Below are 461,373 nucleotides of genomic sequence, written 5' to 3' on the forward strand. Positions count from 1 at the left end.
TCAAGAGCGATCGCAAGGAAGTGTTCGGCGACATCACCGTGCACTACAACACCTTCAATTCCACCTTCCTGACGCCGGATATTGCCGACGCCGCCGGATTGATCCGCGACAAGACCCAGGGCGTGATCAACGTTTCGGTACTCAAGGATGGCAAACCCTTGAAGGCCGAGGTCAGCGGGACAGTCAAGGACCTTACCAGCAGCAGTGTCACGCTGAACTTCAAGGAGGTGGCCGAACCCAACGCGACCTATTACATCGCCCAATACCCGGTGAAACAGCAGGAAACCCGCACCTTCAACATCCAGGTGAAAACGGGCGATAAGATCAACACCCTCAACTTCAACCAGGAACTGTTCCCCGGCGAATGATGAATTTCACCCAACTCGTACTGGCCAGCCACAACGCCGGCAAACTCAAGGAACTCCAGGCCATGCTCGGCGGGTCGGTGCAACTGCGCTCGATTGGCGAGTTCAGCCAGGTCGAACCTGAAGAAACCGGCCTGTCGTTCGTCGAGAACGCCATCCTCAAGGCCCGCAACGCCGCGCGCATTTCCGGCCTGCCGGCGCTGGCCGACGACTCCGGGCTGGCGGTGGACTTTCTCGGCGGCGCGCCGGGCATCTATTCAGCCCGCTACGCAGATGGCAAAGGCGACGCGGCGAACAACGCCAAGCTGCTCGAGGCCCTCAAGGATGTGCCCGAAGCCGAGCGCGGCGCACAGTTCGTCTGCGTCCTGGCCCTCGTCCGCCATGCCGACGATCCACTGCCGATCCTCTGCGAAGGCTTGTGGCACGGGCGCATTCTCACCGAAGCCAGCGGCGAGCACGGTTTTGGCTACGATCCGCTGTTCTGGGTGCCGGAGCGCAACTGCTCCAGCGCCGAACTGGGCCCGGTGGAAAAAAACCAGCTGAGCCACCGCGCCCGCGCCATGGCTTTGCTGCGCCAACGCCTGGGCCTGCAATGATCGATGAGTCCCCCGCACCTCTGATCCATGGCGGTGCGCAAACGCCTCGGGCACCGCTGCCAATGCTGCCGCCTTTGGCGTTGTACATCCACATTCCGTGGTGTGTACGCAAATGCCCGTATTGCGATTTCAACTCCCATGCCGCCAGCCCGCAGTTGCCGGAAGAAGAATACGTCGACGCCTTGCTGGCCGATCTCGACCAGGACCTGCAGGCGGTGTATGGCCGGGAACTGAGCTCGATCTTTTTCGGCGGCGGTACTCCAAGCCTGTTCAGCGCCCAGGCCCTGGGCCGGCTGCTCAAAGGTGTCGAGGCGCGAATCCCCTTCGCCCATGACATTGAAATCACCCTGGAAGCCAACCCAGGGACCTTCGAGCAAGAGAAATTTGTCGCTTACCGGGCACTGGGCATCAATCGCCTGTCCATTGGCATCCAGAGCTTTCAGGAAGCCAAGCTCAAGGCTTTGGGCCGGATTCATAACGGTGACGAAGCTGTGCGCGCCGCCGGCATGGCCCGTCAGGCCGGGTTCGACAACTTCAACCTGGACCTGATGCATGGCCTGCCCGATCAGTCCCTGGACGACGCCTTGAGCGACTTGCGCCAGGCCATTGCACTGAAGCCCACGCATCTGTCCTGGTATCAGTTGACCCTGGAGCCAAACACGGTGTTCTGGAACCAGCCGCCGACCTTGCCGGAGGACGACACGCTGTGGGACATCCAGGAAGCCGGGCAAGCGCTGCTGGCCGAACATGGCTACAGCCAATACGAAGTCTCGGCCTACGCCCAGCCCGGGCGACCGGCGCGGCATAACCTCAATTACTGGAGTTTCGGCGACTTCATCGGCATCGGCGCGGGCGCCCACGGCAAGCTCAGCCATCCGGACGGGCGTATTGTGCGCACCTGGAAAACCCGCCTGCCCAAGGACTACCTCAACCCAGCCAAACGCTTCCTGGCCGGCGAGAAAACCCTGAGCAATGAAGAACTGCCCTTCGAGTTCCTGATGAACGCGCTGCGCCTGACCGAAGGTGTGGACGCGCGGCTTTACCCCGAACGCACCGGCCTGCCTTTGCAGAGTCTGGCTGAAGGCCGACGCGAGGCCGAACAAAGCGGGTTGTTGCGGGTCGAACCGGCACGTCTGGCAGCCACCGAGCGCGGACAGTTGTTTCTCAATGACCTGTTGCAGAAATTTTTGAGCTAATCACACAAGGAAACCCCATGGATCTGGTACTCGACCTGCTCGCCACCGTGTCCCGCTGGAGCCGCAGCAACCTGTCGGAAATCTCCCTGGCATTGGTAGGCTGTCTGCTGGTGCTGTTTGGTGCCGACATCAAGGGCTGGGTCGAACAACGCCTTGGCAATATTGCCGGGGCCTTGCGCGTCCCGCTGATCGCCCTGCTGTGCATGATCGGCAGCGGCGCGGCCTTGATCTACGCCACGCCGTGGGTCGTCCGGGGCTTGAGCCAGTTCAACAACTACAGCCTGGCACCGGTGCTATTGGTGGTGCTGGTGTTGATTGGGGTGGTCGCTGACCGTCGCTGATTTTCGATGTAGCACAGAACGAAATGTGGGAGCGAGCTTGCTCGCGATGGCGGCCTGACAGTCAACATTGATATTGAATGTTATGGCCTCATCGCGATCAAGCTCGCTCCCACAGGGGATCCCATTTCAGCAGGATCTTCTGGTGTTTAAGCCACCTTCTCGAACTTCAAATCCCAAACCCCATGCCCCAAGCGTTCGCCACGGCGTTCGAACTTGGTGATCGGTCGTTCGGCCGGGCGCGGTACGCACTTGCCGTCTTCGGCCAGGTTACGGTAACCCGGGGCGACGTTCATCACTTCCAGCATGTACTCGGCGTAGGGTTCCCAGTCGGTGGCCATGTGCAGCACACCGCCGACCTTCAACTTGCTGCGCACCAACTCAGCGAACGACGCCTGGACGATACGGCGCTTGTGATGGCGGCTCTTGTGCCATGGGTCAGGGAAGAACAGCATCAGCCGGTCGAGGCTGTTGTCGGCCACACAGCGGTTGAGCACTTCGATGGCGTCGCAGTCGTAGACCCGCAGGTTGGTCAGTCCTTGGGTCAGTACGCCGTTGAGTAGCGCGCCCACACCGGGACGATGAACTTCCACACCGATGAAATCCTGTTCCGGCGCCGCGGCGGCCATTTCCAGCAGCGAGTGGCCCATGCCGAAGCCGATTTCCAGCGAGCGCGGCGCCGAGCGGCCGAACACCTGGTCAAAGTCCACCGGCGCATCGGCCAGGGGCAGGACAAACAGCGGCGTGCCCTGTTCCAGGCCGCGTTGCTGGCCTTCGGTCATGCGCCCGGCGCGCATCACGAAACTCTTGATGCGGCGGTGTTGGCGCTCTTCGCCTTCTTCCGGGAGGACAGGCGTGTCGTTCGATTCAGTCATCAATGGCTCTTACTTGATCAGACCATCCAGCGGCGAAGAGGCGCTGGCGTAGAGTTTTTTCGGCATGCGGCCGGCGAGGTATGCCAGGCGACCGGCCACAATGGCGTGTTTCATGGCTTCGGCCATCAGGATCGGTTGCTGGGCATGGGCGATGGCCGAGTTCATCAGCACTGCTTCACAGCCCAGTTCCATGGCGATGGTGGCGTCGGAGGCGGTGCCAACACCGGCATCCACCAACACCGGAATCTTGGCTTCTTCCAGGATGATCTGCAGGTTGTACGGGTTGCAGATCCCCAGACCCGTGCCGATCAGGCCAGCCAGCGGCATCACCGCGATGCAGCCGATTTCCGCCAGTTGACGGGCGATGATCGGGTCATCGCTGGTGTAGACCATCACGTCGAAACCTTCCTTGACCAGGGTTTCGGCAGCCTTGAGGGTTTCGATCACGTTGGGGAACAGGGTTTTCTGGTCCGCCAGCACTTCCAGCTTCACCAGGTTGTGGCCGTCGAGCAGCTCACGGGCCAGGCGGCAGGTGCGCACGGCCTCAATGGCGTCGAAGCAACCGGCGGTGTTGGGCAGGATGGTGTAGCGATCTGGCGGCAGGATATCCAGCAGGTTCGGTTCGCCCGGGTTCTGGCCGATGTTGGTGCGGCGCACGGCAACGGTCACGATTTCAGCGCCCGAGGCTTCGATGGCCAGGCGGGTTTCTTCCATGTCGCGGTATTTGCCGGTGCCAACCAGCAGACGCGACTGGTAGGTACGACCGGCCAGGACGAAGGGCTTGTCGCTACGAACGATGCTCATGGGAAATCCTCTGTTGGGGTGAGGTTCTGGCGAAATACTGGAAAACCGCAGGGACTAGCCGCCGCCGATGGCGTGGACCACTTCGACGCTGTCGCCATCGTTCAACGTGGTGTCGGCGTGCTGGCTGCGCGGGACGATATCCAGATTGAGCTCCACCGCGACGCGGCGTCCGGTCAGTTCCAGACGGGTCAGCAGGGCCGCAACGGTTTCACCGTCGGGCAGATCAAGGGGTTCGCCGTTCAATTGAATGCGCATGCCGGATGCCGCCATCATTTTTAGGGGCTGGCATTCTAGCCCGATCAGTCTGGACGACCCAAGCCATTCGTCATGAATTGGACCGTGCGGTCAGCCCAACCGCCAGGCGGCAAGCCCCAGGCACAACCAGCCGATCAGGAACGCCACCCCACCGAACGGCGTGATAATGCCCAGTTTGCTGATGCCCGTGAGCGTCAGCAGATACAGACTCCCGGAGAACAGCAGGATACCGATGACAAACGAAATCCCGGCCCAGGTGACGATACGTCCGGGGATGTGCGTGGCCAGCAGCGCGACGCCCAGCAACGCCAGGGTGTGTACCAACTGATAGGTGACGCCGGTATGAAAGATCGCCAGGTAATCGGCGCTCAGGCGATTTTTCAGGCCGTGGGCGGCAAACGCTCCCAGTGCCACGCCGGTGAAGCCGAAAAAAGCAGCCAGCATCAGAAAACTACGCAGCATGAGAACTCCAGTCAGACTCGGTGGACAGGGTCTGTATAATGGCCCGCTCGACGGGTTCGGCCAAGCCATCTCTATGTTGCATTCATTGTTTCGACGATTCGTTAAAGCCCTGCTCTGGTTCGCCGTCGGCAGCGTTGTGCTGGTGCTGTTGTTTCGCGTGGTGCCGCCGCCGTTCACCGCGCTGATGATCGAGCGCAAGGTTGAGTCCTGGTTCGGTGGCGAGCCGATCGACCTGCAGCGTACCTGGCAACCCTGGGATCAGATTTCCGACAACCTCAAAATCGCGGTAATCGCAGGTGAGGACCAGAAATTTCCAGAGCACTGGGGCTTCGACTTCGGTGCGATCCAGGCCGCGCTTACCCATAACGGACGTGGCGGCTCGATTCGCGGCGCCAGCACCCTCAGCCAGCAAGTGTCCAAGAACTTGTTCCTGTGGCCGGGCCGCAGCTGGCTGCGCAAGGGCCTGGAAGCCTGGTTTACCGCGCTGATCGAAATACTCTGGCCCAAGCAGCGGATCCTCGAGGTGTACCTCAACAGCGTCGAGTGGGATGACGGTGTGTTCGGTGCCGAAGCCGCAGCGCGGCATCACTTTGGGGTAAGCGCCGATGCATTGTCCCGGCAACAGGCCAGCCTGCTGGCGGCGGTCCTGCCCAACCCCCGGGTATGGAGCGCCGCACGCCCAAGCCCTTATGTACTGCGGCGCGCGAACTGGATCCGCCGGCAGATGAGCCAGTTGGGGGGTGACAGCTACCTGCTGGGGCTCAATGATTCGCGGCGGGCGCCTTGGGCCCAGTAGCCGAGGCGCTGAAGATCCCCTGTGGGAGCGAGCCTGCTCGCGATGGCGTCGGATCATTCGACATCGTCATCGACTGACCCGACGCCATCGCGAGCAGGCTCGCTCCCACATCAGGGATCTGCGTGGCGTCAAACATTGGCGCACAACAAAACGCCCCGATCATCACTGATCGGGGCGTTTTTTATTACCGCTACCGCAGGTCAAGCCGCAATCGACACCTTGAGCTTGTTCATCGCGCTCTTCTCAAGCTGGCGAATCCGCTCGGCCGACACGTTGTACTTCTGCGCCAGGTCGTGCAGCGTGGCTTTTTCCTCGGCCAGCCAGCGCTGGTAAAGGATGTCACGGCTGCGCTCGTCCAGCACTTCCAGGGCTTCGTGCAGGTTGGTGTTGGAGTTGTCGCTCCAGTCGGCGTCTTCCAGTTGACGCGCCGGGTCATACCGGTGGTCTTCCAGGTAGTTGGCCGGCGACTGGAAAGCGCTGTCGTCGTCCGCTTCGGCGGCCGGGTCAAAGGCCATGTCATGGCCGGTCAGGCGACTTTCCATCTCGCGCACTTCCCGCGGCTCGACGCCCAGGCTCTCGGCCACACGATGGACTTCTTCATTGTTCAGCCAGGCCAGACGTTTCTTCTGGCTGCGCAGGTTGAAGAACAGCTTGCGCTGGGCCTTGGTGGTCGCGACTTTCACGATGCGCCAGTTGCGCAGGATGAACTCGTGGATTTCCGCCTTGATCCAGTGCACTGCAAACGACACCAGGCGCACACCCATTTCCGGGTTGAAACGCTTGACCGCCTTCATCAGGCCGACGTTGCCTTCCTGGATCAGGTCGGCCTGGGCCAGCCCGTAGCCGGAATAGCTGCGGGCGATATGTACAACAAAACGCAGGTGGGCGAGCACCATCTGCCGAGCCGCCTCAAGATCCTGCTCATAATAGAGACTCTCGGCCAGTTCACGCTCCTGCTCGGGCGTCAGCAAAGGGATGCTGTTCACCGTGTGCACATAAGCCTCCAGGTTCGCACCCGGGACCAGAGCATAAGCAGGTTGCAAAGAAGTGGTCATACGAAAAAACCTCCGACTCACATAACTCGTGCAGTTCAGCACTGCGAAAATTGACCGGGAACCGTAGGACAAGTTCCCACAAAAACCGAAAGGTCAATACGCGCAAAAAACACTATTTTGGAGCAAGCTCACGCAAGTGGCGTGCTACCGCAATCCATGCACCGATATAACCCAACAGCACCGCGCCAAGCAAGAGCGACAGACCGTCGGCGGCTGGCACTCCGGCCAGGGAAAAATCACTGCCGTACAAACCGGCCAGCCCCACTACCGCGTCATTCAGCCAGTCCAGGCCAAACGCCAATACGCCCCAGGACAGAATCCCCGCACCGAAGCCATACAGCGCTCCCATATAAAGGAAGGGCCTGCGTACATAACTGTCCGTACCGCCGACGAGTTTAATCACTTCTATCTCGGTGCGGCGGTTTTCAATATGAAGACGAATGGTATTGCCTATCACCAAAAGTAATGCAGAAACCAGAAGCACCGTCAGACCGAAGACAAATCGGTCGCCGAGCTTGAGGATCGCCGCAAGACGCTCGACCCAGACTAGATCAAGTTGCGCCTGTTGTACCTTCGGCAACTCGGAAAGTCTTTGTCTTAATGCTTCAAGGGTCGGCTTGTCGACTTCGTCGGGTGTCACCAGTACCACACCTGGCAGCGGGTTTTCCGGCAGTTCCTTGAGGGCATCGCCCAGGCCGGACTGCTGCTGGAATTCTTCCAGCGCCTGCTCGCGACCAATGTATTCGGCGTCGGCCACGCCCGGCATGGCCTTGATCTGCTCGCGCAACGCCTGGCCTTCGGCAGGGCTCGCTTCCAGCTGCAAATACAGGGAAATCTGCGCGGCACGCTGCCAGGAGCCACCCAGGCGCTCCACATTACTTAGCAATAATGACAGGCCCATGGGCAAACTCAGGGCCACCGCCATCACCATGCAGGTAAAAAAGCTGCCGATCGGCTGCTTGCCCAGACGCTTGAGGCTGTCCAGCAGGCTGGCGCGATGGCTTTCGACCCAGGCGTGAAACAGTGTCGCGAAATCCGGGCCGTCGTCATCGTCGCGCTTCTTCTTTGGCGGCTGCGGATCGGAGGCTTTCGGAGCCACGCGCTCGGCCACCTTGGGGCTGCGGGTCGCACTCATACGCCAGCCTCCCCGTCACCGATCAGTCGACCGCGTTGCAAGGTGAGCATGCGGTGACGCATGCGCGCGATCAGGGCCAAGTCGTGACTGGCAATCAGCACGCTGGTGCCCAAGCGATTGATGTCTTCGAATACGCCCATGATTTCCGCCGCCAGACGCGGGTCCAGGTTACCGGTGGGTTCGTCCGCCAACAGCAAGGCCGGGCGATGAACGATGGCGCGGGCGATGCCCACGCGCTGTTGCTGGCCGGTGGACAGGTCGCCGGGGTACAGATCGGTCTTGTCCGACAGCGCCACACGCTCCAGGGCCGAATCCACGCGCTTGTTGATCTCGGCCTTGGACAGGCCAAGGATCTGCAAGGGCAACGCCACGTTGTTGAACACCGTGCGATCGAACAGCAACTGGTGATTCTGGAACACCACGCCGATCTGCCGACGCAAGTAAGGAATCTGGGCATTGCTGATGGTGCTCAGGTCCTGGCCGGCCAACAGCAATTTGCCGGTGGTGGGCCGTTCCATCGCCAGCAGCAGGCGCAGCAAGGTACTTTTACCGGCGCCAGAATGGCCGGTGACAAACAGAAACTCGCCACGACGGACCCGAAAGCTCAGCTCATGCAAGCCGACGTGACCGTTCGGATAGCGTTTACCGACCTGTTCGAAACGAATCATGAGTGCTCCCGCTCGGCAAACAGTGCCTGGACAAAGGGCTCGGCTTCAAAGGTGCGCAGATCGTCGATGCCTTCACCCACGCCGATGTAGCGAATCGGCAGGCCGAACTGCTTGGCCAGGGCGAAAATCACCCCGCCCTTGGCGGTCCCGTCGAGCTTGGTCAGGGCCAGTCCGGTCAGTTGGACGGTCTGGTTGAACTGCTTGGCCTGGTTGATGGCGTTCTGGCCAGTGCCGGCGTCCAGCACCAACAGCACCTCATGGGGTGCGTCGGCATCGAGCTTGCCGATCACCCGGCGAACCTTCTTCAGCTCTTCCATCAGGTTGTCTTTGGTGTGCAGGCGACCGGCCGTGTCGGCAATCAGCACATCGATGCCACGGGCCTTGGCGGCCTGCACGGCGTCGAAAATCACTGAAGCGGAGTCGGCGCCGGTGTGCTGGGCGATTACCGGAATCTTGTTGCGCTCGCCCCACACTTGCAGCTGTTCGACCGCAGCGGCGCGAAAGGTGTCGCCGGCGGCGAGCATGACTTTCTTGCCCTCCAACTGCAGCTTCTTCGCCAGTTTGCCAATGGTCGTGGTCTTGCCGGCGCCGTTGACGCCCACGACCAGGATCACGAACGGCTTGTTCTGTGAGGCAATCACCAGCGGCTGTTCCACCGGTTTGAGCATGTTGGTCAACTCGCCCTGCAAAGACTTGTACAAAGCGTCGGCGTCGGTGAGCTGCTTGCGCGCCACCTTTTGAGTCAGGCTCTGGATGATCACCGACGTCGCCTCGACGCCGACATCGGCGGTCAGCAAGCGCGTTTCGATGTCTTCCAGCAATTCGTCGTCGATGACTTTCTTGCCCAGAAACAGGCTGGCCATGCCTTCGCCGATGCTGGCGCTGGTCTTGGACAGGCCTTGCTTGAGGCGGGCGAAGAAGCCGACCTTGTTCTCTTCGGCGGCAGGCGCGGGCTCTGCGAGAGCTGGCAATTCAACTGCAACAGGCTCCGGTTCAGGGGCGGCTGGGGCAGCGACAGGCATGATGGCAGGCGCTGGCACTTCGACGATCGGCTCCACGGCCGGGGCCGCGACAGATGGGGTCAGTGCCGGAATCGGCGGGGCGGTATGCGACGCCTGCGCGTCCTCCACCAACGCTACCGGCTCTTCCGCCACGGGCAAGGTCAGCCAGGGGGTTTGCCCTTCGGGTGGGGCCAGCGGTTGCTCGGCCACCGGTTCAGCGCTCGACTCCGGCTCGGGCTCGGCCGGTTGCAATACCGGCTCGGCAATCGGCAGGACAATCGGGGCTGCTTGTTCGGCGACCGCCTCGGCATCGGGCTCAGGCAGCGGTTGCGGCTGTTCGACGACAGTTTCCTGCGGCTTCTTGCGCAGCCATCCGAACAGGCCTTTTTTCTCGCCAGCCGCAGCTGGGGTCTTCTTGTCGTCGTTGGAACCAAACATGGAGGACGGCTATCTCACGGTAGCGACGCGCCCAGGGCGCCTCGGTGATAAATATTCGATGCTGAACAGACTGCGTTTCACCCAGCTTGTTCACGCGCAACATTTTGTCGAGTTGTCCCCAGGACACCTCAAGGTCGATTTTTTCGAAGGACTGGCACGGCATCATCGGCGAAAACGCTGGGATCAACGAACAAACCCAGGGCTTCTTCCGAGAACCCAAACAACCCCGGACCGAGAAAAGGCCCGATAGGCGTGGCCGCCAGTAAAACGGATCAGTATCCTAGCACCCTCTCGCCCGCCGACGCTAAGACCTAGCGGGCAGCCCAACAGGTTTAAACACGAATGAATGCTCTTGCCCGCCGTGCTGCAGGCCTGCTGCTCAGCACAGTTTGTCTGCCTTTTTCAGCCTTGGCTGCCGATCCACAACCCACCCATGAATTTACCCTCGACAACGGCCTGAAGGTCGTGGTGCGCGAAGATCATCGCGCACCGGTGGTGGTGTCCCAGGTCTGGTACAAGGTTGGCTCCAGTTATGAAACCCCGGGCCAGACCGGTTTGTCCCACGCTCTGGAACACATGATGTTCAAGGGCAGCTCGAAAGTCGGCCCCGGCGAAGCTTCGCTGATCCTGCGCGACCTTGGCGCCGAAGAAAACGCTTTCACCAGCGATGACTTCACCGCTTACTACCAGGTGCTGGCCCGCGATCGCCTGGGCGTTGCCTTCGAACTGGAAGCCGACCGCATGGCCAGCCTGCGCCTGCCGCCGGAGGAGTTCAGCCGCGAGATCGAGGTAATCAAGGAAGAGCGCCGCATGCGCACCGACGACAAGCCGATGTCCAAGGCCTATGAGCGCTTCAAGGCCATGGCTTACCCGGCCAGCGGATACCACACGCCGACCATCGGCTGGATGGCCGACCTGGAGCGGATGAAAGTCGAGGAACTGCGCCACTGGTACGAATCCTGGTACGCGCCGAACAACGCGACCCTGGTGGTGGTCGGCGACGTCACGCCAGACGAGGTCAAGACGCTGGCCCAGCGTTACTTTGGTCCGGTTGCCCGGCGCGACGTGCCGCCGGCGAAGATCCCCCTGGAACTGGCCGAACCTGGCGAGCGGCAGATCACCTTGCATGTGCAGACCCAACTGCCAAGCCTGATGCTGGCTTTCAACGTACCGAGCATCGCCACCGCGACCGACAAACGCTCGGTCAATGCCCTGCGGCTGATCTCGGCCTTGCTGGATGGCGGCTACAGCGGGCGGATCCCGACCCAGCTGGAACGCGGCGAAGAGCTGGTGTCCGGCGGTTCGTCGAGCTACGACGCCTTTACCCGTGGCGACACGCTGTTCACCTTGTCGGCCACGCCCAACGCCCAGAAAAACAAGACCATGGCCCAGGCCGAGGCCGGTCTGTGGCGCCTGCTCGAACAGTTGAAAACCACTGCCCCGACCGCCGAGGAGCTGGAGCGCGTCCGCGCCCAGGTCATCGCCGGCCTGGTGTACGAGCGCGATTCGATCACCAGCCAGGCCACCGCCATCGGCCAACTGGAAACGGTCGGTTTGTCCTGGAAACTGATGGACACCGAACTCGCCGAACTGCAAAGCGTGACCCCGCAAGATATCCAGAAGGCAGCCCAGCTGTATTTCACCCGCTCGCGCCTGAGCGTCGCGCACGTCCTGCCCGAGGAGAAAGCTCATGAGTGAGCGCAAATCATCGCGTCTGGTGCTGATCGGTGTGGTGTTGATCGCCCTGATCGGCGCCTTGGCCTTTTACCTGTCGCCATCCAATGACACCAACGCCAGCCAGGCGCTGGACAAAGCCAAGGCCAGCAACAAGCTGCAATCTTTGGCCGAACTGGACGGCAAGGCACCCAGCCGTCGCCAGCTCGACGTACAAACCTGGACAACCGCTGACGGCGCCAAAGTGTTGTTCGTCGAAGCCCGGGAATTGCCAATGTTCGACCTGCGCCTGACATTCGCCGCCGGCAGCAGCCAGGACGGCGATACACCCGGCCTGGCGCTGTTGACCAACGCCATGCTCAATGAGGGCGTAGCGGGCAAGGATGTCAGCGCCATTGCCCAGGGGTTCGAAAGCCTCGGCGCCGACTTCGGCAACGGTGCCTTGCGGGACATGGCCCTGGCGTCACTGCGCAGTCTCAGCGTGGTGGACAAGCGCGAGCCGGCGCTGAAGCTGTTCGCTGACGTCGTTGGCAAACCGACCTTCCCCGCCGACTCCTTTGCGCGCATCAAGAATCAGTTGCTGGCCGGTTTCGAGTACCAGAAGCAGAACCCCGGCAAACTGGCGGGGCTGGAACTGATGAAGCGTCTGTACGGTGATCATCCGTATGCCCATTCCAGTGACGGCACCGCGCAAAGCATTCCTGCGATCACGCTGGCCCAGGTCCAGGCTTTCCACGCCAGGGCCTACGCCGCCGGCAACGCGGTGATTGCCTTGGTGGGGGACCTGTCCCGCGCCGAAGCCGAAGCGATTGCCAATCAGGTGTCCGCCGCACTGCCGAAGGGCCCGGCGCTGGCAAAGACCGTGCAACCGGTTGAACCGAAGGCGAGCATCGGTCACATCGAGTTCCCGTCCAAGCAGACCAACCTGATGCTCGCGCAACTGGGCATCGATCGGGACGACCCGGACTATGCGGCCGTGTCCCTGGGCAACCAGATCCTCGGCGGTGGTGGTTTCGGCACGCGACTGATGACCGAAGTCCGGGAAAAGCGTGGCTTGACCTACGGCGTGTATTCCGGCTTCTCGCCGATGCAGGCCCGTGGCCCGTTCATGATCAACCTGCAGACCCGCGCCGAAATGAGCGAAGGCACGCTGAAACTGGTGCAGGAAGTTTTCGCCGATTACCTGAAGAACGGCCCGACCCAAAAAGAGCTCGATGACGCCAAGCGCGAGCTGGCCGGCAGTTTCCCGCTGTCCACCGCCAGCAACGAAGACATCGTCGGCCAGCTCGGGGCCATGGGTTTCTATGACTTGCCGCTCAGCTACCTGGAAGACTTCATGCGTCAGTCCCAGGAACTGACCGTCGAACAGGTCAAGGCCGCGCTGAACAAACACCTGAGCACGGATAAAATGGTCATCGTCACCGCCGGTCCGACCGTGCCGCAAAAGCCGCTGCCGGCACCCACTGAAAAACCTGCCGAGCAACCGCTCGGGGTTCCGGAGCACTAATGGCCCGCCCATCCAATTCCAGCAAGAAACCCGTGCATAACGGTGTGAATCAGTTGCGCATCATCGGCGGCCAATGGCGCAGCCGGCGCTTGAGCTTCCCCGACGCGCCGGGCCTGCGCCCAACCCCGGACCGGGTACGCGAAACCCTGTTCAATTGGCTCGCGCCCTACGTGGCCGGCGCTCGGGTACTCGACCCGTTTGCCGGCAGCGGTGCATTGTTTCTTGAGGCGTTGTCTCGTGGCGCCGCCATGGGGCAGGCGCTGGACGCCAGCAGCCTGGCGGTCTCCAGCCTGAAAGAGCACCTGGGCACACTGCGCTGCACCGTCGGTCAGGTGCAGACCGCCGACGCGCTGCGTTATCTGGACAGCCAGCCAGCGACGCCTTTCGACTTGGTGTTCCTCGACCCGCCTTTCAATCAGAACCTGCTGCCGGCCGTTTGCACTCTGCTCGAAGAACGTCATTGGCTGGCCGACGATGCCTGGGTCTACACTGAAAGCGAAGCCGCCCCGTCCACATTGGGGTTGCCGGGTAACTGGCGCCTGCATCGTGAACAGAAATCCGGACGGGTGTATTACGCGTTGTGGCAACGTGTGGCCGAGGCCGTTGGCTGAACGGCTGGCCAGTGCATCGAGAAATGATCGTGTCTGCTGCATCTGAACACTTCGTCCCGGCCCTGGGCCTTGGCAACCCGCACTTGCAAACCTTGTGGGGACCGCTGTGGCGCAAGACCATCCATATCGCTCGGGAACGTGAGCGCCTGTGGCTGGAAGACGGCGACTTTCTCGATCTCGACTGGCATGGCCCCCACCGAGTCGACGCGCCACTGGTGCTGGTGCTTCACGGGCTGACCGGCTCTTCCAACTCGCCCTACGTGGCCGGCCTGCAACAGGCTCTTGGCAATCAGGGCTGGGCCAGCGTGGCGTTGAACTGGCGCGGTTGCTCGGGAGAACCGAACCTGTTGCCCCGCAGCTATCACTCGGGGGCCAGCGAAGACCTGGCCGCCGCCATCGCCCATCTGCGGTCCCGCCGCCCCTTGGCACCGCTGTTTGCGGTGGGCTATTCACTGGGCGGCAACGTGCTGCTCAAGCACCTGGGGGAAACGGGGGGCGACAGTCAGTTGCAAGGAGCGGTCGCGGTGTCGGTACCGTTTCGCCTCGACCAGTGTGCCGATCGCATCGGACAGGGATTTTCCAGGTTTTATCAGGCCCATTTCATGCGCGAGATGGTGGCCTACGTGCGCAACAAGCAGCGCCAGTTCCAGCACGACGGACGCCACGAGGGTCTGGCGACCCTCACAGCACTGGGCCCCCTGGAAAACATGCGCACCTTCTGGGACTTCGATGGACGGGTGACGGCGCCGCTGCACGGCTTCTCTGACGCGGCGGACTATTACCGCCGCGCCTCCAGTCGCTACTTTCTGGGCGAGATCAGTACGCCGACCCTGGTCATCCAGGCCTGCGACGATCCTTTCGTATTCCCCCACAGCGTGCCCGAACCTGGCGAGCTGTCCGCCTCTACCCAGCTTGAACTGCATGCACAAGGCGGGCATGTGGGCTTTGTCGACGGGAGCTTGCGCCGCCCAGGGTATTATCTGGAGCGGCGAATCCCCGGTTGGCTGGCGGGCCTGTCCTGTAGGAGCTGAGGAGCGTAACGAGGCTGCGATCTCCTGCGGGGCCTGCGTTCAGTCACCGACCGCCACTTGCCTTTGGGGATCGGTGATCCACTCACTCCATGAACCGGCGTACAACCTCCCCAACGGATACCCCGCCAGGCACAAGGCAAACAGGTTATGGCATGCCGTCACGCCAGAGCCGCAATAGGCCACCAGTTCCGTCGGCGAGCGTCCTCCCAATTTCTCGGCAAAGCGCTGCTTGAGCTGGTCGACTGGCAGGAAGCGCCCATCAGCACCCAGGTTCTCGGTGAACGCTGCGCACTGCGCGCCCGGAATATGTCCGGCCACCGGATCGATCGGCTCGATCTCACCCTTGAAACGCGGCAACGCCCGGGCATCGAGCAAGGTCATGTCCGGCTCACCGAGACGCTGCTCAAGCGCCTCGGCACTGAGCAACAGGGTCGCGTCCGGCGAACCACTGAAGGTCCCGGGACCGTTGACCGCTGGATCCAGACTCAAGGGCAAACCGGCGGCATGCCAAGCCTTGAGCCCGCCATCGAGGATATAAACGCCATCGCGCTTACCCAGCCAGGCCAGCAACCACCAGGCCCGGGCGGCATAGGCGCCAGGGCCGTCATCGTACAAAACGATGTCACTGTCGTTGCCGATCCCCCAGGCCCGCAAACGCTTCATCAGGGCCTCAGGCTCCGGCAGCGGATGGCGGCCGGTCACGCCTTTGGTGACCGGCCCACTCAGGTCCCGTTCGAGGTCAGCGAAGGACGCCCCGGCAATATGGCCTTCGGCGTAACTGCGCTGGCCGTAGTCCGAGTCCTCCAGGGCAAAACGACAATCGAGGATCACCAGTCCGGGCTGCGACCGCCTGTGTTCCAGGGCTTGAGGACTGATGAGTTGCGCAATGGGCATAACGGGCTCCTGTGGCTCGATCGAATTTGAATCTTACGCCCCTTCTTCCAGGGTCTGGGCCAGGGGGACATAGAACTCCTTGAACAGCGCATCCACCGCTTCGCGGGCCTGCTCAGTCACGAAACCGGCCTCCAGCACCAGCACTTGATAGACCCCACGCTTGATGGCCTGCTCGCTCAAATGGTTGGAGTTTTCCCGTGTGGTGCAGAGGAAACGGACCCAGGACGTGAGGATGATCCAGGCATTGAGGGTGAGAGACTCGATTTGCACCCGGTCCATTTTCAGGATACCGGCGGCCACAAAGCCCTCGTAGATAGCGGTGCCGTGAATCAGACTACGCTGGGAAAACCGACGATAGCGCGCGGCAAGGTCCGGGTCGCTGTCGAGCAGATGCTCCAGGTCTCGGTGCAGGAAGCGGTAGCGCCACATCGCCGAGAGCAACTCCTGCAGATAGAAACGCTTGTCCTCGACAGTAGCCGCACGGCCTTGGGGCGGACGCAGGAAACTGTCCACCAGGTTTTCGTATTCACTGAACAATACGGCGATGATCGCCTGCTTGTTGGGGAAGTGGTAGTAGAGATTGCCCGGGGACATGTCCATGTGGGCGGCGATATGGTTGGTGCTGACGCTGCGCTCACCCTGCTGATTGAACAGCTCAAGGCTGTTCTGCACGATGCGCTCGCTGGTTTTTATTCGTATGGCCATGGCTTGAGCTTTAATTCGACGAAAGCATTGAACGGCATCTTACGACCTATCGGTCACGGGACAAACCCAAAGGCGTCACGGATGTCGGTTGACTTTTTAGAGCACAAGCTCTAGAAAACACTCACTCTAATACTATCGGTGCCCGCCCATGCCTGCCGACGTTGCTTACCTGCGCGAATCTCAACAGCACCTGGGCGAACTGCAAGCGCTTTTCGACACCCAGCGCCAGGCCTTTGCCGCCCACCCCATGCCACCTGCCGAGCAGCGGCGGCAATGGCTCAAGGCGTTGCGCGAGTTACTGAGCAACGAGCGACAAGCACTGATCGACGCTATCAGCCAGGACTTCAGCCACCGCAGCGCGGACGAAACGCTGCTGGCCGAGCTCATGCCGAGCCTGCACGGCATCCATTACGCCAGCCGACACCTCAAGGGCTGGATGAAACCTTCCCGGCGCAAGGTAGGCGTGGCCTTCCAGCCGGCGTCAGCCAAAGTGGTGTACCAACCGTTGGGCGTTGTCGGGGTCATCGTGCCTTGGAACTACCCACTGTTCCTGGCTATCGGGCCGCTGGTGGGGGCGTTGTCGGCGGGTAATCGAGTGATGCTCAAGCTGAGCGAATCAACCCCTGCCACCGGGGTGCTGCTCAAACAACTGCTGGCGCGCATTTTCCCTCAGGATCTGGTGTGCGTGGTGCTCGGCGAGGCTGAGGTCGGCATGGCGTTTTCCAGGTTGCCCTTCGACCACTTGCTGTTCACCGGCGCCACCAGCATTGGCAAGCACGTGATGCGCGCCGCCGCCGAGAACCTGACCCCGGTCACGCTCGAACTGGGAGGCAAATCGCCCGCCATCGTATCCGCGGACGTGCCCCTCAAGGACGCCGCCGAGCGCATTGCATTTGGCAAAACCCTGAATGCCGGACAAACCTGTGTCGCACCGGACTACGTACTGGTGCCGCAGAACCGTGTCGGCGAATTCGTTGAAGCGTATCGCGAAGCGGTTCACGGGTTTTATCCGACCCTGACTGACAATCCGGACTACACCGCGATCATCAACGAACGACAATTGGCGCGACTCAACGGCTACATAAGCGATGCCACCAGCAAGGGCGCATTGCTGATCGAGTTGTTCGATCGAGGTCAGGGGCGACGCATGGCCCACAGTCTGTTGCTCAACGTCAGCGATGACATGACCGTCATGCAGGACGAAATCTTCGGCCCGCTGCTGCCCATCGTGCCTTATCAGGACCTGGACCAGGCATTTGCCTACATCAATCAGCGGCCTCGCCCGCTGGCGCTCTACTACTTTGGCTACAACAAGGCCGAACATCATCGCGTGCTCAACGAGACCCATTCCGGTGGCGTTTGCCTGAACGATACGCTGCTGCACGTCGCCCAGGACGACCTGCCCTTCGGCGGCATTGGCGCCTCGGGGATGGGGCACTACCACGGTCACGAAGGCTTCCTGACGTTCAGCAAGGCCAAGGGCGTACTGAGCAAACAGCGGTTCAACGCGGCGAAACTGATTTATCCACCATACGGCAAGCCCCTCCAGAAACTGATCCAGAAGTTGTTTGTCCGTTAGCAGCAGTCTTTCCGGGTAATAACAATAATGAATCCAAGCCTGACCGATACACCTGCCCTCTCACGACGCGGCCTGTTGCAGTTCAGCCTCGGCGCCAGCGCCTTCCTGGTCACCGTCGGGCTGGGTGCCAGCCTGAGCGGTTGCGGCCCCAGCCGCTCGGCCAGCGGTTTTGTAGCCTTGCGTGACAACGACCTGCCGTTTTTGCGCGCCGTCATTCCCGTGATGCTGGACGGCTCCGTGGTCGCTGAAAAGCTTCCTGGCGCCGCTGAAGCGACCTTGCAAAGCCTGGACACCACCCTGGTTCATCTGTCCCCATCCATGCTCAAGCTCACGCACCAGTTATTCGACGTGCTCACGCTGGGCGTTACCCGTGGGCCACTGACCGGAATCTGGGGCTCGTGGGAAAACGCCAGCGTCGATGACATCCGGAAATTTCTCGGTCGGTGGGAAAACAGCTCGCTGGACCTGCTTCGCCAGGGGCACAGCTCGTTGCTGCAAATGGTCATGATGGCGTGGTACAGCCAGGCCGAGGCCTGGGCGCATTGTGGATACCCGGGACCGCCAACGGTTTAACAGTCACATCCAAACCCTGTGGGAGCGAGCAGGCTCGCGATGGCGGTATGTCAGTCAATACAGATGCAGCTGATCCGACGCCATCGCGAGCAGGCTCGCTCCCACAAGGGGGCATCACATACTCATAACAATAAGAGAGCACCAACATGCCCGTACTCGACCCCTTCCGCGAAGGTCTTGCCCGCGGCTGGACCACCTACAACGGTGCGCAGTTGACCCAGGACCTGACCCTGGAAGCGGACGTTGCGATCATCGGCAGCGGCGCCGGCGGGGGCACCACGGCAGAAATTCTCAGCGCCGCCGGCTACAAGGTGGTGTTGATCGAGGAGGGCCCCCTCAAGACCAGCCATGACTTCAAGCTGCTCGAGGAGCAGGCCTACACCAGCCTTTACCAGGAAGGCCTCGGACGCATGAGCAAGGACGGCGCCATCACCATTCTTCAGGGTCGCGCGGTGGGTGGCACGACATTGATCAACTGGACCTCCTGTTTCCGCACGCCCGATCAGACCCTGGATCACTGGGCCACCGAGCACAACGTCAAGGGCCACAGCCCCGAGGAAATGGCGCCCTGGTTCGAAAAAATGGAACAGCGCCTTGGGGTGGCGCCCTGGCAGGTTCCGCCCAATGCCAACAACGACGTGATCCGCAAAGGCTGTGAACAGCTGGGCTATAGCTGGCACGTCATCCCGCGCAATGTGCGCGGTTGCTGGAACCTGGGCTATTGCGGCATGGGCTGCCCGACCAACGCCAAGCAATCGATGCTGGTCACCACCATTCCGGCCACGCTGGACAAGGGTGGCGCGCTGCTTTACCTGGCACGGGCCGAACGGCTGATGATCAAAAACGCTGCGGTTGTCGGCCTCGAATGCCTGGCCATGGACGAACGTTGTGTGGCACCGACAGGACGGCACGTCACGGTCAAGGCGCGGCACTACGTACTGGCCGGCGGCAGCATCAACAGCCCGGCCTTGCTGTTGCGCTCCGAAGCGCCCGACCCGCACGGACGCCTGGGTAAACGCACCTTCCTGCACTTGGTAAACATGTCGGCCGGTCAATTCGACGAGGTGATCAATCCGTTCTACGGCGCACCACAATCGATTTATTCAGATCATTTCCAGTGGCAGGACGGCGCCACCGGCAAGATGTCCTACAAACTGGAAGTTCCGCCCCTGCACCCGGCCCTCGCCTCCGCGCTACTGGGCGGGTTTGGCAGCGAGAACGCCGAGCATATGGCGCAACTGCCCCACACCCACGCCATGCTGGCGCTGTTGCGCGATGGTTTTCACCCCGACAGCAGCGGCGGCAACGTTCAGTTGCGCAGCGACGGCACACCTGTGCTCGACTATGCGGTGTCTCCTTATGCCTGGGACGGTTTGCGCCGGGCGTTTCACAGCATGGCCGAGATTCAGTTTGCCGGCGGCGCCAGGGCGGTCATGCCAATGCACAGTGACGCCCGTTACGTGAAAACCCTGGCCCAGGCCCGTACGCTGATCGACGGCCTGGACCTGGCCTTGTACCGCACGCGCCTGGGCAGCGCTCACGTGATGGGTGGTTGCGCCATGGGTGAAGATCCGAAAAGCGCCGTCACCGACAGCCTTGGGCGCCATCATCAATTGAGTAATCTTTCCATCCATGACGGCTCGCTGTTCCCCACCAGCATTGGCGCCAATCCGCAATTATCGGTGTATGGGCTGACGGCACAATTGGCCACATCCCTGGCCGATCGCTTGAAAAACCCATGAGTTGGCGGATTATTCGCACTGTCTATAGTGCTTACTTACCTTACAGCCGACTTGGCCGACCGAGTAGGCTGCGATACCATCCGACTCCCCAACGGACACCCGCCAGGACGACGCGATGAACCGAGTGTTGTACCCAGGTACCTTCGACCCTATTACCAAGGGCCATGGCGATCTGGTCGAACGCGCCTCGCGCCTGTTCGACCATGTGATCATCGCCGTCGCCGCCAGCCCGAAGAAAAACCCGCTGTTCCCGCTGGAGCAACGTGTGGAGCTGGCCCGCGAGGTCACCAAACATCTGCCCAATGTGGAAGTGGTCGGCTTCTCGACGCTGCTGGCGCACTTTGCCAAGGAAAAGAACGCCAATGTGTTCCTGCGTGGCCTGCGTGCGGTCTCGGACTTCGAATACGAGTTCCAACTGGCCAACATGAACCGCCAGTTGGCGCCGGACGTCGAAAGCCTGTTCCTGACGCCGTCGGAGCGCTACTCCTTCATTTCCTCGACCCTGGTGCGGGAAATTGCGGCGTTGGGCGGCGATATCACCAAGTTCGTCCACCCGGCCGTGGCCGATGCGTTGACCCTGCGCTTCAAGAAATAACCCGCTGGCTGCGATCCGCTTCGCAGCCAACACAGCGCAGTCCATCGCGCCCGCGTGCACTGCGCTCGCCAATGCGGCACAATTGCGCACATACGTTTTTCAGATGCCCGGGCCCAACGCCCCGGCAGGAGCCTGCATGTCCCTGATCATCACCGACGACTGCATCAATTGCGACGTCTGCGAACCCGAGTGCCCGAACGAGGCCATCTCCCAAGGCGAAGAGATCTACGTCATCGACCCGAACCTGTGCACCCAGTGCGTCGGCCATTACGACGAACCTCAGTGCCAACAGGTCTGCCCGGTAGATTGCATTCCGCTGGACGAGGCCCATCCGGAAACGGAAGAACAGTTGATGGCGAAATATCGCAAGATTACTGGCAAGGTTTGAGCCAGGTAGTTCTGTAGGGCCTGTGCCGGCCTCATCGCGAGCAGGCTCGCTCCCACAGGGTTCTGTGGTGGCGACACCATTCATGTCTTAAGCAAAATCCCTTGTGGGAGCGAGCCTGCTCGCGATGAGGCCAGCAGCCACAGCGACATCACTCCTGCTCAAACCCCTCCCCAACACACCCCAGGCACCGCACAAACGTCGCCTTCGCCGGGTCCACCACCAACGCCTTCCCCGCATCGCCGACGCCACCGCCCAACGCCGTAAAGGGTAACGACACCACAAATGCCCCGGCACCGATCACGGTGGCGGCGAGCAGCAGCGGACGGGCGATCAGCAGGTCGCCGATCATGGCGTAGGCCGGCGGATTCTGGATGGTGTAGCGCGGGTCGCCGCTGCCGCTGTTCGCCTGGGCAGGCAAACCGAGACACAACAGCAGCGCGAGAACGACAGGTCGGAGCAGATTCATCGGGCGATCCTTCGGCTAGGCAGTATGACAACTGACTATAGGACTATAGACCGCAGGACGGATCAGCTCTGACAGCGTGGGCACCAGACGCTGGCGCGCTGGCCCAGGCGAATCTCCCGCAGCCCCGTACCGCAGACCTTACATGACTCGCCGCCCCGGCCATACACGAAGAGTTCCTGCTGGAAGTAACCCGGCTGGCCGTCTCCCCCGATGAAATCACGTAGCGTCGTACCGCCGCGCTCGATGGCATGGGCAAGGATGCGTTTGATCTCGATCGCCAGTTTCAGATAGCGCTCCCGGGAAATGCCCCCGGCTTCGCGGCGTGGGTCGATCCCGGCGGCGAACAGCGCTTCGGTCGCATAGATATTGCCCACCCCCACCACCACCGCGTTATCCATGATGAACGGCTTGACCGCCATGGAGCGTCCTCGGGAAAGCTGGAACAGACGCTCGCCATCGAATAGATCGGTCAACGGTTCCGGCCCGAGGCGAATCAGCAATTCGTGGTTGAGCGGGTCGAGGCTCCAGAGCATCGCCCCGAAGCGGCGCGGGTCGGTGTAGCGCAAGGCCAGGCCGGATTCCAGTTCGATGTCCACATGCTCATGTTTGGCGGCAGGCATGCCGACTTCCACCAAGCGCAGGTTACCGGACATGCCCAAGTGGCTGATCAAGGTGCCAACTTCGGCGTTGATCAGCAGGTACTTGGCCCGCCGCTCCACCAGCACTATCCGCTGACCCGACAGTCGCACATCAAGGTCTTCGGGGATCGGCCAGCGCAAGCGCCGGTCGCGTACGACCACACGGCTGACACGCTGCCCTTCCAGGTGGGGCGCAATTCCGCGGCGGGTGGTTTCGACTTCCGGCAGTTCTGGCATGGGGGTTCTCGAATAAGGCGAAGGCCTGGTGCTGGTTTTCGATGCTTAGCGCGTGGCGAGGTCGCGAATTTCCTGCTTCTGGGTCTGGAAATCGTATTCCGACAAACCGATGTAATCGAGCACAAGAGCGCCGACACAGGCCCACTCATGATCGACCGGCTGATTGCCCAGGACCCGGTGCGATGAGCAGATGTTTTCGGACATTTTCAGGATCGCCAGCAGGTTTTTCAGCTGACTGTTGTTGCGTGACGTCTCATCGCTGAAAATCGCCAGGGCGTTGTGATGGTTGGCGATGGCCTGGCTGACATGGTCCGGCAGGCGCCAGGATTTGGAAGTGTAGTACCCGACCACCGCATGGTTGGTGTTGAATTCGCGGTTCTCGGTGTCCACCACCCGGCACTCGGCGCTGGCATTGGCGTAGGCCTGCTCCAGCACACTCATGTAGTTGGGGAACTGCTTGAGCATCAACGGCACGCCGCAATCATGGAACAGCCCCAAGGCGTAGGCTTCATCACCGTTTTCCAGACCGACGCGCTTGGCCAGGGTCAGGCAGGTCATCGCCACGTCCTGGGCCGTATCCCAGAAGCGATTGAGGGTGACGATGGCATCATCGTGCAGCTCGCCCTTGATCGACTGCGCGTTGATCAGGTTGATGATCGAACGGCTGCCCAGCAGGTTCACCGCGCGCTGGATCGAAGTGATCTTGTTGCGCAGGCCGTAGTACGGCGAATTGACGATCTTGAGCAAGGCACCCGAGAGGCCCGGGTCATGGGAGATCAGCTTGGCAATGGTCTCCAGGTCCGGATCAGGCATGTACTGCTCCATCTGCAGATCCACCATGATCTGCGGCTGGGGCGGCACACTGATGCCTTGCAGGGACTGTTGGATCTGTTCGGCGGAAAGCTCTTGGGACATGGGCATACACTCTGGGTCAGGCGGCGATTCTAACCCTTAAAGATGGATCCGATACACCGTCGGGCAAATCGCGCCACATGTCCATCACAAGCCCCGCACAGGCCGCAACACGCTATACTCCCGCTCTTTTTTCCGGAGCGACGTCATGTCCCTGCCCAGCCTGCGCCTCAAAGCCAACGCCGACCGTCGCCTGCGCGCCGGCCATCTGTGGGTCTACAGCAACGAAATCGATGTAGCCGCTACCCCGCTGCACGGCTTCAAGGCCGGCGACCAGGCCATCCTCGAAGCCGCTGGCGGCAAGCCGTTGGGCATCGTCGCGATGAGCCCCAACAACCTGATCTGCGCCCGCCTGCTGTCCCGTGACGTGAAGCTGCCGCTGGACAAATCCCTGCTGGTGCATCGTCTCAACGTGGCGCTGTCGTTGCGTGAGCGCTTGTTCGACAAGCCGTTCTATCGCCTGGTCTACGGCGACTCCGACCTGCTGCCTGGCCTTGTAGTCGACCGTTTCGGCGACATCCTGGTGGTGCAGATCGCCTCGGCCACCATGGAAGCCCACAAGGACGACGTGATCGCCGCCCTGACCCAGGTGCTCAAGCCCAGCGGCATCCTGTTCAAGAACGATTCCGCCGCCCGCGATGCCGAAGGCCTGAACCGCTACGTCGAGACAGTGTTCGGCCTCGTACCGGAGTGGGTCGCCCTGGAAGAGAACGGCGTGAAGTTCGAAGCTCCAGTCATGGCAGGTCAGAAAACCGGCTGGTTCTACGACCACCGCATGAACCGCGCACGCCTGGCGCCGTATGCCAAGGGCAAGCGCGTACTGGATCTGTTCAGCTACATCGGCGGTTGGGGCGTGCAGGCCGCGGCGTTCGGTGCCAGCGAAGTATTCTGCGTCGACGCCTCGGCCTTCGCCCTAGATGGCGTAGAGCGCAACGCGGCGTTGAATGGCTTTGCCGAAAAGCTGACCTGCATTGAAGGCGACGTGTTCGAAGCCCTGAAAGAACTCAAGGCCAGTGAAGAGCGTTTCGACGTCATCGTTGCCGACCCGCCAGCGTTCATCAAGCGCAAGAAAGACCTGAAAAACGGTGAAGGCGCCTATCGCCGCCTCAACGAACAGGCCATGCGCCTGCTCAGCAAGGATGGCATCCTGGTCAGCGCTTCGTGCTCGATGCACCTGCCCGAAGACGACCTGCAAAACATCCTGCTGACCAGCGCCCGGCACCTGGACCGCAACATCCAGCTGCTCGAACGCGGGGGCCAGGGACCGGACCATCCGGTACACCCAGCCATCGCCGAGACCCGCTACATCAAGAGCATCACCTGCCGGTTGCTGCCCAACAGCTGAATCATTTGCTGACCCTTATTAAACGCAGCCCTGGCTGCGTTTTTTTTGCACGTGTGAAAAGTTACCGAGCGCTTAAGCAAAAGCCTACAAAATAACTTTTTGTATGAGTCATCCCACATTATTACTGGAACTTTCCTACTCAATATCCGCTTGCCAAGCACTCATTAAAAACTATGATTGAACTGTCACTTCGCAAGTGATGAGCCTCGAAAAAAACAACATTTATTCAAACCTCTTATTCAAAAAAGGAGCTGTATCATGAAAGCAATCAATCTGGAAGCTAACAAGATCGCAAACCTGGCCGGCCTGATTGTTCCAACAGGCCGCTAAGTAAGTAAAGGGTGGAGCTGAGGAGTGCCGGCGCCTCAGCCCATCCATGCTCGCCCCCTCAGCGGAAAACCTTAATGCATATAAATCCGTGCGTTTTCATACTTGCGCGCCCGCCGCACCAGATTGTATGGAACTATGAGCAGCACACTCAGTTCGAGCTCGATCTGCATTATTCAACGCGACTGGCACAACTTATTCACAACCCTTCACACTTCGACACTTGCAACCCCATCGACATTGAATTCCTGAATGCCGGCATATTGACTGCAGAACCCAAGGAAGCCCTCGAATGGCGATGGGACGAGTTATCCAGAATATTTCATATCGGCACAAAAAATATTCCTTGCGAAAGTGTTCCCCAAAATGTCGAGGAATGGGCAACCCTGTACCTGCAGCATTGCCAAGAGGTTCTATCATCACCGCCGCCGGCCTGCCGCATAAAACCGTGCTCGGTTGACCTGATTGCCTTGACGCCCTGCTCCCTGGTCGACATCGAGGACGTTTCGCTGGGGCAGACGCTTGTCAGTCGAAGCACCTCTCGCTCATTCAGCGAACGAGCCATTTCAATCGAGCAGGTCAGCACCCTCCTCTACCTGACCCTGGGTTACCTGAACGAGCGCCCTTTTGCTCACGAGACCGGTCATCCCGAAACGCTGGGCGCGCGACGCAGTAGCCCCTCGGGCGGCGGCCTGAATGCCTGCGAAGGTTACCTGTACGTGCGTCACGTGGCCGGGCTGGAACCGGGAATCTACGCCTACCACCCGGCCGAACATGCCTTGAGCCTGATCCGATCACTTCCGGATGAACCCCTGGGCCAATTGTTAGCCGGACAGCACTTCATCAATCCGTTGCCATTCGGGCTATTCATCACTTCGCGCTTCGACAAGCTCTGGTGGAAGTACGAACACTCGCGTGCCTATCGAATGGCGTTTGTCGAAACGGGCCACGTGTCCCAGACCTTTTTGATGGTGGCGACTGCGCTGGGCCTCAAGACCTGGCTGACCGGGGCATTGAGCGACCGTCAGGTAGAACGGCTGCTTGACCTTGAAGACACTCCCGAACAGCCGTTGTTTTTTGTCGGTTGCGGTCATGGCGATGGGCAGGTCCACTGCCAGGCGCTGATGGCGCTGGTCAATGGCCAGGACTCTGCATCATGACCTTCACTCAGAGGCCGCGCTACACCTTGGGCGACTGGGATAACAAAGCTGCGGTGCGCGTGCGCAAAAACCACTACCGCCTACCCGACGATCTGGAGCATCAACTCGCCAGTCGGGACTGGTTTGCGCCAGCCTTCATACCCTATATCGAACATCCGCTGATCAATAAGGCGGGGCGCGCCATTGCCCAACGCCTGGCGGCCAATCACCTGGTGTACTTCCTCGACTACACCACCTTGCTCGAACACCGAGTGGTCAATCGCGCAGTGGAAACCATCGTCCATGGCGAACTGAGCGTACCCATCCCCGGCCAGATGAAAACCGCCGCCCTGCAGCTCTACACCGACGAGGGTTACCACGCACTGTTTTCCAATGAAGTGGCCGAACAGATCGTCGCCCTGTACGACATCCGCGACCGCTCGCTCCCCAGGCGCATCGACCGCCTGCTGGGCGTGATCGAAGCCACAAGCCCCCCGGATCGCCCTCTGGCGTGGTTTCTGCTGGGGTTCGTTTCCGAAACGATCATCGCCAAGGAGCTGCTGTCCATTACCTGCGAGACCTTGGTCTCCACGGTTTACCAGATGCTCAGGAATCATCTCGAGGACGAGGCACGCCATAGTCGCTATTTCAGCGAGGTGTTCCAGTATCTGTGGTCCTCCCTGGCCCCTGACCAGCGTGTCCTGGCCTCAAGGCTGCTGCTGGACATCATCGGCCTCTACTTCGAGCCCGACGTCCCTTGGTTAATGCGCAGCCTCGCCAGCGTCGGCTTTGACGAACAGGACGCGTTGAAGATCGTTGCAAACATCCTGCAACCGGACGCTCACGCCCAGCGAGTTCGCTCGGGGGCAGTCTCGACCTTCACAGCCATGCAGCAGGCAGGTTTCTTCGATGACGACCCCAATCAGCAGAGGTTCTTCCAGGCGGGGTTTATCGATGGCTGACACTCATGATCTCGCCACACGCAAAGCGGCCACTGTCGGCTTATTGTTGATGCTGACCTTGCTCGGCGTATTCCCCATCGATGTGGTGCTGCCTTCGTTTCCGGCGCTGTCCGAACACTTTGAGCGTCCATCGCCCGATATCGCCCTGTCTGTCAGCCTGTTCGCAGTGGGGATCGCAATGTCCCAACTGCTGGTCGGCCCGCTTTCCGACGCCATGGGACGAAAGAACCTGCTGCTGATCGGGATCATCGTCTCGGCCGTTGGCGCGACCGGGTGCGTCGTTGCCAATGACTACTGGTCCTTCCTGCTTTTCCGGGTCATCCAAGCCGTGGGATGCGGTTGTTTCGTGCTCTCTCAGGCACTGATCCAGGACCTGTTTACAGGTCAGGAGCAGCAGCGATTACGGATCTTCCTGGTCACCTGCGGCGGCATTTTCATTTCCGTTTCGCCCTTGGCCGGCACCGGACTGCAAAGCTGGATGGGCTGGCGCGGCAGCTTCCTGGTATTCATTGCCCTGGCTGTCAGTGTGTTCTTGAGCGCCAGTCTTCTACTCAAGCCTTTGCCAGCGGATAGCCAACCCAGGCGCCCGGACTTCATTGCGTCCTACCGGACGGTATGCAGTGACTTCAACTTCATGGCCTACTGGCTGACGTCAGCATTGGCTTTTTCCTGCCATTTCTCGTTCATCGTCATCTCACCGCTGGTTTTCATTGACCAGCTGCAACTGTCGCCGCAGGCATTTTCGCTGACGTTGCTGGGCTACGGGCTGGCCTATATCGGCGGTGGAGCGGTCGCGACCGTGCTGAGCAATCGGATCGACCCACAGACGCAAATCCTCACGGGGCTGTGCCTGATCCTGACGGCGGGAGTGTTGATGCTTGGGCTCTCCAGCCATCTGGGCTTGTCGGTCACCACGCTGCTACTGCCCATGATCGTGTGCACCGCCGGAACGACCATTGCTCGTGCGGCGGCCCACACCCGGGCAATGAATATCTTCCCCGAGCAAGCCGGTACATCGGCCTCGGCGGGCAGCGTGCTGATCTTCATTGTCGGCGGTTTGACCAGCGCTGCGCTCAGCCTCACTCCGCTGGACCTGCAAACCACCCTGGCTCTATGCCTGATGTTGCTCAGCCTCCTGGGGCTGGCACTCAATGGCCTGCTCCGGCATCGTCACAGGACGCTGTTGACGGGTTGAACATCGCCGGTCGTCATCCCGAGCGCGACATTGGCACCTGATCAGCGCTTTGCGTCATTTCATCCTGACGCCAGGGGTGTAGAATCGCGACATTCATCGCCATTCATCCCCGGCGGGTTTATGAGCTCATGCTGAGGCGCGCAGCGATCCTGCAAAGTCATCGGCCACTTCCGGACACACGGCCAAACCCGGGTGTTCCAGACGTCAACAGAAGCTCACTTCCCATTGATACCTGATACGTACCTGATTTGCCGCCCGGAGTGCTCCATGCCTGATTACCGCTCGAAAACATCCACCCATGGCCGCAACATGGCCGGCGCCCGTGCATTGTGGCGCGCCACGGGGATGAAGGATGACGACTTCAAGAAGCCGATCATCGCCATTGCCAACTCCTTCACCCAGTTCGTGCCAGGCCATGTTCACCTCAAGGACCTGGGTCAACTGGTTGCCCGGGAAATCGAACGCGCGGGTGGCGTAGCCAAAGAGTTCAACACCATTGCCGTGGATGACGGTATCGCCATGGGCCACGACGGCATGCTTTATTCGCTGCCCAGTCGCGAGATCATCGCCGACTCCGTCGAATACATGGTCAATGCCCATTGCGCCGACGCCATCGTGTGCATTTCCAACTGCGACAAGATCACCCCCGGCATGCTCATGGCGGCCTTGCGCCTGAACATCCCGGTGATCTTCGTTTCCGGCGGCCCGATGGAAGCCGGCAAGACCAAGCTCGCCAGCCATGGCCTTGATCTGGTCGACGCCATGGTGATCGCCGCCGACTCCAGCGCTTCCGATGAAAAGGTCGCGGAGTATGAGCGCAGCGCCTGTCCGACCTGCGGTTCGTGCTCCGGCATGTTCACCGCCAACTCGATGAACTGCCTGACCGAAGCCCTTGGCCTGGCCCTGCCGGGCAACGGTTCGACCCTCGCCACCCACAGCGATCGCGAACAGCTGTTCCTGCAGGCCGGCCGGACCATCGTCGAGCTGTGCAAGCGTTACTACGGCGAGGATGACGAGTCGGTGCTGCCGCGCAACATCGCCAACTTCAAGGCGTTCGAAAACGCCATGACCCTGGACATCGCCATGGGCGGCTCCACCAACACCATCCTGCATTTGCTGGCCGCCGCCCAGGAAGCCGAGATCGATTTCGACCTGCGCGACATCGACCGTCTGTCCCGTCACGTGCCGCAGCTGTGCAAGGTCGCGCCGAACATCCAGAAGTACCACATGGAAGACGTGCACCGCGCTGGCGGGATCTTCAGCATCCTCGGCTCCCTGGCCCGTGGTGGCCTGTTGCACACCGACCTGCCGACCGTACACAGCAAATCCATGGCCGAGGCCATCGCCAAGTGGGACATCACCCAGACCACCGACGAAGCCGTGCATCATTTCTTCAAGGCCGGCCCGGCAGGTATTCCAACGCAAACGGCGTTCAGCCAATCGACTCGTTGGGAAACCCTGGACGATGACCGTGAAAACGGCTGCATCCGCAGCGTCGAGCACGCGTACTCCAAAGAAGGTGGCCTGGCTGTGCTGTACGGCAACATCGCTCTGGATGGCTGCGTGGTGAAAACCGCCGGCGTCGACGAATCGATCCATGTGTTCGAAGGCAACGCCAAGATTTTCGAAAGCCAGGATAGCGCCGTGCGCGGGATCCTCGCCGACGAAGTGAAGGCCGGCGATATCGTGATCATCCGCTACGAAGGGCCAAAAGGTGGTCCGGGCATGCAGGAAATGCTTTACCCCACGTCCTACCTGAAGTCCAAAGGACTGGGTAAAGACTGCGCACTGCTGACCGATGGCCGTTTCTCCGGCGGCACCTCGGGCCTGTCCATCGGCCACGCTTCACCGGAAGCCGCTGCTGGCGGTGCCATCGGCCTGGTGCGCGACGGCGACAAAGTCCTGATCGACATTCCGAACCGCTCGATCAACCTGCTGATCAGCGATGAAGAACTGGCCGGACGCCGTGTTGAACAGGACAACAAAGGCTGGAAGCCGGTGGAAGTGCGTCCGCGCAAAGTCACCACCGCCCTCAAGGCCTATGCCCTGCTCGCCACCAGCGCCGACAAGGGCGCGGTGCGTAACAAGGCGATGCTCGACGGGTTGTAAGCGTCCATAAACAGCAATAAAAATGCCCCACTCAAGGTGGGGCATTTTTTTGCAGTGAAACAAACCATCGGTGATCAACTGTGCGAGCCTGCTTGCGAAGGCGGTGTGTCAGTCGGAATCGATGTTGAATGTGCCGCCGTCATCGCGAGCAGGCTCGCTCCCACAGGGTTTACTGGATATCTTCCGGCTTGACGATCACCCAGTTCTTGTCCGCCGTCACTGGCAGCCCTTCCTTGGCCTGGGCCGCGGCGTGTTTGGCCATCATGCCGTTGATCTGGTCCATGTACTTGTCCTTGCGGTTGACCCACAGGTGAATGCCACCCTTGGCCACGTTCACATCGTGGAACAGCATGTAGCCGTCGCTCCTGGGGGTGTCGCCAGCCACAAGCACCGGTTTTTTCCATTCGTCGATGTACGTCAGGATTGCCGCGTGCTTGCCGGCCATCCAGGTCGCCGGAGTCCACAGATACGGTGTGTACTCAAGGCTCAGGTTGGCCTTCTCGTCATATTTGCCATTGCTGATCTGCTTGCGGGCGGTGGTCAGTTCGCCGGTCTTGCGATCCTTGAGCAACGTGGTCACGCCGATGATGTTCTGCGGCTTGAGGTTGTAGCCGTACTTCGGATCGGCGGCGACCATGCGCACCAATTCTTCCGAAGCCGCGGTCATGACATAGACCTCGATGCCGTTTTCCATCAGTTTGTTGTACAGCTCGACCTGACCGGTGAAAATCTTCGGCGGGTTGACGTTGTAGTTGACCACCTTGTCGCCGTCGTAATACGTGGTCGGGACCGGCTTGCCAGAAGCCATCAATTCGTCGACGTAGCCTTTGAGTTCTTTGAGGGTAAAGCCGGAAAACACCTGGGCGACCCAGGGGTAGCAGACCATGTCGTCCACTTCGCACAAACGGTAGTAGTAGCTGAACAGGCTTTCCTTGTGTTCGGCCGTGTCTTTGAACGGCATCAGCTTCAGAGATGGGTCGAGGGTTTCGCGGGTGATGAGGCCCTTGTTCTCCATGAACGGCAGCAACGACTCTTCCAGGTCGTAGCGGTAACTGGTGTTGTCCATGTCGAACACCGCGTAGTTACCTTTGTTGGCGTTGGCCGCGATCATCGCGTCCAGCGCCTTGGCCTGTTCCGCTGGCCAGTGCTTGAGCTCAGTGGCGAGCGCCTGGCCAACGAGGCCCAGGCCCATGGCGACAACGAGAAGGTGAGGTGCAAGCTTCATCGGCGTTTCTCCAAGGTTCAAAGAACTCGACGCTAACAAATGCTCATGACGTTTCTCTCCTGCCCGCGACCGCTTGCGTCTTGATACCGCCAGCGGCATGCCCATAAACGTCATTGCCTTATTCCATAAACGACAATCTACATACCTTTTTATTATTAATTCATTAGATATCAGGCTGTTAGGCTTCCCGCCTCGCAGTCGCGGCTTCAGGCGACTGGCACAAGTCCTATCGGAGTTTTTTTGATGAATCTGCCGCTGATCCTCAATCTGCTGGTGTTCCTCGCCTTGCTGTTTGGTCTGGCGCAAACCCGTCACAGCACCTGGAGCCTGGCCAAAAAAGTCCTGCTGGCATTGGTGCTGGGCGTGGTGTTCGGCACCGTCCTGCACACGATTTACGGCGCCGGCAACCCGGTGTTGAAAGCCTCGATCGGCTGGTTTGACCTGGTGGGCAACGGCTATGTGCAGTTGCTGCAAATGATCGTGATTCCGCTGGTCTTCGCTTCAATTCTCAGCGCGGTAGCGCGCCTGCATAACGCCTCATCCCTGGGCAAGATCAGCTTCCTGACCATCGGCACACTGCTGTTCACCACCGCCATCGCCGCCCTTATCGGTATCGGCCTGACCAACCTGTTCGGTCTCACCGCCGAAGGCCTGGTGGCCGGCACCCAGGAAATCGCACGCCTGCAGGTGATCCAGAGCGACTATGCCGGCAAGGTCGCAGACCTGAATATCCCGCAGTTGCTGCTCTCGTTCGTTCCGCAGAACCCCTTTGCCGACCTGGCCCGGGCCAAGCCGACCTCGATCATCAGCGTGGTAATATTCGCGGCCTTCCTGGGTGTCGCGGCACTGCAATTGCTCAAGGATGACGTGGAAAAAGGTCAGAAAGTGATCAATGCCATCGACACCCTGCAAAGCTGGGTGACACGTCTGGTGCGGCTGGTGATGAAGCTGACCCCGTACGGCGTGCTGGCGCTGATGACCAAAGTGGTGGCCGGCTCCAACGTCCAGGACATCGTCAAGCTTGGCAGTTTCGTGGTGGTGTCGTACCTGGGGCTGGGCCTGATGTTCGTGGTTCACGGTCTGCTGGTGTCCGCCGCTGGGATCAACCCGCTACGCTTTTTCCGCAAGATATGGCCGGTCCTGACCTTCGCCTTCACCAGCCGCTCCAGCGCCGCGACCATCCCGCTGAGTATCGAAGCCCAGACCAGCCGCCTCGGCATTCCACGGGCCATTGCCAGCTTCAGCGCGTCGTTCGGCGCCACCATCGGCCAGAACGGCTGCGCCGGCCTCTACCCGGCCATGCTGGCGGTGATGGTCGCGCCGACCGTGGGCATCAACCCGCTGGATCCGGTGTGGCTCGCGACGCTGGTAGCGATCGTGACCTTGAGCTCGGCCGGGGTGGCCGGTGTCGGTGGAGGCGCGACATTTGCCGCGCTAATCGTGCTGCCGGCCATGGGCTTGCCGGTTTCACTGGTGGCGCTGCTGATTTCCGTCGAGCCACTGATCGACATGGGCCGCACAGCGTTGAACGTCAGCGGTTCGATCACTGCCGGGGTGATCACCAGCCAGGTGATGCAGCAGACCGACAAGGCTTTGCTGGATGCCGAGGAGCATGGGGAATTGGTGCAGGCTTGATTGCTCCCACATGGCTTACAGCTTTTCCCAAACCTCAAAGCTGTAGGCCGGCTTGTCACCCTCGGCCGGGTTCGGCTGGTTCGACACCTGTTTCCACTGGCTCGAATCGAACGCCGGAAACCAGGCATCGCCATCCGGGCTCAGCGCCACACGGGTCAGGTACAGTCGGTCCGCCTGCTCCAGGGCCTGGGCGTACAGCTGGGCGCCGCCGATCAACATCAGTTCGTCGACACCCTGCTGCAACGCCCACGCCTCAGCCCGTTCCACCGCTGCCTCCAGCGTGGAAAAGACTTCCGCGCCCTCCAGCACGAGGCCAGGCTGACGACTGACCACGATGTTCAAGCGCCCCGGCAGCGGCCTCCCCAGGGAGTCCCAGGTCTTGCGGCCCATGATGATGGGCTTGCCCAAGGTGGTAGCCTTGAAGTATTTAAAGTCCCCCGGCAAGTGCCAGGGCATGCTGTTGTCGACGCCGATCACACGGTTTTCACCGAGGGCTGCGATCAGGCTTAAAGGGAGTGTTTTTTTCATGCCGGCGAGGATACCAGAGGCCACAGCGGTTATGCTCAACCCTCATTTGCGACGGAAGCGCCTGTGTCTGAGCCTCTGACTGAACTGCACGACCTCTGGTTGACCGAGACGGTACGTCTGCGTGAAGAACACGCCGGCCCGCTCGAAGATCAGGAGGCCAATCGCCTGGCCCGCGCGGCGGGTGGCGATTTATCCAGCCGTATCCGTCACCGCGCCCGCTGGCTGGCCGAGCGCGACGGCCTCAGCCAGGCCTTGCATCACTGGCTGCAAGGGGCGCGCCTGGCGCTGATCATAATGGCCGTACTCGCCATCATCAGTGGCGCTGGCCTGGGCTTTGCCGCACTCGGCGACGGACACACGCCGGTCAATGTGTTCTGGGCCCTGGGCAGCCTGTTGGCGTTGAACCTGATCTTGCTTATCGGCTGGGCCCTGGGCCTGATCTTTGCGGGTGAGCAAGGTGCAGCGCTGGGACGCCTGTGGTTGTGGCTCAGCGAAAAACTCGCCCGCGATGCCAAGGCTGCGCAACTGGCGCCAGCCCTGCTCCTGCTATTGCAACGGCACAAGCTCAATCGCTGGGCCCTCGGTGCGCTGGTCAATGGTTTGTGGCTGCTGGCGATGCTCAGCGCGCTGCTCATCGTACTGATGCTGATGGCCACCCGGCGCTACGGTTTTGTATGGGAAACCACCATTCTCGGCGGTGAGACCTTCGTCGTCATGACCCAGGCCCTCGGCGCCCTGCCCGCCCTGCTGGGTTTGAGTGGGCCAACCGAAGAGATGATTCGCGCCAGTGGCGACGCCGCGCTGAATATCGAAAGCGCCCGCCAGGCCTGGGCCGCTTGGCTGGTGGGCGTGACGCTGGTCTACGGCGTGTTGCCGCGCCTGTGTCTGGCACTGTTGTGCCTGTGGCGCTGGCGTCGCGGCCGCGCCACGCTGCGCCTGGACTTGAACCTGCCAGGTTATGCCCAACTGCGGGAGCGGCTGATGCCCAGTAGCGAGCGCCTGGGCATCAGCGATGCCGCGCCCGCGCAATTGCATCAAATTGAAAGTGACGTTGGCGCGCTGCAAAGCGACGGTGCGCTGCTGGTGGCGATCGAACTGGACGACCGGCCTTGGCCACCGAAACTGCCAGGCACGGTGAAAAACGCCGGAGTGCTCGACAGCCGCGAATCGCGCCACAAACTCCTCGAACAACTGTCCCGCTTTCCTCCCGCGCGCCTGGCGATTGCCTGCGACCCACGACGCTCACCGGATCGTGGCAGCCTGGCGCTGATCGCCGAGCTGGCCCGCAACGCCAGCGCCACCCGCATCTGGTTGTTGCAGGCACCGCCCGGACAAGCGCTGGACGCTGAACGCCTGGGCGATTGGCACAACGCGCTGCAACAGTTGCAATTGCCCTTCGCGGACTCCGCGCCTTTGAACTGGCTGGAGACCGGCCATGACTGAACCCACCAAGCCGCTGAAGCTGGCCGTGGTTGGCCACACCAATGTGGGCAAAACCTCCTTGCTGCGCACACTGACCCGGGACGTCGGCTTCGGCGAAGTTTCCCACCGTCCTAGCACAACCCGACACGTCGAGGGCGCGCGACTGTCGGTGGACGGCGAAGCGTTGCTGGAGCTGTACGACACGCCGGGCCTGGAAGACGCCATCGCCCTGCTTGACTACCTCGAACGCTTGGAGCGCCCCGGTGAGCGCTTGGACGGGCCGGCACGCCTGGCGCGATTCCTGGACGGCAGCGAGGCACGACAACGCTTCGAACAGGAAGCCAAAGTGCTGCGACAATTGCTCTCCAGCGATGCCGGACTCTATGTGATCGATGCGCGAGAGCCAGTGCTGGCCAAGTACCGGGATGAGCTTCAAGTGCTCGCCAGTTGCGGCAAACCGCTGCTGCCGGTGTTGAATTTCGTCAGCAGCGCCAGCCACCGCGAGCCCGACTGGCGCGAAGCCCTGGCACGGTTGGGGCTGCACGCCCTGGTGCGTTTCGACAGCGTCGCCCCGCCCGAGGATGGCGAGCGACGCCTGTATGAAAGCCTCGCCCTGTTGCTGGAAAGCGCCCGTGGGCAACTGGAACGACTGGTCGCCGATCAACAGGCCCAACGCTTGGCCCGTCAGCAGAGCGCGAAGCGCTTGATCGCCGAACTGCTGATCGATTGCGCCGCTTGCCGACGCAGCGTAGCCAGCGATGCCGAACTGGAACGACAGGCCATCAGCGAGCTGCGCAACGCCGTGCGTCAACGGGAGCAGCGCTGCGTCGAAGCCTTGCTCAAGCTCTACGCCTTCCGTCCCCAGGACGCCGCGGCCAGCGATTTGCCTCTACTTGACGGCCGCTGGGGCGATGACTTGTTCAATCCCGACACCCTCAAACAGCTGGGTGTGCGTGTGGGTGGTGGGATCGCCGCGGGCGCAGCGGCCGGTGCCGGCGTGGATTTGCTGGTGGGCGGTCTGACCCTCGGCGCCGCCGCCCTGGCCGGCGCCATTGCCGGTGGCGCCCTGCAAACCGCCCGCAGTTACGGAAACAGGTTGATGGGCAAGCTCAAGGGCCAGCGGGAGCTGACAGTGGACGACAGTGTGCTACGCCTGTTGGCCCTGCGCCAACGGCAACTGTTGCAAGCCCTCAACCAGCGCGGCCATGCGGCAATGGACAGCATCCACATCGCCACACCCCAGGATAAAACCTGGCGCGAGGGCAAACTGCCCGAAGCGCTGAACAAGGCCAGAGCGTACCCGCAATGGTCGTCGCTTAATCCGCAGGCGCGGTTGAGCCAATCGGAACGCCAGGAACAGATCGAGCAGCTGGCTGAGCAGCTCTAGATGACACAACCCCTGTGGCAAGGGGATTTGTGGGAGCAAGGCTTGCCCGCGATGAGAGCGTCGCTACCGGTGGTTATTCGTCGGTCAATGCCCTGAGCGCCGCCGCAGCTTCTGCCAATTCCAACTCACTGAACACTTGCACCCCATGACGTTTGAGCAAGGCCGCCGTCACACCTTCACCAGGCACTTTCACGCCGCTGAACGTCCCGTCGTAGGTCAACAGATTGCCGCACGACGGGCTGTTGGCCTTGAGCACGGCGATACGGATAGCGTGTTCGCGCACCCGCTCCAGCGCTTGATACGCGCCGGACAGAAACTGTTCACTGACGTCTTCACCCTCGGTGGTGATTACCGTCGCCTGGCCGTCGAGCACCTGCGTACCTTGCCCACCGGGAATTTCTGCCGCCGCCCGAGGCGTGGGCAAGCCGCCGGCGACTTCCGGGCACAGCGGCACGACCCGACCTTCGTCGAGCCAGTGTTGAAGCTGATCGAACGGGCCACTGGCACCGCCGTCGTAGCGCACGCGGTGTCCGAGCAGGCAGCGGCTGACGAGGATCTTTTCCATGCTCAGAACACCTCGGTGCCGCGGCGCCGGAACCAGCCGGTCAAGGACAGGCGATCCCGCGCAGCAGGCAGGACTTCATGGGGGATGTCCCCCGACAGGAACACCACCAGACAACCGCCGGTGGGCACCACGTCGTGCTCCACGCCCTCGTCCAGGTACATGCGTAACTGGCCGCCATGCTCCGGCAACCAGGCGTCGTTGAGGTAAAGCACCGCCGACACCATGCGTCGATCGTCATCGCGAAAGCGGTCGACGTGCTTGAGGTAGAAGGCGCCAGGAGGGTACAGCGCGAAGTGGCTTTCGAAATCCTCCAGCCCCAGGAACAACCCGCGATTGATCGCCTCCCGCAAACTGTCCATCAACCCCAGGTAACGGTCGCACGCTTGCGCCTGGCCGGGCTCGATCCATTGGATACGATCACCCCGAATCCCTTCACGAATCTCCGAAAACGGCCCACGTCCGACCGCCGCCGGAGCCAGCTCGCCTTCGGCGGCGCGCTGGCGACATTCGGCTGCCAGGGCGCGGGTCAGCGCATCCGGCAGGAAGATATTCTGCTGCGACCAGCCGCGCTCGGCCAGGTCGTCGACGATACGTAACAGCAGTGGGTGATCAGAAGGTATTTGCATGGCGCGCATAGTATTCCTGTGCCTGCAAAACCGACAGCGCCGCGCAGCGGGTTTGTCACGCCTGATGGCGCAGGCGCAGGAACTTGATACGAATTCTCGACAAGTCCCCACACCCCACGGAGAATAGTCGGCTGCTGACAGGAGTCCCTATGCGCCGTTTGCTTTTCTCATTGTTGATGTTCTGTGCGTTGCCCGCCTGGGCAGACAGCTACGACCAGTTGTACAAGGTCGCCGGCTGGCCGGAACAACGGGCGCATTTCAATGACGCCTTGAGCGCCGCGCAGCAGCGTTACCAGAGCAGCCTGCCACCGGCAGTGTTCCAGGCACTGGTCAACAACAGCAATCAACGCTTTGCCCCCCAGGCCATGGACCAGCGGGCCGAGGCGCAATTGCGCAAGAACCTCACCGACCCAGCCCCGGCCCTGAGTTTTTTTCAGTCGCCCCTGGGCCGCAAAGTCGTGGCAGCCGAGCTGCTGGCGACCCGTCGCGACCAATTGGCGAAGAACGCCAAGGGCCTGCCGAAGATGCAAGTCAGCGACAACCGCCTATTGATCATCGGCCATCTGGCCCAGTCCCTGCCCGCCCGCGAGGCCGGCGCCGAAGTCAGCCTGGCGATCGCCGGCGTGGCGGCGGACAGCCTGAGCTCAATGATCCCCGGCCTGCTGGGTGCTGGCCAGGCCCAGGGCATGCTGAACGGTCAGCGCCAGCGTCTGATGGAGCAGATCGGCGCAGACCTGAACAACACACTGCTGTACGTCTACCGCGACCTGACGGACACCGAGCTGGAGGAGTTCGCCACCTTCGCCGAGTCGGCGGAGGGCCAGGCTTATTATCAAGCGGCCTTGGCAGCGATTCGGGCGGGGTTGGCGGTGGGGCAGACTCTCGGGCAATAGATAGATCTTCAGCGCCCCTGACACCGCTATCGCGAGCAGGCTCGCTGCCACAGGGTGTTTGAGTGAACTCAGATTTTGTGATCGTCGAAAAACCAGTGTGGGAGCGAGCCTGCTCGCGATAGCAATAGCCCGGTCAGCGCCGAACCCGGCTCATCCGCTTCGTCAGAAATCCAAACATCTCCTGCCGCATCGCCAGCGCCTCATTCGCCAGGTGATGCCGACCTTCGGGCAACATCAGCACCTGGGGCCGATCGAACTTGCTGCGCAACACTTGCAGGTTATGCGCCCAATCCACCGTCATGTCCGCCTGGCCCTGCACGATCAAGGGCTGGCGCGGGCTGCTCGGGGCGACTTCGATACGCTTGATCCATTGCCCCAACGCTCCGACCCACGCGGTGGGCAGGCGCAGCGGTTGCAACGGGTCGGCTTGCAGGAATGGCAGGAAGTCCGGGTCGGTGGAGTTCTCGCTGAAACGTCGGGCGATGCCGGTTACAAAGGGTTTGAGCAAGTAGTAACTCAGGCGCGACCAGCCCCAGGCCCGCGGCCGCACCAAGGGCGACAGCAGTATGACCTGACCTTGGGCAGGGCTGTGCTGGCCTTGGTTGAGCACGTGATCAACCACGATGGCCCCTCCGGTGCTTTGTCCGCACAGATGCCAGGGTTGCGGCAGCTCCAGCGTCCCGGCCTCGGTCAGCAGGCCTTGCAACGTGGCCTGGTACTCGGCGAAATCACCGATGCTGGCGCGCTCGCCACTGGACAGGCCGTGGCCCGGCAGGTCGCAGGCGATCACGGCGAATTTCTGCTCCAGCGCCCACTCGATCAAGTGCCGGTACAACCCCATATGGTCGTAATAGCCGTGGAACAGAAACAGCGTCGCTAGCGCTTTTTCCGGCCACCAGACCTGACCGACCAGCTCATATCCGTCTATCTCGAAACGCCCCAGGCCCTTGCGCAACGTGCGGTGAGGAAAATCCAGGCCGTAGAACCGCTGATAATCCAGCGCCTGCGCAGACAGCGGCTGCCACTGAGCCAAAGGTTGCAGGCTGGCACGCAGGTGATCGGGGTCGAAACTGACGGGCATAGGATTTCCACATAAAAGCGCAACGCGCGAAACAGACTTTGTAGGCCTGCGATATTCATCTGTCGCGCCAGGCATGGCAAGCTACGCGGCCTCAGAGGATCGACTCCATGCGCCCGTCCCACCGCACGACCTTGCTTGCCAGCTTGCTTGCCCTCGGGTGCGCCGCCGTGTTGTGGATCGCCTACGACTGGTTCCAGGGCCGCTTTCTGCGAGCGTTCAGCGAACACACGGCGGTATTTTCCGGCGACCCTTTGCGCCTCCCCCCCGGCCTGGCCGGCCCTGGCCCGATCCGTCTGGTGCATTTCTGGGATCCCGCCTGCCCATGCAACGTCGGCAACCAACAGCACCTTTCCGAGCTGGTGGAGAAATACGCCCCCCAAGGCGTCGAGTTTTATGCAGTCCAAAAAACCGGCAGTCAGGGCCAATTGCCGACCACGCTGAGCAGCCTCAAACCGCTTTCGGTGCTCCCCGGCTCAAGCCAGATTCCCGCCAGCCCGGCGGTGGCGATCTGGGATCGCAGCGGCAAACTGGCGTACTTCGGCCCCTACAGCGAAGGCCTGACCTGCAATTCGAGCAACAGCTTCATCGAGCCGATTCTCGAGGCCCTGAGCAGCGGCCGGGCGGTGAATGCGACCCACACGCTGGCGGTAGGGTGTTATTGCCCGTGGGGGCAGGACACATCCGCCAAAGAATAGGCCGCAGGGAAAATCCCCCAAGCAAGGATACGCAGACACCCGGCGGCATGTTAAACATGGGAATAAACAGCGAAACCATGGGACCGCTGTCACTCAATAAGGATTTAGCATGAAACGCACCCTCATCGCCTTCCTGTCATTGGTCGTCACCGCCATCATCGTCGCGGGCGGCTACCTCTACAGCAAGCAGCCCACCCGCCAGGGCACGGTGCAGCTGCAAGGTCTGCAAGGCTCGGTGACCGTGCGCTACGACGAACGCGGCGTGCCGCATATCCGTGCTGAAAACGAAACCGACCTGTACCGCGCCCTGGGTTATGTCCATGCCCAGGACCGGCTGTTTCAAATGGAGATCATGCGCCGCCTCGCCCGTGGCGAACTGGCCGAGGTACTCGGGCCGAAGCTGCTCGACACCGACAAACTGATGCGCAGCCTGCGCATTCGCGAACGCGCCGCGACCTATCTGACGGAACAGGACCTACAGTCCCCGGCCTGGATCGCGATGCAGGCGTACCTGGATGGCATCAACCGCTACCAGGAAACCCACGCCAGGCCGGTGGAGTTCGATGTGCTGGGCATCCCCAAGCGTCCTTTCACCGCCGAGGACACCGTGAGCATTGCCGGCTACATGGCCTACAGCTTTGCGGCCGCGTTTCGCACCGAGCCGCTTTTGACTTACGTGCGCGATCAGTTGGGCAGCGACTACCTGAACATTTTCGACCTCGACTGGCAGCCCAAGGGCGTGCTGGCCGAGACTCGCAAGAGCGGCCTGCCCCTGGCCGCCGCCGACTGGAAAGACCTCAACGCCCTGGCCCGTCTGAGTGAACAGGCCCTGGCCGAAAACGGCCTGCCGCAGTTCGAAGGCAGCAACGCCTGGGCGGTCTCCGGCAGCCGCACCCACAGCGGCAAACCGTTGCTGGCGGGCGACCCGCATATTCGCTTTTCCGCGCCGTCGGTGTGGTACGAGGCGCACCTGTCGGCCCCGGGTTTCGAGCTTTACGGGCATTACCAGGCGCTGATGCCCTTTGCGACGCTGGGCATGAACAAGGATTTCGGCTGGAGCGTCACGATGTTCCAGAACGACGACCTGGACCTGATCGTCGAACGGGTCAACCCGGATAATCCCGAGCAGGTCTGGTATCGCGACCAATGGGTGGACATGACCCGCAGCGAACAACAGATCGCAGTCAAGGGCCAGGCGCCGGTGACGCTGCAACTGCGCCAGTCGCCCCATGGCCCGATCGTCAACGACGCCCTCGGCGCCAACGCCGGCAAGACACCTATCGCCATGTGGTGGGGGTTCCTGGAAAGCCGCAACCCGATCCTCGAAGCCTTCTACCAGCTCAATCGCGCCGACACCCTGACCAAGGCTCGCAGCGCGTCAGCCAAGATCCACGCGCCAGGGCTGAATGTGGTGTGGGCCAACGCCAAGGGCGATATCGGTTGGTGGGCCGCGGCGCAATTGCCCAAGCGGCCGGCCGGCGTGCAGCCCGGTTTCATGCTCGATGGCGGCAGCGCAGAGGCGCAAAAGGAGGGCTTCTACCCTTTCAGCAGCAACCCCCAGGAAGAGAACCCGGCCCGAGGCTACATCGTGTCGGCCAATTTCCAGCCGGTATCGGTCAGCGGCATCGAGATTGCGGGTTACTACAACCTTGCCGATCGCGGCCAGAAACTCAACCTCCAACTGGGCGACAAGCAGGCCAAGTGGGACATCGAAACCACCCGCAAACTGCAATTGGGCACCACCACCGCCTACGGCCCGCGTTTGCTCGCGCCTTTGCTGCCGGTGCTGCGTAACGGGGTCAGCGACCCCCAGGAGCGCAAATGGGTGGAACAACTGGCCCAATGGCAGGGCGACTATCCGCTGGACTCCATAAGCGCCACGCTGTTCAACCAGTTCCTCTTTAACCTGGCCGACGCCGCGCTGCACGATGAATTGGGCGACGGGCTCTTCGAAACCGCGCTGTCGACCCGAGTGATCGACGCCGCGCTGCCACGCCTGGCGGCATCAGAGGATTCGCTCTGGTGGGACGATCGCACCACCCCGGGCAAGGAGACCCGTGCCGACACGGTGATGAGGGCCTGGGGCAAGAGTCTGGCGCACCTGAAGGCCACCCTGGGTGACGATGCCAGCCAATGGCAATGGGGCAAGGCGCACACCCTGACCCATGGCCATCCACTGGGCCTGCAAAAGCCGCTGGATCGGATCTTCAACGTCGGCCCCTTTGCTGCTCCCGGTACCCATGAAGTGCCCAACAACCTCTCGGCCAAAATCGGTCCGGCGCCCTGGCCAGTGACCTATGGCCCGTCCACCCGACGCATTATCGACTTTGCCGATCCGGCCCACAGCATCACGGTCAACCCCGTCGGCCAAAGCGGCGTGCCGTTCGACGCGCATTACGCGGATCAGGCCGAGTCTTACATCGAAGGGCTGTACTACCAGGCGCATCTGGCCGAAATAGAAGTGATGGCCAATACCCGCAGCACCTTGAAGCTGCTGCCGGTCGGGGCTAAGCCTTGAGCCCAATGACGGGTAACGCTTTTCATCAATCAACAGGCTTGGACGCTATTTATGGTCAAGACTGGAAGGGTTTAACAACTACCCCTTTTTATGGAGTCAACCCCATGTTCATCAACTGGTCCGAACTGCTGCCCACCATCAAAAGTGCCTTCGGCGCCCTGGGCAAAAGCAATCCGAAAATGGTCAAGGCCTACATGGCCCTGGATGAAGCCGCGGCCGATAACAACGTGCTGGATGCCAAGACCCGGGAGCTGATCTCCATCGCCGTGGCGATCACGACCCGCTGCGACGGCTGCATCGGCGTGCATACCGATGCGGCCATCAAGGCCGGCGCCACCCGCGAAGAGATCGCCGCCACCCTGGCCACCGCGGTTTCTCTGAATGCCGGCGCGGCGTATATCTACTCCCTGCGGGCGCTGGAAGCGCATGATGCGTTGAAGAAGTGAGAGGCGATCACTGAGATCTTCATTGACTGCTACGCCGCTATCGCGAGCAGGCTCGCTTCCACATTGGATTTGGGCCTGATCCCGGATTTGTGGGCAACAAAAAGACCTGTGGGAGCCTCGCTGTCCCTGGAAAGGATGGCTAAATAAACCATCCAAGACAGTTGCTCCCACAGTGACTCAGCGTCCGGTCAGACCGGCGCGGCTGCCCGGCGCGGGTCTGGCTGTTTCCAGGAGTCGGCGGCGCTTTCTTCGATGGCTTGCTGGATCGCCCGCTTGCGGTTTTCTTCGGCGCGGTGGCTGAAGTACCAGACCAGGAAAGTCACCAACGATACGGCCAGCAGGATCAGGCTCGCCACGGCATTGATTTCCGGTTTGACCCCCAGGCGTACCGCCGAAAACACTTCCATCGGCAAGGTTGTCGAGCCCGGGCCGGAGACGAAACTCGCCAGCACCAGATCGTCCAGCGACAAGGCGAACGACATCATGCCCCCCGCCGCCAGCGATGGCGCGATCATCGGGATGGTGATCAGGAAGAACACCTTCCACGGCCGCGCACCCAGGTCCATGGCCGCTTCTTCGATAGACAGGTCCAGTTCACGCAAGCGTGCCGAGACCACCACCGCCACATAGGCCGAGCAGAACGTGGTGTGGGCGATCCAGATCGTGACGATGCCACGTTCCTGGGGCCAGCCGATCATCTGCGCCATCGCCACGAACAGCAGCAACAGCGACAGACCGGTGATCACTTCCGGCATCACCAATGGTGCGGTGACCAGGCCGCCGAACAGCGTGCGACCCTTGAAATGGGTAATACGGGTCAACACGAAGGCCGCCAGTGTCCCCAGGGCCACTGCGGCGATCGCCGTATAGCAGGCGATTTCCAGCGAGCGCACCACCGAGCCCATCAACTGGCTGTTGTCCAGCAGACCGACGTACCACTTGATCGACCAGCCGCCCCACACCGTCACCAGTTTCGAAGCGTTGAAGGAGTAAATCACCAGGATCAGCATTGGCGCATAGATGAACAGCAGACCCAGCACCAGCATCAGGCTTGAAAAACTGAAGCGCTTCATTCCTTGCCCTCCATTTCTTTGGCCTGACTGCGGTTGAACAGGATGATGGGCACGATCAGGATCGCCAGCATCACCACTGCCAGCGCGGACGCCACCGGCCAGTCACGGTTGTTGAAGAATTCCTGCCACAGCACTTTGCCGATCATCAGGGTTTCCGGGCCACCCAGCAGTTCCGGGATCACGAACTCGCCCACCACCGGGATGAATACCAGCATGCAGCCGGCGATGATGCCGTTCTTGGACAGCGGCACGGTGATTTTCCAGAAACTGTTGAAGGTGCTCGACCCCAGGTCGGACGCCGCTTCCAGCAGGCTCGGGTCATGCTTCACCAGGTTGGCGTAGAGCGGCAGGATCATGAACGGCAGGTACGAGTAGACGATGCCGATGTAGACCGCCAGGTTGGTGTTGAGGATCTGCAGCGGTTCGCTGATCCAGCCCATGCTCATCAAAAAGCCGTTGAGCAGACCGTTGTTGCTGAGGATACCCATCCACGCATAGACGCGGATCAGGATCGCGGTCCAGGTCGGCATCATGATCAGCAGCAGGAGCACCGTTTGCAGGTCCGGGCGGGCCTTGGCGATGGCGTAGGCCATCGGGTAGCCGATCAGCAGGCACAAGACGGTGCTGATCAGGGCCATCTTCAGCGAGCCGAGGTAGGCGGCGATGTACAGATCATCTTCGCTGAGCAGCACATAGTTACTGAAGTTGAGCAGCACCTGCAGCTTCTGGTCGATGTAGCTGTAGATCTCGGTGTACGGCGGAATGGCCACGTCGGCTTCGGCAAAACTGATCTTCAGGACGATGAAGAACGGCAGCATGAAGAACAGGAACAGCCAGATGAAGGGCACCCCGATGACCAGTTGACGGCCACCGGGCGTTATTCGGTCGAGTCGGCGTTTGAATTTGCGCATGTTCATGAGCGAAGCACCACGCCGCTGTCGTCTTCCCACCACACGAATACCTGGTCGCCCCAGGTCGGACGCTGACCACGGCGCTCGGCGTTGGCGACAAAGGACTGCACCAGCTTGCCGCTCGGCAATTCGACGTAGAACACCGAATGGCCGCCCAGGTAGGCGATGTCATGGACCTTGCCGCTGGACCAGTTGTGCTCGCAGTCCGGCTGCTCGGCGGTGACCAGCAGTTTTTCCGGGCGGATGGCGTAGGTGACCGATTTGTCCTGCACCGAGGTACTGATGCCGTGGCCCACGTAGATGTTGCGGTCCAGGTCCTTGCAAGTCAGCACCGCGTGGCCTTCGGCGTCGTCCACCACTTCGGTCTCGAAGATGTTGACGTTGCCGATGAACTCACAGACCAGCCGGCTGGTGGGGGTTTCGTAGATGTCGATCGGGCTGCCGATCTGGGCGATCCAGCCCAGGTGCATGATCGCGATGCGCTCGGCCATGGTCATGGCCTCTTCCTGATCGTGGGTCACCATGACGCAGGTTACGCCAACCCGCTCGATGATCTCGACCAGCTCAAGCTGCATCTGCGAGCGCAGCTTCTTGTCCAAGGCACCCATCGGTTCGTCGAGCAGCAACAGCTTGGGCCGTTTGGCCAGGGAACGGGCCAGGGCCACACGTTGACGCTGGCCGCCGGAGAGCTGATGCGGCTTGCGCTTGGCGTACTGGCTCATCTGCACCAGCTTGAGCATTTCGGCCACGCGGGCGTCGATCTCGGCTTTCGGGATTTTGTCCTGCTGCAGGCCGAAAGCAATGTTCTGCGCCACGGTCATGTGGGGGAACAGGGCGTAGGACTGGAACATCATGTTGATCGGCCGCTCATAGGGCGGCATGTCGGTGATGTCTACACCGTCGAGGAAAATGCGCCCCTCCGTGGGCCGTTCGAAACCCGCCAGCATGCGGAGCAAGGTGGATTTGCCCGATCCCGAACCGCCGAGCAGGGCGAAGATTTCGCCTTTCTTGATTTCCAGGGACACATCGTCCACGGCAATCGTCTCGTCGAACTTTTTCGTGACCCGGTCGATTTTGACCAACACCTGCTTGGGTGTCTGGTCGCCCTCGAGGGCTTTCTTATAGGCGCCGGAGGCAACTGCCATTTACGAAACTCCCACAAAATTTGCAGCTCGCCCTGCGCGGACGAGCCTTGGAATAGTTAAAGCGCTTGACCCTATTTGCCTGACTTGACCCTGGTCCAGCTGCGGGTCATGACGCGCTGAATCTTGGGCGGCAGCTCGGAGTTGACGTACAGCTTGTCAACGACCGCTTGCGGTGGGTAAACCGCTTCGTCGGTGCGCACTTGCTGGTCCATCAACTCGCCGGCCTTGGGATTGGGGTTCGCATAGCCGACGGCGTCACTGACTTGGGCGATCACTTCAGGCTTGAGTAAATAGTTGATGAAGGCGTGGGCTTCTTTGACGTTGGAGGAATCGCGCGGGATCGCCAGCATGTCGAACCAGAGGTTGGCGCCTTCCTTGGGAATCACATAAGCGATCTCGATGCCCTTTTTCGCTTCTTCAGCACGTTCGCGGGCCTGGAAGATGTCACCGGAGAAACCGGCAGCCACGCAGATCTCGCCATTGGCCAGATCGGAGATGTATTTGGAAGAGTTGAAGTAGGTGACGTAAGGCCGGATCTTGAGAAGTTGAGCCTCGGCCTTCTTGTAGTCTTCAGGGTTCTGGCTGTTGGGGTCCAGGCCCAGGTAATTGAGCATCGCCGGGATCATCTCGTCGCCCGAATCGAGGAACGAAACGCCACAGCTGGAGAGTTTCTTGATGTTTTCCGGTTCGAACAGCATGGCCCACGAGTCGATCTTGTCGACGCCCAGCGCAGCCTTGACCTTCTCGACGTTGTAGCCGATGCCGTTGGTGCCCCACAGATAAGGCACGGCGTACTGATTGCCCGGATCATTCTTTTCCAGGCGCTTGAGCAGCACCGGGTCCAGGTTGGCGTAGTTGCTCAACTGCGACTTGTCGAGCTTCTGGAACGCCCCGGCCTTGATCTGTTTGCCCAGAAAATGGTTGGACGGCACGACCACGTCGTAGCCGGTACGACCGGCCAGCAGTTTGCCTTCCAGGGTTTCGTTGGAGTCGAAGACGTCGTACACCGGCTTGATCCCCGTGGCCTTTTCAAAGTCCGCCAGGGTGGTCTCGCCGATGTAATCCGACCAGTTATAAATATGCACGGTGGAGGCAGCCTGGACGCTGACGGCAAGCGTCAGTCCGGCACCGATCAGCATGGCATTGCGTAACAAAGAAAAAACAGGCACGTGGAGGTCCTCTTAAATAGTTGGGCCCAAGTTGCCCCCGTTACCTGGCAGCGATGTGCCCTGCAACAAAACCGGCGCGCAACTTACCCTCGATAAACCGATCCAGCAAAACTTTTAGTCATTTAATTATTCCCGTTGCCGCCGCCGCGATGCCGGCGACAACAGGAAGATGCCTCAGACCGGCTTACTTGCCAGACTTGATCTTGGTCCAGCTGCGGGTGATCAGACGCAACGTGCCGGCATCCAGATCACTGATTGCATACAGCTGCTTCTTCACTTCGTCAGACGGGTAGATGCTCGGATCGCTGGTGATGTCCTTGTCCACCAGTGGCGTGGCCGCCTTGTTGCCGTTCGGGAAACGTACGGCGTTGGTGATTTCAGCCATGATCTGCGGCTGCATCAGGAAGTTCATGAACTTGTAGGCGGATTCGACGTTCTCGGCGTCCTTGGGAATGGCGACCATGTCGTAGAAAGTGCCGGCGCCTTCTTTTGGAATGACGTAGCTGAGCTTGACCTTGTCTCCCGCTTCCTTGGCGCGCTCCTTGGACTGCTCCAGGTCACCGGAGTAACCCACCGCCACGCAGATGTTGCCGTTGGCCAGGTCCGAGATGTATTTGGAGGAGTGGAAATAGGCAACCGAAGGACGAATCTTCAGGAACAGGTCTTCAGCGGCCTTCAGGTCAGCCTTGTCCTTGCTGTCGGTCGGCTTGCCCAGGTAATGCAGTGCCGCCGGGATCATTTCGGTCGGTGCATCGAGGAAGCTCACGCCGCAGCTCTTGAGCTTGGCCATGTTTTCCGGTTTGAACACCACGTCCCACGAATCGATCTTGTCGATACCCAGTGCGGCCTTGACCTTCTCCGGGTTGTAGCCAATACCGATGGAGCCCCACATGTAGGGGAAGGCATATTTGTTGCCCTTGTCGCTGGCATCGCCCACGGCCTTGAGCAGGTCGGTGTCCAGGTTCTTCCAGTCCGGCAGCTTGGACTTGTCCAGCTCCTGGTAAACACCGGCCTTGATCTGCTTGGCCAGGAAGTTGTTCGACGGCACCACGATGTCATAGCCGGACTTGCCCGCCAGCAACTTGGCTTCCAGGGTCTCGTTGCTGTCGAACACGTCGTAGACGACCTTGATCCCCGTCTCTTTCTCGAACTTGGCGACCGTGTCCGGTGCAATGTAATCGGACCAGTTATAGACGTGCAGCACTTTGTCGTCCGCCTGAACAGCACTCGCCATCACGCCCGTCAGGGACATGGCGAGGAGGGTCTTGCCAGCCATCTTCATACCTAATGTCTTCATGCCTAATGCCTTCATGAAAAATGCTCCAGTTATTCTTCTTAGCCGTCGTTCAGTAGCCGGCTCGCGGGCAACTTGAACAGCCGGTAGTCTGGCAAGTTACAGGCCAGCCTTTCAACAAAAGCCCAGCCTTTTGTTTACGCCGGACGAGGCCCGTACGGGCGCCTCGCTCAGAGCCTAGCACTTAGCCTTGCAACGCACTGAGCGTCAGGTCCAGGCAGTGCCGCGCCTTGGTCACCAGCTCATCGATCTCGGCCTTGCTGATCACCAGCGGCGGCGCAATGATCATGGTGTCACCCACGGCGCGCATGATCAGCCCGTTATCAAAACAGAACTGCCGGCAGATCATGCCCACACCCCTGCCTTCGTAGCGCTTGCGCGTGGCCTTGTCCTGTACCAGTTCGATCGCCCCCAGCAAGCCGACACCGCGTACCTCACCCACCAGCGGATGATCGTTCAGTTCCCGCAGGCGCTGTTGCAAATAGGGTGCCGTTTCGCCATGAACACGCTCGACGATCTTTTCGTCGCGCAGAATGCGGATGTTTTCCAAGGCCACCGCAGCGGCTACCGGGTGACCGGAATAGGTAAACCCGTGGTTGAAGTCGCCGCCTTCGTTGAGCACCGCCACCACATCGTCACGCACGATCAGGCCGCCCATGGGGATGTAACCGGAGGTCAGGCCCTTGGCGATGGTCATCATGTGGGGTTTCAACCCGTAATGATCGGTACCGAACCACTCACCGGTGCGACCGAAACCACAGATCACTTCATCGGCCACGAACAGGATGTCGTACTTGGCGAGGATTTCCTTCATGCGCGGCCAGTAGCTGTCCGGCGGCACGATGACTCCGCCCGCGCCCTGGATCGGCTCGGCGATGAAGGCTCCCACGTTGTCCACGCCGATTTCCAGGATCTTTTCTTCCAGCTGGTTGGCCGCCCATACGCCGAACTCTTCCGGGCTCATGTCGCCGCCCTCGCCGAACCAGTACGGTTGGGCGATGTGGACAATGCCGGGGATCGGCAGGTCGCCCTGCTCGTGCATGTACGTCATGCCGCCCAGGCTCGCGCCGGCCACGGTCGAACCGTGATAACCGTTCTTGCGGCTGATGATGACTTTTTTGTTCGGTTGGCCCTTGATCGCCCAGTAGTGGCGGACCATGCGCAGCATGGTGTCGTTGCCTTCGGAGCCGGAGCCGGTGAAGAACACGTGGTTCATGCCTTCAGGGGCGATGTCGGCGATGGCTTTGGACAATTCCAGCACCGGCGGGTGAGCGGTCTGGAAGAACAGGTTGTAGTACGGCAGCTCGCGCATCTGCTGACTGGCGGCGTCGGCCAGTTCGTCGCGGCCGTAGCCGACGGCCACGCACCAGAGGCCGGCCATGCCATCGAGGATCTTGTTGCCTTCACTGTCCCACAGGTAAACGCCCTTGGCGTGGGTGATGATGCGCGGGCCTTTCTCTTTGAGCTGCTTGAAGTCGCTGAATGGCGCCAGGTGGTGATCGTTGCTCAGGGCCTGCCATTTACGGGTTTGCGGATTGTTGCCGGTCATGCGAATTCTCCTTGTAGATCGGTGGGGACGGAACTGCCTGAAGCAGTCCCGTCCGGCGCTTCAGACGGCAAAGAGCAGGAATTCCCGCTCCCACGAACTGATGACGCGCTTGAAGTTTTCATGCTCGGCCCGCTTGACCGCGACGTAGCCTGTGATGAATTTCTTGCCCAGGTATTTCTCGATGGTGGCGCTGTTTTCCATGCGCTCGAGGGCATCTTCGATGGTCAGTGGCAGGCGCAGGTTGCGACGTTCATACCCTCGCCCCACCACCGGCGCGCTCGGGTTGATGCCTTCGACCATGCCGATGTAGCCGCACAACAGGCTGGCGGCGATCGCCAGGTACGGGTTGGCGTCGGCGCCCGGCAAACGGTTTTCCACCCGACGGTTCTGCGGCCCGGCTTCCGGCACGCGCAGGCCCACGGTGCGGTTCTCTTCACCCCATTCCACGTTCACCGGCGCCGACGTATCCGGCAGGAAGCGGCGGAACGAGTTCACGTTGGGGGCAAACAGCGGCAGCAGCTCGGGGATGAACTTCTGCAGACCTCCAATGTGATTCAGGAACAGCGTGCTCATGGTCCCGTCTTCATTGGAAAAGACGTTCTTGCCGGTGTCTTTGTCGATGATGCTCTGGTGCAGGTGCATCGCACTGCCGGGCTCGCCGGTCATGGGCTTGGCCATGAAAGTGGCGGCTACGTTGTGCTTGAGCGCCGCTTCGCGCATGGTGCGCTTGAACACCAGGATCTGGTCGGCCAGGGACAAGGCGTCGCCGTGACGGAAATTGATCTCCATCTGCGCCGTGCCGTCCTCATGGATCAGCGTGTCGAGGTCCAGCTCCTGCAGTTCGCACCAGTCGTAGACGTCTTCGAACAACGGGTCGAATTCGTTGGCCGCTTCGATCGAGAACGACTGACGGCCGGTTTCCGGGCGACCGGAGCGGCCAATGGGCGGCTGCAACGGGAAGTCCGGGTCGTCGCTGCGCTTGGTCAGGTAGAACTCCATTTCCGGCGCGACGATCGGCTGCCAGCCCTTGTCGGCATAGAGCTTGAGCACTTTCTTGAGCACGTTGCGCGGCGACAGTTCGATGGGATTGCCATGCTTGTCGTAGGAGTCGTGGATAACCTGGGCGGTGGGCTCGATGGCCCAGGGCACAAGGAACACTGCGTTTTCGTCCGGGCGGCACATCATGTCGATGTCGGCAGGGTCGAGCAGTTCGTAATAGATGTCGTCTTCGACATAGTCGCCCGTAACGGTCTGGAGCAGAACGCTCTCGGGCAGGCGCATGCCTTTTTCGGCAATGAACTTGTTGGTCGGCGAAATCTTGCCCCGGGTGATGCCGGTCAGGTCGCCAATCATGCATTCGACTTCTGTGATCTTATGGTCTTTCAACCAATCGGTGAGCTGGTCGAGGTTGTTACTCATAAATGCCTCTAGGCGTGAGTTTCCTGGCTGCTATTTAGTAGTCAGGCGTTGTTTGACGCATCGGCGTCGCGTTGTGTTGCCCTTGCCCGGCAGGCATCGCCAAATGCCTGGAAAATCGCAAGGTAGTACGGGTTGGAGCTTACCTCCCATTCAGGGTGCCATTGCACACCTAAAGCAAAAGCCTTGCCTCCTGGCACCGAAACAGCCTCGATCAGGCCATCCGGCGCCACCGCTTCGGCCTGCAACCCAGGTGCCAGACGCTCGATACCCTGGCTATGGATCGAATTGACCTGAATCGCCAGCGGCAGCCCCAGCCCTGCCAGAATACCGCCAGGCTGGATATGCACAGCGTGGGCAGGACCGTATTGGACATCCACCGCTTGAGTGTCGTCTTCACGATGATCGATGAACGTTCCGACTTCATGAACTTTCTGATGCAGGCTGCCGCCAAAGGCTACGTTCATCTCCTGGAACCCACGGCAGATACCCAGCACCGGGATGCCGGCCGCTACAGCGGCGCGGATCAACGGCAGGGTGGTGGCATCCCGTGCAGGATCATGAGCAGTGCCCGGCGCGCTGGCGGGGCCCTGATAGTGAAAAGGTTCTACATTAGAAGGAGAGCCGGTAAAAAGAATGCCGTCCAGGGCGTCCAGAATATCGGACGGCGGGAACAGATCCGCCAGGGACGGAATCAGCACTGGCAAGCCCTTGGCGGCTGTCGCGACAGCCCGGGAATATTTATCGCCACTGACGTGATACGCATGCAGACCCATCTGCCTGGAGCAGGTGGTGACGCCGATTAACGGCAGGCGAGACATGAAGCACCCCGGTATTATTGCTGTTATGGGTTTGAATCGAGCTTAGCCTTGTTCATTTTTTTACACAACACCCCCGTAAAAAATACAACACGGCCCGCTCAAGCCTGCGGGCGCCATCTCCTCCAAAGGGAAAAAAACGCCCCAAATTGCCTCAAAAAAGCCCCGCAGGTGCTTTTTTAGAGCAAAAAAGGCCCAGCTTGACTTCGGCATGCCGTTCGGGTTGACTGGGTTTAGAAGAGATCAATGATTGATATTTTTAACAACAAAGGTGTTGCATCATGTCGGTACCCCCGCGTGCCGTTCAGCTTAACGAAGCGAACGCGTTCCTTAAGGAACATCCTGAGGTTCTGTACGTTGACCTTCTGATTGCGGATATGAATGGTGTGGTGCGCGGCAAGCGCATTGAACGCACCAGCCTCCACAAGGTTTACGAGAAAGGCATCAACCTGCCGGCCTCTTTATTTGCCCTGGATATCAACGGCTCCACGGTGGAAAGCACCGGCCTGGGCCTGGACATCGGCGACGCTGACCGGATCTGTTATCCAATCCCTGACACCCTGTGCAACGAGCCCTGGCAGAAGCGCCCTACCGCGCAACTGCTAATGACCATGCACGAACTTGAAGGTGACCCTTTCTTCGCCGACCCTCGCGAAGTCCTGCGCCAGGTCGTGACCAAGTTCGATGAGCTGGGCCTGACCATCTGCGCGGCATTCGAACTGGAGTTCTACCTGATCGACCAGGAGAACGTGAATGGACGCCCACAACCGCCCCGCTCGCCGATCTCCGGCAAACGCCCGCACTCGACACAGGTCTACCTGATCGACGACCTCGACGAATACGTCGATTGCCTCCAGGACATTCTGGAGGGAGCCAAGGAGCAAGGCATTCCCGCCGATGCCATCGTCAAGGAAAGTGCCCCGGCGCAGTTCGAAGTGAACCTGCACCACGTGGCCGACCCGATCAAGGCCTGCGACTACGCGGTACTGCTCAAGCGCCTGATCAAGAACATCGCCTACGACCATGAAATGGACACTACCTTCATGGCCAAGCCGTATCCGGGCCAGGCGGGCAATGGCCTGCACGTCCACATTTCGATCCTGGATAAAGATGGCAAGAATATTTTTGCCAGCGAGGATCCCGAGCAGAACGCCGCACTGCGTCACGCGATCGGCGGTGTGCTCGAGACCCTGCCGGCGCAGATGGCTTTCCTCTGCCCGAACGTGAACTCCTACCGTCGTTTCGGCGCACAGTTCTACGTGCCGAACTCGCCGACCTGGGGCCTGGACAACCGCACCGTGGCCCTGCGCGTACCCACCGGCTCCGCCGATGCGGTGCGTCTGGAACACCGCGTGGCCGGCGCCGACGCCAACCCGTATCTGCTGATGGCCGCCGTACTGGCTGGCGTGCACCATGGCCTGGTCAACAAGATCGAGCCCGGTGCGCCGGTGGAAGGCAACAGCTACGAGCAGAACGAGCAAAGCCTGCCGAACAACCTGCGCGATGCCCTGCGCGAGCTGGACGACAGCGAAGTCATGGCCAAGTACATCGATCCGAAATACATCGATATCTTCGTGGCCTGCAAGGAAAGCGAGCTGGAGGAGTTCGAACACTCCATCTCCGACCTTGAGTACAACTGGTACCTGCATACCGTGTAAGCGGGTTGCAGTAAAAAAACGCCGCAGGCCTTCGAGGCTGCGGCGTTTTTTTATGCCTTGGGGTGGATGGCCGCCTTCGGCGGATCGCGAGCAGGCTCGCTCCCACAGGGAACTGTGGTGAGCATGATTAACTGACCACCAAAGATCCAATGTGGGAGCGAGCCTGCTCGCGATGACGGCCTTGAAGACAACACTGAACCCGGCTCGTACAATGCCCGGCAGCCCCGCAGGAGACACCGATGACGCGCACCGCCACCCCTCGCAAGCCTCGCGCCCGCAGCCAGGCCCGGATCGACTCGATTCTCGATGCCGCCCGCACGCTGCTCGCTGCCGAAGGCGTGGCCAGCCTGTCGATCTACAGCGTCGCCGAACGCGCCGGGATCCCGCCCTCCTCGGTGTATCACTTCTTCGCCAGCGTCCCGGCCCTGCTGCAAGGGCTGACCGCCGACGTCCACGCGGCCTTTCGCGCCTGCCTGCAAGTGCCGATCGATCATGCGCAACTGAACCACTGGCACGACCTGTCGCGGCAGGTGGAGCAGCGCATGCTGACCATCTACAGCCAGGACGCCGCCGCCCGCCAACTGATCCTGGCCCAACATGGCCTGACTGAAGTCATCCAGGCCGACCGTCAGCACGATCTCGAACTCGGCGAATTGTTGCACAAGCTCTTCGCTCGCCATTTCGAACTGCCGGCACTGCCCCATGACGTTGATGTGTTCGCCCTGGCCATGGAACTGGGCGACCGCGTGTACGCGCGCTCGGTGCAGCAACACGGCCAGATCACCCCGCGCATGGCCGAAGAAGGCATGCGGGTGTTCGATGCTTACCTGGGGTTGTATCTGCCGCCGTATTTGCCCAAGCGCTCTGATTGATCGAACGCGGAGCATCCGCAGAGGCGTTAGCACGCAGAGCGTGGGAACGATAAGCCCCGAAGGGCTCATGCCGTCCGGGGCTGTGGGTGAAACATCGCTCACAACTTGGCGATAGACACCTCCGTGGATTTGACGAAGGCGATCACTTCGCTGCCGATCGCCAGCTCCAGCTCCTTGACGGAACGAGTGGTGATGACCGAGGTGACAATACCCGAGGCAGTCTGTACGTCGATTTCCGACAGCACGTCGCCCTCGACGATTTCCTTGATGGTGCCTTTGAACTGGTTGCGTACGTTGATGGCTTTGATAGTCATGGTGTCGATTCCTGTCTGGATGAAGTTATTGCGCCCAACGCAGTTGCGTAGGCAAGGGTGAAATCGGTTCGGGCTCCGGCGGTTGGCCGGGCAAGGACAGCACGCGGTTGAGAACTTCGGTTTCCAGGCTCGCCAGCCGATGAGAGCCGCGAGCCCGTGGGCGTGGCAGGTCGATGGCCAAGTCGAGGCCGATCCGGCCGTCCTCGATCAGGATCACCCGGTCGGCGATGGCCACCGCCTCGCTGACGTCATGGGTCACCAGCAGCACGGTGAAGCCGTGTTGCTGCCACAGGCGCTCGATCAATTGCTGCATCTCAATCCGGGTCAGGGCGTCCAGCGCCCCCAAGGGTTCGTCGAGCAGCAACAGGCGTGGCTGATGAATCAGCGCGCGGGCCAGGGCCACCCGTTGTTTCTGTCCGCCAGACAGCGCCGCCGGCCACTCATGGGCGCGGTCGGCCAAGCCGACGGCTTCCAGTGCTTGCAACGCCTGCGGGCGCCAATTGCCCTTTAGGCCGAGGCCAACGTTGTCGATGATTTTTTTCCAGGGCAGCAAACGCGCCTCCTGGAACATCAACCGCGTGTCCCGTTGTGCGGCACTCAACGGTGCCGAACCCGCCAGCAATTGGCCGTCGGTGGGTTGATCGAGGCCAGCCAGCAAGCGCAGCAAAGTACTTTTGCCGCAGCCGCTGCGCCCGACCACTGCCACGAACTGCCCGGCCGGTATATGCAGGTCGATGTCACGCAGCACCTGGCGCGAACCGAAGCTTTTTTGCAATTTGCGCACGGCCAGCGGGATACCGCGCAGCAGGCGTGGAGGTTGTTGGGCGGTCATGCGGGACCTCCCTTGCTCACTTGATACGCCGGGTGCCAGCGCAGCCAGACCCGCTCAAGCCCGCGGGCGGCAAGGTCGGCCAGCTTGCCGAGCACGGCGTACAGAAGAATCGCCAGGACCACCACGTCGGTCTGCAGGAATTCCCGGGCATTCATCGCCAGATAACCGATGCCGGCACTGGCTGAAATGGTTTCCGCCACGATCAGCGTCAGCCACATGAAGCCCAACGCAAAACGCACGCCCACCAGGATCGAAGGCAAAGCGCCTGGCAGGATCACCTGGCGAAACAGGCTGAAGCCGGACAAGCCGTAGCTGCGCGACATTTCCACCAGCGCCGGATCGACGTTACGAATCCCGTGGTAGGTGTTGAGGTAGATGGGGAACAGCGTGCCCAGCGCCACCAGGAAAATTTTCGCTGACTCATCGATGCCGAACCACAGGATCACCAGCGGAATCAGCGCCAGGTGCGGCACGTTACGCACCATCTGCACCGAGCTGTCCAACAGTCGCTCGCCCCATGTCGACAAACCGGTGATGAAACCCAGGGTCAGGCCAATGCCGCCGCCGATCAGGAAGCCCACCGCTGCGCGCCAACCGCTGATGGCCAAGTGCGTCCAGATTTCGCCGCTGCGCACCAGGTTGATCCCGGCTTCGATGACGGCCACGGGGGCCGGCAGGATCCGCGTGGACAACCAGCCTGCCGATACCGACAGTTGCCACACCGCCAGCAACAGCAGCGGCACCGCCCAGGGCGCCAGGTTGTGGATAATTTTCTTCATGGCCGCCTCAGCTCTGGGACGCGGCTTTGGGAAGAATGTCGTTGGCGACCATTTCACCAAACGGGCTCACATAGCCCTGGCTCTTCGGCAACTCCGGGCGCTCCACGTCCAGGTGTGGGAACAGCAGTTCCGCCACGCGATAGGACTCTTCCAGGTGTGGATAACCGGAGAAGATAAAGGTGTCGATACCAAGGTCGGCGTACTCCTTGACCCGGGCCGCCACGGTCGGGCCATCGCCCACCAACGCCGTTCCGGCGCCGCCGCGCACCAGGCCGACACCGGCCCACAGGTTGGGGCTGACTTCCAACTTGTCGCGTCGGCCGCCATGCAACGCGGCCATACGTTGCTGGCCCACCGAATCGAAACGCGCCAGGGAGGCCTGCGCACGGGCAATGGTGTCGTCGTCCAGGTGGGAGATCAGCCGGTCGGCCGCTCGCCAGGCTTCGGCGTTGGTTTCACGCACGATCACATGCAGGCGGATGCCGAAGCGCACGGTACGGCCAAGCTTCGCGGCCTTGGCCCGCACTTGTTCGATTTTTTGCGCGACGGCTGCGGGCGACTCACCCCAGGTCAGCACCATTTCCACCTGTTCGGCCGCAAGATCCTGGGCAGCCTCCGACGAGCCGCCGAAATACAGCGGCGGACGCGGTTGCTGAATCGGCGGATAGAGCAGCTTGGCGCCCTTCACACTGATGTGCTCACCGTCATAATCCACGGTTTCGCCTTCCAGCACCCGGCGCCAGATGCGGGTGAATTCCACCGACGCCTGGTAGCGTTGCTCGTGGTCCAGGAACAGGCCGTCGCCAGCCAGTTCGTCCGGGTCGCCGCCGGTCACCAGGTTGAACAGCGCACGTCCACCGGACAACCGGTCGAGCGTCGCGGCCTGGCGCGCCGCCACCGTCGGGGAAATGATCCCGGGGCGCAGGGCGACGAGGAACTTCAGGCGCTGGGTCACCGGAATCAACGAAGCGGCCACCAGCCAGGAGTCCTCGCAGGAACGTCCGGTAGGAATCAGCACACCGCCGAAACCCAGTCGATCCGCCGCCTGGGCTACCTGCTGCAGGTAGCCGTGATCAACGGCGCGGGCGCCTTCAGCAGTGCCAAGGTAATGGCCATCGCCGTGGGTGGGCAGGAACCAGAAAATATTGAGGCTCATGGAGTGGTCTCCTAAGGGATCGAATTACTGCGCTTTCGCAACGGCCGCCGGCGGCGTCCAGATCACGTCCTTGATGCTCAAGGGTTTGGGGATCAATTTGAGCTGGTAGAAGCGGTCAGCGATTTTCTGCTGCGCCGCCACCACGTCCGGCGTGAGGAACAACGCCCCGTAGCCTTGGCGTTTCACCGCCGTCAGGGTGATGTCCGCCGGCAGGCCGAGCAGCGGCGCTACCTGCTGGGTCACCTCTTCAGGGTTGGCCTTGGACCACTCCCCCACCGCGCGCACTTCTTCCACCAGCGTCGTGATGACCTGGGGATTTTTTTGCGCATAGGGTTTGGTGGCGAGGTAGAACTGGTGGTTATCGACGATGCCTTTGCCGTCACGCAGGGTGCGTGCCTGCAACTGTTGCTCAGCGGCCGCCTGATACGGATCCCAGATCACCCAGGCGTCCACGCTGCCACGTTCGAACGCCGCACGGGCATCGGCCGGTGGTAGGAAAACGGTCTGGATATCGGCGTACTTGAGGCCTGCATCTTCGAGTGCCCGGACCAGCAGGTAGTGGACGTTGGAGCCTTTGTTCAGCGCGACTTTCTTGCCCTTGAGGTCCTGCACCGACTGGATGGGCGAGCCCTTGGGCACCAGGATCGCCTCGCTGTCAGGCGCGGGCGGCTCGTAAGCCACATAAAGCAGGTCAGCGCCGGCCGCCTGGGCGAATACCGGAGGGGTTTCGCCGGTCACACCAAAATCGATGGAGCCGACGTTCAAGCCTTCAAGCAGTTGGGGGCCACCGGGAAACTCGGTCCATTGCACGTCCACGCCCTGGGCGGCGAGGCGCTTTTCCAAAGTACCCTTGGCCTTGAGCAGCACCAACGTGCCGTATTTTTGGTAACCGATCCGAAGGGTCTCGGCTTGAGCCTGGGTGATGGCGCCGAAGGACACAGCCGCAGCAAACAGAGCGACCAGCCCGCGACGCAAAATGACAGTGCGCATGGCGCCTCTCCTTTTGCTGTGGGGTTTTGGCTGCACCTGCTTGGCCGTTGGCGGCTGAGTAAGGTGGAGTTGAATCAGTGATGTATCGGGTCAGATGCTCCAGCGAGCACTCAATAGGCGTTCATTCAATACGCTGGGGTCCAGCGGCTTTGGCCGGCGAGCCATGGCGCTGTAGAACTGCTCCAGCGCTTCGCTCAGGCGCGCTTGCAGGGCCGGGGCCAACTGCGCCTGGGCACTGCCTTCGCCATAAGCGATCTGGCTGTCTTCGGCGAAAATCCCATGGAGCATTTCCTGGGCCTTGAGCGCCGACAGCACCGGCTTGAGGGCGTAATCCACCGCCAGCATATGGGCGATGCTGCCGCCCGTGGCCATGGGCAATACCACCTTATGGGCCAGGGCACGTTCCGGCAGAAGGTCCAGCACTGTCTTCAAAGCACCGGAAAAAGACGCCTTGTAGACCGGCGTGGCGATCAACAGCCCGTCGGCGTTTTCGATCTGGGCGAGCAGGTCCACCACCTTGGGGCTGCCGAAGCGGGCATGGAGCAAATCCTCGGCGGGAAAATCCCGCACCTGATAGCTCACCACTTCCACCCCCTGTTGTTGCAACCAACGTTGTGAGCGCTCCAGCAGCACTCCTGAACGGGAGCGCTGGCTAGGACTGCCGCCGAGCGAGACAACCAACATACCAACCATTCCTTAACTGTCACGTGCGATGCGCAGTGGGCGATCTCGCGGGATGGAGCAAACCATAACAGCCGGTTTATATATCCTTAAATCATATTTTTTCATTTGTTTATTCGATAAAGAGATATAAACATCAGGACGTAAAAAAGGCCGTCGGAACGGCCAAAACCCTTAGTGCACAGAGATCCTCTTTGTGGGAGCGAGCCTGCTCGCGATGGCGGCCGGCGGCGATGTCGACTGATAGACCACTATCGCGAGCAGGCTCGCTCCCACAGGTTCAGGTTTTGCGTCAGCGATTGGGCTGCGGAGTGAGGCGCAGGTAAGGTTTTACCGCGCGGTAACCCTTGGGAAAGCGCTGTTTGATTTCGTCCTCATCCTTGAGCGACGGCACGATCACCACTTCATCGCCGTCCTGCCAGTTGGCCGGTGTGGCCACCTTGTAGTTGTCGGTCAGTTGCAATGAGTCGATCACCCGCAGGATCTCGTTGAAATTGCGCCCGGTGCTGGCCGGATACGTGATAGTCAGGCGGATTTTCTTGTTCGGATCGATCACGAACAGGGAGCGCACGGTCAGCGTGTCACTGGCGTTGGGGTGGATCAGGTCATACAGGTCTGACACCTTGCGGTCGGCGTCGGCCAGGATCGGGAAATTGACCACCGCATTCTGAGTTTCGTTGATGTCCTCGATCCACTTATGGTGCGAGTCCACCGGGTCTACCGAGAGAGCAATGGCCTTGACTCCACGTTTGGCGAACTCGTCCTTGAGCTTGGCGGTCAGGCCCAGTTCGGTGGTGCACACCGGTGTGAAATCCGCCGGATGGGAAAACAGCACTCCCCAGCTATCGCCGAGCCACTCGTGGAAGCGAATCTTGCCGGCGCTGGAATCCTGTTCGAAATCGGGGGCGATGTCGCCGAGTCTGAGGCTCATGGTGCGGCTCCTGATGGTTTTTGTGAGTCCAAACTGTGCACCGGTTTTGATTGCTTTAAAAAGAATCAATATCCATTTATCTAGATCAATAGCGAATATAAAAAACTGTTCACTGGCGGCTTCGGGCCTAGCCGCTCATGATTATTTCCGAGGTTTCGAGAAGGCCTCGAGTTGCTGAAAGAGGAGAAGGTTCGGAGAAGGCTACAGGGGTGGGCCTGATCCGAAGACGCAAAAGCCCCGCCCGGCGTGCTGCCGGGCGGGGCTTCTTTACTTCGCTACGTCTTACATGAAGTTGTAAGTGTAGTTGAAGATCACGCGAGTCTGATCCTGATCATCGCCAACACCGCTGCTGCGGTAGGAGCCGTGACGCACGGTGGTACCGAAGCCTTTCAACGCACCCTGCTGGATGACGTAATCCACACGCATGTCGCGTTCCCACTCGGAGTAATCGCTTGAGCCGCTGACGGTTTTAACGTCATCACCACGCAGGTAGGAAACCGAGGCTTTCAGGCCTGGAACGCCCAAGGAAGCGAAGTCGTAGGAGTATTGGCCGAAGGTGGTATTTTCACCGGCACGGACAAACCCGTTGATCATGCTGTCGGTGAACAGGTAGAAGCTCGCACCACCGGCACCTTCGGGGCGACCGTTGCCATCAACTACGTTGCCCTGGTTCAGGTAGACAAAACCACCGTCATCGCCGACTTGCTGGTGACCCAACAGGAAGGCACTGCCGCCGAGGGTGTAAGTGAACATCGCGCTCCAGGTCTTGTTATCGACCTCGCCCGGGTTCTTGGCATAGCCACTGTTGTTGTTGAAGCGATAGCCCGCGTCGCCGTTACGGCCATCCGAGCTGCTGTCGAAATAGCGCAGGTCGGTCTTGAAGGATTGCCCCTCGCTGATCGGGAAAACGTGTACCGCGCCCAGGAAGTGCTGCTTGTAGTAATCCTGCAGGTTGGCGTAGTAGTACTGCAGGGTCAGGTCTTTGGTGACCTTCCAGTCAGCACCGGCGTAACGGAACTGGTTGCTTTCCTCGGTACCGCCCGCCACTGCCAGACCAGTGCTGTTGCTCGATGCACGACCTGTGGCGTGTTCCAACTGACCAGCGTTGAAAGTAACGTTGTCGATTTCCTTGGAGGTGATGGTGCCACCTTCAAAGGTCTGTGGCAGCAGACGGCTGTCGTTGGCAACCAGGATCGGCAGGTTTGGTGCCAGGGCGCCACCCACGTGAGCTTCGGTTTTGGAGAAAAGTGCCTTTACGTTGCCGGACAAACGGCTCCACTCATGCACAGCCGAACCATCAGTATCGGCTGGCATATAGGAGCCGGCGTTACGACCCCTCCCCCCATCGAGACGAATACCAACCAGCGCCTGAGCGTCGATGCCGAAACCAACCACACCTTGCGTGAAGCCAGATTTGTAGTCGAATTTGAGGCCGGTGCCCGTTTCGCGCAGATCTTCAGTGCCCGTTTCACGGTTATCGTTATTGAAATACAACGTACGAGAACTGACAGACGCCTTGCTGTCCTCGATAAAACCCGCGGCGCCTGCCTGCTGCGCCAGAACCCCAACGGCCACAGCCAGGGCCAAGGTGGACTTGTTCATGCTTCGCTCCTCTCGTTTTCTAATTCTTGTGTGTCTTTGGTTCCGGATCGAACGCCCGGAATCCGCGGATGCGTGATTAGCGCCAGACCGTGACTGGCAAGTCAATCGTAAGCATTTGTGATTACGACCATCGTCTAACCCCGCGACATCGGCCCGCAGAATAATGGTTTGTTTATAAATCTAAAAAGAATTGTTTCATAAGTTTTCAGCTCATTTGGAAATATCACCGCCATCAAAGCGTCATCCAACGGTGACATGGCATATCGGCCAGTCTGTGAATTACTGAATGTTTTTATTGATAGCGGTCCTGCACTGTGGCGATCCTGGAAACGCGGCGGGGCTCCCAAGCACTCCAAATGCAGCACTCATGGACAAAACAGCGTAGCTGCGATCTTGATGGATTCCAGCCGGACGGATCATTGTCTGGAATCAAGAAGGTCGCAGCTACGCGGTTCACTCCGATGTGCGGCTCACCCCTGGCAGGACGCCTAGAGGGCTTTTTCGAAGATTTTCGAGTTGCGCTGATAGTTGTACAGCGATGCCCGCGCCGCTGGCAGGCGCTCGACACTGCTGGGCTCAAAGCCCCGCTCGCGGAACCAATGGGCCGTACGGGTGGTGAGTACGAACAGCGTCTTGAGCCCTTTGGCCCGAGCCCGGGTTTCGATCCGCTCCAGCAGCTCATCGCCACGACCGCCGTGGCGGTATTCCGGATTCACCGCCAGGCACGCCAGCTCCCCGGCATCCGAATCGGCGATCTGATAAAGCGCCGCGCAGGCGATGATCATGCCTTCGCGTTCGACCACGCTGAACTGCTCAATCTCACGCTCCAGCACTTCGCGGGAACGGCGCACCAGAATCCCCTGTTCTTCCAGCGGGCTGATCAGGTCCAGCAAACCGCCGACATCCTCGATGGCCGCTTCGCGCACCACCTCGAATTGTTCCTGGGCCACCAGCGTACCGCTGCCATCGCGGGTAAACAGTTCGGCCAGCAACGCACCGTCTTCGACGTAGCTGACGATATGACTGCGCGCCACACCGCCGCGACAGGCCTGGGCCGCCGCATCCAGCAGCTCGGCCTGATAGTCGCTGCCCAGCCGTTGCATGTGGGCCGGGACCTGTTGCGGGCGCAACTCGCGCACCAAACGACCGTCTTCGCCGATCAGCCCCTGCTCGGCACCGAACAGCAGCAGTTTGTCGGCTGCCAGGTCGATGGCCGCCCGGGTCGCGACGTCTTCGCAAGCGAGGTTGAAAATCTCCCCGGTCGGTGAATAGCCCAATGGTGACAGCAGGACGATGGAGCGTTCGTCCAGCAGGCGATTGATGCCCTTGCGATCGACCCGACGGACTTCGCCGGTGTGGTGATAATCCACGCCTTCCAGTACGCCGATGGGCCGTGCCGTCACCAGGTTGCCGCTGGCGACCCGCAGGCGCGAACCCTGCATCGGCGAGGACGCCATGTCCATCGACAGGCGCGCTTCAATGGCGATGCGCAGCTGGCCGACAGCGTCGATCACGCATTCCAGAGTTGCAGCGTCGGTGATGCGCATACCGTGGTGGTAATGGGGCGTCAGGCCCCGCGCGGCGAGGCGGGTTTCGATCTGTGGACGCGAACCATGAACCAGCACCAGGCGCACGCCAAGGCTGTGCAGCAGCACCAGGTCATGGACGATGTTGCCGAAGTTCGGATGTTCCACACCATCGCCGGGCAGCATGACGATGAAGGTGCAATCGCGGTGGGCGTTGATGTAGGGCGAAGCGTGACGAAGCCAATTGACGTATTCGGGCATGAACCTGGGCCTGTAAATAAATAGCAGCCGAAAAAAGACGAAACGGAACGCACAGCGGGCTGATGGTTATCGTCGGAACAGGCTTGGCGACACGCGCGCTCTCCTCATGAATACGGGCCCGGATGTGGGCAATTTAGCCGGCCGTGGCCGGTGTCAGGCAGTAATGTTCGATCAGTTGCCGCAATAGCTGCACGGTAGGTTGCAAACGTGACATTTCAAGGTACTCGCCCGGTTGGTGGGCACAGGCGATATCGCCGGGGCCAAGTACCAGGGTTTCGCAGCCAAGACGCTGAAGATAAGGCGCTTCGGTGCCAAACGCCACTGCTTCGGCACGATGGCCGGTGAGTCGCTCGGCCACTCGCACCAGTTCGCAGTCTTCGGCCTGCTCGAAGGGGGGCACTTCGGGGAACAGCGGTGCGTAGTCGATCTTGACTTTATGACGCTCGGCGATGGGATTGAGCTTCTGCTGGATCGCAGCCCGCAAGACATTCGGGTCCATGCCGGGCAATGGCCGCAGATCGAACTCCATGGAGCACTGGCCGCAAATCCGGTTGGGGTTGTCGCCGCCGTGGATGCAGCCGAAATTCAGGGTTGGCTGTGGCACGGTGAATTGCGGGTTACGAAATTCGCGCTGCCATTGCAGGCGCAGGCCACGCAACTCGCCCATAGCGTCGTGCATCGCTTCAAGGGCGCTGTGACCCAGGCTCGGGTCGGAGGAATGACCACTGCGCCCGAGAATGTCGATGCGCTCCATCATGATGCCTTTGTGCATCCGAATCGGCTTGAGGCCGGTCGGCTCGCCGATCACCGCCGCACGCCCCAACGGTCTTCCGGCATCGGCCAGGGCACGGGCGCCGGCCATGGAGCTTTCTTCGTCGCAAGTGGCCAGGATCAGCAAGGGCTGCTTGAACGGTTGCTCCAGCAAGGGCTTGACCGCTTCGATGGCGAGGGCGAAAAAACCCTTCATGTCGCAACTGCCCAGGCCAACCCAACGGCCATCGACCTCGGTGAGCTTCAGCGGATCGGTCTGCCACAACTGGCCGTCGAACGGCACCGTGTCGCTGTGCCCAGCCAGTACCAGGCCTCCGGGACCGCTGCCGAAACTGGCCAGCAAATTGAACTTGCCGGGGCTGACCTGCTGGATATCGCAGGAGAACCCCAGATCGGCGAGCCAACCCGCCAGCAGCTCGATCACGGCACTGTTGGACTGGTCCAGCCCAGGTTGGGTACAACTGACCGAAGGCGCGGCGATCAGGGCAGCGAACTGATCTTTCAGGGTGGGCAAAGGCATCGCTGGCTCCGGACTTACAAATTGATGTCCATCATAGAACCATCTTGCGCGAGTGTCCTGTCTCACCAAAAAGGAACAGTATTGGTGAGACAGGACACTCCCATAAACCGCCGCGGCGCGTAGAACGGATGAGTCCTGTACACTGCACGGCCTTGGCAGCCACACCTTCCCCCGGCTGCGCACCCGATCCCTGGATTTTCCGGCCATGCAGAAAGAAACCGAAATCAAACTCCGCGTCAGCCGCGAGACCCTGGCAGCCTTGCGCGAGCACCCATTGCTCAAGAAACGCAACAAAAGCGGCTGGGAACGCCACGAACTGATGAACCAGTATTTCGACACGCCAGAGCGTGACCTGGCCGGGGCCAAGGTCGCCCTGCGCCTGCGTCGCGACGGCGAAGAGGTGATCCAGACCCTCAAGACTCGCGGCCAGAGCATCGCCGGCCTGTCCGAGCGCAACGAGTACGACTGGCACCTGCCCAAAGCCAAGCTCGACCTGAAGAAACTCGATGGCGAATGCTGGCCAGAGGCGTTGGCCGAACTGGACAAGAAAACCCTCAAGGCCATCTTCACCACCGATTTCGTGCGTGAACGCGCGGAAATCGCCTGGGGCCGCGGCAAAAGCAAAGTGGTCATCGAGGCCGCGCTGGACCTGGGCCACGTCGTGGTCGGCAAGCAGAAGGAAGAAATCTGCGAGCTGGAGCTGGAATTGCGCGAAGGTGAACCCGCTGCCCTGCTGGAACTGGCCGCCGAGCTGGCCGCGACCCTGCCCTTGATGCCGTGTGATATCAGCAAGGCCGAGCGTGGTTATCGCCTGCATGATGCGAACAGCTATGCCCTGAGCCTGCCGGCCCCGCAATTGACCGCCGAGATGCCACTCGATGATGCCTTTGCCGCGCTGAGCTGGCATTTGCTGGGCAGCAGCCAGCGTCTGGCCGAACAGTATCGTTTTAACGGCCACTGGCGCCTGCTGCAGGATTGGGTGGAAAACCTGGCCGAATTGCGCGCCCTGCTCAGCAGCCTCGGCCAGGCCGCACCACGCCAATCGACGCATGACTTGCGCGTCGCCCTGGACGCACTGCTGGAAGACTGGCGCCCGTTGGTCCAGGCCGGCCTGGATGACGAAGACGTGCGCAAGGCCGCGCCGGAACAGTTCCTTGAAGAGCTGCAAGACCCGCGCTGGGGCCAATTCTCCCTCAACACCTCACGCTGGCTGCTGGCCCGCAGCTGGGCTGCCGAGCGCAACACCCGCGGCAATCGCCAGGGTGCCGCCCAACTGGCTAGCTGGCTGCCGCGCCTGCTGGGCGAAGAGTCCTCGTCGCTGCAACTGCAACGCTATCAGCAACAGCCGGAAGACCTGGCCGAACAGCTGCCGCGCATTGAACGCATCCAGGCCTGGCTGCACCACGCTCGCCATGTGCTGGAAATCCCGGAAATGGACCGCCTCTACGGTGAGCTGAACAAACTGGCACAACTGGCCAACGAACCGATTACCGAAGAAGCCCTGGAGGCGCGCAAGCAACAGGCGATCGCGGTTTATCAGAATCGGGCCTGGAAGACTTTGCTGCGCCTGTAACATCGCCATCGCGAGCAGGCTCGCTCCCACAATGGATCTTCGGCGAACAGAGATCCCATGTGGGAGCGAGCCTGCTCGCGATGGGGGCCAGCACAAACACCGCAAAAACAAGCTCAGCGCACCACCGGCAAACTCGTCGTCGATTTGATCTCCGACAGCGCCACAATCGAGTTCACTTCCTGGATCCCCGGCACCATCGACAGCTTTTCGAAGAAGAAGCGTTCATACGCCTCGATGTCCGCCGTGACGATGCGCAGCAGGAAATCCACCGACCCCATCAGCACGTAGCATTCCAGCACCTCGGGAAAACCGCGAATGGCTTCGGTGAACTCGGTGAAGTTCGAACGTCCGTGCGCGTTGAGTTTGATTTCGGCGAATATCTGCGTGTTGAGGCCGATTTTCTTGCGATCGAGCAAGGTCACCTGACCGCGAATAATCCCCTCCTCCTTCATCCGTTGAATCCGCCGCCAGCAGGGTGATTGGGACAAGCCCACCTGTTCGGCGATCTGCGCGCTGGACAGCGAAGCATCCTCTTGCAACAGCGCCAGGATCCTGCGGTCGTAGCCGTCCAACTCTCCGTGCATAAATAAACCTCTTCTAGGCTGAATCCAGAATCATACGATTCACCGAATCTGAATAATCATTCATATTAGATAAGAAATACCCCGTCGCGCATGTAAACATTTCTCCACATCCCCGGAGACCGTCCATGCCCCCTCTCGAAGCCGTCACCCCCAACCGACCCGATGTCTGGCACGCCCAGAATCGCCATTGTCGCGCCCACTACCATCTGCGGGCCGAAGCCGAACCGGATCTGCTGTGCCGGGCGCTGAATCTATTTGCCCTGCAAGGCCTGACACCCCGGCAGGTCCACGTCGAACGCGACGACGATCTGCTGTCGATGGAGATCCTCATGGACGGGTTGAGCTGGCACCGTGCCCAAGTGCTCGCTGAAAAATTACGTAACCTGATCAGCGTGTGTTCCGTGGACCTGCAAGACGCTGACAGTGCGCGCCTTGAGCCGGCCCAGGCGGCAGGCTGAACGGCTGCCGGCAAGAATTCGAAACGCATTGGTCGGGTAGTGGCCCAACGGTCCATAGTGTCGGGACTATTCTTTTGCAGACCGAGCGAGGACGCCGAAGCGTCTGTATCGCGGCTTTGCTGCAATTGTCCAATAGGAACCCGCATGTCCACCAAACACGCCACTCAGGACCGCTGGCTGGACCTCAATGATCTGCTGCGCCAATTGGTCGCCCAGGGCTTCATCAGCCAGGACTGCGCCGAAACCGCACTCAATGCGCGCCGGCGCCATAGCGCCAGCGCCCAGCTGCACCCACTGGAGTTCATCGCCAACCAGCATCTGGACGATCTCAGCCGCCCCGGCAAGCGCCTGGACCTGGAAAGCCTGACCCTCTGGCTGTCGCAGCAGGCCGGCCAGCCCTACCTGCGCATCGACCCGCTGAAAATCAACGTGGCGGCCGTCACGCCGCTGATGTCCTACGCCTTTGCCCAGCGCCACAAGATTCTCGCGGTGGCTGTAGACCGCGACGCAGTCACGGTGGCCAGCGCCCAGCCTTACGTCAGCAGTTGGGAAGCGGACCTGACCCATGTACTCAAGCTGCCAATTCAGAGGGTCGTTGCCAACCCGGTGGATATCCAGCGCCTGAGCGTGGAGTTCTATCGCCTGGCCAAATCGGTCAGCGGTGCCACTACGGTCGATCAACAACCGAGCAATCTGAGCAACTTCGAACAACTGCTCAACCTGGGCGCCAGCGATCAGGAGCCGGACGCCAACGACGCCCATATCGTCAACATTGTCGACTGGCTGTTCCAATACGCCTTCCAGCAACGTGCCAGCGATATCCACATCGAACCGCGTCGCGAGCAGGGCACGGTGCGCTTTCGCATCGATGGGGTGCTGCACACCGTCTATCAGTTCCCGCCGCAGGTGACGATGGCGATCATCAGTCGCCTCAAGAGCCTGGGGCGGATGAACGTCGCGGAAAAGCGCAAGCCCCAGGACGGTCGGGTCAAGACCAAGACTCCGGACGGTGGCGAAGTGGAATTACGCCTGTCGACGCTGCCCACGGCGTTTGGCGAAAAAATGGTCATGCGGATCTTCGATCCCGAAGTACTGCTCAAGGACTTCGACCAGCTCGGCTTCTCCGCCGATGACCTGCGCCGCTGGCAAGACATGACCCGTCAGCCCAACGGCATCATCCTGGTGACCGGCCCCACCGGTTCGGGCAAGACCACCACCCTCTACACCACCCTCAAGAAGCTGGCGACGCCAGAGGTAAACCTTTGCACCATCGAGGACCCGATTGAAATGGTCGAGGCGTCCTTCAACCAGATGCAGGTGCAGCACAACATCGACCTGACCTTCGCCGCCGGGGTCCGGGCGCTGATGCGGCAAGACCCGGACATCATCATGATCGGCGAGATCCGCGATCTGGAAACCGCTGAAATGGCGATCCAGGCGGCGCTCACCGGACACCTCGTCCTCTCGACCCTGCACACCAACGATGCACCGAGCGCCATCAGTCGCTTGCTGGAGCTAGGCGTGCCCCATTACCTGATCAAGGCCACGGTGCTCGGCGTCATGGCCCAGCGCCTGGTACGCACGCTGTGCCCGCACTGCAAGGCTCCTCTGACCCTGGATGAAGACGATTGGCAGACCCTGACACGCCCCTGGCAGGCCCCGTTGCCGGCCAATGCCCAACAGGCCGTCGGCTGCCTGGAATGCCGTGACACCGGCTATCGCGGCCGCGCCGGGGTCTACGAAATCATGCAACTGACCGACAGCGTCAAAGGCTTGATTCACCCCGACACCGACCTGCTGGCGGTGCGTCGCCAGGCATTCAAGGAAGGGATGCGCAGCTTGCGGTTATCGGGCGCACAAAAAGTCGCCGCAGGGCTGACGACCGTTGAGGAGGTCCTGCGCGTGACCCCGCAGAGTGAGCAGAAGTAGCTGTGGGGAGAGGCTGTGGGAGCAAGGCTTGCCCGCGATGAAAATGACGCGGTCTCCCAGGGAAGCAAGGCGCCTGCATCGCGAGCAAGCTTTGCTCCCACTGAGTGATGACAATGGCCGTTTGCCCTACACTCAGGGCGCGCAAGTCATTTTCAATCAGAACAGGGAACAGTCATGCAGATCGGTAGCGTACTTTTACTTTTTATCGGCCTCGTGGTCGCCATTCTATTCATGGGCTTCAAGGTCGTGCCCCAGGGCTACCAATGGACTGTCGAACGGTTCGGCCGCTACACCAACACCCTCAAGCCCGGCTTGAACATCATCATCCCAGTGATGGATCGCATCGGCCGCAAGATCAATGTCATGGAAAGCGTACTGGACATCCCACCTCAGGAAGTCATTACCGCCGACAACGCCACGGTACAGATCGACGCAGTGTGCTTCTTCCAAGTGGTCAATACCGCCCAGGCTGCGTACGAGGTCAACAACCTCGAGCACGCGATCCGCAATCTGCTGCAAACCAATATCCGCACCGTGTTGGGGTCCATGGAGCTGGACGCGATGCTGAGCCAGCGTGATGGCATCAATGAAAAACTGCTGCGCACTGTCGATGAAGCTACAGCACCGTGGGGCATCAAGATCACCCGGATCGAGATCAAGGACATCAGCCCACCGGCCGACCTGATGGCCGCCATGTCAGGGCAGATGAAAGCCGAACGCATCAAGCGTGCCCAAATCCTGGAAGCCGAGGGCTTGCGAGCGTCGGCGATTCTCACCGCCGAGGGCAAGAAGCAGGCGCAGATCCTCGAGGCAGAGGGCAGCCGCCAGGCCGCGTTCCTGGAGTCCGAGGCCCGCGAGCGTCAAGCGCAAGCCGAAGCGCTGGCCACCCAGGTGGTATCCCAGGCAATCGCAGACGGCAACGTCCAGGCCGTGAACTACTTCGTCGCGCAAAAATACATTGATGCGCTGGGCCGCCTGGCGTCGGCCAACAACAGCAAAGTGATCCTGATGCCTCTGGAAGCCAGTCAGGTCATCGGAGCGGTTGGCGGCATCGGTGAGATCGTCAAGGCCACCTTCGACAGCAAGAAAGCCTGAGGCGCCAATATGTGGGTGTTCCTGCAACAACTATCGTACTGGGACTGGCTGGCGCTGGGCGTCATCCTGCTGATCCTCGAGGTGTTTGGCGCCGGCGGCTACCTGCTGTGGATCGGCATAGCCGCCGCCGCGGTCGGCGTGCTCACGTTCATCCTGCCGCAGATGCCGTGGGAAATGCAGTTCCTGTTGTTCGGCCTTTTCGCCATCGCGACAGCACTGTACTGGTGGCGACGCCAGCGCAGCGCAGTACGCCAAAGCGATCAACCGCTCCTGAACCTGCGCGGGCAGGAACTGATCGGCAAGGTCTTTCAGATTCATGAAGCGATTATCGATGGACGCGGCAAGATCAAGGTGGCGGACAGTGTCTGGCTGGCCAAGGGGCCCGAGTCGCCCGTGGGCACGCGGGTCAGGGTGGTGGCACAGGAAGGCGCGGTGCTGCTGGTAGAACGGGCTGACTGAGACGTCATGGAACTCAATCGAGGGGTTGGTTATCCAAAGTCATAGTTAACCCAGTGGAGTCACCTATCATGCGTCTCAAACTTGCTGTCGCGACCTTGGCCTTGCTTGCTCTTCCTGTCGGCTCGGCAATGGCCGACACGTTTTGGCGTAACGTCATCTCGTCCGGTGCAACCACCGGTTCCACCTACCTGACTTTCAAGGATAACAAGCTGATCGTCGCCGCTCAGGACGACGCCGGCAGCTTCGTTGCCAGCGACGGCGGTATCCGTGGTCCATACCTGGAAGCTGCGATGCAGAAAGTCCGTGCCGACAACCCGGGCTTGCAGGCCACCGACATGGAACTGGCCAACGCGATCCTGGCGAAAAACGCCGTCGCCCAGGACTGATTCCAGACCGATGGAAAATGCCGCTCGATTGAGCGGCATTTTTTTGCCTGGCAATTCTCTCCAAGGCACTTAAACCTGTGGGAGCGAGCCTGCTCGCGATAGCGGTGGATCAGTGGCAGCCATATTGACTGACCCACAGCTATCGCGAGCAGGCTCGCTCCCACAGGTTTGTTGCTTATTCGCCGATAGCGGCCTTGTAGCCTGCTGCATCAAGCAGCTTGTCCAGCTCGGCCTTGTCGCTTGGCTTGAGCTTGAAGATCCATGCACCGTAGGGATCGGAGTTCAGCAGTTCCGGTGAACCGCCCACGTCTTCGTTGATTGCGATCACTTCGCCACTGATCGGCGAGTAGATGTCGGAAGCGGCTTTTACCGACTCCACCACACCGGCCTGGTCACCCGCGGAATAAACCTTACCGACCTCGGTCAGTTCGACAAACACCACATCACCCAGAGCTTCCTGCGCATGATCGCTGATGCCCACGGTGACGGTACCGTCAGCTTCCAGGCGCGCCCACTCGTGGCTTTCGGCAAAATGCAAATCGGTAGGGATAAAACTCATACTCTGTGTCCTCAAGAGAAGTGTCAGCGGCCAGCGGCCCGCCGCAAAAGGTTAGATCAGGGTTTTGCCATGGCGGACGAAGGTCGGCTTGACCACTCGTACCGGGTACCACTTACCACGAATTTCTACCTCGGCACGATCGGCGGTGGCCATCGGAACGCGTGCCAAGGCAATTGACTTGCTAAGCGTAGGAGAAAAACTACCACTGGTGATCTCCCCTTCGCCAACATCGGCGATGCGGACCACCTGATGAGCGCGCAGAACGCCGCGTTCTTCCAGCACCAGGCCCACCAGTTTTTGCTGTACACCGCCGGCCAGCTCGGCTTCCAGAGCACTGCGCCCGATGAACTGACGGCTCGCCGGTTCCCAGGCGATGCTCCAGGCCATGTTCGAGGCCAGCGGAGAAACGTCCTGGTGGATGTCCTGGCCATACAGGTTCATGCCAGCTTCCAGGCGCAAGGTATCGCGAGCGCCAAGGCCGATGGGAGAAATGCCGGCGCCCACCAGATCATTGAAAAAACTTGGGGCTTCGTGGGCAGGCAGGACGATTTCCAGGCCATCTTCGCCAGTGTAGCCGGTACGGGCGATGAACCAGTCACCGTCGGCACGGCCTTCGAAAGGCTTGAGTTGCTGGATCAGTTGGCCGCGCGATTGCGAAACCAGTTCGGCAATCTTGTGCCGGGCCTGGGGGCCCTGGATCGCCAGCATTGCCAGTTCGGGGCGTTCAAGCAGGTGCACATCGTATTCACCAAGCTGTGCCTGCATCCAGGCCAGGTCCTGATCGCGGGTCGAGGCGTTGAAGACCAGCCGATAGCCGTGCTCGACCCGATAAATGATCATGTCGTCGACGATGCCACCGCGCTCGTTAAGCATGGTGCTGTACAAGGCACGTCCCGTGTCCTGCAAGCGATCGACATCGTTGGCCAGCAAGCGCTGCAACCAGACCTTGGCCTGGGGACCGGCGACATCGATAACGGTCATGTGGGATACATCGAACACACCGCAGTCGCGACGCACCTGATGGTGCTCCTCAACCTGCGAGCCGTAATGCAAAGGCATATCCCAACCGCCAAAATCGACCATCTTCGCGCCGAGGGCGAGATGAAGGTCATACAGAGGCGTACGCTGTCCCATGGGTGTCTCCTTCCGGGATTGGCGAAGGTGCGGACGAGCACTGCACAGCGTGAACGCCAAAAACGTTTTCAGACGCTATCAGTTGCCCGGTCCGACAGACGGACCGCACCGAATGCCGCGCATTGTAGCCGCATGATGTAGGACTGACACCTAGCTGTTTCGATGGGCCGAGCGTCGTATCAATCCGATGACCGGCAACAACCCCACCAGCACCAGGGTCAGCGCCGGTAACGCGGCCCGGGCCCACTCCCCTTCACTGGTCATTTCAAAGATCCGTACCGCCAGCGTGTCCCAGCCGAACGGGCGCATCAGCAGGGTCGCCGGCATTTCCTTGAGCACATCGACGAACACCAGCAACGCCGCACTCAAGGTGCCCGGCAACAGCAACGGCAGATACACTTTGAAAAACAGTCGCGGCCCACTGACCCCAAGGCTGCGTGCTGCTTCAGGCAAAGAAGGACGGATTCGCGCGAGGCTGCTTTCCAGTGGACCGTAGGCCACGGCCAAAAAGCGCACCAGATAGGCCAGCAGCAGGGCCGACAGGCTGCCCAACAGCAACGGTTTGCCGGCACCGCCAAGTAGCGTTGACAGGGGGATGACCAGTTCGCGGTCCAGATAGCTGAAGGCAAGCATGATCGATACCGCCAGCACCGAACCGGGCAAGGCGTAGCCCAGGTTCGCCAGGCCAACACCGGCGCGAATGGGACGGGTCGGCGCCAGACGCCGAGCGAAGGCCAACAGCAAGGCGACGCAAACGGTGACCAGTGCCGCCAGCCCACCCAGATAGAGGGTATGGACGATCAGCCCGGCATAACGCTCATCCAGATCGAACCGGCCACGCTGCCAGAACCACACCAGCAGTTGCAGCATCGGAATAACAAATGCGCAGGCAAACACCAGGGCGCACCAGCCGCTGGCCGCCACCGCCTTGAGACCGCGCAAGTGATAAAGCGCCTTGACCCGGGGGCGCTCGTTGCTCGCCCGCTGGGCGCCTCGGGCGCGGCGTTCGCCGTAAAGCACCAGCATCACCGCCAGCAGCAACAGGCTGGCCAGTTGCGCGGCGCTGGAGAGGCTGAAGAAGCCGTACCAGGTTTTATAGATGGCCGTGGTGAAGGTGTCGAAGTTGAACACCGACACCGCGCCGAAATCCGCCAGGGTTTCCATCAGCGCCAGCGCCACGCCGGCACCAATGGCCGGTCGGGCCACCGGCAACGCCACTCGCCAGAATGCCTGCCACGGCGACTGCCCGAGCACCCGGGCCGCTTCCATCAATCCCTTGCCTTGGGCCAGGAACGCACTTCGCGCCAGCAAATAAACGTAAGGGTAAAAGACCAGGACCAGCACCAGGATCACTCCGCCGGTGGAGCGTACCCGGGGCAGGCGCAGGTTGCTGCCGAACCATTCGCGCATCAATGTCTGCACCGGACCGGCAAAGTCCAGCAGGCCCACGAAGACAAACGCCAGCACGTAGGCCGGAATCGCAAACGGCAACATTAACGCCCAGTCGAGCCAGCGTCGCCCGGGGAACTCACACAGGCTGGTGAGCCAGGCAAGGCTGACGCCCAGCAACGTTACACCGACACCCACACCGACAATCAGCGTCAGGGTGTTGCCCAACAAGCGTGGCATCTGGGTATCCCACAGGTGGGACCAGATTTGCTGATCGATGTTTTGCCAGGACAGCAGCAGGACGCTCAAGGGCAACAGCACCAGCGCGGCGATAGCAAAAACCAGAGGGTACCAGCGGCGTTGGACGGCGTGGGTCAAGGGGGAATCTCGGGGCAGTCAGCAAACGCCTATTAAACCGCAAAAAAAAGATCGCAGCCTGCGCCACCTTCTACATTGGAACGCGATCCCCTGTAGAAGCTGTCGCAGGCTGCGATCTTGAGTGCTTTTTTAGTTCCAGCCAGCGCGATCCATCAAGCGGATGGCTTCGGCCTGGCGTTTACCCGCCACTTCAACCGGCAGGGTGTCAGCCTTGAACTTGCCCCAGGCGGCGACTTCCTTGGAAGGCTCCACGTTCGGATTGGCCGGGAACTCCTGGTTCACGTCGGCAAAGATGTTCTGGGCTTCGGGCGTGGTCATCCACTCCACCAGTTTCTTCGCGGCTTCCGGGTGCGGTGCGTACTTGGTCAGGCCGATGCCCGAGAGATTGATGTGCACGCCACGGTCGGCCTGGTTCGGCCAGAACAGCTTGACCTTCAGGTCCGGCTTCTGCTGGTGCAGGCGACCGAAGTAGTAAGTGTTGACGATACCGACGTCGCACTGCCCGGCATTGATGGCTTCAAGCAGTGCCGTGTCATCGGAGAACACATCGGTGGACAGGTTCTTGACCCAGCCCTTGATGATTTCTTCGGTTTTTTCCGCGCCGTGGGTTTCGATCAGGGTGGCGGTCAGGGACTGGTTGTAGACCTTCTTCGAAGTGCGCAGGCACAGGCGGCCTTCCCACTCTTTACCCGCCAGGGCTTCATAGGTGGTCAGTTCGCTCGGTTTGACCCGGTCGGTGGAGTAGACAATGGTCCGCGCCCGCAGGCTCAGGCCGGTCCAGGCGTGGGAAGACGCGCGGTATTGGGCCGGGATGTTGGCGTCGATCACCTTGGAAGTGAACGGTTGGAGAATCCCCATCTGCTCGGCCTGCCAGAGGTTGCCGGCATCGACGGTCAACAGCAGGTCGGCGGTGGCGTTTTCACCCTCGGCCTTGATCCGCTGCATCAATGGCGCTTCCTTGTCGGTGATGAACTTCACCGAGACGCCCGTCTTTTTGGTGTAGGCATCGAAAACCGGCTTGATCAGCTCATCGATACGCGAGGAGTAGACCACTACCTCATCGGCAGCCTGGGCGGCGGTAGCGCCGATCAGGGTCAAGGCGAGGACGGACAGCAGACGCTTGGGTGCCAACATGGGAGCGGTCTCTCGATTGTTATAAGTGCGCGAATGATAAGGACTCACATTTGCCTTCTCAATCGAACAGTGTCCAGACACGTTTCAAAATGTTGCAACTATGAGAGGTGCTGTGTTTTTGCGTCCGCCATCGCGGGCAAGCCGTGCTCCCACAAAAGCTCGTCCCACATTGCCCCTGTGGAAGCAAGAGCTTGTGGGAGCAAGGCTTGCCCGCGATAGGGCCATGAGCCCCAACCCATCTCTCAGACCTTGGCCAAATCCGGCAAATCCCCGGTCAACCCCAACGCCTCACGTACGAACAACGCCTTGGCCTCGGGCAGACCGTCCACCAGTTTCAGCCCGGTATTACGCAGCCAACGCACCGGCAACGGATCGGCCTGGAACAGCCGCTCAAACCCTTCCATCGCGGCCATCAGCGCCAGGTTATGGGGCATGCGTCGGCGTTCGTAGCGGCTCAGTACCTTCACGTCCGCCAGCCGTTCACCGCGCCCGGCCGCCTGCAACAGCACTTCGGCCAGGACGGCGGAATCCAGGAAACCCAGGTTCACCCCCTGTCCGGCCAGCGGATGGATGGTGTGGGCCGCATCGCCGATCAGCGCCAGCCCTTCGGCCACGTAGCGCTTGGCATGGCGCTGGCGCAGCGGTACGCACAAGCGCGAATCGGCGCTCAGCACCGTCCCCAGTTGCCCCTCGAAGGCCCGCTCCAGCTCGTTGCAGAAATCCGCTTCCTCAAGCGCCATCAACCGCTGAGCCTCGCCAGGGGTGGTGGACCAGACGATCGAGCACCAGTCGTGCAGGCCGTCGCGCTCCAGTGGCAGGAATGCCAAGGGACCGTTATCGGTGAAGCGCTGCCATGCGGTCATCCGATGAGGCCGGGCGCTGCGCACACTGGTTACGATGGCGTGGTGCAGGTAATCCCATTCCCGGGTGGCAACCCCCGTCAAGCGACGCACGGCGGAGTTCGCACCGTCGGCGGCGATCACCAGCGGTGCCCGCAGGGTGCGGCCATCGGCCAGGGTCAGCAACCAGTCATCGCCGGAGCGGCGCATCTGCTCAAGCCGCGCGTTGGCCAGCAGGCCCAGATCACAGTCATGCAGGCGGTCCAGCAGGGCATCCTGCACGACGCGGTTTTCGACGATGTGCCCCAGGACCTCGGCATGCAGGCTGGCCGCCGAGAAATGGATCTGCCCGGTGCCGCTGCCATCCCAGACGTGCATGTTGGTATAAGGACTGGCGCGCCGGGCGATAATGCCGTCCCAGACCCCAAGACGATCAAGGATCCGCTGGCTCGCCGCCGACAATGCACTGACCCGAGGTTCGAAGGCAGCCTGGGGATCGAAGGGTTTGACGCTCATCGGGCTACCGTCGAGCAACAGCACTTGCAGGCCACTACCCTGCAACGCCAGCGCCAGGGCGCTGCCGACCATTCCGGCGCCGACAATCAGCAGATCTGCACGCAATTCCATGCTTTAAGCCTGTTGTGCTGGCGACATGAGTCGCCCATGAGAAAAATGATCGAACCAAGCCTCACGCATCGGGACGCGTCCCCAACCCCATGGCCTGGCGGGCGAACCAGCGCTTGGCCGGAGGCAGCAGGTCGAGCCCCAGCAGGCCAAGGTTGCGGCCCAGGGACACCAGCGGCAGGTTGCTGCTGAACAGCCGCGTAACCTGGTCGGAAAACCCGACGGTCAGCGTCTGATCCATCCGCTGACGCTCGCGATAGGCTTGCAGCACGGCGAAATCCCCCGGCGCGCTGTCGCTGTCGAGCAAGGCGTCGGCCAGGGCCTGGGCATCGCGCAGGGACAGATTGAACCCCTGGCCGGCAATCGGATGCAGACTGTGGGCCGCGTTGCCCAGGATCGCCAGATGCGGGCGGACCTGCTCTTCGGCTTCCACCAGCGCCAACGGATAAAGATGCCGAGCGCCAACTTGTTTCAGGGTGCCCAGGCGATAACCGAACACGCCCTGCAATTCGCTGAGAAAGCTGCGCTCATCCAGGGTCGCCAGACGTTGCGCATCCATGCCCTGACGGGTCCAGACCAGCGCGCAACGGTTCTCCGGCAGCGGCAACAAGGCCATCGGGCCGTCGTCGGTGAAGCGCTCGAAGGCCATGCCGTTGTGGGCTTCGCCGGGTGTGATGTTGGCAATCAGCGCGCTCTGCCCATAAGGTCGATTGCGCACGCCAATACCCAGCTGTTCGCGCAGGCTGGAACGACCACCGTCAGCCAGCACGGCAAGGTCGCATTCCAAGGTGGTTTCGTCATCGAGCGTCAGGCGATAGCCGCCGACCATGGGCTCCATCCGGGTAACTTGTGCCGGACAGTGCCAACTGACCACCTCGGTGTCCAACCCTTGCCACAGGCACTGGCCGAGCCAGGCGTTTTCCACCACATACCCCAGGGCCGGCACCCCTTCTTCCATGGCCGACAACCGCGCCGTGGAAAATCGCCCGCGATCAGACACGTGGATCTGCTTGATCGGCTCGGCGCGACGAGAAACTTCCTGCCAGATACCCAGGCGTTGATAAATCTGCCGGGACCCGAACGACAAGGCCGAGGAACGGGCATCGTAGCTCGGCTGCCAGGCATCGCCGGGGGCGAAGGGTTCGATCAGCATGATCTTCCAACCCCGGGCCTTGGCGCCGGCTTGCAGGGCCAGGGCCAGGCTCGCGCCTACCAGGCCACCGCCGACGATCGCCAGATTGACCCGGCTCATGCCGCATCAGCCCGGGCGGCGGCCATCAGGGCCTCGATTTCGGCGACCGTCTTGGGTACGCCGTGACTCAGGATTTCACAACCGGTTTTGGTCACTACCACGTCATCCTCGATGCGCACGCCAATGCCGCGCCATTTTTTCGCTACGTTGCGGTTGTTCGGGGCGATGTAGATGCCCGGCTCCACGGTCAACGTCATACCGACTTCCAGTACCCGCCATTCGCCGCCGACCCGGTACTCGCCGACGTCGTGCACGTCCATGCCCAGCCAGTGGCCGGCGCGGTGCATGTAGAAGGCCCTGTGGGCTTCGCTGGCGATCAACTCGTCCACCTCGCCCTCCAGCAGGCCCAGGCGCACCAGCCCTTCGGTAATGACTCGCACTGTTGCTTCGTGGGCCTGGTTCCAGTGTTTGTCCGGCGCAATTTCGGCGAACGCCGCTTCCTGGGCGGCCAGCACCACTTCGTAGATCGCCTTCTGCTCGGGCGAAAACTTGCCGCTGACTGGCCAGGTACGGGTGATATCACTGGCGTAGCAGTCGATTTCACAACCGGCGTCGATCAATACCAGGTCGCCGTCCTTGAGCAGTGCGTCGTTCTGCTGGTAATGCAAGATGCAGCTGTTGCGACCCGCCGCGACGATCGACCCGTAGGCCGGCATTTTCGCCCCGCCCTTGCGGAACTCATAATCCAGCTCGGCCTCCAGGCTGTATTCGTACAACCCCGTGCGCGCGGCCTGCATGGCCCGGATGTGCGCCTGGGCGGAAATCCGCGCCGCTTCGCGCATCACCTTCACCTCTGCCGCCGATTTATACAGGCGCATGTCGTGCAGCAGATGATCCAGGGCAACGAATTCGTTCGGCGGCTGGGCACCGAGATGGGCCTTGGAGCGAATCACGTTGATCCACTCCATCAGGTGCCGGTCGAATTCCGGGTTGCTGCCCATGGCCGAATACACCCGGTCACGGCCCTCGATCAGGCCCGGCAGGATGTCGTCGATGTCGGTGATGGGAAATGCATCGTCGGCGCCATAGTCACGCATCGCCCCTTCCTGGCCGGCTCGCAGGCCATCCCACAACTCCCGCTCGGCGTTGCGTTCGCGGCAGAACAGGATGTATTCGCCATGGGCCCGGCCGGGCATCAGCACGATCACCGCTTGCGGCTCGGGGAAGCCGCTGAGGTATTGAAAGTCGCTGTCCTGGCGGTAAACGTGCTCGACGTCGCGGTTGCGGATGGCAACGGCGGCGGCGGGCAGGATTGCGATGCTGTTGGGTTCCATCTGCGCCATCAGGGCCTTGCGGCGACGGCTGTATTCCGATTTCGGGATATGAATCATGGGCAGACGGTGTTCCCTTTCAAGCAATCAGTGCAAGGACGGCTTGGCGGCCGGTTCAGCGGTTTTCTTGGTTTCGGTGAACAGCAGCAATGGCGCGACCCGCAGGTACTCCATCACTTCCATGTAGTCGCTTTCACCGTCATCGGATTCTTCCAGGGCGTCCTGGACCTGAGAGATCGCCGCCAGGTCTTGCAGTACTTCCTTGGCCTCGTCACTCAACGCATATTCGCGGCGGGTCAGGCCGAAGCCGGCGAGGAAGCCCTGGCACCACTGGCCCAGCGCTGCGGCGCGTTCGGCCAGCGGAGCGTCATCGGTAGGCAGCAGCAGGACGACGGTCATGTCATCGCTGGTCAACTCACCCTTGACCATTTCCTGCAGGCCGATGAGCGCATTGCGCACGTTGTCCGCCGGCTCGCCTTCCAGCAACTCGGCGGCGTCAGCCAGCCAGCCGTCGGCATCGAAGCCGGCGCCGGCGCAACTGCGCCCAAGCAACAGGCCATGCAGTTCAGCAGGCGAGACAGGATGACCGCTGGTGCTCAGCAGGGTGGCAAACGCTTGATACGGGGAATTCTGAATGGGCATGGGCAGCTAGGCGCCAGACGGCGCTATGTCTAGAATGGAGGCCTTGTATCCTACATCGACAGACTCGCCAAGACTATCAGAGGCTGTGCGACCCTATCCCCATCAGACACAATCTTCAGTGGACACAATGGAAGACACCGACCTGCAAGCGCTGATGGCCAGACTCGAATTGCTAATTGAGCGGGTCGAGCAACTTAAGAGCCAAAACGGACTCCTATTAGCTCAGGAAAAGACCTGGCGCGAGGAACGCGCGCACCTCATTGAAAAAAACGAAATCGCCCGGCGTAAGGTCGAATCGATGATTTCGCGCCTCAAGGCCCTGGAGCAAGACTCATGAGTTCAAGCAATAGCGTAACCGTGCAGATCCTCGATAAAGAATATTCGATCATCTGTCCCCAGGAAGAGCGCAGCAACCTGGTAAGCGCCGCCCGTTACCTGGACGGCAAGATGCGCGAGATCCGCAGCAGCGGCAAAGTCATCGGCGCCGACCGCATTGCTGTAATGGCTGCCTTGAACATCACCCACGAGCTGTTGCACCGCCAGGATACGCCGGACGTGCAAGTCAGCGGCTCGACCCGTGAACAGGTGCGCGACCTGCTCGATCGGGTGGATCTGGTACTGGCCACCGACCCGGACGTCAGCAAGGGCTGATTCGCGAGGCTGCCTGGGGTATACTTGCGTCACTCCCTGGGGTGCTTGCCAGTTGGTGATGTCCCTGAGCCGATACGCACAACCACGGGAGTTGCACGTTGGGGCCGGTGTGCATGTCCGCTTGACGGAAAGCCTTAACGCCCCCTGCAACTTCCACCTTGAACTTTCGGGTTCAAGGGCTAAGCCGACAGCGGTTCATCCGGGGAGCCTGATTCTCACAATGCCAGTCATCAAGACTGGCATTGTTGTGTCTGGCGCAGGCATTTCTGAGCGCGCTGTTTTGCGGTTACGCTGTGCTGTCGCCACCGATTGCGTGAATTATCGATATGACCGAACCCGCGCTGCTGCCGCGCCCGCAACTCCGCCGCCTGCTACGCCAGACCCGTCGCGCCCTGACACCTGCCCAGCAGCGTGAAGCCGCTCGCGGGCTCTACAGGCAACTGGCCCAGCACCCGCTGTTTCGCCGGGCAAGACACATCGCCCTGTACCTGCCCAACGATGGCGAGATCGACCCGCGCCTGTTGCTGCGCGCCGCTCAGCGCCGGGGCAAGGCCACTTATCTGCCGGTACTGAGCCCATGGCCGCAGACCAAGATGGTGTTCCAGCGCATCCGCCCCGGCGAAAAGCTGCGGCCCAATCGTTTTCGTATTCTGGAGCCGCGGATGAACATCGCCCGGCAACGCAAGGTCTGGACGCTGGACCTGGTGCTATTGCCGCTGGTGGGGTTTGACGATGCGGGAGGTCGGCTGGGCATGGGCGGTGGCTTTTATGACCGCAGCCTGGCGTATCTGGCGCGACGCAAGCAATGGCGCAAGCCGACACTGCTGGGACTGGCCCATGAATGTCAGAAAGTCGAACGGTTGGCGCAGGCGAGCTGGGACGTGCCGCTGCAGGGAACGGTCAGCGACCGGCATTGGTATATCGCGGGGTAGACGCCGCAGGGAAACAGCGGCGTCCGCAAGACCGGCTCAGCGTTTGAGCGAAGGCGCGGGCTGGGTGATTTCCATCGGTGTATCGGTCTTGCTGGCCCACAGACTCTGGGCGTATCCCGTGGTAACGACCCCCAGGCCGAACAGAATGACCAAGATCCACAACAAATCCGGTTTGCGTTTCATCGATTGCCCCCCTCAAGGCATATCACACACGATGACAGCAGCGGTTTTCTTATTGGCCGTGCAGCAGCGTAAAGCTTGGAAGGCCGGCATTTTGCGGCAACCTGCTGCAACACGCAAACTCTGGCGTCAACCGACTGTCGGTTTGTCATAAGATCGCTGAACTTTTTTTATCATTACCGCCCAGGAGTAGAAATCATGGCCTATTGGCTGATGAAATCCGAGCCCGACGAATTGTCCATCCAGGGTCTGGAAAAGCTCGGCCAGGCGCGATGGGACGGGGTGCGCAACTACCAGGCGCGCAACTTCCTGCGGGCCATGGCGGTGGGCGATGCGTTCTTTTTCTACCACTCCAGTTGCCCCGAGCCAGGCATTGCCGGGATCGGCCGAATCGTCCGCGCGGCCTACCCTGACCCAACGGCGCTGGAACCCGACAGCCATTACTTCGACCCCAAGGCCGGGCCGGATAAAAACCCCTGGACCGCGATCGACGTGGCCCACGTCGAAACATTCCCCCGCGTGCTGAAGCTCGACTACCTCAAGCAACAGACCGCCCTGGCTGAAATGCCGCTGGTGCAGAAAGGCTCACGGCTGTCGGTGATGCCCGTCACGGCCGAACAATGGGCAGCGGTGATTGCGCTGCGCTGATCGCCGATGAGTTGATGGACATCAAGCGGGGTCGGTCGCTGATCCTGCAGACTTCGATGCTACAGCCGCAGGATGCCGGACATGTCGACGAACCATCGTACCTCTCGCTTTTTTGCCTTCGCCTTGATGGCTCTGTTGCTGGCCGCCGGTGGATTTGGCTATTGGAAGTCACGCCAGGATCGCCTGCCGGAAGGCTTGAGCATGGGCAATGGCCGCCTTGAGGCCACCGAAGTCCAGATCGCCAGCAAGACACCCGGGCGCCTGGCCGACGTTCAGGTCGACGAAGGCGACAACGTCATCAAGGGCCAAGTGCTGGCGCGCATGGACACCCGCACCCTGGAGGCCCAGCGCAACCAGGCCGAAGCCGAAGTCACCCGGGCCCGGCAGAACCTCGCCGCCACCGAAGCCAACGTGCAACTGCGCCAGAGCGAACAATTGCTCGCCCATCAAGAACTCAAGCGGACCCAGGAACTGTTCAAGCGCGGTTACGCCAGCGGCCAGATCCTCGACCAGCAACAAGCCCGCGTCGACACCGCCAACGCGGCGGTCAACGCCGCCCGGGCCCAGGTATCGGCGGCGAATGCGGCCATCGGCGCGACCCTGGCCCAGGTGGCCCAGCTCACCAGCGAAATAGATGACAGCACCTTGCGGGCCCCCCTCGACGGCGTGATCCAGTTGCGCCTGGCCGAGCCAGGTGAAGTGCTCGGCGCCGGCGGTCGAGTATTGCTGATGATCGATCCGAACGACCAGTACATGAACCTCTACCTGCCGGCGTCGGTGGCCGGGCAACTGGCGGTGGGCGATGAAGCGCGACTGTTGCTCGACGCCCTGCCCGAGCGGCCGCTACCGGCCAAAGTCAGCTTCGTCGCGGCCAAATCCCAGTTCACCCCCAAGGAAGTCGAAACCCGTGATGAACGCCAGAAACTGGTGTTCCGCGTCAAAGTGCACCTGACCCGTCCCGGCGAAGTGCCCCAGGCAAAACCGGGTATGCCCGGGGCCGGTTACGTGCGCACGGCGCCCATTGACTGGCCGGCCAACTTGCAATGAGCGCCACCGCCGGCGAGGCATTGCACGCCTCGGGTCTCGAACATCGCTACGGCCAGCATGTGGCGCTGAGCGATATCGCCTTCAGCCTGCCCGCCGGCACTCGCTGCGGCCTGATCGGCCCCGACGGTGCCGGCAAATCGAGCCTGCTGGGGCTGATTGCCGGGGTGAAGAAGCTCCAGCATGGCCAACTGGATGTGCTCGGCGCCTCGATTGACGATCGACGCCATCGCAAGACTCTCTACCGACGCATTGCCTTCATGCCCCAAGGGTTGGGGGGCAACCTTTACCCGGACCTGTCGATAGGCGAGAACATTCGGTTCTTCGGCACATTGTTCGGGCTATCGCGAGCAGAATGCGAACAACGCATGGGGACCTTGCTGCTGGCCACCGATCTGCAGCGTTTTGCCGACCGTCCGGCAGGCAAACTGTCCGGCGGCATGAAACAAAAGCTCGGCCTGTGTTGTGCGCTGATCCATGAACCGGACCTGCTGATTCTCGACGAACCCACCACGGGCGTGGACCCGCTGTCCCGGCGACGCTTCTGGGAACTGATAGAAAGCGTGCGTCGGCAAAGACCGCAACTGACCCTGCTGGTCGCCACGGCATACATGGAAGAGGCCGAGCAATTCGAGCACTGCCTGATGCTCGACAACGGTCGCTTGATCGCCAAGGGCTTGAGTGCGGAGCTGGCCAAGGTCACCCCGGACGGCAAGCTCGATTCGGCCTTCACCCACTTCCAGGGCGGCAGCGGCCATGACGCCGAACCGCTGGTGATCCCCCCCAGGACCGCCAACACTACCGACATTGCCATCCAAGCCCACGATCTCACCTTGCGCTTCGGCGATTTCACCGCCGTCGATAACGTCAGCTTCGCGATTGGTCGCGGTGAAATCTTTGGCTTCCTGGGTTCCAACGGTTGCGGCAAGACCACCACCATGAAGGTGCTGACCGGACTGATCCCCGCCAGCGAAGGCAGTGCCCGGCTGCTGGGTAACCCGGTCAACGCCAAGGACCTCGCCACCCGCAAGCGGGTGGGTTTCATGTCCCAGAGCTTTTCGCTCTACGGCGAACTGAGCGTGCGCCAAAACCTGGAGCTGCACGCCAAGCTGTTCGATCTGCCCACTACAGACAGCCGCCAGCGCATCGATGAGCTTATCCAGCGCTTCAATCTCCAGGAACTGGCGGACCAAACGTCCGGGGCGCTACCACTGGGCCTGCGGCAGCGCCTGTCCCTGGCGGTGGCGGTTTTGCATCGCCCGGAAGTACTGATCCTCGACGAGCCGACCTCAGGCGTCGATCCGGCCGCGCGGGATGATTTCTGGCGACTGTTGATCGAGTTGTCTCGCGAGCAAGGTGTGACGATTTTTCTTTCCACGCACTTCATGAACGAGGCCCAGCGCTGCGATCGCATTTCGCTGATGCACGCCGGCAAGGTCCTGGCCTGCGACACGCCAGCGGCCTTGCAAGCGCAGTTCAGCGGTCAGACGCTGGAAGCCGCGTTCGTCACCTGCCTGGAAAACGCCCAGGGCGAAACGCAGCAAGACGCCGCCCCAGTGACCCTTGAGAACGCCGGCGCGCCCCGGGACCGGCGCGGCCTGAGCCTCGGTCGCCTGTGGGCCGTCGCCAGCCGGGAGGGCAAGGAGTTGCTGCGCGACAAAGTGCGGATGGCATTCGCCCTGCTGGGGGCATTGTTCATGATGGTGGTCTTCGGCTTCGGTATTTCCCTCGACGTGGAGAAACTGGCCTTCGCCGTGTATGACCAGGATCAGAGCCCGCAAAGCCGTGCCTACCTGGAGGCGTTCCGCAGCTCGCGCTACTTCGAAGAACGACCGATAATCCGCGATGCAAAGGAGCTACACCGACGCTTGCAGCGCTCGGAGATCAAGCTGGCCCTGGAAATCCCCCCCGGCTTCGGTCGAGACCTCTACGCCGGCAACCAACCGACAGTGGGCGCCTGGTTGGATGGCGGCATACCGTTTCGGGCCGAGACCAGTCGCAACTACGTCCAGGCGGTGCACCAGGGCAACCTTGAGCAACTGGCTGAATCCAGCAGTCGCGCGCCCACCCGGCAACCCAGCGCGAAGCTGGAGACACGCTTTCGTTATAACCAGGACGTGGTCAGCGTCAACGCCATCGGCCCAGGGGTCATGGCGCTGATCCTCGCATTCATTCCGGCCATGTTGACGGCGCTGGGCATCGTGCGGGAAAAGGAACTGGGCTCGATCACCAACTTCTACGCTACGCCGCTGACCCGCCTGGAGTTCCTGCTGGGTAAACAAGTGCCCTACCTGGCGGTAAGCCTGATCAACCTGGCCCTGCTGACCGCGATGAACCGCTGGCTGTTTGGCGTGCCATTCAAGGGCAGCGCCCTGACGCTGGCGTTGGGCGGCCTGCTCTATGTGCTGGCGACCACCAGCATGGGGCTGTTGATCTCGGCATTCACCCGCACCCAGATCGCCGCGATCCTCGGCACCATGATCATCACCAGCCTCCCGACCATCCAGTTCTCAGGGCTGATCGTGCCGCGCTCATCCCTGGACGGTGCAGCCTCGGTGATGGGCCAGCTGTTTCCCGCCGGGCACTTCCTCGACATCGCCGTCGGCACCTTCACCAAGGCCCTTGATCTGCGCCAGCTATGGCCACAATGCCTGGCGTTGTTCGGGTTTTTCCTGGGCTTCACCGGGCTCAGCCTGATCATGCTGAAGAAGCAGGAGGCCTGATGCACACGCTTTCACATATCTGGCGTCTTGGGCTCAAGGAACTGACCAGCCTGCGCTACGACTCCGTTCTGTTGCTGTTCCTGGGCTACGCCTTCACCGTGGCGATCTACATGCCGGCCGCCGGTTCGGTGATCGGCGTGCACAACGCCAGTGTCGCAATAGTGGACGAAGACCAGAGCCATCTCTCGCGCCAATTGGCCCTGGTCCTGCAACCGCCGGAGTTCCAGAGCCCGGTGGCACTGCCCTACGCCGAACTGGACAAGGTCATGGACAATGGCCGCTACACCTTCGTCATTAACGTGCCCGCCAATTTCCAGGCCGACCTGCTCGCAGGACGCGAACCGACGCTGCAACTCAACGTCGATGCCACGGCCATGAGCCAGGCGTTCATGGGAGCCGGCTACATCGGACGGATTTTCCAACAGGAACTGACGACCTATGCCGGCCAGGCACAAGCGAGCGAACAAACGCCCGTGAGATTGACCACTCGTTCGCTGTTCAATACCAATCTGGAAGGTGGCTGGTTCCTCGCAGTGATCCAGATCGTCAACAACATCACGATCCTGGCCATCATCCTGACGGGCACGGCGCTGTTGCGCGAGCGCGAGCACGGCACCCTCGATCACTTGCTGGTGCTGCCGCTCACGGCCTTGGAAATCATGCTGGCGAAAATCTGGAGCAACATGCTGGTGGTGGTGCTATGTACCTGGGCGTCGCTGGAAATCATCGTCAAGTTCGCACTGGGCGTTCCGCTCGCCGGCTCCATGCTGCTCTTCCTGCTGGTGACTGCGCTCTACCTGTTCGCCAGCACCGCCCTGGGTATTTTTCTCGCCACCCTTGCCCGTTCGACGCCCCAGTTCGGCTTACTGTCGATCCCGGTCATCATTCCGATGCTGCTGTTGTCGGGCGGCAGCACGCCGCTGGACAGCATGCCGCAATGGTTGCAATGGGTGATGCAAGGTTCGCCTTCGACCCATTTCGTCAGCCTCAGCGCGGCGATCCTGTTCCGTGATGCAGGCGTGAGCGTGGTATGGCCAGACCTGCTGGCACTGGCGGCGATCGGGCTGTTGTTCTTCGCAATCGCCCTGGGCCGGTTTCGCAAAAGCCTGGCGTCTTGACGAAAAAAAGCAGCCTTGGGTAGCGCCTGGGGATCCGGGCACTGCCAAAGGCTGCGATCTAGCGGGTTTATTGAATGATCAGGTTATTGAACAACAGGTCATCCACCATCGGCTTGCCGGTTTCGTCGTTCATGATCTGCTGGGTCTGCTTCAAGGCTTCCTGACGCAGTTTTTCCTTGGCTTCGATATTGTTCATGGCCTCGGTGGTCTGTTGGGCGAACAGCGCAACCAGCTGATTACGGATCAGCGGCTCATTGGCCTTCACCGCTGCAGCGGCGGCATCCCCCGTGACACGCAGGGCCACATCGGCCTTGTACACCCTCAGCTTTGCCGAGCCGTCCAAGCCATAGTTGCCCACGAACGGCGGGCTGAGGGTGATGTAACTGACCTTCGGCGCCTCGCCTTCTTTGGCTTCCTCGGCCGTTGCCGTCACAGGCAACGACAGGGCCAGCATCAACATGATCCACGCTTTCACATTCGACTCCTCATACGGTTTGCGGCCCAGCATACCGACCCGCCGTTCAAGCACAAGCTTATGGCCGGCTATCAGGGCAGGGCATGCTCGTTGACCCATTGACTCTCACACCTACACTTATCGGCCATCACTCCCAAAGGAATAGCCCTGATGAAAGCCGTGCTGTGCAAAGAATTCGGTCCTGCCGAATCGCTGGTGCTGGAAGACGTCGCCAGCCCCGTCGCGAAGAAGAACGAAGTGCTGCTGGATGTGCATGCCGCCGGCGTGAACTTCCCTGACACGCTGATCATCGAGGGCAAATACCAATTCAAACCACCCTTCCCGTTTTCCCCCGGCGGCGAAGCAGCGGGCGTCATCAGCGCCGTGGGCGAAAAGGTCAGCCACCTGAAGGTCGGTGACCGGGTCATGGCGTTGACCGGCTGGGGCAGCTTTGCCGAACAGGTGGCCGTGCCAGGCTACAACGTGTTGCCCATCCCCTCGTCCATGGACTTCAACACCGCCGCCGCCTTCAGCATGACCTACGGCACGTCGATGCATGCCCTCAAGCAACGGGCCAACCTGCAACCCGGCGAAACCCTGCTGGTGCTCGGCGCATCGGGCGGCGTCGGCCTGGCGGCCGTGGAGATCGGCAAGGCCATGGGCGCCCGGGTGATTGCCGCCGCCAGCAGTGCAGAGAAGCTGGCCGTGGCCAAGGCTGCCGGTGCCGACGAACTGATCAACTACAGCGAAACCAGCCTCAAGGATGAAATCAAACGCCTCACCGACGGCCAAGGCGCCGATGTGATTTACGACCCGGTGGGCGGCGATCTGTTTGACCAGGCCATTCGCGCCATCGCCTGGAACGGCCGGCTATTGGTGGTCGGCTTTGCCAGCGGACGCATCCCCGAGCTTCCGGTAAACCTGGCCCTGCTCAAGGGCGCCGCCGTGGTCGGCGTGTTCTGGGGCTCCTTCGCCCAACGCCAACCCCAGGACAACGCCGCCAACTTCCAGCAATTGTTTAGCTGGTTCACCGAAGGCAAGCTCAAGCCACTGGTCTCGCAGGTGTATCCATTGAGCAACGCCGCCCAGGCGATCAATGACCTGGGCCAGCGCAAGGCTGTGGGGAAGGTGGTGGTGCAGGTGCGTTGAAGTCGATCAAGCGGTCCGCGTGCCAAAAGCGGCGGACCACGTGACGATTGAATCTGGCAATCAAGGCAAAACGCCCGGCGCCCGGCATCTACTTGCCGAAAAACACATCGGACACGTAGCGGCGCGTGTAATGGAACGAGCGCAACTTCTGCACCCATGGTTGGCGCCATGCACGTTGATGTCCGAGCACTCCCAGGCCTCGGCCAATTTGTCTGCATCGATCGGCTCGCCCTCCGGATGGAATTCCAACGATTCCACGGCTTGCGTCTGCGCTGCCGGGGAGGCTGGCTCGGGATTGTTCTCGGGCACCCATAAAACCTGAGCGGCCCAACTCGCACTGCCCAAGCACAGCAGCATCACAGCACACCCCCTCATACCGTTCCTCACCTGAATGCCAGCTCCGGCAGAAACGTGAAGGGTAAAGAGCGAGGCTCATTAGTTGAATGGCGAGACTTCTGTGTTGGTTGAAGGACGTTTCCTACTTTCTTGTCCCGCAACGATGGAGTGCAGGAGTAAAGAGACCTTACAAGGCAATTCCTACAACGCCATCGGCGTATGTCTGAGCGACATGTTCATTTAAGAACATTCATTCAGGGAAATTTCCATTGTTTAAGTGATGAGAAGCGATGCTATTTTCGGTAACGAAACTGTAACATTCGCATCCGCAGTCATAACAAGAATCTGGAGCCCTTGAATGTTTGCTTTCTTTCGTCCTGCCGTACATCAGGCGCCCCTGCCTGAAGAAAAAATAGACAGCACCTACCGACGCCTTCGCTGGCAGATTTTCGCCGGCATCTTCATCGGCTACGCCGGTTATTACCTGCTGCGCAAAAACTTCTCCCTGGCCATGCCATACCTGATCGACGAGGGCTACACCCGGGGTCAGTTGGGCCTGGCCATGTCGGCCATTGCCATCGCCTACGGGCTTTCGAAGTTCCTGATGGGCCTGGTGTCCGACCGTTCCAACCCGCGCTATTTCCTGCCATTCGGTTTGCTGGTCTCGGCGGGGGTGATGTTCATTTTCGGTTTCGCGCCTTGGGCAACATCCAGCGTAACCATGATGTTCATCCTGTTGTTCATCAATGGCTGGGCCCAGGGCATGGGTTGGCCACCCAGTGGCCGGACCATGGTGCACTGGTGGTCGCAGAAAGAACGCGGCGGTGTGGTGTCCGTCTGGAACGTGGCGCATAACGTCGGCGGTGGCTTGATTGGGCCGTTGTTCCTGCTGGGGATGGGCTGGTTCAATGACTGGCATGCGGCGTTTTATGTACCGGCGGCCGTGGCGCTACTGGTGGCGCTGTTTGCCTTCGCGACCATGCGCGACACCCCGCAATCGGTAGGCCTGCCGCCGATCGAAAAATACAAGAACGATTACCCGGAAGGCTACGACGCCAGTCACGAGAACGAGTTCAGCGCCAAGGAAATCTTCGTCAAGTACGTGCTGCGCAACAAAATGCTCTGGTACATCGCCATGGCAAACGTCTTTGTTTACCTGCTGCGCTACGGCGTGCTGGACTGGGCGCCCACCTACCTCAAGGAAGCCAAAGGCTTCACGGTGGATAAAACCTCCTGGGCGTACTTTTTGTATGAGTGGGCAGGCATCCCCGGCACGTTACTGTGCGGCTGGATGTCGGACAAAATCTTCCGCGGCAACCGGGGCCTGACGGGCATGGTGTTCATGGCGCTGGTGACCGTGGCGACACTGGTGTACTGGCTGAACCCGGCCGGCAACCCGACCGTGGACATGATCGCCCTGGTTTCGATTGGCTTTCTGATCTACGGCCCGGTGATGCTGATCGGTTTGCAGGCTCTGGAACTGGCGCCGAAAAAGGCCGCTGGTACCGCCGCAGGTTTCACCGGGCTGTTTGGCTACCTGGGCGGCTCGGTCGCGGCCAGTGCTGCCATGGGCTACACGGTGGACCATTTCGGCTGGAACGGTGGTTTTGTATTGCTGGTGGGTGCTTGCCTGCTGGCGATGGCGTTCCTCGCGCCAACCTTGTGGCACAAGCAAATCGCCAGTCAGAGCCGCGAAGCGGTGGCCTGATCCAGGGCTGATTTACAGCGTTTGAGCCGCGCCTCCAGATTCCGGTCTGGCATGGCGTGGCTGCGCAGGGCGTGGATGGTCTGCTCGACATAATCGCGAGTGGTGCCATAGCGCCCACAGGCGCTTTCGAACACCTGGCTCAGCACATGATCCGGCAAGTTGCCGGCATAGCTGGGCAGGTGCCGCTCCAGCACAAACCCCAAGGCCTGCACCCGACTGCCATCTTCGAGACGGCAACTGAGCCAGTGCGGACGATAGGACGGGAACGGCATCTCGCGCTGCCACAGGGCGAACAGCGAATCCTCAAGATTGTCCTGCGGCAATCGATAGGCAAAACCGCTGCACGAACCGCCGCGATCCAGTCCAAACACCAGCCCCGGCAATTCGGGGGTGCCACGGTGTTCGTGAGACCACAAATACAAACCGCGATGATAACCATGGACGCGGCCGCGCACCCGTTCCACCGCCGTGCATTCCGGCCGCCAGATCAACGAACCATAAGCGAACAACCACACAGGCCCGCCCTGGTGCAGACTCATGGTCGATTGCATCGACGTGCGCAGCTGCTCATGGGTCAGCTGCGGCCCCAGGTCGAGGCGTGGCGGGTATGGGGCGCTGGTAAAGGCGGATTCGATAGCGGTCATGGCCGGTAGCAGTTGGCTCCTCGCGGGTCGGAAGTTGGTAGCGCCGTCATGACACTGACGCTGATCAGAATCAAGGCAAGTTGGATGCCATGAATGCCTGAAACTCAGGCATATACCTTAACGACATCTAGTGTGCGTACTAAATATCGAATCGATATATCGCCAGGTATATGACCCTGTGGGAGCAAGGCTCGCCCGCGATGAAAGCGATGCTGTCTTTCAGAGACCGAGGTGCCTGTTTCGCGAGCAAGCTTTGCTCCCACAAAGCTGAAATCCTCTCGCTACAAAAAACAGACCTCAATCAAGCTTCAAGAGCCGCTCAAGAGCCGCTCAAGAGCTCGGCTCAAGAGCGCGGCGCATAGGCAAACACGTCGGCGCGCATTTGGTGGGCGTCCATTCCGGCTTCTACCAAAGCATCGAGCGTGGCATAGATCATGGCCGGCGAACCGCTGGCGTAGACATGCACATCCTTGAGATTGCTGATGTCCTCGCACACAGCTTCGTGAAGCATCCCGCAACGACCTGTCCAGCCGCACAGGTCGCTGACGACTTTGTGCAGATACAGGTTCGGCAGTTTTTTCCACTCATCCCAATGCTCGATTTCATAGAAATCTTCCGGACGCCGCACACCCCAATACAGATGCACCGGGTGCTTGAAACCCGCTGCGCGGCAATGTTCGATCAGGCTGTGCATCTGCGCCATGCCGGTACCGGCGGCAATCAACACCAGTGGGCCCTCCGGCAACTCGGACAAATGGGTGTCGCCAAAGGGCATTTCGATGCGCACATTGGGGTTACGCTGAAGTTGCTCCAACAATGTCTGCGCACTGTTTTCGCGCACTAATACGTGCAATTGCAGCTCGCGCCCCGAATGCGGCGCCGAGGCCAGGGAAAACGCCGATTTCTCGCCATTTTCCCGCTCGATCATCAGGTACTGCCCCGCGTGATAGCGCGGCGGCTTGCCCGCCGGCGCGCGCAAGCGTACTCGCCAGACATCACCGCCCACATCGGCGCATTCAGTGACCTGGCACGCCAGGCTGCGCACCGGCAACTCGCCCGGTGACAGCACGCCATCCCAGAGCACCACGCAGTCCTCCAGGGGCTCGGCAATGCAGGTGAAAATCTCACCGTGATCGCGCACTTCACCCGCCTGCTCCACGCGGCCTTCCACTAACAGCGCACCACAGACATGGCAGTTGCCATTGCGGCAGCTTTGCGGGCACTCGTAGCCCAGGCGTCGCGCGCCATCGAGAATCCGCTCGGCGGGCCGGATATCCAACACCGCCCCGGAAGGCTGCAAGGTTACACGCATCAATCTATTCCTAACTGATTCCAGATGGCATCGATCCGTTGGGTAACGGCTTCATCCTTGACGATCACCCGGCCCCACTCACGGGTGGTTTCACCGGGCCATTTGTGCGTGGCATCGAGTCCCATCTTCGACCCCAGGCCGGACACCGGCGAGGCAAAGTCGAGGTAATCGATCGGCGTATTCTCGATCATCACCGTGTCACGCTTGGGGTCCATGCGCGTGGTGATGGCCCAGATCACGTCGTTCCAGTCTCGTGCGTTGATATCGTCGTCAGTGACAATAACGAACTTGGTGTACATGAACTGTCGCAAAAACGACCAGACCCCCAGCATGACCCGCTTGGCATGCCCCGGGTACGACTTCTTCATGGTCACCACGGCCATGCGGTAAGAGCAGCCTTCCGGCGGCAGGTAGAAGTCGGTGATCTCGGGAAATTGCTTCTGCAGGATCGGCACGAACACTTCGTTCAGAGCCACCCCGAGAATGGCCGGCTCATCAGGCGGACGGCCAGTGTAGGTACTGTGGTAAATCGGCTTGATCCGATGCGTAATGCGCTCGACGGTGAACACCGGAAAGCTGTCGACTTCATTGTAGTAGCCGGTGTGGTCGCCGTACGGACCTTCATCGGCCATTTCGCCGGGATGGATCACGCCTTCAAGAATAATCTCGGCAGTGGCCGGCACTTGCAGGTCGTTGCCGCGGCATTTCACCAGTTCGGTGCGGTTGCCACGCAACAGCCCGGCGAAAGCATATTCGGAGAGGCTGTCAGGCACTGGCGTGACAGCGCCGAGAATGGTCGCCGGGTCCGCGCCGAGGGCCACGGACACCGGAAACGGTTGCCCAGGATGTTTTTCACACCATTCCCGGTAATCCAGTGCACCGCCACGGTGGCTCAGCCAGCGCATGATGACCTTGTTCCGGCCAATGACCTGCTGACGGTAGATACCGAGGTTCTGACGGTCCTTGTTCGGACCTTTGGTGACGGTCAGGCCCCAGGTAATCAGCGGCCCCACGTCGCCCGGCCAGCAGGTCTGCACCGGCAACATTGCCAGGTCGACATCGTCGCCTTCGATCACCACTTCCTGGCAGATGGCGTCCTTGACGACTTTCGGCGCCATGGAAATGATCTTGCGGAAGATCGGCAGCTTGGACCACGCATCCTTCAGGCCTTTGGGCGGCTCAGGCTCCTTGAGAAACGCCAGCAGCTTGCCGATCTCGCGCAATTCGCTGACGGCTTCGGCGCCCATGCCCAAGGCCACGCGCTCCGGCGTGCCGAACAGGTTGCCCAGCACCGGGATGTCATAACCGGTCGGGTTTTCAAACAACAGCGCCGGGCCTTTGGCTCGCAGCGTACGGTCGCAGACCTCGGTCATTTCCAGTACGGGGGACACCGGCACCTGGATGCGCTTGAGTTCGCCGCGCTGTTCCAGACCGCTGATAAAGTCGCGCAAGTCGCGATACTGCATGCAAAAGCCTCATGGTAGCCGTGGCGTTCGGGGGCCCGAGTTTAACGCCGCCCGTTCAAAATAGTGAATGCACGGATAGCAAAAAGCCGGGTTTCCCCGGCTTTGCTGCCCTGCCTGATCGATTACTTGCGCTTCATCGACAGGAAGAACTCATCGTTGGTCTTGGTCTGCTTCAACTTGTCGACCAAAAACTCGATGGCAGCGACTTCATCCATAGGATGCAGGAGCTTGCGCAGGATCCACATACGCTGCAGCTCGTCGTCGGCGGTCAGCAACTCTTCGCGGCGGGTGCCGGAACGGTTGATATTAATGGCCGGGAAGACGCGCTTTTCAGCGATCTTGCGATCCAGAGGCAGTTCCATGTTACCGGTGCCTTTGAATTCCTCGTAGATCACTTCGTCCATCTTCGAGCCGGTTTCAACCAGCGCGGTGGCGATGATGGTCAGCGAGCCGCCTTCTTCGATGTTGCGCGCGGCGCCGAAGAAACGTTTCGGTTTCTCCAGGGCGTGGGCATCGACACCACCGGTCAGCACCTTGCCGGAGCTCGGGATCACGGTGTTGTAGGCACGGGCCAGGCGGGTGATGGAGTCCAGCAGGATCACCACGTCTTTCTTGTGTTCGACCAGGCGCTTGGCCTTCTCGATCACCATTTCGGCAACCTGCACGTGGCGGGTCGGCGGCTCGTCGAACGTCGAGGCAACCACTTCGCCGCGCACGGTGCGCTGCATCTCGGTCACTTCTTCCGGACGCTCGTCGATCAGCAGCACGATCAGATGAACTTCAGGGTTGTTACGAGCGATATTGGCCGCGATGTTCTGCAGCATGATCGTCTTGCCCGCTTTCGGCGGCGCCACGATCAGACCGCGCTGGCCCTTGCCGATAGGTGCGCACAGGTCGATGACCCGGCCGGTGAGGTCTTCAGTGGAACCGTTACCGGCTTCCATCTTCATGCGCACGGTCGGGAACAGCGGGGTCAGGTTCTCGAAGAGAATCTTGTTCTTCGCGTTTTCCGGACGATCGAAGTTGATCGTGTCGACCTTGAGCAGCGCGAAGTAACGCTCGCCTTCCTTCGGAGGGCGGATCTTGCCAACGATGGTGTCACCGGTGCGCAAGTTGAAACGACGGATCTGGCTCGGCGAGACGTAGATATCGTCTGGGCCGGCAAGATAGGAAGCGTCTGCGGAGCGGAGAAAGCCGAAGCCGTCCTGGAGAATCTCCAGCACGCCATCACCGGAGATTTCCTCGCCGCTTTTCGCGTGCTTTTTGAGCAGGGAGAAAATCACGTCCTGCTTGCGCGAACGGGCCATATTTTCTATGCCCATCTGTTCGGCCAATTCGAGCAGTTCGGTAATCGGCTTTTGCTTGAGTTCAGTCAGATTCATATAGGAATGACGTAATCATTTATGGAGGGGGGAAATTAAGCTTTTGGCTTAATGAGGCCGCGCCGCGGAGAAGGCGACAGGATCGCGTACTTATTCGAAAGGAGTGCGTCGGCGACGGCTTGCAGGGGGCAAAGGAGAAACCAGTGCGGGGCCGAATGTAACACCTGGGTTTGCGAGCGTCTAGCCCCGAGTAACGAAAAAAGCCCCGCGATTAGCGGGGCTTTTTCAACAGCATTCGGCGCTTAGATGTTGGCGTCGATGAAAGCAGCCAGTTGCGACTTCGACAGTGCGCCAACCTTGGTGGCTTCGACATTACCGTTCTTGAACAGCATCAGCGTCGGGATACCACGCACGCCATACTTGGGCGGGGTTTCCTGATTCTCGTCGATATTGAGCTTGGCAATGGTCAGCTTGCCAGCGTAGGTGTCAGCGATTTCGTCCAGGACCGGGGCGATCATTTTGCATGGACCGCACCACTCAGCCCAATAGTCGACCAGTACCGCGCCTTCGGCCTTGAGTACGTCAGCCTCGAAGCTAGCGTCGCTAACATGTTTGATCAGATCGCTGCTCATGGAATCTCCGGGATTGTCAGCAAAAAAACGTGGCCCATCATAGCTGCCCTTACCGGGTTCAGGAAGCCGCAGTTGATTGAGTCTCGCTATGGTGTCTGATGTATTTAGGTATGACGCCCGTCATGGGGCAGCCGGGGCCACGAAGGAAATTCCGGTGCGCAGTGCGGCGTTACGTACGTGTTCCTGCATGGCTTTTTGCGCGCCACCCGAAGCGCGACGGGCCAGGGCCCGAAGGATCTTGCGATGCTCCTGCCAGGTCTCCATCGCCCGCTCCGCCCTGATGAACGGCAGTTTCTGGCTCTCCAGGAAGATGTCGGCGCTGGCGGTGAGAATACTCAGCATCGCCTGGTTGCCGCTGGCCTGCAGGATGCGCCGATGGAACTCGAAATCCAGCCGCGCCGCTGCGTCGAAATCCCCTGCCTTGAGCTCCCGACGCATGGCCTCGACGTTGTCCTCCAATGTGTCGAGTTCATCGGCGCTCAACGTCACCGCCGCCAACCCGGCCGCGAAACCCTCCAGGGCATAACGCAACTGGAAGATATCCACCGGCGAAGCCTGGGCCGCGAACGGCCAGCCCGGGGCCAGTTCGCTGCGCGAAACCTCCACCGACGACTGCACGAACACACCCTTGCCCGGCTGTACGCTGATGACGCCCAGCGCACTCAACGATGAAAGCGCTTCACGCAGCGAGGCGCGACTCACCCCCAGTTGCAACGCCAGGTCCCGCTGCGACGGCAGCGCATCCCCGGGAGCGAAGCCTTCATCGACGATCAGTTTACGGATGGCTTGCAGCGCCACTTCGGGCACTGCGCGAGAGATGGAATTCATGGTTTTTCAGACGAACCGGGCCAGTGAGCGACCAGTTGTAAAGCTAAACGCCGCGCCCGGCAAGTCGTGCTCCACTTGGGTTCGGCGGCAAATACCAACGCTCGATAACGGTGCGAAACGCGGCGCAACTGTTCAGACCAGTAAGACCTCATTCCGCCAGTAAAACCGTGGCTTTGGCAGATTAAAAACCAGCTTGGCATGGCCTGTGCTCTGTCCGAACGCAGAAATCACATCACCGATGCGGAGATTCGCCATGATCAAGCGTTACAGCGCCCTGCTTACCGCCCTGTTCGCCAGCCTGATGCTCACTCATCTGCCCGCTCAAGCGGACGGCCTGGAAGACGTGGTCAAGCGTGGCACCCTCAAAGTCGCAGTCCCCCAGGACTTCCCGCCGTTCGGCTCGGTAGGCCCGGACATGAAGCCGCGCGGCCTGGACATCGACACCGCGCAACTGCTGGCCGATCAGCTCAAGGTCAAGCTTGAACTGACCCCCGTCAACAGCACCAACCGCATTCCGTTCCTGACCACCGGCAAGGTTGACCTGGTGATCTCCAGCCTGGGCAAGAACCCCGAGCGTGAAAAAGTCATCGACTTCTCCAGCGCCTACGCGCCGTTCTACCTCGCGGTATTCGGCCCGCCCGACGCCGCCATCAATGGCCTGGACGACCTCAAGGGCAAGACCATCAGCGTCACCCGCGGCGCCATCGAAGACATCGAGCTGACCAAGGTCGCTCCCCAAGGCGCCACGATCAAACGCTTTGAAGACAACAACTCGACCATCGCCGCCTACCTGGCCGGTCAGGTGGACCTGATCGCCAGCGGCAACGTGGTCATGGTCGCAATCAGCGAACGCAACCCCAAGCGCGTCCCGGCGCTGAAAGTAAAACTCAAGGATTCGCCAGTGTATGTGGGCGTGAACAAGAACGAGCCGGCGCTGCTGGACAAGGTCAACCAGATCCTGGCCACTGCCAAGACCGATGGCAGCCTGGAGAAAAACTCCCAGACCTGGCTCAAGCAGCCGCTGCCGGCCGATCTCTGACCGTCGCCTGAGAGGTTGAGCATGGCTTATCAGTTCGATTTTATGCCGGTGGTGCAGAACACCGAGCTGCTGTTGCGCGGTGCCTTGTTCACCTTGGAGTTGACGGCCATCGGCGCGCTGCTCGGGGTTGGCCTGGGCATCGTCGGTGCCGTGGTGCGGGCGTGGCATATTCGTCCGTTCTCGGCGATCTTCGGCGTGTACGTGGAGCTGATCCGCAACACGCCATTCCTGGTGCAGCTGTTTTTCATTTTCTTCGGCCTGCCGTCCCTGGGCTTGCAGATATCCGAATGGCAGGCAGCGGTACTGGCAATGGTGATCAACCTCGGCGCCTACTCCACCGAGATCATCCGCGCCGGCATCCAGGCCATTCCGCGTGGGCAGCTGGAAGCCGCCGCGGCTCTGGCAATGAGCCGTTTCGAAGCCTTTCGTCATGTGGTGCTGCTGCCGGCGCTGGGCAAGGTCTGGCCGGCCCTGAGCAGCCAGATCATCATCGTGATGCTCGGCTCGGCGGTCTGCTCGCAGATCGCCACTGAAGAGCTGAGCTTTGCCGCCAACTTCATTCAGTCCCGTAATTTCCGCGCGTTCGAAACCTATGCACTGACCACGCTGATCTACTTGTGCATGGCGCTGTTGATCCGCCAGTTCCTGAACTGGGTGGGGCGCCGCTACATTGCCAGGAGCAGCCAATGAGCGATTTCACTTTCTGGGACGTGGTGCGCAACCTGCTCACGGGCCTGCAATGGACCCTGGCATTGTCGCTGGTGGCGTTTATCGGGGGCGGCGTGATCGGCTTGCTGGTGATGGTGCTGCGCATTTCCAAAAGCGCCCTGCCTCGTAATATTGCTCGCACCTACATCGAGCTGTTCCAGGGCACACCGCTGTTGATGCAGCTGTTCCTGGTGTTCTTCGGCGTCGCCCTGGCCGGGGTGGAAATCTCGCCGTGGATGGCAGCGGCAATTGCCTTGACGCTGTTTACCAGTGCCTATCTGGCGGAGATCTGGCGTGGCTGCGTCGACGCGATATCCAACGGCCAGTGGGAAGCCTCGGCGAGCCTGGCCCTCAACCCGCTGGAGCAGTTGCGCTACGTGATCCTGCCCCAGGCCTTGCGCATCGCCGTGGCGCCGACCGTGGGGTTTTCGGTGCAAGTGGTCAAGGGCACGGCAGTGACCTCGATCATTGGCTTTACCGAACTGACCAAGACCGGCGGCATGCTCGCCAACGCCACGTTCGAGCCGTTCATGGTGTACGGCCTGGTGGCCCTCGGTTACTTCCTGCTTTGCTACCCCTTGTCCCTCAGTGCGCGCTACCTGGAAAGGAGACTGCATGCCTCTGCTTAGAATTTCCGCCCTGCATAAATACTACGGCGATCACCACGTGCTTAAAGGCATCGACCTGAGCGTCGAGGAAGGCCAGGTCGTGGCAATCATCGGTCGCAGCGGTTCGGGCAAATCCACCCTCTTGCGCACCCTCAATGGTTTGGAGTCGATCAACGACGGCGTGATTGAAGTCGACGGCGAATACCTCGACGCCAGCCGCGCCGATCTGCGCAGCCTGCGACAGAAAGTCGGGATGGTGTTCCAGCAATTCAACCTGTTCCCGCACCTGACCGTCGGTGAGAACGTGATGCTCGCGCCGCAGGTTGTTCAAAAAGTACCCAAGGCCAAAGCGGCTGAATTGGCACGCCAGATGCTGGAGCGAGTCGGACTCGGGGAGAAATTCGACGCCTTTCCGGACCGCCTGTCCGGCGGCCAGCAACAGAGGGTCGCCATCGCCCGCGCCCTGGCGATGTCGCCAAAAGTACTGCTGTGCGACGAAATCACCTCCGCCCTGGACCCGGAACTGGTCAATGAAGTGCTCGGCGTGGTGCGACAGCTGGCCAAGGACGGCATGACCCTGATCATGGTCACCCACGAGATGCGCTTCGCCCGTGAAGTAGGGGACAAGCTGGTGTTCATGCACCAGGGCAAGGTGCATGAGACGGGGGACCCCAAGGTGCTGTTCGCCGATCCGCAGACGGTGGAACTGGCGAATTTTATCGGGACGGTCGAGTCGGCGACCTGAGGTTCTGCTGCGCCGTTTCTGGCCTCATCGCGAGCAGGCTCGCACCCACTTCGATCGCGACTCGGTCACTTGTGGGAGCGAGCCTGCTCGCGATTGACGCGAAGCGGTCGCCTTTGCGTTGGCGTAAGCGGTTGATCGTGGCAGGATGGCAAGGTTATCGACCGAGACTTTTTGACCATGCCGCCATCCCAAGCCAAGAATCTGTCCCTGATCGCAGCCATAGACCTGGGCTCCAACAGCTTCCACATGGTCGTCGCCAAGGCCCAGAACGGGGAAATCCGAATTCTTGAGCGGCTCGGCGAGAAGGTCCAACTGGCCGCCGGCATCGACGAAGAGCGCCAGCTGAGCGAAGAATCCATCCAGCGCGGGCTCGATTGCCTCAAGCGGTTCGCCCAACTGATCAACGGCATGCCCCTGGGCGCGGTACGGATCGTGGGCACCAACGCATTGCGCGAGGCGCGCAACCGCGGCGAATTCATCCACCGCGCCGAAGAGATCCTCGGCCATCCGGTGGAAGTCATTTCCGGGCGTGAAGAAGCCCGTCTGATTTACCTCGGTGTCTCCCATACGCTGGCAGACACACCGGGCAAACGCCTAGTGGCGGACATCGGTGGCGGCAGTACCGAATTCATCATTGGCCAGCGCTTCGAGCCGCTGCTGCGCGAAAGCCTGCAAATGGGTTGCGTCAGCTACACCCAGCGTTATTTCCGCGACGGCAAGATCACCCCGGCGCGCTACGCCCAGGCCTATACGGCGGCTCGTCTGGAAATCATGAGCATCGAACATGCCCTGCACCGCCTGACCTGGGATGAAGCCATTGGCTCCTCGGGCACCATTCGCGCCATTGGCCTGGCCCTCAAGGCCGGCGGCCATGGCACTGGCGAGGTCAACGCCGAAGGCCTGGCTTGGCTCAAGCGCAGGCTGTTCAAGCTCGGCGACTCGGACAAAATCGATTTCGAAGGCATCAAGCCTGACCGCCGGGCGATTTTCCCGGCGGGCCTGGCGATCCTCGAAGCAATTTTCGACGCTCTGGAACTGCAACGCATGGACCACTGCGAGGGCGCCCTGCGCGAAGGCGTGCTCTATGACCTACTCGGGCGCCATCACCATGAAGACGTCCGTGAGCGCACCCTGGGCTCGCTCATGGAGCGTTACCACGTCGATCAGGAACAGGCCGCACGGGTCGAACGCAAGGCGCTGCACGCCTTCGACCAAGTGGCCGACGACTGGGATCTGAACGACGGGGTCTGGCGCGAATTGCTGGGCTGGGCCGCCAAGGTGCATGAGGTGGGCCTGGACATCGCCCACTATCACTACCACAAACACGGCGCCTACCTGATCGAGCATTCGGACCTGGCAGGCTTCTCCCGCGAAGACCAGCAGATGCTCGCGCTATTGGTGCGTGGCCACCGGCGCAATATTCCCAGGGATAAATTCGCCGAGTTCGGCAATGACGGCATCAAACTGATTCGTCTGTGCGTGCTGCTGCGCTTTGCGATCCTGTTCCACCACATCCGCGGTACCCAGGAAATGCCCCAGGTGGTCCTGCGCGCCGACGGAGCTCAACTGGATGTGCTGTTTCCCGAAGGCTGGCTGGAAGAGAACCAACTGACCCAGGCTGACTTCGCCCAGGAAGCCGAATGGCTTACCCGAGTCGGGATTGTGCTGAACATCCACTGATTGCTCACTGGAGTGAGCTGCAATCCCTGTGGCGAGGGAGCTTGCTCCCGCGGGAGGGCGAAGCCCTCCCAAGAATTCAGGGCCGCTTTGCAGCCCAGCGGGAGCAAGCTCCCTCGCCACAAAAGCTAAGCCTGCCTCTACCTCTTAACGAACCGTCAGCAACGGGCTGCCCAAGCGCTCCAGCAATGTCGCCTGGGCGCTGCGGGCATTCTGGTTGCCGGTCGGCGTGTTGCGGATATAGCGACCGTCCGATTGCAGGCTCCAGCTGTGGGTGTTGTCGGTGAGGTAGCTTTCCAGCTCCTTCTTGACCCGCAGGATCAGCTTCTTGCCTTCCACCGGGAAGCAGGTCTCGACGCGCTTGTCGAGGTTGCGCTCCATCCAGTCGGCGCTGGACAGGAACATCTGCTCCTCCCCACCGTTGAGGAAGTAGAACACCCGGGTATGTTCCAGGAAGCGGCCGATGATCGAGCGTACATGGATGTTGTGGGAAACCCCCGGGATACCCGGCCGCAGGCAGCACATGCCGCGCACCACCAGGTCGATGCGCACGCCCGACTGGCTGGCCTTGTACAACGCGCGGATGATCTTCGGATCGGTCAGCGAGTTGAATTTGGCGATGATGTGCGCCGGCTTGCCGTCCAGGGCGAACTGCGTCTCCCGGGCAATCATGTCGAGCATGCCCTTTTTCAAGGTGAACGGCGCGTGCAGCAGTTTTTTCATGCGCAGGGTCTTGCCCATGCCGATCAACTGACTGAACAGCTTGCCGACGTCTTCGCACAAGGCATCGTCGGAGGTCAGCAAACTGTAGTCGGTGTACAGACGGGCGTTGGCGGCGTGATAGTTGCCGGTGCCCAGGTGGGCGTAACGCACGATCTCGCCGGCCTCGCGCCGCAGGATCAGCATCATCTTGGCGTGGGTCTTGAAGCCGACCACACCATAAATCACCACCGCACCGGCCGCTTGCAGACGACTGGCCAGTTGCAGGTTGGACTCTTCATCGAAGCGCGCCCGCAATTCGATCACTGCCGTGACCTCTTTGCCGTTACGCGCCGCGTCCACCAAGGCGTCGACGATTTCCGAGTTGGCGCCGCTGCGATACAGGGTCTGGCGCACCGCCAATACGTGGGGATCCTTGGCCGCCTGGCGCAGCAGGTCGACCACGGGCGTGAACGACTCGAATGGGTGCAGCAGCAGAATGTCCTGCTTGCTGATCACGCTGAAGATGTTCTCGCTGTTTTGCAGCAACTTCGGGATCTGTGGCGTGAACGGCAAATATTGCAGTTCCGGATGGCTGTCCAGACCGGTGATGCTGAACAGTCGGGTCAGGTTGACCGGACCGTTGACCTGATACAGCTCGGTCTCATGCAGGTTGAACTGCTTGAGCAGGTAGTCGGACAGGTGTTTGGGGCAAGTGTCGGCCACTTCCAGGCGCACCGCATCACCGTAGCGGCGCGAGAACAGCTCGCCGCGCAGGGCGCGGGCCAGGTCTTCGACGTCTTCGGTGTCTACCGACAGGTCGGCGTTACGGGTCAGGCGGAACTGGTAGCAACCCTTCACCTTCATGCCCTGGAACAGGTCGTCGGCGTGAGCGTGGATCATCGACGACAGGAACACATAATTGTCACCGGGGCCGCCGACGTCTTCCGGCACGCGGATGATGCGCGGCAACAAGCGTGGCGCGGGGATGATCGCCAGGCCGGAATCGCGACCGAAGGCGTCGATACCTTCAAGCTCGACAATGAAGTTCAGGCTCTTGTTGACCAGCAGCGGGAACGGGTGCGTCGGGTCGAGGCCGATCGGGGTGATGATCGGGGCGATCTCGTCGCGGAAATAGCGGCGCACCCAAGTCTTGAGCTTGGTGTTCCAGTTGCGCCGACGGATGAAGCGAACCTGATGCTTTTCCAGTTCGGGCAACAGAATGTCATTGAGAATCGCGTACTGGCGGTCAACGTGGCCGTGGACCAGCTCGCTGATGCGGGCCAGAGCCTGGTGCGGCTGCAGGCCGTCGGCACCGGCCTGTTCACGGGCGAAGGTGATCTGCTTTTTCAGGCCGGCGACGCGAATCTCGAAGAACTCGTCCAGGTTGCTGGAAAAGATCAGCAGGAACTTGAGCCGCTCCAGCAGCGGGTAGGACTCGTCCAGCGCCTGCTCCAGCACGCGGATGTTGAACTGCAGTTGCGACAGCTCGCGATGGATGTACAGGCTGCTGTCATCCAGGTTGGGAATGACAATCGCAGGGGCCACGGGGGCCTCGGGCACCACCGGCGGCGTAGGCACGGCCTCATGCTCCGGCGGTGTTTCGGCGACCTGCTCGACCACGGGCTGAGCGTCTTTTACGGCAACTTCAGAGAGTCCTTCGGTATTCATCACAAGTTCCTGGGAGGCTATTTCTGCTCTCGTAACAATTGGGCGGCGCGCACAGCAAAGTAAGTCAGGATGCCATCAGCTCCTGCACGTTTGAAAGCGGTCAAGGACTCAAGGATCACTCCTTCGCCCAACCAGCCGTTCTGGATTGCCGCCATGTGCATGGCGTACTCGCCGCTGACCTGATAGACAAAGGTCGGTACTTTGAATTCGTCTTTGACCCGGCAAAGAATGTCGAGGTAAGGCATGCCCGGCTTGACCATGACCATATCAGCCCCTTCTGACAAGTCCGCCGCCACTTCGTGCAAGGCTTCCTCGCTGTTGGCCGGGTCCATCTGATAAGAGGCCTTGTTGGCCTTGCCCAGATTCAGCGCCGAGCCGACCGCATCACGGAACGGGCCGTAATAGGCGCTGGCGTACTTGGCCGAGTAGGCCATGATCCGCACATTGACATGACCGGCCACTTCAAGCGCCTCACGGATCGCCTGGATGCGACCGTCCATCATGTCCGACGGCGCCACCACCTGGGCACCGGCCTCGGCGTGAGACAACGCCTGCCTGACCAGTGCATCGACGGTAATGTCATTCTGCACATAGCCTTCTTCATCGAGAATGCCGTCCTGCCCATGCGTGGTGAACGGGTCCAGCGCCACGTCGGTGATCACGCCCAGTTCCGGGAAACGGGCACGCAGGGCACGGGTCGCGCGCTGGGCGATGCCATCGGGGTTCCAGGCTTCGGCGGCGTCCAGGGACTTGAGCCCGGCAGGCGTGACCGGGAACAGCGCCAGCGCCGGAATACCCAGCTCGACCCACTTGGCGGCTTCTTCAAGCAACAGGTCGATGGTCAGGCGCTCTACCCCGGGCATCGAGGCCACGGCCTCGCGACGGTTCTCACCGTCCAGCACGAACACCGGCAGGATCAGGTCATCAGTGGTCAGCACGTTTTCACGCACCAGCCGACGAGAGAACTCATCACGGCGATTGCGACGCAGACGGGTAGCGGGGAACAGACGATTGGCGGGGGTAAAGCTCACGGCAGACTCCTGAGCCCGCGCTGACGGGCGAGCGTGACAGTTATAGACGGCCATTATGACGAACAGATGACAGATATGTGCACCTGCGTCCCGTCGTCGCAGTCATTGTCGTTGCAGGAAATGTTCACGTCGAGACACATCTCGATACTTTCCTGAATGTGTCCGAAGGGTTAGGCTGCGCGTTCATTTCGCCAGCACCCAGACAATGCTCCAGCAATTTCTCCATGACTTCGGCTACCTGGCCTTGTTTATCGGCACGTTCTTCGAAGGCGAAACCATCCTCGTGCTCGCAGGCTTCCTGGCGTTCCGTGGCTACATGGACATCAATCTGGTGGTGGTGGTGGCGTTCTGCGGCAGCTACGCGGGCGATCAGTTGTGGTACTTCATGGGGCGCAAGCACGGCCGCAGGCTACTGGCGCGAAAACCTCGCTGGCAGTTGATGGGCGATCGGGCGCTGGAGCACATTCGCCGGCATCCGGACATCTGGGTCCTGAGTTTTCGCTTCGTCTACGGCTTGCGCACAGTCATGCCGGTGGCCATCGGGCTGTCGGGCTATCCGCCGGGCCGCTATCTGTTGCTCAATGGTATCGGCGCGGCGATCTGGGCCACTGCCCTGGCCGCCGCCGCGTACCACTTCGGCGCGGTGCTCGAAGGCATGCTGGGCAGCATCAAGAAATATGAGTTGTGGGTACTCGGTGCCCTGCTGGTGCTGGGGCTATGCCTGTGGCTGCGTCGACGTATCAAGAATGCACGGCTGGCCAGGAAAGTCCTCGAAGCCGAACGGCTGGAGCAAGCCAGGACCCACGAGCCTACGACGCCAGCCGAGTGACCCGGCTGCGACAGCAATACAGCCCGATGCCACTGAGCAGGCTGTAGCTGAGCAACCCAACCCAGGCCACGGGGCTGGCCGGCCACAACCCCACCAGCGGCGCCAGCCACACCAGTGGTAAATTCAGGACCAGCCGCAACAGCTCCAGCCTCAGGGCCCACGGGCGATTCTCCAGGGCCACGCCCAACACAAACAAACCCAGCGCCACCGTGCCCCAACCCAACACCAGGGCAGCAACCGACAGGCTGTTCTCCAGGTTCATCAAGTAACTGCCCAGCGCAATGTAGGTACAGAACTGCAACGCCACGTACCACTGCTGGCGGCCGTCCAGCGGCACCTCGAATTTGCGGAACTGACTCAGGTCCGGCTTGTTCAGCGGGTACCGCGCCGCCACATCCGCCGGACGCCAACCGGTGGGCATAAACCAGATCCGCAGCTTGTCTCGCCAGCGCTCTGCCCGTCGCGCATCCGCCCACAATTGCGCATAGAACTGCAGGTTGGCCCACAACGGATTCCAGCTCGCCAGCGGCGTGGTCACGCCAAAAATCACCGGTTCGTTAGCGTCTTCTTCCTGAAAGGTGCGAAACAGACGGTCCCAAATAATGAACACCCCGCCGTAATTGCGATCCATGTAAAGAGGGTTCTGTGCATGGTGGGCGCGATGATTGGACGGCGTAACGAAACACCACTCCAGCCAGCCGAGCTTGGGGATGTGTTGGGTGTGGACCCAGAACTGATACAGCAGATTCAACGCCGCCACGCTGACGAACACCACCAGCGGCACGCCGGCCACCGCCAGCGGCAGGTAGAAAATCCAGCTCAACACAAACCCGGTGCTGGTCTGGCGCAACGCCGTGGAGAGGTTGTAGTCCTCGCTCTGATGATGGACCGAATGGGCCGCCCAGAGGATGTTGCGCTCATGGCCCATGCGGTGCAGCCAGTAATAACAGAAGTCGTAGAACACGAAGGCCAATACCCAGACCCAGGCCTGGTCGGCAGACAAGTGGATAACGGCCAGGTGTTCCAAGGCAAACGCGTAGGTCACCAACCCCACGCCCTTGGTCAGCAAACCGGTCGTGGTGGAGAGCACGCCGGTGCTCAGGCTGTTGATGGCGTCTGCCACGCGGTAATGGCTCACACCCCGCCAGCGGTCGGCCAGCAACTCGACGGCAATCAGCACAAAGAAAAACGGCACGGCATACAGAATGAAATTCATGACGCAACCCGAGCAGACAAAGCAGGGAGATAGTCGGCAGATTAGGTGTAGCTGCTCGATAACCCTATGGCAACGAGTGACAAATTAGTGGACATTTAACGCCATGAATCTGGAGAAAAGCCCATGAGCAAAAAAGTTGCAGTGATCCTTTCCGGCTGTGGCGTGTATGACGGTGCAGAGATCCAAGAAAGCGTGATCACCTTGCTGCGCCTCGACCAGCGCGGCGCACAGGTGCAGTGTTTCGCCCCCGACATCGCGCAGTTGCAGGTCATCAATCACCTGACCGGCGAGCAGATGCCCGAGAGCCGCAACGTATTGGTGGAGTCCGCCCGGATCGCTCGGGGCAATGTAAAGGATTTGCGCGAAGCCAACGTCGAGGACTTCGACGCGCTGATCGTGCCTGGCGGTTTCGGCGCGGCGAAGAACCTCTCCAACTTTGCCGTCGAAGGCGCGGGCTGCACCGTCCAGCCTGAGGTTCTGGCGCTGACCGAAGCCTTTGCCGAGGCCGGAAAACCGGTGGGGCTGATCTGCATTTCCCCGGCCCTGGCGGCAAAAATCTATGGTCCGGGGGTGACCTGTACCATTGGCACAGATACCGACACTGCCGCCGCCGTCACCAAAATGGGCGGCATCCACGAAGACTGCGCTGTCACCGATATCGTCGAAGACACTGCGCGCAAGCTGGTCAGCACGCCGGCCTACATGCTGGCGCAGAACATCAGCGAAGCGGCTTCGGGGATCAATAAACTGGTGGACCGGGTGCTGGAGTTGACTCACGAGAATGACGAGTAACACCACCCTTCAATGTGGGAGCGAGCCTGCTCGCGAAGGCGTCAGTTCAGTTGATGTATCTGTTTGCTGACACACCGTCATCGCGAGCAGGCTCGCTCCCACAAGAGGTCCGAGCAGACTCAGGAAGTTCGGGCCAAGCGCGTCAGTATCCGATCCAGCGCATTGGCGAACCCTTGCTTGTCCCGCTCGCTGTACGCTGCCGGCCCGCCGCCCATATGGCCCTGCTCACGCAAGTCGGTGAACAGGTTGCGCACCGCCAGCCGATCACCCATGTTCTGCGCATCGAACTCCTTGCCCCGCGGATCCAGTGCCGCAACCCCCTTCTTCACCAGCCGGTCAGCCAACGGTACGTCGCTGCAGATCACCAGCTCACCCGGTACGGCATGCTCCACCAGGTAATCGTCCGCCGCGTCAGGCCCGCTGGGCACCACGATCAGCTTCACGCAGGCCAAGGCCGGCTTGATCTGCGGTTGGCCGGCCACCAGCACCACTTCGAAGCGGCGTTTCAAGGCGAACTTGACCACCAGTTCCTTCGCGGCCTTGGGACAGGCGTCGGCGTCGATCCATACACGCATTGAGTTTTTCCTCTAATTAAAAGCATCGCGGGCAAGCCTTGCTTCCACAGGCGAATACTGACTGTGGGAGCAAGGCTTGCCCGCGATTATGAGCGCAGCGAATGCTGTTCAGGAAACCTGGACCCTACGCTTCTCCGCCACCCGACTGCGCCCGTACAACACCACAATCGCCACGATCGCCACCACTTGGGCGGCCAAGGAATAAGCATCGGCGTGAATGCCCAGCCAGTCGAAATCGAAGAACGCCACCGGACGGGTGCCAAAGATACCGGCTTCTTGCAGCGCCTTCACGCCATGACCGGCAAAAACCACCGACAGCGCGCAGAGCAATCCGGCATTGATGCTGAAAAACAACGCCAGCGGCAGTTTCGCCGAGCCGCGCAGAATCACCCAGGCCAACCCCACCAACAGCACCAGCGCCGTGGCGCCGCCAGCCAACACGGCATCATGCCCGGCGGGACCGGCTTGCAGCCACAGGGTTTCGTAGAACAGGATCACTTCGAACAGCTCGCGATAGACCGAGAAAAACGCCAGGATCGCAAAACCGAAACGTCCGCCGCCGCCCACCAGGCTGCTCTTGATGTAATCCTGCCAGGCCGCCGCGTGACGTCGGTCGTGCATCCACACACCCAGCCACAGCACCATCACACTGGCAAACAAGGCCGTTGCGCCTTCGAGCAATTCGCGCTGGGCGCCGCTGACGTCAATCACATAGGCGGCCAGCCCCCAGGTCGCCAGACCAGCCAGCAGCGCCAGCCCCCAACCGACGTTGACGCTGCGAACCGCTGACTGTTGGCCGGTATTGCGCAGGAACGCCAGGATCGCCGCCAGCACCAGAATCGCCTCCAGCCCTTCGCGAAGCAGAATCAGCAAGCCCGAGATGTAACTCAGCGACCAGCTCAAACCGTCGCCACCCAGCAAATTCGCCGACTCCGTCAGCTTGGCCTTGGCCGCGTCCAGGCGCTGCTCGGCCTGCTCGACCGACAAGCCATCCTGCAACGACTGACGGTAGGCCATCAGCGCTTTTTCAGTGTCCTTGCGCACATTGGCATCGACGTTATCCAGCGAACTTTCCACCAGCTCGAAACCTTCCAGGTAAGCGGCTACCGACAAGTCATAGGCTTGGTCGTGATCACCGGCGCGATACGCCGCGATGCTCTTGTCCAGGGTGGTGGCGGTGTAGTCGAGCAACTGCGCCGGGCCACGCTGCACTTGTGGCGGCTGGGCACGCTGGGCGCGAAAGGTGGCTGCCGCTTCAGGGCCCTGCGCCGCGAGGATTTCGGCCGGTGTCTGGCGCGCCAGATCAGCGAGGTTGAAGGTCTGTCCGCTTTTAGCGGCCGCCGGATCGGCGCTGAAGCTGGCGATGTACGTCGCCAGGTCCCAGCGCTGACGGTCGTCGAGCTGATCGGCAAAGGCCGGCATGTCAGTGCCTTCGACGCCCATGCCAAGCGTGTTGTAGATCGCGTAGAGACTCAGATGATCCAGGCGCGCCCCATCGCGCAGGTTGGCGGGTGCAGGCTCCAGGCCGACACCGGCAGGACCGTCGCCAGCCCCGCTGTCACCGTGGCACACCGAGCAATTCTGCGCATACAGCGGCGCACCGCGGGCCGGGTCCGGGGTGATCACTGGCGCCTGACTGACCTCATACGCCACCGCCAGTCTGGCCCCCAGTTGCCGCGCCAGGCGGGCGACCTCATCGCCGTCCTGATGCGCGGTGATGGCGCTGCGCAAGGCGCCGACGCCTTGTGTCAGCTCTGCTTTTTCAGGTTTGGCTGGCAGCGCAACGATCAGCCCTTCCAGGCGCTGGGTAAATTCCAGTTGCTCGCGGTATTCAGACTCGTCGACAACCTTGCCCGCCTGCACCGTCGCCGGATAATCCGCCCCGATGTAATCCAGTAAATGCAGCGCCTGGGGGGCGCCCTCCAGGGTGTCGGCCAATAGATTGGCGCTGCATAGCGCAAACAACGGCAGCGCTAGCCAGGCCAGAAAACGGTACGGGGCAGTCATGAATGACTCTCAGATGGAAATAAGAAGTAACACATTGTTCACTTCCAATGACCTTGACTCAAGGGTTGATGTGTTTCTGAAGCAGATTTCATCGGATCTTCACGCTTGGAAGTGATGTCACAAAAACTGCATTACGAGATTAAAAAGCCATTACATAGCCAACGGCCATGTTTATAATCCCGCCGCCCTCTTATTGTCCGAAGGCATAAAAGCTCCTCCGGTTATGAGGAACCGACAGCGCCCGGCGCTCGTCCGTGGATCGTCCCAGCCCGACCCGCACCCCCGGCTGATACCTCAGGGAAGAAGTATTCATGGCATCCCGTGTCGCTCTTTCGATCGCCCTCGGCGCGATCACCTTGTTGTCTGGCTGCTCTGCGTTTCGCAACTACGACAGCGAATTTGCCCAGACCAATCAGCAACTGGCTTCCGGCAACGTCGACGCGGCGTTGACCCTGCTGGAGAAGAACAACACCAGCCAAGACAAAGACCTGCTGTATTTCTTCGAAAAAGGCGAACTGTTGCGCGCCAAGGGCGACCTGCCCGGCAGTCAGGCTGCCTGGTCCAGCGCCGATCAGCAGGTGGGTCAGTGGGAAGATGCAGTCAAGCTCGACACAGGCAAATATCTGGCACAGTTCGGCAGCTTTCTGGTCAACGATAAAGTTCGACGCTACGAAGGCTATGACTACGAAAAGGTCATGCTGACCACGCAGATGGCCCTGAACCAGCTGGCCGTGAACGACTTCGACGGCGCGCGGATGCAGATCAAGAAAACCCACGAGCGCGAAGCGGTGATTGCCGACCTGCGGGACAAGGAATACCTCAAGCGCGAGGAAGACGCCGAGAAGCAAGGGGTCAAGACCGAGTACAAGGACCTGCAGGGCTACCCGGTGGCCAGCCTCGACGCGCCGGAAGTGATCAGCCTGAAAAACAGCTATCAGAGTGCGTTCAGCCATTACCTGGCCGGGTTCGTCTATGAAGCCTTGGGCGAAAAAGACCTGGCCGCTCCGGGTTATCGCAAAGCCGCCGAACTGCGTCCGAATACGCCGTTGCTGGAGCAGGCATTGATCAACCTCGACAAGCCCGCTGGCAAGAAGGATGAAAGCGACATCCTGATTGTGGTGCAGAGCGGCCTGGCGCCGTCACGGGACTCGATCCGCATTCCCCTGCCCCTGCCCATCAGCGGCAATGTGGTGATCACGCCACTGTCATTCCCCCTGATCAAGCCTGACACCTCCACCGCCACGTTCACTCAAATCGGTGTCGACGGTCGTCAACTGGACCTGACCCAGCTCAACAGCACCACAGCCATGTCCCGCCGCGCCCTGCGCGACGACATGCCCGGCATCATCCTGCGCACAACCGTGCGCGCGATCACCCGGGGCGTGGCGCAAAAACAGATCAACGAAACCAATCCCCTGGCCGGCCTCGCGGTGGGCCTGACCTCGGCCGTGCTGGAAGGCGCGGACACCCGGACCTGGCGCACCCTGCCGGACTACACCCAAGTGGTGCGTCTGCGCCTGAAAAAAGGTGAACACCACGTCACCTTGCCGAGCGCGGTGGGCGGTTCGGTGGTCAAGGTTACCGTCGATCAGCGTTACCAGGTCATCAGCCTGCGGGCGGTGGGCAATCAGGTCTTCGCCGGTGGCCTGGCCGCCCAGGTGATCCCGAGCACCAACCCGACCGCCGTCGCCAGCATCAAGCAACCTTAAGAACGGAGTCTTGTTCAAATGCGTTTAAAACTGATCACCCTCGGTGTCCTGGCCTTGCTGGCCGGTTGCGCCACCCCTGCGCCGCCGGAGCCGGGCAGCGCCGCCAGCAAAGTCGTGGCCATGGGCAAGCAGAAAAACATCGTGGTCGGCGCCATGCGCGTGGCCCGGGAAAACGGCTACCTGACCGTCAATGTGCAGTTGAGCAACACCAGCTTCAACAACAAGACGATGTACTACCGCTTTGCCTGGTTGGGACCGGAAGGCTTTCCGGTTGCCGAGGAAGAAACCTGGAAAAGCCTGACGCTGTACGGCGAACAAACCAGTTTCCTGCCGGCTATCGCACCGACCCCCAAGGCTGTGGATTTCCGATTGGAAATCAATACGCCTTGAGCCACACACCTGTGGGAGCGAGCTTGCTAGCGATAGCAATGCATCAACCAGCAATGCGCTTGGCTGACAGACCGCTATCGCGAGCAGGCTCGCTCCCACAAAAGGCTCTACTGACTGGCACCACGCGTTAACCCTAATTTTTCAGCTTTCGAGAGCACTCCCATGTTTGTACGCATTTCATCCCTCGCCCTGGCCGCCCTGCTGGTCAGCGGCTGCGCCAACAACTCTCCGGTCCTGGGCAGCAAGAACATCAGCTACGGCGACACCAAGGCCGTGGAAACCGTGACCAACGAATTCGGCTCCACCGACCTGCAAATGATCGCCGAGTCCATGACCCGCTCCCTGGCCCAGTCCGGCATTCTGCAGGGCCGCCCGGTGGTTCAGGTCTATGACGTGAAGAACAAGACCAGCGAGTACATCGACACCCGCGAGATCACCACCAGCATCAAGACCCAATTGATGAAGACCGGTGCGGCACGTTTCGCCAGCGACAACAACGCCATGGACAGCCAGGTTGACCAGCTCAAGCTGCAAAACCAGAGCGGCCTGTACAAGAAAAGCACCGTGGCCAAGACCGGCAACATGATCGCGGCCAAATACCGCCTCGAAGGCTCCATCAGCTCGATCGTCAAGCGCAGCAGCGACTACAAGGACGTCTTCTACAAATTCAGCCTGCAATTGATCGACGTCGAAAGCGGTCTGGCCGAGTGGATGGACGAGAAAGAAATCCGCAAGACCACGGAGCGCTAAGCCATGCGCACATGGATCGGCATCATGGCCCTGGCCTGCGCGTTCGGCGCCCAGGCGGCCCCGAAAGTCGCGGTCACTGACCTGGCGTACCAGCAACGGGTGGAGGAATACATCCACACCGTTTCGGCCCAGAGCAACTTCCAGGCGAACCCTTACAGCGCCAGCGCTTCGTCGAGCTACGACGAGATGGAAGCCACCACCAGCTACATCGAGCAGGGCGAACTGCGCAAGTTCACCGGCGACATCAAGGGCGAAATCCTGCGCAGCGGGATGTTCCAGCTCGTGCAAGGCACGCCCCACACCGCTTCGTCCACGGGCGACGTCTATGACGTGATCAAGCGAATCAAGGCTGGACACTTCAAGGGCGCCGATTACGTGCTGTTCGGCACCGTATCGGACATCGACTTCACCCGCGACATCAATGAACTGGCCAATACCAACAGCTACTCGGCGGTGCTCGCCTTGACCCTGGTGGCGGACTTCAGCCTGATCAACACCAAGACCTACGAAATCACCTCGGCCTTCACCGCCATGGGTGAAGGCCAGGACACCAAGCTGCTGAATCACCGGGACGTACGCATCAACCTCAACCGCCCGCGAGTCGTGCGCGAGGTGTCCAAGGCCCTGGGTGAGGACGTAGCGCGGCAACTGAGCGAACAACTTGGCGGGCCGAACTACGAACAAGCCGGCGAGCCGATGCCGCGCAACAACCTGCCACGGGATACCGCGCCAGTCATTTTGCGCTAAGCGGTTCAGCGATTATTTTGTGGCGAGGAGATTTATCCCCGCCACATTGCAACCGGCGGGTTAGACCTAGGCTTTGCGAATTGTCGCCAGCAACCCCGCCGCACCAATGAACAGCCCGGCAAAGGTGCGGTTCATTCGACGCTGCTGTTTCGGAGTGCGCAGCAGGCGCAGGACTTTGGATGCCAGCCCGGTGTACCCGGCCATGACGATGAGGTCGACGCAAACCATCGTCACACCCAGGATCAGGTATTGCTTGATCAGCGGGGCATGGGGGTCGATGAATTGTGGCAACACCGCAAGCATGAACACCAATGCCTTGGGGTTGCTGATGTTGACCAGAAACCCGCGAAACACCAGCGCCAGGGGCTTGCCGATAGGCCGCACGGCCGCGTCATCACTGAGATCGCCCGGGATGGCTCGCCACTGCTTGACGCCCAGATAAACCAGATAGGCCACGCCAAACCATTTGATCGCATAAAACGCGGTCGCCGATGCGGTGAGGATCGCGCCGACACCGGCGGCGACAATAACGATTTGCAACGCCAGACCCAATTGCAGGCCCAGGGCATTCCAGTAGCCGCGCCAGAAACCGTATTGCAGACCGCTGGACATCGATGCGATGGCACCAGCGCCCGGCGAAAGACTGATCACCCAGCAAGCGGCGAAAAACGCCAGCCATGTCTCCAGCACCATTGCACACCTCGGCTCAGATTCGTTGAAGTCACTAAGCTAATGCGCCGCCGGACGGTTGACCACAGATATTTAACGATCGAGCCCCGCTTACTCGACGAACCCGCCGACCGGAAACGCCTCGTTGCCGCGCCAGCGTCGAACCGAACGCTGGAAGAACAGGCTGTTGGGCACTTGCACCATGGAACTGCCCGTACCGAGTTCCTCGGGTTCGATCAGGGTGGTGTAAAGCAGGTTGATGGCCACCACCCGCCCCTTGATGCCGGGCTTGTCGGTGGACTCCACCAGCTCAACCACATCGCCCAGACGAAACGGCCCGACGGTGTAGATCAAAATGGCGCACAGCAGATTCGACAGCACGCTCCAGATGGCGAAGAACGCCACCGCCGCCACCGCGACGAACCCCGACAGCGCGGTCCACAGCACCGTGGCCGAGACGCCCAGGCGTTCAAGTACCACCAGCACCGCGCTGCCCATGATCAGCCAGCGCAGCACACCCCGCAGGATGATCACCAACTGGGACGGTAACGGGTAGCGCTCGGCAAGGCCCGTGAGGGCCCGCGCCACGCAACGCTGTGCGATGTAGCCGGCCAGCAGGATCAGCAGTATTTGCACACCGAGCCAGATCGGCTCGACCCACATGACGGGTATCGGCAAAGCCAAGGCTTCCATCAGGACAATGCCTCCAGCTCCGCTTGCAGGTTTTCCAGCAGTTCCAGGGCTTGCATCCACGCCTCCTCAAGCTCCGCTTCCCGAACCTTCAGCCTGGCCTGTTCGGCCAGCAGATCGCGCAACTCATCCTTGCGCGCCGCTTCGTAGAGACCGCTGTCGCCGAGGCTGGTTTCGATCTTTTGCAGTTTTTCATGCAGCTTGCCCAGTTCGACTTCGAGCTTGTCGGCCTCACGCTTGTGAGGCGCCAACTGCTGACGCAATGCGGCGGCGGCCTGGCGCTGGGCTTTCTTGTCGGTCTTGTCCGGGTTAACCGGCGTGGTACTGACCGGTGCGTTGCGCTGACGGTAATCCACCAGCCAACGGGCATAGTCTTCCAGATCACCGTCGAACTCTTCGACCTTGCCGTCGGCCACCAGGAAAAAATTATCCGTGGTGCTCTTGAGCAAATGCCGGTCGTGAGACACCACCAGCACCGCGCCGCTGAATTCCTGCAAGGCCATGGTGAGGGCCAGGCGCATTTCCAGATCGAGGTGGTTGGTCGGTTCGTCGAGCAGCAACAGGTTCGGCCGGCCCCAGGCGATCAATGCCAGCGCCAGGCGAGCCTTTTCACCACCGGAAAAATTCAGTACCGGCTCATCGATGCGCGCACCACGAAAGTCGAAACCACCGAGGAAATCACGCAGGGTCTGCTCGCGTTCGTTCGGTGCCAGACGCTGCAAATGCAGCAGCGGGCTGGCCTTGGCGTCGAGAGAATCGAGCTGATGTTGGGCGAAGTAACCGACCACGGTGTTCTCGCCCCGGGTCAGACGCCCGGCCAGGGGCTCGAGCTCGCCGGAGAGATTCTTGATCAGGGTCGACTTACCAGCACCGTTCGGGCCCAGCAGGCCGATCCGCGCACCAGGGGTCAGCTGCAGCTTGACCTTCTCCAGCACGGTCTTGTCGCCATAACCCAGACGCGCATCCGACAGGTCGATCAGCGGGCTGGAAATCTTGGTCGATTCGCGGAAAACAAAATCAAACGGTGAATCGACGTGGGCCGCGGACAGTTCTTCCATCCGCTCCAGTGCCTTGATCCGGCTCTGGGCCTGACGGGCCTTGGTGGCCTGGGCCTTGAACCGGGCGATGTAGCTTTCCATGTGCGCACGCTGCGCCTGCTGCTTCTCGTAGGCCTGCTGTTGCTGGGCCAGGCGTTCGGCACGGGCCCGCTCGAATGCGCTGTAGCCGCCACGGTACAAGGTGAGCTTGCGCTGGTCGACATGGGCGACATGATCCACCACCGCGTCGAGGAAATCGCGGTCATGGGAAATCAGCAGCAATGTGCCGGGATAGCTCTTGAGCCAGTCTTCGAGCCAGATGATGGCGTCGAGGTCCAGGTGGTTGGTGGGCTCATCGAGCAGCAGCAGGTCCGAAGGGCACATCAGGGCCTGGGCCAGGTTCAAGCGCATCCGCCAGCCACCGGAGAAATCCCCAACCTGACGGTCCATCTGCTCATTGGTAAACCCAAGGCCTGCCAGCAGTTTGCGTGCGCGGGCATCGGCGGTGTAGCCGTCGGCGCTGTCGAGCTCCGCGTGCAGACGGGCCTGTGCGGCGCCATCGTGTGCCGCCTCGGCCGCCGCCAGGTCGCGTTGGACCTGACGAAGGCGCAGGTCGCCGTCAAGCACGTAGTCCACCGCCAGGCGCTCAAGGGTGTCGACCTCTTGGCGCATGTGGGCGATACGCCAATCGGCGGGCAGCAGGCAATCGCCCGAGTCCGGGTGCAGTTCACCTCGAAGCAGGGCGAACAGGCTCGATTTGCCGGCGCCGTTGGCACCGATGAGGCCAGCTTTGTGGCCGGCGTGCAGGGTCAGCTCGGCGTCTTCTAGCAGACGTTGCGGGCCACGCTGTAAAGTCAGGTTCTGAAGTCGAATCATAATGGCGGCGGAGTCTACCAGCTTCGCTCGCAACTGGCGCGAGTAGCACGATGTCCTCTGATCTATGGAGCTTTTCCCTCGACCTCTACGCCAAGCCTGGTGTGGAACAAACCTGCCTGGCGCTGCAGGGCGCCGGCGCCAATGTCTGCCTGCTGCTTTGCGGGCTGTGGCTGGAACAGCGCGGGGTAGCCTGCACTGAACAAAGACTGCAACAGCTTCAGCAATGGGTCGGCCCTTGGGACACGGACGTCGTTCAGCCCTTGCGCACGCTCCGTAACCAATGGAAAGCCCGCGCCCTTCAAGACACGGCACTCGATAGCCTGCGCGAGCAGGTCAAGCGACTGGAACTGGAAGCCGAGCGACGATTGCTGGAGCGACTGGAGACTGCGACCAGGGACTGGCCTGGGGAACAACCCAAAGATTCAGCGCAATGGCTGCAAGGACTCGTGGCGGGCGCCGACCAAGGGAACCGCGACGCGCTGCATCAGCTGCGCGTCGCGGCGTCCAGCACTTAGGAAGCGCGGGTTGGGGTGTTGCTGCTCGGCGCCGGGGCGGCGCTCGGGTTCAGCGCCGGGGTCGCAGTGCTGGCGGTTGGCGCAGGGGTCGCTGCAGGAGCCGGAGTCGATGTCGCAGGCTTGGCCGCCGGAGCAGTCGAAGGTTTTGCGGCAGCAGGCGTTTTCACGGCGGGTTTCGCAGCAGGCTTGGCCACAGGCTTGGCGGCGGCAGGCTTCGCGGCGGGTTTGGCAGCAGCCGGCTTGGCAGCCGGTTTAGCCGCAGCTTTGGCAGGTGCTTTGACAGCGGCTGGCTTGGCAGCGGGTTTAGCTGCAACTTTGGCGGGCGCTTTGGCAGCGGCTGGCTTGGCAGCCGGTTTGGCGGCGGGCTTGGCAGCAGCCGTTTTTGTAGCAGCTGGCTTGGCAGCCGGTTTAGCCGCGGCGGTTTTTGTCGCTGCGGGTTTGGCGGCGGCTGTTTTAGCGGTCGGTTTAGCAGCTGGCTTGGCGACAGGTTTAGCGGCTGGCTTGGCCGCCACTTTGGCCGCCGGCTTGGCGACAGCTTTAACGGCGGTTTTTTTCGCAGCAGGTTTTGCAGCGCTGGCAGCAACCGGTTTTTTCGCAGCCGGTTTAGCGGCTGGTTTGCTCGCTGCTTTGGCCGGCGCTTTTGCGGCCGGTTTGGCAGCTACCTTGGCCGGTGTTTTTGTCGCGACAGGTTTAGCGGCCGGTTTTCTGGCCGATACAGCGGCAGCGGCAGGCTTGGCAGCACGAAGGCTCAGTGCCTTGCCCACGGCTTCTTGCACACGACCGACGCCTTGGGCCAGTTTCAGGCTTTCCTGGGCATCACGCTTGAGTTGCAGAATATAGGCGCGGGTTTCGGACTGACGATCCTTCAAGGCATCGAGCAGATCTTCGAGTTCTTTCACAGCGTCTTTGGCCTTGGCTTGTGCCTTGGCCTTGCCGGCGGTGGCCGCGTCTTGCAGTTTGGTGCGCGACTTGTGCAGTTTTTCCTGCGCTTTGCCGCGTTGTTTTTCCAGTTTGGCGAGCAGTTTTTCAGCATCAGCCAGGGCTTGGGAGCAGGCGTTTTCCAGATGCTCGAGCAGACTGCCCGAAAGTTGTTGGAGCAAGTGCAACGGAGTGTTTACTGGCTTCTTGGTGGCCGACATGGTTTACCTCCTGACTGACGTGAGTGCGGCTCATACTAGACCTCTGCTGCAACCGCCGCTAGGGCATGTTGACAGTACACAAGACGTTGCGTTGCAAGGGACGAAAAATCTTCTACCCCACTGCCGGGGCAAACCACCTTTGCGGATATCGGCACTGGCATAATCCCCTCCATTCGAGGCCGGAGAACACTACATGTCGCGTCACTTGTTTTTATTCCTTTGCATGGTTTGCTCCATGGCTCAGGCCGCAGAAAAAACCAGCGCAAACGACGCTCATGACTTGGCGTACAGCCTGGGGGCAAGCCTGGGTGAACGTCTGCGCCAGGATGTGCCCGACCTGCAGATCCAGGCGTTGGTCGAGGGTCTGCAACAGGCCTATCTGGGCAAACCGCTGGCCCTGAAAGATGAGCGCATCGAACAGATACTGGCCGACCATCAGGCACGGCTGACGTCGTCATCGGCGACGCCGCAGATCGAAGCGGCACTGAAAACCGAGCAGAAATTTCTTGAGGAGGAAAAAGCCCGGCCCGGTGCACAGCAACTGGCAGATGGCATTCTGTTGACCGAACTCAAGCCCGGCAATGGCGCCAAGGCCGGCCCTCACGGCAAGGTCCAGGTGTTGTATGTCGGTCGATTGCCAGACGGCACCGTGTTTGATTCCAACGGGCAGGCGCAGTGGTTCAGTCTCGACAGCGTGATTGACGGTTGGCGCAGTGCATTGCCGCAAATGCCGGTAGGCGCAAAATGGCGACTGGTCATTCCTTCGACCCTGGCCTACGGCGCCGAAGGAGCCGGGGATGTCATCCCCCCGTTCACGCCGCTGGTGTTTGAAATCGAGTTGCTGGGCGCGACGACCTGAAGTTGACTCCAAAAAAAAACGGTGCGCAATGCGCACCGTTCTTTTGATTCTGCAAAAATCCTCAAGCCTGGGCCGGCGCTTCTTCCTTGTGGGAGTTGTGCAGCACTTCGATCAGACAGTCTTCCAGTTCGAAACGCTCGTGCAGCAAGCCACCCAGTTCCTTGAATTTTTCCGCTACGCATTTGCCTTCATCACACAGGTCATTGAAGGCCAGCAGTTTTTCGGTGATGACGTCGATACGCGGGTAGATTTGCTCGGCGAGCTCCAGGCCACGTTTATCGTTGAAGGCCTTGGCCTCACTCGTCAGTTGTTCGTATATCTCGAAATGACCGGCTGACACGTAGTCGACCAGCACACCGCAGAACTCCTGCAACGGCTTGCGGCTTTCACTCAGCGCTTCAGGCCTGTCGCCGAGAGCATCATAGGCCCGAACCAGTTCGTGACGCTCCTGCAACCAGCGGTCGATCAGCAGATGCACCCCACCCCAGCGTTCCTGAGCATTCTGACAACTTTCGAGCATGGTGATTTCTTCCCTTGTGAGTCATGCCCCTCGCAGCCTGCGCACCGCCTGAAATGATCAGGGACAAGCCAGACACAACATGATCGAGCGGCATAAATCCGATAACACGTGCGGGCCAGATTATGCCCGCACGACAACCGCTTCAAGGTACGCAGGAGATAAAGTTCATACAAGTGTTTAATCCATGACCCGGACCAGTTGCGACGTTGTGCCGCTGAGCGGTCGTATCAGAGCGTTCCAGACAAGGCGCAGCAGCAGATAGGACATCACAAAAGACACGGCGAGAAAAAACAACAGGCTCCATTCGGGAAGACTCAGATCGAACAGGGTCCAGGTGATGCTCGCGCAGTCGATCGCCCCCTCGAGTACACGATGTACAGCGCCCCACCACGAACTCACTGCCTTGAGGTGATCGATACAATCGGGCAACTGCTCCAGCGAGTCGCCTTGCACCAGAACCTGACGCCATGCCAGCGTCAACCCGCTCGACGCGAAAACCAGCCCCATCGCCCCGTAGCAGATGCTGCCTTTCTGAGCAGGACCATGCAGGCATGCGGCGAGACAGTTCATCAAAAACAGCATCAGGCACAACCGTTGCAAAACACACAGGCTGCAAGGCGTCAGACCTACCGCATATTCAAGGTAACTGGCGATACCAAAAACCAGAGCGGCGGCGATGAAAGCCATGAAAAACAAGAAGCGTGAGCAAGCCAAAGACATGGCGGTTCCGTAACAGAAGAGACAGGCCGTTACGGTAGAGGAAAGGCCGCCGGCCTTTCAAGGCGGGGCCGTGCAGACACTTCACCAGGGGTGTAGGGAATTCCCGACAAGCAAGAGAAGATTAAGCGCAGCTTGCTGTAGGACTTTACCGAAGGCATTGCTAACGCCATTAGGGGCATCAATAAACACGTGGCGAGGGAGCTTGCTCCCTCGCCACAATGATTCATACAACCCTCAAGAACGACTCACTCTCTCTCAAGTGGCCAAAACCTGAGCCGGGACCGGCAGTGGCGCGGCCAGCAAGCGCTCATCCAGTAACCCCAAGCCTTCCTGGAAGAGCTGGTTGCTGCGCTCGGCATCCCCCAGTTGCGCCAGCAGTCGCGCCAGTTCGGCGCAGGCCTCGGGATTGCGCTGCAGGCGCAAACTGCTTTCCAGATAATCCCGTGCCTTGCCCCACAAACTGTTTTGCAGGCACAGGCGGCCCAGTGTCAGCAGCAGGCCAGGGTCGTTCGGGTGATCCTTGAGCCAGCCTTCTGCCGCTTGCAGTTGGCGGCCCGGATCATTGCCGCGGACCAACCCGTACAGGCGCGCCAGGTGACTGTCATAGTGCCGTTTGAGCGCCGCCCGCAGCACCTCTTCGGCCTCGGCCTGCGCCCCGAGTTGCCGCAGTTGCTCGGCATAGGCCAGCACCAGCGCCGATTCCTGGCGTTGTGCGGACGACAGTTGTTGCCAGGCACGGTTAAGCGATTGCAACCCGACACTGCCGTCTTCGTCACGGTGGGCCGCCAGGGTGAGGTTTTCGCCCCAGGCCCGACGCTCCAGTTCAGCCAGCTCAGCCGGCGGCAGGACTTTGTCCTTGCGCAGCTCCGGCAACAACCGGACCACCGCAGACCAATCCCCGCGCTGCTGATGCAGACGTTGCAACTGACGCAGGGTCTGGGCGTTATGTGGGTGGCGATCATGCATGGCTTGCAACGTGTTCAATGCACCGTCGGTGTCGCCGCGGTCCATCTGCAATTGTGCGTGCGTCAGGGCAATCGCCAGCTCAGCCTGGGGCTGACGTTCAAGGGCACGTTCCAACAGGCTGTCGCACTGCTCGTAAAGACCTTGCTCATTGGCCGCACGGGCGGCGCCAAGGTAATACAGCAACGGTTGGCGCTCGGCTTCAGCGGCGCGATGCAAGTGACGCTGGGCACTGGCCCAGCGACCTTCGGCCAGGTCCAGTTGTCCGTGCTCGATGGCCACCTGCACTCGTCGGCTGCGGTTACGTCGCGACCATGGATTGACCACGCCAGTGGAAGTGGTCACCAGCCCGATCAAGGCGCTCGCGCCCCGCCACACCAGCCAGAGCACCGCCACCAGCGCCAGGGTGACCCAAAGGCCGGCCTCGTATCGGAAGTTCTTGTATGCCACCAGCACGTAACCCGAATGTTCGGCGATCGCCACGCCCAGCAAGGCAGCGACAGCGATGACCACGAACATAATCACGTAGAGGCGTTTCATGGCGTGGCCTCCTGCTCATCAGGTTTGGCCAGCGGCTTGACCGACTCTTCGGCGTTCAGGTTGCGGCGCTCCAGATAGGCCTGAACGCTGCTCAGGGTCCCTGTCAGATCCGGGGTTGCAACCGTCACCGGCTGCCTGGCCAGCTCGGCCACGCGCTCAAGCATGATTTTGCTTTGCGGGTTGTCCTGGTTGAAGTTGTTCTTGAGCACATCATGCGCTTGAGCCAGCGCCTGGGTGTACACCGGGGCCTGGCCGTTGAGAGCGGCCCATTGCGCCTGCTCCAGGGCCAGGCTCAAGGCCAGGCGCACCTGCACCAGACTCTGCCCGGCCAAGAGCGGACGGACATTCTCATCCGCGTTGAAATCGATACGGATATAGCGCGATATCTGGTCCCACCACTGCGCCCAGCGGCTGGCGCCATCGCCATCGGCGGTCAAGCCCAGCAACGACTCACCACGATCCTTGTATTCGGGTGCCAGCTCCGTGAGTTGCAGCACCTGGTCACGCAAGGCCCCCAACTGCAGGAACAGCCCGGTACGATCTGGCTGCTCGGTACTGCGCAACGCAGCAAGGGTCTTGGCCAGTTGCTCGCGAGCGGCGAATGAGCCAGGGTCGTTTTGCTCGCGCAGGATTTCGTCAGCACCCTGGACCAGGGCCTGGGCACTGCTGATGTCCTGCAGGGCGGAAAGACGCAGGCTGGCCAGGCGCAGCAGATGTTCGGCTTCGGCCAGGCGCCAGTCCTTGCGGCTGGCACCGAGCACGGTTTCCAGGCGCTGGTTCAGTCGTTGTTGATCACCCTGCAACTGGGCGACCTGACGCCGACGCTCTTCCAGCTCTTGCGCCGCAGGCAATTGAGCCAGACGTTCACTCAGGCGTTGCTCATTGAGCTTGAGGGTCTGGGCCTGATCATTGAGCGCCTGAACCTGACTGGCCTGCTGCTGGTTATTGGCTTGCAGATGACGCACCTGCCACACGCCCCAACCACCAACGGCCACGCCGGCGGCTCCCAACAACAACGCGACAATGGCCAGCCCGTTGCCGCGACGCGGCGCCTTCGGAGCCGGGGTTTCAACCGGCGTATCGATCGCGGGTTGGTCTTGATCTTTTGGCAAGGCTGTTTCGCTCACGTATCCATCCTTTGCATTAGAAAACGGCACGGACTGATCCCGTAACGCCGCCAGCAAAGCCGCAGCACTGGCGCCACGGCAATCCACAACTGTCAGGGCCCCGGCGGCACGGGCCATCTCGGCAACCCTTGGGCTTGGAACGAACAACGGTAACCGCGCCAGCGCGGGCCACTCATCGCCAGCCAACCGCTGCAGATGCTCGAAGCTCTGCCCACTGCTGACCACCAGCGCGTTCAAGCGTTCCGCTTTGACCCTTGCCGCCAACTCACCTTCTCGATAATGCGGCAGGCTGCGCCGGTACAGTTCCAGATAATCGACACTAGCACCTTGCTCGCGCAAGCGCTCCGCCAGCAAGCCGCGCCCGCCCTCGCCACGCACAATCAAAACCTTGGGATTGGGTCGGGTGATAGCCTGGCGTAACACCAGATGCTCCAGCAAGGCTTCGCTGTCATCGCCGTGGTCGGGATAAAACACAGTGAGGCCGGCATCGATAAGGATCTGCCCGGTCGCCGCCCCCACGCTGAACCATGGCTGGTCTGGCGGCTGGGGCCAATATTGGCGCAGCAGCTCCACACACAAACGTGCGGCGGGCTTGCTCACCACAATCACGGCACAGTACTGGTCCAGCCGTTGAAAAGTCTCCCCCATGGCGTCGGACATGGGGACCGACTCGATATCCAGCAACGGCAGGCTGCTGCTGTAGATCCCGGCCTCGGCCAGGACAGCCGCCAGGGCCGACGACTCGTCGACCGGCCGGGTCAGCAGCAGCCGCCAGCCCGTCACGCGTGGCCCGCCTCGCCGTAGACCTTCTTGAGAATGTCGTCGGCACCCTGGCCGAGCAGGTCTTCGGCTACCCGGACACCCAGCGCTTCGGCATCGCGGCGCGGCGCCCGGGCCTCGGCACTGAGCAGTCGGCCACCGTTCGGATCACCCACCAGACCGCGCAACCAGACCTGCTCGCCTTCGAGTACGGCGTAACAGGCGATCGGCACCTGGCAACCGCCATTGAGGTGTTTGTTGAGGGCGCGCTCGGCGAAGACCCGGGTGGCGGTGTCGTCGTGATGCAGCGGTGCCAACAGGGCATGGATCTCGCTGTCGGCGCTGCGACATTCGATACCCACCGCCCCCTGCCCACCGGCCGGCAGGCTGTCATCGACGCTGATGGCCGACGTGATGCGATCTTCAAAACCGAGGCGGATCAGGCCGGCGGCGGCAAGGATAATTGCGTCGTACTCACCGGCATCGAGTTTGGCCAGGCGAGTATTGACGTTGCCCCGCAGAAAGCGGATTTGCAGGTCTGGGCGGCGGGTCAGCAACTGCGCCTGGCGACGCAGGCTGGAGGTGCCGACCACACTCCCGGCGGGCAGGGCGTCGAGGCTTGCAAACGTGTTGGAAACGAACGCATCGCGTGGATCTTCTCGCTCGCAGATGCAAAACAGGCCCAGGCCTTCCGGAAAGTCCATGGGCACATCTTTCATCGAGTGCACGGCGATATCGGCTTCGTTGTCCAGCAGCGCGGTTTCCAGCTCCTTGACGAACAGGCCCTTGCCGCCGATTTTCGACAGCGGCGAGTCCAGCAGCTTGTCGCCGCGACTGACCATGGGCACCAGCGTCACGATCAGGCCGGGATGGGCCTCTTCCAAACGGGCTTTGACGTATTCGGCCTGCCAGAGGGCCAAGGCACTTTTACGGGTGGCGATGCGGATCTCGCGAGGGGACATGGATCAATCCGTACTTAAAAGATACGGCGGATAATAACAGCTCAGTCAAATTCGCTTTGACTTGAATCACGACCCCAAGGCCTCCCTGGCCGTCAATGTCCTGGAAATGGAACGCGCTAAACGGCTTGGACGCCTTGGAACCTCAAGCTAAAGCTGTTGCATCATCTTCCGCACGCCGGCCACGTGCCGCCGGCTGACAATCAGCGCGTCGCCATTGAGGCCTTTGAGAAACAGCTGGAAATGCCCAAGGGGTGTGCGCTGCAAACGCTCGATACGCTCGCGAGCCACCAAGGCGTTGCGGTGGATGCGCACGAAGCGTTCACCGAACTCGTCTTCAAGAGCCTTGAGTGGTTCGTCCAGCAACACCTCGCCGCTCTCGTGACGCAAGGTCACGTATTTATGGTCGGCGATAAAGTAGACCACCTGATTCAATGGGATCAGTTCAATGCCTTTGCGAGTGCGCGCACTGATGTGGCTGCGCGGGCCGCTGCCGCTTTCGGCGGCCGGACGGGTCAACGCCGCCAGTTGCACGCGGTTGGGCCGCTCGGCCTTGCGCAAGGCCTCGACCAGCGCCTCGGCAGTGACCGGCTTGATCAGATAGCCCACGGCGCCGGCCTGCAGCACCTCCGGCGGGAAGTCGTCCCGAGTGGTGCAGAACACCACCGCGGGCGGTGACTCACGCTCGCACAACTTCGCCGCGACCTGCAAACCGTCCAGGCCAGGCATGCGAATGTCGAGCAGCACGATATCCGGCTTGTGGCTGTCAATAAGGGCCAACGCCTCTTCGCCATTGGTGGCGCTCGGCTCCAGGACACTGTAACCCTCGAGTTCGCCAACCATTCGGCTCAGGCGCTCACGGGCCAGTGGTTCGTCATCAACGATCAGGACATTCATATTGCGCTGGATTCCTGCGTGAGTCTCGCACAAGGATAGCGTAGACAGGGGAAGTGACATCCGTCACCGCGATCCACGCTAAGACTCGTTCGAGGGCCAAAAAGTGCCGCGAGGCGGTTACCTATCTTTACCCGCGCCTGCCAATCGATGCTTGAGGCCTGTTGTCGCACGGCGCCGTCGTAGGAATTGTTAACACTCCATCTGACCAATACGAGCCCCCCTCTTCTATTCGTCCAATGCTCCGTGGATGAAAAAGTAAAAGTCCTACAGTCCACTGTAGACGGTTGCCGCGCCGATATTGCTCAATCGAAAAATATCGTTGTGCAAAAAACCCATTAAATGCTCGGCTTGTGCGCAAAAAACCTGCCGACCAGTGCCAGCGCCAGTCCCGGCAACCCTGCTATCATCCGCCGCAGCCTTTAACCGCTACTTTTTCCACAGCCGATCACGAGCGAATTCATGAGCACTGACAAGACCAATCAGTCCTGGGGCGGCCGCTTCAGTGAACCCGTCGACGCCTTCGTCGCCCGCTTCACCGCCTCCGTCAACTTCGACCAGCGCCTGTATCGCCACGACATCATGGGCTCGATCGCCCACGCCACCATGCTGGCCAAGGTCGGCGTACTGACCGATGCCGAGCGCGACAGCATCATCGATGGCCTGAAAACCATCCAGGCTGAAATCGAGGCCGGCCAGTTCGACTGGCGCGTCGATCTCGAAGACGTGCACATGAACATCGAAGCGCGCCTGACCGATCGCATCGGCGTGACCGGCAAGAAGCTGCACACCGGCCGCAGCCGAAACGACCAGGTGGCCACCGACATTCGCCTGTGGTTGCGCGATGAGATTGACCTGATCCTGGGCGAGATCACCCGTCTGCAAAAAGGCTTGCTGGAGCAGGCCGAGCGCGAGGCCGAGAGCATCATGCCGGGCTTCACGCACCTGCAAACCGCTCAACCTGTAACGTTTGGGCATCACATGCTGGCCTGGTTCGAAATGCTCAGCCGCGACTACGAGCGCCTGGTGGACTGCCGCAAGCGCACCAACCGCATGCCCCTGGGCAGCGCCGCGCTGGCCGGCACCACGTACCCGATCGATCGTGAATACACCGCACAGTTGCTGGGTTTCGACGCCGTGGGCGGCAACTCGCTGGATAACGTTTCGGACCGCGATTTCGCCATCGAATTCTGCGCCGCCGCGAGCATTGCGATGATGCATCTGTCGCGCTTCTCTGAAGAACTGGTGCTGTGGACCAGCGCGCAATTCCAGTTCATTGACCTGCCGGATCGCTTCTGCACCGGCAGTTCGATCATGCCGCAAAAGAAAAACCCCGACGTGCCGGAGCTGGTACGCGGCAAGAGTGGTCGGGTGTTCGGTGCGCTGATGGGCCTGCTGACCCTGATGAAGGGCCAGCCGCTGGCCTACAACAAGGACAACCAGGAAGACAAGGAACCGCTGTTCGATGCCGCCGATACGCTGCGTGATTCGCTGCGGGCCTTTGCCGACATGATCCCGGCGATCAAGCCCAAGCATGCAGTGATGCGCGAAGCGGCCTTGCGCGGCTTCTCCACCGCCACCGACCTCGCTGATTACCTCGTACGCCGTGGCCTGCCGTTTCGTGATTGCCACGAAATCGTCGGCCATGCCGTGAAGTACGGCGTGGACAACGGCAAGGACCTGGCAGAAATGAGCCTGGACGAACTGCGCCAGTTCAGTGACCAGATCGAGCAGGACGTGTTTGCCGTGCTGACTCTGGAAGGTTCGGTCAATGCCCGCGACCACATCGGCGGCACAGCGCCTGCCCAGGTGAAGGCTGCCGTGGTGCGCGGCCAGGCGATGCTCGCCAGCCGCTAAAAGCCGAAAGCATCGCGAGCAGGCTCGCTCCCACAGTGGATCTTCAGTGAACGCAGATTTGTGAACACAGGGAGATCAAATGTGGGAGCGAGCCTGCTCGCGATGACTCACTTCAAAACACCACAAAACTCACTTCTTGGCAGCAATCATCGCCAAAAACGCTGGCATCTCTGCCTCCCTGTCGGCCGCAATCCGCTGCACATTCGGGTTCTGCTCCAGCCGCTCCATCAGCCCCTTGGCCGCCGGCATATCCGCCAGCAAGTCGATATCGAACACCTTGCGGCCAACCTGGCACGCCAGCGATACGCTGTAGAGGAAATACAGATCGGCCAGGCTCAGACTGTCACCCGCCACGTAGGGCGAGAATTTGCCGTGACGGCCGAGCGAGGCGAACCCCAGCAGCAATTCGGCCTTGGTCTTTTCCTTGATGGCGTCGGGTACCGATATGCCGAAAAACGCCTCGGCGTAGCAAGCCCGTCCCGGCAGCTCGATGTACAACTCGATTTCCCTGCACAAAGCCAGCACCTGGGCACGCTCGAACGGGTCGCTGGGCAACAGGGCTTTGCCCGGCTGGGTTTGTTCGATGTATTCGAGGATCACGCTGGTTTCGTTGATAAACCCTTGCTCGGTCTTGAGCACCGGCACCTTGCCCCGTGGACTGATGGCCAGCACATCGGGGGTCTGAGCGCCGTAGAACGGCACCTCTTCGAAGGGCAGGCCCTTCTCCAGCAACGCCAGCTTGACCATGTTGTAATAATTGCTGACGGAAAAACCATAAAGCTTGAGCATGACAAAGCCTCCAGGCCGTGCGGGGTTGGCAGCCTTGCGTTATAGACCGCCGAGCCGTTTCTTGCCAGGCGCATCACTGCGCTGAATGCAGGTAAACTGGCGACCTTTCTCCAAGGAGCCTGCCATGAGCGAGCCAACCGACATCGACAACGACGAAGAAGAGTTCGTCGAGAACACGCTGATCCAGGCCATCGAAAACCAGATCGAAAATGACAACCCGCCAGCGGCCAAGGCCGTTTTCAATAAATTGACCCTGGTGGGTTACGAGCGCGAAGAAATTCTCAACCTGATGGCCCATGTGCTGGCAGTGGAAATTGACGCGATCCTGGAAGAGGACCGTGCGTTCGATACCCAGTGGTACGAAACGGCGTTGCGCGCTCTTCCCGAGTTGCCGCCAGAAAAGAAATAAGGTCTCACCGACTGTGGCGAGGGAGCTTGCTCCCGCTCGGCTGCGCAGCAGCCATCAAGCTATTGGGACCGCTTCGCGCTCCAGCGGGAGCAAGCTCCCTCGCCACAACGAATTACGCCTGCGGTCACCCAAAACAAAAAAAGCATGACGCTGACACTGGACAGCTCGGCCGAGTGCGCTCACTTTAGTGACGCTGTCGACCAAATTCCTAGAAAGTCTGGAGTCCTTATGTCGCTTACCCCTGAGCTGGTTGCCGAACTGGAAATCCTTGCACTCTTCAACCTGGACAGTTCCCAGGAAGGCCTGAAAATCCATCAGACCGCTGCCCCCTCTGCCATCGCTGCCGCTAAACGCCTGTTCGAAAAAGACCTGATAACCCAGTCCGACGGTGGTTACCTGACCAGCCTGGGCCGGGATGCCGCCGAGCATGTGCAAAGCCTGCTGACCATTCTCAACGTCGTAAAAGAAGCCGCCTGATTCCTCCTGTCGCCCACGGAAATCTCCTTCATCGAGGTTTCCGCAGGCGCCCTGGCGCACTGTGTAAAAATTCTGACGTCAAAAACATACATTCAGCTTAAGAAATCCCGGGTTCGGGCGCTAAACTGCCACCACCTGTGATCTCCCACGTTCGACGCCGCGAGCCGGTTTGAGCTGACATGACCCGCAATCACGAAATACGCCCCGATCTGGACGAGGGAATCGACCGCAAGGTCCTGAGCCAGTTGCGCGCACGTTTTCTCAAGCTCAACAGCGTACGGATGGATCGCGCCCTGGAAGGTCTGTCGACCCGCCAGCAAAGCGTGCTGACGCTGTTGCCGTTGTTTTTCCACGTCAATCACCCGCTCCTGCCCGGCTATGTCTCAGGCAGCACACCTGCCGGGCTGTCCAACTATGAGCCCGACGCCAGCGTCCTCGCCGAAGCCCAGCGGCTGACCCGCTCGTTCTCCTACAAGCCGCGCCACGGCAGCAATCCGCCGCGACCGATTCTGGGTCTGTTTCTGATGGGCAGCCTCGGCACCCTCGCCCAAGCGGATCAAAGCGACATGGATGTGTGGGTCTGCCATGGTCCGGACCTGAGCGAGGACGAACTGGCCGAACTGCGCAAAAAATGTCTACTGCTGGAAACCTGGGCGGCGACCCAGGGCGCTGAAGCGCATTTTTTCCTGATCGACCCGGCGCGCTTTGTCCGCGGCGACCGGGACACTCAGCTCAGTTCCGACGATTGCGGTACAACCCAGCATTACCTGCTGCTGGACGAGTTCTACCGCACGGCGATCTGGCTGGCCGGACGCACGCCGATCTGGTGGCTGGTGCCGGTGTATGAAGAAGAAAACTATGAGCAGTACACCCACACGCTGATTTCCAAACGCTTCATCCGCGCCGATGAAACGCTCAACCTGGGGCACCTGGCCTATATCCCGCCGGGAGAATTCATCGGCGCCGGCCTCTGGCAATTGTTCAAGGGCATCGAGTCGCCCTACAAATCAGTGCTCAAGCTGCTGCTGATCGAAGTCTACGCCAGCGAACACCCGGACGTTCGCTGCCTGAGCCTGCGCTTCAAACAGGCGGTGTTCGCCAACCGCCTGGACCTGGAAGAGCTGGATCCCTACATGGTGGTTTACCGTCGTATCGAGGAGTACCTCAACGCCCGAGGTGAATCCGAACGCCTGGAGCTGGTGCGCAGGGCGCTTTACCTGAAGGTCAATCGCAAGCTGACCGGCCAGGGGCGCAGCACGGGCTGGCAACGGGTTCTGCTTGAGCGTCTGGCCCGGGAATGGGGCTGGGACCCACGGCAACTGGCGCTGCTGGACAGCCGCAGCCAGTGGAAAGTGCGTCAGGTCAGCAACGAACGGCGGGCACTGGTCAACGAACTGACCTACAGCTACCGCTTCCTGACCCAGTTCGCCCGCACCGAAAAAACCGTCAGCCTGATCAACAAGCGCGACCTCAACGTCCTGGGCCGGCGGTTGTATGCCGCATTCGAACGCAAGGCCGACAAAGTCGAGTTCATCAACCCCGGCATCGCCCCGGACCTGGCCGAAGACACCCTGACGCTGGTGCAGTCACCGAACAAGAAAGAACCCGGGCAGAACCAGTGGGGCCTGTACAACGGCAGCCTCAACGCCCTGGAGTGGGAAAACTTCGCACCGATCAAACGCTGCCGCGAGTTGCTGGAGTTGCTGACCTGGTGCCATCGCAACGGTGTGATCGACAGCAGTACGCGCCTTGCGCTGCACCCAGGTAGCAGCGACCTGAGTGAGTTTGAGCTGTTCAACCTGCTGGGCAGCCTGCAACAGTCCATCGCCCTGCCGCTGAGCACGGTAGATGAAGAACAGCTGTTGCGCGCCAGCGTGCCCAGTGAAGTGCTGATACTGGTTAACGTCGGCATCGATCCGCTCAAGCATCATCGCGACCTCAATATCCTGATGACCACCGAGCGCACGGACTCCCTGAGCTACGCCGGGGTTCGGGAGAACCTGGTGCTGACCCTGGATCAGGTCACGCTCAACAGTTGGAACGAGGTGCTGGTCAACCGCTTCGACGGCGAGCACGCCCTGCTCGACTGCCTGCGCGATTACCTCAATGACCTGCCCGTCACTCAGCGCCAGCCGCGTTTGCAGGTACGCTGTTTCTGCCACAACCGCGCGCAGTTCATTGCCCGCCGGGTCGAGGAAGTCATCGAAACGGCGCAGACCCTGCTACTGAGTAGGCTCAACCACCGCTATCTGCTCCAGGTCCAGCAGCACTACCACGTATTGGAGCTGGTGCCGGGCCAGGTCAATCACGTGGCCCTGGGCAGCCTGTCGGCGCTGATGGATTACCTGGGCGAGGAGCTGACGGCCTACAGCCCTCTGCATCTGGATCCGATGGCTCTGGAGGACCATGACCTGGCGCTGATCCTGCCCATGGGGCAGCCCGAGTGCATTCAGGTGTTCTACCGGGTCAACGAGGACGACGCTGAGCTGTACGTGCTCGATGAGCTCAATGCCCTGTGGCAACAGCGCTTGCCTTATCACGACGACCACAGCCTGCTGCTGCCGCTGCAGCGCTTCCTGCAATCGGTGCTGTACCGCCGCGACGCGTTACTGCCGATGGATGCCACCCAGCCATTGCCCCTGGAAACCCTGTACTACCAGCTCCTGCCCTCGGGCAGCGGGCGGGCACGGCGGATCGAGGCGCGGCAGGCGCCGCAAACGCAAGTGAACAAGCCGTTCTATGACGTGCAGGCAATCATCGGCAAAGCCACTCATGGGCAGGTGCACGTCACCCTGTATTGCGATCAGCGGGAGTTTTCGGAGCTGGAACATGGCGACCAGTTGTTCCGCGTGGTCGCCAGGGAGATCGTCGAACAGCGCCGTGAGGCCGAACGCTATCGCTGCTACATCACCGACCTGGACCTCTCGGGTCTTGTGGGTGATGGGGCCTGCTCAAGTAATTTGTACCTGCGCTACAAGGCTGACCTGGAACGCGCCCTGAACGAGGCGCTGGCCTTGGTCTGAAGCGCCTAGAGGTGGAAATCGCCGCCCGCTTCCGGCTGGTATTCCACGGCAAGCAATGTCAGTTTCAGCGTCTTGCCGCCCGGCGCCGGCCAGTCGATGTGCTGGCCAACCTTCAGGCCCAACAGTGCGCTGCCTACCGGGGCAAGGATTGATATCTTGCCTTCGTCGGCATTGGCGTCCTGTGGATAAACCAGGGTCAGGTGATAGTCCTTGCCGCTGCTTTCTTCGCGGCAGTGCACACGCGAATTCATGGTCACGACATCGGCGGGCACTTCATCGTGGCCTACCACGGTGTCGGCACGATCCAGTTCGGTTTGCAACGCAATCACGCCCGGCAGCGTTTCATCAAGGCTATCGATCAGGCGCTCCAGACGCTGTACGTCCAGACGTGTAAGGGTGATGGAAGGTACGGTCATGATTCAGGCAGACTCCTTTGTTCTGCACGAAAAAAGCAAAACCCCGCCACAAAAAGACGGGGTTTTCACGGGCCTCGATGAGTTGAGGCGTAGCTGGACACTATCACAGCTCAATAAATAAACAACCCGGGCCAAATCTACCCATTGTCATGGAGAGCAGAATTACTGTGGCGCGGGGATTGTGGGAGCAAAGCTTGCTCGCGAAACAGGCGCCTCGATTTCTGGAAGAACGCGTCGTCTTCATCGCGGGCAAGCCTTGCTCCCACACAGTGGGCGATTACACCAGAGATTTGCGTTTAGCCGCCTCGGCACAGATCACCCGCCGGCGCTCATCATCGGCCGAGCGCCATTCGCGGATATCCTCCACATGACGGAAACAACCGAGGCAGACCTTCTGCTCATCCAACTTGCACACGCTGGTGCACGGAGAGGGCACTGCGGGGCTGACGTTGCTGTAGAGCGGTTTGGGCGGCCGCGCCGGAGTGTTCTGGCTCACGCTGTCAAAGGCCTTCGAAATCCAGTTCCACCCCGGCCTGCTGCTTGACGATGCGCTCGAGCATCTCGCCCAATTGCTCTTCGCTCTTGTCGCACATCCAGCGCTCGCTTTCCTCGTCGTAGTCGAAGTGGAAACCGCCGGACACCGCCGCCAACCACAGTTGCCGCAACGGCTCCTGGCGGCTGAAAATCAACTGGCTGCCATTTTCGAACTTGACGGTCAACACCCCGGCGGAGCTTTCCAGGTCGATGTCCAGCTCGCTTTCGTCGAATACATCCTCCAGCGTTTGCTGGGTCGCATCGACCAGATCGTGGAAACGGGCTTCAGTCAAACTCATTGCGGCAACCTCGAAAATGTCTGCTCATGCTCAAGCGCCGCAAGATACGGACGCTTCCCGGCGATTGCAAAGGATATACCGACCGACGACAGCCGGCTTTGGGAAAAGCCTCCCGGCGCCGGACGGGAACCCCGTTGCATAGGCAAGCTGCCGGGTGGCCGGTATACTCCGGCGCAATTAACGCATTTTCAAGGATTTCGCCATGAAGCGCCTGATCTCTTCCCTTGCTGCGCTCGTCGCGGTTGCTTGCCTTGTGACAGCCTGTGGTCAAAAAGGTCCGCTGTACCTGCCCGACGACAGCAAATCCCCTGAAGAACAGGCCAAGTCGTCGCAATCCAAGTCCCACGCGCACGATACCCACACCACTTATTAAGGGAACGCCATGGACGCTTTTAACTACCGTGGCGGGGAGCTGTTCGCGGAAGGGGTTGCCTTGTCCGCGCTCGCGGAACGTTTCGGCACGCCAACCTACGTTTATTCCCGTGCACACATCGAAGCCCAGTATCTGGCCTTCGCCGATGCTCTGGCCGGCATGCCGCACCTGGTATGTTTCGCCGTAAAGGCCAACTCCAACCTCGGTGTACTCAACGTCCTGGCACGCCTGGGTGCCGGCTTTGACATCGTTTCCGGTGGTGAGCTCGAACGCGTGCTGGCCGCTGGCGGCAGCGCCGACAAGATCGTTTTTTCCGGCGTAGGCAAGACCCGTGAAGACATGCGCCGCGCACTGGAAGTGGGGGTGCACTGCTTCAACGTCGAATCGACCGATGAGCTGGAGCGCCTGCAACTGGTCGCCGCCGAGATGGGTGTCCGCGCGCCGATCTCTTTGCGCGTGAACCCGGACGTTGATGCTGGCACGCACCCGTACATTTCCACCGGTCTCAAGGAAAACAAGTTCGGCATCGCCATTGCCGACGCCGAGGATGTGTACGTACGCGCGGCCCAACTGCCGAACCTGGAAGTGCTGGGCGTGGATTGCCACATCGGTTCGCAACTGACCACCCTCGAACCTTTTATCGATGCCCTCGACCGCCTGCTGGCGCTGGTCGACCGCCTCAGCGATTGCGGCATCTACCTGCGTCACATCGACCTGGGCGGCGGCGTCGGCGTGCGCTACCGCGACGAAGAGCCGCCACTGGTGGCCGACTACGTCAAGGCGGTGCGTGAACGCCTCGACGGTCGCGACCTGGCCCTGATGTTCGAGCCGGGCCGCTACATCGTTGCCAATGCCGGCGTGCTGTTGACCCGGGTCGAATACCTCAAGCACACCGAGCACAAGGATTTCGCCATCGTCGATGCGGCGATGAACGACCTGATCCGCCCGGCGCTGTACCAGGCCTGGATGGACGTCACCGCGGTGCGCCCTCGCGCTACCGCCGCCCGCAGCTACGATATTGTCGGCCCTATCTGCGAAACCGGCGACTTCCTGGCCAAGGGTCGGGAGCTGGCGCTGGAAGAAGGCGATCTGCTGGCCGTGCATTCGGCCGGGGCCTACGGGTTTGTCATGAGTTCCAACTACAACACTCGCGGCCGCTGCGCCGAAGTGCTGGTGGACGGTGATCAGGCGTTTGAAGTGCGTCGCCGCGAGACGGTAGCCGAGTTGTTTGCCGGCGAAAGCCTGCTGCCGGAGTAAAACCATGCTGCTGCGTTTTACCAAGATGCACGGCCTGGGCAACGACTTCATGGTCCTCGACCTGGTCAGCCAGCACGCGCACATCCTGCCCAAGCATGCCAAACAATGGGGCGACCGGCACACCGGTATCGGTTTCGACCAGTTGCTGATCGTCGAGGCGCCCAACAACCCGGACGTGGACTTCCGTTACCGGATCTTCAACGCCGATGGTTCGGAAGTCGAGCAGTGCGGCAACGGCGCCCGCTGCTTCGCCCGATTCGTGCTGGACAAGCGCCTGACCGCCAAACGGCAGATTCGCGTCGAGACTAAAAGCGGCATCATCGAACTGGATGTGCGCAACGACGGCCAGATCGGCGTCAACATGGGCGCCCCGCGCCTGGCACCGAAGGACATTCCGTTCGAAGCGCCGGCCCAGGCCTTGAGCTATCAGTTGGAGGTCGACGGCACCACGGTGGAACTGGCGGCAGTATCCATGGGCAACCCCCATGCCGTCTTGCGAGTCAGCGATATCAACAGCGCGCCAGTGCATGAGCTGGGGCCGAAGATCGAAAATCATCCGCGCTTCCCCGCGCGGGTGAATGTCGGTTTCCTGCAGGTCATCGACCGCCACCGTGCGCAATTGCGCGTCTGGGAACGCGGTGCCGGGGAAACCCAGGCGTGCGGCACCGGCGCCTGCGCGGCGGCAGTCGCCGCGATCAGTCAGGGATGGATGGATTCGCCTTTACTGATCGACCTGCCCGGTGGACGCTTGTCCATCGAATGGGCAGGCCCCGGCCAACCGGTGCTGATGACCGGCCCGGCAGTACGCGTATACGAAGGACAAGTTCGTCTTTGAGTGAGTCAAACCCATGACCGACAAGCCACAGGTTCCAGCCCCGCAGCCCGACGAATCCCCCAGCCATCCGGACGCCGCAGCCGTGGCCGCGTACCTGGAGGCTCACCCGGACTTCTTCGTCGAGCATGAAGAACTGCTGGCGACGATGCGCATCCCCCACCGCCGCGGCGACACCGTGTCGCTGGTCGAGCATCAGATGAAGATTCTGCGCGAGCGCAACATCGAAATGCGCCATCGTCTTTCGCACCTGATGGACGTAGCCCGGGATAACGATCGGCTCTTCGACAAGACCCGTCGCTTGATCCTGGCGCTCATGGATGCCAACACCCTCGAAGACCTGGTGATGAGTGTCGAAGACAGTCTGCGCCAGGATTTCCAGGTGCCTTTTGTCAGCCTGATCCTGTTTGGCGATAACGCCATGCCAGTGGGGCGCTGGGTAACCCACGCCGATGCACAGACAGCCATCGGCGGCTTGCTCACGGAGAACAAGAGCGTCAGCGGCAGCCTGCGCGAACATGAGCTGGACTTCCTCTTCGGCGAAGAACAGCGCAAGCAGATCGGCTCCACCGCTGTCGTCGCCATCGCCCACCAGGGCGTACATGGCGTGCTGGCCATTGCCAGTCGTGATCCGCAACACTACAAAAGCTCGGTGGGCACGTTGTTTTTAAGCTACATCGCCGAAGTCACCGGCCGGGTCCTGCCGCGCATGACTGGTTCACTGCGCTCGGTACGCTGATGATGGAACGGCAGCTGGACGCCTACTGCGAACACCTGCGCAGTGAGCGCCAGGTGTCGCCCCACACGCTGTCGGCCTATCGCCGCGACCTGGAAAAAGTGTTGGCCTGGTGCCAGAAACAAAACATCGGCAGTTGGGCAGCCCTGGACATCCAGCGTCTGCGCAGCCTGGTCGCCCGCCTTCATCAACAAGGGCAATCCTCCCGCAGCCTGGCGCGACTGTTGTCAGCAGTGCGAGGCCTGTACCACTACCTCAACCGCGAAGGGCTGTGCGATCACGACCCCGCCACCGGCCTGGCACCGCCCAAGGGCGAACGCCGGTTGCCCAAGACCCTGGACACCGATCGGGCCCTGCAATTGCTGGAAGGCGCCGTCGAGGATGACTTCCTGGCGCGACGGGACCAGGCGATTCTCGAATTGTTCTACTCCTCCGGCCTGCGGCTTTCCGAACTGACGGGGCTTAACCTGGATCAACTGGACCTGGCCGATGGCATGGTCCAGGTGCTGGGCAAGGGCAGCAAGACACGTTTGCTGCCCGTTGGCCGCAAAGCCCGTGAGGCCCTGGAGCTGTGGCTGCCGTTGCGGGCGCTGACCAACCCGGCCGACGACGCGGTATTTGTCAGCCAGCAAGGCCGGCGTCTCGGCCCGCGGGCGATCCAGGTGCGGGTCAAGGCCGCCGGTGAACGCGAACTGGGACAGAACCTGCATCCCCACATGCTCAGGCATTCCTTCGCCAGCCATCTGCTGGAGTCTTCCCAGGACCTGCGCGCCGTCCAGGAACTGCTCGGCCACTCCGACATCAAGACCACCCAGATCTATACCCACCTGGACTTCCAGCACCTGGCAACGGTCTATGACAGTGCCCACCCAAGGGCCAAACGAATCAAGGGCGACGAATCATGACCATCGAGCTCATCACTTTCGACCTCGACGACACCCTATGGGACACCGCCCCGGTGATCGCCAGTGCCGAGGCCATCTTACGCCAGTGGCTGACCGACAACGCCCCGAACCTGGGCAGCGTGCCGGTGGAGCATCTTTTTACCATTCGCGAGCAAGTGTTGCGCGAGGAGCCCGGCCTGAAGCACCGCATCAGCGCACTGCGCCGACGAGTGCTGTTCCGTGCCTTGCAGGACGCCGGTTATGACCAGTGGCAAGCCTCGGAGCTGGCGGACGAAGCGTTCGAAACATTCCTGCACGCCCGTCACCAACTGCAAATCTTTCCCGAGGTGCAGCCTACCCTGGAAATTCTGGCCAACCATTTCGCCCTCGGCGTGGTCACCAATGGCAACGCCGATGTACGTCGCCTGGGACTGGCGGATTATTTCAAGTTCGCCCTGTGCGCCGAGGACATCGGCATCGCCAAGCCTGACGCCCGGTTGTTCCACGAAGCCTTGCAACGCGGCGGCGCCACGGCGCAAACCGCCGTGCACATTGGCGATCATCCGGGTGACGACATCGCCGGCGCCCAACAGGCCGGCTTGCGGGCAATCTGGTTCAATCCGGCGGGTAAAACCTGGGATGCCGAGCATGTACCGGATGCAGAGATTCGCAGCCTGACCGAGCTGCCGGGGTTGCTGGCGGGGTGGCATAGCCAACCCTGAACCGCCTGTTTTGTGGCCACAAGAACTCAAATTGTGGGAGCGAGCCGCGGCGCCTGGCCTGAAGATTTTTATAGCCCATGAAAAAGCCCGCAGCGACGGCGGGCTTTTTCAGCAAGCAAGAAGCAGATGCTCAGATCGGGCGGCTGCCGTACTTGTTGTCCGGTTTCTTGGGCGGATCCGCAACAACGTTGGCCTCCACTTCCTGCACTTTACCGCCTCGGGCCAGGAACTCCTCCATGGCCTTGGCGAGCGCATCACGCTCCTTGTTCTTGGCCTCTACGCTCGGCAACTCGTCGACCGAAACCGCCGCCTTGGCCTTGCCTTTGGCGGTTGGCGCCGGTACATCGGCCCCATCGTCATCGGCGACGTCTTCAGCCGCCGCTTCCAGGCCTTCTTCGGTCTCGTCTTCGTCACCTACTTCGAGGTCGTCGTTTTCCAGATCATCGTCGCTCATGTTCTACCTCATGACTTGCGAAAAGCAGATTAGTTATAGCCCAGCTTCGCCGTCTGTCGAAGGCTGCCAGAAAAAATTCAACATCCGCCGGCAATCAGCGGTTACTCCCCATCACCGTACAAAGTGGCGAGGACTTTACGAGCACCGCCATGATCACGGTGCTCGCCCAGATAAACACCTTGCCAGGTACCCAATGCCAACCGTCCCGCCGTGACCGGCAGGCTAAGCTGACACCCCAGCACGCTGGCCTTGAAGTGCGCCGGGAGGTCGTCCAGGCCTTCGTCGTTGTGCTCATAATCGGCGGTTCCTTGTGGGATCAGCCGATTGAAAAATCGTTCGAAGTCTCGACGCACCGCCGGATCGGCGTTCTCGTTGATGGTCAACGAGGCCGAGGTATGCTGCAGCCACAGATGCAACAGACCGACACGACATGCCCGGAGTTCAGGCAGGCCGGCGAGCAACTCGTCCGTTACCAGATGAAAGCCCCGAGGCCTTGCCCGCAGGGTTATCAGCGTCTGTTGCCACATACAGATCTCCGCACGTTCGGCGCGCATTCTAGCGCGCTCTGGGAAAAAACAAAGGGCCTAATACGCCTGCTTTGGTGTAAGCCGATGGCGGTAGAAAAACCCATGTCGCGTACATAACAAAAGACGTCGGAAAAACCGACACATCCTGTGAGCAATGACAAACTCCAGACAAAAAAATGCCCGGCGAACCGGGCATTTTTTTTATTGCGTGTACTTACAGATTGTAGCCACGCTCGTTGTGCTGGGCCAGGTCCAGGCCGACCGCTTCTTCTTCCTCGGAGACACGCAGCCCCATGACGGCGTCCAGGACCTTGAGAATGATGAAGGTGACGATCGCGGTGTAGATCACCGTGAAGCCTACACCCTTGAGCTGAATCCACACTTGCGCGCCGATATCAGTCACGGTGCCGAAGCCACCCAGGGCCGGCGCTGCGAACACACCGGTCAGGATCGCGCCCAGGATACCGCCGATGCCGTGCACGCCGAAGGCGTCCAGGGAGTCGTCATAACCCATTTTGCGCTTGAGGGTAGTGGCGCAGAAGAAGCACACCACACCCGCCGCCAAGCCGATGACCAGGGCGCCCATCGGGCCCACGGTACCGGCAGCCGGAGTAATCGCCACCAGACCCGCCACCACACCCGAGGCAATGCCCAGTGCGCTTGGCTTACCGTGGGTGATCCACTCGGCGAACATCCAGCCCAATGCCGCAGCAGCGGTTGCAATCTGGGTCACCAGCATTGCCATACCGGCGGTGCCGTTGGCCGCGATGGCGGAACCGGCGTTGAAGCCGAACCAGCCTACCCACAGCATGGCCGCACCCATCAAGGTGTAACCCAGGTTATGCGGTGCCATCGGGGTAGTCGGGAAGCCCTTGCGCTTACCCAGTACCAGGCACGCCACCAGGCCAGCAATACCGGCGTTGATGTGCACCACGGTGCCGCCAGCGAAGTCCAGCACACCCCAGTCCCACATCAGGCCGCCGTTGCCGGACCAAACCATGTGCGCAATCGGTGCATACACCAGGGTGAACCACACGGCCATGAAGATCAGCATGGCGGAGAACTTCATCCGCTCGGCGAACGCGCCGACGATCAGGGCCGGGGTGATGATGGCGAACGTCATCTGGAAGGTGATGAACACCGCTTCAGGGAACAGGCCAGTCAGGCTACTAGGCGTGAGGCCCGCCAGGAATGCCTTGTTCAGACCGCCGACGAACGAATTGAAGTTGACGACGCCCTGCTCCATCCCCGTGGTGTCGAACGCAATGCTGTAGCCATAAATGACCCACAGGATGCTGATCAGACCGGTAATGGCAAAGCATTGCATCATCACGGAAAGAATGTTTTTCGACCGAACCATGCCGCCGTAGAACAGCGCCAGGCCGGGAATAGTCATGAACAGTACAAGAATTGTGGCAGTGAGCATCCAGGCAGTGTCGCCGGAGTTCAGGACTGGGGCTGCCGCTTCTTCTGCCATGGCCAGGCCAGGCGTTACGAAGGACAACAGGGCTCCTAGCCCTGCGAATTTACGCAGAGTCATATTGTTTTCTCCTGGGGCGTTGGGTTTGGCGGCTTAGATAGCGTCGGTATCGGTTTCGCCGGTACGGATGCGAATAGCCTGTTCCAGATTGACCACAAATATCTTGCCGTCACCAATCTTGCCGGTATTGGCGGCCTTGGTGATCGCCTCGATAACCCGGTCCAGATCCTTGTCGTCAATGGCGACATCGATCTTCACCTTGGGCAGGAAATCAACCACGTATTCCGCGCCGCGATACAGCTCGGTGTGACCTTTCTGCCGACCGAAGCCTTTGACCTCAGTAACGGTAATGCCCTGCACGCCGATTTCGGACAGCGACTCGCGCACGTCGTCCAACTTGAACGGCTTGATGATGGCAGTGACTAGCTTCATGAAACTTTCTCCCGAATTGGTGGACTTGCCCCAGGAAAACAAACCCGACTCAAGTCTAAGCGCAGTGCCTGGCTTTGTAACGCATCGTCGGCCCAAGTTGCCCGACCGGTGCCAGCTAACCACTCTGACGAAGCTCCCCGCCTCGCCGGCTGCACTGCATTCGTCACAGCGACTGCATCAGTGCATGGGTCATCAGCCACTAAGCAGAAACCTTGCCATCTGTGCCCAAACCTTCTGATTTCAGTCTCTTACCCACTGTGCCGGCTCGCGCCGCACCCCGAACAGGAACAATACGCACAACATCAGTGCGACGATGCCCGGTCCAGTGCGCGAAAAGCGTGCACTCCTTGCTCGCCAATTGAATATAGACGCGGCGTGATACACTGCCCTCATCGTTTTCAGGACACCTGCCATGCTTGCGCCCAAAGACCTCCTCGACGCCCTCAGCGGCCACGCCTCCCGCCTATTGAGCGGCGACACACCCCTGCCCAAAAGCGAAATCGAAAGCCAGTTCAAGGCCCTGCTACAAAGCGGGTTCAGCAAGCTGGATCTGGTCAGCCGGGAAGAATTCGACAGTCAGATGGTCGTACTGGCCCGGACCCGGGCGCGGTTGGAGAGCCTGGAGGCGAAGGTGGCGGAGTTGGAGGCGAAGATAAATCCTCCTACCGAATAAAATCCCCAGCAGGAGCTGCTGAAAGCTGCGATTTTTTGTCTCGCTCCCCTGCAACGCTTTTTTGCCGAGACCTCAAGCCGACTAGGTCAGCCACTCGCGGCTCGCTGGGATTGACCTTGGGCCAGCGCCAGCGGCAACTCCAGGGTAAAGAGCGCGCCCTTGCCCGGCCCCGCGCTCTGCACTGTCAGCTCGCCGCCCATCTCGTGCGCAGCCAGAATGCAACTGTGCAGGCCAAAGCCGTGACCGTCGGCACGCGTCGTAAAACCATGCTCGAACACCCGGTTGAGATTGTCCCTGGAGATACCCTCGCCGTTGTCCTCGACCTCGATCCGCACACGCTTGTCGTCAGTGGCCTTCAGACGCAGGGTAATGCGCGACGGTCGATCCGCCACCGAATCAAGCGCCTGCTTGGCGTTGTTGATTAGATTGATCAGTATTTGCAGCACCTTGTGCTTGTCCAGCAACATCATCGGAATATCGGCGAGCTCCTTGATCAGCGTCACATGATGACGAGCCAGGGACACATCGCAGATGCGCACCACATCCTCGATCAGCTCTCGCAGCGAACCCGGCTCCAGCACGCTGGAGTTACCGGCATAGGACTGCTGGGTGGCGACGATTTCCTTGATATGGTCGATGCTCTTGGTCAGCTGCACCAACTCATCGATCATGCTCCGCTGCTCGGCTGCCAGGGCTTCGGCCAACTTGCCAAGATAGCCGGGTAGCGCGCGACCTTTCGGATCGCTGCTGATAAAGGCGCCGAGATCATCGGAATGCTCCTTCATCAATTCAGCAACCCTGATCACCCCCTGCCCCTTGGATGCGTGCACTTTCTCGTACAAGAGTCGGGCTGACACATTGACGCTATTGAGTACATTGCCCACGTTGTGCAGCACATTGGTGGCGATTTCCGCCATACCGGCCCGGCGCGCGGTAGTGACCAGTTCGGCCTGCGCCTCACGCAACTCGTCATTGACCCTGGCCAGTTGCTGCGGGCTGGGGATCTTAAGGGCCGCAGGCACTAGCCGAACCAGCAGGATGGCAGTAATCACCGAGGCGATAGCAGTGATTACCTTAACCAGCGCCGACAGCCAATAGTAGGGCTGCCAGATAGTCAGGATTTCCATCACATGGCTGGTCCCGCAGGCCAGGATGAACACACCAAAAGCCGTCAGCATCCAGTCAAAAGGCACGTCTTTGCGCTTGTGGATAAAGTACAGAAGGGTGAAGGGGATGGAGATGTAGGACAGGGTGATCAAGCCATCGGCAATGACATTGGTCCACAGCAAATCCGGCCGCCACATATAGCAATGCCCATGGGGTATAAAGCGCTTGTCGGTTAACAGAGCCAGCAGATCGTTCATGGGCCACTCACTCCCTGTGCCGTAGATGCCGATTGGACAAATCGGAGTCTAGCAGGGGCTGGGGCGGTCATTTCGAAGGCTCCGTGAAACGACCGCAGAGCCCTGCTGAACGAACGCGCGCCCTATCGCCATCGTGTTCGCGGGGGTGATCGGCCATTAGTAACCGCAACATCCTGGCAAAATTTTCGCCTTCGATTGCCCCACCGAAAGCCTATCCCACGACTAACCTTCAAGAGCCGCAGGACGCGGCCCCTTATTCACTCAAGGAACGATTGCATGTCGCTCGCCATTGTCCATAGCCGCGCCCAGGTGGGGGTGGAGGCTCCTGCCGTTACCGTTGAAGTCCATCTGGCCAATGGCTTGCCATCACTGACGATGGTCGGCTTGCCTGAAGCGGCGGTGAAGGAAAGCAAGGACAGGGTACGCAGCGCGATCATCAATTCGGGCCTGAATTTCCCGGCGCGGCGCATCACGCTGAACCTGGCGCCGGCGGATCTGCCCAAGGACGGCGGGCGGTTCGACCTGGCGATTGCCCTGGGGATCCTGGCGGCCAGCGTACAGGTGCCAACCCTGATGCTGGACGATGTGGAATGTCTCGGGGAGTTGGCGTTGTCCGGCGCGGTGCGCCCGGTGCGCGGTGTGTTGCCCGCGGCGCTGGCGGCGCGCAAGGCCGGGCGTACGCTGCTGGTGCCGCGAGCGAATGCCGAGGAAGCCTGTCTGGCATCGGGGCTGAAGGTGATCGCGGTGGACCATTTGCTCGAAGCGGTAGCCCACTTCAATGGCCATACCCCGGTGGTGCCTTATGTTTCCAACGGGCTGCTCTCGGCGAGCAAGCCCTATCCTGACTTGAATGAAGTACAAGGCCAGGTCGGGGCCAAGCGCGCATTGCTGATCGCCGCTGCGGGAGCTCATAACCTGTTGTTCAGCGGACCACCAGGCACCGGCAAGACATTGCTGGCGAGTCGTTTACCGGGGTTGTTGCCGCCACTGGCTGAAAGTGAAGCCCTGGAGGTCGCCGCGATTCAGTCGGTCGCCAGTTGCGTACCGTTGAGCCATTGGCCGCAGCGCCCGTTTCGTCAACCGCATCACTCGGCGTCCGGCCCGGCGCTGGTGGGTGGCGGCTCAAAGCCGCAACCGGGAGAGATCACCCTCGCCCACCATGGCGTGCTGTTTCTCGATGAACTGCCGGAGTTCGACCGCAAGGTTCTTGAGGTCTTGAGGGAGCCGCTGGAATCGGGCCACATCGTGGTTTCGCGCGCTCGTGACCGGGTGCGCTTTCCGGCGCGTTTCCAGTTGGTGGCGGCGATGAATCCCTGCCCCTGTGGATACCTTGGCGAGACCAGTGGCCGATGCTCGTGTACGCCGGACATGGTGCAGCGCTACCGCAATAAACTCTCCGGCCCCTTACTGGACCGCATCGACCTGCACCTGACCGTCGCCCGGGAAGCCACGGCGTTGAGCCCCAAAAGCGAATCCGGTGCGGATACGGCTACCGTAGCCGAGCAAGTGGCCGAGGCCCGCGAACGCCAGCAAAAGCGCCAGGGCTGTGCCAACGCGTTCCTGGATCTGCCGGGTTTGCGTCGGCATTGCAAGTTATCCACAACCGATGAAACCTGGCTGGAAACCGCCTGCGAACGACTGACCCTGTCGCTGCGAGCCGCCCACCGCCTGCTCAAGGTCGCCCGTACGCTGGCGGACCTCGAGCAAGCGGATCGAATCAGTCGGGAGCACTTGGCCGAAGCATTGCAGTACCGGCCCGCCACGCCCTGATGGGCATCATGGCTTGCTCAGGTCCACCAGCGGCGTATTTCGTACTTCGGTTTGCTGGGCGCCCTGGATTTCATCGATACGTTTGAGGGCTTTATCCACGGCACCTTTATCAGCCAACAGGCTGTAGTGGATCTGGAACTGCTTGTGCTCTTTTGGCGCGATGGTGGGCACCAGGCCCAGTGGCCGTTGATACCGGCGGTTATAGGAAAAACTGGTGCCCGGCTCCAGCCCGGTCACGTAACCCTGACCTTGGGTATCGGTGTTTTTCCACAGGGAGAACACGGGGAGCGTGCCGGTGTTGAAGCCCACCGATACACCGAGGCTACCGGCCTTGTTGTGCAGCACGGTGAGGGTGTCGCCCTTGGCATCGGCATAAGGCACGACGTTGTAGACGGTTTCGTCGTAGTCCTTGGTTGGCCCTCGGTAGGTTTGCCAATCCGCCAGATCGCCCTTGGCTTTGTCGTTGAACGGCGAGACCTGCTTGACCGGCGCCGCGAAGCGAGCCCCCTGCTCCAGGAACGGTGTACTGAAATTGCTGTGGTAAAGCGCTTGGTATTCCTTCGGATAGTCGCCGTTGTTGGTCAGCGTGTCCTTGAGTGCGAAGCTCACGCTGCCGGGCTCGGTCAGCAGTTCGGTTTGTACCGAGAAATCGACTTTCTTGAAGGCTTGTTCCTTCAGCTCGCCCCGCAGAGTAATCGCATAGGGCGGTTTTTCATCGATGTGCAGCGTCACTTTGTTGGCCGGGATGTTGGCGGCGCGGCCATGCAGCGTCAGCAGCTCGCCGTTGTCCATGCCGGGATGGCCGACCCATTCGTAGCCACAGCGGGTCACCAGCTCGTTGAAGCCTTCGAGCCAGCCCAGTCCACCGCGACCATTGAGCTCGATGAACGACGGATTGACCACTTCCTTGACCGGCGAATCCCAGCCCATACGCACTTCACCGACCGAGGCCTGCAGCACGTTCATGCCCCGTGTTGGGACGACCGAGAGCTTCATCGTGCCGTTGTCGATATCGACGATGCTGACGCCTTCCTGCCGACCGCCATGCAGGGTGCGCATTGTCACGGAAAACGGCTTGTCGGTTTTCACGCCTAGCTGCTGGCTGGTGATTTTCCAGGGCTGAGCGGCTTTATCGGTGTCGAGCAGGACGTAATCCCAGGCCATGGCGTGGGACGTAGCGCCCAGGGCGCTGAGGGCAATGACAAGTTTGAGCGGAGTCATAAGGGCAGCCTTTTCTTGGAGTTGTGCGGTTTTTATAGACTTGAAGAAACGTTTCAGCAAGCTTAAAAACAGCGATAACCTTGAAAACCGCAAACGCCCGTTCGCCGCCAAGCCTCTGTGGGAGCGAGCCTGAACTGGTCAAGTAATTCTGGACACCAGTTAAGGTTTCACGCCGCCAGTTTCTCCATGGCTACCGGCGACCGGTAGTCGTTGTAGCTATGGAGCCTGACGTTGTTGTATCGCATCACATAACGTTGCACATCCACGCGGGCTTCATGCTCCGAGCTGTAGCCATCGTCTGGCACCCACTCTGATTTCAGGCTCCCAAAGAAACGCTCCATCGGGGCGTTGTCCCAGCACTCACCTTTACGACTCATGCTGTGCAGGAGTCCATGCTTGCGCATCTCATTCCTGAATTTGTGGCTGGTGTATTGGCAACCTTGGTCAGAATGAAACAGCACCTCTTTTGGACAGCCTCGCAATTGAACCGCCATTCGCAACGCTTCGCAGGTCAGCGTGGCATCGGAAATCATTGAAAACGACCACCCCACGATCCGGCGAGCAAACAAATCCAACACTGCCGCGAAATACATCCAGCGCTTACCCACCTTGATGTACGTCACATCTCCACACCACACCTGGTTGATCGCCGTGACATCAAACTTGCGCTTGAGCACATGCGGCGCTACCAGCGCTTCCACGCCGGAAGATTTGTACTTGTGCCGCCGCCGCTGATGACTGGCAACACCGGCTTCGCGCATCAAACTGCGAGCCAGATGTCGCCCGACACGATGCCCCTTTGCTTGCAGTTCCTTGGAAAGGGTGCGAGACCCGGCGGATGCTCTGGATTCCTTGTGATGCTCGACCAGCACGGCTTTGAGTTTCTCCCGCTCAGGCTTCACCTTGCCTTGGCGCTGACGCCAGGCGTAAAAGCTGCTGCGGTTGACCCCAAACGCCCGACAGCAATTGTTAACGCCGTACTGCTCGTCCAGCTCGTTGATCAACGAGAATGATCTTTGGAGTCCAAAAGCAGGAGAGCACTGGCCTTTTTTAGGATTTCAATGTCCAGGTCTTTTTGCCTGAGCAACGCTTTGAGCTGCTGAATCTCTCGCTGATCGGCGGTAATCGCCTTAGCCCCCTCGGGGGTCGAACCCAAGCGCTCTTTGCGAACCTGGTCGACCCAACGGCGCAAGGCGGTAGGGCCAATATCCAGGCTGGCACAGACTTCGGGAACGGACTGGCCCTCGTCCAGCACCATGCTGGCAGCCTTGAGCTTGAACTCACTGGAATAAGATTTGCGCATATCCAAACACCTCAGATTTGGGCGCCATCATAGCGCCCGATTGAAGTGTCCAAAATCATTAGGCCAGTTCAGCCTGCTCGCGATAGCGGTGGGTCAGTGGCGGGGATGTCGGCTATGCCGACGCCTTCGCGAGCAAGCTCGCTCCCACACTGATCGGGATGGCCCACAAAATGTTCGTTCGCCGCCAAGTCCCTGTGGAAGCGAGCTGCTCGCGATAGCGGTGGGTCAGTGGCGGGGATGTCGGCTATGCCGACGCCTTCGCGAGCAAGCTCGCTCCCACACTGGTCGGGGATGGCCGCAAAATCTTCGTTCGCCGCCAGCTTCTGTGGGAGCGAGCCTGCTCGCGATAGCGGTGGATCAGTGGCGGGGATGTTGGCTATGCCACTGTTGTCGCGAGCAAGCCCGCTCCCAGAGGGATCTGGGGTGAACTTGCTCGCGATGAGTCTGCAGGACGCCTCAGCGGAACCGGTCAACCTCTTTGCGCAGGTCCTGCGCCAGTTTTTCCAGTTCCTTGGCGGTGATCGCCAGGTTCGAGACCACTTCGCGCTGTTCGCTGTTGGCCATGGCGATGCTTTGCAGGTTGCTGCTGAGCAGGGTCGCGGTGCTGCTTTGCTCCTGAGTGGCGGTGGTGATCGCCGCGAATTGCTGGCCTGCCGAACGGCTTTGCTCGTCGATGCGCGCCAGGGCCGAGGCCACATTGGCATTGCGCGACAAGCCTTCTTGCATCAACAAGTTGCCTTTTTCCATCGTACTGATGGCGTTACCGGTTTCCTGCTGGATGCTATTGATCATGCCGGAAATTTCGTCAGTGGCCTGACGGGTACGGGACGCCAGGCTACGAACTTCGTCAGCCACTACGGCAAAGCCCCGACCCTGCTCACCCGCACGGGCGGCTTCGATGGCCGCGTTGAGCGCCAGCAGGTTGGTCTGCTCGGCGATCGAGGTGATCACCCCGACGATGCCGCCGATTTCCTGGGAGCGCTGGCCCAAGGTGTTGATGACCGTGGCAGTGCTGTTCAGTGCGCCAGCAATTTGCTCCAGCGACGAGGATGCTTCATCCATCGACGTACGACCGATGCGGGTTTGCTGGGCGTTATCCTGGGCCAGGCGTTCGGTATTGCCCATGTTATCGGCGATGTTCAACGAGGTCGCGCTGAACTCTTCCACTGCGCCAGCCATGCTGGTGATTTCGCCGGACTGCTGCTCCATGCCCTCATAGGCCCCGCTGGATAACCCGGACAGGGCCTGGGCGCGGCTGTTGACCTCTTGCGAGGCCTTGCGGATATGTTCGACCATGGTCGACAGGGCCTGGCTCATCTGGTTGAAGGCACGGGCCAACTGACCGATTTCGTCGTGGCTCGACACATTCAGACGCACGCTCAGGTCGCCGGCGCCCAGCGCCTCGGCCTGGCGCACCAGATCGCCCAGCGGGGCCAGTTTGCTGCGCAGCAGCCACACCGCCGAGCCCACGGCCAGCAACATGGCCAGCAAGCTGCCGATAGCCAGTTGCGTACCGACACTCCAGGTCACGGCGCGAATCTCGGCTTTCGGCATGCTCGCCACCACCGCCCACGGACCGTCCTCGAACGGCACGGCAACGCTGTAGAAATCTTCAGCGGTATCGCTCCAGAACACACCTTTGCCTGGCTTCTTGACCAACTCCTTGATGGTCCCGGTCGCCTGCTCCAGCGCCTGCACACCCGCTGGCGGAACCAACCATTTGTTTTGCTCATCCAGTACCGCCAGCGAACCGGTCTGACCGATACGGAAGCGCTTGAGGTTCTCGAACTGGGCGTTCTGTGCGTCGGTGTAATCGAATCCCACATACAACACGGCAATGATCTTACCGCTGCTATCGCGTACGGGGGTGTACTGCGACATGTAGAAGCGCCCGAAAAGCAGGGCCCGACCAATGTAGCTCTGCCCACTCATGACCGGGGCATAAGCCGGGCCGGCACGGTCGAGCAAGGTGCCGATCGCCCGCGAACCGTCCTGCTTGGTCAACGAAGTGCTCACGCGGATGAAATCGTCGCCGCTACGCACGAACACTGTCGCCACTCCGGCGGTCGTCTGCCTGAACTCATCAACTTCCTTGAAGTTGTTGTTCAGCACTTCGCTGCCCAGTCTCAGGGTTGGAGCCTGCACGCCTGCCACCGCGACCGGCTCATCCGGGTGCACGCTCAGCCCCGCGCTGAAGCGTTTATCGAACAGCCCGCTCAATCGCTGCGTGCTTTCACGCAGGGTGCCATGGAACGTATTGAGCTGGTCGGCCATCAGGCGCGCTTCGCTGGCCAGGTGTTCTTCACGGGTCGCGAGGTTGGCGGAGTCCAGCGAGCGCAGAGCAAAGACGGTGCTGCCGGAGATCACGATCGCCAGTATCACGGCAAGGGCGAGGCCCAGCTGTGAGGCGATTCGGGCACGAGGTTGAGACATGACGGCTCCTAGCCAAGTGACCGGATCATCCTGATCACGTCGCACACTCGGCAATTTTATTCGGGTGATATGTAGGCAGTCCCTTTCTAATACGAAAGTACTACTTCCACACATTCGGCGGCGAAACCGAATACTTGAGCGCTTTGGAAGGAATAATGCCAAGTGGCTAGCACGGGAGCTTCATCGATTCAGCCCAGACGCTTTACGTCGGGTAATTGCATGGCCTTCACTTCGCCCTGGAGAAAATCGCTCAGACGGCGCAAACGTTCACCTCCTGGACGGGTTTTCGGCCAGACGAGGTAATAGTGCTCGCCGCTGGCGACGGCGGTAGGCCATGGCAGACTCAAGCGCCCTTGGGCCACGTCCTCGGCCACCATCAACAGATCACCCATGGACACGCCGTAGCCGCGCGCCGCGGCGATCATGCCCAGTTCCAGCGTATCGAACACCTGCCCACCCTTGAGCGAGACCTGATCGGACAGGCCCATGCGCGAAAGCCAGTTGCGCCAATCACGACGGTCCGGCGTGGGATGCAGCAATTCTGCGCTGGCCAACCGCGCCACATCCCAGGGCTGGTCGTTCAACAGGTTCGGTGCGCCTACCGGAATCAGCTCCTCGGGAAACAGCAAGCTTGCCTCCCAGTCGCTAGGAAAATGCCCGTTGCCCAGTAATACCGCGCAATCGAAAGGCTCGGTGTTGAAGTCCACTGAATCGACGTCCATCCAGGCGCTGGTCAGTTGCACTTCATTGCCGGGCTGAAGATGCCGGAAGCGGCTCAGGCGCGCCAACAGCCAACGCATGGTCAGCGTGGACGGCGCCTTCATGCGCAGGATGCCATCTTCGCCGTGCAAGGTATGACAGGCCCGTTCCAGCGCCATGAAACCCTCACGCACGCCCGGTAGCAGCAACCGCGCCGCTTCGGTCAACTGCAGGTTGCGACCACTGCGCTGGAACAGCCGACAGGCAAAGTGCTCTTCGAGTGTACGAATATGCCGGCTGACGGCACTTTGAGTAATCGATAGTTCCTCGGCCGCCCGGGTGAACGAGCTGTATCGCGCCGCCGCTTCGAATGCCCGTAACGCATAAAGAGGAGGGAGACGACGAGACATCGGGAAAAGCTCCTATGGCGATATTTACGCACCCTATCAGAAAGTTATCAGCATGAGTTTTAATCATGCCAGTGATCGCTTTTTTCCTTTTGTGCAAACCGCTGAGAGCGCCGAGAATCGCCGTTTTACAGCCTTGTTTGAACATGGAGTGTGATGATCATGCGGCATCCGGTGCGAATCGAACTGTGGGCTATCCTGCGGCTGGCAGGGCCGTTGATTGCCTCGCAGTTGGCGCACATGCTGATGGTCCTGACCGACACCCTGATGATGGCGCGCCTGAGTCCCGAGGCCCTGGCAGGCGGCGGGCTCGGAGCGGCGACCTATTCATTCGTGTCGATTTTCTGCATCGGTGTGATCGCCGCGGTGGGCACGTTGGTGGCGATTCGGCAGGGTGCCGGTGATGTCGAAGGCGCCACCCGACTGACTCAGGCCGGGTTGTGGCTGGCCTGGTTGATGGGGTTGGTGGCCGGGCTCCTGTTGTGGAACCTCAAGCCGGTACTGTTGCTGTTCGGCCAGACCGAAACCAACGTCCTGGCCGCCGGCCAGTTCCTGCTGGTGCTGCCATTCGCCCTGCCCGGCTATCTGAGTTTCATGGCCCTGCGCGGCTTTACCAGCGCCATTGGCCGGGCTACCCCAGTGATGGTGATCAGTCTCGGCGGCACGGTGGCCAACTTCCTGCTCAATTACGCACTGATCACCGGCATGTTCGGCCTGCCAAAACTGGGCCTGATGGGAATCGGCCTGGTCACGGCCATCGTCGCCAACTGCATGGCTCTGGCCCTGGCCTGGCATATTCACCGGCATCAAGCCTACCGCGCTTATCCGTTGCTCAATGGTCTGTCGCGGCCCAATCGCCAGTACCTCAAGGAACTGTGGCGCCTGGGTCTGCCCATTGGCGGCACTTACGCAGTGGAAGTCGGGCTGTTCGCGTTCGCCGCGCTGTGCATCGGCACCATGGGCAGCACGCCATTGGCAGCGCACCAGATCGCGCTGCAGATTGTCTCGGTGGCATTCATGGTCCCGGCAGGAATGTCATATGCGATCACCATGCGCATCGGCCAGCACTATGGCGCCGGGCAACTGCTGATGGCACGGCTGGCCGGTCGGGTCGGAATTGGCTTCGGCGCAGCGGTCATGCTGGCGTTCGCCATGGTGTTCTGGTTGCTGCCAAACCCATTGGTCGGCTTGTTCCTGGACCACGACGATCCGGCGTTTCGCGGAGTAATCGAGCTGGCGGTGAGCCTGTTGGCGGTAGCGGCGTGGTTCGAGCTGTTCGACGGTGCGCAAACCATTGCCATGGGCTGTATCCGTGGGCTCAAGGACGCCAAGACCACCTTCCTGGTGGGCCTGGGCTGTTATTGGCTGATTGGCGCACCGGCGGCATGGTGGATGGCCTTCCATCTGCACTGGGGCCCGACCGGCGTCTGGTGGGGCCTGGCCCTTGGCCTGGCCTGCGCGGCGGTGAGCCTGACCCTGGCATTTGAGTGGAAGATGAAGCGAATGATCCGCAGTGAGCCTCTGCGGCACCAGGGCTTTGAAACTGTCCAGGCCGACTGAAATCCCATGCGGGAGCAGGCTCGCTCCCACAAGGCTTGGTGTCAGCCGATTTCCAGCACCGACTGCTGGCTGCCGTCAAACGTCAGGTATTCCACCAGCTCCGCCAGGGGCAACGGCTTGCTGATCAAAAAGCCCTGCACCTGGTCGCAGCCGTAACCGCGCAGCAAATCCAGTTGCTCCCGGGTTTCCACGCCCTCGGCCACCACTTCCAGGTTGAGGTTGTGGGCCAGGTTGATCATCGCATGGACCAATTTGCGATTTTCCTCGCGCTGCTCCATGCCACCCACGAAGCTCTTGTCGATCTTGAGCAAGGCGATGGGCAGGCTGTTGAGGTGCACGAACGAGGAGAAGCCGGTGCCGAAATCGTCCAGGGAAAAGCGCACCCCCAGGCGACCCAGGGCGTCCATGGTCTGCTTGACCAGTTCGCTGCGGCGCATGACGGCGGTTTCCGTGAGTTCGAATTCCAACCACTGCGCCTCGACACCGCGTTCGGCGATCAGGCGGCTCAGGGTCGGCAGCAACTGGCTGTCCTGGAACTGCCGGAACGACAGGTTGACCGCCATGTGCAGGGGCGCCAGTCCCCTTTCACGCAGCGCCTGCATGTCCCGCAATGCCCGGGAAATCACCCAGTAGCCCAGCGGTACGATCAGCCCGCTCTGTTCGGCCAGTGGCACGAACTCACTGGGAGGCAATAGCCCGCGTTCGTTATGACGCCAGCGCACCAGGGCTTCGAGGCCGACGATGGTGCCGCCATCGAGGCTCAGCCGGGGTTGGTAATGCAACTCCAGCTCGTCGCGCCGCAGCGCCCGCCGCAACTCGCTCTCCAGGTCGGCGAGGCTGCGGGCGTTACGATTGATGCGTTCGTTGAAGATATGAAAGGTGCAGCCCTGGGTGCTCTTGGCCTGCTGCATGGCGATATGGGCGTGCCACATCAGCGGGTCCGCGCCGGCCTGGGCGCGAGCGTGGGCGATCCCCAGGCTGCAACCGATCAGCAGGCTTTCGCCATCGACCCAGTAGGGTTCGGCCATGGCTTCGGTGATGCGCTCGGCCATCCACTCAGCCCGCTGAGGCGCCCGGCGGGTGTCGATCAGCAGCGCAAATTCGTCGCTGCCCAAGCGCGCCAGTTGATCGCCGGCTTCAAGCGAACCTTTGAGCCTCGACACTACTTGCAGGATCAAACGGTCACCGGCCTGGTGGCCGAGGGCATCGTTGGCATGACGGAAGTTATCCAGATCCAGATGACCGAGCGCCAGGCCACGGCCTTCGTTTTCCGCCAGGCGCGCCGCCAGCAGGGTCTGGAAGCCCTGGCGATTGGCGATGCCGGTCAGCGGATCCTGTTCGGCAAGCCGCTGCAGCGTGTTTTCCAGCACTCCGCGCTCGCGCACATGGCGCAGGCAACGGCGCAGAGTGGCGCCATCGAGCACATCACGTACCAGCCAATCGCTGACACCATCAGGTGCAGTGGTGGGCTCGTGCTCGAGCAACAGGACCGTCGGCAAACGGCAACGACCGGGTGCCGGCTGCAACGCCGCGACGGTCAGCAGCACCGCGTTGTGGTTGTCTTCGAACAGGCTGCTGACCGACTCCCAGCTCGGAGCACTGATCAACACGACCGACGGCCCCATGGGGGCCAGGCACTCGCGCAAAATCGCTGACCATACCGGCTCTTCGGCCAATAGCAGCAAACGCAAGGGTTCGACAGACATTGACAAGCTGACTCCCTAGACTCTGCAAGGTAATAGGCGCAGGGCATTATGACCTGCTGACCGCTAATGACCAATGCCAATGGTTCTCAAACACTTGCTTCAGACGGCTTTTCTTACCCTCGAAGCCGAACGCTGGACGCCCATTCGCCCCACATCCTGCGTGAAAGTAACAAAAGCGGCAAATGACAATGCTGTGTTGCGTCACAAGTCGGACAGAGCAGCACAATTCTGTGAGCCTGTTAAAATGCCGGCCCATTTCGCAAACGACTCCCTGACCCTGTCATGTCCCGACTCAATCCCCGGCAGCAAGAAGCCGTGAACTATGTCGGCGGCCCTCTTTTGGTGCTCGCCGGTGCAGGCTCCGGCAAGACCAGTGTGATCACCCGCAAGATCGCGCACCTGATCCAGAACTGCGGTATCCGCGCCCAGTACATCGTCGCCATGACCTTCACCAACAAAGCCGCCCGGGAAATGAAGGAGCGGGTCGGCGGCCTGCTGCGCGCCGGTGAGGGCCGCGGCCTGACGGTCTGCACTTTCCACAACCTGGGCCTGAACATCATCCGCAAGGAACATGCACGGCTGGGCTACAAGCCGGGCTTCTCGATTTTCGACGAGACCGATGTCAAGGCGCTGATGACCGACATCATGCAAAAGGAATATTCGGGCGACGACGGCGTGGACGAGATCAAGAACATGATCGGCGCCTGGAAAAACGACCTGATCCTGCCGCCCCAAGCCTTGGAAAACGCCCGCAATCCCAAGGAGCAGACCGCCGCCATCGTGTACGCCCATTACCAGCGCACGCTCAAGGCGTTCAACGCGGTGGACTTCGACGACCTGATCCTGCTACCGGTCAAGCTGTTCCAGGACCACGCCGACATCCTCGAGAAATGGCAGAACAAGGTCCGCTACCTGCTGGTGGATGAATACCAGGACACCAACGCCAGCCAGTATTTGCTGGTGAAGCTGCTGATCGGCATCCGCAACCAGTTCACCGTGGTGGGCGACGACGACCAGTCGATCTACGCCTGGCGTGGTGCGCGGCCGGAAAACCTGATGTTGCTCAAGGAAGACTACCCGTCGCTCAAAGTGGTGATGCTGGAGCAGAACTACCGCTCCACCAGCCGCATCCTGCGCTGCGCCAACGTGCTGATCTCCAACAACCCCCACGAGTTCGAAAAGCAACTGTGGAGCGAGATGGGCCACGGCGACGAGATCCGCGTGATTCGCTGCCGCAACGAAGACGCCGAAGCCGAGCGCGTGGCCATGGAAATCCTCAGCCTGCACCTGCGCACCGACCGACCGTACAGCGACTTCGCCATCCTGTATCGCGGTAACTACCAGGCCAAGCTGATCGAGCTGAAATTGCAGCATCACCAGATCCCCTATCGCCTGTCGGGGGGCAACAGCTTCTTCGGCCGTCAGGAAGTAAAGGACCTGATGGCTTATTTCCGCCTGATCGTGAACCCGGACGACGACAACGCCTTCTTGCGAGTGATCAACGTCCCACGCCGGGAAATCGGCTCGACCACCCTGGAAAAACTCGGCAACTACGCCACCGAGCGCAAGATCTCGATGTACGCCGCCACCGACGAAATCGGCCTGGGCGAGCATCTGGACAGCCGCTTCACCGACCGTCTGGCGCGCTTCAAGCGCTTCATGGACAAGGTGCGCGAACAGTGCGCCGGCGAAGACCCGATCTCGGCGCTGCGCAGCATGGTCATGGACATCGACTACGAGAACTGGCTGCGTACCAACAGCTCCAGTGACAAGGCCGCGGACTACCGCATGGGCAACGTCTGGTTCTTGATCGAGGCGTTGAAAAACACTCTGGAAAAGGACGAAGACGGCGACATGACCGTCGAGGACGCCATCGGCAAACTCGTGCTGCGAGACATGCTCGAACGCCAGCAGGAAGAGGAAGACGGCGCCGAAGGCGTGCAGATGATGACCCTTCACGCCTCCAAGGGCCTGGAATTCCCCTACGTGTTCATCATGGGCATGGAAGAAGAAATCCTGCCCCACCGCTCCAGCATCGAAGCCGACACCATCGAAGAAGAACGGCGCCTGGCCTACGTCGGTATTACCCGCGCACGTCAGACGCTGGCCTTTACCTTCGCCGCCAAGCGCAAGCAATACGGCGAGGTGATCGACTGCGCCCCGAGCCGCTTCCTCGATGAGCTGCCGCCGGACGACTTGGCCTGGGAAGGCAATGACGACACACCGACCGAGGTCAAGGCCGTTCGCGGCAATAGCGCCCTGGCCGATATACGAGCGATGCTCAAGCGCTAGAATCGACTACTTTTTACCGAACTTTTTACCAAATCCAGGGGCGCCGAAGGCGTCATTAAAGGAGGCTTGATGGAAGCCCTGCACCAGAAAATTCGTGAACACGGCATCGTACTTTCCGATCAGGTTCTGAAAGTCGATGCTTTTCTGAACCACCAGATCGACCCGCAATTGATGAAGCTGATCGGCGACGAATTTGCCGCGCTGTTCAAGGACTCGGGCATCACTAAAATCGTTACCATCGAAGCCTCGGGCATTGCCCCGGCGATCATGACCGGCCTGAACCTGGGCGTTCCGGTGATTTTCGCCCGCAAGCAACACTCTCTGACCCTGACGGAGAACCTGTTGTCCGCGACCGTGTATTCGTTCACCAAAAAGACCGAAAGCACCGTGGCCATCAGCCCGCGCCACCTGACCAGCAGCGACCGGGTACTGATCATTGATGACTTCCTGGCCAACGGCAAGGCCTCCCAGGCACTGATCTCCATCATCAAGCAGGCCGGCGCCACCGTGGCAGGCTTGGGGATCGTGATCGAGAAATCGTTCCAGGGTGGACGTGCGGAGCTGGATGCCCAAGGCTATCGCGTTGAATCGTTGGCCCGGGTGCAATCGCTGGCCGGTGGTGTCGTGACCTTTATCGAATAATCGCCCTGCGTCCCTGTGGGAGCGAGCCTGCTCGCGATGAGGCCGGCACATCCAACACCAATGTTGACTGACAGTCCGCTATCGCGAGCAGGCTCGCTCCCACAGGGGCTTTGAAGTGGCCGTTAAGGCGCGGTGATCTTGAGACCAGCGAGCAACAAGCGCTGACCCAGCTCTTCTTTCAGCCCTTCGGGGCTCGCCAACTGCATCCGCTCCAAATGCTCGGGAAACTCCGACGGCGGCGGCGCATCCAGCGCAGCCTTGCCCAGCTCCAGCATTTCGGTGAGTTTGAACTTGCTCTTGAGCCAGTTCAGCGCCCGCAACAGGTCCCGCTCCACCCCGTCGAAATCGCTGCCCAGCGGATACTCCGGGAACAAATTAGGATGCCGTGCCTGGATGGCCTGCAAGCGTTCCGAGGTGTTCTCGGCGAAGCGCGGATCGAGGCGAAAATCCTTCGGCAACTTGCCGGCATTTTGCGCCTGCTCGATCAACTCCGGCTGGAAGCGTGAGTCGCTGATGTTCAGCAGCGCCTCGATCACCGCGGCATCAGTCTTGCCCCGCAGGTCAGCGATACCGTATTCAGTCACCACGATGTCTCGCAAGTGTCGGGGAATGGTGCAATGGCCGTATTCCCAGACGATGTTCGAACTGATCTCGCCCCCCGCCTCGCGCCAACTGCGCAGAAGCAGAATGGAGCGCCCGCCCTCCAGCGCATGGCCCTGGGCAACGAAGTTGTACTGCCCGCCGACGCCGCTGAGTACGCGACCATCTTCCAGTTGGTCCGCCACCCCGGCGCCCAGCAAGGTCATGGTGAAAACCGTGTTGATAAAACGTGCATCGAGTCGCTGCAGGCGCTTGAGTCTTTCCTGGCCGTACAGCTCGTTGATGTAACTGATGCGGGTCATGTTGAATTCGAGGCGCCGACTCTGGGGCAACTCGCGCAAGCGTTCGTAAAAACTGCGAGGGCCGAGGAAGAATCCGCCATGGATGCAGATGCCATCGGGTTGCGCCGCCTCGTCGAGGGTGCCGGCGTTGGCTCGTTCCTGGGTCGGCTCGTCGGGATAGACCCTGCGCCGGATAATTCCGGCCTCTGCCAGCACCAGCAAGCCGTTGACGAACATTTCGCTGCAACCGTACAACCCTTTGGCAAAGGGTTCGACCCCGCCCTCACGCTCGATCAACTGCGCCCACTGGCTGAGATTCAGCTCCGCCAGCAACGCCTGGTAAGCGGCATTGTCGGCTTGACGCGCCAGCAGCGCCGCCGTCAACGCATCGCCCATGGAGCCGATGCCGATCTGCAACGTACCGCCGTCACGCACCAGGGCACTGGCGTGCAGGCCGATCATATGATCCTGAAACCCCACCGGCATGTTCGGCGTGGAAAACAGCGTGTGGCTGTCCTTTTCGTCGATCAACAGGTCGAACGTGTCGATGCCGACTTCCGCATCACCGGGCATGTAGGGCAGATCACTGTGAACCTGGCCCACCATGAGGATGGTCTCCCCCGCCGCACGCCGCTTGGCGACCATCGGCAACAGGTCGAGGGTGATGTCCGGGTTGCAACTCAGGCTCAGGCGGTCAGGATGCTGCGCATCACTGGCCACCAGTTGCGCGATCAGGTTCAAGCCAGCGGCATTGATGTCCCGCGCGGCGTGGCTGTAGTTGCTGCTGACGTAATCCTGCTGGGCCGACTCGCTGTGCAACAGGCTGCCCGGTTGCAGGAAGAATTGCTGGACGTGGATGTTGGCCGGCAGGCTGTCACGGTGCAGATCGGCCAGGTAATCCAGTTCCGGATAATCGCCAAAGACCCGTTCGATAAAGGGCTCGAGAAAGCGCTTCTGCAAACCATCGCCCAGATTGGGTCGGCCCAGGCTCAGAGCGGTGTAGATGGTCAGTTGTCGCTCAGGCAGTTGCGCGATACGCCGGTACAGGGCGTTGGCGAACAGATTGGGTTTGCCCAACCCCAGGGGCATCCCCAGATGAATGTGCGCTGGCAGGCGCGCGAGTACGTCATCCACCGCCTGTTCGATTGAACACAACTGCACCATCCGACCCTCCGGGACATTCCATGAATGTGGGTTGGACCGAGCTTGCCGGGTCTTGGTTGCGATGAACAGCCTTTGTAAAACCACCGGGCACAAAAAAGCCGCTCGTAAGCGGCTTTCTTGTGGAAGATGCTGGCTATTACAGACCCGACATCTCTTTGATCGCGCCCATGAGCTCTTCATCCGAGCAATCGGCGCAGGTGCCTTTAGGCGGCATGGCGTTGATGCCAGTGATCGCCTTGGCCAGGATGCCGTCGAGGCCGCCCTGATGATCGGCGCGCTCTTTCCAGGCAGCCGTGTCGCCGATTTTCGGAGCGCCCAGCAGGCCGGTGCCGTGGCAAGCATTGCAGTGTTTTGCAATAACATCCTTCGGCGTCTTGGCTCCACCGCCGCCAGCCGAAGCCACGACCTCCATGCCCTTGCATTCCTGCCCCTGAACGCAGACCTGGCCGACCGGTTCAAGGCGCTTGGCGATTTCGTCGTTGGGCGCTGCTTGGACACTGGCTGCCCATAGGGCCAATACGGTTGCTGGTGCAGCCAGCATTTTCATAATTAGATTCACGCGTACACCCTCAATGGTGGCTAGTCACGCCTGCGGCCACGGTTTGCAGGCGGGCGCAAGTATAGCGGGAAGGCCGTCACACTGAAACAACCCCAAAGTCGCAAGGGTCTTGTTTGTCATGACAGCTCATCCTTCGGGCGCCTTTGCCGTCCGGGCACGGCGCCTCTTTTCCTAGAAATTGGCCGGTGTGGCTGCGCTGATCAGTCGCGCCGGCGCATCGAACGGATTACGGAAACGGTGTGGCTTGGTGCTCTCGAAATAGTAGCTATCGCCCGCTTCGAGTACGAAGGTTTCGGCGCCGACCACCAACTCCAGCCGCCCTTCCACCAGAATCCCGGTCTCTTCGCCCTCATGGGTAAGCATCTCGTCACCGGTATCGGCGCCAGGCGGGTAGATCTCGTTGAGAAAGGCAATCGCCCGGCTGGGGTGCGCCCGGCCCACCAGTTTCATGGTGACGGCACCGTCGGAAATGTCGATCAGTTCATTGGCTTTGTAGACGATCTGAGTCGGTTTCTCCTGCAGAATTTCTTCGGAGAAAAACTCGACCATGGACATGGGAATCCCGCCAAGGACCTTACGCAGCGAGCTGATCGAGGGGCTGACGCTGTTTTTCTCGATCATCGAAATGGTGCTGTTGGTGACGCCCGCGCGCTTGGCGAGTTCACGCTGGGAAAGGCCTTTGAGTTTACGAATGGATTGCAGTCGTTCACCGACGTCCAATGCTGGAGCCTCCAGGGAATCAGGTTGTGTGGAAAGTGAGCGTTATCATGGCGACAGCGTTCAGTATTTACAACACTTTGACCTCAATCCCGTGCGGTGAAGCGACTTTCGGTAGATTGCGCTTTGCGTCAGCCCCCGGAATAGAGCCGTGGAACCCGGCGCAGGTTGCAGAAAATCTGATAAGGAATCGTGCCGGCCGCCTTCGCGACATCACTGGCCAGGATAGTCTTGCCCCACAGCTCCACGGTCGAACCGAGCCCGGCGTTGGGGATATTCGTCAAGTCGACACACAGCATGTCCATGGAGACCCGACCGACCAGTTGACTAGGCTGCCCGTGCACCAGCACCGGCGTACCGTTCGGCGCCTGGCGCGGGTAACCGTCGGCGTATCCCATGGCAACCACGCCGACCCGCGTCGGTTGCGCGGTGACAAAACGGGCGCCATACCCCACCGGCTCGCCGGCGGGCAATTCACGCACGCTGATGATCTTGGACTCCAGAGTCATGACCGGCTGCAGCCGCGCAGCGACGGCGTTGGCTTCCTCGAAGGGGGTCGCACCGTACAGCATGATGCCTGGCCGCACCCAGTCGCTTGGTATCTGCGGCCAACCCAGCACTGCCGGGGAGTTGCGCAAACTGATCTGCGCCGCCAGCCCCTGGCGGGCCGCCTCGAACACGGCCAGTTGCTCGGTGCTGCTGGGATCGTGCAGTTCATCGGCGCGGGCGAAATGGCTCATCAACACGATCTTCGCCACCTTGCCGCTGGCCAGCAGTCGACGATAGGCCGCCTGATAATCCGCCGGATGCAGCCCCACCCGATGCATCCCCGAGTCGAGCTTGAGCCAGACCGTAATCGGCTTGCTCAGGGTCGCGTTTTCAATCGCTTCGAGCTGCCACAACGAATGCACCACACACCAGAAATCGTGTTCGACGATCAGCGACAGTTCATCGGCCTCGAAGAATCCTTCCAGCAGCAAGACCGGCCCACGAATCCCGCCGGCCCGCAGTTCCAGCGCTTCTTCGATGCAAGCCACGGCAAACCCATCGGCCGTGTCCTGCAAAGCCTCGGCGCAGCGCACTGCGCCGTGCCCATAGGCATCGGCCTTGATCACCGCAAGAGCTTTGGCCCCCGTCACTTCGCGGGCCAATTGGTAGTTGTGACGTAAGGCTTGAAGGTCGATCAGAGCACGGGCAGGACGCATGGCGGCAGGCTTCTAGGCGGACTAGGTAAAAAAAACGGCGCTGGCTGACGGCATGAACCACCAACAGCACCGCAAGAGGGATCGTTTTCCGGGTTTAGGGCAGCGCTGCCACGACGGACAGCTCCACCAGGATTTCCGGTTCGCACAGTTTGGCTTGCACAGTGGCCCGGGCCGGCGCGACGCCCTTGGGCAGCCATTTGTCCCAGATCGCGTTCATGCCTTCGAAATGGGCGTCGATGTCTTTCAGGTAAATCGTCACCGACAACAGATGATTTTTGTCGGTCCCGGCCAGGTCCAGCAAACGCTCGATATTGGCCAGGGTTTCACGGGTCTGCTGTTCGATACCGGCACTCATGTCGTCGCCAACCTGCCCGGCCAGGTAAACAGTGCCGTTGTGCAGGACGACCTGACTCATGCGGTCATTGGTGAGCTGGCGCTGGATTGACATGTTTTGCAGACTCCTGGTGTTTACTGCCATAACGGGAAATATCGAGGCCTTCGGCGCTGATCTGTGGTTTTTTCTTCGCCATCAGGTCCGCCAGCAAGCGCCCGGAACCACAGGCCATGGTCCAACCGAGGGTGCCGTGGCCGGTGTTCAGGAACAGGTTCTTGAACGGGGTGGCGCCCACGATCGGCGTGCCATCCGGAGTGGTCGGACGCAGACCGGTCCAGAAACTGGCCTGGGCCAGATCGCCGCCCTGAGGATAAAGGTCGTTGACGATCATCTCCAGGGTTTCCCGCCGACGCGGGTTGAGAGACAGGTCGAAACCGGCAATTTCAGCCATGCCGCCCACTCGGATGCGGTTATCGAACCGGGTAATCGCGACCTTGTAGGTTTCGTCGAGAATGGTCGAGGTCGGAGCCATCGCCGGATTGGTGATCGGCACCGTCAGGGAATAACCCTTGAGCGGATACACCGGTGCACGAATGCCCAGCGGTTTGAGCAATTGCGGTGAGTAACTGCCCAGGGCCAGGACGTAGCGGTCGGCGGTTTCCAGCTTGCCGTCGATCCAGACGCCGTTGATGCGATCACCGGCGTAGTCCAGGCGCTGGATATCCTGGCCAAAGCGGAATTCCACACCGAGTTTCACGGCCATTTGCGCCAGACGCGTGGTAAACATCTGACAGTCGCCAGTCTGGTCATTGGGCAGACGCAAGGCTCCGGCCAGGATGTCGGTGACATTGGCCAATGCCGGCTCGACGCGGGCAATGCCTTCACGGTCCAGCACTTCGAAGGGCACACCGGACTCTTTCAGCACGGCGATGTCTTTGGCCGCACCATCAACCTGAGCCTGGGTACGGAACAATTGAGTGGTCCCCAGACTGCGGCCTTCGTAGGCAATCCCGGTTTCGGCGCGCAGTTCGTCGAGGCAGTCGCGGCTGTACTCGGACAGGCGCACCATGCGCTCCTTGTTCACGGCATAACGATTGGCGGTGCAGTTGCGCAGCATCTGCGCCATCCACAGGTACTGGTCGATGTCAGCGGTGGCTTTGATCGCCAGCGGTGCGTGGCGCTGCAACAGCCACTTGATGGCCTTGAGTGGCACACCTGGTGCGGCCCACGGCGAGGCATAACCCGGCGACACCTGGCCGGCATTGGCAAAACTGGTTTCCATGGCTGGCGCCGGCTGACGATCAACCACCACGACTTCAAACCCGGCACGGGCCAGGTAGTAAGCACTGACGGTACCGATGACGCCGCTACCTAAAACCAGAACGCGCATGTTGAAGCCCTCATCGCGGATAACCGCTGACGTTTTGTTGTACAGACCGTAATGTGCGCAGTTTAGAAAAGATCAGGCAGTGCTTTTCACTATATAAATGCCTATATTTGGCGAGAATTCTCGGCAAAAACCCTTTTCATGGAGGAGCATCACCTGTGCGGACCAACACTCAGACCAAACGTGAGCTGGACAAGATCGACCGCAACATCCTGCGCATCCTCCAGGCGGATGGACGGATTTCCTTTACGGAGCTTGGGGAAAAGGTCGGCCTCTCCACCACGCCCTGCACCGAGCGGGTTCGTCGCCTGGAGCGCGAGGGAATCATCATGGGCTACAACGCCCGGCTCAATCCGCAGCATCTGAAGGGAAGTCTGCTGGTGTTCGTCGAAATCAGCCTCGACTACAAATCCGGCGACACCTTTGAAGAATTCCGGCGCGCGGTGCTGAAATTGCCTCACGTGCTCGAATGCCATCTGGTGTCAGGCGACTTTGACTATCTGGTGAAAGCGCGGATTTCCGAGATGGCTTCGTACCGCAAGCTGCTGGGCGACATCCTGCTCAAGCTGCCCCACGTGCGCGAATCCAAGAGCTACATCGTGATGGAAGAAGTGAAGGAGAGCTTGAACCTGCCGATTCCGGATTGAGGGGCGTTCTTGGCTACACCAATACCTGCCGGGTGCTGGCCATATATTCGTGAATCTGCTTCTCGACCCGCGGATGAATCAGTTCCACCGGCCGCCGGCCATTGGGACACGGCAAGGTCGCCGTGGTGCCGAACAACCGGCAGATCAGCGGCCGCTCGTCATAGACTGTGCAGCCATTGGGTCCCAAGTGCACACAGTCGAGCGCTTCCATGGCCGCGTCCTGTTCGGCGCGAGTCTTGCGTGGCAAGCGGGCCATTTCCTCAGGCGAGGTGGTCACTGGCCCGCAGCAGTCATGGCAGCCCGGTACGCACTCGAACGAGGGAATCTGTTGGCGCAGCGTGCGGATTTTTTGACTGTTGCAGCTCATCGAAGCGGCTACCGAGACGGGACAAGGCAGGATTCTGCACGAAAAGCCCTGTCCCAGACAGCGCCAACCGACCGGTGTTGCCCATGGACGAATCCCCGGCTTATGCTCCGTAAAATTTCTCAAACACAATAATCAGGATTACGCACATGAACGCCCGTGTTCAGCAACCTGTCCCGAGCCATTCGCACGCCGCCTCTTACTACGCCGCCAGCAGCTTGCCGCAACCGGATCATCCGCTGCTGCAGGGCGAGCTGGTGGCGGATGTCTGCGTGGTAGGCGGTGGGTTCTCGGGGTTGAACACAGCGATCGAACTGGCCGAGCGCGGCATGAGCGTAGTGCTGCTGGAAGCGCACAAGATCGGCTGGGGGGCCAGCGGGCGCAACGGCGGTCAACTGATTCGCGGCGTCGGTCATGGCCTCGATCAGTTCGCCCCGGTCATCGGTGCCGACGGCGTACGCCAGATGAAGCTCATGGGCCTTGAGGCGGTGGAAATCGTCCGTCAACGGGTCGAGCGCTTTCAGATCCACTGCGACCTCACCTGGGGTTATTGCGACCTCGCCAACAAGCCAGGCGACCTGGAAGGTTTCGCTGAGGACGCCGAAGAGCTGCGCAGCCTGGGGTATCGCCATCAGACCCGGCTGCTGCAAGCCCACGAAATGCACAGTGTGGTGGGTTCGGATCGCTACGTCGGCGGCCTGATCGACATGGGCTCGGGCCATTTGCATCCGCTGAACCTGGCCCTGGGCGAAGCCTGCGCCGCGCAGCAACTGGGGGTCCGGCTGTTCGAGCAATCGGCGGTCACGCGCATTGATTACGGCCCGGAAGTGAAGGTGCACACCCAACAGGGCGCGGTCCGGGCCAAGACCCTGGTGCTGGGCTGCAACGCCTACCTCAATGGGCTCAACCCGGAACTCAGTGGCAAGGTCCTGCCCGCCGGCAGCTACATCATCGCCACTGAACCTTTGAGCGAGGCTCAGGCCCAGGCGTTGTTGCCGCAGAACATGGCGGTCTGTGATCAACGGGTGGCGCTGGATTACTACCGGCTTTCCGCGGATCGACGCTTACTGTTCGGCGGAGCCTGCCATTACTCGGGTCGTGACCCGCAAGACATTGGCGCGTACATGCGTCCGAAAATGCTCAAGGTGTTCCCGCAACTGGCGCAGGTGAAAATCGACTTTCAATGGGGCGGGATGATCGGCATCGGCGCCAACCGCTTGCCGCAGATCGGTCGACTCAAGGATCAGCCCAACGTGTACTTCGCCCAGGCCTACTCCGGCCACGGAGTGAATGCCACGCACCTGGCCGGCAAGCTGTTGGCCGAAGCCATCAGTGGGCAACAGAGTGGTGGTTTCGATCTGTTCGCCCAGGTGCCGCACATGACCTTCCCGGGCGGAAAGCATCTGCGCTCGCCACTGTTGGCACTGGGGATGCTGTGGCATCGGTTGAAAGAGTTGGTTTAAAGCGCCCAGCGCTACTGGTGACGCTATCGCGGGCACGCCTTGCTCGCACAGATTGAGAGAGGGCTGTAAGAGCAAGGCGTGCCCGCGATAGCAGTTTCAGGCCCGGTACCGCTTCAAAGCCGCCAGAACGGCTTCAAGCCCTCCTCCCGCGCCTGCTCTCGGCTCAGCCCGATATCGCGCAACTGTTCCGGTGTGAGCTCCAACAAGGCCTTGCGTGTATGCAGACGACGCCAGAACAGGGCCCAGCGGCTCAGGCTGGACGGGGCACTGTGCAACATCGCATTGCGTAGCTCCTTTTCCTGCCCCGCCGCCAGTTCCTGGCTGTGTAACGTCAGCCGCACATCGCTCAAGCCGTTCATTTTGATCGCTCCTGTTTACTTGGGTAGCCAGAGCTTTCATGATGCGCGGACGGCCATAATCAATACAGATTCAAACAATGTGTTTTCCATGCATACAGATTGCGGCTTTTCGACACTGAATTGTCTTTTTCCGCCGCAACTGTATTGGTTACCGTTGTCCACTTCATCGAGAGCGCGCCATGACCCTTTATGTGAACCTCGCCGAATTGCTCGGCACCCGCATCGAACAGGGCTTCTACCGTCCCGGCGACCGGCTGCCGTCAGTGCGCGCGCTGAGCATGGAGCACGGTGTCAGCCTGAGTACGGTGCAGCAGGCCTATCGCGTGCTGGAGGACAGCGGGCTGGCGATGCCAAAACCCAAATCAGGGTATTTCGTACCGGCCAGCCGTGAACTGCCGGACCTGCCGGTAGTGGGTCGCCCAGCCCAACGACCGGTGGACATCTCCCAATGGGACCAAGTGCTGGAGCTGATACGCTCGGTACCACGCAAAGACGTGGTGCAACTGGGCCGAGGCATGCCGGATATCAACTCGCCGACCATGAAACCGCTGTTGCGCAGCCTGGCGCAGATCAGCCGCCGGCAAGACATGCCGGGCCTGTATTACGACAACATCTACGGCAACCTCGCGCTGCGCGAACAGATCGCTCGCCTGTCGCTGGACTCGGGTTGCAAACTGGGAGCCGGCGACCTGATCGTCACCACGGGCTGTCACGAAGCGCTGTCGGTCAGCATCCGCGCCACCTGTGAACAAGGCGATATCGTCGCGGTGGACTCCCCCAGCTTTCACGGCGCCATGCAAACCCTCAAGGGCCTGGGCATGAAGGCCCTGGAAATCCCCACCGATCCACTGACCGGCATCAGCCTGGAGGCCCTGGAGCTGGCGCTGGAACAGTGGCCCATCAAGGCCATACAGTTGACGCCCAGTTGTAACAACCCGCTAGGCTACATCATGCCCGAGGCCAACAAACGCGCGTTGCTGACCTTGGCGCAGCGCTTCGACGTGGCGATTATCGAGGACGATGTGTATGGGGAACTGGCCTACACCTACCCGCGCCCCCGCACGATCAAATCCTTCGACGACGATGGCCGCGTCCTACTCTGCAGTTCTTTTTCCAAGACACTGGCACCGGGTTTGCGAGTGGGCTGGGTCGCACCCGGCCGCTATCTGGAACGGGTGCTGCACATGAAATACATCAGCACCGGCTCCACCGCACCGCAACCGCAGATAGCCATTGCGGAGTTTCTCAAGGGCGGGCACTTCGAACCGCATTTGCGGCGGATGCGCAGCCAATACCAACGCAATCGCGACGTCATGATCGACTGGGTCAGCCGCTATTTTCCAGCGGGTACTCGCGCCAGCCGCCCGCGCGGCAGCTTTATGCTCTGGGTCGAACTCCCCGAAGGCTTCGATACACTCAAGCTTAATCGGGTCCTGCATGACCAGGGCGTGCAGGTGGCGGTCGGCAGCATATTTTCCGCCTCGGGCAAGTACCGCAATTGCCTGCGCATGAACTACGCTGCCAAACCAACGGCACAGATCGAGGACGCCGTCCGCAAGGTCGGCGCCGCGGCCATTGCGTTGTTGAACGAAACCCGACTCGACGCCGTCTGAGCTTTACTCAGGGAAGCAGCACCCACAAGCCGATCAACGCAAACAAGCGGAACGAGCCTACGTGAGACCCAGACCCATCCTGCCTGTGCTCCTGCTAGTCGCCTCGCTGCTGGGCGGCTGTGCCAGTTTTGACATCACCCGCGAACCTTCCCAGGCGCTCCCGGCAACCGAATCTTCGTTCGGACGCTCGGTACAGGCCCAGGCCGCTCCACACGAGGGACGCTCGGGTTTCCGCCTGCTATCTGACAGTACCGACGCCTTCTCCGCCCGGGCCGAGTTGATCCGCAACGCCCAAAGCAGCCTGGATTTGCAGTACTACATCGTTCATGACGGCATCAGCACGCGAATGCTGGTGGATGAATTGCTCAAAGCCGCCGACCGCGGCGTACGCGTGCGCATCCTGCTGGATGACACCACCAGCGATGGCCAGGATCAGATCATCGCGACCCTCGCCGCTCATCCGCGGATCCAGATACGCCTGTTCAACCCACTTCATCTGGGGCGCGCCACCGGGGTAACCCGCAGCCTCGGGCGGCTGCTCAACCTCTCATTGCAACACCGGCGCATGCACAACAAGCTCTGGCTGGCGGACAACAGCATGGCCATCGTCGGCGGTCGCAATCTGGGGGATGAATATTTCGACGCCGAACCCAACCTGAACTTCACCGACATCGACCTGCTTGGCGTTGGGCCGGTGGCCGAACAATTGGGGCACAGCTTCGACCAATACTGGAACAGCGCCCTGAGCAAACCCATCGAACAATTCCTGTCCCGTCGGCCAACCCCCAAGGATCTGGCCAACAGCCGCCTACGCCTGCAAGAGTCACTGGAGCAGACGCACAAGGAAAATCACGCGCTTTACCAGCAGTTGACCTCCTACCGGACCCAACCGCGCCTGGACATCTGGCGCAGGCAATTGATCTGGGCCTGGAACCAGGCGCTGTGGGATGCACCCAGCAAAGTACTGGCCAGGGATGAGCCTGACCCGCAGTTGTTGCTGACCACGCAATTGGGCCCGGAGCTGACGGGGGTCAGTGAAGAACTGATCATGATTTCGGCCTACTTTGTACCCGGCCAGCCAGGGTTGGTCTACCTGACCAGCCGCGCCGATGCCGGAGTGGCGGTGAGTCTTTTGACCAACTCCCTGGAGGCCACCGACGTACCGGCGGTGCACGGCGGTTACGCGCCGTATCGCAGGGCTTTGCTGCAACATGGGGTGCGGCTGTACGAATTGCGTCGCCAGCCCGGGGACACGGGTGGCAGCCCCCATTTGTTCTACAGCAAGTCCTACGGCGAATCGGACTCCAGCCTGCATAGCAAGGCGATCATCTTCGACCGGAAGAAATCCTTCATCGGCTCGTTCAATTTCGATCCGCGTTCAGTGCTGTGGAACACCGAAGTGGGGGTCTTGGTCGACAGTCCCGAACTCGCCGGCCAAGTGCGCGAACTGGCCTTGCAGGGCATGGCACCGGCCCTGAGTTACCAGGCCCGCCTGAAGGACGGGAAGCTGATATGGACCACCGAAGACAACGGCCAACTGCATGACCTGGACCGCGAACCCGGCAGTTGGTGGCGCCGCTTCAACGCCTGGTTCGCCACCACCGTTGGGCTGGAGCGAATGCTGTAGAAGCCCCGGGTTCAGCACGTTTCCCAAGGCTTCACTTTGTTCAGGCAGGTTGCGTGGCGCCAAACGCCCCTTGGCGCAACAACAGAACCACCAAGCCGAACGCTCCCGCGGCCATGAACAAGGGCAGCGCATGCCCACTGATCCATTGACTGCCCGCCCCCGCCGCCAGTGGGCCAATCAGGCAACCGATCCCCCACAACTGGGCAATATGGGCGTTGGCCCGCACCAGTGCATCGTCGCGATAACGCTCGCCGATCAGGATCAGTGACAAGGTGAACAACCCGCCTGCGCTGGCGCCAAACAGCACCCACAGTGGCCAGATCAGCAAGGTATCGATCAGCAGTGGAACCGCCAGGCTCGACAGCATCAGCGCCACCGCACAGCCAGTGAACAACGACCGGCGCGACAGGCGGTCCGCAAGAGCGCCAATGGGCAACTGCAACAAGGCATCACCGACCACTACCGTGCTGACCATCGCCAGCGCAATGTCGGCGCTGAAGCCCTGACGCAAACAGTAAACCGGCAGCAGAGTCAGGATCATTGCCTCGAACGCCGCGAACAACGACACCGCCCAGGCGATTGCCGGCAACCCACGACAAAACGCCCATAGATCCTTGAAAGTGACGCTGCAGGCTTCACTGCTGGGCGCACCGCTGCGTCCCAGCAACAGCAACGGCGAAACCAGCAAAAGCCCGACACCCACCCAAAAGCCATAATCGTGATCAGTCCCCAGCGCACCCAGCAGCAACGGACCAGACAACTGACTCAGGGCGTAACTGCTGCCGTACAACGCCACCAACCGTCCGCGCCATTGTTCGATCACCAGTTGGTTGATCCAGCTTTCACCCAGAATGAACACCAGGGTCAGGACGACGCCGATCATCAGCCGCAGCACCAACCAGACCGGATAGCTGGGCAACAGCGCCAGCAACCCGATGGACACCGCCCCACCCCACAGGCACAAGCGCATCAACGCCGCCGTGCCGAACCGCGCCGCAAGCCGACTCGACACCTTGGCCCCGACCAGCACCCCAACGGCCGGCATGGCGGCCATCACCCCGATGGCAAACGAACCATAACCCCAGCCTTCCAGACGCAGCGACACCAGCGGCATGCTCACGCCCAGCGCCAAGCCGACACTCAGGACAGATGCCAACACGGCGAAATAGGTCGCCCAACGCATTTCCACGCTCCTGTGGATAGTTATCGATTTTCAGGCCCCACAAAACACTGTGGGAGCGAGCCTGCTCGCGATAGCGGCGCAACATTCAACAGAGTCGTCGACTGTTACACCGCTATCGCGAGCAGGCTCGCTCCCACAGGGGACCAGCACTGCATGCAGCCCCGAACAGGATCCGGGGCCGCCCCTGTCAGAGCTTGATCCAGGTCGCCTTCAGCTCGGTGTACTTGTCGAACGCATGCAGCGACTTGTCGCGGCCGTTACCCGACTGCTTGAAGCCGCCGAACGGTGCGGTCATGTCGCCGCCGTCATACTGGTTGACCCAAACGCTGCCAGCACGCAGCGCCTTGGCGGTCAGGTGAGCCTTGGAAATGTCCTTGGTCCATACCGCCGCGGCCAGGCCGTACGGCGTGTCGTTGGCGATCTGGATGGCCTCCTCGGCGGTATCGAAAGCGATGACCGACAGCACCGGACCGAAAATCTCTTCCTGGGCGATTTTCATGGCGTTGCTCACCCCGTCGAAAATCGTCGGCTCGACATAGGTGCCGCCGGTTTCTTCGAGGATCCGCTTGCCGCCGGCCACCAGCTTGGCGCCGTCGCTGTGACCGGCCTCAATGTAGGACAGCACGGTGTTCATCTGCTGGGTATCCACCAGGGCGCCGACATTGGTGGCCGGGTCCAGGGGGTTGCCAGGTTTCCAGCCCTTGAGCGCTTCAATCACCAGCGGCAGGAAGGTGTCCTTGATGGAACGCTCCACCAACAGTCGCGAGCCGGCGGTGCAGACTTCGCCCTGGTTGAAGGCAATGGCACTGGCGGCGGACTCGGCGGCGGCTTGCAGGTCCGGGGCATCGGCGAACACGATGTTCGGGCTCTTGCCGCCGGCTTCCAGCCAGACACGCTTCATGTTGGACTCGCCCGAGTAAACCATCAGTTGCTTGGCGATTTTGGTGGAACCGGTGAACACCAGGGTATCGACGTCCATGTGCAGGGCAAGGGCCTTGCCAACCGTGTGGCCGTAGCCCGGCAGCACGTTGAGCACGCCCTTGGGAATACCGGCCTCCACTGCCAATGCGGCAATGCGGATAGCGGTGAGCGGGGATTTTTCCGACGGCTTGAGCACCACCGAGTTACCGGTGGACAGCGCCGGGCCGAGCTTCCAGCAGGCCATCATCAGTGGGAAATTCCACGGCACGATAGCGCCTACGACGCCCACCGGTTCACGGGTCACCAGGCCCAACTGATCGTGGGGGGTCGCGGCCACTTCATCGTAAATCTTGTCGATGGCTTCACCGCTCCAGCTCAACGCTTGAGCTGCACCGGGAACATCGATATTCAAGGAGTCGCTGATCGGCTTGCCCATGTCCAGGGTTTCGAGCAGCGCCAGTTCTTCGGCGTTCTGCTTGAGCAGGCCGGCAAAGCGGATCATGGTCGCTTTACGCTTGCTCGGCGCCAGGCGCGACCAGACACCGGAGTTGAAGGTGGTGCGGGCGTTTTCGACGGCACGTTGGGCGTCGGCGACGTCGCAACTGGCGATCTTGCCCAGCACACGGCCATCCACCGGGCTGAGGCAATCAAAGGTTTCGCCGGACACCGCATCGGTGTATTCGCCGTTGATGAAGGCGCGGCCTTCGATCTTCAGGTCGCGGGCGCGTTGTTCCCAGTCGGCACGAGTCAGGGTGGTCATGCGAGTGTCCTCCTCTTATTGAGTACGAACGCCACGCGATGCGCAGCGCTCCACGAATTCTGCCCAGCCGGCCTGTTTTCGGCGCTGTTTTCGGCGCGGGGCACCCGCCACCCTAAACCAGCGGCTGGTAATGTTTCAATATATTTGACACAACGCTGGCAAACGGCCTTGCGATGTTCGTTTTAATAAACATAGACTTTGGCTCTTCCAGCCATTCGCGCCGTCATTACCGGAGAATTGCCGCATGAGCATCCAGGACATCGTCGATTTCAGTCAGGCCAGTACCACCGCCGAACGCTATCGCCCGGACGCAGCCAAGGTACTCAAGGGTGATCCCGAACAAACGGTGTTCAACCACTACAGCAGCCCTTGCGGGCAAATGAATGCAGGCGTGTGGGAAGGCGCGGTCGGCCAGTGGACGGTCAACTACACCGAACATGAATACTGCGAGATCGTCCAGGGCGTTTCCGTGCTGCGGGACAATGATGGCAATGCCAAGACCCTGCGGGCCGGCGACCGCTTCGTGATCCCGGCGGGGTTCACCGGCACTTGGGAAGTGTTGGAGGCGTGCCGCAAGATTTATGTGGTGTTTGAACAGAAGGTTTGAGGATTTGCATCGTTAGACCTGGCCTCATCGCGAGCAGGCTCGCTCCCACATTGGCGTTGTGTAATGCCTGAGTTTCAGGCAAGCACAATGCCCTGTGGGAGCGAGCCTGCTCGCGATGAGGCCCCAATAGGCAACAAAAATCCGGCAACAAAAAAGGCCCGTATCTTGCGATACGGGCCTTTTTCGTAAGTAGGGAAAAATCAATTACTTGATTTTGCCTTCCTTGTAGATCACGTGCTTGCGAACAACCGGATCATATTTCTTGATCTCGATTTTGTCCGGGGTAGTACGCTTGTTCTTGTCGGTAGTGTAGAAGTGACCAGTACCGGCGCTCGAGATCAAACGAATCAATTCACGCATGATTAGCTCCCTTAAACCTTGCCATCGCGACGAAGTTCGGCCAGCACGACACTGATGCCACGCTTGTCGATGATACGCATGCCTTTGGCAGATACGCGCAGACGCACAAAACGTTTCTCTTCTTCAACCCAGAAGCGGTGATGCTGCAGGTTCGGCAGGAAACGACGACGGGTTTTGTTGTTTGCGTGGGAAATGTTATTCCCAGTCACCGGACCCTTACCGGTAACTTGACAGACTCTCGACATGCCTCAGCCCTCTAAAACCACATGCCCAACCCGGCATGGGTTGGCCGCTTAATCTCTCAGTCATTTGGCGCCAGGCGCCGCGTTTCTTTAAGGGTCTTACCGGCTACACCTACAGTGAAGGAACCGGGCCCCTAGAAAAGAGCGCTGCTTTATACCAGAAAGACCACAGTGCAACAACTGCCGGTGTGATTTGTCTTCGTTGGAAAGCGACGCGTAACGCCCCCGAACGGCTGGGGCACAGGCTGGCGCCGCCTTTGACCGCTCGTCGCTGCAGGCCGGTTTTTTTAACCGATGCCGAGCTTGAGCCGTTAATACAGCGCCGCAGGGTGCCGGAAAATGCAAAAAGGGGATAGTTATTTTCCAACGAGGCCACTAGGGTAGGTCTTTTCCAGACTGCACATGCAGATGGGCCTTCGACTTGCACAGGAAACCGACCATGCGCCTCGCTGCCCTCCCACTGTTGCTCGCCCCTCTGCTGATCAGCCCGCTGGCCCAGGCCGCCGCCCTGAGCGTTTGCACCGAGGCCAGCCCGGAAGGATTCGATGTCGTTCAGTACAATTCGCTGACCACCACCAACGCATCCGCCGACGTGCTGATGAATCGCCTGGTGGATTTCGACACCGCCAGCGGCAAGGTCATCCCCAGCCTCGCCGAGAGCTGGGAAGTCTCGTCCGATGGACTGACCTACGTGTTCAAGCTGCGCCCCCAGGTCAAATTCCACCGGACCGAATACTTCACGCCGCGCCGCGATCTGACCGCCGAGGACGTCAAGTTCAGCTTCGAACGCATGCTTGACCCGGCAAACCCTTGGCACAAAATCGCCCAGAGCGGTTTCCCCCACGCCCAGTCCATGCAGCTACCGAGCTTGATCAAGAAAATCGACGCGCTGGACCCGCTGACCGTGCGCTTCATCCTCGATCATGCGGATTCGACCTTCCTGGCCACCTTGAGCATGGGCTTTGCCTCCATCTATTCGGCCGAATACGCCGATCAGCTGATGAAAGCCGGCACGCCAGAAGCACTCAACAATCAGCCCATCGGCACAGGCCCGTTCATTTTCAACCGGTTCCAGAAAGACGCTTCGATTCGCTACAAGGCCAACCACGACTATTTCGCCGGCAAGCCCCAGGTGGATCCGCTGATCTTCGCCATCACGCCGGACGCGAATGTGCGCCTGCAAAAACTGCGGCGCAACGAATGCCAGATCGCCCTGTCACCCAAGCCGCAGGACGTCCAGGCCGCCAGGCAGGAGCCGACGTTGAAAGTGGCGCAGACCGACGCCTTCATGACCGCGTTCGTGGCGATCAACAGCCAGCACCCGCCCTTCGACAAGCCCGAGGTTCGACAAGCCGTCAACCTGGCCTTCGACAAGGCCAGCTACCTCAAGGCCGTTTTCGAGGGCACCGCCGAAGCGGCCAAGGGCCCCTACCCTCCGAACACCTGGAGCTACGCCAAAAACTTGCCCGGTTACGCCCATGACCCGGCCAAGGCCCGTGATCTTCTGGCCAGGGCCGGTTTGAAGGACGGCTTTCAGACCACCATCTGGACCCGCCCTTCCGGCAGCCTGCTGAACCCCAACCCCAGTCTGGGCGCGCAGCTGCTGCAGGCCGACCTGGCGCAGATCGGCATTCAGGCCGAGATTCGCGTGATCGAATGGGGCGAACTGATCCGTCGCGCCAAGGCCGGCGAACATGACTTGCTGTTCATGGGCTGGGCCGGTGACAACGGTGACCCGGACAACTTCCTCACGCCGCAGTTTTCCTGCGCGGCACTCAAGTCCGGCACCAACTTCGCCCGTTATTGCAACCCGGACCTGGATAAAGTGATCAGTGCCGGCAAAACCACGAGCGAGCAGGGCGTGCGCACCAAACTCTATGAGCAGGCCCAGGCGCAGATCCAGCAACAGGCCCTGTGGCTGCCCCTGGCGCACCCGACCGCGTTCGCCCTGACCCGCAAGGATGTGCAGGGTTACTCGGTCAGCCCGTTTGGGCGGCAGGATTACTCCAAGGTCAGTATCAAGTAACCACTGCCAGCCCCCCTGTGGGAGCAAAGCTTGCTCGCGATGACGTCGTTACATACAACACTTCCGTTGGCTGTAAAACCGCTATCGCGAGCAAGCTTTGCTCCCACAAGGGATTATTCAAGCCTGACCGTGGCTACATCCACCCATACTCCGCCATGGACAGCGGCTCACCATCGCCGACGATGAAGTGGTCGAGCACCCGCACATCGATCAACTCCAGTGCTTCCTGAAGCCGCTCAGTGAGTACCCGGTCGGCCTGGCTGGGCTCGGTGTTGCCGGAGGGGTGGTTGTGGCACAGGATCAACGCTGCGGCGTTATGGGCCAGGGCGCGCTTGACCACCTGCCGGGGATAGACACTCGCACTGTCGATGGAACCGCGAAACAGCGCCTCATACGCCAACACCCGATGCCGGGAATCGAGGAACAGACATCCAAACACTTCATGAGGCTCGTGACGCAACATGGCCTTGAGGTAGTCCCGCACGGCCAGCGGGCTCTCCAGCACCGATTCCCGCCGCAAATTTTCGGCCAGATGCCGACGCCCCATCTCCAGCACGGCCTGCAACTGCGCGAATTTCGCCGGGCCCAGCCCCAGATGTGCGTTGAAGGTACGCAGATCAGCCTCGAGCAAAACCCGCAGGCCACCAAATTGATGCAGCAGATGTCGCGCCAGGTCCACGGCGCTTTTACCCGACACACCCGTGCGCAAGAAAATCGCCAAAAGCTCGGCGTCCGAAAGACTCGCCGATCCCAACTCCAGTAACCTCTCCCGTGGCCGCTCGGCCACCGGCCAGTCGCGAATACTCATAGCATCTCCCTGATTGTGGGCGCCGCTGTTCCGTAGCGGTCGCTGTGATATCGTAGCCCATCTTTTTTGCAGGCGATTTGCACCCAGGCAGGCTGCTGCCGTGGGGTTCGTCCTGCACTGACCATTGAAATCGAAAGGCAGGCCTATGCAGCGGCTGTATCGGAAACGCATCGTTCTGGGCGTCGGCGGCGGCATTGCCGCCTACAAGAGCGCCGAGCTGGTCCGCAGGCTTATCGACCAGGGCGCGGAAGTACGGGTCGTCATGACTCGCGGCGGCAGTGAATTCATCACCCCGCTGACCATGCAGGCCCTGTCCGGGCACCCGGTCCACCTGGATCTGCTCGACCCGGCGGCCGAAGCCGCCATGGGTCATATCGAACTGGCCAAGTGGGCCGACCTGGTGCTGATCGCCCCAGCCACGGCCGACCTGATCGCCCGCCTGGCCCAAGGCATCGCCGATGATTTGCTGACCACCCTGGTGCTCGCCACCGACGCCGTGGTTGCCCTCGCGCCAGCCATGAACCAGGCCATGTGGCGCGATCCGGCCACCCAGGCCAATCTGCAATTGCTCCAAAGCCGCGACCTGAAAGTCTTTGGCCCGGCTTCCGGCAGCCAGGCCTGCGGCGATGTCGGCATGGGACGCATGCTCGAAGCCAACGACCTGGCCCAGTGCGCCGCCGACTGCTTCCAGCGCCAGGCACTGACCGGCAAGCATGTGCTGATCACCGCCGGACCGACCCAGGAAAACATCGACCCGGTGCGCTACATCACCAACCACAGCTCCGGGAAAATGGGCTTCGCCCTGGCCGAAGCCGCCGTGGAAGCCGGCGCCCGGGTCACGCTGATCACCGGCCCCGTGCATTTGCCGACCCCTGATCGGGTGACCCGCATCGACGTGGTCAGCGCCCGGGACATGCTGGCGGCCTGCGAAGCGGCTATCCCGTGCGACCTGTTCATCGCCTCGGCGGCGGTGGCGGACTACCGCCCCGAAGTAGTCGCCCCGCAAAAACTTAAGAAAGACCCTACGAGCGGCGACGGCCTGCTACTACAAATGGTGCGCAACCCGGACATCCTCGCGACCATCGCCACCCGCCCGGACCGTCCATTCAGTGTCGGCTTCGCCGCCGAAACCGAGCACCTGCTCGACTACGCCGCGCGCAAGCTCAAGGACAAGAACCTGGACTTGATCGTCGCCAACGACGTCGCCAACCCGAGCATTGGCTTCAACAGCGAGGAAAACGCCTGCAGCGTGATCGACCGCCAGTTGCACGCCACCCTTTTCGCCCAGACCAGCAAGAGCAAGATTGCCCGCCAGCTGATCACTTTTATCGCCGAACGGCTGAACCAGGTTTAATTGACATGCACGCTCTACAAGCCAAGATCCTCGACCCTCGCATCGGCACCGAATTCCCGCTGCCGCATTACGCCACACCGGGTTCCGCCGGCCTCGACCTGCGGGCCATGCTCAAGCAGGACACCGTCCTGGAGCCCGGCCAGACCCTGCTGATCCCAACCGGCCTGTCGGTGTACATCGGCGACCCAGGCCTGGCTGCGTTGATCCTGCCGCGCTCGGGCCTGGGCCATAAGCATGGCATCGTACTGGGCAACCTGGTGGGCCTGATCGACTCCGATTACCAAGGCGAACTGATGGTGTCGTGCTGGAACCGTGGTCAAACGGCATTCAACATCGCCGTGGGCGAGCGCATCGCCCAACTGGTGCTGGTACCGGTGGTCCAGGCGCGCTTCGAACTGGTGGAAGAATTCGACGAGAGCCAGCGCGGCGCTGGTGGCTTCGGGCATTCCGGCAGTCACTGATCCAGCTGTTTCAGGCCGGGCGCCTTGCCCGGCCCCTTTATTAAGCTTCTGTTTCAGGACGAAAAATGCCCACAGGCTGGCTACAAGGTTTCCCACTTGGAATCAATGTATTAGGCGATAGAGGCGAGGTAACGCTGTCTCATGGCACTTTCCCACCACGAACTCTCTGCCAAAAACGCCGTCATACCCTTCAGTTTGAGCCTGCCGACGCGAACCGTCGGCCTGTCCAGTCATCTTCCTGATAGAGCGCCCCGCCCATGAACACCCCAGCCGCAATCGCCCCAATTTTTCCTGACAGCATCTTCCGCGCCTACGACATCCGTGGCGTGGTACCGGAGACCCTCACCGCCGAAACCGCCTATTGGATCGGCCGCGCCATCGGCTCCCAGAGCCTGGCCCAGGGTGAACCGAACGTGTGTGTCGGTCGCGATGGTCGCTTGTCCGGCCCCGAGCTGGTTGAACAATTGATCAAAGGGGTTGCCGACAGTGGTTGCCATGTCAGCGACGTGGGCCTGGTGCCGACGCCAGCGCTGTACTACGCCGCCAACGTGCTGGCCGGTAAATCCGGCGTGATGCTCACTGGCAGCCACAACCCGTCGAACTACAACGGCTTCAAGATCGTCATCGCCGGCGACACCCTCGCCAACGAGCAGATCCAGGCCTTGCACACCCGCCTCAAGACCAATGACCTGAGCAGCGGCCAGGGCAGCGTCACCAAGGTGGACATCCTGGAGCGCTACAACGATGAAATCGTCAAGGATGTGAAGCTCTCCCGCCGCCTGAAAGTGGTGGTCGATTGCGGCAACGGCGCGGCCGGCGTGATCGCCCCACAACTGATTAAAGCCCTGAACTGCGAAGTCATCCCGCTGTTCTGCGAAGTGGACGGCAACTTCCCCAACCATCACCCGGACCCGGGCAAGCTGGAAAACCTGCAAGACCTGATCGCCAAGGTCGAGGAAACCAACGCCGACCTGGGCCTGGCCTTCGACGGCGACGGCGACCGCGTGGGCGTGGTCACCAACACCGGCAGCGTCGTGTTCCCGGACCGCTTGCTGATGCTGTTCGCCCGTGACGTGGTGGCGCGCAATCCGAACGCCGAAATCATTTTCGACGTTAAATGCACCCGCCGCCTGGTGCCGCTGATCAAGGAATACGGCGGTCGCCCACTGATGTGGAAAACCGGCCACTCGTTGATCAAGAAGAAAATGAAAGAGAGTGGCGCCCTGCTGGCCGGCGAAATGAGCGGCCACATCTTCTTCAAGGAGCGCTGGTTCGGTTTCGACGACGGCATCTACAGCGCCGCACGCCTGCTGGAGATCCTCAGCAAAGAGAAATCCACGGCCGAAGAGCTCTTCGCGACCTTCCCGAACGATATTTCTACGCCGGAAATCAATATCCATGTGACCGAAGAGAGCAAATTCAGCATCATTGATGCACTGCACGACGCTCAATGGGGCGAAGGGGCCGAACTGACCACCATCGATGGTGTGCGGGTCGACTATCCCCAAGGCTGGGGCCTGGTTCGCGCATCCAACACCACGCCGGTGCTGGTGCTGCGTTTCGAAGCCGACAACGAAGCCGAACTGCAGCGCATCAAGGATGTGTTCCACACCCAACTCAAACGTGTTGCACCTGATCTTCAACTACCGTTCTGATTTTTGAAGCACCACCGGAGCCCTGAATGACCCTCGAACGCGAAGCCGCCGCCAATACCGCCAAGGTCCTGTCCGAAGCGTTGCCTTATATCCGACGCTATGTCGGCAAGACCCTGGTGATCAAATACGGCGGCAACGCGATGGAAAGCGAGGAGCTGAAAACCGGCTTCGCTCGCGACATCGTGCTGATGAAGGCTGTGGGCATCAACCCGGTGGTCGTTCACGGTGGTGGCCCACAGATCGGCGACCTGCTCAAGCGCCTGTCGATCGAGAGCCACTTCATCGACGGCATGCGCGTCACCGACGCGCAGACCATGGATGTGGTGGAGATGGTCCTCGGCGGCCAGGTCAACAAGGACATCGTCAACCTGATCAACCGGCATGGCGGCAGCGCCATCGGCCTGACAGGTAAAGACGCCGAGCTGATCCGGGCGAAGAAACTCACCGTCACCCGCCAGACGCCGGAGATGACCCAGCCGGAAATCATCGACATCGGCCATGTGGGCGAAGTGGTCGGCATCAACACCGACTTGCTGAACCTGCTGGTCAAGGGCGACTTCATCCCGGTAATCGCGCCCATCGGCGTCGGCGCCAACGGTGAGTCCTACAACATCAACGCCGACCTGGTGGCAGGCAAGGTTGCCGAAGCACTGAAAGCGGAAAAGCTGATGCTGCTGACCAACATCGCCGGCCTGATGGACAAGACCGGCAAGGTCCTGACCGGATTGTCGACTCAACAGGTCGATGAACTGATCGCCGACGGCACCATCTACGGCGGCATGCTGCCGAAGATCCGCTGCGCACTGGAAGCGGTCCAGGGCGGCGTTGGCAGCTCCTTGATCATCGACGGCCGGGTACCGAATGCGATCCTGCTGGAGATCTTCACCGATACCGGCGTGGGCACGTTGATCAGCAATCGCAAGCGTCCGTAAGCGACACCCATAAAAAGACCCCGCTCAGCCAGACTGAGCGGGGTCTTTTTTTACGCACTGTAGGAGCGAGCTTGCTCGCGATAGCGGTGATTCAGCCAACATGAATGTTGAATGGCTATCGCGAGCAGGCTCGCTCCCACCAGGGAATGTGCAAATCTTTAAACGCCGAACTGCGCCCGATAAGCCTCAACCGCCGGCAAATGCTGCTTGAGCTGCGGGTCGTCGGCCAAAAACTCCAGCACCTGGGTCAGCGACACGATGCTGACCACCGGAATGTTGAAGTCACGCTCCACTTCCTGGATCGCAGACAACTCACCGTTGCCGCGCTCTTGGCGATTCAGGGCGATCAGCACACCGGCGGCCTTGGCGCCTTCCTGGGAACCGATGATCTGCATCACTTCACGAATGGCGGTGCCGGCGGTGATCACGTCGTCGATGATCAGCACTTCACCGGTCAGCGGCGCGCCCACCAGGCTGCCCCCTTCACCATGAGCCTTGGCTTCCTTGCGGTTGAAGCACCAGGGCAGGTCGCGGCCGTGGTGTTCGGCCAGGGCGACCGCAGTGGTGGCGGCCAGAGGAATGCCTTTGTAGGCCGGGCCGAACAGCACGTCGAACGGAATGCCGCTCTCGACAATGGCCGCCGCATAGAAACGGCCCAGTTGCGCCAGGGCGGCACCGGTGTTGAACAGGCCGGCATTGAAGAAGTACGGGCTCGTGCGGCCGGACTTGAGGGTGAACTCACCGAAGCGCAAAACGCCGCGATCGATGGCAAAACGAATGAAATCGCGCTGATACGCCTGCATGAAAAAAGCCCCAAATACCACGGATTTAGCTAAATAGGTACACGCCGTGTATCATACACGCACGTGATTTTTGGGGCCATTTATGCGGATCATCAGTGTGAACGTCAATGGTATTCAGGCTGCAGTGGAGCGAGGGTTGCTCAGTTGGCTGCAAGCACAGAATGCCGACGTCATCTGCCTGCAGGACACCCGCGCCTCCGCCTTTGAACTGGACGATGCAGCCTTCCAACTGGATGGTTACTTCCTTTATGCCTGCGATGCCGAAGTCCCCGCCCAGGGTGGCGTGGCTTTGTACTCGCGGCTGCAACCGAAGGCTGTCATCAACGGTCTCGGTTTCGAGACGGCGGACCGCTACGGGCGCTACCTGCAGGCCGATTTCGACAAGGTCAGCATCGCGACCTTACTGCTCCCTTCGGGGCAGAACGGCGATGAAGATTTGAATCAGAAATTCAAGTTGATGGACGACTTCGCCCGTTATCTGGATAAACAGCGGCGCAAACGTCGCGAGTACATCTATTGTGGCTCGCTGTACGTGGCGCAACAGAAGCTGGATATCAAGAACTGGCGCGACAGCCAGCAATCCCCGGGTTTCCTGGCGCCGGAACGGGCCTGGATGGACGAGATTGTCGGCAACATGGGCTATGTTGACGCCCTGCGGGAAGTCAGCCGTGAAGGCGACCAATACAGCTGGTGGCCAGACAACGAACAGGCCGAGATGCTCAACCTCGGCTGGCGTTTCGACTACCAGTTGCTGACGCCTGGTCTGCGCCGCTTCGTGCGCAGCGCTCGCCTGCCGCGCCAGCCACGCTTCTCGCAGCATGCGCCACTGATCGTGGATTACGACTGGACGCTGACGATCTGAGTGTCGTTTCGCAGCCACAAAAAAACCGACAGCCATGTCGGTTTTTTTGTGAGCAACCCTTTCTACTGTGGGAGCGAGCCTGCTCGCGATGGCGGTGGGTCAGCCAACATTTGTGTTGAATGATGAACCGCTATCGCGAGCAGGCTCGCTCCCACAAGTGGTTACTCGTTGATCGTTATTTGACCAGCCGCCAGGTAAACGGATACCGATACGGCTGCCCTTCATTGGCCTTCACCCCACCGATGATGGTCAGCACCAGCGCACCGATAGCCACCAACCCGAACAGGAAGAAGCCGATCACCACGATCATCAGAAGCAGACTGATCGCTGAGGCAATTGCCACAGTGATCTGGAAGTTCAGCGCTTCCTTGCCTTGTGCATCGATGAACGGGTCAGTCTCGCGCTTGAGCTGCCAGAGCACCAGCGGGCCGATCAACGTACCGAACGGAATCCAGATGCCCAACAAGGCGGACAAGTGACAGAACATCGCCCATTGGCGCGCCTCCTTGCTGGGCTGGGGCAGTAGGGTTTGCTCATCACTCATGACGTTCTCCTTGTCTGAAGCGCGAAACGATCAGTCAGCCAGTGCGGCTTTTTGCAGTTCGAAAATCTCGTTCATGCCTTTCTTTGCCAATTCCAGCATAGCGCTCAATTCTTCCGGCTGGAACGGCGCGCCTTCGGCGGTGCCCTGGATTTCGATGAAGCCGCCAGCGCTGGTCATGACCACGTTCAGGTCGGTCTCGGCGGCGGAGTCTTCCAGGTAGTCCAGGTCCAGCACCGGCTCGCCCTGGTACATGCCCACGGAGACCGCAGCGATCATCTGCTTGAGCGGATCGCCGCCCTTGAGGCCGCCACGCTTCTTGATCACTTTCAAGGCATCGGCCAGTGCGACCATGGCGCCGGTGATGGACGCGGTGCGAGTGCCGCCGTCAGCCTGGATCACGTCGCAATCGACATACAACGTCACGTCACCGAGCTTGGACATGTCCAGCGCGGCGCGCAGCGAACGGCCAATCAGACGCTGGATTTCCAGGGTACGTCCGCCCTGCTTGCCGCGGCTGGCTTCACGCTGGTTGCGCTCACCAGTGGAGCGCGGCAGCATGCCGTATTCGGCGGTCAGCCAGCCTTGACCCTGGCCCTTGAGGAACCGTGGCACACCGTTTTCGACGCTGACGGTGCAGATGACTTTGGTATCACCGAATTCGACCAGTACAGATCCCTCGGCGTGTTTGGTGTAGTTGCGGGTAATGCGGATCGAGCGAAGCTGATCGGCAGCGCGACCACTTGGACGTTTCATAGGGAACACCTGTACAGAGGACGGAAAACTGCCGAGCATTATAGAGCCGTGGGCCGCCATAGGGCAGTTTAAACGTCGCGCGGTTCCAAAAAACCGCTGCAACGAGCCAAGCCCCCTTGACCTCTGACCGACGAGCCGCAGCGCTTTGTCACATGCACGGTTTGGGGGCATGCACCTCACTGCGCTACAATCCTGCGCCTTTGCTGCCCTTCGGCTTTTATCCACAGATACCAGGCGCTACGACTACCCGTTGCGTCCGCCTGCATTGCGAGGAATCTCCATGGTGCACAGCATGACCGCCTTCGCCCGCGTCGAGAAAGCCGGCATCCAAGGCACGCTGAGCTGGGAACTGCGCTCGGTCAACAGCCGCTACCTGGAGCCGCACCTGCGCCTGCCCGAATCCTTTCGCGACCTTGAAGGCAGCGTGCGTGAAGCCCTGCGCCAGGGCCTGTCCCGGGGCAAGCTGGAATGCACCCTGCGCTTCACCGAAGAAAGCACCGGCAAGGCCTTGCAGGTGGACCGCGAGCGCGCCGCGCAACTGGTGGCTGCCGCCGAAACCGTCGCCAGCCTGATCAAGCACCCCGCGCCTCTGAACCCGCTGGAAGTCCTGGCCTGGCCCGGCGTGCTGGTAGGTGATGCGAGCGACCCGCAGGCCCTGAATGCCGAAGCGCTGGCGTTGTTCAATCAAGGCCTGAAAGAACTCAAGGCCGGCCGCGAGCGCGAAGGCGCGGAACTGGCCCGGTTGATCGACGAGCGCCTGACTTCCATAGAGGAAGACGTCGTCACCCTGCGCGAACTAGTCCCGCAAATGCTCGCCACCCAACGTCAGAAAGTGCTCGACCGCTTCGTCGACATGAAGGCCGAGCTGGACCCGCAGCGCCTGGAACAGGAAATGGTCATGCTCGCGCAAAAAAGCGACGTGGCCGAAGAACTGGATCGCCTGAGCACCCACATCATTGAAGTTCGCCGGGTACTCAAATCCGGTGGGGCGGCCGGTCGCCGCCTGGACTTCCTGATGCAGGAACTCAACCGCGAAGCCAACACACTGGGCTCCAAAGCCTTCGACCCGCGCAGCACCCAGGCTGCGGTCAACCTCAAGGTGTTGATCGAGCAAATGCGCGAACAAGTGCAGAACATTGAGTAAGGCTAACCCGACATGACCCACAGCACCGGCACTCTCTACATCATTTCCGCGCCCTCTGGGGCCGGCAAGACCAGCCTGGTCAAGGCGCTGATCGACGCCGAGCCGCAGATCCGCGTCTCGGTCTCGCACACCACCCGCGCCATGCGCCCGGGCGAAGTGGACGGGGTGAACTATCACTTCGTCGACCGCGAACAGTTCGTGAAAATGGCCGAGCACGGGGACTTCCTCGAGCGCGCCGAAGTCTTCGGCAACCTCTATGGCACCTCGCAAAGCTATCTGCAGCAAACCCTGGACGAAGGCCACGACCTGATCCTGGAAATCGACTGGCAGGGTGCCGAGCAGGTCCGCAAGCTGATGCCCCAGGCCCGTTCGATCTTTATCCTGCCACCGAGCCAGCAGGCCTTGCGCCAGCGCCTGACCAATCGCGGCCAGGACAGCGACGACATCATCGAAGGCCGGATGCGCGAAGCGGTCAGCGAAATGAGCCACTACGTCGACTACGATTACCTGATCATCAACGACGATTTCGCCCATGCGCTAGACGATCTGAAGGCGATTTTCCGCGCCAGCCAGCTGCAGCAGAAACGCCAGCAGCAACGTTTCGGTAAATTATTGGCCGAACTGCTGGGCTGAACAGCCCTTCCCAAAACCGCTGCGACGGCTTTACATTGGAGCTTGTAGCGGGTCGAGGGGCTGGTCAAAAAATCAGCGCTTCCCTAAACGCTGGCGTTTTTTTAAACTGTTGAGTCCGCTCGCCCAACCGGGCAGCGCGCATATTGCATTCGCTCCGAGGAATACCATGGCCCGCGTAACCGTTGAAGACTGCCTAGAACACGTGGAAAACCGCTTTGAGCTGGTCATGCTCTCTACCAAGCGTGCCCGTCAACTGGCCACCGGTGGCAAAGAGCCGTTGGTCCAGTGGGAAAACGACAAGCCTACCGTGGTAGCGCTGCGTGAAATCGCCGAAGGCCTGATGAGCTACGAGTTCATCGCCAACGCTGAAATCGTTGAAGACGAACCGCTGTTCGCAGCGTTCGAGGACGAGTCCAACGAGGCGGTCTAAGCCTATGCCTGGTCGACGTAGCACGGCGCGGGGTCACAGCAAACGGCAGGAGTCATTATCATGCCGAGCATAGACGCCCTCGCCGATCGCTTATCGGCCTACCTCGGCACGGACCAGGTCAACCTGGTCCGCCGAGCCTATTTCTACGCCGAACAAGCCCACGACGGCCAGCGCCGCCGCAGCGGCGAGGCGTACGTCACGCACCCGCTTGCGGTGGCGAACATTCTTGCCGACATGCACATGGACCATCAGAGCCTGATGGCGGCGATGCTGCATGACGTGATCGAAGACACCGGCATCGCCAAGGAAGCGCTGCAGGCGCAGTTCGGCGAAACCGTGGCCGAACTGGTCGACGGGGTCAGCAAACTGACCCAGATGAACTTCGAGACCAAGGCCGAGGCCCAGGCCGAAAACTTCCAGAAAATGGCCATGGCCATGGCGCGCGACATTCGCGTGATCCTGGTCAAGCTCGCCGACCGCCTGCACAACATGCGAACACTGGAAGTGTTGTCCGGTGAAAAACGCCGGCGAATCGCCAAGGAAACCCTGGAAATCTATGCGCCCATCGCCAATCGCCTGGGCATGCACGCGATCCGCATCGAGTTCGAAGACCTCGGTTTCAAGGCCATGCACCCGATGCGTTCGGCGCGGATCAACCAGGCCGTCAAGCGCGCCCGGGGCAACCGCAAGGAAATCGTCAACAAGATCGAAGAATCCTTGAGCCACTGCCTGACCATCGACGGCATCGAAGGCGAGGTCAGCGGCCGACAGAAACACCTCTACGGCATCTACAAGAAGATGCGCGGCAAGCGTCGGGCCTTCAACGAGATCATGGACGTCTACGCGTTCCGGATCATCGTCGACAAGGTCGATACCTGCTACCGCGTACTGGGCGCTGTACATAATTTGTACAAACCATTGCCTGGGCGCTTCAAGGACTACATCGCGATTCCCAAGGCCAACGGCTACCAGTCGCTGCACACCACGCTCTTCGGCATGCACGGCGTACCGATCGAAATCCAGATCCGCACCCGCGAAATGGAAGAGATGGCCAACAATGGCATCGCTGCGCACTGGCTGTACAAGTCCAGCGGCGACGAACAACCCAAGAGCACCCACGCCCGGGCCCGCCAGTGGGTCAAAGGCGTGCTGGAAATGCAGCAGCGGGCCGGCAACTCCCTGGAATTCATCGAAAGCGTGAAGATCGACCTGTTTCCGGACGAGGTCTACGTTTTCACGCCCAAAGGCCGGATCATGGAGCTGCCCAAAGGCTCCACGGCGGTGGACTTTGCCTATGCAGTACACACCGACGTCGGCAACAGCTGCATCGCGTGCCGGATCAACCGCCGCCTGGCGCCGTTGTCCGAACCGCTGCAAAGCGGCTCCACGGTGGAAATCGTCAGCGCCGCCGGCGCGCGGCCAAATCCGGCATGGCTCAATTTCGTGGTCACCGGCAAAGCCCGCACACACATCCGCCATGCCTTGAAGCTACAACGCCGCTCTGAATCCATCAGCCTGGGCGAACGCTTGCTCAACAAAGTCCTCAACGGTTTCGACAGCTCCCTGGACAAGATCCCGGCTGAACGCGTGCAGATCATGCTCAGCGAGTACCGCCTGGAACTGATCGAAGACCTGCTGGAAGACATCGGCCTGGGCAATCGCATGGCCTACGTCGTCGCCCGCCGCCTGCTCGGCGAAGGCGAACAGCTGCCTAGCCCCGAAGGTCCCCTGGCCATTCGTGGTACCGAAGGCCTGGTGCTCAGCTATGCCAAGTGCTGCACGCCGATTCCTGGCGATCCGATTGTCGGCCATCTGTCCGCAGGCAAAGGGATGGTGGTGCACCTGGATAACTGCCGCAACATCAGCGAAATCCGCCACAACCCGGAAAAATGCATCCAGCTCTCCTGGGCCAAGGATGTCACCGGCGAATTCAATGTCGAGCTGCGGGTCGAACTGGAGCACCAGCGTGGCCTGATCGCCTTGCTGGCCAGCAGCGTCAACGCCGCCGACGGCAATATCGAAAAAATCAGCATGGATGAGCGCGATGGCCGCATCAGCGTCGTCCAACTGGTGGTCAGCGTGCACGACCGCGTGCACCTGGCCCGCGTGATCAAGAAGCTACGCGCCCTGACTGGCGTCATCCGTATCACTCGTATGCGTGCATAGCTCCCCATCCATTACAAGGAGTCATAAATGACCAAGACCGTTATCACCAGCGACAAAGCCCCGGCCGCCATCGGTACGTATTCCCAGGCAATCAAGGCGGGCAACACCGTGTACATGTCGGGCCAGATCCCGCTGGACCCGAAAACCATGGAACTGGTAGAAGGCTTCGAAGCCCAGACCGTGCAGGTGTTCGAGAACCTCAAGGCCGTGGCCGAAGCTGCCGGCGGTTCGTTCAAGGACATCGTCAAGCTCAACATCTTCCTCACCGACCTGAGCCACTTCGCCAAGGTCAACGAGATCATGGGCAAGTACTTCGACCAGCCTTACCCTGCCCGCGCCGCCATCGGCGTAGCAGCCCTGCCGAAGGGTTCGCAGGTTGAGATGGACGCCATCCTGGTCATCGAGTAACACGCCCGGCGCAGCCTCCCCCCGGCTGCGCCGTTTTCGTTTAAGGATTCCACCATGCGCAAAGCGCTTGCTCTTTCGCTGGCTGCCCTGCTGTTGGGCGGCTGCGCCAGCGACCCTGCCGACCGTGATATCAGCGGCACCTGGATCAACCAGGCGGCAATCGACGCCGCCGCCAAGGGCGGCCCGCTGCGCGAGGCGCTGCAGGCCTATGGCCCGAACCTGGAATGGGACGTCAACACCCGGGCCGGCCAGGCGCGTTACACCAACGGTTTCGAGAATGTCGAAGGCAAGCTGCTGGGCGAAGAAGACGGTGCGTGGAAAGTCGATTTCTACGGCAGCTCCGCCAGCGAACTGCAACGCGACGGCGACCAGTTGAACCAATCCGCCACCGAGAACGAGCCGCAGCAAGTGTTCGAGCGCGCCCAGGTCCAGGTGCCCGAGGGTGCGCCGCTGGGCGCCAGTTTCGAACGGGCGCTGTATACCGCTTATCTGGGCGGCACCTGGAACATCGTCAACGGCCCTGGCCAGGGCGCCAGCGTGCAGTTCCAACCCGACGGCCAGGTCAGCGGACTACCAGGCGCCGACCGCTACGCCCTGTGCCTGGCCGGCGACTGCGCGTCCATGAGCGGCGGCAACGACAACATCTGGCTGCAACAGAACGGCCAGGGCAACACCTGGATCTTCTCTCGCGACGGCAAGAAGCTGGAAATTTTCCAGACCGTGAATGCGGCACTGGCGGATGAAATGCCTTCGTTCACGCCGGGTGACCGGCAGTGGGTGTTGGAGAAGCAGTAAGTCGGACTCCCTGTGGGATCGAGCCTGTGGGAGCAAAGCTTGCTCGCGATGACGTCGTCACAGACAACACCTCTGTTGGCTGTAAAACCGCTATCGCGAGCAAGCTTTGCTCCCACCGTTTGTTTTTGGGGTGCTTAAAAGATCAGCAGCGCCCCTCCAGAATCGCCGCATACCCCTCACGAAAACTCGGATACCTCGGTGTCCAGCCCAAGGCCTTCGCCCGTGCATTGCTGCAGCGCTTGCTGCCGGCGCGGCGGACGCTGGCGTTTTCGGCCCATTGGGTGACGCCCATGTAATCACGCAGCCAACCCACCACCTCGGCCAGCGCGGCGGGAGTGTCGTCGACGCCGATGTAGCAGTCTTCCAGGGGCTTGCCCTGGCGGTCGGCTTCCAGCAGGAAGGCCAGCAGGCCCGCCGCGTCGTCGGCATGGATGCGGTTGGCGTAGAGGGGCGGATCTTCCACCACGCTATAGCCCTGGCGCACCTGGCTCAGCAACCATTCACGGCCCGGACCATAGATACCGGTCAGACGCACGCGGCTGGCCGGGATGCCGCTGTCGAGCGCCACCTGTTCAGCTTCGAGCATCAGCCGGCCGGAATAGCCACCGGCCACGGTGGGCGAGCTTTCATCGACCCACTCGCCACCCTTCTGTCCGTAGACGCTGCTGCTGGAGACAAAAAGCAGTCGTTTTGGCTGCTGTCCATGCTGCTTCAGCCAGCTCAACACATGCTGTAAGCCTTGGACATAAGCCGCGCGGTAACCCGCCTCGTCATGCTCGGTGGCGGCGACGCTGTACACCACGTAATCCAGTGGACCGGTGGGCCAATCAGCGGGACATTGCTCGTTGAACAAGTCCCCCGCTACCCCGACAACCCCGGCCGGCAGCTGCGAAACCGTACGGCGCAAGCCGTAGACCTGCCACTGCTCGGCCCGCAACTGACTCGCCAGGCGGCCACCGATATCACCGCAGCCGGCGATCAAAACAGAAGGCGCGGACATCAAAATCTCCTCTCGTAAAGCCGCAGACTAGCTGCCAGAGGGGACGAGCGGCTAGCAATGCAGGAAAAAAAGATACTGTATTACTTTTGTTAACAAGAATTACTTGCAATAATGCGAGCCAGTTTTGTTCTCGGCCCACGAGGCCTGGAAGAACATCAACCTTCTTTTTCTCTCAGGTCCGGCCAGCATGACACGCTATCTCCCCTCCGCTTCGCCAACCAACCGACCTCGCGCCTGGAGTGCCATGGCAGCCCTGCTGCTCAGCCTGCTGCTAGCACCCGCCGCCGCGTTCGCCGATGCCCAAGCGCCAGCCACGACCCCGGCCACCGCACCCGCCGCCAGCCAGGCGCCGGTCGATGCAGCCGAGCCTGTAGCGGCTCCTCAGGCCAGCGAGCCGGCCCAGGCCGTCGAAGCCGACGCCGCAGACGCACCTCAAATGCTCGAAGCCGACAATACCTTGGGCATGGCCCACGATCTGTCGCCATGGGGCATGTACCAGAACGCCGACATTATCGTGAAGATCGTCATGATCGGCCTGGCCATCGCCTCGATCATCACCTGGACCATCTGGATCGCCAAGGGCTTCGAGCTGATGGGCGCCAAGCGCCGCTTGCGCGGTGAAATCGCCAACCTGAAAAAAGCCACCACCCTCAAAGAGGCCAGCGCCTCTGCGGCCAAAGAGGGCACCCTGGCCAATCTGCTGGTTCACGACGCCCTCGAAGAGATGCGCCTGTCGGCCAACAGTCGTGAGAAGGAAGGCATCAAGGAGCGCGTGAGTTTCCGCCTCGAGCGCCTGGTCGCAGCCTGCGGTCGCAACATGAGCAGCGGCACCGGCGTGCTCGCCACCATCGGTTCCACCGCGCCGTTCGTCGGCCTGTTCGGCACCGTGTGGGGCATCATGAACAGCTTCATCGGCATCGCTAAGACCCAGACCACCAACCTCGCTGTCGTGGCGCCTGGCATCGCCGAAGCCCTGCTCGCGACGGCTCTGGGTCTGGTCGCGGCGATCCCCGCGGTGGTCATCTACAACGTGTTCGCCCGCTCCATTGCCGGTTACAAGGCCCAGGTCTCGGACGCTTCGGCCGAAGTCCTGTTGCTGGTCAGCCGCGACCTCGACCACCTGCCACCCGAGCGTGGCTCGCAACCGCACATGGTGAAAGTGGGGTAATCGGCCATGGGCCTGCATTTGAAAGAAGGCGCAGACGACGATCTGGCCGAGAACCACGAAATCAACGTCACGCCGTTCATCGACGTGATGCTGGTGCTGTTGATCATCTTCATGGTGGCCGCTCCGCTCGCCACCGTGGACATCAAGGTCGACCTTCCGGCTTCGACGGCCAAGCCTTCGCCGCGGCCGGAAAAACCGGTATTCCTCAGCGTCAAGGCTGACCAACGCCTGTTCTTGGGCGAAGACGAGGTCAAGGCCGATAGCCTCGGCGCGACCCTCGACGCCAAGACCCAAGGCAAAAAGGACACGACGATCTTCTTCCAGGCGGATAAAGGCGTGGATTACGGCGACTTGATGAGCGTGATGGACGCCCTGCGCGCCGCCGGATACCTGAAGGTCGGCCTGGTCGGACTTGAGACGGCGCCCAAGAAATGATCACGACGCGCCAAAAGCTGACGCGTTACAGCGGTAGCCTGGCCGTGGTGCTGGGCGTGCATGCGCTCGCCATTGCCCTGGCGCTGAACTGGACGTCAAACCCGCCCATTGAATTGCCGCCCCAGGCGATGATGGTCGAGTTGGCGCCGGTTCCGGCCCCACCACCGCCCGCACCGCCTAAAGTCGTCACGCCACCGCAGCCTCCGGAGCCGGTCGAAGAACTGCCGCTGCCTAAAATCGCCGAAGCCGAGAAACCGGAGATTTCGGTGCCCAAGCCGGTCAAGCCCAAGCCTAAGCCGCCCAAGCCCAAACCCAAGCCCGTGGAGAAAAAACCGGAACCGCCCAAGGAAGAACCGTCGGAGCAAAAGCCCAGCGATACTCAACCGACCAAGGCACCGACCGAGAAATCCGCGCAACCGGCGCCTGGCCCATCCCCCGCGCAAATGGCGGCCAAGGCCAGTTGGCAAGGCACCTTGCTTGCGCACTTGGGCAAGTACAAGAAATACCCCGCCAGCGCCCAGTCGCGCGGCAAGGAAGGCTTGAACCGTTTACGGTTCGTGGTGGACGCCGAAGGCAATGTGTTGTCCTTCGAGCTGGTGAGCAAGTCCGGCAACGCCGCCCTGGACCGGGCGACCCTGGAAATGATTCGCCGCGCCCAACCGCTGCCCAAGCCTCCGGCCGACATGCTGGTTAACGGCTCCATCGAAATCGTCGCGCCGTTCGTGTACTCCATCGACAAGCGTCGGCGTTAACCCATTGGCAAGCCCCTGTTACAGGGGCTTATTTTTTCTGGTGAAGGGAATGTATCTGTAGAGCAAGGGGGCCTGTGTGAGCAAAACTTGCTCGCGATACAGGCACCTCGGTTCCGGAGAGGACCGCGCTCGCTTCATCGCGGGCAAGCCTTGCTCCCACAAATAATCCATATGCGTCGTTAAATCCCCTCACCATACCCACATTAGGCAGTGTCACACCGCACCCCCAGTCTGATAACGTGCGTCTATCGATTGCAGCCGGTATGCTTGGCTCGCAACTTCACGGACGCTCGCCATGACCCTCACAGAATTACGCTACATCGTCACCCTCGCCCAGGAGCAACATTTCGGCCACGCCGCCGAGCGTTGCCATGTCAGCCAGCCGACGCTTTCGGTGGGCGTGAAAAAGCTTGAAGACGAGCTCGGCGTGCTGATTTTCGAGCGCAGCAAAAGCGCCGTGCGCCTGACCCCAGTGGGCGAAGGCATCGTTGCCCAGGCACAGAAAGTCCTGGAACAGGCTCAGGGCATCCGTGAACTGGCCCAGGCCGGCAAAAACCAGCTGACCGCCCCACTGAAAGTCGGCGCGATCTACACCGTCGGCCCGTACCTGTTCCCGCACCTGATTCCGCAACTGCACCGGGTCGCCCCGCAGATGCCGTTGTACATCGAAGAAAACTTCACCCATGTGCTGCGCGACAAACTGCGCAACGGCGAACTGGACGCGATCATCATCGCCCTGCCGTTCAACGAAGCCGATGTCCTGACCCTGCCGCTCTACGACGAGCCGTTCTACGTGTTGATGCCGGCCCAGCATCCGTGGACCCAGAAAAAATCCATCGACGCCGGCCTGCTCAACGACAAGAGCCTGCTGCTGCTCGGCGAAGGCCACTGCTTCCGCGACCAGGTGCTGGAAGCCTGCCCGACCCTGACCAAAGGCAGCGAAGGCGCCAAGCACACCACGGTGGAATCCAGCTCCCTGGAAACCATTCGCCACATGGTCGCCTCGGGCCTGGGCATTTCGATTTTGCCGCTGTCGGCGGTGGACAGCCATCATTACGCCCCTGGCGTGATCGAGGTTCGCCCACTGACGCCGCCCGTGCCGTTCCGCACCGTTGCCATCGCCTGGCGCGCCAGCTTTCCGCGACCCAAGGCCATCGAGATCCTCGCTGACTCGATCCGCCTGTGTTCCGTGGCCAAGCCGCCCACTGCCAAGTAAGCCCCGGCCATGACTGAGCTGTCGAAAGTGCCGGTCACGGCACTCAAGGGTGTCGGTGAAGCCATGGCCGAGAAGCTGGCCAAGGTTGGCCTGGAAAACCTTCAGGACGTGCTGTTCCACCTGCCGCTGCGTTACCAGGACCGCACCCGCGTCGTGCCCATCGGGCATTTACGTCCGGGCCAGGACGCCGTGATCGAAGGCACCGTCAGCGGCGCCGACGTGGTCATGGGTCGGCGCCGGAGCCTGGTGGTGCGCCTGCAGGACGGCACCGGCGGGCTGAGCCTGCGCTTCTATCACTTCAGCAATGCGCAAAAGGAGAGCCTCAAGCGTGGCACCCGCGTGCGCTGCTACGGTGAAGCGCGACCCGGTGCGTCCGGGCTGGAGATCTATCACCCGGAATACCGCGCCATCACCGGCGACGAGCCGCCCCCGGTGGATGAAACCCTGACCCCGGTCTACCCGCTCACCGAAGGCCTGACCCAACAGCGCCTGCGCCAGCTCTGCCAGCAAACCCTGACCCTGCTCGGCCCCAGCAGCCTGCCCGACTGGCTGCCCAACGAACTGGCCCGGGATTATCAACTGGCGCCGCTGGCTGATGCGATTCGCTACCTGCACCATCCGCCAGCCGACGCCGATGTCGACGAACTGGCCCTGGGGCATCACTGGGCCCAGCACCGGCTGGCCTTTGAAGAGCTGCTGACCCATCAACTGTCCCAGCAACGCCTGCGCGAAAGCCTGCGTTCCCTGCGCGCCCCGGCCATGCCCAAGGCCAAGGATCTGCCCGCCCGTTACCTGGCTAACCTCGGCTTTAAACCCACAGGGGCCCAGCAGCGGGTCGGCAACGAAATCGCCTACGACCTGAGCCAGCCCGAACCGATGCTGCGGCTGATCCAGGGCGATGTGGGTGCCGGCAAGACCGTGGTCGCCGCCCTCGCCGCGCTCCAGGCCCTGGAAGCCGGCTATCAAGTGGCGTTGATGGCGCCCACCGAGATTCTCGCCGAACAACATTTCATCACCTTCCAGCGCTGGCTCGAACCCCTGGGGATCGAAGTCGCCTGGCTGGCCGGCAAGCTAAAGGGCAAGAATCGCGCAGCCGCCCTGGCGCAGATCGCCGAAGGTGCACCGATGGTGGTCGGCACCCATGCGTTGTTCCAGGACGAAGTGCAGTTCAAGAACCTGGCGCTGGTGATCATCGACGAACAGCACCGCTTCGGCGTGCAGCAGCGCCTGGCGCTACGGCAGAAAGGCGTGGGCGGGCGGATGTGCCCTCACCAATTGATCATGACCGCCACGCCGATTCCGCGGACCCTGGCCATGAGCGCCTATGCCGACCTCGACACCTCGATCCTCGACGAACTGCCTCCCGGACGCACACCAGTCAATACCGTGCTGGTCACCGACACCCGGCGCGTCGAAGTGATCGAGCGCGTGCGCGGTGCCTGCGCCGAAGGGCGGCAGGCCTATTGGGTATGTACGTTGATCGAAGAGTCGGAAGAGCTGACCTGCCAGGCGGCCGAAACCACCTATGAAGACCTCACTGCCGCCCTCGGCGAACTGAAAGTCGGGCTGATCCACGGGCGCATGAAACCCGCCGAGAAAGCCGCCGTCATGGCCGAATTCAAGGCCGGGGCGCTGCAATTGCTGGTCGCCACCACGGTGATCGAAGTCGGGGTCGATGTGCCCAATGCCAGCTTGATGATCATCGAGAACCCCGAGCGCCTGGGTCTGGCACAGTTGCACCAGCTACGCGGCCGCGTCGGCCGGGGCAGTGCCGCCAGCCATTGCGTCTTGCTGTATCACCCGCCGCTGTCGCAGATTGGTCGCCAGCGCCTGGGCATCATGCGCGAAACCAACGATGGTTTTGTCATCGCCGAAAAAGACCTGGAATTGCGCGGACCCGGTGAAATGCTCGGCACGCGCCAGACCGGCCTGCTTCAATTCAAGGTAGCCGACCTGATGCGCGACGCCGATCTGCTCCCCGCCGTACGCGACGCCGCCCAGGCGCTGCTGGAGCGCTGGCCGGAGCATGTCAGCCCGCTGCTGGATCGCTGGTTGCGTCACGGGCAGCAATACGGCCAAGTGTGAGCACGCTCTCAGTTTCTGGGCGCGCCTGCCCGGCAAGCTGGTTATACTGCTGAACTTGTAGGAAAACGGATACAGACCATGACAGAAGCTGCCCTCGTCCCCGAAACCCCGCACGCTCCGTCTGTTATTCGGCTGTTGCTCGAGAAACTGGGCATCGGCTTTGACGAAGTAATCGAACGACCAGGCCTGAATCCCGCCCGTAAAGTGCAGGCTGTTTTGTTGCACGATGCCGTTGGCGCCCTCATGGTGCTGTTTCCGCAAAGCCAACTGCTGGACCTCAACCGCTTGGCCGAACTCACCGGTCGCAAACTCACGGCGGTACCTACTGACCGTCTGGAGCGCATGCTCGGCAAACATAGCCTGAGCCTGCTGCCCGGCCTGCCGGCGCTGACCAGCTCCCCTTGCCTGTATGAAGAAAGCCTGCTGCGCGAGCCGAAGCTGCTGATCAACTCAGGCGAACCAGGGCTGCTGCTGGAAGTGACCAGCGAAGCCTTCAAGAGCATGCTCACCAAGGCCAGTGCCGCGACCTTCGGCGAAGCCGTGAGCAACATCACCCCCAACCTTGATCGCCCGCACGACGACCGCGCGGAAATCACTCAGGCTGTGCAGGCGTTCACCGCCCGACGTATCCAGCAACGGCTGGAAGAAACCATCGAAATTCCACCACTGGCCGAAACGGCGCAGAAGATCATCAAGCTGCGGGTCGACCCGGACGCCACCATCGATGACATCACCGGCGTCGTGGAAACCGATCCGGCCCTGGCCGCGCAAGTGGTGAGCTGGGCTGCCTCGCCTTATTACGCCTCGCCCGGCAAGATCCGTTCGGTGGAAGACGCCATCGTCCGGGTACTGGGCTTCGACCTGGTGATCAACCTGGCACTGGGCCTGGCCTTGGGCAAGACCCTGAGCCTGCCTAAGGACCACCCGCAACACACCACGCCGTACTGGCATCAGTCGATCTACACCGCCGCCGTCATCGAGGGCCTGACCCGCGCCATGCCGCGCGCCCAGCGCCCGGAAGGCGGCCTGACCTACCTGTCCGGCCTGCTGCACAACTTCGGCTACCTGTTGCTGGCCCACGTCTTCCCGCCGCACTTCTCGTTGATCTGCCGGCACCTGGAGGTCAACCCGCACTTGTGCCACAGCTATGTGGAGCAGCACCTCTTGGGCATCAGTCGCGAGCAGATCGGTTCATGGCTGATGCGCTACTGGGACATGCCCGACGAACTGGCCACCGCCCTGCGCTTCCAGCACGACCCACATTACGACGGCGAATACGCCGCCTACCCGAACCTGGTGTGCCTGGCCGTACGCCTGCTGCGCGCCCGTGGCATTGGCTCGGGTCCCGACGAGGAGATTCCCGACGCACTGCTCGAACGCGTCGGCCTGAGTCGCGACAAAGCCAATGAAGTGGTCAGCAAAGTGCTGGAGGCTGAGGTGTTGTTGCGCGAACTTGCTTCGCAGTTCAGCCACTGACCGCTGACGCAGGCCGCTGAGCTTTGATCGTTCCCACGCTCTGCGTGGGAATGCATCCCGTGACGCTCTGCGTCACATCCCAGAAGCGGAACGCGGAGCGTCCCTGGCGACGTTCCCACGCAGAGCGTGGGAACGATCGAGCGTATCCTGGCTGATTCGCCACAGGGTTCTCGACTAAACCTTCTTGGCCTTCTTCGGCTTCAAATACCGCATCAACCCCTGAAACCAGATCACCAGCGCCGGGTTGCCCTTGATCTGGATCGACTTGTCCTGAATCCCGGTCATGAACGCCAACTGCTTGTTCTTCGCCTGCATCGTGGCAAAGCCATAAGCCGCGTCCTTGAAGGCGATGGCGAACGCAGGCGTCGGGTAAGTGCCGGACTGGCTGGTGATGCGCTGGTCTTTCACCGTGAAGTGCCGGGCGACCTTGCCGTCCAGGGTTTGCAGTTGAAACACCAACTCCTTATCGCCCAACTGCTGCTGGAACGCCGGATTGGTCCGGCTGGCCCTGCCCATCAACAACCCCAGCATCCACAGCAGAAAGCGAAACTTCATGGGCACGGCCTCGTAAAAAAGATGAATGGCGGGAGCAGTTTAGCGATTCCACAGCGGAACGCCATCATCGGATCGCTTTAACGGGAGATGGATGAGTTTTCTAGCATGATGACTGCCAAGTCACACCGAAACCCTGCTCGCCAATGCCTCCGAAGACCTGCTGTCCATCAGCACCATCGCCGCCGACCTGGCTGACGATGTCGATGACTCACGCCGCTGCGTAGCCCTGGCGATCAGCCGCATGGCCGATGGGGTTCAGTTGTTGGTTGAGCGAGCGTTGGATCATTTGGAAACGAAGGAGATGGCGGCGCCTGGGACCAAGGGGTAGCGCTTTGGCTTTGATGCAAACTGTGCCGACGCCATCGCGAGCAAGCTCGCTCCCACAATTGGATTGGAGTACACCCGCAAGAGCCAGGCCGGCTATAAGGCCGCCTCGCGAGCAAGCTTTGCTCCCACAGGTTCTGCTCAAACAAGTCTGATTGGTGTACACCCGCCAAAGCCAGGCCGGCTGTCAGGCCGCCTCGTTTCGGCTTTTGATCTAGGGGCCCCGTTAACCACGCTGGCCGAACGCAGGTATTGCGTAGTGGGCATCCCGGCATGGATGCCGGGATAGCCGCGCTGGGCCATGGATGGCCCTTCGCGGCGGGCCCACGGAGCAATGCCTGCGTTCGGGCATGCCGAGCCTAGGCGAGGCACCGAGTGGTGGGGCAAGACCTTTTGGTTACTTTTGGGGCGTTTGCCAAAAGTGACCCGCCGTAAGGGCGGAACCGCCAGCAGCCGCTACCGCAGCAACGGATATGTACCCAGTCAACCAAATCCTGGCCGGCTATCAGGCCGCCATCGCGAGCAAGCTTTGCTCCCACAGGGAATAGGGGGTGCAGCAGATATCACGATCAGCACAAAACAAATGTGGGAGCGAGCCTGCTCGCGATGGCGGCGTATCAGTCCACATTGATGCCAACTGAACCACCGCTATCGCGAGCAGCCTCGCTCCCACAGGTTTTTGTGCATTGATCACTCCCTCGAGGGAATGATCAGCAACAGTCAATCAAACATTCGGGCAAGGCACCGGTGCCCAGTCACCCAGGTCCGGGTTTTTGCACATGCTGTTGACCTGGCTGGTGCCGGCGCTGGCGACCTGCTTGCTTTCATCCTGCTTGGCCTTGGCGGTCTGCAGAGTTTTTTCGGTGGTGACCGCTTCTTTCGGCACGGTTGGCAACACCGGCTTTTTCGCCGGTTTCACCGCTTTTTTGGTCTTGGTCGAAGCGACAACCGGCTTGGTTTCGGCGGTCGCTACGGTCACCACGTCAGTACGCTGCACACCCACTTGTTGCAGGTCTTTTTCATAGGCCTGGGTGTAGTTGTTCAGGTCTTCGGCGGCTTTGCCGTTGACCGCGACGATCAGGTCGTTGGACTCTTTCAGACCGGAGACGATTTCTGCCAGGCGCTTGCGGCCTTCAGTTTCGTTGACGGTCTTGGCCTTACGGTCGGCCACCAGCTTGGTGAACGCGCTCTGGTAGCACTGCTGCGAAGCCTTGGCGTACGCGGTGCTGCGATCGATATCGGCGGCGCTTTTGTTGACGTCAGCGGCGTAGGAGGCGATGCGCTGGTTGTCATCGGCGATCTGCTTCTGACGCTCGGTGTAGTAACCGGTTGCGCCACCGGCCAAGGCACCACCGGCGGCGCCGATGGCGGCGTTGCGGCCACGGTTTTCCGAATCGGTCAGCGCACCCAACAGGGCACCACCGACCGCACCGACGGCTGCGCCGGTGAGTACCGATTTGGTCATGTTCCCCTCGGTGGAGCGCAAGTGCTGCACCGGCTCGTAGCAGTTAGGGTAGTACTCGACCTTGGTGCTCGACGCGACCTTGGAAGTCGGCGACGTAGCGCAGCCGGTCAGGACGGTGCTGAAGCCGACAGCGACCATCAGCAGGTGACGCTTGGAAACCGAAGCAAAAGGTTTACGGGAGAAAAGCATGATTGTGTTCTCTTTTTAAGTGTTGACCAGCTCAGCACGGCCCACCGCCGTCTGAGTCCCTTCCAAGCTCGCTGACAATCAACGATCAAGACCGCTGACTGCTCGATGCGAGCAGTTCCTTCAATATCGCCGCCGGGTCGGCTCGTTTTTGCTGACGATACTGACCGACATGGCGAACGAATAACGTTGCGCGCGCCACCAGGCTCTTGCCCAGCACCGGCTTGCGCTCCAATTCCTCCTTGATGCGTTGAAACTGCGCCTGGATCACGGCATCGGTGTAACGCGTGCCGGTGGCCAGGTTGTCGATGTAAATCGCCACGGCGCCATCGAGCGCGCTGCGGCCGTTGTTGATGGCCGTGGCGAACAGCTTGGCGCTGGCCTCGTCCTTGGCGTCCAAGGCCTGCTGACGACTGTTCTGCAAATTGGTCAGGCGAATGTTGTAGTTATTGATGGTCTCGACCACCAGGGCCGCCGACTGGATCAGGTTGCCCGCCGCTTCCTCGCGCTGCTGGGCGATGAGCGAGACGTTGCGCTTGAGCTCTTCGTTGACCAGCCCTAGCTCGGCCTGCAGGCGTGGGTCGACGCTGGCGGCGATGATGCTGTCCAGGCGCTTGGTCGGGTCTTCGGCTTCATCGATGGCATCAGTCAGGGATGCGAGGCGGCCTTCTTTCTCCCATTGGGCGAACAGCTCTTTGTAACGTGAGCGCGGCGCCGACAATGCCCCGACCGCCACGCGGAACCCGGTGGTTTCGTTGCTTTGCTCGGTGCCGTCGGCGGCGAACAACGGATACTCGCGGCGCATTCCGGTGAACAGCGTGCCTTCGCCTTCCAGGTAGTTACCGCCCTTGACCACGAAGCCACCGTAGGCGCCCTGGCGGCGACCGGCATGCACCAGTTGGAAGGACTCCTGAACCATCTCGGCGGCGTTGCCGATCACGTCGAACAAGCCGATGGGATTTGGCAGTTTGATCCCGACGGGCATCAGCCGCGCCGCCTGGCCGGTGCCGCCAGCGACCTGATTGAACACCGCCCAGTCGGCCAGTGGCCCGTCGCTTTCACTGCCTTCCAGACGTCGGGGAAACAAGCGCCCCTCCAAGTCCTGGCGGCTGACGGCTTGCCCGCCACGGGCGGCGAATTCCCACTCGACTTCGGTGGGCAAACGCACGAAGCCCAGCCCGCCGTCTTCGGCGGAGGTGCCGCGACCGCTCACCGGCAGCAGATCCTTGTGGTATTTCATCAGCCAGGCGCTGTACACCGCCGCAAAACGTTCGGCCTCGAACTTGGACAGTTTCACCTTGGGCAAACGCCCGGCCATGCCTTGGGGCAGCTCGGTTTTGAGGGTCTCGCAGGCCGGCGCGGGTTCGCCGCTGGCCAACGACTGCGCCTGGGCCATGACCTGGGCGTATTGGCGAGCGGTGACCTCGTATTTGCCGATGAAGTACAGCATCGGTTTGAGCGGGGTCTTGGCGTCAGCCTTGGGCATCAACGGCGCGATGGTTTTGTTCCAGTCCTTGGGCAGGTCCTTGAGGGTGAACTGGCCGTTGATGAAGTCCCGACGGTAACCGGAAATGAACGACTGCTTATAGCCGGCCTCGCCCTCGCTGAACGGGTAGCCAAGGCTGATCTCCCGATCATCCAGGGTGCCTTGGGCGAGGATGTAGACGTAACGGAACACCATTTGCCCTTCGCACGGCAGCGGCAGGCTGACGTCACCGGGCAGCGGTTTGGGGTTGTCCAGTTTGTCGGTGCTTTCGTCGGCCCAGGTTAAACCGGCCAGGCTCAGCGCCACGGCGGCGACCAATAACTTATACATCGCGAATTCCTTCACACGCCTGGATGCGCGCTACCCGCCAGCCACCACAAGCCGCCGCCACGGCGCTGACGCCGAGCACGGCCACCAGGGCCAAGGTGTAGTGACGCGGCAACAGATGGCTGGCGTACTCGCCCGGCAACTGCGCAAATAAATAATTGAGGCCCGACTGCGCCAGGCCATACAGCCCGGCACTCAACAAGGCCGCCAGTGCGGCGCTGTAGAGCGCCTGCAACACCACGAACAACAACAGCGCCGCCGTAGAAACCCCCAGCAGGCGCAACACCGACAGTTCCCGGCGCTTACGCTCGACCGCCGCCAGGGCACCGGCAAAAATCGCCGCGAACGCTCCCGCCAACGCCAACCCAGCGATGATCCAGAACACGATCGACAGGTTGCGGCTCAGCGATTGCACCTGTGCGATGGTCTGGGCCTGGGTGGACACCAGCAGGTTCTGCGCCGCGAAATACTCGCGCAGCGGCTCCACATCACCCAGGTTGCGGGCGTACAGGCGAAACGCCGGGTAGACCCGCTGCGCGCTCTGCCCCACCGCGTCGCCCGGCCAGCCGAACGCGGGCACGGCGCGACCGTCGCGGTAATCCTCGGCCGCTTCCAGCAGCGCCAGCGGCGCGAACAAACCATCCCGGGCAAAGGCTTGCAGCGGCAGTACGTGCAACACCTGCACGCGCGTGCGCTGCGCCTCGCTACGACCGGCCACCTGCCGACCGAAACTGGCCTGCAGCCAATCACCGGCCCTGGCGCCGAGTTTTTCGGCGGCGGTGTGGCTGAGCACCACTTGATCCAGGCCTTGCGGCACCGGCAGGCGCTCAAACAAAGGATCATTGGCCGCCGTGGGGATCATCTCGACGGTGACGGGCTCAGCCTCGCGGCTCAAATCCGCAGTGGCCGCAATCTGCCGCGTGCGGGCCAGGGCAAACGCCACGTCGTTGCGCCGGCCCAATTGCTCGACGAACTCAGCGCTGAACCGGCCGCCGCCCAGCGGGATGATTTCCCGGGTAGCCGGGTCATTCTCCAGGCGCTCGGTGAGGCTGCTGACCAGACCGAATTTCAGGCCGAACAGCACCAGCAACGGCGCCACCACCGCCACCAGCGCCAGCACCGAACAGGCCGACAGCCAGGCATCGTTGCGGTAATCCTGCCAGGCCAGGGAAGCCACCAGCGCGCCGCGCATCAGCAAGCCTCCCCGAGGGTTGCGGTGACGCCACCATCGGCGTCGCGACGACAACTGATGCGCCGCACCTGCAAACCGCTGGCGCGGGCCAGTGACTCATCGTGGGTGGCGACCACACAACACACACCGTGATCGCGGGCCTGGGCCACCAGCAACTGCATGACCCGCTCAGCGTTCAGTGGGTCGAGGGCTGCGGTGGGTTCATCCGCCAGCAACAGGCGCGGCCCATGCGCCAAGGCGCGGGCGCAACTGACCCGCTGGCGCTGGCCGACGGACAAATCCGCCGGCTTCTTGCCCAGTTGGTCGGCGATGTCCAGTTGACCGACCAGGCGCGTGACGCTGCCGTCATCCGCCATGCCAAGCAGTTTGCGCGACAACTCGATGTTGCCGCGCACGTCCAGAAAACCCAGCAAACCACCGGTTTGCAGCACATAACCCAAATGCCGGCTGCGCAGGTCCGCCAAGGCGCCCTGCTGCCCCGCACGCCACAGCGCGGCGATGTCCAACGGCGTGTTGGCCGGTGTGAAGTCAAACTGCCCGGCCTGATCCGGCGCCAGCACCAAGGCCAGCAGATCCAGCAAAGTGCTCTTGCCGCAACCGCTGGGGCCGACCACCGCCAATTGTTCGCCGGCACGCAATTGCAGCCCTGGAATCACCAGGCTGTAGCGCTGGCTGCCGGCGCCCCGGCTTTTGTGTACGGCGCTCATATTCAGCATCACGGCAGCGTCGACAATGGAACGCGGTACAGGGCATCGCCCGGCTCGGCATCGCCGAACCGCACCCAGTTGGCCAGATCGTTGTGGAAGGTCTCGTAGAGGCGGATTTTCGAATCCAGCTCGTCGATGAAATCTTCCTGCTCGGCCACGCTCAGGGACAGCCACAAATCCTGGGTCATGTTCAGCGACTTGCTGCGGTACGGCAGCCCTTCGAGGTACTCACCGAGAATCCCGCCATCAGCCAGGTTGCCGCCCTTGCGCAACGCCGAAGGATCACGGCTCATGTAGGCACTGGCGCTGGCGATTTCCTGGAAGAAATCCTTGGGCGAAGTCTGGGTCTTGCGCGCCGCGTCGACGATCAGCTTCAGCGACTGCTGCAAGTCGTTGAGTTGCAGTTTGGTCAGCATCACGCACACCTGGAACGCCGGCAGCGCCGGGTTGGTCAGGTCACGGTCGGCAGTCCAGGCGCTGACCAGTTGCGGGGCCTGGCTGGCGGATTTGCGCCCCAAAAAGTCCATGTGCATCGCGTAGCCCACCGCCGCCGATTTATCGCTCAGGCTCGGCGCCGCGCCCAACTGGGGCACGCTTTGCGGTTTGTTGCTGCGCACCTGGTGCACCAGGTCGGCGAACACCGAGCCGATCTCGTCGACGCGCTCACCCAACTTGCGCACATCGGCGCCCGGCACCGGAATGTACAGGTCACCGATCTGCGGGTTGGCGTCGGCGGTCAGGGTGCGATATTGGCTCTGCGCACCGCCGTGGGTTTTCTTGCCAGCGTCGCTGAGCAGGTGCAGGGCGTAGATCTTGATCTGTTTACCCAGCGCCGCCTGCCGCACTTCGGCTTCGTTCATTTGCGTGGCGGCAAACGGATCGTTCTTGCGCAGGGCGCCAGCGTCGGTGACCAACAGAATCAAGCGCCCGCCATAACCGGACCAGTCCATGCCCTCCACCGCTTCCATGACACCGGCAAACGCATCCTCGTTGAACGAATGGCTCGACACCGTGGACGCCTTGACCTGTCGCGCCATCTCCATGAAGCGTTGCGGGTCGCGGCCCTGCTCCAAGGTGATCAAGGTCTTGGCGACGTATTCCAGGCCGGGGGTTTTCTGGGTGCTGCTGCGAAAACCCACCATGCCGAAGCTGACACTGTCCAGCTCGCCACGCTCGGCGATGCGGCTTTGCAGCTCGTGGACCACGTCGCGGACCTGATCGATGTAGGGCTGCATCGACACGGTGGTGTCCACCACCAGCACCACGGCGGTACGGAACGCGTCGGCGTTGGCGGTGCTGATGGGCGTGTTGGGGGTAGCCTTCGGCGTGTTGCCGGGATCGATGGAGGCCACGTTCAGCAGCTGCACCGGTTGGCCGGTCTCATCGAAGCTTTCGCGGGAATCGAAGATCGGCAACAGGTAGAACTGATTCTGCGGCACGGCGCTGGCGGCCGGTTCCAGGGCCAGCACTTGCTGGTTGTCTTCACGGTTCTGCTGGGCCTTGAGCAAGACATTCCTGGCCGCCGAAGGGTCGGCCAGCAGCTTTTCCACTTCGCCGGGCTGGCGCAGGAACATTACCGGCGCACGGCCGGAACGCTCGGTGAACTTGAGCACCAGGCTTTGCTTCCAGTCGCTGACCTGCGTGGCCGGCAACCAACCGTCGCTGCGCCCGTCCGTGGCCGCGCCGACCCGCAACCAGGGGCTGCCATCGAGGTCTTTGCGCTCATACACGTAGAGCACGGAAAACGCCGGCAACGCCTTGCCCGGCGCAGCGCCCGCTTCTTCAGTGAGCTTGGCGCCCGGTTTGCTCAGCACTCGCTGGAACAGGGTTTTCTTGCCAGCCATCAACAATGGACGCTGGCCGCCATCGGCCTGCGTTGCCACAGGCGGTTTTGCCGGGGGCACATCTGGAGTTTTCACCGGCGGTGGATTTACCGGCGGCGTCGAGACAATCGGCGGCTTCGTGGCTTCTCCACCATCGCCCGACAGCCACCAATAAGCCCCACCCCCCAACGCCAGCGCAACGGCCACCGCAACGGCGGCCAGGGCGAACAGCGGAGTCTTGGGCTGCGACGAAACGCTAGAGCTTTGAGTCGGGCTCACCGGCGGCGGGGTTGGCTTGGGCTGGGATTGCGGCTGTGCCGGCCCTGTCGGAATATCGATGGACACCGGAGTCAATCCAGCCAGGTCATCGCCGCTCGGTGGCGTCGACACGGGCAGCGGCAACGGCCGGATCAGCGTCGCTTGCGCCGATTCCTCAGGCAGATTGTCCAGCGCCCGCAAGAGAGCCGCTGCATCCGGGAAACGCTCCGCCGGGTCTTTGGCCAGCAGTTTGCGCAGTACGTCCTGGTAATGACCGTGATGCACCGGCAACTCCGGCAGCGGTTCGGTCAAGTGCGCCAGGGCCGTGGACAGCGCGTCGTTGCCGGTATACGGCAGTTTGCCGACAAGGATTTCGTAGAGCACCACGCCCAGGGCATACAGGTCGGCCCGACCGTCGATGTCTTGCCCACGGGCCTGTTCCGGGCTCATGTAGCTGGGCGTGCCGACGGCGAAACCGGCCTGGGTGAATTGGGTGCGGTCGTCCAGGGACTTGGCGATGCCGAAGTCCGAGAGCACCGCCGTACCGTCAGCGCGGAACAGGATGTTGGCCGGCTTGACGTCACGGTGCACCAGGCCCAAGCCATGGGCGTAACCCAAGGCCGAGGCAATCTGGCGGATGTAGATCAGGCCCTGCTCCGGTGACAGGCCGGCGGCGATGCGCTCCTTGAGCGTGCCGTTGGGCAGGTATTCCATGGCCATGTAATACAGCTCACCGACGTTGCCGATGTCATGGATGGTGACCGTGTGCGGATGGGACAGGCGCGCCAGGGTCTTGCCTTCGCGCAGGAAGCGCTCGCAGAACGTCGGGTCGGCAGCCAACGCGGCCGCCATGACTTTCAACGCCACCTTGCGCTCCAGCGAGCGCTGGGTCGCCAGGTAGACGCTGGCCATCGCGCCTTCACCGATCGGCCCTTCGATGTCGTAGCCAGGGATGACAATGTTCAAGGTCAAACTCATGACGGCACCTTCACGACAACCACAGTGATGTTGTCCGGCGCGCCGCGCATCAGGCCCAGGGACACCAGGCTGCTGGCGATCTCACCGGGATCGTCGTGGTTCAGGACTTCACGGATTTCATCGTCCTCGACGGTCTTGGTCAGGCCGTCGCTGCACAGCAGGTAGCTGTCGCCGGGCACCAGCAGCAACTCGACCATCGCCAGATTCAGTTGCGCCTCGACCCCGATGGCACGGGTAACGATGTTGGCCCGTGGATGCACCCGGGCTTCGGCTTCGCTGAGCAGGCCACTGTCCTGCAGGTCCTGGACGTAGCTGTGATCGCGGGAGATGCTGTCGAGCTTGCCGTCGCGCAGGCGATACAAACGACTGTCACCGGCCCACAGGCACATGCCGCGCAGGTCCCGCGCAACCAGCACCACCACAGTGCTGCCCATCATGGTCACGCCACGGTTGGCGGTTTCTTCGCGCACGGCGGCGTTGACCCGCAGCAAGTCGCTGTGCAGCGCGGCGACGTATTCGTCCAGCGAGCGGCCCGCGGCAATGCCGCGCAAGCTGTCGACGATCAGGCTACTGACGTAGTCGCCCGCCGCGTGCCCACCCATGCCATCGGCGACCACCCACAGGCCGTTTTCCGGCAGTTCCAGGCACGCGTCTTCGTTGACCTGGCGAACCATGCCGACATGGCTCTTGCTTGCAGACTTGAAGGCTTTCCCAGCACTTGGACGCATCTACACAACACCTTCTTGGCCGAGCAAAAATTGCGCAAAATCAGCGGCGGCCGGCAAACCCTGGCAGCGCATCAGACCGGGCGCGATACGTTCCGAACCCTGGCCCCACCACACGCTCACGCCTTCGCAGGCCGCTTCGGCCAGGGCGCTCATGCGCCGCTGCGGGTCGGTGGCGTCGAAGCGATGCAGGCTGGCAAAGCGGCTGCTCGGCGTGCGCGGCAGATACATCGGGCTGCCGAGGGTCTCCAACTGTTCGTTGAACGCTTCGAAACTGGCCTCCACACTCAACGTGCTCAGCAACAGGTTCTCCACCCGCTCAAACCACTCGTCCGCACCGCCCACCACGGACGCCGGGTCCGCGTCGGGCTCCAGCAACACCGCGACGGTCAGCGGAAAATAGCGGCCGACCCGATCGATACTCGGCATCACCACGCCCACGGCGGCGTCGGGCCCACAGACCCCGGGCGCGACCATGAAGCGCCACAGCGGGCTGACCAGATAGGCATCCAGCCAACGCTCGCCCAGGCCGGTCTGGCTGGCGAGCAATCCCGCCGCCAGCCACGAATCCCACGGGCCGATAAAACTCTGGGGCAAGCCCCGGCTGACGAAGTCCCCGCGGCTGGCCAACTTTCCATAGAAGCCCGCTGTACTCATAGACGCTCCGGCAGGCTGAAGCCGCTGAGCACGCGGCTCTTGAACGGGTTGAAGGCACTGTTGGCCCGCAGCTCGTAAGAGGCGCTGGCGCCGTCGACCCGCAGCCGCAGGTTGAAGCGGTCCGGCGAGTTGCCGGCGGTCAGGTCCGATTGTTCCAACAGGCGGAACCAGGCCCACGGGCCGTCCAGAGTGATACCGGAGCGCCCATTGGCCGAGGGCGGCAGGATCGAGATCCGTACCACGCCGATGCTGCCGGGGTTGGGCCACTGCATGGCGGTCGGACGACTCGGGCCGTGGTCGTAGCTCAGCTGCTGGCCGTCGAGGTCGAGCAAAAACTGGGTGATGGTCGAGTCCATCGCCACCGGCTTGAGCTCGAAGCGCACCATCGGCTGGGTGCCGCCGGAACGGAAAAACGCATCGCGGATGGTGGCCGCACGCTGGAAGGTTTGCAGCACGCCAGGGGCGATACCGAGCTTCTGTGCCGCACCCGGCTGCCAGCGCCAGGCCGGGGTCGAGGTGTCGACGTAGGGCTGCAGGTATTTGCGGAAGTAGTTGTCCATCACCCCGCCGACGCCGAAGAACTGACCGAAGTCGTCCAGGGTTGCGTCCCGCGCACTGCCCGGCGACATGGGATAACGACCGGCCAGGGACTGGCGGTAGATGTTCACCACTTCGCTGGTCCAGGCGGCGTTCAGTTGATTGCGCACCCCGCCCATCATGCTGTTGGTGGTGGAGTTGACCACCGATTTGACCAGGCCTTGCACCAGCGGCGGCTGGCGTTCGGCGTTGAGGCTGACCCGTGTGGCAGCAGCCTGGGCCTGGTTCTTGGCTTCGCCGAGCAGGGCGTCGCCGCTGGCGCCGACCATGGCGCTGACCTGCACGTACAAGGCATTCATGTCGGCGAGCAGGCCATCGATAGCCGCCGGTTCGCCTTCGTTTTTGCTGACGATGCTGTTGAGCTCGGCGAAATGCGCAGTGACCGGATCAACGCTGGCCTGGGGTGCGTTTTGCGCCGCTTGCTCCTGGCCGAGCAAGCTGCCCAGGCGCTCCTTGAGCTTGTCCACACCGCCTTCGACCTGCTCGCCTTGGGCCGCCAGCAAGCGTTCCTCCTGTTGCAGGTCGGTCTCTTTCGCCACCGCCACCAGCAGTTTTTTCAACGGCGAACTTGGCCCGGACAGGACCCGCAAGACATCGGCGGCCTGGGCCACGCTGGTGATCGGCACAAAGTCGATGTCGGCCAGCAAGGCGTCCCATTGGCGCTGATAGTCCTGGAAATACAGGCGGCGCACTTCGGCGGCCAGGCTGGCGACGTCCTGCTGCCCGGCCTCGTCGCGACCCAACACCCATTGCTCTTCAGCCAGCGTTCCAGCCTGGTTCAGGCTGGTGAGCAAAAAGCCCTGGCGATAGCCCTTGACCGTGAAGAACCCGCTCAGTGGCTCGCCCAAGGGTTTGCCGCTCTTGCGGCTGAACACCAGCGCAGCGTCGCGCCCGGCGGCTTCGTTGAGGCGAAAATCGGCGATGCCCTCGGGCAGTTTCTGGCGCTTGACCCGGTCATAGACGCGCTGGGCCACGGGCAGTTGCTGCAATTGCCGGCGCAGGTCTTCGATCAAGCGCGGGTCCAGGCGGGCGGTGGGCGGACGACGCTCGAACAGCGCCTGTAAATGCTCGCCCAGGGCCAGCCGTTGATCGGCCGGCAGGTCACGCGGCAGGCTGCGGTCCCAATCCAGGGCAACCCAGGCCTTGATGAAGTCGGCATCGTAGTGCTCGTTGTCAGCGAGCATCAGGTAGGCCTTCAATCCTTCATAGAGGAAATCCGAACTGCCGCCGCTGTGCAGTTGCTCTTCGATACGTGTCAGCAAGCGTGGCGCGAACACGGCGATCAGCAACTTGCGATAGACACTGCCGGACTCGGCTTCGAGCATGTCGCCCTGATACAGACCCAGGCCCTCGGCCCAATCGGGCGCGTCGTCGGCCAGGTGCTTCACGGCGTTGAGCAATGGCAATACGGCGAGGACATCGCGTTGTGCCGGACTGAGGCTCTGCACGGCCTGACCCAGCGGCGCGACTTTCTGATCGACCTGGGTGATGTACGCCTGGTTGGCCCGATAGCTGATCCACCACAACGTCGAAACCACCAGCACCAAAGCCACCGTGGAGGCCAATACGCCCCGGGCGATCCACTTGCGTCGACGCTCGACCTTGGGATCGACGCCCACCAACCCACGCTCGGCGAACGCCACGGCGGTGAAGAGTTTTTCGATGAAGTAACTGCGCCCGGTGCCAGTCTGGCGTGCCAGGTGCTGGCGGTCCAGGTTCATGCTTTGGGCCATGGAACCGATCAAGCGATCGATCGGGCTGCCTTCCTGGGTGCCGCTGGTGAAATATACCCCGCGCAGCAGCACACGCTCTTCGAAGGCATTGGGTTTGAACACGCCTTCGAGGAAACTTTGCAGACAATCTTTCAGCGCGCCGAACTGTTGCGGGAAACCGTAGATCAAGTCGCGCCGCGCCGGGTCGCGCTCTTGCTGCAAGCGTTCCACCAGGCGGTCGTTGAGGCGCTGCTCAAGGCCGGCGAATTCGCTTTGCAGATGCGCCAACGGGCTGTCGTTGCTCTTGCCATCGTCCAGGGCGAAGGTCATGCCCCAGACCTGGGCGCGCTCTTCCTTGCTCAGGCTGTCGAAGAACTCCATGAACCCGGGCACCAGGTCGAGCTTGGTCAGCATCAGGTAGATCGGGAAGCGTACGCCCAGTTGGGTGTACAGCTCCTGGATGCGCAAGCGAATCGCCGCAGCATGAGCCGCGCGCTCGGCGTCGCTGCCCAGCAGCAGGTCCGACAGACTGATGGCAATGAACGCACCGTCAATCGGGCGACGGGCGCGTTGTTTTTTCAGCAGCCCGAGAAAGCCCAGCCAGGCGGCCTTGTCGACGGTCGCGTCGCTGTCCTGAGTGGTGTAGCGGCCAGCGGTGTCGAGCAGCACCGCCTGGTCAGTAAACCACCAATCGCAGTTGCGCGTGCCGCCCACGCCCCGTACCGCGCCGGCGCCCAGTTGCGCGGCCAACGGGAAATGCAGCCCGGAGTTGACCAGCGCAGTGGTCTTGCCCGAACCCGGCGGGCCGATGATCACGTACCACGGCAGTTCGTAGAGGTTGCGGCGCTCGTCCCCACCCAGCTTGGCTTTCTTCAACAGCGCCAAGGCTTCGTCCATGCGCTGGCGCAGGGTTTCGAGTTCTTCGGCCGTCGCGATGCTGGTAGGGTCGGGCGGGGTTTGTGCGGCCAGGCTGCGCATGACTTCGGCGGCCTGCCGGCGCGCCTGGATGATGCGAAACACCCGGTAGGCGATCCACACCGCAAACACCAGGATGATCAACGCCCAACGACGGCCTTCGGGCACTAGCCAGTCCAGCAACGGGCCGACGAACCAGATGATCAGGCTCAGGGCGATCAGCCCCAGCAGCGGGATGACCCAGCGGATCATAAAACTGAAAAACGCCTTCACTCGACCCCCTCCGCCAATACTGTGATTTCAACCCGACGATTGCGCGCACGCCCCTCTGCGGTGGCGTTGGAAGCCAACGGCTCGGTGTCGCTGCGGCCTTCGGCGCTGAAGCGCTCGGCCTGGCCGGTCTTGGCCGAAAGGATTTGCAGCACCGACTTGGCCCGCGCTTCGGACAACGCCCAGTTGGATGGGAACCTGAGGGTGGCAATCGGGCGATTGTCGCTGTGGCCGGTCACCAGGACCTGGCCCTTGACCTTGCGAATGGCATCGGCGATGCGCAGCATCAGCGGCTCCAGATCGTCGGAGATGCTGGCGCTGCCCGAGGCGAACAGTTCATCGCCACGGATGGTCACCACCGAGCGATCCACGGCATCTTCCACCGCGACCCGACCGGCCCGGATTTCATCGGCCAGGAAACCGGCCAGGCGTGGTCGTTCGATCACTTTGGGCTGCACCACGGGGCGGTCGATGGCCTGCACCGGGATTTCTCCCAGGGCATGGATGTTCTTGAACACCGGCTCGGCATCGGAAGCCAGTTTCATGCGCAGACCGAACAGCAGCGCCAGCAACAAGGCCGCGCCGATGGCCACGGCGATCCACGGCGGCATGAATTGCGCCAGCCGATCCCGGGCCACGGTAACGCCGCGCCAGTGCGGCGACAGCTCACGTTCGTAGTCGCCACGGGCGCTGCGGATCACCGCGCTGGTGCGCTCGCGCAAGGCTTCCAGTTGGCTGCGCCCGTCGTTCATCACCCGGTAGCGCCCTTCAAAACCCAGGCACATGCACAGGTACAGAAGCTCCAGTAGGTACAAGCGTTCCCGTGGACTTTGCAGGCAATGCTCCAGAAGCTGGAACACCTTCTCGCCGCCCCAGGCTTCGTTGTGCACGGTGATCAGCAGGCTCTGTTTGCCCCAGTCGCTGGTGCCGCCCCAGGGGGTACTCAACACGGCTTCATCCAGGGCGGTGCACAGGGCGTAACGAGCCAGCAGCACGTCATTGCGCACCACGCCGGCGGCTTCGGCGCGCTCCTCGAATTGACGCAGGTACGCCAACAGCTGCGCCCGCAGGCTGGCCGGAGCCGGATGGGCAATGGTGTTGCGCAGGCGCGTCAACAGCGCCAGCAGCGGACCGGCCGCGCTTTCCAGCGGGTTGAGGCCTTGGGCCTTACCGGTCAGGACCGGGGCGGCCGGCATCGACAGCGGTGCGGGCGCCGGCTGTGGACGACCAGGGTCCGGACGGCCAGAGTCCGGGCGGAATGGGTCGGCGCCACGGCCACCGGGCGTCGGCATGAACTGAGTACGATCGTCGTTGCTCATCGCGGTTTATCCTCGGATCGCCCAGAAAGCCAGATTCAGCCCCGGGAACTGGCCGGCGATGTGGAACGCGAACCCGCCGGAGTTGCTCAATTGCTGCCAGTGATCGCTACCGCGGTCGAGTTCGTAGTAAGTGGAGCCGGCGTGGTAGGGAAGCTGGCGTGGCGCCACCGGCAACGGCAGCAGGCCGATGCCCGGCAGCTGCAGGTTGACCAGATCGCGAATGTGCTCCACCGAACCGACCTTGCTCTGCTGGCCGAAGCGACCGCGCAGGGTTTCGGCCGGGACATCGGCACGCACCACCAGGATGAAACTGGCGCTCTCGAGCAGGGTCTTGTCGGCCAGCATCGCCACGTGGATGCCGTAGGCTTTCTCGACAATCGGAATCGGCGTGGCCTTGCTGTCGATCAGCATCGACAGGGCCTCACGCAGGGCTTGCATGACCGGCGCGTAGCTGAGCGCCAGGTCATCGTGCTGGTATTGCGGATACTCCTGAGGCCGACGCCCCGAAGCGGTGAAGGTCGAGAACTCACCGGCCAGGCTGACCAGCTCGCTGTAGAACCGTTCGGGGTGCAACGGGCTCAACTGGCTCAGGTGCTGGATCAGCGGCTGCGCGCGGTTGACCAATTGCAGCAGCATGAAATCGGCGATCTCCGAGGCGCCCCCGGCACCGGACGCCACCACCCGCCCGGCGAGGGCTTCGCCGCGTTGATGGAGCAGGCCCAACAGTTCGCTGCGAAACGCGGCCAACGGTTTGGAGGCGGCCACATCCAGCAGCGGCGGGATGTAGCTGTCGTCCAGCACCAGGGCGCGGTCGGCGCGTTTCTCCTTGATGCGTACCAGGCCGATGGCGGCGTAGTCACTGATGCCGTCCTGCGCGGTCAACAGGCGCAAGGCCCGCGAACCCAAGGCAACCGGCGCGCGGTTCTCGAACGGTGCGTTATCGTCACGCACTTCGCACACTTGGCTCACGTAGCGCGCAGCGCCGAGGGCTTCACCTTCGTCAACGGTGTCACGCGCACCGGCACGCTTGAGCGGCAAAGCCAGATACACCAGACCATCGCGCAGGTTGTCATCGACGTTCAGCGCAGGCGGCGCCAGGTCATCCTCGGGGATGTTGAACGGTGTGCCGTCCGGCAGCAGGCCCCGCGCCGAAACGATCGCCAGCTTGCCCTGGGCCAGCAGGCCCTGGTCGATCAGCAATTGGGAAAAACCCCAGGCGCCGGCCGACAGCGGACGGCTACGGGCGTCGATGAGGTTTTCCAGGTAACGGTCATGCTGCTGGAAGTGCTGCGTTCCAATGAACATGCCTTCCGACCAGACCACGCGATTGTTCCAGGACATGGGGGCTCCGATTGCTTATTGGGCAGGGCTGGATGGGGGAACGACGACGGCGCTGCGCACGGCGCGCACGTCGAGGCTGATCTGGTATTCGGTGTATTGGCGCGGCGGGACATTCATCACCGTGCGCCACAGTGACCGGTCCAGTTCGCGATAGCCCACCAGCACGCCGATATGGCGGGTAGCCGGATCGAGATCGCGTTGCAGGCTCAACTGCTGACCGGGCTGGACCAGCACTTCGTCCTGATCGATCAGGTCGGCGCCGAGGGTCGCCTGGGCCCGTTCGGCCAGGGCGAAATAATCGGAGCGGGCGAAGGTGGCGGCGTTTTTCAGTTCGAAAATTCGCACCCGGACCGGCGCCGGATGGCCGGTGGCGCCAGGGTTGAGGCCGGCAATGGCGTGAAAGTGCAGTTCGACGGCGGCGGTGTCAGCCTCTTCGGACTGTGGATCGGCCGCATCCTTGGCGCATGCCGTCAGCAGAAGCACGGTGGCGACTGCGAGTAAAAACCTGAAAATCATCCTGCGTCCTCAATGACGTTTGAGCTATCCGTTGATTGCTTCTAAAAGTGTTATAGGCGGCGCTGTCGCGCGCTGTGCTCTTCGTAGGCGCGACTGAATTCGCGTCCGAACAGGTCCTGGAAATCCTCCTGGGCTTCCCGGGAAATGTTGCTGTAGAGCTCGGTGAATTGCTGCCAGTACTGAGCCTGTCGCGAGCCGTTGAAAATGCTCGACAGACCAGCGGGTTTGCCCATGCGCTCTTCCAGTTGCGCCGGCTCAAAGCGCGCCAGCAAATGCTTGATGGCCGCTTCCACGCCGGCCATCACTGCCAGTTGGTGAGCGCGCAGGTCGTCGAAGCTGTCACGCACCGCCACATCCGGCGCCATGAACGCCTGGTTGCCATGGCGCAGCAGCAACAACATGGCCTCCTCGACATTAGGGGCGAACTTCAGCGGGTTGTTTTCCACCGGCTGGATCATCGTTTGCTGAATGCGGAACTCGCCCTTGAGGCTGCTGCGGGCACGCAGGACATCGATCAAGCCTTCGACCATCAGCCGATAGCTGCGCCCGATGCTTTCCATCTGCGCCTCGGCCTGGGCCTGGTCCAGGCGCAACTGATCCAGCCCGGCGCCGCGCAGGAAGGCTTGCAACAGGTCGGGTTGGGCGGCGTCGAGCGGCTTGGGCGGCGTGGCCGGGGTTTGAACGCTGGTCACCGGCGCCTCGCGCAGCGGCGCAGGTTCGGCGGTGGCGTGGACCTGAGGCGGGGGTGTCGGCACCGGCTCTACGACAGGCGGCTCTACGACAGGCCGCTCGACAACGGGCGGTGGCGTAACCGGTGGCGCAGCGACAGGAATCGGAGCAACTGCCACGGGCGCGGGCTTGTCGCTGAACGGGTCCCAGTCCTCCGGTATCACCGAGGCCGAGGCCTGCGCCACAGGCTCGATCACCGGCGGCGGGCTGGGAGCAGCAATGGGCGTCGGTGGACGGAAATCATGCTGTTGGGCCGGCACATGGTCAGGCTGGGTGGCCGGCGGGACACTGCCCGGGCTCAGGAAGTCGAACAGGTCGGGCAAGGTGTCCATGGCCGAGGCACCCTGGAAATGGGCCGGGGGAGCCACGGGCATCGGCGTAGGTGTATTCAAGCCGGCACCCTGATGTCCCATCAAGGCTTCGAAGCTGCTGGGCGCCTCAGCGAACGGATTGCTGTCGGAGACTGGCAGGTTGAAATCCACCCGCGCCTGGATTTCATAATCGCCAATGCGGATAACTTCGCCGTCTTGCAGCGGCTCACTGTTGCCCTTGCGCAAACGGACACCGGCCTTGACCAATTCCACACCATTAGTGCTGTTATCGGTTAAGTAATAACGCCCGTCTTTGTATTGAATAACGCAATGTTTGCCGGAAACCAGGCGCTCAGGGTCCGGTAATACCCAGTCATTATCGGAGTTACGGCCAATTGCCATCACTCCCTGGTCCATGGACTTTTCAGAACACTGGCCCGGGGTAATCTTGTGATAACTAGTGATAGTCAAACACAGCGCCATCTTGCCTCCTTGCTGAACACTTGCGCATGCGATCGAGTGCCGGGATCTACGCCCGAACGACTCGCCGACAAACCTTTGCAACCGACTGCGAAACGGCTTTTTGCCAGCATGATTGCTGATATTAACCCGCCTGCATGACAAAAAACCTGCATCAGTGCCTGCCTTGACCTACTGGTCGCGCAGGTTGTTAAGCGCCTCACAACTGTCACACAGGGGAAATAGCTTACCTTGACAAGCCATAAGTACTACACCAAAAATGCACAACTTCTTGAATATACGTGATGGCACTTTAAGATCATTAAGCATCTAAAGAGCCATTAGCCTCAAGGAACATGTGGAGTTCCATTCGGAACTTGCGTGTGCACTGCCCGAGTTATTCAGCGGGCGATAGGGAGATCGAACGAAGTGGATGTGCCTCTGCTGCTCGCCGCCGTATCCGCGACTTCGCCGTGCGGTGAAGATTTGGAATATGACGCGGATTTCTTGCGCCTGGAACGCGATTCCCAAGGTCAGCCCGAGCGCAGCATGGGCGATTCGATATTGCCTGCCGAACCCCCTGAGTGGCGCAGCATCCAGCAGCAAAGCCTGGACCTGCTGCAACGCAGCAAAGACCTGCGCATCACCCATTTCCTGCTGCAAAGTTCCCTGGCCCTGGAAGGCATACCGGGCCTGGCCCGTGTGTTGACGCTGACCAGCGAATTGCTCAAGCAGTACTGGGCCGAGCTGCATCCGCGCCTGGACGCCGAGGACGACAACGATCCCACCGTGCGCATCAACGCCCTCGCCGGCCTGACATCCGATATCACCATTGGCCTGCTGCGCGAAAGCATCCTGGCCCGCTCGCGCACCTTCGGTGCCGTGAGCCTGCGCGCCGCCGCCAATGCCAGCGGCCTGCAAAGTTTCCCGAATGAAAGCCTCGGCGCCGAACAGCTCGCCGGAGCCCTGCTCGACAGTGATCCCGAGCAGCTGGAAGTCACCCGCGCCGCCCTGTTGGAAGCCCGCGGCGCCGCCGAAGCCATCGAGCAACACGTCAGCGATCAAGTCGGTTCTGCCCAAGGCGTGGACCTTGGCCCGCTGAAGCAACCGCTCAAGATGGCCCTGCAGATTCTCGGCCAGTTCGCCCCACAGAGCGGCGACAGCGCCCTGCCCGAAGTCATCAGCAGCGGCAACGACAACACCGCGCCGGTTGAACACGCCACCGCGCCGAGCGCGGGCGCGCCACGCAGCACCGCCCCTGGCGAAATCAACAGCCGCGACGACGTGCTGCGCAGCCTGGACCGGATTCTCGCGTACTACGCCCGTCAAGAGCCCTCCAGCCCCCTGCCGGTGCTGTTGAATCGGGCCAAGATTCTGGTGAACGCCGACTTTGCGACCATCGTGCGCAACCTGATTCCCGACGGCATGAGTCAATTTGAAAACCTGCGCGGCCCAGACAGCGAATAAAAGCGAACGGATCACGCAGTCACGTCACCGGCACCCCCGATGACGCCAACACCGTCGCTCAAGCGACCAGGAGCAGCAACGTGGCGAAGCAAAGTTCTCAGAAATTCATCGCGCGCAACCGTGCGCCTCGAGTGCAGATCGAGTACGACGTCGAGCTCTACGGCGCCGAGAAAAAGGTCCAGTTGCCCTTTGTCATGGGGGTGATGGCGGACCTGGCCGGCAAGCCCGCCGAGCCTCTGGCACCTGTGGCCGATCGCAAATTCCTTGAAATCGATGTCGACAATTTCGACTCGCGCCTCAAGGCCATGCAGCCTCGCGTGGCGTTCCATGTTCCCAACGAACTGACCGGCGAAGGCAACCTGAGCCTGGACCTGACTTTCGAAAGCATGGACGACTTCAGCCCGGCGGCCGTGGCCCGCAAGGTCGACTCGCTGAACAAGCTGCTCGAAGCGCGCACCCAACTGGCCAACCTGCTGACCTACATGGACGGCAAGACTGGCGCCGAAGAAATCATCATGAAAGCGATCAAGGACCCTGCCCTGTTGCAGGCCCTGGCCAGCGCGCCCAAGCCCGCCGACAACGAGCCCAAGGCTTAATCAGGACGAATGATCATGAACGAATCAGCACGTGAAAATCAGTCCCAGGCCCTGGGCACCACCGAAGTACCCAGCGAGTTCGCCTCGCTGCTGATGCAAGAATTCAAGCCCAAGACCGAGCGCGCTCGCGAAGCCGTCGAAACCGCCGTGCGCACGCTGGCCGAGCAGGCCCTGGCGCAGACTGACCTGGTGTCCAACGACGCCATCAAGTCGATCGAATCAATCATCGCCGCCATCGACGCCAAGCTCACCGCCCAGGTCAACCAGGTCATCCACCACCCCGACTTCCAGCAGCTGGAAAGCGCCTGGCGTGGCCTGCACTACCTGGTCAACAACACCGAGAGTGACGAGCAGCTCAAGATCCGCGTGCTCAACATCTCCAAGACCGACCTGCACAAGACCCTGAAGAAATTCAAGGGCACCGCGTGGGACCAGAGCCCGATCTTCAAGAAGATGTACGAAGAAGAATACGGCCAGTTCGGCGGTGAACCGTACGGTTGCCTGGTGGGCGACTACTACTTCGACCAGTCGCCACCGGACGTGGAGTTGCTGGGCGAGCTGTCGAAAGTCTGCGCCGCCATGCACTCGCCGTTCATTGCCGCCGCATCGCCGACTGTGATGGGCATGGGCTCGTGGCAGGAACTGTCGAACCCGCGCGACCTGACCAAGATCTTCACCACACCGGAATATGCCGGCTGGCGTTCGCTGCGTGAATCGGAAGACTCGCGTTACATCGGCCTGACCATGCCGCGTTTCCTGGCGCGCCTGCCGTACGGCGCCAAGACCGACCCGGTGGAAGCCTTCGCCTTCGAAGAAAACACCGACGGCGCCGACAGCTCCAAGTACACCTGGGCCAACGCCGCTTATGCGATGGCGGTGAACATCAACCGTTCGTTCAAACACTTCGGCTGGTGCTCGCGCATCCGTGGCGTGGAGTCCGGCGGTGAAGTGGAAAACCTGCCAGCCCACACCTTCCCTACCGATGACGGTGGCGTGGACATGAAGTGCCCGACCGAAATCGCCATTTCGGACCGCCGTGAAGCGGAGCTGGCGAAGAACGGTTTCATGCCGCTGCTGCACAAGAAAAACACCGACTTCGCCGCGTTCATCGGCGCCCAGTCGTTGCAGAAACCGGCCGAATACGACGACCCGGACGCCACCGCCAACGCCAACCTGGCCGCGCGCCTGCCGTACCTGTTCGCCACCTGCCGTTTCGCCCATTACCTCAAGTGCATCGTGCGCGACAAGATCGGTTCCTTCAAAGAGAAGGACGAAATGCAGCGCTGGTTGCAGGACTGGATCCTCAACTACGTCGACGGTGACCCGGCGCACTCCACCGAGACCACCAAGGCCCAGCACCCACTGGCCGCCGCCGAGGTCATCGTCGAGGAGGTCGAAGGCAACCCGGGGTACTACAACTCCAAGTTCTACCTGCGCCCGCACTATCAGCTCGAAGGGCTGACTGTGTCGCTGCGCCTGGTATCGAAACTGCCTTCGGCCAAGGGTGCGTAAAAACCTGTTGAACGGTACGCGGTAAACATGTGGGAGCGAGCCTGCTCGCGATAGCGGTGGATCCGTCGCCACCTGCGTTGCCTGACACGCCGTCATCGCGAGCAGGCTCGCTCCCACAGGGGATCTTCAGTGGGTTGGAGATCGCCTTCGTAGCGTTCAGCAGAACAGATTTCGCAAGGTCGGCGTCAATCAAACAATGTGGTAGAGACCACACAGGGAGAAAACATGGCTGTTGATATTTTCATCAAGATCGGCGACATCAAGGGCGAGTCCATGGACAAGGCCCACAAGGACGAGATCGATGTCCTGAACTGGAGCTGGGGCATGTCCCAGTCCGGCAACATGCACGTGGGCAGTGGCGGTGGCGCGGGCAAGGTCAACGTGCAGGACCTGTCGCTGACCAAGTTCGTCGACAAGGCATCGCCCAACCTGATGATGCATTGCGCCAGCGGCAAGCACATCGACAAGGTCAAGCTGACCGTGCGCAAGGCCGGTGGTGAAAGCCAGGTCGAGTACATGATCATCAATCTTGAAGAAGTGCTGATCACGTCCCTGAGCACCGGCGGCTCGGGCAACGATGATCGCCTGACCGAAAACGTCACCCTGAACTTCGCCAAGGTGATGGTCGACTATCAGCCGCAAAAAGCCGACGGGACCAAGGAAGGCGGTCCGGTCAAGTTCGGCTGGAACATCCGTCAGAACGTCAAGGTGTGATCGAACACGCCCCCGGTGCCAGGCGCCGGGGGTGTTTGGTGCTTGCTCGAATCCAATCCTTTCCCACCCGGTATCTGAGTCATGGCCAAGCCTTCGTTTATCAATTTGTGGAACAGCTATCCGCCCTACCCGTCCGCCAGTCCGGCTTGCGACGGTCCCTATGTCAACCAGTGCGCTATTCGTATGAGCATCGCCTTGTGCGGAGAAAAGACCTTACCGGTCAACTCATCGACTTATACGCTGGATCCCAAATGCGCCCATGGACATGCCCGCGGCGCGGAGTCATTGGCCAACTGGCTATGGAGGAAGAACCGCCTAGGCCCACCGAAGGTCTACACCACCAGCGTGGCAGACCGCACAACACTGATGGGCAAAACCGGAATCATCTTCTTCAAAGACTGCTACCAACAGAACAGCGACACTGCCGGTCGACCTACTGGTGATCACATCGACCTGTGGAACCGTGGCCTGACCAAGAGCGGTGATCTGTTCTCAAGATCCAAGGCCATCTGGTTCTGGGAGCTTTCGTGATGCGCAGCCCTTTGTTTCTTTCGGCGCTGGCGGCAAGCCTCGTCAGTCTAAGCGCGTGCGCCGGGCAGGAAACAGTCGCTCCGGCAGCCCTGACGCAAGCAGTTTTCGTCGGACATCCGGTGAGCCTGATCGACGTTCAAGGTCGCTGCACGCTCGTTAAACCTGACCAGAGCCACCTGACGCTCGATATGGAATGGCCTTGCCAGTTCAGCCTGGGCCCGGACAAGCAACTGCGTGTGGAGACCTTCAACCAAGTGCCGATTTTCTTGGTCGAACGCAGCGAACACATGCCCGCTCCCAGCCGCGATTGCTTGACCAAAATTCAAGCAGTACGCCTGGTCAAGGAAACATTGGAGGTCTCGGATGTGAGCCAATTCGCCTCCTGCGGCCCTGGCCAATGGGATCAAAAAATGTATACGGCGCTCTTTCGGTGGTAACCGAAATCGCCACCCGCGATCGCCTGCAACCGTCCCTGTTGGACCGGTTGACCGACGACGATCCGAGCAACCCCAAGGAAAGCGCCGACAAGCGCGTGTTGTCGCTCACCCAGTTGAAAGCCTCGGTGCTGCGTGACCTGGCGTGGTTGCTCAACACCACATCGCTGCTCGATACCGACGCCACGCTGCACACCCCGGCAGGCACGTCTGTGGTCAATTTCGGGCTGCCGGCGCTGGCCGGCAACAGCGCATCGAACGTCGATCTGCCGGCCTTGGAAGCGTTGATCCACCAAGCCATCGCCACGTTCGAACCGCGCATCTTGCGCCACACCCTGAGGGTGCGAGCCCGAGCAACCGCCGAGATGAACCACAACGCCTTGAGTTTCGAGATCGAGGGTGACCTCTGGGCGCAGCCCGTGCCGCTGCGCCTGATGCTGCAAACCGACCTGGACCTGGAAACCGGCCACGTGCGCGTGGTCCATGCCGATCAGCGGAGACGCCCATGAATCCGCGCCTGCTGGAGCTGTACAACCAGGAACTGCACCACGTGCGCGAAAGCGCGGCGGAGTTCGCCAAGGAATACCCCAAGATCGCCAGTCGGCTGACGTTGTCCGGGATGGACTGCGCCGACCCGTACGTCGAACGTTTGCTGGAAGGCTTCGCCTACCTGACGGCGCGGGTGCAGCTCAAGCTCGATGCCGAGTACCCGACCTTCACCCATAACCTGCTGGAAATCGCCTATCCCCACTATCTGGCGCCCACGCCGTCGATGACCGTGGTGCAACTGCAGACCGACCCCGATGAGGGCTCGCTGAGCGGCGGCTTTGCGCTGCCCCGGGACACCGTCCTGCGCGCCGCCCTGGGACGTGAAACCCAAACCTGCTGCGAGTACCGCACCGCCCACGCGGTGACATTGTGGCCGTTGCAGGTCAGCCAGGCCGAGTACTTCGGCAACCCGTCCGCCGTGCTCGGACGCCTGGCCGCCAGCGAACCGAAGGCCAAGGCCGGCCTGCGCCTGACCCTGCGTACGGGCGCCGAACTGCCGTTCAACAGCCTGCCCCTGGACAACCTGCCGCTGTACCTCAGCGGTGCCGACGAACAGCCCTTCCGTCTCTACGAACAACTGCTGAGCAATGCTTGCGCGGTGTTCGCCCGCAAGCCCGGCGGCGATTGGGTTGAACGCTTGCCTCAGGACGCGCTGTGCTCGCGGGGTTTCGACGATGCCGATGCCGCGCTGCCCGTGGTCTCGCGCGCCTTCCAGGGCTATCGCCTGTTGCAGGAATACTTCGCCCTGCCCCATCGGTTCCTGTTCGTCGACTTCACCCAATTGAGCCGCGCGGTCAAGCGCTGCGACGGTCAGGAGCTGGAGCTGATCGTGCTGTTCGACCGGCACGACCCGAGCCTGGAGGGCAGCGTCGGCGCCGCGCAGTTCCTGCCGTTCTGCACCCCGGCGATCAACCTGTTCCCCAAGCGCCTGGATCGCATCCACCTCTCGGAGCGGGTCAACGAACATCACGTCATCGCCGACCGCACCCGACCGATGGATTTCGAAGTGCATTCGCTGACCGGCCTCACCGGCCACGGCACCGGGCCGGAGCAGCCGTTCCTGCCGTTCTATGCCGTGCGCGATCCGTCCCGTTATGGCCGCGACCAGGCCTATTACACAATACGGCGTGAGCCACGAGTATTGTCCAGCGACCAACGACGCAACGGCCCGCGCTCGACCTACGTGGGCAGCGAAACCTTCGTCAGCCTGGTGGACAGCCAGCAGGCGCCCTATCGCCACGACCTGCGCCAACTGGGCGTGACGGCGCTGTGCACCAACCGCGACCTACCGCTGTTCATGAGTGTGGGCAACGGCAAGACCGATTTCACGTTGGCCGACAGCGCGCCCGTCGGCGCGATTCGTTGCGTAGCAGGTCCCAGTCGGCCACGGGCCAGCCATGCCCACGACGCCAAGGCCTGGCGCTTGATCAGCCAGCTCTCGCTCAATTACCTGTCCCTGAGCGAGCAAGGCCAGGGCGCCGCCGCCCTGCGCGAGCTGCTGCGCCTGTACGGCGACAGCAACGATGCGGCGGTGCAGTTGCAAATCGAAGGCCTGCGCGAAGTCAGCAGCAAGGCCTGCACCCGACGCTTGCCGATGCCCGGTCCGATCGTGTTTGGCCGGGGCCTGGAAATCACCCTGGAATTCGATGAAAACGCGTTTCGCGGCACCGGGGTGTTTTTGCTCGGCGCGGTGTTCGAGCGCTTCCTGGCACGCTACGTGTCGATCAACAGTTTTACCGAGACGGTGATCCGTACCACCGAACGCGGCGAGATCATGCGATGGAAAGCCAAGCCCGGACGTCGTCCGACCCTTTGAGTACCCTGGACGCGATGCACCAGGAGCCCTGGGAATACGACTTCTTCCAGGCCTTGCGCCGTATCGAGTGCGAATCCCCCGAGCTGCCGCGCCTGGGCCATTCATTGCGCCTGGCCGATGACCCGCTGCGCCTGGGGCAACAGGCCGAATGCACCTTCGCCCCGGCGACCCTGGCCTCGGTGCAACCGGGCCTCGACGGTGCGCCGGCACGCCTGGAGCAGTTCTTCTTCGGCCTCGGGGGCCCCAACGGCCCGCTGCCGCTGCACATCACCGAATACGTGCGCGAACGTCAGCGCAACAACGCCGACAGCACCAGCAAACGGTTCCTCGATGTGTTCCACCATCGCCTGCTCAGCCTGTTCTACCGGGCCTGGGCCGAAGCGCGGCCAACGGTCAGCCATGATCGCCCGGACGATGACTACTGGTCGGCGCGCCTGGCCGCCCTCAGTGGTCGGGGCATGCCGAGCCTGCTCAAGCAGGGGCTGATCCCCGACACGGCGAAGCTGCATTACAGCGGCCACTTGTCGGCGCAAACCCGCTACCCGGACGGCCTGAAGGCCATCATCAGCGAGTACTTCGGCCTGCCGGTGGAGATCGAAGAATACGTCGGCCAATGGCTGGAACTGCCAGAACGCAGCCGCGTGGGCGTCAGCGCCCATCAGTTGGGCGTGGACTTTTGCCTGGGCCGCTACGTGTGGGATCGCCAGCACAAATTCCGCATTCGCCTGGGGCCACTCAAGCTCGATGACTACATGGGCATGTTGCCCGGCAGCCAACCCTTCAACGAGCTGGTGGCCTGGGTCGCCGAATACCTGGGCCATGAACTGGACTGGGACCTGAACCTGATCCTGGAACAACCCGAAGTACCGGCGCTGCAACTCAACGGTAGTTTGCGCCTGGGGTTCAACACCTGGTTGGGACGCCCCGAAACAGATGCCAAGGATTTAATACTGGCCCGGCATTACGCCGAACAGGCCAACACCTCACAGACCTCAAGGAGCCATGAGCATGGGTGAAATCAGTCGCGCCGCGTTGTTCGGCAAACTCAACAGCGTGGCCTACAAAGCCATCGAAGCCGCCACCGTGTTCTGCAAGTTGCGCGGTAACCCCTACGTGGAACTGGCCCACTGGTTTCATCAGTTGCTGCAACTGCAGGACTCGGACCTGCACCGCATCATCCGCCAGTTCAATATCGAGCCGGCACGCCTGGCCCGCGACCTGACCGAAGCCCTGGACCGCCTGCCACGGGGCTCGACCTCCATCACCGACCTGTCTTCCCACGTTGAAGAAGCCGTGGAACGCGGTTGGGTCTACGGCAGCCTGATGTTTGGCGAAAGCCAGGTGCGCACCGGTTACCTGGTGCTGGGCATTCTCAAGACGCCAAGCCTGCGCCATGCGTTGCTGGGGCTATCGTCGGAGTTCGACAAGGTCAAGGTCGAGGCCTTGAGCGAGCGCTTTGACGAATACGTCGGCGACTCTCCGGAAAACGCCCTGACAGCCAGCGACGGTTTCAACGCCGGTGCCGTGCCGGGCGAGGCCAGTGGCGCGATGGCCCCCAGTGCCATGGGCAAACTGGAAGCCCTCAAGCGCTTCACCGTGGACCTCACCGAACAGGCCCGCAACGGCAAGCTCGACCCCATCGTCGGTCGCGACGAAGAGATCCGCCAACTGGTGGACATCCTCATGCGCCGCCGGCAGAACAACCCGATCCTCACCGGTGAAGCCGGCGTGGGCAAGACCGCCGTGGTCGAAGGCTTTGCCCTGCGCATCGTCGCCGGCGACGTGCCGCCATCGCTCAAGGACGTGGAGCTACGCAGCCTCGATGTCGGCCTGCTACAGGCCGGCGCGAGCATGAAAGGCGAGTTCGAACAGCGCCTGCGTCAGGTCATCGAAGATGTCCAGGCGTCGCCCAAACCGATCATTTTGTTCATCGACGAAGCCCACACCCTGGTGGGCGCCGGTGGCGCTGCCGGCACGGGTGACGCGGCCAACCTGCTCAAGCCGGCCCTGGCCCGCGGCACCCTGCGCACGGTAGCGGCCACGACCTGGGCCGAGTACAAGAAGCACATCGAAAAAGACCCGGCCCTGACCCGGCGTTTCCAGGTGGTGCAAGTGGCCGAGCCGTCCGAAGACAAGGCGCTGCTGATGATGCGCGGCGTGGCCTCGACCATGGAAAAACACCATCAGGTGCAGATCCTCGACGAAGCCCTGGAGGCCTCGGTCAAACTGTCCCACCGCTACATCCCGGCGCGCCAGTTGCCGGACAAATCCGTGAGTCTGCTGGATACCGCCTGCGCCCGTGTCGCCATCAGCCTGCACGCGGTGCCGGCCGAAGTGGACGACAGCCGTCGGCGCATCGAAGCGCTGGAAACCGAGCTGCAAATCATCGCCCGTGAACACGCCATCGGCATTGCCATTGGCAGCCGTCAGACCCAGAGCGAAAACCTGCTGAGCGCCGAACGCGAACGCCTGGCCGAGCTGGAAGGCCGCTGGGCCGAAGAGAAAGCCCTGGTGGACGAGTTGCTCGCCACCCGCGCCACCCTGCGCGAGCGCGTCGGCGTGGTGGACAGCGAAGACAACAGCGAAGCTTGCGACAACGAAAGCCACGCCCTGCGCGAGCAACTGGTGGACCTGCAACAGCGCCTGACCGCGCTGCAAGGCGAAACCCCATTGATTCTGCCGACCGTGGACTACCAGGCCGTGGCCTCGGTGGTCGCCGACTGGACCGGTATCCCGGTGGGCCGCATGGCTCGCAACGAACTGGAAACGGTGCTCAACCTCGACCAGCACCTGAAAAAACGCATCATCGGCCAGGACCACGCCTTGCAGATGATCGCCAAGCGCATCCAAACCTCCCGCGCCGGCCTGGACAATCCGAGCAAACCCATTGGCGTGTTCATGCTCGCCGGCACCTCCGGCGTGGGCAAGACCGAAACCGCCCTGGCCCTGGCCGAAGCCATGTATGGCGGCGAGCAGAACGTCATCACCATCAACATGAGCGAGTTCCAGGAAGCCCACACCGTGTCCACCCTCAAGGGCGCGCCACCGGGCTACATCGGCTATGGCGAAGGCGGCGTACTGACCGAAGCCGTGCGGCGCAAACCGTACAGCGTGGTGCTGCTGGACGAGGTGGAAAAAGCCCACCCGGACGTGCATGAGATTTTCTTCCAGGTGTTCGACAAAGGCGTGATGGAGGACGGTGAAGGCCGGGTGATCGACTTCAAGAACACCTTGATTCTGTTGACCACCAACGCCGGTACCGAACTGATTGCCCAGGTCTGCAAAGACCCGCAGAACGTGCCCGAGCCCGAGGACATCGCCAAGGCCCTGCGCCAGCCGCTGCTGGAGATTTTCCCGCCGGCCCTGCTGGGTCGCCTGGTGACGATTCCGTACTACCCGCTCAGCGACGAGATGCTCAAGGCCATCACCCGCCTGCAACTCAACCGCATCAAGAAGCGCGTAGAGAACACCCACAAAGTCGCCTTCGACTACGACGACGCGGTGATCGACCTGATCGTCTCGCGCTGCACCGAAACCGAAAGCGGCGGACGCATGATTGACGCCATCCTGACCAACAGCCTGCTGCCGGACATGAGCCGCGAGTTCCTGACCCGCATGCTCGAAGGCAAGGCGCTGGCCGGCGTGCGGATCAGCGCCCGGGATAACGAATTGCAGTACGATTTCAGCGACGCGGCCTGACGGTAAGGAACACCGTAAAACCCTGTGGGAGCGAGCTTGCTCGCGATAGCGCAAGTACCTTCAACATCAATGTTGACTGATACGCCGCCATCGCGAGCAAGCTCGCTCCCACAGTGGCATCTTCCACAGTGGGGGTTGCGTTCCTTCAGCTATTACAACTTGCACGGGACACTCGATGTTATTCAACCAAGCCTCACGCCTGGCCAAAATCACCAGCCCCCTGGGACCTGAGGTGCTGTTGCTCAAGGACATGGGCGGCGGCGAAGAGCTGGGGCGGCTGTTCAACTACGAGTTGCAGTTGCACTCGCTGGACAACGCCATCGACCTCAACCAGGTGCTCGGCAAACCCATGTGCGTGAGCCTGCAACTGGACGGCGGCGGCGAGCGGCATTTCCACGGCATCGTTTCGCGCTTCAGCCAGAACGTTGACCAGGGCCAGTTCGCCAGTTACCAGGCGACCTTGCGCCCCTGGCTATGGCTGCTGACCCGTACCTCCGATTGCCGGATTTTCCAGAACCTGACCATCCCGCAGATCATCAAGCAGGTGTTTCGCGACCTGGGTTTCTCCGACTTCGAAGACGCCCTCAGTCGCCCCTATCGCGAGTGGGAATACTGCGTGCAGTATCGCGAAACCAGCTTCGATTTCGTCAGTCGCCTGATGGAACAGGAAGGGATCTACTACTTCTTCCGTCACGAACAGGGCCGTCATGTATTGGTGCTGGCCGACGCCTATGGCGCCCACACCACGGTGCCCGGCTACGGTTCAGTGCCCTACTACCCCAAGAACGAACAGCAGCGCGAGCGCGACCATATCCACGACTGGCACCTGGCCCAGGAAGTGCAGCCCGGCTCGCTGGAACTCAACGACTACGACTTCCAGCGCCCCAGCGCGCGCATCGACGTGCGTTCGGCCATGCCGCGCCCGCACACCGCCGGCGACTATCCGCTGTACGACTACCCCGGCACCTATGTCCAGAGCCAAGACGGCGAACACTACGCCCGCACCCGCATCGAAGCCTTGCAAACCCTGCACGAGCAAGTGGAGCTGGCCGGCAACGCTCGCGGTCTGGGCTCGGGCCACCTGTTCAGCCTCACCGGCTTCACCCGCCAGGACCAGAACCGCGAATACCTGATCGTCGGCGCCCGCTATTACGTGTCCCAGGAAAGCGGTGAAACCGGCGGCGGCGCGCCTTCGGCCCAGTTCGAAAGCAGCCTGACCTGCATCGTCGCCCAACAAAGCTACCGGCCGCTGCCCACGACCCATCGCCCCATCGTCAAAGGCCCGCAGACCGCGTTGGTGGTCGGCCCCAAGGGCGAGGAAATCTGGACCGATCAGTTCGGCCGGGTGAAGGTGCATTTCTACTGGGACCGTCACGACCAGTCCAACGAAAACAGCTCGTGCTGGATTCGCGTGTCACAGTCCTGGGCCGGGAAAAACTGGGGCTCGATGCAGATCCCGCGCATTGGCCAGGAAGTGATTGTCAGCTTCCTGGAAGGCGACCCCGACCGGCCGATCATCACCGGTCGCGTCTACAACGCCGAACAGACCGTGCCTTATGACCTGCCCGCAAACGCCACCCAGAGCGGCATGAAAAGCCGTTCGAGCAAGGGCGGCACCCCAGCGAATTTCAACGAAATCCGCATGGAAGACAAAAAAGGCGCCGAGCAGTTGTACATCCATGCCGAACGCAACCAGGACATTGTGGTGGAGGTCGATGAAAGCCACTCGGTGGGTCACGACCGCAACAAGAGCATCGGCCACAACGAGACGGTGACCATCGGCAACAACCGCCTGCGCATCGTCAAGCAGGAAGACATCCTGTCGGTGGGCCTGCGCAAGACCGACAGCATCAGCCAGAGCTACGTCATTGAAGTGGGCGAGAACCTGCGCCTGGTCTGCGGCGAAAGCATTCTGGAGCTCAACGCCAGCGGCCAGATCAATCTGACCGGCGTGCAAATCAGCTTCTATGCCAGCGGCGATGCCGAATTCAACACCGGCGGCGTGCTGCACCTGAACAACGGTGGCGGCCCCGGTGCCACGCCCGACGGCCAGGGCGTCAAGGCCAGCATCGACGCCAATATCGCTGCCGCGTTCCCCAAAGGTTAACCTCGAGATTTATGCGCCATGACTTACCGCATCAATGAATTCCAGTTCCAGCTGCCGCCCAGCGAGTTGCTGGATGCAACGATCAACATCCTCAAGTTCCCTGAACTGGGCACCTCCTTGATCGTCAGCCGCAGCTTGCTGGCCGACGGCGAAACCCTGCAGAGCAACCTCGACGAGCAGCTCAAACGCCTGGAAAAACAGGTCCAGGACCTGCGCGCTCAACCGGGCGTCGCCGTGCGCCTGGGCGCCAATCAGGAAGTCGAAGGCATCGAGCTGCGCAGCCAGTTCAACAAGGGCAACGAAAAGGTCTTCCAGTTTCAGCTCGCCCTGGTACTGCCCGGCACGCGCAAAATGCTTGCCTTGAGCTATGTGAAAGCCGAGAAGCTCGGTGATGCTGAAGCAGCGCATTGGGCGACGATCAAGGACTCGTTGTTGTTTGACGTTCCGGCTTGATGAGCGAACTGCATGTCTGACGCTCTCTGGGCCGCCCGGCTGGGCGATGCGCTGGACCACACCTCAATGATGGCTGACATTCTTGGAGGCGTGCTGGAGGTAGCAGCCAACATTGCGATTACCGCCCTGGCGACGGCTGCGGTGGTGGCGGCTACAGGCATCACAGTCGCCACAGGCGGGTTAGGTTGCTTCCTGCTCGGCGCCGTGGTGGGCGCCGTCGTTGGCCTTGCCATGAGCAAGACCGGGGCCGACGAAGGGCTGAGCAATATCTGCGAAGGCATTGGCAACGCGCTGTTCCCGCCCACGGTGCAAGCGAACATCCTCACCGGCTCAACCAACACCCTGACCAACAACATCCCAGCCGCTCGCGCCGCTGGGGCGATTCAATCCCATGTCGCACCAGCAGGCACCGAGCTTGAGGCACCTGAGCCGCAAGCCGAGCCCAGCTATCTGGACATGGCCGAGAACTTTTTCTCGCAGATGTGGCGCCCCACTGTTGCAACACCCGCGCCCGGCGCCGTACCCAAGCCGCTGGATATGATCGCGTGCATGAAACATCCGCCGATGCCGCCGCAGTTTTTGGCCGAAGGGTCGGACAAAGTCACCATCAACGGCCAGCCAGCAGTGCGCAGCGGCGACCGCAGCACCTGCGATGCCAAGGTCGTGTCATCCGGGCTGATTTCACCCGATGTCACCATTGGCGGCGGCTCGGTGGTGGTGCGCGAGATTCGCAGCGGCAAGACTCCGGGCGTCGGTCTGGCAGTCACCGCGCTGCTGATGCTCAAGGGCGGCAAAGGCAAGTTCCTGAGTAACCTGCCGTGCATGCTGGTGGGCGGCGCGGCGTCGATGGCGGTCAGCAGCGCGATGGGCGCCGCGGCCAACGCTACTATGGGTTCGTCGAACCCGGTGCATGCCGCCACCGGGGCCAAAGTTCTGGGCGATGTCGAGGAGATGGACTTCGTCCTGCCCGGCATCTTGCCAATCGACTGGCAACGCTTCTACAACAGCCGCGACGAGCGCCGCGAAGGTATGTTCGGTGCGGGCTGGAGCGTAGCCTACGAGGTGCGCGTCGAGATCCTGCCTCACCCCGAGGGCGGTGAAACGCTGGTCTACACCGATGAACAGGGCCGGCGCATCGACATGGGTTCCATCCCTCTGGGCGGCGCCGTGTTCAGTCCCGGTGAAGGGCTCAGCGTACGACGGCATGCCAATGGCCAATTGCTGATCGACAGCTCAGACGGCCTGTACCGGTTGTTCGAACCCACCCCGGGCCATGCATCGCTGCTGCGCCTGAGTCAGTTGGGCGACCGCAATGACAACCGCATCTACCTCGACTACGACGACACAGGTCGGTTGGTACAGTTGCGAGACACCTTCGACCTGACCAGCATCGCGCTGGCGTACCACAAACGCTGGCCGCAACGGGTCAGCCGGATAGACCGGCTTTACGCTGATCAGCGCCGTGAAGTGCTGATGCACTACGATTACGACGCCCGGGGTGATCTGACCGAGGTCCGTCAATCCAACGGTTACGTGAAACGCCGCTACGCCTACGATGCCGGACGGCGCATGGTAGAGCACCAACTGCCCACCGGGCTGCGCTGCTTTTACGAATGGGCCTTAATCGAAAAGCGAGAATGGCGGGTTGTTCGCCACTGGACCGACGCGGGCGACACTTACGCCTTTGACTACGACCTGGCTGCCGGGACTACGCGCATCACCGACGGTTTGAATCGCATCAGCACCCGTCGCTGGGATAGGCGGTATCAGATCACCGAAGCCACCGATGCCCTGGACCGTACCTGGGTCTTCCAGTGGAACGACGAAAGCCAGTTGGTGGCGGCAACTGCCCCCAACGGCGGACAACATCAATTCAGTTATGACGAGGCGGGTAACCTTTGCCAGACGTCTGACCCACTCGGACGCAGTGAGTCAACACTGTGGCTCGAACACTGGGCGCTGCCCCTGACCGAAACCGATGCCGCGGGCAATACCTGGCAGTACCGCTATGACTCGCGTGGCAACCGCATTCGCGAAACCGATCCGTTGGGCAACGTCACCCGCTATCGCCATGACGCCCACGGTCAGGTGGTGGAAGTTGTCGACGCCATCGGCAAACGCAAAACCATGCGTTGGACTCCCCTTGGCCAGCTCAGCGAGCACACTGATTGTTCCGGCTACACCACACGGTTCAGTTATTGCGAGCGCGGGACGTTGCTCAGCAGCACCGACGCACTGGGGGAACGGACGCTTTTCAGCTATGACGACCAAGGCAGGCTGCTGACCAAGCAATTACCGGACGGACGTACCGAGCAATATCAGCGCGATGCGAGCGGCCAGTTGATCGGCTACAGCGACCCCGCCGGGCACACCACGCATTTCCAGCACACCCTCAATGGGCAACTGCGCGTGCGTACCGACGCGCATGGTCGACGGGTAGAGCTGAGCTACGACAACTACGGCCGCCTGCTGGCGCTGACCAACGAAAACGGTGAATGCTACCGGTTTGCCTGGGACGCTGGCGACCGTTTGACCGCCCAGCACAGCCTGGACGGCAGCCTCAAACGCTACGCCTACGACCCACTGGACAACGTCACCCGCATGGAAGCGCTCGCGGTTCCGGGCAGCACCGACCTGGACCTCGCGCCGCAAGCATCGATCACCCATGAGCTGGAGCGCGACGCAATGGGTCGGCTGGTGGCCAAAGTCACCACAGACGGGCGCACCGAGTACCGCTATGACGCGCTCGATCAGGTCAACGCCATCACCTTCACCGCGCTTACCGGTGAGCAGCAAAGCATCGGCTTGAACTACGACGCTCTTGGGCAACTGATCGCCGAGCAAGGCTGGGCCGGACGTCTGGAGCATCGCTACGATGAGCTGGGCAATCTGACCCAGACGCTGCTCCCCGATGGTCGCTGGCTAAACCGACTGCATTACGGCAGCGGCCACCTGCACCAGATCAACCTTGACGGCCAGGTCATCAGCGACTTCGAACGCGACCGCCTGCACCGTGAAGTGCTGCGCACCCAAGGGCGCCTCAGCACCCGCAGCGAATACGACCGCAGCGGTCGCCTGCGCGCACGCCAACGTCGGCAACAGGGCCAGTCCGCGCTGTTACCACCGGCGGCGCAATCACTGTTTGGCTATGACAGCAGTGATCAACTGGTAGAACGCTTCGACAGCCAGCCTGACGCCCCTCATCGCCATCTGCTGCACTACGACGCCACCGGACGCATTCTCGCCAGCCAGGACAACCTCCAGGGCCAGCGTGAAGGCTTCGCCTATGATCCGGCCGCCAACTTGCTCGATAGCCTGGGCACCGAACGGGTCGCTCATAACCGTTTGCTGACCTATCAGGACAAGCGCTACCGCTATGACGGCTTCGGCCGCATGGTGGAAAAGCGCAGCGCCCGGCGGGGTGTCCAGCGCATGCGCTACGACGCCGAACAGCGTTTGGTGGAGGTGAGTAACGATAATGGCTCGGTCGTGAAAATGACCTACGACCCGCTGGGCCGGCGCATCGAAAAAGCCGAATACGACCGCCATGCCACCCTGCTTAGCCGCACCCGCTTCACCTGGGATGCACTGCAACTGTTGCAGGAACACCGCGACAACCAGACCAGCCTGTACATCTACGCCGACGACAGCCACGAACCGTTGGCAAGGGTCGACGGCCTGGGTGAACACCAGAAAATCCGTTACTACCACAACGACTCCAACGGCCTGCCCGAACAACTCTCGGAAGCCGACGGGCACACGCTTTGGCGGGCCCGTTACCAGGTGTGGGGCAACACCGTAGAAGAGCTACGCGAACCGTATTACATCGAAGAGCAGAACCTGCGGTTCCAGGGCCAATACCTGGACCGGGAAACCGGGCTGCACTACAACACCTTGCGCTTCTACGACCCGGACATCGGTCGCTTTACCACACCGGACCCCATCGGTTTGGCCGGTGGGCTGAACCTCTACCAGTACGCGCCAAACCCGGTGAGCTGGATCGACCCCTCGGGTCTGATGAAGTGCTCGACGCCACCTAAGGGCCGCAAGGTCAACCGGACGGTTTATCGCTTTGAAGAGCCAGGACGGATCAGCACAACCTGGACGGCGCACAAGTGGAACGTTGCCTCCAGACACCGTTACACCGCCCCCGGACTGGGTGGTGTCTATGGCGCCAACTCACGCAAGACCGCCATGGGCGAGGTCAACCACTGGGGTGTGGACCTTTCCACCCGGGTGTTGGTAAGCAAGAAAGTGCAACTCAACAACGTTCTGGATCTGACCCGGGCTGATGTGCGTAAACAACTGGGGGTTTCGCTAAAGAGCATTACCAGCAACAAATACACCCAGACTCATCAAATAGGCGCCTGGGCCAAGGCCAATGGTTATGATGGGATCCTGGCACCGTCGGCGCGAAACCCGACCGGCAGCAACTTGATTTCCTTTGCAGGTTTTTAAAATGGGACTGGAAGACGAATACGTCGGCGATGCCGATTGGCAAACTTTCGTGCGGTTGTACGAAGAGGACTACCTCGACGACAACGCCCGCACGCTGGCCAAGGCCATGGATGACAACCTCGACATGGCAGTGGTGCTCTACGGAAAAAGGGGGCTCAAGGAAGGGTTCTGGTGGCTGGAACAGACCGTGCCCGCCCTGGGTAACAAACGCCCGGCCGATTGTCTCAAGACCCCGAAACTGATCAAGCGTCTGAGAATGGCCTTGATGAGCATGCCCTGATACGCCAGTAGCGTGTTGGAGAACGTCACCCCGCGATGGCCTCTACCCCCTAAGAATTTCGCCGGAAAGCCCTCATGCTTTGGCCTACGAGAGACGCCATGAGCCTGAAACAAGAGTTCGTTGCCTTCACGGCAACCCGGCAGCAACAAACCTGCGCCGTGGTCTTGATCGCAGGTGGCGCATCCAGGTGAACGAAAGATCAGGATCAAAAGATCGCAGCCTTCGGCAACTCCGACACTGCACCCCGCCCTTCGTCGCCTGAAAAGGAACTTCGCCCCGAATCCCTTATCTCAAAGAGCACTTCGCCATACTGGCGGGCTTTGGAGCAAGCGCGTGCCAATCCACAGCAGTGCACGTTCTTTGAGATTTGTGCCGATGGTCGACAAGAACCTACAGGATTCGTCCCAACCTCACTGGCCCGAAGCGGCCCAGACGCTCATGGCGCTGATGCACGCCCAGGGCGAAGTCGCGCGCCTGAGCGAGCGTGAGCAGCTATTCAGCTCATTGCTGGTCAGCGTCAACGCGGTTCTCTGGGCGTTCAACTGGGAAACCCGACAGGTCCTGTATGTCAGCCCCGCCTATGAACGAATCTTCGGTCGGCCGGCAGGTCTGGTGCTGGCTGATTTCAATGAATGGCGCGACGCAATCTACCCCGACGACCTCGAATACGCGGAGCGCAGCCTGGCCGAAGTGCTGGTCAAAGGTGCCGTGGAGGATCGTGAGTACCGCATCATCGCTGCCAATGGCCAGATCCGCTGGCTGAGCGACAAGTGCTTCATCAACCGTAAGGCTGAGTCGGGGCAACCGGTGATCGTGGTGGGCATTGCCGAAGACATCACTGAAAAGAAGCTGCTGGAAAGCGAACTGCAACGACTGGCAACCACCGACGTGCTGACTCAGAGCAGCAATCGCCGCCACTTCTTTGAATGCGCTCACCGTGAATTCGAGCAGGCACGACTGCAGGGCACACCCATGGCGTTCCTGTTGCTGGACATCGATGATTTCAAAGTGATCAACGACACCTACGGTCATCAGGAAGGCGATAACGTGCTGCAGAAAATCGCCGAAAGCGGACGCTCCGTTCTCAGACGTGGCGATCTGTTTGGACGAATCGGTGGTGAAGAATTCGCCGCGGTGTTCCCTGGCTGTGCCCCGGACATGGCACTGCAAGTCGCCGAGCGTCTGCAGCGCGAGATTCAGCGCCTGGCTTTCCGCAGCGGGGAGAAAGGCTTCGGCATCACGGTCAGCCAAGGCTTGACCAGCCTTACCGCCGAAGATCAGAGCCTCGACACCCTGTTCTCCCGCGCCGATGCGGCCATGTACGAAGCCAAGCGCCAAGGGAAAAATCGCATCATTGCGGCTTGAGCAATCTCGTCGCCAAGGCGTCAGCAAAACTCCAGTCATACCCCCTGTGGGAGCGAGCCTGCTCGCGATGGCGGACTGACAGCCAGCGCATCGGTGAATGGCACACCCCTCATCGCGAGCAGGCTCGCTCCCACAGGGTTGGTCAGCGGCCTTACTTGCGGCGCAATCGCATCAACTCCGGCAATCCGATCTTCAGCAAACGCGCCGTGCGCCCACGGGCCAGCTCTTCAAGCCCTTCATGCTCGGTCAGATGGGCCATTTGCGCCGCCATGTTCATCACCAGTGCCTCGCGGGAGTAAACCCCGCCGCCCAGGCCATAGGCCGCCGCAATCAACTCCCGCAGCTCCAGCGGCAGACGCCAGCGGGTGCGCAGCGCGGAACCGAAGCTGGCACCGAACTGATCGAGCAAATTGCCCACCTCCTCCGATTCGTCGAGCTCGCCGCCGGCCTGCGTCCATTCCTCCAGGCATCGCAACAACGCCAAGTCCCCCAAGCGATGCAACAACCCGGCGCAATAGCAGCGCTCCTGCTCCAGATCCAGCAGCCGCGCCAGCATCCGGGCGTACTCACCGGTGTGCAGCGACAACTCCCAGTAACGCTCGGCATAGTCTGCCAGGCACGGGACACTGAGTCGGGCACAGCGCTTGAGGGTCAGCCCCAGAATCAGGTTCATGCTCTGCCCGGTACCAAGCTGATGCAGCGACTGCGCGACCGTCTGCACCAGGCCGCCGCCCTGATGCTGCGCAGCGCTGTTGGCCGCAGCAATCAGCACGGCGGTAATTTGCGGGTCGGTGCGGATTTCTTCTTCCAGCAGTTTCAGGTCCAGACCGCCGGGGTTGAGGCTGCGCTTGACTGCCACTTGCACATCGGTCATCAACGGCGCGCCTTCGGAAGAGTCACGTCGACGCTCCAGAAAGGTTGTCAGGGTCTGCTCCGGGGCTGACACGTCGGTGGAGCAATCCTCTGCGCTGCTCAACAGTAGCCCCTGCAAACGCTGGGTCAGGTCTTCCCGGTTCAAGGGTTTGGTCAGGTAGGCCGCAGGCGCCAGCGGCAAGACCTCACGTACGCTGGCGCTGTCGTTGCGCCGGCTCATGAGAATGAACGGCAACACCGGTTTTCGATGCTGCTGGCGAAGGCCCCGCAGGATGCTCAGGCCATCGACGCCCGGCAATTCCCAATCGGCGATCACCAGGTCATAGGCGTTGTGCGCAAGCAGATTCAGGGCCTGCTGGCCCTCGCCGCACGTATCCACCCGAGCATCGCAGCGTATGCCCGATAGCACCTGCTCAAGCAGCTCCCGAGACACCGGATCGGCCTCGGCGATCAACACACGGGGTACAGCGGGTAAATCCACGGCAGTCATGCAGCATCGCTCCCTCGCAATACTTGCACCTTAGCCAATGGTGGCCGTTGCAGACAGCTCTACCCTTGGGAATATGTTCCCGAATATGAAAAAACCCGCTGCGAAGCGGGTTTTTTGTGGGTCAGCGCACAGCTCAGGGCTCGTAAAATCAGAGCTCGGAGAAGCACTCTTCGATGATTGCCAAGCCTTTGTCCAATTGCTCGTCTGGCGAGGTCAGCGGAACCAGCACCCGCAGGACGTTGCCGTAGGTGCCGCAGGACAGCAGGATCAAGCCCTTGTCGCGGGCCTTGGCCACAACCTGAGCCACGGCCGCCGCGTTCGGCTTGTGGGTATCGCCATTTTCGAACAACTCCACGGCGATCATCGCACCCAGGGCACGGACTTCGCCGATGACCGGGTATTTCTTCTGGATGGCCTTGAGGCCAGTCACCAGACGCTCGCCCACCGCCTTGCAGCGATCCAGCAAGTGCTCTTCCTCAAACACCTCCATCACCGCCAGCGCAGCAGCGCAGGCAATCGGGCTGCCGGCGTAGGTGCCACCCAGGCCACCAGGGGCAATAGCGTCCATGTACTCGGCCTTACCGCAGACACCGGCCAACGGGAAACCGCCGGCGATGGATTTGGCGAAAGTCGTCAGGTCGGCGGCAACACCCATTTGTTCCATGGCGAAGAAGGTGCCAGTCCGACCGGCGCCGGTCTGTACTTCGTCAGCGATCAGCAGAATGCCGTGCTGATCACAGAGGGCGCGCAGGCGCTTCATGAATTCCTTGGGCGCCACGTAGAAACCACCCTCGCCCTGTACTGGCTCGATGATGATTGCCGCGATGTCACGTGGTTCGGCGTCGTTCTTGAAAATACGCTCGATGCTGGCAATGGAGTCGTCGATGCTCACGCCGTGCAGTTCGTTCGGGTACAGCGCGCGGAAGATGCCGCCGGGCATCAAGCCCATGCCGGCCGAATACGGCACGACTTTACCGGTCAGGCCCAGGGTCATCATGGTGCGGCCGTGGTAGGCACCGGTGAAGGCAATTACACCGGCGCGACCCGTGGCGGCGCGAGCGATTTTTACCGCGTTCTCCACCGCTTCGGAACCGGTGGTCACCAGCAGGGTTTTCTTGGCGAAATCACCCGGCACCTTCGCGTTGATTTTTTCGCACAGCTCCACATACGGCTCGTAAGCCAGCACCTGGAAGCAAGTGTGGGTCAGCTTGTTCAGCTGTTCGGTCACGGCGGCGATGATTTTCGGATGTACGTGGCCGGTGTTCAGCACCGCGATACCGCCCGCGAAGTCGATGAATTCACGGCCTTCAACGTCGGTTACCGTGGCATTCTTCGCCGATTCGGCGAAGATCGGGTGAATCTGGCCAACACCGCGTGGTACAGCGGCTTCGCGGCGTTTCATCAGGGAAGCGTTGGTCTTGTTGCTCATTGAATATGTCCTCATTCGCCGCTCATCGGTCGGCGTGGGTCAAGGCGTACATGGACGGGAGGCAACTGCGACAGCATGCGATGATCGACTGTCACAGCGTTCCGGCCACAAGAAACAGAACGGGTGAAACGCGCAAAGGGACAGCGCTCTCGTGCCCTTTGCGCTTGCAGCAGAATCAGATACCGAGGCAGAGGTATTTGATTTCCAGGTAATCCTCGATGCCGTACTTGGAGCCTTCACGGCCCAGGCCGGAGGCCTTGATGCCGCCGAACGGCGCGACTTCGTTGGAGATCAACCCGGTGTTGACGCCAACCATGCCGTATTCCAGGGCTTCGGCCACGCGGAACACACGGCCCAAGTCGCGGGCATAGAAGTACGAGGCCAGACCGAACTCGGTGTCGTTGGACATCGCGATCACTTCGGCTTCGTCTTTGAAGCGGAACAGCGGCGCCAACGGGCCGAAGGTTTCTTCCTTCGCCACGGCGGCACTCGAGGGTACGTTGGTCAGGATAGTCGGCTCGAAGAAGTTGCCTTCCATGGCCTTGCCACCAGCCAGCACGGTCGCGCCTTTGCTGACCGCATCAGCGATGTGCTCTTGCACCTTGGCAACTGCCTTGCCGTCGATCAAGGGACCGGTGGTGGTGCCATCTTCCAGACCATTGCCGATCTTGAGCTTGGCGACTGCCACTTTGAGTTTTTCAGCGAAGGCGTCGTACACCGAATCCTGGATGTACAGACGGTTGGCGCAGACGCAGGTCTGACCGTTGTTGCGGTATTTGGAAATGATTGCGCCTTCGACGGCCTTATCCAGGTCCGCGTCGTCGAACACGATGAACGGCGCGTTGCCGCCCAGTTCCAGGGAGACTTTCTTGATGTCCTTGGCACATTCGGCCATCAACTGACGACCGATTTCGGTCGAGCCGGTGAACGACAGCTTGCGCACGATCGGGTTGCTGGTCAGCTCGCCGCCGATGTCGCCGGCACTGCCGGTGACCACGCTCAGCACGCCCTGCGGGATGCCGGCACGGTGGGCCAGCTCAACCAGCGCCAGCGCCGAGAACGGGGTTTGCGAAGCCGGCTTGATGACCATGGTGCAGCCCGCGGCCAGAGCCGGGCCGGCCTTGCGGGTGATCATCGCAGCCGGGAAATTCCATGGGGTAATGGCAGCAGTCACACCGATTGGCTGCTTGATCACGATCAGGCGCTTGTCGGGCTGGTGGCCAGGAATCACATCACCGTAGATGCGCTTGGCTTCTTCGGCGAACCATTCGATAAACGAGGCGGCGTAAACAATTTCGCCCTTGGCTTCGGCCAGCGGCTTGCCCTGTTCCAGGGTCATCAGGCGACCGAGGTCATCCTGGTTTTCGATCAGCAATTCGTACCAGCGGCGCAGCTTGTTGGCACGCTCTTTGGCGGTGAGGGCGCGCCAGGCCGGCAACGCCTTGTCGGCGGCTTCAATCGCCCGCCGGGTTTCGGCAGCGCCCATCTTCGGCACCGTGCCCAGCACTTCACCCGTTGCCGGGTTGGTAACCTTGATCGTCTGACCATTGTCCGCGTCGACCCAAGCGCCATCGATAAAGGCTTGCTGGCGGAACAACTGGGTGTCTTTAAGCTGCATGTCGGCTTTCCTTAACAGCACCGCGCGCGCGCGGAGCGAATTAGATTTGTAGAAAGGCGCCTCAGGGGCTGCCGTCAGGGAAATCATCCACCGGGCTGAAGCACAGAAATAACGCACATAAGCACAGACGTGCGGTTCAGCACCCAGACAAGAGCGTTTGAAATCTCAAACGAATCCTAGGGCCGATGGGGGGGAAGGACAATAGGCTGTTCGAAAAAAAGAACAAAAAACCTGAATTTGCCTGCTTTTTCTGATCAGCGTAGCCCATGCCCGCCTATGCTTATGAAAACACCGGCAAATCAGCAGCATGGACGCCCGCATTGCATATGAGTATCATGGCGCCCGCGTCGCACCAGTAGCTCAGCTGGATAGAGTACTGCCCTCCGAAGGCAGGGGTCGTGGGTTCGAATCCCGCCTGGTGCACCATCTGCAGAATCAAAAGCCCCAGGTCTTGCGACCTGGGGCTTTTTTGTGGACGCTGATTTCACTCAACGCTTGCGCAACGCCTCCAACCGCGCCGGCAAGTCCTCCTCGGGAAAGCGCTGATGCAGCGCCAGCAGCTTTTCATCAGCAGCCTTGTCCTCACCCGCCTCGCGCAAGCGCAGGATTTCCAGCAGTTCCTGCTCCAGCGACAGCCGTGCAGCGGGCACGCGTTTGCTCATTTTCGCCGCAGGCTTTTCCGCCAAGGCGTGGTCAGCGCTTGCCGGGGCTTGAGCGATTTCGCCCTGGGGTGCTGCCATGCGGGCTATCGGCGCGGGAGCGGACATGGCGGGCGGCGGTGCGGCGGCGACTGCGGACTCCTGTCGATTGGCGGAAAACTCCATCGGAGCTGGCGCGGACAGGTCGCTCTGAGGTACTGGCGAGCGAACCACCAGACCGATCATCAACGCGACCCCGGCAACCGTGGCGAATGCCATCTGCCAGCGCGGCCGTTGGCAGGCCTGTAGCCAGCGTTTCCACAGACTGGGCGTAGGCGTCGGGGCTTCGCGACGGGCGGCAGCCAGGATGAAAGCGTCCAGGGACACGGGCGGTTCGCCGCTGGCGTGTTGACGGAAATGCTCGATCAGCATTTCGTCATCGGGCTTCGGGATGTGTTTGGAATCAATCATGCGGGTACCTCCTCGGCCAGCAGTCGATGCAATTTCTGCTGGGCGTAACGCAAGCGGCTTTTTACCGTTTCCAGCGGGGCGCCGGTCAGGGCGGCGATCTGCGGCAGCTCCAGGTCGCCGTGCAGTCGCAGCAGGAAGACTTCCCGCTGGTCTTCGGGCAAGGCTTGCAACGCCGCGTCCAGGCGGGCCTGATCGCGACTCAGGCTCAACTGCTGTTCGGGGTTGCTGGTGTCGTCGGGCTGGACATGAACCTGTTCGTCGTAACTGTCGTGCAGCGGGTTGCGGACACCGTGTTTGCGCCAGTGATCAATCAAGCGGTTGCGGGCAATCTGGAACAACCAGGTACGAAAACTCGCCCGTCCTTGTGGCTGGGTAGTGCTGCGGATCAGGCTGAGCCAAGTGTCCTGGAAGACTTCCTCGGCCAGTTCGGCTTTGTTGCTCAAGGACACCAGAAAACGATATAGCCCCTGTCGATGGCGGGCGTACAGGACTTCAAAACACGCCCCGTCGCCATCGCGGTAGCGGGCCAGCAGCGATTCGTCGCTGGGACAATCATGCGGAGCGGGCATGTCGGTGACGAACTCCTTTGCGGTTAACACAGTTCTGGCAGGCGACAAGAGAATACCGTGGGAGCGAGCCTGCTCGCGATTGCGTCGGATCAGTCAATGATGATCGTGATCGATCCACCGCTATCGCGAGCAGGCTCGCTCCCACATTTGATCCTCGTCGTGGTCAGGATCAGCGCTCAAGGCTCTGCGCGAGTTCCACCAACTGGACAAATTCGGCACGCAGCCCAAACGGATCATCGCCCCGGGCGGAACGGGCCAATTGCGCGGTGTCCTTCAAGCTCATCGTCCCAGTGTAGCGGCCATCCCCCTTGAGCTGTTGGGCGAAGGCGGCCACAGCGGCCGAGAAGCGCAAGTCGTCGCTGGCCTTGTCATTTTTTTGCGTGCTGGCGACAGGATGCTCGATCAATCGACTGCTCCCGCCTTCAACGGGCTTGTAGCGCACGCGCAGCATCGCCAACTCACCTGACTTGCCGTTCAGCTTAGGTGTGCTCGCATAACGCAACGGTTCCAGCCAGCCCTGCTCGCCTTTCGGAACAATTTCATACAAGGCGGTCACCGTGTGTCCGGCGCCTATTTCGCCCGCATCAACCTTGTCGTTGTTGAAATCCTCACGCTTGAGCGCGCGGTTCTCATACCCCAACAGCCGATACTCACTGACCTGAGCGGGGTTGAACTCCACCTGCAACTTCACATCCCGCGCCACCACCGCCAGGGTGGAGCTGAGCTGGTCCACCAATACCTTGCGCGCTTCAAGCAAGTTGTCGATGTAGGCGTAGTTGCCATCACCGGCATCGGCCAATTGCTCCATCAGGTGTTCATTGTAGTTATCCACACCGAAGCCCAGCGTGGTCAGGGATACACCGCTTTTACGTCGGTCCACCGCCATTTGCTTGAGGCTGTCGAAGTCACTGACGCCGACATTGAAGTCGCCATCGGTGGCCAGCAGGATGCGATTGATGCCTTTGTCGATAAAGCTTTCCTGAGCCATCTGATAGGCCAGCTCGATCCCCGACGCACCTGCGGTGGAACCGCCGGCGTCCAACTGATCGATGGCGTTGCGGATCTTGACCTTGTCGCGGCCCGAGGTCGGCTTGAGCACCACCCGGGATTCGCCGGCGTACACCACCAGAGACACCCGGTCCTGCTCGCGCAATTGCTCCACCAATAACTTCAGGGTGCTCTTGACTAGCGGCAGGCCCTCGCGTCGGTCCATGGAGCCGGAAACATCCACCAAAAACACAAGGTTGGCCGGCGCCAGGTCCGCCACGGCGCGATCGCTCGCCTTGATGCCAATACGCAACAGGCGCGTGTGAGGGTTCCATGGCGACGGGGCCACTTCAGTGGTCACGCCGAAGGGAGAACCGTCGGTGGGCACGGCATAGTCGTAAGGGAAATAGTTGACCATTTCCTCCAGTCGCACAGCGCCTTCGGGCGGCAGGCTACCTTGATTGAGGAAACGTCGCACATTGGCGTAGCTACCGGTATCGACATCGACGCTGAAGGTCGACACCGGCGTTTGGGCAACGCTATGAATGGGGTTGTCCGGCAATTTTTCATACTGCTCGCGGGGCTCGGCGCGGTAGTCCCCCGCGACAGCATCGGTCCTCACCCTTGGCGAGGGCATCGAAGCCGGAGCGGCCATACGCTTGACCAGAGGCTCGCGCACGTTAGCAACTTCGCTTTGCCGCACCGGGGCGGGGGACGCAGACGGTGGTTCGGCCGGCGTGGCAGCCTCCCGGGACGAAGACAACCCACAACCGGCCAATGCCACCAGCAAGGTCACGGCGAAGCCCTGGGCAGCAGGACGTAGGAATGAAGGAGGACAGGACATGGGTTGAACCTCGTGAATGAATGATCCGTTCACAGGGTCAGACGCGAGGCACTCGTGGTTCGGGTTAACGACCACGATATTCTTTTAATACGCGAGCATGCCTAGCGGGACGGAATGGCCCGCAGGTCGTCGGCGATAAAGCGGCTCAGTTGGCCGGTGTAAAAGCCTTCGACATCCGAGTTACCTCTGTTGGTCAGAGCGCCCACCATGCTTCTCATGTTCTGAAATTGCCCGATCGCGCCGCCCGGCATCAGCCCCTGACGGGCCTGGGCAAAGTGCAAAACCTCGGCGCCGGCCTTCTTCACCTTGACCTGATAGCTGAAATCGACACTGGCGAGGAGCGTGCCATCGGCAACGATTTTGCTCATGAAGCCGCCTTGGGTGTCTTGAATACGTCGCGCGTAGACGCTGTTGACGTCCAGCAGATAGTCGGCAGCTTCCTTGCTGGAGGCATAGCGATTGTCCTCGAGCAGGCGGCCAATCAGGTCGGTGTGCAATTGCTCACGGACCTTTTCGTCAGGCAAAAAGCGATCGTTCTTGCCTACGACTTCAACGTCGAAGGTGTCGATCCAGAAGGTGGCGGTTTTGGGAATCGTTACCGGAGTGGCGGAGACATAGTAATCGGGTTTGGAGGCACAGCCCGCCATAAGGCAGAGGGCCAGGAATATGGCAAAAACGCGCATGTCTGAATTCGTCCCTGAAAGGTAGTGGCATAGTGACAGCGGCATTCTACGGAGTTTGGACGGGTTCTCAAGTTTTGGCGGCAGCGGATGGCGGCAAAACCCCGGCCGTTGCAGACCGGGGCGATTTTATGGGTGCGGCTTCCGGATAACAGTTGCAGACCGCGTCACTCCCCCGCCATCTCTACCACCGTCTTCCCTTGCCCACGCCCCTGCGCTACTTGCGCAAACGCCTCATTCACGTCTCCCAGGCCAAACCGATGTGGGTCTACCTTGATGCGCAGTACCCCGGCCTCAACCAAAGCCGCCGCTTCGCGCAATATCCGACCATGGTGCTCGCGCCCCTTGCCGGTCAGCAACGGCATCAAGGTAAACACCCCGGAATAACTCGCCCCCTTGAACGACAACGGTGCCAGGCTGTGTTGTCCCCAGCCGAGACAACTGAGTACGTGGCCGGTATAGGTTTTCACTACGTTGAAGGACGCATCCAGTGTCGAGCCGCCGACGGTGTCGTAGACGATGTCGAAGCCTTCGCCGCCGGTGTGCTGGCGCACGTAACTGTCGGTGTCCTGCGCCCGGTAGTCGATAGGGGTCGCGCCCAGTTCACGGATGAAATCCAGGCTGGTGGCCGAGCCGGTGGCATAGACCTCGGCGCCGCGGGCCTTGGCAATTTGCACGGCCATTTGACCGACGCCGCCCGCGCCGCCGTGGATCAGCACTTGTTGGCCGGCCCGAACATTGGCCCGGTCTACCAACCCTTCCCAGGCGGTGATGAAGACCAATGGCAAGGCTGCCGCTTCGCGCATGCTCAACGAACCGGGCTTGAGCGCAATCAGGTGAGCATCGACGGCAATGTATTCGGCCAGCGCACCCTGGGCGCCGCCGATGCCGCCGGCCATGCCGAACACGTCATCGCCGGGGGCGAAATCGTGCACGCCCTCTCCCAGCTCAACGACTGTTCCGGCCAGATCGATACCCAGTACGGCGGGCAGCGGCTGGCGGGCATGAGCGCCGCCACCTGCCGCGATCTTGGTATCCAGAGGATTGATCCCTGCGGCGTGAACCCTGATCAATACCTGTCCTTTGCCGGGAACAGGCCGGGGGATGTGGCGAACGACCAGCGGAGCCTGAGCGGTTTGGGCAATGGCGGCGAACATGGTGTTGTTCATGACAGTAAACCTCCAATGAGTGGGTGAGTACATGTTGCGGCCGTCGACGCATTCCGATAAGTAAGCAATTATGGATAGGATTTATTCCAACCAGAGGCCAAATCCCGATGGATCTATTCGACGCGATGCAGATGTTCGTGCGAGTGGTAGAGCGCGGTTCGTTCTCGGCGGTCGCCCGGGAGCTGAACCTGGGTCAACCAGCGGTTAGCAAGCAGATCCGCGCGCTGGAACAACACCTTGGCGGTGCGTTGTTTGCCCGCAGCACTCGCCATCTTGCGCTGACCGACCAAGGCCAGCGTTTCTATATCCACAGCAAGGAAATACTCAGCAGCCTCGACACGGCCCGGCTCAGTTTCACCCGTGGCCAGGAGCAGATCGCCGGCCCTTTGCGTGTGGCCGCCCCGGTGAGTTTCGGGCGGCTGTGCATTGCGCCCTTGATGAGGGAGTTTTTGGCGCGCCATCCACAGGTTCACATCGACCTGAAACTGAACGACCAAAATGAAGATGTGCTGAAAGAAAACATCGACGTCGCCATTCGTATCGGCGTGGTGAAAAACGAAGGGCTGGTCGCGGTTTCCCTCGGCGATAGTCCGCGCCGGGTGTATGCCGCTCCCGCCTACCTGCAACAACACGGCACACCGCTGGAGCCGGCGGATCTTGCCCGCCACAATTGCTTGGGCTTCACGCTGCTGGAGCATTACGACGTTTGGCGTTTCGACCAGCAGGACAAACAGCACCGAGTGACGATCAAGGGCAATGTCACCAGCAACAGCAGCGAGGCAATTCGCGAGATGGTTCTTAGCGGGCTGGGCATTTCGCTTTCACCGCAGTGGTTATTCGCCGCGGATGTTCGCCAGGGAACCGTGTCCAGCCTGCTGGAGGCTTATCAACCCGTAGCGCTGCCCATCAGCGCCGTGTTCAGCCAAGACCGGCGCCGCTCGGCAAGAACTCGCGCCTTTGTGGATTTTCTGCGCGAGCGTCTTTGAGCAGCCGGTTATGCGTAACGAACCTGACTGATATCAATCGCCACCAGCAATTCCCCCTCCACCGCCTGATCGTCCGCATCCCGCCGATACGCCCGGCGCTTGCTGGGCATGCACAGCCCATCGGCCTTGATGTAGTCCTCCACATACTGGGCCGCCGGCAGGCCACCGCTCACGTCCACGGTGTAATCATGCCGGCGCAGCAGATAGTCATCGCCAAAGTAGAAGTCCTGGACCGGGCAGTGAGTGGCGAGGGTGTCCGGGAAGTTCACCCGCAAGCGGCGCCAGACCTGGCCACCTTCCTTCCAGGGTTCCAGCTCCTGGCTGGTGACACCCGGAAAAGTAAACAGGAACGGCATGGTCAGGTAGGACCAGAGCGCATATCCATTGAAGTAGGCACGGTGAAGCGGATCCCACGGAGTGGTTTGCTCGTGCTTGAAGAACGAAGCCCTGGGGTCCGAACGCTCAGCGATCACTTTGCCCTCGGTGGTTTCGATGGCGATGCGATCAGGCGTGAAGGCGGTGCGCTGGTTCAGCGCACCGAACGGCATGACCGAGGCGCGCTGTTCATGCAGCCAGACAGTCATCTGCCGTGGAGCATTGTCTTGCGTTAACCCCTTCATGGCCCACAACGAACCGCCGGTCACAAGAGTGACCTGGACAGTGTTGAAAGTGTTCCAGCGCTCGAGACCGCCGTGGGCAATCAGGACTTGTTCCAGCAGGTCGTGCTTGTGCGCCTTCATGATGGCCGTCCTCCTCGAGTTGGAAACGGGGTCATTCATGAGTGTAGTCGTGCAGCTGGGGCAGAGTCCTTACGATTCACAGGCCAACGAGGCCTGCGCGGTCTTCGAATGCCGGGCGGGAAAATACGCCGCCGCAGCCACACCCACCGCGCCCATCACCACGCAATACCCCACGCACACCCATGGGCTCCACGGCACCAGTGCGATCAGCACCAAAGGCGTCACGCTGGCCCACAAGGCATAGGCAATGTTGTAGGTGAACGAGATGCCGGACACGCGGATTTTCGGCGGAAACAGGCTGACCATCACCGATGGCACCGCACCGACCACGCCGCAACCCAGGCCCGCCACAGCGTAGGCTAGGCCCAGCCAGGCGCCGCCGCTGATCAGGCTGGCGTAGAGCACGGCGATGCCCATCGGCAACAGCAGGCTGTAGAGCATGACAGTGCGCCAGGCGCCGATGCGGTCGACGATGAGGCCGGCCAGAACGCAGCCGATGTTCAGGAAGACGATGCCCAGGCTGCTCAAAGCGAACGTGTGACTAGGGGTCATGCCGAAACTTTTTTGCATCACGGTCGGGGTGATGACCACGAACACCACCACGGCGGACGTCAGCACGCAGGTGAGAATGGCGGCGGGCAACAAGGCGTGGCGATGGTCCCGCAGCACGGTGCGTAGCGGCAGTTCCGTCGCGCCCTCGCGCTTGGCTTGCAGGGCCATGAAGATCGGCGTTTCGCTCAGCCAGCGGCGCAGCCAGACGCCGATTACACCGAAGACCCCACCCAGCAGGAACGGCAAGCGCCAGGCGTAATCGAGAATTTCTGCTGCAGTGAATATCTGCGCCAGCGCCGTGGCGGTCAGGGCGCCCAGCAAATAGCCGAAGGTCAGACCAGCCTGGAGGAAACCCAGCGCGTAGCCGCGATGCTGCAGCGGTGCATGTTCGGCCACGAACACCCAGGCGCTCGGCACTTCGCCGCCCACCGCCGCGCCTTGCAGGATGCGCAGCGCCAGCAGCAACAACGGGGCGAAATAGCCGATTTGCGCGTAAGTCGGCATCACGCCGATAAGCAGACAAGGCAAGGCCATCATCAGGATGCTCAGGCTGAACACCCGCTTGCGCCCCAGGCGATCGGCGAAGTGCGCCATGAGGATGCCGCCCAGGGGTCGTGCCAAGTAGCCGGTGGCGAAAATCCCGAAACTTTGCAACAGGCGTAGCCATTCGGGCATTTGCGGCGGGAAGAACAGTTGGCTGAGCACCAGGGCGAAGAAGACGAAGATGATGAAGTCGTAGATTTCCAGCGCGCCACCCAGGGCGGCGAGGCCCAGGGTTTTGTAGTCGGATCGGCTGAATCGGGCGTCTGGCAGATGAGTTGTGGCAGTCATGGGCAGATTTAAACAAGAAAAGTTTTTGAGAAGGACGGTTCAGGCGTCTTGGCCGTCGTCCATGGGCTGTGCCGGTGGTTGGTCTGGCTCAGCGTCTTCGGCCTCTTCAGCAGGCAGGAAATCCTTGCGGCTCTGGGCGATGGCCCGGCGTATTTCGTCGCCTTTGGTGGGGCAGTTCTTGAGGCGGGCGATGCCGTCGGGTTTCTGCGTCATCGCCATCCTCCGGTATGAATGAACAGGGGCTCGATAGTGCTCGCTTTTGGCGCGTGATGCCAATTTTGTGGTTGAGGGTTGCTGCCCGACCCAGCGGGAGCAAGCTCCCTGGCCACAGGGAGCTGTTGCTTGGATTAGCGGTGGTAGCGACGCACTACGCTACTGTTGCGCAAGACGTGACCGTTGATTCTTTCCATCAGTTGAGGGCGTGTGAGGCCGGCTGGCAGGGCGTGCGGGGGCAGGTCGAGCGCGTATATCTGGATCAGGTAATGATGAGCGCTGTCGCCGATAGGTGGGCAAGGGCCTATATAGCCGCGGGTGTTTTTACTGTTGGTACCGCTTACGCCTTCAAGGGCGGACTGGGTGCCCATGCCGGTCGGAATATGCCGCGTGCTGGCCTTGATGCCGTAATGAACCCAGTGGTCGACGCCCTGGCCTTTCTGGCCGTCCGGGTCGTGCATGACAATGGCGTAGCTGAGGGTGCCGGGCGGGCCCGCTGTCCAGCTCAAGGCCGGGGAAATGTTCTTACCGCCGCAGTTGCTGGCGTCACTGGCGGCCGCCGCGGTGAACAGCCGGTTATCCGACACACCTGGCATGCTGAGGGTGAAACGTTCCTGAGCCTGGGCCGCCCCTTGTGCGCACAGCACGAGGGCGATGACCGCCAGCCAGGGAGTAAGGGAAGTCGATCGAGTCATACCGGGCACCTTATGCAGATCAGGCCATGGACGGCCTGCGAACTATAGCCGCAGCGCCTGCCAGGTTTCAGTGACAATTACGATGAACTTCGAATCCGCCACATCGATCTGCGTTGACCGTGATTCGCGACATCACCCATCCCCCTGTGGGAGCGAGCCTGCTCGCGATGGCGATGGTTCAGTTGGCATCCATGTTGACTGAAATACCGCTATCGCGAGCAGGCTCGCTCCCACATTTTGATTTGTGCTGACCGTACTCTGTGGGAGCGAACGCGGCGTTTTGAAGGAAATCTCCGAGGAACTGGAAAGCAACAAGATCAACAATCACAGCCTGCGGCAGCGCTTACACCGAGTGATCGACCGGCAGGTGAATCACCCGGGGCCTTTCCAGCGGTGCCAGTGGCGGCGGTTGCAGTTCCGGGCTCAGCAGATGGAAATGCGCCACGACGTGACTGATATCACCGTCCTGGTTGTTATGGATGATCTTGGAGCCGGGCCGGCGCAACGTGTCCAGACGCGCGTCGGTCAATTTGAAGCTTTCGCTCAAGCTTTGATCGTCCACCACCGGCGCTGGCAGCCGACGCTGGGCGAAGCTGCGGCTTTTGCGCTGCTGATAGCGCGCCCAGGTAATCAGGATCACCGCGTTGACCAAGGCGATCCAGCCATATATCTGCAACGTCCCGAGCGTGTCCATGAGCGAGCCACCGAGGCGCGGGCCTGCCTGGCTGTCAAACAGGGGCCAGAGCCCGTTGACCAACAGATACAACAGCCCCAGCCACGCCAGCACGGTAAAGAGCGCATCGATGACCACCAGAAAAGGTCTTTGTCGGGTCCTGATAATTTTCATCGGATCACTTCCTCTTCTTCGTCATCGAACGGTTTGATGCCGCGATCCGGGCTGACCCAGCGCGCGCGTTTCTGATGCTGCCCGAACAGCACTTTCGGGAAACTCACCAAGGTGGTGAACAGACTGATCAGCCAGAACACCAATGGGTACCACACCACCCAGAACATGATGTGCCACAAACCTTTTTCGTAGCGGCGATCGATCAGGATGCTCACCGCGAACTGCATCAGGCACACCACCGCCAACAGCAACCCGGTGAAGGCCGGTGGCATGAGGTGATCGACCGCGATGGCCGCTGGCATTTCGACGAATTTACCGGCGCCCCAGAAGATCACCGACAGCAGGAACGTGAACGCCCAACCGGTGGACAGGCAGTATTCGAACAGCAGCGGCCACAGGTAGCGGTGGCGGTATTGCCAGATGCCGCGGATGTTCTTGAACAGCACTTCGGCCCCGCCCTGGGCCCAGCGCAGGCGCTGCCGCCACAGGCCGCGCAGGGTTTCGGGCATGAGGATCCAGCACAGGGCACGGGGTTCGTAGAAGATGCTCCAGTGGTCCAGTTGCAGCTTCCAGCTGATGTCGATGTCTTCGGTGATCATGTCCGGGCTCCAGTAGCCGACCCGGTGCAGGGCCGTACGACGGAAGGCGACGATCACACCGGAGACGGTGAAGATCCGCCCGAAGACGCGCTGGGTACGCTTGATCAAGCCAATGATCGAGGAGAACTCACCGACCTGCACCCGGCCGATCAAAGTCGAACGAGTACGGATACGCGGATTACCGGTCACTGCACCGAGGCGGGCATTGTCCAGCATCGGTGCCACCAGGTAGGCGCAAGTGTTGGGTGCCAACAGCGCATCACCGTCGATGCACACCAGGTATTCACTGCGCGCCGCGATGGCGCCCATGCGCAGGGCCACGGCCTTGCCCTGGTTTTCCGCCAGATGCAGCACGCGCAGGCGCGGGTCATCAGCCGCCAGTTGGTCGAGCACTTGGGCGGTGTTGTCTTTCGAGCCGTCGTTGATGGCGATGACCTCGATGTTCGGGTAATGCTGGCCCAGCGCGGCGTGTATGGTATCGGCGACGTTGTCGCCCTCGTTGAAGCACGGAATCAGAATGCTGATCAGCGGTTCCCCGGCCAGCGGCGGCGGCAGGGTGTCGTCCTTCCACGGCCAGTGACGCTCCCAGTGCAGCCAGAAATACAGGCCGCCGGCGATCCACAGCCCGGACATGAACAGCGGGTAAAAGAACACGAAGTCCATCAGGAATTGCCCGGTGACCAGGAAGATCAGGCCCAGGGGCACCCCAAGGACGATCGCCAGCACCAGCAGGGCGAGCAGTCTGTCGAGCATGTCAAGGATTCCACTTGTTGGAGAGCGCCGGCCGCACGGTTTTCACAGCGGGCTGGTCTTCGATGAAGTTGTCCGGGTAGTAGCCGAAACTGGTCACGCCTGAACGCTTGAGGCGTCCCATCCATTCGGCCAATTGTTCGCCGTCGATGTCGCTGACCGGTTTGCTGTGCCAGTCACGGGCCTGCAATTCGAACACCGTGCGCTTGAGCGCACCGGGGCGGGCCTTGACGGTCTCCACCAGGCGCTCAAGCCAGGGACCGGATTGCTCGCGGGTCTGCTTTTCCATCAACGGCATGGCCATCGGGGCCGTCCAGTTGTAGGCACCGAGGAAGTCGTCCAGGTTCTGGGCGAACCAGGCTTCGCTTTCGGGATTGAGCATCGGTTCGGCGAAAATATTGCGCGCTGTCAGCACCTGCGGACCACGAATCGCGCGGACCTTGGCAGTGAGCTCGTGGGTGAAGTCGATCAAGTAGCGGCTCTTGAAACGGGTCCAGCGCTGCATCGCCGCCGGGTCGTCCCGCAGGGCGGCGATGGACGTCGGCAGGCCGTTGGCGGCATAGACTTTCAGGGCAGCGGGGCCGGCGTCCTCGAAGTCAGAAAACACGGCATCGTCGTGGTACAGAACGCCGTCCACCGAACTCATCCGTGCCAGGTCTTCGTAGATTTCACCGATGACACGTCGCACGCTCGGATCGAAGGGCGACAAGCGTACGTACTGATCCGGGTCCACACCCGTGCGGCCGGTTTCCGGGTCCCAACGTTGTACGCGGGGCAGTTTCGAATCCAGGCCAAAACTGAGCACTGGCATCCAGGCGAAGACCTTGGCGTTGGCCCGGGTTTTCAGTTGCCACGCAACCCGATCGAACAGATCGGCCCGTACCGGCAGATGACGGTTGGGAAAGTACAGCGAATGCACCAGACCATCACCTTTCGGATCGGCAAAGGCTTGCAGGAAAACGGTGTTGGCGCCCAGGTCGTAGATGCGCTGGATCAGCTTGCCGACATTGGCTTCCTGCTGCACAGGATCCGGGTCATAGACGTAATCCAGGTCGACATGGACCACCCGCAGGGGGTCCATGGTCTGCACGCCGACGACGCTCTCGGCGAAGTGCGCACCATCCGGATCGGAGGCCACCAGAAAACGCGGGCCACTCATCAGGTTATTGAGGCTGTCCAGACCATCTTCCAGAGTCAGGGCCATTTGGTAGCCTTCGCTGCCAATCACCTGCAAGGCGGTGCCATCGGCGGCACCGTAGGGCCAGACCCACACGCGCGGACTGTAGCCGGTGACCTTGCGGATCTTCTCGGAAATGGCCACCACGTCCTTGCGCTGGCGAGCCTGGAAATCAGCTTCGCTTTCATAGCGACCGGTGGCGGGATCGTAGCGCCGGGTCGTCGCCGCCGGTTGCAGGTTGCCTTGCGGGTTGGCCAGTACCCCTTTGTGATTGGCGTCGGTGTGGGCGGCGATTTCCACCAGGCCCGATTTCGAGACCTCGCGAATTTGCTCCCAGGTCAAAAACTCGGAGCGCTTGCGCGGCACTCCAGCGAAGTCCACCGGCTGGTTCGACGGCGTGTCGATCCAACTACCGACCGGGGCCAATAGCGCCGGCCAGTTATAGGCGCGCAGGATCGGCATGACGCGGGTGTAAAAGCTTGAGTAACCGTCGTCAAAACTCAACAACACCGCCCGCGGCGGCAGTTCCGGGCCACCGTTGCGAGCGGTGATGATCTGGTCCACGGTTACCGGCTGGTAGTTGTTTTCCCGCAGCCAAGCCAATTGCTCGATCAGGCGCTCGGTACGCACGGCCACGAGCGCCTGGTCGGGGTCGCGGTCTTCCACGTCGTGATAGGCGATGCCGAGCACATGGTTTTTCGGCCATGGGGCGTCGTTGGCCGCCAGCGGGCGCTGTGAGGGCGCTGTGAACGCCGGGGCTTGCTGGGCACAAGCGCTGATCAGCAAGACCCCCAGCAGAAGGATGAATCGCGAAATGACAGGCATCTTCAAACTCTTCTAGAAGCGGTAGGTGAGGTCGACAAGCAGGCGCAGATCGCTTTCGCGGTCGCCGTCATAGGGGCGGTTGAGCCAACTCAGTGCGGCACCTGCCTCAAGCACGTCGTTCCAGATAAAACGCTGGCCGTAGCTGAGCAGGCCCATGGCACCGGTGCTGTGGTCGCGCTGGCTGTAGGTACCGGCGCCGGCCTGGAACTGCTGGCTCCACGTCGTTTCGTAGCGGCGGTACAACACATGATTGGCGCTGACGGTCGGCATGACGCTCAGATCTGACTTGGGGTTGAAGTAGGGGACTTCGTCAGAGCCGCTGTTGCGACTGGCACCCACTTCCAGGCCCAGCTCCACTTGCAGCCGCGGAGCGCTGTAAATGCCTTCGCGACCGGTGAGCAGGGTTTCGAGACGGTTGTTACCGTCACTGAAATGCGATGGGCTGACCGCCAGTTGCCACTCTCGGCTTTCGTGGGCACGCCAGCGAACGAAACCACTGCCGCCGTTGGCGCGAATACCGCTGTTGAGCGCCCGCAGCGGGGTGGCGGCCGAGAGGTAATCCAGGCTGCCACCGTACTGCCAGTGATCGTTGATGTCCCGGGCCACGGCCAGACGTGCCCCCTGCTTGTCACCGGAGCCGTACGAGTGGTTGGAGACTTCCGCTTCCAGCGTCATGTCACGGGTGCGGCGCTCCACACCCAGACGCTGCCAGCGATGGTGGCCGGTGCCTTCTTCGAAATCGCCGGTGGCGTAACCGACGCCACCGAATAGCCGCCAGTCTTCATTGATGGGTGGGCTGTAAAGCAGCGTTTCAATGCCGAAGTCGCGACTACCGGTGACTGCACCGGCATCGCCGCTGCCGCCGCCATAACTCTTGCCGGTGTAGGCTTCGATACGCAGTTCGGCCATGTCGTGCACTTCGCGCTGGCGTTGCAGGCGTTTGACGTGGGCGTTCTCCGGGTACCGGGCGACCACGTCATCGGTCAGCGCGTCCATCTGCCGCCACTCCTGCAGATCCATGGCGGCGCGGGCCTGGGCGACTTCCAGCTCACGGTTACGCGGGGTCGTGGTCTCGACTTCCTTGAGCAGGCTTTCAGAACGTCGCGGCCATTGCCGGGCCTGGTACAAATCAGCCTGGGCCAGTCGCAACCCGATGTTGCCGGGGCCTTGATTGACCAGGGTCGCCAGACGCGTCTCGGCGGTGGGCAGGTCGGCGCCATATGTGCCGGCCTGAGCGGCGAGTTGTTGTGCGTCCATCCATTCGTCATTGGGGTTGCCGATGGGCAGCCCCTTGAGCTCGACGCGTGGTTGCTGGGATTTGGCCAAGTCTTCAGCCAGGGCACGGGCCTCTTCGGATTTTTCACTTTCCAGCAGTGCGTAGTAGAGCGCGGTGCTGTCTTCGAAGCGGTCCGCCGGATCGGCGTCAGGTGCCGTCAGTACCCGGCGGTACAGGTCGACGGCAATCTCCGGTTCACGCTGCTCCAGATAGGAGGACGCCACCCAGCGCAAGGCATAAGTGGGAATGGCAACCCCTTCAGCGAGCAGCCTTTGGTATTCAGCAATCACTTCAGCTCGTCGAGCACGGGCGTTCAGGGCGCCGATACGGTCGATGCGCCAGCGCAGTACATCGTCATGAGCCTCGGCCACCGGAGTCCAGGTGGCGAGCAGCTTGTCGTAATCGGCCAGGGCGCGGTCTGCGATAACGAAGCGATCCTTCTCGCTGCGGCTCGCCATGTCCGCCAGGCGCACCCGTTCAGCCGCAACATCGCCCTCCAGTCGCCGCTGCACGCCCTGATCGATCAACCCGGGTTGCAGACGAGCCAGGCGCAAGGCCGGCTCAGGCAAGCGGGCACGTTGCAGCGCAATGATGTATTCGCGGGCGACCTCGAGATTGTTGCCGGCGCGAGTAAAGGCCTGGTCGTATTCGAACAGCGCCTCGTGTGGACTGTTGGCACGGGTCAGGGCATATCCCAAGGCCAGTCGACGCGTCGGGTCCTCAGGTTTGGCTGCGACCATAGTCCTGGCACGACTGACTGCTTCGTCGGGTTTACCGGCGTCGGCCTGGGTTAAGGCCAGACCCAGTTGCAGATGGGAATTCTGAGGTTCGACTATCAAAGCCTGGCGATAGAGCGCGGTGGCCGAGTCCCAACGCTTGAGATTGCGATAGGCACGTGCCGTTGCAGTCAGCGCCGCAACGGGCAGGTCGCGATAGCGGCCTTGGGCTTCATAGACTTTCACCACCTCGGCATCAAAACCGGCCCAGCTGGCAATCTGCAGATGGTCACTGATTTGCGCGGTGCTGGCCTGATCGGCCGGGACCTGGCGCAAGGCGGTCAATGCAGGCGTGTAATGGCCGGCGCGAGCGTCATGCACCATCTGGTCATAGGCGGTATCGGCAAACGCCAGCACCGGCCAGCACAATTGGCTGCACAGCGCGAGGCGAAACAACGGGCGCAAACCACATTGAATAAAGGGACCCACAGTACGCGGCATTCGTCAGCATCCTTACATGGCCAGCCGGGTCGCAGTGCCCCCTTGCCCATCAAACAGGAAGCCGGATCAAAGGAATCCAGCCAAGCTCTAATGGGCCTAGTTTTGCACTCTCGGGCCGCGCTTCTTCCAAAACGCCATAATTCTTCAGAATCGATGCAGATTTTCGCGGGCAAAAAAAACCGGCCTGTGCGCAATGCACAGGCCGGGCTTTGGATGTTGCTCCAGTCGATTACTGGATGGTTACGCCGCCACCCAACTTGTTCATCACAAACGCGGTGAATTGTTCGACTGTCATCTTCTGACCGTTGAAATCAACTTGATTGTTGGCGTAGTGCAGCTTGGTGACCACATCGTTGCCTTCAAGCGTTGCCAGCTCTGTGCCCACCGCCATCGCGCTGAACATATCGCTGGTGGCAGTGGCCTGATCGGCGATCAACTTGGCGTCGGTCTGGCCTTCCATTTGCGCCTGCACGGTCAACAGATCAACCAGCATCGGCTTGGAGACTTTCAAATTGAAATCCAGCAAGGCGAGCAACTGACGACCCAGTTGATCAGGCGGCAGGTCCATGGATTGCGGCTTGGTAAGGTCGATGACCAGCGTCGCGCGGCTTTCGCCATTGGCTGTAGTGAACGACAGATTTTCCAGTGCCACTTGCGGGCCGCCGGCCAGGAGTTTTTCCAGGTCGGCCTTGACCTGCGCCTCCTCAGCCTCGCTCAGCACCAGCTCCGGCGCTGGCTCACCGGCTGCTGCCGCTTCAGCCGCCGCCTGCTCGTAGGGTTGCAGCTTGGTTTGATAGACCTGCATGAGCGACATGGTGGCCGGGATGTCCAGGTTCTTCAGGCTGACCGCCATCTGCGCAGAACCGATAGCCTTATCGTTGAATGACAACTCACCGACCTTGTAATCGGCACGCCCCGATGCGCTGGTGCCATTTTCGGTGCTGTTGTTCTTCATCTCGAAGTTCTTCAGGCCCAAGACCGACTTCTGCTCCCCAAAAGTAGTCTTGCTGTTGCTGAGCATCAGAACGTTATCACCCATGTAATAACCATAAGTGCTCTTGCTCAGGTTGCTGGCGAGCGTCAGGCCGTTGAGCTCGACTTGCACCGGCGTCTGGTCCTCAGCGACGGTGGTCAGCTTGAAGCTGTCCATATAACCGTCAGCCTTGATTTTCTCTGCCTGGGCGCTGGAGGCCAGGTCGATCTTCAGACCAGAGAAACTGAGCTGGGACTGTTCATCCAGCTTGGTGTCCAGGGGCAGCAACTCGAACGTGCCGTGGGTCGACTGGTCGTAGCCCAGGTTGACCACACCTTTGAGCGGCGACTTGTCCTTGGCAGCGACGAACCATTTCTCGGTCAACGGCGTGCGTTCAAGTTCGGTGTGGCTGGTAGCCATGACCGGCAACCATTTGAGCGTCATCAGGCGCGAGAACGGCAGCGGGCCATGTTCGATGTTGTCGACGAACAGCAATTCAACCGATTCATCACCAAACATCTCGCCTTCACCTTTGAGGCGATAATGGGCGGTGCTGCTGAAAGTCCCACGGTCCAATGACACCAGCTCGATCGAAGCCGTGCCATTTGACCCGGCCAGGGCCGTTTGCATTTGCTTGTTGCTGTCGGCAATGGCGGTTTGCAGCACTCCTTCGAGTTTCGTTCCGGTGTACCAGGCGCCACCCGCGCTGATTGCACCGACGACCACAACGATTCCCAGAAGTACGCTTGCTGATTTATTCATGAGTGATCCGATCAATATCCATGGTTGAAAAAGCCGTCGTCTTCCCTGACACCGCTAAGGGTGTGGCTCGACGCCGCGAAGTGGAGGGAGATTACCATCAGGCATGCCAGCGGGCCCAATGTTTAAAGGGGGGAAGCGTTTTCTTGAGAGAGGGTCTACGAATATTGAACTTCAATCTCATCGAGTTGATGGTCGAACGTCTTCAGCCGTGCCGTCCAGGTGTACACCAACACTTCGAAATCACGATTGATCACCGTCGCGCCCGATGAGTCCGCGCGAGGATCGCAGAAGTCCAGTTGATAGCGCTCCCGCGCCATAGCGTTAGCGACGTCGCAGAGCTCACGAGCGTTGTTCAGCCAATGCCAGTCGTCTTCGGCGACCTGTTTGTCCAATGCCGCACATTGGGTCTTCAAGGCCTCGAGACTTTTTTCCAATGGAGTACCGGTGAGTTCACCCATGACTTCCTGAAATGTGCGGCCAGGCTGCCAGTAACTGCCCCAGAAGTAACGATCGAAGACCGTTTCGACCCGGCGTAATGCAACCTTGGTATCCCAGATCAGCACCAGAGTCTTACCCTGCTCAAGATGCTTTTTTTTGATGCGTTGCCCTTGGAGCGATGCCCAGGCCACGATTGCGATGGATATCACACCGATCAGCGCAGCCGCGCTATCGAGGAAGATCAGTGCTTTGTCGATCTGGTGAGTCAGCATGACGCCATAGAAATAAGTGGCCGAAAGCAACACCAACGCTGCGAGGGCGCACCAGAAGCCAGGAGCATAAGGGTTTTTCATTATTGGAATCCCCATGACCAGTGACGTCGCGGGCCATTTTTCAGATGCCCCGACTATCACAGCATAGCAATGGCCACAGGGTTTGCCGTGTGTGGACAGCAATCATGAGGGGCGATCCGATTACCGGCCCAAAACGACAGAACCCCTGTCTGCATCAGCAGACAGGGGTTCTGGGAATTCAATCTTGACGATGACCTACTCTCACATGGGGAAACCCCACACTACCATCGGCGATGCATCGTTTCACTGCTGAGTTCGGGATGGGATCAGGTGGTTCCAATGCTCTATGGTCGTCAAGAAATTCTGTGACCGGCCCGTTCAACAGTAACGTGCCAGCGAAAATCGATAACTTCTACTAAAACAAAACCCCTACCTGCGTCAGCAGATAGGGGTTTCGGAATTTAATCTTGACGATGACCTACTCTCACATGGGGAAACCCCACACTACCATCGGCGATGCATCGTTTCACTGCTGAGTTCGGGATGGGATCAGGTGGTTCCAATGCTCTATGGTCGTCAAGAAATTCGGTAGCCAGCGCGTGCCTTGCGGTCACGTTCCAGCAAATGGGTATGCGATAGGTTTGTGTGTTGTGCGAACTTTCGGTTCATAGCGTCTTCACACACCGCAATCTGGTGCCCTGTATCGGGTCAACAAATTGCTTGGGTGTTATATGGTCAAGCCTCACGGGCAATTAGTATGGGTTAGCTCAACGCCTCACAGCGCTTACACACCCCACCTATCAACGTCGTAGTCTTCGACGGCCCTTCAGGGGACTCAAGGTCCCAGTGAGATCTCATCTTGAGGCAAGTTTCCCGCTTAGATGCTTTCAGCGGTTATCTTTTCCGAACATAGCTACCCGGCAATGCCACTGGCGTGACAACCGGAACACCAGAGGTTCGTCCACTCCGGTCCTCTCGTACTAGGAGCAGCCCCTCTCAAATCTCAAACGTCCACGGCAGATAGGGACCGAACTGTCTCACGACGTTCTAAACCCAGCTCGCGTACCACTTTAAATGGCGAACAGCCATACCCTTGGGACCGGCTTCAGCCCCAGGATGTGATGAGCCGACATCGAGGTGCCAAACACCGCCGTCGATATGAACTCTTGGGCGGTATCAGCCTGTTATCCCCGGAGTACCTTTTATCCGTTGAGCGATGGCCCTTCCATACAGAACCACCGGATCACTAAGACCTACTTTCGTACCTGCTCGACGTGTCTGTCTCGCAGTCAAGCGCGCTTTTGCCTTTATACTCTACGACCGATTTCCGACCGGTCTGAGCGCACCTTCGTACTCCTCCGTTACTCTTTAGGAGGAGACCGCCCCAGTCAAACTACCCACCATACACTGTCCTCGATCCGGATAACGGACCTGAGTTAGAACCTCAAAGTTGCCAGGGTGGTATTTCAAGGATGGCTCCACGCGAACTGGCGTCCACGCTTCAAAGCCTCCCACCTATCCTACACAAGCAAATTCAAAGTCCAGTGCAAAGCTATAGTAAAGGTTCACGGGGTCTTTCCGTCTAGCCGCGGATACACTGCATCTTCACAGCGATTTCAATTTCACTGAGTCTCGGGTGGAGACAGCGCCGCCATCGTTACGCCATTCGTGCAGGTCGGAACTTACCCGACAAGGAATTTCGCTACCTTAGGACCGTTATAGTTACGGCCGCCGTTTACCGGGGCTTCGATCAAGAGCTTCGCGTTAGCTAACCCCATCAATTAACCTTCCGGCACCGGGCAGGCGTCACACCCTATACGTCCACTTTCGTGTTTGCAGAGTGCTGTGTTTTTAATAAACAGTCGCAGCGGCCTGGTATCTTCGACCGGCGTGGGCTTACGCAGCAAGTGCTTCACCCTCACCGGCGCACCTTCTCCCGAAGTTACGGTGCCATTTTGCCTAGTTCCTTCACCCGAGTTCTCTCAAGCGCCTTGGTATTCTCTACCCAACCACCTGTGTCGGTTTGGGGTACGGTTCCTGGTTACCTGAAGCTTAGAAGCTTTTCTTGGAAGCATGGCATCAACCACTTCGTCACCCAAAGGGTAACTCGTCATCAGCTCTCGGCCTTAGAATCCCGGATTTACCTAAGATTCCAGCCTACCACCTTAAACTTGGACAACCAACGCCAAGCTGGCCTAGCCTTCTCCGTCCCTCCATCGCAATAACCAGAAGTACAGGAATATTAACCTGTTTTCCATCGACTACGCTTTTCAGCCTCGCCTTAGGGACCGACTAACCCTGCGTCGATTAACGTTGCGCAGGAAACCTTGGTCTTTCGGCGTGGGTGTTTTTCACACCCATTGTCGTTACTCATGTCAGCATTCGCACTTCTGATACCTCCAGCAAGCTTCTCAACTCACCTTCACAGGCTTACAGAACGCTCCTCTACCGCATCACCTAAGTGATACCCGTAGCTTCGGTGTATGGTTTGAGCCCCGTTACATCTTCCGCGCAGGCCGACTCGACTAGTGAGCTATTACGCTTTCTTTAAAGGGTGGCTGCTTCTAAGCCAACCTCCTAGCTGTCTAAGCCTTCCCACATCGTTTCCCACTTAACCATAACTTTGGGACCTTAGCTGACGGTCTGGGTTGTTTCCCTTTTCACGACGGACGTTAGCACCCGCCGTGTGTCTCCCATGCTCGGCACTTGTAGGTATTCGGAGTTTGCATCGGTTTGGTAAGTCGGGATGACCCCCTAGCCGAAACAGTGCTCTACCCCCTACAGTGATACATGAGGCGCTACCTAAATAGCTTTCGAGGAGAACCAGCTATCTCCGAGCTTGATTAGCCTTTCACTCCGATCCACAGGTCATCCGCTAACTTTTCAACGGTAGTCGGTTCGGTCCTCCAGTTAGTGTTACCCAACCTTCAACCTGCCCATGGATAGATCGCCCGGTTTCGGGTCTATTCCCAGCGACTAGACGCCCTATTAAGACTCGCTTTCGCTACGCCTCCCCTATTCGGTTAAGCTCGCCACTGAAAATAAGTCGCTGACCCATTATACAAAAGGTACGCAGTCACCCAACAAAGTGGGCTCCCACTGCTTGTACGCATACGGTTTCAGGATCTATTTCACTCCCCTCTCCGGGGTTCTTTTCGCCTTTCCCTCACGGTACTAGTTCACTATCGGTCAGTCAGTAGTATTTAGCCTTGGAGGATGGTCCCCCCATATTCAGACAAAGTTTCTCGTGCTCCGTCCTACTCGATTTCATGACTAAGAGATTTTCGCGTACAGGGCTATCACCCACTATGGCCGCACTTTCCAGAGCGTTCCGCTAATCTCAAAGCCACTTAAGGGCTAGTCCCCGTTCGCTCGCCACTACTAAGGGAATCTCGGTTGATTTCTTTTCCTCAGGGTACTTAGATGTTTCAGTTCCCCTGGTTCGCCTCTTGCACCTATGTATTCAGTACAAGATAACCATCTTATGATGGCTGGGTTCCCCCATTCAGACATCTCCGGATCAAAGTCTGTTTGCCGACTCCCCGAAGCTTTTCGCAGGCTACCACGTCTTTCATCGCCTCTGACTGCCAAGGCATCCACCGTATGCGCTTCTTCACTTGACCATATAACCCCAAGCAATCTGGTTATACTGTGAAGACGACATTCGCCGAAAATTCGCATGCTCTAAGAGCAACTCACAAATTTTACCTTAGCCTGATCCGTTACCAGTGAAAGTAACGTTCAGTCTATCTTTCTATCACATACCCAAATTTTTAAAGAACGATCTAATCAAAAGACTAGAAATCAACATTCACCATCACATCGATGGAATGCTCATTTCTAAGCTTTCAGAAGCAGTTTATGGTGGAGCCAAGCGGGATCGAACCGCTGACCTCCTGCGTGCAAGGCAGGCGCTCTCCCAGCTGAGCTATGGCCCCATAACAAAATTGGTGGGTCTGGGCAGATTCGAACTGCCGACCTCACCCTTATCAGGGGTGCGCTCTAACCAACTGAGCTACAGACCCAATTTCGAGCGCGTAACTGTTAGCGTTGAGCTATCAGCTTGGAGCTTAAAGCTGCTTCTATCGTCTTCTTCAATGAATCAAGCAATTCGTGTGGGAGCTCATGAAGCAGCTGCGGTCGTCGATTAAGGAGGTGATCCAGCCGCAGGTTCCCCTACGGCTACCTTGTTACGACTTCACCCCAGTCATGAATCACACCGTGGTAACCGTCCCCCCGAAGGTTAGACTAGCTACTTCTGGTGCAACCCACTCCCATGGTGTGACGGGCGGTGTGTACAAGGCCCGGGAACGTATTCACCGCGACATTCTGATTCGCGATTACTAGCGATTCCGACTTCACGCAGTCGAGTTGCAGACTGCGATCCGGACTACGATCGGTTTTGTGGGATTAGCTCCACCTCGCGGCTTGGCAACCCTCTGTACCGACCATTGTAGCACGTGTGTAGCCCAGGCCGTAAGGGCCATGATGACTTGACGTCATCCCCACCTTCCTCCGGTTTGTCACCGGCAGTCTCCTTAGAGTGCCCACCATTACGTGCTGGTAACTAAGGACAAGGGTTGCGCTCGTTACGGGACTTAACCCAACATCTCACGACACGAGCTGACGACAGCCATGCAGCACCTGTCTCAATGTTCCCGAAGGCACCAATCCATCTCTGGAAAGTTCATTGGATGTCAAGGCCTGGTAAGGTTCTTCGCGTTGCTTCGAATTAAACCACATGCTCCACCGCTTGTGCGGGCCCCCGTCAATTCATTTGAGTTTTAACCTTGCGGCCGTACTCCCCAGGCGGTCAACTTAATGCGTTAGCTGCGCCACTAAGAGCTCAAGGCTCCCAACGGCTAGTTGACATCGTTTACGGCGTGGACTACCAGGGTATCTAATCCTGTTTGCTCCCCACGCTTTCGCACCTCAGTGTCAGTATCAGTCCAGGTGGTCGCCTTCGCCACTGGTGTTCCTTCCTATATCTACGCATTTCACCGCTACACAGGAAATTCCACCACCCTCTACCATACTCTAGCTCGACAGTTTTGAATGCAGTTCCCAGGTTGAGCCCGGGGATTTCACATCCAACTTAACGAACCACCTACGCGCGCTTTACGCCCAGTAATTCCGATTAACGCTTGCACCCTCTGTATTACCGCGGCTGCTGGCACAGAGTTAGCCGGTGCTTATTCTGTCGGTAACGTCAAAACACTAACGTATTAGGTTAATGCCCTTCCTCCCAACTTAAAGTGCTTTACAATCCGAAGACCTTCTTCACACACGCGGCATGGCTGGATCAGGCTTTCGCCCATTGTCCAATATTCCCCACTGCTGCCTCCCGTAGGAGTCTGGACCGTGTCTCAGTTCCAGTGTGACTGATCATCCTCTCAGACCAGTTACGGATCGTCGCCTTGGTGAGCCATTACCTCACCAACTAGCTAATCCGACCTAGGCTCATCTGATAGCGCAAGGCCCGAAGGTCCCCTGCTTTCTCCCGTAGGACGTATGCGGTATTAGCGTCCGTTTCCGAGCGTTATCCCCCACTACCAGGCAGATTCCTAGGCTTTACTCACCCGTCCGCCGCTCTCAAGAGGTGCAAGCACCTCTCTACCGCTCGACTTGCATGTGTTAGGCCTGCCGCCAGCGTTCAATCTGAGCCATGATCAAACTCTTCAGTTCAAACATCTTTGGGTTTTGAGAAAACCCTAAACTTGGCTCAGCAATCGTTGGTTACATCTTTGATTTCTCGCGGAGTAACTTGTGATGCTGATAATCTGTTGACTAGCAGTCTAACTCCACAAGCACCCACACGAATTGCTTGATTCAGTTGTTAAAGAGCGGTGGGTTGAGCCTTTCGTCTCAACCGAGGCGCGCATTCTACAGCGCCCGGCGTATCTGTCAAGCGGTTATTTTAAGAAGTTTTCAAAGTTTCCTCTGCAACTTCAACCACTTGCGCTTCCGATCTCTCGTTAGCGGGAGGCGAATTCTACAGCGTTACTCGCTGCTGTCAACACCTCTTTTTGACCGCTTTCGATCGAGAAGATCGAATCGTTAACGGAGCCAGGAAAACCGCCCCACCAACTGCTTCCCAAGCTTCGATGACCTGAAGCCCTGCGCTGCCGAAAATCGTTTAACTCATTGAAACTCAAGGAGTTTTTCGTTTCGACTGCGCCGGAAGTGGGGCGAATTATAGACTTCCAGAATTTGCCGTCAACCCTTAATTTCGTTTTTCTATCAATAAGTTGCAGGGCATTCGAAAAAGCCACCGCGCCCCTCAAAAAGCCTCTTCTATATAGAAGAGAGAATCAGAGCACCCCAGCCTCTCTCAACCCCGTCACCATCGCCTCATCCAACCCCAATACTCGCTGCAGGACATCCCGCGTGTGCTCCCCTAATAAAGGAGGCGCATTGCGATATTCCACCGGGGTCTCGGACAGCCGGATCGGGTTGGCAACCTGCGGCACTTTACCCGCCAGTGCATGAGGCAACTCCATCGCCAGCCCACGCGCCTGGACCTGAGGATCAGCAAACACCTGGGACAAATCGTTGATCGGCCCACAGGGCACACCAGCCTGCTCCAACTGAGCGACCCATTCGGCAGTGGTCTTGAATACCGTCGCCTGGCGAATCAAAGGTATCAATACTGCACGGTTCGCCACCCGCAACTTGTTTGTCGCAAAACGCGGGTCATCAGCCCACTGCGGCTGACCCGCGACCTCGGCGAACTTTCGGAACTGACCGTCATTGCCTACCGTAAGGATGAAGTCACCGTCAGCCGTAGGAAAGTCCTGATAAGGCACTATGTTCGGATGAGCGTTGCCCAACCGCTTCGGCGCGTTGCCCGTGGTCAGGTAATTCATCGCCTGGTTCGCCAGGCAAGCCACTTGAACGTCCAGCAAGGCCATGTCGATATGCTGCCCGCCGCCGGCATGATCGCGGTGAGCCAACGCTGCCAGGATGGCCACGGTCGAATAGACACCAGTCAGGATATCCGTCAGCGCCACCCCTACCTTCACCGGGCCCGCCCCCGCATCACCTTCAGGCCGGCCGGTGAGACTCATCAAGCCCCCCAACCCCTGGATCATGAAGTCATATCCGGCGCGCTTGGCGTAAGGACCGGTTTGACCAAACCCGGTAATCGAGCAATAGATCAGTTGCGGGTTGATCGCCTTCAGCGAGTCGTAGTCCAGGCCATAAGCCGCCAGCCCACCTACCTTGAAGTTCTCAATCAGAATGTCGGACTTGGCCGCCAACTCCCGCACCAACCTTTGCCCCTCGGGGTGCGTGAAATCGATGGTCACCGATTGCTTGTTGCGATTGGCCGACAAGTAATAGGCCGCCTCGGTGGTATTCTCGCCAGACGCATCCTTCAGGAACGGCGGTCCCCAGGCGCGCGTATCGTCGCCACCACCCGGCCGCTCGACCTTGATGACCTCAGCTCCCAGGTCCGCCAGGATCTGACCAGCCCACGGCCCGGCCAGCACCCTCGATAAATCCAGTACCCGCAGATGCGAAAGCGCGCCCATGCCGTTCCCCCTATTAATAGAACGCCTGGATACCGGTTTGCGCACGCCCCAGGATCAGTGCATGAACGTCATGAGTACCTTCGTAAGTGTTCACCACTTCCAGGTTGACGAGATGGCGAGCGATGCCGAACTCATCGGAGATGCCATTGCCACCCAGCATGTCCCGCGCCATGCGAGCAATATCCAGGGACTTGCCGCAGGAGTTGCGCTTCATGATCGATGTGATTTCAACAGCGGCCGTACCCTCATCCTTCATACGACCCAGACGCAGGCATCCTTGCAGGGCAAGGGTGATTTCAGTCTGCATGTCGGCCAGTTTTTTCTGGATCAACTGAGTGGCAGCCAAAGGACGACCAAACTGCTGCCGATCCAGGGTGTACTGGCGCGCGGTGTGCCAGCAGAATTCGGCAGCACCCAAGGCCCCCCAGGAGATGCCATAGCGAGCCGAGTTCAGACAGGTAAAAGGCCCTTTCAGCCCACGCACATCAGGAAAGATGTTTTCTTCTGGAACGAAGACGTTATCCATGACGATCTCGCCAGTGATCGAAGCGCGCAGACCGACCTTGCCGTGAATCGCCGGTGCACTCAGGCCTTTCCAGCCTTTCTCGAGAACAAAGCCACGGATGTCACCGGCGTCATCCTTACCCCAGACGACAAATACATCGGCAATCGGACTGTTGGTGATCCACATCTTGCTACCCGTGAGGCTGTAGCCGCCTTCTACTTTGCGCGCACGGGTAATCATCGCTCCCGGGTCGGAACCGTGGTTCGGCTCTGTCAGACCAAAGCAACCGATCCACTCGCCGGAAGCCAGCTTCGGCAGGTACTTCTGCTTTTGAGCTTCGGTACCGAACTCATTGATCGGCACCATGACCAACGAGGACTGCACGCTCATCATCGAGCGATAACCTGAATCAACGCGTTCCACTTCACGAGCGATCAAGCCATAGCTGACGTAGTTCAAGCCGCTGCCGCCGTACTGTTCAGGAATGGTTGCGCCCAACAAGCCGACCTCACCCATCTCACGAAAAATCGCCGGGTCGGTTTTTTCATGACGGAACGCTTCCAACACCCGCGGCGCGAGCTTCTGTTGGGCGAACTGCTCGGCAGTGTCGCGAATCATGCGTTCTTCTTCGGTGAGTTGCTGGTCCAACAACAATGGATCAATCCAGTTGAAACTCGCTTTACCGGCCATGAAAGAATCCTCGCCAATCAGATTAAAAATCGTGGATTGATCCTAGGCGCGCTTTCCTATCAGAGCAAACGAGGATTACGCACGCTCTTGTGCTAATTTCTCACTCCGTAAACGCCCTGAACCCCGTTTACGATCCTGACGAGTGAGGTTGATGTACATGCGCAGAAAAATCCCCAGCACCGCCGCTCTGGTCAGCTTCGAGGCCGCCGCACGTCATGAGAGCTTCACCAAGGCCGCACAGGAGCTTTCCCTCACACAGGGCGCTATTTGTCGACAGATCGCCAGCCTGGAGGACTTCCTCGGTGTGGAGTTGTTCCGACGTTCACGGCGGGGAGTCAAACTGACAGAGGCCGGACTTTCCTACAGCCGCCGCGTTGCCACTCAACTGGACGCCGTGGAGCGCGATACTCTTTCAGTGATGGGGCATACCGGCGCCAACGTGATAGAGCTGGCAGTGGTTCCGACGTTTGGTACTCAATGGCTGCTACCGCGCCTCAAGGACTTCCAACAGCAGCATCCAGAAGTCACGGTCAATCTGACCAATCGCACGCGGCCGTTTCTCTTTGCGGATACGGATTTTGACGCAGCCATTTATTTCGGCGATGCGGACTGGTCCGGTACCGAATCCCACAAGCTGATGGGAGAAAACCCGATGCCCGTGTGCAGCCCTACCTTACTGGGCAACCGGAACAGCCTGACACCGCAAGCCATCGCCGAACTGCCCCTACTTCAGCAAACCACCCGCCCGTATGCGTGGCGCCAGTGGTTCAACGCTCAAAACCTCAATATCGCGCGAGACCTGACAGGCCCGCGTTATGAACTATTCTCCATGCTTGCCCAAGCGGCGATGCATGACATGGGAATCGCCTTGATTCCACCTTTTTTGATCCAGCGCGAGCTGGCCGAGAAACGATTGGTCGTTGCCAATCGAAATGCCTTGTCGAGCATCAAGGCCTACTACCTGATGATCCCCGAACGAAAGGTCGAATCGGCCTCTCTGAGGGCTTTTCGCGATTGGCTGGTCAATCAAGCTAGTAGCTACAGCCTTGATTAACAAGGAAAAACTCTATATCCGACTCCGGTAGTAAGCTAATCAAAAGCGCTACAGATATAAATTTATGTCGCATACAGTCAATCTGTTACGAAATCAGTACCGTAGTCTCATAACCGTTCAAATACGTGGCTTTGAGCCACGTTACGCAGCTCATCAGGGTTCATTCACGTCGCCAATGGAAAAATCGTCAAATTTGGCCTGAAACCCTGGAAAGCCCAGCCTACAAGGGATATATGCCGATCATTGCGACATTCGGTCACAGGGTGACTTGTAGTTAATTTTCCGTCACCCGTCATAATCCCTTGAAGGGCTGAATTTTCGCCTGCAAAATGCCGCGCCCCGCCTGATTCGGCGGGATCGTGCTGATCGGCCGCCCCAGCCGCACCATCCGAAGTGCCTGGGTTTACTCAATAAGATCACGCAGGAGATTTGACGTGCACATTGGTGTTCCTCTCGAAACCCAGACGGGTGAAACGCGGGTTGCTGCAACCCCGGAAACCATCAAGAAGCTGATCGGCCAAGGCCATAAGGTCACTGTTCAAAGCGGTGCCGGCATCAAGGCCAGCGTTATCGACAGTGCCTATGAAGCAGCGGGCGCCACCATTGGCAGCGCCAGTGATGCTTTCGGGGCCGAACTGATTCTCAAGGTGGTCGCCCCCAGCGACAGCGAACTGACGCTGATCAAGAGCGGCACCGTTCTGGTGGGCATGCTCAATCCGTTCAATAACGAAACCATTGCCAAGCTGGCCGAACGCGGCATTACCGCTTTCGCCCTTGAGGCTGCACCACGTACCTCCCGTGCCCAGAGCCTGGATGTGCTGTCGTCTCAAGCGAACATTGCCGGCTACAAGGCCGTGCTGCTGGCCGCCCACCATTATCCACGCTTCATGCCGATGCTGATGACCGCCGCGGGTACCGTGAAAGCGGCGCGGGTGCTGATTCTCGGTGCTGGCGTGGCTGGGTTGCAGGCGATTGCCACGGCCAAGCGCCTGGGTGCGGTGATCGAGGCGTCGGACGTGCGTCCGGCAGTGAAGGAACAAATCGAATCCCTCGGCGCCAAGTTCGTCGATGTACCTTACGAAACCGACGAAGAGCGTGAATGCGCCGTCGGCGTTGGCGGCTACGCCCGACCCATGCCCGCCAGCTGGATGCAGCGCCAGGCCCAGGCCGTGCACGAGCGCGCCAAGCAGGCTGACATCGTCATCACCACCGCATTGATTCCGGGCCGCAAGGCACCGACTTTGCTCAGTGCCGAAACCGTCGCACAGATGAAACCCGGCTCGGTGGTCATTGACCTCGCGGCCGCCCAGGGCGGTAACTGCCCGCTGACCGTGGCCGATCAGGTGGTGATCGAAAATGGCGTGACCATTTGCGGTCCGACCAACCTGGCCGGCGAAGTCGCGGCAGACGCTTCGGCGCTGTACGCCCGTAACCTGCTGGACTTCCTGAAGCTGGTCTTCACCAAGGAAGGTCAGTTCGACGTGAACCTGGAAGACGACATCGTCGCCGCGTGCCTGATGTGCCGCGACGGCCAAGTCATCCGCAAAAACGCCTAAGCAGGGATTCAGACAATGGAAGAGCTTATCTCCCCCGGTATCTACAACCTGATCATCTTTGTGCTGGCGATTTATGTCGGTTACCACGTGGTCTGGAACGTAACGCCCGCGCTGCACACACCGCTGATGGCGGTGACCAATGCCATTTCGGCCATCGTGATCGTCGGCGCCATGCTTGCCGCCGCACTGACCGTGACCCCGCTGGGCAAGACCATGGGCACCCTCGCCGTGGCCCTGGCCGCAGTGAACGTGTTCGGCGGCTTCCTGGTGACGCGCCGCATGCTTGAGATGTTCAAGAAAAAAGCCCCGAAAGCCGTAAAAGAAGAGGCGCCCAAGTAATGAGCATGAACCTGGTAACGACGCTCTACCTGATCGCGTCGATCTGCTTCATCCAGGCCCTCAAAGGCCTGTCGCACCCCACTACATCTCGCCGAGGCAACCTGTTCGGCATGCTCGGCATGGCGCTGGCGGTGCTCACTACCGTGGGTCTCATCTATAAGTTGGGCGCCGAGCTGGCTACCGCAGGCATCGGCTATGTGATCGTCGGTCTGCTGGTCGGCGGCACTGCCGGGTCGATCATGGCCAAGCGCGTCGAGATGACCAAGATGCCCGAGCTGGTGGCGTTCATGCACAGCATGATCGGCCTGGCCGCGGTATTTATCGCGATCGCCGCCGTGGTCGAGCCGCAGTCCCTGGGCATCGTCAAGCAACTGGGGGATTCAATTCCGGCCGGTAACCGTCTGGAGCTGTTCCTTGGCGCCGCCATCGGTGCAATCACCTTCTCCGGTTCGGTGATCGCCTTCGGCAAGCTGTCGGGCAAGTACAAGTTCCGCCTGTTCCAGGGCGCACCGGTACAGTTTGGCGGCCAGCACAAGCTCAACCTGATCCTGGGCCTGGCAACACTGGGTCTGGGCCTGATGTTCATGTTCACCGGCAACCTCGGGGCATTCGCCCTGATGCTGGCCCTGGCGTTTGTGCTGGGCGTGCTGATCATCATCCCGATCGGCGGTGCGGACATGCCGGTGGTGGTGTCGATGCTCAACAGCTATTCCGGCTGGGCTGCAGCGGGTATCGGCTTCTCGCTGAACAACTCGATGCTGATCATCGCCGGCTCCCTGGTGGGTTCCAGCGGTGCGATCCTCTCGTACATCATGTGCAAGGCGATGAACCGTTCGTTCTTCAACGTGCTGCTCGGCGGTTTCGGCAACACGGCGGATGCCGCTGGCCCGGCAGGCTCCAAAGAAGCCCGTCCGGTGAAATCCGGCTCGGCTGACGACGCCACCTTCCTGCTGACCAACGCCGATACCGTGATCATCGTGCCGGGCTATGGCCTGGCGGTGGCACGGGCGCAGCACGCGCTGAAAGAGCTGACCGAGAAGCTGACCCATCACGGCGTGACCGTCAAATATGCGATCCACCCAGTGGCTGGTCGTATGCCCGGGCACATGAACGTATTGCTGGCCGAGGCCGAAGTGCCTTACGACCAGGTGTTCGAGATGGAAGACATCAACTCCGAGTTCGGCCAGGCCGACGTGGTGCTGGTACTGGGTGCCAACGACGTGGTCAACCCGGCGGCGAAGAACGATCCGAAGTCGCCGATTGCCGGCATGCCGATCCTCGAAGCCTTCAAGGCCAAGACCATCATCGTCAACAAGCGCTCGATGGCCAGCGGTTACGCCGGCCTGGACAACGAGCTGTTCTACCTCGACAAGACCATGATGGTGTTCGGTGACGCCAAGAAGGTTATCGAAGACATGGTCAAAGCGGTGGAATAACGCTCACTGCTTCGCCACTAACGCCCCGACTTGTCGGGGCGTTTTGATTTGTATCAAGGCCGAACGTTACCGATCCGGTAATAATGTTTTGCCTGAAACGCCCGTAATAGACGCCTTAAATGCGACTTTTGTAGCGGGTCGGGCACGGCGCGAATTCACTAGACTGCGCATCCAGCTTCCAGCCCGAGATAACCACCCATGTACCGTGATCGCATCCGCCTGCCCTCGTTGTTGAACAAAGTGATGAGCGCTGCAGAAGCAGCCTTGCTGATTCAGGACGGCATGACCGTCGGCATGAGCGGTTTCACCCGCGCCGGAGAAGCGAAAGCAGTGCCCCACGCCCTGGCTGAGCGCGCCAAGGTCACGCCACTGAAAATCAGTCTGATGACCGGTGCGAGCCTGGGGAACGACCTCGACAAGGAACTCACCGAAGCCGGCGTACTGGCCCGGCGCATGCCATTCCAGGTCGACAGCACGTTGCGCAAGGCGATCAACGCTGGCGAGGTGATGTTCATCGACCAGCACCTGTCGGAAACCGTCGAGCAATTGCGTAACGCCCAGCTCAAGTTGCCGGACATTGCAGTGATCGAAGCCGTGGCCATTACCGAGCAGGGCCATATCGTGCCCACCACCTCGGTGGGCAACTCGGCCAGCTTCGCTATTTTCGCCAGGCAGGTCATTGTTGAAATCAACCTGGCCCACAACCCTGATCTGGAAGGGTTGCATGACATCTATATCCCGACCTATCGCCCGACCCGCACACCGATTCCCTTGGTGAAGGTCGACGACCGTATCGGCAGCACCGCCATCCCGATACCGCCGGAAAAAATCGCCGCCATTGTCATCACCAATCAGCCGGATTCGCCTTCGACAGTCATGCCGCCGGACAGCGACACCCAGGCCATTGCCGATCATTTGATCGGCTTCTTCAAACAGGAAGTCGCCGCCGGGCGCATGACCAATAAACTCGGTCCATTACAGGCCGGGATCGGCAACATCGCCAATGCCGTGATGTGCGGGCTGATCGACTCCCCATTCGAAGACTTGACCATGTATTCAGAGGTCCTGCAGGACTCTACATTCGACCTTATCGACGCCGGCAAACTGAGCTTCGCCTCTGGCAGCTCCATTACGCTGTCGGGCCGGCGCAATGCCGACGTATTCGGCAATCTGGAGAAGTACAAGGACAAGCTGGTCCTGCGCCCCCAGGAAATTTCCAACCACCCCGAGGTGGTACGCCGCCTTGGCATCATCGCCATCAATACGGCACTGGAGTTCGACCTCTACGGCAACGTCAACTCCACCCATGTCTGCGGCACGCGGATGATGAATGGGATAGGCGGCTCGGGGGACTTTGCGCGTAATGCACATCTGGCGATTTTCGTGACCAAGTCGATCGCCAAGGGCGGCGCAATTTCCAGTGTCGTGCCGATGGTCAGCCACGTGGACCATACCGAGCACGATGTCGACATCCTGGTGACGGAGATTGGCCTGGCCGACCTGCGTGGCCTGGCGCCAAGGGAGCGGGCGCGGGTGGTCATCGACAATTGCGTGCATCCGTCCTATCGCCAGGCATTGAACGAGTATTTTGAAGCGGCGTGCGCCTTGGGCGGACATACACCGCACATCCTGCGCGATGCACTGAGTTGGCACCTGAATCTGGAAGAGACCGGGCAGATGCTGGCGGTTTAATACAGCTGGATCACCCTGGCAGCAAATACAGTTTTCACTGGCCATCGCTTTCAGCCCACAAACCACAAAAACTGTACTACTGTACCTGTGATTTCCTACAGCAAACTCCTACACATCTCCGCTTTCACAGCAAAAACGCACGAAAATAGTGCACACAGGTACAGTTGCCTCAATATCGACCAGTACACCACCGTTTAACAGTTAACTGGTCTCTCACATTACAGGTGAACTGTATCTAGAGAGACTGGCCAAACGAGAGGATCATGGGCACCAGTTAAACCACTACCTAATCCCGCCATAAGCGGAAGGATGTCAACCATGGAACGTACACTCAGTTCCGAGCTGTTCTTCGAAGACAAAGCTGAAAAAAACCAGGCTTCCCTGCCTCTTCGCGTTATCGCTAACCTGATGTTGTGGCAGCGCCGCATCGCCAGCCGCCACCAACTGGCCCGTCTGGATGCACGCCTGCTGGCTGACGCCGGTATCAGCGAAGCACAACGCTACGAAGAGCTGAGCAAGCCGTTCTGGCGCTAACTCAGCGTCGCTGGCCCTGACCCACCGGGTCCACCGCCAGCACCGAATTGAACAAACAAGACCCGTCGCGGGAAACCGCGACGGGTCTTGTCGTTTCAGAGGCCTGGTTTTGCCAAAAACCACGCACCTGCACAGTTAAGAATAGTTAGAAAATAACCAGTACAGTTTTATCGAGCTGTTGTAGAAGCGTGGAAATTGCCAATGGCCAAGCTGTCATCCACCTCGTTCTGACCTAATATCGAAACGAACGTGGCGAAGCGGGTCGAGCATGCGTCTTCTCTTCCAGCTACACGCACCGGCACCACTTCATTATTCAAGGAGTTTCATCATGATCCGTCTTCGTCTGCTCAGCGCCGCCGCCCTGCTGGCCGTAGCCGCACACTCCAATGCCAGTAGTTTTATCGTCACCACCGACTCCCTCGTGGGTGCGCTCAAGGCCACTTCCGACGCAACGTCCGATATCACTTCGTCGTTTCGCGACGACAAAATTGTCCTGGCCGCTCGTGACGATGCGGCCAGTTTCGTCGCCAGCAACGGCGCCATCCGCGGTGTGAAACTGGAAAGCGCTCTGGATTACATCCGTCAGCAGGCGCCGCAGTTGAACGCCTCCGACGCGCAGCTGGCCCAAGCCATCCTGGTGATCTGATTCCAGACATGAAACATCGGGACGCCAATGGTGTTCCGATGTTTCAGCGCTGGCTCTGGCGCAGTGGTTTGCGCTAGCCTTCGGACTCACCATCAACAGTCGAGTCCCATGCGTTTCTACTCAGATCTGTCCCTCGCTTTTTTCTTCAGCGCTTTATGCTGGTCCGTTCCGGCCCATGCTTTCGATGTCTCCACCCAGCAAGTCGTGATCAGCGGCTATGCCACGAGCATGGTGACCTCCGCGCCCTTCGACCATAAACTGATCGCCGCCGCCCACGATGACGCTGCGGCATTCGTTGCCAGCGATGGGCAGTTGAGAGGTGCGCAACTGGAGTCGGCCCTGGATTATCTACACCGGACCCAACCAAAACTTCACGTCAGCGACCTTGAACTGGCACAGGCAATTCTCGTCCAATAGTTATCTTTATTCTTCGGAGTCGTTCCATGCGTAGCCCGCTGATTGCTGCCACCCTAGGCCTGCTGGTGTTGGCCGATGTGGCCCAGGCACAAACCCTGGTAGCCACCAGTAACATCGTCGTTCGCGCCTCCCAGCGCACGATCGATTTCACCTCCGACACCACCACATCCATCCGTGACTCGAAAATCGTTCGTGAAGCCCATGACGATGCGGCCAGTTTCGTCGCCAGTAACGGGGAAATTCGTGGCGCTCACCTCGAGGCCGCCTTCGACACCTTGCGCACCCGCGTACCGGAAGCCCGCGACGCCAGTGACCAGGTTCTCGCCGAAGCCATCCTCGCATTGTGAGGCCGTTCGCCGTCTGGCTGACGGCCGGGGTCGTGCTGCTCTTGAGCAGCACCGCCCAGGCCGGCCTGCAACTGCACCTTAACGACGAAGGACTGACCCCGGCGCAACAGCAGGCCAGCCAGGCGCTGCTCGATGAAGCGATGCAGGCCCTGCCGCCGCGATTCATCGAACAGCTGGACCGACGCATCAATGTGGGCTGGACCGACCGGATGCCCGCCAACGCCTACGGCCAGGCCTCGCTGGTGTCGCAGTTGGACCTCAATCGCAACCTGCTCGACAGCCTCACCGACGGCAGTGCCGCCACGCAAAAGACCCATCGGCCCCACGGCACCGTGCGGCGGGAAATGCTCGCCACGGTCCTGCATGAACTGACCCACATTTATGATCGCTCGCGTTTATGGCCAAACGCCGAACGCGCGCTGATCCAACGCTGCACCCGACGCACCAGCAGCGCCGGGCTGATCGGCCTTCCCGATGAATGCCGGGGCCAGAACGACCGCCGCTTCACCCTCAGTGATGATCCCCGCTTGCTGGACCTCGCCGGCTGGCCGCAATACGTCGGCCGTCGTGGTGAACGGGAACAGCATAATCGCCAGGTCGCCCGCAGCCCGGACATCTACGAAACGAGCAGCCCCAAGGAGTTCGTCGCGGTCAACATGGAGTACTTTCTCCTGGACCCGAGTTACGCCTGCCGACGGCCAGCACTGTATCGCTATTATCAGGAACACTTTGGCTGGGCCCCCGCCGCCAAGAATACCTGCGCCCCGTCATTCGCGTTCCTCAACGCCGGCAACGACTTTGCCAAGACGCCACTGGGCAAGGTTGATCCAGAGCGGGTCTACGCCATCGATTACCTCTTGGCCGAAGCCAACCAGAACTGGGTCAGCCGCTGGGGCCACAGCATGCTGCGGCTGGTGATCTGCGCGCCGGACCGCCCCCGTGGGCCGGATTGCCGGCTGGATCTGGATCAACACCTGGTGCTGTCATACCGCGCCTTCGTGGGCGATGTGCAGCTGTCGAGCTGGGATGGCCTGGTGGGCAAATACCCGTCGCGCCTGTTCGTACTGCCGCTGGCCCAGGTCATCGATGAATACACCAAGACCGAACTGCGCAGCCTGGCCTCGGTGCCGCTGAACCTGACACGGTCCGAGATCGAGGAAACGGTTGAACACGCCGCCGAAATGCACTGGAGCTATGACGGCAACTATTACTTCCTGTCCAACAATTGCGCGGTGGAAAGCCTGAAATTGCTGCGCAGCGGCAGCAACAATGCGCAGCTCAAGGGGCTGGACAGCATCATGCCCAACGGTTTGCTGGAAGTGCTCAAGGGGCGAGGTCTGGCGGATACCAGCGTGCTCGATGATCCCAAGGAAGCCTTGCGCCTGGGCTACCGCTTCGACTCATTCCGGGAGCGGTATCAGGCCATGTTCGAAGTGCTGAAGAAACACTTGCCGATCAAGCAACAAAACGTGGAAGACTGGCTGGCCCTGAGCGCCGCAGAACGCCGGCCATGGTTTGAACGGGCCGACCTGCGCACCAGCGCGGCGTTACTCCTGCTGGAACAGGCCAGCTATCGCCGACAACTGTTATTGGCCCAGGATGAGGTCAAGCAGCGCTACCTCGGTGCCCGTGAATTACAGAACGGCGGCATGGAAAGGGCCAACGCGACACTGCAGCAGATCCTCGCCAACAGCGGTTTCCTGAGCCGCCCCGCCGAGTTGCTGGGCAGCAGCGGTTACGGGCTACCGCAGCCCAGCGAATGGCAGCGACTGGAATCCGAAAGCAGCTTGCGTCAGAAACAGCTTCAAACACTGACAGGGGATTTGGATAAGGAAGTCAGGGCCTTGCTTGAGCCAAGCCGCGCGGCAGAAATCAGTGCCAGTGAGGCTAACGTCAAAGAGATAGGCGAGCATTTGCGTAAGCTGCACAAGGCGGGTGGCGGGTTGGAGTTGCCTTGAAGCCAAAAAGGGGTTCAGAACTCGGTTCTGAACCCCTTTTTATTACTGGCAGACTCAATCAGGCAATCAGCTAATCCGCGCCTTACGCACCCCATCAGCCAAGGCAGCACATAGGCTCAACACCCCATCGATAGCCTGCTCCGGCGTCTCAGCGCTGGCGATATGGTCGATCAGGGCCGAACCGACCACAACCCCGTCGGCCAACCGTGCGATGGCCGCAGCTTGTTCCGGCGTGCGAATGCCAAAACCAATGCTGATCGGCAGATCGGTGTGACGACGCAGGCGCGTCACGGCTTCTTCCACATGTTCCAGCGTCGCGGCGCCGGCGCCGGTCACGCCGGCCACCGAGACGTAATACACAAAGCCAGAACTACCGTTGAGCACGGTCGGCAAACGCACATCATCGGTGGTCGGCGTGGTCAGGCGAATGAAGTCCAGGCCGGCGGCCTGGGCCGGCTCGCACAACTCACTGTTGTGCTCAGGTGGCATGTCCACCACGATCAGCCCGTCCACGCCAGAGTCCAGCGCTTCGCCAATGAAACGCTGCACGCCGTAGCGATGGATCGGATTGAAGTACCCCATCAGCACCAGCGGCGTATCGCTATTGTCTTCACGGAACTCGCGAACCATCTGCAGGGTTTTCGCCAGATTCTGCTGTGCGCCCAAGGCGCGGATGTTCGCCAACTGGATCGCCGGGCCGTCGGCCATCGGGTCGGTGAACGGCATGCCCAGCTCAATCACGTCAGCACCCGCCGCCGGCAGGCCCTTGAGGATCGCCAGCGAGGTGTCGTAGTCCGGGTCGCCAGCGGTCACGAAAGTCACCAGGGCGGCGCGGTTCTGTTCTTTGAGTTCGGCAAAACGAGTTTGCAGGCGGCTCATCAGTGTTTCTCCTGCTGGGACTGTTCCATGTGGTGCATTACGGTTTGCATGTCTTTGTCGCCACGGCCGGACAGGTTGACCACCATCAGGTGATCCTTGGGCAGGTTCGGGGCACGCTTGAACACTTCAGCCAGGGCGTGAGCGCTTTCCAGGGCAGGAATGATTCCCTCCAGGCGACAGCATTTGTGAAAGGCTTCCAAGGCTTCGGCGTCGGTGACCGAGGTGTACTGGACACGGCCAATGTCGTGCAACCAGGCGTGTTCAGGGCCGATGCCCGGGTAATCGAGGCCAGCGGAAATCGAATGGGCATCGATGATCTGGCCGTCATCGTCCTGCAACAGGAAAGTACGGTTGCCGTGCAATACACCGGGGACACCGCCGTTCAGGCTGGCAGCATGCTTGCCGGTCTCGATACCGTAGCCGGCGGCTTCGACGCCGATGATTTCCACGCTCTTGTCGTCCAGGAACGGATGGAACAGGCCCATGGCGTTGGAACCGCCGCCGATGCACGCCACCAGGCTGTCGGGCAAACGACCTTCCTGGGCTTGCAACTGATCGCGGGTTTCCTTGCCAATCACTGCCTGGAAGTCGCGAACCATGGCCGGGTACGGGTGCGGGCCGGCCACGGTGCCGATCAGGTAGAACGTGCTGTCAACGTTGGTCACCCAGTCGCGCAGCGCCTCGTTCATAGCATCCTTGAGCGTACCGGTGCCGGCGACCACCGGGATGACTTCGGCACCGAGCAGCTTCATGCGGAAAACGTTGGCCTGCTGGCGCTCGATGTCGGTGGTCCCCATGTAGATCACGCAATCCAGGCCGAAACGTGCGGCCACGGTCGCCGTGGCCACGCCGTGCATGCCGGCGCCGGTCTCGGCAATGATGCGTTTCTTGCCCATGCGCCGCGCCAGCAGGATCTGGCCGATGCAGTTGTTGATCTTGTGCGCGCCAGTGTGGTTCAGCTCTTCGCGCTTGAGGTAGATCTTGGCGCCGCCGCAGTATTCGGTCAGGCGCTCAGCGAAATACAGCGGGCTTGGGCGTCCGACGTAGTCACGCTGGAAGTAGGCCAGTTCTTCAATGAACGCCGGATCTTCCTTCGCCGCTTCGTATTCGCGGGCCAGATCGAGGATCAGCGGCATCAGGGTTTCGGCCACATAACGACCGCCGAATGCACCGAACAGACCGTTGGCGTCCGGGCCACTGCGCAGGTTGAAAGGGATTGTAGGCTGGGTCATCGGGCGCTCCAGGCGAATGCGTAAAAAGACAATGAGGTCCACTCTACCCCTGACATCCCGCGCTGAAAACCGATAAGATCGCCGCAACCTGTCAGGAAAACTCACAGATAAAATGAGCCATGACCTTCCCCCGCTCAACGCCTTGCGCGCCTTCGAAGCCACTGCCCGCCTGAACAGCGTCAGTCAGGCGGCCGAACAGCTGCATGTCACCCATGGTGCGGTTAGCCGACAGTTGAAGGTGCTGGAAGAACACTTGGGCGTCAGCCTGTTCATCAAGGAGGGGCGCGGCCTTAAACTCACAGATGCGGGCATGCGTCTGCGCGACGCCAGCGCCGAGGCGTTCGAGCGATTACGTACCGTCTGTGCGCAGCTGACGCAAAGCACGGCAGATGCACCATTCGTATTGGGCTGTTCCGGTAGTCTGCTGGCGCGCTGGTTCATTCCTCGCCTGGGCCGGCTCAACGCCGACCTGCCGGATCTGCGTTTGCATCTCTCCGCTGGCGAAGGCGACCTGGACCCGAGGCGACCGGGGCTTGACGCGTTGCTGGTATTCGCAGAACCGCCGTGGCCGGCAGACATGCAGGTCTATGAACTGGTCAGCGAGCGGATCGGCCCGGTCATGAGCCCTCATTACGCCGGTTTCGCCCGTCTGCAAAACGCCCCGCCAAGTGCAATCCTGGGCGAGGCGCTGCTGCATACCACCTCCCGTCCCCAGGCGTGGCCCACCTGGGCACGACAAAACGCCCTTGAGCCCAAGGCGCTGAAGTTCGGGCAGGGTTTCGAGCATTTGTATTACTTGCTGGAGGCGGCCGTGGCGGGGCTCGGGGTGGCCATCGCACCCGAACCGCTGGTCGCCGAGGATGTGCGCGCCGGGCGCCTTGTCGCGCCGTGGGGCTTTGACGAAACCCCGGCGCGACTGGCGTTGTGGCTACCCAAGCGCGCCGCGGACGGGCGCGCTCGGCAATTGGCGCAATGGCTCAGGCATGAGCTGAACCAGCCGACTCAGTCGCCGCGCTTGCACAGCAAATAAGCCGCCAACAAACCCAGGGCCCCGACCGCGACGCCAGCGGTGGTCCAAGGATGCTCCTGAGCGTAATCACGGGTGGCGATTCCGGTTTCACGGGTTTTCACCTTGACCTCTTCATACGCGTCGCTCAGCAGATGCCGGGAATGTTTCAGCGCGTTTTCGGCGTTTGCCTTCAGCGACTTGAGGGTCTTACGCGACTCGTCCGAAGCGTCGTCCTTCAGGCTTTCCAACGACTTGAGCAGACTCTCGATCTCCGCTTCCATGCTTTGCAACGAGGCTTTACGTAACGAATTGCTGGCCATGGTGGCTCTCTCCTGCAGTGGTTGAGTGGCGTGTGTGAATTGGGACTCCAGCCGTTTCTGAAAGTGCAGTAAATCTGAACTTTCACCCGGTAAAAGGCGACACACGTAAGGCGAAAATTCGCTGCTAGGCTGTTAAAGACAACCAAGGAGAACGTCATGAGTGATCACCACACGTACAAAAAAGTCGAACTGGTCGGCTCCTCTCCCACCAGCATCGAAGACGCCATCAACAATGCGCTGGCCGAAGCCAGCAAAAGCCTCAAGCACCTGGAGTGGTTCGAAGTCACGGAAACCCGCGGACACATCGAAAATGGCCGGGCCGCGCACTTTCAGGTGACCATTAAAGTCGGCTTCCGCATTGCCAATAGCTGACGGGCTGTGAACTTGCACGCTGGCGGAGTGCCATAGGGAATGGCGATGCGCTATCTGGCAAGCGCGTCATGTCTGTTCGATCCCTGCCCTATTGATCCGACCAAGGAGTGCGAGCGATGAAAAATTTGATGTTGGCCCTGGGTTTGCTGAGCCTTGCGGGTACTGCGTTTGCCGCCGGCAAGCCATGCGAGGAGCTGAAAAGCGAGATCGCAGCGAAAATCGATGCCAAAGGTGCATCGGGTTATACGCTGGAAATTGTCGATAAGGGTACGGCTACTGACGGAGACGTCGTCGGCTCCTGCGAAGGCGGCACGAAGGAAATCGTCTACAAGAAGGGCTGATACTTCAGGAAGGTCAAAGCCGACGCATGCGTCGGCTTTTTTATGCGCGTGATCAGCCTTTCATGACCTGCGCCAGCAACTCATAGGAGTGCAGGCGATCAGCATGCTCATACAGGTCGCTGGTGAAGATCAATTCATCGGCCTGGGTTTGCTCGATCAGCACTTCGAGCTTGGCGCGAATTTTCTGCGGGCCGCCGACCATGGCCAGGCCCAGGAAGTCACCAACCGCCTCTTTCTCATGGGGCAACCAGAGACCGTTCATGGTTTCCACAGGCGGGCGCTGCACCAGGCTCTGGCCACGCATCAGGGCCAGGATCCGCTGATACACCGAGGTCGCCAGGTAATCAGCCTGTTCGTCCGTGTCGGCTGCCACCAAAGGCACGCCGAGCATCACGTAAGGCTTGTCGAGCACCGCCGACGGCTTGAAGTGATTGCGATAAATACGGATCGCCTCATGCATGTAGCGCGGTGCGAAATGGGAAGCGAAGGCGTAGGGCAAGCCGCGCTCGCCGGCCAGTTGCGCACTGAACAGGCTCGAGCCCAGCAGCCAGACCGGCACGTTGGTCCCGGTGCCGGGCATGGCGATGATGCGTTGATCCGGCGTACGTGGGCCGAGGTAGCGCATCAGTTCGGCCACGTCTTCAGGGAAATCGTCCGCGCTACCGGAGCGCTCGCGACGCAACGCCCGGGCAGTCATCTGATCGGACCCGGGCGCGCGCCCCAGGCCAAGATCAATACGGCCTGGATAGAGGCTTTCGAGCGTGCCGAACTGTTCGGCGATGATCAACGGCGCATGGTTGGGCAGCATCACGCCGCCGGAGCCGACCCGAATGGTCGAAGTGCCCCCCGCCAGATAGCCCAGCAGTACCGCCGTCGCGGAGCTGGCGATGCCATCCATGTTGTGGTGCTCGGCGACCCAGAAGCGGGTATAGCCGTATTTTTCCACGTGCTGCGCCAGGTCCAGCGAGTTGCGCAAGGACTGGGCAGCGTTGCCATCAGCGCGCACAGGCACGAGGTCGAGGGTCGAGAACTTCACTTCGGACAGCTGTTTCATGGGCCGGAATCTCCAACGGCATGAGGGGCTTTTCCTACGGGCAAAAGCCTGCCGTTTCTATAGGTGTGTTCCATGCAATGTGGGCATATACCCGAGTTTCAATAGCTACCATGAAATTTCCTACTAAATCGGTCGGCTAATCGACAGGATGAACTTTATCGGGCGGTCTATCCTCACAACCCTGACAACGAAAAACACCCAGGCGCGAACCCTCGCGCCGGATATTGAGGAGGCAGACATGGCTATCATCAAGAAAGCATCGGCTCATTGGGAAGGTGACCTGAAAACCGGCATCGGCTCCATCTCCACGGAAACCGGCGTGCTGCGCGAAGCCCCCTATGGCTTCAAGGCGCGCTTCGAAGGCGGCAAGGGCACCAACCCGGAAGAACTGATCGGCGCGGCCCATGCGGGCTGCTTCTCCATGGCGTTTTCGATGATCCTTGGCGAGGCTGGGCTCACAGCCAGCAGTATCGATACCAACGCCGATGTCACCCTCGATCAGGTCGAGGGCGGCTTTGCGATTACGGCAGTGAAACTGACGCTTAAAGCGAAGATCCCCGGCGCCAGCCAGGAGCAATTCGAAGAGCTGAGCAACAAGGCCAAGGAAGGTTGCCCGGTTTCCAAAGTGCTGAACGCCAAGATTACGCTGGATGCGACGCTGGTGAGCTGATGCGATACCCATCACAGCCTTCAGCTGCGGCTGAAGGCTGTGATCTGTTTACCCTGCAGCAATTGTGGTCGAATGCACACCTGCAGTTTCAGCGCACAGGCAGTGCGCGCTGTCATGAGGAATTCGAGCATGAAACGATTCGCCCTGGCGGTCATCAGTTGCGCATTGGCCACGTCGGCCCTCGCGGCCCCCAAATCCTGTGAAGAACTGAAAGCGGAAATCGAAGCGAAGATCCAGGCGAATAACGTGCCTTCCTACACATTGGAAATCGTGACCAATGATGAGGTGCATGATGAAAATATGGTCGTGGGCAGGTGCGAAAACGGCACGAAAAAGATCATCTACCAGAAGAACGACAGCTAAGCCGTCCTACGGAACGCAATTGACCTGCCGTTCTTCGGCCACGATTTCACGCTTGGCGTTATAGAGTCGGGCGCTGGGGGTAAACGCCAGATTGCGACCCTCCAGGCGATAACGCTGGCCCGCCTCGAAATGGTCGTAACGCACAAGCATGTAGCACAGCCGCTCTTGCGGCTCGGCTTGCATACCCAGCCCACCACCGCCAGGCACCTCGAAGTCGAAACGCACTTTCAGTTCGTGGCTGCCCGGAGAAACCTGGAAGAAACGTCCGTCCTGCAGTCGTTGGCCATCCAGGCTTTCAGCCATCAGCATCTTGCCGCCCGGCATGGGCGTGGCGAAGTCGATCCAGGCCATGTTCGGATCAACCTTGGGCGGCGGGCTGGTTGCACAGCCGCTCATGGAGACAAAGGCCAATAGCAGCAGAGGTAGGCGCATGATGATTTCCTGAAGTCAGACAATGAGAATAGCGCCGATCAGCTTTGCTGACAGCCTGCTGGCGTGCCTTGGCCCACGACTTTTCGCTGTTGATCATAGAGCTTGGCCCATGGACGGAAACCGATGTTGCCAGCCTGCAACTGATAACGCTGGCCTGCGTTGAAGTCCTTGAACTTCACATTCAACCGGCAATCGCGCCACAGTGGCTCGGCATTCGGGCCGATGTTGCCGGGCTCGACGGCAAATTGATAACGCACCGTCAGCTCATGGCTGCCCGGCTGCACTTCAAAATAACGTCGGTCGAGAGACGTCTTGTCATCGACTTCCAGCGCTTGCAGCGCCGTGTCCTGATGGCTTCCCAGGTCGATCCATGCCTGCGACGGATCGGGATCGGGCAAACCGGCGCAACCGCTCAGCAGCAACAGGCCACTCGTCAGCATCAATACGCGCATAGCGAAGCTCCAGGCAGGCGGGATAGTCTTGTGGGCAGACTTTCCCAGGGTGATTCCAATTGATCAGGCCGCATCCAAGCCATCGGTTACTCGACCGTGTTTTCCGGATTTTGTTTCCAGGCCTCCTGCTTTTGTTACTCAACGGTTGTGCAAGCGTGGGTTACTACAGTCAGCTCGCCAGTGGACAGCTACGGCTGTTGCAGGCCCGAGAGCCGATCGACCAAGTGATTGCCGACCCCGCCCGCGATCCTACATTGCGGGCTCATCTGGCCCAGGCGCGTGCGGCACGAACGTTTGCCAGTGCGCAGCTGCACCTGCCGGACAACAAAAGCTACCGCCTGTATGCGGACATTGGCCGCCCATTCGTGGTCTGGAATGTCTTCGCCACGCCAGAATTTTCCCTAGCCCCGCAAAACCACTGTTTCCCCATCGCCGGTTGCGTGGCCTATCGCGGCTACTACAGCCAGGGCGCCGCCCGTGGCGAGGCAGCCTTGCAACGCTTGCGGGGCATGGATGTGGCGATTGGTGGCGTAGAGGCCTACTCGACGCTGGGCTGGTTCAACGACCCGATCCTGAGCTCAATGATGCACTGGGGCGACGAACGCCTGGCGACGCTGATCTTTCATGAACTGGCGCACCAGCGCTTCTACGTAAAGGACGACACCGAATTCAATGAATCCTTTGCCACCTTCGTCGAACAGCAAGGCACCCGGCAATGGCGCGCCAGTCGCGGGCTGGCCCCGGACAATGGCAAACGGATGCGCCAGCGCGAGCAATTCATCCAACTGGTCCTGGACACGCGTCAGCGGCTGGAACAGCTCTATACCCAACCCCTGCCAGCCGAACAGATGCGCCAGCGCAAGGCCGAAGAGTTCCAGCGCCTGCGCAGCGACTATGAACAACTGCGCGATACCCAGTGGGCGGGCGACAAATACTTCGACGCCTGGGTCTATGCGCCGCTGAACAATGCGCGGCTATTGCCGTTCGGGTTGTATAGCCAGTGGGTACCAGCGTTTGCGGCGCTGTTTCAACAGGAAGGCGGAGACTGGGTTGCGTTTTATGCCGCAGTGGAAAAGCTTGGCAGTTTGCCGATTGATGAGCGCAAAGCGGCACTGAAAGCGTTGGCAGGATCGGAGACTTCCGGTGAATGAACCGGCCTCATCGCGAGCAAGCTTTGCTCCCACAGAGCAGTGCTCGGAATTATGTTCCCACAGGGCAGTATTCGGAATGAAGCGCTAAGGGGTGTCATCTGTGGGAGCAAGGCTTGCCCGCGATGACGTCTGCCCAGACACATCCTGCTCCAACATTCCAAGTCAGATCCGTTGCTGCTGTCCTAGCCTTGAGACAAAGGACAGATCAAGGAGGATCACTTATGACGACACTGCCTCACTCCAATCAGTTGCGTTTCGGGCGCTATTCGCAGTCTGGGCAAATCTATTTGCTGACAGTGAATACGCGCAACCGCGAGCCGCTTTTTGGCCGCTTCAAGACAGGACGCTTGGTGGTTGATGCCTTTCGCAAGGCTCAGGAAGAGCAATTTGCCCATTCGTTGGCCTGGGTGGTGATGCCGGACCATTTTCACTGGTTGATCGAGTTGCAGGGGATCGGACTTTCAAAGCTGATGGCGAGAACGAAGTCTCGGACCACGGTCACCTTCAATCGATTGATGCAGCGGGAAGGATCGCTTTGGCAGGAGGGATTCCATGACCGAGCCATTCGTAAGGAGGAAGACTTACAAGCAGTTGCACGGTATATCGTGGCGAATCCGCTACGGGCGGGTTTAGTCAGGAAAATTGGGGACTATTCATTGTGGGATGCTGTATGGGTATGAGTCGGTTCAGGCTGTGTCCATGAGGGCCTTATCGCGGGCAAGCCTTGCTCCCACAGAGCAGTACCAGAATGCCTGAGGACCAAGGCATGCCCCTGCCTGTGGGAGCAAGGCTTGCCCGCGATCGCAATATGACTACCCCTGCAAAAACGCCCGATGCAACTCATCCAGCGTCTGAAAGTGATACGCCGGGCCCTCGGCATTCAGCTCCTCATAACTGCCAAACCCATAGCCCACCGCCGCCGCATCCAGCCCATTGCTACGAGCCCCAATCAAATCGTGCTTGCGGTCGCCAATCATCAAGGTATTCGCCGGGTCGAGCCCTTCTTCAGCCATCAGGTGAGCAATCAACTCAACTTTGTCGGTGCGTGTACCGTCCAGCTCACTGCCATAGATCACTTTGAAGTGCCGGGCGAAGTCAAAGTGGCGGGCGATTTCGCGGGCGAAGACCCAGGGTTTGGAGGTGGCGATGTACAACTGCCGGCCCTGCTCGCCCAGGGTTTCCAGCAGGGGCATCACACCGTCGAAGACGCGGTTTTCGTACAACCCGGTGACTTTGAAGCGTTCGCGATAGAAATTCACCGCCTCCCAGGCTTTCGCCTCATCGAAGTCATAAAACTGCATGAAGGCCTGCAACAGTGGCGGGCCGATAAAGTGTTCGAGACGGGTCAGGTCGGGTTCGTCGATACCCAGTTGGCTCAGGGCGAACTGGATCGAACGGGTGATGCCCTCGCGGGGGTCGGTGAGGGTGCCGTCGAGGTCGAAGAGTACGGTCTGGTAATGCATGCAAATTCCTGGGTAAGGGCGGGACGATTCAGAGCCGGTCGTAGCCTTCGGCCAGATGCAGGTCCTTGAGCTTCACGTAGTTCACAGCGCTGTAGGTGAAAAAGGCGCGTTCCTTGTCGGTCAGCGGCCGGGCCTGTTTTACCGGGCTGCCTACATACAGGAAGCCGCTCTCCAGGCGTTTGCCCGGCGGTACAAGGCTGCCGGCGCCGATGATCACGTCATCTTCAACCACCGCGCCGTCCATGACGATGCTGCCCATGCCGATCAAGACCCGGCTGCCCACCGAGCAGCCATGGAGCATGACCTTGTGGGCAATGGTCACGTCATCGCCGATCAGCAGCGGGAAGCCATCGGGATTGAAGGGGCCGGCGTGGGTGATGTGCAGCACGCAGCCATCCTGGACGCTGGTACGGGCACCGATACGGATGCGGTGCATGTCGCCGCGAATGACCGTCAGCGGCCAGACGGAGCTGTCTTCGCCGATTTCAACGTCGCCGATCACCACCGCGGTGCTGTCGACAAAAGCGCCGCGGGCAAGCCGTGGGCTGTGATTCTGGTACGTGCGAAGGGTCACGATAGGCTCTCTCTTATCCGGTGATAGGCGCTGCTAGCTGCGGTGAACGTCGATTGTAATTAAGATGGGTCCATGTTTCTTCCAGCCAAGGTGTCAACCGTGAGCGTGAACAACCCTCTTTTGCAACCCTACGACCTGCCGCCGTTCTCGACGATCCGTGCCGAGCACGTGCAACCGGCCATCGAGCAGATCCTGGCTGACAACCGTGCCGCCATTGCCGAGATCCTCAAGACCCAGGGCACTCAGCCTACCTGGGCCGGCCTGGTGCTGGCGATGGACGAGCTCAATGATCGCCTGGGCGCGGCCTGGAGCCCGGTGAGCCATTTGAACGCCGTGCGTAACAGCCCCGAACTGCGCGAAGCCTACGAGGCCTGCCTGCCGGCGCTGAGTGCTTACTCCACGGAGCTGGGCCAGAACCGCGAGCTGTTCCAGGCCTTCGAAGCCTTGGCGAGCAGCCCCGAAGCCGCCGGTTTCGACGTGGCGCAGAAAACCATCCTGGAACATTCCCTGCGGGACTTCCGTCTGTCGGGTATCGATCTGCCGCCCGAGCAGCAGCAACGCTACGCCGAAGTGCAAAGCAAACTGTCGGAACTGGGCAGCCGCTTCTCCAACCAATTGCTGGACGCGACCCAGGCCTGGACCAAACACATCACCTCTGAGGCCGCCCTCGCCGGCCTGACCGACTCGGCCAAGGCGCAAATGGCCGCGGCCGCCCAGGCCAAAGAGCTGGACGGTTGGCTGATCAACCTGGAATTCCCCAGCTATTACGCGGTGATGACCTACGCCGAAGACCGCGCCCTGCGTGAAGAAGTCTACGCTGCGTACTGCACACGCGCGTCAGACCAGGGCCCCAACGCCGGTCAGAACGATAACACTCCAGTGATGGAGGAAATCCTCGACCTGCGCCAGGAATTGGCCCAACTGCTGGGCTTCGCCAACTTCGCCGAGTTGAGCTTGGCGACCAAAATGGCCGAATCCAGCGATCAGGTGCTCAGTTTCCTGCGCGACCTGGCCAAGCGCAGCAAACCATTCGCCGCCCTGGATCTGGAACAGCTGAAGGCGTTCGCCGCCGAACAGGGCTGCCCCGACCTGCAAAGCTGGGACAGCGGCTTCTACGGTGAAAAGCTGCGCCAGCAGCGTTACAGCGTGGCCCAGGAAGCCCTGCGCGCCTACTTCCCGATCGACAAGGTATTGAGCGGCCTGTTCGCCATCGTGCAGCGCCTCTACGGCATCGAGATCGCCGAGCTGAAAGGCTTCGACACCTGGCATCCGGACGTGCGCCTGTTCGAAATCAAGGAGAACGGCCAGCACGTCGGCCGCTTCTTCTTCGATCTCTACGCCCGCGCCAACAAGCGCGGCGGCGCCTGGATGGATGGCGCCCGCGACCGTCGGCGCACCTTCGATGGCGTGCTGCAAAGCCCGGTCGCCAACCTGGTGTGCAACTTCACCCCGGCCGACAGCGGCAAACCCGCGCTGCTGACCCACGACGAAGTCACCACCCTGTTCCACGAGTTCGGCCATGGCCTGCACCACCTGCTGACCCGCGTCGAACATGCCGGCGTGTCCGGCATCAACGGCGTGGCCTGGGATGCCGTGGAGCTGCCGAGCCAGTTCATGGAAAACTGGTGCTGGGAGCCCGAAGGCCTCGCGCTGATTTCCGGTCACTATGAAACCGGCGAACCGCTGCCCCAGGACCTGCTGGAAAAAATGCTCGCGGCGAAAAACTTCCAGTCCGGCCTGATGATGGTCCGCCAACTGGAGTTCTCGCTGTTCGACTTCGAGCTGCACGCCACCCATGGCGATGGACGCAGCGTGCTGCAAGTGCTCGAAGGCGTGCGCGACGAAGTCTCGGTGATGCGTCCACCGGCCTACAACCGCTTCCCCAACAGCTTTGCCCACATCTTCGCCGGCGGTTATGCGGCGGGCTACTACAGCTATAAGTGGGCGGAAGTGTTGTCGGCCGATGCGTTCTCCAAGTTCGAAGAGGATGGCGTGCTCAACGCCGACACCGGTCGCGCCTTCCGTGAAGCGATCCTGGCCCGTGGCGGCTCCCAGGAGCCGATGGTGCTGTTCGTCGACTTCCGTGGCCGTGAGCCATCGATTGACGCACTCTTGCGCCACAGCGGCCTGACCGAGGACGCAGCAGCATGAGCGAGGGGCCTGTGATTACCAAAAGGCGCTTTATCGCCGGGGCAGTCTGCCCGGCGTGCAGCGAACCGGACAAGTTGATGATGTGGAACGAAGACGGCGTGCCGCACCGTGAGTGTGTGGCCTGCGGTTATTCCGACACGCTCAACGAACAAGGTCTGTCGGTGCCTAAGGAGTTGGGCACCCGGGTCAACACATCGGCGCTCAAAGTCCCGGACGCCAAGGTCCAGGCGGTACAGTTTTTCCCCAATCCCAAGTTGAAGAAAAAAACCGACTGAAATCTTCGGCATCACCTTCCGGGCCGCCCGGCCCGGAAGCGATACATATATACCGCAACGCGTCACGCCTTCCTCCTCAGACTGCTCACCCAGTCCAGACAGACAGGAAGGCTGCCATGCCCGACAATGACAATCCGCTGTTGCAGGCCTATGACCTGCCCCCCTTTGCGCAGATCCAAGCCAAACATTTTTCACCGGCCCTCGACCGGATCCTTGCCGAGAGCCGCGATCAAGTGGCCGACATCATCAAGACTCAGACTCCTTTCCCCACCTGGGACGACCTGGTGTTGGCCATGGACGAGATTCACGCCCGCTTGAAGGGTTTCGACGACCTGCTGGATCTGCTGGCGTCCACCCGGCCGGGAGACGACTGGGCCCAGGCTTCGCTCGACTGCAGCGAACGGGTGCACGATTTCCAGAGCGCGCTGAGACACAATCGCCAATTGTTCCAACTCTATGAGCGCTTGGCCAACAGCGAGATTGCCAGGCACTTCGAACCGCCTCGTAAAAGAGTTCTGGAGAAGGCCCTGCGCCAGTTTCGCCAGCACGGGTTGGCCCATACCGCACCGTCAGACTTGAAAGCCCTGCAGCAACGCATTCAACAGGGCCGGGAATTGTTCCTCGATCAGTTGCACAAGGCCAACAAGGCCTGGAGCAAAGCGTTCGACGATGAGGCTCAGTTGAGCGGCCTGGCGCCGCAATTCAAACAACAGCTGGCCAAACAGGCCCGCGAGGCCGGGCGCACGGGATGGCTGCTGACCCTCAGTGATGCATCGTTTGGCATCGTCACCAGCTACGCGGACAATCGTCTTTTGCGCAAAGAGGTGTACCTGGCCTACAGCACACGCGCCTCGGACCAAGGCCCCGACGCTGGCCGGTTTGATAACAGCGAGGTGCTCAGACGCTTGCTGGAAGATCGTCGTCGATATGCCACGTTACTGGGTTATTCGAATTTCGCTCAAATGGTGATCGAGCCTGAGCAAGCCGAGTCTCCCGAACAGGTGATGGGGTTCTTGCGCGATCAGCTTGAACAGCAACAAGGCCTCTTTGCCCGTGACGCTGAACAGCTCAGGGCATTTGCCCGGAAGCAAGGTTTCACCGAGCTTCAACCTTGGGATTACCCATATCTGGTAGAAAAACTTCGTCAGCATACGGCCGGCATCTCGAAGCTGGCCCTCAGCGCCTGGTTCGAGCTGGAGTCCACCTTTTCACAGCTATTGCTGATCGCCAAGGATCTGTTTGGGGTGGACATTCTCGAACGCGCTGACGCGGCCACCTGGCATCCGGACGTGCGTCTTTTCGAAGTCCGCGAGTGGGACCAGACCATCGGCTACATCTATTTCGATCCGTTCGAGGATGCGAACAGAGACGGTTACCCGAACACCACCACCCTGCGAAACCGCCGCATCACGGCCGAGGGCCGGCCCCGACATCCCATCGCCGTGTTGCACGGCTGGCTGGCGCGCAGTTCAGATGCATCGCCGGTCTTGCTCGACCATCTGCAACTGCGAATTCTCTTTCATGAGTTCGGCCATTGCTTGCACCATGTGTTGACCCGCGCCGAGTATCGCGACGTATCGGGCATCACCGAGCTCTCCCGGGACACCTCGGAATTTGCCGGGGTGCTACTGGAACAATGGTGCTTTACCCGGCAATGCCTGGTCCGTCTGTCAAAGCATTACCGGACCGGCGCGGCCACGCCCGATGCCATCGCCGATCAGTTGCTGACCTTCGCCAACACTCAAGCCAGCTGGGAAACCGCCTCGCTGCTGCGCAACGCGCTGTTTGACATGGAACTGCACCTGACCCACGGCGATGGGCGCACGGCTCAGCAGGTATTCGATCAAGTCAGCGCCCAAGTCGGACATCTGCCCGTATGGGGGAGCGAACGCTGGCCCAATGGCCTGGATTACATGGTGACCGGTTATGCGGCGCGGATTTACGCCTATGCCTGGTCAAAAGCGTTGGCAATCACCGCGTTCCAAAGGTTTGAGCAGGAGGGGTTGTTCAACGGGACAACAGGCCGGGCGTTGCGTGAAACAATATTCGGCCCTGGCGATTCAAGACCTCTGGCCGAGTCCGTGGCAGCCTTTGCAGGGATGCCAGCCGTCAGGGTGAAGGGCGAATAACCTGTCGGTCGGGCTGACGAGTCGTGATGACGGAACCGACCCAGCTTTGCAGCGAGCAAAGAGCAAAAACGCTGGTACTGCAGTCGCCGTTGGCCAGCGCAACACGGAGCTTCTCAACATCGGCCCGCATCATGTAACGAACCCCGTCCTTGAAGTGCGGGTTGTTGCCGAAGCCGCCTTCAGTCATTTCGTTCAAGGCCTCCTCTTTGCTCCAGCCCTGTACGACCACCCTGTACATGGCCGCCACCAACCCGGTGCGGTCCGAACCATGCTTGCAGTGCATCAATACCGGGCCATCGGTTTCGGCAGCCTGAATGGCGCGCAAGGCAGCGAGGATGTCGCTGTCGTCCACATGATTGGTGCGATAAGGCAACTGCACTTGCTTGACGCCGGGTGTGGATAACCAACTGGCGTCCGAATCCGGCAGAAATGTGATGACTGTGCCGATGTTGAGCCTCGTCAGCAGAGGCAAGGCATCCGCGTCCGGCAAGGCGCTGCGGTAAAGCGCCGGCGACATTTGATAAAGGTTGTAGCGCTTTTCCACCGGCTGGGCCCATTCGGAAGACCTTGCCTCGCCCAGATCGGCCGCCAGGGCTTGGGACTCGGCAAAGACCAGGAACAAGGACAGGAGGAGCAGCGAGCGGGAATAGAGTTTGAACATGCGTGGACGACCGAAACGAAGAAGAACGAGACGGTCAGTTTCGGCACGAGCCGGTTAAAGGCCTGTGAGCAAGACGTCAACACGACGTGAACACGATCCATAGCGGTGGGCTGCTGAACGGCGCTGGCCTAATTGAATTCCAGCGAATACTGTATGCACATACAGCAACGGAGCCTTCCAATGTCCATCTCTCTTCCGCCCCGTGGCCGTGGCACCGCCACCAACCCGCACAACCGCTTCGCCCCGAGTCGCTCGGTGGTCGAAGATGATGGCTGGTATCAGGAAGTACCGCCGACCCAAGGCACCGAAGTGCGGATCGAAACGGCCAAAACCATCATCACCCGCAACACCTCGCCGGATCTGCCTTTCGACCGCTCCATCAATCCATACCGGGGCTGTGAACATGGCTGTATCTACTGCTATGCGCGGCCCAGCCACGCTTACTGGGACATGTCGCCCGGGCTGGATTTCGAAACCAGACTGATCGCCAAGACCAATGCCGCCGACGTACTGGAGGAACAGCTGTCCAGGCGTGGCTATCAATGCGCCCCAATCAACCTGGGCTCCAATACCGACCCTTACCAGCCGATCGAACGCGAACATCGCATTACGCGCCGGATTCTCGAAGTGCTGCTGCGCTACCGTCATCCGGTGACCATCGTCACCAAAGGCTCGCTGATTCTGCGCGACTTGGACCTGCTGACCGAGCTGGCGCAACAGCGCCTGGTAAAGGTCATGATCAGCCTCACCACCCTGGACGATGAACTCAAGCGCATCCTCGAACCGCGCGCGGCGGCGCCCAAGGCGCGATTACGGGCGATCAAGGTCATGCGCGAGGCGGGCATTCCCGTGGGGGTGCTGTGTTCGCCGATGATCCCGATGATCAACGACAGCGAGATTGAAAATCTGCTGGCCGAGGCCCATGCCGCCGGCGCGCAGAGTGCTTCCTACATCATGTTGCGTCTGCCATTGGGGGTCGCGCCGCTGTTTGAAGAATGGCTGCAGGCGCACTACCCGCAACGCGCGGCTCATGTGCTGAGCCTGGTTCGCCAGAGCCGTGGCGGCGAACTGTATGACAGCCGCTTCGGTTCTCGGATGCGTGGCGAAGGCCCGTTCGCCGACCTGCTGGCGCAGCGTTTCGCCAAGGCGCTCAAGCGTCTGGGGCTTGAGCGCCGGGAAGGTTACAATCTCGATTGCGACGCCTTTTGTCCGCCGGGCCGACAGATGTCTTTGATTTGATTAAAGTTGAACGTGGGGCATGGGCAGGCATGAGCGTCGCTTGCTTCCCGGCCACACCTGTAATCGTTGTTCTAGAGCCTTTGATTCAGTTTGAGTTAAGTTTCGGTCGCTACCTTGTTCATCGAGTGACTGACAAGTCGAACATTTCGACCTGGATGTTTTTTAACCAGCCACTGGCGCTATACCGTCAAAGAGGATGAATCATGAGTGACAAGGATAAACAGCCGTTGGCTGCGTCGGCTTCAGCCCAACCCGAGGCGGAAACCGCCGATGCAGCGCTGCAGCATATTGTTGACGGCTTTTTGCATTTCCATCACGAAATCTTTCCCCAGCAGGAAGAGCTCTTCAAGAAACTCGCCACGGCGCAAGCGCCTAGGGCGATGTTCATCACCTGCGCCGATTCGCGCATCGTGCCCGAGCTGATTACCCATAGCTCCCCAGGCGACCTGTTCGTGACCCGCAACGTCGGCAACGTCGTTCCGCCGTACGGGCAGATGAACGGCGGCGTCTCCACCGCCATCGAATACGCCGTGCTGGCCCTCGGTGTGCAGCACATCATCGTCTGCGGTCACTCCGACTGCGGCGCCATGCGTGCGGTGTTGAATCCCGACACTCTGGAAAAAATGCCCACGGTCAAAGCCTGGTTGCGCCACGCCGAAGTGGCCAAGACCATGGTTCATGACAACTGCCCGTGCGGCGACGAAAAACAGATCATGCCCATCCTCACCGAAGAGAACGTGATCGCGCAGCTGCAGCATTTGCGAACGCATCCCTCGGTCGCCTCTCGCATGGCCAACGGCCAATTGTTCATCCATGGTTGGGTGTACAACATCGAGACCAGCGAGATCAAAGCCTACGACGCGGACCAGGGCTGTTTCCTGCCGCTCGATGGCAGCCATCCGATACCGGTGGCGACGCCTAAAGCGCGCTTCTAACCACTCCTAAACATCCTTGCGTGGTACAAGCCCAGCCTGCCATTTGAGCGGTCGGGCCTTGCCATGCCTGAAGAAAACTTCGGGAGAGTCGCCATGCGTGCTGCTCAATTAAAAGCTGTTCTGCCACGGGAGCTGTTGGCTTCCGTGGTGGTGTTTCTGGTGGCGCTGCCCTTGTGCATGGGCATTGCCATCGCGTCCGGCCTGCCACCGGCCAAAGGTCTGATCACCGGCATCATCGGTGGTCTGGTGGTGGGTTTTCTGGCCGGCTCCAAGTTGCAAGTCAGCGGCCCGGCCGCCGGGTTGGCGGTACTGGTCTTCGAACTGGTGCGCCAGCACGGCGTCGCGATGCTCGGGCCGATTCTGCTGTTGGCCGGTCTTCTACAGTTACTGGCCGGGCGCTTTCGCCTGGGCTGCTGGTTCCGGGTAACCGCGCCCGCGGTGGTCTACGGCATGCTGGCGGGTATCGGTGTGCTGATCGTGTTGTCCCAGGTCCATGTGATGCTCGACGCGGTGCCTAAGCCGTCGGGGCTGGATAATCTGGCGGCGTTCCCTGCGGCAGTGGCCCAGGCGTTGCCGTCGTTCGGCTGGCAGGCGGGTCTGCTCGGTTTGTCGACGATTGCGGTGATGTGGCTGTGGGAAAAGTTTCGCCCTCACAGCTTGCGCTTTGTTCCCGGTGCCTTGCTCGGCGTGGGCCTGGCGACCATTGCCAGCCTGCTGCTGGCCTTGCAGGTCAAGCGCGTGGAAGTCCCGGAGAACCTTGCCGAAGCCATTGATTGGCTGCGCCCGGCGGACCTGCTGAACCTGGCCGACCCCACGTTGCTGATCGCCGCCTTCGCTGTCGCTTTCATCGCCAGTGCCGAAACGCTGCTCTCGGCCGCTGCCGTGGACCGCATGCACAGCGGCGAACGCGCAGACTTCGACCGGGAACTGTCCGCCCAGGGCATCGGTAACATGCTCTGCGGTCTGCTCGGCGCCCTGCCGATGACCGGCGTGATCGTGCGCAGTTCGGCCAACGTCCAGGCCGGGGCCACCACGCGGATGTCGACGATTTTCCATGGCCTGTGGCTGTTGCTCTTCGTGCTTCTGCTGTCCAGCGTGCTACAGAGCATTCCGGTGGCGAGCCTGGCGGGTGTGTTGGTGTACACCGGTTTCAAACTGGTGGATCTCAAGGCGTTTCGCGGGCTGGGACGGTATGGCCGGATGCCGATGTTCACCTATGCCGCGACGGCGCTGGCGATCATCTTCACCGACCTGCTGACCGGCGTATTGATCGGTTTCGGCCTGACCCTGGCAAAACTGGCCTGGAAAGCTTCCCGACTGAAAATCAGCCTGATCGATCTGCCCCAGGAGGGTGAGATGGAATTGCGACTGGTGGGGGCGGCAACCTTCCTGAAGGTTCCGGCGCTGACCCAGGTGCTGGGCACCATTCCGACAGGCGCGACGGTGCATGTGCCGCTCAATAACCTGAGCTACATCGACCATTCGTGCCTGGAGCTTTTGGAAGAATGGGGCCGGGCGAATGCCAGCAAGGGCTCGAAGTTGTTGATCGAATCCCGTGGGCTCAAGCGCAGGCTGGAAGGGCGCTTGCGCACCACGGTAGGGGTGGGCGCAGCGGCTACCTGACACCTTGAGCAAAATGTGGGAGCGAGCCTGCTCGCGATAGCGGTGAATCAGTCGACATTAATGTTGCAGGTTCAACCGCTATCGCGAGCAGGCTCGCTCCCCCAGGGATCTGTGGTGGACACAATTTTTGTGAACACCCACAAGGGGGATGAGTGTTTCAGCCAGATCAAGCCGCCGGCTGATCCAGCTCCAGCCCTACTCCCAACTGCCGCGACAGGCACGGCCAGCGTTTCCAGGCAGCGCCCGTGTCCGGGTTGCTGAGTTTTTCCCGGTAAGACTCCACCGACTCCAGCGCAAAGCTGTCTTCGTCGAGCATTTCATCGACCGCGTGATGCACCGCTTCATCCAGTTGATTGGCAAAGGGTTCGCCGATCAAATGGTGAGCGATCAGGTTGGCCACCGTCATATCCAACGGAATCAGCGGCTGGCCGAAGTGCTTGATGTACAGGTCGTTGACCTCCTCCACCAGCCGATGGGCCAGGTAGGCTTCGTCCAGCAGGCTGTCCAGGCCAACGTGACCCTCCATGACCTTGGGTGGCTGGAGGAAAAACTGCTCGGCGATTTTCAGCACCGGTTTGATCTGCGATTCGATGCCAGCTTCGCGGGCCACCTCGTTGGCTGCGTCCAGCAGGTCGGGCACTTGCTCGATATACGCGGTGACAAAGCGGGTCATCACGCCCTTGGCGTCGATGTCCGGCAGTTGGATCGCGGCGTGCAGGTTCGGCAGCTGAGCTTCCAGCTGACGCGTCAGTTGGCCGGTTTCGGCCTCATGTTGTTGGGCTTTTTGGATCTGCTCGCGCAATGCGGCGGTGTTCATGACAACTCCAGGGAACAAGGCAATGAAATAAGGAAGACATAACTTAGCTGGCGCAAAAACACTCCTAAGACCTATTTTTCATAAACCTACTCATCCTTGATACGTCGCAGTTATATCGGTTTGCCATCACTCAGGTTCGCATCCTTCTCCATTCGTGGGCTCTAGCGCAAGCCCTGCCTGTTTCAAACGATTTACGCCATCGCGTTGCGAGGTTGCAGTCGCTGTCTATACTCGGTTTGGAATGGAGTTAGCTGATGACACCCGATTGCATGTGCAGCAAGGCGCGGCGAGTCAAGTTGGTAGTCTGAAGTAGCCGATCCCTTGCCGCTGGCGTTACGCCGACGGGATAACAAGAACGATAAGGGGAACCCGCAATGACGCGACATCCACACGTATGGATGGGCCTCCTGTTGTGGTCGATTTTCAGCCAGGCGCAAGCGGCCTGGACTGTGAATATGGCGCCTGGAGCGACACAGATCAGCAATGCAGTGTTCGACCTGCACATGACCATCTTCTGGATCTGTGTAGTGATCGGCATCATCGTCTTCGGCGCCATGTTCTGGTCGATGATGATGCACCGCCGCTCAACCGGCCAGAACGCGGCCAATTTCCACGAAAACACCCGCGTCGAAATCCTCTGGACCATCGTGCCTTTCCTGATCCTGGTTGCCATGGCGGTTCCCGCCACCGCGACCCTGATCAAGATGTACGACTCCAGCGAGTCGGACATCGATATCCAGGTCACCGGCTATCAGTGGAAGTGGCACTACAAGTACCTGGGGCAGGACGTCGAGTTCTTCAGCAACCTGGCCACCCCCGCCGAACAAATCAATAACCAGAGCGCCAAGGGCGAACATTACCTGCTGGAAGTCGACAAACCGCTGGTGCTGCCGGTCGATGCCAAGGTGCGCTTTCTGGTGACCTCCGCCGACGTGATCCACTCCTGGTGGGTGCCGGCGTTCGCGGTCAAGCGCGATGCGATTCCCGGCTTCGTCAACGAAGCCTGGACCCGCGTCGACAAGCCCGGCCTGTATCGCGGCCAATGCGCCGAACTGTGCGGCAAGGACCACGGGTTCATGCCCATCGTTGTCGAGGTCAAGAGCAAGCCCGACTACGAAGCATGGCTGGCCGAGCGCAAGGCCGAAGCGGCGCAACTCAAAGAGCTGACCAGCAAGGAATGGACCCTGCAAGAGCTCATCGAACGCGGCGACAAGGTCTATCACACCACCTGCGTGGCCTGTCACCAGGCCGAAGGCCAGGGCCTGCCGCCGATGTTCCCGGCGCTCAAGGGCTCGAAAATCGCCACTGGCCCTGTGGCTGATCACCTGAACATTGTCTTCCACGGCAAACCGGGCACCTCCATGGCGGCGTTCGGCAAACAGTTGTCGGAAGTCGATATCGCGGCGGTCGTGACCTATGAACGTAACGCCTGGGGCAACAACAAGGGCGACATGGTTACGCCTAAACAAGTGCTGGAACTCAAACAGGCAGAAAGCCAATGAGCCGGCCTGACGTTTGTTCCCGCAACCGGTCGCAGCTCATCGCCGCGCGCCGCCCAGCCCACTCGTTCGAAGGAGACAGGACATGAGTGCTGTGATCGATGACCACGGTCATGCCGACCACGCCCACGGCCCCGCCAAAGGGCTGATGCGCTGGGTACTGACCACCAACCACAAGGATATCGGCACGCTGTACCTGTGGTTCGCCTTCTCCATGTTCCTGCTCGGCGGCTCGTTCGCCATGGTGATCCGTGCCGAGCTGTTCCAGCCCGGCCTGCAGATCGTGCAGCCGGAGTTCTTCAACCAGATGACCACCATGCATGGCCTGGTGATGGTCTTCGGCGCGGTGATGCCGGCCTTCGTCGGTCTGGCCAACTGGATGATCCCGCTGATGATCGGGGCGCCGGACATGGCCCTGCCACGGATGAACAACTTCAGTTTCTGGTTGTTGCCGGCGGCGTTCCTGATGCTGGTGTCGACGCTGTTCACCCCTGGCGGCGGGCCGAACTTCGGCTGGACCTTCTACGCGCCGCTGTCCACCACCTATGCGCCGGAAAGCGTGACGTTCTTTATCTTTGCCATCCACCTGATGGGTATCAGCTCGATCATGGGCGCGATCAACGTGGTCGCCACCATCCTCAACCTGCGCGCCCCCGGCATGACCCTGATGAAGATGCCGCTGTTCGTCTGGACCTGGCTGATCACCGCGTTCCTGCTGATCGCGGTGATGCCGGTGCTGGCCGGTTGCGTGACGATGATGCTGATGGACATCCACTTCGGCACCAGCTTCTTCAGTGCTGCCGGCGGCGGTGACCCGGTGCTGTTCCAGCACGTGTTCTGGTTCTTCGGCCATCCCGAGGTGTACATCATGATCCTGCCGGCCTTCGGTGCCGTCAGCTCGATCATCCCGGCCTTCTCCCGCAAACCGTTGTTTGGCTACACCTCCATGGTCTACGCCACGGCCGCCATTGCGTTCCTGTCGTTCATCGTCTGGGCGCACCACATGTTCGTGGTGGGCATTCCGCTGGTGGGCGAGCTGTTCTTCATGTACGCCACCCTGCTGATCGCCGTGCCCACCGGGGTGAAGGTGTTCAACTGGGCCAGCACCATGTGGCAAGGCTCGCTGACCTTCGAGACGCCGATGCTGTTTGCCGTGGCGTTCGTGATCCTGTTTTCCATCGGCGGCTTCTCCGGGCTGATGCTGGCCATCGCCCCGGCGGACTTCCAGTATCAGGACACCTACTTCGTGGTCGCGCACTTCCACTATGTGCTGGTGCCCGGCGCGATCTTCGGGATCTTCGCCTCGGCCTACTACTGGCTGCCGAAATGGACCGGCCACATGTACGACGAAACCCTCGGCAAGCTGCACTTCTGGCTGTCGTTCGTCGGCATGAACCTGGCGTTCTTCCCGATGCACTTCGTAGGCCTGGCGGGCATGCCCCGGCGGATCCCGGACTACAACCTGCAGTTCGCCGACTTCAACATGGTCTCGTCCATCGGCGCGTTCATGTTCGGCACCACGCAGTTGTTCTTCCTGTTCATCGTGATCAAGACCATCCGCGGCGGCGAGCCGGCTCCGGCCAAGCCGTGGGATGGGGCCGAAGGGTTGGAGTGGAGCGTGCCTTCACCGGCGCCGTATCACACCTTCACTACGCCGCCGGAAGTGAAATGAACATGCAAGCTTTTGTGGGAGCGAGCCTGCTCGCGATAGGCCCGACGCGGTGTGCCAGGCCTACAGCTATCGCGAGCAGGCTCGCTCCCACAGGGTTATGTGCAAGGAGCAGGAGTCATGGCTGACTCGATTTCGCTGAAGAAACTGGTCACGCGCCTGCTAGTGGTAGTGGTGGCCATGTTTGCCTTCGGGTTTGCCCTGGTGCCGATCTACGACGTGATGTGCCGGGTATTCGGCATCAACGGCAAAACCGCAGGGCAGTACGAAGGTGAACAAATCGTCGATCAATCGCGCCAGGTTCGCGTGCAGTTCCTGTCGACCAACTCCGTGGACATGGTCTGGGATTTCTATCCTAAAGCCGACCAATTGGTGGTTCAGCCCGGGGCCGTGAACGAGATGGTGTTCATTGCCCACAACCCCACCGATCGGCCGATGAGCGCCCAGGCAGTCCCCAGCATCGCGCCGAGCAACGCGGCGGCCTATTTCCACAAGACCGAATGCTTTTGTTTTACCCAGCAAGTGCTGCAACCCGGCGAACGTATCGAAATGCCCATGCGCTTCATCGTTGACCGGGACATGCCCAAGGAAGTGAAGCACCTGACGCTGTCCTACACGCTGTTCGATATCACCGCTCGTCATCCACCGGTGGCTGTAAACACTGACCGATAGCGTGCCCGATAAGGAGAACAATAAATGGCAACTCACGAACACTATTACGTTCCGGCCCAGAGTAAATGGCCGATCATCGCCACCGTCGGGATGTTCGTCACGGTGTACGGCCTGGCGACCTGGTTCAACGACCTGAAGGCTGACCGGCCCGACTCCAACGGCCCGCTGATCTTTTTCGTTGGCGGCCTGCTGGTGGCCTACATGCTGTTCGGCTGGTTCGGCGCGGTGGTCAAGGAAAGCCGCGCCGGGCTGTACAGCGCACAACTCGACCGCTCGTTCCGCTGGGGCATGAGCTGGTTCATCTTTTCCGAAGTGATGTTCTTCATCGCGTTCTTCGGTGCACTGTTCTATGTGCGCAACATCTCGGCGCCTGGCCTGGCGGGCGAAGGCACCAAGGGCCTGTCGCACATGCTCTGGCCGAGCTTCGAGTTCGCCTGGCCGTTGCTGAACAACCCCGATCCGAAACTCTTCCCGGCGCCCAAGGACGTCATCAGCCCCTGGGGCTTGCCGCTGCTCAATACCGTGCTGCTGGTCAGTTCCAGCGTCACCGTCACCATCGCCCACCACGCCTTGAAAAAGGGCCATCGCGGGGCGCTGAAACTCTGGCTGGCGATCACCGTGCTGCTGGGCTGCGCCTTTCTCGGCTTCCAGGCCGAGGAATACATCCACGCCTATAAGGAACTGGGCCTGACCCTGGGCTCGGGCGTCTACGGCGCGACCTTTTTCATGCTCACGGGCTTTCACGGCGCCCACGTCACCATCGGCACGATCATCCTGTTCGTCATGCTGATGCGGATCATGCGCGGGCACTTCGACAACGAACACCAGTTCGGCTTCGAGGCGGCGAGCTGGTACTGGCACTTCGTCGATGTGGTGTGGATCGGCTTGTTTATCTTCGTCTACGTGCTCTGAGGCAACGCTTACCAGGGCACGTGGGATACCAGCTGGCCGCTGAAAAAGCCCCAGGCAATCAAGCCGACGGTGATGGCGGCCAGACTGACCCGAATCGTCAGAGCGATCACCAGACGATTGGAATCGCTTTGGTCCTTGACCAGAAAAAACAGGCCGCTGAACAGGCTCGCAATCGTGGCAATCAGCATCAGGACGATGGCTGCTTTTAGCATTAGGGACACTCCGGGGGGACGCGATGCACGTGAGTATAGCTATCTCGTTCGACAGCTTTGGAACGGCGCCATGAAAGGCTTCCGGCCAGGCATCGTGCCGTCACTGGTGGTAGCCGTGCTGTTGCCGGTGATGGTGTGCCTGGGGTTCTGGCAATTGAGCCGGGGCGAACAAAAGCGCGTGCTCATGGACAGTTACGCCGAACGCCGCGTGGCGCAGCCGATGGCAAGCGTGGAGTTGCAACACACGGCGGACCCGGCCTTTCGACCGGTCAGCCTGCGGGGCCAGTTCGACGCCGAACACAGCATCCTGCTGGATAACCGCCAGCACGACGGCAAGGTCGGCGTGGAGTTGCTCCAACCCTTTCTCGACCAGGCGACCGGGCTCTGGCTGCTGGTCAATCGTGGCTGGTTGCCCTGGCCTGACCGGCGCACTCCGCCGGCCTTCAGCACCCCCGAACAAGCGGTGAACCTTCAAGCCTGGGTCTACGTTGCTCCGGGCACCACGTTCCAGCTCCACGCCGACCCAGCCGACGCGCCGTGGCCGCGACTGGTGACCGCGGTCGAGCCGGACAAGCTCTGGGCCGAACTGGGCCGCAACGGTTTCGCCTACCAATTACGCCAGCAAAGTGGCCCCGGCGCCTATCGGACCGATTGGCCGGTAGTGGCCATGGGGCCGGAAAAACACCTCGGCTATGCCGTGCAGTGGTTCGCCATGGCGGCGGCGCTGTTCGGCCTCTTTCTTTATCTCGGATGGCATAACGCAGGGAGACAGCATGGGAACCACCATGAATCCAACCAACACGTCTGAGGCACCTACGGCGCGCAACCGTCGCAAGGGGCGCCTACAACTGCTGCTGATCGTGCTCGGGGTGATCGGCCCGATGATCCTGGCCACCGGCATGTACAAATTCCAGTTCTGGGTCCCGGAAAGCCGCAGCTACCACGGCGAACTGATCGGCAACGGCCAGACCCGCGCCGAGATCGGCGTACAAGCCGATGAGCAGCGCTGGCAGATCCTGGTCACGGCGCCGCAGGAATGTTCGGCTGATTGCCGGCAACTGGTCTACCTGGCCCGTCAGGTGCAGATCGGCCTGGGTCGCGACGCCTCCCGCGCCAGCCATGCCCTGGCCATCGCCCAGCCGCTGGACGCGCAATACGACGCCCAACTGCAACGCGAATACCCCCAACTGCAACGCTACCCGCTGGACCTGCCGGCCTATCAGAAAGGCGCCCAAGGCAGCGGCGAAGCGCAGCTGTGGATCATCGATCCCCATAGCAACCTGGTGCTGCGCTATGACGCCCGGGTCAAGGGCAAGGCACTGCTCAACGACCTGCGACATCTGTTGAAACTGTCGAACATCGGATGAGGGCAACGACATGGCCAAACCTGGATTTCGCCTCGCGCTGTTTGCCACGTTGCTGGCACTGATCGTCGTACTGCTGGGCGCCTACACCCGGCTCACCCACGCCGGCCTGGGCTGCCCGGACTGGCCCGGTTGCTACGGCTTCATCAGCGTACCCAAGAGCGAAGCCCAGCTGGCACATGCCGAACTGCACTTTCCCGACGCCCCGGTGGAAGCCCACAAGGGCTGGAACGAGATGGTCCACCGCTACTTCGCCGGCCTGCTGGGGCTGATGATTACCGTGCTGGCTGCCCGGGCCTGGATGAACCGGCGTCACCCAGGCCTGCCCTTGAAGCTGCCCCTGTTTCTGCTGGCGGTGGTCTTTGCCCAGGCGGCGTTCGGCATGTGGACCGTGACCCTCAAGCTGTGGCCGCAAGTGGTGACCGGGCATTTGCTGGGCGGGTTCGCGACCCTCAGCCTGCTGTTTCTGCTCACGTTGAGATTGTCTGGTGTGTTGCCGGCGCTGACCGTGCCCAAGCGTCTGCAACATTGGGCCACCGCCGGGTTACTGCTGGTGATCGGCCAGATCGCCCTCGGCGGTTGGGTCAGCTCCAATTACGCCGCCGTAGCCTGCGTTGATTTCCCGACCTGCCACGGCCAATGGCTGCCACCGGCGGATTTTGCCAACGGCTTTCATCTGACCCAGCACATCGGCCCGAACTATCTCGGTGGCCAACTCGACAGCGATGCGCGCACCGCCATTCACTTGACCCACCGTATCGGCGCGTTGCTGGTGACGGTGGTGCTGCTGGGGCTGGCCTGGCAGTTGAAGACCGTCGGCATGACACGCCTGGCGGGGCTGGTGTTGGTGGCCCTGGCGACCCAGATCACCCTGGGCATCAGCAACGTGCTGTTCCACCTGCCGCTACCGGTCGCCGTGGCCCACAACGCCGGAGGCGCCGCGCTGTTGTTGAGCCTGGTGCTGGTCAATTATCACGCCCGTACCAGCCTGGTCCGGGTCAAGCATCAAGTCCCGCTGCGCTGGCGCTTCAACCCGCATAAACACGGCCCCAGCCCCATAACAATAAAAGGAGAGATGCCATGGCAACCTTGACCGGTGAACGCCACAGCCAAGCGATCTGGCGCGATTATCTGGAGCTGACCAAGCCCAAAGTGGTGGTGCTGATGCTGATCACCTCGCTGGTGGGCATGTTCCTCGCCACCCGCGCCGGGGTGCCGTGGACGGTGCTGGTGTTCGGCAACCTGGGCATCGCCCTGTGTGCCGGCGGCGCGGCGGCGGTCAACCATGTGGTGGACCGGCGCATCGATGCGGTGATGGCCCGTACCCATAAACGCCCACTGGCCGAAGGCCGCGTCTCACCGGCCGCCGCACTGACCTTCGCCCTCGCACTGGCCGTGGCTGGCCAAGCGCTGTTGCTGGCGTTCACCAACCCGCTGACCGCCTGGCTGACCCTGGCCTCCTTGCTCGGTTATGCGGTGATCTACACCGGTTTCCTCAAACGGGCGACGCCGCAGAACATCGTCATCGGCGGCCTGGCCGGCGCGGCACCACCGTTGCTGGGCTGGGTGGCCGCCACCGGTCATGTCAGCGCCGAACCGCTGCTGCTGGTGCTGATCATCTTCGCCTGGACCCCGCCACACTTCTGGGCCCTGGCGATTCATCGCAAAGAGGAATACGCCAAGGCCGACATCCCGATGCTGCCGGTGACCCACGGCGAGCACTACACCAAGGTGCATATCCTGCTGTACACCCTGGCGCTGCTGGCAGTGAGCCTGATGCCCTTTGTGATTCAGATGAGCGGCTTGCTGTACCTGGTTTGCGCCCTCGTGCTGGGCGCCCGGTTTCTGCAATGGGCCGTGGTGTTGTACCGTGGCAGTCGGCCGCACGCGGCGATCAACACGTTCAAGTACTCTATCTGGTACTTGTTCCTGCTGTTCATTGCCCTGCTTGTAGATCACTACTTACTGTTGAGCCTATGACTCGAACCCAGAAAACCGTCTTCATTCTCGTGGCCGTGATCGCGCTGATCCTCGGCCTTACCATCAATAAAGTGCTGACCGGCAAAGGCGAAGGCGACCCCACGGCGCTGATCGACGCCGGCATCATCCTGCTGCCTCAAAGCCGCAACCTGCCAGACGTGAAAATGACCGACCAGGACGGTCAGCCAGTAACGATGGACGGATTGAAAGACAAATGGAGCCTGCTGTTCTTCGGCTACACCTTCTGCCCGGACATCTGCCCGACCACCCTCGCCCAACTGCGCCAGATCAAAAGCGAACTGCCGCCGGAGGCTGTGGATAAGTTGCAGATCGTGCTGGTAAGCGTCGACCCGAACCGCGACACCCCCAAGCAACTCAAGCAGTACCTGGGCTACTTCGACCCGCAGTTCATCGGCCTGACCCCGTCATCGATCGAAGACCTGCAGAAGCTGGCCAACGCGGTGAGCATTCCATTCATCCCGGCGGACACCAGCAAACCCAACTACACGGTCGATCACAGCGGCAACCTCGCGGTCATCGGGCCGGATGGTACTCAACGCGGGTTTATTCGTGCGCCGTTGAACAACCAGAAACTGGTGGCGCAGTTGCCGGAGATGCTCAAGCGTAAATAAGGCCAAGGCGAGGCCCCCGCGGGAATACAGTATCTGCAACACTCCGATCCCCTGTGGGAGCGAGCTTGCTCGCGATGACGCCTGCCCAGACACCCCCATGGCGAGGGCGCTTGCTCCCGCTCGGCTGCGCAGCAGTCGCAAAACCGCACAATACGGTTGACCTGAAGAAATGCAGGGGCCCGCTGCGCAGGCCAGCGGGAGCAAGCTCCCTCGCCACAGGTGGTTTGTGTCGAACCGAATATCCAGCCCAACGCAGCCCCCTGTGGGAGCGAGCCTGCTCGCGATGAAATCGACGCGGTTCCAGACCAAAACAAGTCACCCGCATCGCCGGCAAACCCCGCTCCTACAGAACCTGCCTACACACCTTCACCAAGCCACGCATCCTTGCGCCTTTGCCTACAACTACGCCAGAATCCGCCCGCTTGTGCGCCTTGTCCCGGGGTTCTATTGTCTTCCTGCCACTGCCCATCAGTGGTCGGGTTTAGTAGCCCGGGTCCCACTTCGGTTGTACAAGTCTCATCAGTCAGGCATTTGCCTGTTCTCGATGGTGGCTGTGCGCATGGCGCCCTCGGGCGCGCCGGGTTTGGTGTGGGTTACCGGTCTACTAACTTGCGCACAGCCGCCACCCTTTCGTTTAGTAGCGAGATGGTGCGGCCTAATATGAGGCCCACACCTATGTTCAAAATAACCCCGAATCCGCCAGAGGCAGATTCCACTTCTACATCCGCAAAATCGAAAGCCAAGCAGCAAGACGAAACCACCAAACGCGTGCTCGATCACTACTTGCTACCGAAACCGGATAAATCCCAAGACGCCCCCAAACCGGGCCAGCTATTCACCGTCGTGAAAGACCTCGATAACGAATGCTTGCTTGCCAACCTCAGCGAAACCCTGGCTTCGGCTGATGCCATGGTGAGTGATCTGGCGTTTGATCTGGATGGATCGAGGCGCCATGTGGCGCAGGGTATCCAGCAGTTGATTGAACTGAGTTCGTTGCTGGCGAATCGGGTGTTGGATAACGTCGACCCACGTTAACCGCAACACCATCAAGCTGTGTGGCGAGGAGATATTCCCCTCGCCACACAGGCCCTCATTCCTGGCGACGCATGAATTCTGCGAAAAGAGGAACTGTAAAATTCAGATATCCAAAAAGGGGACAGATTTATTTCCAGCAAATTCTATCCCCTTTCGAGCACTGTCCCCTTTTCAGTCAACGCAGGATGCACCGACCGCTGTCGCCCCGCGTAACTGCGACATGACGCTATCCGCCGTAATCACTGCAGTAGGCGACATTGGGCAACCGCTCGCGGCCAGCGCCTCTGCGACCCAGGTATTGCAGGTATAAAACAGCGAATAGCGACCCTCGGCCTGGTAGAACCGGCTCTCTCCATACAGGCCAGGCCCGAGCACTACCAAGGTGCCCGTCGCTGAGCGGGTGAAGGTCCCGGCCACGAACGCGAGCAGTCGTTGGTAGCCGTCCTCCGTCACCCGTACCTCGATGACCTCGCTTGCGGCGAAACGCCGCCTGGGGTCCCCGTCAATCTTGACCGCATGCAGCACGGTTGCCTTCGACCCGAACAAGGCTCGCAGGGCGAGGCTCAAGGTGGCCTGTGGGGCTCGGTAAAAATCCTCGTCGCCCCAACCGAACTCCACGAAGTCACCGTCGCTGAACGCTTCGGCCAATGCGGGAAGCACCTGAAGTAGATCGGGGCGCGCAATGACCAACCCGGTATGCAGGCCATGATTCACCACATAGAAGGACCGCCAATCGCCACCCTCGCCCCTCGCCGGGTCCGACGCGGTAGCGCAGCCGAACAGCGTGAGGACCAGGGCCAGCACTACAATGCGCATACACAAGGGCTTGGAGGCTCGCTAACGAAACGTGGGAAAACCCCAGCGGGGGTTGGCGCTCTATCTCGGCCAGAAGCAACCATGGCGTTTAGACACCCAAAGCAGCAATACGCCACAAGATATCTCAGAGACCAAGCCTAGCATTCAAAGCTTAGGGCACTCGCCAACGCTCTCCCCTTTTCAAATCCCCTTTTTACTCAGAAATCGATAGTCCCCGAAAACTTCACCAACCGCGTATCACCCTGCGAAAGGTAGCCGCCGTTTGCCGATGCCCAGTAGTTCTTATCGGTAATGTTTTCCACGTTGACGCGCAACGTCAGGTCTTTCTCCACGAATTTCATTTTGTAACGTGCGCCAGCGTCGAAACGGTTCCAGGTCGGCAAACTCAGGTTGTTAGCCTGATCAGCGTACTGCCCACCAGTGCGCAACATCCTTGCGCTGAGCGCAGCCCCTTCGATACCCGGAACATCCCAATCTACGCTGGCATTGAGCTGAAACGTTGGCACGCCAATGGCGTGATTGCCATCGTTGAGACCGCCAGCGGTTTTTTTCAGCTCAGACGTCATGCGGGTACCGCCGGCCATCAACCGGAGGCCTTCAATGGGTTCGCCGAAAACGCTGATCTCCAGCCCCTTGTTGACCTGCTCGCCATCACGCACATAGAGCCTCTGCGCGTTGTCGACGTACCCATCGGAAGGTTTCTCGATACGGAAAACACCCAGGTTGGCACCGAAGGTTTGCAGGTCCAGCTTGATGCCCGCTTCCAACTGTTTGGTGCGGCCAGGGGGAAAGGCTTGGCCCAGGTTCGTGATACCTGTACCGGACGCCACTGGCCCTTTTGCAAGGCCTTCGATTCGGTTGGCGTAGAGCGACACGCTCTCCACAGGCTTGTAGACGATGCCATAAACAGGCGTGGTAATGGCTTCATCATAGAGCGCGCTACGACTGCCATCGTTTGCTGGATTGGCTACACCGTTTGAAGTAGTGCCATCGTACTTATAGTTCTCGACACGCAACTGCTGACGACGAACACCATAAGTGACCAGCAACTTGTCATCGAACAAGCCCAACGTGTCGGAAATCGCCAGGCTGCGGTTACGGGTTTTGCCGGTCACCCCGGGATCACCCATTTCACCGCCCGTGCTGGATACCGCAGTCGGCTTAGGAAGCTTCGGGGTGTTGTAGATATTGCTGTTCCCGGTAACGGAACGATAGAACGTGTACGCGTTTTCCTGCTCGGTCCAAATCGTTGAGCCACTGATCGCAACTTGGTGGGAAACAGGGCCCGTGTTAAAGCGCCCGTTCAACCCGCCACTGAACGATGTGTTGTCTTCATTGTGAGGAATCTCTGAGCCACCGATCGTCGCTACGCCGTTATTGCCGACCAGTGTCGGTGTGGCGTACACCCCGGTTTCTCGGGTGTGCTTTGCACCACCGGCAAGGTATGCGGTCCAGTTTTCGTTCAGATCCCAATCGCCACGAACCATGCCGAAGGTGTCTTCCGTTTCGGAATAAGTCCAGTCCTGCCCATAATTGTGGCTGGCGTGCGGAGCCGTGGGAATGCGGGTGGCGCTCCCGATATTCACCGAATTGCGCAGTCCATTGATACGTTGTTTCTGATACCCGAAATCGGTGGAAACGCGGAAGTTATCACCTTGATAGTCCAAGCCCGCAACGAACAACTTTGTGCGCTGATCCTGGTTGTCGATCGCTGTTTCACCTTCCCGCTGGCTCAGATTCAACCTGGCGCCAAACCGATTGTCCTCGCCGAATCGCTGCCCGATATCCAAATGCTCGCCAATGCGGCCATCGGTGCTGACGTCCTGGGTATAGCGACGCGTCGGCACATCCTCTGCGCGTTTAGGCTGCAAGTTGACGCCTCCCCCAAGACCCGAACCCGTCGGACTGACACCGTTGATAAACGCGTTGGGGCCTTTGAACACCTCGACACGCTCGATAGCATCCGTCGACAGAATTTGACGCGGTAAGACGCCATACAACCCGTTGTATGAAATGTCGTCGCTGTTAAGCGGCAAGCCTCGAATCACGAACACTTGGGATTGGTTACCAAACCCATAGGATTGACGCACCGACGGGTCATTGAGAAGCACATCACCCACGTCTTCAGCTTGTTGATCTTCAATCAACTGCGAGGTGTAACTGGTCATCACGAACGGGACATCCATGTTGTCCTGATTGCCCAGCACCCCCATCTGGCCTCCCCTCGCCACCTGACCACCCGCATAGGGCGTTGGTAGCGTGTTGGAGTTGGGTTTGATCGCACTGGCAGTAACGTCGGTCGCTCCCAATTCAATAGGCTCTGCCGCTTGGGCAAGAAAACTGACTGAGCAACATGCAGCCAGCAGCGTAAGGCGAGATGGAAATAGCATGGAGTGAGTACCTGCGGGGAAACGGGAAACCAATGCAGGCAATGCTAATGATTCGCAGATTGATTATCTATAACGAATGGCAAGCTGCCATAAAAGATTTGGAAAGCGGTTTAGTCAGCCCCCATGGCGAGGGAGCTTGCTCCCGCTCGGCTGCGCAGCAGACGCAAAACCGAACGATGCGGTTTGCCTGAAGAAATACAGGGGCCTGCTGCACAGGCCAGCGGGAGCAAGCTCCCTCCCACACAGGTGTGAACACAGTATCTGCAACAACCCCAATCCCCTGTGGGAGCGAGCTTGCTCGCGATGAAATCGCCCCAGTTCCAGAGCCGAACACCCCACCTGCATCACCAAAAAAACTTCCTCCTACAGCCCCCACCTACACCCCTCTATCAAGCCACGCATCCTTGCGCCTTTGCCTACAACTACGCCAGAATCCGCCCGCTTGTGCGCCTTGTCCCTGGGTTCTATTGTCTTCCTGCCACTGCCCATCAGTGGTCGGGTTTAGTAGCCCGGATGACATCCGGTTGCATGAGTCTCATCAGTTAGGCATTCGCCTGCACTCGATGGTGGCTGTGCGCATGGCGCCCTCGGGCGCGCCGGTTTTAGGTATGTCACCGGTCTACTAACCTGCGCACAGCCGCCACCCTATCGTTTAGTAGCGAAATGGTTGCGGCCTAACTGAGAAGACATACCTATGTTCAAAATAACGCCGAATCCGCCAGAAGCAGATTCCACTTCCAAATCCGCAAAATCCAAAGCCAAGCAGCAAGACGAAACCACCAAACGGGTGCTCGATCACTACTTGCTACCGAAACCGGATAAATCCCAAGACAACCCCAAACCGGGGCAGCTATACACCGTCGTGAAAGGCCTCGATAACGAATGCCTGCTCGCTAACCTCAGCGAAACCCTGGCTTCGGCTGATGCCATGGTGAGTGATCTGGCGTTTGATCTGGATGGATCGAGGCGTCATGTGGCGCAGGGGATTCAGCAGTTGATTGAGCTGAGTTCGTTGCTGGCGAATCGGGTGTTGGATAACGTGGAGCCGCGGCAATAGGTAAGCGTTTGCCAATGAAAAAACCCGGCGTCCTGCGTCGGGTTTCTTTTTGCCTCCCGCCCTCCAAGAGTGACCGAAAACGGCCAGGAGCGGTCAATCAGCATCAATACCATGCCCCCGTTACTTTGCCTCGGGCTTCATCCTGATTCGCAGTCACCCGCGACACCCTTGCCTCTAGCTAACACTTCCTCTTGCCGGGCGCACGAAAAGAAAGAGGGCGACCTAAGCCGCCCTTTCTTCACTATTTGGTGAGTCTCCAATATATTCCATTATTCGCTTCCACCGCTGTTAAACGATTTCTCTGAGGAGGCCGGTTGCCGGAAAACAAAGAAACGATGTCGGAAAGAACAGTATCTGAGCCAATCCCATACGAATGATTTAGAAAATCAGTCTTCACGTCGCTGGCATCTATAAAATCTACACCTTTCCACACATCCACAACTGCAGGAACACCGCCTAACCGATCGTATGTTTTCAGTTTATAAGAAAGTTTTAGCGCCCTATCGTTTTTTGAACCGTACACAGTAACTGGATAATTCTCGTTGAGAATAATTGGTGCGATGGTATCAGTAAAGAGCTCTCGCCCCACATCAGGCGCCGCCAAAACCACTTCCTTCAACTTGCCCCTTAGCTCAGGACGAGTCGCGCTGATCCTCTTCAGTGCCTCTAAGACACCACGCCCACCCATGCTGTGAGCTATCAAAAACGCCTGCTTCAATTCGGGGTTTGAAAGATAATCTACCAGAAAGCTGTATATAGCATCTTCAGACCAGATGATGCTTTCCTCATCACCGTTGTAAGTCAACACCTTGCCATTGGAAGGCCAGCTAAAGAAAACTGGCACTCCTTTAAAACTCAGATCATAAGCTAATTGAGCAGTTCGTCTCGCAGCATCTTCAAAACTAACATTAAATCCATGAACAAATATCAGCGATGCTCCATCTCCATTATTCAAACCGCGCCGCACTACCTCCTTGAATTCAGCTTCATTTATCGTACCACCCCCCAAAATGGAAACATGCTTGTTAGGATCTTCGACTAGTTGATACCAGCGTCGCAATTCAATCTCGCCTACTTCATGCCCCACTGGAATACTTACCATGCAATGACCATAGTTTAGCCTGCCATACACCCCTCTTTTACCGGAGTATGCTCCCAGGCAACGATTTTTGACCAGGAGCTCACGATTAGTTGCAAACAGCACTCGCACTAATCCATGATTATTCCCGTCAACCACTTTAACAACACCGGGATCAATTTCATCTGATGTTGGCGAAGCACCTGCTAACGGATCTGATGCTTGATAATTATCTTGCTGAGAAGCACACCCTGACACTAACAGCGCAATAATCAGCACGCCAAAGCCACATTTAAGTTTCATCCCTGCCTCCGTACTCCGTAATAAAAGTACTACAACAATTAAGGCTAGAAAACTCGATATGTCAAATTGCCATGACCCTTTGTCAGCTTTTTCAAGGCAGGTCCTAGAATGTCCGTGCTGGATCAGGCGAACCAATCAGCTCTGGCAAAAGTCAGCTAGGACGGGAGTTGACGACAGGCAGAAACCGACCCGAAGCGGTCGTAACGCAGCTTACAAATCAGGGCTTGAATGGATCAATCCAGCCAGGCCGAAGTCCTGCCTCGTATTCTTTGCGTACGTAGGCGAGCGACTCTGCGCATCCCATTTCCGCCTCGATAGCGCCTATGCATCCCCAGCAATCTCCGCCGCAATTGCCTGATAGCGGATCTGCTGGGTTGTCGAGTAAGCGTCTGCAGATCGTGCAGTATTTCGGCTTATTGCTGTTCGTCATAATCCCGCTTTCCAAACGTCCGGTCTTGGCCGACTGCTGTCGTTCGCAACCGGCGTTTCGGCCAAAGCAGACATCTAGATTAAGACTCTGTAGTTCTCGGTATATCAGACAGACCGCGTTGACTGTTTGGAGCTGCTGCGCAGCCCAGCGGGGATAAATCCCCTCGCCACAGGGTTGTATGTGTCAGCTGCTTGGCGGACAGGTAATGAAAACGCGGTGGGCTTTTTGTGAGTGCTTCGCACTCAAGCGGGAGCAAGCTCCCTCGCCACAAAAGCTGTTTTGTGTGAGTTCAGCGCTGACGATCCAGCTTCTTCAGGAACACCATCATCTCCTTCTCGGCCTGCTTGTCGCCGTGGGCCCGGGCGGCTTGGCGTGCTGCTGGTAGATCGCCTTGGTTTGCGTTTTACACCCAGACGTCGTTAGCCACTCCAATCAATTGAATAGCCTCCTCTTCCGAAGGCTCGGCAAAGACAATGTTCAAATCACGGTAACCGGAATGGTCCCCTACCAAGCTCAACTCGAATCGCCCCCCCGATGCGTCAGCTTCGTAGCTCTTCAAATAAGTGAGGTTCTTGGCTTCATTGAAAATCACGTCCAACGTGCCGTCGTAACCATTCCCCAGCCGGGTAAAGCCCAAGGCGGACAAGTCGATCGTGTCTTCACCCGCGGTATAGTCCATCAGGCGATCAGTATGGTTTTCGGTGGCGGTGCGGTAGCTGTCGCTCAGTCCGTCGAAGCGGAACACATCGTTGTTACCACCACCCACCAACAGGTCCCGGCCCTCTCCGCCAACCAATACATCATTCCCGAGCGCGCCATAAAGGCGATCATCGCCCGCGAACCCTTCGATGCTTTCACCTCGAGCGTTGCCTTGTAAACGATCATCCCCTTCGGTGCCCATCAACCTGGCTTGCTGAAACAGGAGGTTGGTTTCATTCAGCGTTTGGCCCAAGTTACCGTCGAAGACCACTTCGAAGCGTTCCCCATCGGCGTTGGTCTCGAAACTCTTGAGGTAGGTCCGCGTCCCGCTTTCATTGACGCGTATCGCCAGCGTTCCGTCATGGCCATTACCCAGCCCGAGGAAGCCCAGGGAGGAGAGGTCGAGGGTATCGCTGCTGGGGTCGAAGTCGGTGATGCGGTCGCTATGGGCCGCGGTTGCGGTTCGGTAGCTGTCTGTGACTGACTGGTAACGGAACGTGTCGGCCCCGGCACCGCCCGTCAGCAGGTCGCGACCTTGCTGGCCATCGAGCAGATCGTTACCGGCCCCGCCAAGGATCGCATCGTCGAACGAGGCGGTCCCGAGCAAGAAGTCATCGTCGCGGCCACCGTCAAGGTGGTAATAGCCGTCGTCGGGATTGCCAAAGCTGTGGTCCAAGCGACCGTCGGGGTTCAACTGGACCAAGGCGGCCAGATAGCCGTCCGCGCTCGTACCTTGGCTTCCGCCAATCAATAGCTTGCCGTCGGCCAGCACGATCATGTCGGCGACTGCAAAAGGAGCGCTTTCCGAGCCCCAACTTACCCGACCTTGTTCACCGAAATCGCTGTCGAGTGAGCCGTCGGCATTGAGTCGGATGACGGTCGCCACGCCGCCCGAGGCGCCCGCCAGCAAGATTTTGCCATCATCCTGGATGACCAGGGCGTCTGCGTGGACATCGAGGGCCAGGCTGCCGCCGTTCGCAAAGCTGCTATCCAGCGTACCGTCCGGGTTGAGGCGGGTCAGGGTGTCTTGCCCCGTGACCAATACCTTCCCGTCTCCCTGCAATGAAACGTCGAGCGTGCCGCTGGGGTGAATGCCGATGGACGCGGGTAGGTGCAGGATCCCAGCCTCTCCAAAGGAGGAGACCAAGGCCCCCGTCGCGTCGAAGCGGGCGATATAGATCTCCCCGGACGGATACCCAGCGCTTGCGAAAAAGCTGCCGTCGCGTTGCACGGAGAACGACGCTTGCTGGCCTAGATCTTCATTCCAATAGAAAGGCACTGTCACGGTGCCGCCGTTCCCGAAACTCGTATCGAGGCTGCCGTCGGCCAAGTTACGACTGATGCCCGACACCCAGGCATCGCCTACTTTCACGTAGCGCGCCACCAGGTAGCCTCCGCCCGGCTGCACGGCGGCATTACCGCCGTCCTCGATGTCGAGCGACACCGGGAGAAGGGATTTACCGTCGCCGCTGAAGTTGCGGTCCAGGCTACCGTTGGCATTCAACCGGACCAGGCTGCCGGTGAAGCCTGAATCCTCTTCGCCCCCTAGTCCCAGCCGACTATAAGCACCAAGCCAGATAGCACCGTCCGGATCGACCGCGATACCTGCGATTTTGTCCGAGCCCCATAAGGTCGTGGCGACCATGCCTGTTTTTTGCACAAGTGAAGCGGCGGGCGAAATGCTCTGGCTCATGTCCATGCCTCCGGTAGCTGTCTAGCGCCAAAGACTATAGGCACGGGTCGGTCGGGTTGCCACTTTACGAGACGAAGGGAGGTTCTTGGGCGACCTTCTGCTATCGATGCAACCAGCCTCCGGCAACTGCGCAAGATAACGCTAGGCTGGCTGAAGTTGCGTGTTGGCTGTTTGGGGCTGCTTCGCAGCCCAGCGGGGATAAATCCCCTCGCCACAGGGTTTTGTGTGTTGGCTGCTTGGTGGGCTGGTATTGAGAACGGGGTGGGCTTTTTTGTGAGCGCTGCGCACTCAAGCGGGAGCAAGCTCCCTCGCCACAAAAGCAGTTTTGTGTGAAGTCAGGGGTGGCGGTCCAGTTTTTTCAGGAACACAGTCATTTCTTTTTCGGCTTGTTTGTCGCCGTGGGCGCGGGCGGCCTCAAGGCCTTGCTCCCAGGCTTGGCGGGCGGCTGGTAGATCGCCTTGGCCTTGGTGTGCTTTGCCTAAGAGTTTCCATGCTGCTGAATATTTGGGGTCGAGTTCGACGCAGCGTTGGAAGTGTTCGGCGGCCCGGGCGAATTCGCCGAGGTCCAGGTAGCCCTTGCCCAGGCCGAATCGCAGCAATGAGTTATCCACACCTTTGGCGAGCATTTTTTCCAGGGAGTCGAGCATGGCGGCGTCCTTATCGGTTGTGTCAGGGGTTGATCCGTTGGCTGCTAGATAGCTATCGCGAGCAGGCTCGCTCCCACAGGGGTTGGGGTTGCCCACGATATTTGTGAGCAATGGAGATCCTCTGTGGGAGCGAGCCTGCTCGCGATGAGGCCCGGTCCATCACCGCAAATTCTGGATCAGAAGAAACTCAACCCCACATGGAACAGCTTCTCCACATCACGAATATGCTTTTTATCCACCAGGAACAGGATCACATGGTCGCCGGTCTGGATCATGGTGTCGTCGTGGGCGATGAGCACTTGTTCGTCGCGGATGATCGCGCCGATGGTGGTGCCTGGCGGCAGACCGAGGTCGCGGATGGCCTTGCCGATGACTTTGCTGGACTTGGCATCGCCATGGGCAATCGCCTCGATGGCTTCGGCCGCGCCACGGCGCAGGGAGTGCACGCTGACGATGTCGCCGCGCCGCACGTGGGCCAGCAAGGTGCCGATGGTTGCCAGTTGCGGGCTGATGGCGATGTCGATCTCGCCACCCTGGATCAGGTCGACGTAGGCCGGGTTGTTGATGATGGTCATCACCTTCTTCGCCCCCAGGCGCTTGGCCAGCAGCGAGGACATGATGTTGGCTTCGTCGTCGTTGGTCAGGGCCAGGAAGATGTCGGCGTCGGCGATGTTTTCTTCCAGGAGCAAGTCACGGTCCGAGGCGCTGCCCTGCAACACCACGGTGCTGTCAAGGTTATCCGAGAGGTAACGGCAGCGCGCCGGGTTCATCTCGATGATCTTGACCTGATAGCGGCTTTCGATGGCTTCGGCCAGACGCTCGCCGATCTGCCCGCCGCCGGCAATCACGATGCGCTTGTTGTTTTCGTCGAGACGGCGCATTTCGCTCATCACCGCGCGAATATTGGCCTTGGCGGCGATGAAAAATACCTCGTCGTCCGCTTCGATCACGGTATCGCCCTGGGGCAGGATCGGCCGGTCACGTCGGAAAATCGCCGCGACCCGCGTCTCCACATTCGGCATGTGCTCGCGCAGCTGGCGCAGTTGCTGGCCCACCAGCGGTCCGCCGTAGTAGGCCTTGACCGCGACCAATTGCGCCTTGCCTTCGGCAAAGTCGATCACCTGCAAAGCGCCCGGGTGTTCGATCAGGCGCTTGATGTAGTTGGTCACCACTTGCTCGGGGCTGATCAGTACATCCACCGGGATCGCTTCGTTGTCGAACAGGTCGGCGCGAGTCAGGTAGGCCGCCTCGCGCACCCGGGCGATCTTGGTCGGGGTGTGGAACAGCGTGTGAGCGACCTGGCAGGCCACCATGTTGGTTTCATCGCTGTTGGTGACAGCCACCAGCATATCGGCATCGTCGGCACCGGCCTGACGCAACACCGTAGGCAAGGAGCCACGGCCCTGTACAGTACGGATGTCGAGGCGGTCACCGAGATCGCGCAGGCGGTCACCGTCGGTGTCGACCACGGTGATGTCGTTGGCTTCACTGGCCAGATGTTCAGCCAGCGAACCGCCGACCTGCCCTGCGCCGAGGATGATGATTTTCATCCGGTCACTCCTATCGAATCGGTTTTAACCGCGTGCGGCGGCGATCTTGATCAGTTTGGCGTAGTAGAACCCGTCGTGGCCGCCCTCTTGGGCCAGCAACTGCCGACCATGGGGCTGTTTCACCCCGGCCTGGCTGGCAATGTCCAGCTCCCGGGCACCGGGGGTACGGGCGAGGAATGCTTCGATCACTTCGGTGTTCTCGGTCGGCAACGTCGAACACGTGGCATACAGCAGCATGCCGCCGACTTCCAGGGTTATCCACAACGCATCGAGCAATTGCCCCTGCAACACCGCCAGTGCGGCGATATCGTCCGGCTGGCGGGTGAGCTTGATGTCGGGATGACGGCGGATCACGCCGGTGGCCGAACACGGTGCGTCCAGCAGGATGCGTTGAAATGGCTTGCCATCCCACCAGCTGGCGGTGTCGCGGCCATCGGCGGCAATCAGTTCGGCGGCGAGGCCAAGGCGTTCGAGGTTTTCCTTCACGCGCACCAGGCGCTTGGCTTCCAGGTCCACCGCCACCACGCCGGCCAGCTTCGGCTCGGCCTCGAGAATGTGGCAGGTCTTGCCACCCGGTGCGCAGCAGGCATCCAGCACGCGTTGGCCGGGCGCCAGCTCCAGCAGGTCGGCAGCCAGTTGCGCGGCTTCGTCCTGGACGCTGATCCAACCGTCGGCAAAGCCCGGCAGCGCGCGTACATCGCCGGGGGTTTCCAGCACGATGCCGTCGCGGCTGTACTGGCACGGGATGGCCGGGATGCCAGCCTCGCCCAGTAACGCCAGGTAGGCATCGCGCGTATGGTGGCGACGGTTGACCCGCAGGATCATCGGCGGATGGGCATTGTTGGCCGCGCAGATGGCCTCCCACTGCTCGGGCCAGAAGGCTTTCAGGGACTTTTGCAACCAGCGCGGATGGGCGGTGCGCACCACCGGGTCGTGTTCCAGCTCGGCCAGCAGGGCTTCGCTTTCCCGTTGGGCGCGGCGCAGCACGGCATTGAGCAGGGCCTTGGCCCACGGCTTTTTCAGTTTGTCGGCGCAGCCCACGGTTTCACCGATGGCGGCGTGGGCAGGCACGCGGGTGTAGAGCAATTGATAGAGCCCCACCAGCAGCAGCGCTTCGACGTCGGCATCGGCGGCCTTGAACGGTTTCTGCAGCAGCTTCGCCGCCAGGGCCGACAGCCGTGGCTGCCAACGGGCGGTGCCGAATGCCAGGTCCTGGGTGAAACCGCGATCACGGTCTTCAACCTTGTCCAGTTGGGTCGGCAGGGAACTGTTGAGTGAGGCTTTTCCGCTCAGGACCGCAGCAAGCGCCTTGGCGGCGGCCAGACGCGGGTTCATGAAGCGTCCGCCGCTTGGCCCAGCACCGTGCCGACGGCAAATTTCTCACGACGGCTGTTGTACAAATCGCTGAAGTTCAGCGCCTTGCCACCGGGTAATTGCAGACGTGTCAGACACAGGGCCTGCTCGCCACAGGCGACAACGAGGCCGTCCTTGCTGGCACCAAGGATTTCACCCGGCGCGCCCTGCCCCTCGGCGTGGCTTGCAGCCAGCACTTTCAGAGCCTCGCCGTTCAAGGTGCTGTGGCAGATCGGCCACGGGTTGAAGGCACGCACCAGACGCTCCAGTTCGACGGCCGGGCGGCTCCAGTCGATGCGCGCCTCGTCCTTGTTCAGTTTGTGGGCGTAGGTAGCGAGGTTGTCATCCTGCACTTCGCCTTCCAGCGTACCGGCGGCGAGGCCGGCGATGGCCTGGACCACGGCGGGCGGGCCGATCAGTGCGAGGCGGTCGTGCAGGCTGCCGCCGGTGTCTTCGGCGCTGATGGGCGTGCTGACCTTGAGCAGCATCGGCCCGGTGTCCAGACCGGCTTCCATGCGCATCACGGTGACGCCGCTCTCGGCATCACCGGCTTGCACGGCGCGCTGGATCGGCGCCGCACCGCGCCAGCGTGGCAGCAGCGAGGCGTGGCTGTTGATGCAACCCAGGCGCGGAATGTCCAGCACCACTTGGGGCAGGATCAGGCCGTAGGCGACCACCACCATCAAGTCGGGTTTGAGCGCGGCCAATTCGGCCTGGGCCTGAGCGTCGCGCAGGGTCGGCGGCTGCAAGACCTGCAGACCGTTCTCCAGGGCCAGTTGCTTGACCGGGCTGGGCATCAGTTTTTGCCCGCGACCGGCCGGCCGATCCGGCTGGGTGTAGACCGCGATGATTTCATGGGGGCTGGCCAGCAGGGCCTTGAGGTGTTCGGCGGCGAACTCGGGAGTGCCGGCAAAGACGATGCGCAGTGGCTCAGTCATGGGAAGCTCTCATTTACAAAGCAGTCGCAAAAGAAAAAGGCTTGCCGCGGCAAGCCTTTGAAGGGGGCGTCAAGCATTCTGGCGATGAAGTTTTTCCAGTTTTTTCTTGATCCGGTCACGCTTGAGGGTAGACAGGTAGTCCACGAACAGCTTGCCGTTGAGGTGGTCGCACTCATGCTGGATGCACACCGCCAGCAACCCTTCGGCGATCAGCTCGTAAGGCTGGCCGTCACGGTCCAGGGCTTTGATCTTGACCTTCTGCGGGCGGTCGACGTTTTCGTAGAAGCCGGGCACCGAGAGACAGCCTTCCTGGTATTGGTCCATCTCGTCGGTCAGGGTTTCGAACTCGGGATTGATGAACACCCGGGGCTCGCTGCGGTCTTCGGAAAGGTCCATCACGACGATACGTTTGTGCACGTTGACCTGGGTCGCGGCGAGGCCGATGCCTGGCGCCTCATACATTGTTTCAAACATGTCATCGACCAACTGACGCACTTCGTCGTCCACTACAGCCACCGGTTTGGCGATAGTGCGCAGGCGCGGGTCCGGAAATTCGAGAATGTTCAAAATGGCCATAAGCTTGATAAATGCACGTGTGAAGTAAAGTCGGGTGGCTGGCCTGGCGTGTCTTGGGATGCAGGCTACCGTTGTAAAACGTTGCTCCTCAATCACGGAGCGAGCCACGGGGGCTCTGGCGTTTTACGCGAACGCACATAATAAAGGGATTCACCGCATGAGGAAATCACTACTCGCCCTGCTGCTTCTGGCCTCGGCCGGTATCGCGCACGGGCAAGTGCAACTTCGGGAAGGTTTTCCCCAGCAATACACAGTGGTGACGGGGGACACGCTGTGGGACATCTCCGGCAAATACTTGCGTGAACCGTGGAAATGGCCCGAACTCTGGCAAGCCAACCCACAGATCGAGAACCCCAACCTGATTTATCCCGGCGACACCCTGTCGCTGGTCTACGTCAACGGTCAACCGCGCCTGACCCTCAATCGCGGCGCTTCGCGGGGCACCATCAAGCTGTCACCGCGCATTCGCAGCTCGCCGGTGGCCGACGCGATTCCGAGCATCCCGCTGCAGGCCATCAACAGCTTTTTGCTGAGCAACCGCATCGTCGACACGGCCGAGGATTTCGACAAGGCGCCCTACATCGTTGCAGGCGATGCCGAACGGGTCCTCAGCGGCACGGGAGACCGGATCTTTGCCCGCGGCCCCTTCGACGCGGACCAGTCGGCGTACGGCATCTTCCGTCAGGGCAAGGTCTACACCGATCCCGAAACCAAGGAGTTCCTGGGCATCAACGCCGATGACATCGGCAGCGGTGAAGTCGTGGCGAGCGAAGGCGACATCACAACCCTGGCCCTGCAACGCACGACCCAGGAGGTGCGCCTCGGCGATCGCCTGTTCAGTGGCGAAGAACGCTCGATCAACTCGACGTTCATGCCCAGCGCACCGAAAACGGAGATCAACGGGCTGATCCTCGATGTACCCCGCGGCGTCACCCAGATCGGCGCCCTGGATGTAGTCACCCTGAACAAGGGCCGTCGCGACGGGCTGGCCGAAGGCAATGTGCTGGCGGTGATGAAGACCGGCGAGACCGTGCGCGACCGCATCACCGGCGAGCAGGTGAAAATTCCCGATGAACGTGCTGGCCTGCTGATGGTTTTTCGCACCTACGACAAGCTCAGCTATGGCTTGGTGCTATACGCCTCGCGCTCGCTGGCGGTACTCGACAAAGTGCGCAATCCATAACGGGTCTCACAAGTTACCAACAGAGTTATCCACAGCTTGTTCCCGTTTCGACGGGGCTTATAACGATCAAGGATGATCCATGTCATTGCCTGAATCTGCTTCGGTTTCCCCTGCGGAACTGGAGGCCCGTCTGCGCCTGCACCGCTTGCCGGAACTGGGCCCCAAACGTTTCATGACCCTGATGGAGGCCTTTGGCTCGGCCTCCAAAGCCATCAGCGCACCGGCCAGCGCCTGGCGAGCGCTGAGGTTGCCCGCGGCGTGTGCCGAGGCTCGGCGCAACCCGGATGTGCGTGACGGCGCCGCCCATGCATTGGCCTGGCTGGAGGGTTCGGCCCAGCGTTTACTGATGTGGGACCAGCCTGACTACCCCGCGCTGCTGGCGCAGATCAGCGATGCGCCACCGCTGTTGTTCGTCGCCGGCGACGCGACCATTCTGGAAAAACCACAGCTGGCGATGGTCGGCAGCCGCCGGGCATCGCGACCGGGCATGGACACCGCCGCGGCGTTTTCCCGAAGCCTGGCCGGTGCCGGTTTTGTCATCACCAGCGGCCTGGCCCTGGGCATCGACGCGGCGGCACATCAAGCGGCGCTGGATGTGGGCGGGCAAACAATTGGCGTGTTGGGCACCGGGCTGGAAAATTTTTATCCACAGCGCAATCGTCGGCTGGCGGACGCGATGATCGCCCAAGGCAGCGCGGTGCTGTCGGAGTTCCCGCTGGACGCGCCGCCCCACGCCAGCAACTTTCCTCGTCGCAACCGGATCATCAGCGGTCTGTCCCTCGGCGTGCTGGTGGTGGAGGCCAGTGTCGCCAGCGGTTCGCTGATCACCGCACGCTTGGCGGCCGAACAAGGCCGCGAGGTGTACGCCATTCCGGGGTCGATCCATCACCCCGGCGCGAAGGGCTGCCATCAGTTGATCCGCGACGGCGCGGCGCTGGTGGAAACCGTCGAGCACATCCTTGAAGCATTGCGGGGCTGGCAGCAGTTGCCGCTGTCCATGGAACCGACGCCCGTCACCCATCCGCTGTTGCGCTTGCTCCATGCCGCGCCGCTTGGCAGCGAAGCGCTGGCCGCCGCCAGCGGCTGGAGCTTGCCCAAAGTCCTGGCGGCGCTGACTGAGCTGGAAATGGAGGGACGGGCGGTCTGTGACAACGGGCGCTGGTTTGCGCGCTAGGTTTTATGGGGAAGATCGGTAAACTGCGCACAGCCTTATTTGCGTTGTGGAGAGTCTTTCATGGTCAACAGTTGGCGTGTGCAACAAGCCGCGCGAGAAATTCGCGCCGGGGCGGTGATTGCCTATCCAACCGAAGCGGTCTGGGGCCTGGGCTGCGACCCGTGGAACGAAGACGCGGTGGAGCGCCTGCTGGCGATCAAGTCGCGACTGCCCGATAAGGGTTTGATCCTGGTGGCTGACAACATCCACCAGTTCGACTTTCTGTTCGAAGATTTCCCTGAAACCTGGATGGATCGAATGGCCAGCACCTGGCCTGGGCCTAATACCTGGCTGGTGCCGCACCAGAATCTGCTGCCGCAATGGATTACCGGTGTGCACGACACGGTTGCGCTGCGGGTCAGCGATCACCCCACCGTGCGCGACTTGTGCTCACTGGTGGGGCCGCTGGTGTCCACCTCGGCCAACCCTCAGGGCCGCCCGGCGGCGCGCACGCGAATTCGCGTCGAGCAATATTTCCGTGGGCAGATCGACCTGGTGCTGGGCGGTAACCTGGGTGGGCGCAAGAACCCCAGCGTGATTCGCGACCTGGCGACCGGCAACGTGGTGCGGCCGGACTGAGCCCGAACACACCTTCCGGATCTTGCGTCAAACCCTGTGGGAGCGAGCCTGCTCGCGATAGCGTCGGATCAGTTGGCATAGATGTTGGCTGATACTCCGCTATCGCGAGCAGGCTCGCTCCCACAGGTTCTTTAGCACCCTCTAAATCAGGGCAAAAGAATCGTCGACCCGGTTGTGCGCCGCGCCGACAACTCGGCCTGGGCCTTGGCCGCTTCGGCCAGTGGATAACGCTGGTTGATATCCACTTTGATCTTGCCGCTGCTGATCATGCCGAACAGCTCATCGGCCATGCGCTGCAGGTTCTCGGCGTTATTGGCGTAAGTGGCCAGGGTCGGACGGGTGACGTACAGCGAGCCTTTGGCCGCGAGTATCCCCAGGTTCACGCCGTCCACCGCACCGGAAGCATTGCCGAAACTCACCAGCAAGCCACGGGGCGCTACGCAGTCCAGGGAGGTCAACCAGGTGTCCTTGCCGACACCGTCATAGACCACCGGGACTTTCTTGCCGTCGGTCAGCTCCAGCACACGCTGTACGACGTTTTCCTTGCTGTAGTCGATGGTTTCCCAAGCGCCGTGGGATTTGGCGATGGCGGCTTTTTCCGCTGAGCTGACGGTGCCGATCAATCGCACGCCCAGGGCCTTGGCCCACTGGCAGGCCAAAGAGCCCACGCCACCGGCGGCGGCATGGAACAGGATGGTTTCCCCCCCTTTGAGCTCATAGGTCTGACGCAGCAGGTATTGCACGGTCAGGCCCTTGAGCATCACGCCGGCTGCTTGTTCGAAACTGATGGACTCGGGCAAATGCACCAGATTGGCCTCGGGCAACACATGCACGTCGCTGTAGGCTCCCAGCGGACCGCTGCCATAAGCTACCCGGTCACCGACCTTGAACCGCGTGACGTCTGAACCGACGGCCTCGACCACACCCGCCCCCTCGGCCCCCAAGCCTGACGGCAAGGCCGGTGGCGGGTAAAGACCGCTGCGATAATAGGTATCGATGAAGTTCAGGCCGATCGCCTTGTTGCTGACCCGCACCTGCTGCGGGCCCGGTTCGGCAGGCTGGTAGCCCACGTACTCGAGCACTTCGGGGCCGCCGTGGGAACTGAACTGAATACGTTTGGCCATCTTCACTTTCTCCTTGTCGTGGACTTTTTACCAAGCCTGCTATCGGACTCCTAAGCTTGACCTTCGTCAACTGTGGCGTAGGCAAGTGCGGTGGTATCCTGTGCGCCCATTTGCCACCGGCCCGCTGCAAGCCGCGTAGCGTAGCCCTGATCAAGGTGATGTCATGACCACTCGCACCGAGGCCGTGAAAGCCTACCTGCTCGACCTGCAAGACCGCATCTGTGCGGCCCTGGAAACCGAAGACGGCGGCACTCGTTTCGTCGAAGATGCCTGGACCCGCCCCGCCGGTGGTGGCGGTCGCACGCGAGTGATTGAAAACGGTACGGTGATCGAAAAGGGCGGCGTCAACTTTTCCCACGTCTTCGGCAGCGGTCTCCCCCCCTCGGCCAGCGCCCATCGGCCGGAACTGGCCGGGCGCGGCTTCGAAGCGCTGGGCGTGTCATTGGTCATCCATCCCCACAACCCTCATGTGCCTACGTCCCACGCCAATGTGCGTTTTTTCATCGCTGAAAAGGAAGGCGAAGAGCCGGTCTGGTGGTTCGGCGGCGGCTTCGACCTGACACCGTACTACGGCGTGGCAGAAGACTGCGTGCATTGGCACCGCGTTGCCCAACAGGCCTGTGCCCCGTTCGGCCCCGACGTGTATTCGCGCTACAAAGCCTGGTGCGACAGCTATTTCCATATCAAGCATCGCAACGAGCCCCGTGGCATTGGCGGCCTGTTTTTCGACGACCTGAACGAGTGGGATTTCGACACTAGCTTCGCCTTCATGCGCGCCATCGGCGATGCCTACATCGAGGCTTACCTGCCTATCGTGCGCCGCCGCAAGCAGGACCCGTTCACCGCCAAACAAAGGGAATTCCAGGAGTTTCGCCGCGGACGCTACGTGGAGTTCAACCTGGTCTACGACCGCGGCACCCTGTTCGGGCTGCAATCGGGCGGGCGTACCGAGTCGATCCTGATGTCCCTGCCGCCGCAAGTGCGCTGGGGCTATGACTGGAAAGCTGAACCGGGCAGCGAAGAGGCGCGGCTGACCGAGTATTTCCTGCAGGATCGCGATTGGCTGGCGACGGCCTGAACGAGGATTATCCATGGACCGCTACGTTGTAATGGGTAACCCGATCGGCCACAGCAAATCACCGCTGATCCACCGTCTCTTCGCCGAGCAGACCGGGCAAACACTGGACTACAGCACGCTGCTCGCGCCTCTGGACGATTTCGCCGGCTGCGCGCGGGAATTCTTCCGCGAGGGTCGTGGGGCGAATGTCACCGTGCCGTTCAAGGAAGACGCCTTCCGCCTGGCCGACAGCCTGACCGAGCGGGCCCAGCGCGCCGGGGCGGTGAACACCTTGAGCAAGCTGGCCGATGGCCGTCTGTTGGGTGACAACACCGATGGTGCCGGATTGGTACGGGACCTGACCGTCAACGCAGGTTTAAACCTCAAGGGCAAACGCATCCTGTTACTGGGCGCCGGCGGTGCTGTGCGCGGTGCCTTGGAACCGCTGCTGGCCGAAGCGCCGGCCTCGGTGATCATCGCCAACCGCACGGTGGAAAAAGCCGAGTTGCTGGCCGAGTTGTTCGCGGACCTGGGCCCCGTCTCGGCCAGCGGTTTCGACTGGCTGCAAGAGCCGGTAGACCTGATTATCAACGCCACATCGGCGAGCCTGTCCGGTGATGTACCGCCGATTGCCGCAAGTTTGATCGAACCCGGCATGACGTTCTGCTACGACATGATGTATGGCAAGGAGCCCACTTCGTTCTGTCGCTGGGCCAACGAACACGGTGCGGCGGTGGCGATGGATGGCTTGGGCATGCTCGCCGAGCAGGCGGGCGAAGCGTTCTACCTGTGGCGCGGGGTACGCCCGGACACCGCGCCAGTGCTGGCCGAATTGCGGCGCCAGCTCGCACTGTAGGAGGCTACAGACTGTTGTGGCGAGGGGATTTATCCCCGTTGGACTGCGAAGCCGTCCCAAAAAACCAGGGCCGCTGCGCGCCCCAGCGGGGATAAATCCCCTCGCCACAGGGTGTGTCTACCTTAAGCCCTAGTCTTCGAAATGGATCGGACAGTGCTCCGGCCCTTCCAGCTTCTTCAACTCTTCCACCACATGGGGCCTGGCCCTGCGCAACGTCAGGCTGCGCCCTTGGGTGCGCAAGCGCCGGGCTTCCTGGTGCAGCATTTCCACGCCGGAGTAGTCGATGAAGTTGATCTGCTGGGCATCGATCACCACCCGTTGTGCCTGCAACCGTTGCAGACGCACTTGCAGGTAATGGCTGGCACCAAAAAAGATCGAACCGCCAACCCGCAGGATGTCAGCTTCACCCTCACGGGCGTGTTGCACCCGCGGTTGCGAGGTGCGCTTGAGGTAGAAGAACAGCGACGCCAGCACGCCGGCATAGATAGCGGTCTGCAGCTCCAGCAGCAGCGTGGCCAGGCAAGTGAGGCTCATCACCACGAATTCGGCGCGACTCACGCGAAACAACGCCCGGACGCCGCGATAATCCACCAGCCCCCAGGCGATCAACAGAATGCTGCCGGCCATGGCCGGTATCGGAATGTGCGAAATCAGCTTGGCACCGGTTACCGCAAACAAAGCCACCCACAGCGCCGAGAACACCCCGGCCAGGGGCGAGCAAGCGCCGGCTTCATAGCTGAGGCCGGAACGGGTAAAGGAACCCGCTGACAAGGATCCGGAAAAGAACCCTCCCACAATATTGGAAAGCCCCTGCGCCCTGACCTCTTGGTTCGCATCCAGCAATTGCCCCGAGCGTACCGATAACGAGCGAGCAATGGACAGGCTGGTCACCAACCCGAGCATGCCCACCGCAACCGCGCCGGGCAGCAGGCGCAGGATCAGATCCAGGTCCAGCGGCAGCGCAGAGAACGGCGGCAAGCGTCCGGCAAAGGCGCTGACCAGCGCGACATGCCCGAACATCCCTGGCCACAGCCAGACCACCAGGCTGCTGATGACCAAAGTTATCAACAGGCTCGGCCAGCGCGGCAGCAGCCGTTTGAGCACCACGCCCAGCACCAGCGTGCCCAAACCGAGAAACAGAGAAGGCTTATCCACAGCCTCGATATGACTGACCAACATCAGCAGCCCTTTCAACGCCGTGGCTTCGTTGGGCAGATCAAGACCCACCAGGTTGGGCAACTGCCCCAGGGCGATCACCACCGCCGCGCCCAGGGTGAAACCCAGCACCACCGAGTGTGAGACGAAGTTCACCAGCGCGCCGAAACGCAACAACCCCAGCAGCCACTGGAAAACCCCCGCCAGCACCGTCAGCAACAGGATCAAGGTGACGTAGTCCTGGGTGGCCGGCATGGCCAGGGGACTGACGCTGGCATACAGGACAATGGAAATCGCCGCCGTAGGACCGCAGATCAGGTGCCACGACGAACCCCACAAGCAGGCGATCAGCACCGGCACAATCGCCGCATACAAGCCGTATTCCGGCGGCAGTCCGGCAATCAGGGCGTAGGCAATCGACTGCGGCAACGCGAGAATCGCACCGCTCAGGCCGACGATCAGGTCACGGCCGACACTGGCGCGGGTCTGCCGCGGCAGCCAGCTCAGGAACGGAAAGAGTGAATGGCGGGTGGGCAATGCCATGGGGCCTCAAGGGTGGGGTTTGGCGCAAGAGTATCAGGACAAGGCACCGTTCTCGCTGTGGCGAGGAGATTAATGTGGGAGCAAAGCTTGCTCGCGAAACAGGCAGCTCGGTCTCTGAAAGACCGAGTCGTCTTCATCGCGGGCAAGCCTTGCTCCCCACATAGATTCCCTCGCCACATGATTGTCAGAGCTTGGCCTTCACCGCCGCCAACGCATCCTTGCCATCCAGCGTCTTCACACCATCCAGCCATTTATCCAGCACCGCCGGATTCGCCTTGATCCAGGCCTTGGCCGCATCGGCATTGCTGACTTTGTTGTTCACCACCTCGGCCATGATGCTGTTTTCCATTTCCTGGGTGAAACTCAGGTTGGTCAACAGCTTGCCTACGTTCGGGCAGGCCTGTGCATAGCCTTTGCGAGTCAATGTATAGACACTGCCCGTGTCGCCAAAATACTTCTCGCCGCCCTTGAGGTAGTGCATTTTCAGTTGCACGTTCATAGGGTGTGGCGTCCAGCCAAGGAAGGTCACGAACTTCTGTTTCCTCACCGCCCGGGAGACTTCCGCGAGCATGGCCTGCTCACTCGACTCCACCAGTTTCCACTCGCCCATGCCGAAATCGTTGGTCTTGATGATTTCCTTCAGGGAGAGGTTGGCCGGGGCGCCGGAGCCGATCCCGTATATCTTCTTGTCGAACTTATCGGCGAACTTGTTCAGGTCAGCGAAGTTATGCACACCGGCATCCCACACGTAATCCGGGACCGCCAGGGTGAATTCGGTGCCGTCCAGGTTCTTGGCCAACTGCGTGACATCGCCAGTGGCCACGAACTTGTCGTAGAACCCTTGCTGCGCCGGCATCCAGTTACCCAGAAATACATCAACCTGGCCGTCCTTGAGGCCGCCGAAGGTGATCGGCACCGCGAGGGTGTCGACCTTGGCCTTGTAGCCCATGCCATCAAGCAAAAAACCCGTGATCGCGTTGGTCGCAGCGATGTCACTCCAACCGGGGTCGGCCATCTTTACCGTCTCGCAGCTTTGCTCGGCCCACGCCGAACTGCTAAGCGCCAACAGCCCAGCGGTCAGTACTGTGGATAACTTTTGCATGTGCTTCCCCTTACGTTATTGGTTTTGGCAGGGTTGTGGATAACGGGCCTTGCGTTCCAGATCGTCGAGGTCAATGTGGTTACGCATGTACTGCTGGCTGGCGTCCACCAGCGGCTGGTGATCCCAGCTCTTGAGTTTGCCCAGGGTCAACGCGTGGGCGACGAAACGTCGACGTCGCTGACTGGCGAGCACCTGTTGGTGAATGGTTGGGATATCCCATTTAGCTCGCGCTTCGGCGAGAAAATCCGCGCACAGGGACTGATGCTCAGCCGATTGGCTAAGGTCCTCCAGTTCTTTGGGGTCATTGCGCAGATCGAACAGCAGGCACGGATCGTCTTCGCTGTAGATGAATTTCCAGGGTCCACGACGGATCATCATCAACGGGCTGATGGTGCCTTCGGCCATGTATTCACCAAAGACCTCGTCATGACCGCCCTGCCCCTGCAGATGGGGCACCAGCGAACGGCCATCCAGCGGCAGTCCGGGCTCAAGCCGGCCACCCGCCAACTCCACCAGGGTCGGCAGCAAGTCGGCAGTGGACACCGCCGCCCCGACCCGCCCGCTGGCGAACTGGCCCGGTGCGCTGATCAGCAAGGGAACGCGAGCCGCCATCTCGAACCAGTGCATTTTGTACCAGAGGCCTTTTTCACCGAGCATGTCTCCATGATCGCCGGAGAACACTATGATCGTGTCGTCCATCAAGCCGGTGTCTTCCAGGGTTTGCAGTAACTTGCCGACGTTGCTGTCAATGTAGCTGCACGCACCGAAGTACGCGCGGCGCGCATCGCGGATCTTATCCACAGGCAGTGGCTTGTCCCACAGGTCATAGACTTTCAACAGGCGCTGGGAATGCGGGTCCAGCTCCGTTTGCCCCGGGGTTTGCGGCAGCGGGATGTCCTTGTCGTCATACATATCCCAAAAGGTCTTGGGAATGGTGTACGGGTCGTGTGGGTGGGTCATGGACACCGTCAGGCAGAACGGCTGGTCGCCATCCTCGCGGATGTGGTCGAACAGATACTGCTGGGCCTTGAACACCACTTCTTCGTCAAAATCCAACTGGTTGGTGCGCACGCACGGACCAGCCTGCAACACCGAAGACATGTTGTGATACCAGCTTGGCCGCACGTCGGGCTCGTCCCAGTTCACGGCCCAGCCGTAATCGGCCGGGTAAATGTCACTGGTCAGGCGTTCTTCGTAGCCATGCAACTGGTCCGGCCCGCAAAAATGCATCTTGCCGGACAGCGCCGTGCGATAACCCAGACGCCGCAGGTAGTGGGCGTACGTCGGGACGTCCGCAGGAAAATCCGCCGCGTTATCGTAGGCGCCGATCTTGCTGGGCAACTGACCGCTCACCAGGGTAAAGCGCGACGGTGCGCAGAGTGGGCTGTTGCAATACGCGGCGTCGAACACCACGCCCTGCTCGGCCAGGCGCGACAGGTTCGGCAGCTTGATCGGCGAAGGACCGTAGATCGGCAACATTGGCGCGGCCATTTGATCGGCCATGATGAAAAGAATGTTCTTGCGCTTCATGTATTCGCGGCATTCCATAGTAAACAGTTATGCGAAATTGCTGCGATTGAGCATGTAGCCCCCGCCTTTATGGGTAAAGCCCACGCAAGGCAATGACTAGGATAAGCACAGCTTATGTATGAAGCCCTGGGTGACCTGTCCCTTGACCTGTTCCGCGCCTTTGAAGCCGCGGCCCGCCACCGCAGCTTTACGGCAGCGGCGATCGAACTGGGCACCACGCAACCGGCCATCAGCCAGCAGATCAAGCGCCTGGAAGAACAACTGGGTACACGGTTGTTCGATCGCATCTATCGCGGCATCGAGCTGACCGAGGCCGGAACAATCCTGTTCGAGCAGGTGCAGGCCGGTTTGCAGAATATCGACGCAGGATTGAGCGCGATCACCGCCCATGACCAGCATGAGGTGCTGCAAGTGGCCACCGATTTTGCGTTTGCCGCCTATTGGCTGATGCCCCGCTTGCATCGGTTTCACGCCGCCAACCCACAGGTGGACGTCAGCCTGGTGACCAGCGAACGCAATCACAACATGCTGCGCACGGATATCGACGTTGCGGTGCTATTTGGAGACGGTCGCTTCAAACAAGGCGAAAGTCGCTGGCTTTTCAGCGAAGAAGTCTTTCCCGTGTGCAGCCCGCTGTTGCTCAAGGAACGCTCCCTGCCCTTGTCGGCTCAAGCCTTGTCGGAGTTCCCGCTCCTGCATTTGCGCGGGGAAAACAGTAGCCACTGGTTCGATTGGAGTGGCGTTTTCCGTGAGCTGGGCATTACCTCACCCCCGGCGCCCGGGCAGTTGCGGTTCGACAACTACACCTTGCTCATCCAGGCGGCGATTGGCGGTCAGGGCGTTGCCATCGGTTGGCGATACCTTGTGGATAACTTATTGGCCCAAGGGCTGCTGTGCCGTCCGGTCGCTGAAACAGTGTTGTCGCGGTCAGGGTATTACGTGGTCTTGCCCCAGCGTAAACGGCGCGGGGTATTGATCAGGCAGTTTGTGGACTGGTTGATGGAGGAGCAGGCCAACAGCGCCGAATCGCTCACGGGGTTGGCCTTGCCTTCCATTGCGGTGTAACCAGCCCTCCCCTGCGCCAACTCGGGAGACGGCGACCGCACAGGCTAATCGGCGGCGACAAAACTGACATGCTGGCCCACATGCAGGTTCAGGCGCAGCTCATCGGCAATGCCGACGGCCACACGGCCAAGCCGCTCCAGTGATTCGGCCATGCCGGCCTCCAGGCTGGTGCTGACCTGGCTGAAGTGCTCGATGCTCAAACCGGGCGTTGCGTAGGGTGAGTCAATCAGGGTCCATTGCAACGTGCTGTTGTTCAGGGCGTCGAGGACTTCTTCGGCGGCATGGCGCTGCAATACATCGTCTGCCGGCTCCTCGTCGAGCACGGCGAAATCGCCCACCAGAAACAGCCGGGAAATACTCGCCGCCTCCATCCCGGCGATCAGCGCATCCACCGCCAACACCTGCTCCACGGGACCGGGAATGAGCGTGCGCTCCACGTGCTCGCTGTTCATCGGCAACCCTGGAGCGTTCAACAGACACACCACGGCATTGGCGCCGGCCACGCTTTGCTTGACCCGCTGGGGATCGTAGAGGTCGCCGGTCTTGGCCCGCAGGCCGGGGCGCGGCGCCAGGGCCGTAAGGTCGTCGAGAACAGCGATGACTTCGTGCTGGCGCCGCAGCATTTCAGCCATCAACGCACTGCCGAGGCTACTCATGGCACCATAGAGCACCACTTTGGTGACCGGGGTTTCGGCATTTTTCATGGCTGTTTTTCCTTTTTTGTCCCGCATGTAAAGGCTCTGACCCGCGGGAGACAACCTCGGTTCGGCCAGTTTTCGAGGAGAAGCACATGCAGCGGATCAAGGGCTACCACGCCCATGTCTATTTCGACGCCAATACCATCGCCCAGGCGCGGGCACTGTGCGAGGAAGCAACGCGACTGTTTGGGCTGAAAATGGGCCGTATCCACCAACGCCCAGTCGGGCCGCACCCGGACTGGAGCTGCCAATTGGCGTTCGATCCACAGCACATCGGCGTGGTCTTGCCGTGGCTGGCGCTCAATCGCAAAGGCCTGGTGATATTTCTTCACCCGGACACCGGCGACGACCTGACGGACCACACCGAGCATGCGATCTGGATGGGCGCGGTGCGGCCGTTGGATCTTTCGGTGTTTTGATTTATCGGTGGAGCGCAGATTGTCTGTGGGAACAAAGCTTGCTCCTACAGGTAAGCCTTGCCCTACAGAAAAACTCCATTACAGCGGCGAAAGGTGGCTGAAAGCTTGCGCGATTAGGATCGCCCCCACTACCGGCAACAGACCGGTGGCCAGAAGCGAGCGGCTAAGGCTCGTTAGGCCCTTTTAACAACAACAATGGTGATTCTGATGTCCGCTGCTACCCGCCCCGCTGAACCCACTCCCTCCGTCCGTCCCGTGCTTTGCATTCTGCGCTGACCTGTTCGGTCTGCCTTTGCCCGTCGCGCCACGCCTGGAGTATTTCCTATGCTGACTTTCCTTGGCTTTGCCATGGTCATCACGTTCATGTTCCTGATCATGACCAAGCGCCTGTCCGCGCTGATTGCCCTGATCATCATCCCGATCCTGTTCGCTCTGTTCGGTGGTTTTGCACCGAAGATCGGTCCGATGATGCTCGAAGGCATCACCAAGCTTGCCCCGACCGGGGTGATGCTGATGTTCGCGATTCTTTATTTTGCCCTGATGATCGACTCCGGCCTGTTCGACCCGGCCGTGCGCAAGATCCTCAAGCTGGTCAAGGGCGACCCGTTGAAAGTTTCGGTCGGCACCGCCGTTCTGGCGCTCGTCGTTTCCCTCGATGGTGACGGCGCGACCACTTATATGATCTGCGTGGCCGCCATGCTGCCGCTCTACAGCCGCATCGGCATGAGCCCACGGATCATGGCCGGCCTGATCATTCTCGCCGGTGGCGTGATGAACATGACCCCCTGGGGCGGCCCGACGGCCCGTGCAGCCAGCGCGCTGCATGTCGATCCGTCCGACATCTTCGTTCCGATGATTCCTGCGATGCTCGCGGGTGTAGCGGCGATCCTGGCGATTTCCTACATGTACGGTAAACGCGAGCGCGCCCGTCTGGGTGAATTGCACCTCGCCGGTGATGACATCGACCACAGCGAAATCAGCGTTTCCCAGTTCCCGGACGCCCGTCGTCCGAAGCTGATCTGGTTCAACGGTGCGTTGACCCTGGGCCTGATGTGCACGCTGATCGCCGGCCTGTTACCGCTGCCGGTGCTGTTCATGGTGGCGTTCAGTATCGCGATGATCGTCAACTACCCTTGCCTGCAACAGCAGAAAGACCGCGTTGCGGCCCATGCCGGCAGCGTATTGGCGGTGGTCGGTTTGATTTTCGCGGCGGGTATCTTCACCGGCATCCTGTCCGGGACCGGCATGGTCGACGCCATGTCCAAGAGCCTGCTGGCGGTGATCCCGGATTTCCTGGGCCCATACCTGGCAGTGATTACCGCGCTGGCGAGTATGCCGTTCACCTTCTTCATGTCGAACGATGCATTTTATTACGGGGTGTTACCGGTCATGGCCGAAGCGGCCAGCCATTACGGCATCACTGCCGTTGAAATGGCCCGCGCCTCGATTGTTGGCCAGCCCGTCCACCTGCTGAGCCCACTGGTTCCATCGACTTACCTGCTGGTGGCCCTGGCGGGGATCGAGTTTGGCGATCACCAACGCTTCACCTTGAAGTGGGCAGTATTGGTTTGCCTGTGCATAATGTTTGCCGCCTTGCTGATGGGGATTTTTCCGCTGTTCAGCACTCTATAAAAGCAATGCCCGCTGCGTCGCTCCTTTGGATAATCGAAGGCGCGGCGCGGCCCAACACTCGCTAAAGGAACTCACATGGAATGGCTGACCAACCCGGAAATCTGGGTTGCCTTCTTCACCCTGACCGCCCTGGAAATTGTCCTGGGCATCGATAACATCATCATGATCTCGATCCTGGTCAGCCGCATGCCCAAGCACATGCAGGCACGCACCCGGATCTTCGGTCTGGCCCTGGCCATGATCACGCGGATCCTGTTGCTGCTGTCCATCACCTGGGTCATGCGCCTGACCGCCGACCTGTTCGAAGTGTTCGGCCAGGGCATTTCCGGTCGTGACCTGATCCTGTTCTTCGGTGGCCTGTTCCTGCTGTGGAAAAGCTCCCAGGAGATGTACCACGCGCTGGAAGGCGAAGACGAAACCGGCGAGACGCCTGCGGGCACGGGCGGCAGCTTCATCTACACCATCGTCCAGATCGCGATCATCGACATCGTGTTCTCCCTGGATTCGGTGATCACCGCCGTGGGCATGGTCTCCCATGTACCGGTGATGGTCGCGGCAATCGTCGTGGCGGTGCTGGTGATGATGCTGGCGGCGGGCACCATCAGCTCGTTCATCGACAAGCACCCGTCGCTGAAGATGCTGGCGCTGTCGTTCCTGCTGGTGGTCGGTACCGTGCTGATCGCTGAGTCCCTGGACGTGCACGTGCCAAAAGGCTACGTCTACTTCGCCATGGCCTTCTCCCTGGCGGTCGAAGCGTTCAACATCAAGATGCGCACTGCCATGGCGCGCAAGCGCAAGCAGCAGGATCCGGTAAAACTGCGTAAGGATATGCCGGGTCAGTAAGCGGCACAGGGCAATGAACGAAGGGGCTCATCGAGCCCCTTTTTCATGCCTGCCGGAAAGTAACTGGATGCAAAACCGGTGGGAGCGAGCCTGCTCGCGATGAGGCCGCAACATTCAACATCTTCATTGGCTAACAGACCGCTATCGCGAGCAGGCTCGCTCCCACTGGGTTTCGTGGGGTCTTTGGTCAATGGCTTTTTATGACAGTTTTGTTTCAAACCCGTCTTTAGCTGTGCAATGCTGGCGCTCGAACCGTTGGCCAACTACAGCTTAAGTACAACGAAGAAAAATGTGGCACCGTCAATTGGTCCCTTTGGGACGCTAACAGGGGGCTTCTCATGCTGACCCTGCTGAACTTGCTCTCCGCCGTGGCCCTGCTGATCTGGGGCACGCACATCGTCCGTACCGGCATTCTGCGGGTCTATGGCACGAACCTGCGCCATGTCATTGGCCAAAACATGTCCAAGCGCTGGCTGGCGTTCGTCGCAGGCATCATGGTCACTGCCATGGTCCAGAGCAGCAACGCCACGGCCATGCTCGTCACCTCATTCGTCGGCCAGGGCCTGATGGCGCTGACCCCTGCCCTGGCGACCATGCTCGGCGCCGATGTCGGCACGGCGCTGATGGCGCGGGTACTGACCCTGGATCTGTCCTGGTTATCGCCGCTGCTGATTTTCCTCGGGGTGATTTTTTTCCTGTCGCGCAAACAGACCCGCCTGGGGCAAATGGGCCGGGTCGGCATCGGCTTGGGCTTGATCATCCTGGCGCTGCAATTGATTGTCGAAGCCGCCGCGCCCATCACCCAGGCCCAGGGCGTGAAAGTTATCTTTGCCTCGCTGACCGGCGACATCCTGCTCGATGCACTGGTGGGTGCGCTGTTCGCGATGATCTCCTATTCCAGCCTCGCCGCCGTGCTGTTGACCGCGACACTGGCCGGCGCAGCGGTGATCAGTCTGCCGGTGGCCATCGGCCTGGTGATCGGCGCCAACATCGGCAGCGGCGTGCTGGCCTTTCTCAGCACCAGCATGCAGAACGCCGCCGGCCGCCAGGTGGCGCTGGGCAGCCTGCTGTACAAGTTGATCGGCCTGTTGTTGATCATTCCAGTGCTCGATCCGCTGGTGGGCTGGTTGGACGGCCTGGATTTCAGCCACCAGGAAACGGTGATCGGTTTTCACCTGCTCTACAACACCGTGCGCTGCCTCGTGCTGCTGCCCAGCGTCGGGCCGATGGCCAGGCTGTGTGCCTGGCTGCTGCCGGAGCGTCCTGACACCAACGGCACGGCCAAGCCCCGCCACCTGGACCTCACCGCCCTCGCTACGCCGAGCCTGGCCCTGGCGAATGCTGCCCGGGAAACCCTGCGCATCGGTGATCTGATCGAAACCATGCTCGAAGCCATGCTCGACGTACTGCGCGGCGGGCAGACCGCAGTCACCCAACAAGTACGGAGCATGGGCGATGACGTCGAGGCGCTGTGCAGCGCCATCAAGCTGTATATGGCCCAAATGCCCCGTGAGGACCTCAGTGAACAGGACAGCCGCCGCTGGGCGGAAATCATTGAGCTGGCGATCAACCTGAAGCTGGCCAGCGACCTCATCGAACGCATGTTGCGCAAGGTCCAGCAACAGAAAACCGCGCAACGTCGGTCCTTTTCCGAGGTTGGCCTGGAAGAGTTGGCGACACTGCACAGCCAGTTGATCGCCAATCTGCGGCTGGGATTGTCGGTGTTCCTCAGTGCCGATCCCGAGAGCGCCCGTCAGCTGTTGCGTGAGAAACGTCGCTTTCGAGCGCAGGAAAGACGACTGGCCCACGCACACGTCAGCCGTCTACAGCGAAAAATCGTACAAAGCATCGAGACCAGTTCCCTGCACCTAGAACTGATCGCCGACATGAAACGCCTCAACTCGCTGTTCTGCGGCAGCGCCTACGTGGTGCTGGGGACTTCCGAGACAGGTGCGCTCGCGGTTGATGAAATTTCCGACGTCACCCATTCGCCTTGAACGACTGGCGCATTGCTCAGTCAGTAAGATTGGCCTGGGCTTAAACCATTCGCACGCAAGCCGGCCCCACGTCGCCATGGAAATCCATTGGGTTCGAGGTGGGGCGCGAAGTTGCCTGCGATGACGGCCTGCCCGGCACATGGACCTCCAATCAGCCGCCAGGAAGCTCGCTATGCGTTGTCTGTTGCTCGCCGTTCTGTTGCTCGGTTCACTGCCGTCGGTCGCGCTGGATCGATTCCAGGTCGAGGGGTATGTGCTGCCCAACGGTATGCAACTGCTGCTCAAGCCGGGCAGCGAGCGCGGGCATGTGGCGATCCGGCTGGTGGTGGGCGTGGGACTGGACGACTTCAACTGCGCCGACAAGGAACTGCCCCACCTGCTTGAGCATTTGCTGTTCAGCGGTGTCGATGACGGCGGCGAAGGCGGGCTGGAAGAGCGTATGCAGGCGCTGGGCGGCGAGTGGAATGCCTTCACGAGCAACGCCGACACCACGTTCGTCATCGAGGCACCGGCGCGCAATCAACGCAAGGTCCTGGACCTGTTGATCGCCCTGCTGACTCGTACCCGCATCGACGACAACGCCCTGCAGGCGGCCAAACGTGTGGTGGAACGCGAGGATGGCGGCCACTACACCCATCTGCAACGCTGGCTCGATCATCAGGACCTGGGCCACAAGGCGGGCAATCAATTGGCAGTGGAATTGGGTCTGCGCTGTGCCGAACGCGCCGAAGTCGGGCACCTCACCCTTGCCAGGATCGAGCAGGCACGCAAGGCCTGGTATGCACCGAACAACATGACGCTGATCGTGGTCGGCGACCTGGACCGGTTGCTACCGGCCTATCTGGAGCGGACCTTCGGCGAACTGGAGCCGGTCGAGCCCAGCGCTCACGCAGCGTTACCGCAGATCCGCTACAGCGCGGTCACCAAGCGCAACCTGATGCGCGGCCTGGTGGGCAATAGCGCCAAGCTTCATTGGCTGTTTCCGGAGCCGGTGCTGGAACAGCAACACGACGAAACCTTCGACCTGCTCAAGGACTATCTGGACTGGGCGCTCTATCGCCAGCTGCGCCTGGCCCGCAGCCTGTCCTACGGGCCGTGGGTGGAGCGAGAGGTGTTTGGCGGCGTTGGCTTTTTCAGCCTGAACGCGGACCTGGCCCGTGATGACCTGCCCCAGGCCGAGCAGGCGCTGGAGCAAATGCGCACCACGTTGCTCAAGGATGGCCTCGACCCGGAGAGTTTCGTGCGCATCAAACGCGCCGCCATCGCCCATCAGTCGTGGGCGGTTCAAGGCAACAGCGCACTGGCCGATTACTATTGGGGTGCCCTTGGCGATTACGACGACGGCCGCTTCACCAATCCGGCCGTGCGCCTTCAGGCGGTGAGCCTGGAACAGGCCAACCAGGCCCTGCGTGAACTGCTCAAGGACCCGGGCTACCTGCGCATCGAGAAACCCATGCTCGGCGACGATGAGCTGGTTTGGGGCGTGGCCGGGCTGCTGGGGTTGCTGTTGGTCCTGGTCGGGTGGAGATTGCGTCGCAGGGCTTAGAGCGCTCGTCACATCGATGTCCTGGCGATACTCTGTCAGGGATATTTCCTCCGACTCACTGTGAACTGCCGAATGCCGAACCTGACTCACTACATCCAGCGCCTTCTCGAATTGATGAAGCGCTATCCAGGGGTCATCGCACTCGGTGGCTTCATCTCTGGAGTCGGCAGTTTCATGCTGGTGGACCGCCAGCAGGGTCTTGCGACCTGGATCACCATCATCATGCTGGTGAGCTGGCTCTGGCTGATGCTGGAGAACAGCCTGACCCGGCTTTTTACCCGCATATTCAAACGGGAAATCCCCCAGCCGCTGCTGCGTTACGCCACGCAGATGATTCACCAGGAAAGCCTGTTTTTCGTCTTGCCGTTCTTTTTCATCACCACCACCTGGAACAGCAGCCAAGTGATTTTCACCGGCCTACTGGCGGCCTCGGCACTGGTCTCGATCATTGATCCGCTGTACTACAAATGGCTGGCGCCCCGGCGCTGGGCGTTCCTGGCGCTGCACACCCTGACGCTGTTTGCCGCCCTGCTCACCGCACTGCCGATCATCCTGCACCTGACCACCGACCAGAGCTTCAAGCTGGCGCTGGGCACTGCCATGCTGTTGTCGTTCCCCAGCCTGGCTTCGATCTTTCCGATCCGCACCGTGCGCAACGCCCTGGCGATTCTGTGCATCACGGTGGGGATCGGCGCGGCCGGGTGGGTGCTGCGCTCCTGGGTGCCGCCGGCAACCTTGTGGATGACCGAGGTGGCGATCAGCACCCAGCTGGAGGACCGCACGCCGGGCGCCAGCCTGAAGGAAGTCACCGCTGACCAGATACGCGGCAACGGTCTGTATGCCTACACCGCTATCAATGCGCCGCGAGGGCTCGATGAGCGGATTTATCACGTCTGGCAATTCAACGGCAAAGAAGTGGACCGTATCGCCCTGGACATTCATGGCGGGCGCAAGGAAGGCTATCGCGCCTGGACCCACAAGCAGAACTTCCCGGAAGACCCCACCGGTAAATGGCAGGTGCGGGTGCTGACGGAAAATGGCCAGGTGATTGGTGTATTGCGCTTCAAGGTCAGCGCTGCGCTCGAGCCTGGGACAAAATAATGCCGGGCGTGCTATTAGGTAACACTTTTCGAGCCGAACGAGCATGGCGCTTATGACCCCTGGCACTCTGGCTGGCAGTGCCCGACTGGATCGCTCTCACTCCCCGGCGCAGCTATGGATCAGCGGGGACTGGACACTGGCTCACTACACGCAGCTCAAGCGTTTGAGCGACTCGCTGCGCGGCCAGTACGACGACAACACCCTGATCGACCTCAATGGCTTGGGTGCCCTCGACACCGCTGGCGCCTCGTTGCTGGTGGAACTGCTGGGCGCCGAGCGGCTGGGCAAGACCGCCGAGCACCGCGACTGCACGTTGTCGTCCGCCGATCGGGCACTGTTGCAGACGGTCTATTGCTCGCTGACCGGCTTCTGCGTGCCGGTCAAAGAGCCGACGGTGAGTGTCGTGACCCAGTTGTTGACACGCATCGGTCGAGCCGTGGACAAGGTCTGGCAAGATACCCTGCAATTGCTGGGCTTTGTCGGCTTGATCCTAGAAACGCTGGCCCGGGGCCTGTTTCGCCCGAAACGCTGGCGCATTACCCCGATGGTTGTTCACATCGAACAGACGGGGCTGGACGCGGCCCCTATCGTCGCCCTGCTGACTTTTCTGGTGGGCGCGGTGGTGGCGTTTCTCGGGGCGACGGTGCTGGCCGATTTCGGCGCCAGTATTTTTACCGTGGACCTGGTGGCGTTCTCGTTTCTGCGCGAATTCGGCGTGTTGCTGACTGCGATTCTTATGGCAGGTCGCACCGCCAGCGCCTTCACCGCCCAGATCGGCTCGATGAAGGCCAACGAAGAAATCGACGCGATTCGTACCCTGGGCCTCGATCCCATCGAGTTGCTGGTGGTGCCGCGAGTGCTGGCCCTGTTGGTGGCGTTGCCGATGCTGACCTTTGTGGCCATGCTCTCGGGCATTGTCGGCGGCGGTGTGGTGTGTGCCCTGTCGCTGGATATTTCTCCGGCGATGTTCCTGACGCTGTTGCAGTCGGACATCGGCGTCCAGCATTTCGTGGTGGGAATGGTCAAGGCGCCGATCTTTGCCTTCCTGATTGCTGCGGTGGGATGCCTGGAAGGCTTCAAAGTCAGCGGCAGCGCCGAGTCTGTCGGGGCTCACACCACCTCGAGCGTGGTGCAGTCGATTTTTGTGGTGATCGTGCTCGATGCGGTAGCCGCGCTGTTTTTCATGGAGATGCAATGGTGAGTCGACCTTCCAGGCCGCCCACCGAGGCGGTGATACAGGTACGTGGCTTGTGCAATCGCTTTGGCCTGCAGAGCGTGCACGAAAACCTCGACCTGGACGTATACAAGGGCGAGATCCTCGCGGTGGTCGGCGGCTCCGGCAGTGGCAAATCGGTGCTGTTGCGCAGCATTGTCGGCTTGAACCGGCCCAGTGAAGGGGCCGTGCGAGTGTTCGGCCAGGATCTGCCGAGCCTGCCCCAGCAACAGCGTTCGCAAGTGGAACGACGCTTTGGGGTGCTGTTTCAGAAAGGCGCGCTGTTTTCTTCGCTGACTGTGACAGAGAATGTCGCCCTGCCCCTGATCGAACACGCCGGGCTCAGCCGGGCCGATGCCGAACATCTGGCGGCGGTGAAACTGGCGTTGGCCGGACTGCCGCTATCGGCAGCGGACAAATACCCCGCCTCGCTGTCCGGCGGCATGATCAAGCGTGCAGCCCTGGCCCGGGCGCTAGCCCTGGACCCGGACATTCTGTTTCTCGACGAACCCACCGCCGGCCTCGACCCCATCGGCGCGGCAGCGTTCGACCAATTGATCCTGACGCTTCGCGACGCCTTGGGCTTGAGCGTATTTCTGGTCACCCATGACCTGGACACCCTCTACACCATCACCGACCGGGTGGCGGTGCTGGCCCAGAAAAAAGTGCTGGTGGCCGATGTCATCGACAAAGTGTCGGAAACCGACGATGCCTGGATCCATGAATACTTCCACGGCCCTCGCGGCCGCGCGGCCTTGACGGCCGCTACACAATTGAACGAGGTCTGACATGGAAACCCGAGCCCATCATGTATTGATCGGCCTGTTCACCGTGATCGTGGTGGTCGGCGCCCTGCTGTTTGGGTTGTGGCTGGCCAAGTCCAGCGTGGACAGCGAATTCAAGGATTACGAAGTGGTGTTCAACGAAGCGGTCAGCGGCTTGTCCAGAGGCAGCTCGGTGGAGTACAGCGGCATCAAGGTCGGAGACGTGGTCAATCTGCGCCTGGACCCGAATGACCCGCGCCGGGTACTGGCGCGGGTACGCTTGAGTGCTGAAACACCGGTCAAGCAGGACACCCAGGCCAAACTGGCACTGACCGGCATCACCGGCACCTCGATTATCCAACTCAGTGGCGGCACCCCCAATAGCCCGCCACTGACCGGGCACGATGGCGAGCCGCCAGTGATCATCGCAGCGCCCTCGCCCATCGCCCGCCTGCTGAACAACAGCGATGACCTGATGACCAGCATCAACCTGCTGCTGCATAACGCCAACGCGGTGTTTTCCTCGGACAATGTCCAGCGGTTGGGCAAGACCCTTGAACACTTGGAGCAAACCACCGGGGTCATCGCCGATCAACGCGGCGATATTCGCCAGGCCATGCAGCAACTGGCTTCTGTCGGCAAACAGGCCAGCGCCACCCTGGAGCAGACTACGGCATTGATGCGCAGCGCCAACGGTCTGCTCAACGATCAGGGCAAAGAGGTCATGAGCAGCGCAGACCAGGCCATGCAATCGCTGGCCCGCAGCACCGCAACCCTCGACAAACTGCTCAACGACAATCGCGACGCGCTGAACAATGGCATGCAGGGGCTCAATGCCCTGTCGCCGGCGGTGCGGGAGCTGCGCGACACCCTGAGCGCGCTGCGGGGTATTTCCCGGCGCCTGGATGCCAACCCCAGCGGCTATCTGCTGGGCAATGACAAGAACAAGGAATTCACGCCATGAAGCCGTTTGCTCGGTTCGTCCGCCCTATCCTCTTGCTGGCAGGATGTGTCCTGGTTGGCGGTTGCTCGATTCTGCCCCAGGCCGAGCCCGCGGACGTCTATCGCTTACCCGCAACTCAGGCGCCCGCAGCCCCAGGCACGCCCGTGAAGTGGTCGTTGCGCCTGGCCAGCCCGCAGGCCAGCGAAGTGCTCAACAGCCCTAAAATCGCGGTCATTCCTCACGGCAATCTGTTGAGCAGCTACGCAGCCTCACGCTGGAGCGACCCGGCACCGGTGTTGCTGCGCAATCGCTTGCTCGATGGCTTCGCACAGGATGGACGTGTCGGGCTATTGAGTGTCGCCGACAGCAACTTGCAAACGGATTTGGAGTTGGGTGGCCAATTGCAGGCCTTCCAGACCGAATATCAAGGCGCGGGGGCCAGCGTGGTGATTCGCCTGGACGCATTGCTGGTGCGGGGATTTGACCAACGCATCCTTGCCAGTCATCGTTTTGAAGTCCGCCAGCCCTTGAGCGACGTGCAAGTGCCAGCAGTGGTGCAAGGTTTCGGCCAGGCCAGCGATCGACTGACCGCCGAGGTTGTGAACTGGACGGTAGAACAAGGCCAGCGCTTGGCGATACCCGCACGCCCCTAAAGGCCCGTGACTGCAATCCGGGCCTGTGGCAAGGGGATATGGTTCAGCCAAAGAACCAGTAGCAAACCCCGATCGCCGCCACGACGCCGCTGAACTCGGCCAGCAGCGCGCAGCCCACCGCATGCCGCGCCCGCTGGATACCGACGGCGCCGAAGTACACCGCCAGCACATAGAAGGTGGTTTCGGTGCTGCCCTGAATGGTCGCGGCCACCAGCGCGGGGAAGCTGTCCACGCCGGAAGTCTTCATGGTTTCGATCAGCATCGCCCGGGCGGCGCTGCCGGAGAATGGCTTGACCATGGCAGTCGGCAAGGCGTCGACGAAACGGGTGTCCCAGCCGGCCCACTGCACCAGGTGCCGGATGCCGTCCAGGCCGAAGTCCAGCGCGCCCGAGGCCCGCAGCACGCCGACGGCGCATAACATGGCCACCAGGTACGGCAGCAAAGTCTTGGCGACGTCAAAGCCCTCTTTGGCACCTTCAATGAAGGCTTCATAAACCTTGACCTTGCGCAGCGCGCCCACCACCAGAAACATCATGATCAAGCCGAACAGTGTCAGGTTGCCCAGGATCGAGGACAGCCCGGCCAGCGCCGTGGCTGAGAGCGTCGCCAGCAGCGCCATGAAACTGCCCAGTACCAACGCACCCGGAACCAGATAAGCCAGCACTACCGGGTCCCACAGGCGCAGACGCTGCATGAACGCCACTGACAGCAGCCCCACCAGGGTTGAGGCGCTGGTGGCGAGCAGGATCGGCAGGAATACCAGGGTCGGGTCCGGCGCCCCTTGCTGGGCGCGATACATGAAAATGGTCACCGGCAACAGCGTCAGCGATGAGGCGTTGAGCACCAGGAACAGGATTTGTGCATTGCTGGCGATGGTCGGGCTGGGGTTCAAGTCCTGCAGGGCTCGCATGGCCTTCAGGCCGATCGGGGTCGCCGCGTTATCCAGCCCCAGGCCGTTTGCCGCAAAGTTGAGGGTAATCAGGCCAATCGCCGGATGGCCCGCCGGCACCTCCGGCATCAGCCGCAAAAACAATGGCCCGAGCGCCTTGGCCAGCCAGTCGACAATACCGGCCTTTTCGGCGATCCGCAGAAACCCCAGCCACAGGGTCAAGGTGCCGAACAGCAGGACCATCACCTCCACCGACAGCTTGGCCATGGCGAAAATGCTTTCCACCATGGCGGCGAAGATCCCGGCGTTACCGCCGATCAGCCACTGCGCCAGCGCCGATACGGCTGCCACGATAAAGAAGCCAAGCCACAGGCCATTGAGCATCGGTTAAGTCCCCCGGAAGATGCCGCGAATGATAGCGGGGCTGGCAGAAACGACAAACCCCGGATTTCTCCGGGGTTTGTTTGGCATTGCGCAGGGGCTACAAAAATCCTATGGCAGATCCTGTGGGAGCCGAGCTTACTCGCGATGGGGCCGGATCAGTCAGCATTGATGTTGGCTGACACACCGCAATCGCGAGCAAGCTCGGCTCCCACAGGGATCATGCGCCTCAACGGCTGGCAGTTTCTCCCGCCGGCATCGGCTCTTTGCTGCGCCAGTGGGGCAGGGAATTCCAGTAGCGCTGGCCCTTGGCATCGTCGTACATGCCTTCCCAGCGGGAAATGACCAGCACGGCCAGGGCATTGCCGATCACGTTCAGCGCGGTGCGGGCCATGTCCATGATGCGGTCGACACCGGCAATGAACGCCAGACCTTCCAGCGGAATACCGACACTGCCGAGGGTCGCCAACAGCACCACGAAAGAGACACCCGGTACGCCGGCGATGCCTTTGGAGGTCACCATCAAGGTCAGCACCAACAGCAATTGCTGGCTGATGGACAGATCGATGCCGTACAACTGAGCGATGAAAATCGCCGCGATGCTCTGGTAAAGGGTCGAACCGTCGAGGTTGAACGAATAACCGGTCGGCACCACGAAGCTGCAAATCGCCTTGGGTGCACCGTAGGCTTCCATCTTCTCGATCACGCGTGGCAACACGGTTTCGGAGCTGGCGGTGGAGTAGGCCAGCACCAGCTCATCCTTGAAGATGCGCATCAGTTTGACCACGGAGAAGCCGAACAGACGTGCAATCAACCCCAGCACCACGAAGGCGAAGAACGCGATGGCGACGTAAACCAGGATCACCAGCTTCGCCAATGGCAACAGCGAAGCGAAGCCGAAGTTGGCAACCGTCACCGCGATCAGGGCGAACACGCCGATCGGGGCGTATTGCATGATCATGTGGGTGACCTTGAACATGCTTTCCGAGACGCCCTGGAACATTTTCACCAGGGGGTCGCGCAGGTCCGATTGCAGGCTGGACAGACCCAGGCCAAACAATACGGAGAAGAAAATGATCGGCAGCATCTCGCCACGCGCCACCGCCGCGAAGATGTTCGACGGGATCAGATTGAGAATGGTCTGGATGAACGCATGTTCATGCTGAACCTCGGCGGCCGTGGCCTGGTACTTGGAAATATCCACCGTACCCAAGGTGCTCATGTCGATGCCGCTGCCCGGCTGGAAGAAATTGGCCAACAGCAAACCGACGACGATGGCGACAGTGGTGACGATTTCGAAGTAGAGGATGGTCTTGAGGCCGATACGCCCGAGTTTCTTGGCGTCACCGACCCCGGCAATACCGACGATCAACGAAGAAATCACAATCGGGATCACGATCATCTTGATCAGACGGATAAAGATATCGCCTGCCGGTTGCAGCACGTTGCTGATCCACCAGGCCTTCTCGGTACTGAAATGGTTGAGCAGCGCGCCAATTGCAATCCCGAGCACCAGACCGATGAGGATCTGCCAGGCGAGGCTTAGTCTTGCCTTCTTCATATCTTTACCCTTACTTCAGTTGGACTCGGGCAACTGCCACAAACCGAACCACCCGATGGCGATACGAATGCGTGCCGCTGCCCCCATATAAGGTCACCCCGAGTACGCGCCAAAGGCGCACTGGCAGGCGAAAAAAGGCGCAACTATTGCGATGCAAAGGAGGGACGTCTAATGCCGTAAACGCCTACCCTATGCCGAATCGGCATGATGTCTTTGAAATAAAACGTGCGTACCCATCGGTTCGAATACGCCATTTCGGCAGGCAAAAATGCCGTGAACCGGCCATTTTCCGCGCAACGGGGTTTTTGTCCGGCGTCGCAAAAAGCGCTCAAAGGATGGAAGAATGAAGCACTCTCGAAAGAGCGGACCGGGCGGATAAATCTCCGATATACGGTCGGATGCGGGGGAGTGGAGCAGCGTGGAAAAACGATGGTGGTACGCAGGGGTGGGGCCGACGCCAGGATAGCCAACCGCTCTGGCATGAACTTTACAACGCACGAAGCTCCACGCAAGTTCGCCAGTCGTCATGACTGTGCGAACCTGCGTGGAAGCTTTTTCCTGACCCGGCCCTTTCGCAGGCACCCCTTGTGCCCGTAGGTCACTGCGCCCTTAGACGGGCAGAGCGTCCCGGCCCCCTGGTCATGCATCGGCCCTCTTCGGACTGTGCAGAGGAGAAAAACAACGTGCTTTTCTCGCTTTCAGAATCAGTACCAGTTCGGATCTTTCTTGAGTTGCTCCATTAACAGTTCTTGCATACCTTCATCAGGATTGCCGAGGAACCGGTAATCAGCATGACGTGTCGGCGACTTGTCGGCCGGAAGTCCGGCAGGGACTTCAACCAGCAATGCATAAGCCTCGTCCTTGTCGAAACTGAAAGCGACGAACAAGCGCTTGCTGCGGCATGTCGCCTGGGTTTCGCACAACGGACCGACCAGGTATTTGTCGCCATCTTCCTCGACAGCATTCATCTGCTGCGAATCGCCTGACAGGTTCATCACCCATTCCGGCAGGCGTTCTTCCTTTTTAACCACTTGCTGCCAAGTCTCGACATATTGCGGGTCGGCCTTGAGCAACTGATTGACCCGCATCTGTCCGTCGTTGGCAGCCATGGCCATGGTGCCGCCGCCCAGCAGCAGGGCAGCGACCAATCCTTTGAGTGCGACGCTCATGGTCAGCCTCGGCCGCGGCGGCCAAAGAAGAAGGAAGCGATGAACATCACCAGGAACACGACAAAGAGAATCTTGGCGATGCCCGTGGCGGTGCCTGCGATACCACCGAAGCCCAGTACTGCGGCGATGATGGCAATGATCAGGAAAGTAATTGCCCAGCTCAACATGGTGATTCTCCTTACGCTTTTCTATTTAGTTAGGGTCTTGCAGTGATGGTTCCGGCGCAGTGGACGACCGGTTCATCGAGTTAAAACACCCAGCGCTCCTGGTGGGGCATGCCGTTCACAGACTGATCGACTTCCATCATTCGCATCGAGGCGGAAATATCCGAGAGGCTGCTGACAGCGCTGAAATGAGTTTGCGGGGCGCGCTGAATTGACAACAGAGGCGCTTCAGGCTGTTGGCTCTGATGCCAAAGCATCAACTGCTGGCCAGCCACAAGCGTGATCAGCAGGGCCACTGCTGCCCACAAACCCTGCTGAACATGCAGGGCAGAGATTCGAAACTGAGCGGCACGTTGACGATTCATCCTGAAATTCCTCCCCACCCCGAGTGGTGACCTGGTTGAGGCGCCTTGACGCCACGTTGAGCTAACCATTGCACTCGGCATGCCAGAATTTTTGGCGATATAAATATCTTTAAAATCAATTAGTTATGGATGACTTGCGAGCCAGCCGGAGCGCATCCTGCACGATGGCCACGACAAAGGTCGTGCGTAATGCACGAACGGCGGAGATAGACGCGATAGAATCTTTTTGAATTGCCCGTCGGAAATAGATGTCGGAATGGGCAAGCCATACCGTACGAGGCGTCCGCGGGCGCAAAAAAGGGACCTAAATCAACCTTTTAGGAGTCAGACACTCGCAAGTACGCTGTCGGTGGGTAATATCCCCTCAGAAACGACCATGCAACTTGCCCGATTTTTCTGACACTAACCAACATCATTCATTAAAGGAGCGTAGGAAAAATGGAATCCGCCACTGAGCATCAAGGCCGCATTCTGCTGGTAGACGACGAGTCCGCCATCCTGCGTACATTCCGTTATTGCCTGGAAGACGAAGGCTACAGCGTCGCCACCGCCAACAGCGCCGCCCAGGCGGACACCCTGCTGCAGCGGCAGGTGTTTGACCTGTGTTTTCTGGACTTGCGCCTGGGAGAAGACAACGGCCTTGATGTCCTGGCGCAAATGCGCATCCAGGCACCCTGGATGCGGGTGGTGATTGTCACCGCCCACTCGGCGGTCGACACCGCCGTTGATGCGATCCAGGCGGGCGCCGCCGATTATCTGGTCAAGCCTTGCAGCCCCGATCAACTGCGCCTGGCGACCGCCAAACAGTTAGAGGTGCGCCAGTTATCGGCGCGACTGGAAGCCCTGGAAGGGGAAGTGCGCAAACCCAATGACGGCCTCGACTCCCACAGCCCGGCGATGAAAGTCGTGCTCGAAACCGCTCGCCAGGTCGCCAGCACTGACGCCAACATTCTGATCCTTGGCGAGTCCGGCACCGGTAAGGGCGAACTGGCCCGAGCCATCCATGGCTGGAGCAAACGCGCGAAGAAGTCCTGCGTCACGATCAACTGCCCGTCGTTGACCGCTGAATTGATGGAAAGCGAACTGTTCGGCCACAGCCGCGGTGCATTTACCGGTGCCAGTGAAAGCACGCTGGGACGGGTTAACCAGGCCGACGGTGGTACGCTTTTTCTCGATGAAATCGGCGATTTTCCCCTGACATTGCAGCCCAAGTTGCTGCGTTTCATTCAGGACAAGGAATACGAACGGGTCGGCGATCCGGTGACCCGTCGTGCCGATGTGCGGATCCTCGCGGCGACCAACCTCAACCTTGAGGACATGGTGCGCGACGGGCGCTTTCGCGAAGACCTGCTGTACCGCCTGAATGTGATTACCCTGCATCTGCCACCACTGCGCGAGCGGGCCGAAGACATTCTGACGTTGGCCGACCGCTTCCTGGCGCGCTTCGTCAAGGAATACGCCCGCCCGGCGCGCGGCTTCAGCGACGAGGCTCGTGAAGCGCTGCTAGGCTATCGCTGGCCTGGCAACATCCGGGAGCTGCGCAACGTGGTCGAGCGCGCCAGCATCATCTGCGCGCAGGAAAAAGTCGAAATCAGCCACTTGGGCATGGCCGAGCAACCCGTCAACAATGCACCGCGAATCGGGGCTGCGCTAAGCCTCGACGAATTGGAAAAGGCGCATATTGGCGCAGTGCTGGCCACGGCCGACACGCTGGATCAGGCCGCCAAGACTCTGGGAATCGATGCCTCCACGCTGTATCGCAAACGCAAGCAGTACAACCTGTGAGCGTCATCTTATGAAACTGGCGATGAAGCTGCGCACACGGCTGTTTCTGAGTATCTCGGCGCTGATTACCGTGGCATTGCTGGGGCTGTTGCTTGGCCTGGTCAGCGTGGTGCAGATGGCCAATACCCAAGAACAATCGGTGCGCGACAACTTCATCCTGCTCGACCTGGGCCTCAAGCTGCGTCAGACCCTGGGCGACCAGTTGATGATCATGCTCGATGAGAAGCCCGACCTGGTGGCTCTGGAAGCATCCAAACGGCAATACTTCGAGTTGCTCGACGAGGGCATCGCCCACGAACAGGTGCTGGACGATTCAGCCGACAGCTTCAGCAAGGCCAAAGCCGATTACATCAGTTTTCTGGAGGCTTTTTCAGCCTCTCGCCAGCTACCGGCCCAACTGTCCGGTATCCAGAACCTCACCGAAAAATTCAACGTGCTGCGCACGGGCTTGATCGACGCGTATCGGCAGGCGCTGAACAACATCAGCGACACCCAGAACAAAGCTCGCGAGCGCGCGTTGCTGATTTCCGGATTACTGGGGCTGGTAGGGTTGGCAGTGCTGATCATCGGCTTCATCACAGCCCACGGTATCGCCCGACGTTTCGGGGCGCCGATCGAGGCGCTGGCGGCGGCGGCGGATAATATCGGTCAGGGCAACTTCGAGGTGACGCTGCCGATCTCCTCGGCCTCGGAATTGAACTTGCTGACCCGACGCTTCGGCATCATGGCCCAGGCTCTGCGCGAGCATCAGGCCACCAACGTCGATGAGCTGCTCGCCGGCCAGCAACGCTTGCAAGCGGTACTCGACAGCATCGACGACGGCTTGCTGATGATCGATCGCCAGGGTCGCCTGGAGCACCTCAACCCGGTGGCCCAGCGTCAATTGGGCTGGGACGAGGAGCGCCTGGGCCAGGGATTGGGCGAGGCGCTGGAACGCAAGGATTTGGATGAGGAACTGCAACTGGTGCTGCGCGGGGGAACGCTGGAGCGGGCGCCGGACGACTTGAGCATCGAAGTGGATGGCGAGTCGCGGTTGCTGACGTATAGCCTCACCCCCGTCAGCCATACCCAGGGGCACATCCTCGGGGCGGTGATGGTGTTGCACGATGTCACCGAACAACGCGCTTTCGAACGGGTGCGCAGTGAGTTCGTGTTGCGCGCGTCCCACGAGCTGCGTACCCCAGTGACCGGCATGCACATGGCGTTCGGCCTGTTGCAGGAGCGCGTGCATTTTCCTGAGGAATCGCGCGAAGCCGATCTGCTCAACACCGTCAACGAAGAAATGCAGCGCCTGATGCAGCTCATCAATGACCTGCTGAACTTCTCCCGCTACCAGAACGGCCTGCAAAAGCTGACGCTGGCACCTTGTTCCATCGAAGAACTGCTGGAGTCGGCCCGGCTGCGGTTTGCCGCACAGGCCCAGGCCAAGGGCATCCAATTGCTCGTGGCGATCCAGGGACCCTTACCGCGCCTGCATGCCGACGCTGCGCAACTGGACCGGGTGCTGGATAACCTGATCGACAATGCCATGCGTCACACGGGCGACCACGGTCAGATCCGCCTGCAGGCCCGTCGTCACGGCGAGCGGGTGATCATCAGCGTCGAGGACAATGGAGAGGGCATTCCCTACGGCCAGCAGGGACGGATCTTCGAACCTTTCGTCCAGGTCGGTCGCAAAAAGGGCGGCGCAGGGCTGGGGCTGGCGCTGTGCAAGGAAATCGTCCAGCTCCACGGTGGGCGCATGGGCGTTTATTCACGGCCGGGGCAGGGCACCCAGTTCTATATGGCGCTGGCGGTCTGAGTCGGCTCAGGCCTCATCGTCCAGGCGTCGCCCCAACAGGCGCCGGCCGCGGGTAATCAGCTCGATCAACTGCACGGCACTGAGCGCATGGGCAAACAGCCAACCCTGCCCGAAAGTCACGCCTTCGCTGCTCAGGTAAGACGCCTGGGCTTCATGCTCGATGCCCTCGGCAATCACCTTGAGCTCTAACGCGTGGGCCATGCGGATAATATGCGGGGCCACACCGCTGCTGGCGGCATCGTGCCCCAGGGCGTCAATGAAGGCTTTGTCGATTTTCAAGCAGTCCACCGGCAAGGTTTGCAGATAGGCGAGGCTGCAATAGCCTGTGCCAAAATCATCGATCAACACCTGATGCCCGACATCGCGCAGCGATTGCAGATTATCCCGGGCGACCAGGACATCGACCAATCCGCGTTCGGTCACTTCAAAGGCTATCTGGTGCGCCGACACCCGATGCAACGCCAGCAGGCGGGCGATCACTTCGCCGATACGTGGCACCATGACGTCGCACGCTGCCAGGTTCACCGAGATGTAGAGCTGCGGATTGGCCCGCAGCAGCTGACCCAACTGGTCGAACAGGCGTTGCAGCACGAAGTCTGTGATCTGACGGATCTGCCCGGTGTTCTCTGCCATCGGAATGAACAGATCCGGGCTGGTGAGGGTGCCGTCCGGGCGCCGCCAGCGCAACAGGGCTTCAGCACCGACGCAATTGCGACTGCGCAGGTCGAAGATCGGCTGGTACAGCACCTGCAATTCTCCGCGCCGGATGGCCCCGTGCAGTTCGGCGTCCATCGATTGGCGCTGACGTGCCAGCAGGAATACCTGGAAACCAATCCCCAGGCCCAGCATCAGGCTGATGGGCAGCAACCACCAGGCGTTGGAGGGAATATTGAAACCATTGCGTTGAGCAATCAGCACCAGTTGATATTCCGGGCTGTCGGTCTGCATCCGATAGATCAGGCGGTTCTGCGTCACTTGCAATGCATTGCGGCTTTTCGAGGGCCAAGGCTCCGTGGGCGGCCAGTATTGATCGGTGCCCAGCACCGGTATCGCCCGCTCGCCATGATCGAGCACCACAAGCAGGCTACTGCCGGGGGGCAGGTCGACCACGTCGGTCAGATGCCCGCGGGAAGTCGCAACGCGAAAATTGCCACGCCCCAGCATCAATGCAGCACGGTTTTCATCCGGCTCGGTGGTGGTATTGAGCCAGTAGCTGTAGGTCGGGCCCCGGATGTCAGGCGGTCGGATCACCGATAACCCGCTGCGGCGTGGACGATTGGAACAAACCCCGCTGCTATCGATATACGCCGCTTCGTAGACGAAACGGTAGTTGAAGCTGACTTGCTGCAACGTCGCGATCATGTCGTCGTCGCATCTGCGCAACGGCTGGTTTTGCAGATCGTCGAGGCTTTCGCGCAACTGTCCGAAAAGCTGCTCGAGTCGCTGCAGAAAGCGCTCGCCCTGAGCATTCATCTGGTCGCTTTCGCGCTGCTGGATTTGCTGCATCACCACGAACAGACTGGCGCCCAGCAATAGCACGGTACTCAGGACAGCCGCCATCATCGCCAGGAGAAACGGGCGATGGAGCCAGCTTTGCAGGGTTTCGCGGGCAGGCGTCATCATTGGTAATCCGAAAGTTACCAATGAGTTATAGCTTCTGATTTGGATTTAGCCCTGACCGTCGGACGGGCGTCATTATTTTGTCTGGTTGAGCACCTGCAGGATAGCCGCACTTTGCGCATCCGGCATGCCGTCGAACCGGGTCGGCCGGAAGCGCATCTGGAAGGCAGCGAGCACATGATGAGTGGCCACATCCCATTCGCCGGTGCGGGGCGTCGGGTAACCGAAACGGGCCAGCTCGGCCTGGAACCAACTGACGTTCGGTACCTGCGCCGCGAAAACCGCCTGCTGGCGGATTACCGCCTGCTCGTCTGGCCAAATCCCCACCCCAGCTTGCGCCAGGCGCTTCCAGGGAAACAGCGGCCCAGGGTCAAGCTTGCGCATCGGGGCAATATCGCTATGCCCAATGATGTTGCGCGGGTTGATCCCATTACGCTGGGAGATGTCCTTGAGCAAGGCGATCAAGGCCTGGACCTGAGCTTCGCTGTAGGGATACCAGAGGCGCCCGGTGGGCGTATCGACGAAACCGGGATTGACGATCTCAATGCCGATGGAGCTGGAATTGAGCCAGGTCCGGCCATCCCATTCACTGTCTCCGGCGTGCCAGGCGCGCCGGCTTTCATCCACCAGCTTGTAGACGGTCGCGCTTTTATCATCGCCGATCAGGTAATGCGCACTGACTTCGCCGTGGGTGAGCAAAGCCAGGGACCGCTCCAGGGAAGCGGAAGTGTAATGCAGCACCACGAACTGGATACGGTTGTCATGATTGACTGAAGGGTGGCTGGTATCGAGCCTGGGGCCGCTGGCGCAACCGGCCAGAACCAGTAAGAAGGCAATGAGCGAAAAAAATTTCATGGCAGGTGCATTACGCGCTGGGGTAATGCAACAGTGTAACGTATCGCGTTGCGATGATCTGGCTCGTATAGCGGGATTCACAAAATGGAACAATTGCCTTCAGCCCCATTCCACTCGGTTGCGCCCGGCATTTTTGGCTCTATATAGCGCCTGATCGGCTCTTTTAAGCACCGAATCGCTGTGCTCCCCGCTTTTGAACGCGGTCATGCCCACGGACACGGTGATTGTGACCGGCTCACCCTTGAAGTGAAACGGGCAGGCCTCGATGGCTGCGCGCAGGGACTCGGCCAGTCTTGCCCCGGCCGCCAGCGGTGTGTCGGGCACCAGCAGGACAAATTCCTCACCGCCAAAGCGGGCGATGAAATCGCTGCCACGCAGACGTCTACGCAGCACCGAAGCGATGATCTTCAGCACCCGATCACCTGCCAGGTGGCCGTAGTTATCGTTGATGCGCTTGAAGTGATCCAGATCGAGCATGGCCAGCAGCAGACTGTTGCCGTGCCGCTGCCATTGGGCAACTTCCTGTTCGAGACGCTCGGACCAGGCGGCGCGGTTAGGCAGCCCGGTGAGCGGATCGATAAGCGCTTTTTGCCGCTGCTCTTCAAGATTATCCCGGACAACCTGGGCATCCTGCTCCATCAGCGCGACGCGCTCGGCCAGGCTTTTGAGGCGAGCCGACACTTCCTGCTCGCGCTGATCGCGCTGCTTCTGGTGCTGGTCCATCGTGCCAAGCAGGCCTTCAAGATGGTTCTCCAGCACTTGCTTGAGACCTTCCAGGTCATCAGCTTCCTGCACGCTGCTTTGCAAGCCATCCACCTGCTCGCGAATCTGCGTGTCCATTTCCCGGGAGGCCGACTGGTTATCGGCATGGTCTTCACTGGCTGCCCGTAAACTGCTCTGGAAGGACTCAAGCCGATCATTGAGGCGCTGCAGGTACGCTTCGAATTCATGTTGGCCGGTGTCGGTAATTGCCAGCATGAGTACGGCAAGATCGTCGAGAATGGGCAGTAATTCATACCAGTTCAAGCCATTTTGCAGCCGTTCGCGCATGGCCTCGGCCTGGGGACGGTGACGCTCGGGCAGGGTCAGATCGCCCAGCAGGCCCAACAGGGTGTCTTCTATATGCCTGGCCACCGAACTGTAGGACGGCTCCGGTGAGTCGGGCAGTTCATAATGGTCGTCCTCCGGCTCAGACGCTGCCGGCTCGACCGCGGCCGAGGGTTCGACGGGCTCTTCCGGGAGGGGCAGCGACTCGTCCAGCGCTTGCGGCGGCTCCTCGGGCATCAGCTCATCAGGGTTCCCAAGGGCGGGTACCGGCACCGCCTGTTCCGTGGGAATCGGTGCCGGCTCGGTTGCCTCCTCCTGCTCGGTAGCCTCATCTCGTTCCAGAGTCGGCTCGGCAGCTTCGGATACCGGCGACGGAGAGCGTTCTGGATCGGGATCGGGATCGACCATTGGCGGAATGAACGCGACCGTTTCAGGCGCTTCATCGACTGTTGCCGCGGGTCCGGCTAACACTGCCGGGGCTGGAACTGGAGTTATGGCAGGCGCAGCGTCAGTCGCTAACTGTGCCGGTGCCGGCGGTGTCGCTTCCAAAACCGTTACCGCGCTGCGCTGGGCAGGTTCGTGCGACGGAGGCGCCGCTTCTTCCTGGCCGTGGCCACCAAACAACCGTTGCAGCAGGCCGGGACGATTCGGTTCAGTGGGCGCTTCCAGCACACTCAGCGCCTGGCCCTGCAAGCTGCTCAGTTCACTGAGCAGCAAAGGAATCTCCCGAGCCTGGTCCACCCGGTCTTCCAACTGCTTGGAAAACTTTTTCAAGGGCCGGCTGACTTCCTTTGGCAGCGGCAAGGTTTGCAACTGAGCGACCAGGGAAGTCAATGCAGCGCTCACCTGTTCGACTCGAGTCTCGCGACGCTGCTCGGAATCAAGCACAGCTTTTTCCAGGCGGGGCAAAAGAGCGGCGAGGGCGGCATCCATGTCATCGCTGCGCACCACTTCGCGCATTTCTTTCATGCACTGATCGACCGCCCGGTCAGTGCCTTCGGCGGCCAGCGTACTGCGCACCAGGCCGCGACGCAGCAAGTCGAGCCGAGCCGCCCAGCGGCGCTCGAGCTTTTCTTGCTGTTCGATGCTCTTGAAGTACTTCTCTCTCCAGCGTTCGGCTTCGTCGCTCATTCATGGGATCCGCGAGGGGCAGGACTCAGTGCGGGGAATGCATCCGCCGTGAGCGAACCCGGCAGACGAATTTCGACCGCGACAGGCAGGTGGTCGGAAATGGGGTGAGCCAGCACCTCGAACCGTTCGAGGGTCAAGGTGGGGCTCAGCAGAATATGGTCCAGACAGCGCTGGGGGCGCCAGCTGGGGAATGTGGCTTCGAGTTGTGGGGCGAGCAGCCCAAGATCACGCAACGGCGAATTTTGCAGCAAGTCGTTGGCATGGGTATTCATGTCGCCCATCAATACCTGGTGCTTGTAGTCACCAATCAGCTCGCGGATGTAGGCCAGTTGCATCGTTCGGGTACGAGCCCCAAGGGCCAGGTGCATCATGACCACGATCAACGCCTCCGGACCTTCGCCAAAGCGCGCCAGGATCGCTCCGCGCCCCTTGGGACCGGGTAACGGGTGATCTTCTATCGCCCACGGCCGCAGGCGGCTCAACACACCATTGCTGTGCTGGCCCAGGCGTCCGAGGTTGCGATTGAGTTGTTGGTACCAGTAGGGGAAAGCACCCAGTTGAGCCAGATGCTCCACCTGATTGACGTAGCCCGATCTCAGGCTCCCACCGTCGGCCTCTTGCAAGGCCACCAGGTCGAAATCTTTCAGTAGGTCGCCGATCTTCTGCAGGTTGACGGCGCGTCCGGTGTGCGGCAGCAGATGTTGCCAGCCACGGGTCAGGTAATGCCGGTAACGCTCTGTGCTGATGCCCACCTGAATATTGAAACTGAGCAGCCGCAGGCAGTTGTCGGCAGGCAGGCCCGTGGAGGCGATATGATGCTCATTGACCCGCGGTTCATGCAGGCCAACGACGCGTTCGGTGCTCCAGCGGGCCATGGTCAGCGCCGCGCTTAGTTGGCGGCGGCCTTGGTTGCCGCTCGCTCTTTGGCAATCAGCTGGTCGGCCAGCTCCAGCGCCTGGTTAGCACCACCGGCCGAACCGATATCAAAGCGGTATTTGCCGTTGACGACCATGGTGGGTACGCCAGTGATCTCGTATTTCTTGGCAAGTTCTTTGGCTTTGTTGATCTGGCCCTTGATGGCGAAGGAGTTGAACGTCGCCAGAAACTTGTCCTTGTCCACACCTTGGGTGGCGAGGAATTCAGCCATTTCTTCAGGATCGGTCAGACGCTTCTTCTCAACCTGGATCTCATTGAACACTGCAGCGTGAACCTTGTGCTCGACGCCCATGGCTTCGAGGGTCAGGAACATCTGGCCGTGGGCGTCCCATGGGCCGCCGAACATGGCCGGAATGCGTACGAAGTTAACGTCCGAAGGCAGTTTCTCGACCCATGGGTTGATGACCGGCTCGAACGCGTAGCAATGCGGGCAGCCGTACCAGAACAGTTCCACCACTTCGATCTTGCCAGGCACGGCCACCGGAACGGGATTGCTCAATTCGACGTAAGGGGCTTTCGATTCCTCGGCGTTGGCTTGGGCGGCCATGCCGAACAGGCTGACAGCGGCGAGCGCGGCGCTGATGATCAGATTACGCATGCTTTACTCCTGGACAATGAGGTGACCTCGCGAGGCGTGTTTTTCAGACAGGCCGTGACGGGTTCAAGTTCGCTAGTGTAACGGTAGCGGCCACAAAAAAGGGCGGCCAAAGCCACCCTTTTGATGTTCGCATCGACAGATTAATCGAGCGTTAACGTTGCAAGAGATGTAAACCCTCACAACGCCCGGCCAACGGTCTTAGTGCAGGCCCTGGATGTAGCTGGCCACCGCCGCGATCTCTTCGTCGCTCAGCTTGCGGGCAATGGTGCGCATCATCGCCTCGCCATCATTGTTACGACCGTCTGCTTCCTTGCGGAAGTCAGTCAGCTGCTTGGCAATGTACTGAGCGTGCTGGCCCCCAAGGTGCGGGAAGCCGGCCGCTGCGTTACCTTTGCCGTCAGGCGAGTGGCAACCGGTGCAAGCTGGAAGCCCCTTTTCCAGGTTGCCTCCGCGAAACAGCGCTTCACCACGTGCGACCAGTTTTGGATCGGCGGCGCCAACGCTGCCCTTCTGGCTGGCGAAATAAGCCGCCATGTCCGCCAGGTCCTGATCGTTCAGGTTGGTCAGCAGGCCGGTCATTTCCAGCACGACACGCTTGCCGTCCTTGATGTCCTTCAACTGCTTGGTCAGGTAACGCTCGCCCTGGCCCGCCAGTTTCGGAAAGTTTGGTGCCATGCTGTTGCCATCCGGACCATGGCAGGCCCCACATACGGCGGCTTTCGCCTGGCCGGCGGCGGCATCGCCAGCGGCATGGGCTACGCCGGATATCCCCAATGTCAACAGCAGACTCACGATCAGTTTGTTCATCAGCTAATCCAACTACGGCTAAGGGTTAAAGAGTTATGGACCGGGTTTACTCGCTCATCCACTGGATGATGGCTCGGTAATCCTCGGCACTGCAGTCCATGCACAAACCACGCGGCGGCATCGCCTTGAAACCCTGGGTCACGTGTTGCACCAGCGTCTCCATACCTTTCGCCAACCTCGGCGTCCAAGCTTCCTGATCACCCTTGCGGGGTGCCATGGGGAGTTGGCCGGAATGACAGGCACCACAAACACGGTTGTACACAGCTTCCGGATCCTGTGTAGCCTGAGCGCTGTAAAGCGGCATCAAGACACCGGCAGCTAGCAGCCATTTCGTCATAAAACGACCTTTTCAGGGTTGAGAGCGAGCTGCGTTCTAGTGCGCAATTTCAGTCGGTCGCTCCCGTGAGCTTCATCCTACGCTGGGACAAAGCGCACACAAAATCTGCGGCATTATATACTGGCGTCACTGAAACGGAAACGACACAGCTTGCCGCGTCCATTCCCGACGCCACCCACATCGGAAATCCCATGCAACTGAAGAACCCCATCCTCGGCCTGTGCCAACAGTCCACCTTCATGCTCAGCGCCGCCAAAGTCGATCAATGCCCCGACGATGAAGGCTTTGAAGTGGCTTTCGCCGGGCGTTCCAACGCCGGTAAATCCAGCGCACTGAACACCCTGACCCATGCAAGCCTGGCACGCACCTCGAAAACTCCGGGCCGCACGCAGCTCTTGAACTTCTTCAAGCTAGACGATGAACGCCGTTTGGTCGACCTGCCCGGCTACGGCTACGCGAAAGTACCGATTCCGCTCAAGCAGCATTGGCAGCGCCATTTGGAAGCCTATCTGGGCAGCCGCGAGAGTTTGAAAGGCTTGATTCTGATGATGGACATCCGCCATCCGATGACCGACTTCGATCTGCTGATGCTCGACTGGGCTGTCGCCAGCGGCATGCCGATGCACATCCTGCTGACCAAGGCAGACAAGCTCACCTACGGCGCAGCCAAGAACACCCTGCTCAAAGTGCAGTCGGAAATTCGCAAAGGGTGGGGCGAGACGATCACCATCCAGTTGTTCTCGGCGCCCAAGCGCATGGGCCTGGAAGAGGCCTACACTGTATTGGCCGACTGGATGGAATTGGCAGACAAGGGCAGCGAAGAGGCGGAATAAGCCAAATCGCGGGCAAAAAAAACCCCGGACTTCGTATGGGGAGGGGGAAGTTCGGGGTCCAAGTTCCGGACCGCTAGGGCGGGGTCCAGATATCTGCCAACACTTAACACAACATAGGAGCATTGAAGGGCTTCACCAGCCTTTCAGAAACTCTGAGTAGCAATTCACGGTTTTAGTTCAGATTATTTTTGGAAATAACCTTAGGAATTTTCCGAACTAATGAGGCCAGGATTCGATTTGGCGAGGGGATTTCCCTCGCCACAGGGCCTACCATATCTCCCTGACCCACACAGGTCCCGGCAATTTCAGCAGTTGAGACTCAGTGCGCCTCATCCCAGTTATTGCCCACGCCCACTTCCACCAGGAGCGGCACATCCAGCGTGGCGGCGGCACTCATGTGCTGGCGAATTTCCTCGCGCACCTGGTCGACCAGATCCTCGCGCACCTCCAGCACCAATTCGTCGTGGACCTGCAGGATGACCTTGGCATCCAGCCCCGACGCAGTCAGCCAGCGATCAACCGCCACCATGGCTTTCTTGATGATATCTGCCGCAGTGCCCTGCATCGGCGCGTTGATGGCCGTGCGTTCTGCGCCTTTGCGCAAAGCCGGATTTTTCGCGTTGATATCCGGCAGGTACAACCGACGCCCGAAAATGGTTTCGACGTAACCTTGCTCGGCTGCCTGGGCACGAGTGCGCTCCATGTAGGCCAGTACGCCTGGGTAGCGGGCAAAGTAGCGGTCGATGTAAGCCTGGGACTGCTTGCGATCCACACCGATCTGCTTGGCCAGACCGAAAGCACTCATGCCGTAGATCAGGCCGAAGTTGATCGCCTTGGCGCTGCGGCGCTGGTCATGAGTGACGGCGTCCAGCTCTACGCCGAAAACCTCGGCGGCGGTGGCCCGGTGCACATCCAGATTATTGCGGAAGGCGTGGAGCAGGCCTTCATCCTTGGCCAGGTGCGCCATGATCCGCAGTTCGATCTGCGAGTAGTCCGCCGCCAGCAGCTTGTAGCCTTTCGGCGCAACGAATGCCTGACGAATCCTGCGGCCTTCGGCGGTGCGAATCGGAATGTTCTGCAGGTTGGGGTCGATCGAGGACAGTCGCCCGGTAGCGGCGACCGCTTGCTGATAATTGGTATGGACGCGGCCCGTGCGGCTGTTGATCTGCTCTGGCAGGCGGTCGGTGTAGGTGCTCTTGAGCTTGCTCAGCGAGCGGTACTGCATCAATACCTTGGGCAGCGGATAATCCTGCTCGGCCAGCTCGGCCAGCACCGCTTCGGCGGTAGACGCCTGGCCCTTGGCGGTTTTGCTGAGCACCGGTAAGCCAAGTTTTTCGTAGAGGATCACCCCCAGTTGCTTGGGTGAACCCAGGTTGAATTCCTCCCCGGCGATGGCAAATGCCTCGCGTTCCAGAGCCACGAGCTTCTCGCCCAACTCAACGCTCTGCACCCCCAGCAGGTTGGCATCGACCAGCGCACCCTGGCGCTCAATGCGTGCCAGGACCGGCATCAGCGGCATTTCGATTTCGTTGAGCACCTTGCCCAGACTTGGCGTGGCAGCCAGTTTTTCCTGCAAGGCCTGGTGCAGGCGGAAAGTCACGTCCGCATCTTCGGCGGCGTAAGGGCCGGCCAGTTCCAGGGCAATCTGGTCAAAGGTCAGCTGTTTGACGCCTTTGCCGGCGATGTCCTGGATATCGGTCTTGCTTTGTCCCAGGTACTTGAGCGCCAGGCTGTCCATGTCGTGACGGGTTGCTGTGGAGTCCAGTACGTAGGACTCAAGCATGGTGTCGAAGGCAATGCCTTGCACAAGAATGCCGTTGTTTTGATCACCACCGATGGCGCAGTTGGCCAGGATGTTGGTTTCGAATTTGGCATGCTGGCCGACCTTGAGCTTGTTCGGGTTCTCCAGCAATGGCTTGAGCGCCTTGAGCACCGTGTCGCGATCCAGTTGCTCCGGCACGCCCATGTAGGAATGGGTCAAGGGAACGTAGGCCGCCTCAAAGGGCGCGACGGCAAACGACAACCCTACGAGTTGCGCATGCTGGGCGTCGTTACCATTGGTTTCGGTGACGAAAGCAAACAGCGGCGCCTGTTCAAGCTTGGCGAGCCAGGCGTCGAAACGTGCCTGGTCGAGAATGATCTCGTACTTGGCCTCAGCGGCGCCGGGTTGTTCGTCGGCAGCTTCGACGATCTCCTGACCGGCACGCTTGGCATCGCGCTGGTTTTCTTCGAACCAGCTCTTGAACTCCAGCAGCGTATACAGCTCGGCGAGTTTCTCGTGATCCGGCTGGCCCATTTGCAGGTCGTCGAGACCGACATCCAACGGCACGTCGGTCTTGATGGTCGCCAGCTCGTAGGAGAGGAGGGCCATTTCCTTGTGTTCTTCGAGTTTGGCGGCCAGGGTCTTGGCGCCACGAATCGGCAAGGTAGCGACGATGTCCAGTTGCGCATACAGCTCGGTCAGGCCGCCATTGACGCCCACCAGCAGGCCCGAGGCGGTCTTCGGACCGATGCCCGGAACACCGGGAATGTTGTCGGAAGAATCGCCCATCAGTGCCAGATAATCGATGATCTGCTCCGGAGCGACGCCAAACTTCTCCTTCACGCCAGCCACGTCCAGGGCGCTACCGGTCATGGTGTTGACCAAGGTAATGTGCCCGTCAACCAGTTGCGCCATGTCTTTGTCGCCGGTGGAGATCACCACCGGACGGTCGGCTGCGGCGCTGCTGCGGGCCAGGGTGCCGATCACGTCATCGGCTTCGACGTTGTCCACGCACAGCAGCGGGAAGCCCAGGGCCTTGACGCTGGCATGCAGCGGCTCAATCTGCACGCGCATGTCGTCGGGCATGCTGGGGCGGTTGGCCTTGTATTCGGCGTACAGCTCATCGCGAAAGGTCCCACCCTTGGCATCGAACACCACGGCGAACGGGCTGTCCGGATACTGTTTGCGCAGGCTCTTGAGCATGTTCAGCACGCCCTTGACCGCGCCTGTCGGCAGGCCTTTGGAGGTGGTCAGCGGTGGTAGCGCGTGAAAGGCGCGATAAAGATAAGAAGAACCGTCCACCAGGACGAGGGGGGCTTGGCTCATGAGCAGGATCAACCTTTTCGGCGGGTCCGGGGCTAGAATAGCGGGACCGTTGACGACAAAGGGACAAGGTTATCATGCGTACACTAAATCGCCTGTTACTGGCTGGCTTGTTTGCAATCACCCCGCTGGCCGTCATGGCGGCGGACGACGCCCCCTCGGCGGACCCGGATGTCACCATCCGCACCGAAGGCGATAGGACCATTCAGGAGTACCGGCAAAACGGCTTTCTGTACGCGATCAAGGTCACGCCCAAGAACGGCAAGCCTTATTTCCTGGTCCGTGCCGATGGCAGCGACGGGAATTTCATCCGCTCGGATCAGCCGGATATGCTGATTCCATCGTGGAAAATCTTTGAGTGGTAATACCGCTCTCGACTTCAACCGGCGCTCGCTGATGGGCGCCCGTACTGGCAGTTTTTAACCATGTCTGTGTTCACTCCCCTGGCTCGGCCCGAGCTGGAAACCTTTCTCGCCCCTTATGGGCTCGGCCGCCTGCTTGATTTCCAGGGGATCGCCGCCGGCAGCGAAAACACCAATTTTTTTATCAGCCTGGAGCAGGGTGAATTTGTCCTGACCCTGGTGGAACGCGGCCCGGTGCAGGAAATGCCCTTCTTCATCGAGCTGTTGGATGTACTGCATGACGCCGACCTGCCGGTGCCTTACGCCTTGCGTACCACCGACGGCGTTGCGCTGCGAGAACTGGCTGGCAAGCCGGCGCTGCTGCAACCGCGCCTGGCCGGCAAGCACATCAAGCAGGCCAACGCACAGCATTGCGCCCAGGTGGGGGAGTTACTGGCCCATCTGCACCTGGCGACCAAGAACAACATGATCAAGCGCAAGACTGATCGCGGCCTGGACTGGATGCAGGAGGAGGGCGCGAAGCTGTTGTCGCACCTGGATGCCGAACCCCGTCGGTTGCTGGAGGCTGCGCTGGATGAAATCGCCCAACAGAAGGAAAAAATTCTGGCGCTGCCCCGGGCCAACATCCACGCGGACCTGTTCCGCGACAATGCGATGTTCGAGGGCACACACCTGACCGGGCTGATCGACTTTTATAACGCCTGCTCCGGGCCAATGCTGTATGACGTTGCCATCGCCCTGAACGACTGGTGTTCGGATGACAACGGTGTGCTCGATGGCCCACGGACGCGGGCCTTGTTGGGGGCTTATGCTGCGCTGCGCCCATTCACCGCTGCCGAGGCCGAGTCATGGCCGACGATGCTGCGCGTGGCATGCGTGCGCTTCTGGCTGTCACGGTTGATCGCCGCCGAGTCTTTTGCCGGGCAGGATGTACTGATCCACGATCCAATGGAGTTTCAGCAGCGCCTGGCGCAGCGGCAGACGGTCAGTGCGATGTTGCCGTTCGCCCTCTGACGCAACTGAATGCCTCTGTGGCGAGGGAGCTTGCTCCCGCTGGGGTGCGTGCGCAGCAGCCCTAAGATTTTGCGGTCGCTGCGCAACCGAGCGGGAGCAAGCTCCCTCGCCACAGGGTTTGCGCTCGGCAGTTATAGCGACTCCAGGCACCCCGCCAGATCATTCCCCAACTTCTCCAGCAACTGCTCATACCCTTGCGCCGTCGCAGGGGTATAGCCGCCCAGCGCATCCAACTCCGCCAATTTCACCGGTAACCCGGCCACCAGGGTTTCGGCCAGGCGCGGGCGCAGGGGCGGTTCGCTGAAGACGCACGTCTTGCCCACGGCCTGCAAGCGATTGCGCATCGCCGCCACGTGTTGGGCGCCGGGCTGGACTTCGGTGGCCACGGCAAAAACTCCGGCGTGCTTGAGGCCGTAGTGGTCTTCGAAATAGTCGAACGCTTCGTGGAACACGAAATACGGCTTGCCCGCGACGCCGGCCAGACGGGTCTTCAAACGCGCATCCAGCGCATCGAGACGCTGGTTGAAACCCTTGAGGTTGCTTTGATAGCGGCTGGCATTGGCCGGATCGGCCGCGCTGAGGTCGGCAGCCATCTTGGCGGCAATCACCCGGGCATTGGTTGGCGAGAGCCACAGATGGGCATCGATGGTGCCGGGGCGATGGTGGTGATCATGCTCATCGGCGTCATGCTCATCTTCGGCGTGGGAATGACTGTCCTGGGCGAAGTGACGCAGCTTGAGTCCGGGCACATCCTGCACCGCGACGGACGGCAACGTACGACCGTTCAGCACGCGCGGCAGGAAACTTTCCATGTCGGGGCCAATCCAGTAGAGCAAATCCACCGACTGCACCTTCCGTACGTCGGAAGGCCGCAGGGCGTAATGGTGAGGTGAAGCGCCGGGCGGCAGCAGGACCTCAGGAACCGCCACGCCGTCCTGCACCGCGGCGGCAATCAGTTGCAATGGCTTGATGCTGGTAAGCACTTTGACTTCGGCCTGGGCCGGGCCGATCAGCAGAAAACTGGCGACAAAAGCGACAAAGATCGAAAAATTTCGGGACACGATGACCACTCGGAGAGGCGAGAACGGGTAACATAATAACGTCTCTCACTAAAATCGTCGCTGCCCATGCCTATTACGCCCCTTGCCAGTCGTCCCCATGACCATTCTCACTGCGTGCACACCGCGCTGTCCGAGGCCGACGCCATCTGTGCGCGCCAAGGGTTGCGCCTGACCGCTTTGCGTCGACGCGTGCTGGAGCTGGTCTGGCAAAGCCACAAGCCGCTGGGCGCCTACGACATACTCGCGGTGCTCAGTGAGCAGGACGGCCGCCGCGCCGCGCCGCCCACGGTTTATCGGGCGCTGGATTTCCTGCTGGAAAACGGCCTGGTGCATCGCATCTCGTCGTTGAATGCCTTCGTTGGCTGCAATCATCCGGAACACGCGCACCAGGGCCAGTTCCTGATCTGTCGCGAATGCCACGCAGCCATCGAGCTGGAGCAGAAGTCCATCAGCGATGCCATCGTTGCCAGCGCCAAAGAAGTGGGTTTCGTGGTTGATACCCAGACCGTCGAAGTGGTCGGGCTCTGCTCCGGTTGCCAGGGGGCCTGATGAGCAATGCGTTGATCCGTCTCGAGCACGTAGGCGTGACGTTCGCCGGCCAGAGCGTGCTGGATAACATCTACCTGAGCGTCGAGCCGGGGCAGATCGTCACCCTGATCGGCCCCAACGGCGCCGGCAAGACGACTCTGGTGCGTGCCGTTCTGGGGTTGCTCAAACCCGACAGCGGCAGCGTCTGGCGCAAGCCGAAGCTGCGGGTCGGTTACATGCCGCAAAAGCTTCATGTGGACCCGACGCTGCCCCTGTCGGTCCTGCGCTTCTTGCGCCTGGTGCCTGGCGTGGATCGCGCACGGGCCCTGGCGGCGCTCAACGAAGTCGGTGCCGAACAGGTGATCGACAGTCCGGTACAAAGTGTTTCCGGCGGTGAAATGCAGCGCGTGTTGCTGGCTCGCGCTCTGCTGCGCGAACCCGAGCTGCTGGTGCTCGACGAGCCCGTACAAGGGGTCGACGTGGCCGGTCAGGCCGAGCTGTACAGCCTGATCACCCGCCTGCGCGACCGTCACCGCTGCGGCGTGCTGATGGTTTCCCATGACCTTCACCTGGTCATGAGCACCACTGACCAGGTGGTCTGCCTCAATCGCCACGTCTGCTGTTCCGGGCATCCCGAGCAGGTCAGCGGCGATCCGGCATTCGTCGAACTGTTCGGAAAGAACGCACAAAGCCTGGCGATTTATCACCACCATCACGATCACGCCCATGACCTGCATGGTTCGGTGGTCAGCGACTCGTCTGTTACTACCCATGTTCATGGAGATGGCTGCAAGCATGGCTGATTTTCTGTTGTACGCCCTGCTCGCAGGCCTGGCCCTCGCGATGGTGGCCGGCCCCCTGGGCTCGTTCGTGGTCTGGCGGCGCATGGCCTATTTCGGCGATACCTTGTCCCACGCGGCCTTGCTGGGCGTGGCCCTGGGCTTTTTGCTGGACGTCAGCCCCGCAGTGGCGGTGACCGTCGGCTGCCTGTTGCTGGCGGTGCTGCTGGTGACGCTGCAACAGCGTCAACCGCTGGCGTCCGACACGCTGCTGGGCATTCTGGCGCCCAGCACCCTGTCTCTCGGGCTAGTGGTACTAAGCTTCATGCATGACGTGCGGATTGATCTGATGGCCTACCTGTTTGGTGATCTGCTTGCCATCAGCCCCATGGATCTTTCGTGGATCCTGGGTGGCAGCGCGGCCGTCCTGCTGCTGCTGGTAGCGCTCTGGCGCCCGTTGCTGGCGGTTACTGTGCATGAGGAACTGGCGCGGGTCGAAGGCTTGCCCGTGGTGGGTTTGCGGCTGGCGTTGATGCTGTTGATTGCGGTGGTCATTGCCGTGGCGATGAAAATCGTCGGTGTATTGCTGATTACTTCTTTGCTGATTATCCCGGCAGCCGCAGCACAGCGGCACGCCCGCTCCCCGGAGCAGATGGCCCTGGGCGCCAGCCTGCTGGGCATGCTCGCAGTATGCGGCGGGCTGGCGCTATCGTGGTTCAAGGACACCCCGGCCGGGCCGTCGATTGTGGTCAGCGCCGCCGCGCTATTTCTGCTGAGTTTTGTCCTGCCCCGCCGAGGGGTGTAGACTTGCTCGCTTTTTGCGCAAATAGAGAGTCGCAGGAATGAAGCCGTTCGCCTCCCGTTATCTGCTCCTTGTCGCATTTTCCCTGCTGCTGGGCGCCTGCCAGAGTTCGCCGCCAGTCGCCGAGGCCCCCGACACCCGGGGCCCGGCCCTCGCGCAGTTTGAACAAAGTCTGGCCGGCAATGAGCTGGCCACTGCTGAAGACCAGCTGGCCGCCTTGCAGGCCCAGTCGCCGGAAGACCCGGCGCTGGAACCCTACCAACGGCAACTGGCCGAGGCGTATCTGCGCCGCAGCCAAATTGACCTGCAAAAAGGCGATGTAAACGCCGCCGCCACCGCCCTGAGCCGAGCCCGAGCCTTGATGCCCAAGGCGCCGGCGCTCTCCGGTGAGGTCAACAGCGCCATTGCCGAGGCCCGCAAGGTCGAGCTGGAAAAAGCCGAGGCCGCCCTCAAGGCCGCTGAAGCCAAACCGGTCGCCAAAGTGATCGACCCGAGTGCTGAAAGCACGACAGTTGCGCTGAATATCGGCGATATCCAGAAAATGCGTCGACAACTGGATGCCATTGCCGCCGACGTGGTGAATTTTCAATGTGACGTCAGCATCCAGGCGCCGCGTACCGACGATTATCCGTGGTTGGCGACTTTGCTGACCAAGCGGGTCAAGAAACTGGACCCGGGGTTTGATTTGAAACTGCAGAAGCAGATTCTGCGCAACGTACCGGCGCAAATGGTGCTGACACCGCGCAATCCCTAAAAAGCATCGCGAGCAGGCTCGCTCCCACATGAGGCTTTGTGATCGACACAAAACCACTGTGGGAGCGAGCCTGCTCGCGATAGCGTCCTACCAACAAAAGCTCTGTCAGCCGCCCATCAAGCCGGAATCGCCTTGGCCTTAGGCTCCCGCGCCCACACCCGATGTTGGGCAATAGCGTCGAAGAATGCCGGGAACTGGCTGGCATCCGCGTCGGGAATCAGCCCCGCATCCGCCTCCAGCTTCAACAGCACCAGCAATTGCCGGGCCTCGCCGTTGAGCGCGATGGCTTTCAGGTGCTTGTAGGCTTCCAGTACGTAATGCAACGCCACGCCGTCCGCACTCAAGGCTTTGATCGATTCCGCGCCACCTGGGACGAACACCGCATCAAAGGCAATGGACGGCATACCTTCCATGGACGCATCCACCGGCAGTTTTTGCCCAGCGGCTGTGGTGACGGGGGCGGAGGTCGGCCCCAGCACTTTGGCGTGAGCTCCCTTGGCTTCCAAGGCTTGCTTGAGCGCATCGATAATCGCTCCATCGACACCGTTGGCCACCAGCAAAGCCACCTTACGGGTCTTGATGTCCCCGGACAGCAGGTTCGCCTGACTCAAGGCGGGGGATTGTTCCAACGAAGGTTTCGGTACGTCCACGGTGCAGGCGGTCGGTGCTGGCAGCCCGAGGTTTATTGCCACCCGCTCGGCCAACTTCAGATCAATGTTGGCGAGGATTTCATTGACCTGTCGTGCCCGAATGAACTCCCGCTCCACCTTGCCCAGTTCGAAACTGTAGGCGGCGATGATGTGTTCCTGCTCGTGGGGGCTCATGCTGTTGTAGAACAGCCGCGCTTGGGAAAAGTGATCGCCAAACGACTCGCTGCGTTGACGAATCTTGTGGGCATCAATGCGCTCTGGATAACTTTCGAAGCCGCCGTCCTGCGGGCCGGGCGGGGTTTCCTTCGGCCAGCCGCCATCGATGGAGTTCGGCTCGTAGGAAGCGCGGCCCTTGTCGATGGTGGTGCGGTGCATGGCGTCACGCTGGCCGTTATGCACCGGAGTAATCGCCCGGTTGATCGGCAGCTCATGAAAATTCGGCCCACCGAGTCGGCTGATTTGCGTATCGGTGTAGGAAAACAGCCGGCCTTGCAGCAGCGGATCATTGGTGAAATCGATGCCCGGCACGATATGCCCAGGGCAGAACGCGACTTGCTCGACCTCGGCAAAGAAGTTATCCGGGTTGCGGTTCAATACCATCTTGCCCAGGGGCGTGATAGGAACGAGCTCTTCGGGAATGAGCTTGGTGGGGTCGAGGAGGTCGAAGTCGAACTTATGCTCGTCTTCCTCGGGGACAATTTGTACGCCAAATTCCCATTCCGGGTAGTCCCCCATCTCGATCGATTCCCAAAGATCGCGACGGTGGTAGTCGGTATCTTTACCGGCGAGCTTCTGCGCTTCGTCCCACACCAGCGAACAGGTGCCGACTGTGGGGCGCCAGTGGAATTTAACGAAGCTGCTCCGGCCCTCGGCGTTGATCATGCGGAAGGTGTGTACGCCGAAACCCTGCATGGACCGCAGGCTTTTGGGAATGGCCCTGTCAGACATGGCCCAAATCACCATATGGGCCGACTCCGGCACCAGCGAGACAAAATCCCAGAAGGTGTCGTGGGCCGAACCGCCCGTGGGAATTTCATTGTGGGGTTCGGGTTTCACCGCATGGACGAAATCTGGAAACTTCACCGCATCCTGGATGAAAAACACCGGCATGTTGTTGCCCACCAGGTCGAAGTTGCCTTCGTCGGTAAAGAACTTCACCGCAAAGCCCCGCACATCTCGCACGGTGTCGCCGGATCCTCGTGGACCTTGCACCGTGGAAAAGCGCACGAATACCGGCGTTTTTTTGCTCGGGTCCTGTAGGAAGCCGGCCTTGGTCAGCGCCGAATGTGCTTCATAGCTCTGAAAGTAGCCATGGGCGCCGGTGCCGCGGGCGTGGACAATGCGCTCCGGAATGCGCTCATGGTCAAAGTGCGTGATCTTCTCACGCATGATGAAGTCTTCCAGCAGGGAAGGCCCGCGCGCCCCGACCCGGAGGGTGTTCTGGTTGTCGGCAATCTTCACGCCCTGATTGGTGCGCAGCGCCTGCTCGGTGGCGTCGGAGCGAAACTGTTCCAGGCTTTCAAGCTTGGCGTTGGTGTTGCCGCGATCCAGCGTGTCGGTCCCGGCCAGTTGGCTTTCGGTGCCGGTGGGCTTGTTGGTACTCATCAGACATAACTCCTCGTTGCGATCCCCGCCGTGGCCAGGACTCTTGAGTTCGATGCCGCAGGCACGGTACCCGGGCATTTTCGAGTTGCTTAGTGAGTGACCGATACCGGTTCGCCGCGTTCCTTTTTTATGTCCTTTGATCGCCTTATTGCCAAATGGCTGGTTCAATCGCAAATAAATGCTAAGAACCTCTATACGGACAGGCTAAAATGCGCGCCCGGCTAACCGCTGATCCTTTTCCAACGCGCCCCACAAGGTTCGCTACGTGATCGAGTTTCAAAACGTCCATAAAACCTACCGGGTCGCCGGTAGGGATATCCCCGCCCTGCACCCGACCAGTCTGACGATTGAGAACGGTCAGGTCTTCGGCCTGATTGGCCATTCCGGTGCGGGAAAAAGTACCCTGTTGCGCCTGATCAATCGCCTGGAAGACTCCAGCGGCGGCAAGATCATCGTCGACGGCGAGGAAGTCACTGCCCTGGACGCCAGCGGCTTGCGGCGTTTCCGTCAGCAGGTCGGGATGATTTTCCAGCACTTCAATTTGCTGGCGTCCAAGACCGTGGCCGACAACGTGGCGCTGCCACTGACGCTGGCGGGCGAATTGTCCCGCAGCGAAATCGACCAGCGCGTCGCCGAATTGCTGGCGCGGGTGGGCTTGTCCGAACACGCCAAAAAATACCCGGCGCAGTTGTCCGGTGGCCAGAAGCAGCGCGTCGGCATCGCCCGCGCTCTGGCGACCAAGCCCAAGATCCTGCTGTGCGACGAAGCCACCAGCGCACTGGACCCACAAACCACCGCATCGGTGTTGCAACTGCTGGCGGAAATCAACCGCGAGCTGAAGCTGACCATCGTGCTGATCACCCATGAAATGGACGTGATCCGCCGCGTCTGCGATGAAGTGGCGGTGATGGACGCCGGCGTGATCGTCGAGCAAGGACCCGTGGCCGAGGTCTTCTTGCATCCCAAGCACCCGACCACCAAGCGTTTCGTCCAGGAAGACGAGCAGATCGACGAAAGCGAACAGCGCGACGACTTTGCCCACGTACCAGGGCGCATCGTGCGTCTGACGTTCCAGGGCGAAGCGACCTACGCGCCATTGCTCGGCACCGTCGCCCGGGAAACCGGCGTGGACTACAGCATTCTGGCCGGTCGTATCGACCGCATCAAAGACACCCCCTACGGGCAACTGACCCTCGCCGTCACCGGCGGTGACATGGAGGCGGCATTCGCCCGCTTCACCGCGGCTGACGTCCACATGGAGGTGCTGCGCTGATGGAACTGTTGAATTCATTCTTCGCCAACATCGATTGGCTGGAAATCTGGCTGGCGACCGGCGACACCCTGCTGATGCTCTTCGGCTCGCTGCTTTTCACCGTGCTACTCGGCCTGCCGCTGGGCGTGTTGTTATTCCTCTGCAGCCCGCGCCAGTTGCTCGAAGCCCGCGGCGTTTATGCGCTGCTGTCGCTGATCGTCAACATCTTGCGCTCGCTGCCGTTCATCATCCTGTTGATCGTGATGATCCCGTTCACGGTATTGATCACCGGCACCTCCCTGGGCGTGGCCGGCGCGATTCCGCCACTGGTGGTCGGCGCAACACCGTTCTTCGCCCGCCTGGTGGAAACCGCCTTGCGCGAAGTCGATCGCGGCATCATCGAAGCGACCCAGGCCATGGGCGCGACCACGCGCCAGATCATCGTCAACGCCTTGCTGCCGGAAGCCCGTCCAGGCATTTTTGCCGCGATTACGGTGACAGCGATTACGCTGGTGTCCTACACGGCCATGGCCGGTGTGGTCGGTGCCGGTGGTTTGGGTGACCTGGCGATCCGTTTCGGTTACCAGCGCTTCCAGACCGATGTGATGGTGGTCACGGTGGTGTTGCTGCTGGTGCTGGTCCAGGTCCTGCAAACCGTGGGCGACAAACTGGTTGTGCATTTCTCTAGAAAGTAAGGCCTCGCGGCCAATAAACCATGAGCCGGCCATTCGCTGGCAGGCGCCAAGAGCGGGCGCCCCACAAGGAGTTAGCTGAATGAAAAAACTACTGGTTGCCTTCGCTGCCGCCGCAGCATTTTCCGTCCACGCCGCCGACACCCTGACCGTCGCGGCGACGCCGGTGCCGCACGCGGAAATCCTCGAATTCGTCAAACCGGCCCTGGCCAAAGAAGGCGTGGACCTCAAGGTCAAAGTCTTCACCGACTACATCCAGCCGAACGTCCAAGTCGCCGAAAAGCGCCTGGACGCCAACTTCTTCCAGCACCAGCCGTACCTGGATGAGTTCAACAAAGCCAAGGGCACCCACCTGGTGAGCGTGACCGGCGTGCACCTGGAACCTTTGGGCGCGTACTCCAGCAAGTTCAAGACACTGGCAGAAGTACCAGGCGGTGCCAACGTGGTCATCCCTAACGACGCCACCAACGGCGGCCGTGCGCTGTTGCTGCTGGCGAAGCACGGGGTGATCACGCTGAAGGATTCCAACAACATCCTGTCGACGACCAAGGACATTGTTGAGAACCCGAAGGATTTGAAGTTCCGTGAGCTGGAAGCCGCGACCATTCCGCGGGTGCTGACTCAGGTGGATCTGGCGTTGATCAATACCAACTATGCGTTGGAGGCCAAGCTTGATCCGTCCAAGGATGCGTTGGTGATTGAAGGGAACGACTCGCCGTATGTGAATATTCTGGTTGCCCGTGAGGACGACAAGAACAGTGAGGCGATGAAGAAGCTGGCGGCGGCGCTGCATACGCCGGAAGTGAAGGCTTTTATTCTTGAGAAGTACAAAGGGGCGGTTTTGCCGGCGTTTTGATCTGATCGGGTGGTAAAAAAAAACGGGGCTGCGTGGGAATGCAGGCCCGTTTTTTGGTTTGGAATGTCGATGGGACGATGGGCAGGAAGTTTACTTCCACTCAGTGAGAGGAATAGATCAAGTAGTTACGCGGGTGGTGGAAAAATTCCATACCAGGCACTTGCAACCCAAAATACGCCTGATGCAAGACCCGTTAGTCCAGCTGTTACTCGGGTGAATTTATCCGGCGCTCGTATATTATCTCCTGGCTTTGGAGGTGAAAAATACTCACTAGCGACACACATAATAGCAAGTATAGCCAATAAACCTGCCCCGAGATTTAACCAAGCAGCGGTTACACTTGAGAGAGGAAATGATTTAAAACAGACCCAAGTTAAAGCAAAAGAAGATAAAGCAATTGAAAGCAACGCTACTTTTTTTGAGTTTCTCATAAGCGATCCTTGCGACATCGTTTATTGCAGTTCGAATGAGGCAAAGTATAAATACAATTCCCCCACCACAATCTACCTGTTCCATTTTCATCGATAATCAGAAATCGGACAGGCAACATTTTTCCAACTTATTTAATTATCGGCTTATAGACCATTTCTCTATTTGCTTGTACCCCACATACATAAGTAGCCCCACAAAGGTCGAAGTGAGAAAAGCAATCCAGATAAACCAAGCTGTCCTTCGTGCAGCCTCATAGAAGCTCATCGTATCTGTGTAGTCGCGCTGGTTCAAAATAATATTTGATAACAGATTAGTCGCAAGACCAGCCGTGAAGAACGGAATAACATAAAGCGCTACTTGATACTCACTTTTTAAATCTCTATCGCTAATTGTGTCCTCTGGCAAAATATTAAAAATAGACTGTACCAAGCCTAAAAAAAGTGCCGCCAATAGCAGTAGGGTAATTGCAACTGCAACATCTAACCACTTCGGTGTTTTTGGATCACGTATAAGAAACATTAAGGATACGGAGCAGATGCCCACACCAACAGTTGCATATATATGAAATGCATTGACTGAACCCCACGACATTTTGTACTCCCTATGTGATTTTTCGTTCGTTATGCAACTATATAAAGCTCACGCAAAATATCGGCTGCTTTGTGTATAGCTTTAGTCCGAAACACCAAAAAGTGCGATAAACTTAACAATACAAACCATCGCGGCTCCGGCTTACTTTATTATGAAGGTAGTACCTGTCGGGACTTACTTGATTTGGACAAGTACTTTGCAAACATGATGGTCTTCGAATTTGGTAGTCATCCTCGGTATTAAAATAATGCTCTACGGATCTTAGAAGAAGTAAACAGTCCTGAGATTATCGAGGCTGCGCGGCTGAGCCTCGGCAACTTTAGGAAAGTTACAGTGCGCTAGTTGCCGGCCCGAAGCGGAACGTAGACCCCCGAGGACAAGGCGCATAAACGGGCGGATGCTGGCGTAGTTGTAGGCAAAGGCGCAAGGTTGGGTAGCCTGGCGGACGGGGAGTGGTGGTTGCTTGTCTTTCGGGTCCGCTTTGCAGTCGCAGGGGTGGAGGGGGCTACGGGCGCGCCGACTTTGGTCGGGACAGTCGCATCGGTGAGGGCGGCGAGAGCTACGCAGCCTTTTTCAGCAATCACTTGCTCCCGACCGCCTAGCAGCATTTGCCCGTTGTTCAGGCCGAATACGCCCTAGGATCTGCTTCATTGTTCTACAACCCTCATGATAAATTCCCCGCCGCGACCTCTAATGAATAGAGGGCATTCAGGGAGTGAAGTGAGTGATCAAGTCTTTGTTGGTTGGGACATTGCTGGCAATGGCATCGGCATCGGCATCTGCGATGAGTTGCGATAACCCTAGAAACGCCTATGACAGGACCTATTGCGCGTCGCTGAAAATGGTTCAGTCGGATCAGGAAATCAACGAGCAATACAAGAAGACGATGAGTGCTCTGAACCCGGAGCAAAAGAAAAAAGTGAAAGCCGCTCAAATCCAGTGGATCAAAATCCGTGACAACGCCTGTTCCAACGATGGCCTGCTCTACCTGGACTGTGCCAATGAGAAGACCGAGGCGCGTATCGTCATACTCAAGGCTGTCGAGCGCGAGTGCCGTGCTGCCGGTTGCGACGACGCTAAGCTGTCGCAAGTCGAGTGACCCGTAAACAAGGCTTGCTCGTGCTCTTTCAAGATTACGCTCCACCCCTTTTCCACCCGTGACTCACTTGCGGGTCGGAATATCCAGGAAAAACCCGACCTAAAGCGTCGGGTTTTTCTTTGGCGGGTTTACCCACTATCGCGGCTCAACGCCACGCTCGACCATGGCACGCCATGTCTGCACGCTGGGACGTTCCTGCATCCTGGCATGCCATGCGCGCAATGCGACACATTCTTCAGGAACGGAGAGCTGCACCAGCGAGGCGAAGATCATGCCGCCCAGCACCGCAATATCGGCCATCGAGAACTTGTCACCCGCTACAAAAGGCCGGTCTTTGAGCAGGTTGTCGAAATAGCGCATGCCTCTGATCGCCTTATCGCCCATTCGGCCGCCCCATTCTGCATTCTGGTACAGCTCGACCTTTGGGCCCAGGCCCGGCGTTGCATGGTGGAAGTACATGCTGACCGCATCGAGAAACTCGATCTCGGCGCGCTTGGTCATCATGTGGATGAGGCCTTTTTCAACAGGTGTTTCGCCCGTCAGCGTCGGTTCGCCGACCAGGCTATCCAGGTATTGGGTAATCGCCGTGCACTCGGCAATCAGCGTCCCATCGCTCAGCTCCAGCACGGGCAGTGTCCCGGAGTAATTGAGGGCCAGGAACTCGGGTTGCTTATGTTCGCCGCTCCAGAGATTCACCGACACGAATTCGATTTTCGAGAGCAATCCCTTCTCCGCCAGCGCTATGCGCACTCGGGCGGGGTAAGGGCCGTTGAACCAATCGTAAATTTTCATCGTAGGAACGGTGTAAACATCAGCGCTCTGTTGTGAAGAAGTCATGATTCGGTTACCTGCCTGTCAATTGGTAGGTAAAAGATTGAGCTGGAGATCGGGCGCTGTCAATCCCCTACCTGACAATTGGCAGGTAAGCAAATCCGGGCGTAGAATCGCGACGACATGAGTGAATCGAATTTCGAAACGAGGCCAAAACGTGAACGAAAATGCTCGAGAAGCCATCTTGGCGGCAGCGAAATCCGCTGCACAACTGCACGGTTACAATGGGATAAATTTCCGTAACATTGCCGAAGAGGTGGGCATCAAGAACGCCAGCATTTATTACCACTTCCCGAGCAAGGCCGGCCTGGCCGCGGCGGTTGCTGAACGCTACTGGCAGGACACGCGGCGGGTGCTTGAAGGGATCCGGGCCGGCAATACCGATCCTAAGGAGTGCGTGCAGCTGTACGCCGCCATTTTTCGAACGTCGCTTCAGGACGGCAACAAACTTTGTCTGTCCAGCTTCATGGCAGCCGAATACGAAGACCTTCCCGATGAGGTGTCACGAGAGATCAGGACCTTTGTGGACGGTAACGTAACGTGGCTTGCCCAGGTATTGGCAGATGCCGGAACTGGCGGCACGCAAGAATGTGAACGCCGAGCCCTCGCTATTTACACCGCTGTGGCGGGTGCTCAGTTAATCGCGCGAACTCGGGCGGATGTGAGCCTGTTCGATGATTTGATATCGAGCTATCAGGAGGCGGGATTGATGCCTGCCTGATCCGGTAAAGCAGACGATGCGATTTGTCTGTAGGAATGGTTGGCGCTGCTTCGCCGCCCAGCGGGAACAAGCTCCCTCGCCACGGGGTTCGGTTTAATCGGGATATCGGGACTGTGGGTGTAATTCAGTTGTTCGCCTTACTGGCAGGGTGCCACAATCGCTCTCTTTCAGTTGCGTCACGATCAGGTGGATCACATGGATTGCCCAGGATCTCGGAATGACCAGGCTTTCTTCATAGCCGAGCAGGTGCGAACTGACCGACTGCAGCAACTGTTTCGCCAATCGGTTTCTGCGGTGTTCGGGAGCTACCTCGCTGCCATCATGCTGTGTTGGCTGTGCTGGGATCGCTTTGAACACAGCGTCATCTTTTGGTGGTTGGCCATCTTGACTGGCTCGACGCTGTTGCGCATTTCGTTGTTCGTTGCCTATGTTCGCAGCGACGAAAGCGAGCGCACCCCCCAACGCTGGGAGCGCAAATACTGGATCACACTGGTATTGTCCGCCAGCATCTGGGGAGGAGGCGCATTAGCGGTCATGCCGGCGGACGATCTGTTGTCCCAGGCATTGGTCATGCTTTTTACTGTCGGCATGTCCGTCAGCGCGGTGTCCTGCTACTCCGCCTACCGTGATATGACCCTCGTCTCCATTGGCCTGGTGCTGTTGCCGTGCACCGCCTGGCTGCTGTTTCAACCGTCGCCGATTCAAGTGGGCATCGCACTCTCGATTTTGGTGTTCGCAGCATTTGCCGCCCGCGCTACACACAAAATGTCCCAGGCACTGGAAACCGCTTTTCGACTCACCCGCGAAATGGAACAGGCCAACAGCATTTCAACTCGCGCAGCCCAAACCGATGAATTGACCGGCCTGAAGAGCCGTCGGGCTTTTTTCGAGCATGCCCAACAGCTCTACGACGAATGCAAGGCCAAGCGGGTAGGGTTGTGCGCCGTCATGCTGGACATGGATCACTTCAAGCACATCAACGACACCTACGGCCATCAGGTGGGGGATCAGGTTCTGCGCCAGATGGGGGCGGTCATCAGTTCGTCGTTTCGGGGAACGGATATTCATGGTCGGCTAGGCGGGGAAGAGTTCGCCATCCTGCTTCCGGACACTTCCATCGAAGTCGCTACCCAAATTGCAGAACAGCTCATCGATACGATTGCGGGTTTGATGATCGAGCCTGTTCACTGCATATCAGCCAGCCTCGGCGTCGCGTCGACGGAGGCTTGTAATAAGGACCTTCACAGCCTGATGAACGATGCGGACAAAGCTCTGTATCGAGCAAAGGCCTTGGGGCGTAATCGAGTGGCTGTTGCTTAGTCGGATTGGCTTACATCATCAGTTGGAATTTGATCGTGTCCACGCTCTGCATCACCTTCCAAAAGCGGAACGCGGAGCGTCCCTGGCGGCATTCCCACGCAGGAGCGTGGGAATGATCGAGAAGCCCATCATTCTACTTTGAACGCCCTTTCTCCGAAGGTCTGCAATTGCGCTGGCCCTGCTGATACCCCCTAGCACCTCCTTCCCCTTGAATCACTTCGCGGCCCACACGCTCTGTCGACACGGCGGCGCTTAAAAATAAATTTCCTTTCGGATCAACTGGTTAATTCAAATTCGGCAAATTTTCAAAAATTTATATTGCGCGCAAACTATTTGTCCGTTAATTTTATCTCAACTGGTTAGCGCACAAACATTTAGCGCAAACAAAATCGGTCAAACCAATCAGCAAGCGAGGAAACACCATGAACGTTCTCTATACCGCAGTCGCAACCTCCACTGGTGGCCGTGATGGCCGTGCTGTTTCCAGCGACAAGATTCTCGACGTGAAACTGGCCACACCAAAAGCCCTGGGCGGCGCCGGTGGTGAAGCCACCAACCCTGAGCAGTTGTTCGCCGCCGGTTACTCGGCCTGCTTCATCGGCGCATTGAAGTTTGTCGCCAGCCAAAGCAAACGCAGCATCCCTGCTGACGCCTCAATCACGGCACACGTCGGCATCGGCCAGATCCCTGGCGGTTTCGGTCTGGACATTGACCTGCACATCAATCTGCCGGGTCTGGATCAAGCCGATGCTCAAGCGCTGGTCGACGCGGCTCACCAGGTCTGCCCGTACTCCAACGCGACACGCGGCAACGTCGACGTCCGTTTGCACGTCACCGTCTAACTCACTTCATCTACGAATAAAAAGGATCAGGACATGAACACTTTCAACAAAACGCTTGTTGGCTCGCTTCTCGCACTGGCGCTCGGCAATGCATTCGCAACTTCTTTTGTTCAACCTACGGTCGCTGAGGGCGGCTCGGACCGGCTGATCGAAAAACGTGTCGCTGAAGGTGGTGCGGATCGGCTGATCGATAAACGTGTCGCCGAAGGCGGTTCGGATCGACTGATCGATAAACGTGTCGCCGAAGGCGGCTCGGACCGGCTGATCGATAAACGTGTCGCCGAAGGCGGCTCGGACCGGCTGATCGATAAACGTGTCGCTGAAGGTGGTTCGGATCGGCTGATCGATAAACGTGTCGCCGAAGGTGGTTCGGATCGGCTGATCGAAAAACGTGTCGCTGAAGGCGGTTCGGATCGGCTGATCGATAAACGTGTCGCTGAAGGTGGTTCGGATCGGCTGATCGATAAACGTGTCGCCGAAGGTGGTTCGGATCGGCTGATCGAAAAACGTGTAGCCGAAGGCGGTTCGGATCGGCTGATCGATAAACGTGTCGCTGAAGGTGGTTCAGATCGGCTGATCGAAAAACGTGTCGCTGAAGGTGGTTCGGATCGACTGATCGAAAAACGTTTAGCCGAAGGCGGCTCGGATCGCTTGATCGAAAACCGGGTAGGCTGAACAAACCCTTCAACGCTCCGAAAACGGGTCAAATCAACCCATGTTGCTTCCAAAAGAAAAAACGCCGCTTATCTCTCATGAGGAAGCGGCGTTTTTTTGCAACGTGTCATAGGGCCCTAAACGATGCTATCCACCACCCCACCATCCACACGCAACGCCGCACCGGTGGTGGCCGAGGCCTGTTCCGAGCTGGCATAGATGATCATGTTGGCGACTTCCTCGACGCGCGCCGCACGCTGGATGATCGAGGTGCTACGGTGCTGGTTGACGAAATCCGCCGCGACCTTTTCCAGGCTTTCCCCGCTACGCTCAACGTCTGCCTGGAGCATCTGGGCAACTCCTTCGGAAAGCGTCGGCCCAGGCAGTACCGAATTCACCGTAACGCCGGTGCCGGCGAGGCGCTTGGCCAGGCCGCGAGCAATGGACAGTTGGGCGGTTTTGGTAAAGCCGTAGTGGATCATGTCGGCGGGGATGTTCAGACCCGATTCCGACGAGACAAACACAATCCGCCCCCAACCGCGCTCGACCATGCCCGGCGCGTAGGCCCTGGAAACCCGCACGCCCGACATCACGTTGGTTTCGAAAAAGCGCTGCCATTCGCTGTCCGGCGTTTCGAAAAAGTCTTCCTGTTTGAAAATGCCCAGGTTGTTGATGACGATATCGAAGCTTGGGTGCTTGGCGATCAGTGCCTGGCAGCCAGCCTCATGACTAAGGTCACCCACAAAGCCAGCGGCATTTGAAGCAAGGTCGCCCAACCGCTGCAACGCGTCCTCCACGCTGCTCTCGCTGCGACCATTGATGACCACGTGGGCGCCGGACTCGAGGAAGCCTTTGGCTGTGGCGAAACCAATGCCGCTGGAGGAGCCGGTGACTAAGACGTGGCGTCCGGTGAAGTCGATTTTCATGAGGGGACTCCTTGATTAATGAACCAGAGGAAGTGCGATATTTCTGAACGGACGGTAATCCGACGGATTTAGAGATGGCTTTGCCATTCCAACGTCACCGATATCGCAGGTCCTTAATCATGGACACGATTGAGGCTTTGCGCCTCCTCGTGATCAATCAGCCATCAGGAAGCCGACCACACCGCCAGCTCATAGCCATCCGGATCGATAAAGTGAAAACGTCGGCCACCGGGGAAATCGAACACTTCACGGCTGATGATCGCCCCAGCGGCCTTGAGTCTGAGTTGGGTGCCTTCAAGGTCATCCGCGTACAGGATGATTAACGGGCCGCCTGGGCGCACAGGTTCACCGGTCGTGAAGCCACCGGTCAGACGACCGTCGCTGAATTCGGTGTAGGTCGGGCCGTAGTCGACGAAACTCCAGCCGAATGCGCTCGCATAGAAGGCTTTGCTTCGGGCGATGTCGCTGACATTGAGCTCGATGTTGTCGATCTGGCGGTCATTACCTCGAATGCCCATTGACGCGTCCTTGGCTGATTGGGGATAGGCGAGCTTAGGACATTCAGCCCGCACTGTGCTTGGAAAAATAGACCTCTGTGCCTGAAAGAATGTGTCAGCTTGGTTGGGGCTGCTGCGCAGCCCAGCGGGAGCTAGCTCCCTCGCCACAGGGTGAGCCGTTCGGTTGGATATGTGTTGTCTGTCAGGCTCGCTCCCACAGTTTTTCCGGGTTGTTCACAGATATCGCATCCATCACAAATCCCCGTGGGAACTGAGCTTGCTCGCCATAGCGGTGGTTCAGCTTGCACTGATGTTGAATGGGCCGCCGTCATCGCGAGCAAGCTCGGCTCCCACATGGGTTCTTGGGTGTTCGCATATCCTGCATTCACCACAAATCCCTGTGTCACTCATATGCAGCAACAGGCCTTCAGTACCACCGCGCCTCGCCTGGCGGGCGTTTTTTGAAGCGTTTCATGCTCCACATGTACTGGCTCGGGTAGGCGCGTACATAACGCTCCACAACCTGGCTCATGGCGGCGCAGGCGGTTTCGGTGTCGGTGCTGTACATGGCGTCTGGGGCGGCTTCGAGGATGACTTTGTAGCCGGAGCCGTCCGGCAGGCGCAGGGCGTGGAGGAATACGCCGACGGCCTTGCCACCGGCGAGCATGTTCGGTACGAACTTGCTGGTCAGGGCCTGGGTGGCGAAGAAGGGGACGAAGATACCGGCAGACTCGGCCGGTTCCGGGTCGGCGGGAATGCCCACTTGACCGCCCTTTCGGACCTCTTTGATGACGCTGAGGATACCTTCCTTAGTCGACGCCGCGACTTTGTTGCCCAGTTGCACGCGCTGTTTGCGCAGCAATTCATCCACCGCTTTGAGCTTGGGCGGACGGTAGAAAATGATCGGTTTGCACTGGCTGCAATAGAAGTGGTTAAGCACTTCCCAGTTGCCCAGGTGGCTGGTGATGCCCACCACGCCTTTGCCGGAAGCGAGCGCTTCTTTTAATACGTCCAGGCCTTCGACTTCCCGCACCAGGTCGATGGAACGCTGGGCCGGCCAGATCCAGGCGCAGGCGCTTTCAGTCAGGGATTTGCCGATGTCCTTGAGGCTTTGGCCCACCAGACGTTCGCGCTCGGCCGGGTCCATCTCGGGGAAACACTTGGCGAGGTTGATCCGCACCACGTCGCGGGAACGATTGGGCAGCTTCCACATGAGCCAGCCGATGGCCGAACCCGACGCCTGCACCGCGCGCCAAGGCAGCATCGCAAACAACCGCAGAGCGCCGACCAGCAAGGCGCCTTTCAACTTATCCACAGGTCACTCCTGAATTCATGGGCGTGTTGCGAGCCGGCTATTCTAACCGCCGTTTGCCAGCTCCGCGTAGCGGTCGCAGTCCTGGGTATGGTCCATGACCATTCCCGAGGCCTGCATCAAGGCGTAACAAATGGTCGGCCCGACAAAGGTGAAGCCGGCTTTTTTCAGGCCCTTGCTCATCTGCACGGCCTGGGGCGTGATGGCCGGCACTTCGGAGCGGTCCTTGAAGTGGTTGATGACCGGCTTGCCGTCCACGAACGACCAGAGGAACGCCACCGGATCCTCCAGGGCCAGCCAGGCTTGGGCATTGCGCCGGGCCGCATTGAGCTTGAGGCGGTTGCGGATGATGCCGGGGTCGAGCATCAGCTCATCGATTTCTGCATCGCTCATCTGCGCCACGCGCTGGACGTCAAAGCCGAACAGCACTTGCCGGTAGCGCTCGCGTTTGCGCAAAACGGTGATCCAGGACAGCCCGGCCTGGAACCCTTCGAGCAAAAGCAACTCGAACAAACCCTGCGCATCGCGCAGCGGCGTGCCCCACTCCTGATCGTGATAAGCCATGTACAAAGGATCGTCAGAACACCAAAAGCAGCGTGGCATAAGGCTCCAGGGGGCGTGCGCACGAACGAATCGGGTATACTCCCGCTCTTTAAATCGCAGCCCAAGAAACAGGTGAATTTCGTGAGCCAGCCTACGCCAGCCGTGCGTACCTTCCAAGACTTGATCCTCGCCCTCCAGCAATACTGGGCCGAGCAAGGTTGCGTGGTACTTCAGCCCTACGATATGGAAGTAGGCGCCGGCACTTTCCACACTGCCACGTTTCTGCGTGCCATCGGCCCGGAAACCTGGAACGCCGCTTATGTGCAGCCCAGCCGCCGCCCGACTGACGGCCGCTACGGCGAAAACCCGAACCGTCTGCAGCACTACTACCAGTTCCAGGTGGTCCTGAAACCGAACCCGGAAAACTTCCAGGAGCTGTACTTGGGCTCGCTCAAGCACGTCGGCCTCGACCCGCTGGTGCACGACATTCGTTTCGTTGAAGACAACTGGGAATCGCCAACCCTGGGCGCCTGGGGCCTGGGCTGGGAAGTCTGGCTCAACGGCATGGAAGTGACCCAGTTCACATATTTCCAGCAAGCGGGTGGCATCGAGTGCTACCCGGTGACCGGCGAAATCACCTATGGCCTGGAACGTCTGGCCATGTACCTGCAAGGCGTGGACTCGGTCTACGACCTGGTATGGGCCGACGGCCCGTTCGGCAAAGTGACCTACGGCGACGTGTTCCACCAGAACGAAGTGGAGCAATCGACCTACAACTTCGAACACGCCAACGTCGACAAGCTGTTCGAGTTGTTCGATTTCTATGAAAGCGAAGCCAAGCGCCTGATCGAACTGGACCAGCCGCTGCCGTTGCCGAGCTATGAAATGGTGTTGAAGGCGTCCCACACCTTCAACCTGCTGGACGCACGCCGGGCGATTTCCGTGACTGCGCGCCAGCAATACATCCTGCGTGTACGCACCCTGGCGCGTTCCGTTGCGCAAGCCTACCTGCTGGCCCGTGCCAAGCTGGGCTTCCCGATGGCGACCCCGGATTTGCGTGATGAAGTGTTGGCTAAGCTGGAGGCTGCACAATGAGTGCTCAAGATTTTCTGGTTGAACTGGGCACCGAAGAACTGCCACCCAAAGCCCTGAACACCCTGGCCGATGCGTTCCTGGCCGGTATCGAGAAGGGCCTGCAAGCCGCTGGCCTGAACTTCGAAGCCAAGCATGTCTACGCCGCACCGCGTCGTTTGGCCGTGCTGATCACCGCCCTGGCGACCCAGCAGCCGGACCGCAGCATCAACCTCGACGGCCCGCCACGCCAGGCCGCGTTCGATGCCGACGGCAACCCAACCCAAGCCGCCCTCGGTTTCGCCAAGAAATGTGGCGTGGACCTGAGCGAAATCGACCAGAGCGGGCCGAAGCTGCGCTACAGCCAGAGCATCAAGGGCAAGCCGACCGCCAGCCTGTTGCCGACCATCGTCGAAGATTCCCTGAACGACCTGCCGATTCCCAAGCGCATGCGCTGGGCCGCGCGCAAGGAAGAGTTCGTGCGTCCGACCCAATGGCTGGTGATGCTGCTCGGTGACCAAGTCATCGACTGCACGATCCTGGCCCAGAAGGCCGGTCGCGATTCCCGCGGTCACCGCTTCCATCATCCGCAGAGCGTGCGCATCACCTCGCCGGCCAATTACCTGGCCGACCTGCGTTCCGCCTACGTATTGGCTGACGCCAACGAGCGTCGCGAACTGATCAGCAAGCGCACCGAAGAGTTGGCCACCCAGCAGGAAGGCACCGCCATCGTGCCGCCAAGTCTGCTGGACGAAGTGACCGCGCTGGTGGAATGGCCAGTGCCGCTGGTGTGCTCGTTCGAGGAACGTTTCCTTGAAGTGCCGCAGGAAGCGCTTATCACCACCATGCAGGACAACCAGAAGTATTTCTGCCTGCTGGACGCTGAAGGCAAGTTGCTGCCGCGCTTCATCACCGTCGCCAACATCGAAAGCAAGGACCCGCAGCAGATCATCGCCGGTAACGAGAAAGTCGTTCGCCCGCGCCTGACGGACGCCGAGTTCTTCTTCAAGCAGGACAAGAAGCAACCGCTGGAAAGCTTCAACGAACGCCTGCAGAACGTGGTGTTCCAGGAAAAACTCGGCAGCGTCTACGACAAGGCCGAGCGCGTTTCGAAACTGGCTGCTTTCATCGCTCCACGCATTGGCGGCGACGCCCAGCGCGCCGCCCGTGCCGGCATCCTGTCCAAGTGCGACCTGTCCACAGAAATGGTCGGTGAGTTCCCGGAGATGCAAGGCGTTGCCGGTTACTACTACGCCCTCAACGACGGCGAGCCGCAAGACGTGGCCCTGGCGCTGAACGAGCAGTACATGCCCCGCGGTGCCGGCGCTGAACTGCCGACCACCCTGACCGGTGCGGCCGTGGCCATCGCCGACAAGCTCGACACCCTGGTGGGTATCTTCGGCATCGGCATGTTGCCTACCGGCAGCAAAGACCCGTACGCCCTGCGTCGCGCGGCGTTGGGTGTGCTGCGGATCCTGATCGACAAGCAACTGGACCTGGACCTGAACGACGCTGTGGCGTTCGCCGTCAATGCGTTCGGCAGCAAGGTCAAGTCTGCCGGTCTGGCCGACGCGGTGCTGGAATTCATCTTCGACCGCCTGCGTGCGCGTTATGAAGACGAAGGCGTCGATGTCGCCACCTATCTGTCGGTGCGTGCCCTCAAGCCCGGTTCGGCCCTGGACTTCGACCAGCGCGTCCAAGCGGTGCAGGCTTTCCGCCAACTGCCGGAAGCAGCAGCGCTGGCGGCGGTGAACAAGCGGGTGTCGAATCTGCTGAGCAAGGCCGAGCCTACAATTTTCGCCGTACCTGAGGCGCGGTACTTTGATAACGCCGTGGAGTTCTCACTCAACTCGGCTATCCAGCAGGCGTCTACGTCCGTGCAACCGCTGATGGAAAAGCGCGAGTATGCCGAAGCGCTGGCACGCCTGGCAGCACTGCGCGATCCTGTCGATGCGTTCTTTGAAGCCGTGATGGTGAATGCGGACAACGAAGATGTTCGCAAGAATCGCTATGCACTGCTGGCGCGCCTGCGGGGCCTGTTCCTCAATATTGCCGACATTTCCATGCTGGGTTGAGGGGCTGCTGTTGAAACTGCTGATTCTCGATCGGGACGGAGTGATCAACCACGACTCCGACGCTTATATCAAATCGGTGGAGGAGTGGTTGCCGCTCCCCGGTTCGATCGAAGCCATCGCGCAGTTGAGCAAGGCCGGCTGGACGGTGGCGGTTGCCACCAACCAGTCGGGCATTGCCCGCGGTTACTACGACCTCGCGGTCCTTGAGGCCATGCATGAGCGCTTGCGCGCATTGGTGGCCGAGCAGGGCGGTGAAGTCGGGCTGATCGTCTACTGCCCGCACGGGCCGGACGAAGGTTGTGATTGCCGCAAGCCCAAGCCGGGCATGTTGAAAACCATTGCCGCTCACTACGATGTAACGCTGGCGGGAGTGTGGTTCGTCGGCGACAGCCTGGGTGACCTGGAGGCGGCCAAGGCCGTCGATTGTCAGCCCGTTTTGGTAAAGACCGGCAAAGGCGAGAAGACTCTGGGCAAGACCCTGCCGGTGGGCACCCTGATTTTTGAAGACTTGGCGGCGATTGCCGCTGAACTTATCCACAATTAGAGCTCCCAAGACATCCTGATCAAGGACTGTTCGGGAAGCGCTTAAACAGTCGGGCACTGCCCGCAACGGTAAATGCCGCTATGTCGATATTGCAGGCCATCAGAACCTTTCTCTTTTACCTGCTGCTGGGCACCAGTTCGTTGTTGTGGTGCACGTTGAGTTTTTTTGTAGCGCCTTTCATGTCGTTCAGGACGCGCTACCGTTTTATCAATGTGTACTGGTGCCGTTGCGCGCTGTGGCTGAGCAAGGTTTTTCTGGGGATACGGTATGAAGTAAAAGGCGCCGAAAACGTGCCTGAGCGGCCGTGCGTGATCCAGTCCAACCACCAGAGCACCTGGGAGACTTTCTTCCTTTCGGCTTACTTCGAGCCCCTGAGCCAAGTGCTCAAACGTGAGCTGCTGTTCGTACCTTTCTTCGGCTGGGCCATGGCAATGCTGCGCCCCATCGCCATTGACCGGGACAACCCCAAGGTTGCTCTCAAGCAAGTGGCGAAAAAAGGTGATGAGCTGCTCAAGGACAAGGTTTGGGTTTTGATCTTTCCAGAGGGTACCCGTGTTCCCTACGGGACGATCGGCAAATTCTCCCGCAGTGGCAGCGCATTGGCGGTAAACGCTGACCTGCCGGTGCTGCCGATTGCACACAATGCCGGCAAGTTCTGGCCCAAGGGTGGCTGGCTCCGGACACCGGGCGTCATCACCGTGGTGATCGGCAAGCCCATGTATGCCGAAGGTAGCGGGCCCCGTGCTATTGCCGAGCTCAATGAACGCGTACAAACCTGGAACGAACAGACCCAACGGGAGATGGGTTCGCTTCCACCCGGTCCTGTCGCGGAAGTGCCCACGGAACAAGCCGCTGTTTGATATCTGTGGATAACCTGTGCACCGTTTTTTCGAAATCCGTTACTTTTCTGTTTTATGTCTTTGTTTTTAATACATATTTCATAAACACATAAAAGCCACGTACAGGTGCATAAGTTTTTTATAGCACCAAAAGATCGTCCGAAGGCTCGGGCCGCGTTCGGGCGATCTTTACTCCGCCAACAACGGGAATCGCAGGCTGAACGTCGTGCCTTTGCCTACCACGCTATGGCATTCGATTTTCCCCTCGTGATGGTCCACCACGGCCTTGACCATCGACAGTCCCAAGCCAATGCCATCCACACCGTGAGCCGAGGAAAACCGTCGATACTGGCTGAACAGGTCCGGTAGTTCTTCGGCGCTGATGCCCTTGCCCTGGTCGGCGACGTTGCAGGTCAACCAACCCGACGTGCAATGAACCTGCAGGGAAATGCAGGCGTCGGGCGGGCTGTACTTGATGGCATTTTCCAGCAGATTGAACAGGGCACGGGTCAGCAATGATTGATCCGCGCTCACCATCGCCTCTTCATCCTCTATTTCATGAATCAACTGGATGCGTTTTGCCTGGGCGATGGGCAGCGCCTGGTCAAGTACATCCAGGACCAACATGGCGAACAGCGTCGGTTGGAATTGATACGCCTCAGACTCGGCCTTGGCCAGTTGCACAAAGCCGTCGGTCAATTCCAAGGCGCGACGCACCTGCCGCTCGATCTGATCGAAGAGCGGATTATTCGCCCCGGCCTGATGCCGCTGCACATCCAGCAGGGCCAGGATCGCCGAGTGGGGCGCGCGCAAATCATGGGACAAAAAACGCAGCATGACGCTGCGCTGCTCTTCGGCTTCGCGCTCCGCGCTCAGGTCGATGAGGCTCAGTAACCAGCCTATCGGCGCCTCTCCATCAACCGGCAATAGCGGGGCTCGTTCCAGACGCAGGCTGCGCTCCCGGCTGTCGCGAAACTCCACCAGGGGCAATGTGGATAACCGGTGAGGCACCCCGCGTTCCAGTCCTGGGTAACCCAGCTGCGCGAGATGCTCCAATACATCGCCCCCCGCCAAGCCACGGCCGAAGAGATCACGCGCTTTGCGGTTACCCAGCAATATCTTGCCCTGAGGATCGCTGATCATTGTTGCCACCGGCAGGTATTCGAGGCCATCGGCAATAAAGCGACGGGTGTCCCGGGTTCTCCCCATGGCTTGCTCCAGGGCCATGATCTGGCCCTGCAAGCGGTCGCTGCCCGTGTAGGGCGCACGACGCCGTTCGGGGAACACCTTGGGCTCCGCATCCAGGCGCGCCAGTTCCCAGCCAAAGTAGGCCAGCACCACGCTCAGCCGCCGCCAATTCCAGATCAGATAACCAAACACGATGCCCAGCACGCTCGCCATGGGCGACCACCACCAACCTTCAGCCGCGAGTACGACACTGATCAGCAGGGCCATGCTCATGCCACCCACTGTCGTCCACAGCGCCAGGCGAGGGCGCAGCAATAGCAACCCCAGCACAACAGCGACCACAAACACCGACAACAACGCCGCTTCTGGCCCGTGGCGTGTTGGCTGGGTACTGAACGACAACAACGCGGTGAGCGGTAATAGAAGAAGACTTATCCACAACCATTCCCGTACCAATTGGCGAAACATGCGTTGGACTTGGGTCGGTTCACGGCTTTCACGACGACGCTGGTTGCTCATAAGCACCCTGACAGAACATAGGAACGGGGGATTTTTTTCATGGGGGGTCGCGTGTCGCACCAGCAGGCTGAAGACCAAAGACTATAGCGGACTCGATAGGTGGCGCGCTGCTACCTTTCCCTGCGCGTCATGAGCCGGTATTGTCACTGCCAGCGACAGGGGACCTGCAACCCGACAACTTATCGGCCCGCCGAGGTTACATCGGGCAAGTGGAATATTTGTTCAGATTGCAGGCCACCCTGATGATGTCCGTTACTCTCGAGATCAAGGAATCGCATCCCATGCGTGTCGCCATACTGGATGACGAACCGGCCGAGCTGCGCCGGGTGGAACAGACACTGCAACAAATCCCCGGCAGGGGCGAGCAAGCCTGGACCTTGCACAGTTTTGAGCGCGGCGAAGACCTGTTGCGGCAGCTGCGCCGGGAAACCTTCGACCTGTTGATCCTCGACTGGCAATTGCCCGACATCAGCGGGTTGTCGCTGCTGCGCTGGACGCGGGAGCACATGGACTCGCCCCCGGCCGCCATCATGCTCACCAGCCGCGACGGCGAGCACGATGTGGTCCAGGCCCTCAATGCCGGAGCCGACGACTACGTGAGCAAGCCCTTCAGGCCTAACGAACTCAAGGCCCGGGTCACAGCCGTGTTGCGACGCCATAACCTGCAACGTGCTCCAGCCAGCGACGTGCTGGTATTCAACGACCTGGAATTCGACGACGCCGAACTGACCGTCACCCGCGCCGGTATCCCCATCAGCCTGACCGAACGGGAATACCGCCTGGCCCGCTGCCTGTTCGCCAACCTGGGCCGTCCACTGTCCCGGGAGTATTTCTACGAGCGCTTCTGGACCCACGAGGAAATGACCTCGTCGCGCCCGCTCGACACCCACATCTACCGTCTGCGCAACAAACTCGGGCTGACGGCGGATCGAGGTTGGCAGTTGCTGACGATTTATGGGTATGGGTATCGGTTGGAGAGTGTGGCGGCGGGGAGTGAGGCTTCGGTGGCGAGTTAGGGCCAACGGGCGAAAAAAGGCCAACGCATATGCGTTGGCCTTTTTCGTTGGGGCAGGGTGGCTGTGGATCAGAAATCCAGATTAGACACCGCCAACGCATTGCTTTCGATGAAGTCACGACGAGGCTCGACCGCATCACCCATCAGGGTGTTGAAGATCTGGTCCGCGCCGATGGCGTCTTCGATGGTGACTTTCAGCATCCGGCGCGAGCCTGGGTCCATGGTGGTTTCCCACAGCTGGTCCGGGTTCATTTCACCCAGACCTTTATAGCGCTGGATGGTGTGGCGCTTGGTGCTTTCGGCCATCAGCCACTCAAGGGCTTCCTTGAACTCGGTAACGGCTTTCTTGCGCTCACCACGCTGGATGTACGCGCCTTCGTCCAGCAGGGTGCTCAGTTGCGCGCCCAAGGAGACGACAGTCTTGTAGTCGTTGCTGCCGAAGAAGTCGCGGTTGAAGGTGACGTAGTTGGACAGGCCGTGGGAGATCAGTTCGACCTCTGGCAGCCAGACGTTACGCTCACGGTCTTCACGCAGGCTGGCTTTGTACACCAGGCCAGACTTCTCTACGGTGCGCAGACGAACTTCGTACTGGGCCAGCCAATCCTGCATCGCAGCGTGATCGGACAGCTGTTCCATGCTGACAGCCGGCAGGTAGATGAAGTGCTCGGTTAGCTCCTGTGGGTACAGGCGCGACAGGCGCTTGAGAGTCTTCATCACCAGGCGGAAGTCGTTGACCAGGCGCTCAAGGGCTTCGCCGGAAATGCCTGGGGCCTCTTCGTTCAGGTGCAGGCTCGCATCTTCCAGGGCCGACTGCGTCATGTACTCTTCCATGGCGTCGTCGTCTTTGATGTATTGCTCTTGCTTGCCTTTCTTGACCTTGTACAGCGGAGGCTGGGCGATATAGATGTAGCCGCGCTCGATCAGCTCCGGCAACTGACGGAAGAAGAACGTCAGCAACAGGGTGCGGATGTGCGAACCGTCGACGTCGGCGTCGGTCATGATGATGATGTTGTGATAACGCAGCTTGTCGATGTTGTACTCATCGCGGCCGATGCCACAGCCCAGCGCAGTGATGAGCGTGCCGACTTCCTGGGAGGAGATCATCTTGTCGAAGCGCGCCTTCTCGACGTTCAGGATCTTGCCCTTGAGCGGCAGGATGGCCTGGGTGCGGCGGTTGCGGCCTTGCTTGGCGGAACCGCCAGCAGAGTCACCTTCCACGAGGTACAGTTCGGACAAGGCAGGGTCTTTTTCCTGGCAGTCGGCCAGCTTGCCCGGCAAGCCTGCGATGTCCAGCGCGCCTTTGCGGCGGGTCATCTCACGAGCCTTGCGCGCTGCTTCACGGGCACGGGCGGCGTCGATCATCTTGCCGACCACCAGCTTGGCTTCGTTGGGGTTTTCCAGCAGGAAGTCGGAGAAGTATTTGCCCATTTCCTGTTCGACCGCGGTCTTCACTTCGGAAGAAACCAGCTTGTCCTTGGTCTGGGAACTGAACTTCGGATCCGGCACTTTCACCGAAATGATCGCCGTCAGGCCTTCACGGGCATCGTCACCGGTGGTGGCGACTTTATGCTTCTTCGCCAGACCTTCCTGTTCGATGTAGTTGTTCAGGTTACGGGTCAGCGCCGAACGGAAACCCACCAGGTGAGTACCGCCATCGCGCTGTGGAATGTTGTTGGTGAAGCACAACAGGTTCTCGTTGAAGCTGTCGTTCCACTGCAGGGCGATTTCCACGCCGATGCCATCTTCGCGCTGGACGTTGAAGTGGAACACCTGGTTGACCGCAGTCTTGTTGGTGTTCAGGTATTCAACGAATGCACGCAGGCCCCCTTCGTACTTGAACAGCTCTTCCTTGCCGCTGCGCTCGTCCTTGAGGACGATGCCGACACCGGAGTTGAGGAAGGACAGTTCACGAATCCGCTTGGCCAGGATGTCCCAGCTGAAGTGGATGTTCTTGAAGGTTTCGCTGGAAGCCTTGAAGTGAATCTGGGTGCCGGTGGTTTCGCTGTCGCCTACGATCGCCATTGGCGCCTGAGGCACACCGTGGACGTAGGTTTGTTCCCAGATCTTGCCACTGCGGCGAACGGTAAGAACAAGCTCTTCGGACAGTGCGTTCACGACCGATACACCTACGCCGTGCAGACCGCCGGAAACCTTGTAGGAGTTGTCATCGAACTTACCGCCGGCGTGCAGCACGGTCATGATGACCTCGGCTGCGGAAACGCCTTCTTCCTTGTGTACGTCTACCGGGATGCCACGACCGTTGTCACGAACAGTGATGGACTCATCCGGGTGGATGATGATGCTGATGTCATCGCAATGACCGGCGAGGGCTTCGTCGATGGAGTTGTCGACCACCTCGAACACCATGTGGTGCAGACCGCTGCCATCGTCGGTGTCACCAATGTACATACCGGGACGTTTGCGTACGGCATCCAGGCCTTTCAGCACTTTAATGCTCGTTGAGTCGTACGTATTTTCTTCGCTCAATGCCTTCACTCCCGATGGTCGTGGGTCTGGGTGATACGGCCCTGTTCCACGTGGAACAGAGCGACTGGCGTTTCCGTCTGCCAGCCTTCCCTCAATAATTCGTGATCTACACAGGTGATAAAAACCTGGCAGCGTAAGTCTTCCAGCAAGCGGCAGAGTGCGCGGCGGTGGGCTTCGTCCAATTCGGACGGCAAGTCATCCACCAGATAAATACACTGACCGCGTCGAGCCTGGCTGACCAAATGGCCTTGGGCAATACGCAATGCACACACCACCAACTTCTGCTGCCCCCGGGACAAGATGTCCGCGGCATTATGTGCGCCCAATCTAAGGCGCAAGTCAGCGCGTTGCGGTCCAGCCTGGGTATGGCCCATCTGCTGGTCCCGCTGCAGCGAGCCAGCCAGTACGGTGCTCAGTTCCCGGTCCTTGTCCCAGCCTCGGTAATAGCTGAGCGTCAGGCCCTCAAGCTCAACCAGTTCGCTCAAGGTCTGCTCGAAGACCGGTTTCAAGGCTTTGATGTAAGCGCGGCGGTATTCATCTATTTCAGCGCTGGCCTGGCACAGTTCCCTGTCCCAAACCGCTTGCGAAACGGCGTCAAGTGTACCATGCCGCAGCCAGGAATTTCGCTGGCGCAGCGCCTTCTGCAAGCGCTGCCAAGTGGCCATGAACCGCGGTTCCACGTGGAACACGCCCCAGTCGAGAAACTGTCGACGAATCTTCGGCGCGCCTTCCAGCAAACGGAAACTGTCCGGGTTGATCAACTGCAACGGCAGGATCTCCGCCAGTTGCGCGGCGCTGCGGGCATTCTGCCCATCGATGCGGATCTGGAATTCGCCTTGCCGGTCCCGTGATATCCCCAAGGCACTGTGACCGCCTTGCGCCAACTCCACCTGTCCGAACACGGTGCAGGCCAACTGATCGTATTGGATGACCGGTAACAGACGGGTGCTACGAAACGAACGAGCAAGCCCCAGCAGGTGAACAGCTTCCAGAACACTGGTTTTGCCGCTGCCGTTAGCGCCGTAAAGGATATTGATGCGGGGGGAAGGGGAGAAGGTCACCGGGTGCAGATTGCGCACCGCGGTGACCGAGACGCGACTTAAGGACATCTAGCTGATTACAGACGCATCGGCATGACAACGTAGGCCGAGTCGTCGTTATCGGATTCCTGCACCAGCGCACTGCTGTTGGAGTCCGACAGGATCAGACGCACTTGCTCAGTGGTCATCACGCCCAGTACGTCGAGCAGGTAGCTGACGTTGAAGCCGATTTCCAGAGAGCCGCCGTTGTATTCAACGCCCACTTCTTCTTCCGCCTCTTCCTGCTCCGGGTTGTTCGCCTGGATTTTCAGCTGACCGTTGGCCAATTGCAGACGAATGCCGCGGTACTTCTCGTTGGACAGGATCGCGGTACGGCTGAACGCCTCGCGCAGCGCCTGGCGGTCACCCAAGACCAGTTTGTCACCGCCTTTGGGCAGCACGCGCTCGTAGTCAGGGAATTTGCCGTCCACCAGCTTCGAGGTGAAGGTGAACTCACCCGTGGTGGCGCGGATATGGTGCTGGCCCAACACGATACTGACATTGCCGTCCGGCTCGGTCAGTAGGCGCGCGAGCTCCAGGATACCTTTGCGCGGGACGATGACTTGGTGGCGGTCTGGCTGACCGATATCGGCCTGCATCGAGCACATGGCCAGACGGTGACCGTCGGTGGCGACGGCGCGGATGATACCGGCGGACACTTCCAGGAGCATGCCGTTGAGGTAGTAACGCACGTCCTGCTGCGCCATGGCGAAGCTGGTGCGTTCGATCAAACGGCGCAATTTGCTTTGCTCGAGGCTGCAGGTCAGCGAGCCTGGGCCTTCTTCCACCGTCGGGAAGTCGTTGGCCGGCAGCGTCGACAAGGTGAAACGGCTGCGACCGGCCTTGACCACGAGCTTCTGCTCATCGACCTTGATGTCGATCAGCGCATCGTTGGGCAGGCTTTTGCAGATGTCCATCAGCTTGCGCGCCGGCACGGTGATGGAACCTGGATCGGCCGGTTCTTCAAGCTGTACACGACCGACCAGCTCGACTTCCAGGTCGGTACCGGTCAGCGACAATTGCTGGCCTTCGACAACCAGCAGCACGTTGGAAAGTACCGGCAAGGTCTGGCGGCGTTCGACGACGCCTGCGACCAGTTGCAGGGGTTTCAACAGGGCTTCGCGTTGAATGGTGAAATGCATGGTCTAGTCCCTTGCCTTAATAAGCTGCGCTGGTGGTCATCAAGTGGTCAGTGTTCGCAGCAGGTTCTTGTAGTCCTCGCGGATGTCCGCGTCGGATTCCTTAAGTTCGTTGATCTTACGACAGGCGTGCAACACCGTGGTGTGGTCGCGTCCGCCAAACACATCGCCAATTTCCGGCAGACTGTGGTTGGTCAGCTCCTTGGACAAGGCCATCGCCACCTGACGCGGGCGAGCCACCGAACGCGATCGGCGTTTGGACAGCAGGTCGGATATCTTGATTTTGTAGTATTCAGCGACAGTGCGCTGAATGTTATCCACAGAAACCAGCTTGTCCTGGAGCGCTAACAAATCCTTCAAGGACTCGCGAATCAACTCGATGGTGATGTCGCGGCCCATGAAGTGCGAATGAGCGATGACCCGCTTGAGGGCGCCTTCGAGCTCACGGACGTTCGAGCGGATACGCTGGGCAATGAAGAATGCGGCATCGTGAGGCAGTTCGACCTTGGCCTGATCAGCCTTCTTCATCAGGATCGCCACCCGGGTTTCCAGCTCCGGCGGCTCGACGGCAACCGTCAGGCCCCAGCCAAAACGCGACTTGAGACGTTCTTCCAGACCTTCGATTTCTTTCGGGTAGCGGTCACTGGTAAGAATGACCTGCTGCCCGCCTTCAAGCAATGCGTTGAAGGTGTGGAAAAACTCTTCCTGGGAACGCTCCTTGCGGGCGAAGAACTGAATATCGTCGATCAGCAAGGCGTCCACCGAACGGTAGAAGCGCTTGAACTCATTGATCGCGTTCAGCTGCAGCGCCTTGACCATGTCGGCCACGAAACGCTCGGAATGCAGGTACACGACCTTGGCATTCGGGTTCTTCTTTAATAGGTGGTTACCCACCGCGTGCATCAAGTGGGTTTTACCCAAGCCTACGCCACCATAAAGGAAGAGCGGGTTGTAGCCATGCTTGGGGTTGTCCGCGACCTGCCAGGCTGCCGCTCGCGCCAGTTGGTTGGACTTGCCCTCAACGAAGTTCTCGAAGGTAAAGGTGCGGTTCAGGTAACTGGTGTGCTTGAGCGCACCTTCGACCTGGACGGTGCGCTGTTCGGCGCGTACCGGAGCTTGTTGGGAGCTGGCGCCGGCCATTGGGTCGAAGCTGTCCCGCGAGGGCTCTTCGCTGACCTCGGCCACTTTTTGTGCATTACGCTTGCTCGGTGCCGGCGTGGGGGCCGGTGCGGCATGGTTAACCGGCGCCGCGACAGCCTGGGCCTGGGAGGCCGCAGCGGCCAACGGGGCGTTGGGGGCGGCGCGCGGCGCAGAGCTGCGTTTGCTGCCTATTAATAAGGACAGCGCAGGCGCCATGCCATTGCCATGCTCATCGAGCAGTTCCATGACCCGTCCCAGGTACTTTTCGTTGACCCAGTCAAGAACGAAACGGTTCGGTGCATAGACGCGCAACTCGTCGCCTTCGGCTTCGACCTGTAGCGGACGGATCCAAGTGTTGAATTGTTGGGCAGGCAGCTCATCGCGCAAAAGCTCCACGCACTGCTGCCAAAGTTCCACTGACACGGATATCCCCTAAGTTGAAAGCCGGTGAGGCAAAAACAAGCGGCCATTGTAGCGAGCGGACGCCCACTTATCCACATGCAGGTTGCTCATCCACCATGATTTATCAATGCCTTAACAACGAGCAAGACGACAGGCGGTCGGTGGATAAGCTCTGTGGATAACCGCCCGTGAGGTCGTTGCACAAGTGGGGGTTGAAGTCGGTGGATAACCTCACTGTGGATAAGTAGCCATTCCACACACAGCTTATCCGACAGCGCAGCACAGGCTGAACACCGCTTTCCCCTGTAGTTGTCATTCTCTGTACATGGCGGACTACAAGGCCTAGGCATGGTTATCCACAGATAGGTGCCAGCCTTGCTTTTATAAGCTTTACAGAAAAGCTTTAAATAATTCCCTTCTTTTTATTTCTATATCTGGAGTCCTGCGATGAAGCCGCTATCCAGGCGCGATATCTATTTGAAGTAAACGCTGGTTGGAAATTGACCTAGAGGCTTGCTTTCTCTAGAATCCCCGGTCTCTTAAAACGGGGGCCATTCCGGCCCGTTGTGGACGAACCCAGGTAACACGACATGAAACGTACTTTCCAACCAAGCACTATCAAACGCGCTCGTACCCACGGTTTCCGTGCTCGCATGGCTACCAAGAACGGTCGTGCCGTCCTGTCGCGTCGTCGCGCCAAAGGTCGTGCGCGTCTGGCAGTTTGATAATCCGGCACTGGAGGTGAGTCAGGACTTCAGTCGGGAAAAGCGTCTGCTTACACCCCGGCATTTCAAGGCAGTCTTTGACTCCCCTACCGGCAAGGTTCCGGGGAAAAATCTCCTGCTCCTTGCGCGCAGCAACGATCTTGATCACCCCCGACTAGGGCTGGTTATCGGGAAAAAGAGCGTCAAGCTCTCCGTTCAGCGCAATCGCCTCAAACGTCTGATGCGCGAATCGTTTCGCCTGAACCAGGATTCTCTGGTCGGTTGGGACATTGTTATCGTCGCGCGCAAAGGTTTGGGTGACGTAGAAAACCCCGAATTGATTCAGCATTTCGGCAAACTCTGGAAGCGCTTGGCTCGTAACAAGCCAGCACCGCCAGCAGTCAACACCGAAACTGTAGGGGTAGACAGTCCCGATGCGTAAACTGGCACTCGTTCCGATCCAGTTTTATCGCTACGCCATTAGTCCCCTGATGGCCAGTCACTGTCGTTTCTACCCCAGTTGTTCTTGCTACGCGTATGAAGCCATAGAAAATCATGGCCTTCTGCGCGGTGGCTGGCTGACCTTTCGTCGTTTAGGTCGCTGTCATCCGTGGAATCCCGGCGGTTATGACCCGGTTCCGCCTATCCCTACCTCCCGTTCTTCTTCGATGGCCGAGTAATCATGGATATCAAACGCACGATCCTGATCGTCGCCCTGGCAATCGTGTCCTACGTAATGGTTCTTAAATGGAACCAGGACTATGGCCAGGCTGCCCTGCCGACTCAGAATGTTGCAGCCAGCAATACCGCACCGAGCTTGCCGGACACCACGACTGGCAATAGCACCGCCAGTAATGACGACATCCCCCGCGCGGCAAACGATACCACTGCTCCTGCCGAAGCCCCTGTGGCTGCAAGCAAGGATCTGATCCAGATCAAGACTGACGTGCTTGAGCTGGCAATCGATCCACAAGGTGGTGACGTCGCTCAGTTGAAGCTGCCGTTGTATCCGCGCCGCCAGGACCATCCGGAAATTCCATTCCAGTTGTTCGATAACGGCAATGAGCGGACCTATCTGGCCCAAAGTGGTCTGATCGGCACCAACGGCCCGGATGCAAACCCGGCCGGCCGCCCGGTTTACTCCTCCGAGAAGAAGACTTATCAACTGGCTGACGGTCAGGACCAATTGGTCGTGGACCTGAAGTTCAGCAAGGACGGCGTCAATTACATCAAGCGTTTCACTTTGAAACGTGGCCTGTATGACGTGACTGTTTCCTATCTGATCGACAACCAGAGCGCACAGCCCTGGTCTGGTGCGATGTTCGCGCAGCTCAAGCGTGACGCCAGCGATGATCCTTCCTCCAGCACCGCCACCGGTACCGCGACTTACCTGGGCGCTGCCCTGTGGACAAGTTCGGAGCCGTACAAGAAAGTGTCCATGAAAGACATGGACAAGGCGCAGCTCAAGGAAACCGTACAAGGTGGCTGGGTTGCCTGGTTGCAGCACTATTTTGTCACCGCCTGGATCCCGCAGAAAGGCGAGAACAACGTCGTCCAGACGCGTAAAGACAGCAAAGGCAACTACATCGTCGGTTATACCGGCCCGGCATTGACCGCTGCACCAGGTGCAAAAGTCGAGACCAGCGCGATTCTGTATGCCGGTCCAAAAAGCCAAGCGGTGTTGAAAGAGTTGTCCCCAGGTCTGGAACTGACCGTGGACTACGGGTTCCTGTGGTTCATTGCCCAGCCAATCTTCTGGCTGCTGCAACATATCCACAGCATCGTCGGTAACTGGGGCTGGTCGATCATCTTCCTGACCATGCTGATCAAGGGGATCTTCTTCCCATTGTCGGCAGCCAGCTACAAATCCATGGCTCGCATGCGCGCAGTGGCACCGAAACTGGCCGCCCTGAAAGAACAACATGGCGATGACCGGCAGAAAATGTCCCAGGCCATGATGGAGCTGTACAAGAAAGAGAAGATCAACCCGTTGGGTGGTTGCTTGCCGATTCTTGTCCAGATGCCTGTGTTCCTGGCGCTGTACTGGGTGCTGCTGGAAAGCGTCGAGATGCGCCAGGCACCGTTCATGCTGTGGATTACCGACCTGTCGATCAAGGATCCGTTCTTCATCCTGCCGATCATCATGGGCGCGACCATGTTCATTCAGCAGCAGCTGAACCCAACGCCTCCGGACCCTATGCAGGCGAAGGTCATGAAGATGATGCCGATCATCTTCACCTTCTTCTTCCTGTGGTTCCCTGCGGGCCTGGTGCTGTACTGGGTTGTGAACAACGTGTTGTCGATTACCCAGCAGTGGTACATCACGCGTAAGATCGAAGCGGCTACGAAAAAAGCCGAGGCGTAACTTGCTCTGTGGATAACCACACAAAACGCCCCCTAGTGGGGCGTTTTGCTATCTGCCACTTTTGTCTGGATACCGGTTTATGAGCGCACCTCGTGAAACCATCGCCGCCGTTGCCACTGCCCAAGGTCGCGGCGGAGTCGGCATCGTCCGTATTTCGGGACCGTTGGCCAGCGTCGCGGCAAAGGCCATCAGCGGTCGAGAACTCAAACCGCGGTTTGCTCACTACGGCCCTTTTTTCAGTGATGACCAGCAGGTGCTCGATGAAGGCCTGGCTTTGTATTTTCCTGGTCCCAACTCGTTCACCGGCGAAGATGTGCTGGAACTGCAAGGCCATGGTGGTCCGATCGTCCTGGACATGTTGCTCAAGCGTTGCCTCGAACTGGGGTGTCGTCTTGCGCGACCAGGCGAGTTCAGCGAACGTGCATTCCTCAATGACAAGCTCGACCTGGCCCAGGCCGAAGCCATTGCTGATCTGATCGAAGCCAGTTCCTCACAGGCCGCGCGCAATGCCTTGCGATCCCTGCAGGGCGCTTTTTCCCAGCGTGTGCATAACCTCACCGAGCAACTGATCGGCCTGCGGATCTACGTCGAGGCCGCGATCGACTTTCCCGAGGAAGAGATCGACTTTCTCGCCGATGGTCACGTGCTCAGCATGCTCGACAAGGTCCGCGATGAGTTATCCACAGTACTGCGCGAAGCCGGGCAGGGTGCTTTGTTGCGCGATGGGATGACGGTGGTGATCGCCGGAAGGCCAAATGCCGGCAAATCCAGCCTCCTCAACGCCTTGGCAGGCCGTGAGGCCGCGATTGTCACCGAGATCGCCGGCACCACCCGGGATATTCTGCGCGAACATATCCACATCGATGGCATGCCCCTGCATGTGGTCGACACGGCCGGCCTGCGGGATACCGACGACCATGTGGAAAAAATCGGTGTGGAGCGTGCGCTCAAAGCCATCGGCGAGGCTGACCGCGTGTTGTTGGTGGTCGATGCCACGGCCCCGGAAGCGGATGATCCTTTCGCTTTGTGGCCAGAGTTTCTGGAAACCCGGCCTGACCCTTCGAAAGTCACGCTGATTCGAAACAAGGCCGACCTGACCGGGGAACCCGTGACCCTGGAGGTCAGCGCTGATGGCCACGTCACCATTAGCCTCAGTGCGAAATCCGCGGATATGGGACTGGAGTTGCTGCGCGAACATTTAAAGGCCTGCATGGGTTACGAGCAGACTTCGGAAAGCAGCTTCAGCGCCCGTCGTCGGCACCTGGAGGCGCTGCGCCATGCCAGCGCGGCGCTGGAGCACGGTCGCGCGCAACTGACCCTTGCCGGAGCCGGTGAGCTACTGGCCGAAGATTTACGTCAGGCCCAGCAAGCTCTCGGGGAAATTACCGGGGCCTTCAGCTCTGATGACCTGCTTGGTCGAATCTTCTCCAGCTTCTGCATCGGTAAATAACCCATTCCTTAAGAACCCGGCTGCTATCGACCCTACAACGAGTCCATGCAGCCGGTTTTTTCCCTTTTCTGGAACGATTGCCCTGCATGGCGGCTTGCCTGTGGGCGGTGTCTGGATCAAAAGCCAGTTTTCCTGTGGATTAAGCCCTGTGAATAACTGGCCCTGAGCTCGGTTGATAAACCCCCTTCAAAACTGAAGATAACCACCTCTGTGGATAACCACCCCATTAATCCACAGGCTTACACCGGTTATCCAAGCCCCTCAGCCGCACCTGACCACAGGGTTTTGAATCTCTGTACATATTGAATATAAAGGCCTTCAGAGCTTTATCCACAGAAGTGAGGCTCAGTAAGAATAAACATAAAAACAAAGGTTTTATAAATTTCTTTCTTTTTAATTTCTTTAACCTCGACTTCTCCACAGCTGGTTAAATTTTGTGCAAAGGGTTCTTTAGGAAAGGGGAAGTCCCTATACTTGCCGACCTGGCTCGAAAAACGCCCAAAGCCAGGCTCAAACCTATTTCCGAATTACCTGAATTAAGCAGGCACGAGGTGCGTGGTGGATTTCCCTTCCCGTTTTGAAGTGATCGTCATCGGCGGCGGTCATGCCGGTACCGAGGCAGCACTTGCATCAGCACGCATGGGGGCTAAAACCCTGTTGCTGACGCATAACGTGGAAACCCTCGGCGCCATGAGCTGCAACCCCGCCATTGGTGGGATTGGCAAAAGCCATCTGGTCAAGGAAATCGATGCCCTCGGTGGCGCGATGGCCATGGCCACGGATAAAGGTGGCATTCAGTTTCGTGTATTGAACAGCCGTAAAGGCCCGGCCGTGCGGGCTACTCGTGCCCAGGCCGACCGTGTCCTGTACAAGGCCGCTGTCCGCGAAATCCTGGAAAACCAGCCGAACCTGTGGATATTTCAACAGGCAGCCGATGACCTGATCGTCGAGCAGGACCAGGTGCGTGGTGTTGTGACCCAGATGGGCCTGCGCTTCTTCGCTGATTCCGTGGTGCTGACCACCGGGACCTTCCTCGGTGGACTTATCCACATCGGCATGCAGAACTATTCCGGCGGTCGCGCAGGTGATCCACCCTCAATCGCACTGGCTCAGCGCCTGCGTGAGTTGCCGTTGCGTGTCGGTCGCTTGAAAACTGGTACGCCACCGCGCATCGATGGCCGCTCTGTGGATTTCTCGGTGATGACCGAGCAGCCGGGCGATACGCCGATTCCGGTCATGTCGTTCATGGGCTCCAAAGCGCAGCACCCGAAACAGGTGAGCTGCTGGATCACCCATACCAATGCCCGCACTCACGAAATCATTGCCGCCAACCTGGATCGCTCGCCCATGTATTCCGGCGTGATCGAAGGTATCGGCCCGCGTTATTGCCCATCGATCGAAGACAAGATCCATCGGTTTGCCGACAAGGAAAGCCATCAGGTCTTCATCGAACCCGAAGGCCTGACGACGCACGAGCTGTACCCGAACGGGATTTCCACTTCCCTGCCGTTCGACGTGCAACTGCAGATCGTCCAATCGATTCGCGGCATGGAAAACGCCCACATCGTTCGTCCGGGCTATGCCATCGAATACGATTACTTCGACCCGCGGGACCTCAAGTACAGCCTGGAAACCAAAGTCATCGGCGGCCTGTTCTTTGCCGGACAAATCAACGGCACCACCGGTTACGAAGAGGCCGGTGCCCAAGGCCTGCTGGCTGGTGCCAACGCAGCGCTGCGCGCCCAGGGCAAAGACAGCTGGTGCCCGCGCCGCGATGAGGCGTATATCGGTGTGCTTGTGGATGATTTGATTACCCTGGGTACCCAGGAACCGTATCGGATGTTCACCTCCCGTGCCGAATATCGTCTGATCCTGCGTGAAGACAACGCTGACCTGCGCCTGACCGAGAAAGGTCGTGAGCTGGGGCTGGTCGATGACGTTCGCTGGGCCGCGTTCTGCAAGAAACGCGAGAGTATCGAGCTGGAAGAACAGCGCCTGAAAAGCACTTGGGTTCGTCCCGGTACCGAGCAGGGCGATGCCATCGCAACCAAATTCGGCACACCGCTGACCCACGAATACAACTTGCTCAACTTGTTGAGCCGCCCGGAAATCGATTATGCCGGGCTGGTGGTTGTGACCGGTCAGGGCGCGGAGGATCCGCAGGTGGCCGAGCAGGTCGAGATCAAGACCAAATACGCCGGTTACATCGACCGTCAGCAAGACGAAATCGCCCGTCTGCGCGCCAGTGAAGACACCAAACTGCCTGTGGATATCGATTACACCGGCATTTCCGGGTTGTCGAAGGAAATCCAGAGCAAGCTCGGTGCAACTCGTCCCGAGACCCTGGGCCAGGCTTCGCGCATTCCCGGTGTGACCCCGGCGGCCATTTCCCTGTTGATGATTCATTTGAAAAAACGCGGCGCGGGCCGTCAGTTGGAGCAAAGCGCTTGAGTTCGATGGTCACCTCGCAACACGCCGAAGAGTTATCCACAGGTGCCCGTCAGCTCGGCGTCAGCCTGACCGAAGCCCAGCACGCGCAGCTGCTGGGCTATCTGGCCCTGTTGATCAAATGGAACAAGGCCTACAACCTGACTGCGGTGCGCGATCCGGATGAAATGGTCTCGCGGCATCTGCTCGACAGCCTCAGCGTCATGTCCTTCATCGAAGACGGCCGCTGGCTCGATGTCGGCAGTGGCGGGGGCATGCCGGGTATCCCGCTGGCGATCCTGTTTCCTGGCTCGCAAGTGACCTGCCTGGACAGCAACGGCAAGAAAACCCGCTTCCTGACCCAGGTCAAACTCGAACTCAAACTGGATAACCTGCAAGTTATCCACAGCCGCGTCGAAGCGTTCCAGCCTGCCCAGCCTTTCAACGGGATCATCTCCCGGGCGTTCAGCAGCATGGAAAACTTCAGCAATTGGACTCGCCATCTGGGCGATGCCGATACGCGCTGGCTGGCAATGAAGGGCGTTCATCCGGCCGATGAGCTGGTAGCATTGCCGGCAGACTTCCACCTCGATAGCGAACACGCCCTGGCCGTACCCGGTTGCCAAGGCCAACGCCATCTGCTGATACTGCGCCGCACGGCATGATTGGGAATACAAGCAACAATGGCTAAGGTATTCGCGATAGCGAACCAGAAGGGTGGTGTGGGTAAAACCACCACCTGCATCAACCTCGCAGCATCCCTGGTCGCGACCAAGCGCCGGGTGTTGCTGATCGATCTCGATCCACAGGGCAACGCCACCATGGGTAGCGGTGTGGATAAACATGGCCTGGAAAACTCCATTTACGATGTTCTGATCGGCGAATGCGATCTGGGCCAGGCCATGCATTTCTCCGAACACGGCGGTTATCAACTGCTGCCGGCCAACCGTGACCTGACGGCGGCCGAAGTGGTTCTGCTGGAAATGCAGATGAAGGAAAGCCGCCTGCGCAGCGCCTTGGCGCCGATTCGGGAAAATTACGATTACATCCTGATCGACTGCCCACCGTCGCTTTCGATGCTGACTCTCAACGCCCTGGTGGCCGCTGATGGGGTGATTATTCCCATGCAGTGCGAGTACTTTGCCCTCGAAGGGTTGAGCGACCTTGTGGATAACATCAAGCGCATTGCCGAACTGCTGAACCCGGAGCTGAAAGTCGAGGGCCTGCTGCGGACCATGTATGACCCGCGCCTGAGCCTGATGAACGACGTATCGGCCCAGCTCAAGGAACACTTCGGCGAGCAGCTCTACGATACGGTCATTCCGCGTAACATCCGTTTGGCCGAAGCGCCGAGCTACGGCATGCCGGCCCTGGCCTACGACAAACAATCCCGGGGCGCGCTGGCCTACCTGGCCCTGGCGGGCGAGATGGTTCGCCGCCAGCGCCGAAACCCACGCACCGCTGCTGCCCAGCCAACTTAAGGAAACCCCATGGCCGTCAAGAAACGAGGTCTCGGACGTGGACTGGATGCACTGCTCAGTGGCCCCACTGTCAGTTCGCTGGAAGAGCAGGCCGTACAAGTCGATCAGCGCGAGCTGCAACACTTGCCCCTGGACCTGATCCAGCGCGGCAAGTATCAGCCGCGTCGGGACATGGATCCGCAGGCACTGGAAGAGCTGGCCCAGTCGATCAAGAGCCAGGGCGTGATGCAGCCGATCGTGGTTCGGCCGATCGCCAACGGGCGCTTCGAGATCATCGCCGGCGAACGCCGCTGGCGTGCCAGCCAGCAGGCGGGTCAGGAAACCATTCCGGCGATGGTCCGCGATGTACCGGATGAAACCGCCATCGCCATGGCGCTGATCGAGAATATCCAGCGCGAAGACCTCAACCCGATCGAAGAGGCTGTGGCCCTGCAGCGTTTGCAGCAGGAGTTCCAGCTGACTCAACAGCAGGTCGCCGAGGCGGTGGGCAAGTCCCGCGTGACCGTGGCCAACCTGTTGCGCCTGATTGCCTTGCCGGAAGTCATCAAGACCATGCTGTCCCATGGTGATCTGGAAATGGGGCATGCCCGGGCGTTGCTCGGTTTGCCGGAAAATCAACAGGTTGAAGGGGCGCGACATGTTGTCGCACGAGGCCTGACTGTGCGCCAAACCGAGGCACTGGTTCGTCAGTGGCTCAGTGGTAAACCGGCACCTGTCGAAGCACCGAAAACCGATCCGGATATCGCACGCCTGGAACAGCGCCTGGCCGAGCGCCTAGGCTCTGCGGTGCAGATTCGCCACGGCAAGAAGGGCAAAGGGCAATTGGTGATCGGTTATAACTCCCTCGATGAGCTGCAAGGTGTCCTTGCGCACATTCGCTGAAACAATTGCTCTTGTAGCGCGCAGTCGGAAATCACTACCTGGCAGTTGAATAGGGGCAGAACCGCCCCTATACTCTGCGCGCATTTTGTCGGCACAAATTATGCCAAGTTATTGAATTATGGCGGCCGATCATTGGAGAGCAAAAGCGATGGAAACACGCACGCCAAACCGCTTGCCGTTCCATCGTCTGGCTGTTTTCCCGGTGTTGATGACCCAATTCGTCGTTGTACTGATCGCTGCTTTGGCGCTCTGGCAATGGAAGGGAGTCGTCGCCGGATACTCAGGGCTTTGCGGAGGCCTGATAGCCTTGCTTCCCAATATTTATTTCGCTCACAGGGCATTTCGGTTTTCCGGCGCCCGAGCAGCCCAAGCCATCGTCCGGTCTTTTTATGCCGGTGAGGCGGGGAAACTGATTTTGACGGCAGTGCTGTTTGCATTGACGTTCGCAGGTGTGAAGCCACTGGCGCCGCTGGCTGTATTCAGCGTCTTCGTGCTGACCCAACTGGTTAGCTGGTTCGCTCCCCTGCTAATGAGAACAAGACTTTCGAGACCTTAGGGCGTTTGAGGCAACCATGGCAGAGACAACCGCTTCGGGCTATATCCAGCACCACTTGCAGAACCTGACCTTCGGGCAGCTACCCAATGGCGGCTGGGGCTTTGCTCACACCGCAGCAGAAGCCAAGGAAATGGGCTTCTGGGCCTTCCACGTCGATACGCTCGGCTGGTCGGTCGCACTGGGTCTGATCTTCGTGCTTCTTTTCCGCATGGCGGCGAAGAAGGCGACTTCCGGTCAGCCTGGTGCACTGCAGAACTTCGTTGAAGTATTGGTCGAATTCGTCGATGGCAGCGTGAAAGACAGCTTCCATGGCCGTAGCCCGGTGATCGCACCGCTGGCACTGACCATCTTCGTCTGGGTGTTCCTGATGAACGCCATCGACCTGGTACCGGTCGACTGGATTCCTCAGCTGGCCATCCTGATCTCCGGCGATTCGCACATCCCATTCCGCGCCGTGTCGACTACCGACCCGAACGCGACCCTGGGCATGGCGTTCTCGGTTTTCGCACTGATCATTTTCTATAGCATCAAGGTCAAGGGCATCGGCGGCTTCATCGGCGAACTGACCCTGCACCCGTTCGGCAGCAAGAACATTCTCGTTCAGGCCCTGCTGATCCCGGTGAACTTCCTTCTGGAGTTCGTGACCCTGATCGCCAAACCGATCTCCCTGGCCCTGCGTCTGTTCGGCAACATGTATGCCGGCGAGCTGGTGTTCATCCTGATCGCCGTGATGTTCGGCAGCGGTCTGCTCTGGCTCAGCGGCCTGGGTGTAGTTCTGCAGTGGGCGTGGGCTGTGTTCCACATCCTGATCATCACCCTGCAGGCGTTCATCTTCATGATGCTGACCATCGTCTACCTGTCGATGGCGCACGAAGAAAACCATTAAGGCCAGTCTCGACTAGTCTGATGTCCTTCCCGGTCACACGGGAAGGGGCCCGAACGGGCTTGATGAAACGATTTGTTTTACCGCTTTAATCTAAAAAACCTAAACCATACGACGTAAAAGTCGGGAGGAAAGATGGAAACTGTAGTTGGTCTAACCGCTATCGCTGTTGCACTGTTGATCGGCCTGGGCGCACTGGGTACCGCAATTGGTTTCGGCCTGCTGGGCGGCAAGTTCCTGGAAGGCGCCGCGCGTCAGCCAGAAATGGTTCCAATGCTGCAAGTTAAAATGTTCATCGTGGCTGGTCTGCTCGACGCCGTGACCATGATCGGTGTTGGTATCGCTCTGTTCTTCACCTTTGCGAACCCGTTCGTTGGTCAAATCGCTGGCTAATTACTCGGATGTCTCGAGTAGATTGGTGTGATGGACAACGTAACTGCGAGGTGTTGGCGTGAACATTAATGCGACCCTGATTGGCCAGTCCGTTGCGTTCCTGATTTTTGTACTGTTCTGCATGAAGTTCGTATGGCCTCCGGTCATTGCGGCATTGCACGAACGTCAAAAGAAGATCGCGGATGGTCTGGACGCTGCCAGCCGTGCAGCTCGCGACCTGGAGTTGGCCCATGAGAAAGTGGGTCAGCAACTGCGCGAAGCGAAAGCTCAGGCAGCTGAAATCATCGAGCAAGCCAAGAAACGCGGTACCCAGATTGTCGACGAAGCCCGTGAACAGGCTCGCGTCGAAGCTGACCGTGTGAAGGCTCAGGCTCAAGCCGAGATCGAACAGGAACTGAACAGTGTCAAAGACGCCCTGCGTGCCCAAGTGGGTGCCCTGGCTGTTGGCGGTGCTTCGAAGATCCTGGGTGCCACAATCGATCAAAACGCGCACGCAGAGCTGGTAAACAAACTGGCTGCTGAAATTTAAGCGAGGGCGATCATGGCAGAACTGACCACGTTGGCCCGACCTTACGCTAAGGCGGCCTTCGAGCACGCTCAGGCCCACCAGCAACTGGCCAATTGGTCAGCCATGCTCGGCCTGGCAGCAGCGGTGTCGCAAGACGACACCATGCAGCGCGTGCTCAAGGCCCCGCGACTGACGAGCGCAGAAAAGGCCGCCACGTTCATTGACGTGTGCGGCGACAAGTTCGATGCCAAGGCACAGAATTTCATTCACGTCGTTGCCGAAAACGACCGTCTCCCGCTTCTGCCGGAGATCGCCGCATTGTTCGACCTGTACAAGGCTGAGCAAGAGAAGTCGGTAGACGTGGAAGTGACCAGTGCTTTTGCATTGAACCAAGAACAGCAAGACAAACTCGCCAAGGTTCTCAGTGCACGACTCAACCGGGAAGTGCGTCTGGACGTTACGGAAGACCCTGCCTTGATTGGTGGTGTCGTTATCCGCGCCGGTGACCTGGTTATCGATGGCTCGATTCGCGGCAAAATCGCGAAACTTGCCGAAGCATTGAAATCTTGAGTTTGAAGGGGCAGCAGAGCAATGCAGCAACTCAATCCTTCCGAAATAAGTGAAATTATCAAGGGCCGCATCGACAAGCTCGATGTGACCTCCCAAGCCCGTAACGAAGGCACTGTCGTCAGCGTATCTGACGGCATCGTGCGGATTCACGGTCTGGCCGACGTCATGTACGGCGAGATGATCGAGTTTCCGGGCGGCGTCTACGGTATGGCCCTCAACCTGGAGCAAGACTCTGTAGGTGCCGTGGTATTGGGCGCGTACACGTCTCTGGCTGAAGGCATGAGCGCCAAGTGCACCGGCCGCATCCTCGAAGTTCCGGTTGGTAAGGAACTGCTGGGTCGCGTAGTCGACGCACTGGGTAACCCAGTTGACGGCAAAGGTCCGCTGAACAACACCGAGACCGATGCGGTCGAGAAAGTTGCTCCAGGCGTGATCTGGCGTAAGTCGGTAGACCAGCCTGTACAGACTGGCTACAAGGCTGTCGATGCCATGATCCCTGTCGGCCGTGGCCAGCGTGAGCTGATCATCGGTGACCGTCAGATCGGTAAAACCGCTCTGGCGATCGACGCGATCATCAACCAGAAGAACAGCGGCATTTTCTGCGTCTACGTGGCAATTGGTCAGAAGCAATCGACCATCGCCAACGTGGTTCGCAAGCTGGAAGAAAACGGCGCCCTGGCCAACACGATCATCGTGGCTGCCAGTGCTTCGGAATCTCCTGCGCTGCAGTTCCTGGCACCGTACTCCGGTTGCACCATGGGCGAATACTTCCGCGACCGCGGTGAAGACGCGCTGATCGTTTATGACGATCTGTCCAAGCAGGCAGTGGCTTACCGCCAGATCTCCCTGCTGCTGCGCCGTCCACCAGGCCGTGAAGCTTACCCAGGCGACGTGTTCTATCTCCACTCCCGTCTGCTGGAGCGCGCATCCCGCGTTTCGGAAGAGTACGTAGAGAAGTTCACCAACGGCGCAGTGACCGGCAAAACCGGTTCCCTGACCGCACTGCCGATCATCGAAACCCAGGCTGGCGACGTTTCCGCGTTCGTTCCGACCAACGTGATTTCCATCACCGACGGTCAGATCTTCCTGGAATCGGCCATGTTCAACTCCGGGATCCGTCCTGCTGTGAACGCCGGTGTTTCGGTATCCCGTGTGGGTGGTGCCGCTCAGACCAAGATCATCAAGAAGCTCTCCGGTGGTATCCGTACCGCTCTGGCTCAGTACCGTGAACTGGCGGCATTCGCCCAATTCGCGTCTGACCTGGACGAAGCGACCCGTAAGCAACTTGAGCATGGTCAGCGCGTTACCGAGCTGATGAAGCAGAAGCAATACGCTCCGATGTCGATCGCTGACATGGCGTTGTCGCTGTATGCCGCTGAACGTGGGTTCCTGACTGACGTCGAAATCGCCAAGGTCGGCAGCTTTGAACAAGCGCTGATTGCTTACTTCAACCGCGATCACGCCGATTTGATGGCGAAGATCAACGTGAAGGGTGACTTCAATGACGAAATCGACGCTGGCATGAAAGCCGGTATCGAGAAGTTCAAGGCCACCCAAACCTGGTAAGCCGCAGCGGGAGTCGCAAGGCTCCCGCTTGCTAACCTGATAGGTGTTACATGGCAGGCGCAAAAGAGATTCGCAGTAAGATTGCGAGCATCAAAAGCACGCAAAAGATTACCAGCGCCATGGAAAAAGTGGCGGTCAGCAAAATGCGCAAGGCACAAATGCGCATGGCTGCTAGCCGTCCCTACGCGGAGCGCATCCGCCAGGTAATTGGTCATCTGGCCAACGCCAACCCGGAATATCGCCACCCGTTCATGATCGACCGCGCCATCAAGCGCGTCGGTTACGTTGTGGTGAGTAGTGACCGTGGTCTGTGCGGTGGCTTGAACACCAACCTGTTCAAGGCCCTGGTCAAGGACATGGCTGTAAACCGTGAACAAGGCGTCGAGATCGATCTGTGCGTGATTGGTAGCAAAGGTGCGGCTTTTTTCCGCAACTTCGGCGGTAACGTCGTCGCTGCTATCAGCCACCTGGGTGAAGAGCCGTCGATCAATGATCTGATCGGCAGCGTCAAGGTGATGCTGGATGCTTACCTGGAAGGCCGTATTGACCGCCTGTCCGTGGTATCCAACAAATTCATCAACACCATGACGCAACAGCCTACCGTGGAGCAGTTGATTCCACTGGTGGCGACCCCGGAACAGGAACTCAAGCACCACTGGGACTACCTCTACGAACCGGATGCCAAAGAGCTGCTTGACGGCTTGATGGTCCGCTACGTGGAATCGCAGGTTTACCAGGCGGTGGTCGAGAACAACGCAGCTGAACAAGCGGCGCGGATGATCGCGATGAAGAACGCTACCGACAACGCCGGTGATCTGATCAGTGATTTGCAACTGATCTACAACAAGGCGCGTCAGGCTGCGATCACCCAAGAGATCTCGGAAATCGTCGGCGGCGCTGCCGCGGTTTAACGGTTCAAATATTCAGAGGATCCAGCTATGAGTAGCGGACGTATCGTTCAAATCATCGGCGCCGTTATCGACGTGGAATTTCCACGCGACAGCGTACCGAGCATCTACAACGCGCTGAAAGTACAAGGCGCGGAAACCACTCTGGAAGTTCAGCAGCAGCTGGGCGACGGCGTGGTACGTACCATTGCGATGGGCTCCACCGAAGGCTTGAAGCGCGGTCTGGATGTTGTCGACTCTGGCGCAGCCATCTCCGTACCGGTCGGTAAAGCGACCCTGGGCCGGATCATGGACGTACTGGGCAACCCGATCGACGAAGCAGGTCCGATCGCCACCGAAGAGCGCTGGGGCATTCACCGTCCTGCGCCATCCTTCGCTGAACAGGCAGGCGGCAACGACCTGCTGGAAACCGGCATCAAGGTTATCGACCTGGTTTGCCCGTTCGCCAAGGGCGGTAAAGTCGGTCTGTTCGGTGGTGCCGGTGTGGGCAAGACCGTAAACATGATGGAACTGATCCGTAACATCGCCATCGAGCACAGCGGTTATTCCGTGTTCGCCGGTGTGGGTGAGCGTACTCGTGAGGGTAACGACTTCTACCACGAGATGAAGGACTCCAACGTTCTGGACAAAGTGGCACTGGTTTACGGTCAGATGAACGAGCCGCCGGGAAACCGTCTGCGCGTAGCCCTGACTGGCCTGACCATGGCCGAGAAGTTCCGTGACGAAGGTAACGACGTACTGTTGTTCGTCGACAACATCTACCGTTACACCCTGGCCGGTACTGAAGTATCCGCACTGCTGGGCCGTATGCCTTCGGCAGTAGGTTACCAGCCGACCCTGGCTGAAGAGATGGGCGTGCTGCAAGAGCGCATCACTTCGACCAAGGAAGGTTCGATCACCTCGATCCAGGCGGTATACGTACCGGCGGACGACTTGACCGACCCGTCGCCAGCGACCACCTTCGCCCACTTGGACGCCACCGTCGTTCTGTCCCGTGACATCGCTTCCCTGGGTATCTACCCAGCGGTAGACCCACTGGACTCGACTTCGCGTCAGCTGGACCCGAACGTGATCGGCCAGGAGCACTACGACACCGCTCGCGGCGTTCAGTACGTGCTGCAGCGTTACAAAGAGCTGAAGGACATCATTGCGATCCTGGGTATGGACGAGCTGTCGGAAACCGACAAGCAGTTGGTATCCCGCGCTCGTAAGATCCAGCGCTTCTTGTCGCAGCCGTTCTTCGTGGCTGAAGTCTTCACCGGTGCCTCGGGTAAATACGTTTCCCTGAAAGACACCATTGCTGGCTTCAAAGGCATCCTCAACGGTGACTACGACCACCTGCCAGAACAAGCGTTCTACATGGTCGGCGGCATCGAAGAAGCGATCGAGAAAGCCAAGAAACTGTAATCCCGGCGCCCGGCAACGGGCGCTAATTTAGGTTGAGGCAATCAGATGGCTATGACAGTCCATTGCGATATCGTCAGTGCGGAAGGGGAAATTTTCTCCGGTCTGGTCGAGATGGTGGTTGCGCATGGTGAGCTGGGCGATCTTGGTATCGCTCTGGGTCACGCACCGCTGATCACTAATCTGAAACCAGGTCCGATCCGCTTGATCAAGCAGGGCGGGGAATCCGAGGTGTATTACATCTCCGGTGGTTTCCTCGAGGTTCAGCCGAACATGGTCAAGGTCCTTGCCGACACCGTGCAACGTGCTGCCGACCTGGACGAAGCCTCCGCTCAGGAAGCCGTCAAGGCTGCTGAGAAGGCCTTGCATGAGCGCGGCGCCGAGTTCGATTACGGCTCTGCTGCTGCACGTCTGGCCGAGGCCGCAGCTCAGCTGCGCACCGTCCAGCAGATCCGCAAGAAGTTCGGCGGTTAAGCCGTCTGCTTTCTGTGCGATTGATTAAAAAGGGTAGCCTCGGCTACCCTTTTTTCTTTTTCCGACACTCATCATCTGGTCGCAGCCGCTGACCACCCAGGATTGGTAGCCAGTCATGTCTCTCGAAATCGTTATCCTCGCGGCGGGTCAAGGCACTCGCATGCGTTCGGCGCTGCCCAAGGTATTGCACCCGGTGGCCGGCAATTCCATGCTCGGTCATGTTATCCACAGCGCCCGGCAACTTGATCCACAGCGCATTCACGTGGTGATCGGCCACGGGGCGGATGCTGTGCGTGAGCGTTTGGCGGCGGATGACCTTAATTTTGTCCTGCAGGATAAACAACTGGGGACCGGCCACGCGGTGGCCCAGGCGGTGCCATTTATTACTGCCGATACGGTACTGATTCTCTACGGCGACGTGCCGCTGATCGAAGTCGATACCTTGCAGCGCCTGCTCAAGCATGCTGCTCCACAGCAATTGGGCCTGCTGACCGTCGAGCTGGATGACCCCACTGGTTACGGCCGCATTGTGCGCAACGCCGACGGCCAGGTGACAGCGATTGTCGAGCAAAAGGACGCCAACGAAGCCCAGCGCGCGATCACCGAAGGCAACACCGGCATTCTTGCCGTACCGGCTGAACGCCTGGGCGACTGGATGAGTCGTTTGTCGAATAACAATGCCCAGGGCGAGTACTACCTGACCGATGTGATTGCCATGGCTGTCAACGACGGGCTGGTGGTCGCCACTGAGCAGCCGCTGGATGCCATGGAAGTGCAGGGCGCCAACGATCGCCGGCAACTGGCCGAACTGGAGCGTCACTATCAATTGCGCGCCGCCCGCCGTCTGATGGCTCAGGGCGTGACCCTGCGCGACCCGGCCCGTTTCGATGTGCGCGGTGAAGTCAGCGTCGGCCGCGATGTGGTCATCGACATCAACGTTATCCTTGAAGGCAAGGTCATCATCGAAGACGACGTGGTCATCGGCCCGAACTGTGTGATCAAGGACAGTACCCTGCGAAAAGGCGTGGTGATCAAAGCCAACAGTCACCTCGATGGCGCCGTCATGGGCGAAGGCAGCGACGCGGGCCCATTTGCTCGCCTGCGTCCGGGTACTGTGCTGGAAGCCCGCGCCCATGTGGGTAACTTCGTCGAGCTCAAGAATGCCCACATGGGCGAAGGCGCCAAGGCCGGTCACCTGACCTATCTGGGTGACGCTGAAATCGGCGCACGCACGAACATTGGTGCCGGTACCATCACCTGTAATTACGACGGCGCCAATAAGTATCAGACGACTATTGGTGAGGACGTGTTCATTGGCTCCAATAATTCGCTGGTTGCACCGGTGACCATCGGTGATGGATCAAACACCGCAGCAGGTTCAACCATCAATCAGGATGTGGATAAGTCTCAACTCGCTGTGGCCCGTGCGCGGCAGCGCAACATCGATGGCTGGAAGCGCCCAGTCAAAATCCAGAAAACCTGAGTTATCCACAACTCCGGTCGCCGCCATCGCGAGCAGGCTCGCTCCCACACTGAATTCTCGGCTGACACGGGCCCCGTGGACGCTGCAATCAATGTGGGAGCGAGCCTGTTCGCGATGGCGTTCATGTTCACCCAGTTTCTGAATTTTTCTGCTCTTGTCTTGACGACATGCTTCCAATAGGTTTTGATTACTTACGTTATCTTTCGAATCGAAACTTATCCTTATGTCCAAGCGCAACACACCACAGCGCCGCCACAACATCCTAGCCTTGCTTCAAGAGCAGGGCGAAGTCAGTGTTGATGAGTTGGCCAAGCGCTTCGAAACCTCGGAAGTTACGATTCGCAAGGATCTCGCCGCGTTGGAAACCAATGGTTTGCTGCTGCGTCGTTACGGTGGTGCGGTCCCCATGCCGCAGGAACTGGTCGCCGATAACGGGCAAGCCGTCTCCAAATACAAACAAGCCATTGCCCGGGCCGCGGTGAAGCGGGTCCGCGAACATGCGCGGATTATCATCGACAGCGGCAGCACCACCGCGGCAATGATTCCTCAGCTCGGACTGCAGCCGGGGTTGGTGGTGATGACCAATTCCCTGCATGTCGCCAGTGCCCTGAGCGAGCTGGAGCATGAACCGGTGCTGTTGATGACCGGCGGCACCTGGGATCCTCATTCCGAGTCGTTCCAGGGCCAAGTCGCGGAGCAGGTCCTGCGCTCCTACGATTTCGACCAGTTGTTTATCGGCGCCGACGGCATCGATCTGGTCCGAGGCACCACCACTTTTAACGAACTGCTGGGCCTGAGCCGTGTAATGGCTGAGGTAGCCCGCGAAGTGATCGTGATGGTGGAGGCCGACAAGATCGGCCGAAAAATCCCCAACCTGGAACTGCCGTGGAGCAGCGTCCATACCCTTATTACCGATGATCGCCTGCCCGTGGAGGCCCGCGATCAGATTCAGGCCCGTGGGATCAATGTGATCTGCGCGTCTGTCAGCCAGGAGAAATAGCATGTGTGGAATTGTCGGCGCCGTTGCTGAACGCAACATCACTGCAATCTTGCTCGAAGGCCTCAAGCGCCTCGAATACCGTGGTTATGACAGCGCCGGTGTGGCGGTGTTTACCAACGACGAGAAGCTTGAGCGCATGCGACGCCCAGGTAAGGTCAGTGAGCTGGAGCAAGCGTTGGACGCCGAGCCGCTGGTGGGGCGCCTGGGCATCGCGCACACCCGCTGGGCCACTCACGGCGCGCCGTGCGAGCGTAACGCCCACCCGCATTTCTCCGACCACCTGGCGGTTGTGCACAACGGCATTATCGAGAATCACGAAGCGCTGCGTGAGCAACTCAAGGCACTCGGCTATGTGTTCACCTCCGACACTGACACCGAAGTCATTGCCCACCTGCTCAATCACAAGCTCAAGGAACTGATGGACTTGACTGCGGCGCTCAAGGCCACCGTCAAGGAATTGCATGGCGCCTATGGCTTGGCGGTGATCAGTGCCGAGCAGCCGGATCGACTGGTTGCTGCCCGCAGCGGCAGCCCGTTGGTGATCGGTCTGGGCCTTGGGGAAAACTTCCTGGCTTCCGATCAGCTGGCGCTGCGTCAGGTCACTGACCGCTTCATGTACCTGGAAGAGGGCGATATCGCCGAAATTCGCCGCGACAGCGTGCAGATCTGGGACATCGACGGCAAAGCCGTGGAGCGCGAGACCGTTCAATACCGTGACGGCGCCGAAGCCGCCGACAAGGGCGAGTTCCGGCACTTCATGCTCAAGGAGATCCACGAACAACCGGCCGTGGTGCAACGCACCCTGGAAGGCCGCATGAGCCAGAGTCAGGTGCTGGTCCAGGCGTTCGGGCCACAGGCCGCCGAGCTGTTCGCCAAGGTTCGCAACGTGCAGATCGTTGCCTGTGGCACCAGCTACCACGCCGGTATGGTTGCTCGTTACTGGTTGGAAGAGTTGGCCGGTATTCCGTGCCAGGTCGAAGTCGCCAGCGAATTCCGTTACCGCAAAGTGGTGGTGCAACCCGACACCCTGTTCGTCACCATTTCCCAGTCCGGTGAAACCGCCGACACCTTGGCCGCCCTGCGTAACGCCAAGGAGATGGGTTTCCTTGCCAGCCTGGCGATTTGCAACGTGGGCATCAGCTCGTTGGTGCGCGAATCCGACCTGACCCTGCTGACCCAAGCTGGCCGTGAAATCGGTGTGGCGTCGACCAAGGCGTTCACCACGCAGCTGGTGGGCCTGCTGTTGCTGACCCTGTCCTTGGGACAGGTGCGCGGGACCTTGGGCGAGGGTGTTGAGGCAACATTGGTGGAAGAGCTGCGCCGCCTGCCGACCCGTCTGGGCGAAGCCCTGGCGATGGACAGCACCGTGGAAAAAATCGCCGAGTTGTTCGCCGAGAAGAACCACACCCTGTTCCTGGGGCGTGGCGCGCAATTCCCGGTGGCGATGGAAGGCGCCCTGAAGCTCAAGGAAATTTCCTATATCCACGCTGAAGCCTATCCGGCCGGTGAACTCAAGCACGGCCCGCTGGCCCTGGTGGATAACGATATGCCCGTGGTCACCGTGGCGCCGAACAACGAGCTGCTGGAAAAGCTCAAGTCCAACCTGCAGGAAGTGCGCGCCCGTGGCGGCCAGCTGATTGTCTTTGCCGACGAGAAGGCCGGCATGACCAATGGTGAAGGTACTCACGTGGTGCACATGCCGCACATCCACGACATCCTGTCGCCGATCCTCTACACGATCCCGCTGCAGTTGTTGTCGTACTATGTCGCGGTACTCAAGGGCACTGACGTCGACCAGCCACGAAACCTGGCCAAGTCTGTGACAGTGGAGTAAGCCCTGGCAGCCGGGGTCGCGGAGGTGGTTTCGTCTCCTCTGCACCCTGGCGTCACCGGTTGCTGCCCTCCACCCCCCGGCTCCTGAGCGGCACCGCTGATCGCCGCTCGTCTGATCGTCACCCCCGCATTGCTCCTCATGAGCGTAAACATGAGGCCACGTCTTCCCGCTCGCACCGATTCAACAAATATCCGCGTTGACAAAAATTATTTTAGGTGACGATAATCGGCCAAGTCGTACGACAACGTATGACATAAAATAATAAAATCGACGCAGGCCCTGCTATGCCATTCGCTCCGACGGCTCATCAGCATCGCTCTCTGCCCTTTCTGCATAACCGTAGAAGGGCGCATCTCTTCTCGCTTATGCATCCCAGCCAAGCGGGCCATGGCTTTCCAGACAGCCATACTTGTTCGACTCAACCAAATTCCTTGCATCGTTCGCTTCCTGCTGCGCCCCAGTACGGCATTGCCACTGCGCGCGGGTTGGCAATACACCCGATTCATCCTCGCGACACCCATACCCAACTCCCTACCAACACCTTCTACGGCAGCATCTCTGGAGAACAATAATGAGAAAAACACTATGCGCCTCTCTCGTCGCTTCCTTCTTGAGCCTCACCGCCGGAGCGGCCGTTGCCGCTGATGCGAGCGACTGGCCGACACGTCCGGTGCAGGTGGTGGTCATTGCCAACGCCGGCGGCGATACCGACTTCAACGCACGGATGATGGCCAAGTACTTCACCAAGCTGACCGGCAAGTCCATGGTCGTCACCAACATGGCCGGCGGGGGCGGCACCATCGCTGCCGACGCGGTCAAGAGCGCGGCGCCAGATGGCAACACCATTCTGTTCACCCACACCGGTCAGATGATCGTTAACGAAGTGGCAGGGTTGTCCGAAGATCGCTTCGATGCATTCGATGTCTCCTGCATCGCGGGCGTCGATAAAGGCGCTGTGTTCGTCTCTGCCAAAAGCTCGGGCATCGACACCCTCGATCAGTTGATTTCACAGGCCAAGGCCAAGCCAGGCACCATCACCTATGGCACCGAGATGGGTAACTTCTCGCACCTGCAAGGCTTGATGTTCGAGAAGCTCGCCGGCGTCAAACTGAAGATGGTCGACAGCGGCACCGTTTCGGAAAAAGTGGTGGCCTTGCTGGGCAAGCGCATTGACCTGGGTGCTATCAGCTATGGTTCGGTTCAGGATTACATTGCCAGCGGCAAGATGACCGCTCTGGGGCAGCCTAACGCAGAGCGCAACCCGCTGCTGGGTGACGTCAAGACGTTCAAGGAGCAAGGCGTGGACCTGGTCCTGGACAAGCCTTACATCGTCGCTTTCCCGAAAGGCACAGACCCGGCCATCGTCAAGAAAATGGCTGACACCATGAAGAAAATCACCGAAGAACCTGAATACGCTGAAGAGCTCAAGAAGTCCTTCAAGCAGCCTGTCAGCTTCCAGGGCACCGAAGAAGCCATTGCTACGCTGACCAAGACCCGTGACGACTTCATGCAGTTCAAGGACGAAATGCGTAAAGCCAAGTAAATCCTGGGAAACAGGATGGGGCGCTTACCGTATTGGCCAGCGCCCCTTTGCTCGGCCCTTCAAGTGAAAGAGGATCCTGTATGGATACCTACAAAAGAAATGAATTGTTCGCCGGCCTGGCGATGCTCGGTGCTGGTGTGGCGTACATGTTGTTGACCGCGAATCTGCCGCGTCGCGGTTTTGTCGACGCCGCTTTTGTGCCCTGGATTCTTTCCGGCGCGCTGTGCCTGTTGGGCGTGTTGCAGTTGCTGGCCTGGAGAAAACTGCCTCAGCAACGTGCCGAGCCTGTCGAGCCGGGCGAAGCCGCTGAATCGATCGATTACCCGACGGTTATCAAATCCATCGCCCTGGTGACGCTCTTCACCGCGCTGCTGGAAGTTGTCGGTTTCGTGATCATGACCACGCTTTACCTCTACGCCCAATTCATCGTGTTGACCCCCGCGGATCAGAAGGTCAAGCACGGGCTTTATGCCGTGATCGCGGTCGTTTCAGCAGCGTTGATTTTTGTGATCTTCCGTGAGGGCTTCGATTTGATGCTGCCCACCGGTCTATTGGATTTCTAGGGGACGGTGATGATTGAGCTCCTGCAACAAGGCTTCGGTGCCGTATTCTCGCCCTACGTATTTGTCCTGATCACCCTCGGCGTTGCAGTGGGGATCGTCTTTGGTGCGGTGCCCGGCCTTTCGGCCACCATGGCCATCGCCCTGTGCTTGCCGCTGACCTATTCGATGGGCCCGGCCACGGGTCTGTCACTGCTGGTTGCTCTGTTTGTCGGCGCCACCTCGGGGGGGCTGATTTCAGCGATATTGCTCAACATACCGGGTACGCCGGCCTCCATCGCCACGACGTTCGATGGTTCGCCGATGATGAAAAAGGGCCAGGGCGTCAAAGCCCTGGGCATTGGCGTGGTGTTCTCGTTCCTGGGCACGATTTTCAGCATTGCGGCGTTGATGTTTATCGCCCCGATCCTGGCGGACGTGGCCTTGAGTTTCGGTCCCCATGAATATTTCTCCATTGCCGTTTTTTCGCTGACCCTGATTGCCACACTGTCCACCGGTTCGCTGGTCAAAGGGCTGTTCGCCGGCGCCTTGGGCTTTGCCTTTTCAACCGTCGGGATCGCCCCGGTCGACGCCATTCGGCGTTTCACGTTCGACCTGCCGAGTCTTAACGGTGGCTTCGCCATGCTTACCGTCATGATCGGCATGTTTGCGGTCTCCGAAGTGCTGAAATTCGCCGAGAGCGCCCGCTCAAGCCACCGTGCCAAGCCACAGAACATCAGCATGAAAGGCGTGAAAGGGTTTGGTTTTTCCATAAAGGAGTTCATCAGCCAATTGCCGAACGCGACCCGCTCGGCGTTCATCGGCCTGGGCATCGGGATCCTGCCGGGCATCGGCGCTGGTACCTCGAACATTGTTTCCTACATCGCGGCAAAAAAGCGCTCAAAGCACCCGGAAGAATTCGGTAAAGGCTCCATCGAGGGCGTGGTTGCCAGTGAAACCGCGAACAACGCCGGTATTGGCGGTGCGATGATCCCGCTTCTGACCCTGGGTATTCCCGGAGACACCACCACGGCGGTGATGCTTGGCGGCTTCATGATTCACGGCATCCAGCCTGGCCCGCTGTTGTTCATCAGTCAGGGATCGCTGGTCTACACCATCTTTGCCGCGCTGATTCTGGCTTCGTTGCTGATGTTGGTGCTGGAGTTCTACGGACTGCGCATCTTCATCAAGTTGCTGGCGGTGCCCAAGCACATTCTGTTGCCGATCATCCTGGTGCTCTGCGTAGTCGGTGCGTTCGGCCTCAACAGCCGCATCTTCGACGTCTGGGCGGTGCTGCTGTTCGGCCTGATGGGCTATGGCTTCGTCAAAGGTGGACTGCCGATTGCGCCGTTCATCATTGGCTTCATCCTCGGCCCTATGGCTGAAACCAACCTGCGGCGCGGTCTGATGCTCTCGGATGGCAACTTCAGTGGTTTCCTCACCACGCCGATCTCGGCGGTCTTCCTGGCCCTCGCAGCGGCGTCTGTCTCCTGGCACCTGGTGACGGTGATCCGTCACAAGAAAAGTGCCGCCATTGAGCTGATGCGCAGCTAGTTCATCTCAATCGGTCGCTTCCACTGCTGCAACGCACGATGTGCGCTGCAGCAGCCGAATTCAAACGCCGGAGACAGTCATGCAAAACCTCAATTCTCTCTCTTCGGCCGATCTCGACCCGATGGCCTGGGAGACGTTGATCCAAAGCGTCGAGCAAGTGGTCGGCGCGGCGGGGCTGGTGCGTGATCCTGAACTTATGCACAGCTACCTGACTGACTGGCGTAACGCTTACCAAGGCCGGGCCGCACTGGTGGTGCGCCCGGCCACAACCGAAGAAGTGGCGGCGGTGGTGCGGCTTTGCCATGACGCCGGGGTTGCCTTGGTGCCGCAGGGCGGCAATACCGGATTGTGCGGCGGCTCGATCCCGGATTCGTCTGGTCGTCAGGTGGTGCTGTCCTTGACTCGGATGAAGCGCATCCGCGAAATCGACCTGGCCAATGAAACCATAACGGTCGAGGCCGGGGTGATTCTGCGGCAGTTGCAAGAAGCCGCTAGCCAGGCCGGTCGCTTGTTCCCGCTGTCACTGGGGGCCGAAGGCAGTTGCACGGTGGGCGGCAATCTGGCCACCAATGCCGGCGGCACGGCCGTGCTGCGTTACGGCAACATGCGCGAGCTGACCCTTGGGCTTGAGGTGGTATTGCCGGATGGACGTGTCTGGCACGGCTTGCGAGGTTTGCGCAAAGACAACACCGGCTACGACCTCAAGCATCTATTCATTGGCTCGGAAGGTACGCTTGGGATTATCACGGCGGCGGTACTCAAGTTGTTTCCGGCCACCCATAGCACGGCCACCGCTTGGGTCGCACTGCCCACGCCGCAGGCCGCGGTGGACTTGATCGGGCATGTTCGCAGCCTCTGCGCCGACCGTCTGACGGGCTTTGAGATGATGTCGCGCCAGAGCCTGGAGTTCGTCCTGGATCATGTGGCCGGTTGCAGTGACCCCTTGCAAGGGCCGCACCCGTGGTACGCCCTGATCGAATTGCGCGACACGGTGCCCGACGCACCTTTGGACCTGTTGCTGGAAAGCGGCCTGGGCCATGCATTTGAGACCGGGTGGGTGATCGATGCCGTGATCGCCAGCAACCAGACTCAGGCTGCGGCATTGTGGGCTCTGCGCGAAGGTATTTCCGAGGCGCAGAATCATGAAGGTCCAAGCCTCAAGCATGACATCAGCGTGCCCGTCAGCCAGATTCCGGCGTTCATCGAGCGTACCGATAGCGCCTTGCAACAGGCGTTTCCCGGCGTTCGCATTGTTTCCTACGGTCACATGGGTGATGGCAACCTGCACTACAACATCAGCAAGCCGCTGGGGCATGCCGATGCCCCGTTCAAGGCCCAGGAACAAGCGATCATGCAGGTCATCTACCAGATGACGAGCGCTTTCAATGGCAGCATCAGTGCCGAACATGGTCTGGGGCAAGCCAAGCCGGACGCGGCGGCCCATTTCAAGGATCCGCTGGAGATCGAGTTGATGCGTGCCATCAAGCACACGCTGGATCCGACCGGGTTGATGAACCCCGGCAAGGTGTTTGCCACCGGGCTGGAGTGATCGATCCTGCCTCTGCTAGCCTGCCTCAACCATGGCAGGCCGTCGGCCTTTAGGGCCACTCTGCCGCTTTCAGACACTGGATATGGAACGGCTGAATGACACAGGCAAACACCAAAGATCGCGTGCGCATCAAGAAAGTCGAAGTGCTCTCGGACAACTGGTACGTGCTGCGCAAAACCACCTACGACTACCTCGGCCGCGATGGCCAGTGGCGCGAACTGGCCCGCGAGACCTACGATCGGGGCAACGGCGCGACCATCCTGTTGTACAGCAAGGCCAAGCAAACCGTGGTGCTGACCCGGCAGTTCCGCTTCCCGGCCTTCGTCAATGACCACGATGGTCTGTTGATCGAAACCTGTGCCGGCCTGCTGGATAACGACGACCCGCACACCTGCATCCGCAAGGAAACCCAAGAGGAAACCGGCTATATCGTCCAGGATGTACGCAAGGTGTTCGAGGCATTCATGAGCCCAGGGTCGGTGACAGAACGCCTGCATTTTTTTGTCGGCGAATACTTCGACGAAGATAAACAGCATGAGGGCGGCGGGCTGGAAGCCGAGGGCGAGGAGATCGAAGTGTTGGAGATGTCTCTCGACAAGGCGCTGGGCATGATCGAAACCGGGGATATCTGCGACGGCAAGACCATCATGCTGTTGCAGTACGCCAAGCTGCATGGGTTGCTGGATTAGCCTGCTTCATTGATCAATTCAGCCCAGGACGATGTAAGGCGCAGCGTAGGTCATTGGCTGCGCGATTTCATTCAACTGGACTGGGCGTCACTGTCTTCCTGGACGAGGTTCAGGTAATCCGAGGGTTCTGTCTGCTCCGGCAGTTCGGTCACGACACTGAAGTCACTGATTTCGATGGCGCCCACCCCGTGCCCCAGCAGATGGAAAGAGAAGGCCTTGCGGGGTTGCGGGTTATCGAAACGGATATTCATCACCAGCGGCTGTTCGGGCGTCACCGCCACTTCCGTCGGCAGGTCGATCGCTACATCCTGCTCGAACTCTTTGGCCTTGAGGGAAATATAGGCCGCATTGTCCGGACCCAGGGCGCGGATGGTCAGGCTGACGCGGGTCTGTGAGCCCTTGGGCATCTCCAGGTATTGGGCACCGATCAGGTTGTCGGTCCAGTCGTTGGTGATCTGGGCCGGAAGCGGGATTTGATCGGCGCTGCCAAACTGATAATGCTGGTTGAGCGGTGTATGGAGCAGGGTGCGGTCCAGGGCCGTGGCCCGTGCGCTGATCAACCTGGCCCGTTGACCGCTGTATTGCCCGCCGTAAGTGGCGCGCTCCGTGATGAAACCTTCGCTGGTGTAATAGCGGCAGCGCTGCAGGAAATCGCATTCGGTGAAAGTGCTCTTGCCATCGTGGTAGCGCAGCTTGCCGTTGGTGAACGACATGATTTCCCGGCCCGTTGCGTAGTCCCGGAACAACGAGCGACCGGACAATGACTTGGGCACTTTGAAACCGAAGTAATCGAGGACCGAGGCGCTCAGGTCCACATGACCGTAGACTCCCGACTTGACCTGGGGCAATGGCTCTGGTGCCAACGTCAGGTTGAAACCCCAGGATGACGCCAGGCGTACATCGTCGATGCCGTGGGATTCGTCCGAGGTGATGATCACCAGGGTGTCTTTCAGCACGCCTTGGCGTTCCAGCCCCGACATGAAGCTGTCCAGTGCGTCATCCAGGTAACCGACGGCCGCCTGCTTGGTGGTGTCGTAGCGTTGCAGGTAGTCATCCGGCGCTGAGTAGGGCTGGTGCGTGCCCACCGTCAGCAGCGTAAGCATCCAGGGCTTCTTTGCCTTTTGCAGTTGCCCGACGTAATCCAGCGCGCCCTCGAAGAATGTCTTGTCGTCCTTGCCCCAAGGGAATTCCAGATAGGCAGGTTTGGTGAACCAGTCCATGCCCAGGGTGGTGTCGAAGCCGATGTGCGGCATGATCCGGTCCTTGGCCATGAACCGCAGGCCCGCACCTTGCAGGAAGTGCGTGGAGAACCCGTTGCGGCGCAACTGGGCCGGCAGGCAGGCCTGGTTGCGCCGGCTCAGGTTCAACATCTCGACGCCTTTGGGCGTGCCGTCGTCGAATTTGTCGTAGTCGCCACACAGCATCGAATACAGACCACGAATGGTCTGATGGTTGTGCAGGACATAATCGGGTGTATTCATGCCTCGCTTGGCCCAGGCACTGAGGTGCGGCATCAGGTCCTCCTGATAGCTGCTTTTCAGGGCCTGACGGTTGACGCCCACGTAGGCGCCGGGAACGCCTTCCAGGGTGATGATCAGGACGTTGCGGGCCCGGCCCGGTGTAGGCAGGATTTTCTGGCCTTCAAGATCGAGCCGGGTAAGCCCCTCCATGGGCGGGGTTTGAACCACTGCATCATCTTCAAGCCATAGCTGGGTACGATCCTGCCCGGCGGCAACGGCCGCCGTGACGAGTTGGTGGGGAAGATTGAACAGGTTCCATTGGTCTGCCTCACTGGGTCGCCAGGTTTGCACCACACTGTGGCTCAGCAAAAGCACTACCGGCAGCGCCCAGGCGTGGCGCGGCAAGCGAGGCGCCATATACAACCGGCGGGGCCATTGGACGATCAGCCAGACCATCAACGCGGCCAGTTGCACCCCTGCCAGCCAGGGATGGGCGAAGCCGCCGCTGGTGGAGTTTTCGACGAATTGCGGGTCGGTCAGGTAATGCAGGTCCGATGGGGTGGGCATGCGCCCGACAGCGCTGACCAGTTCGATGCTGGCCAGCGTCAGCATGCTCCAGATCAGCAAAATGGGTAATGCCACCCACCAGGGACGACGGTAAAGCAGCACGATCAGCAACCCGCCCATGCCCAGGTCAGACAGATAGCCCAGCGGATCGGACCATCCCAGCGAGAGGCGCAGGCCCATGGGGATGATTAATACACATCCGGCCAGGGCGATGAGGGGGGCAAGGGGGGGCGTGAAGCCGCGGTAAAAAACATTCACAAAAAGGGGCCTTCCGATGGACGCCAGTCAGGCACGCATCTTGTGGACACGGGCTTGCGAGCAAGCCCGTGTCCACAAGACCTACGCCATGGTTCGAGTCATTAAGTTGTCATGAAAGTATGCTCGATGGTACCAAGCATAGTCGCAATTGACCGGGTCGATGTGCCGATGCCCTATCGCGTTGCGCTGTGGTTCGCTGGCGTAGCCCCCTACAATGGCGGTGCGGCGCTGATTTGAGGTGCGCAGCCAACTTGTATCAAGGTTTCTCATTGGGGGATGAATGGACAGGTTTCAGGAAATGCAGGTTTTTGTCGCCGTGGCCCAGGACTCCGGTTTCTCGGCGGCTGCGCGACGCCTGGGCCTGTCGGCGGCCAGCGTCACACGCGCCGTGGCGGCGTTGGAGCAGCGTATCGGTACGCCCTTGCTGGTGCGCACCACCCGCAACGTATACCTGAGCGAAGCGGGCCAGCGCTTTCTCGAGGACTGCCGCCGAATTCTGGCGGATTTGCAGGAAGCCGAGGATTCAGCGGTCGGCAGTCACGCCCAGCCCCGCGGGCAATTGACGATTACCGCCCCGGTGCTGTTTGGTCAGTTGTTTGTCACGCCGGTGCTGGTCGATTACCTGCAGCAATTCCCCGAGGTCGGCATCAATGCCTTATTGCTGGACCGTATCGTCAGCATGGTCGAGGAGGGCATCGACATTGCCATACGCATTGGCGAGTTGCCCGACAGCAGTCAGCACGCCGTGCGTGTGGGTGAAGTACGACGGGTGGTTTGCGGTTCCCCCGATCTCTTCGCTCGCCATGGCCGACCCGCACACCCGCAGGATCTGGAGCACATGCCGGTAGTCGCCTCATCGGCCACCGGTCAGATCAGAAACTGGACGTTCATCGACGCAGGGCAACCGCTCTCTGTGCGACCCGCGCCGAGACTGGTGGTCACGGCCAACCAGGCCGCAATCACGGCTGCCTGTCAGGGGTTGGGGTTGACTCGGGTCTTGTCTTATCAGGTGGCGGGCAACGTTGCCAACGGGGAACTGGAGATCGTTCTGGCTGACTTCGAACTGCCGCCCCTGCCGATCCATGTGGTGTACCAAGGTGGACGCAAAGCGCCGGCGCGAGTACGCAGTTTTGTTGACTTTACCGTCCGTGCATTGCGTGAGCACCCGGACTTGAAAGGCTGAGACATTGTTTCGCTGTTTGAAACAATGGATTGCATATTCGGGTGATTCTCTAGTCTTCAGTCGAAGCGGAAGATGACCCCATCGACGCCGTTCTGCTGATGGCGTCACTTGCAACGGAGTCGACCATGAATCCCATCAAGCTTTATCACTTTCCGCTTTCCGGCCACGCGCATCGCGTTCAGTTGATGCTTTCCTTGCTCGGGTTGCCCGTCGAGGTGGTTTTTGTTGACCTGGCCAAAGGCGAACAAAAACAGGCAGATTTCCTGGCCATTAATGCCTTTGGCCAAGTCCCGGTCATTGACGATGACGGTATGGTGCTGGCCGATTCCAACGCCATCCTGGTGTACCTGGCAAGCAAGTATGGCAAGGGCCACTGGCTGCCAACGGATCCGGTCGGCGTCGCCCGGGTGCAGCGCTGGTTGTCGGTGGCGGCCGGGCCGCTCCATGCGGGGCCGGCCGCGGCGCGATTGATTACGGTATTCGGCGCGCCTTACAACGCAGAGGAGGTGATCGCCCGTTCCCACAGCCTGCTCAAGGTCATTGATCAACACTTGAGCAGCAGCGCGTATCTGACAGGTGACGTTGCGACGATTGCCGATGTTGCCGGCTACAGCTACATCGCCCATGCCCCGGAGGGCAATGTGTCGCTGGAAGACTACCCCCACGTACGTGCATGGCTGGGGCGGATCGAGGCCTTGCCCGGGTTCGTCGGTATGCCGCGTACGGTTGCCGGGTTGCAACAGCACGTCTGAAATGCACTGAGCCGCCTTGAGGCGAGGGGATTTATCCACTCGCCTCATCGGCGAGTGTTACGCGTAGGAAAGCGCCTTTTGCTCCAGCAACGCCTCATACAGTTGCAGCCATTTGCGGCCCATCTCCTCGGAGGTGAACAACTGCCGGTAACGCTCTTCGGCCCTGATGCCCATTTCCCTGGCCTGTGCCGGGTTGTCCCACAGGGTACGCATCGCTTCCCGGAAAGCTTCGGGGTTGCTGGGGGGCACCACCAGGCCGGTTTCATTGTGGATATTGATGTAGCTGGTGCCGGTGCCGATCTCGCTGGAGATCATCGGTTTACCATACATCGCGCCTTCGAGCAGGGAGATGCCAAACGCTTCAGAGCGCAGGTGTGAGGGGAACACGATGGCGTAGCTCAGCTCCAGCAATGCCACCTTGTCTTCATCGCCCAGGCGTCCGAGGAAGTGCAGGTTGCGCAGGCCCAGCGCCTGTGCCTGGGCATGCAGTTCTTTCTCCAGCGGGCCTGCACCGACGATGACCACCGGATAATCCACGCCTTTGAGGGCGTCGAGCAGAATGTGCAGGCCCTTGTAATAACGCATCACCCCCACGAACAGAAAGAAGCGCTCGCCCAATTTCGCCTTCCACTGTGCGATGCGTTCAGCGTCACGCTGTGGATAACTGGCTTTGTTCAAGCCATAGGTAATGACCTGGGTCTTATCGCGGTACTCCTTGAGCACGTCGCTGGTATGCACATAGTTAGGTGATGCCGCGACGATGCGATCCGCGCCGTTCAAGAAGCGTCGCATCAGGGGGCGATACAGTTTCAGCAGGTGCCGCTGACGCACGATGTCCGAATGGTAGGTGACCACATAGGGTTTTTTCAGTGCGCTGCAAAAATGCACCAGGTCCATGAATGGCCAGGGGAAGTGGTAGTTGATTACGTCTGCTTCGGCAGCCAGCTCGCGGAATTTCTTGAAAACACTGTAGGAAAACCCGGTGGAGGCCAGTTGGAAGTCCATCCGGGCCTGATGAACCTTATGCTGTCGGATGCTGATCGGACCCGGCGCTGGATCGTTGCTCAGCGTCAGCACGGTGTTATCGATGCCCAATCGGTCACTGCTGTCGCACAGCTGGAAAATAACCTGTTCGATGCCGCCCATGGAGTCAGGCAGATAGGTTTTGTAAAAGTGCAGGACTCGCATTCAACCTCCCAGAACCTGGCGATACGCCTGGGCGGTCACCTGTGCACACCGTTGCCAGGAAAAAAGCGCTGCTTGTTGCAACCCGGCTTCACGACACGCCTGCCAATGCAGGCGATCTTCGATCAACTGGCCCATGGCTTCGCGCATGCCTTGGGGATCGTCGGGGTCGCAATAATTGCCGGCCGCCCCCGCCACTTCCGGCATCGCCGAGCAGCGAGTGGTAATCACCGGGGTGCCGCTGGCCATGGCTTCGAGCACCGGCAGGCCAAAGCCTTCATAGCGCGACGGAAAAATCAGTGCACGTGCCCCTGCCAATAGCTGGGCAACCTGTTCGTCGGGCAAGTAGCCCGCGAGACAAACATGACCTCCGGCCAGGGCATTTTTCAACTCGTCGCTGAGTTGTGCGCGCTGCCATCCGCTCATTCCTACGATGAACAAAGGGAAAGTCTGACGGACGGATTCGGGTAGCCTGGCGTGGGCGCGCAGGGCCAGCGACAGGTTCTTGCGTGGCTCCAGGGTGCCGACACACAGAAAATATCGGCCCGCTTCCAGCCCATGGGCTTTGAGAACCCCATCGATGGCTTCGGGTTCGCGTGGATGGAAACGTGCAGCAGCCCCCAGCGGGGCGACTCTCAAGCGTTCCGCGCAAAGGCCGAAGTGTTCTCGGGCTTCATCGGCGATGAACTGCGAGTCCGTCAGAATCAGCTGCGACTGCTCTACCGCACGGCTGAGCCGACGCTCGATTTCCCTCAGTCGTGCCGGTGGTTGCGTCTCGGGGTAGCGCAGGTGCGTCAGGTCATGCAGCGTCATCACCGTCGGCCCTTCGAAGGCCAGGGGCCACAGGCTCGGTTCGTGATACAGGTCGATGGCGCGGGAACGGCCCTGATCGAAGCGTTTTTGTTCCAGCCAGCGCCGCGCCCGATAGGCCCCCGGTACTTGGCGCAGCAAAGGTGTAAGCCGCGAGTAACCTGGCGTGGCCGCTTGCGGCAACTGCGAGCTCCAGCCCCAGCCGTGGAACAATGACAGCTGTACATCCGGCTCCTGGGCCAGGGCAGTAGCCAGTTCCGCCACGTAATGGCCGATGCCGGTGCGTGGCGCCTGGAGAATCCGGGCGTTCAGAGCTATTCGCATGCGGTTTCCCTGTCGAGGATCACTTCATCGATGTGTCGCTCGATTCGCTCCACCAATTGCGCACTGGCCTGGCGCCAGCTCAGCCAGTGCCATTTATCGAGGGGAAGACTGGCCGGGAAAACCCCGCTGTTTTCCATACCGGTCACCAGGTCTGCCAGGCTCTGGGGATCTTCGAGATTGAAATAGGCCATGAATTCACCGCCGATTTCTCGAAATACCTCAATGTCGCTGCCCATCGCCGGCAAGCCGCGTTGCATGGCCTCCACCAGCGGCAGACCAAAGCCTTCAACGTAGGAGGGGAACACCAGCGCAGTGGCATTTTGGTAAGCGTGTTCCAGGCTATGGTCCGAAAGATTGTTGAACATAAACAGGCGGCTGTTGAGTTGCGGGTGACGTTTTATGCGCTCGATCAAGTCCTCACATTTCCAGCCAATTTTTCCGACGATGCATAACCTTGCCTTTGAGCCGGCAGCCCAGGCGCGTTCGAACGCATCGAGCAGGTAAGCGTGGTTCTTGCGTGGTTCGATGGTGCTGACCATCAGGAACACCGGTTCGGGCTGGGTGAATACTCGCAGCAGTTTGCTGTCGATGGCGCTGGTGGCATCCGCCAAATCCAGTTCGCTGCCCAAGTGGAAATAGTCGAACCAACGTTCACTCACCTGCTGTTCGCCAACGCGCTGCTCCATCTCCAGCCGAACCTGATCACGGATGGTGCTGGAGATCGCGATGTAACCGTCAGCGGTGCGGGCAATCCAGTCGAACCAATGATTGAATACCTTGACCAGGCCGGCGTCGCAGTACTGCGGATGGGTCAGGGGAATCAGGTCGTAGATCACCGATACAATCCCGACCCCATCGCGCTTGAGCTGTTCGGCCAGAGGAAAGAAATCGGCGTGCCAGGAAGAGTCCAGCAACACCAGCTGATCGCCGGGCCGGTGCTGCAATGGTACGCAGCGCGTCGGGACGTGCTGGCGTTTGAGCAAGCGATCGAGCACCCGGATCGGAATGCTCAGAAAGCCCAGGGCAAACAGCCGGCAGCCGAAGTACAACGCGTGGCGCGCCCATCGCGACTGGCTGAAGGGGCGTCGCCGTTCGAGCGTTCGATGCCTGAGCCAGAACAGGCTGGCGAATTGCTCCAGCCGTACCCGCAGGCTGACCAGATCCAGCCCCCTGGAGGGCAACGGGGCGAGGCTCTTCACTTCGTACAACTTGCCCCGCAGTATCACAACGGGGATGCATTCGTGCTCTGCCTCTCTGGCCGGCAGCTCGCGGATAACGTTGCGCACTACTCGCTGAATCCCGGAATTGGCTCTGGGATGTTCATACACGTAGGTGCATTCCATCAGCAGGCGAGTCATGGCAGTTCCTTTTGCGTCAGTTCCTCAACCGCTGGTAATGCCGTGCGCTGGATGCTGGTGCGGGCCTGCAGCCACGAACAGCCAACGAAATCTTCCTGGCGATTGTTGATGACGTGGAACACCAGCCCGTAGTCGCGCCATTCGAAGTTGCGGTCCAGGTGCGAATCCAGTCGGGACAGGCTCAGCGCGACAGAGTAATTGCCCTTGCCCAGGCGCATGTCGAAACTGAAACGGAAGGTGACGTGTTCGCCGGCCTTGAGGTCGGTCACGGCTTTATCCTGGCGATGGGTGTTGATGCCGTACATGGGCTGGCCGAGGCGGTCCTTGATCAGGAAACCCAGCACCAGCCGCTCGATGTCCTGGCGGATTTCGACCCGCACCTGCAACACCATCGGCTGGCCGATTTCGGCCACTTCCACCGGCTGGCCCTGACTGTTCAACAGCTGTACATCAACAATGCCGGCCTCGCCGGTGCCGGAGATGGTACGTACCTGGCCGTTGGCGAGCATTTCCTGGCGGACGATCTGGCCCTCGCGCTGGGCCAGCATCGCGTTGTAATAATCCATCACCTCTTCCGGCTTGCCGCGCATGGCCATGCGCCCGTGCTCCAGCAGGATGGCGGTGTCGCAGATCGACTGAATCGCCGAGCGGTCGTGGGACACGATCAGCAGCGTCGTACCGGCCTTGCGAAAACTGCGGATGCGCTCAAAGCTTTTATGCTGGAAGTAGGCGTCACCCACCGACAGGGCTTCATCGACGATCAAGATATCCGGGCGGCGGGCCGTGGCGACGCTGAAGGCCAGGCGCATTTGCATGCCACTGGAATAGGTGCGTACCGGCTGGTCGATGGCCGCGCCGATTTCGGCAAAACCTTCGATCTCAGGCATCAACGATTCGATTTCCTCCACCTGCATGCCCAGCAACTGCCCGGCCATGAAAGCGTTCTGGCGGCCGGTGAAGTCCGGGTGGAACCCCATGCCCAGCTCCAGCAACGCCGCGACGCGGCCACGCAATTGAATGTGGCCGCAGGTGGGTTGGGTGGTGCCGGTGATCATTTTGAGCAACGTGCTTTTGCCCGCGCCGTTGACCCCGACGATGCCGACGGCTTCACCGGGCTGGATCTCGAAATCGACGCCCTGCAGGACCCAGTGCAATTGATGACGCGGGCGGGAAAAGGGAATCAGCCATTCGAACAACCGGCTCCAGCGGTTCGGATACTGCTTGTAGGCCTTGCCCAGGCCACTGACGCGTAAATGCCCCATCAGAGTTCATCCACCATTTCACCGCCGCGGCGTCGAAACATCCGCAAACCGGTGACGCACATCAGTAGACCGATGACCAACAGCGGTGTCAGCGAACTCCAGACCGGCCACTGGTTGTAGAGAAACAGATTCTGGTAACTCTGCATCAGCGCTGTCATGGGGTTGAGGGCCAGCAGTTGCTGGATCGACGGCGGAAGGATGGTCATCGGGTAAACAATGGGCGTCAGCCAGAACCAGAATTGCAGGCAAATGCCGAACAGTTGCCCGACATCGCGAAAGAACACATTGAGAATCCCCAGCAACATGCCCAGCCCGGCAGCGAACATCACCTGCAGGGCCAGCAATGGCACCAGCGCCAGCAACGTCATCCCTGGCCAGCGGCCGGTGATCAACAGGAAACCGAGAAAAAGGCCGAGGATGATCGCGAAGTTGATCCCGGCGTTGAACAGCACAATCACCGGCAGGCAGATCCTGGGAAAGCTGATCTTCTTCAGCAGATTGGCGTTTTCCAGAAACATGCCCTGACTGCGGGTCGTGATCTCGGCGAAGAACCCCCAGGTCAGCAGCCCGGCGCAGAGGTAAACGCTGTAGGCCATGCCATCGTCCACCCCCGGCAGGCGGGCGCGCATGATGTGGGAAAAAATCACGGTGTAGACGAGGATCATCGACAGCGGGTTGAGCACGGTCCACAACGCGCCGAACAAAGAGTTGCGATAGCGCGCCTGGAATTCGCGCTTGACGCTGCCGAGGACAAAACCGCGGTAGCTCCACAGCGCACGGTGCAAGGTCAGCAACATCAGACGGCCCTGCCGTAGTGATCCTCGAAGCGCACGATGTCGTCTTCTCCCAGGTACTCACCGCTCTGGACTTCGATGATCACCAGATCGATGACACCGGGGTTCTCCAGCCGATGGCGGTGCCCGGCGGGGATGAACGTCGATTCGTTCTTGGCCACCAGATGAGCCTCCGAGCCATTGTTGGTGACCTTGGCCATGCCTTCGACGACCACCCAATGTTCGTTGCGATGATGATGCATTTGCAGGGACAGCGCCGCGCCTGGCTTGACCACGATGCGCTTGATCTTGAAGCGCGGGCCTTGTTCCAGCACGGTGTAGCTGCCCCATGGACGGCTGACCGTGCGATGCAGGCGATAGGCTTCGTGTTCCTTGTCCTTGAGCTGGCGCGCGACGCGGCGCACATCCTGGGCCCGGTCGGAATGGGCGACGAGGATGGCGTCGGCGGTGTCGATGATGATCAGGTTTTCCACACCCAGCGCGGCCACCAACCGTCCCTCACTCTGGACATAGTTGTTCTGGCTGTCGATGAACAACGCCTCACCGCTGACGCGGTTGTTCTGTGCATCGGCGGGCACCAGATCGGCGACGGCACTCCAGGAGCCGATGTCGCTCCAGTCGAATGCGGCAGGGACCACCACCACATTACTGGAGCGCTCCATCAAGGCGTAGTCGATGGAGATGTCCGGCATTTCGGAAAAATGCGCGGCGGACAGTTCCTGTTGTACGCAACCTGATGTCTCCACGGCCGTGCTCGCGGCTATGCAGGCGCGAGCCTGTTCCAGCAACGCCGGGGCGTGGTTCTGCAATTCCGCCAACAGGGTTTTGACTGAAAAACAGAACATGCCCGAGTTCCACAGGAAACGGCCGCTTTCCAGATAGTGTGTTGCGGTTTGCAGGTCGGGTTTTTCGACGAAGCGCACGACCTTGGCAGCGCCCTGGGTATCCAGGGGTTTACCCCGTTCTATATAACCGAAGCCGGTTTCGGGTGTCGTGGGCAGTACACCGAAGGTCACCAGATAACCGCTTTTGGCCAGTTGCGTGGCATGCTCCACGCTAGCCTTGAAGGCCGCCTCGTTCTGGATCAGGTGGTCTGCGGGCATCACCATCAGGATGGCATCGTCACCGTGCAGGGCTTGCACCGCGAGCGTCGCCGTAGCGATGGCCGGCGCGGTGTTGCGGCCTGTCGGTTCAAGTACGAAATGGCCGCGATGGCGTGCCAGATGTGCGCTTTGGTAGTGGTCGCGGCTCTGAAAGTAATACTCGCGATTGGTCACGGTAACGATGTCGCCGCGGCCGTCGAACAACCCGGCGGCGCGTCGGTAGGTCTTGCTCAGCAGCGACTGGCCGTCAGGCAGGATCATGAAGGGTTTGGGATGGCCCTCGCGGGACATCGGCCACAACCTCGTGCCGGCACCGCCGGAGAGAATCATGGGAATCAGCATGGCCTACTCCTTGGCGACGCGTTTCATGTCCGCATCCATCATCATGCGGATCAGGGTGTCGAGGTCGGTCCGGGGTTTCCAGCCAAGAACCCGTTGGGCCTTGGCCGGGTTGCCGAGCAACACGTCCACCTCAGCCGGGCGGAAAAACGCCGGGTCGATCTTCACGAAGTCACGGTAGTCCAGGCCCACATGCTCGAAGGCTATCCTGCACATCTCGCGCACAGTGGTGGTCACGCCTGTGGCAACCACGTAATCGTCGGGTTTGTCCTGTTGCAACATCAGCCACATGGCTTCGACATAATCGCCGGCAAAACCCCAGTCGCGCTTGGTGTCGATATTGCCCAGGCGTAACTCCTGCTGTTTGCCTTGCTTGATGCGCGCAGCAGCGTCGGTGACTTTGCGCGTCACGAATTCGATGCCGCGCAGGGGCGATTCATGATTGAAAAGAATGCCGCTGCTGGCGTGCAGACCGAAGCTTTCGCGGTAATTGACGGTGATCCAGTGGCCGTACAGTTTCGCCACGCCATAGGGGCTGCGTGGATAGAACGGGGTGTGCTCATCCTGCTGCTCGGCCTGGATAAGGCCAAACATTTCGCTGGTGGACGCCTGGTAGAAACGGGTTTGAGGGCTGAACTGGCGAATGCCTTCGAGCAGGTGGGTCACCCCGAGGCCATCGACGATTCCCGTGGTCACCGGCTGGTTCCATGAAGCGGCGACGAAACTCTGCGCGGCCAGGTTATACACCTCGTCCGGCGCTGACTTGATCACGGCGCGTTGTACCGAGCAGGCATCGGCCATGTCGCCGTCCAGGTAAACAATGTCGTTCTCGATCCCGGTCTCGCGTAGCCGCCAGCGCGAATCGCTGCTTCGTCGGGCCACCAGGCCATGAACTTTGTAACCCTTGTCGAGCAGTAACTTGGCCAGATACGCGCCGTCCTGGCCGGTGATCCCTGTGATCAATGCACTTTTCATTCTTGTTGTACCCGTATCTCCCAGTCGGACAGGATCGCCCGCAAGGATTGTTGTGTTGTTGTTTCAGGCGTCCATCCCGTGGCCTGGCGTAGCTTGGCAGGGCTACCGCAGACGCGACGCTGTTCTGCGCGGCGAAGACGCGCAGGGTCCTGGATCAATTGCACATCGACCTGGGCGATGTCGCCCAATTGTTCGATCAGGCTGCGAATGCTTTGCTCGTGACCCGAGCAGATGTTGTAGGTCTGCCCCGGCGCGCCGTGATCCAGCAACGCCAGGTAGGCTGAAATCACATCGCCTACGTCAAGAAAGTCGCGGGTGACATCGATATCGCCCACTTGCAACTGGGCCGATTGCAGGCCCAGCTTGATGCGGCTGATCTGCCGGGCCGCGCTGGCGATGACGAAGCTGTCTTTCTGACCGGTGCCGATGTGGTTGAAAGGGCGGGCTACCAGTACCGGCCAGCCTTCGCTCATGCCCCATTGCAGGCTCAGCAGTTCGGCTGACAGCTTGCTGACGGCATAGGGGTTGCGCGGGGCAGGGGCGTGCAGTTCGGTAATGGGGAGCTGGGTTTCATTGACCTGGCCATACACATCACCAGAGCTGACATACAGAAATGTTCCGGTGAACCCCCGGGCCTTGAGGGCCTGGAGAAGATTCAAGGTGCCAAGCAGGTTGATTTGCAGGGTGCGGGCCGGATCGCGAAAGGCTTCGGGAACGAATGTCTGGCCTGCCAGGTGGATCACGGCATCGGGGATCTCGGGCCAGAGACCTTCCAGGGATCTACCGTCTGTCAGGTCATAACGGCTTGGGACGGACATCACCTGCCAACTGGAATTGGGGGCATCCAGGCGAGATTTGATGTGGCGTCCTACGAAACCGCCGAGGCCTGTTACGAACAGACGTTTTTTCAAGCACCAGCCCTCTCGATGCAAACTTCGTCTGGTGCGGATCTGAGTAGGATATTTCCGTAAGTTCGGAGAAACCCAGTTGAAAGTCAGCCCAGACGAAGCGTTTGTTGTAGTTGTTTGGTTGCCAATCTGTGCCAATTTCGAAGCAATTTCAACCATGTAAATCGTGACCGGTCAGTTCTCATATTTATAGCCGGTTTATTCTCATTCGCCTGTTCACGAACCCTTGGTTGATGTGGTTAGAATGCCCCTTGTCACGATCCCTGCGATGTCGATTTCAAGTCGAACCACGGGGCAAGGGCCACTAAAAACAAGAACGAGACGGGTACGCAGACAATCGACGAGCAACGGCCTCCTGGCCGGGCCGGTTCGTGAGTCGACCGTCATGAGGTGGAGTCGCCGGGATGGCCGCTCCATGATGGGATGCCATGAATTTCATTCTTTACTCGGACGTAAACGATCACTCCATCAGCCAGAGCCTCGGCCGCCCTGAGTACAGTTATTACTTCGTGCTCAAGGCTTATCGCCCCGTGCTGGAAAGCCTGGGCCGGGTGCATGTGGTGTCATCGGTCGCCGAGGTCGATCCGCTCTATCAAACGTTGCAGCAGGCGGGGCAGGACTGTCTGTTTCTCTCGTTTTCACCTCCCCACAAGACGCCCGTCGATCTGTTGTGCCCCATGGTCTGCGTGGTGGCCTGGGAGTTCGACTCGATCCCGGCCGAGCACTGGGATGACGACCTGCGCCATGACTGGAGCCGCACGCTGGCGCGCCATGGCCGGGTGATTACCCTGTCCAGCCACACGGCCGAGGCGATCCGTCGTACGTTGGGCGAGGATTTCCCGGTGCTGGTCTTGCCCACGCCGCTGTGGGAACGCTTCGCTGCGGTTCGTGAGCAATATCCCATCACACCGGTCAATCCGGGCACGCTCCTGCAGATCAAGGGCTGCATCATCGACAGCCGCCCCCTTGGGCTGTCGGCAGATGGCTTGATCGCTCCGCTTGCCGAAGGGGCATCGGGGAGGGCGTCCAGCGAACCTGCGGCCCTGACGTGGCGGCGCCGCGCTTTCATCTCCCGGCATTACCTGCGCGAAGTGCTGCGCGCCTTGACCGCAAAGGCTACCCAAGGGCCGTTGTGGCTGATCAAGCACAATCTGTTGTGCTGGTATCGCGAAGCGGTTCGCGACCTGGTGCCAGTGCCGGTGCGCATTTTGGTGAGCCGACTGATGAGAGGCCCGACGCGGCCTGTGCCAGGTGTCGTCGAGTCCACTCCAGAGTCGGCGTCACCGGAACATCCCCAAGCGGTGCTGCCGGATACCCATCGGGTGGTGGAAACCCAAGTCAGCGGGGTGGTCTATGTCAGCGTGTTCAACCCCGATGACGGTCGCAAGAACTGGCATCACTTGATCACGGCATTTTGTTGGGCGCTGCGGGACGTCGAGGACGCCACGCTGGTGCTGAAAATGACCCAGAACGACCTGTCGACCTACTACGTCGAGTTGCTCACGCTGCTGTCCCAGCTATCGCCGTTCAGCTGTCGGGTAGTGGTGATGCATGGCTATTTGGAGGACGAACAATTCGCCCGGTTGTACGGTGCGGCGAGTTTTTACGTCAATGCTTCGCGCTGCGAAGGCTTGTGCCTGCCGCTGATGGAGTTCATGTCTTGCGCGCGCCCGGCCATCGCGCCGGACCACACGGCGATGCGTGACTACATCGATAGCGAGGTGGCCTTTATCGTCAAATCCAGCCATGAACCCACCATCTGGCCGGAAGATTCGCGCATTTTGTACCGCACCCTGCGCCATCGGCCCGACTGGGGATCGCTGAAACTTGCTTACCAACAGAGCTACGCCATGGCCCGGCATCAGCCGCAGGCCTACCAGGCCATGGCGGTGGCGGCGAATGAGCGCATGCGTCGCTATTGCGGTTTTACCCCGGTGCAGCAGCGCCTGGTGGATTTCCTGGCCCCGCAAGGCCGTGCCGAGAATGCGCCGCTGCTGGCCCAGGTGGGCTCCACATCATGCTGATCATCGTTTATTCGGAAACCAATCAGAGCAACATTCTGGCGAACCTCGGCAAACCCGAATACAGCTATTACTTCGTGCTCAAGGAGTTTCGCCCGGTACTGGAGCGGCTGGGACACGTCATTGAAGTGACCCGGCCGGAAGAAGAAGTCGATCAGCTATATGCCGATTGCCTGGGGCGCGGCGAGGATTGTGTCTTCCTGTCCTTTTCCCCGCCCCATCGCACAGATGCCCACTACGCCTGCCCGACGATTCCCGTCTTCGCCTGGGAGTTCAGCACCATTCCAACCGAAAGCTGGCAGGGTGAGCCGCGGCACGACTGGCGAGTGGTCCTTGGCGCGACCGGCATGGCGATTACCCATTCCAGCTTCACCGTCCACGCCGTGCGGGAGGTAATGGGGGCGGACTTCCCCATCGTCGCCATTGCCGCTCCGGTATGGGACCGGTTTTACACGCGCGGTGCGATGCTGGCCCAGCGACCTACGGTCGATCACATGCGACTGCAGTTGCGCGGGCTGTTGATCGACAGCCGCACCGTCGACCTGCGGCCCTACGGCCCGCCAGTGCACCAGGCCGGTACGGCGCTGGTTTTTGATGCGCCGGCCCAGGATTGCGAGCTGCTTCTGGACGGAGTGGTGTATACGTCGGTCTTCAACCCTTACGATGGACGCAAGAACTGGAAGGACATGATAAGCGCATTTTGCGCGACGTTCCGCGACGTTCCTGACGCAACGCTGGTACTCAAGCTGACCCACCACGACGTCACCGCCGCTCTCAACGACATGCTGCACCATGTCTACAAGAACCAGTCATACCGTTGCCGCATCGTGCTGATCCACGGTTACCTGGCGGACGCGGACTACGAGCGGTTGGTGGAGGCCACTCGCTATGTGGTCAACTGCTCTTGCGGCGAAGGCCAATGCTTGCCCCTGATGGAGTTCATGTCCTGCGGCCGGCCGGCGATTGCACCCGTGAACACGGCGATGGCCGATTACATCGACCACGACAATGCCTTCGTCGTCGAGTGCACCGAGGAACTGACTGCCTGGCCCCACGACCCGCGTGCAGCGTTTCGAACCCTGCGCTATGTCACCGATTGGGACTCGCTGTGCTCGGCCTATCGCGCCAGCTACGACGTGGCCAAAAACGACCCCGAGCGTTATCGCCGCATGTCGGCCCATGCCGTGCGCAGTCTGGAAACGTTCTGCAGCCAGGCCAACGCCGAGCAGCGTCTGCGGGTGTTTTTTGAACAGGTATTGGAGCGTCGCCGGAACGCGCAGCAGCCATGATCGGGCGGTTGCTGGCGTGGCTCAGGCCGCCCGTCGTACCTGCCGCGCCGCCATCGACTGGCGCCGTGTCGCCCCGTGACGTGGGCCTCTACGATGCAATGCTCGACGGCTGGTTTCTCAACGACAGCGGCGAGCTGCTCAAAGGCTTTGCTATCACCGCCCAGGACACCTTGTTGGACGTTGGTTGCGGGGAGGGCGTGGCGACCTTGTTTGCAGTACGCCAAGGCGCTTCAGTGATTTTTACCGACAGCGAGCACGACAAGGTGCGCAGCCTGGCCCGTCAGGTCGAGGCCCAGACCCGCGCGCCGTTTCTGGGTCTGGTCAGCAATAGCCTGCCGCTGCCGCTGGCCGATGGCTGCGCTGACAAAATCGTGTGCATGGAAGTGCTCGAGCATGTCGACCAACCCGAGCCGTTCATGGCCGAACTGGTGCGCATGGGTCGGCCAGGGGCGCAGTACCTGCTCAGCGTGCCGGCCCCGGTGGGTGAGCATTTACAGCAGGGCATCGCACCGCCGGGTTACTTCCAGTCTCCCAACCATGTGCAGATTTTCAGTGCCGAACGATTCGCTGCATTGGTGGAGGACGCGGGGCTGGTCATCGAGCATCGCCAGGCCAGCGGCTTTTTCTGGGTCATGGGCATGATTTTTTTCTGGGCCAGTGAACGCGCGGCCGGACGAGCCCTCGAGGGGGCGGTGCGTGACCGGATCCAGGCGCCTTACCCGCCGCTGATGGAGAGCTGGGCGAGTCTCTGGCAGGGCGTGCTGACACGACCCGATGGCCTGGCGATCAAGCAGGTCCTCGATCAATTCATGCCCAAGAGCCAGGTCATCATTGCCCGCAAACCTGATCCTGCCACCCGGAGCTCAGCATGAGCAGCAAGCGAATCATGGACATCGAGTTGTTGCGCGCCGTTGCGGTGATGGGCGTGTTGTTTCATCACGTACAAGGCATGCCGTTTCCCGGCGGATGGCCGCGTCTGTCGGCTCTTTCCGGTAGCTTCCAACTATGGTGGGGCGTGGATCTGTTCTTCGCGATATCGGGCTTTGTCATTGGCCGCAGTCTGATCCCGCAACTGCGCGGTTGTGACAATTCTCGGCAGTTCTGGGCCACCGCCCGCGAATTCTGGATTCGCCGGGCGTTTCGCCTGCTGCCGTCGGCGTGGCTCTGGTTGCTGCTGATGCTGCTGGCTGCGTTGTTTTTTAATCGTTCCGGTGCGTTTGGCAGTGTGCAAGCCAACGTACAGGCGACCCTGGCCGGTTTTCTGCAATTCGCCAATTTGCGTTTTGCTGATGCATTCATGCGGTATGAATATGGTGCGAGCTTTGTTTACTGGACGCTCTCGCTGGAAGAGCAGTTCTATTTGATTCTGCCGCTGCTGGTGTTCGTCTCGCGCCGGTATCTGGTCTGGGTGTTGCTGGCGGTGGTGCTGGTACAGTTTTTCACCTGGCGTGCGGTATGGCTCTCGGTGATCCGCACCGACGCCCTGGCCCTCGGCGTGCTGCTGTCGATCTGGAGCTTGCGGCACGGGTACGGGCGGTTCGAGCCCAAGTGGCTGCGCTGGCCCGGAGCGGGGATGTTGCTGATCGTCGTTTTGGGGGGCGTGATGGCGTGGATTGCCACTGAACACTTCAATCTGTCGTTCTACCGTCTTGGGGTCATCGCGCTGCTCAGTGCCGTGCTGGTATGGGTGGCCTCCTATGACCGGGACTATCTCCTGCCCCGCAGCCCTTTGAAAACCGCGTTGACCTGGGTTGGCAGCCGCTCTTACGGGATTTATCTGATCCACATCCCGGTGTTTTTCCTGCTGCGCGAGCTGTGGTTTCGTTTCGCCCCGTTGGAGTCGCCGGACATGGCGAGTGATCCCTGGCTGGCCCTTGCCTGTGCCTTGACGCTGATCGGGCTGTTGAGCGAACTCAACTACCGGATGGTTGAAATGCCCATGCGCCAGCGCGGAGCTCAACTGGTTGAACGCCTGCGTGCCGCCCGTCCCGTCCTTCCCGTCTCTGGAGCCCCTTCATGCTGAGCCTTTTGAAGAAACTCACCACGGGTACGCCCGCGCCCGCAACACCAGCGGCCGACAAGGTCGATCCCTATATGCTCGGGCTGCACGATGCGATGCTCAGCGGCTGGTTCAATCAGCAAACCGGAGAGCTGTTCAGCGGTTTCCCGGTTGCGCCTGAGGACACATTGCTGGACGTTGGCTGCGGCGACGGTGGCAACGTGCATTTTTGTGGCATGCGCGGGGCGAAGATCATCATCGCCGACATCGACGCGGCCAAGGTCGAGGCCACCCGCCAGCGCTTGAGCGACACTCCGGCGCGTGACGTCGAATGCCATGTGACCGACTGCAACCCGCTGCCCATTGCCGATGGTACGGTCACCCGCGTGGTGTCCACGGAAGTCATTGAGCATGTCGACGACCCGGCGCAGTTTCTCGCCGAGCTGGTCCGGGTCGGCCGGCCCGGCGCGCTGTACCTGTTGAGCGTGCCGCACCCCAGCTCCGAAGATCTGCAAAAAGACATCGCCGCGCCGGAGTATTTCCAGAAGCCCAACCACATTCGCATCATCAGTGAAGAGCAGTTCAAGGCGATGGTCAGCGAGGCCGGGCTGGAGGTGTTGAGCCACAGCCAGTACGGTTTCTACTGGTCGATGTGGATGCTGTTGTTCTGGGAAGCGAAAGTCGATTTCAGCAATGCCGACCACCCGTTGCTCAACCATTGGGCCGACACCTGGCAAGCGGTGCTCAATTCGCCACGCGGCGCGCAGATCAAGCAGGCGCTGGACGCGGTGGTGGCCAAGAGTCAGGTGATTATTGCGCGTAAGCCTGGATGACAGGGACTGAGGATGAATTCATTTGTGGCTGGCGCGGGAGGGGTTAATCTGCCAGCCTTTTTTGGGTGCTGAAACTCCATGGCTTTTCTTTTCCGGCTATCGCTGATCCTTGCCGCAGTGCTGTTAAGCGGCTGTGAACAGTCCCCGCCACCGGCTCTCGATCAACAACTCTATGTCTGGCAGCGCCAGTGGACGCCGGCTCACGTGCCGGCGCTGCAACAAAGCCACAGGGATTTTTCCAGCCTGCGCATTCTTGCCTTGCAGGCCTTTCCCCAGGCCGGCTGGAGCCGCGCGCGGATCGATGCGCAACTGCTCAAGGCTGACGGTCGACCGCTGATCGCAGTGATACGCCTGGACGGTCAGCTCAAATTTCTGGATCAGGACGATGTGATCGCGCAGATCCAGCAGCTGCTGAGCGACTGGCAAGCGCAAGGCCTGGCCCCAGTAGGGATCGAGATCGACCACGACGCCGGTAGTGCGCGACTGCCTGCCTATGGCGCATTTTTGAACCGCTTGCGGCAAGCCCTGCCCGCCACGCTGGGGCTGAGCATCACGGCATTACCTGCCTGGCTCGACAGCCCTGCGTTGCCAGGGCTGCTGCGGACGGTGGACAGCAGCGTGTTGCAGGTCCATGCGGTCAGTGATCCCCGGCAGGGGCTGTTCGACCCGAAACAGGCTTTGCGCTGGGCCGAACGCTGGAGCGGTGTTACCACGCGACCGTTCTATCTGGCCCTGCCAGCCTACGGCATGGCGCTGTTGACTCAGGACAGTGGTGTGCCGGTGGTTGAAAGTGAAGTGCCGATCGATCAAGGCGGCGAACGTCGTGAGCTGCTGGCCGACCCGCAGCAAGTGGCCGGGCTGGTGACAGAACTGCGGGCCGACCCGCCGACACATCTGGCCGGGCTGATCTGGTTTCGCCTGCCGCTGGCGGATGACCGACGTGCCTGGAGTTTGACCACCCTCGGTGCCGTTGCGCGGGGAGACCGCCTGGATAGTCGCCTGGCCTTGCGTGTGCGTGAACAGGACGGGCTTTACGATATTGAGTTGGTTAACCAGGGCAATCTCGACAGCCCCTGGCCCCAACGCCTGACCTTGGTCGTTGGCGCCTGCGACGGTGCCGATGCGCTGGCGGGGTACACGTTGCAACAAACTCCCGGACTGCTTACTTTCACCCGCATTCAGGAAGGCCGCCTGGCCGCCGGCGCCCAGCGTGCCGTTGGCTGGGCGCGCTGTACGAAAATTGACCAAGGAGGTTTCAATGTTCACCCGTAAGTGGCCCAGTCGTCTGCTCTGTCTGAGCCTCAGCCTGCCGTTGGGCCAGGTGCTGGCCTGCGGACCGGATTTCCCGATGCGCCTGCTGGATAACCGCAGCCAATCGCTGGCGGATCTGCCCGAAGGCAGCTTTCGCTTCGAGATCAGTCGCCTCGGCCACGCCATAGCCGGGCTCAAGTCGGCCTCCGATGCGACGGCCAACCCGGATCAGCGTTATGGTGATGTGCCTGCCTACGTCGAACAACGCAACAAGGCCGAACGGCTTGGCCTGACCCCGCCGCAGCAAGCGGTGGTGGAGCGGGTGCGGGCGCTGACCGACGTTCAGCAGGTCACCACCGAAGCGGCGAATCTGCCTGCCGAACTGCGGCTGTACGCGATCGGCGCGGCAGCCTTCAACGCCGGCGAGCATGCGCTGGCGGTCGATTCGTTCCGTCAGTTGCTCGCGTTGCCATCGCACGAGCGCCGGTTGCGCAGCACATGGGCCGCGTATTCCCTGGGACGAGCCTTGTTCGCCATGAGCAGCGAGGCGGGCAACGGTGAACCGGCCGTATTGCTGGAGCAGGCTCAAGAGGCGTTCCGTCAGGCTCGTCAGTTGAGCATCAGTGGCTTCAGCGACCCGTTGGAGCTGGGTGTCGCCAGCCTCGGCGAAGAAGCCCGGGTTGCCTACACCCGTGACGATTGGAACAGTGCCATTGAACTCTACGCCAGCCAGAACCGGCTGGGCTCCGAGGTCGGCTACAGTTCGTTGAAACAATTGGTCGGTGACCTGAGCGAGCTGCCGGACGAGCAGTTGATGCGCCAGCTCAAAGGCAAAGCAGTGCAGCAACTGCTCACCGCTTCGTTGCTCAGCCGTATCGGTTGGTCATTCGGTGAGCAACCGGCCGGCGAGAAGCGGCTGGTCAAGTTGCTGCAAGCCAGCACCCGTGACAGCCTCGATAATGCCGACCGTCTGGCGGCGGTGAACTATCAGCAAGGCGATTATGCCGCCGCCAAGGCGTTCCTGGAAAAGGCCGGGGATAGCGGGCTGGCCTGGTGGCTGCGGGCCAAACTGGCGGTGCGCGAGGGTGACAAAGGCGCCGCGGCGGCGGCCTATGCCAAAGCCGCCCAGGCGTTTCCCAAAGACGAGTCGTGGGGCGAGCGACGCACGCCGGATTGGAATTACGAGTCCGTGCAACCCAAGTGCCGGGTCGAAGGCGAAAGCGCGATCCTGGCCTTGCAACGGGGCGATTACCTTCAAGCCTTCGATCAGCTCTACCGTAGCCAGAGCATTTATTGGTATGACGCCGCTACGGTCGCTGAGCGGGTGCTGACCGTCGACGAACTCAAGCAGTACGTCGATGCTCAAGTCCCGGCGGTGCCGCCGTTGAGCCAGCAGGATCGCGACAATTACGTGCAACTGCCGGTGGCCGCGAACCTGCGCAATCTGCTGGGGCGCCGCTTGCTGCGAGAAGGACGCTACGACGAGGCGCCGGACTACTTCGACAACGTCGAGCTACAGAACCAGGCCCGAGCGTATGGGCAGTTGCGCCAGGAGGCCGAGTCCAGGTGGTGGCCCACTCGACGGGCCGAGGCGTATTTCAATGCATCCTGGTTCGCGCGTACCCATGGTATGGAACTGCTCGGTTACGAGATGGCGCCGGACTACGCCACCTTTGGCGGCAACTACAGCCTTGAACCCGCCGACCTGAAGGTTGGACCGCTGATCAGCGAAGGCGAGTGGCAACGCCAGCAGGCCAGCGCCGCGCAACCGGACGCGCGTTATCATTACCGTTTTGTCGCCACGGCGTTGGCGAGCCAGGCGGCCGACAACCTGCCCCATACCAGCCATGCGTTTGCGGCGGTGCTGTGCGCCGCGGTGGGGTACAACTCCAGTCTGGCGGAGCAACGTGCGTTGTATCAACGTTATGTGCAGCATGGCCCTTACGTGGAGTGGGCCTGGGATTTTGGCCGCCACTGCCCTTATCCTGATTTTCGTAACGCGGACAAACGCTACGTGACCCAGGCGCTGGAGCCGATTCGTTCGGTGTTGCGGCCCTATAAGGTTTGGCTGCAAATAGCCGGTGGCCTGCTGGTGGTGGCGCTGGGGCTGGGATTGATCAGCCGTCGCCAGCGCAAGGCCCGGATTTCGGCTCGTTAAGCTTTGTAGACATCCAGATACGCGGGGAGCAAGCCTTGCTCCCCGCGTGTTGTGGATAAGTTCACGCATTACATCTGTGTCGCCATCCCTTCCACATTCATCGCCGCCTGGCGCAAGGCTTCCGAGCGGGTAGGGTGCGGGTGGCAAGTCAGCGCGATGTCCTGGGCTGAGGCGCTGAACTCCATGGCGACGCAGTATTCCCCGATCATCTCGCTGACGCTCGGCCCCACCAGGTGTACGCCGAGGATTTCATCGGTCCGTTCATCGGCCAGTACTTTGGCGAAACCTTCGGTCTCGTGGTTGATCTTCGCCCGGCTGTTGGCCGTGAACGGAAACTTCCCGACCTTGTAGGCGCGGCCTTCAGCCTTGAGCTGTTCTTCGGTCTTGCCGACGCTGGCCAGTTCTGGACGGGTGTAGATAACGTTGGGGATCAGGTCATAGTTGACCTCGCCGGCCTTGCCGACGATCTGTTCGATGCAGGCCATGGCCTCGTCTTCCGCCTTGTGGGCCAGCATCGGACCGGATGTCACGTCGCCGATCACCCACACGCCGGGCGCTTCGGTGCGGTGGCCCTTGTTGGCGAGCAGGCCGCGTTTGTCGGTGCTGAGGCCGACGTTCTCAAGCCCCAGCCCCTGGGTATACGGCCGACGGCCAATGGCGACCAGCACATAATCTGCATCCAAGAGCTGCGTCTCGCCGCCCGCTGCAGGCTCAACCTGCAATTGCACGCCGCTGGCCGAAGACGTGGCGCCGGTGACTTTGGAACTCAGTTTGAACTGGATGCCTTGTTTGCCCAGGGCCCGTTGCAAGGTCTTGCCGGCCTCGCCATCCACGCCAGGACAGACGCGATCGAGGTATTCCACCACCGTGACCTCAGCGCCCAGGCGCCGCCAGACCGAACCCAATTCGAGGCCGATGACGCCTGCGCCGATCACCACCAGATGACGCGGCACTTCACTCAAGGACAATGCACCGGTGGAGTCGAGGATGCGCTGGTTATCGATCGCCACACCCGGCAGGGGAGTGGGCTCGGAACCGGTGGCGATGACGATGTCCTTGGCGCTCAGTGTGGTCTTGCCGCCGTCTTCACCAGTGACCGTCACTTTGCCGGGCCCGTCGATGTGGCCCCAGCCCTTGATCCATTCGACCTTGTTCTTGCGAAACAGGAACTCGATACCCTTGGTCAGGCCTGCCACGCTCTCGTCCTTCTGCTTCATCATTTGAGCGAGGTTGAGGGTGGGGCTGACTTCGATGCCCAGATTGGCGAATGGCGTTCCCATGGCCGCTTCGTACAGCTCCGAGGCGTGGAGCAATGCTTTGGAGGGCATGCAACCGACGTTCAGGCAGGTGCCGCCCAAGGTGGCTCGGCCCTCGACACAGGCGGCCTTCAAGCCCAACTGTCCGGCGCGAATCGCCGCGTTATACCCACCGGGGCCACCGCCCAGAATGATCACGTCGTAGTTGCTCATGGCGCTTCTCCCGCTCTGCTTGAGAAAAATTATGATCGTAATATGTGCGTTCTCGAATATCTCGGTCAAGGGCCAGGGTCGAGAATTTGCGAGAAGGTGCTCAAACATAAATTTCACAAGAGTCGTTATAAGGTAACGATATGTAACAGAGCCGCGTCGGGGTGGTATGCAAATCGATCTTGATGTCGAGGGGGTAGAGATAGCCCAGTTGCCGCGGTTCCAGCAGGCGCTCTTTCAGGGGCGTCGCTTGAGGCGGATCGCCTTCGGGTTGGGTGGCGTAGCGAGCCTGGGCCTGGTGGTGGCGTTTTTCATCGGGTTGTTCTCGCCGCAGTCGATGTGGCCGCCGCTGCTGGTCAGTCAAAGTGCCGGAGTATGGGTGCTGGTGGCGGGTCTGCAATCGGCCTGGTGGATCACCCAGTGGCGGGGCAGGGCGCTGATGCCGGTTATGGATATCCCGGTTTCTGAAACCCCGCCAGTGGGTGACCATGGCTGGTATGAGCGCCTGCTGGATCGAATCAGTGTCCGTTGGATCGCCCTGCTCAAGCACATCGGCGGCCCCACGTTGTGGCTGCTCGGTTGGGCACTCCTGGTGCTGTTCAGTCTGGAGCAAACCTGGAACCTGGAATTACCTGCGACCGAGCTCGGCGTGTCGGCCAGTATGGGAGCGGTGCTCTCTTTACTGCTGGCGTTCGGGTTGTTGGTGTTGGAGCGTCAGTGGGTCCAGCAATCCCCTCAGCAATGGCCGGAGGCCCAGGCGCTGGCTCAGCTGACCCGGGTGGCGATTGTCGTACTGGTGCTGGGCGCCTTGTGCGTGCTGTTCGCCGCACCAACGTCCATCTGGCCGGTGCGCCTGGCCGTGCTGATGGGGGTGCTGCCGGCTCTGGTGGCGGCGGAATTGTTACTGCGCGCATTGCTGTCGTTGTTCAGCCCGCGCCGGGATTCCCAAGAGCCATCATTGCTGGGCCGAAGTGTCATCGCCGAGTTGCTGCGCTGGCCACCACGGCCGTTGTCGGCGCTGCAACATGAGCTGCACAGCCATTTCGGGATCGACTTGCGTCAGATCTGGGCGTTCAGCTACATGCGTCGCGCCTTTTTGCCGGTGGTGGCGCTAGTGTCCTTGGTGGGGTGGCTGCTGACTGGTGTGCATGAGGTTCCGTTGCAAGGGCGGGGCATCTACGAGCGTTTTGGTAAACCGGTGGAAGTATTCGGCCCTGGCCTGCAAGTCGGCTTGCCGTGGCCGTTGGGCAGGGTGTTGAACGTCGAGAACGGCGTCGTGCATGAACTGGCCACCAGCGTCGGCGGCAACCGGATGGTTACCGAGGCTGATTCAGTGGAAGGACCGGCACCCGCGGCTGCCAATCGATTGTGGGACGCCAGTCATGTGAACGAAAAATCCCAAGTCATTGCCAGCCGCCGAGCCGACCAGCAGAGCTTCCAGATCGTCAACATGGACGTGCGTTTCGTCTATCGCATCGGCCTCACCGACGCGGCGGCACTGGCGGCCACCTACAACAGTGCCGATGTGCCCGCGCTGATCGGCAGCACCGCCAGCCGCGTCCTGGTGCATGAGTTCGCCTCGCGGACGCTCGATGGTTTGCTGGGTGTCGATCGGATCAGTCTGGCGGATGAAATCGGCCGTGCAGTACAGGCTGACTTGCAGAGGCTCGACAGCGGTGTGGAAATTCTGGCAACGGTGGTCGAAGCGATTCATCCGCCGGCCGGCGCCGCCAATGCCTATCACGGCGTGCAAGCGGCGCAGATTGGCGCCCAGGCCCTGATCGCCCGGGAGCGTGGTGCCGCAGCGCAGCAGACTAACCAGGCGCAGTTGCAAGCCAGCATCATCCATGACCATGCTCAAGCCACCGCCCGAGAAATCAATGCGACCGCCCAAGCCGCCGACTTGCGCTTCAACGCCGAACGCCAAGCCTACGCAACGGCTGGCCATGCTTTTGTGCTGGAGCAATATCTCAGCCAGCTAAGCCAGGGACTTGGCAATGCAAAGCTGCTGATTCTCGATCATCGCCTGGGGGCTGGGAGCAACGCGCCCACCCTCGATTTGCGTACGTTCACGCTGCCGGCGGATCCCGCCTCGCCGCCTAACCCGGTCCAGCCAGGAGCTGCCCATTGAGCCAGTCTTCTTCACATGATCACCATGATCATCCCGGTCACGCTCATGCCGGCCACCACCATCACCACGGGCATCATCACCATCATGACGATCCACATGTGGCCGGCCCGTTTCCTTGGGGCCGGGTGGGCTGGGCGGCGCTGCTGGTGGCGTTTGCTATCGCTGCCGCCAGCCTGGTGCAAGTGCGCTCGGGAGAGGCGACGGTCATTACCCGTTTCGGCAATCCGGCGCGGGTGCTGCTGCAACCAGGTTTGAACTGGCACTGGCCGGCACCGTTCGAAGCGGCGATCCCGGTGGACCTGCGATTACGCACCACCTCCAGCGGGCTTCAGGACGTGGGTACCCGCGACGGATTGCGGATCATTGTTCAGGCCTACGTGGCGTGGCAGGTGCAGGGTGACCCGCAAAACGTTCAGCGCTTTATGCGTGCGGTGCAGAATCAACCGGATGAAGCTGCACGGCAGATTCGCACGTTCGTTGGTTCAGCCTTGGAAACCACCGCCGCCAGTTTTGATTTGGCCAGCCTGGTCAACACCGATGCCAGCCAAGTGCGCATCGCCGATTTTGAAGCTCAGTTGCGGCAGCAGATTGATCAACAATTGCTCAGCACCTACGGCGTTCGGGTGCTGCAAGTTGGCATCGAGCGCTTGACCTTACCGTCGGTGACGCTGACTGCGACGGTGGATCGCATGCGCGCTGAGCGTGAAACCATTGCTACTGAGCGCACCGCCATTGGTAAGCGTGAAGCGGCGCAGATTCGTTCTGCCGCAGAGCGTGATGCGAGGATTCTTCAGGCCGATGCAAAGGTGAAAGCGGCTGAGATCGAGGCGCAGTCCCGTGTTGAAGCTGCCGGGATCTATAGCAAGGCATACGCCGGGTCCCCCCAGCTCTACAACCTTCTGCGCTCGCTGGACACCTTGGGAACAATTGTTTCCCCGGGTACGAAACTGATTTTGCGCACCGACGCCGCACCGTTTCGCGCCTTGGTAGAGGGCCCACCATCCGTGGAACGTTTAGGTGGAACACGGCCATGAGTTTGGTTCCACGTGGAACAAATACCTCCGTCAGCCCCTGGATTCAGGCCGGACGGCTAGCCTTTCTGGCGCTCTATGCCGTCACGGTTTTAGCCGCGCTGGCCTGGGCATTTTCAAATGTGCGACAGATTGATCCGCAGAGTCGTGCAGTGATCCTGCGTTTCGGCGCCCTGGATCGAGTCCAGAATGCCGGCCTGTTGCTTGCTTGGCCTCGTCCGGTGGAACACGTGATCTTGCTGCCAGCGGCGGATCGGGTCCTGGAGCGGCGGGTGGAAAACCTGCTACGTTCGGATGCGGCTTTGCAGGCTGATCGCGTCGCCAGTTTTGCCACACCGGTCAGCGATGCACTGGCCGGTTCTGGCTATCTATTGACCGGTGATGCGGGTGTGGTGCAGCTGGATGTGCGGGTGTTCTACAAAGTCAGTGAGCCCTATGCCTTCGTTGTACAGGGCGAGCATGTGTTGCCGGCGCTGGACCGGTTGGTCACCCGCAGCGCCATAAGCCTTAGTGCAGCACGGGACCTGGATACGATTCTCGTGGCTCGTCCCGAATTGATCGGCCGCGATAACCAGGCGGCCGAACGTCGTGAACGCTTGCGCAGTGATCTGCTCCAGGGCATCAATCGACGCTTGGCCGATCTTGCCGCGACAGGGCAGGGGCTAGGGATTGAGGTGGTGCGCGTCGATGTGCAATCGAGCCTTCCGGGCCCTGCGGTGAGTGCGTTCAATGCGGTACTGACCGCTAGCCAGCAGGCAGACCAAGCCGTGGCGAACGCCCGCACCGAAGCCGAGAAACTGACCCAGACCGCCCGCGAGGACGCCGACCGTGCCCTTCAGATTGCCCATGCTCAGGCCAGTGAACGGCTCTCCAAAGCCTCGGCTGACACTGCTACGGTCCTCAGCCTGGCGAAGACTCAGGAGAGCGATCCTCAGATGTGGCTACGCCTTTATCGCGAACGTATACCCGGCATTCTTCGCCAAGCCGGTTCGGTGACAACGGTCGATCCGCAAGACGATTCCCGCCTGATCATTCAGGGAGCTGAGCAATGAACGCCGAAACCCTCACCGCGTCCATGTTGTCTTCCAGCGAACAGCGTACGGTTGCGCGGCAACTGACGCTGGCGATGATTGCCCTCGGTCTGCTCGCGTTGGGTCTGGTATGGCGCGGGTGGACGCCGGAGCAGAACGCTGTCAGCCAACTACTGTGGGGGGCGGCCTCCGTGTTGGTGGCTGTACCGGTGATGCGTTCGGCCTGGTACAGCTTGCGATATCCGAGCCTGCATGGCGTCACCGATCAACTGATTGCCCTGGCCATGCTCGGCGCTTGGGCCACGGGGGATTTGCTGACGGCTGCGCTGTTGCCGATCATCATGACCTTCGGTCACGTGCTGGAGGAGCGCAGCGTCCTCGGTTCCCAGGAAGCCATCGATGCCCTCGCCCAACTGACCCGAAGCCAGGGGCGCAAGGTTCAGGCCGACGGCTCGATAATCGAAGTCGACAACGCCACGCTCCGACCCGGCGATGTGGTGGAAGTGCGCGCCGGTGATCGGGTGCCGGTGGATGGCCGGGTCCTGTCTGGCCAGGCCAGTCTCGACACCGCGCCCATTACGGGTGAGGCGGTGCCGTTGGAGGCGCTGGTGGGCACTGAGGTCTTTGGGGGCGCGATCAACCTCGATGGCCTGCTACGCCTGGAAGTGACTCGCACGGGGGATGAGTCGACGCTGGGCAGAGTCATTGCCCTGATGCAAAACGCCGAGCGTTCCAAACCGCCCATTACCCGGTTGCTTGAACGGTACGCCGCCAGCTATCTGGTGCTGGTGTTGCTGTTGGCGGCGGTGACCTGGTTCGTTACAAACGACGCCCAGGCGATGCTGGCGGTGTTGGTGGCAGCGTGTCCTTGCGCACTGGTCCTGTCAGCTCCGGCGACGGCGGTTGCCGGCATCGCGGTCGCGGCGCGGCACGGGATCCTGATCCGTAGTGCGGCCTTCCTGGAGGAACTGGCGGACCTGACCTCGCTGGTCGTCGACAAAACGGGCACGCTTACCCACGGCATCCTTCGCCTGCAATCCATCGACAGCGTCCGCGAGCATGAATCCTTTCTGCTGCCATTGGCCGCCAGCCTCGGTTCGGCCAGCAGCCATCCGGTCAGTCGTGCGTTGGCTGGGTTGGTGGCGCCGGAAAAATATCTGCCGCTGACCGAAATCCACGAACACCAAGGGTTGGGTGTGGTGGCGATGACCGACCAAGGTGAGGCGGCTCTTGGTCGGGCTGAGTTGTTCGCCCGGTTGGGGATCGAGACTTCGCCGATCCCTGACCATGACGGACCTATTGCCGGCCTGGCCTTGGGGGGAACGTTCATCGCCTGGCTGTTGTTGGCCGACAGCACCAAGCCGGAAGCGCGCCAGGCCATGGCTGAGTTGCGGGCGCTGGGCCTGGGGCGCCAGTTGTTGCTGACCGGGGACCGCCAGAGCGTAGCCAACAGACTGGCGCGGGAAATCGGTATTGGCGAAGTGCAGGCTCACGCTTTGCCTGAAGACAAACTTAAACGGGTCATGGCCGAGATCGACCACGGCTTGCGACCCATGGTGGTGGGGGATGGCATCAATGATTCCCTGGCGCTCAAGGCCGGAGTAGTGGGCATAGCGATGGGGGCGGGTGGCTCGGACATCGCGCTTGCGTCGGCGGACATTGTATTGATCGGCAGTGACCTGCGCCGCCTCGGCACCTGCGTGCGCCTGAGTCGTCGATGCAGGCGCACGTTGCAGGTCAACGTGATCATCGGGTTGGGCTGGACGCTGGCGATCATCGCTTTCGCCGCATTCGGTTGGCTTGGCGCGGCTGGGGCGATGATCGCGGCATTGCTGCATAACGTGAGCACGTTGCTGGTCTTGGGTAATGCCGGGCGTCTTTTGCGGTTTCAGGAACCGCTGTTGAAAATCGAGACCCTCGACCAAAGGGGAATTTCGGCGAACTGTAGGCCATACTCATAGTCAGCTACGCAGAGGGTGTACCCCTTCAGGGAGTTACTGGTTAGAACAGTAGATGTGGAAGGCGATAGAAAAAGGCTATAAATTCGATAGCCTGCTATTTTTCTAGGATGGTCTACCCTCATTTCAGTCGTCTGAAACAAGGGGGATATCTCATGCTCGCGCAACTTCCACCGGCCTTACAGAATCTGCATTTACCGCTTCGGCTGCGGCTCTGGGACGGCCATGAGTTTACGTTGGGTGCCGACCCCAGCGTCACGATCGTGGTCAAGGACCCACAAATGGTCGCGCAATTCACCCACCCCAGTCTGAACGCGCTGGGTGCGGCGTTTGTAGAAGGCAAGCTGGAACTCGAAGGTTCGATCAACGAAGTCATTCGCGTCTGTGATGAACTGAGTCAGGCGCTGATGGAAGACGATGGCGCGAATCAACCCGTGCGTTCAGTTCATGACAAGGAAACCGACGCCAAGGCGATTTCCTATCATTACGACCTTTCCAACGCGTTCTATCAGCTGTGGCTCGACAGCGACATGGCTTATTCCTGTGCCTATTTCGAGACCGGTAGCGAAACCCTCGAACAAGCCCAGCAAGCCAAATTCCGCCATCTGTGTCGCAAACTGCGTCTGCAACCCGGTGATTATCTGCTGGATGTGGGGTGCGGATGGGGTGGTTTGGCCCGTTACGCTGCCCGGGAATTCGGCGCCAGGGTCTTCGGCATTACCCTCAGCCAGGCGCAACTGACCCTCGCTCGGGAACGGGTCAAGGCGCAGGGGTTGGAGGATCAAGTGGAGTTGCAGTTGCTCGACTATCGGGACCTGCCCCAGGACGGTCGCTTCGACAAGGTGGTCAGCGTCGGCATGTTCGAGCATGTCGGTCATGCCAATCTCCAGCAGTACTGCAAAACGCTTTTCGGCGCGGTTCGCGAGGGTGGCTTGGTGATGAACCATGGCATCACCGCCAAGCACACTGATGGCCGCCCGGTCGGACGTGGCGCGGGCGAGTTCATTGAGAAGTATGTGTTCCCCAATGGCGAGCTGCCGCACCTGTCGATGATTTCCGCCCAGATCAGCGAAGCGGGGTTGGAGATTGTCGATGTGGAAAGCCTGCGCATGCATTACGCCCGCACGCTCGATCATTGGAGTGAGCGGCTGGAAGACAACCTTGAGGCCGCCGCCAAAGAAGTGCCGGAGCAAGCGCTGCGGATCTGGCGGCTTTATCTGGCCGGATGCGCCTACGCATTCGCCAAGGGGTGGATCAACCTGCACCAGATCCTGGCGGTGAAGACGCACGCCGATGGCAGCCATGAATTGCCCTGGACTCGCGACGACATCTATACCCCTTGATCAGATGTGTGCCACTTAGAGTATCGGGGAAATAAGCCGGGCGATCCGCATGCCGATCTTCTGCAGGCGGTGGGTCTCCCGGCTTTCCTGTTTGTCTATTTCCAGCGCTTGGGCGAAGTCGTCCTCGAGCATCTGCTCGACCTGAGTGGCGAACGAAATATCCACGGTCAGTAGCATCACCTCGAAGTTGAGCCGGAACGAACGATTGTCCAGGTTGGCGCTGCCGATGGCGCTGATTTCCCGGTCAATCAGCACGACTTTCTGGTGCAGGAAGCCCGGCTCATAACGAAACACCCGCACGCCGGCCCGTACGGCTTCGAACGCGTACAGGCTCGACGCCGCGTAGACGACCTTATGGTCCGGGCGTGAGGGCAGCAAGATGCGCACGTCTACCCCGCGCAATACCGCCAGGCGCAACGCAGCGAATACCGCTTCATCAGGAATGAAGTACGGCGTGGTGATCCAGACACGTTCGCTGGCCGCATGGATCGCTTCGACAAAAAACAGTGAACAGGTTTCGTACGCGTCGGCCGGGCCGCTGGCCAGCAACTGGCAGAGTACGCCATCATCCGGGTACGCGTCCGGCAGGATGAGCGGCGGCAATGAGCGGGCCGCCCAGAACCAGTCTTCAGCAAACGACTCTTGCATGCTCGCCACGACGGGCCCGCGTACTTCCACATGGGTATCGCGCCATGGCGCCAAGGGCGGCTTTTCACCCATGTACTCATCGCCCACGTTATGGCCGCCAACGAAACCCAAGACGCCGTCCACCGCGACGATTTTGCGATGGTTGCGAAAATTGACCTGGAATCGGTTGAGCCAGCCGCTACGGGTGGCGAAGGCTTTGACATGGACCCCACCATCACGCAAAGCCTGGACGTAGCGGTGGGGCAGGGAATGGCTGCCAATGCGGTCATACAGCAGATACACCGCAACACCTTCGGCGGCTTTCTTCAGGAGCAGCGTTTTCAGACGTTGACCGAGGCGGTCGTCGTGGATGATGAAAAACTGAATCAGCACGGCTTCCCGGGCACTCTCAATGGCCTCGAAAATCGCCTCGAATGTGGCGAAGCCATTGATGAGCAAGCGCACCTGGTTGTTCGCCAGGCACGGCGTGCGGCCCAGCTTGGGCATCGCCCGTAACGAGGCGTAGGCCTCAGAGGCGCGGGCGGCGAGGGCTTCTTCGACCCATGGCCGCCAGTTCAGCTCGGAAACCGCTTTGCGCATTTCTTCGTTGGCTTGCCGGCGCGCCTTGATATAGCCGTCGAACGTGCTCCGGCCGAAAACCAGATAGGGAATCAATGTCAGGTAGGGGATAAATACCAACGACAGGGCCCAGGCGATGGAACCCTGAGCGGTGCGCACCGTAAGCACCGCGTGAACGGCGGCGATGGAACCCAGAGTGTGAAGCAGTGCGATCAGGTAACCGAAAACATGCGGGCCGAAGTAATCCATGGGGCAGCCTTGCTCCTGAAGTTTCAATGCTTAACAGACCATGTTCCACGACGGATGTCGCTAATTAATTCACTCCTGCCGAGCCTGAACCGAAGCCTGTGGGAGACGTCTAACGGCCACCTGTCCTCTGGAGTGCTTGTGATGAAAGTTTGTCTGCTGGGTTTGGCCCTGACGATTGGTTTGTCGGTTTCTGTGGCGGCTCAGGCGCAGATGCTTCAACCAGGGTTGTGGGAACTGACTACAAGCAATATGAAGGTCGACAACCAGAATCTGCCGGACCTGCAACTGATTCTTGGCCAACTGCAAAACCAGATCACCCCGGAGCAACGGGCGATGCTGGAAAAGCAGGGCATCACCATGGGTGGCAAGGGTATTCGCGTATGCCTGACCCCGGAGCAGGTCCAGACCAATGACATTCCGCTGCAAGACCCGCAATCGGGGTGCAAGCAGCAGATCACCGAGCGCACCGGCAATCAGTGGAAGTTTCGTTTCAGTTGTCCGAAAGCCCAAGGCAATGGGGTCGCGACATTCCAGAGTGATCGGGAATTCACTACGGCGGTGAACGGCACATTCAATGCCACCGGCATCCAGCAGAACGGCAGCCTGGACACTCGCGCCGTGTGGCTGGGGCAGGATTGCGGGACGGTCAAGCCGAGGGCTTGAATCCCGCTCTGGCGTACATGACCTGATTGATCTGTGGCAGCAAGGCTCGTGCGCGTCGCGAGCAAGCTTTGCTCCCACGGAAGTTCGTTCAAGGGCGCTTGCAAATCATGGCCGGCGCAACGCGTCGTACAACGTATTCAGGTTGTACTCGAACAGCCCGATGAAGGTACTGGCCGGTCCGCTGGCCGCCAGCGCATCGGAGTACAGCGTGCCGCCGATGTGCGCACCGCTTTCAGCCGCTATCTGCTTGAGCAGGCGCGCGTCCTTGATGTTCTCCATGAACACGGCTT

General features: G+C 60.4%; 419 protein-coding genes, 3 tRNA genes, 4 rRNA genes, 1 other RNA gene and 4 pseudogenes (2 of these 431 only partly in view). 226 read left to right on the forward strand and 205 right to left on the reverse strand.

Annotation, left to right across the window (positions count from 1 at the left end):
• From BW979_RS01475 to BW979_RS01490, 4 genes are all read left to right on the forward strand, one after another.
• Positions 1-368: the 3' portion of a DUF4426 domain-containing protein gene (locus BW979_RS01475; protein WP_047226013.1), read on the forward strand. The gene continues 67 nt to the left of window position 1, outside the view; the window shows 368 of its 435 coding nt (coding positions 68-435); the start codon falls outside the window, past its left edge; its stop codon occupies positions 366-368.
• A complete protein-coding gene (rdgB, locus tag BW979_RS01480; protein WP_047226014.1) occupies positions 365-961 on the forward strand; it encodes an RdgB/HAM1 family non-canonical purine NTP pyrophosphatase in 597 nt (198 codons plus the stop codon). The genes BW979_RS01475 and rdgB overlap by 4 nt, the downstream gene beginning before the upstream one ends.
• Positions 962-1,023: 62 nt before the next feature.
• Entirely contained in the window at positions 1,024-2,157 is a 1,134-nt protein-coding gene (gene hemW / locus BW979_RS01485; RefSeq protein WP_218938991.1) for a radical SAM family heme chaperone HemW, read from the forward strand.
• Between the two features lie 17 nt (positions 2,158-2,174).
• Positions 2,175-2,498, forward strand: a complete 324-nt coding sequence (locus tag BW979_RS01490; protein ID WP_047226016.1) for a DUF3392 domain-containing protein — start codon at positions 2,175-2,177, stop codon at positions 2,496-2,498.
• 146 nt (positions 2,499-2,644) lie between these two features.
• Here the strand turns inward: BW979_RS01490 and trmB are convergent, their stop codons facing one another.
• From trmB to BW979_RS01510, 4 genes are all read right to left on the reverse strand, one after another.
• A complete protein-coding gene (trmB, locus tag BW979_RS01495) occupies positions 2,645-3,370 on the reverse strand; it encodes a tRNA (guanosine(46)-N7)-methyltransferase TrmB (RefSeq protein ID WP_047226017.1) in 726 nt (241 codons plus the stop codon).
• Between the two features lie 9 nt (positions 3,371-3,379).
• Positions 3,380-4,174, reverse strand: coding sequence for a thiazole synthase (locus tag BW979_RS01500; protein WP_003177480.1), 795 nt, complete (start codon positions 4,172-4,174; stop codon positions 3,380-3,382).
• 54 nt (positions 4,175-4,228) lie between these two features.
• Positions 4,229-4,429 carry a sulfur carrier protein ThiS gene (thiS, locus tag BW979_RS01505; RefSeq protein WP_160893822.1) on the reverse strand — a complete coding sequence of 67 codons (201 nt, stop codon included), beginning with the start codon at positions 4,427-4,429 and terminating at the stop codon, positions 4,229-4,231.
• A gap of 90 nt (positions 4,430-4,519) precedes the next feature.
• Positions 4,520-4,891: a DUF423 domain-containing protein gene (locus BW979_RS01510; RefSeq protein WP_047226019.1), complete on the reverse strand. Its 372-nt coding sequence runs from the start codon at positions 4,889-4,891 to the stop codon at positions 4,520-4,522.
• A 73-nt stretch (positions 4,892-4,964) separates the two neighbouring features.
• Here BW979_RS01510 and mtgA point away from each other — a divergent pair, with 73 nt between their 5' ends.
• Entirely contained in the window at positions 4,965-5,687 is a 723-nt protein-coding gene (gene mtgA, locus BW979_RS01515) for a monofunctional biosynthetic peptidoglycan transglycosylase (RefSeq protein ID WP_076383030.1), read from the forward strand.
• A 200-nt stretch (positions 5,688-5,887) separates the two neighbouring features.
• Here mtgA and rpoH read toward each other — a convergent pair whose 3' ends face one another.
• The 4 genes from rpoH to ftsY all read right to left on the reverse strand — a co-directional run bounded on the left by rpoH (position 5,888) and on the right by ftsY (position 9,984).
• Entirely contained in the window at positions 5,888-6,742 is an 855-nt protein-coding gene (gene rpoH / locus BW979_RS01520; RefSeq protein ID WP_003177476.1) for an RNA polymerase sigma factor RpoH, read from the reverse strand.
• A 112-nt stretch (positions 6,743-6,854) separates the two neighbouring features.
• Positions 6,855-7,877, reverse strand: a complete 1,023-nt coding sequence (gene ftsX / locus BW979_RS01525; protein ID WP_047226021.1) for a permease-like cell division protein FtsX — start codon at positions 7,875-7,877, stop codon at positions 6,855-6,857.
• The gene (ftsE, locus tag BW979_RS01530; RefSeq protein ID WP_024778908.1) at positions 7,874-8,545 is read right to left on the reverse strand and encodes a cell division ATP-binding protein FtsE; all 672 of its coding nucleotides are present in this window, start codon (positions 8,543-8,545) and stop codon (positions 7,874-7,876) included. The genes ftsX and ftsE overlap by 4 nt, the downstream gene beginning before the upstream one ends.
• Positions 8,542-9,984: a signal recognition particle-docking protein FtsY gene (gene ftsY / locus BW979_RS01535; protein WP_076383032.1), complete on the reverse strand. Its 1,443-nt coding sequence runs from the start codon at positions 9,982-9,984 to the stop codon at positions 8,542-8,544. Before ftsY ends, ftsE begins: the two co-directional genes overlap by 4 nt.
• 342 nt (positions 9,985-10,326) lie before the next feature.
• Between ftsY and BW979_RS01540 the strand changes: the two genes are divergently transcribed.
• The 4 genes from BW979_RS01540 to BW979_RS01555 are packed head-to-tail and all read left to right on the forward strand — an operon-like array spanning position 10,327 to position 14,807.
• The gene (locus BW979_RS01540) at positions 10,327-11,682 is read left to right on the forward strand and encodes a M16 family metallopeptidase (protein WP_076383034.1); all 1,356 of its coding nucleotides are present in this window, start codon (positions 10,327-10,329) and stop codon (positions 11,680-11,682) included.
• Entirely contained in the window at positions 11,675-13,165 is a 1,491-nt protein-coding gene (locus tag BW979_RS01545; protein ID WP_076383035.1) for a M16 family metallopeptidase, read from the forward strand. Before BW979_RS01540 ends, BW979_RS01545 begins: the two co-directional genes overlap by 8 nt.
• Positions 13,165-13,776, forward strand: coding sequence for a 16S rRNA (guanine(966)-N(2))-methyltransferase RsmD (rsmD, locus tag BW979_RS01550; protein WP_047226025.1), 612 nt, complete (start codon positions 13,165-13,167; stop codon positions 13,774-13,776). The genes BW979_RS01545 and rsmD overlap by 1 nt, the downstream gene beginning before the upstream one ends.
• 29 nt (positions 13,777-13,805) lie before the next feature.
• The gene (locus BW979_RS01555) at positions 13,806-14,807 is read left to right on the forward strand and encodes a hydrolase (RefSeq protein ID WP_047226190.1); all 1,002 of its coding nucleotides are present in this window, start codon (positions 13,806-13,808) and stop codon (positions 14,805-14,807) included.
• A gap of 39 nt (positions 14,808-14,846) precedes the next feature.
• Here the strand turns inward: BW979_RS01555 and BW979_RS01560 are convergent, their stop codons facing one another.
• Both BW979_RS01560 and BW979_RS01565 read right to left on the reverse strand, forming a co-directional pair.
• Positions 14,847-15,701 carry a sulfurtransferase gene (locus BW979_RS01560; RefSeq protein WP_076383036.1) on the reverse strand — a complete coding sequence of 285 codons (855 nt, stop codon included), beginning with the start codon at positions 15,699-15,701 and terminating at the stop codon, positions 14,847-14,849.
• Between the two features lie 33 nt (positions 15,702-15,734).
• Positions 15,735-16,406: a TetR/AcrR family transcriptional regulator gene (locus BW979_RS01565; protein WP_047226027.1), complete on the reverse strand. Its 672-nt coding sequence runs from the start codon at positions 16,404-16,406 to the stop codon at positions 15,735-15,737.
• Between the two features lie 148 nt (positions 16,407-16,554).
• Here BW979_RS01565 and BW979_RS01570 point away from each other — a divergent pair, with 148 nt between their 5' ends.
• The 5 genes from BW979_RS01570 (at position 16,555) to BW979_RS01590 (ending at position 21,283) form a co-directional block, all read left to right on the forward strand.
• Complete coding sequence (locus BW979_RS01570; RefSeq protein WP_076383037.1) at positions 16,555-17,985, forward strand: coniferyl aldehyde dehydrogenase; 1,431 nt, start codon at positions 16,555-16,557, stop codon at positions 17,983-17,985.
• A 27-nt stretch (positions 17,986-18,012) separates the two neighbouring features.
• Positions 18,013-18,558 (forward strand): twin-arginine translocation pathway signal protein, encoded by a 546-nt coding sequence (locus tag BW979_RS01575; protein ID WP_076383038.1) that lies wholly within the window; start codon positions 18,013-18,015, stop codon positions 18,556-18,558.
• A 146-nt stretch (positions 18,559-18,704) separates the two neighbouring features.
• Positions 18,705-20,300, forward strand: a complete 1,596-nt coding sequence (locus tag BW979_RS01580; RefSeq protein ID WP_076383039.1) for a GMC family oxidoreductase — start codon at positions 18,705-18,707, stop codon at positions 20,298-20,300.
• Between the two features lie 115 nt (positions 20,301-20,415).
• Positions 20,416-20,895: a pantetheine-phosphate adenylyltransferase gene (gene coaD / locus BW979_RS01585; protein WP_007897855.1), complete on the forward strand. Its 480-nt coding sequence runs from the start codon at positions 20,416-20,418 to the stop codon at positions 20,893-20,895.
• Positions 20,896-21,031: 136 nt separating this feature from the next.
• Positions 21,032-21,283: a YfhL family 4Fe-4S dicluster ferredoxin gene (locus BW979_RS01590; protein WP_047226031.1), complete on the forward strand. Its 252-nt coding sequence runs from the start codon at positions 21,032-21,034 to the stop codon at positions 21,281-21,283.
• A 148-nt stretch (positions 21,284-21,431) separates the two neighbouring features.
• Here the strand turns inward: BW979_RS01590 and BW979_RS01595 are convergent, their stop codons facing one another.
• The 3 genes from BW979_RS01595 to BW979_RS01605 all read right to left on the reverse strand — a co-directional run bounded on the left by BW979_RS01595 (position 21,432) and on the right by BW979_RS01605 (position 23,485).
• The gene (locus BW979_RS01595) at positions 21,432-21,749 is read right to left on the reverse strand and encodes a hypothetical protein (RefSeq protein WP_047226032.1); all 318 of its coding nucleotides are present in this window, start codon (positions 21,747-21,749) and stop codon (positions 21,432-21,434) included.
• 62 nt (positions 21,750-21,811) lie between these two features.
• Entirely contained in the window at positions 21,812-22,624 is an 813-nt protein-coding gene (mutM, locus tag BW979_RS01600) for a bifunctional DNA-formamidopyrimidine glycosylase/DNA-(apurinic or apyrimidinic site) lyase (protein ID WP_076383040.1), read from the reverse strand.
• Positions 22,625-22,669: 45 nt separating this feature from the next.
• Positions 22,670-23,485 (reverse strand): HDOD domain-containing protein, encoded by an 816-nt coding sequence (locus BW979_RS01605; RefSeq protein ID WP_171061309.1) that lies wholly within the window; start codon positions 23,483-23,485, stop codon positions 22,670-22,672.
• A gap of 199 nt (positions 23,486-23,684) precedes the next feature.
• On the opposite strand from BW979_RS01605, the gene BW979_RS01610 reads away from it, so the two are divergent.
• The 5 genes from BW979_RS01610 to ilvD all read left to right on the forward strand — a co-directional run bounded on the left by BW979_RS01610 (position 23,685) and on the right by ilvD (position 30,613).
• Complete coding sequence (locus BW979_RS01610) at positions 23,685-24,881, forward strand: class I SAM-dependent rRNA methyltransferase (RefSeq protein ID WP_047226035.1); 1,197 nt, start codon at positions 23,685-23,687, stop codon at positions 24,879-24,881.
• 404 nt (positions 24,882-25,285) lie between these two features.
• Positions 25,286-26,368 carry a SagB family peptide dehydrogenase gene (locus BW979_RS01615; protein ID WP_076383041.1) on the forward strand — a complete coding sequence of 361 codons (1,083 nt, stop codon included), beginning with the start codon at positions 25,286-25,288 and terminating at the stop codon, positions 26,366-26,368.
• Positions 26,365-27,309: a diiron oxygenase gene (locus BW979_RS01620; protein WP_076383042.1), complete on the forward strand. Its 945-nt coding sequence runs from the start codon at positions 26,365-26,367 to the stop codon at positions 27,307-27,309. The genes BW979_RS01615 and BW979_RS01620 overlap by 4 nt, the downstream gene beginning before the upstream one ends.
• Positions 27,302-28,504 (forward strand): MFS transporter, encoded by a 1,203-nt coding sequence (locus BW979_RS01625; RefSeq protein WP_047226038.1) that lies wholly within the window; start codon positions 27,302-27,304, stop codon positions 28,502-28,504. The genes BW979_RS01620 and BW979_RS01625 overlap by 8 nt, the downstream gene beginning before the upstream one ends.
• Positions 28,505-28,771: 267 nt before the next feature.
• Positions 28,772-30,613: a dihydroxy-acid dehydratase gene (gene ilvD / locus BW979_RS01630; RefSeq protein WP_076383043.1), complete on the forward strand. Its 1,842-nt coding sequence runs from the start codon at positions 28,772-28,774 to the stop codon at positions 30,611-30,613.
• A 169-nt stretch (positions 30,614-30,782) separates the two neighbouring features.
• On the opposite strand, the gene BW979_RS01635 is transcribed toward ilvD, so the two are convergent.
• Positions 30,783-31,838, reverse strand: a complete 1,056-nt coding sequence (locus tag BW979_RS01635; RefSeq protein WP_076383044.1) for a phosphorylcholine phosphatase — start codon at positions 31,836-31,838, stop codon at positions 30,783-30,785.
• 243 nt (positions 31,839-32,081) lie between these two features.
• Between BW979_RS01635 and BW979_RS01640 the strand changes: the two genes are divergently transcribed.
• Positions 32,082-33,473: an L-cystine transporter gene (locus BW979_RS01640; RefSeq protein ID WP_047226041.1), complete on the forward strand. Its 1,392-nt coding sequence runs from the start codon at positions 32,082-32,084 to the stop codon at positions 33,471-33,473.
• Positions 33,474-33,488: 15 nt separating this feature from the next.
• Here the strand turns inward: BW979_RS01640 and BW979_RS01645 are convergent, their stop codons facing one another.
• A complete protein-coding gene (locus BW979_RS01645) occupies positions 33,489-34,001 on the reverse strand; it encodes a dihydrofolate reductase (RefSeq protein WP_047226191.1) in 513 nt (170 codons plus the stop codon).
• A 75-nt stretch (positions 34,002-34,076) separates the two neighbouring features.
• Between BW979_RS01645 and BW979_RS01650 the strand changes: the two genes are divergently transcribed.
• A complete protein-coding gene (locus BW979_RS01650) occupies positions 34,077-35,444 on the forward strand; it encodes a DUF2868 domain-containing protein (protein ID WP_076386495.1) in 1,368 nt (455 codons plus the stop codon).
• Complete coding sequence (locus BW979_RS01655) at positions 35,437-36,810, forward strand: GTPase/DUF3482 domain-containing protein (RefSeq protein ID WP_076383045.1); 1,374 nt, start codon at positions 35,437-35,439, stop codon at positions 36,808-36,810. The genes BW979_RS01650 and BW979_RS01655 overlap by 8 nt, the downstream gene beginning before the upstream one ends.
• Before the next feature lie 73 nt (positions 36,811-36,883).
• Here the strand turns inward: BW979_RS01655 and BW979_RS01660 are convergent, their stop codons facing one another.
• Together BW979_RS01660 and BW979_RS01665 are read right to left on the reverse strand one after the other, a co-directional pair.
• Complete coding sequence (locus tag BW979_RS01660) at positions 36,884-37,375, reverse strand: DUF523 domain-containing protein (RefSeq protein WP_076383046.1); 492 nt, start codon at positions 37,373-37,375, stop codon at positions 36,884-36,886.
• A gap of 2 nt (positions 37,376-37,377) precedes the next feature.
• Positions 37,378-38,010, reverse strand: coding sequence for a 2OG-Fe(II) oxygenase (locus tag BW979_RS01665; protein ID WP_076383047.1), 633 nt, complete (start codon positions 38,008-38,010; stop codon positions 37,378-37,380).
• 140 nt (positions 38,011-38,150) lie between these two features.
• On the opposite strand from BW979_RS01665, the gene BW979_RS01670 reads away from it, so the two are divergent.
• On the forward strand, positions 38,151-38,894 hold the full coding sequence (locus BW979_RS01670; protein ID WP_047226045.1) for a DUF2059 domain-containing protein: 744 nt from the start codon (positions 38,151-38,153) through the stop codon (positions 38,892-38,894).
• Positions 38,895-39,027: 133 nt separating this feature from the next.
• Here the strand turns inward: BW979_RS01670 and BW979_RS01675 are convergent, their stop codons facing one another.
• Positions 39,028-39,975, reverse strand: a complete 948-nt coding sequence (locus tag BW979_RS01675; protein WP_076383048.1) for an alpha/beta hydrolase — start codon at positions 39,973-39,975, stop codon at positions 39,028-39,030.
• 107 nt (positions 39,976-40,082) lie between these two features.
• Here BW979_RS01675 and BW979_RS01680 point away from each other — a divergent pair, with 107 nt between their 5' ends.
• From BW979_RS01680 to BW979_RS01690, 3 genes are all read left to right on the forward strand, one after another.
• The gene (locus BW979_RS01680; protein ID WP_047226047.1) at positions 40,083-40,670 is read left to right on the forward strand and encodes a DUF6436 domain-containing protein; all 588 of its coding nucleotides are present in this window, start codon (positions 40,083-40,085) and stop codon (positions 40,668-40,670) included.
• A gap of 109 nt (positions 40,671-40,779) precedes the next feature.
• A complete protein-coding gene (locus tag BW979_RS01685) occupies positions 40,780-43,188 on the forward strand; it encodes a penicillin acylase family protein (protein ID WP_076383049.1) in 2,409 nt (802 codons plus the stop codon).
• A gap of 104 nt (positions 43,189-43,292) precedes the next feature.
• Positions 43,293-43,634 (forward strand): carboxymuconolactone decarboxylase family protein, encoded by a 342-nt coding sequence (locus tag BW979_RS01690; RefSeq protein WP_047226049.1) that lies wholly within the window; start codon positions 43,293-43,295, stop codon positions 43,632-43,634.
• Positions 43,635-43,822: 188 nt separating this feature from the next.
• Here BW979_RS01690 and BW979_RS01695 read toward each other — a convergent pair whose 3' ends face one another.
• From BW979_RS01695 to BW979_RS01730, 8 genes are all read right to left on the reverse strand, one after another.
• Positions 43,823-44,707, reverse strand: a complete 885-nt coding sequence (locus BW979_RS01695; RefSeq protein WP_047226050.1) for an ABC transporter permease subunit — start codon at positions 44,705-44,707, stop codon at positions 43,823-43,825.
• Entirely contained in the window at positions 44,704-45,624 is a 921-nt protein-coding gene (locus BW979_RS01700; protein WP_047226051.1) for an ABC transporter permease subunit, read from the reverse strand. The genes BW979_RS01695 and BW979_RS01700 overlap by 4 nt, the downstream gene beginning before the upstream one ends.
• Positions 45,621-46,763, reverse strand: a complete 1,143-nt coding sequence (locus BW979_RS01705; protein WP_047226052.1) for an ABC transporter ATP-binding protein — start codon at positions 46,761-46,763, stop codon at positions 45,621-45,623. Before BW979_RS01705 ends, BW979_RS01700 begins: the two co-directional genes overlap by 4 nt.
• 71 nt (positions 46,764-46,834) lie before the next feature.
• Entirely contained in the window at positions 46,835-47,902 is a 1,068-nt protein-coding gene (locus BW979_RS01710) for a polyamine ABC transporter substrate-binding protein (protein ID WP_076386497.1), read from the reverse strand.
• Between the two features lie 214 nt (positions 47,903-48,116).
• Positions 48,117-49,229, reverse strand: coding sequence for a polyamine ABC transporter substrate-binding protein (locus BW979_RS01715; RefSeq protein WP_076386499.1), 1,113 nt, complete (start codon positions 49,227-49,229; stop codon positions 48,117-48,119).
• A 181-nt stretch (positions 49,230-49,410) separates the two neighbouring features.
• Positions 49,411-50,775, reverse strand: coding sequence for an aspartate aminotransferase family protein (locus tag BW979_RS01720; RefSeq protein ID WP_047226055.1), 1,365 nt, complete (start codon positions 50,773-50,775; stop codon positions 49,411-49,413).
• A 60-nt stretch (positions 50,776-50,835) separates the two neighbouring features.
• Positions 50,836-52,194, reverse strand: coding sequence for a glutamine synthetase family protein (locus tag BW979_RS01725; protein ID WP_047226056.1), 1,359 nt, complete (start codon positions 52,192-52,194; stop codon positions 50,836-50,838).
• A gap of 41 nt (positions 52,195-52,235) precedes the next feature.
• On the reverse strand, positions 52,236-53,012 hold the full coding sequence (locus BW979_RS01730; protein WP_076383050.1) for a gamma-glutamyl-gamma-aminobutyrate hydrolase family protein: 777 nt from the start codon (positions 53,010-53,012) through the stop codon (positions 52,236-52,238).
• Between the two features lie 278 nt (positions 53,013-53,290).
• On the opposite strand from BW979_RS01730, the gene BW979_RS01735 reads away from it, so the two are divergent.
• Together BW979_RS01735 and BW979_RS01740 are read left to right on the forward strand one after the other, a co-directional pair.
• Complete coding sequence (locus BW979_RS01735) at positions 53,291-54,667, forward strand: glutamine synthetase family protein (protein ID WP_047226058.1); 1,377 nt, start codon at positions 53,291-53,293, stop codon at positions 54,665-54,667.
• A gap of 239 nt (positions 54,668-54,906) precedes the next feature.
• Positions 54,907-55,539 carry a TetR/AcrR family transcriptional regulator gene (locus BW979_RS01740; protein WP_076383051.1) on the forward strand — a complete coding sequence of 211 codons (633 nt, stop codon included), beginning with the start codon at positions 54,907-54,909 and terminating at the stop codon, positions 55,537-55,539.
• Positions 55,540-55,637: 98 nt separating this feature from the next.
• On the opposite strand, the gene BW979_RS01745 is transcribed toward BW979_RS01740, so the two are convergent.
• The 10 genes from BW979_RS01745 to argE form a co-directional block, all read right to left on the reverse strand.
• Positions 55,638-55,853, reverse strand: a complete 216-nt coding sequence (locus BW979_RS01745) for a TOBE domain-containing protein (RefSeq protein WP_003177394.1) — start codon at positions 55,851-55,853, stop codon at positions 55,638-55,640.
• A 25-nt stretch (positions 55,854-55,878) separates the two neighbouring features.
• Positions 55,879-56,685 (reverse strand): aliphatic sulfonates ABC transporter ATP-binding protein, encoded by an 807-nt coding sequence (ssuB, locus tag BW979_RS01750; RefSeq protein ID WP_047226060.1) that lies wholly within the window; start codon positions 56,683-56,685, stop codon positions 55,879-55,881.
• Complete coding sequence (ssuC, locus tag BW979_RS01755) at positions 56,682-57,464, reverse strand: aliphatic sulfonate ABC transporter permease SsuC (protein ID WP_047226061.1); 783 nt, start codon at positions 57,462-57,464, stop codon at positions 56,682-56,684. The genes ssuB and ssuC overlap by 4 nt, the downstream gene beginning before the upstream one ends.
• A 7-nt stretch (positions 57,465-57,471) precedes the next feature.
• Positions 57,472-58,620, reverse strand: coding sequence for an FMNH2-dependent alkanesulfonate monooxygenase (gene ssuD / locus BW979_RS01760; protein ID WP_047226062.1), 1,149 nt, complete (start codon positions 58,618-58,620; stop codon positions 57,472-57,474).
• Between the two features lie 24 nt (positions 58,621-58,644).
• Positions 58,645-59,610, reverse strand: coding sequence for a sulfonate ABC transporter substrate-binding protein (locus tag BW979_RS01765; protein ID WP_047226063.1), 966 nt, complete (start codon positions 59,608-59,610; stop codon positions 58,645-58,647).
• A gap of 90 nt (positions 59,611-59,700) precedes the next feature.
• The gene (ssuE, locus tag BW979_RS01770) at positions 59,701-60,294 is read right to left on the reverse strand and encodes an NADPH-dependent FMN reductase (protein WP_047226064.1); all 594 of its coding nucleotides are present in this window, start codon (positions 60,292-60,294) and stop codon (positions 59,701-59,703) included.
• A gap of 289 nt (positions 60,295-60,583) precedes the next feature.
• On the reverse strand, positions 60,584-61,222 hold the full coding sequence (locus BW979_RS01775; RefSeq protein WP_047226065.1) for a peroxiredoxin: 639 nt from the start codon (positions 61,220-61,222) through the stop codon (positions 60,584-60,586).
• 282 nt (positions 61,223-61,504) lie between these two features.
• Positions 61,505-62,824: an OprD family outer membrane porin gene (locus BW979_RS01780; RefSeq protein WP_047226066.1), complete on the reverse strand. Its 1,320-nt coding sequence runs from the start codon at positions 62,822-62,824 to the stop codon at positions 61,505-61,507.
• Positions 62,825-63,312: 488 nt separating this feature from the next.
• Positions 63,313-64,611 (reverse strand): amino-acid N-acetyltransferase, encoded by a 1,299-nt coding sequence (gene argA / locus BW979_RS01785; RefSeq protein WP_047226067.1) that lies wholly within the window; start codon positions 64,609-64,611, stop codon positions 63,313-63,315.
• A 133-nt stretch (positions 64,612-64,744) separates the two neighbouring features.
• Positions 64,745-65,902 (reverse strand): acetylornithine deacetylase, encoded by a 1,158-nt coding sequence (gene argE, locus BW979_RS01790; RefSeq protein WP_047226068.1) that lies wholly within the window; start codon positions 65,900-65,902, stop codon positions 64,745-64,747.
• A gap of 205 nt (positions 65,903-66,107) precedes the next feature.
• Here argE and BW979_RS01795 point away from each other — a divergent pair, with 205 nt between their 5' ends.
• Positions 66,108-67,475 carry a CYTH domain-containing protein gene (locus BW979_RS01795; RefSeq protein ID WP_076383052.1) on the forward strand — a complete coding sequence of 456 codons (1,368 nt, stop codon included), beginning with the start codon at positions 66,108-66,110 and terminating at the stop codon, positions 67,473-67,475.
• A gap of 113 nt (positions 67,476-67,588) precedes the next feature.
• Here BW979_RS01795 and BW979_RS01800 read toward each other — a convergent pair whose 3' ends face one another.
• A complete protein-coding gene (locus BW979_RS01800) occupies positions 67,589-68,059 on the reverse strand; it encodes an Lrp/AsnC family transcriptional regulator (RefSeq protein ID WP_047226070.1) in 471 nt (156 codons plus the stop codon).
• A gap of 125 nt (positions 68,060-68,184) precedes the next feature.
• Between BW979_RS01800 and BW979_RS01805 the strand changes: the two genes are divergently transcribed.
• From BW979_RS01805 to BW979_RS01825, 5 genes are all read left to right on the forward strand, one after another.
• Entirely contained in the window at positions 68,185-68,517 is a 333-nt protein-coding gene (locus tag BW979_RS01805) for a hypothetical protein (RefSeq protein WP_076383053.1), read from the forward strand.
• Positions 68,518-68,661: 144 nt separating this feature from the next.
• Positions 68,662-70,446, forward strand: a complete 1,785-nt coding sequence (locus tag BW979_RS01810; RefSeq protein ID WP_047226072.1) for a GspE/PulE family protein — start codon at positions 68,662-68,664, stop codon at positions 70,444-70,446.
• A gap of 174 nt (positions 70,447-70,620) precedes the next feature.
• Positions 70,621-71,541 (forward strand): SPFH domain-containing protein, encoded by a 921-nt coding sequence (locus BW979_RS01815; protein WP_047226073.1) that lies wholly within the window; start codon positions 70,621-70,623, stop codon positions 71,539-71,541.
• A gap of 9 nt (positions 71,542-71,550) precedes the next feature.
• Positions 71,551-72,000, forward strand: coding sequence for an NfeD family protein (locus BW979_RS01820; RefSeq protein WP_047226074.1), 450 nt, complete (start codon positions 71,551-71,553; stop codon positions 71,998-72,000).
• Between the two features lie 65 nt (positions 72,001-72,065).
• The gene (locus tag BW979_RS01825; RefSeq protein ID WP_171061308.1) at positions 72,066-72,386 is read left to right on the forward strand and encodes a DUF2388 domain-containing protein; all 321 of its coding nucleotides are present in this window, start codon (positions 72,066-72,068) and stop codon (positions 72,384-72,386) included.
• A 175-nt stretch (positions 72,387-72,561) separates the two neighbouring features.
• On the opposite strand, the gene gcvH is transcribed toward BW979_RS01825, so the two are convergent.
• The 8 genes from gcvH to BW979_RS01865 form a co-directional block, all read right to left on the reverse strand.
• Positions 72,562-72,945: a glycine cleavage system protein GcvH gene (gcvH, locus tag BW979_RS01830; protein ID WP_047226076.1), complete on the reverse strand. Its 384-nt coding sequence runs from the start codon at positions 72,943-72,945 to the stop codon at positions 72,562-72,564.
• 51 nt (positions 72,946-72,996) lie between these two features.
• The gene (gcvT, locus tag BW979_RS01835; RefSeq protein WP_047226077.1) at positions 72,997-74,079 is read right to left on the reverse strand and encodes a glycine cleavage system aminomethyltransferase GcvT; all 1,083 of its coding nucleotides are present in this window, start codon (positions 74,077-74,079) and stop codon (positions 72,997-72,999) included.
• A gap of 150 nt (positions 74,080-74,229) precedes the next feature.
• Positions 74,230-75,846: an ABC transporter permease gene (locus BW979_RS01840; protein WP_076383054.1), complete on the reverse strand. Its 1,617-nt coding sequence runs from the start codon at positions 75,844-75,846 to the stop codon at positions 74,230-74,232.
• A 129-nt stretch (positions 75,847-75,975) separates the two neighbouring features.
• Complete coding sequence (locus BW979_RS01845) at positions 75,976-76,980, reverse strand: extracellular solute-binding protein (RefSeq protein ID WP_076383055.1); 1,005 nt, start codon at positions 76,978-76,980, stop codon at positions 75,976-75,978.
• A gap of 242 nt (positions 76,981-77,222) precedes the next feature.
• The gene (locus tag BW979_RS01850) at positions 77,223-78,440 is read right to left on the reverse strand and encodes a 2-octaprenyl-3-methyl-6-methoxy-1,4-benzoquinol hydroxylase (RefSeq protein WP_172833809.1); all 1,218 of its coding nucleotides are present in this window, start codon (positions 78,438-78,440) and stop codon (positions 77,223-77,225) included.
• Between the two features lie 67 nt (positions 78,441-78,507).
• Positions 78,508-79,695 carry a 2-octaprenyl-6-methoxyphenyl hydroxylase gene (gene ubiH / locus BW979_RS01855; protein ID WP_076383057.1) on the reverse strand — a complete coding sequence of 396 codons (1,188 nt, stop codon included), beginning with the start codon at positions 79,693-79,695 and terminating at the stop codon, positions 78,508-78,510.
• Complete coding sequence (gene pepP / locus BW979_RS01860; RefSeq protein WP_047226082.1) at positions 79,692-81,026, reverse strand: Xaa-Pro aminopeptidase; 1,335 nt, start codon at positions 81,024-81,026, stop codon at positions 79,692-79,694. The genes ubiH and pepP overlap by 4 nt, the downstream gene beginning before the upstream one ends.
• Before the next feature lie 27 nt (positions 81,027-81,053).
• Positions 81,054-81,608, reverse strand: coding sequence for a YecA/YgfB family protein (locus BW979_RS01865; protein ID WP_047226083.1), 555 nt, complete (start codon positions 81,606-81,608; stop codon positions 81,054-81,056).
• Positions 81,609-81,735: 127 nt separating this feature from the next.
• Between BW979_RS01865 and BW979_RS01870 the strand changes: the two genes are divergently transcribed.
• The 4 genes from BW979_RS01870 to BW979_RS01885 all read left to right on the forward strand — a co-directional run bounded on the left by BW979_RS01870 (position 81,736) and on the right by BW979_RS01885 (position 83,191).
• On the forward strand, positions 81,736-81,945 hold the full coding sequence (locus BW979_RS01870; protein ID WP_030138125.1) for a TIGR02449 family protein: 210 nt from the start codon (positions 81,736-81,738) through the stop codon (positions 81,943-81,945).
• Positions 81,942-82,259 carry a cell division protein ZapA gene (locus BW979_RS01875; RefSeq protein WP_047226084.1) on the forward strand — a complete coding sequence of 106 codons (318 nt, stop codon included), beginning with the start codon at positions 81,942-81,944 and terminating at the stop codon, positions 82,257-82,259. Before BW979_RS01870 ends, BW979_RS01875 begins: the two co-directional genes overlap by 4 nt.
• Positions 82,260-82,289: 30 nt before the next feature.
• Positions 82,290-82,469, forward strand: a non-coding RNA gene (gene ssrS / locus BW979_RS01880) — 6S RNA.
• A gap of 116 nt (positions 82,470-82,585) precedes the next feature.
• Positions 82,586-83,191 (forward strand): 5-formyltetrahydrofolate cyclo-ligase, encoded by a 606-nt coding sequence (locus BW979_RS01885; protein WP_076383058.1) that lies wholly within the window; start codon positions 82,586-82,588, stop codon positions 83,189-83,191.
• A 36-nt stretch (positions 83,192-83,227) separates the two neighbouring features.
• Here the strand turns inward: BW979_RS01885 and BW979_RS27555 are convergent, their stop codons facing one another.
• The gene (locus BW979_RS27555; protein WP_092395219.1) at positions 83,228-83,374 is read right to left on the reverse strand and encodes a hypothetical protein; all 147 of its coding nucleotides are present in this window, start codon (positions 83,372-83,374) and stop codon (positions 83,228-83,230) included.
• A gap of 195 nt (positions 83,375-83,569) precedes the next feature.
• On the opposite strand from BW979_RS27555, the gene BW979_RS01890 reads away from it, so the two are divergent.
• From BW979_RS01890 to BW979_RS01905, 4 genes are all read left to right on the forward strand, one after another.
• Positions 83,570-84,019 carry an EVE domain-containing protein gene (locus tag BW979_RS01890; RefSeq protein WP_047226086.1) on the forward strand — a complete coding sequence of 150 codons (450 nt, stop codon included), beginning with the start codon at positions 83,570-83,572 and terminating at the stop codon, positions 84,017-84,019.
• Positions 84,020-84,100: 81 nt separating this feature from the next.
• Entirely contained in the window at positions 84,101-85,066 is a 966-nt protein-coding gene (locus BW979_RS01895) for an HlyD family secretion protein (RefSeq protein WP_076383059.1), read from the forward strand.
• Complete coding sequence (gene rbbA / locus BW979_RS01900) at positions 85,063-87,786, forward strand: ribosome-associated ATPase/putative transporter RbbA (RefSeq protein WP_076383060.1); 2,724 nt, start codon at positions 85,063-85,065, stop codon at positions 87,784-87,786. Before BW979_RS01895 ends, rbbA begins: the two co-directional genes overlap by 4 nt.
• The gene (locus tag BW979_RS01905) at positions 87,786-88,904 is read left to right on the forward strand and encodes an ABC transporter permease (RefSeq protein WP_047226089.1); all 1,119 of its coding nucleotides are present in this window, start codon (positions 87,786-87,788) and stop codon (positions 88,902-88,904) included. The genes rbbA and BW979_RS01905 overlap by 1 nt, the downstream gene beginning before the upstream one ends.
• Before the next feature lie 67 nt (positions 88,905-88,971).
• On the opposite strand, the gene BW979_RS01910 is transcribed toward BW979_RS01905, so the two are convergent.
• A complete protein-coding gene (locus BW979_RS01910; protein ID WP_076386501.1) occupies positions 88,972-89,379 on the reverse strand; it encodes a flagellar basal body-associated protein FliL in 408 nt (135 codons plus the stop codon).
• A 150-nt stretch (positions 89,380-89,529) separates the two neighbouring features.
• Between BW979_RS01910 and BW979_RS01915 the strand changes: the two genes are divergently transcribed.
• Both BW979_RS01915 and glpT read left to right on the forward strand, forming a co-directional pair.
• Positions 89,530-90,507, forward strand: coding sequence for an NADPH:quinone oxidoreductase family protein (locus BW979_RS01915; protein ID WP_076383061.1), 978 nt, complete (start codon positions 89,530-89,532; stop codon positions 90,505-90,507).
• A 694-nt stretch (positions 90,508-91,201) separates the two neighbouring features.
• Positions 91,202-92,551, forward strand: a complete 1,350-nt coding sequence (gene glpT / locus BW979_RS01920; RefSeq protein ID WP_047226091.1) for a glycerol-3-phosphate transporter — start codon at positions 91,202-91,204, stop codon at positions 92,549-92,551.
• Here the strand turns inward: glpT and BW979_RS01925 are convergent.
• The 6 genes from BW979_RS01925 to BW979_RS01950 form a co-directional block, all read right to left on the reverse strand.
• Positions 92,527-93,195 (reverse strand): gamma-glutamylcyclotransferase, encoded by a 669-nt coding sequence (locus tag BW979_RS01925; RefSeq protein WP_076383062.1) that lies wholly within the window; start codon positions 93,193-93,195, stop codon positions 92,527-92,529. The two genes, glpT and BW979_RS01925, sit on opposite strands and share 25 nt — an antisense overlap.
• A gap of 343 nt (positions 93,196-93,538) precedes the next feature.
• Entirely contained in the window at positions 93,539-94,507 is a 969-nt protein-coding gene (locus BW979_RS01930; RefSeq protein ID WP_076383063.1) for a CDP-6-deoxy-delta-3,4-glucoseen reductase, read from the reverse strand.
• Positions 94,507-95,973: a 4-hydroxy-3-polyprenylbenzoate decarboxylase gene (ubiD, locus tag BW979_RS01935; protein ID WP_039590257.1), complete on the reverse strand. Its 1,467-nt coding sequence runs from the start codon at positions 95,971-95,973 to the stop codon at positions 94,507-94,509. Before ubiD ends, BW979_RS01930 begins: the two co-directional genes overlap by 1 nt.
• A gap of 122 nt (positions 95,974-96,095) precedes the next feature.
• On the reverse strand, positions 96,096-97,355 hold the full coding sequence (rho, locus tag BW979_RS01940; RefSeq protein ID WP_025216061.1) for a transcription termination factor Rho: 1,260 nt from the start codon (positions 97,353-97,355) through the stop codon (positions 96,096-96,098).
• Positions 97,356-97,597: 242 nt separating this feature from the next.
• Positions 97,598-97,927 (reverse strand): thioredoxin TrxA, encoded by a 330-nt coding sequence (gene trxA / locus BW979_RS01945; RefSeq protein ID WP_047226095.1) that lies wholly within the window; start codon positions 97,925-97,927, stop codon positions 97,598-97,600.
• Between the two features lie 120 nt (positions 97,928-98,047).
• A complete protein-coding gene (locus tag BW979_RS01950; RefSeq protein WP_047226096.1) occupies positions 98,048-98,755 on the reverse strand; it encodes a FadR/GntR family transcriptional regulator in 708 nt (235 codons plus the stop codon).
• A gap of 253 nt (positions 98,756-99,008) precedes the next feature.
• On the opposite strand from BW979_RS01950, the gene BW979_RS01955 reads away from it, so the two are divergent.
• From BW979_RS01955 to ppx, 5 genes are all read left to right on the forward strand, one after another.
• On the forward strand, positions 99,009-99,794 hold the full coding sequence (locus tag BW979_RS01955) for a transporter substrate-binding domain-containing protein (RefSeq protein WP_076383064.1): 786 nt from the start codon (positions 99,009-99,011) through the stop codon (positions 99,792-99,794).
• 21 nt (positions 99,795-99,815) lie between these two features.
• Positions 99,816-100,484: an amino acid ABC transporter permease gene (locus tag BW979_RS01960; RefSeq protein ID WP_047226098.1), complete on the forward strand. Its 669-nt coding sequence runs from the start codon at positions 99,816-99,818 to the stop codon at positions 100,482-100,484.
• Positions 100,481-101,131 carry an amino acid ABC transporter permease gene (locus BW979_RS01965; RefSeq protein WP_076383065.1) on the forward strand — a complete coding sequence of 217 codons (651 nt, stop codon included), beginning with the start codon at positions 100,481-100,483 and terminating at the stop codon, positions 101,129-101,131. Before BW979_RS01960 ends, BW979_RS01965 begins: the two co-directional genes overlap by 4 nt.
• Positions 101,118-101,855: an amino acid ABC transporter ATP-binding protein gene (locus BW979_RS01970; protein WP_076383066.1), complete on the forward strand. Its 738-nt coding sequence runs from the start codon at positions 101,118-101,120 to the stop codon at positions 101,853-101,855. The genes BW979_RS01965 and BW979_RS01970 overlap by 14 nt, the downstream gene beginning before the upstream one ends.
• A 177-nt stretch (positions 101,856-102,032) precedes the next feature.
• A complete protein-coding gene (gene ppx / locus BW979_RS01975) occupies positions 102,033-103,535 on the forward strand; it encodes an exopolyphosphatase (protein WP_047226101.1) in 1,503 nt (500 codons plus the stop codon).
• A gap of 144 nt (positions 103,536-103,679) precedes the next feature.
• Here ppx and ppk1 read toward each other — a convergent pair whose 3' ends face one another.
• Positions 103,680-105,902, reverse strand: a complete 2,223-nt coding sequence (ppk1, locus tag BW979_RS01980; protein WP_076383067.1) for a polyphosphate kinase 1 — start codon at positions 105,900-105,902, stop codon at positions 103,680-103,682.
• A gap of 17 nt (positions 105,903-105,919) precedes the next feature.
• The gene (gene hemB / locus BW979_RS01985; RefSeq protein WP_047226103.1) at positions 105,920-106,933 is read right to left on the reverse strand and encodes a porphobilinogen synthase; all 1,014 of its coding nucleotides are present in this window, start codon (positions 106,931-106,933) and stop codon (positions 105,920-105,922) included.
• A gap of 205 nt (positions 106,934-107,138) precedes the next feature.
• Here hemB and BW979_RS01990 point away from each other — a divergent pair, with 205 nt between their 5' ends.
• Positions 107,139-107,762: a DedA family protein gene (locus BW979_RS01990; RefSeq protein WP_047226104.1), complete on the forward strand. Its 624-nt coding sequence runs from the start codon at positions 107,139-107,141 to the stop codon at positions 107,760-107,762.
• Here the strand turns inward: BW979_RS01990 and BW979_RS01995 are convergent.
• Complete coding sequence (locus tag BW979_RS01995) at positions 107,743-108,978, reverse strand: sterol desaturase family protein (protein ID WP_047226105.1); 1,236 nt, start codon at positions 108,976-108,978, stop codon at positions 107,743-107,745. The two genes, BW979_RS01990 and BW979_RS01995, sit on opposite strands and share 20 nt — an antisense overlap.
• A gap of 123 nt (positions 108,979-109,101) precedes the next feature.
• Here BW979_RS01995 and elbB point away from each other — a divergent pair, with 123 nt between their 5' ends.
• Positions 109,102-109,770 (forward strand): isoprenoid biosynthesis glyoxalase ElbB, encoded by a 669-nt coding sequence (gene elbB / locus BW979_RS02000; protein ID WP_047226106.1) that lies wholly within the window; start codon positions 109,102-109,104, stop codon positions 109,768-109,770.
• A 119-nt stretch (positions 109,771-109,889) separates the two neighbouring features.
• Here elbB and BW979_RS02005 read toward each other — a convergent pair whose 3' ends face one another.
• Complete coding sequence (locus BW979_RS02005) at positions 109,890-110,345, reverse strand: YaiI/YqxD family protein (protein WP_047226107.1); 456 nt, start codon at positions 110,343-110,345, stop codon at positions 109,890-109,892.
• 108 nt (positions 110,346-110,453) lie between these two features.
• Complete coding sequence (locus BW979_RS02010) at positions 110,454-112,352, reverse strand: FTR1 family protein (protein ID WP_076383068.1); 1,899 nt, start codon at positions 112,350-112,352, stop codon at positions 110,454-110,456.
• Positions 112,353-112,663: 311 nt separating this feature from the next.
• Here BW979_RS02010 and BW979_RS02015 point away from each other — a divergent pair, with 311 nt between their 5' ends.
• The 4 genes from BW979_RS02015 (at position 112,664) to BW979_RS02030 (ending at position 115,948) form a co-directional block, all read left to right on the forward strand.
• On the forward strand, positions 112,664-114,061 hold the full coding sequence (locus tag BW979_RS02015) for a COG3014 family protein (RefSeq protein ID WP_076383069.1): 1,398 nt from the start codon (positions 112,664-112,666) through the stop codon (positions 114,059-114,061).
• 18 nt (positions 114,062-114,079) lie between these two features.
• Positions 114,080-114,451, forward strand: a complete 372-nt coding sequence (locus BW979_RS02020) for a YcfL family protein (RefSeq protein ID WP_047226110.1) — start codon at positions 114,080-114,082, stop codon at positions 114,449-114,451.
• A 162-nt stretch (positions 114,452-114,613) separates the two neighbouring features.
• On the forward strand, positions 114,614-115,201 hold the full coding sequence (lpoB, locus tag BW979_RS02025; RefSeq protein WP_047226111.1) for a penicillin-binding protein activator LpoB: 588 nt from the start codon (positions 114,614-114,616) through the stop codon (positions 115,199-115,201).
• Between the two features lie 3 nt (positions 115,202-115,204).
• Positions 115,205-115,948, forward strand: a complete 744-nt coding sequence (locus BW979_RS02030; RefSeq protein WP_076383070.1) for a penicillin-binding protein activator LpoB — start codon at positions 115,205-115,207, stop codon at positions 115,946-115,948.
• A 66-nt stretch (positions 115,949-116,014) separates the two neighbouring features.
• On the opposite strand, the gene rhtB is transcribed toward BW979_RS02030, so the two are convergent.
• From rhtB to BW979_RS02045, 3 genes are all read right to left on the reverse strand, one after another.
• Positions 116,015-116,641 (reverse strand): homoserine/homoserine lactone efflux protein, encoded by a 627-nt coding sequence (rhtB, locus tag BW979_RS02035; protein ID WP_076383071.1) that lies wholly within the window; start codon positions 116,639-116,641, stop codon positions 116,015-116,017.
• Between the two features lie 87 nt (positions 116,642-116,728).
• Positions 116,729-117,310, reverse strand: coding sequence for a mechanosensitive ion channel family protein (locus tag BW979_RS02040; protein ID WP_047226114.1), 582 nt, complete (start codon positions 117,308-117,310; stop codon positions 116,729-116,731).
• The gene (locus BW979_RS02045) at positions 117,310-119,220 is read right to left on the reverse strand and encodes an ATP-binding cassette domain-containing protein (RefSeq protein WP_047226115.1); all 1,911 of its coding nucleotides are present in this window, start codon (positions 119,218-119,220) and stop codon (positions 117,310-117,312) included. The genes BW979_RS02040 and BW979_RS02045 overlap by 1 nt, the downstream gene beginning before the upstream one ends.
• 50 nt (positions 119,221-119,270) lie before the next feature.
• On the opposite strand from BW979_RS02045, the gene BW979_RS02050 reads away from it, so the two are divergent.
• The gene (locus BW979_RS02050; protein WP_076383072.1) at positions 119,271-119,735 is read left to right on the forward strand and encodes a TIGR02444 family protein; all 465 of its coding nucleotides are present in this window, start codon (positions 119,271-119,273) and stop codon (positions 119,733-119,735) included.
• On the opposite strand, the gene BW979_RS02055 is transcribed toward BW979_RS02050, so the two are convergent.
• A complete protein-coding gene (locus BW979_RS02055; RefSeq protein ID WP_076383073.1) occupies positions 119,732-120,874 on the reverse strand; it encodes an AlgP family protein in 1,143 nt (380 codons plus the stop codon). The genes BW979_RS02050 and BW979_RS02055 overlap by 4 nt on opposite strands.
• A gap of 193 nt (positions 120,875-121,067) precedes the next feature.
• On the opposite strand from BW979_RS02055, the gene BW979_RS02060 reads away from it, so the two are divergent.
• A complete protein-coding gene (locus BW979_RS02060; protein ID WP_047226118.1) occupies positions 121,068-121,733 on the forward strand; it encodes an FKBP-type peptidyl-prolyl cis-trans isomerase in 666 nt (221 codons plus the stop codon).
• Between the two features lie 61 nt (positions 121,734-121,794).
• Here the strand turns inward: BW979_RS02060 and BW979_RS02065 are convergent, their stop codons facing one another.
• From BW979_RS02065 to BW979_RS02090, 7 genes and pseudogenes are all read right to left on the reverse strand, one after another.
• Complete coding sequence (locus BW979_RS02065; protein WP_047226119.1) at positions 121,795-122,253, reverse strand: Rsd/AlgQ family anti-sigma factor; 459 nt, start codon at positions 122,251-122,253, stop codon at positions 121,795-121,797.
• A 177-nt stretch (positions 122,254-122,430) separates the two neighbouring features.
• Positions 122,431-122,973, reverse strand: coding sequence for a disulfide bond formation protein B (locus BW979_RS02070; RefSeq protein ID WP_047226120.1), 543 nt, complete (start codon positions 122,971-122,973; stop codon positions 122,431-122,433).
• A gap of 255 nt (positions 122,974-123,228) precedes the next feature.
• On the reverse strand, positions 123,229-124,476 hold the full coding sequence (locus BW979_RS02075; RefSeq protein WP_076383074.1) for a heme biosynthesis protein HemY: 1,248 nt from the start codon (positions 124,474-124,476) through the stop codon (positions 123,229-123,231).
• Complete coding sequence (locus BW979_RS27710) at positions 124,473-125,603, reverse strand: uroporphyrinogen-III C-methyltransferase (RefSeq protein WP_231990615.1); 1,131 nt, start codon at positions 125,601-125,603, stop codon at positions 124,473-124,475. Before BW979_RS27710 ends, BW979_RS02075 begins: the two co-directional genes overlap by 4 nt.
• A gap of 36 nt (positions 125,604-125,639) precedes the next feature.
• Positions 125,640-126,386: pseudogene (locus BW979_RS27715) on the reverse strand (uroporphyrinogen-III synthase); the annotation flags it as partial.
• Positions 126,383-127,324, reverse strand: a complete 942-nt coding sequence (hemC, locus tag BW979_RS02085) for a hydroxymethylbilane synthase (RefSeq protein WP_076383076.1) — start codon at positions 127,322-127,324, stop codon at positions 126,383-126,385. The pseudogene BW979_RS27715 and the gene hemC, both read right to left, overlap by 4 nt.
• 147 nt (positions 127,325-127,471) lie before the next feature.
• Positions 127,472-128,218: a LytR/AlgR family response regulator transcription factor gene (locus BW979_RS02090; protein ID WP_047226123.1), complete on the reverse strand. Its 747-nt coding sequence runs from the start codon at positions 128,216-128,218 to the stop codon at positions 127,472-127,474.
• A gap of 459 nt (positions 128,219-128,677) precedes the next feature.
• Between BW979_RS02090 and argH the strand changes: the two genes are divergently transcribed.
• Positions 128,678-130,072, forward strand: coding sequence for an argininosuccinate lyase (argH, locus tag BW979_RS02100; protein ID WP_076383077.1), 1,395 nt, complete (start codon positions 128,678-128,680; stop codon positions 130,070-130,072).
• Positions 130,073-130,201: 129 nt separating this feature from the next.
• Here argH and BW979_RS02105 read toward each other — a convergent pair whose 3' ends face one another.
• On the reverse strand, positions 130,202-130,861 hold the full coding sequence (locus BW979_RS02105) for a glutathione S-transferase family protein (protein WP_047226125.1): 660 nt from the start codon (positions 130,859-130,861) through the stop codon (positions 130,202-130,204).
• 124 nt (positions 130,862-130,985) lie between these two features.
• On the opposite strand from BW979_RS02105, the gene BW979_RS02110 reads away from it, so the two are divergent.
• The 3 genes from BW979_RS02110 to BW979_RS02120 all read left to right on the forward strand — a co-directional run bounded on the left by BW979_RS02110 (position 130,986) and on the right by BW979_RS02120 (position 134,770).
• Complete coding sequence (locus tag BW979_RS02110; RefSeq protein ID WP_076383078.1) at positions 130,986-131,270, forward strand: hypothetical protein; 285 nt, start codon at positions 130,986-130,988, stop codon at positions 131,268-131,270.
• A 228-nt stretch (positions 131,271-131,498) separates the two neighbouring features.
• The gene (locus BW979_RS02115) at positions 131,499-131,747 is read left to right on the forward strand and encodes a TIGR02647 family protein (protein ID WP_047226127.1); all 249 of its coding nucleotides are present in this window, start codon (positions 131,499-131,501) and stop codon (positions 131,745-131,747) included.
• Positions 131,748-131,926: 179 nt separating this feature from the next.
• Positions 131,927-134,770 carry a class I adenylate cyclase gene (locus BW979_RS02120; protein ID WP_076383079.1) on the forward strand — a complete coding sequence of 948 codons (2,844 nt, stop codon included), beginning with the start codon at positions 131,927-131,929 and terminating at the stop codon, positions 134,768-134,770.
• A gap of 5 nt (positions 134,771-134,775) precedes the next feature.
• Here the strand turns inward: BW979_RS02120 and rnk are convergent, their stop codons facing one another.
• The 3 genes from rnk to cyaY all read right to left on the reverse strand — a co-directional run bounded on the left by rnk (position 134,776) and on the right by cyaY (position 136,019).
• On the reverse strand, positions 134,776-135,186 hold the full coding sequence (gene rnk, locus BW979_RS02125) for a nucleoside diphosphate kinase regulator (protein ID WP_047226129.1): 411 nt from the start codon (positions 135,184-135,186) through the stop codon (positions 134,776-134,778).
• Between the two features lie 277 nt (positions 135,187-135,463).
• Positions 135,464-135,682 carry a DUF1289 domain-containing protein gene (locus BW979_RS02135; RefSeq protein WP_047226130.1) on the reverse strand — a complete coding sequence of 73 codons (219 nt, stop codon included), beginning with the start codon at positions 135,680-135,682 and terminating at the stop codon, positions 135,464-135,466.
• 4 nt (positions 135,683-135,686) lie between these two features.
• Positions 135,687-136,019, reverse strand: a complete 333-nt coding sequence (cyaY, locus tag BW979_RS02140; protein ID WP_047226131.1) for an iron donor protein CyaY — start codon at positions 136,017-136,019, stop codon at positions 135,687-135,689.
• A gap of 202 nt (positions 136,020-136,221) precedes the next feature.
• On the opposite strand from cyaY, the gene lptM reads away from it, so the two are divergent.
• The 6 genes from lptM to BW979_RS02175 are packed head-to-tail and all read left to right on the forward strand — an operon-like array spanning position 136,222 to position 140,823.
• The gene (gene lptM / locus BW979_RS02150; protein ID WP_047226132.1) at positions 136,222-136,392 is read left to right on the forward strand and encodes an LPS translocon maturation chaperone LptM; all 171 of its coding nucleotides are present in this window, start codon (positions 136,222-136,224) and stop codon (positions 136,390-136,392) included.
• A 9-nt stretch (positions 136,393-136,401) separates the two neighbouring features.
• Positions 136,402-137,649, forward strand: coding sequence for a diaminopimelate decarboxylase (gene lysA / locus BW979_RS02155; RefSeq protein ID WP_047226133.1), 1,248 nt, complete (start codon positions 136,402-136,404; stop codon positions 137,647-137,649).
• A gap of 4 nt (positions 137,650-137,653) precedes the next feature.
• Positions 137,654-138,484, forward strand: coding sequence for a diaminopimelate epimerase (dapF, locus tag BW979_RS02160; RefSeq protein ID WP_047226134.1), 831 nt, complete (start codon positions 137,654-137,656; stop codon positions 138,482-138,484).
• A 13-nt stretch (positions 138,485-138,497) separates the two neighbouring features.
• On the forward strand, positions 138,498-139,220 hold the full coding sequence (locus BW979_RS02165; RefSeq protein WP_047226135.1) for a DUF484 family protein: 723 nt from the start codon (positions 138,498-138,500) through the stop codon (positions 139,218-139,220).
• Between the two features lie 2 nt (positions 139,221-139,222).
• Complete coding sequence (gene xerC, locus BW979_RS02170; protein WP_076383081.1) at positions 139,223-140,122, forward strand: tyrosine recombinase XerC; 900 nt, start codon at positions 139,223-139,225, stop codon at positions 140,120-140,122.
• Positions 140,119-140,823: an HAD family hydrolase gene (locus BW979_RS02175; RefSeq protein ID WP_047226137.1), complete on the forward strand. Its 705-nt coding sequence runs from the start codon at positions 140,119-140,121 to the stop codon at positions 140,821-140,823. The genes xerC and BW979_RS02175 overlap by 4 nt, the downstream gene beginning before the upstream one ends.
• Positions 140,824-140,953: 130 nt before the next feature.
• Here the strand turns inward: BW979_RS02175 and sutA are convergent, their stop codons facing one another.
• The 4 genes from sutA to glnK form a co-directional block, all read right to left on the reverse strand.
• Positions 140,954-141,277 (reverse strand): transcriptional regulator SutA, encoded by a 324-nt coding sequence (sutA, locus tag BW979_RS02180; RefSeq protein WP_014340827.1) that lies wholly within the window; start codon positions 141,275-141,277, stop codon positions 140,954-140,956.
• 101 nt (positions 141,278-141,378) lie between these two features.
• Positions 141,379-141,804, reverse strand: a complete 426-nt coding sequence (locus tag BW979_RS02185) for a secondary thiamine-phosphate synthase enzyme YjbQ (protein ID WP_047226195.1) — start codon at positions 141,802-141,804, stop codon at positions 141,379-141,381.
• A 214-nt stretch (positions 141,805-142,018) separates the two neighbouring features.
• Positions 142,019-143,344: an ammonium transporter gene (locus BW979_RS02190; RefSeq protein WP_047226138.1), complete on the reverse strand. Its 1,326-nt coding sequence runs from the start codon at positions 143,342-143,344 to the stop codon at positions 142,019-142,021.
• A gap of 33 nt (positions 143,345-143,377) precedes the next feature.
• The gene (glnK, locus tag BW979_RS02195) at positions 143,378-143,716 is read right to left on the reverse strand and encodes a P-II family nitrogen regulator (RefSeq protein ID WP_002555808.1); all 339 of its coding nucleotides are present in this window, start codon (positions 143,714-143,716) and stop codon (positions 143,378-143,380) included.
• A gap of 412 nt (positions 143,717-144,128) precedes the next feature.
• Between glnK and BW979_RS02200 the strand changes: the two genes are divergently transcribed.
• Entirely contained in the window at positions 144,129-144,389 is a 261-nt protein-coding gene (locus tag BW979_RS02200) for an accessory factor UbiK family protein (protein WP_076383082.1), read from the forward strand.
• An 86-nt stretch (positions 144,390-144,475) separates the two neighbouring features.
• Here BW979_RS02200 and BW979_RS02205 read toward each other — a convergent pair whose 3' ends face one another.
• Positions 144,476-145,753, reverse strand: a complete 1,278-nt coding sequence (locus tag BW979_RS02205) for a sensor histidine kinase (RefSeq protein WP_076383083.1) — start codon at positions 145,751-145,753, stop codon at positions 144,476-144,478.
• Between the two features lie 276 nt (positions 145,754-146,029).
• Between BW979_RS02205 and BW979_RS02210 the strand changes: the two genes are divergently transcribed.
• On the forward strand, positions 146,030-147,523 hold the full coding sequence (locus BW979_RS02210; RefSeq protein ID WP_047226141.1) for a YifB family Mg chelatase-like AAA ATPase: 1,494 nt from the start codon (positions 146,030-146,032) through the stop codon (positions 147,521-147,523).
• A gap of 6 nt (positions 147,524-147,529) precedes the next feature.
• Here the strand turns inward: BW979_RS02210 and BW979_RS02215 are convergent, their stop codons facing one another.
• The 5 genes from BW979_RS02215 to BW979_RS02240 form a co-directional block, all read right to left on the reverse strand.
• Complete coding sequence (locus BW979_RS02215) at positions 147,530-148,744, reverse strand: aldose 1-epimerase family protein (protein WP_047226142.1); 1,215 nt, start codon at positions 148,742-148,744, stop codon at positions 147,530-147,532.
• A gap of 167 nt (positions 148,745-148,911) precedes the next feature.
• Entirely contained in the window at positions 148,912-149,748 is an 837-nt protein-coding gene (locus BW979_RS02220) for an IS3 family transposase (RefSeq protein ID WP_047230569.1), read from the reverse strand.
• The gene (locus tag BW979_RS27720; protein WP_047230570.1) at positions 149,745-150,047 is read right to left on the reverse strand and encodes an IS3 family transposase; all 303 of its coding nucleotides are present in this window, start codon (positions 150,045-150,047) and stop codon (positions 149,745-149,747) included. The genes BW979_RS02220 and BW979_RS27720 overlap by 4 nt, the downstream gene beginning before the upstream one ends.
• Positions 150,048-150,503: 456 nt before the next feature.
• Entirely contained in the window at positions 150,504-152,480 is a 1,977-nt protein-coding gene (locus tag BW979_RS02235; protein ID WP_047226143.1) for a methyl-accepting chemotaxis protein, read from the reverse strand.
• 188 nt (positions 152,481-152,668) lie between these two features.
• Positions 152,669-153,589 (reverse strand): LysR substrate-binding domain-containing protein, encoded by a 921-nt coding sequence (locus BW979_RS02240; protein ID WP_047226144.1) that lies wholly within the window; start codon positions 153,587-153,589, stop codon positions 152,669-152,671.
• Between the two features lie 159 nt (positions 153,590-153,748).
• On the opposite strand from BW979_RS02240, the gene BW979_RS02245 reads away from it, so the two are divergent.
• Positions 153,749-155,146 (forward strand): NorM family multidrug efflux MATE transporter, encoded by a 1,398-nt coding sequence (locus BW979_RS02245; RefSeq protein ID WP_047226196.1) that lies wholly within the window; start codon positions 153,749-153,751, stop codon positions 155,144-155,146.
• A 41-nt stretch (positions 155,147-155,187) separates the two neighbouring features.
• Here the strand turns inward: BW979_RS02245 and BW979_RS02250 are convergent, their stop codons facing one another.
• The gene (locus BW979_RS02250; RefSeq protein WP_076383085.1) at positions 155,188-156,858 is read right to left on the reverse strand and encodes a putative bifunctional diguanylate cyclase/phosphodiesterase; all 1,671 of its coding nucleotides are present in this window, start codon (positions 156,856-156,858) and stop codon (positions 155,188-155,190) included.
• Between the two features lie 276 nt (positions 156,859-157,134).
• Between BW979_RS02250 and rep the strand changes: the two genes are divergently transcribed.
• Together rep and BW979_RS02260 are read left to right on the forward strand one after the other, a co-directional pair.
• The gene (rep, locus tag BW979_RS02255) at positions 157,135-159,144 is read left to right on the forward strand and encodes a DNA helicase Rep (RefSeq protein ID WP_047226146.1); all 2,010 of its coding nucleotides are present in this window, start codon (positions 157,135-157,137) and stop codon (positions 159,142-159,144) included.
• 69 nt (positions 159,145-159,213) lie between these two features.
• The gene (locus BW979_RS02260) at positions 159,214-159,786 is read left to right on the forward strand and encodes a xanthine phosphoribosyltransferase (protein ID WP_047226147.1); all 573 of its coding nucleotides are present in this window, start codon (positions 159,214-159,216) and stop codon (positions 159,784-159,786) included.
• Between the two features lie 122 nt (positions 159,787-159,908).
• Here the strand turns inward: BW979_RS02260 and BW979_RS02265 are convergent, their stop codons facing one another.
• From BW979_RS02265 to dadA, 6 genes are all read right to left on the reverse strand, one after another.
• Positions 159,909-161,831 carry an acetyl-CoA hydrolase/transferase C-terminal domain-containing protein gene (locus BW979_RS02265; RefSeq protein ID WP_076383086.1) on the reverse strand — a complete coding sequence of 641 codons (1,923 nt, stop codon included), beginning with the start codon at positions 161,829-161,831 and terminating at the stop codon, positions 159,909-159,911.
• A 136-nt stretch (positions 161,832-161,967) separates the two neighbouring features.
• Positions 161,968-162,378 (reverse strand): c-type cytochrome, encoded by a 411-nt coding sequence (locus BW979_RS02270; protein WP_047226149.1) that lies wholly within the window; start codon positions 162,376-162,378, stop codon positions 161,968-161,970.
• A gap of 183 nt (positions 162,379-162,561) precedes the next feature.
• Positions 162,562-163,110, reverse strand: a complete 549-nt coding sequence (locus BW979_RS02275; RefSeq protein ID WP_047226150.1) for a cupin domain-containing protein — start codon at positions 163,108-163,110, stop codon at positions 162,562-162,564.
• A 128-nt stretch (positions 163,111-163,238) separates the two neighbouring features.
• Positions 163,239-164,312: an alanine racemase gene (gene alr, locus BW979_RS02280; RefSeq protein ID WP_047226151.1), complete on the reverse strand. Its 1,074-nt coding sequence runs from the start codon at positions 164,310-164,312 to the stop codon at positions 163,239-163,241.
• 94 nt (positions 164,313-164,406) lie between these two features.
• A complete protein-coding gene (locus BW979_RS02285) occupies positions 164,407-164,760 on the reverse strand; it encodes a RidA family protein (protein WP_047226152.1) in 354 nt (117 codons plus the stop codon).
• Positions 164,732-166,036 (reverse strand): D-amino acid dehydrogenase, encoded by a 1,305-nt coding sequence (gene dadA / locus BW979_RS02290; RefSeq protein ID WP_047226153.1) that lies wholly within the window; start codon positions 166,034-166,036, stop codon positions 164,732-164,734. Before dadA ends, BW979_RS02285 begins: the two co-directional genes overlap by 29 nt.
• 155 nt (positions 166,037-166,191) lie before the next feature.
• On the opposite strand from dadA, the gene BW979_RS02295 reads away from it, so the two are divergent.
• Positions 166,192-166,680, forward strand: coding sequence for an Lrp/AsnC ligand binding domain-containing protein (locus BW979_RS02295; protein WP_003206849.1), 489 nt, complete (start codon positions 166,192-166,194; stop codon positions 166,678-166,680).
• Between the two features lie 13 nt (positions 166,681-166,693).
• Here the strand turns inward: BW979_RS02295 and BW979_RS02300 are convergent, their stop codons facing one another.
• Positions 166,694-167,047 carry a YkgJ family cysteine cluster protein gene (locus tag BW979_RS02300; RefSeq protein ID WP_003206850.1) on the reverse strand — a complete coding sequence of 118 codons (354 nt, stop codon included), beginning with the start codon at positions 167,045-167,047 and terminating at the stop codon, positions 166,694-166,696.
• Positions 167,048-167,193: 146 nt separating this feature from the next.
• Between BW979_RS02300 and BW979_RS02305 the strand changes: the two genes are divergently transcribed.
• Entirely contained in the window at positions 167,194-168,507 is a 1,314-nt protein-coding gene (locus BW979_RS02305) for an NAD(P)/FAD-dependent oxidoreductase (RefSeq protein WP_076383087.1), read from the forward strand.
• A gap of 113 nt (positions 168,508-168,620) precedes the next feature.
• Here the strand turns inward: BW979_RS02305 and BW979_RS02310 are convergent, their stop codons facing one another.
• Positions 168,621-168,866 (reverse strand): DUF1127 domain-containing protein, encoded by a 246-nt coding sequence (locus BW979_RS02310; protein ID WP_047226155.1) that lies wholly within the window; start codon positions 168,864-168,866, stop codon positions 168,621-168,623.
• A gap of 179 nt (positions 168,867-169,045) precedes the next feature.
• Here BW979_RS02310 and BW979_RS02315 point away from each other — a divergent pair, with 179 nt between their 5' ends.
• Together BW979_RS02315 and BW979_RS02320 are read left to right on the forward strand one after the other, a co-directional pair.
• Entirely contained in the window at positions 169,046-170,479 is a 1,434-nt protein-coding gene (locus BW979_RS02315; RefSeq protein ID WP_047226156.1) for an aminotransferase-like domain-containing protein, read from the forward strand.
• Between the two features lie 61 nt (positions 170,480-170,540).
• The gene (locus BW979_RS02320) at positions 170,541-172,106 is read left to right on the forward strand and encodes a phospholipase D family protein (RefSeq protein WP_047226157.1); all 1,566 of its coding nucleotides are present in this window, start codon (positions 170,541-170,543) and stop codon (positions 172,104-172,106) included.
• 40 nt (positions 172,107-172,146) lie between these two features.
• On the opposite strand, the gene BW979_RS02325 is transcribed toward BW979_RS02320, so the two are convergent.
• Positions 172,147-173,289 carry an MFS transporter gene (locus tag BW979_RS02325; RefSeq protein WP_047226158.1) on the reverse strand — a complete coding sequence of 381 codons (1,143 nt, stop codon included), beginning with the start codon at positions 173,287-173,289 and terminating at the stop codon, positions 172,147-172,149.
• Between the two features lie 187 nt (positions 173,290-173,476).
• On the reverse strand, positions 173,477-174,970 hold the full coding sequence (locus BW979_RS02330) for an aldehyde dehydrogenase (RefSeq protein ID WP_076383088.1): 1,494 nt from the start codon (positions 174,968-174,970) through the stop codon (positions 173,477-173,479).
• A gap of 244 nt (positions 174,971-175,214) precedes the next feature.
• Between BW979_RS02330 and BW979_RS02335 the strand changes: the two genes are divergently transcribed.
• Positions 175,215-175,577 carry a cupin domain-containing protein gene (locus tag BW979_RS02335; protein WP_076383089.1) on the forward strand — a complete coding sequence of 121 codons (363 nt, stop codon included), beginning with the start codon at positions 175,215-175,217 and terminating at the stop codon, positions 175,575-175,577.
• 204 nt (positions 175,578-175,781) lie between these two features.
• Here BW979_RS02335 and rpmG read toward each other — a convergent pair whose 3' ends face one another.
• Positions 175,782-175,937 (reverse strand): 50S ribosomal protein L33, encoded by a 156-nt coding sequence (gene rpmG, locus BW979_RS02340; protein ID WP_003177274.1) that lies wholly within the window; start codon positions 175,935-175,937, stop codon positions 175,782-175,784.
• A gap of 11 nt (positions 175,938-175,948) precedes the next feature.
• A complete protein-coding gene (gene rpmB / locus BW979_RS02345; RefSeq protein WP_003177273.1) occupies positions 175,949-176,182 on the reverse strand; it encodes a 50S ribosomal protein L28 in 234 nt (77 codons plus the stop codon).
• A gap of 436 nt (positions 176,183-176,618) precedes the next feature.
• Between rpmB and BW979_RS02350 the strand changes: the two genes are divergently transcribed.
• Positions 176,619-178,205 carry an ABC transporter substrate-binding protein gene (locus BW979_RS02350; protein WP_076383090.1) on the forward strand — a complete coding sequence of 529 codons (1,587 nt, stop codon included), beginning with the start codon at positions 176,619-176,621 and terminating at the stop codon, positions 178,203-178,205.
• Positions 178,206-178,338: 133 nt separating this feature from the next.
• Here the strand turns inward: BW979_RS02350 and radC are convergent, their stop codons facing one another.
• On the reverse strand, positions 178,339-179,013 hold the full coding sequence (gene radC / locus BW979_RS02355; RefSeq protein WP_047226162.1) for a RadC family protein: 675 nt from the start codon (positions 179,011-179,013) through the stop codon (positions 178,339-178,341).
• A 145-nt stretch (positions 179,014-179,158) separates the two neighbouring features.
• On the opposite strand from radC, the gene coaBC reads away from it, so the two are divergent.
• The 4 genes and pseudogenes from coaBC (at position 179,159) to argB (ending at position 183,415) form a co-directional block, all read left to right on the forward strand.
• Positions 179,159-180,367 carry a bifunctional phosphopantothenoylcysteine decarboxylase/phosphopantothenate--cysteine ligase CoaBC gene (gene coaBC / locus BW979_RS02360; RefSeq protein WP_047226163.1) on the forward strand — a complete coding sequence of 403 codons (1,209 nt, stop codon included), beginning with the start codon at positions 179,159-179,161 and terminating at the stop codon, positions 180,365-180,367.
• Positions 180,368-180,372: 5 nt separating this feature from the next.
• Positions 180,373-180,828, forward strand: coding sequence for a dUTP diphosphatase (gene dut, locus BW979_RS02365; protein WP_076383091.1), 456 nt, complete (start codon positions 180,373-180,375; stop codon positions 180,826-180,828).
• A 251-nt stretch (positions 180,829-181,079) separates the two neighbouring features.
• Positions 181,080-182,483, forward strand: a pseudogene (locus tag BW979_RS02370) (phosphomannomutase/phosphoglucomutase); the annotation flags it as partial.
• 26 nt (positions 182,484-182,509) lie between these two features.
• On the forward strand, positions 182,510-183,415 hold the full coding sequence (gene argB, locus BW979_RS02375; RefSeq protein ID WP_047226166.1) for an acetylglutamate kinase: 906 nt from the start codon (positions 182,510-182,512) through the stop codon (positions 183,413-183,415).
• Between the two features lie 158 nt (positions 183,416-183,573).
• Here argB and pyrE read toward each other — a convergent pair whose 3' ends face one another.
• Entirely contained in the window at positions 183,574-184,218 is a 645-nt protein-coding gene (gene pyrE / locus BW979_RS02380) for an orotate phosphoribosyltransferase (RefSeq protein WP_047226167.1), read from the reverse strand.
• 82 nt (positions 184,219-184,300) lie between these two features.
• On the opposite strand from pyrE, the gene BW979_RS02385 reads away from it, so the two are divergent.
• Complete coding sequence (locus BW979_RS02385) at positions 184,301-185,080, forward strand: exodeoxyribonuclease III (protein ID WP_003177265.1); 780 nt, start codon at positions 184,301-184,303, stop codon at positions 185,078-185,080.
• A 175-nt stretch (positions 185,081-185,255) separates the two neighbouring features.
• On the opposite strand, the gene BW979_RS02390 is transcribed toward BW979_RS02385, so the two are convergent.
• Together BW979_RS02390 and rph are read right to left on the reverse strand one after the other, a co-directional pair.
• A complete protein-coding gene (locus tag BW979_RS02390; RefSeq protein WP_047226168.1) occupies positions 185,256-185,624 on the reverse strand; it encodes a DUF4870 domain-containing protein in 369 nt (122 codons plus the stop codon).
• Between the two features lie 30 nt (positions 185,625-185,654).
• Complete coding sequence (gene rph, locus BW979_RS02395; protein ID WP_047226169.1) at positions 185,655-186,377, reverse strand: ribonuclease PH; 723 nt, start codon at positions 186,375-186,377, stop codon at positions 185,655-185,657.
• Between the two features lie 280 nt (positions 186,378-186,657).
• On the opposite strand from rph, the gene BW979_RS02400 reads away from it, so the two are divergent.
• The 6 genes from BW979_RS02400 to BW979_RS02425 all read left to right on the forward strand — a co-directional run bounded on the left by BW979_RS02400 (position 186,658) and on the right by BW979_RS02425 (position 191,953).
• Positions 186,658-187,521: a YicC/YloC family endoribonuclease gene (locus tag BW979_RS02400; RefSeq protein ID WP_047226170.1), complete on the forward strand. Its 864-nt coding sequence runs from the start codon at positions 186,658-186,660 to the stop codon at positions 187,519-187,521.
• A 12-nt stretch (positions 187,522-187,533) separates the two neighbouring features.
• A complete protein-coding gene (gene gmk / locus BW979_RS02405; RefSeq protein WP_047226171.1) occupies positions 187,534-188,154 on the forward strand; it encodes a guanylate kinase in 621 nt (206 codons plus the stop codon).
• A gap of 166 nt (positions 188,155-188,320) precedes the next feature.
• On the forward strand, positions 188,321-188,584 hold the full coding sequence (rpoZ, locus tag BW979_RS02410; RefSeq protein ID WP_003177259.1) for a DNA-directed RNA polymerase subunit omega: 264 nt from the start codon (positions 188,321-188,323) through the stop codon (positions 188,582-188,584).
• 60 nt (positions 188,585-188,644) lie between these two features.
• Positions 188,645-190,750, forward strand: coding sequence for a bifunctional GTP diphosphokinase/guanosine-3',5'-bis pyrophosphate 3'-pyrophosphohydrolase (gene spoT, locus BW979_RS02415; RefSeq protein ID WP_047226172.1), 2,106 nt, complete (start codon positions 188,645-188,647; stop codon positions 190,748-190,750).
• A gap of 27 nt (positions 190,751-190,777) precedes the next feature.
• On the forward strand, positions 190,778-191,158 hold the full coding sequence (locus tag BW979_RS02420; protein WP_003229509.1) for a RidA family protein: 381 nt from the start codon (positions 190,778-190,780) through the stop codon (positions 191,156-191,158).
• Positions 191,159-191,212: 54 nt separating this feature from the next.
• Complete coding sequence (locus tag BW979_RS02425) at positions 191,213-191,953, forward strand: hypothetical protein (RefSeq protein WP_076383093.1); 741 nt, start codon at positions 191,213-191,215, stop codon at positions 191,951-191,953.
• A 142-nt stretch (positions 191,954-192,095) separates the two neighbouring features.
• Here BW979_RS02425 and BW979_RS02430 read toward each other — a convergent pair whose 3' ends face one another.
• Positions 192,096-192,953: an SDR family oxidoreductase gene (locus BW979_RS02430; protein WP_076383094.1), complete on the reverse strand. Its 858-nt coding sequence runs from the start codon at positions 192,951-192,953 to the stop codon at positions 192,096-192,098.
• A 187-nt stretch (positions 192,954-193,140) separates the two neighbouring features.
• On the opposite strand from BW979_RS02430, the gene exbB reads away from it, so the two are divergent.
• From exbB to BW979_RS02460, 6 genes are all read left to right on the forward strand, one after another.
• Positions 193,141-194,121: a tonB-system energizer ExbB gene (gene exbB, locus BW979_RS02435; RefSeq protein WP_047226197.1), complete on the forward strand. Its 981-nt coding sequence runs from the start codon at positions 193,141-193,143 to the stop codon at positions 194,119-194,121.
• Positions 194,122-194,127: 6 nt separating this feature from the next.
• A complete protein-coding gene (gene exbD, locus BW979_RS02440; protein ID WP_047226179.1) occupies positions 194,128-194,556 on the forward strand; it encodes a TonB system transport protein ExbD in 429 nt (142 codons plus the stop codon).
• Complete coding sequence (locus BW979_RS02445) at positions 194,553-195,308, forward strand: energy transducer TonB family protein (RefSeq protein WP_076383095.1); 756 nt, start codon at positions 194,553-194,555, stop codon at positions 195,306-195,308. Before exbD ends, BW979_RS02445 begins: the two co-directional genes overlap by 4 nt.
• Before the next feature lie 295 nt (positions 195,309-195,603).
• Positions 195,604-196,524: a hydrogen peroxide-inducible genes activator gene (locus BW979_RS02450; RefSeq protein WP_047226181.1), complete on the forward strand. Its 921-nt coding sequence runs from the start codon at positions 195,604-195,606 to the stop codon at positions 196,522-196,524.
• Positions 196,525-196,533: 9 nt separating this feature from the next.
• Entirely contained in the window at positions 196,534-198,609 is a 2,076-nt protein-coding gene (recG, locus tag BW979_RS02455; RefSeq protein WP_076383096.1) for an ATP-dependent DNA helicase RecG, read from the forward strand.
• 78 nt (positions 198,610-198,687) lie between these two features.
• Entirely contained in the window at positions 198,688-200,085 is a 1,398-nt protein-coding gene (locus tag BW979_RS02460; RefSeq protein ID WP_047226183.1) for an aminoacyl-tRNA deacylase and HDOD domain-containing protein, read from the forward strand.
• A gap of 174 nt (positions 200,086-200,259) precedes the next feature.
• Here the strand turns inward: BW979_RS02460 and BW979_RS02465 are convergent, their stop codons facing one another.
• On the reverse strand, positions 200,260-200,640 hold the full coding sequence (locus BW979_RS02465) for a helicase (RefSeq protein WP_047226184.1): 381 nt from the start codon (positions 200,638-200,640) through the stop codon (positions 200,260-200,262).
• Between the two features lie 124 nt (positions 200,641-200,764).
• Between BW979_RS02465 and BW979_RS27725 the strand changes: the two are divergent.
• A pseudogene (locus BW979_RS27725) lies at positions 200,765-200,968 on the forward strand (DUF6124 family protein); the annotation flags it as partial.
• A gap of 720 nt (positions 200,969-201,688) precedes the next feature.
• Here BW979_RS27725 and tagQ read toward each other — a convergent pair.
• From tagQ to tagH, 12 genes are all read right to left on the reverse strand, one after another.
• A complete protein-coding gene (gene tagQ / locus BW979_RS02475; protein ID WP_047226786.1) occupies positions 201,689-202,618 on the reverse strand; it encodes a type VI secretion system-associated lipoprotein TagQ in 930 nt (309 codons plus the stop codon).
• A gap of 85 nt (positions 202,619-202,703) precedes the next feature.
• A complete protein-coding gene (locus BW979_RS02480; protein WP_076383098.1) occupies positions 202,704-204,431 on the reverse strand; it encodes a formylglycine-generating enzyme family protein in 1,728 nt (575 codons plus the stop codon).
• Positions 204,424-205,620, reverse strand: a complete 1,197-nt coding sequence (locus tag BW979_RS02485; protein ID WP_047226784.1) for an FtsX-like permease family protein — start codon at positions 205,618-205,620, stop codon at positions 204,424-204,426. Before BW979_RS02485 ends, BW979_RS02480 begins: the two co-directional genes overlap by 8 nt.
• Positions 205,620-206,336 carry an ABC transporter ATP-binding protein gene (locus BW979_RS02490; protein ID WP_076383099.1) on the reverse strand — a complete coding sequence of 239 codons (717 nt, stop codon included), beginning with the start codon at positions 206,334-206,336 and terminating at the stop codon, positions 205,620-205,622. Before BW979_RS02490 ends, BW979_RS02485 begins: the two co-directional genes overlap by 1 nt.
• Positions 206,336-209,386, reverse strand: a complete 3,051-nt coding sequence (locus tag BW979_RS02495; protein ID WP_076383100.1) for a serine/threonine-protein kinase — start codon at positions 209,384-209,386, stop codon at positions 206,336-206,338. Before BW979_RS02495 ends, BW979_RS02490 begins: the two co-directional genes overlap by 1 nt.
• Positions 209,383-210,114 (reverse strand): PP2C family protein-serine/threonine phosphatase, encoded by a 732-nt coding sequence (locus BW979_RS02500; protein ID WP_047226781.1) that lies wholly within the window; start codon positions 210,112-210,114, stop codon positions 209,383-209,385. Before BW979_RS02500 ends, BW979_RS02495 begins: the two co-directional genes overlap by 4 nt.
• On the reverse strand, positions 210,115-210,768 hold the full coding sequence (gene tagF, locus BW979_RS02505) for a type VI secretion system-associated protein TagF (protein WP_076383101.1): 654 nt from the start codon (positions 210,766-210,768) through the stop codon (positions 210,115-210,117). It lies immediately after the preceding gene.
• A complete protein-coding gene (gene tssM / locus BW979_RS02510) occupies positions 210,765-214,265 on the reverse strand; it encodes a type VI secretion system membrane subunit TssM (protein WP_076383102.1) in 3,501 nt (1,166 codons plus the stop codon). Before tssM ends, tagF begins: the two co-directional genes overlap by 4 nt.
• Entirely contained in the window at positions 214,262-215,581 is a 1,320-nt protein-coding gene (locus tag BW979_RS02515; RefSeq protein ID WP_047226778.1) for a DotU family type VI secretion system protein, read from the reverse strand. The genes tssM and BW979_RS02515 overlap by 4 nt, the downstream gene beginning before the upstream one ends.
• Positions 215,582-215,587: 6 nt before the next feature.
• Positions 215,588-216,922, reverse strand: a complete 1,335-nt coding sequence (gene tssK / locus BW979_RS02520; RefSeq protein WP_047226777.1) for a type VI secretion system baseplate subunit TssK — start codon at positions 216,920-216,922, stop codon at positions 215,588-215,590.
• A 15-nt stretch (positions 216,923-216,937) separates the two neighbouring features.
• Positions 216,938-217,438 (reverse strand): type VI secretion system lipoprotein TssJ, encoded by a 501-nt coding sequence (gene tssJ / locus BW979_RS02525; RefSeq protein WP_047226776.1) that lies wholly within the window; start codon positions 217,436-217,438, stop codon positions 216,938-216,940.
• Between the two features lie 50 nt (positions 217,439-217,488).
• A complete protein-coding gene (tagH, locus tag BW979_RS02530; RefSeq protein WP_076383103.1) occupies positions 217,489-218,961 on the reverse strand; it encodes a type VI secretion system-associated FHA domain protein TagH in 1,473 nt (490 codons plus the stop codon).
• Positions 218,962-219,366: 405 nt separating this feature from the next.
• On the opposite strand from tagH, the gene tssA reads away from it, so the two are divergent.
• The 15 genes from tssA (at position 219,367) to BW979_RS02605 (ending at position 238,918) form a co-directional block, all read left to right on the forward strand.
• Positions 219,367-220,404: a type VI secretion system protein TssA gene (gene tssA / locus BW979_RS02535; RefSeq protein ID WP_076383104.1), complete on the forward strand. Its 1,038-nt coding sequence runs from the start codon at positions 219,367-219,369 to the stop codon at positions 220,402-220,404.
• 80 nt (positions 220,405-220,484) lie between these two features.
• The gene (gene tssB / locus BW979_RS02540) at positions 220,485-221,000 is read left to right on the forward strand and encodes a type VI secretion system contractile sheath small subunit (RefSeq protein ID WP_047226773.1); all 516 of its coding nucleotides are present in this window, start codon (positions 220,485-220,487) and stop codon (positions 220,998-221,000) included.
• Positions 221,001-221,015: 15 nt separating this feature from the next.
• Entirely contained in the window at positions 221,016-222,512 is a 1,497-nt protein-coding gene (gene tssC, locus BW979_RS02545) for a type VI secretion system contractile sheath large subunit (protein WP_047226772.1), read from the forward strand.
• A 225-nt stretch (positions 222,513-222,737) separates the two neighbouring features.
• A complete protein-coding gene (locus tag BW979_RS02550) occupies positions 222,738-223,226 on the forward strand; it encodes an Hcp family type VI secretion system effector (protein WP_047226771.1) in 489 nt (162 codons plus the stop codon).
• Between the two features lie 81 nt (positions 223,227-223,307).
• Positions 223,308-223,757 (forward strand): type VI secretion system amidase effector protein Tae4, encoded by a 450-nt coding sequence (locus BW979_RS02555; RefSeq protein ID WP_047226770.1) that lies wholly within the window; start codon positions 223,308-223,310, stop codon positions 223,755-223,757.
• The gene (locus BW979_RS02560) at positions 223,757-224,194 is read left to right on the forward strand and encodes a hypothetical protein (RefSeq protein ID WP_047226769.1); all 438 of its coding nucleotides are present in this window, start codon (positions 223,757-223,759) and stop codon (positions 224,192-224,194) included. The genes BW979_RS02555 and BW979_RS02560 overlap by 1 nt, the downstream gene beginning before the upstream one ends.
• Complete coding sequence (gene tssE, locus BW979_RS02565; RefSeq protein WP_076383105.1) at positions 224,188-224,700, forward strand: type VI secretion system baseplate subunit TssE; 513 nt, start codon at positions 224,188-224,190, stop codon at positions 224,698-224,700. The genes BW979_RS02560 and tssE overlap by 7 nt, the downstream gene beginning before the upstream one ends.
• Positions 224,697-226,556, forward strand: coding sequence for a type VI secretion system baseplate subunit TssF (gene tssF, locus BW979_RS02570; protein WP_047226767.1), 1,860 nt, complete (start codon positions 224,697-224,699; stop codon positions 226,554-226,556). Before tssE ends, tssF begins: the two co-directional genes overlap by 4 nt.
• Positions 226,520-227,572 (forward strand): type VI secretion system baseplate subunit TssG, encoded by a 1,053-nt coding sequence (tssG, locus tag BW979_RS02575; RefSeq protein ID WP_047226766.1) that lies wholly within the window; start codon positions 226,520-226,522, stop codon positions 227,570-227,572. The genes tssF and tssG overlap by 37 nt, the downstream gene beginning before the upstream one ends.
• Positions 227,565-230,255 carry a type VI secretion system ATPase TssH gene (gene tssH, locus BW979_RS02580; RefSeq protein WP_076383106.1) on the forward strand — a complete coding sequence of 897 codons (2,691 nt, stop codon included), beginning with the start codon at positions 227,565-227,567 and terminating at the stop codon, positions 230,253-230,255. Before tssG ends, tssH begins: the two co-directional genes overlap by 8 nt.
• A 175-nt stretch (positions 230,256-230,430) precedes the next feature.
• On the forward strand, positions 230,431-232,362 hold the full coding sequence (locus tag BW979_RS02585) for a type VI secretion system Vgr family protein (RefSeq protein ID WP_047226764.1): 1,932 nt from the start codon (positions 230,431-230,433) through the stop codon (positions 232,360-232,362).
• Between the two features lie 18 nt (positions 232,363-232,380).
• On the forward strand, positions 232,381-232,815 hold the full coding sequence (locus BW979_RS02590) for a DcrB-related protein (protein WP_076383107.1): 435 nt from the start codon (positions 232,381-232,383) through the stop codon (positions 232,813-232,815).
• 12 nt (positions 232,816-232,827) lie between these two features.
• Positions 232,828-237,273, forward strand: a complete 4,446-nt coding sequence (locus BW979_RS02595; protein WP_076383108.1) for an RHS repeat-associated core domain-containing protein — start codon at positions 232,828-232,830, stop codon at positions 237,271-237,273.
• A gap of 1 nt (position 237,274) precedes the next feature.
• Positions 237,275-237,553 (forward strand): hypothetical protein, encoded by a 279-nt coding sequence (locus BW979_RS02600; RefSeq protein WP_047226761.1) that lies wholly within the window; start codon positions 237,275-237,277, stop codon positions 237,551-237,553.
• A 375-nt stretch (positions 237,554-237,928) separates the two neighbouring features.
• Positions 237,929-238,918, forward strand: coding sequence for a GGDEF domain-containing protein (locus BW979_RS02605; protein ID WP_047226760.1), 990 nt, complete (start codon positions 237,929-237,931; stop codon positions 238,916-238,918).
• Positions 238,919-239,069: 151 nt separating this feature from the next.
• Here BW979_RS02605 and BW979_RS02610 read toward each other — a convergent pair whose 3' ends face one another.
• The 3 genes from BW979_RS02610 to gabD form a co-directional block, all read right to left on the reverse strand.
• On the reverse strand, positions 239,070-240,281 hold the full coding sequence (locus BW979_RS02610) for an HDOD domain-containing protein (RefSeq protein WP_076383109.1): 1,212 nt from the start codon (positions 240,279-240,281) through the stop codon (positions 239,070-239,072).
• A 148-nt stretch (positions 240,282-240,429) separates the two neighbouring features.
• A complete protein-coding gene (gabT, locus tag BW979_RS02615; RefSeq protein ID WP_047226758.1) occupies positions 240,430-241,710 on the reverse strand; it encodes a 4-aminobutyrate--2-oxoglutarate transaminase in 1,281 nt (426 codons plus the stop codon).
• A 175-nt stretch (positions 241,711-241,885) separates the two neighbouring features.
• On the reverse strand, positions 241,886-243,328 hold the full coding sequence (gabD, locus tag BW979_RS02620; protein WP_076383110.1) for an NADP-dependent succinate-semialdehyde dehydrogenase: 1,443 nt from the start codon (positions 243,326-243,328) through the stop codon (positions 241,886-241,888).
• 349 nt (positions 243,329-243,677) lie between these two features.
• Here gabD and BW979_RS02625 point away from each other — a divergent pair.
• Positions 243,678-243,754: transfer RNA gene (locus tag BW979_RS02625), tRNA-Arg, on the forward strand.
• Between the two features lie 62 nt (positions 243,755-243,816).
• On the opposite strand, the gene BW979_RS02630 is transcribed toward BW979_RS02625, so the two are convergent.
• From BW979_RS02630 to BW979_RS02650, 5 genes are all read right to left on the reverse strand, one after another.
• A complete protein-coding gene (locus BW979_RS02630) occupies positions 243,817-244,437 on the reverse strand; it encodes a hypothetical protein (protein WP_076383111.1) in 621 nt (206 codons plus the stop codon).
• Positions 244,434-245,006 carry an RNA polymerase sigma factor gene (locus BW979_RS02635; protein WP_047226755.1) on the reverse strand — a complete coding sequence of 191 codons (573 nt, stop codon included), beginning with the start codon at positions 245,004-245,006 and terminating at the stop codon, positions 244,434-244,436. The genes BW979_RS02630 and BW979_RS02635 overlap by 4 nt, the downstream gene beginning before the upstream one ends.
• Before the next feature lie 169 nt (positions 245,007-245,175).
• Positions 245,176-246,837, reverse strand: coding sequence for a vWA domain-containing protein (locus tag BW979_RS02640; protein ID WP_076383112.1), 1,662 nt, complete (start codon positions 246,835-246,837; stop codon positions 245,176-245,178).
• Between the two features lie 101 nt (positions 246,838-246,938).
• Positions 246,939-247,520: a hypothetical protein gene (locus tag BW979_RS02645; protein ID WP_076383113.1), complete on the reverse strand. Its 582-nt coding sequence runs from the start codon at positions 247,518-247,520 to the stop codon at positions 246,939-246,941.
• 164 nt (positions 247,521-247,684) lie between these two features.
• A complete protein-coding gene (locus tag BW979_RS02650; RefSeq protein ID WP_047230317.1) occupies positions 247,685-248,686 on the reverse strand; it encodes a zinc-dependent alcohol dehydrogenase family protein in 1,002 nt (333 codons plus the stop codon).
• 107 nt (positions 248,687-248,793) lie between these two features.
• Here BW979_RS02650 and BW979_RS02655 point away from each other — a divergent pair, with 107 nt between their 5' ends.
• Complete coding sequence (locus tag BW979_RS02655; protein WP_076383114.1) at positions 248,794-249,672, forward strand: LysR family transcriptional regulator; 879 nt, start codon at positions 248,794-248,796, stop codon at positions 249,670-249,672.
• 8 nt (positions 249,673-249,680) lie between these two features.
• Here BW979_RS02655 and BW979_RS02660 read toward each other — a convergent pair whose 3' ends face one another.
• The 18 genes from BW979_RS02660 to BW979_RS02745 form a co-directional block, all read right to left on the reverse strand.
• Complete coding sequence (locus tag BW979_RS02660; RefSeq protein WP_047230319.1) at positions 249,681-250,412, reverse strand: hypothetical protein; 732 nt, start codon at positions 250,410-250,412, stop codon at positions 249,681-249,683.
• 69 nt (positions 250,413-250,481) lie between these two features.
• Complete coding sequence (locus BW979_RS02665) at positions 250,482-251,795, reverse strand: MFS transporter (RefSeq protein ID WP_076383115.1); 1,314 nt, start codon at positions 251,793-251,795, stop codon at positions 250,482-250,484.
• Between the two features lie 39 nt (positions 251,796-251,834).
• Positions 251,835-252,008, reverse strand: coding sequence for a hypothetical protein (locus BW979_RS27560; protein ID WP_171061296.1), 174 nt, complete (start codon positions 252,006-252,008; stop codon positions 251,835-251,837).
• Between the two features lie 134 nt (positions 252,009-252,142).
• Positions 252,143-252,703, reverse strand: coding sequence for a YbhB/YbcL family Raf kinase inhibitor-like protein (locus BW979_RS02670; RefSeq protein ID WP_076383116.1), 561 nt, complete (start codon positions 252,701-252,703; stop codon positions 252,143-252,145).
• A 343-nt stretch (positions 252,704-253,046) separates the two neighbouring features.
• Positions 253,047-253,550, reverse strand: coding sequence for a poly-beta-1,6-N-acetyl-D-glucosamine biosynthesis protein PgaD (pgaD, locus tag BW979_RS02675; protein ID WP_047230322.1), 504 nt, complete (start codon positions 253,548-253,550; stop codon positions 253,047-253,049).
• Complete coding sequence (pgaC, locus tag BW979_RS02680) at positions 253,547-254,902, reverse strand: poly-beta-1,6-N-acetyl-D-glucosamine synthase (RefSeq protein ID WP_076383117.1); 1,356 nt, start codon at positions 254,900-254,902, stop codon at positions 253,547-253,549. Before pgaC ends, pgaD begins: the two co-directional genes overlap by 4 nt.
• Position 254,903: 1 nt before the next feature.
• The gene (pgaB, locus tag BW979_RS02685) at positions 254,904-256,901 is read right to left on the reverse strand and encodes a poly-beta-1,6-N-acetyl-D-glucosamine N-deacetylase PgaB (RefSeq protein WP_047230324.1); all 1,998 of its coding nucleotides are present in this window, start codon (positions 256,899-256,901) and stop codon (positions 254,904-254,906) included.
• A 12-nt stretch (positions 256,902-256,913) separates the two neighbouring features.
• Positions 256,914-259,394 carry a poly-beta-1,6 N-acetyl-D-glucosamine export porin PgaA gene (pgaA, locus tag BW979_RS02690; RefSeq protein ID WP_076383118.1) on the reverse strand — a complete coding sequence of 827 codons (2,481 nt, stop codon included), beginning with the start codon at positions 259,392-259,394 and terminating at the stop codon, positions 256,914-256,916.
• Positions 259,395-259,623: 229 nt separating this feature from the next.
• Entirely contained in the window at positions 259,624-261,129 is a 1,506-nt protein-coding gene (locus BW979_RS02695) for a YdgA family protein (protein WP_076383119.1), read from the reverse strand.
• 155 nt (positions 261,130-261,284) lie between these two features.
• Positions 261,285-261,920, reverse strand: coding sequence for a hypothetical protein (locus BW979_RS02700; protein WP_047230327.1), 636 nt, complete (start codon positions 261,918-261,920; stop codon positions 261,285-261,287).
• Positions 261,921-262,102: 182 nt separating this feature from the next.
• A 5S ribosomal RNA gene (gene rrf / locus BW979_RS02705) occupies positions 262,103-262,218 on the reverse strand.
• A 107-nt stretch (positions 262,219-262,325) separates the two neighbouring features.
• A 5S ribosomal RNA gene (rrf, locus tag BW979_RS02710) occupies positions 262,326-262,441 on the reverse strand.
• A 150-nt stretch (positions 262,442-262,591) separates the two neighbouring features.
• Positions 262,592-265,483 (reverse strand): 23S ribosomal RNA (locus tag BW979_RS02715).
• A gap of 239 nt (positions 265,484-265,722) precedes the next feature.
• Positions 265,723-265,798, reverse strand: a tRNA-Ala gene (locus BW979_RS02720).
• 10 nt (positions 265,799-265,808) lie between these two features.
• Positions 265,809-265,885 (reverse strand) — tRNA-Ile (locus BW979_RS02725).
• Between the two features lie 123 nt (positions 265,886-266,008).
• Positions 266,009-267,545 (reverse strand): 16S ribosomal RNA (locus BW979_RS02730).
• The 16S, 23S and 5S rRNA genes sit together here with 2 tRNA genes alongside, the layout of an rRNA operon.
• Positions 267,546-268,171: 626 nt before the next feature.
• Positions 268,172-269,392: a CaiB/BaiF CoA transferase family protein gene (locus tag BW979_RS02740; RefSeq protein ID WP_076383120.1), complete on the reverse strand. Its 1,221-nt coding sequence runs from the start codon at positions 269,390-269,392 to the stop codon at positions 268,172-268,174.
• 13 nt (positions 269,393-269,405) lie between these two features.
• Entirely contained in the window at positions 269,406-270,587 is a 1,182-nt protein-coding gene (locus BW979_RS02745) for an acyl-CoA dehydrogenase (protein ID WP_025216186.1), read from the reverse strand.
• Between the two features lie 157 nt (positions 270,588-270,744).
• Here BW979_RS02745 and BW979_RS02750 point away from each other — a divergent pair, with 157 nt between their 5' ends.
• The 10 genes from BW979_RS02750 to BW979_RS02795 all read left to right on the forward strand — a co-directional run bounded on the left by BW979_RS02750 (position 270,745) and on the right by BW979_RS02795 (position 280,566).
• The gene (locus BW979_RS02750) at positions 270,745-271,641 is read left to right on the forward strand and encodes a LysR family transcriptional regulator (RefSeq protein WP_076386503.1); all 897 of its coding nucleotides are present in this window, start codon (positions 270,745-270,747) and stop codon (positions 271,639-271,641) included.
• A 434-nt stretch (positions 271,642-272,075) separates the two neighbouring features.
• The gene (locus tag BW979_RS02755) at positions 272,076-273,197 is read left to right on the forward strand and encodes a Re/Si-specific NAD(P)(+) transhydrogenase subunit alpha (protein ID WP_047230082.1); all 1,122 of its coding nucleotides are present in this window, start codon (positions 272,076-272,078) and stop codon (positions 273,195-273,197) included.
• A 15-nt stretch (positions 273,198-273,212) separates the two neighbouring features.
• Positions 273,213-273,536, forward strand: a complete 324-nt coding sequence (locus BW979_RS02760) for an NAD(P) transhydrogenase subunit alpha (protein WP_003187010.1) — start codon at positions 273,213-273,215, stop codon at positions 273,534-273,536.
• Positions 273,536-274,972, forward strand: a complete 1,437-nt coding sequence (locus tag BW979_RS02765; RefSeq protein WP_047230081.1) for an NAD(P)(+) transhydrogenase (Re/Si-specific) subunit beta — start codon at positions 273,536-273,538, stop codon at positions 274,970-274,972. The genes BW979_RS02760 and BW979_RS02765 overlap by 1 nt, the downstream gene beginning before the upstream one ends.
• Before the next feature lie 198 nt (positions 274,973-275,170).
• On the forward strand, positions 275,171-276,664 hold the full coding sequence (locus BW979_RS02770; protein WP_047230080.1) for an acetyl-CoA hydrolase/transferase family protein: 1,494 nt from the start codon (positions 275,171-275,173) through the stop codon (positions 276,662-276,664).
• Positions 276,665-276,982: 318 nt separating this feature from the next.
• Positions 276,983-277,198, forward strand: a complete 216-nt coding sequence (locus tag BW979_RS02775) for a DUF1127 domain-containing protein (RefSeq protein ID WP_047230079.1) — start codon at positions 276,983-276,985, stop codon at positions 277,196-277,198.
• A gap of 328 nt (positions 277,199-277,526) precedes the next feature.
• Positions 277,527-277,844 carry a DUF2388 domain-containing protein gene (locus BW979_RS02780; protein WP_047230078.1) on the forward strand — a complete coding sequence of 106 codons (318 nt, stop codon included), beginning with the start codon at positions 277,527-277,529 and terminating at the stop codon, positions 277,842-277,844.
• A gap of 108 nt (positions 277,845-277,952) precedes the next feature.
• On the forward strand, positions 277,953-278,261 hold the full coding sequence (locus BW979_RS02785; protein WP_047230077.1) for a DUF2388 domain-containing protein: 309 nt from the start codon (positions 277,953-277,955) through the stop codon (positions 278,259-278,261).
• A 26-nt stretch (positions 278,262-278,287) separates the two neighbouring features.
• Entirely contained in the window at positions 278,288-278,608 is a 321-nt protein-coding gene (locus BW979_RS02790) for a DUF2388 domain-containing protein (RefSeq protein WP_047230076.1), read from the forward strand.
• Complete coding sequence (locus tag BW979_RS02795; protein WP_076383121.1) at positions 278,605-280,566, forward strand: DUF7844 domain-containing protein; 1,962 nt, start codon at positions 278,605-278,607, stop codon at positions 280,564-280,566. Before BW979_RS02790 ends, BW979_RS02795 begins: the two co-directional genes overlap by 4 nt.
• Before the next feature lie 66 nt (positions 280,567-280,632).
• Here BW979_RS02795 and trpA read toward each other — a convergent pair whose 3' ends face one another.
• Together trpA and trpB are read right to left on the reverse strand one after the other, a co-directional pair.
• Positions 280,633-281,445 (reverse strand): tryptophan synthase subunit alpha, encoded by an 813-nt coding sequence (gene trpA / locus BW979_RS02800; protein ID WP_047230074.1) that lies wholly within the window; start codon positions 281,443-281,445, stop codon positions 280,633-280,635.
• Entirely contained in the window at positions 281,445-282,677 is a 1,233-nt protein-coding gene (trpB, locus tag BW979_RS02805) for a tryptophan synthase subunit beta (RefSeq protein ID WP_076383122.1), read from the reverse strand. Before trpB ends, trpA begins: the two co-directional genes overlap by 1 nt.
• A gap of 112 nt (positions 282,678-282,789) precedes the next feature.
• Between trpB and BW979_RS02810 the strand changes: the two genes are divergently transcribed.
• Positions 282,790-283,707, forward strand: a complete 918-nt coding sequence (locus BW979_RS02810) for a LysR family transcriptional regulator (RefSeq protein ID WP_047230072.1) — start codon at positions 282,790-282,792, stop codon at positions 283,705-283,707.
• On the opposite strand, the gene BW979_RS02815 is transcribed toward BW979_RS02810, so the two are convergent.
• Positions 283,680-284,006, reverse strand: coding sequence for a DUF883 family protein (locus BW979_RS02815; protein ID WP_003196426.1), 327 nt, complete (start codon positions 284,004-284,006; stop codon positions 283,680-283,682). The genes BW979_RS02810 and BW979_RS02815 overlap by 28 nt on opposite strands.
• A 156-nt stretch (positions 284,007-284,162) precedes the next feature.
• On the opposite strand from BW979_RS02815, the gene BW979_RS02820 reads away from it, so the two are divergent.
• Both BW979_RS02820 and BW979_RS02825 read left to right on the forward strand, forming a co-directional pair.
• Positions 284,163-284,378: a dodecin gene (locus tag BW979_RS02820; RefSeq protein WP_003177209.1), complete on the forward strand. Its 216-nt coding sequence runs from the start codon at positions 284,163-284,165 to the stop codon at positions 284,376-284,378.
• Positions 284,379-284,494: 116 nt separating this feature from the next.
• Positions 284,495-284,719, forward strand: coding sequence for a DUF1161 domain-containing protein (locus BW979_RS02825; protein WP_047230071.1), 225 nt, complete (start codon positions 284,495-284,497; stop codon positions 284,717-284,719).
• Positions 284,720-284,771: 52 nt separating this feature from the next.
• Here the strand turns inward: BW979_RS02825 and BW979_RS02830 are convergent, their stop codons facing one another.
• A complete protein-coding gene (locus BW979_RS02830) occupies positions 284,772-285,773 on the reverse strand; it encodes an LLM class flavin-dependent oxidoreductase (protein WP_058544936.1) in 1,002 nt (333 codons plus the stop codon).
• Between the two features lie 238 nt (positions 285,774-286,011).
• Here BW979_RS02830 and BW979_RS02835 point away from each other — a divergent pair, with 238 nt between their 5' ends.
• Together BW979_RS02835 and BW979_RS02840 are read left to right on the forward strand one after the other, a co-directional pair.
• Positions 286,012-286,443, forward strand: coding sequence for an OsmC family protein (locus BW979_RS02835; protein WP_047230069.1), 432 nt, complete (start codon positions 286,012-286,014; stop codon positions 286,441-286,443).
• Positions 286,444-286,572: 129 nt separating this feature from the next.
• A complete protein-coding gene (locus tag BW979_RS02840) occupies positions 286,573-286,806 on the forward strand; it encodes a DUF1161 domain-containing protein (RefSeq protein ID WP_076383123.1) in 234 nt (77 codons plus the stop codon).
• A gap of 6 nt (positions 286,807-286,812) precedes the next feature.
• Here BW979_RS02840 and BW979_RS02845 read toward each other — a convergent pair whose 3' ends face one another.
• Together BW979_RS02845 and BW979_RS02850 are read right to left on the reverse strand one after the other, a co-directional pair.
• Positions 286,813-287,238, reverse strand: a complete 426-nt coding sequence (locus BW979_RS02845; RefSeq protein WP_047230067.1) for a PA0061/PA0062 family lipoprotein — start codon at positions 287,236-287,238, stop codon at positions 286,813-286,815.
• Between the two features lie 38 nt (positions 287,239-287,276).
• Complete coding sequence (locus BW979_RS02850) at positions 287,277-287,690, reverse strand: PA0061/PA0062 family lipoprotein (protein WP_047230066.1); 414 nt, start codon at positions 287,688-287,690, stop codon at positions 287,277-287,279.
• Positions 287,691-287,749: 59 nt separating this feature from the next.
• On the opposite strand from BW979_RS02850, the gene BW979_RS02855 reads away from it, so the two are divergent.
• The gene (locus BW979_RS02855; protein WP_076383124.1) at positions 287,750-288,841 is read left to right on the forward strand and encodes an aminopeptidase; all 1,092 of its coding nucleotides are present in this window, start codon (positions 287,750-287,752) and stop codon (positions 288,839-288,841) included.
• A gap of 221 nt (positions 288,842-289,062) precedes the next feature.
• The gene (locus BW979_RS02860) at positions 289,063-289,521 is read left to right on the forward strand and encodes an REP-associated tyrosine transposase (protein ID WP_047230064.1); all 459 of its coding nucleotides are present in this window, start codon (positions 289,063-289,065) and stop codon (positions 289,519-289,521) included.
• 132 nt (positions 289,522-289,653) lie between these two features.
• On the opposite strand, the gene BW979_RS02865 is transcribed toward BW979_RS02860, so the two are convergent.
• Together BW979_RS02865 and BW979_RS02870 are read right to left on the reverse strand one after the other, a co-directional pair.
• Positions 289,654-290,304 carry an HAD family hydrolase gene (locus BW979_RS02865; protein WP_047230063.1) on the reverse strand — a complete coding sequence of 217 codons (651 nt, stop codon included), beginning with the start codon at positions 290,302-290,304 and terminating at the stop codon, positions 289,654-289,656.
• 28 nt (positions 290,305-290,332) lie between these two features.
• Positions 290,333-290,878, reverse strand: a complete 546-nt coding sequence (locus BW979_RS02870) for a gamma carbonic anhydrase family protein (RefSeq protein WP_076383125.1) — start codon at positions 290,876-290,878, stop codon at positions 290,333-290,335.
• A gap of 72 nt (positions 290,879-290,950) precedes the next feature.
• Between BW979_RS02870 and prlC the strand changes: the two genes are divergently transcribed.
• The 3 genes from prlC to BW979_RS02885 all read left to right on the forward strand — a co-directional run bounded on the left by prlC (position 290,951) and on the right by BW979_RS02885 (position 295,433).
• The gene (gene prlC, locus BW979_RS02875; protein ID WP_172833779.1) at positions 290,951-293,029 is read left to right on the forward strand and encodes an oligopeptidase A; all 2,079 of its coding nucleotides are present in this window, start codon (positions 290,951-290,953) and stop codon (positions 293,027-293,029) included.
• Positions 293,026-293,304: a YheV family putative zinc ribbon protein gene (locus BW979_RS02880; protein ID WP_047230061.1), complete on the forward strand. Its 279-nt coding sequence runs from the start codon at positions 293,026-293,028 to the stop codon at positions 293,302-293,304. Before prlC ends, BW979_RS02880 begins: the two co-directional genes overlap by 4 nt.
• Positions 293,305-293,420: 116 nt before the next feature.
• The gene (locus BW979_RS02885; RefSeq protein ID WP_076383126.1) at positions 293,421-295,433 is read left to right on the forward strand and encodes a M3 family metallopeptidase; all 2,013 of its coding nucleotides are present in this window, start codon (positions 293,421-293,423) and stop codon (positions 295,431-295,433) included.
• Here BW979_RS02885 and BW979_RS02890 read toward each other — a convergent pair.
• Positions 295,414-296,094: a phosphatase domain-containing protein gene (locus BW979_RS02890; RefSeq protein WP_047230059.1), complete on the reverse strand. Its 681-nt coding sequence runs from the start codon at positions 296,092-296,094 to the stop codon at positions 295,414-295,416. The genes BW979_RS02885 and BW979_RS02890 overlap by 20 nt on opposite strands.
• Before the next feature lie 180 nt (positions 296,095-296,274).
• Between BW979_RS02890 and BW979_RS02895 the strand changes: the two genes are divergently transcribed.
• From BW979_RS02895 to BW979_RS02905, 3 genes are all read left to right on the forward strand, one after another.
• Positions 296,275-297,333, forward strand: coding sequence for a PA0069 family radical SAM protein (locus BW979_RS02895; RefSeq protein WP_076383127.1), 1,059 nt, complete (start codon positions 296,275-296,277; stop codon positions 297,331-297,333).
• A 203-nt stretch (positions 297,334-297,536) separates the two neighbouring features.
• Positions 297,537-298,268, forward strand: a complete 732-nt coding sequence (locus tag BW979_RS02900; RefSeq protein ID WP_047230057.1) for a carbonic anhydrase — start codon at positions 297,537-297,539, stop codon at positions 298,266-298,268.
• 93 nt (positions 298,269-298,361) lie between these two features.
• Positions 298,362-299,891 (forward strand): SulP family inorganic anion transporter, encoded by a 1,530-nt coding sequence (locus tag BW979_RS02905; RefSeq protein ID WP_047230056.1) that lies wholly within the window; start codon positions 298,362-298,364, stop codon positions 299,889-299,891.
• Positions 299,892-300,057: 166 nt separating this feature from the next.
• On the opposite strand, the gene BW979_RS02910 is transcribed toward BW979_RS02905, so the two are convergent.
• Positions 300,058-300,708, reverse strand: coding sequence for a hypothetical protein (locus BW979_RS02910; RefSeq protein ID WP_047230055.1), 651 nt, complete (start codon positions 300,706-300,708; stop codon positions 300,058-300,060).
• 374 nt (positions 300,709-301,082) lie between these two features.
• Here BW979_RS02910 and coxB point away from each other — a divergent pair, with 374 nt between their 5' ends.
• The 4 genes from coxB (at position 301,083) to BW979_RS02930 (ending at position 305,460) form a co-directional block, all read left to right on the forward strand.
• Positions 301,083-302,210: a cytochrome c oxidase subunit II gene (gene coxB / locus BW979_RS02915; RefSeq protein WP_047230054.1), complete on the forward strand. Its 1,128-nt coding sequence runs from the start codon at positions 301,083-301,085 to the stop codon at positions 302,208-302,210.
• An 82-nt stretch (positions 302,211-302,292) separates the two neighbouring features.
• A complete protein-coding gene (ctaD, locus tag BW979_RS02920; RefSeq protein ID WP_047230053.1) occupies positions 302,293-303,879 on the forward strand; it encodes a cytochrome c oxidase subunit I in 1,587 nt (528 codons plus the stop codon).
• Between the two features lie 117 nt (positions 303,880-303,996).
• Positions 303,997-304,548 (forward strand): cytochrome c oxidase assembly protein, encoded by a 552-nt coding sequence (locus tag BW979_RS02925; RefSeq protein WP_047230052.1) that lies wholly within the window; start codon positions 303,997-303,999, stop codon positions 304,546-304,548.
• A 24-nt stretch (positions 304,549-304,572) separates the two neighbouring features.
• Positions 304,573-305,460 carry a cytochrome c oxidase subunit 3 gene (locus tag BW979_RS02930; RefSeq protein ID WP_076383128.1) on the forward strand — a complete coding sequence of 296 codons (888 nt, stop codon included), beginning with the start codon at positions 304,573-304,575 and terminating at the stop codon, positions 305,458-305,460.
• An 8-nt stretch (positions 305,461-305,468) separates the two neighbouring features.
• Here the strand turns inward: BW979_RS02930 and BW979_RS02935 are convergent, their stop codons facing one another.
• Positions 305,469-305,672 (reverse strand): twin transmembrane helix small protein, encoded by a 204-nt coding sequence (locus tag BW979_RS02935; protein WP_076383129.1) that lies wholly within the window; start codon positions 305,670-305,672, stop codon positions 305,469-305,471.
• A gap of 70 nt (positions 305,673-305,742) precedes the next feature.
• Here BW979_RS02935 and BW979_RS02940 point away from each other — a divergent pair, with 70 nt between their 5' ends.
• The 6 genes from BW979_RS02940 to BW979_RS02965 all read left to right on the forward strand — a co-directional run bounded on the left by BW979_RS02940 (position 305,743) and on the right by BW979_RS02965 (position 310,683).
• Positions 305,743-306,480 (forward strand): SURF1 family protein, encoded by a 738-nt coding sequence (locus tag BW979_RS02940; protein ID WP_047230050.1) that lies wholly within the window; start codon positions 305,743-305,745, stop codon positions 306,478-306,480.
• Complete coding sequence (locus tag BW979_RS02945) at positions 306,446-307,039, forward strand: hypothetical protein (RefSeq protein WP_047230049.1); 594 nt, start codon at positions 306,446-306,448, stop codon at positions 307,037-307,039. The genes BW979_RS02940 and BW979_RS02945 overlap by 35 nt, the downstream gene beginning before the upstream one ends.
• A gap of 10 nt (positions 307,040-307,049) precedes the next feature.
• Positions 307,050-308,129, forward strand: a complete 1,080-nt coding sequence (locus tag BW979_RS02950; RefSeq protein ID WP_076383130.1) for a COX15/CtaA family protein — start codon at positions 307,050-307,052, stop codon at positions 308,127-308,129.
• Positions 308,117-309,016, forward strand: a complete 900-nt coding sequence (gene cyoE / locus BW979_RS02955; RefSeq protein WP_047230047.1) for a heme o synthase — start codon at positions 308,117-308,119, stop codon at positions 309,014-309,016. The genes BW979_RS02950 and cyoE overlap by 13 nt, the downstream gene beginning before the upstream one ends.
• Positions 309,013-309,648, forward strand: a complete 636-nt coding sequence (locus BW979_RS02960) for an SCO family protein (protein ID WP_076383131.1) — start codon at positions 309,013-309,015, stop codon at positions 309,646-309,648. The genes cyoE and BW979_RS02960 overlap by 4 nt, the downstream gene beginning before the upstream one ends.
• Positions 309,649-310,323: 675 nt before the next feature.
• Positions 310,324-310,683, forward strand: a complete 360-nt coding sequence (locus BW979_RS02965) for a DUF6124 family protein (protein ID WP_047230045.1) — start codon at positions 310,324-310,326, stop codon at positions 310,681-310,683.
• Between the two features lie 171 nt (positions 310,684-310,854).
• Here BW979_RS02965 and BW979_RS02970 read toward each other — a convergent pair whose 3' ends face one another.
• Positions 310,855-311,499 carry a DUF2459 domain-containing protein gene (locus BW979_RS02970; protein ID WP_076383132.1) on the reverse strand — a complete coding sequence of 215 codons (645 nt, stop codon included), beginning with the start codon at positions 311,497-311,499 and terminating at the stop codon, positions 310,855-310,857.
• A gap of 197 nt (positions 311,500-311,696) precedes the next feature.
• The gene (locus tag BW979_RS02975; RefSeq protein ID WP_076383133.1) at positions 311,697-313,889 is read right to left on the reverse strand and encodes a TonB-dependent receptor; all 2,193 of its coding nucleotides are present in this window, start codon (positions 313,887-313,889) and stop codon (positions 311,697-311,699) included.
• A gap of 694 nt (positions 313,890-314,583) precedes the next feature.
• Here BW979_RS02975 and BW979_RS02980 point away from each other — a divergent pair.
• Positions 314,584-314,946, forward strand: coding sequence for a DUF6124 family protein (locus BW979_RS02980; protein WP_047230042.1), 363 nt, complete (start codon positions 314,584-314,586; stop codon positions 314,944-314,946).
• Between the two features lie 241 nt (positions 314,947-315,187).
• Here BW979_RS02980 and BW979_RS02985 read toward each other — a convergent pair whose 3' ends face one another.
• The 8 genes and pseudogenes from BW979_RS02985 to def all read right to left on the reverse strand — a co-directional run bounded on the left by BW979_RS02985 (position 315,188) and on the right by def (position 324,213).
• Positions 315,188-316,327, reverse strand: coding sequence for an alpha/beta hydrolase (locus BW979_RS02985; RefSeq protein ID WP_080962941.1), 1,140 nt, complete (start codon positions 316,325-316,327; stop codon positions 315,188-315,190).
• A 719-nt stretch (positions 316,328-317,046) separates the two neighbouring features.
• Positions 317,047-317,148, reverse strand: a pseudogene (locus BW979_RS28050) (hypothetical protein); the annotation flags it as partial.
• A gap of 12 nt (positions 317,149-317,160) precedes the next feature.
• Positions 317,161-319,149: a M10 family metallopeptidase C-terminal domain-containing protein gene (locus BW979_RS02995; protein WP_076383135.1), complete on the reverse strand. Its 1,989-nt coding sequence runs from the start codon at positions 319,147-319,149 to the stop codon at positions 317,161-317,163.
• Positions 319,150-319,484: 335 nt separating this feature from the next.
• Positions 319,485-319,796, reverse strand: a complete 312-nt coding sequence (locus BW979_RS03000; protein ID WP_047229821.1) for a tetratricopeptide repeat protein — start codon at positions 319,794-319,796, stop codon at positions 319,485-319,487.
• A 176-nt stretch (positions 319,797-319,972) separates the two neighbouring features.
• Positions 319,973-321,346 (reverse strand): Trk system potassium transporter TrkA, encoded by a 1,374-nt coding sequence (gene trkA, locus BW979_RS03005; protein ID WP_047229820.1) that lies wholly within the window; start codon positions 321,344-321,346, stop codon positions 319,973-319,975.
• Between the two features lie 24 nt (positions 321,347-321,370).
• Entirely contained in the window at positions 321,371-322,681 is a 1,311-nt protein-coding gene (gene rsmB / locus BW979_RS03010) for a 16S rRNA (cytosine(967)-C(5))-methyltransferase RsmB (RefSeq protein ID WP_076383136.1), read from the reverse strand.
• Positions 322,678-323,637: a methionyl-tRNA formyltransferase gene (fmt, locus tag BW979_RS03015; RefSeq protein WP_047229818.1), complete on the reverse strand. Its 960-nt coding sequence runs from the start codon at positions 323,635-323,637 to the stop codon at positions 322,678-322,680. The genes rsmB and fmt overlap by 4 nt, the downstream gene beginning before the upstream one ends.
• 69 nt (positions 323,638-323,706) lie before the next feature.
• On the reverse strand, positions 323,707-324,213 hold the full coding sequence (gene def, locus BW979_RS03020; protein ID WP_003196300.1) for a peptide deformylase: 507 nt from the start codon (positions 324,211-324,213) through the stop codon (positions 323,707-323,709).
• A gap of 157 nt (positions 324,214-324,370) precedes the next feature.
• Here def and BW979_RS03025 point away from each other — a divergent pair, with 157 nt between their 5' ends.
• The 3 genes from BW979_RS03025 to BW979_RS03035 all read left to right on the forward strand — a co-directional run bounded on the left by BW979_RS03025 (position 324,371) and on the right by BW979_RS03035 (position 327,188).
• Complete coding sequence (locus BW979_RS03025; RefSeq protein WP_076383137.1) at positions 324,371-325,396, forward strand: LysM peptidoglycan-binding domain-containing protein; 1,026 nt, start codon at positions 324,371-324,373, stop codon at positions 325,394-325,396.
• A 79-nt stretch (positions 325,397-325,475) separates the two neighbouring features.
• Entirely contained in the window at positions 325,476-326,570 is a 1,095-nt protein-coding gene (gene dprA, locus BW979_RS03030; RefSeq protein WP_047229816.1) for a DNA-processing protein DprA, read from the forward strand.
• 60 nt (positions 326,571-326,630) lie between these two features.
• Positions 326,631-327,188: an L-threonylcarbamoyladenylate synthase gene (locus tag BW979_RS03035; RefSeq protein ID WP_047229815.1), complete on the forward strand. Its 558-nt coding sequence runs from the start codon at positions 326,631-326,633 to the stop codon at positions 327,186-327,188.
• A gap of 146 nt (positions 327,189-327,334) precedes the next feature.
• Here BW979_RS03035 and BW979_RS03040 read toward each other — a convergent pair whose 3' ends face one another.
• Complete coding sequence (locus tag BW979_RS03040) at positions 327,335-328,312, reverse strand: NADPH:quinone reductase (RefSeq protein ID WP_047229814.1); 978 nt, start codon at positions 328,310-328,312, stop codon at positions 327,335-327,337.
• A 163-nt stretch (positions 328,313-328,475) separates the two neighbouring features.
• Between BW979_RS03040 and hemF the strand changes: the two genes are divergently transcribed.
• The gene (hemF, locus tag BW979_RS03045) at positions 328,476-329,390 is read left to right on the forward strand and encodes an oxygen-dependent coproporphyrinogen oxidase (RefSeq protein ID WP_047229813.1); all 915 of its coding nucleotides are present in this window, start codon (positions 328,476-328,478) and stop codon (positions 329,388-329,390) included.
• 13 nt (positions 329,391-329,403) lie between these two features.
• Complete coding sequence (aroE, locus tag BW979_RS03050; protein ID WP_076383138.1) at positions 329,404-330,225, forward strand: shikimate dehydrogenase; 822 nt, start codon at positions 329,404-329,406, stop codon at positions 330,223-330,225.
• 129 nt (positions 330,226-330,354) lie between these two features.
• Here aroE and BW979_RS03055 read toward each other — a convergent pair whose 3' ends face one another.
• The 3 genes from BW979_RS03055 to betC all read right to left on the reverse strand — a co-directional run bounded on the left by BW979_RS03055 (position 330,355) and on the right by betC (position 334,555).
• Positions 330,355-331,923 carry a SulP family inorganic anion transporter gene (locus BW979_RS03055; protein WP_047229811.1) on the reverse strand — a complete coding sequence of 523 codons (1,569 nt, stop codon included), beginning with the start codon at positions 331,921-331,923 and terminating at the stop codon, positions 330,355-330,357.
• A 184-nt stretch (positions 331,924-332,107) separates the two neighbouring features.
• Positions 332,108-333,025 carry a choline ABC transporter substrate-binding protein gene (gene choX, locus BW979_RS03065; RefSeq protein ID WP_047229810.1) on the reverse strand — a complete coding sequence of 306 codons (918 nt, stop codon included), beginning with the start codon at positions 333,023-333,025 and terminating at the stop codon, positions 332,108-332,110.
• 15 nt (positions 333,026-333,040) lie between these two features.
• Entirely contained in the window at positions 333,041-334,555 is a 1,515-nt protein-coding gene (gene betC / locus BW979_RS03070) for a choline-sulfatase (protein ID WP_047229809.1), read from the reverse strand.
• Between the two features lie 114 nt (positions 334,556-334,669).
• Here betC and BW979_RS03075 point away from each other — a divergent pair, with 114 nt between their 5' ends.
• The gene (locus BW979_RS03075) at positions 334,670-335,620 is read left to right on the forward strand and encodes a choline sulfate utilization transcriptional regulator (RefSeq protein ID WP_076383140.1); all 951 of its coding nucleotides are present in this window, start codon (positions 334,670-334,672) and stop codon (positions 335,618-335,620) included.
• Between the two features lie 44 nt (positions 335,621-335,664).
• Here the strand turns inward: BW979_RS03075 and BW979_RS03080 are convergent, their stop codons facing one another.
• The gene (locus BW979_RS03080; protein ID WP_047229807.1) at positions 335,665-336,324 is read right to left on the reverse strand and encodes an NAD(P)-dependent oxidoreductase; all 660 of its coding nucleotides are present in this window, start codon (positions 336,322-336,324) and stop codon (positions 335,665-335,667) included.
• Positions 336,325-336,410: 86 nt separating this feature from the next.
• Here BW979_RS03080 and BW979_RS03085 point away from each other — a divergent pair, with 86 nt between their 5' ends.
• From BW979_RS03085 to BW979_RS03130, 10 genes are all read left to right on the forward strand, one after another.
• Positions 336,411-336,737 carry a DOPA 4,5-dioxygenase family protein gene (locus BW979_RS03085; RefSeq protein ID WP_076383141.1) on the forward strand — a complete coding sequence of 109 codons (327 nt, stop codon included), beginning with the start codon at positions 336,411-336,413 and terminating at the stop codon, positions 336,735-336,737.
• A 324-nt stretch (positions 336,738-337,061) separates the two neighbouring features.
• Positions 337,062-338,369, forward strand: coding sequence for a CitMHS family transporter (locus BW979_RS03090; protein ID WP_047229805.1), 1,308 nt, complete (start codon positions 337,062-337,064; stop codon positions 338,367-338,369).
• 75 nt (positions 338,370-338,444) lie between these two features.
• Entirely contained in the window at positions 338,445-339,212 is a 768-nt protein-coding gene (locus BW979_RS03095; RefSeq protein WP_076383142.1) for a TerC family protein, read from the forward strand.
• 338 nt (positions 339,213-339,550) lie between these two features.
• The gene (locus BW979_RS03100) at positions 339,551-341,209 is read left to right on the forward strand and encodes a Na/Pi cotransporter family protein (RefSeq protein ID WP_047229803.1); all 1,659 of its coding nucleotides are present in this window, start codon (positions 339,551-339,553) and stop codon (positions 341,207-341,209) included.
• 172 nt (positions 341,210-341,381) lie between these two features.
• Positions 341,382-342,755: a M16 family metallopeptidase gene (locus BW979_RS03105; protein WP_047229802.1), complete on the forward strand. Its 1,374-nt coding sequence runs from the start codon at positions 341,382-341,384 to the stop codon at positions 342,753-342,755.
• A gap of 72 nt (positions 342,756-342,827) precedes the next feature.
• On the forward strand, positions 342,828-343,856 hold the full coding sequence (locus BW979_RS03110) for a DUF5924 family protein (protein ID WP_047229801.1): 1,029 nt from the start codon (positions 342,828-342,830) through the stop codon (positions 343,854-343,856).
• Between the two features lie 52 nt (positions 343,857-343,908).
• A complete protein-coding gene (locus BW979_RS03115) occupies positions 343,909-345,057 on the forward strand; it encodes an ABC transporter permease (protein WP_076383143.1) in 1,149 nt (382 codons plus the stop codon).
• Positions 345,051-345,857 carry an ABC transporter ATP-binding protein gene (locus BW979_RS03120; RefSeq protein ID WP_171061294.1) on the forward strand — a complete coding sequence of 269 codons (807 nt, stop codon included), beginning with the start codon at positions 345,051-345,053 and terminating at the stop codon, positions 345,855-345,857. Before BW979_RS03115 ends, BW979_RS03120 begins: the two co-directional genes overlap by 7 nt.
• Position 345,858: 1 nt before the next feature.
• Positions 345,859-346,797 (forward strand): MlaD family protein, encoded by a 939-nt coding sequence (locus BW979_RS03125; protein WP_047229799.1) that lies wholly within the window; start codon positions 345,859-345,861, stop codon positions 346,795-346,797.
• Positions 346,794-347,429, forward strand: a complete 636-nt coding sequence (locus BW979_RS03130; protein ID WP_076383144.1) for an ABC-type transport auxiliary lipoprotein family protein — start codon at positions 346,794-346,796, stop codon at positions 347,427-347,429. Before BW979_RS03125 ends, BW979_RS03130 begins: the two co-directional genes overlap by 4 nt.
• 43 nt (positions 347,430-347,472) lie before the next feature.
• Here BW979_RS03130 and BW979_RS03135 read toward each other — a convergent pair whose 3' ends face one another.
• From BW979_RS03135 to BW979_RS03155, 5 genes are all read right to left on the reverse strand, one after another.
• Positions 347,473-348,702 carry a nucleoside recognition domain-containing protein gene (locus BW979_RS03135; RefSeq protein WP_076383145.1) on the reverse strand — a complete coding sequence of 410 codons (1,230 nt, stop codon included), beginning with the start codon at positions 348,700-348,702 and terminating at the stop codon, positions 347,473-347,475.
• 226 nt (positions 348,703-348,928) lie between these two features.
• Entirely contained in the window at positions 348,929-350,260 is a 1,332-nt protein-coding gene (gene gltP / locus BW979_RS03140) for a glutamate/aspartate:proton symporter GltP (protein WP_047229796.1), read from the reverse strand.
• 704 nt (positions 350,261-350,964) lie between these two features.
• Positions 350,965-351,429 carry an inhibitor of vertebrate lysozyme family protein gene (locus BW979_RS03145; RefSeq protein WP_047229795.1) on the reverse strand — a complete coding sequence of 155 codons (465 nt, stop codon included), beginning with the start codon at positions 351,427-351,429 and terminating at the stop codon, positions 350,965-350,967.
• Positions 351,430-351,431: 2 nt separating this feature from the next.
• Positions 351,432-351,596, reverse strand: coding sequence for a DUF1328 domain-containing protein (locus BW979_RS03150; RefSeq protein WP_003177151.1), 165 nt, complete (start codon positions 351,594-351,596; stop codon positions 351,432-351,434).
• Positions 351,597-351,676: 80 nt separating this feature from the next.
• Positions 351,677-351,958 (reverse strand): hypothetical protein, encoded by a 282-nt coding sequence (locus BW979_RS03155; RefSeq protein WP_047229794.1) that lies wholly within the window; start codon positions 351,956-351,958, stop codon positions 351,677-351,679.
• A 438-nt stretch (positions 351,959-352,396) separates the two neighbouring features.
• Between BW979_RS03155 and algB the strand changes: the two genes are divergently transcribed.
• Both algB and BW979_RS03165 read left to right on the forward strand, forming a co-directional pair.
• On the forward strand, positions 352,397-353,743 hold the full coding sequence (algB, locus tag BW979_RS03160; RefSeq protein WP_047229793.1) for a sigma-54-dependent response regulator transcription factor AlgB: 1,347 nt from the start codon (positions 352,397-352,399) through the stop codon (positions 353,741-353,743).
• 10 nt (positions 353,744-353,753) lie between these two features.
• Positions 353,754-355,544, forward strand: coding sequence for an ATP-binding protein (locus BW979_RS03165; protein ID WP_047229792.1), 1,791 nt, complete (start codon positions 353,754-353,756; stop codon positions 355,542-355,544).
• Between the two features lie 6 nt (positions 355,545-355,550).
• On the opposite strand, the gene BW979_RS03170 is transcribed toward BW979_RS03165, so the two are convergent.
• The 7 genes from BW979_RS03170 to BW979_RS03200 all read right to left on the reverse strand — a co-directional run bounded on the left by BW979_RS03170 (position 355,551) and on the right by BW979_RS03200 (position 362,875).
• Positions 355,551-357,164 (reverse strand): EAL domain-containing protein, encoded by a 1,614-nt coding sequence (locus BW979_RS03170; protein WP_076386507.1) that lies wholly within the window; start codon positions 357,162-357,164, stop codon positions 355,551-355,553.
• 75 nt (positions 357,165-357,239) lie between these two features.
• Positions 357,240-358,019: an N-acetylmuramoyl-L-alanine amidase gene (locus BW979_RS03175; RefSeq protein WP_076383146.1), complete on the reverse strand. Its 780-nt coding sequence runs from the start codon at positions 358,017-358,019 to the stop codon at positions 357,240-357,242.
• 99 nt (positions 358,020-358,118) lie between these two features.
• Complete coding sequence (locus BW979_RS03180) at positions 358,119-360,197, reverse strand: GGDEF domain-containing protein (protein ID WP_076383147.1); 2,079 nt, start codon at positions 360,195-360,197, stop codon at positions 358,119-358,121.
• The gene (locus BW979_RS03185; protein ID WP_047229789.1) at positions 360,194-361,072 is read right to left on the reverse strand and encodes an endonuclease/exonuclease/phosphatase family protein; all 879 of its coding nucleotides are present in this window, start codon (positions 361,070-361,072) and stop codon (positions 360,194-360,196) included. Before BW979_RS03185 ends, BW979_RS03180 begins: the two co-directional genes overlap by 4 nt.
• Before the next feature lie 14 nt (positions 361,073-361,086).
• Positions 361,087-361,731, reverse strand: coding sequence for a thiol:disulfide interchange protein DsbA/DsbL (locus BW979_RS03190; RefSeq protein WP_047229788.1), 645 nt, complete (start codon positions 361,729-361,731; stop codon positions 361,087-361,089).
• Between the two features lie 198 nt (positions 361,732-361,929).
• Positions 361,930-362,538, reverse strand: coding sequence for a c-type cytochrome (locus BW979_RS03195; RefSeq protein ID WP_047229787.1), 609 nt, complete (start codon positions 362,536-362,538; stop codon positions 361,930-361,932).
• Positions 362,539-362,584: 46 nt separating this feature from the next.
• A complete protein-coding gene (locus BW979_RS03200) occupies positions 362,585-362,875 on the reverse strand; it encodes a c-type cytochrome (RefSeq protein ID WP_003196231.1) in 291 nt (96 codons plus the stop codon).
• Between the two features lie 191 nt (positions 362,876-363,066).
• On the opposite strand from BW979_RS03200, the gene yihA reads away from it, so the two are divergent.
• Positions 363,067-363,708 carry a ribosome biogenesis GTP-binding protein YihA/YsxC gene (gene yihA, locus BW979_RS03205; protein ID WP_047229786.1) on the forward strand — a complete coding sequence of 214 codons (642 nt, stop codon included), beginning with the start codon at positions 363,067-363,069 and terminating at the stop codon, positions 363,706-363,708.
• A 319-nt stretch (positions 363,709-364,027) separates the two neighbouring features.
• Here yihA and polA read toward each other — a convergent pair whose 3' ends face one another.
• Positions 364,028-366,796 (reverse strand): DNA polymerase I, encoded by a 2,769-nt coding sequence (polA, locus tag BW979_RS03210; protein ID WP_076383148.1) that lies wholly within the window; start codon positions 366,794-366,796, stop codon positions 364,028-364,030.
• A 74-nt stretch (positions 366,797-366,870) separates the two neighbouring features.
• Here polA and BW979_RS03215 point away from each other — a divergent pair, with 74 nt between their 5' ends.
• Positions 366,871-367,158: a DUF2782 domain-containing protein gene (locus tag BW979_RS03215; protein ID WP_047229784.1), complete on the forward strand. Its 288-nt coding sequence runs from the start codon at positions 366,871-366,873 to the stop codon at positions 367,156-367,158.
• 60 nt (positions 367,159-367,218) lie between these two features.
• The gene (locus tag BW979_RS03220) at positions 367,219-368,169 is read left to right on the forward strand and encodes a homoserine kinase (protein WP_076383149.1); all 951 of its coding nucleotides are present in this window, start codon (positions 367,219-367,221) and stop codon (positions 368,167-368,169) included.
• Positions 368,170-368,300: 131 nt separating this feature from the next.
• Here the strand turns inward: BW979_RS03220 and znuA are convergent, their stop codons facing one another.
• Positions 368,301-369,230, reverse strand: coding sequence for a zinc ABC transporter substrate-binding protein ZnuA (gene znuA, locus BW979_RS03225; protein ID WP_076386509.1), 930 nt, complete (start codon positions 369,228-369,230; stop codon positions 368,301-368,303).
• Positions 369,231-369,296: 66 nt separating this feature from the next.
• Between znuA and zur the strand changes: the two genes are divergently transcribed.
• From zur to BW979_RS03245, 4 genes are read left to right on the forward strand one after another with little or no spacing between them, the layout of a single operon-like run.
• The gene (gene zur, locus BW979_RS03230) at positions 369,297-369,779 is read left to right on the forward strand and encodes a zinc uptake transcriptional repressor Zur (RefSeq protein ID WP_047229782.1); all 483 of its coding nucleotides are present in this window, start codon (positions 369,297-369,299) and stop codon (positions 369,777-369,779) included.
• Positions 369,779-370,561: a zinc ABC transporter ATP-binding protein ZnuC gene (gene znuC, locus BW979_RS03235; RefSeq protein WP_076383150.1), complete on the forward strand. Its 783-nt coding sequence runs from the start codon at positions 369,779-369,781 to the stop codon at positions 370,559-370,561. The genes zur and znuC overlap by 1 nt, the downstream gene beginning before the upstream one ends.
• The gene (gene znuB, locus BW979_RS03240) at positions 370,554-371,342 is read left to right on the forward strand and encodes a zinc ABC transporter permease subunit ZnuB (protein WP_047229780.1); all 789 of its coding nucleotides are present in this window, start codon (positions 370,554-370,556) and stop codon (positions 371,340-371,342) included. The genes znuC and znuB overlap by 8 nt, the downstream gene beginning before the upstream one ends.
• A 37-nt stretch (positions 371,343-371,379) precedes the next feature.
• Entirely contained in the window at positions 371,380-372,093 is a 714-nt protein-coding gene (locus BW979_RS03245; RefSeq protein WP_047229779.1) for a PA5502 family lipoprotein, read from the forward strand.
• Between the two features lie 116 nt (positions 372,094-372,209).
• Here BW979_RS03245 and katE read toward each other — a convergent pair whose 3' ends face one another.
• Entirely contained in the window at positions 372,210-374,348 is a 2,139-nt protein-coding gene (katE, locus tag BW979_RS03250) for a catalase HPII (RefSeq protein ID WP_076383151.1), read from the reverse strand.
• A gap of 265 nt (positions 374,349-374,613) precedes the next feature.
• Between katE and BW979_RS03255 the strand changes: the two genes are divergently transcribed.
• The 3 genes from BW979_RS03255 (at position 374,614) to BW979_RS03265 (ending at position 377,148) form a co-directional block, all read left to right on the forward strand.
• Positions 374,614-375,621, forward strand: a complete 1,008-nt coding sequence (locus BW979_RS03255; protein WP_076383152.1) for a methionine ABC transporter ATP-binding protein — start codon at positions 374,614-374,616, stop codon at positions 375,619-375,621.
• A complete protein-coding gene (locus BW979_RS03260) occupies positions 375,621-376,295 on the forward strand; it encodes a methionine ABC transporter permease (RefSeq protein ID WP_047229776.1) in 675 nt (224 codons plus the stop codon). The genes BW979_RS03255 and BW979_RS03260 overlap by 1 nt, the downstream gene beginning before the upstream one ends.
• A 79-nt stretch (positions 376,296-376,374) precedes the next feature.
• Positions 376,375-377,148 (forward strand): MetQ/NlpA family ABC transporter substrate-binding protein, encoded by a 774-nt coding sequence (locus BW979_RS03265; protein WP_076383153.1) that lies wholly within the window; start codon positions 376,375-376,377, stop codon positions 377,146-377,148.
• A 125-nt stretch (positions 377,149-377,273) separates the two neighbouring features.
• Here the strand turns inward: BW979_RS03265 and BW979_RS27375 are convergent, their stop codons facing one another.
• Entirely contained in the window at positions 377,274-377,579 is a 306-nt protein-coding gene (locus BW979_RS27375) for a hypothetical protein (protein ID WP_156893483.1), read from the reverse strand.
• A 136-nt stretch (positions 377,580-377,715) separates the two neighbouring features.
• On the reverse strand, positions 377,716-378,171 hold the full coding sequence (locus BW979_RS03270; protein WP_076383154.1) for a hypothetical protein: 456 nt from the start codon (positions 378,169-378,171) through the stop codon (positions 377,716-377,718).
• Positions 378,172-378,895: 724 nt separating this feature from the next.
• Between BW979_RS03270 and BW979_RS03275 the strand changes: the two genes are divergently transcribed.
• Entirely contained in the window at positions 378,896-379,270 is a 375-nt protein-coding gene (locus BW979_RS03275) for a lysozyme inhibitor LprI family protein (protein ID WP_080962942.1), read from the forward strand.
• 135 nt (positions 379,271-379,405) lie between these two features.
• On the opposite strand, the gene BW979_RS03280 is transcribed toward BW979_RS03275, so the two are convergent.
• On the reverse strand, positions 379,406-380,107 hold the full coding sequence (locus BW979_RS03280) for a glutathione S-transferase (protein WP_076383155.1): 702 nt from the start codon (positions 380,105-380,107) through the stop codon (positions 379,406-379,408).
• 151 nt (positions 380,108-380,258) lie between these two features.
• Between BW979_RS03280 and BW979_RS03285 the strand changes: the two genes are divergently transcribed.
• The 4 genes from BW979_RS03285 to BW979_RS03300 all read left to right on the forward strand — a co-directional run bounded on the left by BW979_RS03285 (position 380,259) and on the right by BW979_RS03300 (position 383,659).
• Positions 380,259-380,822, forward strand: a complete 564-nt coding sequence (locus tag BW979_RS03285; RefSeq protein WP_047230116.1) for a TetR/AcrR family transcriptional regulator — start codon at positions 380,259-380,261, stop codon at positions 380,820-380,822.
• 195 nt (positions 380,823-381,017) lie between these two features.
• The gene (locus tag BW979_RS03290; protein WP_047230115.1) at positions 381,018-382,142 is read left to right on the forward strand and encodes a GGDEF domain-containing protein; all 1,125 of its coding nucleotides are present in this window, start codon (positions 381,018-381,020) and stop codon (positions 382,140-382,142) included.
• A gap of 422 nt (positions 382,143-382,564) precedes the next feature.
• Positions 382,565-382,984 (forward strand): organic hydroperoxide resistance protein, encoded by a 420-nt coding sequence (locus tag BW979_RS03295; protein ID WP_003196182.1) that lies wholly within the window; start codon positions 382,565-382,567, stop codon positions 382,982-382,984.
• A gap of 33 nt (positions 382,985-383,017) precedes the next feature.
• The gene (locus BW979_RS03300; RefSeq protein ID WP_076383156.1) at positions 383,018-383,659 is read left to right on the forward strand and encodes a phage infection protein; all 642 of its coding nucleotides are present in this window, start codon (positions 383,018-383,020) and stop codon (positions 383,657-383,659) included.
• Between the two features lie 116 nt (positions 383,660-383,775).
• Here the strand turns inward: BW979_RS03300 and BW979_RS03305 are convergent, their stop codons facing one another.
• The 4 genes from BW979_RS03305 to tag form a co-directional block, all read right to left on the reverse strand.
• The gene (locus tag BW979_RS03305) at positions 383,776-384,564 is read right to left on the reverse strand and encodes an SDR family NAD(P)-dependent oxidoreductase (RefSeq protein ID WP_076383157.1); all 789 of its coding nucleotides are present in this window, start codon (positions 384,562-384,564) and stop codon (positions 383,776-383,778) included.
• A gap of 164 nt (positions 384,565-384,728) precedes the next feature.
• Positions 384,729-385,082: a VOC family protein gene (locus tag BW979_RS03310; protein ID WP_076383158.1), complete on the reverse strand. Its 354-nt coding sequence runs from the start codon at positions 385,080-385,082 to the stop codon at positions 384,729-384,731.
• Between the two features lie 406 nt (positions 385,083-385,488).
• On the reverse strand, positions 385,489-386,376 hold the full coding sequence (locus BW979_RS03315) for a lysophospholipid acyltransferase (RefSeq protein WP_047230111.1): 888 nt from the start codon (positions 386,374-386,376) through the stop codon (positions 385,489-385,491).
• A gap of 42 nt (positions 386,377-386,418) precedes the next feature.
• Entirely contained in the window at positions 386,419-386,976 is a 558-nt protein-coding gene (gene tag, locus BW979_RS03320) for a DNA-3-methyladenine glycosylase I (protein ID WP_076383159.1), read from the reverse strand.
• 81 nt (positions 386,977-387,057) lie between these two features.
• Between tag and glyQ the strand changes: the two genes are divergently transcribed.
• From glyQ to BW979_RS03340, 4 genes are all read left to right on the forward strand, one after another.
• Complete coding sequence (gene glyQ / locus BW979_RS03325) at positions 387,058-388,011, forward strand: glycine--tRNA ligase subunit alpha (protein ID WP_022641565.1); 954 nt, start codon at positions 387,058-387,060, stop codon at positions 388,009-388,011.
• Positions 388,008-390,062 (forward strand): glycine--tRNA ligase subunit beta, encoded by a 2,055-nt coding sequence (gene glyS, locus BW979_RS03330; RefSeq protein WP_047230109.1) that lies wholly within the window; start codon positions 388,008-388,010, stop codon positions 390,060-390,062. Before glyQ ends, glyS begins: the two co-directional genes overlap by 4 nt.
• Positions 390,063-390,066: 4 nt before the next feature.
• Positions 390,067-390,606 (forward strand): D-glycero-beta-D-manno-heptose 1,7-bisphosphate 7-phosphatase, encoded by a 540-nt coding sequence (gmhB, locus tag BW979_RS03335; protein ID WP_171061292.1) that lies wholly within the window; start codon positions 390,067-390,069, stop codon positions 390,604-390,606.
• An 80-nt stretch (positions 390,607-390,686) separates the two neighbouring features.
• Positions 390,687-391,466 (forward strand): lysophospholipid acyltransferase family protein, encoded by a 780-nt coding sequence (locus tag BW979_RS03340; protein ID WP_047230107.1) that lies wholly within the window; start codon positions 390,687-390,689, stop codon positions 391,464-391,466.
• A gap of 168 nt (positions 391,467-391,634) precedes the next feature.
• Here BW979_RS03340 and BW979_RS03345 read toward each other — a convergent pair whose 3' ends face one another.
• On the reverse strand, positions 391,635-393,152 hold the full coding sequence (locus tag BW979_RS03345) for a sensor histidine kinase (RefSeq protein WP_047230106.1): 1,518 nt from the start codon (positions 393,150-393,152) through the stop codon (positions 391,635-391,637).
• Positions 393,153-393,433: 281 nt separating this feature from the next.
• Between BW979_RS03345 and BW979_RS03350 the strand changes: the two genes are divergently transcribed.
• Entirely contained in the window at positions 393,434-394,168 is a 735-nt protein-coding gene (locus tag BW979_RS03350) for a response regulator transcription factor (protein WP_076386511.1), read from the forward strand.
• A gap of 68 nt (positions 394,169-394,236) precedes the next feature.
• On the opposite strand, the gene gyrB is transcribed toward BW979_RS03350, so the two are convergent.
• From gyrB to dnaA, 4 genes are read right to left on the reverse strand one after another with little or no spacing between them, the layout of a single operon-like run.
• Positions 394,237-396,654, reverse strand: coding sequence for a DNA topoisomerase (ATP-hydrolyzing) subunit B (gene gyrB, locus BW979_RS03355; RefSeq protein ID WP_047230120.1), 2,418 nt, complete (start codon positions 396,652-396,654; stop codon positions 394,237-394,239).
• Between the two features lie 5 nt (positions 396,655-396,659).
• Entirely contained in the window at positions 396,660-397,763 is a 1,104-nt protein-coding gene (gene recF, locus BW979_RS03360) for a DNA replication/repair protein RecF (protein WP_047230105.1), read from the reverse strand.
• Between the two features lie 8 nt (positions 397,764-397,771).
• Positions 397,772-398,875, reverse strand: a complete 1,104-nt coding sequence (dnaN, locus tag BW979_RS03365; protein WP_007903001.1) for a DNA polymerase III subunit beta — start codon at positions 398,873-398,875, stop codon at positions 397,772-397,774.
• Positions 398,876-398,914: 39 nt separating this feature from the next.
• Positions 398,915-400,435, reverse strand: a complete 1,521-nt coding sequence (gene dnaA / locus BW979_RS03370; protein WP_047230104.1) for a chromosomal replication initiator protein DnaA — start codon at positions 400,433-400,435, stop codon at positions 398,915-398,917.
• A gap of 569 nt (positions 400,436-401,004) precedes the next feature.
• Between dnaA and rpmH the strand changes: the two genes are divergently transcribed.
• From rpmH to nudK, 26 genes are all read left to right on the forward strand, one after another.
• On the forward strand, positions 401,005-401,139 hold the full coding sequence (rpmH, locus tag BW979_RS03375; RefSeq protein ID WP_003213577.1) for a 50S ribosomal protein L34: 135 nt from the start codon (positions 401,005-401,007) through the stop codon (positions 401,137-401,139).
• 16 nt (positions 401,140-401,155) lie between these two features.
• Positions 401,156-401,560 carry a ribonuclease P protein component gene (gene rnpA, locus BW979_RS03380; protein WP_047230119.1) on the forward strand — a complete coding sequence of 135 codons (405 nt, stop codon included), beginning with the start codon at positions 401,156-401,158 and terminating at the stop codon, positions 401,558-401,560.
• Entirely contained in the window at positions 401,553-401,798 is a 246-nt protein-coding gene (gene yidD, locus BW979_RS03385; RefSeq protein ID WP_010465488.1) for a membrane protein insertion efficiency factor YidD, read from the forward strand. The genes rnpA and yidD overlap by 8 nt, the downstream gene beginning before the upstream one ends.
• Before the next feature lie 2 nt (positions 401,799-401,800).
• Positions 401,801-403,483 (forward strand): membrane protein insertase YidC, encoded by a 1,683-nt coding sequence (gene yidC, locus BW979_RS03390; protein WP_047230103.1) that lies wholly within the window; start codon positions 401,801-401,803, stop codon positions 403,481-403,483.
• A gap of 79 nt (positions 403,484-403,562) precedes the next feature.
• On the forward strand, positions 403,563-404,933 hold the full coding sequence (gene mnmE, locus BW979_RS03395) for a tRNA uridine-5-carboxymethylaminomethyl(34) synthesis GTPase MnmE (RefSeq protein WP_047230102.1): 1,371 nt from the start codon (positions 403,563-403,565) through the stop codon (positions 404,931-404,933).
• 558 nt (positions 404,934-405,491) lie between these two features.
• A complete protein-coding gene (gene mnmG / locus BW979_RS03405; RefSeq protein ID WP_076383161.1) occupies positions 405,492-407,384 on the forward strand; it encodes a tRNA uridine-5-carboxymethylaminomethyl(34) synthesis enzyme MnmG in 1,893 nt (630 codons plus the stop codon).
• 5 nt (positions 407,385-407,389) lie between these two features.
• Positions 407,390-408,025 carry a 16S rRNA (guanine(527)-N(7))-methyltransferase RsmG gene (gene rsmG, locus BW979_RS03410; RefSeq protein ID WP_171061291.1) on the forward strand — a complete coding sequence of 212 codons (636 nt, stop codon included), beginning with the start codon at positions 407,390-407,392 and terminating at the stop codon, positions 408,023-408,025.
• Positions 408,026-408,043: 18 nt separating this feature from the next.
• Positions 408,044-408,841: a ParA family protein gene (locus BW979_RS03415; protein WP_003187199.1), complete on the forward strand. Its 798-nt coding sequence runs from the start codon at positions 408,044-408,046 to the stop codon at positions 408,839-408,841.
• A 9-nt stretch (positions 408,842-408,850) separates the two neighbouring features.
• Positions 408,851-409,723, forward strand: coding sequence for a ParB/RepB/Spo0J family partition protein (locus tag BW979_RS03420; RefSeq protein WP_003207098.1), 873 nt, complete (start codon positions 408,851-408,853; stop codon positions 409,721-409,723).
• A gap of 148 nt (positions 409,724-409,871) precedes the next feature.
• Entirely contained in the window at positions 409,872-410,279 is a 408-nt protein-coding gene (locus BW979_RS03425; protein ID WP_047230099.1) for a F0F1 ATP synthase subunit I, read from the forward strand.
• A gap of 16 nt (positions 410,280-410,295) precedes the next feature.
• Complete coding sequence (atpB, locus tag BW979_RS03430; protein WP_047230098.1) at positions 410,296-411,165, forward strand: F0F1 ATP synthase subunit A; 870 nt, start codon at positions 410,296-410,298, stop codon at positions 411,163-411,165.
• A gap of 132 nt (positions 411,166-411,297) precedes the next feature.
• Positions 411,298-411,555, forward strand: coding sequence for a F0F1 ATP synthase subunit C (gene atpE, locus BW979_RS03435; protein WP_003097235.1), 258 nt, complete (start codon positions 411,298-411,300; stop codon positions 411,553-411,555).
• Between the two features lie 58 nt (positions 411,556-411,613).
• Positions 411,614-412,084: a F0F1 ATP synthase subunit B gene (locus tag BW979_RS03440; protein ID WP_047230097.1), complete on the forward strand. Its 471-nt coding sequence runs from the start codon at positions 411,614-411,616 to the stop codon at positions 412,082-412,084.
• Positions 412,085-412,096: 12 nt separating this feature from the next.
• Entirely contained in the window at positions 412,097-412,633 is a 537-nt protein-coding gene (locus BW979_RS03445) for a F0F1 ATP synthase subunit delta (protein WP_047230096.1), read from the forward strand.
• A 21-nt stretch (positions 412,634-412,654) separates the two neighbouring features.
• Positions 412,655-414,199: a F0F1 ATP synthase subunit alpha gene (gene atpA / locus BW979_RS03450; protein WP_025216279.1), complete on the forward strand. Its 1,545-nt coding sequence runs from the start codon at positions 412,655-412,657 to the stop codon at positions 414,197-414,199.
• A 50-nt stretch (positions 414,200-414,249) separates the two neighbouring features.
• The gene (gene atpG, locus BW979_RS03455) at positions 414,250-415,110 is read left to right on the forward strand and encodes a F0F1 ATP synthase subunit gamma (RefSeq protein ID WP_003207090.1); all 861 of its coding nucleotides are present in this window, start codon (positions 414,250-414,252) and stop codon (positions 415,108-415,110) included.
• Between the two features lie 27 nt (positions 415,111-415,137).
• Positions 415,138-416,514: a F0F1 ATP synthase subunit beta gene (gene atpD, locus BW979_RS03460; protein WP_047230095.1), complete on the forward strand. Its 1,377-nt coding sequence runs from the start codon at positions 415,138-415,140 to the stop codon at positions 416,512-416,514.
• A 45-nt stretch (positions 416,515-416,559) separates the two neighbouring features.
• Positions 416,560-416,985, forward strand: coding sequence for a F0F1 ATP synthase subunit epsilon (locus BW979_RS03465; protein WP_047230094.1), 426 nt, complete (start codon positions 416,560-416,562; stop codon positions 416,983-416,985).
• A 115-nt stretch (positions 416,986-417,100) separates the two neighbouring features.
• Complete coding sequence (gene glmU, locus BW979_RS03470; RefSeq protein WP_076383162.1) at positions 417,101-418,468, forward strand: bifunctional UDP-N-acetylglucosamine diphosphorylase/glucosamine-1-phosphate N-acetyltransferase GlmU; 1,368 nt, start codon at positions 417,101-417,103, stop codon at positions 418,466-418,468.
• Positions 418,469-418,691: 223 nt separating this feature from the next.
• The gene (locus BW979_RS03475; protein WP_047230092.1) at positions 418,692-419,468 is read left to right on the forward strand and encodes a DeoR/GlpR family DNA-binding transcription regulator; all 777 of its coding nucleotides are present in this window, start codon (positions 418,692-418,694) and stop codon (positions 419,466-419,468) included.
• 1 nt (position 419,469) lies between these two features.
• Complete coding sequence (glmS, locus tag BW979_RS03480) at positions 419,470-421,302, forward strand: glutamine--fructose-6-phosphate transaminase (isomerizing) (protein WP_076383163.1); 1,833 nt, start codon at positions 419,470-419,472, stop codon at positions 421,300-421,302.
• Between the two features lie 571 nt (positions 421,303-421,873).
• A complete protein-coding gene (locus tag BW979_RS03490) occupies positions 421,874-422,845 on the forward strand; it encodes a tripartite tricarboxylate transporter substrate binding protein (RefSeq protein ID WP_076383165.1) in 972 nt (323 codons plus the stop codon).
• Between the two features lie 80 nt (positions 422,846-422,925).
• Positions 422,926-423,408, forward strand: a complete 483-nt coding sequence (locus BW979_RS03495) for a tripartite tricarboxylate transporter TctB family protein (RefSeq protein ID WP_076383166.1) — start codon at positions 422,926-422,928, stop codon at positions 423,406-423,408.
• A 9-nt stretch (positions 423,409-423,417) separates the two neighbouring features.
• A complete protein-coding gene (locus BW979_RS03500; RefSeq protein WP_076383167.1) occupies positions 423,418-424,938 on the forward strand; it encodes a tripartite tricarboxylate transporter permease in 1,521 nt (506 codons plus the stop codon).
• 121 nt (positions 424,939-425,059) lie between these two features.
• On the forward strand, positions 425,060-426,487 hold the full coding sequence (locus BW979_RS03505; protein ID WP_076386513.1) for an FAD-binding oxidoreductase: 1,428 nt from the start codon (positions 425,060-425,062) through the stop codon (positions 426,485-426,487).
• A 95-nt stretch (positions 426,488-426,582) separates the two neighbouring features.
• Positions 426,583-427,176, forward strand: coding sequence for a GDP-mannose pyrophosphatase NudK (gene nudK / locus BW979_RS03510; RefSeq protein ID WP_076383168.1), 594 nt, complete (start codon positions 426,583-426,585; stop codon positions 427,174-427,176).
• Positions 427,177-427,247: 71 nt separating this feature from the next.
• Here the strand turns inward: nudK and BW979_RS03515 are convergent, their stop codons facing one another.
• A complete protein-coding gene (locus tag BW979_RS03515; protein WP_172833781.1) occupies positions 427,248-429,461 on the reverse strand; it encodes an LTA synthase family protein in 2,214 nt (737 codons plus the stop codon).
• 280 nt (positions 429,462-429,741) lie between these two features.
• Here BW979_RS03515 and BW979_RS03520 point away from each other — a divergent pair, with 280 nt between their 5' ends.
• Both BW979_RS03520 and BW979_RS03525 read left to right on the forward strand, forming a co-directional pair.
• The gene (locus tag BW979_RS03520) at positions 429,742-430,644 is read left to right on the forward strand and encodes a LysR family transcriptional regulator (protein ID WP_076383170.1); all 903 of its coding nucleotides are present in this window, start codon (positions 429,742-429,744) and stop codon (positions 430,642-430,644) included.
• 125 nt (positions 430,645-430,769) lie between these two features.
• Entirely contained in the window at positions 430,770-431,396 is a 627-nt protein-coding gene (locus tag BW979_RS03525) for a glutathione S-transferase family protein (RefSeq protein WP_076383171.1), read from the forward strand.
• Positions 431,397-431,453: 57 nt separating this feature from the next.
• On the opposite strand, the gene BW979_RS03530 is transcribed toward BW979_RS03525, so the two are convergent.
• Genes BW979_RS03530 through BW979_RS03565 form a run of 8 tightly spaced genes read right to left on the reverse strand, consistent with a single transcriptional unit; the run spans position 431,454 to position 440,457 of the window.
• Positions 431,454-432,584 carry a glycosyltransferase family 4 protein gene (locus BW979_RS03530; protein WP_076383172.1) on the reverse strand — a complete coding sequence of 377 codons (1,131 nt, stop codon included), beginning with the start codon at positions 432,582-432,584 and terminating at the stop codon, positions 431,454-431,456.
• Positions 432,585-433,715 carry a glycosyltransferase family 4 protein gene (locus tag BW979_RS03535; protein WP_076383173.1) on the reverse strand — a complete coding sequence of 377 codons (1,131 nt, stop codon included), beginning with the start codon at positions 433,713-433,715 and terminating at the stop codon, positions 432,585-432,587.
• On the reverse strand, positions 433,706-435,073 hold the full coding sequence (locus BW979_RS03540) for a glycosyltransferase family 4 protein (protein ID WP_076383174.1): 1,368 nt from the start codon (positions 435,071-435,073) through the stop codon (positions 433,706-433,708). Before BW979_RS03540 ends, BW979_RS03535 begins: the two co-directional genes overlap by 10 nt.
• On the reverse strand, positions 435,070-436,335 hold the full coding sequence (locus tag BW979_RS03545; protein ID WP_047226662.1) for an ABC transporter ATP-binding protein: 1,266 nt from the start codon (positions 436,333-436,335) through the stop codon (positions 435,070-435,072). The genes BW979_RS03540 and BW979_RS03545 overlap by 4 nt, the downstream gene beginning before the upstream one ends.
• Positions 436,335-437,132 (reverse strand): ABC transporter permease, encoded by a 798-nt coding sequence (locus tag BW979_RS03550; RefSeq protein WP_047226663.1) that lies wholly within the window; start codon positions 437,130-437,132, stop codon positions 436,335-436,337. The genes BW979_RS03545 and BW979_RS03550 overlap by 1 nt, the downstream gene beginning before the upstream one ends.
• On the reverse strand, positions 437,132-438,574 hold the full coding sequence (locus BW979_RS03555) for a mannose-1-phosphate guanylyltransferase/mannose-6-phosphate isomerase (protein ID WP_076383175.1): 1,443 nt from the start codon (positions 438,572-438,574) through the stop codon (positions 437,132-437,134). The genes BW979_RS03550 and BW979_RS03555 overlap by 1 nt, the downstream gene beginning before the upstream one ends.
• Before the next feature lie 3 nt (positions 438,575-438,577).
• Positions 438,578-439,546: a GDP-mannose 4,6-dehydratase gene (gene gmd, locus BW979_RS03560; RefSeq protein WP_047226665.1), complete on the reverse strand. Its 969-nt coding sequence runs from the start codon at positions 439,544-439,546 to the stop codon at positions 438,578-438,580.
• On the reverse strand, positions 439,543-440,457 hold the full coding sequence (locus BW979_RS03565; protein WP_076383176.1) for a GDP-mannose 4,6-dehydratase: 915 nt from the start codon (positions 440,455-440,457) through the stop codon (positions 439,543-439,545). Before BW979_RS03565 ends, gmd begins: the two co-directional genes overlap by 4 nt.
• Before the next feature lie 425 nt (positions 440,458-440,882).
• Here BW979_RS03565 and BW979_RS03570 point away from each other — a divergent pair, with 425 nt between their 5' ends.
• The 7 genes from BW979_RS03570 to BW979_RS03600 all read left to right on the forward strand — a co-directional run bounded on the left by BW979_RS03570 (position 440,883) and on the right by BW979_RS03600 (position 450,005).
• A complete protein-coding gene (locus BW979_RS03570; protein ID WP_076383177.1) occupies positions 440,883-442,478 on the forward strand; it encodes a glycosyltransferase in 1,596 nt (531 codons plus the stop codon).
• Positions 442,472-443,764, forward strand: coding sequence for a glycosyltransferase (locus BW979_RS03575; protein ID WP_076383178.1), 1,293 nt, complete (start codon positions 442,472-442,474; stop codon positions 443,762-443,764). Before BW979_RS03570 ends, BW979_RS03575 begins: the two co-directional genes overlap by 7 nt.
• Positions 443,761-444,636, forward strand: coding sequence for a class I SAM-dependent methyltransferase (locus BW979_RS03580; protein ID WP_076383179.1), 876 nt, complete (start codon positions 443,761-443,763; stop codon positions 444,634-444,636). The genes BW979_RS03575 and BW979_RS03580 overlap by 4 nt, the downstream gene beginning before the upstream one ends.
• Complete coding sequence (locus BW979_RS03585) at positions 444,633-445,787, forward strand: acyltransferase family protein (protein ID WP_076383180.1); 1,155 nt, start codon at positions 444,633-444,635, stop codon at positions 445,785-445,787. Before BW979_RS03580 ends, BW979_RS03585 begins: the two co-directional genes overlap by 4 nt.
• Positions 445,781-446,596, forward strand: a complete 816-nt coding sequence (locus BW979_RS03590; RefSeq protein WP_076383181.1) for a class I SAM-dependent methyltransferase — start codon at positions 445,781-445,783, stop codon at positions 446,594-446,596. The genes BW979_RS03585 and BW979_RS03590 overlap by 7 nt, the downstream gene beginning before the upstream one ends.
• Positions 446,597-446,674: 78 nt before the next feature.
• The gene (locus tag BW979_RS03595; protein ID WP_076383182.1) at positions 446,675-447,868 is read left to right on the forward strand and encodes a DUF3142 domain-containing protein; all 1,194 of its coding nucleotides are present in this window, start codon (positions 446,675-446,677) and stop codon (positions 447,866-447,868) included.
• Entirely contained in the window at positions 447,855-450,005 is a 2,151-nt protein-coding gene (locus BW979_RS03600) for a hypothetical protein (protein ID WP_076383183.1), read from the forward strand. Before BW979_RS03595 ends, BW979_RS03600 begins: the two co-directional genes overlap by 14 nt.
• A 68-nt stretch (positions 450,006-450,073) precedes the next feature.
• On the opposite strand, the gene lpdA is transcribed toward BW979_RS03600, so the two are convergent.
• On the reverse strand, positions 450,074-451,474 hold the full coding sequence (gene lpdA, locus BW979_RS03605) for a dihydrolipoyl dehydrogenase (protein ID WP_076383184.1): 1,401 nt from the start codon (positions 451,472-451,474) through the stop codon (positions 450,074-450,076).
• Between the two features lie 166 nt (positions 451,475-451,640).
• Between lpdA and hflK (BW979_RS03610) the strand changes: the two genes are divergently transcribed.
• The 5 genes from hflK (BW979_RS03610) (at position 451,641) to cfaB (ending at position 458,965) form a co-directional block, all read left to right on the forward strand.
• Positions 451,641-453,602, forward strand: coding sequence for a protease modulator HflK (hflK, locus tag BW979_RS03610; protein WP_076383185.1), 1,962 nt, complete (start codon positions 451,641-451,643; stop codon positions 453,600-453,602).
• Positions 453,599-454,636, forward strand: coding sequence for a protease modulator HflC (hflC, locus tag BW979_RS03615; RefSeq protein WP_076383186.1), 1,038 nt, complete (start codon positions 453,599-453,601; stop codon positions 454,634-454,636). Before hflK (BW979_RS03610) ends, hflC begins: the two co-directional genes overlap by 4 nt.
• Positions 454,633-455,685 (forward strand): protease modulator HflK, encoded by a 1,053-nt coding sequence (gene hflK / locus BW979_RS03620; protein WP_076383187.1) that lies wholly within the window; start codon positions 454,633-454,635, stop codon positions 455,683-455,685. The genes hflC and hflK (BW979_RS03620) overlap by 4 nt, the downstream gene beginning before the upstream one ends.
• On the forward strand, positions 455,682-457,625 hold the full coding sequence (locus tag BW979_RS03625; RefSeq protein WP_076383188.1) for a cation-translocating P-type ATPase: 1,944 nt from the start codon (positions 455,682-455,684) through the stop codon (positions 457,623-457,625). Before hflK (BW979_RS03620) ends, BW979_RS03625 begins: the two co-directional genes overlap by 4 nt.
• Before the next feature lie 152 nt (positions 457,626-457,777).
• Positions 457,778-458,965, forward strand: coding sequence for a C17 cyclopropane fatty acid synthase CfaB (cfaB, locus tag BW979_RS03630; RefSeq protein ID WP_047226679.1), 1,188 nt, complete (start codon positions 457,778-457,780; stop codon positions 458,963-458,965).
• A 15-nt stretch (positions 458,966-458,980) separates the two neighbouring features.
• Here cfaB and cls read toward each other — a convergent pair whose 3' ends face one another.
• The gene (gene cls, locus BW979_RS03635) at positions 458,981-460,420 is read right to left on the reverse strand and encodes a cardiolipin synthase (protein ID WP_047226680.1); all 1,440 of its coding nucleotides are present in this window, start codon (positions 460,418-460,420) and stop codon (positions 458,981-458,983) included.
• A gap of 141 nt (positions 460,421-460,561) precedes the next feature.
• Between cls and BW979_RS03640 the strand changes: the two genes are divergently transcribed.
• The gene (locus tag BW979_RS03640) at positions 460,562-461,083 is read left to right on the forward strand and encodes a DUF3617 domain-containing protein (protein WP_047226681.1); all 522 of its coding nucleotides are present in this window, start codon (positions 460,562-460,564) and stop codon (positions 461,081-461,083) included.
• Positions 461,084-461,188: 105 nt separating this feature from the next.
• On the opposite strand, the gene BW979_RS03645 is transcribed toward BW979_RS03640, so the two are convergent.
• Positions 461,189-461,373, reverse strand: the end of a protein-coding gene (locus BW979_RS03645; RefSeq protein ID WP_076383189.1) for a metal ABC transporter substrate-binding protein. The gene runs 691 nt beyond the window's last position; only the last 185 of its 876 coding nucleotides appear in the window; its start codon lies off the right edge, out of view; the stop codon is at positions 461,189-461,191.

It is taken from the genome of Pseudomonas sp. A214 (assembly GCF_900156295.1).
Taxonomy (GTDB): Bacteria; Pseudomonadota; Gammaproteobacteria; order Pseudomonadales; family Pseudomonadaceae; genus Aquipseudomonas; species Aquipseudomonas rhizophila.

Coding starts and splice junctions, on each gene's coding strand:
- rdgB (WP_047226014.1), top strand. CDS start 365: ATGATGAATTTCACCCAACTCGTACTGGCCAGCCACAACGCCGGCAAA.
- hemW (WP_218938991.1), top strand. CDS start 1,024: ATGCTGCCGCCTTTGGCGTTGTACATCCACATTCCGTGGTGTGTACGC.
- BW979_RS01490 (WP_047226016.1), top strand. CDS start 2,175: ATGGATCTGGTACTCGACCTGCTCGCCACCGTGTCCCGCTGGAGCCGC.
- trmB (WP_047226017.1), bottom strand. CDS start 3,370: ATGACTGAATCGAACGACACGCCTGTCCTCCCGGAAGAAGGCGAAGAG.
- BW979_RS01500 (WP_003177480.1), bottom strand. CDS start 4,174: ATGAGCATCGTTCGTAGCGACAAGCCCTTCGTCCTGGCCGGTCGTACC.
- thiS (WP_160893822.1), bottom strand. CDS start 4,429: ATGCGCATTCAATTGAACGGCGAACCCCTTGATCTGCCCGACGGTGAA.
- BW979_RS01510 (WP_047226019.1), bottom strand. CDS start 4,891: ATGCTGCGTAGTTTTCTGATGCTGGCTGCTTTTTTCGGCTTCACCGGC.
- mtgA (WP_076383030.1), top strand. CDS start 4,965: ATGTTGCATTCATTGTTTCGACGATTCGTTAAAGCCCTGCTCTGGTTC.
- rpoH (WP_003177476.1), bottom strand. CDS start 6,742: ATGACCACTTCTTTGCAACCTGCTTATGCTCTGGTCCCGGGTGCGAAC.
- ftsX (WP_047226021.1), bottom strand. CDS start 7,877: ATGAGTGCGACCCGCAGCCCCAAGGTGGCCGAGCGCGTGGCTCCGAAA.
- ftsE (WP_024778908.1), bottom strand. CDS start 8,545: ATGATTCGTTTCGAACAGGTCGGTAAACGCTATCCGAACGGTCACGTC.
- ftsY (WP_076383032.1), bottom strand. CDS start 9,984: ATGTTTGGTTCCAACGACGACAAGAAGACCCCAGCTGCGGCTGGCGAG.
- BW979_RS01540 (WP_076383034.1), top strand. CDS start 10,327: ATGAATGCTCTTGCCCGCCGTGCTGCAGGCCTGCTGCTCAGCACAGTT.
- BW979_RS01545 (WP_076383035.1), top strand. CDS start 11,675: ATGAGTGAGCGCAAATCATCGCGTCTGGTGCTGATCGGTGTGGTGTTG.
- rsmD (WP_047226025.1), top strand. CDS start 13,165: ATGGCCCGCCCATCCAATTCCAGCAAGAAACCCGTGCATAACGGTGTG.
- BW979_RS01560 (WP_076383036.1), bottom strand. CDS start 15,701: ATGCCCATTGCGCAACTCATCAGTCCTCAAGCCCTGGAACACAGGCGG.
- BW979_RS01565 (WP_047226027.1), bottom strand. CDS start 16,406: ATGGCCATACGAATAAAAACCAGCGAGCGCATCGTGCAGAACAGCCTT.
- BW979_RS01570 (WP_076383037.1), top strand. CDS start 16,555: ATGCCTGCCGACGTTGCTTACCTGCGCGAATCTCAACAGCACCTGGGC.
- BW979_RS01575 (WP_076383038.1), top strand. CDS start 18,013: ATGAATCCAAGCCTGACCGATACACCTGCCCTCTCACGACGCGGCCTG.
- BW979_RS01580 (WP_076383039.1), top strand. CDS start 18,705: ATGCCCGTACTCGACCCCTTCCGCGAAGGTCTTGCCCGCGGCTGGACC.
- coaD (WP_007897855.1), top strand. CDS start 20,416: ATGAACCGAGTGTTGTACCCAGGTACCTTCGACCCTATTACCAAGGGC.
- BW979_RS01590 (WP_047226031.1), top strand. CDS start 21,032: ATGTCCCTGATCATCACCGACGACTGCATCAATTGCGACGTCTGCGAA.
- BW979_RS01595 (WP_047226032.1), bottom strand. CDS start 21,749: ATGAATCTGCTCCGACCTGTCGTTCTCGCGCTGCTGTTGTGTCTCGGT.
- mutM (WP_076383040.1), bottom strand. CDS start 22,624: ATGCCAGAACTGCCGGAAGTCGAAACCACCCGCCGCGGAATTGCGCCC.
- BW979_RS01610 (WP_047226035.1), top strand. CDS start 23,685: ATGTCCCTGCCCAGCCTGCGCCTCAAAGCCAACGCCGACCGTCGCCTG.
- BW979_RS01615 (WP_076383041.1), top strand. CDS start 25,286: ATGCATATAAATCCGTGCGTTTTCATACTTGCGCGCCCGCCGCACCAG.
- BW979_RS01620 (WP_076383042.1), top strand. CDS start 26,365: ATGACCTTCACTCAGAGGCCGCGCTACACCTTGGGCGACTGGGATAAC.
- BW979_RS01625 (WP_047226038.1), top strand. CDS start 27,302: ATGGCTGACACTCATGATCTCGCCACACGCAAAGCGGCCACTGTCGGC.
- ilvD (WP_076383043.1), top strand. CDS start 28,772: ATGCCTGATTACCGCTCGAAAACATCCACCCATGGCCGCAACATGGCC.
- BW979_RS01635 (WP_076383044.1), bottom strand. CDS start 31,838: ATGAAGCTTGCACCTCACCTTCTCGTTGTCGCCATGGGCCTGGGCCTC.
- BW979_RS01640 (WP_047226041.1), top strand. CDS start 32,082: ATGAATCTGCCGCTGATCCTCAATCTGCTGGTGTTCCTCGCCTTGCTG.
- BW979_RS01645 (WP_047226191.1), bottom strand. CDS start 34,001: ATGAAAAAAACACTCCCTTTAAGCCTGATCGCAGCCCTCGGTGAAAAC.
- BW979_RS01655 (WP_076383045.1), top strand. CDS start 35,437: ATGACTGAACCCACCAAGCCGCTGAAGCTGGCCGTGGTTGGCCACACC.
- BW979_RS01660 (WP_076383046.1), bottom strand. CDS start 37,375: ATGGAAAAGATCCTCGTCAGCCGCTGCCTGCTCGGACACCGCGTGCGC.
- BW979_RS01665 (WP_076383047.1), bottom strand. CDS start 38,010: ATGCGCGCCATGCAAATACCTTCTGATCACCCACTGCTGTTACGTATC.
- BW979_RS01670 (WP_047226045.1), top strand. CDS start 38,151: ATGCGCCGTTTGCTTTTCTCATTGTTGATGTTCTGTGCGTTGCCCGCC.
- BW979_RS01675 (WP_076383048.1), bottom strand. CDS start 39,975: ATGCCCGTCAGTTTCGACCCCGATCACCTGCGTGCCAGCCTGCAACCT.
- BW979_RS01680 (WP_047226047.1), top strand. CDS start 40,083: ATGCGCCCGTCCCACCGCACGACCTTGCTTGCCAGCTTGCTTGCCCTC.
- BW979_RS01685 (WP_076383049.1), top strand. CDS start 40,780: ATGAAACGCACCCTCATCGCCTTCCTGTCATTGGTCGTCACCGCCATC.
- BW979_RS01690 (WP_047226049.1), top strand. CDS start 43,293: ATGTTCATCAACTGGTCCGAACTGCTGCCCACCATCAAAAGTGCCTTC.
- BW979_RS01695 (WP_047226050.1), bottom strand. CDS start 44,707: ATGAAGCGCTTCAGTTTTTCAAGCCTGATGCTGGTGCTGGGTCTGCTG.
- BW979_RS01700 (WP_047226051.1), bottom strand. CDS start 45,624: ATGAACATGCGCAAATTCAAACGCCGACTCGACCGAATAACGCCCGGT.
- BW979_RS01705 (WP_047226052.1), bottom strand. CDS start 46,763: ATGGCAGTTGCCTCCGGCGCCTATAAGAAAGCCCTCGAGGGCGACCAG.
- BW979_RS01710 (WP_076386497.1), bottom strand. CDS start 47,902: ATGCTGATCGGTGCCGGACTGACGCTTGCCGTCAGCGTCCAGGCTGCC.
- BW979_RS01715 (WP_076386499.1), bottom strand. CDS start 49,229: ATGAAGACATTAGGTATGAAGATGGCTGGCAAGACCCTCCTCGCCATG.
- BW979_RS01720 (WP_047226055.1), bottom strand. CDS start 50,775: ATGACCGGCAACAATCCGCAAACCCGTAAATGGCAGGCCCTGAGCAAC.
- BW979_RS01725 (WP_047226056.1), bottom strand. CDS start 52,194: ATGAGTAACAACCTCGACCAGCTCACCGATTGGTTGAAAGACCATAAG.
- BW979_RS01730 (WP_076383050.1), bottom strand. CDS start 53,012: ATGTCTCGCCTGCCGTTAATCGGCGTCACCACCTGCTCCAGGCAGATG.
- BW979_RS01735 (WP_047226058.1), top strand. CDS start 53,291: ATGTCGGTACCCCCGCGTGCCGTTCAGCTTAACGAAGCGAACGCGTTC.
- BW979_RS01740 (WP_076383051.1), top strand. CDS start 54,907: ATGACGCGCACCGCCACCCCTCGCAAGCCTCGCGCCCGCAGCCAGGCC.
- BW979_RS01745 (WP_003177394.1), bottom strand. CDS start 55,853: ATGACTATCAAAGCCATCAACGTACGCAACCAGTTCAAAGGCACCATC.
- ssuB (WP_047226060.1), bottom strand. CDS start 56,685: ATGACCGCCCAACAACCTCCACGCCTGCTGCGCGGTATCCCGCTGGCC.
- ssuC (WP_047226061.1), bottom strand. CDS start 57,464: ATGAAGAAAATTATCCACAACCTGGCGCCCTGGGCGGTGCCGCTGCTG.
- ssuD (WP_047226062.1), bottom strand. CDS start 58,620: ATGAGCCTCAATATTTTCTGGTTCCTGCCCACCCACGGCGATGGCCAT.
- BW979_RS01765 (WP_047226063.1), bottom strand. CDS start 59,610: ATGCGCACTGTCATTTTGCGTCGCGGGCTGGTCGCTCTGTTTGCTGCG.
- ssuE (WP_047226064.1), bottom strand. CDS start 60,294: ATGTTGGTTGTCTCGCTCGGCGGCAGTCCTAGCCAGCGCTCCCGTTCA.
- BW979_RS01775 (WP_047226065.1), bottom strand. CDS start 61,222: ATGAGCCTCAGACTCGGCGACATCGCCCCCGATTTCGAACAGGATTCC.
- BW979_RS01780 (WP_047226066.1), bottom strand. CDS start 62,824: ATGAACAAGTCCACCTTGGCCCTGGCTGTGGCCGTTGGGGTTCTGGCG.
- argA (WP_047226067.1), bottom strand. CDS start 64,611: ATGCCCGAATACGTCAATTGGCTTCGTCACGCTTCGCCCTACATCAAC.
- argE (WP_047226068.1), bottom strand. CDS start 65,902: ATGCCTTTGCCCACCCTGAAAGATCAGTTCGCTGCCCTGATCGCCGCG.
- BW979_RS01795 (WP_076383052.1), top strand. CDS start 66,108: ATGCAGAAAGAAACCGAAATCAAACTCCGCGTCAGCCGCGAGACCCTG.
- BW979_RS01800 (WP_047226070.1), bottom strand. CDS start 68,059: ATGCACGGAGAGTTGGACGGCTACGACCGCAGGATCCTGGCGCTGTTG.
- BW979_RS01805 (WP_076383053.1), top strand. CDS start 68,185: ATGCCCCCTCTCGAAGCCGTCACCCCCAACCGACCCGATGTCTGGCAC.
- BW979_RS01810 (WP_047226072.1), top strand. CDS start 68,662: ATGTCCACCAAACACGCCACTCAGGACCGCTGGCTGGACCTCAATGAT.
- BW979_RS01815 (WP_047226073.1), top strand. CDS start 70,621: ATGCAGATCGGTAGCGTACTTTTACTTTTTATCGGCCTCGTGGTCGCC.
- BW979_RS01820 (WP_047226074.1), top strand. CDS start 71,551: ATGTGGGTGTTCCTGCAACAACTATCGTACTGGGACTGGCTGGCGCTG.
- gcvH (WP_047226076.1), bottom strand. CDS start 72,945: ATGAGTTTTATCCCTACCGATTTGCATTTTGCCGAAAGCCACGAGTGG.
- gcvT (WP_047226077.1), bottom strand. CDS start 74,079: ATGGGACAGCGTACGCCTCTGTATGACCTTCATCTCGCCCTCGGCGCG.
- BW979_RS01845 (WP_076383055.1), bottom strand. CDS start 76,980: ATGTTGGCACCCAAGCGTCTGCTGTCCGTCCTCGCCTTGACCCTGATC.
- ubiH (WP_076383057.1), bottom strand. CDS start 79,695: ATGAGCCGGGTCAATCTGGCGATCGTCGGCGGTGGCCTGGTAGGCGCG.
- pepP (WP_047226082.1), bottom strand. CDS start 81,026: ATGATTCATATCCCGAAATCGGAATACAGCCGTCGCCGCAAGGCCCTG.
- BW979_RS01865 (WP_047226083.1), bottom strand. CDS start 81,608: ATGCCCATTCAGAATTCCCCGTATCAAGCGTTTGCCACCCTGCTGAGC.
- BW979_RS01870 (WP_030138125.1), top strand. CDS start 81,736: ATGGAAGACACCGACCTGCAAGCGCTGATGGCCAGACTCGAATTGCTA.
- BW979_RS01875 (WP_047226084.1), top strand. CDS start 81,942: ATGAGTTCAAGCAATAGCGTAACCGTGCAGATCCTCGATAAAGAATAT.
- BW979_RS01885 (WP_076383058.1), top strand. CDS start 82,586: ATGACCGAACCCGCGCTGCTGCCGCGCCCGCAACTCCGCCGCCTGCTA.
- BW979_RS27555 (WP_092395219.1), bottom strand. CDS start 83,374: ATGAAACGCAAACCGGATTTGTTGTGGATCTTGGTCATTCTGTTCGGC.
- BW979_RS01890 (WP_047226086.1), top strand. CDS start 83,570: ATGGCCTATTGGCTGATGAAATCCGAGCCCGACGAATTGTCCATCCAG.
- BW979_RS01895 (WP_076383059.1), top strand. CDS start 84,101: ATGTCGACGAACCATCGTACCTCTCGCTTTTTTGCCTTCGCCTTGATG.
- rbbA (WP_076383060.1), top strand. CDS start 85,063: ATGAGCGCCACCGCCGGCGAGGCATTGCACGCCTCGGGTCTCGAACAT.
- BW979_RS01905 (WP_047226089.1), top strand. CDS start 87,786: ATGCACACGCTTTCACATATCTGGCGTCTTGGGCTCAAGGAACTGACC.
- BW979_RS01915 (WP_076383061.1), top strand. CDS start 89,530: ATGAAAGCCGTGCTGTGCAAAGAATTCGGTCCTGCCGAATCGCTGGTG.
- glpT (WP_047226091.1), top strand. CDS start 91,202: ATGTTTGCTTTCTTTCGTCCTGCCGTACATCAGGCGCCCCTGCCTGAA.
- BW979_RS01925 (WP_076383062.1), bottom strand. CDS start 93,195: ATGACCGCTATCGAATCCGCCTTTACCAGCGCCCCATACCCGCCACGC.
- BW979_RS01930 (WP_076383063.1), bottom strand. CDS start 94,507: ATGCGTGTAACCTTGCAGCCTTCCGGGGCGGTGTTGGATATCCGGCCC.
- ubiD (WP_039590257.1), bottom strand. CDS start 95,973: ATGCAGTATCGCGACTTGCGCGACTTTATCAGCGGTCTGGAACAGCGC.
- rho (WP_025216061.1), bottom strand. CDS start 97,355: ATGAATCTGACTGAACTCAAGCAAAAGCCGATTACCGAACTGCTCGAA.
- trxA (WP_047226095.1), bottom strand. CDS start 97,927: ATGAGCAGCGATCTGATCAAACATGTTAGCGACGCTAGCTTCGAGGCT.
- BW979_RS01950 (WP_047226096.1), bottom strand. CDS start 98,755: ATGAATTCCATCTCTCGCGCAGTGCCCGAAGTGGCGCTGCAAGCCATC.
- BW979_RS01955 (WP_076383064.1), top strand. CDS start 99,009: ATGATCAAGCGTTACAGCGCCCTGCTTACCGCCCTGTTCGCCAGCCTG.
- BW979_RS01960 (WP_047226098.1), top strand. CDS start 99,816: ATGGCTTATCAGTTCGATTTTATGCCGGTGGTGCAGAACACCGAGCTG.
- BW979_RS01965 (WP_076383065.1), top strand. CDS start 100,481: ATGAGCGATTTCACTTTCTGGGACGTGGTGCGCAACCTGCTCACGGGC.
- BW979_RS01970 (WP_076383066.1), top strand. CDS start 101,118: ATGCCTCTGCTTAGAATTTCCGCCCTGCATAAATACTACGGCGATCAC.
- ppx (WP_047226101.1), top strand. CDS start 102,033: ATGCCGCCATCCCAAGCCAAGAATCTGTCCCTGATCGCAGCCATAGAC.
- ppk1 (WP_076383067.1), bottom strand. CDS start 105,902: ATGAATACCGAAGGACTCTCTGAAGTTGCCGTAAAAGACGCTCAGCCC.
- BW979_RS01990 (WP_047226104.1), top strand. CDS start 107,139: ATGCTCCAGCAATTTCTCCATGACTTCGGCTACCTGGCCTTGTTTATC.
- BW979_RS01995 (WP_047226105.1), bottom strand. CDS start 108,978: ATGAATTTCATTCTGTATGCCGTGCCGTTTTTCTTTGTGCTGATTGCC.
- elbB (WP_047226106.1), top strand. CDS start 109,102: ATGAGCAAAAAAGTTGCAGTGATCCTTTCCGGCTGTGGCGTGTATGAC.
- BW979_RS02005 (WP_047226107.1), bottom strand. CDS start 110,345: ATGCGTGTATGGATCGACGCCGACGCCTGTCCCAAGGCCGCGAAGGAA.
- BW979_RS02010 (WP_076383068.1), bottom strand. CDS start 112,352: ATGACTGCCCCGTACCGTTTTCTGGCCTGGCTAGCGCTGCCGTTGTTT.
- BW979_RS02015 (WP_076383069.1), top strand. CDS start 112,664: ATGGCATCCCGTGTCGCTCTTTCGATCGCCCTCGGCGCGATCACCTTG.
- BW979_RS02020 (WP_047226110.1), top strand. CDS start 114,080: ATGCGTTTAAAACTGATCACCCTCGGTGTCCTGGCCTTGCTGGCCGGT.
- lpoB (WP_047226111.1), top strand. CDS start 114,614: ATGTTTGTACGCATTTCATCCCTCGCCCTGGCCGCCCTGCTGGTCAGC.
- BW979_RS02030 (WP_076383070.1), top strand. CDS start 115,205: ATGCGCACATGGATCGGCATCATGGCCCTGGCCTGCGCGTTCGGCGCC.
- rhtB (WP_076383071.1), bottom strand. CDS start 116,641: ATGGTGCTGGAGACATGGCTGGCGTTTTTCGCCGCTTGCTGGGTGATC.
- BW979_RS02040 (WP_047226114.1), bottom strand. CDS start 117,310: ATGGAAGCCTTGGCTTTGCCGATACCCGTCATGTGGGTCGAGCCGATC.
- BW979_RS02045 (WP_047226115.1), bottom strand. CDS start 119,220: ATGATTCGACTTCAGAACCTGACTTTACAGCGTGGCCCGCAACGTCTG.
- BW979_RS02050 (WP_076383072.1), top strand. CDS start 119,271: ATGTCCTCTGATCTATGGAGCTTTTCCCTCGACCTCTACGCCAAGCCT.
- BW979_RS02055 (WP_076383073.1), bottom strand. CDS start 120,874: ATGTCGGCCACCAAGAAGCCAGTAAACACTCCGTTGCACTTGCTCCAA.
- BW979_RS02060 (WP_047226118.1), top strand. CDS start 121,068: ATGTCGCGTCACTTGTTTTTATTCCTTTGCATGGTTTGCTCCATGGCT.
- BW979_RS02065 (WP_047226119.1), bottom strand. CDS start 122,253: ATGCTCGAAAGTTGTCAGAATGCTCAGGAACGCTGGGGTGGGGTGCAT.
- BW979_RS02070 (WP_047226120.1), bottom strand. CDS start 122,973: ATGTCTTTGGCTTGCTCACGCTTCTTGTTTTTCATGGCTTTCATCGCC.
- BW979_RS02075 (WP_076383074.1), bottom strand. CDS start 124,476: ATGAAACGCCTCTACGTGATTATGTTCGTGGTCATCGCTGTCGCTGCC.
- hemC (WP_076383076.1), bottom strand. CDS start 127,324: ATGTCCCCTCGCGAGATCCGCATCGCCACCCGTAAAAGTGCCTTGGCC.
- BW979_RS02090 (WP_047226123.1), bottom strand. CDS start 128,218: ATGAATGTCCTGATCGTTGATGACGAACCACTGGCCCGTGAGCGCCTG.
- argH (WP_076383077.1), top strand. CDS start 128,678: ATGAGCACTGACAAGACCAATCAGTCCTGGGGCGGCCGCTTCAGTGAA.
- BW979_RS02105 (WP_047226125.1), bottom strand. CDS start 130,861: ATGCTCAAGCTTTATGGTTTTTCCGTCAGCAATTATTACAACATGGTC.
- BW979_RS02110 (WP_076383078.1), top strand. CDS start 130,986: ATGAGCGAGCCAACCGACATCGACAACGACGAAGAAGAGTTCGTCGAG.
- BW979_RS02115 (WP_047226127.1), top strand. CDS start 131,499: ATGTCGCTTACCCCTGAGCTGGTTGCCGAACTGGAAATCCTTGCACTC.
- BW979_RS02120 (WP_076383079.1), top strand. CDS start 131,927: ATGACCCGCAATCACGAAATACGCCCCGATCTGGACGAGGGAATCGAC.
- rnk (WP_047226129.1), bottom strand. CDS start 135,186: ATGACCGTACCTTCCATCACCCTTACACGTCTGGACGTACAGCGTCTG.
- cyaY (WP_047226131.1), bottom strand. CDS start 136,019: ATGAGTTTGACTGAAGCCCGTTTCCACGATCTGGTCGATGCGACCCAG.
- lptM (WP_047226132.1), top strand. CDS start 136,222: ATGAAGCGCCTGATCTCTTCCCTTGCTGCGCTCGTCGCGGTTGCTTGC.
- lysA (WP_047226133.1), top strand. CDS start 136,402: ATGGACGCTTTTAACTACCGTGGCGGGGAGCTGTTCGCGGAAGGGGTT.
- dapF (WP_047226134.1), top strand. CDS start 137,654: ATGCTGCTGCGTTTTACCAAGATGCACGGCCTGGGCAACGACTTCATG.
- BW979_RS02165 (WP_047226135.1), top strand. CDS start 138,498: ATGACCGACAAGCCACAGGTTCCAGCCCCGCAGCCCGACGAATCCCCC.
- xerC (WP_076383081.1), top strand. CDS start 139,223: ATGGAACGGCAGCTGGACGCCTACTGCGAACACCTGCGCAGTGAGCGC.
- BW979_RS02175 (WP_047226137.1), top strand. CDS start 140,119: ATGACCATCGAGCTCATCACTTTCGACCTCGACGACACCCTATGGGAC.
- sutA (WP_014340827.1), bottom strand. CDS start 141,277: ATGAGCGACGATGATCTGGAAAACGACGACCTCGAAGTAGGTGACGAA.
- BW979_RS02185 (WP_047226195.1), bottom strand. CDS start 141,804: ATGTGGCAACAGACGCTGATAACCCTGCGGGCAAGGCCTCGGGGCTTT.
- BW979_RS02190 (WP_047226138.1), bottom strand. CDS start 143,344: ATGACTCTGCGTAAATTCGCAGGGCTAGGAGCCCTGTTGTCCTTCGTA.
- glnK (WP_002555808.1), bottom strand. CDS start 143,716: ATGAAGCTAGTCACTGCCATCATCAAGCCGTTCAAGTTGGACGACGTG.
- BW979_RS02200 (WP_076383082.1), top strand. CDS start 144,129: ATGCTTGCGCCCAAAGACCTCCTCGACGCCCTCAGCGGCCACGCCTCC.
- BW979_RS02205 (WP_076383083.1), bottom strand. CDS start 145,753: ATGAACGATCTGCTGGCTCTGTTAACCGACAAGCGCTTTATACCCCAT.
- BW979_RS02210 (WP_047226141.1), top strand. CDS start 146,030: ATGTCGCTCGCCATTGTCCATAGCCGCGCCCAGGTGGGGGTGGAGGCT.
- BW979_RS02215 (WP_047226142.1), bottom strand. CDS start 148,744: ATGACTCCGCTCAAACTTGTCATTGCCCTCAGCGCCCTGGGCGCTACG.
- BW979_RS27720 (WP_047230570.1), bottom strand. CDS start 150,047: ATGCGCAAATCTTATTCCAGTGAGTTCAAGCTCAAGGCTGCCAGCATG.
- BW979_RS02235 (WP_047226143.1), bottom strand. CDS start 152,480: ATGTCTCAACCTCGTGCCCGAATCGCCTCACAGCTGGGCCTCGCCCTT.
- BW979_RS02240 (WP_047226144.1), bottom strand. CDS start 153,589: ATGTCTCGTCGTCTCCCTCCTCTTTATGCGTTACGGGCATTCGAAGCG.
- BW979_RS02245 (WP_047226196.1), top strand. CDS start 153,749: ATGCGGCATCCGGTGCGAATCGAACTGTGGGCTATCCTGCGGCTGGCA.
- rep (WP_047226146.1), top strand. CDS start 157,135: ATGTCCCGACTCAATCCCCGGCAGCAAGAAGCCGTGAACTATGTCGGC.
- BW979_RS02260 (WP_047226147.1), top strand. CDS start 159,214: ATGGAAGCCCTGCACCAGAAAATTCGTGAACACGGCATCGTACTTTCC.
- BW979_RS02265 (WP_076383086.1), bottom strand. CDS start 161,831: ATGGTGCAGTTGTGTTCAATCGAACAGGCGGTGGATGACGTACTCGCG.
- BW979_RS02270 (WP_047226149.1), bottom strand. CDS start 162,378: ATGAAAATGCTGGCTGCACCAGCAACCGTATTGGCCCTATGGGCAGCC.
- alr (WP_047226151.1), bottom strand. CDS start 164,312: ATGCGTCCTGCCCGTGCTCTGATCGACCTTCAAGCCTTACGTCACAAC.
- BW979_RS02285 (WP_047226152.1), bottom strand. CDS start 164,760: ATGTCAATCCAGCGCCAGCTCACCAATGACCGCATGAGTCAGGTCGTC.
- dadA (WP_047226153.1), bottom strand. CDS start 166,036: ATGCGCGTTCTGGTTTTAGGTAGCGGCGTCATCGGTACCGTCAGTGCT.
- BW979_RS02300 (WP_003206850.1), bottom strand. CDS start 167,047: ATGAGCTGCAACAGTCAAAAAATCCGCACGCTGCGCCAACAGATTCCC.
- BW979_RS02305 (WP_076383087.1), top strand. CDS start 167,194: ATGAACGCCCGTGTTCAGCAACCTGTCCCGAGCCATTCGCACGCCGCC.
- BW979_RS02310 (WP_047226155.1), bottom strand. CDS start 168,866: ATGAACGGCTTGAGCGATGTGCGGCTGACGTTACACAGCCAGGAACTG.
- BW979_RS02315 (WP_047226156.1), top strand. CDS start 169,046: ATGACCCTTTATGTGAACCTCGCCGAATTGCTCGGCACCCGCATCGAA.
- BW979_RS02325 (WP_047226158.1), bottom strand. CDS start 173,289: ATGCGTTGGGCGACCTATTTCGCCGTGTTGGCATCTGTCCTGAGTGTC.
- BW979_RS02330 (WP_076383088.1), bottom strand. CDS start 174,970: ATGACCACCCTGACTCGTGCCGACTGGGAACAACGCGCCCGCGACCTG.
- BW979_RS02335 (WP_076383089.1), top strand. CDS start 175,215: ATGAGCATCCAGGACATCGTCGATTTCAGTCAGGCCAGTACCACCGCC.
- rpmG (WP_003177274.1), bottom strand. CDS start 175,937: ATGCGTGAATTGATTCGTTTGATCTCGAGCGCCGGTACTGGTCACTTC.
- rpmB (WP_003177273.1), bottom strand. CDS start 176,182: ATGTCGAGAGTCTGTCAAGTTACCGGTAAGGGTCCGGTGACTGGGAAT.
- BW979_RS02350 (WP_076383090.1), top strand. CDS start 176,619: ATGCGCCTCGCTGCCCTCCCACTGTTGCTCGCCCCTCTGCTGATCAGC.
- radC (WP_047226162.1), bottom strand. CDS start 179,013: ATGAGTATTCGCGACTGGCCGGTGGCCGAGCGGCCACGGGAGAGGTTA.
- coaBC (WP_047226163.1), top strand. CDS start 179,159: ATGCAGCGGCTGTATCGGAAACGCATCGTTCTGGGCGTCGGCGGCGGC.
- dut (WP_076383091.1), top strand. CDS start 180,373: ATGCACGCTCTACAAGCCAAGATCCTCGACCCTCGCATCGGCACCGAA.
- argB (WP_047226166.1), top strand. CDS start 182,510: ATGACCCTCGAACGCGAAGCCGCCGCCAATACCGCCAAGGTCCTGTCC.
- pyrE (WP_047226167.1), bottom strand. CDS start 184,218: ATGCAGGCGTATCAGCGCGATTTCATTCGTTTTGCCATCGATCGCGGC.
- BW979_RS02385 (WP_003177265.1), top strand. CDS start 184,301: ATGCGGATCATCAGTGTGAACGTCAATGGTATTCAGGCTGCAGTGGAG.
- BW979_RS02390 (WP_047226168.1), bottom strand. CDS start 185,624: ATGAGTGATGAGCAAACCCTACTGCCCCAGCCCAGCAAGGAGGCGCGC.
- rph (WP_047226169.1), bottom strand. CDS start 186,377: ATGAAACGTCCAAGTGGTCGCGCTGCCGATCAGCTTCGCTCGATCCGC.
- BW979_RS02400 (WP_047226170.1), top strand. CDS start 186,658: ATGGTGCACAGCATGACCGCCTTCGCCCGCGTCGAGAAAGCCGGCATC.
- gmk (WP_047226171.1), top strand. CDS start 187,534: ATGACCCACAGCACCGGCACTCTCTACATCATTTCCGCGCCCTCTGGG.
- rpoZ (WP_003177259.1), top strand. CDS start 188,321: ATGGCCCGCGTAACCGTTGAAGACTGCCTAGAACACGTGGAAAACCGC.
- spoT (WP_047226172.1), top strand. CDS start 188,645: ATGCCGAGCATAGACGCCCTCGCCGATCGCTTATCGGCCTACCTCGGC.
- BW979_RS02420 (WP_003229509.1), top strand. CDS start 190,778: ATGACCAAGACCGTTATCACCAGCGACAAAGCCCCGGCCGCCATCGGT.
- BW979_RS02425 (WP_076383093.1), top strand. CDS start 191,213: ATGCGCAAAGCGCTTGCTCTTTCGCTGGCTGCCCTGCTGTTGGGCGGC.
- BW979_RS02430 (WP_076383094.1), bottom strand. CDS start 192,953: ATGTCCGCGCCTTCTGTTTTGATCGCCGGCTGCGGTGATATCGGTGGC.
- exbB (WP_047226197.1), top strand. CDS start 193,141: ATGACACGCTATCTCCCCTCCGCTTCGCCAACCAACCGACCTCGCGCC.
- exbD (WP_047226179.1), top strand. CDS start 194,128: ATGGGCCTGCATTTGAAAGAAGGCGCAGACGACGATCTGGCCGAGAAC.
- BW979_RS02445 (WP_076383095.1), top strand. CDS start 194,553: ATGATCACGACGCGCCAAAAGCTGACGCGTTACAGCGGTAGCCTGGCC.
- BW979_RS02450 (WP_047226181.1), top strand. CDS start 195,604: ATGACCCTCACAGAATTACGCTACATCGTCACCCTCGCCCAGGAGCAA.
- recG (WP_076383096.1), top strand. CDS start 196,534: ATGACTGAGCTGTCGAAAGTGCCGGTCACGGCACTCAAGGGTGTCGGT.
- BW979_RS02460 (WP_047226183.1), top strand. CDS start 198,688: ATGACAGAAGCTGCCCTCGTCCCCGAAACCCCGCACGCTCCGTCTGTT.
- BW979_RS02465 (WP_047226184.1), bottom strand. CDS start 200,640: ATGAAGTTTCGCTTTCTGCTGTGGATGCTGGGGTTGTTGATGGGCAGG.
- tagQ (WP_047226786.1), bottom strand. CDS start 202,618: ATGCTTTTCTCCCGTAAACCTTTTGCTTCGGTTTCCAAGCGTCACCTG.
- BW979_RS02480 (WP_076383098.1), bottom strand. CDS start 204,431: ATGTATAAGTTATTGGTCGCCGCCGTGGCGCTGAGCCTGGCCGGTTTA.
- BW979_RS02485 (WP_047226784.1), bottom strand. CDS start 205,620: ATGCGCGGCGCGCTGGTGGCTTCCCTGGCCTGGCAGGATTACCGCAAC.
- BW979_RS02490 (WP_076383099.1), bottom strand. CDS start 206,336: ATGCTGAATATGAGCGCCGTACACAAAAGCCGGGGCGCCGGCAGCCAG.
- BW979_RS02495 (WP_076383100.1), bottom strand. CDS start 209,386: ATGAGTTTGACCTTGAACATTGTCATCCCTGGCTACGACATCGAAGGG.
- BW979_RS02500 (WP_047226781.1), bottom strand. CDS start 210,114: ATGCGTCCAAGTGCTGGGAAAGCCTTCAAGTCTGCAAGCAAGAGCCAT.
- tagF (WP_076383101.1), bottom strand. CDS start 210,768: ATGAGTACAGCGGGCTTCTATGGAAAGTTGGCCAGCCGCGGGGACTTC.
- BW979_RS02515 (WP_047226778.1), bottom strand. CDS start 215,581: ATGAGCAACGACGATCGTACTCAGTTCATGCCGACGCCCGGTGGCCGT.
- tssK (WP_047226777.1), bottom strand. CDS start 216,922: ATGTCCTGGAACAATCGCGTGGTCTGGTCGGAAGGCATGTTCATTGGA.
- tssJ (WP_047226776.1), bottom strand. CDS start 217,438: ATGATTTTCAGGTTTTTACTCGCAGTCGCCACCGTGCTTCTGCTGACG.
- tagH (WP_076383103.1), bottom strand. CDS start 218,961: ATGGCGCTGTGTTTGACTATCACTAGTTATCACAAGATTACCCCGGGC.
- tssC (WP_047226772.1), top strand. CDS start 221,016: ATGAACGAATCAGCACGTGAAAATCAGTCCCAGGCCCTGGGCACCACC.
- BW979_RS02550 (WP_047226771.1), top strand. CDS start 222,738: ATGGCTGTTGATATTTTCATCAAGATCGGCGACATCAAGGGCGAGTCC.
- BW979_RS02555 (WP_047226770.1), top strand. CDS start 223,308: ATGGCCAAGCCTTCGTTTATCAATTTGTGGAACAGCTATCCGCCCTAC.
- BW979_RS02560 (WP_047226769.1), top strand. CDS start 223,757: ATGCGCAGCCCTTTGTTTCTTTCGGCGCTGGCGGCAAGCCTCGTCAGT.
- tssF (WP_047226767.1), top strand. CDS start 224,697: ATGAATCCGCGCCTGCTGGAGCTGTACAACCAGGAACTGCACCACGTG.
- tssG (WP_047226766.1), top strand. CDS start 226,520: ATGGAAAGCCAAGCCCGGACGTCGTCCGACCCTTTGAGTACCCTGGAC.
- tssH (WP_076383106.1), top strand. CDS start 227,565: ATGGGTGAAATCAGTCGCGCCGCGTTGTTCGGCAAACTCAACAGCGTG.
- BW979_RS02585 (WP_047226764.1), top strand. CDS start 230,431: ATGTTATTCAACCAAGCCTCACGCCTGGCCAAAATCACCAGCCCCCTG.
- BW979_RS02590 (WP_076383107.1), top strand. CDS start 232,381: ATGACTTACCGCATCAATGAATTCCAGTTCCAGCTGCCGCCCAGCGAG.
- BW979_RS02595 (WP_076383108.1), top strand. CDS start 232,828: ATGTCTGACGCTCTCTGGGCCGCCCGGCTGGGCGATGCGCTGGACCAC.
- BW979_RS02600 (WP_047226761.1), top strand. CDS start 237,275: ATGGGACTGGAAGACGAATACGTCGGCGATGCCGATTGGCAAACTTTC.
- BW979_RS02605 (WP_047226760.1), top strand. CDS start 237,929: ATGGTCGACAAGAACCTACAGGATTCGTCCCAACCTCACTGGCCCGAA.
- BW979_RS02610 (WP_076383109.1), bottom strand. CDS start 240,281: ATGACTGCCGTGGATTTACCCGCTGTACCCCGTGTGTTGATCGCCGAG.
- gabT (WP_047226758.1), bottom strand. CDS start 241,710: ATGAGCAACAAGACCAACGCTTCCCTGATGAAACGCCGCGAAGCCGCT.
- gabD (WP_076383110.1), bottom strand. CDS start 243,328: ATGCAGCTTAAAGACACCCAGTTGTTCCGCCAGCAAGCCTTTATCGAT.
- BW979_RS02630 (WP_076383111.1), bottom strand. CDS start 244,437: ATGATTGATTCCAAACACATCCCGAAGCCCGATGACGAAATGCTGATC.
- BW979_RS02635 (WP_047226755.1), bottom strand. CDS start 245,006: ATGCCCGCTCCGCATGATTGTCCCAGCGACGAATCGCTGCTGGCCCGC.
- BW979_RS02640 (WP_076383112.1), bottom strand. CDS start 246,837: ATGTCCTGTCCTCCTTCATTCCTACGTCCTGCTGCCCAGGGCTTCGCC.
- BW979_RS02645 (WP_076383113.1), bottom strand. CDS start 247,520: ATGCGCGTTTTTGCCATATTCCTGGCCCTCTGCCTTATGGCGGGCTGT.
- BW979_RS02650 (WP_047230317.1), bottom strand. CDS start 248,686: ATGAACAACACCATGTTCGCCGCCATTGCCCAAACCGCTCAGGCTCCG.
- BW979_RS02655 (WP_076383114.1), top strand. CDS start 248,794: ATGGATCTATTCGACGCGATGCAGATGTTCGTGCGAGTGGTAGAGCGC.
- BW979_RS02660 (WP_047230319.1), bottom strand. CDS start 250,412: ATGAAGGCGCACAAGCACGACCTGCTGGAACAAGTCCTGATTGCCCAC.
- BW979_RS02665 (WP_076383115.1), bottom strand. CDS start 251,795: ATGACTGCCACAACTCATCTGCCAGACGCCCGATTCAGCCGATCCGAC.
- BW979_RS27560 (WP_171061296.1), bottom strand. CDS start 252,008: ATGACGCAGAAACCCGACGGCATCGCCCGCCTCAAGAACTGCCCCACC.
- BW979_RS02670 (WP_076383116.1), bottom strand. CDS start 252,703: ATGACTCGATCGACTTCCCTTACTCCCTGGCTGGCGGTCATCGCCCTC.
- pgaD (WP_047230322.1), bottom strand. CDS start 253,550: ATGAAAATTATCAGGACCCGACAAAGACCTTTTCTGGTGGTCATCGAT.
- pgaC (WP_076383117.1), bottom strand. CDS start 254,902: ATGCTCGACAGACTGCTCGCCCTGCTGGTGCTGGCGATCGTCCTTGGG.
- pgaB (WP_047230324.1), bottom strand. CDS start 256,901: ATGCCTGTCATTTCGCGATTCATCCTTCTGCTGGGGGTCTTGCTGATC.
- pgaA (WP_076383118.1), bottom strand. CDS start 259,394: ATGCCGCGTACTGTGGGTCCCTTTATTCAATGTGGTTTGCGCCCGTTG.
- BW979_RS02695 (WP_076383119.1), bottom strand. CDS start 261,129: ATGAATAAATCAGCAAGCGTACTTCTGGGAATCGTTGTGGTCGTCGGT.
- BW979_RS02700 (WP_047230327.1), bottom strand. CDS start 261,920: ATGAAAAACCCTTATGCTCCTGGCTTCTGGTGCGCCCTCGCAGCGTTG.
- BW979_RS02740 (WP_076383120.1), bottom strand. CDS start 269,392: ATGGGCGCGCTTTCGCATCTGCGGGTACTGGATTTATCGAGGGTGCTG.
- BW979_RS02745 (WP_025216186.1), bottom strand. CDS start 270,587: ATGGCCGGTAAAGCGAGTTTCAACTGGATTGATCCATTGTTGTTGGAC.
- BW979_RS02750 (WP_076386503.1), top strand. CDS start 270,745: ATGCGCAGAAAAATCCCCAGCACCGCCGCTCTGGTCAGCTTCGAGGCC.
- BW979_RS02760 (WP_003187010.1), top strand. CDS start 273,213: ATGGAAGAGCTTATCTCCCCCGGTATCTACAACCTGATCATCTTTGTG.
- BW979_RS02765 (WP_047230081.1), top strand. CDS start 273,536: ATGAGCATGAACCTGGTAACGACGCTCTACCTGATCGCGTCGATCTGC.
- BW979_RS02770 (WP_047230080.1), top strand. CDS start 275,171: ATGTACCGTGATCGCATCCGCCTGCCCTCGTTGTTGAACAAAGTGATG.
- BW979_RS02775 (WP_047230079.1), top strand. CDS start 276,983: ATGGAACGTACACTCAGTTCCGAGCTGTTCTTCGAAGACAAAGCTGAA.
- BW979_RS02780 (WP_047230078.1), top strand. CDS start 277,527: ATGATCCGTCTTCGTCTGCTCAGCGCCGCCGCCCTGCTGGCCGTAGCC.
- BW979_RS02785 (WP_047230077.1), top strand. CDS start 277,953: ATGCGTTTCTACTCAGATCTGTCCCTCGCTTTTTTCTTCAGCGCTTTA.
- BW979_RS02790 (WP_047230076.1), top strand. CDS start 278,288: ATGCGTAGCCCGCTGATTGCTGCCACCCTAGGCCTGCTGGTGTTGGCC.
- trpA (WP_047230074.1), bottom strand. CDS start 281,445: ATGAGCCGCCTGCAAACTCGTTTTGCCGAACTCAAAGAACAGAACCGC.
- trpB (WP_076383122.1), bottom strand. CDS start 282,677: ATGACCCAGCCTACAATCCCTTTCAACCTGCGCAGTGGCCCGGACGCC.
- BW979_RS02810 (WP_047230072.1), top strand. CDS start 282,790: ATGAGCCATGACCTTCCCCCGCTCAACGCCTTGCGCGCCTTCGAAGCC.
- BW979_RS02815 (WP_003196426.1), bottom strand. CDS start 284,006: ATGGCCAGCAATTCGTTACGTAAAGCCTCGTTGCAAAGCATGGAAGCG.
- BW979_RS02820 (WP_003177209.1), top strand. CDS start 284,163: ATGAGTGATCACCACACGTACAAAAAAGTCGAACTGGTCGGCTCCTCT.
- BW979_RS02825 (WP_047230071.1), top strand. CDS start 284,495: ATGAAAAATTTGATGTTGGCCCTGGGTTTGCTGAGCCTTGCGGGTACT.
- BW979_RS02830 (WP_058544936.1), bottom strand. CDS start 285,773: ATGAAACAGCTGTCCGAAGTGAAGTTCTCGACCCTCGACCTCGTGCCT.
- BW979_RS02835 (WP_047230069.1), top strand. CDS start 286,012: ATGGCTATCATCAAGAAAGCATCGGCTCATTGGGAAGGTGACCTGAAA.
- BW979_RS02840 (WP_076383123.1), top strand. CDS start 286,573: ATGAAACGATTCGCCCTGGCGGTCATCAGTTGCGCATTGGCCACGTCG.
- BW979_RS02845 (WP_047230067.1), bottom strand. CDS start 287,238: ATGCGCCTACCTCTGCTGCTATTGGCCTTTGTCTCCATGAGCGGCTGT.
- BW979_RS02850 (WP_047230066.1), bottom strand. CDS start 287,690: ATGCGCGTATTGATGCTGACGAGTGGCCTGTTGCTGCTGAGCGGTTGC.
- BW979_RS02860 (WP_047230064.1), top strand. CDS start 289,063: ATGACGACACTGCCTCACTCCAATCAGTTGCGTTTCGGGCGCTATTCG.
- BW979_RS02865 (WP_047230063.1), bottom strand. CDS start 290,304: ATGCATTACCAGACCGTACTCTTCGACCTCGACGGCACCCTCACCGAC.
- prlC (WP_172833779.1), top strand. CDS start 290,951: ATGTTTCTTCCAGCCAAGGTGTCAACCGTGAGCGTGAACAACCCTCTT.
- BW979_RS02880 (WP_047230061.1), top strand. CDS start 293,026: ATGAGCGAGGGGCCTGTGATTACCAAAAGGCGCTTTATCGCCGGGGCA.
- BW979_RS02885 (WP_076383126.1), top strand. CDS start 293,421: ATGCCCGACAATGACAATCCGCTGTTGCAGGCCTATGACCTGCCCCCC.
- BW979_RS02890 (WP_047230059.1), bottom strand. CDS start 296,094: ATGTTCAAACTCTATTCCCGCTCGCTGCTCCTCCTGTCCTTGTTCCTG.
- BW979_RS02895 (WP_076383127.1), top strand. CDS start 296,275: ATGTCCATCTCTCTTCCGCCCCGTGGCCGTGGCACCGCCACCAACCCG.
- BW979_RS02900 (WP_047230057.1), top strand. CDS start 297,537: ATGAGTGACAAGGATAAACAGCCGTTGGCTGCGTCGGCTTCAGCCCAA.
- BW979_RS02905 (WP_047230056.1), top strand. CDS start 298,362: ATGCGTGCTGCTCAATTAAAAGCTGTTCTGCCACGGGAGCTGTTGGCT.
- BW979_RS02910 (WP_047230055.1), bottom strand. CDS start 300,708: ATGAACACCGCCGCATTGCGCGAGCAGATCCAAAAAGCCCAACAACAT.
- coxB (WP_047230054.1), top strand. CDS start 301,083: ATGACGCGACATCCACACGTATGGATGGGCCTCCTGTTGTGGTCGATT.
- ctaD (WP_047230053.1), top strand. CDS start 302,293: ATGAGTGCTGTGATCGATGACCACGGTCATGCCGACCACGCCCACGGC.
- BW979_RS02925 (WP_047230052.1), top strand. CDS start 303,997: ATGGCTGACTCGATTTCGCTGAAGAAACTGGTCACGCGCCTGCTAGTG.
- BW979_RS02930 (WP_076383128.1), top strand. CDS start 304,573: ATGGCAACTCACGAACACTATTACGTTCCGGCCCAGAGTAAATGGCCG.
- BW979_RS02935 (WP_076383129.1), bottom strand. CDS start 305,672: ATGCTAAAAGCAGCCATCGTCCTGATGCTGATTGCCACGATTGCGAGC.
- BW979_RS02940 (WP_047230050.1), top strand. CDS start 305,743: ATGAAAGGCTTCCGGCCAGGCATCGTGCCGTCACTGGTGGTAGCCGTG.
- BW979_RS02945 (WP_047230049.1), top strand. CDS start 306,446: ATGGGAACCACCATGAATCCAACCAACACGTCTGAGGCACCTACGGCG.
- BW979_RS02950 (WP_076383130.1), top strand. CDS start 307,050: ATGGCCAAACCTGGATTTCGCCTCGCGCTGTTTGCCACGTTGCTGGCA.
- cyoE (WP_047230047.1), top strand. CDS start 308,117: ATGGCAACCTTGACCGGTGAACGCCACAGCCAAGCGATCTGGCGCGAT.
- BW979_RS02960 (WP_076383131.1), top strand. CDS start 309,013: ATGACTCGAACCCAGAAAACCGTCTTCATTCTCGTGGCCGTGATCGCG.
- BW979_RS02965 (WP_047230045.1), top strand. CDS start 310,324: ATGTTCAAAATAACCCCGAATCCGCCAGAGGCAGATTCCACTTCTACA.
- BW979_RS02970 (WP_076383132.1), bottom strand. CDS start 311,499: ATGCGCATTGTAGTGCTGGCCCTGGTCCTCACGCTGTTCGGCTGCGCT.
- BW979_RS02975 (WP_076383133.1), bottom strand. CDS start 313,889: ATGCTATTTCCATCTCGCCTTACGCTGCTGGCTGCATGTTGCTCAGTC.
- BW979_RS02980 (WP_047230042.1), top strand. CDS start 314,584: ATGTTCAAAATAACGCCGAATCCGCCAGAAGCAGATTCCACTTCCAAA.
- BW979_RS02985 (WP_080962941.1), bottom strand. CDS start 316,327: ATGAAACTTAAATGTGGCTTTGGCGTGCTGATTATTGCGCTGTTAGTG.
- BW979_RS02995 (WP_076383135.1), bottom strand. CDS start 319,149: ATGAGCCAGAGCATTTCGCCCGCCGCTTCACTTGTGCAAAAAACAGGC.
- BW979_RS03000 (WP_047229821.1), bottom strand. CDS start 319,796: ATGCTCGACTCCCTGGAAAAAATGCTCGCCAAAGGTGTGGATAACTCA.
- trkA (WP_047229820.1), bottom strand. CDS start 321,346: ATGAAAATCATCATCCTCGGCGCAGGGCAGGTCGGCGGTTCGCTGGCT.
- rsmB (WP_076383136.1), bottom strand. CDS start 322,681: ATGAACCCGCGTCTGGCCGCCGCCAAGGCGCTTGCTGCGGTCCTGAGC.
- fmt (WP_047229818.1), bottom strand. CDS start 323,637: ATGACTGAGCCACTGCGCATCGTCTTTGCCGGCACTCCCGAGTTCGCC.
- def (WP_003196300.1), bottom strand. CDS start 324,213: ATGGCCATTTTGAACATTCTCGAATTTCCGGACCCGCGCCTGCGCACT.
- BW979_RS03025 (WP_076383137.1), top strand. CDS start 324,371: ATGAGGAAATCACTACTCGCCCTGCTGCTTCTGGCCTCGGCCGGTATC.
- dprA (WP_047229816.1), top strand. CDS start 325,476: ATGTCATTGCCTGAATCTGCTTCGGTTTCCCCTGCGGAACTGGAGGCC.
- BW979_RS03035 (WP_047229815.1), top strand. CDS start 326,631: ATGGTCAACAGTTGGCGTGTGCAACAAGCCGCGCGAGAAATTCGCGCC.
- BW979_RS03040 (WP_047229814.1), bottom strand. CDS start 328,312: ATGGCCAAACGTATTCAGTTCAGTTCCCACGGCGGCCCCGAAGTGCTC.
- hemF (WP_047229813.1), top strand. CDS start 328,476: ATGACCACTCGCACCGAGGCCGTGAAAGCCTACCTGCTCGACCTGCAA.
- aroE (WP_076383138.1), top strand. CDS start 329,404: ATGGACCGCTACGTTGTAATGGGTAACCCGATCGGCCACAGCAAATCA.
- BW979_RS03055 (WP_047229811.1), bottom strand. CDS start 331,923: ATGGCATTGCCCACCCGCCATTCACTCTTTCCGTTCCTGAGCTGGCTG.
- choX (WP_047229810.1), bottom strand. CDS start 333,025: ATGCAAAAGTTATCCACAGTACTGACCGCTGGGCTGTTGGCGCTTAGC.
- betC (WP_047229809.1), bottom strand. CDS start 334,555: ATGAAGCGCAAGAACATTCTTTTCATCATGGCCGATCAAATGGCCGCG.
- BW979_RS03075 (WP_076383140.1), top strand. CDS start 334,670: ATGTATGAAGCCCTGGGTGACCTGTCCCTTGACCTGTTCCGCGCCTTT.
- BW979_RS03080 (WP_047229807.1), bottom strand. CDS start 336,324: ATGAAAAATGCCGAAACCCCGGTCACCAAAGTGGTGCTCTATGGTGCC.
- BW979_RS03085 (WP_076383141.1), top strand. CDS start 336,411: ATGCAGCGGATCAAGGGCTACCACGCCCATGTCTATTTCGACGCCAAT.
- BW979_RS03090 (WP_047229805.1), top strand. CDS start 337,062: ATGCTGACTTTCCTTGGCTTTGCCATGGTCATCACGTTCATGTTCCTG.
- BW979_RS03095 (WP_076383142.1), top strand. CDS start 338,445: ATGGAATGGCTGACCAACCCGGAAATCTGGGTTGCCTTCTTCACCCTG.
- BW979_RS03100 (WP_047229803.1), top strand. CDS start 339,551: ATGCTGACCCTGCTGAACTTGCTCTCCGCCGTGGCCCTGCTGATCTGG.
- BW979_RS03105 (WP_047229802.1), top strand. CDS start 341,382: ATGCGTTGTCTGTTGCTCGCCGTTCTGTTGCTCGGTTCACTGCCGTCG.
- BW979_RS03110 (WP_047229801.1), top strand. CDS start 342,828: ATGCCGAACCTGACTCACTACATCCAGCGCCTTCTCGAATTGATGAAG.
- BW979_RS03115 (WP_076383143.1), top strand. CDS start 343,909: ATGACCCCTGGCACTCTGGCTGGCAGTGCCCGACTGGATCGCTCTCAC.
- BW979_RS03120 (WP_171061294.1), top strand. CDS start 345,051: ATGGTGAGTCGACCTTCCAGGCCGCCCACCGAGGCGGTGATACAGGTA.
- BW979_RS03125 (WP_047229799.1), top strand. CDS start 345,859: ATGGAAACCCGAGCCCATCATGTATTGATCGGCCTGTTCACCGTGATC.
- BW979_RS03130 (WP_076383144.1), top strand. CDS start 346,794: ATGAAGCCGTTTGCTCGGTTCGTCCGCCCTATCCTCTTGCTGGCAGGA.
- BW979_RS03135 (WP_076383145.1), bottom strand. CDS start 348,702: ATGCTCAATGGCCTGTGGCTTGGCTTCTTTATCGTGGCAGCCGTATCG.
- gltP (WP_047229796.1), bottom strand. CDS start 350,260: ATGAAGAAGGCAAGACTAAGCCTCGCCTGGCAGATCCTCATCGGTCTG.
- BW979_RS03145 (WP_047229795.1), bottom strand. CDS start 351,429: ATGAGCGTCGCACTCAAAGGATTGGTCGCTGCCCTGCTGCTGGGCGGC.
- BW979_RS03150 (WP_003177151.1), bottom strand. CDS start 351,596: ATGTTGAGCTGGGCAATTACTTTCCTGATCATTGCCATCATCGCCGCA.
- BW979_RS03155 (WP_047229794.1), bottom strand. CDS start 351,958: ATGAATCGTCAACGTGCCGCTCAGTTTCGAATCTCTGCCCTGCATGTT.
- algB (WP_047229793.1), top strand. CDS start 352,397: ATGGAATCCGCCACTGAGCATCAAGGCCGCATTCTGCTGGTAGACGAC.
- BW979_RS03165 (WP_047229792.1), top strand. CDS start 353,754: ATGAAACTGGCGATGAAGCTGCGCACACGGCTGTTTCTGAGTATCTCG.
- BW979_RS03170 (WP_076386507.1), bottom strand. CDS start 357,164: ATGACGCCTGCCCGCGAAACCCTGCAAAGCTGGCTCCATCGCCCGTTT.
- BW979_RS03175 (WP_076383146.1), bottom strand. CDS start 358,019: ATGAAATTTTTTTCGCTCATTGCCTTCTTACTGGTTCTGGCCGGTTGC.
- BW979_RS03180 (WP_076383147.1), bottom strand. CDS start 360,197: ATGAGCGACGAAGCCGAACGCTGGAGAGAGAAGTACTTCAAGAGCATC.
- BW979_RS03185 (WP_047229789.1), bottom strand. CDS start 361,072: ATGGCCCGCTGGAGCACCGAACGCGTCGTTGGCCTGCATGAACCGCGG.
- BW979_RS03190 (WP_047229788.1), bottom strand. CDS start 361,731: ATGCGTAATCTGATCATCAGCGCCGCGCTCGCCGCTGTCAGCCTGTTC.
- BW979_RS03195 (WP_047229787.1), bottom strand. CDS start 362,538: ATGAACAAACTGATCGTGAGTCTGCTGTTGACATTGGGGATATCCGGC.
- BW979_RS03200 (WP_003196231.1), bottom strand. CDS start 362,875: ATGACGAAATGGCTGCTAGCTGCCGGTGTCTTGATGCCGCTTTACAGC.
- yihA (WP_047229786.1), top strand. CDS start 363,067: ATGCAACTGAAGAACCCCATCCTCGGCCTGTGCCAACAGTCCACCTTC.
- polA (WP_076383148.1), bottom strand. CDS start 366,796: ATGAGCCAAGCCCCCCTCGTCCTGGTGGACGGTTCTTCTTATCTTTAT.
- BW979_RS03215 (WP_047229784.1), top strand. CDS start 366,871: ATGCGTACACTAAATCGCCTGTTACTGGCTGGCTTGTTTGCAATCACC.
- BW979_RS03220 (WP_076383149.1), top strand. CDS start 367,219: ATGTCTGTGTTCACTCCCCTGGCTCGGCCCGAGCTGGAAACCTTTCTC.
- zur (WP_047229782.1), top strand. CDS start 369,297: ATGCCTATTACGCCCCTTGCCAGTCGTCCCCATGACCATTCTCACTGC.
- znuC (WP_076383150.1), top strand. CDS start 369,779: ATGAGCAATGCGTTGATCCGTCTCGAGCACGTAGGCGTGACGTTCGCC.
- znuB (WP_047229780.1), top strand. CDS start 370,554: ATGGCTGATTTTCTGTTGTACGCCCTGCTCGCAGGCCTGGCCCTCGCG.
- BW979_RS03245 (WP_047229779.1), top strand. CDS start 371,380: ATGAAGCCGTTCGCCTCCCGTTATCTGCTCCTTGTCGCATTTTCCCTG.
- katE (WP_076383151.1), bottom strand. CDS start 374,348: ATGAGTACCAACAAGCCCACCGGCACCGAAAGCCAACTGGCCGGGACC.
- BW979_RS03260 (WP_047229776.1), top strand. CDS start 375,621: ATGGAACTGTTGAATTCATTCTTCGCCAACATCGATTGGCTGGAAATC.
- BW979_RS03265 (WP_076383153.1), top strand. CDS start 376,375: ATGAAAAAACTACTGGTTGCCTTCGCTGCCGCCGCAGCATTTTCCGTC.
- BW979_RS27375 (WP_156893483.1), bottom strand. CDS start 377,579: ATGAGAAACTCAAAAAAAGTAGCGTTGCTTTCAATTGCTTTATCTTCT.
- BW979_RS03270 (WP_076383154.1), bottom strand. CDS start 378,171: ATGTCGTGGGGTTCAGTCAATGCATTTCATATATATGCAACTGTTGGT.
- BW979_RS03280 (WP_076383155.1), bottom strand. CDS start 380,107: ATGACTTCTTCACAACAGAGCGCTGATGTTTACACCGTTCCTACGATG.
- BW979_RS03290 (WP_047230115.1), top strand. CDS start 381,018: ATGGATTGCCCAGGATCTCGGAATGACCAGGCTTTCTTCATAGCCGAG.
- BW979_RS03295 (WP_003196182.1), top strand. CDS start 382,565: ATGAACGTTCTCTATACCGCAGTCGCAACCTCCACTGGTGGCCGTGAT.
- BW979_RS03300 (WP_076383156.1), top strand. CDS start 383,018: ATGAACACTTTCAACAAAACGCTTGTTGGCTCGCTTCTCGCACTGGCG.
- BW979_RS03305 (WP_076383157.1), bottom strand. CDS start 384,564: ATGAAAATCGACTTCACCGGACGCCACGTCTTAGTCACCGGCTCCTCC.
- BW979_RS03310 (WP_076383158.1), bottom strand. CDS start 385,082: ATGGGCATTCGAGGTAATGACCGCCAGATCGACAACATCGAGCTCAAT.
- tag (WP_076383159.1), bottom strand. CDS start 386,976: ATGCCACGCTGCTTTTGGTGTTCTGACGATCCTTTGTACATGGCTTAT.
- glyS (WP_047230109.1), top strand. CDS start 388,008: ATGAGTGCTCAAGATTTTCTGGTTGAACTGGGCACCGAAGAACTGCCA.
- BW979_RS03340 (WP_047230107.1), top strand. CDS start 390,687: ATGTCGATATTGCAGGCCATCAGAACCTTTCTCTTTTACCTGCTGCTG.
- BW979_RS03345 (WP_047230106.1), bottom strand. CDS start 393,152: ATGAGCAACCAGCGTCGTCGTGAAAGCCGTGAACCGACCCAAGTCCAA.
- BW979_RS03350 (WP_076386511.1), top strand. CDS start 393,434: ATGCGTGTCGCCATACTGGATGACGAACCGGCCGAGCTGCGCCGGGTG.
- recF (WP_047230105.1), bottom strand. CDS start 397,763: ATGTCCTTAAGTCGCGTCTCGGTCACCGCGGTGCGCAATCTGCACCCG.
- dnaN (WP_007903001.1), bottom strand. CDS start 398,875: ATGCATTTCACCATTCAACGCGAAGCCCTGTTGAAACCCCTGCAACTG.
- rpmH (WP_003213577.1), top strand. CDS start 401,005: ATGAAACGTACTTTCCAACCAAGCACTATCAAACGCGCTCGTACCCAC.
- yidD (WP_010465488.1), top strand. CDS start 401,553: ATGCGTAAACTGGCACTCGTTCCGATCCAGTTTTATCGCTACGCCATT.
- yidC (WP_047230103.1), top strand. CDS start 401,801: ATGGATATCAAACGCACGATCCTGATCGTCGCCCTGGCAATCGTGTCC.
- mnmE (WP_047230102.1), top strand. CDS start 403,563: ATGAGCGCACCTCGTGAAACCATCGCCGCCGTTGCCACTGCCCAAGGT.
- rsmG (WP_171061291.1), top strand. CDS start 407,390: ATGGTCACCTCGCAACACGCCGAAGAGTTATCCACAGGTGCCCGTCAG.
- BW979_RS03415 (WP_003187199.1), top strand. CDS start 408,044: ATGGCTAAGGTATTCGCGATAGCGAACCAGAAGGGTGGTGTGGGTAAA.
- BW979_RS03420 (WP_003207098.1), top strand. CDS start 408,851: ATGGCCGTCAAGAAACGAGGTCTCGGACGTGGACTGGATGCACTGCTC.
- BW979_RS03425 (WP_047230099.1), top strand. CDS start 409,872: ATGGAAACACGCACGCCAAACCGCTTGCCGTTCCATCGTCTGGCTGTT.
- atpB (WP_047230098.1), top strand. CDS start 410,296: ATGGCAGAGACAACCGCTTCGGGCTATATCCAGCACCACTTGCAGAAC.
- atpE (WP_003097235.1), top strand. CDS start 411,298: ATGGAAACTGTAGTTGGTCTAACCGCTATCGCTGTTGCACTGTTGATC.
- BW979_RS03445 (WP_047230096.1), top strand. CDS start 412,097: ATGGCAGAACTGACCACGTTGGCCCGACCTTACGCTAAGGCGGCCTTC.
- atpA (WP_025216279.1), top strand. CDS start 412,655: ATGCAGCAACTCAATCCTTCCGAAATAAGTGAAATTATCAAGGGCCGC.
- atpG (WP_003207090.1), top strand. CDS start 414,250: ATGGCAGGCGCAAAAGAGATTCGCAGTAAGATTGCGAGCATCAAAAGC.
- atpD (WP_047230095.1), top strand. CDS start 415,138: ATGAGTAGCGGACGTATCGTTCAAATCATCGGCGCCGTTATCGACGTG.
- BW979_RS03465 (WP_047230094.1), top strand. CDS start 416,560: ATGGCTATGACAGTCCATTGCGATATCGTCAGTGCGGAAGGGGAAATT.
- glmU (WP_076383162.1), top strand. CDS start 417,101: ATGTCTCTCGAAATCGTTATCCTCGCGGCGGGTCAAGGCACTCGCATG.
- BW979_RS03475 (WP_047230092.1), top strand. CDS start 418,692: ATGTCCAAGCGCAACACACCACAGCGCCGCCACAACATCCTAGCCTTG.
- glmS (WP_076383163.1), top strand. CDS start 419,470: ATGTGTGGAATTGTCGGCGCCGTTGCTGAACGCAACATCACTGCAATC.
- BW979_RS03490 (WP_076383165.1), top strand. CDS start 421,874: ATGAGAAAAACACTATGCGCCTCTCTCGTCGCTTCCTTCTTGAGCCTC.
- BW979_RS03495 (WP_076383166.1), top strand. CDS start 422,926: ATGGATACCTACAAAAGAAATGAATTGTTCGCCGGCCTGGCGATGCTC.
- BW979_RS03500 (WP_076383167.1), top strand. CDS start 423,418: ATGATTGAGCTCCTGCAACAAGGCTTCGGTGCCGTATTCTCGCCCTAC.
- BW979_RS03505 (WP_076386513.1), top strand. CDS start 425,060: ATGGCCTGGGAGACGTTGATCCAAAGCGTCGAGCAAGTGGTCGGCGCG.
- nudK (WP_076383168.1), top strand. CDS start 426,583: ATGACACAGGCAAACACCAAAGATCGCGTGCGCATCAAGAAAGTCGAA.
- BW979_RS03520 (WP_076383170.1), top strand. CDS start 429,742: ATGGACAGGTTTCAGGAAATGCAGGTTTTTGTCGCCGTGGCCCAGGAC.
- BW979_RS03525 (WP_076383171.1), top strand. CDS start 430,770: ATGAATCCCATCAAGCTTTATCACTTTCCGCTTTCCGGCCACGCGCAT.
- BW979_RS03530 (WP_076383172.1), bottom strand. CDS start 432,584: ATGCGAGTCCTGCACTTTTACAAAACCTATCTGCCTGACTCCATGGGC.
- BW979_RS03535 (WP_076383173.1), bottom strand. CDS start 433,715: ATGCGAATAGCTCTGAACGCCCGGATTCTCCAGGCGCCACGCACCGGC.
- BW979_RS03540 (WP_076383174.1), bottom strand. CDS start 435,073: ATGACTCGCCTGCTGATGGAATGCACCTACGTGTATGAACATCCCAGA.
- BW979_RS03545 (WP_047226662.1), bottom strand. CDS start 436,335: ATGGGGCATTTACGCGTCAGTGGCCTGGGCAAGGCCTACAAGCAGTAT.
- BW979_RS03550 (WP_047226663.1), bottom strand. CDS start 437,132: ATGTTGCTGACCTTGCACCGTGCGCTGTGGAGCTACCGCGGTTTTGTC.
- BW979_RS03555 (WP_076383175.1), bottom strand. CDS start 438,574: ATGCTGATTCCCATGATTCTCTCCGGCGGTGCCGGCACGAGGTTGTGG.
- gmd (WP_047226665.1), bottom strand. CDS start 439,546: ATGAAAAGTGCATTGATCACAGGGATCACCGGCCAGGACGGCGCGTAT.
- BW979_RS03570 (WP_076383177.1), top strand. CDS start 440,883: ATGAATTTCATTCTTTACTCGGACGTAAACGATCACTCCATCAGCCAG.
- BW979_RS03575 (WP_076383178.1), top strand. CDS start 442,472: ATGCTGATCATCGTTTATTCGGAAACCAATCAGAGCAACATTCTGGCG.
- BW979_RS03580 (WP_076383179.1), top strand. CDS start 443,761: ATGATCGGGCGGTTGCTGGCGTGGCTCAGGCCGCCCGTCGTACCTGCC.
- BW979_RS03585 (WP_076383180.1), top strand. CDS start 444,633: ATGAGCAGCAAGCGAATCATGGACATCGAGTTGTTGCGCGCCGTTGCG.
- BW979_RS03590 (WP_076383181.1), top strand. CDS start 445,781: ATGCTGAGCCTTTTGAAGAAACTCACCACGGGTACGCCCGCGCCCGCA.
- BW979_RS03595 (WP_076383182.1), top strand. CDS start 446,675: ATGGCTTTTCTTTTCCGGCTATCGCTGATCCTTGCCGCAGTGCTGTTA.
- BW979_RS03600 (WP_076383183.1), top strand. CDS start 447,855: ATGTTCACCCGTAAGTGGCCCAGTCGTCTGCTCTGTCTGAGCCTCAGC.
- lpdA (WP_076383184.1), bottom strand. CDS start 451,474: ATGAGCAACTACGACGTGATCATTCTGGGCGGTGGCCCCGGTGGGTAT.
- hflK (WP_076383185.1), top strand. CDS start 451,641: ATGCAAATCGATCTTGATGTCGAGGGGGTAGAGATAGCCCAGTTGCCG.
- hflK (WP_076383187.1), top strand. CDS start 454,633: ATGAGTTTGGTTCCACGTGGAACAAATACCTCCGTCAGCCCCTGGATT.
- BW979_RS03625 (WP_076383188.1), top strand. CDS start 455,682: ATGAACGCCGAAACCCTCACCGCGTCCATGTTGTCTTCCAGCGAACAG.
- cfaB (WP_047226679.1), top strand. CDS start 457,778: ATGCTCGCGCAACTTCCACCGGCCTTACAGAATCTGCATTTACCGCTT.
- cls (WP_047226680.1), bottom strand. CDS start 460,420: ATGGATTACTTCGGCCCGCATGTTTTCGGTTACCTGATCGCACTGCTT.
- BW979_RS03640 (WP_047226681.1), top strand. CDS start 460,562: ATGAAAGTTTGTCTGCTGGGTTTGGCCCTGACGATTGGTTTGTCGGTT.